Annotated in this window: 353 protein-coding genes, 8 tRNA genes, 2 rRNA genes and 5 pseudogenes; 149 read left to right on the forward strand and 219 right to left on the reverse strand. The window is 56.4% G+C overall.

What is annotated here, in order from left to right; translation table 11 throughout:
• Positions 1-379 precede the first annotated feature (379 nt).
• Positions 380-631 (forward strand): outer membrane lipoprotei OprI, encoded by a 252-nt coding sequence (oprI, locus tag QOL84_RS24820; RefSeq protein ID WP_003199355.1) that lies wholly within the window; start codon positions 380-382, stop codon positions 629-631.
• Positions 632-757: 126 nt separating this feature from the next.
• Here oprI and QOL84_RS24825 read toward each other — a convergent pair whose 3' ends face one another.
• The 3 genes from QOL84_RS24825 to QOL84_RS24835 form a co-directional block, all read right to left on the reverse strand.
• Positions 758-1,729, reverse strand: a complete 972-nt coding sequence (locus tag QOL84_RS24825) for a L,D-transpeptidase family protein (protein ID WP_129394914.1) — start codon at positions 1,727-1,729, stop codon at positions 758-760.
• A 194-nt stretch (positions 1,730-1,923) separates the two neighbouring features.
• Positions 1,924-2,217, reverse strand: coding sequence for a hypothetical protein (locus QOL84_RS24830; RefSeq protein ID WP_007908575.1), 294 nt, complete (start codon positions 2,215-2,217; stop codon positions 1,924-1,926).
• A gap of 57 nt (positions 2,218-2,274) precedes the next feature.
• Complete coding sequence (locus QOL84_RS24835; RefSeq protein ID WP_164979444.1) at positions 2,275-2,880, reverse strand: arylesterase; 606 nt, start codon at positions 2,878-2,880, stop codon at positions 2,275-2,277.
• Between the two features lie 10 nt (positions 2,881-2,890).
• Here QOL84_RS24835 and QOL84_RS24840 point away from each other — a divergent pair, with 10 nt between their 5' ends.
• The 3 genes from QOL84_RS24840 to greB are packed head-to-tail and all read left to right on the forward strand — an operon-like array spanning position 2,891 to position 6,610.
• Positions 2,891-3,574: an ABC transporter ATP-binding protein gene (locus QOL84_RS24840; protein ID WP_129394916.1), complete on the forward strand. Its 684-nt coding sequence runs from the start codon at positions 2,891-2,893 to the stop codon at positions 3,572-3,574.
• Positions 3,574-6,078, forward strand: coding sequence for an ABC transporter permease (locus QOL84_RS24845; RefSeq protein ID WP_283438910.1), 2,505 nt, complete (start codon positions 3,574-3,576; stop codon positions 6,076-6,078). The genes QOL84_RS24840 and QOL84_RS24845 overlap by 1 nt, the downstream gene beginning before the upstream one ends.
• A gap of 34 nt (positions 6,079-6,112) precedes the next feature.
• The gene (gene greB / locus QOL84_RS24850) at positions 6,113-6,610 is read left to right on the forward strand and encodes a transcription elongation factor GreB (RefSeq protein ID WP_129394918.1); all 498 of its coding nucleotides are present in this window, start codon (positions 6,113-6,115) and stop codon (positions 6,608-6,610) included.
• 6 nt (positions 6,611-6,616) lie between these two features.
• On the opposite strand, the gene QOL84_RS24855 is transcribed toward greB, so the two are convergent.
• The 3 genes from QOL84_RS24855 to QOL84_RS24865 all read right to left on the reverse strand — a co-directional run bounded on the left by QOL84_RS24855 (position 6,617) and on the right by QOL84_RS24865 (position 9,141).
• Positions 6,617-6,925 (reverse strand): class I SAM-dependent methyltransferase, encoded by a 309-nt coding sequence (locus QOL84_RS24855; RefSeq protein WP_129394919.1) that lies wholly within the window; start codon positions 6,923-6,925, stop codon positions 6,617-6,619.
• A 248-nt stretch (positions 6,926-7,173) separates the two neighbouring features.
• On the reverse strand, positions 7,174-7,608 hold the full coding sequence (locus tag QOL84_RS24860) for a DoxX family protein (protein WP_008079893.1): 435 nt from the start codon (positions 7,606-7,608) through the stop codon (positions 7,174-7,176).
• Positions 7,609-7,719: 111 nt separating this feature from the next.
• The gene (locus QOL84_RS24865) at positions 7,720-9,141 is read right to left on the reverse strand and encodes an MltF family protein (RefSeq protein ID WP_283438911.1); all 1,422 of its coding nucleotides are present in this window, start codon (positions 9,139-9,141) and stop codon (positions 7,720-7,722) included.
• A 236-nt stretch (positions 9,142-9,377) separates the two neighbouring features.
• On the opposite strand from QOL84_RS24865, the gene QOL84_RS24870 reads away from it, so the two are divergent.
• The 3 genes from QOL84_RS24870 to QOL84_RS24880 all read left to right on the forward strand — a co-directional run bounded on the left by QOL84_RS24870 (position 9,378) and on the right by QOL84_RS24880 (position 12,393).
• Positions 9,378-10,184 carry a TatD family hydrolase gene (locus QOL84_RS24870; RefSeq protein ID WP_129394921.1) on the forward strand — a complete coding sequence of 269 codons (807 nt, stop codon included), beginning with the start codon at positions 9,378-9,380 and terminating at the stop codon, positions 10,182-10,184.
• A gap of 174 nt (positions 10,185-10,358) precedes the next feature.
• Entirely contained in the window at positions 10,359-11,840 is a 1,482-nt protein-coding gene (locus tag QOL84_RS24875) for a methyl-accepting chemotaxis protein (RefSeq protein ID WP_283438912.1), read from the forward strand.
• Positions 11,841-12,027: 187 nt separating this feature from the next.
• On the forward strand, positions 12,028-12,393 hold the full coding sequence (locus tag QOL84_RS24880; RefSeq protein ID WP_129394923.1) for a DUF962 domain-containing protein: 366 nt from the start codon (positions 12,028-12,030) through the stop codon (positions 12,391-12,393).
• Between the two features lies 1 nt (position 12,394).
• Here the strand turns inward: QOL84_RS24880 and QOL84_RS24885 are convergent, their stop codons facing one another.
• The 3 genes from QOL84_RS24885 to QOL84_RS24895 form a co-directional block, all read right to left on the reverse strand.
• A complete protein-coding gene (locus tag QOL84_RS24885) occupies positions 12,395-13,189 on the reverse strand; it encodes an acyl-CoA thioesterase (RefSeq protein ID WP_283438913.1) in 795 nt (264 codons plus the stop codon).
• 209 nt (positions 13,190-13,398) lie between these two features.
• Positions 13,399-14,166, reverse strand: coding sequence for a CHAD domain-containing protein (locus QOL84_RS24890; RefSeq protein ID WP_283438914.1), 768 nt, complete (start codon positions 14,164-14,166; stop codon positions 13,399-13,401).
• Positions 14,167-14,245: 79 nt separating this feature from the next.
• Positions 14,246-14,524, reverse strand: a complete 279-nt coding sequence (locus tag QOL84_RS24895; RefSeq protein WP_129394926.1) for a hypothetical protein — start codon at positions 14,522-14,524, stop codon at positions 14,246-14,248.
• Positions 14,525-14,741: 217 nt separating this feature from the next.
• Here QOL84_RS24895 and QOL84_RS24900 point away from each other — a divergent pair, with 217 nt between their 5' ends.
• Positions 14,742-15,782 (forward strand): patatin-like phospholipase family protein, encoded by a 1,041-nt coding sequence (locus QOL84_RS24900; RefSeq protein WP_129394927.1) that lies wholly within the window; start codon positions 14,742-14,744, stop codon positions 15,780-15,782.
• Positions 15,783-15,811: 29 nt separating this feature from the next.
• On the opposite strand, the gene QOL84_RS24905 is transcribed toward QOL84_RS24900, so the two are convergent.
• The 6 genes from QOL84_RS24905 to kdpF all read right to left on the reverse strand — a co-directional run bounded on the left by QOL84_RS24905 (position 15,812) and on the right by kdpF (position 23,999).
• Complete coding sequence (locus tag QOL84_RS24905; RefSeq protein WP_283438915.1) at positions 15,812-16,510, reverse strand: response regulator; 699 nt, start codon at positions 16,508-16,510, stop codon at positions 15,812-15,814.
• 48 nt (positions 16,511-16,558) lie between these two features.
• On the reverse strand, positions 16,559-19,210 hold the full coding sequence (locus tag QOL84_RS24910; protein WP_129394929.1) for a sensor histidine kinase: 2,652 nt from the start codon (positions 19,208-19,210) through the stop codon (positions 16,559-16,561).
• 141 nt (positions 19,211-19,351) lie between these two features.
• Positions 19,352-19,897, reverse strand: a complete 546-nt coding sequence (gene kdpC, locus QOL84_RS24915; RefSeq protein ID WP_129394930.1) for a potassium-transporting ATPase subunit KdpC — start codon at positions 19,895-19,897, stop codon at positions 19,352-19,354.
• 227 nt (positions 19,898-20,124) lie between these two features.
• Positions 20,125-22,182 (reverse strand): potassium-transporting ATPase subunit KdpB, encoded by a 2,058-nt coding sequence (gene kdpB, locus QOL84_RS24920; protein ID WP_283438916.1) that lies wholly within the window; start codon positions 22,180-22,182, stop codon positions 20,125-20,127.
• Positions 22,183-22,206: 24 nt separating this feature from the next.
• Positions 22,207-23,901: a potassium-transporting ATPase subunit KdpA gene (kdpA, locus tag QOL84_RS24925; RefSeq protein ID WP_283438917.1), complete on the reverse strand. Its 1,695-nt coding sequence runs from the start codon at positions 23,899-23,901 to the stop codon at positions 22,207-22,209.
• Positions 23,902-23,909: 8 nt separating this feature from the next.
• Positions 23,910-23,999, reverse strand: coding sequence for a K(+)-transporting ATPase subunit F (kdpF, locus tag QOL84_RS24930; protein ID WP_007899818.1), 90 nt, complete (start codon positions 23,997-23,999; stop codon positions 23,910-23,912).
• A 424-nt stretch (positions 24,000-24,423) separates the two neighbouring features.
• On the opposite strand from kdpF, the gene eat reads away from it, so the two are divergent.
• The 3 genes from eat to QOL84_RS24945 all read left to right on the forward strand — a co-directional run bounded on the left by eat (position 24,424) and on the right by QOL84_RS24945 (position 26,867).
• A complete protein-coding gene (gene eat / locus QOL84_RS24935) occupies positions 24,424-25,788 on the forward strand; it encodes an ethanolamine permease (RefSeq protein ID WP_283438918.1) in 1,365 nt (454 codons plus the stop codon).
• Positions 25,789-26,004: 216 nt separating this feature from the next.
• On the forward strand, positions 26,005-26,172 hold the full coding sequence (locus tag QOL84_RS24940) for a DUF2897 family protein (protein WP_080896048.1): 168 nt from the start codon (positions 26,005-26,007) through the stop codon (positions 26,170-26,172).
• A gap of 137 nt (positions 26,173-26,309) precedes the next feature.
• Positions 26,310-26,867: a TetR/AcrR family transcriptional regulator gene (locus QOL84_RS24945; protein ID WP_129394935.1), complete on the forward strand. Its 558-nt coding sequence runs from the start codon at positions 26,310-26,312 to the stop codon at positions 26,865-26,867.
• On the opposite strand, the gene fabF (QOL84_RS24950) is transcribed toward QOL84_RS24945, so the two are convergent.
• The 4 genes from fabF (QOL84_RS24950) to QOL84_RS24965 form a co-directional block, all read right to left on the reverse strand.
• The gene (gene fabF / locus QOL84_RS24950; RefSeq protein WP_283438919.1) at positions 26,864-28,138 is read right to left on the reverse strand and encodes a beta-ketoacyl-ACP synthase II; all 1,275 of its coding nucleotides are present in this window, start codon (positions 28,136-28,138) and stop codon (positions 26,864-26,866) included. The two genes, QOL84_RS24945 and fabF (QOL84_RS24950), sit on opposite strands and share 4 nt — an antisense overlap.
• Before the next feature lie 31 nt (positions 28,139-28,169).
• The gene (locus QOL84_RS24955; RefSeq protein ID WP_283438920.1) at positions 28,170-28,964 is read right to left on the reverse strand and encodes an SDR family NAD(P)-dependent oxidoreductase; all 795 of its coding nucleotides are present in this window, start codon (positions 28,962-28,964) and stop codon (positions 28,170-28,172) included.
• A 214-nt stretch (positions 28,965-29,178) separates the two neighbouring features.
• A complete protein-coding gene (locus QOL84_RS24960; RefSeq protein WP_283438921.1) occupies positions 29,179-29,514 on the reverse strand; it encodes a ComEA family DNA-binding protein in 336 nt (111 codons plus the stop codon).
• A gap of 111 nt (positions 29,515-29,625) precedes the next feature.
• Positions 29,626-31,620 (reverse strand): polysaccharide biosynthesis protein, encoded by a 1,995-nt coding sequence (locus QOL84_RS24965; protein ID WP_283438922.1) that lies wholly within the window; start codon positions 31,618-31,620, stop codon positions 29,626-29,628.
• Between the two features lie 356 nt (positions 31,621-31,976).
• Between QOL84_RS24965 and QOL84_RS24970 the strand changes: the two genes are divergently transcribed.
• From QOL84_RS24970 to QOL84_RS24990, 5 genes are all read left to right on the forward strand, one after another.
• Positions 31,977-34,121 (forward strand): glucosyltransferase domain-containing protein, encoded by a 2,145-nt coding sequence (locus tag QOL84_RS24970; RefSeq protein ID WP_283438923.1) that lies wholly within the window; start codon positions 31,977-31,979, stop codon positions 34,119-34,121.
• A 203-nt stretch (positions 34,122-34,324) separates the two neighbouring features.
• Entirely contained in the window at positions 34,325-35,434 is a 1,110-nt protein-coding gene (locus QOL84_RS24975) for a DegT/DnrJ/EryC1/StrS family aminotransferase (protein ID WP_283438924.1), read from the forward strand.
• Position 35,435: 1 nt separating this feature from the next.
• Positions 35,436-36,371 (forward strand): glycosyltransferase family 2 protein, encoded by a 936-nt coding sequence (locus QOL84_RS24980; RefSeq protein WP_186567835.1) that lies wholly within the window; start codon positions 35,436-35,438, stop codon positions 36,369-36,371.
• Complete coding sequence (locus QOL84_RS24985; RefSeq protein WP_283438925.1) at positions 36,368-37,324, forward strand: WxcM-like domain-containing protein; 957 nt, start codon at positions 36,368-36,370, stop codon at positions 37,322-37,324. Before QOL84_RS24980 ends, QOL84_RS24985 begins: the two co-directional genes overlap by 4 nt.
• Positions 37,321-37,716, forward strand: a complete 396-nt coding sequence (locus QOL84_RS24990; protein ID WP_283438926.1) for a GtrA family protein — start codon at positions 37,321-37,323, stop codon at positions 37,714-37,716. Before QOL84_RS24985 ends, QOL84_RS24990 begins: the two co-directional genes overlap by 4 nt.
• A 91-nt stretch (positions 37,717-37,807) precedes the next feature.
• Here the strand turns inward: QOL84_RS24990 and QOL84_RS24995 are convergent, their stop codons facing one another.
• From QOL84_RS24995 to mtnA, 23 genes are all read right to left on the reverse strand, one after another.
• Positions 37,808-38,902, reverse strand: coding sequence for an acyltransferase family protein (locus tag QOL84_RS24995; protein ID WP_283438927.1), 1,095 nt, complete (start codon positions 38,900-38,902; stop codon positions 37,808-37,810).
• A 106-nt stretch (positions 38,903-39,008) separates the two neighbouring features.
• On the reverse strand, positions 39,009-40,019 hold the full coding sequence (locus QOL84_RS25000) for an MraY family glycosyltransferase (RefSeq protein WP_283438928.1): 1,011 nt from the start codon (positions 40,017-40,019) through the stop codon (positions 39,009-39,011).
• 97 nt (positions 40,020-40,116) lie between these two features.
• Positions 40,117-44,361, reverse strand: coding sequence for a glycosyltransferase (locus tag QOL84_RS25005; RefSeq protein ID WP_283438929.1), 4,245 nt, complete (start codon positions 44,359-44,361; stop codon positions 40,117-40,119).
• Positions 44,358-45,668, reverse strand: a complete 1,311-nt coding sequence (locus QOL84_RS25010) for an ABC transporter ATP-binding protein (protein WP_430458741.1) — start codon at positions 45,666-45,668, stop codon at positions 44,358-44,360. Before QOL84_RS25010 ends, QOL84_RS25005 begins: the two co-directional genes overlap by 4 nt.
• Complete coding sequence (locus QOL84_RS25015) at positions 45,655-46,473, reverse strand: ABC transporter permease (protein ID WP_283438931.1); 819 nt, start codon at positions 46,471-46,473, stop codon at positions 45,655-45,657. Before QOL84_RS25015 ends, QOL84_RS25010 begins: the two co-directional genes overlap by 14 nt.
• A 115-nt stretch (positions 46,474-46,588) precedes the next feature.
• On the reverse strand, positions 46,589-47,581 hold the full coding sequence (locus QOL84_RS25020) for a glycosyltransferase family 2 protein (RefSeq protein ID WP_283438932.1): 993 nt from the start codon (positions 47,579-47,581) through the stop codon (positions 46,589-46,591).
• Positions 47,582-47,979: 398 nt separating this feature from the next.
• A complete protein-coding gene (locus tag QOL84_RS25025; RefSeq protein WP_283438933.1) occupies positions 47,980-48,933 on the reverse strand; it encodes a UDP-glucose 4-epimerase family protein in 954 nt (317 codons plus the stop codon).
• Complete coding sequence (locus tag QOL84_RS25030) at positions 48,930-49,853, reverse strand: glycosyltransferase (RefSeq protein ID WP_283438934.1); 924 nt, start codon at positions 49,851-49,853, stop codon at positions 48,930-48,932. Before QOL84_RS25030 ends, QOL84_RS25025 begins: the two co-directional genes overlap by 4 nt.
• Positions 49,854-49,905: 52 nt before the next feature.
• Positions 49,906-50,796: a glucose-1-phosphate thymidylyltransferase RfbA gene (gene rfbA, locus QOL84_RS25035; RefSeq protein ID WP_283438935.1), complete on the reverse strand. Its 891-nt coding sequence runs from the start codon at positions 50,794-50,796 to the stop codon at positions 49,906-49,908.
• Complete coding sequence (rfbD, locus tag QOL84_RS25040) at positions 50,793-51,686, reverse strand: dTDP-4-dehydrorhamnose reductase (protein WP_283438936.1); 894 nt, start codon at positions 51,684-51,686, stop codon at positions 50,793-50,795. The genes rfbA and rfbD overlap by 4 nt, the downstream gene beginning before the upstream one ends.
• The gene (gene rfbB / locus QOL84_RS25045; protein WP_283438937.1) at positions 51,683-52,759 is read right to left on the reverse strand and encodes a dTDP-glucose 4,6-dehydratase; all 1,077 of its coding nucleotides are present in this window, start codon (positions 52,757-52,759) and stop codon (positions 51,683-51,685) included. The genes rfbD and rfbB overlap by 4 nt, the downstream gene beginning before the upstream one ends.
• Positions 52,760-52,984: 225 nt before the next feature.
• Positions 52,985-53,224 (reverse strand): LapA family protein, encoded by a 240-nt coding sequence (locus QOL84_RS25050; protein ID WP_283438938.1) that lies wholly within the window; start codon positions 53,222-53,224, stop codon positions 52,985-52,987.
• Positions 53,225-53,251: 27 nt separating this feature from the next.
• A complete protein-coding gene (gene ihfB, locus QOL84_RS25055; RefSeq protein WP_003189779.1) occupies positions 53,252-53,548 on the reverse strand; it encodes an integration host factor subunit beta in 297 nt (98 codons plus the stop codon).
• 146 nt (positions 53,549-53,694) lie between these two features.
• Complete coding sequence (locus tag QOL84_RS25060; RefSeq protein ID WP_283438939.1) at positions 53,695-53,973, reverse strand: hypothetical protein; 279 nt, start codon at positions 53,971-53,973, stop codon at positions 53,695-53,697.
• Positions 53,974-54,215: 242 nt separating this feature from the next.
• Entirely contained in the window at positions 54,216-55,247 is a 1,032-nt protein-coding gene (locus tag QOL84_RS25065) for an acyltransferase family protein (RefSeq protein ID WP_283438940.1), read from the reverse strand.
• Positions 55,248-55,452: 205 nt separating this feature from the next.
• Positions 55,453-57,138 carry a 30S ribosomal protein S1 gene (gene rpsA, locus QOL84_RS25070; RefSeq protein ID WP_192561961.1) on the reverse strand — a complete coding sequence of 562 codons (1,686 nt, stop codon included), beginning with the start codon at positions 57,136-57,138 and terminating at the stop codon, positions 55,453-55,455.
• 119 nt (positions 57,139-57,257) lie between these two features.
• Positions 57,258-57,947: a (d)CMP kinase gene (gene cmk / locus QOL84_RS25075; RefSeq protein ID WP_015093983.1), complete on the reverse strand. Its 690-nt coding sequence runs from the start codon at positions 57,945-57,947 to the stop codon at positions 57,258-57,260.
• Complete coding sequence (locus QOL84_RS25080; protein ID WP_283439474.1) at positions 57,944-60,151, reverse strand: bifunctional prephenate dehydrogenase/3-phosphoshikimate 1-carboxyvinyltransferase; 2,208 nt, start codon at positions 60,149-60,151, stop codon at positions 57,944-57,946. The genes cmk and QOL84_RS25080 overlap by 4 nt, the downstream gene beginning before the upstream one ends.
• Positions 60,152-60,179: 28 nt before the next feature.
• The gene (hisC, locus tag QOL84_RS25085; protein WP_283438941.1) at positions 60,180-61,292 is read right to left on the reverse strand and encodes a histidinol-phosphate transaminase; all 1,113 of its coding nucleotides are present in this window, start codon (positions 61,290-61,292) and stop codon (positions 60,180-60,182) included.
• A gap of 13 nt (positions 61,293-61,305) precedes the next feature.
• The gene (pheA, locus tag QOL84_RS25090; protein WP_007908404.1) at positions 61,306-62,400 is read right to left on the reverse strand and encodes a prephenate dehydratase; all 1,095 of its coding nucleotides are present in this window, start codon (positions 62,398-62,400) and stop codon (positions 61,306-61,308) included.
• Positions 62,400-63,485 carry a 3-phosphoserine/phosphohydroxythreonine transaminase gene (gene serC / locus QOL84_RS25095; protein WP_283438942.1) on the reverse strand — a complete coding sequence of 362 codons (1,086 nt, stop codon included), beginning with the start codon at positions 63,483-63,485 and terminating at the stop codon, positions 62,400-62,402. The genes pheA and serC overlap by 1 nt, the downstream gene beginning before the upstream one ends.
• Before the next feature lie 229 nt (positions 63,486-63,714).
• Positions 63,715-66,489, reverse strand: coding sequence for a DNA gyrase subunit A (gyrA, locus tag QOL84_RS25100; RefSeq protein WP_283438943.1), 2,775 nt, complete (start codon positions 66,487-66,489; stop codon positions 63,715-63,717).
• A 433-nt stretch (positions 66,490-66,922) separates the two neighbouring features.
• Entirely contained in the window at positions 66,923-67,999 is a 1,077-nt protein-coding gene (gene mtnA / locus QOL84_RS25105; RefSeq protein ID WP_283438944.1) for an S-methyl-5-thioribose-1-phosphate isomerase, read from the reverse strand.
• Between the two features lie 108 nt (positions 68,000-68,107).
• Here mtnA and QOL84_RS25110 point away from each other — a divergent pair, with 108 nt between their 5' ends.
• The 5 genes from QOL84_RS25110 (at position 68,108) to QOL84_RS25130 (ending at position 72,975) form a co-directional block, all read left to right on the forward strand.
• The gene (locus tag QOL84_RS25110) at positions 68,108-69,442 is read left to right on the forward strand and encodes a TRZ/ATZ family hydrolase (protein WP_283438945.1); all 1,335 of its coding nucleotides are present in this window, start codon (positions 68,108-68,110) and stop codon (positions 69,440-69,442) included.
• A gap of 56 nt (positions 69,443-69,498) precedes the next feature.
• Positions 69,499-70,197, forward strand: coding sequence for a bifunctional 2-polyprenyl-6-hydroxyphenol methylase/3-demethylubiquinol 3-O-methyltransferase UbiG (ubiG, locus tag QOL84_RS25115; RefSeq protein WP_129394964.1), 699 nt, complete (start codon positions 69,499-69,501; stop codon positions 70,195-70,197).
• A gap of 4 nt (positions 70,198-70,201) precedes the next feature.
• Positions 70,202-70,873, forward strand: a complete 672-nt coding sequence (mupP, locus tag QOL84_RS25120) for an N-acetylmuramic acid 6-phosphate phosphatase MupP (RefSeq protein ID WP_103305668.1) — start codon at positions 70,202-70,204, stop codon at positions 70,871-70,873.
• A 72-nt stretch (positions 70,874-70,945) separates the two neighbouring features.
• The gene (locus QOL84_RS25125; RefSeq protein ID WP_283438946.1) at positions 70,946-71,686 is read left to right on the forward strand and encodes a YciK family oxidoreductase; all 741 of its coding nucleotides are present in this window, start codon (positions 70,946-70,948) and stop codon (positions 71,684-71,686) included.
• 362 nt (positions 71,687-72,048) lie between these two features.
• Positions 72,049-72,975 (forward strand): GGDEF domain-containing protein, encoded by a 927-nt coding sequence (locus tag QOL84_RS25130; protein ID WP_129394966.1) that lies wholly within the window; start codon positions 72,049-72,051, stop codon positions 72,973-72,975.
• A 137-nt stretch (positions 72,976-73,112) separates the two neighbouring features.
• On the opposite strand, the gene QOL84_RS25135 is transcribed toward QOL84_RS25130, so the two are convergent.
• Both QOL84_RS25135 and QOL84_RS25140 read right to left on the reverse strand, forming a co-directional pair.
• A complete protein-coding gene (locus QOL84_RS25135) occupies positions 73,113-73,874 on the reverse strand; it encodes an iron-containing redox enzyme family protein (protein ID WP_400774861.1) in 762 nt (253 codons plus the stop codon).
• 79 nt (positions 73,875-73,953) lie between these two features.
• A complete protein-coding gene (locus QOL84_RS25140; protein ID WP_283438948.1) occupies positions 73,954-76,413 on the reverse strand; it encodes an EAL domain-containing protein in 2,460 nt (819 codons plus the stop codon).
• A 174-nt stretch (positions 76,414-76,587) separates the two neighbouring features.
• On the opposite strand from QOL84_RS25140, the gene QOL84_RS25145 reads away from it, so the two are divergent.
• Positions 76,588-81,222 (forward strand): deaminase domain-containing protein, encoded by a 4,635-nt coding sequence (locus tag QOL84_RS25145; RefSeq protein WP_283438949.1) that lies wholly within the window; start codon positions 76,588-76,590, stop codon positions 81,220-81,222.
• On the opposite strand, the gene QOL84_RS25150 is transcribed toward QOL84_RS25145, so the two are convergent.
• The 5 genes from QOL84_RS25150 to QOL84_RS25170 form a co-directional block, all read right to left on the reverse strand.
• Positions 81,223-83,040, reverse strand: coding sequence for an ABC transporter ATP-binding protein (locus QOL84_RS25150; protein WP_283438950.1), 1,818 nt, complete (start codon positions 83,038-83,040; stop codon positions 81,223-81,225).
• The gene (locus QOL84_RS25155; RefSeq protein ID WP_283439475.1) at positions 83,033-83,635 is read right to left on the reverse strand and encodes a DsbA family protein; all 603 of its coding nucleotides are present in this window, start codon (positions 83,633-83,635) and stop codon (positions 83,033-83,035) included. Before QOL84_RS25155 ends, QOL84_RS25150 begins: the two co-directional genes overlap by 8 nt.
• 35 nt (positions 83,636-83,670) lie before the next feature.
• Positions 83,671-84,612, reverse strand: coding sequence for an oxygen-dependent tRNA uridine(34) hydroxylase TrhO (gene trhO, locus QOL84_RS25160; protein WP_129394972.1), 942 nt, complete (start codon positions 84,610-84,612; stop codon positions 83,671-83,673).
• A gap of 151 nt (positions 84,613-84,763) precedes the next feature.
• Entirely contained in the window at positions 84,764-85,063 is a 300-nt protein-coding gene (locus QOL84_RS25165; RefSeq protein ID WP_283438951.1) for a BolA family protein, read from the reverse strand.
• A 12-nt stretch (positions 85,064-85,075) separates the two neighbouring features.
• Entirely contained in the window at positions 85,076-85,594 is a 519-nt protein-coding gene (locus QOL84_RS25170; RefSeq protein WP_102354097.1) for a DUF2059 domain-containing protein, read from the reverse strand.
• A gap of 194 nt (positions 85,595-85,788) precedes the next feature.
• Between QOL84_RS25170 and QOL84_RS25175 the strand changes: the two genes are divergently transcribed.
• On the forward strand, positions 85,789-87,183 hold the full coding sequence (locus QOL84_RS25175; RefSeq protein WP_283438952.1) for a class II fumarate hydratase: 1,395 nt from the start codon (positions 85,789-85,791) through the stop codon (positions 87,181-87,183).
• Between the two features lie 104 nt (positions 87,184-87,287).
• Here QOL84_RS25175 and QOL84_RS25180 read toward each other — a convergent pair whose 3' ends face one another.
• Positions 87,288-88,247, reverse strand: coding sequence for a DMT family transporter (locus tag QOL84_RS25180; protein WP_283439476.1), 960 nt, complete (start codon positions 88,245-88,247; stop codon positions 87,288-87,290).
• A 205-nt stretch (positions 88,248-88,452) separates the two neighbouring features.
• Here QOL84_RS25180 and QOL84_RS25185 point away from each other — a divergent pair, with 205 nt between their 5' ends.
• Positions 88,453-88,656 carry a DUF6316 family protein gene (locus tag QOL84_RS25185; RefSeq protein WP_283438953.1) on the forward strand — a complete coding sequence of 68 codons (204 nt, stop codon included), beginning with the start codon at positions 88,453-88,455 and terminating at the stop codon, positions 88,654-88,656.
• Between the two features lie 102 nt (positions 88,657-88,758).
• Here QOL84_RS25185 and QOL84_RS25190 read toward each other — a convergent pair whose 3' ends face one another.
• Together QOL84_RS25190 and pap are read right to left on the reverse strand one after the other, a co-directional pair.
• Positions 88,759-89,943, reverse strand: coding sequence for a thiolase family protein (locus tag QOL84_RS25190; RefSeq protein ID WP_283438954.1), 1,185 nt, complete (start codon positions 89,941-89,943; stop codon positions 88,759-88,761).
• A 103-nt stretch (positions 89,944-90,046) separates the two neighbouring features.
• Complete coding sequence (gene pap / locus QOL84_RS25195) at positions 90,047-91,561, reverse strand: polyphosphate:AMP phosphotransferase (RefSeq protein ID WP_283438955.1); 1,515 nt, start codon at positions 91,559-91,561, stop codon at positions 90,047-90,049.
• A 349-nt stretch (positions 91,562-91,910) separates the two neighbouring features.
• Here pap and mnmC point away from each other — a divergent pair, with 349 nt between their 5' ends.
• From mnmC to QOL84_RS25220, 5 genes are all read left to right on the forward strand, one after another.
• The gene (gene mnmC, locus QOL84_RS25200) at positions 91,911-93,890 is read left to right on the forward strand and encodes a bifunctional tRNA (5-methylaminomethyl-2-thiouridine)(34)-methyltransferase MnmC2/FAD-dependent 5-carboxymethylaminomethyl-2-thiouridine(34) oxidoreductase MnmC1 (RefSeq protein ID WP_283438956.1); all 1,980 of its coding nucleotides are present in this window, start codon (positions 91,911-91,913) and stop codon (positions 93,888-93,890) included.
• 162 nt (positions 93,891-94,052) lie between these two features.
• Complete coding sequence (locus QOL84_RS25205; protein ID WP_283438957.1) at positions 94,053-95,825, forward strand: N-acetylglutaminylglutamine amidotransferase; 1,773 nt, start codon at positions 94,053-94,055, stop codon at positions 95,823-95,825.
• A 3-nt stretch (positions 95,826-95,828) separates the two neighbouring features.
• Complete coding sequence (ngg, locus tag QOL84_RS25210) at positions 95,829-97,574, forward strand: N-acetylglutaminylglutamine synthetase (RefSeq protein ID WP_283438958.1); 1,746 nt, start codon at positions 95,829-95,831, stop codon at positions 97,572-97,574.
• Between the two features lie 141 nt (positions 97,575-97,715).
• Positions 97,716-98,906: an osmoprotectant NAGGN system M42 family peptidase gene (locus QOL84_RS25215; RefSeq protein WP_283438959.1), complete on the forward strand. Its 1,191-nt coding sequence runs from the start codon at positions 97,716-97,718 to the stop codon at positions 98,904-98,906.
• 170 nt (positions 98,907-99,076) lie between these two features.
• On the forward strand, positions 99,077-99,304 hold the full coding sequence (locus QOL84_RS25220) for a YheU family protein (RefSeq protein ID WP_003192759.1): 228 nt from the start codon (positions 99,077-99,079) through the stop codon (positions 99,302-99,304).
• 5 nt (positions 99,305-99,309) lie between these two features.
• Here QOL84_RS25220 and csrA read toward each other — a convergent pair whose 3' ends face one another.
• The 3 genes from csrA to QOL84_RS25235 form a co-directional block, all read right to left on the reverse strand.
• Positions 99,310-99,495, reverse strand: a complete 186-nt coding sequence (gene csrA, locus QOL84_RS25225) for a carbon storage regulator CsrA (RefSeq protein ID WP_122661663.1) — start codon at positions 99,493-99,495, stop codon at positions 99,310-99,312.
• Between the two features lie 147 nt (positions 99,496-99,642).
• The gene (locus QOL84_RS25230; RefSeq protein ID WP_283438960.1) at positions 99,643-99,975 is read right to left on the reverse strand and encodes a YnfA family protein; all 333 of its coding nucleotides are present in this window, start codon (positions 99,973-99,975) and stop codon (positions 99,643-99,645) included.
• 63 nt (positions 99,976-100,038) lie between these two features.
• On the reverse strand, positions 100,039-100,854 hold the full coding sequence (locus QOL84_RS25235) for an SDR family oxidoreductase (RefSeq protein ID WP_095120542.1): 816 nt from the start codon (positions 100,852-100,854) through the stop codon (positions 100,039-100,041).
• A 324-nt stretch (positions 100,855-101,178) separates the two neighbouring features.
• On the opposite strand from QOL84_RS25235, the gene QOL84_RS25240 reads away from it, so the two are divergent.
• Positions 101,179-101,337: a DUF3309 family protein gene (locus QOL84_RS25240; RefSeq protein WP_169432680.1), complete on the forward strand. Its 159-nt coding sequence runs from the start codon at positions 101,179-101,181 to the stop codon at positions 101,335-101,337.
• A gap of 74 nt (positions 101,338-101,411) precedes the next feature.
• Here the strand turns inward: QOL84_RS25240 and QOL84_RS25245 are convergent, their stop codons facing one another.
• From QOL84_RS25245 to QOL84_RS25290, 10 genes are all read right to left on the reverse strand, one after another.
• Complete coding sequence (locus tag QOL84_RS25245) at positions 101,412-103,505, reverse strand: LTA synthase family protein (protein ID WP_129394984.1); 2,094 nt, start codon at positions 103,503-103,505, stop codon at positions 101,412-101,414.
• Between the two features lie 314 nt (positions 103,506-103,819).
• The gene (locus QOL84_RS25250) at positions 103,820-104,425 is read right to left on the reverse strand and encodes an START domain-containing protein (RefSeq protein ID WP_129394985.1); all 606 of its coding nucleotides are present in this window, start codon (positions 104,423-104,425) and stop codon (positions 103,820-103,822) included.
• Positions 104,426-104,466: 41 nt separating this feature from the next.
• Positions 104,467-104,721, reverse strand: a complete 255-nt coding sequence (locus tag QOL84_RS25255; RefSeq protein ID WP_283438961.1) for a YkgJ family cysteine cluster protein — start codon at positions 104,719-104,721, stop codon at positions 104,467-104,469.
• A gap of 166 nt (positions 104,722-104,887) precedes the next feature.
• Positions 104,888-105,358 (reverse strand): translation initiation factor 2, encoded by a 471-nt coding sequence (locus tag QOL84_RS25260; RefSeq protein ID WP_283438962.1) that lies wholly within the window; start codon positions 105,356-105,358, stop codon positions 104,888-104,890.
• Between the two features lie 78 nt (positions 105,359-105,436).
• Complete coding sequence (locus QOL84_RS25265; protein WP_283438963.1) at positions 105,437-106,876, reverse strand: aminotransferase-like domain-containing protein; 1,440 nt, start codon at positions 106,874-106,876, stop codon at positions 105,437-105,439.
• Positions 106,877-107,190: 314 nt separating this feature from the next.
• Positions 107,191-108,003: an OmpA family protein gene (locus QOL84_RS25270; protein ID WP_064391473.1), complete on the reverse strand. Its 813-nt coding sequence runs from the start codon at positions 108,001-108,003 to the stop codon at positions 107,191-107,193.
• Entirely contained in the window at positions 108,000-108,356 is a 357-nt protein-coding gene (locus QOL84_RS25275; protein ID WP_283438964.1) for a DUF4398 domain-containing protein, read from the reverse strand. Before QOL84_RS25275 ends, QOL84_RS25270 begins: the two co-directional genes overlap by 4 nt.
• Before the next feature lie 9 nt (positions 108,357-108,365).
• On the reverse strand, positions 108,366-109,187 hold the full coding sequence (locus QOL84_RS25280) for a substrate-binding periplasmic protein (protein WP_129394989.1): 822 nt from the start codon (positions 109,185-109,187) through the stop codon (positions 108,366-108,368).
• 79 nt (positions 109,188-109,266) lie between these two features.
• A complete protein-coding gene (locus tag QOL84_RS25285) occupies positions 109,267-110,196 on the reverse strand; it encodes an electron transfer flavoprotein subunit alpha/FixB family protein (protein WP_034155324.1) in 930 nt (309 codons plus the stop codon).
• Positions 110,197-110,946 (reverse strand): electron transfer flavoprotein subunit beta/FixA family protein, encoded by a 750-nt coding sequence (locus tag QOL84_RS25290; RefSeq protein WP_007908338.1) that lies wholly within the window; start codon positions 110,944-110,946, stop codon positions 110,197-110,199.
• A 550-nt stretch (positions 110,947-111,496) separates the two neighbouring features.
• Here QOL84_RS25290 and QOL84_RS25295 point away from each other — a divergent pair.
• Complete coding sequence (locus QOL84_RS25295) at positions 111,497-113,161, forward strand: electron transfer flavoprotein-ubiquinone oxidoreductase (protein WP_150648311.1); 1,665 nt, start codon at positions 111,497-111,499, stop codon at positions 113,159-113,161.
• Positions 113,162-113,331: 170 nt separating this feature from the next.
• Here QOL84_RS25295 and QOL84_RS25300 read toward each other — a convergent pair whose 3' ends face one another.
• On the reverse strand, positions 113,332-114,222 hold the full coding sequence (locus QOL84_RS25300) for an AraC family transcriptional regulator (protein WP_283438965.1): 891 nt from the start codon (positions 114,220-114,222) through the stop codon (positions 113,332-113,334).
• A 192-nt stretch (positions 114,223-114,414) separates the two neighbouring features.
• On the opposite strand from QOL84_RS25300, the gene QOL84_RS25305 reads away from it, so the two are divergent.
• The gene (locus QOL84_RS25305; protein WP_283438966.1) at positions 114,415-115,467 is read left to right on the forward strand and encodes an NAD(P)-dependent alcohol dehydrogenase; all 1,053 of its coding nucleotides are present in this window, start codon (positions 114,415-114,417) and stop codon (positions 115,465-115,467) included.
• 8 nt (positions 115,468-115,475) lie between these two features.
• On the opposite strand, the gene QOL84_RS25310 is transcribed toward QOL84_RS25305, so the two are convergent.
• The 11 genes from QOL84_RS25310 to QOL84_RS25360 all read right to left on the reverse strand — a co-directional run bounded on the left by QOL84_RS25310 (position 115,476) and on the right by QOL84_RS25360 (position 124,838).
• On the reverse strand, positions 115,476-116,279 hold the full coding sequence (locus QOL84_RS25310) for an IclR family transcriptional regulator (protein WP_283438967.1): 804 nt from the start codon (positions 116,277-116,279) through the stop codon (positions 115,476-115,478).
• A gap of 60 nt (positions 116,280-116,339) precedes the next feature.
• A complete protein-coding gene (locus tag QOL84_RS25315) occupies positions 116,340-117,650 on the reverse strand; it encodes an MFS transporter (protein ID WP_283438968.1) in 1,311 nt (436 codons plus the stop codon).
• A 175-nt stretch (positions 117,651-117,825) separates the two neighbouring features.
• The gene (gene dgoD / locus QOL84_RS25320) at positions 117,826-118,974 is read right to left on the reverse strand and encodes a galactonate dehydratase (RefSeq protein WP_008085519.1); all 1,149 of its coding nucleotides are present in this window, start codon (positions 118,972-118,974) and stop codon (positions 117,826-117,828) included.
• A 45-nt stretch (positions 118,975-119,019) separates the two neighbouring features.
• A complete protein-coding gene (locus QOL84_RS25325) occupies positions 119,020-119,640 on the reverse strand; it encodes a 2-dehydro-3-deoxy-6-phosphogalactonate aldolase (RefSeq protein WP_283438969.1) in 621 nt (206 codons plus the stop codon).
• Positions 119,641-119,659: 19 nt separating this feature from the next.
• Positions 119,660-120,649, reverse strand: coding sequence for a 2-dehydro-3-deoxygalactonokinase (locus QOL84_RS25330; RefSeq protein WP_283438970.1), 990 nt, complete (start codon positions 120,647-120,649; stop codon positions 119,660-119,662).
• Between the two features lie 89 nt (positions 120,650-120,738).
• Positions 120,739-121,665, reverse strand: coding sequence for a hypothetical protein (locus tag QOL84_RS25335; RefSeq protein ID WP_283438971.1), 927 nt, complete (start codon positions 121,663-121,665; stop codon positions 120,739-120,741).
• Positions 121,666-121,798: 133 nt separating this feature from the next.
• Positions 121,799-122,299 (reverse strand): hypothetical protein, encoded by a 501-nt coding sequence (locus tag QOL84_RS25340; RefSeq protein WP_283438972.1) that lies wholly within the window; start codon positions 122,297-122,299, stop codon positions 121,799-121,801.
• 3 nt (positions 122,300-122,302) lie between these two features.
• Positions 122,303-123,040, reverse strand: a complete 738-nt coding sequence (locus QOL84_RS25345; RefSeq protein ID WP_283438973.1) for an alpha/beta hydrolase — start codon at positions 123,038-123,040, stop codon at positions 122,303-122,305.
• 5 nt (positions 123,041-123,045) lie between these two features.
• Complete coding sequence (locus QOL84_RS25350; protein WP_283438974.1) at positions 123,046-123,540, reverse strand: PAAR domain-containing protein; 495 nt, start codon at positions 123,538-123,540, stop codon at positions 123,046-123,048.
• Positions 123,537-124,199 (reverse strand): hypothetical protein, encoded by a 663-nt coding sequence (locus QOL84_RS25355; protein ID WP_283438975.1) that lies wholly within the window; start codon positions 124,197-124,199, stop codon positions 123,537-123,539. Before QOL84_RS25355 ends, QOL84_RS25350 begins: the two co-directional genes overlap by 4 nt.
• A gap of 159 nt (positions 124,200-124,358) precedes the next feature.
• Positions 124,359-124,838, reverse strand: a complete 480-nt coding sequence (locus QOL84_RS25360; protein WP_053122551.1) for a GNAT family N-acetyltransferase — start codon at positions 124,836-124,838, stop codon at positions 124,359-124,361.
• A gap of 219 nt (positions 124,839-125,057) precedes the next feature.
• On the opposite strand from QOL84_RS25360, the gene QOL84_RS25365 reads away from it, so the two are divergent.
• The 5 genes from QOL84_RS25365 to QOL84_RS25385 all read left to right on the forward strand — a co-directional run bounded on the left by QOL84_RS25365 (position 125,058) and on the right by QOL84_RS25385 (position 128,261).
• The gene (locus QOL84_RS25365) at positions 125,058-125,711 is read left to right on the forward strand and encodes an HD domain-containing protein (protein ID WP_283438976.1); all 654 of its coding nucleotides are present in this window, start codon (positions 125,058-125,060) and stop codon (positions 125,709-125,711) included.
• 108 nt (positions 125,712-125,819) lie between these two features.
• A complete protein-coding gene (locus QOL84_RS25370; protein ID WP_283438977.1) occupies positions 125,820-127,016 on the forward strand; it encodes an MFS transporter in 1,197 nt (398 codons plus the stop codon).
• A gap of 82 nt (positions 127,017-127,098) precedes the next feature.
• Positions 127,099-127,440: a hypothetical protein gene (locus tag QOL84_RS25375; RefSeq protein WP_129395004.1), complete on the forward strand. Its 342-nt coding sequence runs from the start codon at positions 127,099-127,101 to the stop codon at positions 127,438-127,440.
• Between the two features lie 44 nt (positions 127,441-127,484).
• Positions 127,485-127,739 carry a hypothetical protein gene (locus QOL84_RS25380; protein WP_129395005.1) on the forward strand — a complete coding sequence of 85 codons (255 nt, stop codon included), beginning with the start codon at positions 127,485-127,487 and terminating at the stop codon, positions 127,737-127,739.
• Positions 127,740-127,880: 141 nt separating this feature from the next.
• A complete protein-coding gene (locus QOL84_RS25385) occupies positions 127,881-128,261 on the forward strand; it encodes a Rho termination factor N-terminal domain-containing protein (RefSeq protein ID WP_283438978.1) in 381 nt (126 codons plus the stop codon).
• A 141-nt stretch (positions 128,262-128,402) separates the two neighbouring features.
• Here the strand turns inward: QOL84_RS25385 and QOL84_RS25390 are convergent, their stop codons facing one another.
• The 18 genes from QOL84_RS25390 to QOL84_RS25475 form a co-directional block, all read right to left on the reverse strand.
• Positions 128,403-129,332 (reverse strand): PfkB family carbohydrate kinase, encoded by a 930-nt coding sequence (locus QOL84_RS25390; RefSeq protein ID WP_283438979.1) that lies wholly within the window; start codon positions 129,330-129,332, stop codon positions 128,403-128,405.
• On the reverse strand, positions 129,325-130,791 hold the full coding sequence (locus QOL84_RS25395) for a purine-cytosine permease family protein (RefSeq protein ID WP_129395007.1): 1,467 nt from the start codon (positions 130,789-130,791) through the stop codon (positions 129,325-129,327). The genes QOL84_RS25390 and QOL84_RS25395 overlap by 8 nt, the downstream gene beginning before the upstream one ends.
• A 172-nt stretch (positions 130,792-130,963) precedes the next feature.
• On the reverse strand, positions 130,964-131,962 hold the full coding sequence (locus QOL84_RS25400; protein WP_283438980.1) for an ADP-ribosylglycohydrolase family protein: 999 nt from the start codon (positions 131,960-131,962) through the stop codon (positions 130,964-130,966).
• Complete coding sequence (locus tag QOL84_RS25405; protein WP_129395009.1) at positions 131,959-132,672, reverse strand: GntR family transcriptional regulator; 714 nt, start codon at positions 132,670-132,672, stop codon at positions 131,959-131,961. The genes QOL84_RS25400 and QOL84_RS25405 overlap by 4 nt, the downstream gene beginning before the upstream one ends.
• Before the next feature lie 298 nt (positions 132,673-132,970).
• Positions 132,971-133,939: an L-arabinose ABC transporter permease AraH gene (gene araH / locus QOL84_RS25410; protein ID WP_129395010.1), complete on the reverse strand. Its 969-nt coding sequence runs from the start codon at positions 133,937-133,939 to the stop codon at positions 132,971-132,973.
• Positions 133,940-133,951: 12 nt separating this feature from the next.
• Positions 133,952-135,496, reverse strand: a complete 1,545-nt coding sequence (gene araG, locus QOL84_RS25415) for an L-arabinose ABC transporter ATP-binding protein AraG (RefSeq protein WP_283438981.1) — start codon at positions 135,494-135,496, stop codon at positions 133,952-133,954.
• Positions 135,497-135,549: 53 nt separating this feature from the next.
• Positions 135,550-136,554 carry a substrate-binding domain-containing protein gene (locus QOL84_RS25420; RefSeq protein ID WP_283438982.1) on the reverse strand — a complete coding sequence of 335 codons (1,005 nt, stop codon included), beginning with the start codon at positions 136,552-136,554 and terminating at the stop codon, positions 135,550-135,552.
• A gap of 136 nt (positions 136,555-136,690) precedes the next feature.
• The gene (locus QOL84_RS25425) at positions 136,691-137,509 is read right to left on the reverse strand and encodes an SDR family oxidoreductase (protein WP_283438983.1); all 819 of its coding nucleotides are present in this window, start codon (positions 137,507-137,509) and stop codon (positions 136,691-136,693) included.
• 270 nt (positions 137,510-137,779) lie between these two features.
• The gene (locus QOL84_RS25430; protein WP_283438984.1) at positions 137,780-138,655 is read right to left on the reverse strand and encodes an SMP-30/gluconolactonase/LRE family protein; all 876 of its coding nucleotides are present in this window, start codon (positions 138,653-138,655) and stop codon (positions 137,780-137,782) included.
• Between the two features lie 131 nt (positions 138,656-138,786).
• Positions 138,787-139,503: a FadR/GntR family transcriptional regulator gene (locus QOL84_RS25435; protein WP_283438985.1), complete on the reverse strand. Its 717-nt coding sequence runs from the start codon at positions 139,501-139,503 to the stop codon at positions 138,787-138,789.
• A 136-nt stretch (positions 139,504-139,639) separates the two neighbouring features.
• Positions 139,640-140,200 carry a DUF1285 domain-containing protein gene (locus QOL84_RS25440; RefSeq protein ID WP_283438986.1) on the reverse strand — a complete coding sequence of 187 codons (561 nt, stop codon included), beginning with the start codon at positions 140,198-140,200 and terminating at the stop codon, positions 139,640-139,642.
• 16 nt (positions 140,201-140,216) lie between these two features.
• Positions 140,217-140,822, reverse strand: coding sequence for a DUF4823 domain-containing protein (locus QOL84_RS25445; RefSeq protein WP_129395017.1), 606 nt, complete (start codon positions 140,820-140,822; stop codon positions 140,217-140,219).
• A gap of 249 nt (positions 140,823-141,071) precedes the next feature.
• Positions 141,072-142,040: a GTP 3',8-cyclase MoaA gene (locus QOL84_RS25450; protein ID WP_283438987.1), complete on the reverse strand. Its 969-nt coding sequence runs from the start codon at positions 142,038-142,040 to the stop codon at positions 141,072-141,074.
• 137 nt (positions 142,041-142,177) lie between these two features.
• Positions 142,178-142,816 carry a TetR/AcrR family transcriptional regulator gene (locus tag QOL84_RS25455; RefSeq protein ID WP_007908276.1) on the reverse strand — a complete coding sequence of 213 codons (639 nt, stop codon included), beginning with the start codon at positions 142,814-142,816 and terminating at the stop codon, positions 142,178-142,180.
• A 439-nt stretch (positions 142,817-143,255) separates the two neighbouring features.
• Positions 143,256-144,047, reverse strand: coding sequence for a TatD family hydrolase (locus QOL84_RS25460; protein WP_283438988.1), 792 nt, complete (start codon positions 144,045-144,047; stop codon positions 143,256-143,258).
• Positions 144,048-144,062: 15 nt separating this feature from the next.
• A complete protein-coding gene (locus tag QOL84_RS25465) occupies positions 144,063-144,419 on the reverse strand; it encodes a PilZ domain-containing protein (protein WP_129395020.1) in 357 nt (118 codons plus the stop codon).
• 42 nt (positions 144,420-144,461) lie between these two features.
• On the reverse strand, positions 144,462-145,445 hold the full coding sequence (locus QOL84_RS25470; protein WP_283438989.1) for a DNA polymerase III subunit delta': 984 nt from the start codon (positions 145,443-145,445) through the stop codon (positions 144,462-144,464).
• Complete coding sequence (locus QOL84_RS25475) at positions 145,438-145,845, reverse strand: dTMP kinase (protein WP_283438990.1); 408 nt, start codon at positions 145,843-145,845, stop codon at positions 145,438-145,440. The genes QOL84_RS25470 and QOL84_RS25475 overlap by 8 nt, the downstream gene beginning before the upstream one ends.
• A gap of 44 nt (positions 145,846-145,889) precedes the next feature.
• Between QOL84_RS25475 and QOL84_RS25480 the strand changes: the two genes are divergently transcribed.
• From QOL84_RS25480 to QOL84_RS25515, 8 genes are all read left to right on the forward strand, one after another.
• Positions 145,890-146,696 carry a deoxynucleotide monophosphate kinase family protein gene (locus tag QOL84_RS25480; protein WP_283438991.1) on the forward strand — a complete coding sequence of 269 codons (807 nt, stop codon included), beginning with the start codon at positions 145,890-145,892 and terminating at the stop codon, positions 146,694-146,696.
• A 211-nt stretch (positions 146,697-146,907) separates the two neighbouring features.
• Complete coding sequence (locus QOL84_RS25485; protein WP_283438992.1) at positions 146,908-149,052, forward strand: hypothetical protein; 2,145 nt, start codon at positions 146,908-146,910, stop codon at positions 149,050-149,052.
• Positions 149,045-151,093 (forward strand): tyrosine-type recombinase/integrase, encoded by a 2,049-nt coding sequence (locus tag QOL84_RS25490; RefSeq protein ID WP_283438993.1) that lies wholly within the window; start codon positions 149,045-149,047, stop codon positions 151,091-151,093. The genes QOL84_RS25485 and QOL84_RS25490 overlap by 8 nt, the downstream gene beginning before the upstream one ends.
• Positions 151,090-152,082: a hypothetical protein gene (locus QOL84_RS25495; protein WP_283438994.1), complete on the forward strand. Its 993-nt coding sequence runs from the start codon at positions 151,090-151,092 to the stop codon at positions 152,080-152,082. The genes QOL84_RS25490 and QOL84_RS25495 overlap by 4 nt, the downstream gene beginning before the upstream one ends.
• Positions 152,082-153,377 carry a site-specific integrase gene (locus tag QOL84_RS25500; RefSeq protein WP_283438995.1) on the forward strand — a complete coding sequence of 432 codons (1,296 nt, stop codon included), beginning with the start codon at positions 152,082-152,084 and terminating at the stop codon, positions 153,375-153,377. Before QOL84_RS25495 ends, QOL84_RS25500 begins: the two co-directional genes overlap by 1 nt.
• 496 nt (positions 153,378-153,873) lie before the next feature.
• The gene (locus tag QOL84_RS25505; RefSeq protein WP_283438996.1) at positions 153,874-154,788 is read left to right on the forward strand and encodes a helix-turn-helix domain-containing protein; all 915 of its coding nucleotides are present in this window, start codon (positions 153,874-153,876) and stop codon (positions 154,786-154,788) included.
• A gap of 45 nt (positions 154,789-154,833) precedes the next feature.
• On the forward strand, positions 154,834-155,172 hold the full coding sequence (locus QOL84_RS25510) for a hypothetical protein (RefSeq protein WP_283438997.1): 339 nt from the start codon (positions 154,834-154,836) through the stop codon (positions 155,170-155,172).
• 302 nt (positions 155,173-155,474) lie between these two features.
• Positions 155,475-156,485: an SLAC1 family transporter gene (locus tag QOL84_RS25515; protein WP_283438998.1), complete on the forward strand. Its 1,011-nt coding sequence runs from the start codon at positions 155,475-155,477 to the stop codon at positions 156,483-156,485.
• Positions 156,486-156,557: 72 nt separating this feature from the next.
• Here QOL84_RS25515 and QOL84_RS25520 read toward each other — a convergent pair whose 3' ends face one another.
• Entirely contained in the window at positions 156,558-157,001 is a 444-nt protein-coding gene (locus tag QOL84_RS25520) for a hypothetical protein (RefSeq protein WP_283438999.1), read from the reverse strand.
• A gap of 36 nt (positions 157,002-157,037) precedes the next feature.
• Positions 157,038-158,099, reverse strand: a complete 1,062-nt coding sequence (locus QOL84_RS25525) for a hypothetical protein (protein WP_283439000.1) — start codon at positions 158,097-158,099, stop codon at positions 157,038-157,040.
• Positions 158,100-158,125: 26 nt separating this feature from the next.
• Here QOL84_RS25525 and QOL84_RS25530 point away from each other — a divergent pair, with 26 nt between their 5' ends.
• Positions 158,126-158,431, forward strand: coding sequence for a helix-turn-helix domain-containing protein (locus QOL84_RS25530; RefSeq protein WP_283439001.1), 306 nt, complete (start codon positions 158,126-158,128; stop codon positions 158,429-158,431).
• 127 nt (positions 158,432-158,558) lie between these two features.
• Here QOL84_RS25530 and QOL84_RS25535 read toward each other — a convergent pair whose 3' ends face one another.
• Entirely contained in the window at positions 158,559-159,377 is an 819-nt protein-coding gene (locus QOL84_RS25535) for an AraC family transcriptional regulator (RefSeq protein WP_283439002.1), read from the reverse strand.
• Between the two features lie 129 nt (positions 159,378-159,506).
• Here QOL84_RS25535 and QOL84_RS25540 point away from each other — a divergent pair, with 129 nt between their 5' ends.
• The 3 genes from QOL84_RS25540 (at position 159,507) to QOL84_RS25550 (ending at position 161,106) form a co-directional block, all read left to right on the forward strand.
• Positions 159,507-160,025, forward strand: a complete 519-nt coding sequence (locus tag QOL84_RS25540; RefSeq protein ID WP_283439003.1) for a carboxymuconolactone decarboxylase family protein — start codon at positions 159,507-159,509, stop codon at positions 160,023-160,025.
• A 26-nt stretch (positions 160,026-160,051) separates the two neighbouring features.
• On the forward strand, positions 160,052-160,303 hold the full coding sequence (grxC, locus tag QOL84_RS25545; RefSeq protein ID WP_283439004.1) for a glutaredoxin 3: 252 nt from the start codon (positions 160,052-160,054) through the stop codon (positions 160,301-160,303).
• A 353-nt stretch (positions 160,304-160,656) separates the two neighbouring features.
• Positions 160,657-161,106, forward strand: a complete 450-nt coding sequence (locus QOL84_RS25550; protein ID WP_283439005.1) for an antitoxin Xre/MbcA/ParS toxin-binding domain-containing protein — start codon at positions 160,657-160,659, stop codon at positions 161,104-161,106.
• Between the two features lie 290 nt (positions 161,107-161,396).
• Here QOL84_RS25550 and QOL84_RS25555 read toward each other — a convergent pair whose 3' ends face one another.
• Positions 161,397-162,020: a hypothetical protein gene (locus QOL84_RS25555; RefSeq protein ID WP_283439006.1), complete on the reverse strand. Its 624-nt coding sequence runs from the start codon at positions 162,018-162,020 to the stop codon at positions 161,397-161,399.
• A gap of 115 nt (positions 162,021-162,135) precedes the next feature.
• A complete protein-coding gene (locus QOL84_RS25560) occupies positions 162,136-162,819 on the reverse strand; it encodes an HAD hydrolase-like protein (protein WP_283439007.1) in 684 nt (227 codons plus the stop codon).
• 286 nt (positions 162,820-163,105) lie between these two features.
• Here QOL84_RS25560 and QOL84_RS25565 point away from each other — a divergent pair, with 286 nt between their 5' ends.
• The gene (locus tag QOL84_RS25565; RefSeq protein ID WP_283439008.1) at positions 163,106-163,936 is read left to right on the forward strand and encodes a hypothetical protein; all 831 of its coding nucleotides are present in this window, start codon (positions 163,106-163,108) and stop codon (positions 163,934-163,936) included.
• A 60-nt stretch (positions 163,937-163,996) separates the two neighbouring features.
• On the opposite strand, the gene QOL84_RS25570 is transcribed toward QOL84_RS25565, so the two are convergent.
• A complete protein-coding gene (locus QOL84_RS25570) occupies positions 163,997-165,130 on the reverse strand; it encodes a GPW/gp25 family protein (protein ID WP_283439009.1) in 1,134 nt (377 codons plus the stop codon).
• 398 nt (positions 165,131-165,528) lie between these two features.
• On the opposite strand from QOL84_RS25570, the gene QOL84_RS25575 reads away from it, so the two are divergent.
• Positions 165,529-166,332, forward strand: coding sequence for a transglycosylase SLT domain-containing protein (locus tag QOL84_RS25575; RefSeq protein ID WP_283439010.1), 804 nt, complete (start codon positions 165,529-165,531; stop codon positions 166,330-166,332).
• Positions 166,333-166,525: 193 nt separating this feature from the next.
• On the opposite strand, the gene QOL84_RS25580 is transcribed toward QOL84_RS25575, so the two are convergent.
• Both QOL84_RS25580 and QOL84_RS25585 read right to left on the reverse strand, forming a co-directional pair.
• Positions 166,526-166,792 (reverse strand): hypothetical protein, encoded by a 267-nt coding sequence (locus QOL84_RS25580; RefSeq protein ID WP_283439011.1) that lies wholly within the window; start codon positions 166,790-166,792, stop codon positions 166,526-166,528.
• 144 nt (positions 166,793-166,936) lie between these two features.
• Positions 166,937-167,257 carry a helix-turn-helix domain-containing protein gene (locus tag QOL84_RS25585; protein WP_283439012.1) on the reverse strand — a complete coding sequence of 107 codons (321 nt, stop codon included), beginning with the start codon at positions 167,255-167,257 and terminating at the stop codon, positions 166,937-166,939.
• A gap of 727 nt (positions 167,258-167,984) precedes the next feature.
• Here QOL84_RS25585 and QOL84_RS25590 point away from each other — a divergent pair.
• From QOL84_RS25590 to QOL84_RS25600, 3 genes are all read left to right on the forward strand, one after another.
• Positions 167,985-168,452 (forward strand): hypothetical protein, encoded by a 468-nt coding sequence (locus QOL84_RS25590; RefSeq protein ID WP_283439013.1) that lies wholly within the window; start codon positions 167,985-167,987, stop codon positions 168,450-168,452.
• A 1,053-nt stretch (positions 168,453-169,505) separates the two neighbouring features.
• Positions 169,506-170,948 carry a catalase gene (locus QOL84_RS25595; protein WP_283439014.1) on the forward strand — a complete coding sequence of 481 codons (1,443 nt, stop codon included), beginning with the start codon at positions 169,506-169,508 and terminating at the stop codon, positions 170,946-170,948.
• 337 nt (positions 170,949-171,285) lie between these two features.
• Complete coding sequence (locus QOL84_RS25600; protein WP_283439015.1) at positions 171,286-172,296, forward strand: CFI-box-CTERM domain-containing protein; 1,011 nt, start codon at positions 171,286-171,288, stop codon at positions 172,294-172,296.
• A gap of 174 nt (positions 172,297-172,470) precedes the next feature.
• Here QOL84_RS25600 and QOL84_RS25605 read toward each other — a convergent pair whose 3' ends face one another.
• The 4 genes from QOL84_RS25605 to QOL84_RS25620 form a co-directional block, all read right to left on the reverse strand.
• A complete protein-coding gene (locus QOL84_RS25605; protein ID WP_283439016.1) occupies positions 172,471-172,842 on the reverse strand; it encodes a histone-like nucleoid-structuring protein, MvaT/MvaU family in 372 nt (123 codons plus the stop codon).
• A gap of 270 nt (positions 172,843-173,112) precedes the next feature.
• Positions 173,113-174,153, reverse strand: coding sequence for a diguanylate cyclase (locus tag QOL84_RS25610; protein ID WP_283439017.1), 1,041 nt, complete (start codon positions 174,151-174,153; stop codon positions 173,113-173,115).
• A gap of 233 nt (positions 174,154-174,386) precedes the next feature.
• Complete coding sequence (locus tag QOL84_RS25615) at positions 174,387-174,704, reverse strand: hypothetical protein (RefSeq protein ID WP_283439018.1); 318 nt, start codon at positions 174,702-174,704, stop codon at positions 174,387-174,389.
• A 221-nt stretch (positions 174,705-174,925) separates the two neighbouring features.
• The gene (locus QOL84_RS25620; protein WP_283439019.1) at positions 174,926-175,375 is read right to left on the reverse strand and encodes a MarR family winged helix-turn-helix transcriptional regulator; all 450 of its coding nucleotides are present in this window, start codon (positions 175,373-175,375) and stop codon (positions 174,926-174,928) included.
• A gap of 163 nt (positions 175,376-175,538) precedes the next feature.
• Here QOL84_RS25620 and QOL84_RS25625 point away from each other — a divergent pair, with 163 nt between their 5' ends.
• The 5 genes from QOL84_RS25625 to hxsA all read left to right on the forward strand — a co-directional run bounded on the left by QOL84_RS25625 (position 175,539) and on the right by hxsA (position 180,464).
• Entirely contained in the window at positions 175,539-176,309 is a 771-nt protein-coding gene (locus tag QOL84_RS25625) for an alpha/beta fold hydrolase (RefSeq protein WP_283439020.1), read from the forward strand.
• 514 nt (positions 176,310-176,823) lie between these two features.
• A complete protein-coding gene (locus QOL84_RS25630) occupies positions 176,824-177,129 on the forward strand; it encodes a His-Xaa-Ser system protein HxsD (RefSeq protein WP_283439021.1) in 306 nt (101 codons plus the stop codon).
• Between the two features lie 2 nt (positions 177,130-177,131).
• Entirely contained in the window at positions 177,132-178,616 is a 1,485-nt protein-coding gene (hxsB, locus tag QOL84_RS25635) for a His-Xaa-Ser system radical SAM maturase HxsB (protein ID WP_283439477.1), read from the forward strand.
• Between the two features lie 2 nt (positions 178,617-178,618).
• Positions 178,619-179,857 (forward strand): His-Xaa-Ser system radical SAM maturase HxsC, encoded by a 1,239-nt coding sequence (hxsC, locus tag QOL84_RS25640; protein ID WP_283439022.1) that lies wholly within the window; start codon positions 178,619-178,621, stop codon positions 179,855-179,857.
• Entirely contained in the window at positions 179,844-180,464 is a 621-nt protein-coding gene (gene hxsA, locus QOL84_RS25645; protein ID WP_283439023.1) for a His-Xaa-Ser repeat protein HxsA, read from the forward strand. Before hxsC ends, hxsA begins: the two co-directional genes overlap by 14 nt.
• Positions 180,465-180,512: 48 nt before the next feature.
• On the opposite strand, the gene QOL84_RS25650 is transcribed toward hxsA, so the two are convergent.
• Complete coding sequence (locus tag QOL84_RS25650) at positions 180,513-180,704, reverse strand: hypothetical protein (RefSeq protein WP_283439024.1); 192 nt, start codon at positions 180,702-180,704, stop codon at positions 180,513-180,515.
• Between the two features lie 906 nt (positions 180,705-181,610).
• Here QOL84_RS25650 and QOL84_RS25655 point away from each other — a divergent pair.
• Positions 181,611-181,991: a hypothetical protein gene (locus tag QOL84_RS25655; protein WP_283439025.1), complete on the forward strand. Its 381-nt coding sequence runs from the start codon at positions 181,611-181,613 to the stop codon at positions 181,989-181,991.
• A gap of 4 nt (positions 181,992-181,995) precedes the next feature.
• Positions 181,996-182,163 carry a DUF1289 domain-containing protein gene (locus QOL84_RS25660; RefSeq protein ID WP_283439478.1) on the forward strand — a complete coding sequence of 56 codons (168 nt, stop codon included), beginning with the start codon at positions 181,996-181,998 and terminating at the stop codon, positions 182,161-182,163.
• 393 nt (positions 182,164-182,556) lie between these two features.
• Here QOL84_RS25660 and QOL84_RS25665 read toward each other — a convergent pair whose 3' ends face one another.
• A complete protein-coding gene (locus QOL84_RS25665; RefSeq protein ID WP_283439026.1) occupies positions 182,557-183,426 on the reverse strand; it encodes an SDR family oxidoreductase in 870 nt (289 codons plus the stop codon).
• Between the two features lie 120 nt (positions 183,427-183,546).
• Between QOL84_RS25665 and QOL84_RS25670 the strand changes: the two genes are divergently transcribed.
• The 25 genes and pseudogenes from QOL84_RS25670 to cynR all read left to right on the forward strand — a co-directional run bounded on the left by QOL84_RS25670 (position 183,547) and on the right by cynR (position 206,493).
• Positions 183,547-184,476 carry a LysR family transcriptional regulator gene (locus tag QOL84_RS25670; protein ID WP_283439027.1) on the forward strand — a complete coding sequence of 310 codons (930 nt, stop codon included), beginning with the start codon at positions 183,547-183,549 and terminating at the stop codon, positions 184,474-184,476.
• 421 nt (positions 184,477-184,897) lie between these two features.
• A complete protein-coding gene (locus QOL84_RS25675; RefSeq protein ID WP_283439028.1) occupies positions 184,898-185,845 on the forward strand; it encodes a LysR family transcriptional regulator in 948 nt (315 codons plus the stop codon).
• 148 nt (positions 185,846-185,993) lie between these two features.
• Complete coding sequence (gene cynS / locus QOL84_RS25680) at positions 185,994-186,461, forward strand: cyanase (RefSeq protein WP_283439029.1); 468 nt, start codon at positions 185,994-185,996, stop codon at positions 186,459-186,461.
• Between the two features lie 98 nt (positions 186,462-186,559).
• Complete coding sequence (locus tag QOL84_RS25685) at positions 186,560-186,808, forward strand: DUF2790 domain-containing protein (protein WP_283439030.1); 249 nt, start codon at positions 186,560-186,562, stop codon at positions 186,806-186,808.
• Between the two features lie 41 nt (positions 186,809-186,849).
• Positions 186,850-187,509: a carbonic anhydrase gene (locus QOL84_RS25690; RefSeq protein WP_283439031.1), complete on the forward strand. Its 660-nt coding sequence runs from the start codon at positions 186,850-186,852 to the stop codon at positions 187,507-187,509.
• 451 nt (positions 187,510-187,960) lie between these two features.
• On the forward strand, positions 187,961-188,584 hold the full coding sequence (locus QOL84_RS25695) for a glutathione S-transferase family protein (RefSeq protein WP_283439032.1): 624 nt from the start codon (positions 187,961-187,963) through the stop codon (positions 188,582-188,584).
• 325 nt (positions 188,585-188,909) lie between these two features.
• A complete protein-coding gene (locus QOL84_RS25700; protein ID WP_283439033.1) occupies positions 188,910-189,947 on the forward strand; it encodes an SLAC1 anion channel family protein in 1,038 nt (345 codons plus the stop codon).
• Between the two features lie 633 nt (positions 189,948-190,580).
• Entirely contained in the window at positions 190,581-191,213 is a 633-nt protein-coding gene (locus QOL84_RS25705) for a carbonic anhydrase (protein ID WP_283439034.1), read from the forward strand.
• A 128-nt stretch (positions 191,214-191,341) separates the two neighbouring features.
• Positions 191,342-191,818 carry a nuclear transport factor 2 family protein gene (locus tag QOL84_RS25710; RefSeq protein ID WP_283439035.1) on the forward strand — a complete coding sequence of 159 codons (477 nt, stop codon included), beginning with the start codon at positions 191,342-191,344 and terminating at the stop codon, positions 191,816-191,818.
• Positions 191,819-192,005: 187 nt separating this feature from the next.
• Positions 192,006-192,473, forward strand: coding sequence for a cyanase (gene cynS / locus QOL84_RS25715; protein WP_282483495.1), 468 nt, complete (start codon positions 192,006-192,008; stop codon positions 192,471-192,473).
• Between the two features lie 105 nt (positions 192,474-192,578).
• Complete coding sequence (locus tag QOL84_RS25720) at positions 192,579-192,827, forward strand: DUF2790 domain-containing protein (protein ID WP_283439036.1); 249 nt, start codon at positions 192,579-192,581, stop codon at positions 192,825-192,827.
• 38 nt (positions 192,828-192,865) lie between these two features.
• A complete protein-coding gene (locus QOL84_RS25725) occupies positions 192,866-193,525 on the forward strand; it encodes a carbonic anhydrase (RefSeq protein ID WP_283439037.1) in 660 nt (219 codons plus the stop codon).
• Positions 193,526-193,580: 55 nt separating this feature from the next.
• Positions 193,581-194,972, forward strand: coding sequence for an MFS transporter (locus tag QOL84_RS25730; protein WP_283439038.1), 1,392 nt, complete (start codon positions 193,581-193,583; stop codon positions 194,970-194,972).
• Between the two features lie 107 nt (positions 194,973-195,079).
• Positions 195,080-196,129, forward strand: a complete 1,050-nt coding sequence (locus QOL84_RS25735; RefSeq protein ID WP_283439039.1) for an acyl-CoA dehydrogenase family protein — start codon at positions 195,080-195,082, stop codon at positions 196,127-196,129.
• Between the two features lie 273 nt (positions 196,130-196,402).
• A complete protein-coding gene (locus tag QOL84_RS25740) occupies positions 196,403-197,008 on the forward strand; it encodes a lecithin retinol acyltransferase family protein (protein WP_283439040.1) in 606 nt (201 codons plus the stop codon).
• 189 nt (positions 197,009-197,197) lie between these two features.
• The gene (locus QOL84_RS25745; RefSeq protein ID WP_283439041.1) at positions 197,198-199,039 is read left to right on the forward strand and encodes a PAS domain-containing sensor histidine kinase; all 1,842 of its coding nucleotides are present in this window, start codon (positions 197,198-197,200) and stop codon (positions 199,037-199,039) included.
• Positions 199,036-199,686 (forward strand): response regulator transcription factor, encoded by a 651-nt coding sequence (locus tag QOL84_RS25750; protein ID WP_283439042.1) that lies wholly within the window; start codon positions 199,036-199,038, stop codon positions 199,684-199,686. Before QOL84_RS25745 ends, QOL84_RS25750 begins: the two co-directional genes overlap by 4 nt.
• Positions 199,687-199,802: 116 nt before the next feature.
• Positions 199,803-200,174, forward strand: coding sequence for a response regulator transcription factor (locus QOL84_RS25755; protein ID WP_283439043.1), 372 nt, complete (start codon positions 199,803-199,805; stop codon positions 200,172-200,174).
• Between the two features lie 428 nt (positions 200,175-200,602).
• On the forward strand, positions 200,603-201,550 hold the full coding sequence (locus QOL84_RS25760) for a LysR family transcriptional regulator (protein WP_283439044.1): 948 nt from the start codon (positions 200,603-200,605) through the stop codon (positions 201,548-201,550).
• Between the two features lie 208 nt (positions 201,551-201,758).
• Positions 201,759-202,123: pseudogene (locus tag QOL84_RS25765) on the forward strand (cyanase); the annotation flags it as partial.
• 137 nt (positions 202,124-202,260) lie between these two features.
• Positions 202,261-202,509 carry a DUF2790 domain-containing protein gene (locus QOL84_RS25770; protein WP_283439046.1) on the forward strand — a complete coding sequence of 83 codons (249 nt, stop codon included), beginning with the start codon at positions 202,261-202,263 and terminating at the stop codon, positions 202,507-202,509.
• A gap of 76 nt (positions 202,510-202,585) precedes the next feature.
• The gene (gene grxC, locus QOL84_RS25775) at positions 202,586-202,849 is read left to right on the forward strand and encodes a glutaredoxin 3 (protein WP_283439047.1); all 264 of its coding nucleotides are present in this window, start codon (positions 202,586-202,588) and stop codon (positions 202,847-202,849) included.
• A gap of 64 nt (positions 202,850-202,913) precedes the next feature.
• Positions 202,914-203,543 carry a reactive chlorine resistance membrane protein RclC gene (gene rclC / locus QOL84_RS25780; protein WP_283439048.1) on the forward strand — a complete coding sequence of 210 codons (630 nt, stop codon included), beginning with the start codon at positions 202,914-202,916 and terminating at the stop codon, positions 203,541-203,543.
• Positions 203,544-204,044: 501 nt separating this feature from the next.
• On the forward strand, positions 204,045-205,406 hold the full coding sequence (gene gorA, locus QOL84_RS25785) for a glutathione-disulfide reductase (RefSeq protein WP_283439049.1): 1,362 nt from the start codon (positions 204,045-204,047) through the stop codon (positions 205,404-205,406).
• 205 nt (positions 205,407-205,611) lie between these two features.
• Positions 205,612-206,493 carry a transcriptional regulator CynR gene (cynR, locus tag QOL84_RS25790; RefSeq protein ID WP_283439050.1) on the forward strand — a complete coding sequence of 294 codons (882 nt, stop codon included), beginning with the start codon at positions 205,612-205,614 and terminating at the stop codon, positions 206,491-206,493.
• Positions 206,494-206,686: 193 nt separating this feature from the next.
• On the opposite strand, the gene QOL84_RS25795 is transcribed toward cynR, so the two are convergent.
• The 8 genes from QOL84_RS25795 to QOL84_RS25830 all read right to left on the reverse strand — a co-directional run bounded on the left by QOL84_RS25795 (position 206,687) and on the right by QOL84_RS25830 (position 215,859).
• The gene (locus QOL84_RS25795; protein WP_283439051.1) at positions 206,687-210,199 is read right to left on the reverse strand and encodes an SIR2 family protein; all 3,513 of its coding nucleotides are present in this window, start codon (positions 210,197-210,199) and stop codon (positions 206,687-206,689) included.
• Positions 210,200-210,413: 214 nt separating this feature from the next.
• A complete protein-coding gene (locus tag QOL84_RS25800) occupies positions 210,414-210,956 on the reverse strand; it encodes a cytochrome P460 family protein (RefSeq protein ID WP_283439052.1) in 543 nt (180 codons plus the stop codon).
• Positions 210,957-211,052: 96 nt separating this feature from the next.
• On the reverse strand, positions 211,053-211,739 hold the full coding sequence (locus QOL84_RS25805) for a glutathione S-transferase family protein (protein WP_283439053.1): 687 nt from the start codon (positions 211,737-211,739) through the stop codon (positions 211,053-211,055).
• Between the two features lie 58 nt (positions 211,740-211,797).
• The gene (locus QOL84_RS25810; protein WP_283439054.1) at positions 211,798-212,421 is read right to left on the reverse strand and encodes a DJ-1/PfpI family protein; all 624 of its coding nucleotides are present in this window, start codon (positions 212,419-212,421) and stop codon (positions 211,798-211,800) included.
• A gap of 214 nt (positions 212,422-212,635) precedes the next feature.
• Positions 212,636-213,547: a LysR family transcriptional regulator gene (locus QOL84_RS25815; protein ID WP_283439055.1), complete on the reverse strand. Its 912-nt coding sequence runs from the start codon at positions 213,545-213,547 to the stop codon at positions 212,636-212,638.
• Complete coding sequence (locus QOL84_RS25820) at positions 213,547-214,467, reverse strand: LysR family transcriptional regulator (protein ID WP_283439056.1); 921 nt, start codon at positions 214,465-214,467, stop codon at positions 213,547-213,549. Before QOL84_RS25820 ends, QOL84_RS25815 begins: the two co-directional genes overlap by 1 nt.
• 175 nt (positions 214,468-214,642) lie before the next feature.
• A complete protein-coding gene (locus QOL84_RS25825; RefSeq protein ID WP_283439057.1) occupies positions 214,643-215,290 on the reverse strand; it encodes a glutathione S-transferase family protein in 648 nt (215 codons plus the stop codon).
• Positions 215,291-215,562: 272 nt separating this feature from the next.
• Positions 215,563-215,859, reverse strand: a complete 297-nt coding sequence (locus QOL84_RS25830; RefSeq protein ID WP_283439058.1) for a putative quinol monooxygenase — start codon at positions 215,857-215,859, stop codon at positions 215,563-215,565.
• Positions 215,860-215,954: 95 nt separating this feature from the next.
• Between QOL84_RS25830 and QOL84_RS25835 the strand changes: the two genes are divergently transcribed.
• The 3 genes from QOL84_RS25835 to QOL84_RS25845 all read left to right on the forward strand — a co-directional run bounded on the left by QOL84_RS25835 (position 215,955) and on the right by QOL84_RS25845 (position 219,159).
• Positions 215,955-216,932 carry a GlxA family transcriptional regulator gene (locus QOL84_RS25835; protein WP_283439059.1) on the forward strand — a complete coding sequence of 326 codons (978 nt, stop codon included), beginning with the start codon at positions 215,955-215,957 and terminating at the stop codon, positions 216,930-216,932.
• Positions 216,933-217,377: 445 nt separating this feature from the next.
• Positions 217,378-218,310 (forward strand): alpha/beta fold hydrolase, encoded by a 933-nt coding sequence (locus QOL84_RS25840; protein WP_430458742.1) that lies wholly within the window; start codon positions 217,378-217,380, stop codon positions 218,308-218,310.
• Positions 218,311-218,424: 114 nt separating this feature from the next.
• Entirely contained in the window at positions 218,425-219,159 is a 735-nt protein-coding gene (locus QOL84_RS25845; protein WP_283439480.1) for a cysteine hydrolase family protein, read from the forward strand.
• A 20-nt stretch (positions 219,160-219,179) separates the two neighbouring features.
• Here the strand turns inward: QOL84_RS25845 and QOL84_RS25850 are convergent, their stop codons facing one another.
• From QOL84_RS25850 to QOL84_RS25860, 3 genes are all read right to left on the reverse strand, one after another.
• Positions 219,180-222,080, reverse strand: coding sequence for an ATP-binding protein (locus tag QOL84_RS25850; RefSeq protein ID WP_283439060.1), 2,901 nt, complete (start codon positions 222,078-222,080; stop codon positions 219,180-219,182).
• A gap of 313 nt (positions 222,081-222,393) precedes the next feature.
• The gene (locus QOL84_RS25855; RefSeq protein ID WP_283439061.1) at positions 222,394-222,627 is read right to left on the reverse strand and encodes a DUF2790 domain-containing protein; all 234 of its coding nucleotides are present in this window, start codon (positions 222,625-222,627) and stop codon (positions 222,394-222,396) included.
• A 743-nt stretch (positions 222,628-223,370) separates the two neighbouring features.
• The gene (locus QOL84_RS25860; protein ID WP_283439062.1) at positions 223,371-223,712 is read right to left on the reverse strand and encodes a carboxymuconolactone decarboxylase family protein; all 342 of its coding nucleotides are present in this window, start codon (positions 223,710-223,712) and stop codon (positions 223,371-223,373) included.
• 110 nt (positions 223,713-223,822) lie between these two features.
• Here QOL84_RS25860 and QOL84_RS25865 point away from each other — a divergent pair, with 110 nt between their 5' ends.
• Positions 223,823-224,716 carry an AraC family transcriptional regulator gene (locus QOL84_RS25865; RefSeq protein ID WP_283439481.1) on the forward strand — a complete coding sequence of 298 codons (894 nt, stop codon included), beginning with the start codon at positions 223,823-223,825 and terminating at the stop codon, positions 224,714-224,716.
• Between the two features lie 552 nt (positions 224,717-225,268).
• Here the strand turns inward: QOL84_RS25865 and QOL84_RS25870 are convergent.
• Complete coding sequence (locus QOL84_RS25870; RefSeq protein WP_283439063.1) at positions 225,269-225,694, reverse strand: nuclear transport factor 2 family protein; 426 nt, start codon at positions 225,692-225,694, stop codon at positions 225,269-225,271.
• Between the two features lie 139 nt (positions 225,695-225,833).
• Positions 225,834-226,589 carry an SDR family NAD(P)-dependent oxidoreductase gene (locus QOL84_RS25875; RefSeq protein WP_283439064.1) on the reverse strand — a complete coding sequence of 252 codons (756 nt, stop codon included), beginning with the start codon at positions 226,587-226,589 and terminating at the stop codon, positions 225,834-225,836.
• Between the two features lie 105 nt (positions 226,590-226,694).
• On the opposite strand from QOL84_RS25875, the gene QOL84_RS25880 reads away from it, so the two are divergent.
• From QOL84_RS25880 to grxC (QOL84_RS25925), 10 genes are all read left to right on the forward strand, one after another.
• On the forward strand, positions 226,695-227,618 hold the full coding sequence (locus QOL84_RS25880; protein WP_283439482.1) for a LysR family transcriptional regulator: 924 nt from the start codon (positions 226,695-226,697) through the stop codon (positions 227,616-227,618).
• Between the two features lie 293 nt (positions 227,619-227,911).
• On the forward strand, positions 227,912-229,255 hold the full coding sequence (locus QOL84_RS25885) for an OprD family outer membrane porin (protein ID WP_283439065.1): 1,344 nt from the start codon (positions 227,912-227,914) through the stop codon (positions 229,253-229,255).
• Positions 229,256-229,461: 206 nt separating this feature from the next.
• Positions 229,462-230,802, forward strand: coding sequence for an OprD family outer membrane porin (locus QOL84_RS25890; RefSeq protein ID WP_283439066.1), 1,341 nt, complete (start codon positions 229,462-229,464; stop codon positions 230,800-230,802).
• Positions 230,803-231,300: 498 nt separating this feature from the next.
• Positions 231,301-231,495, forward strand: a complete 195-nt coding sequence (locus QOL84_RS25895; protein ID WP_283439067.1) for a hypothetical protein — start codon at positions 231,301-231,303, stop codon at positions 231,493-231,495.
• A gap of 60 nt (positions 231,496-231,555) precedes the next feature.
• Positions 231,556-232,830: a RidA family protein gene (locus QOL84_RS25900; protein WP_283439068.1), complete on the forward strand. Its 1,275-nt coding sequence runs from the start codon at positions 231,556-231,558 to the stop codon at positions 232,828-232,830.
• Between the two features lie 112 nt (positions 232,831-232,942).
• A complete protein-coding gene (locus QOL84_RS25905) occupies positions 232,943-234,181 on the forward strand; it encodes an ammonium transporter (RefSeq protein ID WP_283439069.1) in 1,239 nt (412 codons plus the stop codon).
• A 679-nt stretch (positions 234,182-234,860) separates the two neighbouring features.
• Positions 234,861-235,328, forward strand: a complete 468-nt coding sequence (gene cynS / locus QOL84_RS25910; protein ID WP_283439070.1) for a cyanase — start codon at positions 234,861-234,863, stop codon at positions 235,326-235,328.
• 101 nt (positions 235,329-235,429) lie between these two features.
• Positions 235,430-235,678, forward strand: coding sequence for a DUF2790 domain-containing protein (locus QOL84_RS25915; RefSeq protein WP_283439071.1), 249 nt, complete (start codon positions 235,430-235,432; stop codon positions 235,676-235,678).
• 38 nt (positions 235,679-235,716) lie between these two features.
• Positions 235,717-236,379: a carbonic anhydrase gene (locus QOL84_RS25920; RefSeq protein WP_283439072.1), complete on the forward strand. Its 663-nt coding sequence runs from the start codon at positions 235,717-235,719 to the stop codon at positions 236,377-236,379.
• Between the two features lie 25 nt (positions 236,380-236,404).
• Positions 236,405-236,665 carry a glutaredoxin 3 gene (gene grxC, locus QOL84_RS25925; RefSeq protein WP_283439073.1) on the forward strand — a complete coding sequence of 87 codons (261 nt, stop codon included), beginning with the start codon at positions 236,405-236,407 and terminating at the stop codon, positions 236,663-236,665.
• A 174-nt stretch (positions 236,666-236,839) separates the two neighbouring features.
• On the opposite strand, the gene QOL84_RS25930 is transcribed toward grxC (QOL84_RS25925), so the two are convergent.
• Both QOL84_RS25930 and QOL84_RS25935 read right to left on the reverse strand, forming a co-directional pair.
• On the reverse strand, positions 236,840-238,165 hold the full coding sequence (locus QOL84_RS25930) for an OprD family porin (protein ID WP_283439074.1): 1,326 nt from the start codon (positions 238,163-238,165) through the stop codon (positions 236,840-236,842).
• Between the two features lie 141 nt (positions 238,166-238,306).
• Positions 238,307-239,656, reverse strand: coding sequence for a GntT/GntP/DsdX family permease (locus tag QOL84_RS25935; protein ID WP_283439075.1), 1,350 nt, complete (start codon positions 239,654-239,656; stop codon positions 238,307-238,309).
• Positions 239,657-240,160: 504 nt separating this feature from the next.
• On the opposite strand from QOL84_RS25935, the gene QOL84_RS25940 reads away from it, so the two are divergent.
• Together QOL84_RS25940 and QOL84_RS25945 are read left to right on the forward strand one after the other, a co-directional pair.
• The gene (locus tag QOL84_RS25940) at positions 240,161-243,934 is read left to right on the forward strand and encodes a hypothetical protein (RefSeq protein WP_283439076.1); all 3,774 of its coding nucleotides are present in this window, start codon (positions 240,161-240,163) and stop codon (positions 243,932-243,934) included.
• Positions 243,935-244,333: 399 nt separating this feature from the next.
• Positions 244,334-244,566, forward strand: a pseudogene (locus QOL84_RS25945) (lipocalin family protein); the annotation flags it as partial.
• A gap of 3 nt (positions 244,567-244,569) precedes the next feature.
• On the opposite strand, the gene QOL84_RS25950 reads toward QOL84_RS25945, so the two are convergent.
• Positions 244,570-245,409, reverse strand: a complete 840-nt coding sequence (locus QOL84_RS25950) for an EcsC family protein (protein ID WP_283439077.1) — start codon at positions 245,407-245,409, stop codon at positions 244,570-244,572.
• Between the two features lie 508 nt (positions 245,410-245,917).
• Here QOL84_RS25950 and QOL84_RS25955 point away from each other — a divergent pair.
• Entirely contained in the window at positions 245,918-246,580 is a 663-nt protein-coding gene (locus tag QOL84_RS25955) for a hypothetical protein (protein ID WP_283439078.1), read from the forward strand.
• A 296-nt stretch (positions 246,581-246,876) separates the two neighbouring features.
• On the opposite strand, the gene QOL84_RS25960 is transcribed toward QOL84_RS25955, so the two are convergent.
• Both QOL84_RS25960 and QOL84_RS25965 read right to left on the reverse strand, forming a co-directional pair.
• On the reverse strand, positions 246,877-247,518 hold the full coding sequence (locus tag QOL84_RS25960; protein ID WP_283439079.1) for a tetratricopeptide repeat protein: 642 nt from the start codon (positions 247,516-247,518) through the stop codon (positions 246,877-246,879).
• 1,014 nt (positions 247,519-248,532) lie between these two features.
• Positions 248,533-249,555, reverse strand: coding sequence for a GIY-YIG nuclease family protein (locus tag QOL84_RS25965; RefSeq protein WP_283439080.1), 1,023 nt, complete (start codon positions 249,553-249,555; stop codon positions 248,533-248,535).
• 313 nt (positions 249,556-249,868) lie between these two features.
• Between QOL84_RS25965 and QOL84_RS25970 the strand changes: the two genes are divergently transcribed.
• Entirely contained in the window at positions 249,869-251,944 is a 2,076-nt protein-coding gene (locus tag QOL84_RS25970) for a hypothetical protein (RefSeq protein ID WP_283439081.1), read from the forward strand.
• Between the two features lie 538 nt (positions 251,945-252,482).
• A complete protein-coding gene (locus QOL84_RS25975) occupies positions 252,483-253,946 on the forward strand; it encodes an ApeA N-terminal domain 1-containing protein (RefSeq protein ID WP_283439082.1) in 1,464 nt (487 codons plus the stop codon).
• Between the two features lie 120 nt (positions 253,947-254,066).
• On the opposite strand, the gene QOL84_RS25980 is transcribed toward QOL84_RS25975, so the two are convergent.
• Together QOL84_RS25980 and QOL84_RS25985 are read right to left on the reverse strand one after the other, a co-directional pair.
• Positions 254,067-255,524: a YncE family protein gene (locus QOL84_RS25980; RefSeq protein WP_283439083.1), complete on the reverse strand. Its 1,458-nt coding sequence runs from the start codon at positions 255,522-255,524 to the stop codon at positions 254,067-254,069.
• Between the two features lie 40 nt (positions 255,525-255,564).
• Entirely contained in the window at positions 255,565-255,993 is a 429-nt protein-coding gene (locus QOL84_RS25985; RefSeq protein ID WP_283439084.1) for a DUF305 domain-containing protein, read from the reverse strand.
• Between the two features lie 705 nt (positions 255,994-256,698).
• Between QOL84_RS25985 and QOL84_RS25990 the strand changes: the two genes are divergently transcribed.
• From QOL84_RS25990 to QOL84_RS26010, 5 genes are all read left to right on the forward strand, one after another.
• Complete coding sequence (locus QOL84_RS25990; protein ID WP_283439085.1) at positions 256,699-257,448, forward strand: DUF2321 domain-containing protein; 750 nt, start codon at positions 256,699-256,701, stop codon at positions 257,446-257,448.
• Positions 257,449-258,388: 940 nt separating this feature from the next.
• Positions 258,389-259,549 carry a nucleoid-associated anti-phage protein gene (locus tag QOL84_RS25995; RefSeq protein WP_283439086.1) on the forward strand — a complete coding sequence of 387 codons (1,161 nt, stop codon included), beginning with the start codon at positions 258,389-258,391 and terminating at the stop codon, positions 259,547-259,549.
• Positions 259,542-260,672, forward strand: coding sequence for an anti-phage protein (locus tag QOL84_RS26000; RefSeq protein WP_283439087.1), 1,131 nt, complete (start codon positions 259,542-259,544; stop codon positions 260,670-260,672). The genes QOL84_RS25995 and QOL84_RS26000 overlap by 8 nt, the downstream gene beginning before the upstream one ends.
• Before the next feature lie 73 nt (positions 260,673-260,745).
• Positions 260,746-261,243 carry a Panacea domain-containing protein gene (locus QOL84_RS26005; RefSeq protein WP_283439088.1) on the forward strand — a complete coding sequence of 166 codons (498 nt, stop codon included), beginning with the start codon at positions 260,746-260,748 and terminating at the stop codon, positions 261,241-261,243.
• A gap of 2 nt (positions 261,244-261,245) precedes the next feature.
• The gene (locus QOL84_RS26010) at positions 261,246-261,848 is read left to right on the forward strand and encodes a hypothetical protein (protein ID WP_283439089.1); all 603 of its coding nucleotides are present in this window, start codon (positions 261,246-261,248) and stop codon (positions 261,846-261,848) included.
• A gap of 220 nt (positions 261,849-262,068) precedes the next feature.
• Here the strand turns inward: QOL84_RS26010 and QOL84_RS26015 are convergent, their stop codons facing one another.
• The 3 genes from QOL84_RS26015 to QOL84_RS26025 all read right to left on the reverse strand — a co-directional run bounded on the left by QOL84_RS26015 (position 262,069) and on the right by QOL84_RS26025 (position 267,864).
• Entirely contained in the window at positions 262,069-263,154 is a 1,086-nt protein-coding gene (locus tag QOL84_RS26015) for a HEPN family nuclease (protein WP_283439090.1), read from the reverse strand.
• 663 nt (positions 263,155-263,817) lie between these two features.
• A complete protein-coding gene (locus QOL84_RS26020) occupies positions 263,818-266,553 on the reverse strand; it encodes an AAA family ATPase (RefSeq protein WP_283439091.1) in 2,736 nt (911 codons plus the stop codon).
• Between the two features lie 291 nt (positions 266,554-266,844).
• Positions 266,845-267,864: a phospholipase D family protein gene (locus QOL84_RS26025; protein WP_283439092.1), complete on the reverse strand. Its 1,020-nt coding sequence runs from the start codon at positions 267,862-267,864 to the stop codon at positions 266,845-266,847.
• 303 nt (positions 267,865-268,167) lie between these two features.
• Here QOL84_RS26025 and QOL84_RS26030 point away from each other — a divergent pair, with 303 nt between their 5' ends.
• The gene (locus tag QOL84_RS26030; protein ID WP_283439093.1) at positions 268,168-268,515 is read left to right on the forward strand and encodes a hypothetical protein; all 348 of its coding nucleotides are present in this window, start codon (positions 268,168-268,170) and stop codon (positions 268,513-268,515) included.
• A gap of 730 nt (positions 268,516-269,245) precedes the next feature.
• Here the strand turns inward: QOL84_RS26030 and tmk are convergent.
• From tmk to QOL84_RS26080, 10 genes and pseudogenes are all read right to left on the reverse strand, one after another.
• A pseudogene (gene tmk, locus QOL84_RS26035) lies at positions 269,246-269,539 on the reverse strand (dTMP kinase); the annotation flags it as partial.
• A 19-nt stretch (positions 269,540-269,558) separates the two neighbouring features.
• Positions 269,559-270,740, reverse strand: coding sequence for an endolytic transglycosylase MltG (gene mltG / locus QOL84_RS26040; protein WP_283439094.1), 1,182 nt, complete (start codon positions 270,738-270,740; stop codon positions 269,559-269,561).
• A 3-nt stretch (positions 270,741-270,743) separates the two neighbouring features.
• On the reverse strand, positions 270,744-271,559 hold the full coding sequence (gene pabC / locus QOL84_RS26045; protein ID WP_283439095.1) for an aminodeoxychorismate lyase: 816 nt from the start codon (positions 271,557-271,559) through the stop codon (positions 270,744-270,746).
• Positions 271,559-272,803 (reverse strand): beta-ketoacyl-ACP synthase II, encoded by a 1,245-nt coding sequence (gene fabF / locus QOL84_RS26050; protein WP_053122604.1) that lies wholly within the window; start codon positions 272,801-272,803, stop codon positions 271,559-271,561. The genes pabC and fabF (QOL84_RS26050) overlap by 1 nt, the downstream gene beginning before the upstream one ends.
• A gap of 111 nt (positions 272,804-272,914) precedes the next feature.
• A complete protein-coding gene (acpP, locus tag QOL84_RS26055) occupies positions 272,915-273,151 on the reverse strand; it encodes an acyl carrier protein (RefSeq protein WP_003442511.1) in 237 nt (78 codons plus the stop codon).
• A gap of 196 nt (positions 273,152-273,347) precedes the next feature.
• Positions 273,348-274,091, reverse strand: a complete 744-nt coding sequence (fabG, locus tag QOL84_RS26060) for a 3-oxoacyl-ACP reductase FabG (RefSeq protein ID WP_007908254.1) — start codon at positions 274,089-274,091, stop codon at positions 273,348-273,350.
• A 16-nt stretch (positions 274,092-274,107) separates the two neighbouring features.
• Positions 274,108-275,046: an ACP S-malonyltransferase gene (gene fabD, locus QOL84_RS26065; protein ID WP_283439096.1), complete on the reverse strand. Its 939-nt coding sequence runs from the start codon at positions 275,044-275,046 to the stop codon at positions 274,108-274,110.
• Between the two features lie 123 nt (positions 275,047-275,169).
• Positions 275,170-276,180: a phosphate acyltransferase PlsX gene (gene plsX, locus QOL84_RS26070; protein ID WP_283439097.1), complete on the reverse strand. Its 1,011-nt coding sequence runs from the start codon at positions 276,178-276,180 to the stop codon at positions 275,170-275,172.
• A gap of 4 nt (positions 276,181-276,184) precedes the next feature.
• Complete coding sequence (rpmF, locus tag QOL84_RS26075; RefSeq protein WP_008152339.1) at positions 276,185-276,367, reverse strand: 50S ribosomal protein L32; 183 nt, start codon at positions 276,365-276,367, stop codon at positions 276,185-276,187.
• 13 nt (positions 276,368-276,380) lie between these two features.
• Positions 276,381-276,908: a YceD family protein gene (locus QOL84_RS26080; protein ID WP_007908248.1), complete on the reverse strand. Its 528-nt coding sequence runs from the start codon at positions 276,906-276,908 to the stop codon at positions 276,381-276,383.
• Between the two features lie 105 nt (positions 276,909-277,013).
• Between QOL84_RS26080 and QOL84_RS26085 the strand changes: the two genes are divergently transcribed.
• On the forward strand, positions 277,014-277,592 hold the full coding sequence (locus tag QOL84_RS26085) for a Maf family protein (RefSeq protein WP_283439098.1): 579 nt from the start codon (positions 277,014-277,016) through the stop codon (positions 277,590-277,592).
• 94 nt (positions 277,593-277,686) lie between these two features.
• Here the strand turns inward: QOL84_RS26085 and sppA are convergent, their stop codons facing one another.
• The 3 genes from sppA to rluC are packed head-to-tail and all read right to left on the reverse strand — an operon-like array spanning position 277,687 to position 280,309.
• Positions 277,687-278,676, reverse strand: a complete 990-nt coding sequence (sppA, locus tag QOL84_RS26090; protein WP_283439099.1) for a signal peptide peptidase SppA — start codon at positions 278,674-278,676, stop codon at positions 277,687-277,689.
• Positions 278,677-278,700: 24 nt separating this feature from the next.
• The gene (locus QOL84_RS26095) at positions 278,701-279,363 is read right to left on the reverse strand and encodes an HAD-IA family hydrolase (protein WP_283439100.1); all 663 of its coding nucleotides are present in this window, start codon (positions 279,361-279,363) and stop codon (positions 278,701-278,703) included.
• Positions 279,350-280,309: a 23S rRNA pseudouridine(955/2504/2580) synthase RluC gene (rluC, locus tag QOL84_RS26100; RefSeq protein ID WP_129395030.1), complete on the reverse strand. Its 960-nt coding sequence runs from the start codon at positions 280,307-280,309 to the stop codon at positions 279,350-279,352. The genes QOL84_RS26095 and rluC overlap by 14 nt, the downstream gene beginning before the upstream one ends.
• 699 nt (positions 280,310-281,008) lie before the next feature.
• On the opposite strand from rluC, the gene rne reads away from it, so the two are divergent.
• Positions 281,009-284,233 (forward strand): ribonuclease E, encoded by a 3,225-nt coding sequence (rne, locus tag QOL84_RS26105; protein WP_283439101.1) that lies wholly within the window; start codon positions 281,009-281,011, stop codon positions 284,231-284,233.
• A gap of 124 nt (positions 284,234-284,357) precedes the next feature.
• Here the strand turns inward: rne and QOL84_RS26110 are convergent, their stop codons facing one another.
• The 12 genes from QOL84_RS26110 to QOL84_RS26165 all read right to left on the reverse strand — a co-directional run bounded on the left by QOL84_RS26110 (position 284,358) and on the right by QOL84_RS26165 (position 296,049).
• Positions 284,358-284,948: a nucleotidyltransferase family protein gene (locus QOL84_RS26110; RefSeq protein ID WP_283439102.1), complete on the reverse strand. Its 591-nt coding sequence runs from the start codon at positions 284,946-284,948 to the stop codon at positions 284,358-284,360.
• Positions 284,945-285,925 (reverse strand): XdhC family protein, encoded by a 981-nt coding sequence (locus QOL84_RS26115; protein ID WP_283439103.1) that lies wholly within the window; start codon positions 285,923-285,925, stop codon positions 284,945-284,947. Before QOL84_RS26115 ends, QOL84_RS26110 begins: the two co-directional genes overlap by 4 nt.
• The gene (locus QOL84_RS26120) at positions 285,925-288,246 is read right to left on the reverse strand and encodes a xanthine dehydrogenase family protein molybdopterin-binding subunit (RefSeq protein WP_283439104.1); all 2,322 of its coding nucleotides are present in this window, start codon (positions 288,244-288,246) and stop codon (positions 285,925-285,927) included. The genes QOL84_RS26115 and QOL84_RS26120 overlap by 1 nt, the downstream gene beginning before the upstream one ends.
• Positions 288,243-288,713 (reverse strand): (2Fe-2S)-binding protein, encoded by a 471-nt coding sequence (locus QOL84_RS26125; protein WP_008086294.1) that lies wholly within the window; start codon positions 288,711-288,713, stop codon positions 288,243-288,245. Before QOL84_RS26125 ends, QOL84_RS26120 begins: the two co-directional genes overlap by 4 nt.
• A 480-nt stretch (positions 288,714-289,193) precedes the next feature.
• Positions 289,194-290,213 (reverse strand): UDP-N-acetylmuramate dehydrogenase, encoded by a 1,020-nt coding sequence (gene murB, locus QOL84_RS26130; RefSeq protein WP_283439105.1) that lies wholly within the window; start codon positions 290,211-290,213, stop codon positions 289,194-289,196.
• Entirely contained in the window at positions 290,210-290,674 is a 465-nt protein-coding gene (locus tag QOL84_RS26135; protein WP_283439106.1) for a low molecular weight protein-tyrosine-phosphatase, read from the reverse strand. The genes murB and QOL84_RS26135 overlap by 4 nt, the downstream gene beginning before the upstream one ends.
• A complete protein-coding gene (kdsB, locus tag QOL84_RS26140; RefSeq protein ID WP_283439107.1) occupies positions 290,674-291,438 on the reverse strand; it encodes a 3-deoxy-manno-octulosonate cytidylyltransferase in 765 nt (254 codons plus the stop codon). The genes QOL84_RS26135 and kdsB overlap by 1 nt, the downstream gene beginning before the upstream one ends.
• Positions 291,435-291,620 (reverse strand): Trm112 family protein, encoded by a 186-nt coding sequence (locus QOL84_RS26145; protein WP_003174668.1) that lies wholly within the window; start codon positions 291,618-291,620, stop codon positions 291,435-291,437. Before QOL84_RS26145 ends, kdsB begins: the two co-directional genes overlap by 4 nt.
• 22 nt (positions 291,621-291,642) lie before the next feature.
• Entirely contained in the window at positions 291,643-292,653 is a 1,011-nt protein-coding gene (gene lpxK / locus QOL84_RS26150) for a tetraacyldisaccharide 4'-kinase (protein WP_283439108.1), read from the reverse strand.
• Entirely contained in the window at positions 292,653-293,081 is a 429-nt protein-coding gene (locus QOL84_RS26155) for an ExbD/TolR family protein (protein WP_103307264.1), read from the reverse strand. Before QOL84_RS26155 ends, lpxK begins: the two co-directional genes overlap by 1 nt.
• Entirely contained in the window at positions 293,078-293,713 is a 636-nt protein-coding gene (locus QOL84_RS26160) for a MotA/TolQ/ExbB proton channel family protein (RefSeq protein ID WP_129395040.1), read from the reverse strand. The genes QOL84_RS26155 and QOL84_RS26160 overlap by 4 nt, the downstream gene beginning before the upstream one ends.
• Positions 293,714-293,814: 101 nt before the next feature.
• Entirely contained in the window at positions 293,815-296,049 is a 2,235-nt protein-coding gene (locus QOL84_RS26165) for a DNA internalization-related competence protein ComEC/Rec2 (protein ID WP_283439109.1), read from the reverse strand.
• Positions 296,050-296,185: 136 nt separating this feature from the next.
• On the opposite strand from QOL84_RS26165, the gene QOL84_RS26170 reads away from it, so the two are divergent.
• Positions 296,186-296,704, forward strand: coding sequence for a DUF2062 domain-containing protein (locus tag QOL84_RS26170; protein WP_129395042.1), 519 nt, complete (start codon positions 296,186-296,188; stop codon positions 296,702-296,704).
• Between the two features lie 152 nt (positions 296,705-296,856).
• Here the strand turns inward: QOL84_RS26170 and QOL84_RS26175 are convergent, their stop codons facing one another.
• From QOL84_RS26175 to QOL84_RS26190, 4 genes are all read right to left on the reverse strand, one after another.
• Positions 296,857-297,636, reverse strand: a complete 780-nt coding sequence (locus tag QOL84_RS26175) for an ABC transporter permease (RefSeq protein WP_129395043.1) — start codon at positions 297,634-297,636, stop codon at positions 296,857-296,859.
• Positions 297,633-298,565, reverse strand: coding sequence for an ABC transporter ATP-binding protein (locus QOL84_RS26180; protein ID WP_129395044.1), 933 nt, complete (start codon positions 298,563-298,565; stop codon positions 297,633-297,635). Before QOL84_RS26180 ends, QOL84_RS26175 begins: the two co-directional genes overlap by 4 nt.
• A gap of 124 nt (positions 298,566-298,689) precedes the next feature.
• Positions 298,690-299,313: a glutathione S-transferase family protein gene (locus tag QOL84_RS26185; RefSeq protein WP_283439110.1), complete on the reverse strand. Its 624-nt coding sequence runs from the start codon at positions 299,311-299,313 to the stop codon at positions 298,690-298,692.
• 43 nt (positions 299,314-299,356) lie between these two features.
• Positions 299,357-300,016, reverse strand: a complete 660-nt coding sequence (locus QOL84_RS26190) for a transglutaminase-like domain-containing protein (RefSeq protein ID WP_283439111.1) — start codon at positions 300,014-300,016, stop codon at positions 299,357-299,359.
• A gap of 248 nt (positions 300,017-300,264) precedes the next feature.
• Here QOL84_RS26190 and QOL84_RS26195 point away from each other — a divergent pair, with 248 nt between their 5' ends.
• Both QOL84_RS26195 and QOL84_RS26200 read left to right on the forward strand, forming a co-directional pair.
• Entirely contained in the window at positions 300,265-302,712 is a 2,448-nt protein-coding gene (locus tag QOL84_RS26195) for an acyl-CoA dehydrogenase (protein ID WP_283439112.1), read from the forward strand.
• 74 nt (positions 302,713-302,786) lie between these two features.
• Positions 302,787-303,194, forward strand: coding sequence for a PA2817 family protein (locus tag QOL84_RS26200; protein WP_283439113.1), 408 nt, complete (start codon positions 302,787-302,789; stop codon positions 303,192-303,194).
• A gap of 76 nt (positions 303,195-303,270) precedes the next feature.
• Here QOL84_RS26200 and QOL84_RS26205 read toward each other — a convergent pair whose 3' ends face one another.
• Positions 303,271-304,269, reverse strand: coding sequence for a LysR family transcriptional regulator (locus QOL84_RS26205; protein WP_283439114.1), 999 nt, complete (start codon positions 304,267-304,269; stop codon positions 303,271-303,273).
• Positions 304,270-304,359: 90 nt separating this feature from the next.
• On the opposite strand from QOL84_RS26205, the gene QOL84_RS26210 reads away from it, so the two are divergent.
• The 4 genes from QOL84_RS26210 (at position 304,360) to QOL84_RS26225 (ending at position 308,414) form a co-directional block, all read left to right on the forward strand.
• On the forward strand, positions 304,360-304,986 hold the full coding sequence (locus tag QOL84_RS26210; RefSeq protein ID WP_283439115.1) for an alanyl-tRNA editing protein: 627 nt from the start codon (positions 304,360-304,362) through the stop codon (positions 304,984-304,986).
• 91 nt (positions 304,987-305,077) lie between these two features.
• Positions 305,078-305,848 (forward strand): 2OG-Fe(II) oxygenase, encoded by a 771-nt coding sequence (locus QOL84_RS26215; protein ID WP_129395051.1) that lies wholly within the window; start codon positions 305,078-305,080, stop codon positions 305,846-305,848.
• A 1-nt stretch (position 305,849) separates the two neighbouring features.
• Positions 305,850-306,488 carry a LysE family translocator gene (locus QOL84_RS26220; RefSeq protein WP_283439116.1) on the forward strand — a complete coding sequence of 213 codons (639 nt, stop codon included), beginning with the start codon at positions 305,850-305,852 and terminating at the stop codon, positions 306,486-306,488.
• A gap of 186 nt (positions 306,489-306,674) precedes the next feature.
• The gene (locus QOL84_RS26225) at positions 306,675-308,414 is read left to right on the forward strand and encodes a dipeptidase (RefSeq protein ID WP_283439117.1); all 1,740 of its coding nucleotides are present in this window, start codon (positions 306,675-306,677) and stop codon (positions 308,412-308,414) included.
• A 140-nt stretch (positions 308,415-308,554) separates the two neighbouring features.
• On the opposite strand, the gene QOL84_RS26230 is transcribed toward QOL84_RS26225, so the two are convergent.
• The 6 genes from QOL84_RS26230 to QOL84_RS26255 all read right to left on the reverse strand — a co-directional run bounded on the left by QOL84_RS26230 (position 308,555) and on the right by QOL84_RS26255 (position 309,178).
• Positions 308,555-308,630 (reverse strand) — tRNA-Gly (locus QOL84_RS26230).
• Positions 308,631-308,632: 2 nt separating this feature from the next.
• Positions 308,633-308,708 (reverse strand) — tRNA-Glu (locus tag QOL84_RS26235).
• A 57-nt stretch (positions 308,709-308,765) separates the two neighbouring features.
• Positions 308,766-308,841, reverse strand: a tRNA-Gly gene (locus tag QOL84_RS26240).
• 3 nt (positions 308,842-308,844) lie between these two features.
• A tRNA-Glu gene (locus QOL84_RS26245) sits at positions 308,845-308,920 on the reverse strand.
• Positions 308,921-309,024: 104 nt separating this feature from the next.
• Positions 309,025-309,100 (reverse strand) — tRNA-Gly (locus QOL84_RS26250).
• 2 nt (positions 309,101-309,102) lie between these two features.
• Positions 309,103-309,178, reverse strand: a tRNA-Glu gene (locus QOL84_RS26255).
• A 384-nt stretch (positions 309,179-309,562) separates the two neighbouring features.
• Here QOL84_RS26255 and QOL84_RS26260 point away from each other — a divergent pair.
• On the forward strand, positions 309,563-310,321 hold the full coding sequence (locus tag QOL84_RS26260; RefSeq protein ID WP_283439118.1) for a hypothetical protein: 759 nt from the start codon (positions 309,563-309,565) through the stop codon (positions 310,319-310,321).
• 132 nt (positions 310,322-310,453) lie between these two features.
• On the opposite strand, the gene QOL84_RS29590 is transcribed toward QOL84_RS26260, so the two are convergent.
• The 4 genes and pseudogenes from QOL84_RS29590 to QOL84_RS26275 all read right to left on the reverse strand — a co-directional run bounded on the left by QOL84_RS29590 (position 310,454) and on the right by QOL84_RS26275 (position 314,874).
• Complete coding sequence (locus QOL84_RS29590; RefSeq protein ID WP_400774363.1) at positions 310,454-311,335, reverse strand: methyl-accepting chemotaxis protein; 882 nt, start codon at positions 311,333-311,335, stop codon at positions 310,454-310,456.
• Positions 311,315-312,421, reverse strand: a pseudogene (locus QOL84_RS29595) (HAMP domain-containing protein); the annotation flags it as partial. The gene QOL84_RS29590 and the pseudogene QOL84_RS29595, both read right to left, overlap by 21 nt.
• A 108-nt stretch (positions 312,422-312,529) precedes the next feature.
• Complete coding sequence (locus QOL84_RS26270; RefSeq protein WP_283439120.1) at positions 312,530-313,924, reverse strand: aminotransferase-like domain-containing protein; 1,395 nt, start codon at positions 313,922-313,924, stop codon at positions 312,530-312,532.
• Positions 313,925-314,112: 188 nt separating this feature from the next.
• Complete coding sequence (locus QOL84_RS26275; RefSeq protein WP_129395057.1) at positions 314,113-314,874, reverse strand: SDR family oxidoreductase; 762 nt, start codon at positions 314,872-314,874, stop codon at positions 314,113-314,115.
• Between the two features lie 103 nt (positions 314,875-314,977).
• Here QOL84_RS26275 and QOL84_RS26280 point away from each other — a divergent pair, with 103 nt between their 5' ends.
• The gene (locus tag QOL84_RS26280) at positions 314,978-315,115 is read left to right on the forward strand and encodes a hypothetical protein (protein ID WP_283439121.1); all 138 of its coding nucleotides are present in this window, start codon (positions 314,978-314,980) and stop codon (positions 315,113-315,115) included.
• The gene (locus QOL84_RS26285; protein WP_283439122.1) at positions 315,112-316,116 is read left to right on the forward strand and encodes an NADP-dependent oxidoreductase; all 1,005 of its coding nucleotides are present in this window, start codon (positions 315,112-315,114) and stop codon (positions 316,114-316,116) included. The genes QOL84_RS26280 and QOL84_RS26285 overlap by 4 nt, the downstream gene beginning before the upstream one ends.
• 125 nt (positions 316,117-316,241) lie before the next feature.
• On the opposite strand, the gene pyrF is transcribed toward QOL84_RS26285, so the two are convergent.
• Positions 316,242-316,940, reverse strand: coding sequence for an orotidine-5'-phosphate decarboxylase (gene pyrF, locus QOL84_RS26290; RefSeq protein ID WP_283439123.1), 699 nt, complete (start codon positions 316,938-316,940; stop codon positions 316,242-316,244).
• A gap of 295 nt (positions 316,941-317,235) precedes the next feature.
• On the opposite strand from pyrF, the gene QOL84_RS26295 reads away from it, so the two are divergent.
• From QOL84_RS26295 to xopAW, 3 genes are all read left to right on the forward strand, one after another.
• Positions 317,236-317,985: a response regulator gene (locus QOL84_RS26295; RefSeq protein ID WP_488168965.1), complete on the forward strand. Its 750-nt coding sequence runs from the start codon at positions 317,236-317,238 to the stop codon at positions 317,983-317,985.
• Positions 317,985-319,034, forward strand: a complete 1,050-nt coding sequence (locus QOL84_RS26300; RefSeq protein WP_283439124.1) for a sensor histidine kinase — start codon at positions 317,985-317,987, stop codon at positions 319,032-319,034. Before QOL84_RS26295 ends, QOL84_RS26300 begins: the two co-directional genes overlap by 1 nt.
• Before the next feature lie 230 nt (positions 319,035-319,264).
• Positions 319,265-320,119: an EF-hand domain-containing protein gene (gene xopAW / locus QOL84_RS26305; protein WP_283439125.1), complete on the forward strand. Its 855-nt coding sequence runs from the start codon at positions 319,265-319,267 to the stop codon at positions 320,117-320,119.
• Positions 320,120-320,255: 136 nt separating this feature from the next.
• Here the strand turns inward: xopAW and QOL84_RS26310 are convergent, their stop codons facing one another.
• The 9 genes from QOL84_RS26310 to QOL84_RS26350 all read right to left on the reverse strand — a co-directional run bounded on the left by QOL84_RS26310 (position 320,256) and on the right by QOL84_RS26350 (position 328,411).
• On the reverse strand, positions 320,256-321,308 hold the full coding sequence (locus tag QOL84_RS26310) for an AI-2E family transporter (RefSeq protein WP_283439126.1): 1,053 nt from the start codon (positions 321,306-321,308) through the stop codon (positions 320,256-320,258).
• Between the two features lie 69 nt (positions 321,309-321,377).
• Entirely contained in the window at positions 321,378-322,184 is an 807-nt protein-coding gene (locus tag QOL84_RS26315) for a DUF4892 domain-containing protein (protein ID WP_283439127.1), read from the reverse strand.
• 115 nt (positions 322,185-322,299) lie between these two features.
• Positions 322,300-323,154, reverse strand: coding sequence for an alpha/beta hydrolase (locus QOL84_RS26320; protein ID WP_129395064.1), 855 nt, complete (start codon positions 323,152-323,154; stop codon positions 322,300-322,302).
• The gene (locus QOL84_RS26325) at positions 323,151-323,957 is read right to left on the reverse strand and encodes an alpha/beta fold hydrolase (RefSeq protein WP_283439128.1); all 807 of its coding nucleotides are present in this window, start codon (positions 323,955-323,957) and stop codon (positions 323,151-323,153) included. Before QOL84_RS26325 ends, QOL84_RS26320 begins: the two co-directional genes overlap by 4 nt.
• A gap of 277 nt (positions 323,958-324,234) precedes the next feature.
• Positions 324,235-324,678 (reverse strand): hotdog fold thioesterase, encoded by a 444-nt coding sequence (locus QOL84_RS26330; protein ID WP_095051070.1) that lies wholly within the window; start codon positions 324,676-324,678, stop codon positions 324,235-324,237.
• A gap of 31 nt (positions 324,679-324,709) precedes the next feature.
• Positions 324,710-326,365, reverse strand: a complete 1,656-nt coding sequence (locus QOL84_RS26335) for an AMP-binding protein (RefSeq protein ID WP_283439129.1) — start codon at positions 326,363-326,365, stop codon at positions 324,710-324,712.
• 190 nt (positions 326,366-326,555) lie between these two features.
• Complete coding sequence (gene sixA / locus QOL84_RS26340) at positions 326,556-327,008, reverse strand: phosphohistidine phosphatase SixA (protein ID WP_283439130.1); 453 nt, start codon at positions 327,006-327,008, stop codon at positions 326,556-326,558.
• Positions 327,005-327,352: a DUF4389 domain-containing protein gene (locus tag QOL84_RS26345; RefSeq protein ID WP_283439131.1), complete on the reverse strand. Its 348-nt coding sequence runs from the start codon at positions 327,350-327,352 to the stop codon at positions 327,005-327,007. Before QOL84_RS26345 ends, sixA begins: the two co-directional genes overlap by 4 nt.
• Positions 327,353-327,385: 33 nt before the next feature.
• A complete protein-coding gene (locus tag QOL84_RS26350; RefSeq protein ID WP_283439132.1) occupies positions 327,386-328,411 on the reverse strand; it encodes an NAD(P)H-dependent glycerol-3-phosphate dehydrogenase in 1,026 nt (341 codons plus the stop codon).
• A 196-nt stretch (positions 328,412-328,607) separates the two neighbouring features.
• On the opposite strand from QOL84_RS26350, the gene QOL84_RS26355 reads away from it, so the two are divergent.
• From QOL84_RS26355 to QOL84_RS26380, 6 genes are all read left to right on the forward strand, one after another.
• Positions 328,608-330,731 (forward strand): TonB-dependent receptor plug domain-containing protein, encoded by a 2,124-nt coding sequence (locus tag QOL84_RS26355; protein ID WP_283439133.1) that lies wholly within the window; start codon positions 328,608-328,610, stop codon positions 330,729-330,731.
• 1 nt (position 330,732) lies between these two features.
• Positions 330,733-331,665 (forward strand): ABC transporter substrate-binding protein, encoded by a 933-nt coding sequence (locus tag QOL84_RS26360; RefSeq protein WP_129395070.1) that lies wholly within the window; start codon positions 330,733-330,735, stop codon positions 331,663-331,665.
• On the forward strand, positions 331,662-333,566 hold the full coding sequence (locus tag QOL84_RS26365; RefSeq protein ID WP_283439134.1) for a response regulator: 1,905 nt from the start codon (positions 331,662-331,664) through the stop codon (positions 333,564-333,566). Before QOL84_RS26360 ends, QOL84_RS26365 begins: the two co-directional genes overlap by 4 nt.
• Before the next feature lie 247 nt (positions 333,567-333,813).
• Positions 333,814-334,329 (forward strand): 3-hydroxyacyl-[acyl-carrier-protein] dehydratase FabA, encoded by a 516-nt coding sequence (gene fabA / locus QOL84_RS26370; protein ID WP_010211704.1) that lies wholly within the window; start codon positions 333,814-333,816, stop codon positions 334,327-334,329.
• A gap of 11 nt (positions 334,330-334,340) precedes the next feature.
• Positions 334,341-335,561, forward strand: a complete 1,221-nt coding sequence (gene fabB / locus QOL84_RS26375) for a beta-ketoacyl-ACP synthase I (protein WP_008087472.1) — start codon at positions 334,341-334,343, stop codon at positions 335,559-335,561.
• A 437-nt stretch (positions 335,562-335,998) separates the two neighbouring features.
• Positions 335,999-336,187 carry a hypothetical protein gene (locus QOL84_RS26380; RefSeq protein WP_007917473.1) on the forward strand — a complete coding sequence of 63 codons (189 nt, stop codon included), beginning with the start codon at positions 335,999-336,001 and terminating at the stop codon, positions 336,185-336,187.
• 157 nt (positions 336,188-336,344) lie between these two features.
• On the opposite strand, the gene QOL84_RS26385 is transcribed toward QOL84_RS26380, so the two are convergent.
• The 8 genes and pseudogenes from QOL84_RS26385 to QOL84_RS26420 form a co-directional block, all read right to left on the reverse strand.
• Complete coding sequence (locus QOL84_RS26385; protein WP_129395073.1) at positions 336,345-336,887, reverse strand: DUF2058 domain-containing protein; 543 nt, start codon at positions 336,885-336,887, stop codon at positions 336,345-336,347.
• 25 nt (positions 336,888-336,912) lie between these two features.
• Positions 336,913-337,746, reverse strand: coding sequence for a nucleoside triphosphate pyrophosphohydrolase (gene mazG, locus QOL84_RS26390; RefSeq protein ID WP_283439135.1), 834 nt, complete (start codon positions 337,744-337,746; stop codon positions 336,913-336,915).
• 76 nt (positions 337,747-337,822) lie between these two features.
• Positions 337,823-340,066 (reverse strand): GTP diphosphokinase, encoded by a 2,244-nt coding sequence (gene relA / locus QOL84_RS26395; RefSeq protein ID WP_129395074.1) that lies wholly within the window; start codon positions 340,064-340,066, stop codon positions 337,823-337,825.
• Between the two features lie 101 nt (positions 340,067-340,167).
• Positions 340,168-341,544, reverse strand: coding sequence for a 23S rRNA (uracil(1939)-C(5))-methyltransferase RlmD (gene rlmD / locus QOL84_RS26400; RefSeq protein ID WP_283439136.1), 1,377 nt, complete (start codon positions 341,542-341,544; stop codon positions 340,168-340,170).
• Complete coding sequence (gene cysM / locus QOL84_RS26405; RefSeq protein WP_026000780.1) at positions 341,544-342,446, reverse strand: cysteine synthase CysM; 903 nt, start codon at positions 342,444-342,446, stop codon at positions 341,544-341,546. Before cysM ends, rlmD begins: the two co-directional genes overlap by 1 nt.
• Positions 342,447-342,553: 107 nt before the next feature.
• Positions 342,554-343,578: pseudogene (locus QOL84_RS26410) on the reverse strand (PDDEXK nuclease domain-containing protein).
• A 248-nt stretch (positions 343,579-343,826) separates the two neighbouring features.
• On the reverse strand, positions 343,827-345,269 hold the full coding sequence (locus tag QOL84_RS26415; protein ID WP_283439137.1) for a sensor histidine kinase: 1,443 nt from the start codon (positions 345,267-345,269) through the stop codon (positions 343,827-343,829).
• Entirely contained in the window at positions 345,256-345,978 is a 723-nt protein-coding gene (locus tag QOL84_RS26420; protein ID WP_283439138.1) for a response regulator transcription factor, read from the reverse strand. The genes QOL84_RS26415 and QOL84_RS26420 overlap by 14 nt, the downstream gene beginning before the upstream one ends.
• A 217-nt stretch (positions 345,979-346,195) precedes the next feature.
• On the opposite strand from QOL84_RS26420, the gene QOL84_RS26425 reads away from it, so the two are divergent.
• Both QOL84_RS26425 and QOL84_RS26430 read left to right on the forward strand, forming a co-directional pair.
• Positions 346,196-348,949, forward strand: coding sequence for a response regulator (locus QOL84_RS26425; RefSeq protein ID WP_129396163.1), 2,754 nt, complete (start codon positions 346,196-346,198; stop codon positions 348,947-348,949).
• A gap of 83 nt (positions 348,950-349,032) precedes the next feature.
• Positions 349,033-350,022 carry a 2-hydroxyacid dehydrogenase gene (locus tag QOL84_RS26430; RefSeq protein ID WP_283439139.1) on the forward strand — a complete coding sequence of 330 codons (990 nt, stop codon included), beginning with the start codon at positions 349,033-349,035 and terminating at the stop codon, positions 350,020-350,022.
• Between the two features lie 12 nt (positions 350,023-350,034).
• Here QOL84_RS26430 and QOL84_RS26435 read toward each other — a convergent pair whose 3' ends face one another.
• A complete protein-coding gene (locus tag QOL84_RS26435; RefSeq protein WP_283439140.1) occupies positions 350,035-350,502 on the reverse strand; it encodes a hypothetical protein in 468 nt (155 codons plus the stop codon).
• A gap of 133 nt (positions 350,503-350,635) precedes the next feature.
• On the opposite strand from QOL84_RS26435, the gene QOL84_RS26440 reads away from it, so the two are divergent.
• Complete coding sequence (locus tag QOL84_RS26440) at positions 350,636-351,070, forward strand: hypothetical protein (RefSeq protein WP_283439141.1); 435 nt, start codon at positions 350,636-350,638, stop codon at positions 351,068-351,070.
• Complete coding sequence (locus QOL84_RS26445) at positions 351,070-351,474, forward strand: META domain-containing protein (protein WP_283439142.1); 405 nt, start codon at positions 351,070-351,072, stop codon at positions 351,472-351,474. The genes QOL84_RS26440 and QOL84_RS26445 overlap by 1 nt, the downstream gene beginning before the upstream one ends.
• 95 nt (positions 351,475-351,569) lie before the next feature.
• Here the strand turns inward: QOL84_RS26445 and QOL84_RS26450 are convergent, their stop codons facing one another.
• Positions 351,570-352,037: a TlpA disulfide reductase family protein gene (locus QOL84_RS26450; protein ID WP_129395081.1), complete on the reverse strand. Its 468-nt coding sequence runs from the start codon at positions 352,035-352,037 to the stop codon at positions 351,570-351,572.
• 113 nt (positions 352,038-352,150) lie between these two features.
• On the opposite strand from QOL84_RS26450, the gene arsC reads away from it, so the two are divergent.
• The 3 genes from arsC to QOL84_RS26465 are packed head-to-tail and all read left to right on the forward strand — an operon-like array spanning position 352,151 to position 353,525.
• Entirely contained in the window at positions 352,151-352,504 is a 354-nt protein-coding gene (gene arsC / locus QOL84_RS26455) for an arsenate reductase (glutaredoxin) (RefSeq protein ID WP_283439143.1), read from the forward strand.
• Positions 352,501-353,097 (forward strand): NAD(P)H:quinone oxidoreductase, encoded by a 597-nt coding sequence (gene wrbA / locus QOL84_RS26460; RefSeq protein WP_283439144.1) that lies wholly within the window; start codon positions 352,501-352,503, stop codon positions 353,095-353,097. Before arsC ends, wrbA begins: the two co-directional genes overlap by 4 nt.
• A 2-nt stretch (positions 353,098-353,099) precedes the next feature.
• A complete protein-coding gene (locus QOL84_RS26465) occupies positions 353,100-353,525 on the forward strand; it encodes a DUF2069 domain-containing protein (protein ID WP_283439145.1) in 426 nt (141 codons plus the stop codon).
• Positions 353,526-353,610: 85 nt separating this feature from the next.
• Here the strand turns inward: QOL84_RS26465 and QOL84_RS26470 are convergent, their stop codons facing one another.
• Positions 353,611-354,285: a DNA-3-methyladenine glycosylase I gene (locus tag QOL84_RS26470; RefSeq protein ID WP_283439146.1), complete on the reverse strand. Its 675-nt coding sequence runs from the start codon at positions 354,283-354,285 to the stop codon at positions 353,611-353,613.
• 166 nt (positions 354,286-354,451) lie between these two features.
• On the reverse strand, positions 354,452-355,276 hold the full coding sequence (gene ttcA, locus QOL84_RS26475; RefSeq protein ID WP_129395085.1) for a tRNA 2-thiocytidine(32) synthetase TtcA: 825 nt from the start codon (positions 355,274-355,276) through the stop codon (positions 354,452-354,454).
• Between the two features lie 426 nt (positions 355,277-355,702).
• Here ttcA and QOL84_RS26480 point away from each other — a divergent pair, with 426 nt between their 5' ends.
• Together QOL84_RS26480 and QOL84_RS26485 are read left to right on the forward strand one after the other, a co-directional pair.
• The gene (locus tag QOL84_RS26480; protein ID WP_129395086.1) at positions 355,703-356,305 is read left to right on the forward strand and encodes a Yip1 family protein; all 603 of its coding nucleotides are present in this window, start codon (positions 355,703-355,705) and stop codon (positions 356,303-356,305) included.
• 140 nt (positions 356,306-356,445) lie between these two features.
• Complete coding sequence (locus QOL84_RS26485; RefSeq protein WP_283439147.1) at positions 356,446-356,940, forward strand: SprT family zinc-dependent metalloprotease; 495 nt, start codon at positions 356,446-356,448, stop codon at positions 356,938-356,940.
• 85 nt (positions 356,941-357,025) lie between these two features.
• Here QOL84_RS26485 and QOL84_RS26490 read toward each other — a convergent pair whose 3' ends face one another.
• Positions 357,026-358,207: a CaiB/BaiF CoA transferase family protein gene (locus tag QOL84_RS26490; RefSeq protein ID WP_283439148.1), complete on the reverse strand. Its 1,182-nt coding sequence runs from the start codon at positions 358,205-358,207 to the stop codon at positions 357,026-357,028.
• A 231-nt stretch (positions 358,208-358,438) separates the two neighbouring features.
• Positions 358,439-359,773 carry a dicarboxylate/amino acid:cation symporter gene (locus tag QOL84_RS26495; RefSeq protein ID WP_129395089.1) on the reverse strand — a complete coding sequence of 445 codons (1,335 nt, stop codon included), beginning with the start codon at positions 359,771-359,773 and terminating at the stop codon, positions 358,439-358,441.
• 351 nt (positions 359,774-360,124) lie between these two features.
• Here QOL84_RS26495 and QOL84_RS26500 point away from each other — a divergent pair, with 351 nt between their 5' ends.
• Positions 360,125-361,123, forward strand: coding sequence for an AraC family transcriptional regulator (locus QOL84_RS26500; protein WP_283439149.1), 999 nt, complete (start codon positions 360,125-360,127; stop codon positions 361,121-361,123).
• Positions 361,124-361,245: 122 nt separating this feature from the next.
• On the opposite strand, the gene QOL84_RS26505 is transcribed toward QOL84_RS26500, so the two are convergent.
• The 3 genes from QOL84_RS26505 to QOL84_RS26515 form a co-directional block, all read right to left on the reverse strand.
• The gene (locus QOL84_RS26505) at positions 361,246-362,592 is read right to left on the reverse strand and encodes an ATP-binding protein (protein ID WP_129395091.1); all 1,347 of its coding nucleotides are present in this window, start codon (positions 362,590-362,592) and stop codon (positions 361,246-361,248) included.
• Complete coding sequence (locus QOL84_RS26510) at positions 362,589-363,266, reverse strand: response regulator transcription factor (RefSeq protein ID WP_008079190.1); 678 nt, start codon at positions 363,264-363,266, stop codon at positions 362,589-362,591. Before QOL84_RS26510 ends, QOL84_RS26505 begins: the two co-directional genes overlap by 4 nt.
• A 149-nt stretch (positions 363,267-363,415) precedes the next feature.
• On the reverse strand, positions 363,416-364,021 hold the full coding sequence (locus tag QOL84_RS26515) for a hypothetical protein (protein ID WP_283439150.1): 606 nt from the start codon (positions 364,019-364,021) through the stop codon (positions 363,416-363,418).
• A 144-nt stretch (positions 364,022-364,165) separates the two neighbouring features.
• Between QOL84_RS26515 and QOL84_RS26520 the strand changes: the two genes are divergently transcribed.
• Positions 364,166-364,957 (forward strand): dienelactone hydrolase family protein, encoded by a 792-nt coding sequence (locus QOL84_RS26520; RefSeq protein WP_283439151.1) that lies wholly within the window; start codon positions 364,166-364,168, stop codon positions 364,955-364,957.
• A 139-nt stretch (positions 364,958-365,096) separates the two neighbouring features.
• Positions 365,097-365,822, forward strand: coding sequence for a 4'-phosphopantetheinyl transferase family protein (locus tag QOL84_RS26525; protein ID WP_283439152.1), 726 nt, complete (start codon positions 365,097-365,099; stop codon positions 365,820-365,822).
• Positions 365,823-365,938: 116 nt separating this feature from the next.
• On the opposite strand, the gene QOL84_RS26530 is transcribed toward QOL84_RS26525, so the two are convergent.
• Positions 365,939-367,549 (reverse strand): ATP-binding protein, encoded by a 1,611-nt coding sequence (locus QOL84_RS26530; RefSeq protein WP_283439153.1) that lies wholly within the window; start codon positions 367,547-367,549, stop codon positions 365,939-365,941.
• Entirely contained in the window at positions 367,546-368,268 is a 723-nt protein-coding gene (locus tag QOL84_RS26535) for a response regulator (RefSeq protein ID WP_283439154.1), read from the reverse strand. Before QOL84_RS26535 ends, QOL84_RS26530 begins: the two co-directional genes overlap by 4 nt.
• An 852-nt stretch (positions 368,269-369,120) precedes the next feature.
• Here QOL84_RS26535 and QOL84_RS26540 point away from each other — a divergent pair.
• Positions 369,121-372,015 (forward strand): ribonucleoside-diphosphate reductase subunit alpha, encoded by a 2,895-nt coding sequence (locus QOL84_RS26540; protein WP_129395097.1) that lies wholly within the window; start codon positions 369,121-369,123, stop codon positions 372,013-372,015.
• A 176-nt stretch (positions 372,016-372,191) separates the two neighbouring features.
• Here QOL84_RS26540 and QOL84_RS26545 read toward each other — a convergent pair whose 3' ends face one another.
• The 10 genes from QOL84_RS26545 to QOL84_RS26590 all read right to left on the reverse strand — a co-directional run bounded on the left by QOL84_RS26545 (position 372,192) and on the right by QOL84_RS26590 (position 382,628).
• Complete coding sequence (locus QOL84_RS26545) at positions 372,192-372,389, reverse strand: hypothetical protein (protein WP_096818055.1); 198 nt, start codon at positions 372,387-372,389, stop codon at positions 372,192-372,194.
• A 381-nt stretch (positions 372,390-372,770) separates the two neighbouring features.
• Positions 372,771-374,156, reverse strand: a complete 1,386-nt coding sequence (locus tag QOL84_RS26550; RefSeq protein ID WP_283439155.1) for an efflux transporter outer membrane subunit — start codon at positions 374,154-374,156, stop codon at positions 372,771-372,773.
• On the reverse strand, positions 374,153-376,171 hold the full coding sequence (locus tag QOL84_RS26555; RefSeq protein WP_283439156.1) for a MacB family efflux pump subunit: 2,019 nt from the start codon (positions 376,169-376,171) through the stop codon (positions 374,153-374,155). Before QOL84_RS26555 ends, QOL84_RS26550 begins: the two co-directional genes overlap by 4 nt.
• Positions 376,168-377,328 carry an efflux RND transporter periplasmic adaptor subunit gene (locus tag QOL84_RS26560; RefSeq protein WP_283439157.1) on the reverse strand — a complete coding sequence of 387 codons (1,161 nt, stop codon included), beginning with the start codon at positions 377,326-377,328 and terminating at the stop codon, positions 376,168-376,170. Before QOL84_RS26560 ends, QOL84_RS26555 begins: the two co-directional genes overlap by 4 nt.
• A 190-nt stretch (positions 377,329-377,518) precedes the next feature.
• Complete coding sequence (gene flgE / locus QOL84_RS26565; protein WP_283439158.1) at positions 377,519-378,835, reverse strand: flagellar hook protein FlgE; 1,317 nt, start codon at positions 378,833-378,835, stop codon at positions 377,519-377,521.
• A 30-nt stretch (positions 378,836-378,865) separates the two neighbouring features.
• Positions 378,866-379,594, reverse strand: a complete 729-nt coding sequence (gene flgD / locus QOL84_RS26570) for a flagellar hook assembly protein FlgD (protein WP_283439159.1) — start codon at positions 379,592-379,594, stop codon at positions 378,866-378,868.
• Between the two features lie 15 nt (positions 379,595-379,609).
• Positions 379,610-380,053 carry a flagellar basal body rod protein FlgC gene (gene flgC / locus QOL84_RS26575; protein WP_003227217.1) on the reverse strand — a complete coding sequence of 148 codons (444 nt, stop codon included), beginning with the start codon at positions 380,051-380,053 and terminating at the stop codon, positions 379,610-379,612.
• A 3-nt stretch (positions 380,054-380,056) separates the two neighbouring features.
• On the reverse strand, positions 380,057-380,464 hold the full coding sequence (gene flgB, locus QOL84_RS26580; RefSeq protein ID WP_129395100.1) for a flagellar basal body rod protein FlgB: 408 nt from the start codon (positions 380,462-380,464) through the stop codon (positions 380,057-380,059).
• A 357-nt stretch (positions 380,465-380,821) separates the two neighbouring features.
• On the reverse strand, positions 380,822-381,649 hold the full coding sequence (gene cheR, locus QOL84_RS26585) for a protein-glutamate O-methyltransferase CheR (RefSeq protein WP_129395101.1): 828 nt from the start codon (positions 381,647-381,649) through the stop codon (positions 380,822-380,824).
• A 46-nt stretch (positions 381,650-381,695) separates the two neighbouring features.
• Positions 381,696-382,628: a chemotaxis protein CheV gene (locus QOL84_RS26590; protein ID WP_129395102.1), complete on the reverse strand. Its 933-nt coding sequence runs from the start codon at positions 382,626-382,628 to the stop codon at positions 381,696-381,698.
• An 82-nt stretch (positions 382,629-382,710) separates the two neighbouring features.
• Here QOL84_RS26590 and flgA point away from each other — a divergent pair, with 82 nt between their 5' ends.
• The 4 genes from flgA (at position 382,711) to QOL84_RS26610 (ending at position 385,299) form a co-directional block, all read left to right on the forward strand.
• Positions 382,711-383,472: a flagellar basal body P-ring formation chaperone FlgA gene (gene flgA, locus QOL84_RS26595; RefSeq protein ID WP_129395103.1), complete on the forward strand. Its 762-nt coding sequence runs from the start codon at positions 382,711-382,713 to the stop codon at positions 383,470-383,472.
• A 149-nt stretch (positions 383,473-383,621) separates the two neighbouring features.
• Positions 383,622-383,948, forward strand: a complete 327-nt coding sequence (gene flgM, locus QOL84_RS26600; RefSeq protein ID WP_007960324.1) for a flagellar biosynthesis anti-sigma factor FlgM — start codon at positions 383,622-383,624, stop codon at positions 383,946-383,948.
• 48 nt (positions 383,949-383,996) lie between these two features.
• A complete protein-coding gene (locus QOL84_RS26605; protein ID WP_127929418.1) occupies positions 383,997-384,464 on the forward strand; it encodes a flagella synthesis protein FlgN in 468 nt (155 codons plus the stop codon).
• Between the two features lie 88 nt (positions 384,465-384,552).
• Entirely contained in the window at positions 384,553-385,299 is a 747-nt protein-coding gene (locus tag QOL84_RS26610; protein WP_129395104.1) for a flagellar brake protein, read from the forward strand.
• 159 nt (positions 385,300-385,458) lie between these two features.
• Here the strand turns inward: QOL84_RS26610 and QOL84_RS26615 are convergent, their stop codons facing one another.
• The 8 genes from QOL84_RS26615 to QOL84_RS26650 all read right to left on the reverse strand — a co-directional run bounded on the left by QOL84_RS26615 (position 385,459) and on the right by QOL84_RS26650 (position 394,686).
• A complete protein-coding gene (locus QOL84_RS26615) occupies positions 385,459-386,847 on the reverse strand; it encodes an MFS transporter (protein ID WP_283439160.1) in 1,389 nt (462 codons plus the stop codon).
• A gap of 69 nt (positions 386,848-386,916) precedes the next feature.
• Positions 386,917-388,158 (reverse strand): glutamine synthetase family protein, encoded by a 1,242-nt coding sequence (locus tag QOL84_RS26620; RefSeq protein ID WP_283439483.1) that lies wholly within the window; start codon positions 388,156-388,158, stop codon positions 386,917-386,919.
• A 310-nt stretch (positions 388,159-388,468) separates the two neighbouring features.
• The gene (locus QOL84_RS26625) at positions 388,469-389,161 is read right to left on the reverse strand and encodes a sensor histidine kinase (RefSeq protein ID WP_283439161.1); all 693 of its coding nucleotides are present in this window, start codon (positions 389,159-389,161) and stop codon (positions 388,469-388,471) included.
• Positions 389,158-390,762, reverse strand: a complete 1,605-nt coding sequence (locus tag QOL84_RS26630) for a tetratricopeptide repeat-containing response regulator (protein WP_283439162.1) — start codon at positions 390,760-390,762, stop codon at positions 389,158-389,160. The genes QOL84_RS26625 and QOL84_RS26630 overlap by 4 nt, the downstream gene beginning before the upstream one ends.
• 315 nt (positions 390,763-391,077) lie before the next feature.
• Positions 391,078-391,193: ribosomal RNA gene (gene rrf, locus QOL84_RS26635) — 5S ribosomal RNA — on the reverse strand.
• Between the two features lie 169 nt (positions 391,194-391,362).
• A 23S ribosomal RNA gene (locus tag QOL84_RS26640) occupies positions 391,363-394,256 on the reverse strand.
• A gap of 247 nt (positions 394,257-394,503) precedes the next feature.
• Positions 394,504-394,579 (reverse strand) — tRNA-Ala (locus QOL84_RS26645).
• 30 nt (positions 394,580-394,609) lie between these two features.
• Positions 394,610-394,686, reverse strand: a tRNA-Ile gene (locus tag QOL84_RS26650).
• Positions 394,687-394,811: the final 125 nt, after the last annotated feature.

The raw sequence follows: 394,811 nt of genomic DNA on the forward strand, positions 1-394,811 counted from the left end.
ATTGCCGGATGTTGAGACTTAAGACGTGCGACCTTTTTTAAAGTCACCTCAACATGGACAAAGATAAGCGAAGCAGCGCGCAAAATCGGAACAAAAGTATGGACGAATTCATTTAGACAGACTTTAGCCAAGACGGCAAAAACAGCACGCCACAACGGGAACTTTTTCTCATTAACTCGCTCTGCGCGGGGCTTGCAGCTGGGTATTTTTTAAACAACCCAGTTAAAAGTTGCTCGAAAAAGAATCAGCAACTACAATTTTTTTTGCTTCTTGCGCTACGTCAGTTTACTTACTACAAGTAATGGGTAGTATGTACGCCGGCTATTTCCTCAATCGGAGGAGACAGCCACTTAATTGAAAGTCCTTGAAGGGGAACACGATGAACAACGTTCTGAAATTCTCTGCTCTGGCTCTGGCCGCAGTTCTGGCTACCGGTTGCAGCAGCGCATCGAAAGAAACCGAAGCACGTCTGACCGCTACTGAAGACGCAGCTGCTCGCTCCCAGGCTCGTGCAGACGAAGCTTACCGTAAAGCTGATGAAGCTCTGGCTGCTGCTCAAAAAGCACAACAGACTGCTGACGAAGCTAACGAGCGTGCACTGCGCATGCTGGACAAAGCTAGCCGCAAGTAATAATCCCTCGGGATTGTTATCAAGCCGACCCGATTTTCGGGTCGGCTTTTTTATTGCCCGCAGCTTTTGTTCAGGCAATAAAAAACCCGCCGATGCCTGACGCATCGACGGGTTCTGCACCGCGACTTACTGCTGCAAGTCGACCGGCGTATTCGAAACCATCGGTGCCGAAGTATTCGGCGTGCCGATTTCAGTTGGCAGGCCATCTTCGGCCGCGACCACATCACGCACCACATCCCAGTTCACGCGCAGGTTGCTGGTGACGTCTTCACGCTTGAGCATCGCATTGATCACCGCAGTGTGCTTGTCGACCACCGACGGGTTGCCCTTGTCGTCGATCGGCGTGTGCGCTTCCAGATAGACCTTGCCACCACTGCTGCCGAACTTGTACGCATCGTTGAGGATGCGCACCGAAGTCCCGACCGGAACCATGCTGGCCATTTCCAGCACGTTGTTGTTGAACATGCGGAAGCAACCGTGGCTGGTGCGCATGCCGATACCGAACTTCTTGTTCGAACCGTGGATCAGGTAGCCCGGCGTGCCAAGGGTGAACTTGAACGGCCCCAGCGGGTTGTCAGGGCCGGCCGGCACCACGTTTGGCAACGGATCACCGTCAGCGGCGTGCTCAGCCTTGATCGACGCAGGAGGCGTCCAGGTCGGGTTTGGCGTTTTGGCGGTGATCGAGGTGTGCGCGATTGGCGAACCCCAACCCTCACGGCCGATACCCAGCGGGAAGGTGTACACCACGTTCCGGCCTTTCGGGTAGTAATAGAGGCGGTATTCGGCAAGGTTGATAACGATGCCTTCACGCGGACCCGGCGGCAGAATGAAGCGGGTCGGCAGGACGATTTCGGTACCGGCGCCCGGCAACCAGGCATCGACGCCCGGGTTGGCCGCGACCATTTCCGAATAGCCCAGATCGTAGGTCGTGCCGAGGTCGGCGAACGTGTCCTCGTACTTGGCCTTGATCACCTGCACCTGGCCGATGATGTCCTCACCGGGCGGTGGCAGGGGAAACTCCAATGCAGCAACGGGACCGGCCACACACAGGGCGGCAAGTGACAGGCAGCGGGTGACGGCAGGAAAGCGCGGCAACATCCGGAAAATCCTTCGCATGATCAACAAGGGTATAAGAGCGCGATTGTACACCGCACTTTGAATATTCGGGGAGCCACGCCGATGGACCGTGCTGAATGCGAAAAGATCGCAGCCTTCGGCAGCTCCTACAGGTGTACACCCTTCCTTGTAGGAGCTGCCGAAGGCTCGGGCCGCGATCGGACGATCTTTTGACCTTAAAGCTCGAAACGCAGCTCCGGCCAGATCGGCGACGTGCCACGCTTCTGCGACTCCAGAATCGCCCGGCACAGCGAACACAGGCGCTGATCCTGGAACACCCGCCGATCCACACTCGACCAGCGTGGCTGCGCCGGCAGCAGGCTGCCACACAGGGTGCGATCCGCCGAACCACCGAGTTCCAGCTGACGCGTCACCAGATGCACCCGCACTTCCTGGCAGGCGAACAGATCCAGCTGCTCGTCAGGCTCGATCAGTTGGTAGGCAAACAGGGACCAGGCAGAACGCGACATCTGGGGCTCCAAATAAGGGGGCGCCACATTAGCCGAAAGCCTGCCCTTAGAAAAGCCTCATAACAGCGGTTTTAGCGTCGGCCAGACATTTTCCAGCAACTTGCCCTGCGCCCCGGCTGCCGGGTGCAGACCATCGGCCTGCATCAAGTCCGGATGCCCGCCCACGCCGTCGAGGAAAAACGGTACCAGCGGGATCTTTTTAGCGTCGGCCAGTTTGCCGTAGACCTCGGCGAAAGCGTCGGTGTAACGCTTGCCGTAATTAGGTGGTAACTGCATGCCGAGCAACAACACCTTGGCGCCACTCTGGCGCGAACTGTCGATCATCGAGGCAAGATTTTGTTGCAATTGAATTGGCGGCATTCCGCGCAGGCCATCGTTACCCCCCAGCTCGAGGATCACCAACTCAGGTTTATGCTCTGCAAGCAGCGCCGGCAGGCGCGCCTGGCCTCCGGCACTGGTGTCGCCGCTGATCGAGGCATTGACCACTTTATCGTCGAAACCCTCCTGTTTGAGCCGTTGCTCAAGCAACGACACCCACCCCAAGCGGGTATCCAGTCCGAAACCGGCGCTGATACTATCGCCAACGATCAGGACAGTACCCGCCGCTGCGTTCTGGGCCATGCACATCAAGGCCAGGCCAGCACTCAAAAACCACACACGCATCGGATTCTCCATGGGCGCAAGCATTCTCACCGCGAAGAACCTCAGCAAAGTGGTTCCCAGCGCGGAAGGTGAACTGACTATCCTGCACGAACTCAGCCTGGAACTGAACAAGGGCGACAGCCTGGCCATCGTCGGCGCGTCCGGTTCCGGCAAATCCACCCTCCTCGGCCTGCTCGCCGGTCTCGACTTGCCGAGCAACGGCGAAGTCATCCTCGCCGGCCAAAGCCTGAGCAATCTCGATGAAGACCAGCGCGCGCGCATCCGTGCCGAGCACGTCGGTTTTGTCTTTCAATCGTTTCAACTGCTCGACAGCCTCAACGCACTGGAAAACGTCATGCTGCCGCTGGAGCTCGATGGCCGCAAAGATGCCCGCGAGCGCGCGACGGAGTTGCTGCAACGGGTCGGTCTCGGCCAGCGTCTGACCCACTCGCCGCGCCAGCTCTCCGGTGGCGAGCAGCAACGTGTGGCGATAGCCCGCGCGTTTGCCGCCGAACCTGACGTGCTGTTCGCCGACGAGCCGACCGGCAACCTCGACAGCCACACCGGCGAGCGCATCAGCGATTTGCTCTTCGAATTGAACAAGGAACGCGGCACCACCCTGGTGCTGGTGACCCACGACGAACGCCTGGCCCATCGCTGCCGGCGCCTGATCCGTCTTGAAGCCGGGCTGTTGGTCGCCCCTCTGGAGCCTTGATGGCACGTTTGCCGCTGTTGCGTCTGTTCAGTCTCGCCATCCGCCAGCTCATGCGCGATGCCCGCGCCGGAGAATTGCGCGTGTTGTTCTTCGCGCTGGTGGTCGCCGTGGCGGCGAGCACTGCCATCGGTTATTTCGGTGCTCGCCTCAACGGCGCCATGACCCTGCGCGCCACCGAGTTTCTTGGCGCCGACCTGGTCCTTGAAGGCAGCTCGCCGGCCCGCGAAGAACAGATCAAGAGCGGCACCGAGCTGCGTCTGGCTCACGCGCAAGTGGTGGAGTTCTCCAGCGTGATTGCCACCGACAACGGCATTCAGCTATCGAGCATCAAAGCCGTCGACCGCGCGTATCCATTGCGCGGCGAACTGAAAAGCGCGCCCGCACCTTTTGCCGCTGAAGACATAGGCGGCGAGCCGCAACCCGGTGAAGCCTGGGTCGAGGCACGCCTGCTGACGGCGCTGGATCTGAAGATCGGCGACAGCATCGACGTCGGCATGAAGACGTTGAAGCTGACCCGGATTCTGACCTACGAGCCGGATCGCGCCGGTAACTTCTACAGCCTGACGCCACGGGTCATGATCAACCTCGACGACCTCGCCGCGACCGGCGTGGTGCAACCGGGCAGCCGGGTAAGTTACCGCGAACTCTGGCGCGGCGAACCGCAGGCGCTGGAAACCTATCGACAACTGATCAAACCGGGGCTGGCGGCGAATCAACGGATTCAGGATGCCCGCGATGGCAACCGGCAGATAGGCGGTGCGCTGGGCAAGGCCGAGCGTTACCTGAACATGGCCAGTCTGGTCGCCGTGCTGCTGGCCGGTGTGGCCGTGGCGTTGTCAGCGAATCGTTTTGCCAGTCGGCGCTTCGACTCCAGTGCCTTGTTGCGCTGCCTCGGCTTGTCGCGCCGGGAAACCATGCTGCTGTTCAGCATCCAGCTGACCGTACTCGGGCTGTTCGCCGCGCTCAGCGGTGCGTTGCTCGGCTGGTTGGCGCAGCTGGGTTTGTTCGCGCTGCTGCATGATCTGCTGCCAAGCGATGTGCCTCCAGGCGGTCTGTTTCCGGCCATCGCCGGCATCGGCACCGGGCTGGTGGCATTGGCCGGATTTGCCTTGCCACCCCTCGCTGCGCTCGGTCGCGTACCACCGCTGCGTGTGCTGCGCCGCGACATGCTGCCAATTCCATCGAGTACCTGGATGGTTTACGGCGCGGCACTCGGCGCGCTTGGCCTGATCATGTGGCGCCTGAGCCTGGATCTGCTGCTGACGTTTGCCCTGCTCGGCGGTGGCGTGGTCGCTGCGTTGCTACTGGGTGGCTTGCTTTTGTTGTTGCTGCAAAGTCTGCGGCGGATGCTCGCCAAGGCATCGTTGCCGTGGCGCCTGGGTCTTGGGCAGTTGTTGCGTCATCCACTGGCGGCGGCCGGACAGTCGCTGGCATTCGGCCTGATTCTGTTGTCGATGGCATTGATCGCCCTGCTGCGCGGTGAGCTGCTCGACACCTGGCAAAACCAGTTGCCGAAAAACGCGCCCAACTATTTCGCCCTGAATATTCTGCCGGCCGACAAACAGGCCTTCAGCGATCACTTGATCAACGTGTCAGCACAAGCCGCGCCGCTCTACCCGGTTGTGCCGGGACGACTGATCAGTATCAACGGCGATCCGGTGCAGCAAATCGTCAGCAAGGATTCAGCCGGAGATCGAGCGATTCAACGGGATCTGAGCCTGACCTGGGCGGCGGATTTACCGGCGGGCAACAAGCTCACTGCAGGTGAGTGGTGGAAGGATCAGCCAAGCGACGCAGTACCCGGTGTCTCGGTGGAAGGCAAAGTCGCCGAAAGCCTCAAGCTCAAACTCGGCGATCACATGGTGTTCAGTGTCGGCGGGGTCAACCGTGAGGCGAAGGTCACCAGCCTGCGCGAGATCAACTGGGACAACTTCCAGCCGAACTTCTTCATGATCTTCCAGCCTGGCACCCTCAAGGATTTGCCGGCGACCTACCTGACCAGCTTCTATCTGGCGCCCGGTCATGACCAGCAGATCGTTGAACTGTCGCGAGCCTTTCCCGCCGTGACCATCCTGCAGGTCGAAGCCTTGCTCGAACAGCTGCGCAGCATCCTCGCCCAGGTCACCTTGGCCGTCGAATATGTGTTGTTGTTTGTCCTCGCGGCGGGGATGGCGGTGTTGTTCTCAGGCTTGCAGGCGACGCTGGATGAGCGCATTCGCCAAGGTGCGCTGTTGCGTGCCTTGGGGGCCGAACGCAAGTTGCTGATCAAGGCACGACGCATCGAGTTCGGCTTGCTGGGTGCGGTCAGCGGTCTGCTCGCGGCCATCGGTTCGGAAGTGGTGAGTCTGGTGTTGTATCGCTACGCCTTCGATCTGCCATGGCATCCGCACCCGTGGTTGCTGGTGCTGCCATTGATTGGCGCGGTGCTGATTGGCGGTGCCGGCGTGTTCGGCACACGGCGGGCACTGAATGCCAGCCCACTGACAGTGTTGCGCGAGGGTTGATAGACTCAGGCGCTCTCAACCACAAGAAGTTGCCATGAGCCGTTATCGCCCTCCTCGCACCGCCGGCACCGCACTGATCACCCCTGAAGGTGAAGCGCGGATGCGCGCCGAATTCCATGAGCTGTGGCACGTGCGTCGCCCGCAGGTGACGCAATCGGTCAGCGAGGCGGCGGCTCAGGGCGATCGCTCGGAAAACGCCGAGTACACCTACGGTAAAAAGATGCTGCGCGAGATCGACAGTCGCGTGCGCTTCCTCACCAAACGCCTGGAAGCACTCAAGGTGGTCAGCGAAAAGCCCAGCGATCCGAACAAGGTCTACTTCGGCGCTTGGGTGACCATCGAAGACGAAGACGGCAAGCAATCGCGCTACCGCATCGTCGGCCCGGATGAACTGGATCTGAAACTGGGCCTGATCAGCATCGACTCGCCTCTGGCCCGCGCTCTGATCGGCAAGGCGCTGGACGCCGAAGTGCGGGTGCAGACGCCGACCGGTGAGCAACTCGTCTACATCGTGGCGATCGATTACCCGTAAAGCCTGTCAGCGGCGGGTGATCAACCCCTGCCGCGCGACGCGGACCAGTTGCTTGATCATTTCCGGGGCGTCTTCAGTGTTGGGTGCCTGAATCACCGCCAGATCGAAACTGTCACTGGCAAAACGCGCCAGCGATTCACCGTGTTCAACGAACTGGATCAGGAAGGCGGCAGGACCGCCGCTGCGACGTGGCCAGCCATCGAGATAACGCAACAGCGTCGGCTGGTGTTTGCCGCCAAGCAGGATTTTCGGGTTGCGCTGGGTGATATGTGCCGTGATCGGCGCGGGACGTGCTGGAGGGCGTAGTGCATTCATCGTGTCGTGTCTCTGCCTCAAAAGTCTGCATGGCAGGTGAGAGGCAACACCGAACCAGCGCTTTAGCGGTATTTCGAAGCCCTGTTCCGGCTTCTGACGGCAACTGTTGAAGTCACCTGGCGCCCCGCAAGTAGCTGTTTAAATCGGCGCATGAGCAACATCCTAGAGAACGTGACCGATCAGTGTCAAGAATCAGCCGCAACAAAAAAGGCCCGCACAATGCGGGCCTTTTGCTTGAGCCAGAGCGCTTAACCGGCGATGGCGCGATCCACCGAAAGCTTGCCGGCACCTTCGATCAGCACCGCGAGGCTGCCACCGAGCAGGGCCAGAGCGAACTCGTAACCGTTGTTGGCCATGAACAGACCGTTGCCGATGTGCACGGTGAAGATTGCCACCAGCGACAGGAAGGTCAGGCCCAACGCCGCCGGGCGTACCAGCAGACCGATGATCAAGGCCAGACCGGCGAAGAACTCGGTACCGCCGGCCAAAGTGGCCATGACATAACCCGGGTGCAGACCGATGCTGTCCATGTATTGCGCGGTGCCCGCCAGACCGTACCCACCAAACAGACCGAAGAGTTTCTGCGAACCGTGAGCAGCGAAGATCACGCCGACGGCGATGCGCAGAATGGTCAGACCGTAACCGGCGCGGGTGAACAGTACCTTGTTGATCAGAGAGCTCATGGTGCATTCCTTGTTTTGCGAGAAGTTATGTGTGTTAGTTGGCCGCTATATTAATCAGTAAACCAAATGTTAAAAGCGCAATTATTTCGCCATAACAATCAGTTTATTTGATCATTTGCGCGAAGCCACCTTCTGGCCTCCGGGCTCCAACGACTCCCGCTCCCGGTCGAACGCCAGGAAATACTTGTTCACGCTATTAACATAGCTGACGGGCCCCATTCCCACCTGCTCCATGGCAATACGCTCAACCTGGAAGAACCACTGGTTCGGATTCAGCCCACGCCGCCGGGCTTCAGCGCGCATGCCCTGGACGCGTTCCGGGCCGATGTTGTAGGCGGCCAGCGTGAAGGCCATGCGCTCGCGCTCGTTGAGTTTGGGGCTGTTGAAAAACTTGCGGCGGATCATCGCCAGGTACTTGGCCCCGGCCTGCACGTTCGCATCGAGATTCTGGATGTTATTGACGCCGACACGCTGCGCGGCGGACGGTGTGATTTGCATCAGCCCGGTCGGGCCGCTGCCGCTGCGGGCACTGGGTTGCAGCGCGGATTCCTTGAACGCCAGCGCCGCCAGGTTCAGCCAATCCATGTTCTGCGCAGCGGCATGTTTCTGCAGGGTCGGACGCAGTTTTTCCAGGCGCTGGCGGTCGGCCTTGGCCAATGGATAGTGGACTTGATAGAGACGGCGGTAGATGCGCAGAAACGCTACATCCTCGTTCGAGGGCTTCTTGTAACCGCTGAGAAAGCGATCAATGCTCGCTCGCAGCATCGACGCATCACGACGCACGAACCAGTATTCCTCGCCCGGCTCGCTGATTATCATCTGCCGGTCGAAACGCAACTTCGGCAGGATCTTGCCCCATCGTTCGGCGATCGGTTGCTCGACAATCGTCAGATGAAAAATCCCGCCCTGGACCATCTCCAGCACGTCTTCAACGGCCAGTGTCGGATCGACCCATTCGATCTTGATCGGCGCCAGTTTGTGCAACGCCAGTTTCTGGTTGAGCTGACTGACCGCCTCCCCCGCCGCACTGCCGGTCGGCAACGCGAGGGTTTTACCGGAGAGTTGTTCGACCTTGGTGTAGCGTCGCTCGCCCTTGATGCCGACCAGCACCAGCGGCACGTTGCTGGCAATCGGTTCGCTGCTGGCGACCGCATGGCCCGCCTGCAGTTCGAGCAACTCGCCCGGCGCCACCAGATCACCCTCGCCGCGCTGCAAGGCGCCGAGCAATTGATCCTTGGCTTTGGGAATGATCTTGAGGGTGATTTCCTGGCCATCGCGGGCATGGCCATTGAGGTATTGCTCGAAGGCGCGCAGGCGATGGTATTCGACGCCGATGGCCTGGCCCTGGACTTCGCCGGAGCTGTTGCGGCTCTGATTGACCAGCACGCGCAGCACGCGGCTGCTGCGAATCTCCGAGAGGTCGCGCACCTTGGCGGCCGGCACCGCTTGCAGTGGCCCGGGCAGGCGCGCAACCGCCGTCATCGGCAGTAGCAACGAGGCACACAACAACAGCAAAATCGAGGGACGAATCATCCACTCTCCGGAAAGAATACGGGGCAATTTCACCGCTGAACGGTCGAAATCACCGACGAAAACAGAGCGCCTGGAGCGCTGGCAACGTGCGAGAGACTGGCACAGTGATGGCATCGTTGCCAGACCGGCTTGCCTCGCGGCATCAAGAGACAGCTATAACTCGTTGTAGTTCTTGGCTTTTCTTCTGAATCTACAGCTCTGGTATGCTTTCCGGCCTTCGGCCCGAGGTAGCAACCATGCAACTCATCGATATCGGCGTCAACCTGACCAACCCAAGTTTCGCCGACAAACACCAGGCCGTACTCGACCGCGCCTACGCCGCCGGGGTCTGCCAACTGGTGCTGACCGGCACCAGCGTCGAGGGTAGCGAGCAGGCCCTGGAGCTGTGCCAGCGACTCGATGAGAGCGGCCAGCGCCTGTTCGCCACCGCCGGTATTCACCCGCATTCGGCCAGTGACTGGAACGCCGACAGCGCCCGTCGCCTGCGCAGCCTGCTGAAGGAGTCCAGCGTCGTCGCCGTGGGTGAATGCGGGCTGGATTTCAATCGTGATTTCTCCCCGCGCCCGCAGCAGGAAAAAGTGCTCGAAGAGCATTTGGCGTTAGCCGTTGAACTGCAATTGCCGGTGTTTTTGCACGAGCGCGATGCCAGTCAGCGCCTGCTGGAAATCCTTAAGGACTACCGCGATCAACTGCCCGCTGCGGTGGTGCACTGCTTCACCGGCGAGCAAAAGGCCTTGTTCAGCTACCTCGATCTGGATCTGCACATCGGCATTACCGGCTGGATCTGTGACGAGCGTCGCGGCACGCATTTGCATCCGCTGGTCAAGGAGATCAAGCGTGGACGGCTGATGCTGGAAAGCGACGCGCCCTATCTGCTGCCGCGCACCTTGCGGCCGAAGCCGAAGAACGGGCGTAACGAGCCGGCGTATCTGACAGAAGTGCTGCGTGAGGTGGCGTTGCATCGTGGCGAAAGCGAAGACGATCTGGCAGCGCACACGACGGCTTGCGCTCGCGCATTTTTCAATCTGCCGACATTGGTGTAATTCGTAAAAGATCGCAGCCTTCGGCAGCTCCTACATTGGGATGGCGTACCCCTGTAGGAGCTGCCGCAGGCTGCGATCTTTTAATCTGTTGACCCACATCAAATCCCCCTTCCTGCATAGCGGCACAATGCTGGCACCTTGCCGAAACTGTTTCCGCTATCAGAGAAGACCTCCATGGGTGCCTGGCTTAGCAATATCTCGCTGAAGTACAAATTCTGGGCGGTCAATGCCGTCGCCTTCGTCACTACCCTGCTGCTGGTGTTGTACGCCGTACAACTCGAGCAACAGGCACGCAGCCACGCTTCGCAGGCATCTGCGCAAGCGCAGGCGCAATTGCTCAAGGCCTGGCCAGGCAGTCAGGCCCTGCCCAAAACTGATCAGGTGTTGACCTTCAAACGCGGTGAAGCGCCGCGCCTCAACGATCAACCGCTGCTGGAGATCACCGACAGCAACGGCTGGATCGAGATCAATCACATGCCGCTGTTTGGCGATAACCCATTGATGGGCGCCGAAGTGTTCAGCCGCGCCGATGGCCAACAGGTCGCCGTGATTGCTCATGGCCCGAGCCTGAGCCAGGTGTTCAGCGAGCGTTTCGCCAACTACGCGGTCGCGGTGTTTATTCTGATGCTGGCGATGCTCGGTGCTTCGCAACTGCTGATCCGTTTTCTGCTCAGTCAGCTCAACACCTTGAAGGACGTCATGCTCCACGTCGAGAAAAGCGGCGATCTTTCGGCCCGCGTGCCGTTGGCCGGTAGAGACGAAGTCGGGCAGATGGCCAATGCGTTCAACGCGATGCAGGCTGGTTATCAGCGCGTGGTCAGCACCGTGGCCAACACCGCCCGGCAATTGGATGTCGGCGCGGCGCGGCTGGCGTCGAGCATGAACGAGGTGCGCCACGGCATGCTCGGCCAGCAAAGCGAAACCGATCAGGCCGCCACCGCGATCAATGAAATGACCGCCACCGTCTACCACATCGCCCAACACGCCGGCGCCACCCGCGATCTGTCGCAGACTGCCGACGGCCTCGCCGGCAGCGGTCAGCAAGTGGTCGCCCGCGTGCAGCAGTCGATTGCTGGCCTGTCCAGCGGTGTGCAGCAGACAGCCGAGATGATTCAGCGCCTGGCCGAGGACAGCCAGAAGATCAACGGTGTGGTCAGCGTCATTCACAGCATTGCCGAGCAGACCAATCTGCTGGCCTTGAACGCTGCCATCGAAGCTGCCCGCGCCGGTGAGATGGGTCGGGGTTTTGCGGTGGTCGCCGATGAAGTGCGCAACCTCGCCAAACGAGTGCAGGCCTCGACCGACGAGATCACCACCATGGTTTCGGCGTTACAGGCCGGCACCCGCGACGCGGTGGATTTCATGCAGGAAAGTTCGTACAAGGCTGACGATTGCGTGCAGCAAGCGCAGGAGGCCGGCGCAGCGCTGGCGGAAATCACCGGAGCGGTGGCGCAGATGCGCGAGAGCAATACGCAGATTGCCGTGGCGGCGGAACAGCAAAGTCAGGTTGCGGAAGAGATGAACCGGGCGGTGGTGAGCATTCGCGATGTCACCGAGAACACGGTGCAGCAAACGGTGGATTCGGCGACGACGAGTAATGAGTTGGCGACGTTGGCTGGAGAATTGAGCAAGGCGATTGGGCAGTTGAAGCTTTGAATATCAAAAGATCGCAGCCTTCGGCAGCTCCTACTGGTGTACGCATTTCAATGTAGGAGCTGCCGAAGGCTGCGATCTTTTTTGTCCATCATTACTATGATGCCAATAGCCAAGCTTGATTCGCCGCGCTCCGCGCCCCGGCCTATTCTTCAACCATGTGTTCAACATGGATCGAGGAGTAGTCAACATGGGCAAACGTCACCCCAACCTTCCCGCGTGGCAATGGCGCGCGTACCCGAACAACCATCAGCACCCGACCAATCTGGTATTGCACCTGCTTGCCGTGCCGCTGTTCATCGTGGCGTTTTTGCTGATCGTTTCCGGAGTGTTCAGCCTGAGCCTGGCCAGCGTCGCCATCGGTGTGATCGGCATCATCGCCGCGTTGGGTTTGCAGCGTCACGGTCACAGCCTGGAGGCGCAGGCCTCCGAGCCGTTCAGTGATCGCAAAGATGCCGTGTCACGTTTGCTGGTCGAGCAGTTCCTGACCTTTCCAAGGTTTTTTCTCAGTGGCGGCTGGTGGCGCGCCTGGCGTGAGCGCCACCGTCGGCATTGATTCAGGCAAAGATCGTGACAGTCTGACGGGTCATGGCGATCAGCTCACCTTCCGCGCTCCACAGCTTGGCGGCGGCATGCCCGTAGCCGTCGGCGGCGTATTCGGTTTCCACGCGATATTTGCACCAGTCCAGCGTACTCAATGGCCGTAACGGCTGAACGAATTCGATGGTCCAGGTCAGCGTGCTGCCCATGGCCGGTTTCTTCAGGTGCGGCAACAGCGACGGCGGCCAGGCGTCGACCAGCGCGAGAATATGCGCCTCGCTCACCGGTTCTTCCTTGACGTCGCCGCGCAGGCGCACCCAACCGCCCATCTCCCGCGAATCATTGCCGCTGAATGGCAGGCCACCGATGCTCCAGCGCATCGCCAGATGACGCATGAACTCCGGCAGAACACCTTTGATAAACGGCAGTTCCTGGCATTCGTCCCAGTGTTTCATCTGCGGGGCCGGCAGCGCTGCGACCGCCACCTCCGAGGCGCGCGAGGCACCGAAACTGCCTTGCACCAACGTCACGACCTGACCGTTCTGCACCGCCCGCCCCAGCACCTGGCTGACCGCTTTGCCTTCGCGCAGCACCTCGACTTCAAAGCGCACCGGTACGTCTGGCTCGACCGGGCCGACAAAGGTGATCGCCAGCGAACGCACGAGGCGATCGGCGGGCACCTTGGCGCGCATGGCTTCATATTGCAGCGCGGCGACCAGGCCACCGAAACTGGCGCGACCTTGAGCCCATTCGGCAGGAATGGTCAGTTCGGGATCGCGGCGGACGGCATCGAGCAGATCGCAAAAGCGCATGGCAACCTCAGAAAACGAAAAGTGGATGCAGGGATCTTAACCAGCTCAAGACGGGGCCGCAGCGTCTATTCCGGTCAAAGAGACTGACAGATCAGACACCACGTCCTTGTAGGAGCTGCCGCAGGCTGCGATCTTTTGATGTTGATCTGTTTAAAAACAGGATCAACAGATCGCAGCCTGCGGCAGCTCCTACAGGGGATGTGTGGTTTTCAGGATTTGAAGCAGGTTGAGCTGAGTTTTTCGAGTACGCGATCAGCCTTGATTTCGGCTTTGATCATGGTCGCCTGCCACGTCGCCACGCAGGGTTGCAGATCCGCTTCGAGCTCGGCTTTCGCCAGCCACTGCCAGCAATCATGCCAGTCGCCCAGCGCGCCTTGCGCAGACTTCAAACGCGCCAGTGCCGCTTGCGGCAGGCGATCCAGTTCGGGATAGGCTTCGATGCCATAGCGCACCCGTTTGATCAGCAGACGCAGACGATGGCGGTCGTGCGCCGGATCACGCAGCGCTGCATCGAGATTGTGCCATTGTTTGCCCAGGCGCTTTTCGATGCGCCGGTCCAGGCCCTTGAGCAGGCCTTGACGCTGAGAGGCACGCAGAAAGCGCGGGAAGGCGTCGAGAATCATCAGCAACGAGGCCACTTCCGCACTCGCCGCCAGTGCCGGATAAGCTTCGGCCATCTGCGCCATGCGCCGTTGCGCAGCTTCCGGTTGCTGATGGTTCAGCAGATAGTCCGCAAGCACTTCGCGATCGCGCCACGGTGTGGTCAATTGGCCGACAGCGGACGCTGCGTCTTCGAGTTGCTCGACCCCCGGCAAACCGCGCAATGGCCGCAACAGGCTACGCAAGCGGCGTACCGTGGTGCGCAGATCGTGCAGCGCCTCGGGATCGGTGCGCGCGGTCAACCGCGCCTGACAGGCCAGCAAGCGCACCTCAAGGCTCAGGACATGAGCCACCAAGCGGTCAACTAACGCAGACATCTCTTGCTCCCGTATCAAATGGCCTGGGGGATGAGTCTGGCGCTTTGCCAAGCCTGCATCCTTGCTTCAGGTCAGCAGCTTAGCGCCCGGCGCGGGATTCGCGAATGTAGAAGCGCGCCTTCTCGGCTTTGCTGCTGCAGCCTTCGAACCCTTCAAATTGCTGTTGGGTTTTGGCTGCGGTCAACAGCGACAGCGCTTTGGAATAACTGACGGTGCCGGCAAAACCTTCGGCCTTGGCCAGATCCAGTTCATGCCAGGCGGCGTCGAGCTGGCTGCCGCAACTGTCGCGGTAAGCGGTTTTACCGGCGCAACCGGCCAATGCCAGGGCAATCAACGGCACACAGATCCAGGCTTTCATCACTCACACCTCAAAGATTGGTCAACAGTCGTGCAGGTAAGACGGTCAGGCCGGGGAAAAGTGCCTTGCCGGCGGGTAAATCTGCGCTGGCGAAAAGGATAGCGCCGAAGGGTCACTGAGTATCGAAAAAACGACGTCAGCGGCGCACCCGACGACTTCGACGATTGAGCCGCCTGCCCGATGGGTGCATTGTGCAACCTTGTCGGGAGGAAGTTTGATGAAAAAGCGTGTCGCACTGGTGCTGGGCTCCGGTGGCGCCCGGGGCTACGCCCATATCGGGGTCATTGAAGAGATTGAACGACGCGGTTATGACATCGCCTGCATTGCCGGATGTTCGATGGGTGCGGTGGTCGGCGGGATCTATGCGGCTGGCAAGCTCGATGACTATCGCCGCTGGATCGAAAGCCTCGACTACCTCGATGTGTTGCGTCTGGTCGATGTCAGTTTTCGCCTCGGCGCGATTCGCGGCGAGAAGGTCTTCGGGCAGATTCGCAAGATCGTCGGCGAGATCAATATCGAAGACCTGCGCATCCCCTACACCGCCGTCGCTGCCGACCTCACCAATCAACAGGAAATCTGGTTCCAGGAAGGTTGCCTGCATCAGGCGATGCGCGCCTCGGCAGCGATTCCGAGCCTGTTCACACCGGTGATGCAAGGCAATCGCATGCTGGTCGATGGCGGCATTCTCAATCCGTTGCCGATCGTGCCGGTGGTCTCCAGCCACTGCGATCTGATCATTGCGGTCAATCTCAACTCGACCAACCAGCGCCATTACAAATTGCCGGTGATCGAACGTCCGCCGGCATTCCGTTCGCGCTTCGACAGCCTGATCAACTCGCTGGGTTCGAAGATGCCGTTCCGCCGCAAACAGGCCGAGCAGTTACTGAAACTGGAGCAGGAAGCCTTGCGTGCCGAGGCCGCTGAGATCAATCCGTGGCTCGAAGGTGCAGAGCCGGAGAACCAGCAACCGGCGGCAGCTCCGGAGCGTGAAGGCGCGCCGAAATCCGCGACCGGTTCGTTCATCATCGATAACGTCGGGCCGGCGTCGCTGCTGGACTTGATCAACCAGAGTTTCGAGGTGATGCAGACCTCGCTGGCGCAGTACAAGATTGCCGGGTATCCGCCGGATATTCTGATCAACGTGCCGAAGCGGGTTTGCCGGTTTTTCGAGTTTTACAAGGCGCCGGAGTTGATCGCGCTGGGCCGCGAGATTGCGCGCGATACGCTGGATCGGTATGAGAGTGAGCAGCAGCAATAAGATCAAAAGATCGCAGCCTTCGGCAGCTCCTACATTGGAGAAGATTCCAACAACCGATAACCAACACCTGCCTCGGTCACGATAAACCGTGGCCGGGTCGGATCGTCCGCCAGTTTCTGGCGTAAATGCCCCACCACAATCCGCAGATAATGACTGTCCTCGGTGTGGGTCGGCCCCCAGATATCCTTGAGCAGTTGCTGCTGGGTGATCACTCGCCCCGGATGCCGCGCCAGTTGCGCCAGCACCGCATATTCCTTGCGGGTCAGCGCTACTTCGACGCCGTCGAGCAACACCCGCCGATACGCCAGATCAACCGTCAGCGGGCCGAAATTCAGTGCCGCTTGCTGCGCCTCTCCTGCTGGCGCCTGGCGCAACAGTGCCCGCACCCGCGCCAGAAATTCCTGAATCCCGAACGGCTTGGTCACGTAGTCGTTGGCGCCGCCATCCAGTGCCTCGACTTTCTGCCCTTCGCTGGCACGCACCGACAGCACCAGCACTGGCGCCGTGGCCCATTCGCGAAACTCACGGAGCACTTGCTGGCCGTCCATGTCCGGCAGGCCGAGGTCGAGCACCAACAAGTCCGGTTTATTCAGCGCCGCTTGCGCGAGGCCTTCGGCACCGGTGCCGGCCTCAAGCACTTTGTAGCCTTGCGAAGCGAGGCTGATGCGCAGGAACTTGCGGATTTGCGGTTCGTCGTCGATGACCAAAATGGTCGCGGTCTGGCTCATGGATTCACATCAACAGAAAAGATTGGCAAGAGAGTAGCGCAGGCGAATTCAGGCTTCATCATCCATCCCCGGTTGCGCCTGCAAGGGCAAGTGCAAGGTGATGCAGGTGCCGCGCCCTTCGATGCCATCGGCAACGCTGATCCGCCCACCGTGCGCGCCGACCATACCCTGACAGATCGCCAACCCGAGACCGGTGCCCTGGCCGCCGCGATCACCGCGTGCAGCGGTGTAGAACATGTCGAAAATCTTCGCCCGCTCGTCTTCGGGAATCCCCGGCCCTTCGTCGCTGACCGAGAAGAAAATCTCTTGGTCATCGGCGCCAGCGCGCAATTCCAGACGACCGTGAGGCGGTGAGAACCGTGCGGCGTTTTCCATGACATTGACCAGCGCCTGTTCGATCAGCGCGGCATGCACGAACAGCAGCGGCAACTCGGCCGGCACCTCGGTACTGACCTGCAACGGCGCGAGCACCGCGCGCAGGCGATTGAGCGAACTGCCGACAATGTCGGCGGGTGATACCCAGTCCCGCGCCAGTTTCAGAGCACCGTGGCCGAGACGAGTCATGTCGAGCAGATTCTGAATGTAGCGATCAAGACGTTCGGCTTCATCGCGGGTGCCTTCGAGCAGCTCGCGGCGATCCTCCAGCGGGATCGCTTCGCCAAGTGCGAGCAAGCTGTCGATGCTGCCGCGCATGGCCGTCAGTGGCGTGCGCAAATCATGCGACACCGAGGCCAGCAAGGCGCTACGCAATTGCTCGGTTTCGCCATGCAGGCGTGCAGCTTCCAGATCATCCGCCAGTTGCGCACGGGCCAGCGCTTGCGCCAGCGGTTGACTCAGCGCGGTGAGCAAACGCCGACGCTGACCGCTCAAGGTCTGGCCCTCTTTGGCGCAGACACCGAGCAATGCCAGCGGCCCGTCCTCAACCGACAGCGGCCACCACCACCAACGCCCGAGCGGCAACGTGCCGGTGCCCATGCCCGCCGGTTGATCGTGTTGCCAGGCCCAGTCGGCGGCGGCGCGTTCGGACTCGGTAAATTGCAGCGGGCCACCGGTCTCGACTTTCCAGCCGTTCTGGCCATCGCGATTGAGCAGGCACAGCTGCAGATCGCTCCAGCCATTGAGGTGTTGCGCGGCGGCGCTGACCACAGCCTGACGGTCGGTGGCGGCCGTCAATTTTCGCGACAGGTCGAGCAACTCGGTGGTCTCTTCCTGAGTGTCGCGCAACGCCTGCAATTGCCGGCGCTGGCGCGCTGCAAGGTTACCGGTGAGCGCCGCCATCAGCAGGAAAAACAGCAAGGTCAGCACGTCTTCTTCGCGCTGGATGCTGAAGGAAAAATTCGGCGGAATGAACAGAAAATCGTAGGTCAGAAACGACAGCGCCGCACAGGCCAGCGCCGGGCCTAGGCTGCTGCGCACCGCCACCAGCAACACCGCCGCGAGGAACACCAGCGAGATGTTCGGCAACGGCAGCACACTCGACACTGCCCACGCCAAGGCACTGGCCAGCACCGTCGCGACCAGCGCCAGGGCATAGTCAAACCACACCAGTGTCAGCGGGCTTCGCGGACGCGATTGCGGGTGTTGATGATCGTTGTCGAGGACGTTGATTTCCAGGCCATGGGCCTGACGCAACAGACGCGCGGCCAAGCCACCGCCAAACAGGCGACGGCGCAAACTCGGCCGGGACTGGCCGACCAGCACCAGGCTCGCACGACGCTCGGCGGCATGCTGGATCAGGGTTTTCGCCACTTCACCGGCGCGCAGTAAAACCACTTCGCCACCGAGGCGTTCGGCCAATTGTTGCGCGTTTTGCAGACGCAAACGCGATTGCTCGTCACGCACGCTGCCGTTGTCGACATGCACCAGACTCCACGGCAGATGCCGACGTTGCGCTACACGACTGGCATGCCGCACCAGACGTTCGGCCTGAGCATCGCCGTCGACGCCGACCAGCAGCCTCCCGCGCACTGCCGGCGCGGCCTGACCGAGCTGGCGATAACCTTGCGCAAGATCGTTATCGACCTGCGCAGCGGCGGTTTGCATCGCCAGTTCGCGCAATGCCGTGAGGTTGGTCTGGGTGAAAAACGCATCGATGGCCGCCCGCGCCTGCTCCGGCACATAGACCTTGCCCTCGCGCAGACGCTCGAGCAACTCGCGTGGCGGCAGGTCGATCAGCAACAGTTCATAGGCCTCTTGCAAGACCCAGTCCGGCAGGGTTTCGCGCACTTGCACACCGGTAATGCCGCGCACCTGATCGTTGAGACTTTCGAGGTGCTGGACGTTGACCGTGGTGAACACGTCGATGCCGGCGGCGAGCAATTCCTGAATGTCTTGCCAGCGCTTGGTGTGTCGACTGCCGGGGGCGTTGCTGTGCGCCAGTTCATCCACCAGCACCAGCTTCGGTCTGGCTGCGAGGATGCCGTCGAGGTCCATTTCTTCGAGCATCACGCCACGGTATTCCGAACGCACCAGCGGTTGCTGCGGCAAGCCGCCAAGCAACGCTTCGGTTTCGGCGCGGCCATGGGTTTCAACCACGCCGGCAATGACTTTGACGCCCTGACGCAGTTGCGTGTGGGCGGCCTGGAGCATCGCGTAAGTCTTGCCGACACCGGGGGCGGCGCCGAGGAATACCTTGAGCCGGCCACGGCCGTCGCGGGGCAGGTCTGCTAACAGCGCGTCGGCGCGGCCGGAGTCGCTCATCTGGGATTGCCTTGTGCGGTTTTGAATGATCGTTCCCACGCTCTGCGTGGGAATGCAGCCCGGGACGCTCTGCGTCCCACCAAAGCGGACGCGGAACGTCCATTGATACATTCCCACGCAGAGCGTGGGAATGATCATCTTCTACAGCTTTTCCAGTGCCATGTTCAGCTCCAGCACATTGACCACCGGCGGCCCCACCAACGGCTGTTCGATGTGCGCATCAAGCAGTTGCTGCAAAGTCGCCACCGGCAGGTTTCGCGCCGTCGCGACTCGCGCCAGTTGATAGGCAATTGCCGCCGGTGGCAAGTGCGGATCGAGGCCGCTGCCGGAGGTGGTCAACAGTGCCAATGGCACCGGGCCCTGGCCAGGCACCTGGAGCTTGTTGGCGTCATCGATCACTCGCGTGGCAAGGGCCGGATTACTCGGCGCCAGGTTACTTGCGCTACTGGAAACGGTGGCAAACGCACCGGCGGATGGACGCGGATGGAACCACGCATCGCCGACAAAATCCTGGGCGATCAGCGACGAGCCACGGACCTTGCCGTCGGCGTCATGGACCAGACTGCCATTGGCCTGTGCGGGAAACGCGACTTGCGCAACACCGGTCACCACCAGTGGGTAGGCAACGCCAGTGATCAAGGTCATCAGCACCAGCAGGCTCAGGGCCGGACGTATCATTGTGGACATTTCATAATCCTCGAATTCGTTGGGCAAACTTTTGTGGGGTGTCAGGGGGATCGTTTCCCCCTCACCCCAGCCCTCTCCCACAAGGGGGCGAGGGGAAAGGGAGCCGATCTTTGTGCTTTTGGAGACCTGAGTTCGACTCGATAGCTCAGGTCGACGTACCTCTGATAAACCACTCGGTCAGTCCCCTCTCCCTCCGGGAGAGGGCTAGGGTGAGGGGCTCTTAAAACTCAAACCAAATGCAAAGCCGTGAGCAACATGTCGATCGCCTTGATCCCCACGAACGGCACCAGAATCCCGCCCAGCCCATAGATCAACAAATTGCGCCGCAATAACGCAGCCGCACTCGCCGCCTGCACGCGCACACCGCGCAGCGCCAGCGGAATCAGCACGACGATGATCAAGGCGTTGAAGACGATCGCCGAGAGGATCGCGCTCTGCGGACTGCTCAGGTGCATGATGTTCAGCACGCCCAGTTGCGGATAGATCGAGGCGAACAACGCCGGCAGGATCGCGAAGTATTTGGCGATGTCGTTGGCGATGGAGAACGTCGTCAAGGCACCGCGAGTGACCAGCAATTCCTTGCCGATCTGCACCACGTCGAGCAGCTTGGTCGGATCGCTGTCGAGGTCGACCATGTTCGCCGCTTCGCGCGCCGCTTGTGTGCCGTCGTTCATCGCCATGCCGACGTCAGCCTGGGCCAGCGCCGGAGCATCGTTGGCACCGTCGCCGCACATTGCGACCAGTCGACCGTCGTTCTGCTCGTGGCGAATGCGCGCGAGTTTTTTCTCCGGCGTGGCTTCGGCGAGCACATCGTCAACCCCCGCTTCGGCAGCAATCGCCGCAGCGGTCAGCGGGTTGTCGCCGGTGACCATTACCGTACGAATCCCCAGTTTGCGCAGCTCGGCAAAGCGCTCGCGAATACCTGGCTTGACCACGTCCTTGAGGTGGATCGCACCGAGCAATTTGCCGTCGGCACAGACCAGCAACGGCGTGCCGCCACTCTGCGCGATCTTGTCGATTTCCCGCGCCAGCGCTGGGGCCAGATCGGCACGTTTCTGACCAAGGAAGGCCAGCAGCGAATCCACCGCGCCCTTGCGATAAACCCGGCCCTGATAGTCGACGCCGGACAAACGGGTTTCAGCGCTGAACGGCACGGCGGTGAGGGTTTCCAGCGCCGGTTCCGCTTGCGGATGCAGACCGCGCAGGTACTCGACGACGGACTTGCCTTCAGCGGTGTCGTCGGCCAGCGAAGCAAACAGCGCACCTTCGGCCAAATCGCGACCACTCACACCGGGCGCGGCATACACGGCGCTGCAACGACGGTTACCGAAGGTGATGGTGCCAGTCTTGTCGAGCAGCAGCACATGCACATCGCCCGCCGCTTCCACGGCGCGACCGGATTTGGCGATCACGTTGAGGCGTACCAGACGGTCCATGCCGGCAATGCCGATGGCCGACAGCAGACCGCCGATGGTGGTCGGAATCAGCGTGACCAGCAGCGCCACCAGAAACACCAGCGGCAGGCTGCCGTTGGCAAAATGGGCAAACGGTTGCAAGGTCACCACGACCAACAGGAAGATCAACGTCAGGCCGATCAGCAGAATATCCAGCGCGACTTCGTTCGGGGTTTTCTGGCGTTTGGCGCCTTCGACCAGGGCGATCATGCGATCCAGCGTCGACTCACCGGGATTGACGGTGATTTTTACCAGCAACCAGTCGGACACCAGTCGCGTGTTGCCGGTGACCGCCGAACGGTCGCCGCCGGACTCGCGAATCACTGGCGCCGATTCACCGGTAATTGCCGCTTCGTTGACTGCGGCGATGCCTTCGATGACTTCGCCGTCACCGGGGATCATCTCCCCCGCTTCGACACGCACCACATCACCTTTGCGCAGGCTCGCCGCTGGCACGACTTGAAAGCTGCCATTGGTCAGTTTGCGCCGCGCACTGAGGCCTTCGCTGCCAGCTTTGAGGCTATCGGCGCGAGCCTTGCCGCGACCTTCAGCCAAGGCTTCGGCGAAGTTGGCGAACAGCACGGTGAACCACAGCCACAGTGCGATTTGTGCAGCAACAAAGGTCGGCACATCGGCGTCGGGAATGAAGCACAGCACGGTGGTGAAAATCGCCGTCAATTCGACCACCAGCATCACCGGCGAACGTTTCAACTGCCGAGGGTCGAGCTTGACGAAGGCTTGCACCAGCGCCGGACGCCAGAGGGCCGAAATCGCGGTTTTCGCTTGTTCCGGCGCTTTGACGGCGGCCGGTTTGATTGCGGGCATATTCATCATTCAGCTCCTAAAATGAAAGGCTTAGAAGCCCATACTCAGATGCTCTGCGATTGGCCCCAATGCGAGGGTCGGCAGAAAGGTCAGGCCGCCGACCAGCAAAATGGTCACGGTCAACAGGGTCACGAACAGCGGGCCATGAGTCGGGAAGCTGTTCTGGCCGATCGGTGCGGTTTTCTTCATTGCCAGGCTACCGGCCAGGGCCAGCACCGGGAGGATGTAGCCGAAGCGACCGATCAACATGCCCAGCCCGAGCATCAGGTTGTGGAACGGCGTGTTCGCGCTCAGGCCACCGAACGCCGAACCGTTGTTGGCACTCGCCGAGGTATAGGCGTAAAGCAACTGGCTGAAACCGTGTGGGCCGGGGTTGCTGATAGTGGCTGCCGCACTGGGAACCGTGGCAGCAATCGCACCGAGCACCAGCACGCCGACCGGCATCACCAGCAAGGTCACCACCAACAATTGCACTTCGCGCGCCTGGAGTTTCTTGCCGAGGTATTCCGGGGTACGGCCGATCATCAAGCCGGCGAGAAACACCGCGATCAGCACGTTGAGCAACATGCCGTAGAGCCCGGCACCGACGCCGCCGAAGATCACTTCGCCGACCATCATGTTGACCAGCGCGACCATGCCACTGAGCGGGTTGAGGCTGTCGTGCATGCCGTTGACCGAACCGTTCGACGCGGCCGTGGTGGTCACCGACCAAAGCACGGTGGCGGTGGTGCCGAAGCGCGCTTCCTTGCCTTCCAGCGGCGCGGTCTGTTCGACGGCGGCGTTGTTCAGGGTCGGGTTCGGTTGGTACTCGGCCCACAGCGACGTCGCGCCACCGATCAGGAACAGCGCCAGCATGCAGGCGATGATCGCGCGGCTCTGACGCAGGTCTTTGACGTAATGGCCGAAGGTGAACACCAGCGCCACCGGGATCAGGATGATCGAAGCGACTTCGAACAGGTTGCTCCACGCCGTCGGGTTCTCGAACGGGTGCGCCGAGTTGACGCCGAAGAAGCCGCCACCGTTGGTGCCCAGTTGCTTGATCGCAATCTGACTCGCGGCCGGGCCCAGCGGAATCACTTGATCAACGCCCTGCATCGTCACCGCATTCACATACTGCGCGAAGGTTTGCGGCACGCCCTGCCAGACTAGATACAGCGCCAGCAGCAGGCACAGCGGAAGCAAGCCGTAGAGGGTGGCGCGGGTCATGTCGACCCAGAAGTTGCCCAGCGTCTTGGTCGATTTGCGACCGATACCGCGACACAACGCAACCAGCACGGCGAGGCCGGTGGCGGCGCTGACGAAGTTCTGCACGGTGAGGCCGACCATTTGGCTCAGATAGCTGAGGGTCGCTTCGCCGCTGTAGGACTGCCAGTTGGTGTTGGTCATGAAACTGACCGCGGTATTGAACGCCTGGGTCCATTCCTGGCCCGGCAGATTCTGCGGATTCAGTGGCAAGTGATCCTGGAACAGCAGGATCGCGAACAGCAGCAGGAACCCGGCGAGGTTGAACGCCAGCAGTGCCAGCGTGTACTTCTGCCAGCTCTGTTCAGCCTGCGGATCGACCCCGGCAACGCGGTAACAACCGCGCTCGACCGGGCCGAGAATCGGTGTCAGCCAGGTGCGCTGACCTTCCATCACTTTGTAGTAGAAGCGCCCGAGCAGCGGCGCCGGCAGCAGGACCACCGCGAAAAACGCGAGGATCAGCCAATAGTCATAACTGTGCATAGCCGCTCCTAGTTCCGATCCGCGCGCAACAGCGCAACCAACAGATAAATGAACAGCCCCACTGCCAGCAGCAGTGACACCCCGTCCAGAACGCTCATGGAAGATCTCCGTGTTACGGCGTATTGCCGCGTGTGGGGTGATTGTCGGAAAGGAGGCTGTAAAGGAACGAGACCGAGGGGTGCGGCGGGGCATAAAGAAAGCGTAAAGAGTGGGTTTATACGGGCGTTACACCAAGGTTTTGCAGCGTCAGACAGGGCCTCATCGCGGGTAAGCCCGGCTCCCACAGGTTCCGTGCTGGAATCAGACTCTGCGGATGACGCCAAAACCTGTGGGAGCGGGCTTGCCCGCGAAGGCGGCATAACAGACTCCGCTGCTCCCAACTGGCGCACAAAAAACGCTCACCCAGCCGCGAACATCCCCGATACGACAGCTTTCAACTCATTACGACTTGTTTCACCGCGATGGCACGCCCACTGCACGCGCCCTCCCCCGAGCTTTCCAAACCGTTCAGGGAGCAAGCGCATGAACACAAAACTCAAACCCACGCTGGGCACTTTGCACCTGTGGGGCATTGCCGTGGGGCTGGTGATTTCCGGGGAGTATTTCGGCTGGAGTTACGGCTGGGGCGTGGCCGGTACATTAGGTTTTCTGGTGACTTCGTTCATGGTCGCGACCATGTACACCTGCTTCATTTTCAGCTTTACCGAACTCACTACCGCGATTCCCCATGCGGGCGGACCGTTTGCCTACAGCCGCCGTGCGTTCGGCGAGAAAGGTGGATTGATCGCCGGGCTAGCGACGCTGATCGAGTTCGTCTTCGCGCCACCGGCAATTGCGCTGGCGATTGGCGCTTACCTGAATGTGCAGTTTCCGGCGCTCGATCCGAAACACGCAGCGGTCGGTGCGTACATCGTGTTCATGGGGTTGAATATTCTTGGCGTGAAGCTGGCGGCGACCTTCGAGCTGATCGTCTGCGTGCTAGCCGTTGCCGAGTTGCTGGTGTTCATGGGCGTGGTCGCCCCGGCCTTCAGCTTCAGCAACTTCGCCCTCAATGGCTGGGCTGGCTCGGATGTTTTCGGTGCGCCGGCAATTGCCGGGATGTTCGCCGCGATCCCGTTCGCGATCTGGTTCTTTCTCGCCATCGAAGGCGCCGCGATGGCCGCCGAAGAAGCCAAGGATCCGAAACGCACGATTCCCAAGGCTTACATCAGTGGCATCCTGACGTTGGTGTTACTGGCGATGGGCGTGATGTTCTTTGCTGGCGGCGTCGGCGACTGGCGCACCCTGGCCAACATCAACGACCCACTGCCGCAGGCAATGAAAACCGTGGTCGGCGACAACTCCGGCTGGCTGCACATGCTGGTCTGGATCGGCTTGTTCGGCCTGGTCGCCAGTTTCCACGGGATCATCCTCGGCTACTCGCGGCAGTTCTTCGCCCTGGCCCGCGCCGGTTACCTGCCTACCTCACTGGCGAAACTCTCGCGCTTCCAGACCCCGCACCGCGCGATCATCGCCGGCGGCATCATCGGCATCGCGGCGATCTACAGCGACGGCCTGATCAACCTCGGCGGCATGACCCTCACCGCCGCGATGATCACCATGGCGGTGTTCGGCGCGATCGTGATGTACATCATGAGCATGCTCAGCCTGTTCAAACTGCGTAAGTCGGAACCGAACCTGGAACGTACTTTCCGCGCGCCGTGCTATCCGTTGATCCCGCTGATCGCGCTGGTGCTGGCAGTGGTGTGCCTGATCGCCATGGCGTGGTTCAACGCGCTGATCGGCTTGATCTTCCTCGGATTCATGGCCGTCGGTTTTACCTACTTCCTGCTTACCGGCCAGTTGCGCGCCAATGCCCCGGCCGACGCCATGCTCACGGGCCAGTGATCCCCTGTAGGGGCTGCGGCACGCTGCGATCTTTCGACTTTACTTTGCCAAAAGATCAAAAGATCGCAGCGTGCCGCGGCTCCTACAGGGATTTCGGGTGCAGCAGGGATAACCGGCCTAGAATGGAACCACTGCGAAGTCACTTCGCTCAAAAGTGGTAAGCAGCGTTGCACGGCGAAATCCTCGTCCGTCACGCTGACATTAAGGAGAGCCGTTATGCCCTGGTATGCCTGGTTGATTCTGGTCGTTGCAATCGGCTCGATCGTCGGCGGTTTGATGATGTTGCGTGACACCGCCAATAAGGTCGAACTGACCGATGAAGAACGTAAACGCGTCGCCGCCCGCAATGCCGAAGCGGACGCCAAAGAAGCGCAAGACCGCTGACAAAAACCCCGCCTGATTGGCGGGGTTTTTCGTTCGGGTTCCTTTCGGACTTATCTGCATGCTTTTTAGAAGTAGAAGTACAGTCACCATTTAATTTTCCTTGGTTAAGATGGTGGCATTGTTGCGGAGAGTTCCACATGCGTTACTCGCAGGACCATAAAGCCCAGACCCATCAGCGCATCATCAAGGAAGCCTCGGCACGATTCCGCAAGGACGGCATCGGCGCGACTGGCTTGCAGCCGTTGATGAAAGCACTGGGGTTGACCCATGGCGGCTTCTATTCGCACTTCAAGTCCAAGGACGAGTTGGTCGAGAAGGCTTTGCAGGAGGCAGGCGATCAGGTCGATGGTCTATGCGCTGAACTGTTTTCTCAGGAACACCCTCGCGAAGCATTCATCGAAACCTACCTGTCTGAATGGCACCTGACGTCGCCCCATGAGGGATGCCCGCTGTTGACCATTTCCTCTGAACTTGGCTTGCGTGGTCAGGCAAGTCCCACCAGCGACAAAATTCTCAATGCGCGGCTGGAGCAGATAGAGGAAACCCTGAGCGGCGAAAACAGCGCTGACCGTGCCATTGTCATCATGTCGACACTGGTTGGCGCGCTGCTGCTGTCACGCAGTGTCGCGGATGCCGATTTTGCGCAACGCATTCTCGATGTCGCCCGCGAACACCTCAAACAGTCCGAAGGTTAAGCCTGCCAGCGCTTGAACAGCACGCTGGCATTCACCCCGCCAAAACCGAAGCCGTTGGACAATGCATATTCGATCGGCATCGACCGCGCTTGCCCATGGACGATGTCTACGCCTTCGCTCGCCGGATCAGGGTTCTCGAAGTTGAGTGTTGGTGGAACCACCTGATCGCGAATCGCCAATAACGTGAAGATCGCCTCGAGCCCACCCGCCGCGCCCAGCAAGTGCCCCGTGGACGATTTGGTCGAGGTCACGGCAACTTTCTTCTCGGTGCCAAAGAGCGACTTGATCGCCGCCAATTCGCCAAGATCGCCGACCGGGGTGGAAGTGGCATGAGCATTAAGATGCTGGACCTGATCCGGGGTTACTCCGGCCTGCGCCAACGCCAAAGTCATTGCCCTGCGCGCGCCGCTACCGTCTTCCGGCCCGGCGGTCAGGTGATAAGCGTCGGCACTGGTGCCATAACCGACCAGCTCGGCCAAAGGCTGAGCGCCACGAGCCAAGGCATGTTCCAGAGATTCGATCACCAGCAGGCCGGCGCCCTCGCCCATTACGAAGCCATCGCGACCGCTGTCAAAGGGACGTGATGCGCGCTCGGGAGTGTCGTTGTAGCCACTGGACAATGCACGGGCAGCAGCAAACCCGGCAAGGCTGACCCGATCAATCGCCGCTTCCGCCCCTCCGCACACGGCAATATCCGCCTCACCGGCGCGAATCAGGCGTGCCGCATCACCAATCGCCTGAACCCCGGCAGCACAAGCCGTCACCGGCGCGCCCAAGGGACCTTTCAAGCCGTGCTGGATCGACACGTGGCCGGCCGCCAGATTGACCAGAAACGACGGAATGGTGAATGGCGACAAACGTCGCGGGCCACGGCTATCGGTGGTGCGCACGGCGTCGGCAATGGCGCCGAAGCCGCCGACACCGGAGCCGATGATGGTCGCGGTGCGTTCCTGATCGACGCTCTCGGTCGGATGCCACCCCGCCTGCTCCAGTGCCTGGCGGGCGGCCTCCATGGCGAACTGAATGAAGCGGTCCATTTTCTTCTGTTCTTTTGGTGGCGTGGCGCGGTCCGGATCGAATCCCGCCTCGGCATCCTCCTCAAGGGTCAAAACTCTGCCGCCAACGCGGGTCGGCAAGTCGGCGACCACTGCATCGGGCAAATTACGCAGACCCGAGCGTCCGGCCAGCAATCGCTGCCAGACGATTTCGACATCACTGCCCAACGGCGAAACCAGGCCCATCCCTGTGACGACAACTCGACGCTGATCCATACCGTGGTTACCCCTGATCAATTGAATGGCCTTACTTGTAGCGTTGGGCTGCCGAACTGTGCGAAAGGTTCGGCGCAAGGACATGACGCGCAGCAACGAACGCCTGCCAATCACCGGCATCGGGCAACGACGGGATGGTAATCAACTCACCCTGATCCAGACCGGCCAGTGCCGCGTCGACCATCTCGCCAGCTTCCATGACCATCGCGGCCGGAATGCCACTGGCATCGATCCCGGAACGCTCCCAGATTTCAGTGCGAGTTACGCCGGGCAATACCGCCTGGACTTGAACGCCGGTGCCTTCAAGTTCGGCATTCAGCGATTGGCTCAGGCTCAGCACATAGGCCTTGCTGGCGCTATAGGTTGCATTGAAGCGCTCGGGAAACAGCGCCACCACCGAAGCGATATTGATGATCGCGCCACGTCCAGCCTTGGTGAAACTCGCGGCGGCCGCCGATGCCAGGCGCGTGACAGCGGTGATGTTCAACTGGATCAAGCGCTCCAACTGATCGAGGTCTGCATTGGCCAGCAGACCGTCAGCGGCAACCCCGGCATTGTTCACCAGCAGACTGATGCCCGAATCGCTGCGCAAGCGTTGTTCAAGTTTCAGCACGTCGTCCTTTTGCGTGAGATCCGCTTTGAGCACCTCAACCTGAATGCCATGCGCATCGCGTAATTTGGTCGCGGCGATCTCCAGACGTTCCTGATCTCGGGCAACCAACAGCAAATCGAAACCGCGTGCTGCCAGCCGCTCGGCGTAAATCGCACCGATGCCGGATGAAGCGCCAGTGACGAGAGCTACGCCTTGGTGTTTTGCGGAATTCATGCCAGTACTCCTGAAAATGCTCGAAATGAAAAGGCCCACTGAGGCAACACGCGATCAGAGGCGGCGATTTATTATAGGCATAATCTTAACAGGATATGATAGCCGTAATTTTTTATCACCCGACGAACGTGTTCATAACCTTGTGGCCCGTCCGTGTACTGATGAAACAAAAAAGGCCGGTCAATGACCGGCCTCACGGCTTGGAAAACCCAGCTTAGTTCACTTCCAGCTTTTCACGATTGCGATCCAGAATCGCTTTGCCAATACCCTTTACTTCCAGCAACTCATCCACTGACGCGAACGGCCCGTTTGTTTCTCGATATGCAACAATCGCCTTGGCCTTGGCCTCACCTACGCCGGACAGCTCCTTCTGCAAGGTCGGCGCGTCTGCGTCGTTGAGATCGATTTTTTCCTTCGCGGACGCGGCTGACACCTCCATCACCAGAGGCGCCTTTGGCAGCTCCGGCGTAGCAACTGGCGCCGCAATCGCCGTAATAGAGGCGCTGGTGAGCAGGGTAAAAATCAGCGAGTAGAAGTAACCGGTACGCATAAAGTGACGCTCCATCATCATTTGAGAAAGCAGCTTTTCCGAAGCTGCTCCCCAAACTTAGGTCACGATGGGCATAAGTCAAAAATGCGTACGTTACAGGATGTGAAACAATCAGGGCTCGAGACGGCGCTGCTGGTAGATCCAGTCAACGATCTCGCCGTCGGGGGTGTAGCCGCTGACGGTTTCACGCAGGAGTTGGCGGACGCGGGAGTAATCATCCTTTTCGACCGCAACCAGCAATTCGCTCAGCCTGGCCTTCAGCACATCCCAAGGCAGGTGATCTTCGTTAGCGGTCATGATCATCGGGTGCGGTGTCGCTGCAACGTTGTCGCCGATCAGCAGCTCCTCGTAGAGTTTTTCGCCAGGGCGCAGCCCCGTGAACTCAATGGCAAGATCACCCTGTGGATTGCGATCCGAACGAATGCTCAAACCGGAGAGATGAATCATTTTCTCCGCCAGTTCGACGATTTTGACCGGCTCGCCCATATCCAGAACAAAGACATCACCTCCCTGCCCCATCGAACCGGCCTGGATCACCAGTTGCGCAGCTTCAGGGATGGTCATGAAGTAGCGGGTGATCTTGGGGTGAGTGACTGTCAGCGGGCCGCCTGATTTGATCTGACTGTGAAACAGCGGAATCACCGAACCGGACGAACCCAGTACGTTACCGAAACGCACCATGGTGAATCGCGTCTTGTTGACTCGGGAGACGTTGGAACTGTCGCCAAACAATACCGGGGCAATCTCACGGCTCAACGCCTGAAGGGTCAACTCGGCCAGACGCTTGGTACTGCCCATGACGTTGGTCGGGCGCACGGCCTTGTCGGTTGAAATCAACACGAAGTTTGACACGCCAGACTGCAATGCCGCCTGGGCAGTATTGAGCGTGCCAATGACGTTATTGAGTACACCTTCAGCGATATTGTGCTCGACCATCGGCACATGTTTATAAGCGGCGGCATGGTAGACCGTATCGACCTTCCACGTTTTCATCACGTCGAGCAGTTTGTCCGGATGACGGATCGAACCGAGGATCGGCAGCAGCTTGACGGGGACCGATTCACGACAGCTACGCTGTTCCAGCTCCGAAAGGATACTGTAAAGGTTGAACTCGCTGTGCTCGAACAACAACAGCGTGGTCGGCTCCAGGGAAAAGATCTGCCGGCACAGTTCGGAACCGATCGACCCGCCGGCACCGGTGACCATGACAATCTTGCCTTTGATGCAGCGCTCCAGCAGATCAGGCTGGGCCGGCACCGCGTCACGCCCAAGCAGGTCGGCAATATCGACTTCCTGGATGTCTTCGACCTTCACGCGGCCGCTGGCCAGGTCAGTGAAATTGGGAACACTGCGCACGTGCAGTGGAAAACCTTCAAGCAGATTGAGGATTTCCCGGCGTCGCGCACGCGTCGAGGACGGTAGCGCGAGGAGAATCTCCTGCGCGCCGGTCATGTCGATCATCTGCTGAATGTGTTTGGGTTTGTAGACCTGAAGCCCGGAAATCGAGCGATCCGAGATGCCCGGGTCATCATCGATAAAGGCTACCGGGCGCATGACCCGGCCCATACGAAGCGCTGCCACCAACTGATTACCTGCGACACCCGCGCCATAAACAGCAACTTTGGTCAGGCCGTCGTCACGATTGGTGAACGGTACATGCTGGGCTGCGGTGAACCAGTCGCCCATGAAGTAATGGCGCATGCACAGGCGCAGGCCGCCGATGATCACCAGGCTCAGCCACCAGTAATTGAAAATGATCGAGCGCGGTACGACCGCTTCGTGATTGCTGTACCAGTACACGACCAGCGCCAGGATCAACGAAGACAAGCTGACCGCCTTGATGATCACCACCAGTGCGTCGTTGCCGAAATAGCGCATGACTGCCCGGTACATGCCAAACCGGATGAACAGCGGGATGGCAACGATGGGAGCGCAGACGAACAGCCACAGGTGCACTTTGAACGGATTGACCATCTCGTCGATGCCCAGCCGGACGATGAACGCCAGCCACAGCGCCAGCCAGACGAGGCCGACATCGGTCAAAACCTGAATCAATCGTTTCTGGCGACGTGGCAATCCCAGCAAGAATTCGCGCATTCTGTTCATACTCCCCTGTACCAATCTGGCCTACTCCCTTGGGTTGAATCGGCGGTTGACATTGTACGGAGGTGAGGGCTTTCGTTACAGAAAAAAGAACTGGCCAAGCGCAGCAACTGTCGAAGCATGTAATTTGCGTCAATTACTCAGACCCTAGCAGCGACTTTTCCGTTCAGCCGGGAAAATTTTATCCACTGCCCGCCACGTGTTACTGCGACTGGTCAGGTGAGCGAGTATACTCTCGGGCGCGTTTGCGACCGGCTCCTGGCCTGTGCGAGCCGTTGGGTAGCTCTGCAAACTGAGTTCCCCGTCTTACGCGCCAAAGAAATCAACAATCAGAAAGTATAGGGAAGTGAGCACACGTTATGCACACCGGGTTCAGGATAAAGGTAAAGACACTTACAAAATGGACAGCCCTGGTCGTCATCCTGACACTGGCTCTAACGTGGTTACTACTCAAAAGTCCAATATTAACGCCGACGCTGAAAATCGAAACTCTTGAATTCCCTGCTGAAAAATCACAGTTATTCTACAAAAGACTTTCACCTTATACCGAGCAAAACTCCTCCTATACAAAACTCGACTCTTCCCGAACAGCGTTTCAGTTCAGTCTGCCAGTCTATGACGATGACCTGCGATGGGACCCACTCGAAAAAGCAGGGGATTTCTACCTGACATCGGTGAGTATTAACTTGCTGGTCTACCACTCCGTGGTGTCGATGGAAAATGTAAATCCATCGTTTCAACTTCAAAAGGGCATTCGCAACAACCGTACTTTCTTTATTGCACCAGCTGGTTCAACGGACCCCCAGATCTCCATTCACATAGACAGTGCGCATCTCGACAAAGTAAGAGTTGGCATGGCTATTACCTTGGCGGCATTGATTGCACTGGCGATCGTCATATGGATCAACTGGCACGCGGCCATTCTTGACTATACCCAACGGGAAAGCGGCTGGATCGCACGATTGAAAGGCGCGCTAAAAAAAGACGGTTTCTCGCCAACCGAGTTTTCAGCGCTGCTGGGCGCGGGGATTTTTCTGAATCTTATTCCCATGAGCCAGTTCTTCCTGTCAGTGGATGACGAGGTGGGTGCCTTTCGCACAGATCCTTCAGTCTGGATTTCGGACGGACGATGGACTGCGTTCCTGGTAGAAAAGTTTATTTTCCCATTGCCGGTCTTGCCATTTGCTCCGAACCTGTTTTTTTATATCTGCCTCGCCTTGTCATACATGGTGATATTACGTGCACATAACCTAAAGTTCAGCTGGATCACAACGTTCGCCTACTGTGCATTTGTCGCACACCCAATCTGGTGGTTCATTGGCGAGTTCTATTCAAACTTGCCATCAACCGGCCTTGGGGTATTGTGCTTATCCATCGCCGTATACATCACATCTCGTATAAATATTTCCGCTCGATTGTATCGAGGCCAGATACTCCAGTTCGCCAGCGCCAGCTTCTTTCTCTCACTGGCTATTGGCGCCTATCAGTCGCTGGCAATGTTTTATCTGGTGGTCGCAATCGGTAGCGTCATATTTGCGGCCCGAGACAAGATTAACGAACCACCTACTGCTTTGCTGGTGCTTGTTAAAAGGATTGCTGCGCTGGTAACTGTTTTCCTGAGCGGTTTGATTTTATATGCGTTCTTCAACAAGGTCGCGAAGCACTTTTACCCGGTGAATTACGGTTATCTGGACAGTTTCCTGAAAATTGATGAGCTACTCGCAAATCCTTTGCAGATCACAAAGCTGACCGTTAATGAGATGTTCAAGATCTATACGGGATCGGTGCAGAGCTTCGGCGTCAGTTTCTTCATTTCCACGGTGGTCCTTGGCATCGCCACACTGCTTCTGATTACGCAAAAAACGCTGATATCCTCCGCTCGCATGATGCTGTTTATAGGCGCCCTGCTACTCTCGCCTTTCCTGCTGCATTTTGTCACCGGGGGTTCGTTTCTTCCGATGCGCTCCATGCTGGCAGTGTCTTTCATCACGTGGCTCAGCGTCATGGTCATTCTTGAAAAACGAGGTGCTCTCCAGGCCTTGGGCCTCATTCTGGTTTCAGTGCTGATCTTCCAGATGGTAACCATCAACAGTCAGTATGCTGCCAGCACCATTCTGGCGACCACCCACGACCGCCTTACGGCAGAAGCCATCTATGCTCGGATAGCAGAGGTCGACCCTCATTTCGATCGAGAAGCTCGGGCACCGGTTGATATATATGGCAAGTTTTCCTTCAGTAGCCGATATCCATCTCCCGACTCTTCAACGATGAGCGCTTCGTTCTTCGACTGGGATGAAGGCAACGCCAACCGAATGCTCAAATATATGCAGCTGGTCGGTTTCAGCAACGTGTTCACACTCCACCCGACAATTCGTATAGGGCTCACGCCGAAGTTCAAGGATATGCCGGTCTGGCCCGCGCCTGGTTCTGTTCGCCTGGATAACGGTGTCTACCTGATCAAGCTTTCAGAGAAACCCGATCCGACCCACGCGCAATATCAATAGGCGATCAACGTCCTTCGCGAGCGGAGCTCCCTGGAGCTCCATTCCGGGCAACAGAATATGCACCTCATTACGTTGAACAACAGGCACTTTGAGTCATTGCGCGCTACCTACGAACGACGTGGATTGGCCCGACATGCGCGGCAACATCTGTAGTAACATTTCGCCCATCATCAAGTGCTCCGCCATATATTTCTGGATAAATCATGGAAGTGAATCAAACCGTTCCGTTGTTTTCTGCAGCCGCGGCGAACGCAGGCATCGACTTCTCCGAACCCCTGATGCGGGTAGTCAATCGACACTGGTACATCATGGGCGAGGAGGTCAAAGCCTTTGAGCGCGAATTTTCCGACTATGTAGGCGTTGAGCATTGCATCTCCGTCGCGAATGGCTCCGAAGCATTGGAGATCGCTTTACTTGCGCTTGGCGTAGGCCCGGGTGATCGTGTCATTACCGTGGCCAATGCCGGTTTCTACAGCAGCACGGCCATTCGCGCCGTGGGCGCCGAGCCGGTGTATGTCGATGTAAACGAACATTCGCTGACCATGTGCCCCGCTTCTCTGGAAAAAGCGCTGTCCCGGCCGGCCAAAGTCGTGATCGTCACTCACCTTTATGGTCAACTGGCTGAAATCGAAACGCTTGCCCAAATGGCGAAGGTGGCAGGTGCGGCGGTGCTGGAAGATTGCGCTCAATCTCACGGCGCAAGATCATCCGGCGGCCAATGTGGCTCCTTCGGCGATCTGGCCTGCTTCAGCTTTTATCCGACAAAAAATCTCGGGGCTTTGGGCGATGGCGGGGCAATCGTCACGTCCTCCGTCGAAATTGCCGAACGCTTACGTACGCTGCGCCAGTACGGCTGGTCGACCAAGTATCACGTCACCACAGCCCTTGGCCGCAACAGCCGTCTCGATGAAATGCAGGCTGCGATTCTTCGCGTCAAGTTGCCTCTGCTGGACCAATGGAATGAACAACGCCGGCATATCGCTCGCCGTTATACCCAGGGGCTCAAAGGCCTGCCGGTAACACTTCCGGTCAGCCTGGAAAACGATTTTGTTGCGCACTTGTTCGTCTTGCGTGTAGCGGACAGAGAGGCCTTTACCCAGTACCTGAAAGAGCACGGCGTCAGCACCGATGTTCATTACCCGGTACCCGATCATTGGCAGACGGCCTACACGTTGACCGAGCAATTCGACCTGCCGGTTACCGAGTCGGCGTGCTCTCGCCTCGTGTCCCTGCCTTGCTTCCCAGGGCTGACAGAATCTCAGGTAAACCGCGTCATTGAAGTGGTCAACAGCTACTTCAAACAGAGGACTTAACGTGCTGTCGCTCGTCATTCCGGTCTATCGCAACGAAGAATCACTCCCTTCACTGTTGAAGGCTGTCGACAACTTGAATGTCGAGCTTCACGGAGCACTGGAAGTGGTGTTCGTTGTAGATGGCAGCCCGGATCGCTCGTATGAGATTCTGCGCGACAGCCTGCCACTGCAAAATTTCGCGTCGCAGCTGATTCTATTGTCGAAGAACTTCGGCTCTTTCATGGCGATCAGAACCGGCCTGCAGCACGGTAAAGGCACGACGTTCGCTGTCATGGCTGCCGACCTGCAGGAACCACCTAGCCTGGTTCTGACCATGAATCGAGTGCTGAATACCGAACCAGTGGATGTTGTCGTAGGCGTGCGAGAAAGCCGTCAGGATCCGTTCCTGTCAAAGCTCGCTTCGAAAACATTCTGGGGACTTTATAAGCGCTACGTGATTCCGGAAATGCCGGCCGGCGGCGTCGATATGTTCGGCTGCAATCTGGAGTTTCGCGACAATCTGTTGAAGCTTGAAGAGCGGCATAGTTCGCTGATCGCCCAGATTTTCTGGCTCGGCTTCCGCCGTCAGATCGTCCACTATTCCCGGGTGGCCAGAGAGCACGGGAAATCGGCCTGGACGCTGCGCAAGAAGGTCAATTACCTGATGGATAGCGTCTTCTCGTTTACCGACCTGCCGATCCGGTTATTGATCCGGATCGGGGCCGTGGGGTCGGCGCTTTCTGCACTCTATGGATTCAGTGTCGTGCTGGCCAAGCTGGGTGGCCTTATTGACGTGCCCGGATACGCGATGACCTTGTTCACCATCACGCTGCTGGGCAGCCTGAATCTGCTGGGACTGGGCGTGATCGGTTCGTATGCCTGGCGCACCTATGAAAATACCAAAGGGCGCCCACTGGCGATCCCTATGAAAGTTTCTGAGTTTGGAGCCAATAAATGAGTGATTCGCGGGATTTTTTCGTTCACGACCGTGCGATTTGTGAATCGTCCACTATTGGCGCCGGCTCGAGGGTCTGGGCGTTTGCCCATGTGCTGCCGAACGCTCGGATCGGCGCCGAATGCAATATCTGCGACAACGTGTTCGTCGAGAACGACGTCATCATCGGTGACCGCGTGACACTGAAATGCGGCGTGCAGGTCTGGGACGGCATCACCATTGAGGACGATGTTTTCGTTGGACCGAATGTCACATTCACCAACGACAAGTTCCCGCGCAGCAAGGTCTATCCAGAAGCATTCTCCCGAACCATTATTCGTAAAGGTGCCTCTCTGGGCGCCAACTCAACGATTCTGCCGGGCATCATCGTTGGCACTTCGGCAATGATCGGCGCAGGCGCAGTGGTCACCAAATCGGTTCCACCCAATGCCATCGTGGTCGGCAACCCGGCAAAAATCATCGGCTACGTCGATGCCAAGCCTACCGATGGTGCATTGGTGGAAAATCCGGTCAAGGTCGGCAAATCGGATGTCTACCCTTGCGGCGTCACGCTGCACCGCATGATGGAAGCCGTCGATATGCGCGGCAGCCTGAGTGTCGGCGAATGCGGTAAAGATGTGCCGTTCGAAGTGAAACGTTACTTTCTGGTAACCAACGTTCCAACGGCAGAAACCCGTGGCGAGCACGCTCACCGCGAATGCCACCAGTTTCTGGTAGCGGTTAAAGGCACAGTACATGTCGTTGCCGACAACGGTAAGCATCGCCAGGAGTTCGTTCTGGACAACCACACGCTGGGCCTGTTCCTGCCAGCGATGACCTGGGGCATTCAGTACAAGTATTCGGCGGACGCCGTCCTGCTGGTGTTCGCCTCGGAACACTACATGGCCGACGACTATATCCGTGACTACGATCAGTTCCTGATCGAGAAGAAGCAGCAGGCAGTTTCGCCAGAATGAATCTGAAAAAACTGCTGGAGATCAAGTTTGTCCGGTTTCTTCTGACCGGAGGACTCAACACTGCACTGACCTACGTTCTGTACCTGATTTTATTGAGTTTCCTGCCTTATATCTGGAGTTACTCAATCAGCTACGTCTGCGGAATCTTTCTGGCGTTCATGCTCAGCCGTTTCTTCGTATTCAAAGAACACCAAGGGATGAAGTCAGCCCTGTTGTTCCCTTTTGTCTATTTGGCGCAGTACGTCCTGGGCGTTATTATTGTCTGGCTGTGGGTCAAGAAGCTGTCACTTCCCGAATATCTGGCGCCACTCGCAGCCATTGCACTGACGCTGCCGCTGACCTTTGTGCTGAGCAAGTTGGTGTTTGTGAAGGGTAAAACGCCAGCGCATTGAACAGCCCCGTAGACATCCAGCCTGAACAGTTTTTTTGACGACCTGCAGGCATAAAAAAACCCGGCAAGCCGGGTTTTTTTATGCCTGCAGGTCAGGCTGTTTTTTCAAGCACCACCGGTGCCGAGAACTTCTTTTTGAACTGCATCGCCGGCTTTTCAATGTACCGCCACGAGAACCACGCCAAGCCCATGGAAAGCACACTGGCGGCAATCGCCAACCACCAGCCGTTGATCGACTTGTGGGAGATCGACACCAGCGCTTGCTGGATCGGGAAGGCGAAGAGATAGGTGCCATAAGATAGGTCGCCGAGCTTGCGCATGCCGTCTACGCAGACAGGACGACGATAAGCCAGGTACATCAGCAAGTACGGCAGCGCAATGAACAGCGCCAGGTTGGTATAACCAAATCGCGAGCCGATCAACAGTACAACCAGACACATTGCTGCGATGCTGCCTTTGAATGGCACGATGTCCTTGTACTTCCAGAGGAAGGTACCGACCAGGAACATCAGACCGAAACGCAGAACCGGCAATACTTCAGTCGTACCGAAAAACGTGATTGGTGCGATGGGGCCGTGGAAAAACAACCAGACAAAGAACGCCGAAATCAACGCCATTACCGGTACAACCAGTGAAAAGGTTCTACGTCCGACGAAGAAAATCGCGGCCAGCGCTACATAGCAAAACGCTTCGATCGGGATCGTCCACAACGAACCGTTCACCGTCTGCGGATAGGTAACATCCATGAAGACGCCAGGCAGTACGAACGCTGTCTGATACGGAATCGAATTGGTCAGATAACGATAGGTGCCGGAGTTCTGGAAATACTCACCAAGCGGCAGCGCGGTGAAAACAGGGCCCAATATCAATGCAGAAACGAACGAAGTGACCGCCAGTGCCGGGATAATGCGCAAGGCGCGTGCCTGCCAATATTCCGTGAACGTACGGCGCTCCAATGAACCCGCAATCAGAAAACCACTGATCGCAAAAAAAGCGCTGACCGCCAGGCTTCCCGGTTCATACCCCATAAACAGGGAATACCAGGTTGCCGGCGATTTTCCCGTGAGCGCAAAGCTATGGGTAATCAAGACGACCAAGGCCGCGCACAATCTGAGCAAGTCAAAATTGTTGGCGCGAAGCTTTACCATGTCGCCAAGTGTTGTTGTTGGCTTTTTAATATCGATCATTACGCGAACTCGTTTTGTTACCTTTTATTCGGCGCGCGCATGTTATCACGTAAGTGCAGCAGGATTATGCTGCCATTACGAATGCAACCGGGTGCTCCGATCAGCTCTACTCCGCCTTTCCTGCCTGGTACTTGAAGGCAAGAAACACCAAAGGAGCATAAGCAAGGATGAGCCCCGCCACCCCGTCCAGCCATAATCGGCTGACGCATACGGCAATCGGCAGCAACCACAGCAAATTGATCAACCCCACTGTAACCGTGACGGGCCAATGCTGGGCATATCGACGCGAAGCAAACTGATAGGCATGACTGCGGTGAGCCTCATAAACCTTCTCGCCGCGAAGCAGCCGGCGCAGGAGCGTAAACGTTGCGTCGACGATGAAAACACCCAGCAGGATCAGCCATCCCCAAAACAGCTCGAATGACACCCAGCTGGCCGCAAGCGCGAGAATGCCCAGAATAAGACCAAGAAACCCGCTGCCGGCATCGCCCATGAAGATCCGCGCCTTCGGGAAATTCCAGACCAGGAATCCGCCCACAGCGGCAGCGAGCAATAGAGTCGACCCAATCAACGGGGCATCGGCGCCTAACGCGTACAGCAGGCATGCACCCAGGCAAACCGTGACCGCCTCGACACCGGCGATCCCGTCGATACCATCCATGAAGTTATAGAGGTTGAGCATCCATACGAGATAAAAAGCCGCCAATGCCGACCCGACCCAGCCCAGATTGACCACTTGGCCAAATGCATGAATCGGCGGCAAGCCTCCCAACCAATAGAGTGCCCATGCAGCCGCGGCGAAATGCCCCAAGAGCCGCCAACGTGCAGCGATGTGGCCATGATCATCCATGAAGCCAATAATTGCGACCAAAGCGCCGGCTCCCATCGCCGAGACAAACAGTCCTGTGGGGATCAACTCCCCTACAAACAACAGACAAAGCGCGGCCAGAAAAGTGACCACGATCGCCACGCCTCCGCCCCTCGGGGTCGGAATAGTGTGAGAACTCCGGTCGTTGGGAATATCGATAAGGCTTTTGGACAAGGCATAGCGGCGCAAGAGCGCCGTTAAAATGAAGGCACTGGCGAAAACCACTGGCACAAGCCAAACGCTACTCATAAGCCCAGTGGCTCCTTTGCAAAACTCGAATTCGACATTGCGTCAAAATACTCAGCCCCTTACCGCTGAAATTCAGCGGTAAGGGGGCATAACCGGCTCAGTTTTTGTGCAGGTCGACAATTTCGTGCAGTGGACGCTTGCTCAGCTTTCTCTTGATTTTCTGACGCAGGCCATACGGAACCGCACGGCTGAGTCGCTGCATGCCAGGCTTGCGGTACAACGTCCAGAGAGCGAGCAGCGCGATCTCCCGGGTGGTCAGCGGCACTTCGTACTCGGCTGCCGAAGCACTCGCTGCAGGAAGTTCGAGGAAACCGAGGTGTTCCTGGCGCGGCACATCGCTATTCACTAATTGCAAATAATCGACATCGTAGAAATCAGCATTCAACAGGCTTTGGCCATGTGATGGCGCCCGGACGGAGTCTCCGGCAACCGACGACTTCACAAATGCACCCATCGCCCCCAGAAGCTCTGCCGGCTCGATGCCAAAACGGTATACGAGCGTATGTTCACGGCTGGCCAGACGCTCGGGGAATGCACCGATATCCGGCGCAATGATCGGCAAACCCGACTGCAGCGCATAACTGAGCGTGTAGCTGTAGGTTTCCGGCCACTGCGCAGGAAACAGGATCAAGTCGAGATCATGTTCCGCCATCAAACGCGCAAGGTCAGCGGCATCGTATTGACCGGTGGTGAAAACGCCTTTCAACTCCCGATAGGCAAACCCAAGCAGCTTGAAGTCGAAGGGCGCACTTGCAGCCTTCGCCTTCGCAGCCAGTTGCTCGAGATAATCAGCACCTTTTTCTTTGCCCAGCGCACCCAGCACACCCACGTTGTACCGCGGCTTGGCACTGATCGCCGCCACCGCAGAACTGACAGGTCGTTTCTCTTCAACGTGCAGCGCCACGATCGGACGCTGCAGAGCATAGTGCTGCTGGTAAAGCGACAGCGTGTAATCGGACGGGAAAACAACCGTTTTCGCGTTTTCGATGAAGCCTCTCAATTGATCTCGCCACGCGGCTGCCGAAACACCATCGGGCAGAGGGAAAGCAGGATTGAGCAAATCATCGGAATATTGGCCAGGAAAAACACCCGCGTCGTTGGTCAACGTCGGGTTGCCACCGATCCAGTAGAAGTCGTGGGCCGTCAATGCATACTCAGTCCCCAACTGCGCCGGAAGGTCGAACAGTGCCGGGTTCAATCCAAGAGAGTGATGGAAATGGACGAATCCGACACCGCAGCCTTTAAGCAAGTCCACCAGCATCGGGAGTTCTTCCGGAAGACGGAATACCAGTTCGTCTGCCCCAGGGAATGTGCCCATGTACAGCGAGACGGCGCCGGTACCCTTGCGCGGCGTGAGAATCAGGTTGTAGGCATTCGCCTGAAGCGCTTCGCTCAGTTCCTCGACATGCTGCTTGACCCCGCCCCCGGCCTCATGGGAAACCTGCAGGATCTTGGGACGATCCAGTGTCGACAGCAACTGAACCAGACGATTGACGCGTACCAGCTTGACCGGATCTTCAGCAATGAACGTCTGAATATCCAGGTGATAGTCCGGGTGCAGTTCGACAATGGCCTTGAAGGCATTTTCGATCAAAGCCTGCTTGGTCGAGGAAAAACTGACACCGCCTTCATGGAACGCGTACAGGTTTGGAGTTATGACGTTGAACCAGCCAGCCTTGAGGGCACGCTGGCACAAATCGTTTTCTTCGCCATAGCCACGGCCGAATTTTTCCTCGTTCAACAGCCCGACGACGTCCAGGCAATCGCGGCGCACGTACATGCAGAAGCCGACACCGGTCGGTGCCTTCACATTCGGCAGTCGAGCACCGGCAAAGACTTTGTCGATCTGATGAACGTCCAGCCCGAACGCCTGTTCGTTTTCGTACAGGAAGGCCGGGAAACTGCAGATGGTCGCGTTATTCGAGAACGGCGTCACCGTACCGATATTCGGTGCACTGTAGGCTTCTGCGGTGAGTCGTTCCAGCCAGTTTTGCGGAACGATCACATCGCTGTTCAGGAACACGATGTCATCTTCGCCAGCTTGGCGCATGCCACGGTTAACGGTTTTGACGAACCCCAGGTTATTCGGGTTGTCCAGAACCGTCAGCACGCCTGGCCATTGCGTTTCGAGCTCGAGCAACATGTCCAGCATACCGGCATCGGGGCTGCAGTCGTTGATCGCAATGATCTTTGAACCCGGCATCGAAAGAATGCCTGGCATGGCAGCTTCGATGCAGCGTTTGGTCATCTCGATGCCTTTATAGACAGGCAAGATCACGGTCACGGACCGGGCACGGGCGATTGGCGCCTCGACGATGTAACTCTTGTCTGCAGATACCGGAGCCTTGACCTCCTGGTCACGCAGATAAACGGTGGCTGCGCGCTTGCAGCTTTCCACGTTGCTGCGTAAAGCCTTTTTGCCATTACGCAATGAACGAACGACAAACCGGATCGGCTTGGTGATAAACCAGGAGTTCGAATGGATCACATCATTGTAGGCCACCTGACTTTCAGCCAGCCGCACAGACAAACGGTAGCGTTCCGACTGAGCACTTTCGAGTTCGCTTTGCAGCTGTCGAGACTCGGCCGCAACTCTTTCAATTTCTCGTCCGGCAGCGTCCAGCGCTTGTGTTTCTGTAGCCAAGGCGGCCTGAGACTTGTTGAAAGCCATCAACAAGTTGTCGATGACAACCCGACGATCCTCTTCCCACGTTAGAAACTCGCTTGGCTCGCGACCATTGACGGCACTTTGTACAGAGGCTTCCAGCGATAGGAATTGGTGAACATCTGCCTCGTCGATCAAATAGCCAGCCGCCGCAGAAGCGGCAAACACGAATTCCTTGTAAGTGGCTGTAGCGAAATCAGCACATGGGCTGAAGCGAGTCACCGACCCAAGCAATTGCCGCAGTGCCCTGAACAGCAAAAATTCGATGCGCAAACCGACCGTCAGCGACCACTCTTTATCGATCAGATGAGGCGCACCTTGCTGATCAATCAGAATGTTCTGCGGTACGGCATCGAACAGATGCCCCGGCAACAAACCATCTGCCCCCGGCTGCTCACCGGAAATATTTTTCAGTATATCCACGTAGCCGTTCAGGAATACGCCTACCTGGGCATAAGTCCAGCCTTCGGCATTGACGATCTCGATCAACTTCGTCGAGAGAACCTGCCCTTTGACATAAGGCTCTGAGGCCGTCAGTTTGAATTCGACGATAGAGTCCACAGCTGGCGCCGCTTGCGTCTCGGCCAACTTCTCGTAGTGAACGCGAATTGAGCTGTCAGCACCTTTTTTGAACGAGGAGCTCTTGCAGAACTCAGCCCGGCGGTCACTGCTGAAGTGAACGGCCAGCGTTCCTTTATCGAGGGTTTTACGGGCAACCGGCGAAGCACCGATGAGGAAGGAGTTGGACATGTCCATGCCCAAACCATTCTTGCAGATCTGCGGCCACGCCAACTCGAGCGAAAACGTACACAGCTCAGGCAACTGCGGGTCGCGCTGGGCGCTTTGCCAGGCAAAAGCCGCAGCATCGAAATCAGGGTCGACAAAGCCTTCTTCCGTGACAATCGAAACCGGCAGTTTGTAATCCGGAAATGGCGCAAAAAATTCGTTGGACGAGAAGCCGGCACCGGACAATAGCGAAGCCAGCGCCTGCTTGCCGTAAGTTTGTGGGGTCGCACTGTTGTAGCGACCCTCGACACCGAACATCGGTGTAACAACATGATCTTCCGGTGCGCCTGCAAAATACTTGAGGCCCAACTGGTTCTCGATGGCGATGATCAGCAAACCGTCCGGCTTTAACAACGAACGGACTTTTGCAAGCATGTTCGCGCCCGGGTTCTCACCCGACACAAACAGGTTGGCGTACTCAAAAACACCAATCAGCGTGATGACATCAAACTTCTTGTCAATCTGGAAGCTTTCGAATGTTTCGGCCAGCACCGATACGTTCGGCAAGTCTCTGGTGCGCGCGCGGGCAATGCTTGCGCGGCGGGCACTGCCTTCCAGCGCCAGGACATTGCCGCCCTGCTCGCCCAGATAGCGGGTAATGGCGCCGCAGCCAGCGCCGATTTCCAGGACGTCACCGCGAAGATCGGCATCAAACACCCGCAGCAGGTTCGCGCGAGTGCTGGACAGGTAATACAGCGATGGCCAATCCGTACACCAGCCACGTAGTTCATCGGAGAAAACACTGACATCACGTGCCTTGTCAATCAAGTACTTGATGCGCAGTTCGGTGGTATCGCCGTCACTGTAATTGATACTCGCATAATCCGGTCGCGACCAGATCTTGAGTTCTTCGTTAAGTTGATAGCCCGCTTGCGTCAGTAAAGTATTCAATTTGGAACCTTTTTGGCACGAATGCTCGAATCTAGATTTACCAGCCCAAAAAACTTGTCTGTCGGCCGCACTTGAAGGTGCACAGAATCGTAACGGCGATCCCTTGGGGTCACTTCTTCACCGTCTTTGGTCGAAACGCCTAGGGAAATGAAGTAGTCACCCGGAGCCAGTTCGCAGGCAATCGACAGCTCGACCTCGACGATATCGCCCTTGCGCCCAAAGGCACGGAAATCCGCAGAGTCGAGCGTTTCACTGTTCACGCCGTAGACGGTTACACCTTCCTTGGTTTTGATGGTCATGCCGAGGATTGGACAAACCAGATCGGTATCAAATCTGACGAACACGGCCAGCTTGAGTTTCGCGCCGGTGTCAACTGCGACGGGATACTCTTGACCATCAGCGCTTAGATGAAAGTCGATGATCGTTGCCGCGCGATCGCCCCAACGATACTCATTGGGATTGTAGTTGGGGTGCGTATCAAACACGTCCATCCCGCCCTCAGGCGTGTGATACGTTTCCGGTGCGTCGACAGCAGGCTCGAGTTCAGTCACCACAGAGTTCTGGGTCTTGCCGAACAGCAGATCCAGATAGCGATTGACGACTTTGCGTGGCTCGCCTTGCTCTAACTGCACACCGTCATTCAACAGGAATGCCTTGTCGCAATGAGTCACGATCTGCTCACTCGAATGCGTCACGAGGAGGATGCTGGTGCCATTTTCCTTTAACTTCTTCAAGCGATCGAAACAGCGCGCCTGGAACTTCGCATCACCCACGGCCAACGCTTCGTCAACAATGAGAATGTCCGGCTCGACCTGCGCTTGAACGGAAAACGCCAGGCGGACGAGCATCCCGCTGGAATAGGTTTTTACCGGCTGATTGATAAACTCGCCGATGTCCGCAAACTCGATGATTGCATCGTACTTTTCATCGATCTCTTCTTTGCTCAAACCGAGGATAGTTGCGTTCAGGTAGACGTTTTCGCGGCCGGTAAACTCGGGATTGAAACCCGAGCCCAGTTCAAGCAACGCGGCGATCCGGCCGTGGGTTTCCACGGTGCCGCCGGTAGGGTTGAGGGTTCCGCAGAGGATCTGCAACAGCGTGGACTTGCCGCTGCCGTTTTTGCCTACAATCCCCACGGTCTCGCCTTTACGAATCTCGAACGAGACATCGTGGAGCGCCCAGAACTCCCGGCAATATTTCTTCTTGCCGCGGCTGAGCATCTGCAGCAGACGGTCATGTGGCTTGTCGTAAATCTCGTAGCATTTGCTGAGATTCTGAACTTTGATGGCAATCTCAGATGACATCAGCAAATCCTTTTCGAGTTTTCTGGAACCAGGCAAAGCCCAGCCAGGCGACCACTAGTGAGCCTGCGAAATAAATGCCCAGAACAGTGAAATCAGGCATACGCCCCCAAAACAGCACTTCGCGTGCGTATTCAATGGTTGGCGTGAGCGGGTTCAACATCAGCAAGTGTTGATATTTTTCGGGCAAGGCACTCGCCGGGTAGAAAATGGGCGAGAGGAACATCAGTACGGTGGTCAGGATCCCGATGAATTGCGCGACATCACGCAAGTAAACCCCGAGCGATGCCAGGGCCCACGTCAATCCCATGATCAATAGCACCAGAGGCAACATGATCAGCGGGAACAACAAGACCGTCAGATGCGGCGTACCAAACAGAAAGACATAGGCGATCAGCCATACGATCAGACTGATCACCATATGAAACAGTGCGGAACCCACGGTGACCCACGGCAGGATTTCCAGCGGGAAAACCACCTTCTTGACGTAGTTGGCGTTGGAAAGAATCAACGTCGGGCTGCGATTGAAGCACTCGGCGAACAGGTTGAATACGATCAGCCCCGCGAACAGGATGAGCGCGAATTCTGTCTTGGAATCACTGCCGCCACTCCAGCGAGCCTTGAACACGACACTGAAGACAAACGTGTACACAACCAGCATGAACACCGGATTGAAGAACGACCACAGAATCCCCATGAAAGACCCGCGATAGCGCCCGACAACCTCTCGCTGCACCAGAGCTTTGATCATGCTGCGATTGCGCCACAAGCTACCGAGCAATTCCCTCGGCGAAATCGAAAAATTACGCATTAAACACACACCTAAAAAAACGCAGGGAGATGAACCTCATCAAAAATTCTCTCGTTCAAATACCGCTAACGTGCCTGCAGAAAGCGTGCAAAGCGTCCTGCAAACGCGAATATCTTCATATTCTATTAATGATCGCGGCCAGGATCAGTCCCAGGCTACCCCACATAGTCTGTCGATAGACGCCGGACCGTCTCAACCACAAGAATCGCGCCGTGCCCCGGGACTTTCGGGCTTTCTGAAACAGATCCAGGGTCAATTGATTCTCTTCGCTCAAACTTGCGCGAACCGATTCAAGGGCAACGATATTCCTCTGGTTCCATCCTTTGAAGCGCCCGCTGAACATCATGCGCAATCTTGCCAAACGCGCGCGCGCGCCCATGTCGGAACCGATCAGATTGGTATCGTGCTGTCTGTAAAGAATGGTCGGCGCATGATCGTAGACAACTTGTCCGCCCGCACCGGTCACCAACAGATAGGCCCACCAGTCATGGGACACTATATCGAGATGTGCTCCGGCTGCCTGAAATAGCGCTTGCGCCGAACGGTTGAAAACCATGGTGTTGCCACCGGCAAGGCTCTGCACCAACGCATTGGCAAAACTGGCCGGCCGTGCAAACAATGGCGAACTGCCGATCACCGCTCCCGCATCGTCAATCAATTCAGTACGCGCGCAGTACAATGCTGGAATATCCATCGGCAACAGCTGCAGCGACTTGAGAGCCACCTCGAGTTTGCAGTCTTGCCAGATATCATCCTGATCGGCCCATGCATAAAAATCCGACTGAGCGGGGGCAATGCAGGCCAGTGACAGAAAGTTCGCAGCGAAACCTCGCTTCGGGCCTTGCCGGACAGTCAGCTTGCCTTCGCCCCAGGCCTCGGCGTATTGGCGCAACATGTCCAGAGTGCCATCGGTTGAGCCATCGTCCGATACCACGACATCCCAATTCTGAAAACTTTGACGAGCAATGGAATCCAGTTGTTGAGACAGAAAACGCTCACCGTTGTAAGTACACATAAGGATTGTGACGCGCGAAGCGTGCGAACCTTTACCCGGCTCGCGGGGAGGTAAATTGCCTGTCTGAACAGCTTGCGGAAGAGGGACTACCACCGAGCACTCCATTGCGTTAAGGATAAAATAATGACGGGATTGATTCGCCCGCCATCAAACTGCGCACTATCATTGGGGCAAGCCTTACATGCTCTTCTCATGGGCCGCTCCGACTGCGCAAAATTTGCCATTATAACAATGAGTCAAAGCCACTTGATAGCCCGGTGATATCACTGAAGGAAATACGGTCGGGCATTCACAGCACCGGAAAATTGAAATCGCATCGGCCTGGATTGAACTTCAATAGCCCGGCAAAGCTGCATTGGTTTGGGGGGGCGTAGGGTATCAAGCGCCCTGCATTGGCAAAAGGGGTGGCATTCTGCCAATTGGCACTTGCAGATCGATGGCCACTACTCCCCTAAACCTTCAACTCCATTCGAAAACAGCACGCGAATTGATCAATGATCGAGGTAATGCATCGCTGTGACCTTCAACGCCTTGTCGACACTGACAGGAGGCGACCACTGCAACAGCAAGCGGGTTTTATCGATGTCGACCTGCAGTGAACCGCAAAGTCTTTGCGCCATATCCCCTTTACCCACCAATTGTGCAGCAGCTCGCAGCAGCATTTTCGGCAGAGGCAACAAAAAGGCCCGCTTATCCAGAGCCGCCGCCATACGCCGCAGCAAGCGAGTGGTAGACAAGTCTTCGCCATCGCTGACCAGAAACGTCTGATTCGCCGCTGCGGGGTGCGCAATACAGGTAACAATCAGATCCACGAGATTGCCCAGCGCCACCAGACTGCGCTGATTTCGCAACGCCCCCAATGGCAACGGCAAGCCTTTGCGCAACCAGCTCATCATGCTGAGGAAGTTGGCTTTTACACCCGGGCCATACACCAGCGGCGGACGGATGATGACAATCTCCATGCCGGTCTCACGACCGATTTCACGCAAGCACTCTTCCGCCTCGCCTTTGGAAACACCATAGGGATCAACGGGTGCGGGCTGATCGTCAGCCTTGAAGGGCATTCCGGGCAATGTCGCTTCACCGTTGACCTTGATCGAACTGATGAACACAAAACGCCTGACACCCGCCTCGGCCGCTTTGCGCGCCAGGCGCGTTGTGCCCTGGACGTTGATCTCACGAAATTTTGCCAGAGGGTCGGCGGCAGTATCACTCATCACATGGACGCGGGCTGCACAGTGAACCACCGTATCAATCTGCATCAACGCTGGCAGTTCAATGCTGGCGCTCAAGTCGAACGGCACCACATCGCACAAACCGCTCAACCGGCTTTCACCGCGCACGGCGGCAACAGGCGCATACGCCTTGTCCAGCAACATGCGAAAAACCACTGCCTCACCGACAAAACCGGTGGCACCTGTAACCAACACCCGGCGCTTCGTCATTCAGCTTTTTTCCCAATGACCGCAGTGGCCCAACAAATACAGAAGAAAAACACCTTGTCCCGCTTTCGACGCCGGCAATGCCGGGCACTCAGGGACAATCTCAACAGCTGCCTGCGGCCTAACGACAACCAGCGCCGCACGAATACATCGTCCCCGACACCCACCAGCTTCGCGATCAACCGCACCTGGGAAAACCACCAGCCATCGTGAATCGTCTTGTAACGATCAATCAACGAACCGATACCGGTATTTGCCCCCACTTGATTTTGCTCATGCTGGCGATATTGCATGGACGACAACGGATCGATGAACCAGCTTAAGCCGTGACTGCGGGTGTAGGCGTAGCAATACCAGTCATGCAGGCTGACCTGCTGCAACTCGTCCCAATTGGCGAGCATCGACGCCTTTAACTGCGTCATCAGTTGTCGGCTCATGACATAGGTACAGCCCGGACCTGCAGCCTCGAACAAATAATCCCAGGCGACTTGCGGCTGCCCTTTGTCGAGCAGACAAGCTCGCCCGTCTGCCCAGAAGGCCGTGACATTGCTGGAGTAGGCGTCAACCTGACGTAACCGGATCGCCTGAGTCGCGCGATCAAGCTTGTCGAGATTCCAGATATCATCCTGGTCAGCGAAGGCGATGAAGTCATATTCTTCCACAGGCACATCGCGAATCAGCCTGAAGAAATTACGCGACGCGCCGCCAAAGCTGCCGGCTTCAGGCAGGACAATCACTTGCGCATGGCGCGCAGCATAGTCCGCGCACCAGGTTTCGGTACCGTCAGTGGAGGGGTCGATACTGATGTAAACGGTTACGTCGACGGCTGACTGGTCAAGGATCGAGGCCAACTGCTCCTCGATCCAGCGCATGCCGTTAAAGGCCGCCAACAACACTGCAACCTTGGGATGTTCTACTGGCATGCCAATCCTGATTAGACCGGTTAAACACTACTGCTCGAAAAAGGTATTTCGATCAGCGTGAAGGCGTGTCCAACAGCTTCTGCAAGTATTGGCCGTAACCGGTCTTTTTGAGCGCATCCGCTTGAGCGGCCAGCTGCTCGGCAGTAATCCAGCCGTTGTGATAGGCGATTTCTTCCAGGCAGGCGACTTTCAACCCCTGACGCTGTTCGATCGTGTGAACGAAGTGGCTCGCTTCCAGCAGGGAATCATGAGTGCCGGTATCCAGCCAGGCGAAACCACGCCCCAGCATCTCCACATTCAGCGATTTCTGCTCAAGGTAGGCACGATTGACGTCAGTGATCTCCAGCTCTCCACGCTCCGAAGGCTTGATGTTCTTGGCAATCTGTACAACCTGATTGTCATAGAAATACAGGCCTGTCACGGCATAGCTGGATTTTGGCTTCAACGGTTTTTCTTCGATGCTCAGCGCGCGGCCGGAAGCATCGAACTCGACCACACCAAAACGCTCCGGATCGGAAACGTGGTAACCGAATACAGTGGCGCCGTGCTGCTGGTTGGTCGCCGAACGCAGATTGTCGGAGAAATGCTGGCCGTAGAAAATGTTATCGCCCAGGATCAGGCAGCAAGGATCATCGCCGATAAACTCTTCACCAATGATGAAAGCTTGCGCCAGGCCATCGGGGCTTGGTTGCTCGGCATAAGTCAGCTTGATGCCATACAGACTGCCATCCCCCAGAAGCTTGCGGAAACAAGGCAAGTCTTCAGGGGTTGAGATAATCAGAATCTCGCGCATACCGGCGAGCATCAGCACCGACAGCGGATAAAAGATCATCGGCTTGTCGTAGATCGGCAACATCTGCTTCGAGACGCCAAGGGTCAACGGGTGCAGGCGCGTGCCCGAGCCACCGGCGAGGATGATGCCTTTACGATTTGTCGTGGTCATTTGTTCAGAACTTCCCTAAGCATTCGGGTTACACCACTTTGCCAATCCGGCAAGTGTAGAGAAAAATTGTCGCGCAGCTTCTGAGTATTCAAGCGTGAGTTCAGAGGCCGACGCGCGGGCGTCGGATAAGCAGTCGTATCGATCGGATTGACCGTCTCGACGGCGAGCTGCTCGCCGTTATCTTGAGCAAACGCAATCACATGACTTGCATAACCATGCCAGGACACTTCGCCAGCGGCCGCCAGATGATACAAACCTGACAGCTCGGGCTGCTGCAACACCTGGCGAATGGCCAATGCTGTAACGTCGGCAATCAGATCAGCCCCTGTTGGCGCTCCGATCTGATCGGCGATGACGCTCAACGTGTCGCGATCTTTGGCCAGGCGCAGCATGGTCTTGGCGAAATTATTGCCGCGAGCGCCATAGACCCAGCTTGTTCGAAAGATCAGATGCTTGCATCCGGACGCCGTGATGGCTTGCTCACCCGCCAGTTTGCTTGCGCCATACTGATTGACCGGAGCGACAGCATCAGTCTCCTGCCAAGGTGTGGTGCCTTGTCCATTGAAGACGTAATCGGTCGAGTAATGAATCAGCCAGCCACCCAGAATCGCGACTTCCTCGGCCATGAGCCGACTCGCCTGCGCGTTCACACGATCAGCCAGCTCGCTTTCCGATTCAGCTTTGTCGACAGCGGTGTACGCAGCCGCGTTGACGATGATATCGGGCCTGATTCGCCGGATAGTTGCACGCAACGCATCCAGACTGGACAGGTCGCCACATAAACCATCAACGGCATGACGATCGAGCGCGATCAACTCGCCAAGCGGGGCAAGGGAGCGTTGCAGCTCCCAACCTACCTGGCCATTTTTGCCGAGCAGGAGAATTTTCATGCCTTGTTCGTGCGATCCGCGTAGTTCTGGTCGATCCACTGCTGGTAGCTACCGCTTTTGACGTGAGCAACCCACTCAGTGTTGTTGAGGTACCACTCGACAGTCTTGCGGATACCGGTTTCGAATGTTTCTTGCGGCGTCCAGCCAAGTTCACGCTGGATCTTGCTGGCGTCGATGGCATAACGCTGGTCATGCCCAGGACGATCCTGAACATAGGTAATCAGACTGGCGTGCGGGCGATGAGCCGAGTCCGGACGCAACTCATCCAGCAACGCACACAATGTATGCACGACTTCGATGTTTTGCTTCTCGTTGTGACCGCCGATGTTGTAGGTCTCACCGATTACACCTTCGGTAACGACTTTATACAAAGCGCGAGCGTGATCTTCGACATAGAGCCAATCGCGGACTTGATTGCCTTTGCCATACACCGGCAGCGCCTTGCCTTCCAGCGCATTGAGAATGATCAGCGGGATCAATTTCTCCGGGAAGTGGCAAGGGCCGTAGTTGTTCGAGCAGTTGGTGACCAACGTTGGCAGGCCATAAGTACGGGCCCAGGCGCGAACGAGGTGATCGGAACTGGCCTTGCTGGCCGAATAAGGCGAGCTTGGCTGATAAGGCGTTGTTTCGGTGAAGAGGTCTTCCGGACCCTCGAGATCTCCGTAAACTTCGTCAGTCGAAATATGATGGAAGCGGAAGTTGGCTTTACGCGCATCATCCAGTGCCGCCCAATAATGGCGCGCAGCTTCCAGCAGAGTGTAAGTGCCGATGATGTTGGTCTGGATGAACTCGGACGGACCGGTAATCGAGCGATCGACGTGAGATTCTGCAGCCAGGTGCATGATGGCATCTGGCTGGTGTTCACGCAGGACACGGTCGATCTGATCACGATCACAAATGTCGACACGTTCGAACACGTAGCGCGAATCACCGCTGACTTCAGCCAGCGACTCGAGGTTACCGGCATACGTCAGCTTGTCGACGTTGATCACGGCGTCGGAGGTATTGGAAATGATGTGACGGATGACTGCCGAGCCGATGAACCCGGCGCCGCCGGTAACTAGAATTTTCACGCGAAACCATACCCTTGAGCTGCGGACAGTGACACCAACGAGCACTGTCTAATCCATGAATGCAGAAGCCATCAAACCTGAGGCTTCCGTCAGAGTCAGTCTGAATCGAAGTGGGAATATGCCACTATCGAACAAGGGACGCATTTTACAGCTTAATGAATCTTTTACTAATGGATATAGACAGGCAGAGGTGCAATTTCGACAGACGCCATGCGCTTGTCGTTTTCAGACAAGACGCTTGCGCGCGGCTCTGGACGAGCGTCCCATAAACCAGCCAAGTATCGGACCGATAAACATACCGATCAGCAACGCTGCCACCACTACCAGGGACACTGGCAGTTGAGGACCAGCCCAGCCTAAAAACAACAACGACACCGCTTGTTGGTTCTCAAGCACAAACGCAAGAATCGCCAATACCAGCAAAAGAATAAAAACGCCAAGAAGGATGCGCTTGATATTACGCATGAGCAGCTCCCTGATAATCAGCGAAGATCAAACGCCCTCCTCCTCTTCCTCATTCACACGATCACGCAATTCTTTGCCCGGTTTGAAATGTGGAACGAATTTTCCGTCAAGGCTGACAGACTGACCTGTCTTTGGATTGCGCCCCACACGCGGTGCACGATAGTGCAGGGAGAAGCTGCCAAAGCCGCGGATCTCGATACGATCTCCGGTTGCCAGGCACTGGGACATTTGTTCAAGCATGGTCTTGATGGCCAACTCCACATCCTTGGATGAGAGCAGCCCTTGATGGGTGACAATTCGTTCGATCAACTCCGACTTCGTCATATTTTTCCCTTCTTTTTCAAGCAGCTAGATCAGCGCTTAAAAGGTTTTAGCATGCCCGCAAGGATTTGAACAGTCTGGAAGTTGACATATCCATTCAGAGGCATCCCCCCCTCACCTCTGCGCCCGCCGCACCACCAGCGAGCCGTCTACCGACATATCACCACCATGGTCCGGGTCAGGTAACCTGCCGGATTGAAGCCGAACGGAAAATCATCCTCTTCCCGCGCATCATCGGACCTCGCAACAACCTTGTATCCCGATGACTTGCACTCCTTCGCTGCACGTTTGAGACATCGATCCCATCCCGACCCCAGGCCCGAACAGTCGACCTCAATACCACTGACACCTCTTACCGCATGAGTTTTTGCACTCGTGGTACAACCGGCCAACAGCACCATCACAATCAGCACAATGATCTTGTTCATCCATTTCCTTATTGCGGACAACCGCTCCGGCAGCCTTTCAATTAAAGGTAAGACTAGCCTCGAATTGATATCCAGCCCGCCCCATTCAACAGACACCCCCGATCAATGAATGGTTTCACCTTCAAGCCCCCACGCTCCACAACCCAAGGAGCAATACCTGCGACGGAACCAAGCACGTTCAACCGGGCGCCCACAAAATTGCACAACACCATGAAAAAAGCCCGCGGGACGGCGGGCTGATTTCAGGCCGCTATGGGCCGCATTTGTTTTAATTTACCCTGTAGAGAGTGCCTGAAGCGCTCAATGGGCGACTCGATAAAGACATACATGGCCGCCCCAGCCGCAATAGCGCCAAAGAACGCTAACAACGCGTAGAGTCCTCCTTTTTGTAATAGGGAGAGCTTCTGATAAAAAATCCAGTGAATCAGATAAATAGAGTAACTCCACGCCCCCAGCTTTCTTAGCACGACAGATTGCATCCACCCTCCAATCCGCCCCTGCCCGTTGGCCAGCGCCAGAACAAATACCATCCAGATAAAACTGAGGTATATGAACTTGTCCATCAACCAGCCATCGAGCGGCATGGCAAACATCACATTCCTGCCACCAGGACTTAGACCAAGCAGCGCTATCGCCACCGCAATAGCAAATCCTGTTGCCATTCGAGGCGTCAACCACTTGCCAACTCCCTCGATAGACACCGCGGCATAGCATCCAAAAATGAAACTTGGAATGTACCAGTGAGTGGAAATGCTGTTTTCCGGAGTCAGCCAATACGGCCATAACAACTGATGAACAATAATTAGCGAAAGCGCGAAAACCGCCACCGCAACAGCACCAAACCGCTGCTCCACGAAAATAAAAGCAAATGCTATGAACGGCAGAAAGAAATAAAACTTGAACTCTACCGGAATCGTCCACAAGTGAGAGTAACCCTGCCTGAAGGTCGCAGCCTTGGCAACATCCTCGACTGTCGCGATCCCTGCCACATTGAAATACCAGTAGAGAACGACAACAAGCAGAAACAAAGGCACGATTCTCAGGAAGCGGCCGACTGCATAGCCGACAAGCTCAGAAAAAGAAAAGCCGTTGCGCGCAAATTTGCTTGTCAGCAGGAAAGCACTTAATACAAAAAACAACCAAACGCCAAACTTGCCGGTTCCAGAAAAATATCCCGCTATCTGAGGGAAGAAAAACCCTGGCACATGCGCACAAAGCACCATCAGACAGGCGAGACCGCGAATACCGTCAGCCCCCGAAAAACGCCCAATCATCAATTCACTCCACCTTTTTGAGCGGCAAGCCTAGCACGACGCACTACCGAAGCCTACAGCCTCGAAAAGACCCAAAAAATTGCAGCGTTTGCGACAGTGAGCCGTAAAAAAACCACAAACAAGCTATTCAGATAATCGAAGCATGGAATATTTCAGGCACAAAAAAGGGCGACCGAAGTCGCCCTTTTTAATGATCAAGCAGAACTCAGTTCTGTTTGGCCATTGCTTGACGCAGCAGTGCCGCCATAGTGGTGTCAGCTGCTTCGCCTTCCGGAGCTGCTTTCAGGCTCTGGATAGCTTCTTTCTCTTCAGCATCGTCTTTCGATTTGATCGACAGCTGGATTACGCGGCTCTTACGATCAACGCTGATGATCTTGGCTTCTACTTGCTGGCCTTCTTTCAGAACGTTGCGCGCGTCTTCAACGCGGTCACGGCTGATTTCGGAGGCTTTCAGAGTCGCTTCGATATCGTCGGCCAGAACGATGATGGCGCCTTTGGCGTCAACTTCTTTCACGGTGCCAGTAACGATTGCGCCTTTGTCGTTAACCGAGACGTACTCGGAGAACGGATCGCTTTCCAGTTGCTTGATACCCAGGGAGATACGCTCGCGCTCTGGGTCAACCGACAGGATAACGGTGTCCAGCTCGTCGCCCTTCTTGAAACGACGAACAGCTTCTTCGCCAACTTCGTTCCAGGAGATGTCGGACAGGTGAACCAGACCGTCGATGCCGCCGTCCAGACCAATGAAGATACCGAAATCGGTGATCGACTTGATGGTGCCGGAGATTTTATCGCCCTTGTTGAACTGGCCAGAGAAATCTTCCCATGGGTTAGATTTGCACTGCTTGATGCCCAGGGAGATACGACGACGCTCTTCGTCGATGTCCAGAACCATAACTTCCACTTCGTCGCCGACTTGTACGACTTTCGAAGGGTGGATGTTCTTGTTGGTCCAGTCCATTTCCGAAACGTGTACCAGACCTTCAACGCCTTCTTCCAGCTCAGCGAAGCAGCCGTAGTCGGTCAGGTTGGTTACACGAGCGGTAACGCGAGTGCTTTCTGGGTAACGGGCTTTGATAGCAACCCATGGATCTTCGCCCAACTGCTTCAGGCCCAGGGAAACACGGTTGCGTTCGCGATCGTATTTCAGAACCTTGACGTCGATTTCGTCACCAACGTTGACGATCTCGGAAGGATGCTTGATGCGCTTCCAGGCCATGTCGGTGATGTGCAGCAGGCCGTCCACGCCACCCAGATCGACGAATGCGCCGTAATCGGTGAGGTTTTTGACGATACCTTTGACTTGCTGGCCTTCCTGCAGGGATTCCAGCAGAGCTTCACGCTCGGCGGAGTTCTCGGCTTCCAGGACGCTGCGACGGGAAACGACAACGTTGTTGCGCTTCTGGTCCAGCTTGATGACCTTGAATTCCAGCTCTTTGCCTTCCAGGTGCGTGGTGTCGCGCACTGGACGGACGTCAACCAGGGAACCTGGCAGGAACGCACGGATGCCGTTAACGTCGACAGTGAAGCCGCCTTTAACCTTACCGTTGATAACGCCCTTGACCACTTCCTCAGCTGCGAAGGCTGCTTCCAGAACGATCCAGCACTCAGCGCGCTTGGCTTTTTCACGGGACAGCTTGGTTTCACCGAAACCGTCTTCAACCGAGTCCAGAGCAACGTGAACTTCGTCACCGACATTGATAGTCAGATCGCCAGCGTCGTTGTAGAACTGCTCAAGCGGGATGAGTGCTTCAGACTTCAGGCCAGCGTGAACGGTTACCCAGCGAGCTTGGTAATCGATATCAACGATAACACCGGTGATGATGGAGCCTGCCTGAAGGTTCAGGGTTTTTAGGCTTTCTTCAAAGAGTTCCGCAAAGCTTTCGCTCATTTTAATTCCTGTAAATGAGGGCGAAGGATACGCCCATCTCCACACCCCAGACGGTGTGGGTTAGTTTCATATAAAAGAAGCGCTGCAGGACTATGACTGGTCCCCTGTAGCCTTCTTGGTCACCCGGCGATATCGCGAATGGCGATCTCGCTCATGATGCGTTCAAGCACCTGATCGATGGACAACTCCGTGGAATCCAGCTGTATGGCGTCAGCCGCCGGCTTAAGCGGGGCTACCGCTCGCTGGGTGTCACGCTCATCGCGTGCACGGATCTCATCTAGCAGACTCGACAGACTAACACCCTCGACTTTGCCCTTCAACTGCAAATATCGACGGCGCGCCCTCTCCTCGGCACTGGCGGTCAGGAAAATCTTCAGCGGCGCATCGGGAAACACCACCGTACCCATGTCGCGACCGTCGGCTACCAGCCCCGGCGCTTCCTGGAATGCGCGCTGGCGTTGCAGCAGCGCCTCGCGCACGGCGGGCAATGCAGCCACTTGCGAAGCACCGGAACCGACGCTTTCGGTACGAATGACGTCGCTGACTTCATCGCCTTCCAGAATGATCCGCTGCAACTGACCATCGGTCGCTGCAATGAACTGAACATCCAGATGAGCGGCGAGTTTTTTCAGCAACTCTTCATTGGTCAGGTCAACGCCATGATTGTGCGCAGCAAACGCCAGCAAGCGGTACAGCGCACCGGAGTCCAGCAGGTTCCAGCCCAGACGCTTGGCCAGAATCCCGGCTACGGTGCCTTTGCCCGAGCCGCTTGGCCCATCAATGGTGATGACCGGTGCAATGTTCTTCACGACTGAGCCTCTTGTGCCACACGAATACCGACCTGCCCGCACAGCGCGAGGAAGTTCGGGAACGACGTCGCGACGTTAGCGCAATCATGGATGCGGATCGGCGCACTAGCGCGCAACGATGCCACGCTGAAGGCCATCGCGATGCGATGATCGCCATGACCATGCACTTCGCCGCCGCCGATCTGGCCGCCGTCGATAATGATGCCGTCCGGGGTCGGCTGGCATTTGACGCCCAGCGCCAGCAGACCGTCCGCCATCACCTGGATACGATCCGACTCCTTGACCCGCAGCTCTTCGGCGCCGGTCAGCACGGTACGCCCTTCGGCACAGGCAGCAGCGACGAACAGCACCGGGAATTCGTCGATGGCCAGTGGAACCAGCGCTTCCGGAATCTCGATACCTTTGAGTTTAGCTGCTCGCACGCGCAGGTCAGCCACTGGCTCGCCGCCGACTTCACGCTGGTTTTCCAGAGTGATGTCCGCGCCCATCAGTCGCAGGATGTCGATCACGCCAGTACGGGTCGGGTTGATGCCTACGTGCTCAAGCACCAGCTCCGAACCTTCAGCGATCGATGCCGCGACCAGGAAGAACGCCGACGACGAGATGTCGCCCGGTACTTCAATGTGGGTTGCGGTCAGTTTGCCGCCGGATTCAACCGAAGCCGTAGCGCCTTCAACGCTCACCGGGTAGCCAAAACCGCGCAGCATACGCTCGGTGTGGTCGCGAGTCGGCGCAGGCTCGGTCACGGTGGTCTTGCCTTCAGCGTACAGACCAGCCAGCAGCAGGCAGGACTTCACCTGAGCGCTGGCCATCGGCATGGTGTAAGTCAGGCCTTTGAGTTTGTGCCCGCCACGAATGATCATCGGCGGACGACCTTCGGCAGCGGTTTCGATCACGGCACCCATTTCACGCAACGGATTGGCCACGCGATTCATCGGACGCTTGGACAGCGACGCATCGCCGGTCAAGGTGCTATCGAAGTTCTGCGCAGCCAGCAGGCCGGACAGCAGACGCATCGAAGTACCGGAGTTGCCCAGATAGATCGGGCCAGGCGCAGGTTTCAGGCCGTGCAGGCCGACACCATGAATGGTCACGCGGCCGTGGTGCGGGCCTTCGATGACCACGCCCATGTCGCGGAACGCCTGCAAGGTCGCCAGAGCGTCTTCGCCCTCAAGGAAGCCTTCGACTTCGGTGACGCCTTCGGCCAGCGAACCGAGCATGATTGAACGGTGGGAAATGGATTTGTCGCCCGGTACGCGAATCCGACCGGACAGGCGGCCACCAGGTTGAGCCAGGAAGATCAGATCGTTGGAATTCATAGCGTCCACATAGGCCCTGCGGGCCAGGATTTTACTGAAATGCTCGCGGGCAACCCGGGCGCGAGTGAAAACGCCCAACAATTGGTGCCCATCCCCTGCATCGACCGCGTCGCGCAAGGCGTCGAGGTCGCTGCGAAATGTATCGAGTGTGCGCAGGACAGCCTCGCGGTTGGCGAGGAAGATGTCGTGCCACATCACCGGGTCGCTTCCGGCGATTCTTGTGAAATCGCGGAAACCGCCCGCAGCGTAACGGAAGATCTCAAGATTTTCATTGCGCTTGGCTAACGAGTCGACCAGACCAAAGGCCAGCAGATGCGGCAGATGACTGGTTGCAGCCAGCACTTCGTCGTGACGCTCGACCTGCATGTGCTCGACGTCAGCGCCCAATTCGCGCCACAGACGATCGACCACCGCCAACGCGGCCGGATCGGTTTGCTCAAGCGGTGTGAGAATCACTTTGTGACGACGGAACAGTTCAGCATTGGAGGCTTCTACCCCGCTCTGCTCGGAACCGGCAATCGGATGGCCCGGCACGAAACGCGGCGGCATAGCGCCGAACGCTGCGGTTGCCGCGCGCACCACATTGCCTTTGGCGCTGCCGACGTCGGTCAGAATCGCCTGCCCGAGATCCATGCTCGCCAACCGCGCGAGCACTTTCTCCATGGCCAGGATCGGCACCGCCAGTTGAATCACGTCAGCGCCCTGACAGGCAGCCGCTAGGTCATCCTCACAACGGTCGACCACACCCAACTCCACCGCCAGCTTGCGCGATTGCGGATCGAGATCGACCCCGACCACTTCGCGGCACACACCGCTTTCACGCAAGCCTTTGGCAAACGAACCACCGATCAACCCCAGACCGACTACCACAAGGCGCCCGATCATAGGTGCAGCAGATTGCAGTGCAGTGACATCAACCACGAGCCAGAACCTTGCGCAGCGCTTCAAGGAAACGGCTGTTTTCCGCCGGCAGACCGACGGTCACCCGCAGGTGGTTCGGCATGCCGTAATTGGCCACCGGGCGCACGATCACGCCTTCGCGCAGCAAGCCCTGGAATACCGGAGCCGCAACTTGAGCGAGATCGACGCAGATGAAGTTGCCTTTGGACTCGATCCAGCTCAGACCCAGCTCACGGAAACCGGTTTGCAACTGCTGCATGCCCGACTCGTTGAGCTGACGGCTTTGCGCCAGATACTCTTCATCTTTCAACGCTGCACAAGCTGCCGCCAGGGCGAGGCTGTTGACGTTGAACGGCTGACGAACGCGGTTCAGCACGTCTGCCACCACCGGGGTAGACAGGCCGTAGCCAACGCGCAATGCCGCCAGGCCATAGGCCTTGGAGAAGGTGCGCGAGACCAGCAGGTTCGGGTAAGCCGCGAGGAAATCCAGACCATCCGGCAGATCGCTGCCTTCGGCGTACTCGATGTACGCCTCGTCCAGCACCACCAGCACGTGCTCGGGAACATCCTGCAGGAACTCGTCCAGCGCTTCGGCGCCGAACCAGGTGCCGGTCGGGTTGTTCGGGTTGGCGATAAACACCACGCGGGTGCTGGCATCGATGGCCGCGAGCATGGCTGGCAGGTCATGCCCCCAATCCTTGGCCGGCACCACTTTGGCTTGCGCGCCAACTGCCTGAGTGGCAATCGGATACACCGCAAACGCATGCTCACTGAACACTGCATTCAGACCCGGCGCCAGATAGGCGCGCGCGACCAGCTCAAGAATATCGTTGGAACCGTTGCCCAGCGTCACCTGGTTCAGGTCAACGCGGCATTGCTCGGCCAGCAGGGATTTCAGCGCAAAACCATTGCCATCCGGATAACGGGTCAGCTCGGCCAGCTCCTCACGGATCGCCGCCAAGGCTTTCGGACTGGCGCCCAACGGGTTTTCGTTACTGGCCAGTTTGACGATTTTTGCCGGATCCAGATCCAGCTCACGCGCCAGTTCGTCCACAGGTTTGCCTGGAACGTACGGCGAAAGTTGTTGCACGCCCGGCTGTGCCAGAGCGAGGAAGTTGCCACTCATTTGCTACCGCCCCTTAGAGAACTGCTTTCGGGTAGGAACCCAGCACTTTGAGTGCTACTGCTTCCTGACTGATCTTTTCCAGTACACCTTTGATCAACGGGTCACGGTGGTGGCCGACGAAGTCGATGAAGAACACGTAGGTCCATTTGCCGCTGCGCGACGGACGGGTTTCGATGCGGGTCAGGTCGATTCCGTTGTCATGGAACGGCACCAGCAGCTCGTGGAGCGCGCCGGGTTTGTTGCTCATCGACACGATGATCGAGGTCTTGTCGTCGCCGGTCGGCGGCACTTCCTGGTTACCGATCATCAGGAAGCGCGTCGAGTTGTCCGGACGGTCTTCGATCTTCTCCGCCAGACGCGTCAGGCCATACAGCCCTGCCGCCATGTCACCAGCAATCGCCGCCGAATTCCACTCACCTTTGACCCTCTTGGCCGCCTCGGCATTGCTCGACACCGCCACGCGTTCGACATTCGGATAATGCGCGTCCAGCCACTTGCGGCACTGGGCCAGCGACTGCGCATGGGAATAGATGCGGCTGATGCTGTCGGTCTTGGTGTTTTCACCGACCAACAAGTGATGGTGAATGCGCAACTCGACTTCGCCACAGATGACCATGTCGTGTTCGAGAAAGCTGTCGAGCGTGTGGTTGACCGCGCCTTCGGTGGAATTTTCCACCGGTACCACGCCAAAATTCACCGCACCGGCCGCCACTTCACGGAACACTTCGTCGATCGCCGCCATCGGCTTGCTGATCACCGCGTGACCGAAGTGTTTCATGGCCGCCGCTTGGGTAAAGGTGCCTTCAGGGCCGAGGTATGCCACTTTCAGCGGCTGCTCCAGCGCCAGGCACGACGACATGATTTCGCGGAACAACCGCGCCATCTCTTCGTTGCCCAGCGGCCCCTGATTGCGTTCCATGACACGCTTGAGCACCTGAGCTTCGCGCTCAGGACGATAGAACACCGGCACTTCGCCTTCGGCCAGCGAGGCCATCTTTACTCGCGCGACTTCCTGGGCGCAACGCGCACGCTCACTGATCAGCTCCATGACTTTGGTGTCCAGAGCGTCAATGCGAACGCGCAGTGCCTTGAGTTCTTGCTCGGACATCAGCCGTGTTCCTTCTCGAATTCAGCCATGTACGCCACCAGCGCGTTGACCGCGGTGATGTCGACAGCGTTGTAGATGGAGGCGCGCATGCCGCCCACGGAGCGGTGGCCCTTGAGGTTGAGCAGACCGCGCTCGTCAGCACCGGCAAGGAATGGCTTGTCCAGACGATCGTCAGCCAGACGGAACGGCACGTTCATCCACGAGCGGTCCGACTTGTTGATCGGGTTGCTGTAGAGGCCGCTGGCGTCGATGAAGTCATACAGCGTGCGCTGCTTGACGTCGTTGAGCCTGGCGATCGCGTCGACGCCGCCCTGCTCTTTCAGCCACTGGAACACCAGACCGGACAGGTACCAGGCCAGGGTTGGCGGGGTGTTGTACATCGAGCCGTTATCTGCGGCGACTTTGTAGTCGAGCATGGTCGGGCACAGCGAACGCGCCTTGCCGAGCAGATCTTCACGGATGATGTTGACGACGATGCCGCTCGGTCCGATGTTTTTCTGCGCGCCGGCGTAGATCATGCCGAAACGCGAGATGTCGACCGGGCGCGACAGAATGTCCGAAGACATGTCAGCCACCAGCGGCACGTCACCGACTTCCGGGATCCACTGGAACTCCAGACCGCCGATGGTTTCGTTCGGTGCGTAGTGAACGTAAGCGGCGTCTTTCGACAGGTTCCACTCGTTCTGGCCCGGGATGGCGAAATAGTCGTAAGGCTTGGCAGTAGCGGCGACGTTGACGTGGCCGTAGCGCGAGGCTTCTTCGATGGCTTTCTGCGACCAGATACCGGTGTCGATGTAGTCGGCCGAGCCGCCTTCAGGCAACAGGTTCAGTGGAATCTGCGCGAATTGCTGGCTGGCGCCACCTTGCAGAAACAGCACTTTGTAGTTTGACGGGATATTCAGCAGGTCACGCAGATCCTGCTCGGCCTGGGTGGCGATGGACACGAACTCATCGCTGCGATGGCTCATTTCCATGACCGACAGGCCCTTGCCGTGCCAATCAAGGAGTTCACCCTGGGCGCGCTGCAGGACAGCTTCAGGAAGCGCCGCAGGACCGGCGCAGAAGTTATAGGCTCGCTTGCTCACATCCAATCTCGCTCTGATTTGGGGGTCACTTAAATCTTTTGGTCTGCGGATGATCGTTCCCACGCTCTGCGTGGGAATGCATCCAATGACGCTCTGCGTCATGGGACGCGAAGCGTCCCGAGCGGCATTCCCACGTAGAGCGTGGGAACGATCCCGTGCAGTGTTGCAAATTTTCAAACAGGACAAATAACAAGGGGGCGAATTTTCATCCGCCCCCTTGGTTGCCCGCTTATTCCTGCGGTTCTTCGTCTGCTGCGGCGTCGAGTTGCTGGTCTTCGCCAGCATCGTCGATCACGACATTGCCTTCGAATTCCTCGCCCTCTTCCCCTTCAAGCTCTTCACCTTCGATTTCCGAAGGTTCCTGAACCCGCTCCAGCCCGACCAGGGTTTCATCCTTGGCCAGCTTGATCAGCGTGACACCTTGGGTGTTACGACCCAGGCTCGACACTTCGTCGACTCGCGTACGCACCAGTGTGCCCTGATCGGAGATCAGCATGATCTCTTCACCGTCCTGCACCTGAACCGCGCCGACCAGACGGCCGTTACGCTCGTTGCTGACCATGGCGATAACGCCCTGACCGCCACGCTTGTACTCAGGGAATTCGGTGATCGCCGTACGCTTGCCGTAGCCGCGCGCGGAGGCGGTGAGAATCTCGCTGCCTACTTCCGGAATCAGCATGGAGATCAGCTTCTGCCCTTCTGGCAGACGCATGCCACGCACACCGCGGGCGGTACGGCCCATGGCACGAACTTCGGATTCCTTGAAGCGCGTCACTTTGCCGCCGTCGGAGAACAGCATGATTTCCTGCTCGCCGTCGGTGACAGCAGCGGAGATCAGGATGTCGCCTTCGTCCAGCTCCAGCGCGATCAGACCGACGCTGCGCTGACGGCTGAATGCCACCAGCGGGGTCTTCTTCACAGTACCGTTGGCGGTCGACATGAAGATGAACGGCGCCTTCTTGCGGTCAGCAGCCTTGATACGCGCACGACGCTCTTCGTCGGTCTCGTTGCTGCTTTCGATTTCTTCTACATCCACCTCAACGCCTTCGGCTTCTTCTTCCTCAGCCTGACGCTTCATGGCTTCGAGATCGACCGGCAACATCGTGGTGATGTATTCGCCTTCGCTCAACGGCAACAGGTTGACCAGCGGACGACCACGGGCAGCGCGGGACGCTTCCGGAATCTCGTAGGTCTTGAGCCAGTACACCTTGCCCTTGCTGGAGAACAGCAGCAGCGTGGTGTGGCTGTTGGCGACCAGCAGGTGAGCGATGTAGTCCTCATCCTTGACGCCGGTAGCCGACTTGCCTTTACCGCCACGACGCTGAGCTTGGTACGCAGCCAATGGCTGGGTCTTGGCGTAGCCACCGTGAGAGATGGTTACGACGCGCTCTTCTTCCGGGATCATGTCACCCAGGGTCAGGTCGAGACGGGCATCAAGAATTTCGGTGCGGCGCACATCGCCGTATTCGGCGCGGATCACTTCCAGCTCTTCGCGGATCACTTCCATCAGGCGCACAGCGCTGTTGAGGATGCGGATCAGCTCGCCAATCTGGTTGAGGATCTCTTGATACTCGGCCAGCAGTTTTTCGTGTTCCAGACCGGTCAAGCGATGCAGACGCAGTTCCAGAATGGCTTGCGCCTGTTCTGGTGACAGGAAGTACTTGCCTTCGCGCAGACCGTATTGCGGATCCAGTGTCTCTGGACGGCAGGAATCAGCACCGGCACGCTCGACCATCGCAACCACGGCGGAAGATTCCCACGCGGTGCTGATCAGCGCTTCCTTGGCTTCCGACGGCGTCGGCGACGCCTTGATCAGGGCGATGACCGGGTCGATGTTCGACAGGGCAACGGCTTGACCTTCAAGGATATGACCACGTTCGCGCGCCTTGCGCAGTTCGAACACGGTACGGCGGGTGACCACTTCGCGACGGTGACGGACGAAGGCTTCCAGCAGATCTTTGAGGTTCAGGATGCGTGGTCGGCCGTCGATCAGCGCAACGATGTTGATGCCGAATACCGATTGCAGCTGGGTCTGGGCGTAGAGGTTGTTGAGGATCACCTCAGGCACTTCGCCACGACGCAGTTCAATCACGACGCGCATACCGTCCTTGTCGGACTCGTCGCGCAGTTCGGTGATGCCTTCGAGCTTCTTCTCTTTGACCAGCTCGGCGATCTTCTCGATCAGACGCGCCTTGTTCAACTGGTAAGGGAGTTCGGTGATGACGATCTGCTGACGGCCACCGACCTTGTCGATGTCTTCGATGATCGAGCGGGCACGCATGTAAATGCGCCCGCGACCGGTGCGGTAGGCTTCGATGATGCCGGCGCGACCGTTGATGATCGCAGCGGTCGGGAAGTCCGGACCGGGGATGTATTGCATCAGTTCATCGACGGTCAGCTCAGGGTTGTCGATGAGCGCCAGGCAACCGTCGATGACTTCACCGAGGTTGTGCGGCGGGATGTTGGTCGCCATGCCCACGGCGATACCGCTGGAGCCGTTGACCAGCAGGTTGGGGATACGGGTCGGCATGACCGCCGGGATCATTTCGGTGCCGTCGTAGTTCGGCACCCAGTCCACGGTTTCTTTGTGCAGGTCAGCCAGCAGCTCGTGCGCCAGCTTGGTCATGCGTACTTCGGTGTATCGCATGGCCGCAGCGTTGTCGCCGTCGACCGAACCGAAGTTGCCCTGACCGTCTACCAGCAGGTAGCGCAGGGAGAAAGGCTGGGCCATACGAACGATGGTGTCGTACACGGCAGTGTCACCGTGCGGGTGATACTTACCGATCACGTCGCCGACAACACGGGCAGATTTCTTGTACGGCTTGTTGTAGTCGTTGCCCAGCTCGCTCATCGCGAACAGTACGCGACGGTGCACGGGCTTGAGGCCATCGCGCGCATCCGGCAGTGCACGGCCGACGATTACGCTCATCGCGTAGTCGAGGTAGGACTGCTTCAGCTCGTCTTCGATATTGACCGGGAGGATTTCTTTGGCCAGTTCGCCCATGAGAAGCCTGATTCCTTTTTCTGGTGAAACTTCGTCATATCCATATGGGACCAACGAAGCTCGTCGGGGCCGGCCGAGTGCCATACGCCGACTTACGACAAATCAACACTGGATCGCGGATTTGCGCAGTAAAGACAGCTTCGTGAAGCTGCCTCGGAAAACGCCGGATGTTATCACAAAGGCCGCCACGCACCTATCCCCCAGATGCGCATGGAGCATAGTTAGTTGACCGGTGACAGGCTTAACGGGGACGAGAGAGGCTCAGAGCTTCTTTGAGCACAGATTTGTGCTGTGAATTAGCGATGTTTATTGACTTTTAAGGGTATGCACACATGTAGGAGCTGCCGAAGGCTGCGATCTTTTGACTTTATCTTCTAAAAACAAAATCAAAAGATCGCAGCCTTCGGCAGCTCCTACATTGAGTACAGCGCCATCAATGCAGGCGTTTGCGGCACATCAGCTGGGCCATTTTCGCGGTATCCGGGCGCTCGACGATGCCTTTCTCGGTAACGATGGCGTCGATCAGATCGGCCGGCGTCACGTCAAACACCGGATTGAATGCTTCAACGTCGGCACCAACCCGCTTGCCGCCGACTTCCAGCAACTCGGCGCCATCACGTTCTTCGATCGGGATGTCGTCACCGCTGGCCAGGTTCATGTCGATGGTCGAACTCGGCGCCACGACCATGAAACGCACGCCATGGTGCATGGCGTTGACCGCCAGTTGATAAGTGCCGATCTTGTTGGCCACGTCACCGTTGGCGGTGATGCGGTCTGCACCGACGATCACCCAGGTCACACCTTTGGTTTTCATGATGTGTGCTGCGGCAGAGTCGGCATTCAGCGTTACCGGGATGCCTTCGTTGGCCAGCTCCCACGCAGTCAAGCGCGAGCCCTGCAGCCACGGACGGGTTTCGTCGGCGTAAACGCGCTCGACCATGCCTTCCAGAAAAGCCGCGCGAATCACCCCCAGCGCGGTGCCGAAACCGCCAGTGGCCAGCGCACCTGTATTGCAGTGGGTCAGGATTGCCTGGGCATTGCCCTGATGCTTGCGAATCAGGTCGACACCGAGCTGCGCCATGGTCAGGTTGGCTTCGCGGTCGCTTTCATGAATGGCGATGGCTTCAGCTTCCAGCGCCGCCAGCGGATCGGCATTGTCTTTCAGACGATCGAGGCGATCGTGCATACGGCCAAGCGCCCAGAACAGGTTGACCGCGGTCGGACGCGAATCGGCCAACAGCGCGAAATCTTCCTCCAGCGCCGCGTACCAGTCGCCACCTTCAGCGATCCGCGCCCGCGCCGCGAGGACGATGCCGTACGCCGCACTGATGCCGATAGCCGGTGCGCCGCGCACTACCATCGAGCGAATTGCCTCGGCCACGCCGGCGGCGCTGGTGTAGGCAATCCAGGTTTCCTCGAACGGCAAAATACGCTGATCCAGCAGGTGCAGCGCGCCATCTCGCCAATCGATGGCCTTCACTTTCTCCGCAGCCAACAGTCGATCGCGCATCCCACACCCCGCACTCATGAACAAAAGCCGCCGATTATAGCGATCCCCCCGCGAAGACGCTCGGGTATACTTCGCCATCCTTTACAAAAGCACTGGAACCGACCCTCGATGCCGAAACCTGCCATTGCGCTCGACTTATTATTGCTGCCGACCTGGCTGGTACCCGTCGAACCCGCAGGCGTTGTGCTCAAGGAGCATGGCCTGGGCATCCGCGACGGTCGCATCGTGTTTATCGGCCCCCGCGCCGAAGCATTGAAGTGTAACGCCACGGAAATCCGTGAACTGCCGGATGTGCTGCTCGCCCCCGGCCTGATCAATGCCCACGGCCACGCAGCGATGACGCTGTTCCGTGGCCTGGCCGATGATCTGCCGCTGATGACCTGGCTGGAAAACCACATCTGGCCGGCCGAAGCCAAATGGGTCGATGAAGATTTTGTCCGCGACGGCACCGATCTGGCGATCGCCGAGCAGATCAAGGGTGGCATCACCTGCTTCTCGGATATGTATTTCTTCCCGAAAGTCGCCAGCGAACGCGTGCACAACAGCGGCATTCGCGCGCAGATCGCGATTCCGATTCTGGATTTCCCGATCCCGGGCGCCAGCAGCGCCGATGAGGCCATTCGTCAGGGCGTCGAGCTGTTTGGTGACCTCAAGCATCACGAGCGGATCAAGATCACGTTCGGTCCTCATGCACCGTACACCGTCGGCGATGAGAACCTCGAAAAAATCCGTGTGATTGCCGAGGAGCTCGATGCATCGATTCATATGCATGTGCACGAAACCGCGTTCGAAGTTCAGCAGTCATTGGAGAAGCTCGGCGAACGTCCGCTGGCGCGCCTCGGCCGCCTCGGCTTGCTCGGCCCGCGCTTTCAGGCTGTGCACATGACCCAGATCAGCGATGACGACCTGGCGTTGCTGGTAGAAAGCAACACCAGCGTGATCCATTGCCCGGAATCCAACCTCAAACTGGCCAGCGGCTTCTGCCCGGTCGAGCGTTTATGGCAGGCCGGGGTAAACGTTGCGGTCGGCACCGACGGCGCAGCGAGCAACAATGATCTGGATTTGCTCGGCGAAACCCGCACTGCCGCGCTGTTGGCGAAAGCCGTCGCCGGTTCGGCCACCGCGCTGGACGCCCACCGTGCGCTGCGCATGGCCACCTTGAATGGCGCGCGCGCATTGGGGATCGAGGCACAAGTCGGTTCGCTGGAGATTGGCAAAGCCGCCGACATCGTCGCTTTCGACCTGTCCGGCCTGGCCCAACAACCGGTGTATGACCCGGTGTCGCAGCTTATATACGCCACCGGCCGCGATTGCGTGAAACACCTGTGGGTCGCCGGCAAACAACTGCTCGACGACCGCCGCCTGACCCGACTGGACGAAGCACAATTGGGCGCCACCGCCCGGGCCTGGGGCCAACGCATCAGCGGCCACAAAGAATCGTAAAAACCCCGGAATACACTTCGGGGCTACAGCCTTTTTCAAGTTTTAGAGGATTCAACATGAGTAACGTCGACCACGCCGAAATCGCCAAATTCGAAGCCCTGGCCCATCGCTGGTGGGACCGTGAAAGCGAATTCAAACCGCTGCACGACATCAACCCACTGCGGGTCAACTGGATCGACGAACGGGTCAATCTGGCTGGCAAAAAAGTCCTCGACGTCGGTTGCGGCGGCGGCATCCTCAGCGAAGCCATGGCGCAACGCGGCGCGACCGTGATGGGCATCGACATGGGTGAAGCGCCACTGGCAGTGGCGCAACTGCATCAGCTGGAATCCGGCGTCAGCGTCGAATACCGTCAGATCACTGCCGAAGATCTCGCCGAAGAAATGCCCGAGCAGTTTGACGTCGTCACTTGCCTCGAAATGCTTGAGCACGTGCCGGACCCATCCTCGGTGATCCGGGCCTGCTTCCGCATGGTCAAACCGGGCGGCCAGGTGTTCTTCTCGACCATCAACCGCAACCCGAAGGCCTACCTGTTTGCCATCGTCGGCGCCGAATACATCATGAAGCTGCTACCGCGCGGCACCCACGACTTCAAGAAATTCATCCGCCCGTCCGAGCTCGGCGCCTGGAGCCGCATGGCCGGTCTGACCGTCAAGGACATCATCGGCCTGACCTACAACCCGCTGACCAAACACTACAAACTGGCCAGCGACGTTGACGTCAACTACATGATCCAGACCCTGCGCGAGGAATAAGCCGATGGCCATCAGAGCAGTTCTTTTCGACATGGACGGCACGCTGCTCGACACCGCGCCGGACTTCATCGCCATCTGCCAGGCGATGCGTGCGGATCGTGGTTTGCCGCCGATGAACGACAAGCACATTCGCGACGAGATTTCCGGCGGCGCGAAAGCGATGGTCGCGGTGACGTTTTCGATGGACCCGGAATCGCCGGGCTTCGAGGAGCTGCGTCTGGAGTTTCTCGAGCGCTATCTGGTCGGTTGCGCGGTGCACAGCAAGCTGTTCGACGGCATGGGCGAACTGCTCGCCGATATCGAGAAGGCCAACCTGGTCTGGGGCGTGGTCACCAACAAGCCGTTGCGCTTTGCCGAGCCGATCATGCAGCAGCTGGGGCTGGCCGAGCGTTCGGCGCTACTGATCTGCCCGGATCACGTGAAGAACAGCAAGCCGGATCCGGAACCGTTGATCCTTGCCTGCAAGATGCTTGATCTGGATCCATCGACGGTTCTGTTTGTAGGCGATGATCTGCGTGATATCGAATCGGGACGCGATGCCGGTACGAAAACGGCGGCGGTGACGTTTGGCTACATTCATCCGGATGACAACCCTCGGCATTGGGGGGCGGACGTGGTGGTGGATCATCCGTCGGAGTTGCGCAAGGTGCTCGATAGCGCGCTCTGCAGCTGCTGAAACCTGACGCAGAGCGTCATTGGCTGCATCCCCACGGAGCGTGGGAACGATCTGACTCTTAATGAGGTTTTTATGTTTGATTATTCCGCTCGTCCCGAATTGCTCAAGGATCGGGTCATTCTGGTCACCGGTGCCGGTCGCGGCATTGGTGCGGCTGCTGCAAAAACCTACGCAGCGCATGGCGCCACCGTTCTGCTGCTGGGCAAGACCGAGGCCAATCTGACTCAGGTCTACGACGAGATCGAAGCCGCCGGCCACCCGCAACCGGCCGTCATTCCGTTCAATCTGGAAACCGCCCTGCCGCATCAATACGATGAGCTGGCGGCGATGATCGAGACCGAGTTCGGCCATCTCGACGGCTTGCTGCACAATGCCTCGATCATTGGCCCGCGCACGCCGATAGAACAGTTGTCCGGGGAAAACTTCATGCGCGTCATGCAGATCAACGTCAATGCGATGTTCATGCTGACCAGCACCCTGCTGCCGCTGCTGAAACTGTCGCAGGACGCCTCCGTGGTGTTCACCTCCAGCAGCGTCGGCCGCAAAGGCCGCGCTTACTGGGGCGCTTATGGCGTGTCGAAGTTTGCCACCGAAGGTTTGATGCAAACCCTCGCCGATGAGGTCGACACCGTCGCGCCGGTGCGCTCCAACAGCATCAACCCCGGCGCAACCCGCACCAGCATGCGCGCGCAGGCCTATCCGGGGGAAAACCCGCTGAACAACCCGACGCCGGAGGAAATCATGCCGGTGTACCTGTACTTGATGGGTCCGGACAGTACTGGCATCAATGGCCAGGCGTTCAACGCGCAATAACTGCCATACGTCGCTTTTGTTGCCGCGGCAGATTCCTGTCGCGGCATGCATTTGCCGCTGTCGACCGTCATAATTCAGTCAATATTCCAGCGCCTCTATCCCCATTCGATCGCCAACCCATTGATTTCTAAAGGTTTAAATAAATACGAACCGAATGGCACGACTTTCGCTCTAAATATCCTCAAAGCATGCCGTGTGAAGGCAGTGGGGCAAGGCCTGATTCGATAGCTTACTAATCGTCTTCAGGCAGACTAAACTTACGCCAAACGTCCTACGGGACTGATGGATCAGTATGACGCGCAGCCCATAGCCGCTCTCACCCAGCCTGTAAGACAGACTTACTGCTTAGGGGCTCACGCCATATGAAATCACCCTCCCAGACCAATGCAATTGACTTTGACAGTGCCAAATTGCAACGCCTGGGCTTTGGTCAGCTGCCTCCCCTTCTGGAGCGACCGGCCAGTCTTGCGCAATTGCGCCAGCAAATGAGCCTGCAACTGCAAACCAGTCTTGAGCCGCAACGAATCCTCGGTCTGTTTTTCCGCGAAGTTCAGCGCCTTGTGCCGCTGGATGCCTTGAGCTATGTGCACCAGGGCAGCGACCTGCGCCTGGAGTTCGGCACTCGCGGTCACCATTCGGTCAGCTACAGCCTCAGCCATGAAGGCCAGCACATGGGCGAACTGGTGTTTCGCCGCAATCAGCGTTTCAGCGACAAAGAGCAGGGCAACCTTGAGTCATTGTTGTCGTCCCTGCTGTTTCCGATGCGCAACGCCCTGCTCTACCGTGAAGCCACCCAGAGCGCCTTGCGTGATCCATTGACCGGGGCCGGCAATCGCATCGCCATGGAGCAGACACTGCAACGCGAGATCGAAATGTCGCGTCGGCATCTGCAACCGTTGTCGGTGTTGATGCTCGATATCGATCACTTCAAACGGGTCAACGACAGCCACGGCCACAGCGCCGGCGACGACGTACTGAAAGCGGTGGCGGCATCGATCAAGGGCCAGTTGCGTAACGTCGACATGGTCTTTCGTTATGGTGGCGAAGAGTTTCTGATCCTGCTGTCGAACACCAGCCGGGAAGCGGCGGCGATGGTCGGCGAACGGCTGCGCCATGCTGCGCAGGCCGCAGAGTATTTTGCCGATGGCCAGTTGATCGAGCTGACGGTGAGTTTGGGTTGCTCGACGCTGTTGCCTGGCGAGTCGGCGGAAAGCCTGTTGCGTCGTGCGGACAGTGCGCTGTATGTGGCCAAGCGCGAAGGTCGTAACCGCTTGGCAATGGCGGGCTGATTTGTAACACCACCCCAAACCACTGTAGGAGTGAGCCTGCTCGCGATGACGATCTGCTATTCAACAATGATGTTGACTGACAGACCGCCATCGCGAGCAGGCTCACTCCTACATTTTTTACGCGGTGTGAGCCGGAATCAACTCTCGACTACCGCCCGGCGTTCACGACTGACCAGCAATCGTTCGGACGTTTCCAGTTGCATGCAACGTTCGAGGAACAGATACATGTAGTCATAGCTCTTGCACACCGCCTGGCGCAGCTCGGTTTGCAGCGCCTTGCTCGGGTTCATCCCCGCCAACGTGCAGATGATTTCCAGCGCTTCCCAGGGATGGGCATCGTCGTACTGCGCATGCATCTTCAACCACTTCATGGCGCGCTTGCGCTCCTCTTCGGGAAACGCTGCGGCATAAACACCTGTGGAACAGACCAGCGCCGACCACTCCCCGGTCGCGCCTTCGATGGCATAGTTGGTGGCAGCAATGGCGACGATCAATGAATCGGCAGAACTGGTGTGCCAGCACCAGTGGCTCAGCGCGTGCAGTTCCGGTGGAACTTGCTGTGCCTGCAAGTCTTCAAGGCTCACGCCGTGCGCCCGACTCCAGTTAAGCCAATAATCGGCGTGGTTGAGTTCGACGCGGATATTGCGCATCAACCAGCGACGCGCCATGTCCTCACCGGGGTGACGGGCAAACTTGGTTTTGGTCAGGTTCTGCGCCATGTACAAGGCAAACTGTTCGACGACCGGCCAGCCGCCGATCAAGTACTGACGCATGGTTTTGGCACTGAGTTTGTTATCACGCATGCGCATGTACAACTCATGTTCGACAACCCGGCGTTTGCTCTCGCTGCAATCCTGGATCAACTGTTGTGCCCAGGCAGGATAACTTGCAGCTTCCATGAGTGGTCCGGTTCGGTTGAATGTGTCGATCACTGTTCGGCTCCTTTTGATTTGTGATTGTAAGGATCGGCAAGAGACTTCAACGGAACGTGCCAGGCGCCTTGAACAACAGCGGCTGCGGTCTGGCGGGCCGAATCTGCAAACTGTCGCAGGTAAACAATTGCGGGCGTTCGATAACGTAACCCTGAGCGTAATCCACCCCGATTTCAAGCAATGCCTGCTCGATCTGGGCGGTTTCAACAAACTCGGCAATTGTTTTCTTACCCATGACATGCCCGATGTGATTGATCACTTCGACCATTGCGCGGTTAATCGGGTCGTCCAGCATATCCTTTACGAAACTCCCGTCGATCTTCAGGAAGTCTACAGGCAAATGTTTCAGATAAGCGAATGAAGACATCCCGGCACAAAAATCATCAAGTGAGAAGTAACACCCTAAACCTTTGAGTTCATTAATAAATCTAATTGCACTCCCGAGATTTGAAATTGCACTGGTTTCAGTAATTTCAAAACAAATCATTTCAGGCGGAATCGCATAACTAACAAACTGTTCACGCAGAAAGTGCAAGAACGCGTCATCTCCGATAGTAATGCCTGAAAGATTAATCGCACACATTGCCAAAGGCCCTTCACGCTCTTCGGCAATACACTCGGCTATTAGCTTGAATACATTCTGCACCACCCAACGATCAAGCTGATTCATCAGGCCATAACGCTCGGCGGCCGGAATAAAGCTGTCCGGGAGAATCATGCGCCCGGCTTCGTCATGCAATCGCAGCAGAATCTCGATGTGCCCGCCGCGGCCCTCCGCCGATCCCAGCGGGGCGATTTCCTGGGCGTACAGACAGAAGCGGTTTTCTTCCAGCGCCATGTGCAGACGCTGCACCCAAGCCATTTCACCGAAACGCACGGACAGTTCCGAGTCGTCGGCGTGATAGACCTGCACGCGGTTGCGGCCCTTTTCCTTGGCCATGTAGCAAGCCATGTCAGCGGCACGCAATGAAGTTTCAAGGGTCGTCGGGGTCTGGGCGATATGCACCAGGCCGATGCTGACGGTGGTCAGGAACGGCCGGCCCTTCCAGACGAAATGCAGGTTCTGTACGGTCTGGCGCAGGACTTCGGCGATTTTTTCCGCCGCCTCCGGCGCGCAATTCTCCAGGAGGATGCCGAACTCGTCGCCGCCCAGCCGCGCCAGCGTGTCGCTCTCGCGCAACCCCGACTGCAGCAGTGCGCAGATGTGCCGCAACAGCTCATCGCCCGCCGCATGGCCGCAGGTGTCGTTGACCAGTTTGAACTGATCGAGATCGAGGAACATCAGCGCATGCCGTCCGGGCTGACGCGTGAGGTTGTGCAATGCCTGCTCGAGGCGATATTCGAATTCGCGACGGTTGGCCAGCCCGGTCAGTGCGTCGTGCGTGGCCTGCCAGGAGAGATTGGCGATGTACTGCCGCTCCTGGGTCATGTCGTGCAGCACCAGCACCGTGCCGCTGACCTTGCCGGCGTTGCGGATCGGCGCGCCGACCAGCGTCACCGAGACTGTGCTGCCGTCGAGGCGCTGGATCAGCTTGGAATGCTCACTGCCACCACTGAGTTTGCCGCTGAGAATGTGTTCGATCAGCGTCAGGCCCTCAGCCTGGGCGTTATCGTCGAGCAGATTGAACAGCGCCGCCAGCGGCAATCCGGCAGCCTGCTCGGCTTTCCAGTGGGTCATCGCTTCGGCGGCGGGGTTCATGTAATCGATCGCGCCGCTGACGTCGGTGGTGATGACGCCGTCGCCAATCGAATGCAGCGTGACGTGTGCGCGATCTTTCTCCAGTTGCAGTGCCTGGGCAAAGGCATGGCGCTGCTTGAGCAATTTATGCGTACGCAGCAACGCCAGCACAATCAGGCCCAGCGCCGTGGCCAGGTTGGTGAACAAGAGCAAGCGCAGGATCATCCGCGAGCCTTCACCCAACGCATCGCTAAAAGCTTTCGCTGCCGGCGTGACGCCGTCATTGATGGCGAAAATCCGCGCCTTCCAGCGCTGGATGTCGGCCGGTGTCGCGCTGTTCTCGCTGATGCTCTGGTGCATTTCGCGGGCGACATTGTCCAGCTCGACCAGATACGCATCGCCCAGCGTCCAGCGGTCGATGGCGGTTTCGAGATAACTGAAATGACGAAAATTGAGGTACAGCCAGATCAGGCTCGATACATCATCCGGGTGATTGCCGCCCTTGAGGATGCCATCGCGCGCGGCTTGCAAATCCGGTGGCTGGTGATCCAGCGCCAAGCGCAATTGATGCCCGCCCTGCGGCACGGCAATCGCATTCTGATACTTGAGGTAAATCGCTTCGTCGCGACTGTCTGCATACAGATTGAGGTAATAGATGGCGTCTTTCTGGCCTTTGGACCACAGACTTTCGCCAGCGACATAACCGCGAACGGCCGACAGGACGTAAAGACTCACGCCCCCCAATAACGCCTGAAATAGCACAACGGCAATAAATGGCCAGACGATGCCTAACAACCGTGGCGTTCCGAGAGTCCTTTTTTGCTTCATGAGGTCCTTTGCGCACGCACTGCCATCATCAAAGAGGAGACCGCTAACCTAGCCTAGGGGGCGATCCCCCTTCCGGCAAGCAGGACACTTCAACTCGCGATACATATGTACCGCACCGAGAGCACAGGATACTTCGACACTGACGGCTTCCGAACACTCCTGAGCCGCTCCCCCATGAACCTACCGGTAACCCCGCAGCAACGCCACACCGCTCAACAGGCCGAATACCAAGCGATCCTCACGGCAATCCGCGCCGTGCGCAGCGCAGCTACGTCGCTGGACAGCTTTTACCTGGCGCCGCAAACCCTATCGCGTCTCGGCACAGCACACGAGCATGCCCGGAGCCTTTTTCTCGCACTGTTCGAGGATGCCGGCGACTCACTGCTGACCCGGCACCTGCAAGCATCCAGGGGATCGCTGACCCACGTCAGCGCCGTGGCCGATCAATGTCGCTTTACCAACACCCGAGACCATGATGACGATCTCGACTACACCATCAAGGATGTGACCAAAGCGCCTGACAAAATTCTCCAGCTCCAGCGTGCGTTGCTCAGTATAGGCGGACACGTGCGTTCCGACAGGCTGCTGCCACTGGCTCAGCTTGTGAGCTTTTCCGGCTTTACCCTCCCCGCCATTCAGGATGCCTCTGGCCTGGCCCGGCTGATCGAGGAGGTAGAAGAGAAACGCGCTGAGCATCGATTGAATCTGCCACACAGCATGCCGTTGGGAACATTGATGAGCGACGACGACAACGCGTCAATTCAAGATCTGATCGGGACGTTTCTCATCGGTAAAACGCAATCGCTGATCGACTGCCTGGCCAGTGAGATCACGCCGCCTTGCACGCTCAAACAATGGCAGACCCTGCCTGCAACCTGCCTGGAACGCCTGCTCGACACACCATCGGCCCAACGTCTTGGCCAGCGTCTGCTGCAAACACTGGGTTGGTACGGCGCCCTCCCCGATGAGCAGACGATTCCCGACATCGCTGCGCACCTGTTACTTGAAGCGTTGCGATTGTGGTACGAGGTCCCTCGGCAGAGTCATTCGAATCAGGTTGCCGGGTACGCGCTGGAACCACGCCGCCACTACGGAAAAAGCTATGCAGACATTCGCGAGGACTTTTTCCAGCATCTGGAGGACTCGCGACGAACCTCGACACCGACGGAAAAGGCTTTGCTGGGATGGGTGTGTCTGGCGCAATTTCCCTTCGATTTTCAGGTTCGCGGTATCCCTGATGATCTTCCTTACGGGGCTTCGGCGGTCTGGGTCAACTTCGTGCACGGCGTGCAACTGGCGCATGCGCTCGATCCCGATTCGTTGCGACAACTGACCTTTCAACAGTTGATCGACCTGCCGCTGAAAAAAAGCGCAAACGCCAACGCGCAGTTGCAGGCCCTGATTGCCGTGACCCGCGCCGCGGCTGCACAGACCTGGGCCGCGGCGACCGGTGCGCTGCCGCCGTTCACCACTGAGAACGATCAGTCCGGCACGCACCTCGCCATACAAGCGCTGGAGGATCATAAAGCGCACCTGAACAAAGCGGTTCTGCGCCTGGACATCGAGCCGCCGCAACGTCTGCCGCTGGCACAACAGCAACTGAAAAGAGCGCTTGCCAACGACTTGTATGATCACACCAGGATTAACCTCAAACGCTATCACCATCAACCGCAAAACCGTGCCCGACGCAGTATCCTCGACACCCCGGACGTGGCGCTGCCAGTCTGGCCGCTGCTGGAAGTCTATGCATCCGGAGGTCTGGAACCCGACGTTCGCTGGTATGTCAGCGATAACGGCAAGACCGCCACTGAATGGATCAGCCTGTCAGCAGACCAAACCCTGAAAAGCGGTTTTCTCAGTACCGAAAGTCCAGGTCAGCTACTTTCCCGTTTCCCCCGCATGTGCACCTTGCCCGACATAAAATCGTTGCTCGACAAACAGTTCAACGAATACCTGCGCAAGCTCAGAGATGCTTATGAGTACCTGATAAAAACTCAACTGGTGACCTTGCCATGGGCGGACCGACAGGCACTGGAGCACGGCGAAGTGAGGGTCTACTGTCTCAGGGATCAGGCCCACAACATTGCCGGCCGCTGGGAGCCGCCCGAGAGCATCCGGCTGCACCGGGCGCGCATGGGCTTTGTACTGCGTGCGACCTATCAGGGTCTGGAGCACTTTTATGAATGCCTGCCCCGCGCCGGCGTGATACGCAAACGCCCGGATGTCTTGCTCTCGCATCTCGACGGACTGCTTTCACGAACACCACCGCCAAAAAACGGAGAAATCCAGAGCGAAGACATCGCCAGGGTCCACCTGCACCGCCCGCCATTCGATTTGAACGCACACAAGAAAGGTTCGATCCCCAAGCGCGGTGCTTTCTGTCTCGCCGTTCTCGACCCGCTGGGCGCCGCTCTTGCCCCTTCGGCTATTCCCGAGACACACCACAACACCTGGGCAAACCTGACGTTTACCTCGGCGAGAACCGTGCAGATCAGCGCGCTCGTCGCTACCGATCATTTGTATGTCGATGAGAAGGCGTTGTACAGCGAAGCGTGGGGAGAAACCCGCTTCGAACGCGAAGGCCTCAACAAGCACTGGATACATGCACTGAAGGGATTTATCCCGTTCTGGGGCAGCCTCGAAGATATGCAGTCGGACGATCCCGGCAAACGTGCGCTGGGCATCTTCGGATTACTTCTCGATGCGGTGTCGTTCGCGATTCCACTGGGCAAGTTCGTGGCCGGCAGCATCCGCCTCGCTGCCGTCGCCGGCAAAATCGCCATACGCGCCGCGCTGCCAGGCATGGCGCAATTGTCTAAAACGCTTTTGCTGTCCAGCCTGAAAAACCTCAATCCTCTGGATGCGGTACCGGCCTTGCTCAGACTCGCAGGCCGAGGATTGACAACTGCCGTGCGGGCCGTGATTTATCTGGAAAAAAAGTCTCTGTCGCGGCTCAAACGCCTGGCCGGCGTACGCGCTGAATATGATCTGTTGCACAACCTTCCCCAGGCGCTCGACGTCGCACACTGGAAACCCTTGAGCCACTTCGACCAATTGGCTGCCGTCAAAGGTATCGATGACGTTCCGGTGCGCAACGTTGCTGTCGGCGACTCCCGCTATCACGTGCTGGACCCGCTGTCGGAACGTCCGTTCGGCCCACGGTTGACGCCCCAGGATCATGATTTTTCCTTGGGGCGCTCCAGCTATGACGGCACACAAAAAACGGCCAATCAGATCACCATCGAGTTTCCCGAAAAAACCCGTGTACAGCATTTGCCTGAAGCTGACGGGCATCACACGGTGCTGATCGACGACGCGCCGTATCGGCTCGACGGCGAAGAATTGCGGCGGGTCGATCTGATCGATGACAGCCGAAACTGGACCTTGTTACCGTGCCGCCCCCGCCGCGCACCTGGGCATCAGAACGACTGCCGCGTCAGCTACACCACCGGCGAACCGGCACCGACACCAGCCCTTGGCACGGTGGACAAAGACAAAGGCTACGCCCCATGGTTCGGCGACAGGATCTCGGAACCGGCCGCGCTGGCCAGGCGAAACGGTACATTTCTGGCGGTCGACGCCAAGCTGTACCGGATCATCGATAACCAGCCGACTCTGTTCAGAGGTGATCTGGCCGACCTGGGGTTCAGGGGTGGCCGGCTGATACCGCGGCAACAGATCCATGCCACGCTGCAGTTTCGCAAAGGGATTTTCGCGCGCATCAAGACCGGCGGGACTTATGACGGAATCAATGACACGCATCAGGTCGGAGCGATTCTGGTCCCCGCCATCGACGATTCGGCCTCTTACGTTTTCCTGCGGATCAACAGCCATGAATACTATCTGGCGAGCATCCGCAAAGGAGAAATCCCGGGCAGCCGTTTGACGTTCAATCGCCTGTCGCCTGCCGAACTGGCCAACGACACACTGGGCGCCGAACTACTGACGGTTTACACCGGATCGCTGCACGCCAACAACATCGTGCGCATCCATGGTCTCGAAGCGGTACAGCGCGCCATGCACACCATGGAAGAAATCGCCATTCCCATTGGCACCAGCGCTCTACCGGCGAACAATATGAAATGGCTGAACGTCGACACCAGTCCGGGCGAGGCGTTGATGTTCGATCACTCCACCCGAATGATCGTCACCCGATTGCCCGAGGGTGCCGCGACGTGGGCACGCAGCAAAGAGGCGCCGGAAGCGTTTCGATTAAAAACCGCAGAAATATTCGACACGCTGTTTCTGTCACCGACCATCAACCCGGCCAATAGCAGCGCGGCATTGCGCATCGACGGCGCGATGCAGAAGTTGCAAAACCTGCTGCCCATGCGCGAACGCCCGGTCAACCCACGCAACATTGCATTCGCCGAAGTCACCACCGCCGGCGGCCAGCGGGAAATTTACGTCAGTGTCTCCGGCGCGCAGGGCAGCACCCAACGCCTGCCGCTGTTTCGGCACATGGGCGGCGAACATGTGCGGATCGGGCAGACCACCTACATCAATATCGACTACAACTCCGCCTTCCCGCGCACATCTCTGGAAGTGACCGAGCAGGGCCAACTGCTGGCGGTGCCGCTGACCATCAAGGAGCTGAAAACCTACCAACCAACACAGACCAGCCGCCCCACTTCACTGGACAGTGAAAGCAAGTTGATCAGCGTGATTCGCGAAAAATACCCGGACCCGAAGGAAATCCGCGCAGTCGATATCGCGACGACCATGCGCCCGTGCGAATCGTGTTCAGTGGTGATGAAGCAGTTTGGTCATGACGGCGGGGATGCCGCGCTGCAGGTACTCTGGGGTTGATCAGATGCGCTGCAGATGCCCGTAAAGTTTGGCGTACAGGCCACCATCGGCAATCAGTTGCTGATGGTCGCCATCCTCGGCGACCTGGCCGCCATCGAACACCAGCACCCTGTCGGCCTGCTTCACCGCTGACAATCGGTGAGCAATGATCAACGTGGTGCGGCCGTTGAGAAAGCGTGCCATGGCCTGATGCAGGTTGTACTCGGTGGCCGCGTCGAGAGCTGAGGTGGCTTCGTCGAGGATCACTACTTTCGGCTCGGCGAGGATCATCCGCGCAATCGCCAGGCGTTGCCGTTGACCACCGGAAAGGCGTACACCGGAGCGACCGACAATGCTGTCGAGCCCCTGCGGCAAGCCACGGATAGTCGCCTCCATCTGGGCGATTTCCAACGCCTGCCAGCAGGCTTCGTCGCTGCGGGTGCGGCCCATGGTCAGGTTGGCACGCACGGTGTCGTTGAACAGCGCCGGATGCTGCAGCACCACGGCGACGTTTTCCCTGACCAGTTCCAGGCCGATTTCCTGCTGGGTCGAACCACCGAAGCGGATAGTCCCGGACACTGGCGTATACAGCCCCAACAGCAACTGCACCAGCGTACTTTTGCCGCCGCCACTGGCACCGACAATCGCGACTTTCTCGCCGGGCGCGATGGACAGGTTCATCTGGTCCAGCACCAGTTCATCGCCGTAGCCAAAACTCAGGCCTTGCACCTCGATGCCGACGGTCTCACGGCCCTTGAATGGATCGACGCCGCCGGGATATTGCGGCTCGTCGGCGCGCGCCAGCAGTTCGTTGATCCGCGTCAGCGCACCGCCGGCCGCGTAGTAGGCATATTGCAGATTGAGCAGTTGTTCGACCGGACCGATCATGAACCACAGGTAGCTGAACACCGCGAGCATCTGCCCGATCGACAGATCGGAAAACAACACCGTGAGCATCGCTGCCGCGCGAAAGATGTCGATGCCGAACTGGAACAGCAAGCCACTGGCGCGATTGGAGGCGTCGGTTTTCCACTGCGAATTGACCGCGTAGTTGCGCACTTCCTGCGCACGCAGCCCGAGGCGTCCAAGAAAGTAACCCTGCCGGTTGCCGGCGCGCACTTCCTGGATCGCATCGAGGGTTTCGCTCAACGCCTGAGTGAAGCGCGAAGTGCTGTCGTTCTCGAGTTTCTTCAGGTGTTTGACGCGCTTGCCCAGTTGCACCGTGGCGTAGATCACCAACGGGTTGAACAGCAGAATCAGCAGCGCCAGTTTCCAGTGCATCCACATCAGGATGCTCGCGGTACCCACCAGCGTCAGCATCGCCACCAGAAAACGGCTGAGGGTTTCGCCGACAAACTTGTCGAGGGTGTCCAGATCGGTGACCAGGTGTGTGGTCACTGTACCGCTGCCAAGGCTTTCGTATTCGCCGAGGGAAATCCGTTTCAACCGGTCGATCAGGCGCACGCGGATGCGATAGACAATGTCCTTGGCCAAGCGTGCAAACAGCCGCGCCTGCAACACGCCAAAACACAGGGCGCTGCAACGCAGAGTCAGCGTGACCACCAGCATCAGGCCGATATAGCCCGCCGCTTGCTGCCACATGCCCGGCAGCACGTGGTTCATGACTTTCAGTGCCGCGTCGCCATGACCGAGCAGGACTTCGTCGACCAGCAACGGCAACAGCAACGGAATCGGCACGCTGCACAGCGTCGCCAGTACGGCGACGCCGTTGGCGATCCACAGGGATTTTTTGTGATGCAGTGCCTGACGCCGGACTTCTGCCCAGCTCAGCCGGTCGACACGCTTTACGGCTGGCGTGTCATCGGCCAGGTCAGACACAGGCCGCGCGTTCCAGCCAGCGACCGAGCAATGGCGACAGTTCGCTGAGTGGTTGATAGCCGTTGGTCAGCAGCGCCAATTGGCCGTTGCGCTCGGCGAGCAGGGTCGGGAATCCGGCGATGCCCAGATCCTGCACCCAGCTGAAATCGGCCTGAGTCGCCTTGTGTTGATCGGCATGATCGAACAATGCGGCAAATTCGATACGCGGGACGCCGGCCTGCTCTGCCAGTTCCACCAGCACACTGGCCTGGGTCACGTCGCGACCTTCAGCGTAAAACGCTTGCTGGATCAGGCCAACCAGTGTCCACGCGCAATCCGGCGCGAGGCTGCGCGCGGTGACGATCGCGCGGCAGGCAGGCTCGGTGTCGTAGACAAAACCGTCGGGCAACGCGCCCTCAAGCTTGAACGGCTGACCGGTGGCTTCGGTGACCGCTTGCCAGTGTTCAAGAATGTAGCGCCGCGTGGTCGGCTCCAGCGCAGCACCGCTGCCGGTGCGCAACCCGCCGACCACCAGATGCAACTCGACCCCGGCTGCCTGCGCCTGCTCGACCAATGCCTTGGCCACCGGAGCGAACCCCCAGCACCATGAACACATCGGGTCCATCACATAGAGCAGGCGTGCAGACATGGTTAAGCCTCGGTGGATGCTTGCTTATAGTTGTAGCCGATCGGGTGCGGCATGTTGCGCGCCTTGGCCAGTTCGATCTGCTTCTGCCGATCGATGGCGCTGCGGCGGGTCTTCTCGCTCAGCTTGTCCCAGCAATGCGGGCAACTGATGCCGGCCACATAGTGCTCGGATGCACGATCTTCAACACTGACCGGTGTGCGACAGGCATGACATTGATCGTAGTCGCCTTCGCTGAGGTCGTGACGCACGGTCACGCGGTTGTCGAACACAAAGCAGTCGCCCTGCCACTTGGTCTCTTCCTGCGGCACCTCTTCGAGGTACTTCAGAATGCCGCCCTTGAGGTGGTAGACCTCTTCATAACCTTCGCCGAGCATGTAGCTCGAGGCCTTTTCGCAGCGGATCCCACCGGTGCAGAACATCGCGACCTTCTTGTGCACGGCCGGGTTGAAGTGTTCTTTGATGTAGTCGGGGAATTCGCGAAAACTGGTGGTTTTCGGATCAATGGCGCCTTCGAAGGTGCCGATCGACACTTCGTAATCGTTGCGCGTATCGATCAACAGCACTTCGGGGTCGCTGATCAACGCGTTCCAGTCTTGCGGATCAACGTAAGTACCGACCTTCTTGTTCGGGTCGACGCCGTCGACACCGAGGGTGACGATCTCTTTCTTCAGCTTGACCTTGGTGCGATAGAACGGCTGCTCGTCGCAGTACGACTCTTTGTGATCGATATCGATCATGCGTGGATCGTTCTTGAGCCAGGCGAGCAGGCCGTCGATGCCTTCGCGGGTGCCGGACACCGTGCCGTTGATGCCTTCTTCGGCGATCAGCAGGGTGCCTTTGATCTGGTTGTCGACCATCGCTTGCAGCAGTGGCTCGCGCAGGTTGACGTAATCTTCGAGGGTGACGAACTTATACAGTGCCGCCACGACAATCGGTTGTGTCATGGGTATTTCTCCAGGTGGCTACCCTCGCAAAGGGTGAACCGGATTCAAAAAAAAACGCGCCGCTTGAGCGGCGCGTTGCGGATTCTAGCAAAAACATCACCAACAGCGGCAGTCTCCTGTAAGAGCTGCCGCAGGCTGCGATCTTTTGATCTTAGTTTTTGCTACCGCCTGCACAGGTCGGCGACGCCGGAGCGGCGCCGATCTCTGCCCATTCCTGCGGCGTGTAGGTGTGCAGCGCCAACGCATGGAACTCGCCCATCAGCTCGCCGAGCGTGCCGTAGACTTTCTGGTGGCGCTTGACCCGATTGAGGCCGTCGAACTGCGCGCTGACCACCACAGCCTTGAAGTGGGTCTGTAACCCGCGACTGTGCATGTGGCTTTCATCCAGCACTTGCAGATGCTCAGGCTGCAGCAGGCCCAGCGTCGATTCGATGCGTTGTTGCATGGTCATCACGAACTCCGCTTACTTCTTCTTGGCCGGTGCAGCGCCTTTCGGTGCCAGCTCGTTGGTCATGTCGTCGAGCAGCTTGTTGACGACAGGCACGGCGCTTTCCAGTTTGGCCTGGGTCATCTGGGCCGATTGCTGAGTCAGCTGCGGCATTTTTTCGAGGACTTTCTTGCCCAGTGGCGACTGGTAGAACGCGACCAGGTCTTTCAGCTCGGATTCGCTGAAGTTGCTGGTGTAGAGCTTGACCATGTCCGGCTTCAGCTTGTTCCAGCCAATGGCCTGGTCCAGCGCGGCGTTGGCCTTGGCCTGGTAGGTTTCCAGTACGGCTTTCTTGGCTTCCGGGGCTTTGGTCTGCTCAAAACGCTGAGCGAACATTTGCTGCACTTGCATGTACACCGGAGTGCCCAGCTTGTCAGCGTGCGCCAGGGTCAGAAAAGCTTCAGCACTGGCGTTGTGGCTGGCGGTATCGGCAAGCACCTGGCCGCTGGCGCAAACCAGTGCAACCGCGGTGCAGATGGCACGAAGACGAGTCATCGAGTTTCCTTTTCAGCTAGGCGAGGTAAAACCCCAAGGGCGACCATTCTGCGCCTAAAAAACGCCACGGCTCAACCCCCCGAGCCTTGCGGCGCTTGATTGGCCGGGTTTTACCGGTCAACAATCGGTTCGATGGAACCACCTGGGCCGATGCCGGCCTAAACTGCGCAAACAGACCAACAGGAGTGTGCACGATGAGCCGTATCGAAACCGACAGCCTGGGCCAGATCGAAGTCCCGGACGACGCCTACTGGGGTGCTCAGACGCAACGCTCGCTGATCAACTTCGCCATCGGTCAGGAACGCATGCCGCTGCCGGTGCTGCATGCCCTGGCACTGATCAAGAAAGCCGCCGCCCGAGTCAATGACCGCAATGGCGACTTGCCTGCCGACATCGCACGCCTGATCGAGCAGGCCGCCGACGAAGTGCTAGACGGCCAGCACGACGACCAGTTCCCGTTGGTGGTCTGGCAGACCGGCAGCGGCACCCAGAGCAACATGAACGTCAACGAAGTGATCGCTGGTCGCGCCAACGAACTGGCCGGCAATCCGCGCGGCGGCAAAACGCCGGTGCACCCCAACGATCACGTCAATCGCTCGCAAAGCTCCAACGATTGCTTCCCGACCGCGATGAGCATCGCTACCGCGCAAGCCGTGCAGGAACAACTGCTGCCAGCGATTGCCGAGTTGTCCGGCGGCCTCGCGGAACTGGCCGCACGGCACATGAAACTGGTAAAAACCGGGCGCACGCACATGATGGACGCGACGCCGATCACCTTTGGCCAGGAGTTGTCGGGTTTCATAGCGCAACTGGATTACGCCGAACGGGCGATCCGCGCGGCGCTGCCTGCAGTGTGTGAACTGGCGCAGGGCGGCACCGCCGTCGGTACCGGGCTGAATTCGCCGCACGGTTTCGGCGAAGCAATTGCCGCCGAGCTGGCCGCGTTGTCTGGCCTGCCGTTCGTCACCGCACCGAACAAATTCGCCGCCCTCGCCGGCCACGAACCGCTGACCAGCCTCTCCGGCGCGCTGAAAACCCTCGCCGTGGCGCTGATGAAAATCGCCAACGACCTGCGTCTGCTCGGCTCCGGCCCACGCGCAGGTTTTGCCGAAGTGCGCCTGCCGGCCAACGAGCCGGGCAGCTCGATCATGCCGGGCAAGGTCAACCCGACCCAGTGCGAAGCGTTGTCGATGCTGGCCTGTCAGGTACTGGGCAACGACGTGACGATCGGCATTGCTGCCAGTCAGGGTCACTTGCAACTGAACGTGTTCAAACCGGTGATCATCCACAACCTGCTGCAATCGATCCGCCTGCTCGGCGACGGCTGCAGCAACTTCCAGCAGCATTGCATTGCCGGGCTTGAGCCGGATGCAGAAGTCATGGCGCGACACCTGGAGCGTGGGTTGATGCTGGTGACGGCGCTGAACCCGCACATTGGTTATGACAAGTCGGCAGAGATCGCGAAGAAGGCTTACAGCGAGGGGCTGACCTTGCGCGAAGCGGCGTTGGCGTTGGGCTATCTGACCGATGAAGAGTTTGATGCGTGGGTGCGGCCGGAGAATATGATTGAGGCTGGGGCCAAGGGCTGAGGTTTGTAGCGTATCTTGGTCAGTTATCGCGAGCAGGCTCACTCCTACAAGGGGAATGCGTTCCAAATGTAGGAGTGAGCCTGCTCGCGATGGCCCTGACGCGGTTAGCCTGCTGCCATCTTCATTCGCCGCGCCTTGAGTCCGGCAATCAACGAAGGCCCCAACGCCACCAGCGCCGACCCCAACACCACCAGCAACGCCCCGCCATACCCAAGCCCATTGATCTGCTCGGCATGCACATATTCCGGCCAGATTCCCGCCGCAATCGCCACCGCGCCAAACGTCACCAACGGCGTGATCGCCAATGTCGCACTGACCCGCGAAGCTTCCCAATGCGCCAGCGCTTCGGCAAATGCGCCGTAGGCAATCAGCGTGTTCATGCAGCACGCCAGCAGCAACCAACCCTGCAGCGGATTGAGATCGAGGGCTTCCAGCGGATGCACCCACGGTGTCAGCAACAGCGCACAGAACAGGTAGATCACCATCATCACCTGCAGCGAATTCCACACCGTGAGCAATTGCTTCTGGCCCAGCGCATAGAAGGTCCACACCGTCGACGCCAACAACACCAGCAAAACACCAGCGGTGTAATCCGACAATGAGGTCAGCAACTCCGCCAGCCGCTGATTGAAGAACAGCACAAAACCGATCAGCAGCACCGCCAGACCAATTCCCTGACCGATGCTGAAACGCTCCTTGAACACGAACAGGCTGGCGATCAGCAACATGATCGGCCCCATCTGCACCACCAGTTGCGCGGTGCCGGGGCTGAGCAGATTAAGGCCCATCAGATAGAGCACGTAGTTGCCTACCAGCCCGAGCACCGCCATCAGCACCAGCCAGCCCCCCTTTGGCCCGAGCACTTGACGACTCGGCAGGCGTTTGACCGCAGCCAGATAAATGAACAGGCAGCTGCCGGAGACCATCAAGCGAAACCAGGTCACCGTGACCGGATCCATCACCAGCAACACCTGTTTGAGTTTGATCGGCAGGATGCCCCACAGAAAAGCGGTCAGCAGCGCCAGGAACAAGCCGTAGACCCAGCGCCCGGATGAAATGTGCATGCGAACCCCACTGCTGACGAGTGCGCTCATTCTAGGCCCGCCATCGTGTGCGACACAGGGACAGTTGAGGCCAGGACGCGAATGAAACTGTGCAGGTCGCAGCAGTAAATTGACGCGCTGCCGTTGATCGGCTCACCGCGCGCGGCAAGTGCTTCAGGCATAAGCTGATTGGATCCGTTTCAACACCCGGCCAAGGAGACCGATCATGTTAGCAATGCGCGCCCACGACAGCGCCCCCACCACGCACTTTCGCAGCGACCGCCTGTGCCGGGTCAATGGCGAACTGTTTTTCAGCACTCGGGAAAATACCCTTGAAGGGCCGTTTGACAGTCCCGAGCAGGCTGAGCAGGAGATCCGGGCTTACATTGCGCGGATGCAGATACAGGATTCCAACCGGAAACCCAGCTGATGCCATCGCGAGCAGGCTCACTCCTACAGGGGAACGCATTCCAACTGTAGGAGTGAGCCTGCTCGCGATGGCAATCGACCCGTCTACGAAACTCTTCCTGCCTCAACGCACTGCCTCAAACAACCCGGTCGCCCCCATCCCGCCGCCCACACACATGGTGACGATGCCGTAACGCAAATTGCGCCGCTGCAACTCGCGCACCAGATGCCCGACCTGCCGCGACCCGGTCATGCCAAACGGGTGACCAATCGAAATCGAGCCGCCGTTGACGTTGTATTTGTCGTTATCAATCTCCAGCCGATCACGGCTGTACAGGCACTGCGAAGCAAACGCCTCGTTCAATTCCCACAGATCGATATCCGCCACCCGCAAGCCCTTGGCCTTGAGCAGTTTCGGCACCGAGAACACCGGGCCGATGCCCATCTCGTCCGGTTCACACCCGGCGACGGTGAAACCACGGAAAAACGCTTTTGGCTTGAGGCCCAGTTGCAGGGCTTTCTCCAGGCTCATCACCAGCGTCATCGACGCCCCGTCAGACAGTTGCGAGGAGTTACCCGCCGTCACCGAACCGTCTTCGGCAAATACCGGTTTCAGCCCGGCGAGACTTTCGTAGGTGGTGTCCGGGCGGTTGCAGTCGTCGCGATCGACCACGCCATCGAGAATCTGCACTTCACCGCTGTTCTTGTCCTCGACCCGGTATTTCACCGCCATCGGCACGATTTCATCGTTGAACAGGCCGGCGGCCTGCGCCTGCGCGGTACGGATCTGGCTTTGCAGGGAGTAACGATCCTGCGCTTCACGGCTGACGCCATAGCGCCGCGCGACCACTTCGGCCGTCTGGCCCATGGTGTAATAGATGCCCGGCGACTGCTCTTTAAGCAGCGGGTTGATCAGGTGATCGGTGTTGACGCTTTTCATCGTCAGGCTGATCGACTCGACGCCGCCGGCAACGATGATCTCGCTGCAACCCGAGGCAATCTGGTTGGCGGCAATCGCAATCGCCTGCAAACCCGAGGAGCAGAAACGGTTGAGGGTCATGCCGGCGGTGCCGGTGCCCAAGCGCGACAGCACCGCGACATTGCGGCCGATGTTGTAGCCCTGCGCACCTTCGTTGGAGCCGGCGCCAACGATGCAGTCCTCGACGCTGGTCGGGTCGATGTCGTTGCGCTCAAGCAGCGCGTTGACGCAATGAGCCGCCATGTCATCGGGGCGGGTCTGGTTGAACTTGCCGCGAAAGGACTTGGCCAGGCCGGTCCGCACGCTGTCGACGATCACCACTTCACGCATGGCATACCTCATTGTTGTGGTCGGTTGAGAGTGAACCCGAGCATAAGTCCACCCGATTACCGACCGCGACAATCATTCACCCCGCGTATGCGTGTCCATCGGCTCAGTCCTTGTGTTTCTTCGCGTGCTTGTCGGATTTTTCGAAGGCGTCTTCGAGCGCGCGATTGATCGTGCGCAACACCTTCACCCGCGCCCAGCGCTTGTCATTGGCCTCGACCAGCGTCCACGGCGAGATTTCACTGCTGGTGCGATCGACCATGTCGCCGACGGCGGCGCGATAGGCGTCCCACTTGTCGCGATTGCGCCAGTCGTCCTCGGTGATCTTGAAGCGCTTGAAGGGGATTTCCTCGCGCGCCTGGAAGCGCTCCATTTGCGTGTCCTTGTCGATGGCCAGCCAGAACTTGACGACGATCACGCCGGCATCGGCCAGCTGCTCTTCAAAGTCATTGATCTCGCTGTAGGCGCGCAGCCAGTCGGCCGGCGTACAAAAACCCTCGATCCGCTCGACCAGCACCCGGCCGTACCACGAGCGGTCGAACACGGTGAATTTGCCGCGCGCCGGAATATGCCGCCAGAAACGCCACAAGTATGGTTGCGCCCGCTCCTCTTCGGTCGGCGCGGCGATCGGCACGATGTTGTACTGACGCGGGTCCAGCGCTGCCGCGACCCGACGAATCGCGCCGCCCTTGCCGGCCGCATCGTTGCCTTCGAACACCGCGACCAGCGCGTGGCGGCGCATGCGCTTGTCGCGCATCAGCCCGGACAGCCGCGCCTGCTCGGTGATCAGTTGTTCTTCGTAGTCTTTCTTGTCGAGGCGCTGGGTCAGGTCGAGACTGTCGAGCAGGTTCAACTGATCGACCGGCGTGCCCAACGGCGCGGCGCTGACGTCGTGAGGATGAATGTCCGGGCGCTTAAGCGCATTCTGCAAACCTTCGAGCAGAATCCTGCCGACCGCGAGGCTGCGATAGTGCGCGTCGACGCCTTCGATGATGTGCCACGGCGCGTAATCGCGGCTGGTGCGACGCAATACGCGCTCGCCATATTTGACGAACTTGTCGTAGGTTGCCGATTGCTGCCAGTCGAGCGGACTGATGCGCCAGCTGTGCAGCGGATCGTCGGCCAGTGCCTTGAGCCGCGCTTTCATCTGTTTCTTCGACAGGTGAAACCAGAACTTGAAGATCAGCGCGCCTTCATCGCAGAGCATCTTTTCCAGACGTTCGGCCCCGGCAATCGCCTGATCCAGACGCGGATCCTTGAACAGCCCATGCACCCGCCCCTGAAGCATCTGGCTGTACCAGTTGCCGAAGAAAATGCCCATCCGCCCCTTCGCCGGGAGCATCCGCCAATAGCGCCACGCCGGTGGTCGTGCAAGTTCTTCATCGGTCTGCTGATCGAAGGTGCGCACCTCGATCAGGCGCGGGTCCATCCACTCGTTAAGCAACTTGACCGTCTCGCCCTTGCCCGCACCTTCGATGCCATTGATCAGGATGATCACCGGGAAGCGCTTCTGTTGCTGCAATTCGAACTGCGCCTCCAACAGTGCTTCACGCAGCGCGGGGACGGCGGCCTCGTAGGTTTCTTTGTCGATGGCGTGACCGATTTCTGCGGATTCAAACATGGGACGGCTCCTTCCAGGGTTCAGCAAGACTAGCGGATTGGGCACAGCAGCGGCGCAGAAATTCCCACGAATACAGAGCCGCATAGAAACCTTGTGGTGAGGGGATTTATCCCCGTTGGGTTGCGAAGCAGCCCCAAAACCATTCAACCCGGTTACTCCAGTTAAACCGTGTGTGCAGGTTTGACGACTGCTGCGCCGCCGAGCGGGGATAAATCCCCTCGCCACAGGGGATCGCGTTGCTGCAAAAGTCGGTGATCTTGCTTGATACCATCGAACGGCCACTTGCCATGGATCAAGCAGCCCCCGCCCGATCGGCTAGAATGGCTGCCTTGTCGTTGCCGAGCCTGCCATGAAACCCGTATTGCCCCACGCCCAACTCGATTGGGATGACCAGGGACGCCCGCGTTCGCGAGTGTTCGATGACGTGTATTTTTCCGACAAGTCAGGTCTGGATGAAACCCGTTACGTGTTCCTCGAACAGAATCGCCTGGCCGAGCGTTTTGCTGCGTTGCCGGCGGGCGGCCGGCTGGTCATCGGCGAAACCGGCTTCGGCACCGGGCTGAATTTTCTCTGCGCCTGGCAGTTGTTCGAACAACATGCAGTGAGCGGTGCGCGGCTGCATTTCGTCAGCGTCGAAAAGTACCCGTTGAGCCCGGCCGATCTGCAGCGGGCATTGGCACTGTGGCCGGAACTCAAGCCGCTGGCCGATCAGTTGCTCAAGCATTATGTGGCGATCCATCAGGGTTTTCAGCGCATCACATTGGCCAACGGTCGCGTCACGCTGACCCTGCTGATCGGCGATGCGCTGGAACAACTGCCGCAGCTCGACGCCCAGATCGACGCATGGTTTCTCGACGGTTTCGCCCCGGCGAAAAACCCGGACATGTGGACCGCCGAACTGTTCGTCGAACTGGCACGACTGGCAGCACCGGGTTCGACCATCAGCACCTTCACCAGCACTGGCTGGGTGCGACGCTTGCTGAATGCCGCCGGGTTCAAAATGAAGCGCACGCCGGGCATCGGCCACAAGTGGGAAATCCTCCGTGGCGAGTTTCTTGGCTGGCCGCCGGAAGTCGCGCCGCCCGCTCCTGAAAAGCCGTGGTTCGCCCGCCCGGCCCCACTGACCGCTGAGCGTCGGGCGCTGGTGATCGGCGCCGGTCTGGCCGGTTGCGCCACGGCATCGAGCCTCGCCGCGCGCGGTTGGCAGGTGAGTTTGCTTGAACGTCACGCGGACGTGGCGCAAGAGGCCTCGGGCAATCCGCAAGGCGTGCTCTACCTGAAATTGTCTGCGCATGGCACGGCGTTGTCGCAGTTGATCGTCAGCGGTTTCGGCTACACCCGCCGTCTGCTGGAAAGCCTGCAACGCGGCACCGACTGGGACGATTGCGGCGTGCTGCAACTGGCATTCAATGCAAAGGAAGCCGAGCGTCACGCGCAATTGGCGGCCGCGTTCCCGGAAGATTTGCTGCAATGGCTTGAGCAACCCGAGGCGCAAAACCGCGCCGGAATCGGTCTGGCCCACGGCGGTTTGTATTATCCCGAAGGCGGCTGGGTGCACCCGCCCGCGTTGTGTCATGCACAAGCGGCGCAGGCGAATATCGAACTGCTCAGCCATCGCGAAGCGCTGGAACTGCGCAAAGTCGGTGAGCAATGGCAAGCGTTCGACGGCGAGCGCTTGCTCGCCAGCGCACCGGTGGTGGTACTGGCCGGCGCTGCCGAGATCAAGCGTTTTGCGCAAAGCGCCGAGCTGCCGCTCAAACGCATTCGCGGGCAGATCACTCGCCTCGCCGAAACCACGCAAAGTCAGGCCTTGACCACGGTGGTCTGCGCCGAAGGTTACGTCGCCCCTGCACGTTTGGGCGAGCATACTCTCGGTGCCAGTTTCGATTTCAACAGCGACGACCTGACCCCGACCACCGCTGAACACGTCGGCAATCTGACGATGCTCGAAGAGATCTCCAGCGACCTCGTCGCGCGTCTGCACATCAGCGAACAACCTGTCGAAGACCTTCAGGGTCGCGCAGCCTTCCGCTGCACCAGCCCGGATTACCTGCCGATCGTTGGCCCGCTCGCCGACCGCGAAGCGTTCCTCGAGGCGTACGCGGCGCTGAGCAAAGACGCCCGCCAGGTTCCGGACATTGCCTGCCCATGGCTTGATGGTCTGTACGTCAACAGCGGCCACGGTTCGCGTGGCCTGATCACCGCACCGCTGTCGGCGGAACTGCTCGCCGCCTGGCTTGAAAATGAACCCCTGCCGCTACCGCGAAGTGTCGCCGAAGCCTGCCATCCAAACCGCTTTGCCTTGCGCCGATTGATCCGCGGCAAGTGAGCCTGACCCGGGGCACCGCAACGCTGCCCCGTCGGTCTGACTCTGTCACTTATAACTTATCGTTCTAAAACTCCCACAACCGCACCGGGTCAGTTTCTGAGTACCGGCCATGTCGGCCGCTGAAGAAACACCCTCCCCAACGGAAAAACCGGTAAGGATTTTATGTGCGGATTAGCTGGCGAGTTACGTTTTGATCAACAACCTGCAGACCTTGCAGCCATCGAGCGAATCACCCATCACCTGGCGCCTCGCGGCCCCGACGCGTGGGGCTTTCATGCCCAAGGGCCGATTGCCCTGGGCCATCGTCGCCTGAAAATCATGGACCTGTCGGACGGTTCGGCGCAGCCGATGATCGACAGCCAACTGGGCCTGTCGCTGGCCTTCAACGGCGCGATCTACAACTTCCCGGAATTGCGCGCCGAACTCGAAGCGCTGGGCTACGCCTTCTATTCCGGTGGCGACACCGAAGTGTTGCTCAAGGGCTACCACGCCTGGGGCGAAGCGCTGCTGCCGAAACTCAACGGCATGTTTGCGTTTGCCATTTGGGAGCGCGATGCCAAGCGGCTGTTCATCGCCCGCGACCGTCTCGGCGTAAAGCCGCTCTACCTGTCGCGCACTGGTCAGCGTTTGCGCTTCGCTTCCGCCCTGCCGGCGCTGCTCAAGGGTGGCGACATCAACCCGATCCTCGATCCGGTGGCGCTCAATCACTACCTGAATTTCCATGCCGTGGTTCCGGCGCCGCGCACCCTGCTGGCGGGCATTGAAAAGCTGCCGCCAGCCACCTGGATGCGCGTTGAAGCCGACGGCACAACCGAGCAGAAAACCTGGTGGACGCTGCCCTACGGCCCGCACGATGACGAGAAAAATCTGACGCTGGAAGACTGGGTCGATCGCGTCCTCGACAGCACTCGCGAGGCGGTGGCGATTCGTCAACGCGCGGCAGTCGATGTTGGCGTGCTGCTGTCCGGCGGTGTCGATTCGAGCATGCTCGTCGGCCTGTTGCGTGAAGTCGGCGTCGAGAACCTCTCGACCTTCTCCATCGGTTTTCAGGATGCCGGCGGCGAGCGCGGCGACGAGTTCCAGTATTCCGATCTGATCGCCAAGCATTACGGCACGCAGCATCACCAACTGCGCATCGACGAGAAAGAAATCATCGAGCAACTGCCCGCCGCGTTCCGTGCGATGAGCGAGCCGATGGTCAGCCACGACTGCATCGCCTTCTATTTGCTGTCGCGTGAAGTGGCCAAGCATTGCAAGGTGGTGCAGAGCGGCCAAGGCGCCGATGAGCTGTTCGCCGGTTATCACTGGTATCCGCAAGTCGATGGCGCCGCCGATCCTTACGCGGCTTATCGCAACGCGTTTTTCGATCGCAGCTACGACGACTACGCCGCCACCGTACAACCGAAGTGGCTGACTGCGAATGACGCGGCCGGCGACTTCGTCAAAGAACATTTCGCCCAGCCCGGCGCCGATGCGGCGGTGGACAAAGCCCTGCGTCTGGACAGCACGGTGATGCTGGTCGACGACCCGGTCAAACGCGTCGACAACATGACCATGGCTTGGGGCCTGGAGGCGCGTACGCCGTTTCTCGACTATCGACTGGTTGAACTGTCGGCCCGTGTGCCGGGTAAATTCAAGCTGCCCGATGGCGGTAAACAAGTCTTGAAAGAAGCCGCGCGTCGAGTGATTCCGAGCGAAGTGATCGACCGCAAGAAAGGCTACTTCCCGGTGCCTGGCCTCAAGCATTTGCAAGGCGACACGCTGAACTGGGTGCGCGAACTGCTGCTCGATCCGAGTCAGGATCGCGGCCTGTTCAACCCGGCCATGCTCGACAAACTGCTGACTGATCCGCAAGGCCAACTGACGCCGTTGCGCGGTTCGAAACTGTGGCAACTGGCGGCCCTGAACCTGTGGCTCAGTGAACAAGGAATCTGATCGATGAAACCTCACGCCACGGCCATCAACCAACGCCTGATTCGCGGCCAGACGCCGTCCTACGAACGCTTGCAGGCACGTCTGGCCGAAGACGGCAGCGCCTTGGCCGCCGACCCGATTGCGGTGCATTGCGGCTGGGGCCGGTTGTTGATCGGCCATACCTTTCCCGATCCGGCCTCGCTGGCACAGGAACTGCTCAACGAGCAACCCGGCGAGCGCGATATCGCTTTGTACGTTGCCGCGCCGCAGCAGATACTCGGGCTGGAACCGACGCAGTTGTTCCTTGATCCCTCCGACACCTTGCGCCTGTGGTTCAGCGATTACCGCCAGGCCACGCGGGTGTTTCGTGGCTTCCGGATTCGTCGCGCGCAAAGCGAGGCGGACTGGCAGGCAATCAATCAGCTGTATTCGGCACGCGGCATGTTGCCGATCGATGCCACGCTGCTGACCCCGCATCATCAGGGCGGCCCGGTGTACTGGCTGGCCGAGGACGAAGACAGCGGCGCGGTGATCGGCAGCGTCATGGGCCTGAATCATCACAAGGCCTTCAACGATCCGGAAAACGGCAGCAGCCTGTGGTGCCTGGCGGTTGACCCGCAGTGTTCGCGGCCGGGTGTCGGTGAAGTGCTGGTGCGGCACTTGGTCGAACACTTCATGAGTCGCGGGTTGAGCTATCTGGACCTGTCGGTATTGCACGACAACCGGCAGGCGAAAAGTCTTTACGCCAAGCTCGGTTTCCGCAACCTGTCGACCTTTGCCATCAAGCGCAAGAACGGCATCAATCAGCCGCTGTTTCTTGGCCCCGGCCCGGAGGCGCAGTTCAATCCGTATGCGCGGATCATCGTTGAAGAAGCGCATCGACGCGGCATCGATGTGCAGGTCGATGACGCCGACGCCGGCCTGTTCACTCTCAGCCATGGTGGACGCCGCGTGCGCTGCCGGGAATCGCTGAGCGACCTGACCAGCGCGATCAGCATGAGTTTGTGTCAGGACAAAAGCCTGACGCACAAGGTGCTCAAAGGCGCTGGCCTGAATCTGCCGTCGCAGCAACTGGCCGGCAATGCCGACGACAACCTGGCGTTCCTCGACGAGCATCAACGACTGGTGGTCAAGCCGCTCGACGGTGAACAGGGCCAGGGCGTTGCCGTGGATTTGCAGAGCATCGAAGAGGTGCAACAGGCGATCGAAGCGGCCAAGCAATTCGACAGCCGCGTGCTGTTGGAAAGCTTCCACGAAGGCCTCGATCTACGGATTGTGGTGATCGGTTTCGAAGTGGTCGCGGCAGCGATTCGCAAGCCTGCGGAAGTGGTTGGCGATGGTCAGCATTCGATTGGCGCGTTGATCGAGGCGCAGAGCCGGCGTCGGCAAGCGGCCACCAGCGGCGAGAGCAAGATTCCGCTGGACCACGAAACCCAGCGCACTCTGCATGCGGCGGGTTACGACTACAGCAGCATTCTGCCGGCCGGCGAGCATCTGTTTGTGCGGCGCACGGCGAATCTGCATACCGGTGGGATGCTGGAGGATGTCACGGCGATTCTGCATCCGACGCTGGTCGATGCCGCTGTGCGCGCGGCGCGGGCGCTGGACATTCCGATGGTTGGCCTGGACTTGATGGTGCCGGCGGCGGATCAGCCGGAGTACGTGTTTATCGAGGCCAACGAACGCGCCGGATTGGCCAATCATGAGCCGCAGCCGACGGCGGAGCGCTTTGTCGATTTGTTGTTTCCGCACAGTCAGCCGGCCATTTAACCCTTTCCTGATCGTTCCCACGCTCTGCGTGGGAACGCCTCACTGGACGCTCTGCGTCCGCTTTTGGGACGCAGAGCGTCCCGGGCTACATTCCCACGCAGAGCGTGGGAACGATCAGTGCTCAACCCATCAGGAGTTTCCATGACCACGCAAATCCCCGAACCGGATCTCAACTACCTGCAAAAAGTCCTCCTGGAAATGCTCGCCATTCCCAGCCCCACCGGCTTCACCGACACCATCGTGCGCTACGTCGCCGAGCGTCTGGAAGAACTCGGCATTCCCTTTGAAATGACCCGGCGCGGCACCATTCGCGCCACACTCAAGGGCAAGAAAAACAGCCCCGACCGCGCGGTTTCGGCGCACCTCGACACCATCGGCGCCGCCGTCCGCGCTATCAAAGACAACGGCCGCCTGACCCTCGCGCCAGTCGGTTGCTGGTCGAGCCGCTTCGCCGAGGGCAGCCGTGTCAGCCTGTTCACCGACAACGGCGTAATTCGCGGCAGTGTGTTGCCGTTGATGGCGTCCGGGCATGCGTTCAACACAGCCGTCGACGAGATGCCGATCAGCTGGGATCACGTCGAACTGCGTCTGGACGCCTACTGCGCGACCAAAGCCGATTGCGATTCGCTGGGCATCAGCGTCGGCGACGTGGTGGCGTTCGATCCGCTGCCGGAGTTCACCGAAAGCGGCCATATCAGCGCCCGGCATCTGGATGACAAGGCTGGCGTTGCCGCGCTGCTCGCGTCACTCAAAGCCATCGTCGACAGTGGCCAGGAACTGATGATCGATTGCCATCCGCTGTTCACCATCACCGAGGAAACCGGCAGTGGCGCGGCAGCGGCTTTACCGTGGGATGTCAGCGAGTTTGTCGGCATCGACATTGCGCCGGTCGCGCCGGGGCAGCATTCCAGCGAACACGCGGTGAGCGTGGCGATGCAGGATTCCGGCGGGCCGTACGACTATCACCTGTCGCGGCATCTGCTGCGTCTGGCCGGTGAAAACGAACTGCCGGTGCGACGTGATCTGTTTCGCTACTACTTCAGCGATGCGCACTCGGCGGTGACCGCCGGGCACGATATTCGTACGGCGCTGCTGGCGTTTGGTTGTGATGCAACCCATGGCTATGAGCGCACGCACATCGACAGTCTGGCGGCGTTGAGCCGGTTGTTGGGCGCCTACATTTTGAGTCCGCCGGTGTTTGCCAGCGATGCAGCGCCGGCGAATGCTTCGCTGGATCGCTTCAGTCATCAGATTGAACACGACACGCAGATGGAGAGCGATACGCGGGTGCCGCCGGTGGATAGCTTGGTGGGGCAGCGTTCCGACAGTTAGATTGCCGTTGTGTGAGATACCGCTATCGCGAGCAGGCTCACTCCTACAGGGGAACGCATTCCAAATGTAGGAGTGAGCCTGCTCGCGATGAGGCCGGTACTGACTACACAAGACTGGCAGCCAACCGGCAATCGCCGTAGCATCCCGACATTGATTCAGCCGAGGTGCCCATGCTCATTCCCTACGACGCTCTTGAAGTCGACACCCTCACCCGCCTCATCGAAGATTTCGTCACCCGCGACGGCACCGACAATGGCGATGACACGCCGCTGGAAACCCGCGTGCTGCGCGTGCGCCAGGCATTGACCAAAGGCCAGGCGTTGATCGTCTTCGATCCGGAAAGCGAACAGTGCCAACTGATGCTCAAGCACGACGTGCCCAAGCATCTGTTCGACTGAAACCGTCAACGAACCTTTTCCACAGCCTGCTTGCGCTGGATCCGTTCATAGACCTCGGCACGGTGCACGTTGACCTTTGGCGGGGCCTCGACGCCGAAGCGCACGCTGGCGCCGTTCACTGACAGTACGCGCAAGGTGATGTCGTCACCAATTGAAATCAACTCACCGACAACACGGCTGAGTACAAGCATGAGGGTCGTCCTCCAGGGTTAGCGAACCCTGAAGATGCGCGGCTTGCGGCGGCTGTTCAATCCATGCAGGGCAAATCAGTAATGCCCTACATCGCCATGCGCAACGTCCTTCAGACCTTTCCTGCAAATCGTTAAACAACCTTCGCCTCAAGCGGCTGAAAAGCGCGGCCCGAACAGAATCACGCTGGCGCCGATCACGCACAACGCCACGCCGAGCCAGTCCGACCCCAACGGACGCACGCGCTCGACCACCGCCAGCCAGCCTATCGAAGCAACGATGTAAATGCCGCCGTAAGCGGCATAGGCGCGACCGGCATACGCCGCTTCGACACGCGTCAACAACAGCGCAAACAGGGTCAGGCTTAGCAGCGCCGGGATCACCCACAAGGCACTTTTGCCTTGGCGCAGCCACAGGTAAAAAGCGAAACAACCGGCGATCTCAAACAGCGCCGCGAGGAAAAACCACAGGTAATTGAGCATTGGTGCGTCTCGACAGGGTGACCAGTGCGGCCACCCTAACGACAGCGTCGGCAACGGGCAAGGTCAGCCGTTGTTCTGCTTGGCCTTGGCGCGCATTTTCTCGGCCATCGAGGTCATTTCGTTGTAAAGCAGTTGCGGGTTCTTCTGTTTGATTGCCCAGGCCATGCGCCCTTGTTCGTGGGGCAGGATCATGAACTCGCCGGCCGCCACTTGCTGATAGATGTAGTCAGCAATATCCGCTGCGGTGATTGGCGAGCTTTCCAGCAACTTGCCGACCTGCGCTTTCATCGCCGGGGTCGGGCCACGGAAAGAGTCGAGCAAGTTGGTCTGGAAGAACGACGGGCACACCACATGCACACCGACTTCCTGCTGCGCCAGTTCGATCAACAGGCTTTCCGACAAAGCCACGACACCGGCCTTGGCGACGTTGTAGTTGCTCATCGCCGGCCCTTGCATCAACGCCGCCATGGAGGCGATGTTGATGATCTTGCCTTTGCTCTGTTCGAGTAATGGCAGGAACGCCTTGCAGCCTTTGACCACGCCCATCAGATTGATCGCGATCTGCCAGTCCCAGTCTTCCAGCGACAGTTCACTGAAGAACCCGCCCGAGGCCACACCGGCGTTGTTGACGATGATGTCGATGCCGCCGAGTTTCTCTTCGCAGGCCTGGGCGAACGCGGTGAGCTGGCTGTAGTCACGCACATCGCAGCGCTGAGTGAAGCCGTCGCCGCCCGCCTCGCGAACCATTTTCAGGGTTTCCTGCAGGCCAGGTTCGCTGACGTCGGACAAAGCCAGTTGCCAGCCTTCACGCGCCCAGCGCAGCGCGATTTCGCGACCCAAACCCGAGCCCGCGCCAGTGATCATCATGCGATTTTGCATAGCAGGCAGCCTTGTTGTTCCGGGGAAGTTGGGCGAAGTGTAGCGAAGGTTCTGCGCGCGCCCACGCTCCATCAAGTTGCTGAATGGAGGATCAAAAGATCGCAGCCTTCGGCAGCTCCTACACCGATTCCTGTAGGAGCTGCCGAAGGCTGCGATCTTTTGATCTTTCGCGTTAAAGGAAATAAGCGAGCAATCCAAATACATTAAAAAAACATTGAATTTTCTTTCACTCGCGCCAGTCGGAATTTGTAAGCCGTCTGGAATTACTTAGTCTCCAGTCGCCCCTTGAACATCAAGACTTCTCGAACACTATCAACAAAGGAAATCGACATGGGCACAATTCTAATCATTATCCTGATCCTGTTGCTGATCGGTGGTCTGCCGGTCTTCCCACACTCCAGAAGTTGGGGTTATGGCCCATCGGGCATTATCGGCGTGGTCTTGGTCGTGCTGTTGGTGCTGTTGCTACTCGGCCGCATATAACGATTTAGTCGGCAAAAAAAAGAGGCCCTGTTGAGGGCCTCTTTTTTATTGCGCGGAGTTTATTGCAGGAGCAATCAGTCCGGCTTGCCGTTAACCACACCGGCGGTGTTGTCCATCAGACTCTTGGTCGCTGTTTGCAGGAACGCTTCCAGCTTGAGTTTCAATTCGGCGGTGCGCGGAGCATCCGGGATGATCTCGGCCGAAGGGTTGGCGCCCAGTTGGTACTGATAGATCTTCGGTGCCATTTCCTTCTCTTTCGGCAGCACCAGGATCTGGTCAGCGGTAACGATCGCGGTGGTCTGCTCGCTGCCCGACGGCTTGATTACGCCGAAACCGGTGTCGCCTTCCGGCAGGTTGAGCAGGTCACGGCCCCAGCACTGGTGGCGCACTTCGCCACCGAGGCGACCCATGATGGTCGGCACGATGTCGATCTGCGTACCCACGGTGTGGTCACGCGTACCGAACTTCTCCTGGATGCCCGGCGCGATCATCAGCATCGGCACGTTGAAGCGACCGAGGTCCATTTCGGTGATCTGACGCTCGTTACCGAAACCGTGGTCGCCGACGATGACGAACAGGGTTTCCTTGAAGTACGGCTCTTTGCGTGCCTTCTCGAAGAACTGACCCAGTGCCCAGTCGGAGTAACGCATGGCCGTCAGGTGTTCGTTGAGACTGCCACGGTCAGTCACGCGCTCGACCGGCAATGGCGTCGGCAAGGCGTACGGCGTGTGGTTGGACAGGGTTTGCAGCAAGGCATAGAACGGCTTGCCGTTTTCCCGTGCCTTCAGCTCGACCAGACCACGGTCGAACATGTCCTGGTCGGACACGCCCCAGGTCGGATCGGAGAACACCGGGTTGACGAAGTCGTTACGGCCGACGAAGTTGGTCATGCCCTGATTGCTGAAGAAGCCCGACTGGTTGTCCCAGGCGAAGTCGCCGTTGTACACGTAGACGTCGTCATACTTGCGCGCGCTGAGCAACTGCGGCAGGCCGGACAGCTTGTGGCTGCCTTCCGGGGTCTGCATCAGGTATTCGAAGCCCGGCAGGTTCGGGAAGCAGGCCATGGTCGCGAACATGCCCTGGTGGGTGTGCGTGCCGTTGGAGAAGAAGCGGTCGAACAGCAGGCCTTCCTTCGACAGTTTGTCCAGGTACGGCGTGATGTTGCCCGGCGCGCCCAATGCACCGACCGAGTGACCGGCCATGCTTTCCATCAGGATCACCACGACGTTCTTGATCGGCAGCGTCTTGTCGGCGGGCGGCGTGTAGTCACGGCGCACGGCGGCGATATCGGCATCGACCAGTTTGTCGTCCGGCATCACCAGCATCTCGCGTACCACTTTCTGCGCTTGTTCTTGCGGCAGTGTGGCTTTCCAGATGTTGTCGCGGTCCTCGCCCATGCGGTCCTTGGCGGCCGCGATCAGCGACAGCGTGCCATTGAGGCCGAGCTGGTTGGCGAAGTTCGATTCGGTGGTGTAAACGTCACCCCAACGCAGCGGCGGGCCTTGACGCAGGGTGCCACGCGCGGCAACCACGCAGATCAGCAGGCAAACCACGAACACCGCCAGACGGGTGTACCACGGCGCAACCTGACGGGTACCGACGCTGCCACCACTGAACGGCCCGCGCGGACGCGTGGCACGATCGGCGCCTTTGAACGCCAGGGTCAGGATCACCGTGCCGACGACCCACGCCAGCAGATAACGTACTACCGGAAAACCGTACCAGAGCATGCTCATCACGGTTTTCGGGTCTTCTTTCACGTACTGGAACACCAGGCCGTTGAGGCGCTGGTGAAACTCGCGGTAGAAGTCCATCTCCATCAGGCCGAGGAACAGCGCGATGCTCGAGGCGATGGTCAGCCACAGACGGAAGAAACCGCGCGCGGCCATGGCGCGGGCACTGAACAGCGCCAGCACCAGTGGAATGCACACATAAACCACCAGGCGCAGGTCGAAACGCAGGCCATTGGCGAAAGCTTCGAGGAAGGTCGAAGCCGGGGTGTCGAGGATCATCTCGCGGTTGTAGACCAGCAGCGCGAGGCGCAGCACGGAAAACATCACCATCATGACCAGAGCACACAACAGCGTGTAGGCCAGATGCGATTTGACGGTCGGTTGCAGCAGGCGACTGGAAGATCGCTGCTGATTCAGGGCGTCCGGGTTTGCCATGTCGTTTTAGGACCCATTGGAAGTTGAAGTTGCAAAAATACAGCGGCGCCATGCCCTCTATTGGTCATTCCAGACCCCGGGGCGTGCGCGGTGCGCAAATGTTGCACGATCGTTCGCACCATTGCCATTGATTACTGCCCCGCCACCAGACACTTTCATTTAGTGCAGCGGCAGACCAGGACAGCGTGCAATCAGCGCGGGCGAATTGTCTGGAACACTTTGTGAAAATTTCGTGCAACGCATATCTGGAAACACAATATAGATACAAAACAAAACGCCCCGAATCGATCGGGGCGTTTTGTTTGAGCGCGAGATTACTTCTCGGCGCGTTCTTTCAAAGCTTTGAGGGTGTTGAACGGGGCATCGACGACGAACTTGTTGGCAATCATCGAAGGCACGCTGCCGCCCGGCTCGGTGTGCACCTGATAGGTCACTTCGACCTGATCACCTTTGGGCACGAACTTCCAGAAGCCTTTGACCTGCGCTACACGAACGAAGCCTTTCTCTTCCGGAATGTACTTGGGCAGACCTTCGAGGTTACGGGTCAGGCTGCCGTCGGCACCTTCGACGGTGGTCACGAGCAGTACCGAATCACGCGGAGTGACTGGCCAAGGCGTGTTGAACTGGGTGTAAGTCCAGCTCTGGGCGCCTTCGTGCTTGAGCAGTTTCTGGGTCTTGCACTCGTGAATCCAGGCGCAGGCGCCGGAGACGTCTTCCTGCAATGCGCGCAGTTTGGCGACGGTGGTCTTCATCAGCGCGACGCCCTGATAGGACTTGTAGTCCGAACCCGGCACTTCGCTCAGGGAGACCTTGATGCCGTCTTCGTTCTTGGCAACCTTCCAGTCTTCAGCCTGAGCGACCGAGGTGGCCAGCACAGCGGTCAAACCACACAACACAGCGATACGATGCAGCGAACCCATAGTCTTATTCCTTATTGTTGAAGTTCCGTTCGTTAGACACATCACGCCGCCGTCATCTGCTCCCACCAGCCGAGCAATCTGATCGCTTCTTCCGAGCTGTCGCCACACACTTCGACATCGGCGGCAAACCCCGAACAGACTGCCGGGCGCTCGGGGCGGCCGAAAATGCTGCACAGGTTTTCGACCGAGAGTTGCACGCAACGTTCGCCGGCAGGTTTGCCATCAGGCATGCCTGGAATCGGCGAACTGATGGACGGGGCAATGCAGCAAGCGCCACAGCCTTCACGGCATTTCATGACGAACAATTCCTCGCGACGGGCGATGTGTTAAAGAGACGCGGAACAGAGTAACCGCTAAAACGGCTGTTTAAAATTCCCTGAACCGGGGTTTTTAGCGATATCCGAATGTGACTGACCAGTCTCCGACAAAGCGTCTGGTCTGCGGGTCGCAGCCGAGTCGAATTTACTGCTTGAATTCGAAATCGAGCGCCGCGCCCTCCACTTCCCGACGCTCTTCGTTGCGCAGTTGCAACTGCATTTCGTTGCTGAGCAAACGGCCATTGAGCTGAAACCCACTGTTTTTCTCGCCAAACATCTGCGGCAGGATCGGCTCGCGCTTGGGCAATTGAACAGTGCCCTTGGGTTTCAATTCCTGGACCATGTCCTTGGGCAGGCTCAAATCGAGCCTGGCCGGTGGCAGGCGGGTTTTCGCCACTTCGCTGGCAGGTTTCGATTTGCTGGCAACCGGGGGGCGTTTTTTCACGACCTTCTGCTGGGTTTTCTTCGCCACGGCAGCTTTCTTTACGACCGGCGCTTTCTTGGCTGTCGTCGTCGCTGCCGGCTTTTCGGCAACTGCGGCGGCCATGACCGCCGGCGCATGACCGAGCATCAACAAGCAGAGGCAAACCCAGGCGGCAGGAAAAATCGCTTTCATGGACCCAACGAGACTAACGGCAGAGGGCCATATGCTCGCTTGTTGGACGCCACAAGACAAGCATGACCCTCTGCTCGTTCAGAATCCGCCGGCCGTTTCCTGACACAGTTGCGTGGCCAGCAGACCGAGAGTCATCAACGCTCGCTCCGCCTCGCGGTTCCACGGAATGCCGCAGTTCAGGCGGATGCAGTGGTTGAACTGCTCGGTATTACTGAAGATCAACCCCGGCGCGATGCTGATGCCCTGCTGCAAGGCACGGACATGCAATTCCTGGGTATTGACCCTTCCTGGCAGACTCACCCAGAGGATGAAACCGCCCGTGGGCCGGGACATTTGCGTGCCTTCGGGGAAGTACTGCTGCACCGCCAATTGAAAGGCGCTGAGGTTTTTCCGGTATTCCTGGCGGATGTACCGTAAATGCCGGTCATAACCCCCGTTTTCCAGATAGGCGGCAATGGCCATCTGCGTCACGCTGCACGCTGAATGCGTACTGAAGGTCTGCAAGCGCTGGATTTCCTGCTGATACTTGCCGGCAATCATCCAGCCGATACGCACCCCGGGCGACAACGTCTTGGAAAAGCTCGAACAGTAGATCACCCGATCCAGTCGGTCATAGGCCTTGAGCGCTTTGGTGCGACCCTGCTCGAACATTAACTCGCCATAGATATCGTCTTCGACGATCTGGATATCGAAGTCCGAGGCCAGGCGCAGCAACTGCTTTTGCCGCTCTTCGGGCATGGTGCCGCCCAAGGGATTGCTCAGGCGCGTGGTCAACACCAACGCCTTGATCGACCATTGATTGGCCGCCAGTTGCAGGGCTTCGAGGCTCATGCCGGTGGCGGGGTCGCTGGGGATCTCGATGACTTTCAGGCCGAGCAGGTCAGCCAGTTGCAGCAATCCGTAATAGGTCGGCGATTCGGCGGCGATCAGATCGCCCGGCCGCGTGAGTACCCGCAACGACATCTGCAAGGCGTCGACACAACCGTGGGTGATCACCACCTCCGAGGGGTCGATAACCACGCCGGCGTCACGCATGCGAATCGCCACTTGCCGACGCAGCGGTTCAAAACCGGGGCTGAACATATAGCTGAAGGCGCGCGGGCTATGGAAACGGGTGACCTTGGCCAATTGCTGATGCAGCGCGCGCACCGGCAAGTAATCAACGCTCGGTACCGCCGCGCCCAGCGGGAAGACACCTTCGCGGCGCGATTCGACCAGAACCTGCTGAATGATGCTGCTACGAGTGACAAGACCTGGCCGTTCGACCCGCGCGATGTCCGGTGTCGGCGCCGTCAGCGCTGGCGTCTGGTGCACGTAATAACCGGACTGCGGCCGTGCCCGAATCAGCCCCTGATCTTCGAGATTGGCATACGCCTGCAACACCGTCGCATGGCTGACGTTGAGCTGCGAGCTCATCTTGCGCACCGAAGGCACGCGTTCCCCCGGTTGATAGACACCACGGCGGATGTCTTCGGCCAGTTGCTGAGCAATACGTTGGTAGAGCAAAAGATTGGTCATGACGCAGCACTCGATTTCACGGGCATTTTATTCTTGTGTGAAACAATACCGGAACAGTTTAGAAGTGTACTGGGACAGTTACCACTTTAGTCGACCATACAGTGCGGTGTCTGCCCCCGACTGTACTGATTTGCGAGCTATTCGACAGACGTAAAAAAGCCCGGCACTGCATGACAGGCCGGGCTTTGCAGAAGCCGTGTAGGAGCCGTGTAGGAGCTGACGAGTGCAACGAGGCTGCGATCTTTTGATCTTGTTTTTAAAACCAAGATCAAAAGATCGCAGGCTTCGCCAGCTCCTACAGGGTTTTGCGTTGCTTAACGGGCGGCGCCGAGCTGGCCTTTTTCGTCGGAGAAAACGATTTCCACGCGACGGTTCTGTGCCCGCCCGCGCTCGGAAGCGTTGACGTCTACCGGGTATTCATCGCCGTAACCTTCGACCTGAATGCGTTTGTCATCGATGCCCAGGTCCATCAGCACGTCAGCCACGGCTTGCGCGCGGTCGCGGGACAGCTTGAGGTTTTCCTGCTTGCCGCCGGTGCTGTCGGTGTAACCCTCGATACGCACCACGCGTTTCGGATTCAATTGCAAGAACTGGACGATCTTCAGCACCACGCGGTTGGCCGAGTTTTTCAGCTCAGCTTCACCGGTGTCGAACAATACGTCACCCAGGGTCATCACCAGACCACGGTCAGTCTGCGTGGTGGCCAGTGCGACGATCTGTTCTTCCAGCCACTTGCCCTGCTGCTGCACGCTGAGCAACTTGGATTCACGCAAGGCCAATTGCAGACGCTGGCGCTCCAGTTCGAGCTTGGCCGCGCGCTCTTCGTTAAGCACCTGATTGGTATGTTCGCGGGCGATTTCGCTGTAACGCTGGCTCAGGTAGGCGTAATGCACCACGTCCGAACCGCTGCCCCAATAGGTCGACAAGCGATCGGCGCGGGCCAGGGATTCACCGGCGCGGATCACGTCTTTTGGCGCGATGCGCAGCACGTTGGAGTCTTCTTTGACTTTCTGGAAGTCGGCGCCGGCTTCTTGCAGAGCGGATTCACTGTGTTGCCCGGCGCAACCGTACAGGCTGGCGCAACCGGCGAGGATCAAAGCGCCAACGACTTTGGATTTGAGGCTCATTGGGCATCTCCCAGTTGCTTGCGCAGTCGGACGATGCGGGTGTTGAGCACGTTCAGCTGTTCTTCACTTTTTTGCGTCAGCACTTTGGCTTCAGCCAGACGCGCATCCAGCTCGGCCTGTTCGGCACGCATGCGCGCATTGCGATAGGACTCGTCGGCCATGTTGCCTTTGGCGCGATCGTATTTGGTTTCGGCCAGTTTCATTTCCGGCACTTCATCTGCAGTGGCGCCGACAGCCTTGGCCTGGGTGATGGCCTGCTCGGTCAGACGCATTTGTTCAATCGGTGCCGGATCGGTTGCGCAACCGGCCAGGGCCAGAACGGCCACAGCCGCGAAAAGAGGTCGAATACTCACTAAGAATCCCTACTGTTTTGGGGCACTGACAGGTTGTTGCGGCTGTTGCTGCTGCGCCTTCCAGCGCTCGATATTGCGTTGCAGCGCGGCTTCCGTCAGTCCGGACGCGGGCAATTCTGTCATCTTTTTGGCTAGCTGTCCGCGCAACCACGGATCGTTGCAGGCCGAGTTGTGGGAAACCGCAAGGAACAACCCCGGGCGATCAATGGGTTGCTCGAACGCCAGCAGATCATTGGCCATGCCCAACGCCTGTGCGGCGGCCATGCCCGAGTAACGCCCGGCGAGTACATATTCCACTTCGCCCAAGAGCAATTTCTGCAGGGCCAGGGTGAGGTTGGCTGTCTTGGTCAGGGTCAGATTCTGCTCGGCGAAAGTGCCAAATGCCTGGGTCATTCGAGACTTTTCCGACAAGGCGCCGGCGTGGCCGTGCAGGTCTTTGGCTTCGCTGTAGGCCAGTGTCGAGCCTTTGCGCGTCCACACCAGGTAGTCGTTTTCCAGCAGCGGCGGATAGATGTAGTCGAGGTTTTCCAGCTCAGTGAAGGTCAGCGGCGCGTCGGCGAGCATGTCCATGCGCCCGCTGCGCACTTCGTCGAGGGCTTGCGCGCGTTTGCCGGCGTAGAGCAACTCGACTTTGATGCCGAGATCCTTGGCCACTTGCTGCAACAGGTCGGCACTGGCACCGATCAATTGTTTCGGATTTTGCGGATCCTGCCACAGGTACGGCGGCGCATCCGGGCTGCCGGTAACGACGAGGCGTTCGCACTTGCCAGCGGCTGTCGCCAAACCTGGCAACAGGGCCAATCCCAACAACAATCCGCAGCGCAGATCCATGGCAAAACGCTCCCACTCAAATCCGAGACAAAAAAAACCCGACCAAAAGGTCGGGCTCTTTATAAGTGAAGCCGCTGGATTAGACCAGCTTCTCCAGCTCAGGTACTGCTTCGAACAAATCCGCCACGAGACCGTAATCGGCCACCTGGAAGATCGGTGCTTCTTCGTCCTTGTTGATCGCAACGATCACTTTGGAGTCTTTCATGCCGGCCAGATGCTGGATCGCGCCGGAGATACCGACGGCGATGTACAGCTGTGGCGCAACGATCTTGCCGGTCTGACCGACCTGCATGTCGTTCGGTACGAAACCTGCGTCAACCGCAGCGCGCGAAGCACCGACGGCAGCGCCCAGCTTGTCGGCCAGGGCGTACAGGTGTTTGAAGTTGTCGCCGTTCTGCATGCCACGGCCGCCGGAAACGACGATCTTGGCAGCGGTCAGTTCTGGACGATCGGACTTGGCCAGCTCTTCGCCAACGAAGCTCGAAGTGCCAGCGTTGTGCGCAGCAGCAACCGCTTCAACGGCAGCCGAACCACCTTCAGCAGCAACCGGGTCGAAACCGGTGGCACGCACGGTGATCACTTTGATCGCAGCGGTCGATTGCACAGTAGCGATGGCGTTACCGGCGTAGATCGGACGCTTGAACGTGTCAGCGCTTTCGACCGAGATGATCTCGGAGATCTGGTCAACGTCCAGCTGCGCGGCAACGCGCGGCAGGATGTTTTTGCCGTTGGAGGTAGCGGCAGCCAGGATGTGGCTGTAGCCAGCGCCCAGCTCTGCAACCAATGGCGCAACGTTTTCCGGCAGCTGATGCGCGTAAGCGGCATTGTCAGCGTTCAGGACTTTGCTCACGCCAGCGATTTTCGCAGCGGCTTCCGCCACGGCGCCAGCGCCTTGGCCGGCAACCAGAACGTGGATGTCGCCGCCGATTTTGGCAGCAGCAGCCACGGTGTTCAGCGTGGCCGGGGCCAGCACTTTGTTGTCGTGTTCAGCAATAACCAAGATAGTCATTTAGATTACCTTCGCTTCGTTCTTGAGTTTTTCAACCAGTTCAGCCACCGACTTGACCTTGATACCTGCGCTGCGTGCAGCCGGCGCTTCGACTTTCAGGGTCTTGTTGGTGGAGGCGGTGGAAACGCCCAAAGCGTCCGGAGTCAGCACTTCGAGAGGCTTCTTCTTGGCTTTCATGATGTTTGGCAGAGACGCGTAGCGCGGCTCGTTCAAACGCAGGTCGGTGGTGACGATCGCCGGCAGTTTCAGGGAAACCGTCTGCGCGCCGCCGTCGATTTCGCGAGTCACGGCAACGCTGTCGCCAGAGACTTCGACTTTCGAAGCGAACGTGCCCTGACCGTAGCCGCTCAGTGCAGCGAGCATCTGGCCGGTCTGGTTGTTATCGCTGTCGATGGCCTGTTTGCCAAGGATCACCAGTTGAGGCTGTTCCTTGTCGACCACAGCCTTGAGCAGCTTGGCCACGGCGAGCGAGGTCAGATCTTCAGCGGATTCGACGAGGATGGCACGGTCGGCACCCAGAGCCAGTGCGGTACGCAGCTGCTCCTGAGCGGTGGTCGGGCCGATGGAGACGACGACGATTTCAGTCGCAACACCTTTCTCTTTCAGGCGTACAGCTTCTTCCACTGCGATTTCGCAGAACGGGTTCATCGACATCTTGACGTTGGCGAGATCGACGCCGGAATTGTCCGCCTTGACGCGAACCTTGACGTTGTAATCCACAACGCGTTTGACAGCTACAAGAACCTTCATGGATTCCTCGTTACTCTCCGGTGAAAAGAAAGTCGCCTAGGCGAACCTGGCGGTTGATGCTCATCGGGCCTACAAGGGCACCTCTAAAAACGCCGGCTTGTACTCGGGATGATGACACCCTGCAAAGTGCTGGACCGTTCGTCAGTGGTGACCAATCAGTCATTCAACTTCACGCTGTGTAAACTGCGCGCCAGACCTGCGCTGCGCATCACCCTTTCTGCCTACGCCCTGTCTTTAGAGGTGCTCTTGAAACCGCCAGTCTGCCTACGGCGAGCGCAAAACCGCCCGTATCTTGACCGGAACGCCTATTCCGGTCAATACAGCAAAATGACCATTCATAAGCCGCGCTTCTTTGATTTCTCTGGCCTGGAGCCGATTCAAACAAACGTTTGTATTGGACGCTAGGAGTGGTGTAGATATAATGCGCCGCCTAGAGAGAAAGGTCTGTTCTCCAATATTCTCCTTGACGTTAACGTAAAGGAATAGCGGATGCGACATCAAACCTCCAAATTAGAAAAAAAACTGTTGAGCCTTGAGTAGGAGATAGCCTGTGGAACGCGAATACATGGAATTCGACGTGGTCATCGTCGGTGCCGGCCCCGCTGGCCTGTCCGCCGCCTGCCGTCTGAAGCAGAAGGCCGCCGAAGCCGGTAAGGAAATCAGCGTCTGCGTGGTCGAAAAAGGCTCCGAAGTCGGTGCACACATCCTCTCCGGTGCCGTATTCGAACCACGCGCTCTGAACGAACTGTTCCCGGACTGGAAAGAACTCGGCGCGCCGCTGAACACGCCGGTCACGCGCGATGACATTTTCGTGCTGAAAAACGCCGACAGCGCGCAGAAAATTCCCGACCTCTTTGTGCCGAAGACCATGCACAACGAAGGCAACTACATTATTTCCCTTGGCAACCTGTGCCGCTGGCTGGCCCAGCAGGCCGAGAACCTCGGTGTGGAAATCTACCCGGGCTTCGCCGCTCAGGAAGCGCTGATCGACGAGCAAGGCGTGGTTCGCGGGATCATCACCGGTGATCTGGGCGTCGACCGCGAAGGCAACCCGAAAGAAGGCCTGTACACCCCGGGCATGGAACTGCGTGGCAAATACACGCTGTTCGCCGAAGGTTGCCGTGGCCACATCGGCAAACAACTGATCAAGCGCTACAACCTCGACAGCGATGCCGACGCCCAGCACTACGGGATTGGCCTGAAAGAAATCTGGGAAATCGACCCGGCCAAACATCAGCCAGGCCTCGTAGTCCACACCGCCGGCTGGCCGCTGGACATCATGGGCACCGAGAACACCGGCGGCTCGTTCCTCTATCACCTGGAAAACAACCAGGTCGTAGTCGGTCTGATCGTCGACCTGTCTTACAGCAACACTTATCTGTCGCCGTTCGACGAGTTCCAGCGCCTCAAGCATCACCCGGTGCTGGCGCAGTACCTGGAAGGCGGCAAGCGCATCAGCTACGGCGCCCGCGCGATTTGCAAAGGTGGCCTGAACTCGCTGCCGAAAATGGTCTTCAAGGGCGGCGCGCTGATCGGTTGCGACCTCGGCACCCTGAACTTCGCCAAGATCAAAGGCAGCCACACCGCGATGAAGTCGGGCATGCTCGCCGCTGAATCGGTGGCTGACGCGTTGTTCGCTGAGAAGGACGGCACCGAAGAACTGACCACTTACGTCGACGCGTTCAAGAAGAGCTGGCTCTACGACGAACTGTTCGCCAGCCGTAACTTCGGCCCGGCGATCCACAAGTTCGGCGCCATCGTTGGCGGTGGTTTCAACTGGCTCGACCAGAACATCTTCGGCGGCAAACTGCCGTTCACCCTGCATGACACCAAGCCGGATTACGCTTGCCTCAAGCTCGCGGCCGACTGCAAGAAGATCGACTATCCGAAGCCGGACGGCAAACTCAGCTTCGACAAGCTCAGCTCGGTGTTCATCTCCGGTACCAACCATGAAGAAGAACAGCCTTGCCACTTGAAGCTGACCGATCCAAGCATCCCGATCAGCAAGAACCTGCCACTGTACGACGAACCGGCGCAGCGCTACTGCCCGGCCGGCGTGTACGAAGTGATTACCAAGGAAGACGGCGAGAAGCGCTTCCAGATCAACGCCCAGAACTGCGTGCACTGCAAGACCTGTGACATCAAGGATCCTTCGCAGAACATCACCTGGGTGACGCCGGAAGGCGCCGGCGGCCCGACTTATCCAAATATGTAAGCCGAACCGCTGAACAACAAGGCTCCCGGATCGGGGGCCTTTTTGTTGCCCAAAATTCCTCTGTAGGAGCTGCGGCACGCTGCGATCTTTTGACTTTGATCCTGAAAAAACAAAATCAAAAGATCGCAGCGTGCCGCAGCTCCTACAGGGATCGTCGGTCAGTCGAGGACTCAGGCGGCGCGCTCGTCGCCCGGGTTGCGTTCGAAGTAGCGCTTGTACTCACGGCTGAACTGCGACGTACTCTGATAGCCCACCCGATGCGCCACCTGCGCCACACCTAGCCCTTCCGCGACCAGCAATGTCTGCGCCTTCAACAACCGCAAGCGCTTCAGATACTGCACCGGCGACAACAACGTGCTGCGTTTGAAATGCTCATGAAACGTCGACACGCTCATGTTCGCGCAACCGGCCAGCGTCTCGACATTCAATGGCTCGGTGTAATGCGCATGCAGATGACTGATCGACGCCGCCACCCGCGCAAACTGCCCCTGCTGCTCAACCAACGCGCGCAACACATCCGCCTGCGGCCCGCGCAACGCGACGAACAACAACTCACGCACCCGCGCCGGCCCGAGAATCTGACATTCCAGCGGATCGTGCAGACAACTGAGCAATCTTTCGACACAACCACGCATGTCATCGTCGAGCACCACCGAGGTCATCGACTCCGGTGTCTGCGCCGGAATATGCCGACCCGGCGCCAGGCCCATGGCCAACACCAACTCGCCGAGCAACACCCGATCAATCGCCACCGACACACCGAGCAACGGCGCATTCGGCAAGGCAAAGGTCTCGCACTCGAACGGCACCGGCAGCGCCTGGATCAGATAGTGCCCGGCGCCATATTCCATGGTGCGCGGCCCGAGGAACGCCAGTTTGCTGCCCTGGGCGATGATCATCAGGCTCGGTTCATAAATATGCGGGCCACGGGCGACGTCACAACTGGCGCGCAAGACTTGCACACCGGGCAACCCGGTCGGGGAGTAACCATCGCGCAGCGCCAGCGGTTCGATCAACGAAACCAGGCGGGCGTTGGCATCAAGATGACGGGTTAATTGCATCGAAACTCTTCACTGAAAATATTGCGAAAAAAGGGCATGGAAGCATCATCGCAGATCCTTTTGCCAATGCGACCGATCAAACCCGCATGCCGGAGGATTAGGCATGAGACCCGGAGGAATCGTCATGGCCGGACCGTCAGTCGACGCCCAGAATGCGCCGCTTCACTTGTTCCTGCTATTGCGAGGTTTCACATGTACACCGCTATCGGCTATGCCGCCCAATCGGCCACCACCCCCCTCGCCCCGATGAAATTCGAACGTCGCAGCCCGCGCGCCGACGACGTCGCGATCGAAATCCTCTACTGCGGCGTCTGCCATTCCGACATCCATCAGGCACGCAACGAATGGGGCATTGCCGTTTACCCGTTGATGCCCGGCCACGAGATCGTCGGAAAAGTCACCGCCATCGGTGCGAATGTCACCCGACACAAAGTAGGCGATCTGGTCGGTGTCGGCTGCATGGTCGACTCTTGCCGTAGCTGCGAAGCCTGCCAGCAGAACCTCGAGCAATACTGCCTCGAAGGTCCGACCATGACCTACGCCACCCCGGACCGGGTCGATGGCAGCAACACCATGGGCGGTTATTCGGACAGCATCGTCGTCAGCGAACACTTCGTCGTGCGCATCCCGGAAAAACTGGCTCTGGCCAGCGCTGCGCCGATCCTTTGCGCCGGCATCACCACCTATTCGCCGCTCAAGCACTACGGCGTCAAGGCTGGCGACAAGGTCGGGATTCTCGGCATGGGCGGTTTGGGCCACATGGGCATCAAGTTCGCCAAGGCCATGGGCGCTGAAGTGACGTTGTTCACCCGCTCGGCGAGCAAGGCTGAAGAAGGTCGTCGTCAGGGCGCCGATCACGTGATCGTTTCCACCGACCCCGAGCAGATGAAAGCGGCCGCCGGTTACTTCGACTTCCTGCTCGACACCATTCCGGTGCAGCACGATCTGAACCCGTACCTCGACACCCTGCGTTTCGACGGCATGCACATTCTGGTCGGCCTGATCGAGCCGATTGATCCGCCGGTGCACGCGGCGAAACTGGTACTGGGTCGCCGGGTATTGGCCGGCTCCTTGATCGGTGGCATCGCTGAAACCCAGGAAGTGCTGGATTTCTGCGCCGAACACAACATCACCTGCGACATCGAAATGCTCGACATCCGCCAGATCAACGAGGCTTATGCCCGGATGATCGCCGGCGACGTGAAGTACCGTTTCGTCATCGACATGGCGACGCTCAAGGTTTAAATCCGCCCTTATACCTTCAAGCCGAGTTCCGCCGATAGCCGGGCTGTGACCCCTTTGATCAGGGGAATCAGCTCGGCCATTTTTTCCAGCGGCATGTACGGCACCGTGCTGGCGATACTGATCGCCGCCACAATGCCTTTGCTCGCATCGCGAATCGGCGCCGCCACGCAGCGGATCGACGGTTCGTTGTCCTCCAGATCGAAGGCGTAGCCACCGGCGACGTATTCGGCCATGCGTTGTTCGAGCTGTTCCCACGACTGCTGGGGATGCTGCGGCCAGAACTGACTTTTCCCACCGGCCGGCAGGCTGATGTCGTACAGCCGTTGCCAGTCTTTCGGCGAGTCATCGAGCATCAACGCCTTGCCGATCCCGGTACGCGCCAGCGGCATGCGATGGCCGACCCGTGAACGCATTTCCGGACCGTTGCGCCCCGGATTCTTCAGCAGATACAGCACTTCATCGCCTTCACGAATGCCCAAGTGCACGGTGTCGCCGGTCAGCGCCGACAATTCGTCCAGATACGGTCCGGCCAAGGTCACCAGCGGCAACTCTTCACGCGCCTGAAATCCCAGCTCGATCAGCTTCGGCCCCAACAGGTAACCGACTTGCGGCACCACACGCAGATAGCGTTCATCAACCAGGCAACTGGCCAGACGATGGGTGGTGCTGCGCGTGGTGCCGATCAGCCGGGCAATTTCCTTGAGATCGCGAGCGCCACTGGCCACCGCTTGCACCACCCCCAAGCCGCGCAACAGCGTCTGGGTGCCGGTGGGTGCGGCGTCCTTGGTTTTTTCCGGAGCGTCTTCCTGCATATCCAGCCTTTACCGTTGAGCGAGGGAACGGGCGGCATTATGGTCGCCCGACGCAGACCACTACAACTCGATGCGCTCGACCTTGCCGACCAGCAGCACGTAGGACAATGCACCGATCAATGCGAGAACCGCGATATAGGTGATCGCCGGCGCGAACGAATCGCCGCTGGCAAGGAAGCCGATCACGATCGGCGTGGCAATCGCCGACAAGTTACCGATGAAGTTGAACACCCCGCCGGTCAGCCCGAGCAAGCGTGCCGGCGCCAACGTCGAGACCAGCGACCAAGTGATCGAGGCCAGGCCGTTGCCGAAGAACGCCAGCGCCAGGAAGGCAATCACCAACGGCGTCGACTCAACGAAATTCGCGCCGATGATGGAAGTGGAAATCAGCAGCCCGCCAATGATTGGTAACTTGCGCGCAAACCCGACGGTGCAGCCGCGCCGAATCAAAAAGTCGGAAAAGAATCCCGAACACAGCACGCCGATGAACGCGGCCAAAAACGGCAACGACGCCAGCAGGCCGGACTTGATGAAGTCCATGCCGCGATATTTCACCAGATAAGTCGGGAACCACGTGAGGAAAAACCACAGCGTCGAATTCAGGCAAAACTGGCCGAGGTAGATGCCCCACAACTTGCGTTTGGTCAGGACGATACCGAGGTCGGTCCAGCTGAATCTGGCCTTGACCCTGGCGGTCTCCTGCTGAATATCGACCAGACCACCGCCCTCGCGGATCAGGTCGATTTCGGCGTCGTTGGCGCCTTTGAAATCCCGTGGCTCGCGATACACCGCGTACCAGATCGCCGCCCAAATGATGCCGACTGCGCCGGTAGCGACGAACACCATGTGCCAGCCGAATTCGTGTTGCAGCCAAGCGAGTACCGGGGTCAGGAATGCCAGACCGACGAACTGCCCCGAGGTGTAGAAACCAATGGCCGTGGCGCGCTCGCGCTCGGGAAACCAAGTCGTCACCACGCGGCTGTTGATCGGATACGCCGGTGCTTCGAGCGCGCCGACCGCCATGCGCAACACGAACAACGCGATGAAACTGGCAGCGAAACCGAGCATCACCGTGGCAATCGACCACAGCAGGAGCGCGACACTGTAAAGGATGCGCGGCGGCACGCGATCGACCAGCCAGCCGCCGGGAATTTGCATGGCGGCGTAGGTCCAGCCGAACGCTGAGAAGATCAGGCCGACGTGAATCGGATCGATACCCAGCTCACTGGTCAGGGCCGGCGCGGCAATCGACAGGTTGCTGCGGTCGAGGTAGTTGATGACCACGGTGATGAACAGCAGCACCATGATGAAAAACCGCTTGCGGCTGGGCGTGACTAAAGACGCCTGCCCGGTGAGGGTTTGCGATTGCATGGGGAGAGCCTCTTTTTATGTTTATTGAGGTCGGCCTGAGGCCTGATCGTTCCCACGCTCTGCGTGGGAATGCAGCCCGGGACGCTCCGCGTCCCCAAAAGCGGACGCAGAGCGTCCATTGAGGCATTCCGACGCAGAGCGTGGGAGCGATCTCATCGGGTGTGTCAGGCAGGACTCACCACTCGGCAAAGCTGCCATCGGCATGGCGCCAGATCGGGTTGCGCCAGCGGTGCCCGACCGCCGCACGTTCAATCACGTATTCCTCGTTGATCTCGATACCCAGCCCCGGCCCGTTCGGAATCTTCACGAAACCTTTGTCGTAATCGAACACCCGTGGATCCTTCACGTAGTCGAGCAAGTCATTGCTCTCGTTGTAATGGATGCCCAGGCTTTGCTCCTGGATAAACGCGTTGTAACAAACCGCGTCCAGCTGCAAACACGCCGCCAGCGCAATCGGCCCCAGCGGGCAATGTAGCGCCAGCGCCACGTCGTAGGCCTCGGCCATGTTGGCGATCTTGCGGGTTTCGGTGATGCCGCCGGCGTGCGAGGCATCCGGCTGGATGATGTCGACGTAGCCTTCGCTCAACACGCGTTTAAAGTCCCAACGCGAGAACAGGCGCTCGCCGAGGGCAATCGGCGTGCTGGTCAGCGGTGCCAGTTCTTTCAGCGCTTCGTAGTTTTCGCTGAGCACCGGTTCTTCGATGAACATCAGTTTGTACGGATCGAGTTCCTTCATCAGCACCTTGGCCATTGGCTTGTGCACGCGGCCATGGAAGTCGACGCCGATGCCGACGTTCGGCCCGACCGCGTCACGCACGGCGGCAACGTTGGCCAGCGCCAGATCGACTTTTTCAAAGGTATCGAGGAATTGCAGCTCTTCCGTGCCGTTCATTTTCACCGCGGTGAAACCACGGCTCACCGCTTCCTTCGCCGCACGCGCGGTGTCGGCCGGACGGTCGCCACCGATCCACGAATACACGCGAATCTTGTCGCGCACCTGGCCACCCAGCAGATCACTCACCGACACACCCAGCGCCTTGCCCTTGATGTCCCACAGCGCTTGATCGATGCCGGCCAGCGCACTCATGTGGATCGCACCGCCACGGTAGAAACCGCCGCGATACAGCACGGTCCAGATGTCTTCGATATTGCGCGGGTCTTTGCCGATCAGGTAGTCGGACAATTCTTCGACGGCAGCGGCGACAGTGTGCGCGCGGCCCTCGACCACAGGCTCGCCCCAACCCGTCACGCCCTCATCGGTTTCGACCTTGAGGAAGCACCAGCGCGGCGGTACGATGAAGGTGGTGAGTTTGGTGATTTTCATCTTTTATCTCTCTTATAGATGTAGCGCACGCAGCGCCAAAAAGTCTTAGCGAAGGGCCTTCCACGCGGCCACGTAGGCCTTGGCATTCACCGCCACTTGCTCCGGCGTCATGCCCGGCTTGAACAGGCCAGAACCGAGACCGAAACCTTTCACACCGGCGTCGATAAACGCCTGCATGTTGTCCGGCGTGATGCCGCCAACCGGCGCCAGCACCGTCCCGGACGGCAACACCGCAAGCCAGGCTTTGACGACCGCTGGGCCCATCTGCTCGGCCGGGAACAGCTTGAGAATGTCCGCGCCCTCCTCCAGCGCCGCGAAGGCTTCCGTCGGCGTGGCGACACCCGGCGATAAATACAGCCCCGCCGCTTTTGCCGCGCGCAAGACCTTGGCGTCGCTGTGCGGCATGACGATCACCTGGCCACCGGCGTCTTTCACCAAGTCGACCTGTTCCGGGGTCAACACCGTGCCCGCACCGATCAAGCAATCGGCGGGCAGCGTCTTGCGCAGGATGCGGATACTTTCGTACGGCGAAGGGGAATTGAGCGGTACTTCGATGACGCGAAATCCGGCCGCGTACAGGACTTCTCCGACAGCGGCGGCTTCCTGCGGATGCAGGCCACGCAGAATCGCGATCAGACCGTTTTGCGCCAGTGCTTGCTTGAGCATGTCAGGCCTCCAGTCAGGGTTAACGGGATGAGGAATCGATCAGTCCGGCGGCCAGCGCCAGTTGCCACAGACCACGCTCGGTGGCCTGCTCGGCCAGCGTCACGTCGGCGAATCCATAGACATCGAGGACACGGCTGTAGCGCGCACAGAGTTGCGCGTTGCCGATGAGGATGATCGAAGGGAGATTGCGGTTGTTGCGGCGACGTCGCTGAACCGTGGCGAGCGCCACCAGTTCATGGCCGATCATCAGACCGGACAGATAATCTGCCTGCGCCGTCGGGCTGAGTTCGCCGGTCAGGCCCAGGGTGCGGACGCTGAACAAGGTCGACAGCACGCCGAGTTCGCCGTCCGCCGACTGCGCAACCTGCACGCCACGGTCAAACGCCTGAGCATCGAACGCTGCGCCTTGCTTCAGGGTACGGCCGAGAATGCTGTGCTCACTGAGCACGGCGAACACTTCGCCGGTCATGAACGTATCGAAGTGAGTGATGCAGCCATCGACCACGTTCACCCACTTGGAGTGACTGCCCGGCAGCCCGATCAGCAGATCATTGCCCGCCTCGACCGGCAGACTCTGCAGGACGCCAAGCACCTGGGTTTCTTCGCCACGCATCACGTTCGGCAGCGTCGAGCGCTGAATCACGCCTGGCACGATATGCACCACGGTGCCGCGCAGACTGACAATTGTTTGTAGGGAGTTTCCGAGATTGGCGACATCTGCCGGCGTCTCGCAATAGGCCGCTTCACGCCAGCCCTGCGCACTGCCGACCATGCCGCAAGCGATCACCGGGAGATCCGGCTGCGCCTCGAGCCAGTCGCCGCACGCTTCATCGAAGGCCAATTCAAAACCATCGGTGCATTCGCGACCGTTGATGATTCGCGCGGCCTTGGGCAACTGCATGATCCCGGACGACAGCGCGCGCTGCTCCAGCACCACACCGTCCGCCGCGAGTTTGTAAGCACGTAATGAGGTCGTCCCCCAATCGAGCGCGATCAATTGCGCCAGCATCGCTTCACCTGTTTTGTTTTTGGCAGTGAGTGCGACGGACTATAGACCTCTCAGATGGGAAATCTCAATATGTAATTTTGCATCCCATATTATGGGACTGTGTCAGTCCATTTTGTCCAACGCTGAACGACATCCAGATTGTTGTTGATCAGGATCCTCACTGTTTCGTACTCGCTGAATCCCACCTCATGTGTGCGGCCCTTGTCGTCAGTTACTCCGGGCTCCCGGCGTCCGTCAGCGCGAATAATGGTGTACGCCGCGAAGGGCGCCGGGTTTTCCGCTGAACCTGAAACAACCTTCAGCTTCGTGTTGTTCGGCGCAAACGAGGCCAGCATGCCGGCATAGGGTACGTCGCTACAGAGTCCGAGACTGTCAATCTGTTCATATCCCAGCGCCAGGTCATAGCGCCAGCGCACGATGCACACTGAGGCAAAAGGCAGCAACGACCTCGGTCGGTCGGACTGTTTAAGCGAAATACGCGCGGGCGCCACGCGAGGATTTTCTATCGCAGCAATGAACCGCGACGTGGGCATGTACATGACTTTCGAGTAATACGCCACGAACGGGAACGCGGTGATCACCACCTTGCACGGAATGTATTCCTGCGGCTTGAGGATCTGCACCAACTCAACCGGTCGAATGTGATTACGGCCGTCATTGACGGCGTGATTCTCGACACTGATATTCGCGAACATCTCATAGCGACGATCGCCTTCGATCAAGCGCATACCGCTGACGATTCCCGAGGCTTCCAGAACGATTTCATGTTCGATGGAAAAGTCTGGGTCACCGTTCAACGAGCAGTGGATCCAGGTGCCAATCTGCCCTCTTCGACCATGATCTTCATAGAGGTCGATGAGGTTTCGGTCGGAGGTGAAACGCAGGTCGTAAGAGGAAGATATCTCGTGAGTGATCGAGACAAACTCAAGCCTGGCGGGTGGGACATTGAGGTGCAGGCAAGATGAACACAATAAAAAACCGGCAATCAATAAAACCTTGTAGATTTTGCGATCCATTAGCGGTGTTCCTCCTGAATCACACACGGCTGCAACTGTTGAAATGAATATTCAAGATCACCCGCCCAATATAAAGCTTGATCCTGGAACAATAATTCGGCTTATTTAGCCAAAGCACAAAACAACTGACTCATCACTCCAGGCCATCGAGTTCTTTTAAAAAATCTTCGGAAGGAATACGCATGAGTTCCGAAAAGTAGGTTTTATATTTTGTCGTATGCACTCTGAATGTGCACACAACGAAATCATTCGCCGTTAAAGCTCCGCGCAACCCATTACCATCAAGAATACGCTCCTTACCCTGCACTTCTCCGGTCTCTTTAAAAATAACTTTGGCGATATACTTTCCTTTCGACGGGTTTTCACTCACCTCAACGATACCGTTGCCGTAGAGTTTCTGATAATGACCTATAGAAAAATCCAGATCAGCGCCCAAGGTACAAACCAGTTCCTCGCCAATTTTAGACTGGAACAACTCCAACAAATCGGTATGACTTGAGAAACCGATGAAGAACGAACTTCCGCTCGAGCTAAGTGAAACCGCTCTGTAATCAAGAGTGGCAATTGGCCGGCCATGATTCGAGGAACATGAGCAACAAAGCAATAGGGCAAGCACTAACAAAAATCTATTCAACGTCTATTTCTCCCTTAGATAGCCAAGTATAGAGTCTGCCAACAGCTGGCGAGCGGACTTACCGCCATCCAGTTTTTTATCGAACATGATATCCGCATCTGCGTGATTGACATCAACTCGGCCACTGACATCAGGACCTGAAGTTATTTCCCATTGCTCACCAAAGTCCGCGACAGTATCGGATATGTCTCGATTCTTGATTTTATCCGCACGGATATTTACCCAGAACTCCGCCTTTGGCTCAGGTTTTCGCCTGTAAATGGTTGAAATACCATATACGATCTTTCCCTGCCCCACGGGATCTATCGTTATCAGCATTTTGACCTTGTAACCCTTATCGATCAAAACACTGGAGAGGTGTGCTCCGTTCCAACCACCCAAACTGTGTCCTATGATATAAACAGGCGTGGATTTATCAGGGACTTCAACCAATACATTTTTGGCCAGGTCCTCATCGGTCAGGAATTTATTATAAGCCAGTGCTTTCATGTTGCACTTCGACAAATAGCATAGCGCTGCAGCATCAGCCTCTACTTTAGTTCGAACATGACTCACGTTCCAGTTCGGCCCACTGAGGTAGTAACTTTCCTGGTCTCCCGCACCACCGACAAACAAAATGAAGACTTTCTTCATGCTGATCGCAATGATTTTGGCGCACTTATCTTCTGGCTTGGTTAATTCAACGCTCCCCGCGTCTCTTTTAGCCAAAGGTTCCAGGCTTGCCGCATTCTCTCCTGCCATATCAGTTACTCAACAAATAATTTAATAGTTTCGGGTAAATGCGAGCTGACGGTATGCGTAAATCCCGACGCATCGGTAACGCCATGTTCTTCACTGCCGTTACCGCGCTGAATCGTATAGGGGTGATAAGGCACAGGCTCTCCACTTGCCTCATTCACTACTTGCAACCTGTCTGTAAAATGCACCGGCATCGGCAACAACCCGCTAAACGCCGCGCCTCCGCCACTCTGGCCGATTATCACCGTCCCCGAACCACCGACCACGACATTGCCGTGGCCGCCGGTACTGTCGAGCATTGCGGCATTCAAGCCGTTGATGAAAACGGTACCGGAGACTGCCCCGGTAATCGGGCTGCCGCACGCCGATTTATCGGTCATGCGCGCAGCCGCGAGGCCATCGAAGAAGACGTCGGGCGAGCCGGAGACGATCGGGTTGGTACCATGGCCTGGCAACGGGCAGGCGGTCGGGTCGGTGACGCGTGCAGCGGGTTTACCACTCAATTCAAAGCTCCTTGCTTCGGGGATTCCGGGTGTGGCTGATGGATATCGATGTCGGTTACGGCGAAGCGCCAGCGGTTGTCGACGGGGTCGAACAGGGCGTGGCGGTGTTCACGGCTGTCGGGGGATGCGGCGGTTTGCAGGTGTCGCCAGGCTTCGTCGGTTTGCCAGGCCAGTTCGGCCGGCGAAGCGTCGTCGAGTTCGTTGAGCCAGGCGTTGTAGTTGCGCAGGTGATTACGCTCGTAAGTCGATTGCAGCAGATTCGCCATTTGTGAACCGAGGTCCAGATGATGTTCGGCCGTCCAGTGACCAATCTCGGAATAGGCATACCAGCCCATCGGCATCAACCCGCCGTCCTTGAGCAATGAATGTCCGGCGGGGGCAACGAAACCACAGCAGATGTGCAGCATCAGGCAGCCTTGATGAGCTCCGATAAACGCCGTCGGGTCGAAGGTGCGCAGCGGTATCACGCGGTAATCGTCGAGACCGGCACTGCGCGTCATCAACTCGGCATCGAGGCGTGACACGAACGCACGAATGGCTGTGCCGCCCGTACGATTGACGGTGCAGAGAATGTCGACCGGTTGGCGCTGGGGGTTGTCGCTCGAGCCTGAATTTTTCACCAGGCCATACAAACGCATTGACGCCCGTAGTCCGCTCATCGCTGGTCACTCGTTGACGCAGCGAAGGCTCCACGGGCGTGGAGAAGTTGTGCCAGAGGCATTGCAGGTGTCATCCATGAGCGCGCAAAAATGGCGCGTAGAATGCCGGACTAGAGCGCTGGCGACAATCGAATTAGCATTGGATTGCCATCATTGTTTTCAGCCCTCGGCGAACTCGCGGAGAACCTTGCCATCCATGCGGTAGCGCACCCATTCCTCTTGGGGTTGCGCACCGAGGGATTTGTAGAAATCGATGGCCGGCGTGTTCCAGTCGAGCACGCTCCATTCGAAGCGGCCGCAGTCGTTGTCGCAGGCGATTTTCGCCAGGTGGCGCAGCAGGGTTTTGCCGGCGCCGCCGCCGCGTTGTTCGGGGGTGATGTAGAGGTCTTCAAGGTACAGGCAGTTGCTGCCGAGCCAGGTCGAGTAGCTGAAGAAAAACACCGCGAAACCGATCGGCAAACCATCGCGCAAACAAATCAGGCCGTGGGCGGTGGCGCCTTCGCCGAACAGGCTGCGCTCGATGTCGGCGACGCTGGCGATAACTTCGTGGCGGGCCTTTTCGAAATCGGCGAGTTCAGTGATGAAAGCGAGGATTTGCGGGGCATCGCTGGGGGTCGCCGGGCGGATTTCGATCGTCATGACGGGCCTTGTCGGAAAAGGAAAACGCCATACTAAGGCCGTGGGCGGCGCTCGTCACACTCCAAACCTGATGAGGAACCCTGTGGCGAGGGGATTTATCCCCGTTGGACTGCGCAGCAGTCCCATTTTTTAGGGCCGCTTCGCGCCCCAACGGGGATAAATCCCCTCACCACAGAAGTATCATCAACTGAAAATCTACGACAGCCAGTAAGGATGCTTATGAACGATGCTGCTTTCGCACCACTGATTTCACTCGCCGCCGAGTTACTGCCCCACGCTCTGGAAATATCGGACGACGGTGCGCACGACCTCGCGCATTTGCAGCGGGTCTGGCACAACGTGCGCACGTTGCACGAAGAAGAAGGCGGCGATCTTGAGGTGTTGCTCGCAGCCGTCCTGCTGCACGACTGCGTGGCCGTCGAGAAAAACTCGCCACTGCGTGCACACGCCTCACGTCTGGCGGCAGAAAAAGCGGCGGCGGTGCTCGCGGAGATCCATTGGCCCAGCGAAAGAATCGCCGCCGTCACCCACGCTATCGAAGCGCACAGCTTCTCCGCCAACATCAGCCCGCTCACCCTCGAAGCGAAAATCGTCCAGGACGCCGACCGTCTCGACTCGCTGGGCATGCTCGGTGTCGCGCGCACGTTCTACATTGCCGGGCGCATGGGCTCGGCGCTGTACGACCCGCAGGATCCCCAAGCGCAGCAACGCGACTACGACGACAAGCGTTTTTGCCTCGATCATTTCCAGACCAAACTGCTGCACCTCGCCGACGGTTTCCAGACCGCTGCCGGCCAGCGTCTGGCGCAAATTCGGCACCAGCGCCTGAAAGGTTTCATGGAGCAATTCATGGAAGAAATCGGCAGCGTCTGAGCGTTACTCCGGTCAGTGCTGAAGCTGACTTCGCCAACCTCAGACCTAACCCGCGCAGGCGACGTGTTAAACAGATGACGCTCATTTTTCCGGTCAAGGAACCGCGTCATGTCGCAAGCAACGCCCCAGGTCTCAGGCAAGCTGTTCGGCCTGTTCTGCCTCGCCAGTTATCTGTTGTCGCTGTCGTATGGCTCAACGTTTTTGCTGTCGCTGTTGATCGGTTCACGCGGCGGCAATGAACACGATGCTGGCAGCGTGATTTCGGCGGCGATGGTCAGTACGTTTGCGGCGGTGCTGGTGTCCGGGCACTTGTCCGACATGCTCGGCGCAGCGCGTTCGATTGCGCTGTTCGGGCTGCTGCTGGTGGCGGCGAGCCTGGGTTTTGCGATGACGCCGGGGTTTGGTCCTCTGCTGCTGTTGTTTGGATTGCTGCTGGGTTTGGGCTGGGGTGTTTTCTACACCTTGGGGCCGATCATCGTCGCCAGTCTGGTGACCCCGGCGCAGCGCGCGAAATATTATGCCTTGCTCTCCGGCAGCATGATGACTGGAATCGGCAGCGGTCCATTGCTCGGGCGCGCAGCCAGCGCGTTGGGCTTGCCGGTGACATCGGCGTTCTATCTGGCGGCGCTGGCGAGCCTGATCGGTGTGCTGCTGTTCTGGCGTCTCGGCGCGCGATTGCAAAGTACCCAAGCGACATCAGCCGCGAAAATCAGCTGGCAAGCGACCACGCAAGTACTCGGCTCACGCGCGGTGTTCCCGATCATCATGGTCGGTCTCGGTGGGTGCGTGTTTGGTGGTCTGTCGAGCTTTCAAACAAGCTACGCCGCCGCCCGCTCGCTGGATTATTCGTTGTTCTTCCTGGGTTTCATGAGCGCGGCCATCAGCAGCCGTATGTTGATCGCAGGCTATGTGGTCAAGCGGGATCCGCTGCGTGCATCGTGCCTGTTGTCGGGATTGATGCTCGCCGCCATCGTGCTGTTCGCCTTCGGTGTGCACAGCGGATTCACCTACCTGCTGGCGGCGCTGATGCTCGGTGTCGGTTATGGCCTAACGTATTCGGTGATCAATGGCCTCGCCGCCAATGAAGCACCAACCGGCACCACTTCGCAGGCATTGCTGCTGTTCAGTCTCGCGTATTTTATCGGCGTGTTCGGCTTTCCGTTGCTGGCCGGGAAAATCATCGTTGAACAGGGCATGGCGACGCTGCTGCTCACGGTATTGGCCGTGGCGCTGGCGAACTGGCTGATCACCGTGGGTCGTCTGCTCTGGCGTCGACTTAACCTCAAACCGGCGACGGCGCTCTAGACCGTTCGTCGTTCATCAGGCACCAATCCGATCACCGGGCAGACCAACGACAGGTAAGGATTCCAATCACTGGAGAAGCCCTATGATCTCGTCAAGGTTGACCGCTTTCGTATTCAGCGCCCTGCTCTGCCCTGCGGTTTTCGCAGCATCCGCCACCGCTGCGGGCACCGGCCCTACCGATCCAACCCCGCCCCGCGCGCCCGCCATCAACAGTGCTCCCGGTATGAATACCGATGGCTCCGGCGTGCCCTTGATCAATCAGCCGCCCGCCACCGGTACTGATCCGCGCACCCAGGGCAGTGATCCGGGCCGCCAGGGCGGGATGAACACCCCCGACGCCCCGGCAACGCCAGACAACGCTGGCCCCGGCATCGGCTCGAAAACCACCACCGGTGGCTCCGGATCCGAAGGTTCCGGGCAGTAGTTCGCCGACGCGAGCGTCCTATTCACATCCATGAAGAGGTAACCATGAACGTCGATAAAAACCTGGAAAAAGAAGTCCTCACCCGCCTGCTGCACGCCCACCCAAGTGGACTGGGCAAGGAGGTGCTGGACAATTACCGGGGCGAAAAGCTCGTGGCCAGCGCCCTCGCCGCTTTGCAGGATCGCGGACTGATTCACCACGGTCATGTGACCTGCAACGAGGCCGGCGAACACTCGTTGAACCTGCCGATCAAGCTCAGCGCGGCCGGAGTTGAAGCGGCGCGAAAACTCGATAGCTGAGCAATGTGATCGTGTGATCGTGTGATCGTAATCATGTAGGAGCTGCCGCAGGCTGCGATCTGTTGATCTTTAAAATCAAAAGATCGCAGCCTTCGGCAGCTCCTGCATTGAAAATCAGATACCGATGCAAGGAGAAATCCCATGCCTCGTGGAAGCAAAGACAAATACACCGCCGAGCAGAAACGCAAGGCTGAACACATCGAAGACAGCTACGAGAAAAAGGGCGTGTCGAAAGATGAAGCCGAGGCGCGGGCCTGGGCGACGGTCAACAAACAATCGGGCGGCGGCGACAAGGCCGGAGGTTCCGGGCGCAAAAAACCGGCGAGCGCCAAGTCCGAAGACCGCCAGGAATCATCACGGCGCGCGGTGGCCAGTCGCAAGGGGCATACGCGCAACAGCAAAGCTTCGCGGGATACGCAGACGGTCGACAGTTTAATGAAGGAGGCGCGGGATAAAAAGATTCCCGGGCGGTCTTCGATGCGCAAACAAGAGTTGATCGAAGCGTTGCGCAAGGCTAGCTGAAATCCCCCTGTAGGAGCTGCCGAAGGCTGCGATCTTTTGACGTTGAAGATCAACAGATCGCAGCCTTCGGCAGCTCCTACATTGGGTTTAGGTGCGACACAGATTCAATGTGGGATCTGGCTTGCCGGCGATTGCTATAAATCAGACGCCGCCGGACTCGCGGATAAACGCATCCACCTCAGCCGCCCCCGGCGAGCTCGCCGGCCCCCAGCGCGTCACCGCCAAAGCCGCCGCCGCATTCGCCCGCCGCGCTGCTTCGTACGCCGTCAAGCCCTGCGCCAACCCGGCGACAAACACCCCGGCATGCGCATCGCCAGCACCATTGCTGTCCAGTGCTTTCACGGCAAACCCCGGCACATGCCGACGCTCGTCGTGCTGATCAATCCAGCAGCCCTGCGGCCCGTCACGCACCACCATCAGCACCTCTTTGGGCAGATGCTCCGCGAGTCGATCCAGCGCCACCGCGATGTCTTCAGCACCGGTAAACCGCAGCGCTTCAACACTGTTGCTGGTCCACACATCGATGCGCGGCAGCAGCGCCTGCATCATCGGCGAATCCGGTGATTCCACCAACGGGCCCGGATCGAACACCACGTTGATCGAGTCCGGCAGCGCCAGCGTCCAGTCGAGCAGCGCCTGCGCCTTGCCTGCGTGCAGCAGGCTGTAGCCGCTGAGATAAACGTAATCGCCCGCCTCGGCCGCGACACTGTTCAAATCCTCCTCGGTCACTTCACCTTCAGCACCGATGTAGGAAATGAAACTGCGCTCGGCCGAGGCATCCGTCAGCGCTACGCACAAACCGGTGTCACGCGACGCCGGTTCACCGATGCCGATGTGAATGCCTTCAACATTCATCGCCTCCCGCGCCAGATCGCCGAAACGCCCGCTGCCATGCCGACCGAGATACACCACCGGCAAGCCATTACGCACCGCCGCCGCCATCACGTTGAAACCGCCACCGGCTTCGAAACCCGCCGATTGCGCGAGCACATCGCCGCCAATCTGCGGCAGTTTTTCCACGGCCATGACCAGGTCGATAATGACCTGGCCGGTGTGCAACATCTTAGGCATGAGCATTCTCGGTTTGCGCGGCGCGGCGATCTTTCGCCCCGCCGAGGACGAAGTAAATGCCACCGGCCACCACGAAGGTCACGATCCAGCCGAGGCCGTTGTGTCCAAGCCACGAGTCGGACAGGAAGCCTTTGAACCAGACGTTTTGCGCCGTGGTGCCGATGGTGGTGAAACTGAAACCGAGCACGATGGCAATCGCCCACGCACCGAATGCACGCCACTCGATGCCGCCGCGATACCAGTAGGCGCTGCTCGGGCTGACGTCGAGCAGGTCTTTCGGGCTGTAGTAGTGACGGTGAATCAGGTCGACGATGAAGATCCCGACCCACGCGGTAATCGGCACCGCGAGCAGGGAAATAAACGTGATGAACGGGCCATAGAAGCTGTCGGCGATCAGCATGAAGTAGATCGAGCCAGCGAAGATCGCGACGATATCGACCACCACCGCGTAGACGCGTTTGACCTTCAGGCCCAGCGTCAATGTCGTCAATCCGGCGGAGTACACCGACAGGTTGTTCGACAGCAGCAGGCCACCGAACGCGGTGATCAGGTACGGCACCGCCATCCAGGTTGGCAGCATGTCGCGAATCGCCACGATCGGATCAGTCGCCGAAGCGAGATCGTTGTTGCCCACCGACAGCAGTCCGCCGAGGGTGATCAGTAACACCAGTGGTATGCCCGCGCCGAATGCCGCTGAAGCAACCAGGCGCACGGCTTTGACGCTGCGATGCTGATAGCGCGACATGTCAGCGCCAGCGTTGGCCCAACCGATGCCGGTGCCGGCGGCCATGGTGCCGATGCCGATGATCATTGCGCTCATCGGCGCGGGCGTGGCGTTGAACACCGCGCTCCAGTCGATGGTGGCGCAGAGGAAGCCGCCGACCAGAAGGTTCAGCGCGCCGAACACGTAGGTCGCCCACTTCTGGATCACCAGCAGCGTCGCGTGGCCGAGGCCGGAGACGGACAGGGTCAGCAGCACGAAAATCGCGATGAAGATCAGCGTCAGCACCGGCGCACTTTTCGCTTCAACCGGCGAACCGAACAGGATCGAGCACAACGACAACAGCACGAATGCAGCGGTGGTGGTGTTGACCGTTTCCCAACCGAGACGCGACATCAGCGAGACCAGGGTCGGGCCGATATTGCCGCGCACGCCGAAGATCGCTCGCGACAACGTCAGGCTCGGCGCACGGCCACGACGGCCGGCAATCGAGATGATCCCGACCACCGCAAACGAACCCGCCGCGCCGATGATCGCGACAATGATCGCCTGCCAGATCGCCAGCCCGCGAAACGCGACCAGCGTGGCGCCCAGCGGCAGACCGAGAATGGAAATGTTGGCGGCGAACCAGACCCAGAACAATTGCAGCGGATGACCGTTGCACTCGGCTTCCGGCACCGGTTCGATGCCACGGGTTTCCAGTTGCCCGGCGCTTTGCCCGGCGTTTGCTGAACTCATGAAAAATGCTCCTGTTGCCATTCTTGTGTTTATGGGCAATTCATTAACCTGCACCTCTCCCCTGTAGGAGTTGCCACAGGCTGCGATCTTTTGATCTTGATTTTGTGGCGCCCCGAAGTCTGCTGAAGATCAACAGATCGCAGCCTTCGGCAGCTCCAACACATGGGTGTCCTCAGCGCAGGGTGAGGAGTCCTTTCACAAGGGGTTCCAGCTCCAGATCATTGACGGTTTTGACTGTCTCGATCATCTCGGCAGGCCAACACTCAAGCCCCAGGCAGGCCCCGAGCATTGCCCCGAGAATCGCCGCGATGGTGTCAGTGTCGCCACCCAGGCTTGCCGCCATGCACAACGCCTCGAACGCGCTCATCTCACCGATCGCCACTTGCTGCGCCAGTGCGAACGAGACCACCACCGACTCCTGCGACGCCACCGAAGTACCGATGACGTCGTAGAGCAAATCTGCGAGCAGCGCTTTGTCGCTGTCGACACTGATGCTGCGCGCCCAACTGATGCGCGAACCGATGCGCCCACCGGCGACCCAGTGACCGTGCGCTTCCGCTTGCTGAGCGATTTGCTGACCGAGGTTCAACGCCTCGCCCAGGTCCACGCCGTTGATACCGGCGGACACCACCGCCGCCACCGCCGCCGCGCTGGAAATGCCCAACGTGGTGTTGTGAGTCACCTGACAGGCCTGCACCACCGCCGCAATAAAACGCTGCGGTTCGGCCACGTCTGCCGCGATACCTACCGGTGTGATGCGCATTGCCGCGCCGTTGGTGGTGCCGTAGCGCCCGGCCTCTTCCGGCGAATGGCCGGCGAGGATCATTTCGATGGCACGCTTGGTCGACGGCCCGAGCAAATCCTGCGAGCCCTTGGCCTGCATCGCGGCTTCCCACTCGATCAGGCGTTGCGCGAGGATCGCCGGTTCGATGCGGCCCTGGCCTTCGACCAGCAACTTGCCGACCAGAATCGCCTGTTCGGTGTCATCGGTGATCGAGCCTTTGGGCATGTTCGCGGCGATCGGTTGCAAGGGACCGGCGTCCTGCAGATCGGTGATCTTGCCGAAACGAACCTTGATGGTTTCGCGATTCAGCGATTGCGTCGGCATGCCCAGCGCATCACCGAGGGCCAGGCCATAAAACGCACCGAGGGCACGGTTGAGCGGGGTCATTTCGATTCTCCAAATTGCAGGTGCAGACGGAAATGCACCGGGTCGAGCAGGCTTTCAACCTGTTCCATGAAACGGTTCTGCCGGTCGTAAGTGGTGCGCAAGGCTTTGAGGAACACCGTGCCTTCCGGACGTCCGAGCAGTTCAGCGTCGATGGCGTTCAACGGCTCGGCGCCGATCCATTGATCACCGCGCTCGCCGATATAGCCGTAAGCGGCCAGGGTGATGGTCAGGGAATTGTCGATCAGACCGACGCGCGGCAGGCTTTCCAGGCCGCCGGTCGCCGGCATCAAAGAACGTTCAAGGGACACCAGCGTGCCTTCGGTGGAGCGGCGACGGCGGTCGAGGGTGATGAATTGGTCGGTGCCAAAACGCGACAGCAAGTCGGGCCGGGTCACGGCTTCCAGGCGCAACACTTCGGTGTTGATCATCGCGCCGCTGTCGGCCAGCGCCTGCGCCCAGCCGCTGCGTTGATCGAGGGCGACACCGTCAAACGTGACGATCGAGCCGACTCCGCTTTGCGTGGCGATGTATTTTCGCCGCTTCAGTTCGGCCAATGCTTCGCGCAACGTGCCACGGCTGACGTTGAATTCTTGAGCCAACTGATGCTCGCCGGGCAACAGAAAGCCGTCCTCCATGAGGCCGCTCTCGATGCGCCGGACGAGTTCGTCGACCACCCGTTGTTTCTTGTCAAATCGTACCTGTCTAATCATGTACAAAGTGATAACCGAAACACACGCGGGCGAGCAAGGAAAATTTGGGGGATCGGACGGAAGGCGGGAAGATCAACAGCACCCTCACCCTAGCCCTCTCCCGGAGGGAGAGGGGACTGAATGGGGGATATTTGGGATATACATCGACCTGAAAGTGCTTCACCGAATCCACAATCGACTCGAAAGTGCTTTGCCGAATCCATAATCGACCCGGTCTTCCAGGTCGATGCAGGAAGCAAGACACCTCGGTCGGCCCCCTCTCCCTCCGGGAGAGGGCTGGGGTGAGGGGCTCTTGATCTCAGCGTTGTTTGAGGCGGTCGATGACCACCGCCAGCAACAGAATCGACCCGCGAATCACGTACTGGTAGAAGGTATCAATATTCTTCAGGTTCATCGCATTCTCGATGATCGCCAGAATCAACACCCCGGCAATCACATGCCGAATCATGCCAATCCCGCCGCTCAACGATACCCCGCCTAACACGCAAGCCGAGATCACCGTCAGCTCAAAACCCTGGCCAATCATTGGCTGCCCCGAGGTCATCCGCGACGCCAGAATCACCCCGGCCAACGCGCCAATCACACCGTGCACCGCAAAGATAATGATCTTGGTGCGATCAACGTTCACGCCCGCCAGCAACGCGGCTTCCTGGTTGCCACCGATGGCCATGGTGTTGCGCCCATAGGTGGTGTAATTCAGCAGCCAGCCGAAAAACAGAAAGCAGACAATGGTGATCAGGATCGGTACCGGCACGCCGAACAACTGGCCGTTACCGAAGACGAAGAACGATTCCTGCGACACGCCCACCGCTTTGCCGTTGGCAAAAATGTACGCCAGACCGCGAACGATCTGCATGGTCGCCAACGTCGTGATCAACGCATTGACCCGCAACTTGGCAATCACAATGCCATTGATCAACCCGACAATCAGGCCCATCACCAGCGCCGCGCACACACCGAGAAACACGCTATTGGTGTCACGCATCACTACGGCTGCGACCACGCCGGCGCAGGCAATCACCGAACCCACCGACAAGTCGAAATGCCCCGACGCGAGGCAGTACAGCATCGTGCACGCGGCAATCCCGGTAGTGGAAATCGCCAGGCCCAGACCGCGCATGTTCAGCGGCGAAAGGAAGTTGTCGATCAGCAGCGTGCAGGCAATGAAGATGCCGATCGCCGCGAGCAACATCACCCAGTCATCGAGGAAGCGGCGCATGTCCAGTGGTTTGCGCTCGGTCGGCAGGGTTTCTTTCTGGGTTGTCATCATAGTCACCTCTCAGTTCGCCACGCCGTCAGCGCGGTGGCGCGGCAAAGCCATTTGCAGCAGGTTGGATTCATTGGCCTGGTCACGGCTGATTTCGCCGCGCAGGGCGCCTTCGCAGAGCACCAGAATGCGGTCGGAAATGCCCATTACTTCCATCAGGTCGCTAGACACCACGATCACCGAAATGCCCTCGGCGGCGAGGTTATGGATGATCTGGTAGATCTCGGCCTTGGCGCCGATGTCGATGCCGCGCGTTGGTTCGTCGAGCAGCAAGACCTTCATCGGCATCGACAGCCAGCGGCCGAGAATGGCCTTCTGCTGATTGCCGCCAGAGAGGAATTTGATCTGCTGACCGGCGTGCGGCGTTTTCACTTTCAGCGCTTTGATTTGCCTGTCGGCGTTGCCCTTTTCCCAGATGCCGCGCAGCAGGCAACCGAGACCGGAATTGGCCCCGCGCGCACTGATATTGATGTTCTCGGCAACGCTGGCCAGCGGGATGATGCCTTCCTTCTTGCGATCCTCCGGACACAGCAGAATCCCGGCGGCAATCGCGTCACGCGGAGAGCGCAGCTTCAGTTCGTGGCCGCGCAGTTCAAGGCGTCCGGCACTGTGACGTTCCAGTCCGCTGAGCAGGCGAAACAGCTCGGTGCGCCCTGCCCCGACCAGTCCGAACAGGCCAAGGATTTCACCTTTGTGCGCTTCGAAACTGATCGGCTCACGCAGGCCCGGGCCGAGCAACCCGTCGACCTTCAGCGCCACGGCGCCGCGTGGGCGATGGCGGTAATCGTAAATGTCCTGAATGTCGCGGCCGACCATGCAGGTCACCAGTTGATCGTGGCTCAACTGGCTCATGTCGTCGAAGGTGCGCACGTAGCGACCGTCCTTGAACACCGTCACCGCGTCACAAATGCGGAACACTTCTTCCATTCGGTGCGAGACGTAGAGCACCACTTTACCCTCGTCGCGCAGGCGGCCGATGATCGCCATCAAACGGTCGATTTCGCGGGCCGAGAGGCTGCTGGTCGGTTCGTCGAAAGCGATGACATGAGCGCCACGCGAAAGAGCCTTGGCGATTTCCACCAATTGCCGCTGACCGAGAGACAGGCGTCCGACCTTGGTCTGCGGATCGATTTCGTCGGCCAGGCCTTTCAGGCAATTCAACGCTTGCTGGCGCAGTGCGCCGCGATTGATCAGACCGAATCTGGCCGGCAGGTGGCCGAGAAACAGGTTTTCGGCGACGGTCATTTCCGGCACCAGATGCAGCTCCTGGTGGATCACCGCGACGCCGCTGCCAATGCTGTCGGCGGTCGACTTGAACGCCATGGTCTGCTCGCCGATCTGCAACTCACCGCTGCTCGGAATGTAAGCGCCACCGAGGATTTTCAGCAGGGTTGATTTGCCGGCGCCGTTCTCGCCCATCAAGGCATGAACCTGGCCCGGATGCGCGACGAAGCTGATGGCGTCCAGCGCCTTCACCCCAGGAAAGGTTTTACCGATCCCGTTGAAGCGCAGGCTGCCGCTGGAGCTGTGTTGTTGTGTCTGTACTTGCGCGTGCATAAAGCCACCTCTTCACACCGAAAAACGGCCCGGCTGCCCGGGCCGTCGCTGCATCAGTTCCACAAGCCGATTTTTTCCAGCTCTTGCTTGAAGTTCTCGCGGGTGATCAGGGTGACGTCGTCCATTGCGGTGTACTTCGGCGGTTCTTTGCCGGTGGTGACCCACTCGAACATCATGCTCGCGGTGTTGTAGCCCTCGATGTGCGGGCTTGGCAGCATCGAGCCGAAGAAGCCGCTGTTAGGCTTTTTCAGTTCGCCGATGGCGTCGGTGCCGTTGATGCCGATGCCGATCACATTGGCCGCAGCAAAACCGGCGGCTTCGGTGGCGCGTACGCCGCCGAGTACGGTGTTGTCGTTCATGCCGCCGATGATCAGGTTTTTCGCCGCGCTCGGCAGTTTCACCAGTGCCGAGTTGGTGGCGTCCATGCTGCCCGGTACGTCGAGGGTTTTCAGCGCAGCGAAGAGGATGTGGTCTTTCGGCAGGCCGGCGTCTTCAAGGGATTTCACCGAGCCGTCGGTGCGCTTCTTGCCGGTGTCGAGTTCGTTGTAGGTGTTGACCACAGCGTAAGTGTCTTTCCAGTCCCAGTTACGCTTCTTCGCTTCGGCAACCATCGCGTTGCCCTGCTTCTGGCCAACTTCGAACGCAGCCATGCCGAGGTACGGCACGTCTTCCATGAACTTGCCGTTGGCGTCGACGAAACGGTCGTCGACGGCAATCACTTTCAGGTCATTGAGTTTGGCTTTGGCCATGATTGCCGGGCCGAGCGACACGTCCGGCGGGCAGATCACGAAACCCTTGGCGCCGTTGGCGGCGAGGCTGTCGATGGCCGAGAGGGTTTTCTCGCCATCCGGCACGGCGATCTTGATCAGTTCGAAGCCCTTGTCCTTGGCGGCTTTCTCGGCGAAGGCCCACTCGGTCTGGAACCACGGTTCTTCCGCCTGTTTGACCAGAAAACCGATCTTCACGGTGTCGGCAGCGAGCAGCGAACTGCTCAGGCTGAATGCAGTGACCGCCAGGGCGGTAGTGCACAGGGTACGAATCCCGAAACGACGTTTCATAAGCTGACTCCTTGTTATTTTTTTTGAGCAATGTTTGAAAAGCGTTAAAGCGTGTTCCTGCGAAGCCTGTTGAAAATAGTCATATCGTATGATGATTGGATTTCAAGCGGATTGATCCGCATGAAAGCCGCTGCGCTCAGTCGTGGTACATCACCGAGCGACCACCATCGATGGTGATGCATGACGCGTTGATGAACGGTGCTTCGTCGCTGGCCAGAAACACCGCAGTCATCGCCACTTCGAGCGGCTGGCCGATACGCTTCGGCGGGTGCAGATCGAAGGCGCGCTGGCGCTCAGCGTGCGGGTCGGCGAAGCCGTTCCAGTAGTCGACGTTCAGTTGCGTTTCGATATAGCCCGGCGCGATGGCGTTGACGCGAATGCCCTTGGCGGCGTACTCAATCCCGAGCGCGCGGGTCAGGCCGAGCAAACCGTGCTTGGCCACCGGGTACGGAAAGCAGCCGGGGATAATGTGGCTGGAATGGGTCGAAGCGATGTTGATGATGCTGCCAACGCCCTGCTCGATCATCTGCGGCAGCACCGCTTTGCAGCCAAACCAGGCGCCATCGAGGTCGATGGCAAAACAGCGATGCCAGTCTTCATCAGTCATTTGCAACGGATCACGGAATACGTTGACCCCGGCGCAGTTGACCAGCACGTCGATGCGCCCGTGCAACTCGACGGCGCGTTTGGCCATGGCGTGCAGATCGTGCTGACGCGAGACATCCGCCTTCAGCGCCTGCACATCAAAGCCCTGCCCGCGCCAATGCGCGGCAACCTGTTCAACCTTTTCGGCCTGGATATCGCTGATCACCAATTTCGCTTGCTGCGAGGCGAACGCAGCAACGATCGCTTCACCGATGCCTTGCGCAGCGCCGGTCAGCAATACCACCTTGTTTTTCAGACGCTCGCCCTTCGGCGGTGCGGGCACCGGCGGCAGGGAAAGAGGTTCAGCCATGGATCTGGACTCCTGTTTCGCAGGCACAAAAAAACCGGGCATCTGACGATGTCCGGTCTGGCAGGCGTTTGAAACAAAACAGGCAGGCGCGACCGACAGCCTGGGGCTGTTGCGAGACGCGGACTCCACACGGGAGTGCGATAGAGATTCGCTGCATCACTTCACCTGTTTTGTTCTTTTTAAGTGTGAGTGCGTGTTACTGCTGGAGCCGACTATAAACCCGACCGCCAAATAATCTCAATATATAATTTTGCATCCCATATTTTGGGATTATCCGGCAAAGCGTGTGCAGAGCTTTCCTGGCACATCGACGCGCATCGACAGCACTGCACCGTCGAGCGGATGCTCATGCGGACTCTTGGCGCTGGTGATGTACAGGGTTTTCAAGTCCTCACCGCCGAAAACACAACTGGTCGGGCGACTGATCGGCAGGTCGATTTTGCGATCGACCTTACCGTCAGGCGTCAGCCGTAGCAGGCAACTGCCATCCCAGCGCGCATTCCAGATATAGCCCTCGGCGTCCATCGCCGAACCGTCCGGACCACCCTGCTGATCGGGGCCGTACCAGACTTGTGCAGCATCGAGATTGCCATCGGTGTGAATGAAATAACGGTGCAGCGTGCTGTCGAGGCTGTCGCCGAACAGCAGCGTGGTGCCGTCGTCGCTCCACAACAGCGTGTTAGGGATGCCCAGGCCGCGCAGTAATGGCGTGACGCGCTTGTCCGGATCAACCCGGAACAGGCCCCCAGAGCGGCGAGTGATCGGCAGATCCTCGCCGTTTTCGCCAATGTTGTTTTGCATGGTGCCGAGCCACAGGCAACCTTGGCCATCGCAACGCGCTTCGTTCGGACGGTTGCCGGGTTGCGGGTCGGCGACGCAGAACAACGTCAGGCGCGGTTCGAGGCCGGGAGAGTCGAGGTCGAGGCGGTAGACGCCGCTGCTCAGGGTCACCAGTGCATCGCCGCCGGCGCAGGGGATGAACGCGGAAACGTGCTCGGGCATCTGCCAGATCTGCACGTTCTGGCCGATCAGGCGCAGGGCCTGCTTGCCGGCGATATCAACCCAGTACAGCGCCTGGGTCGGCGCGTCCCAGAACGGGCCTTCACCGAGTTGGGCGCGGTGTTGGGTCAGGGCGGTCCACGTCATATCACTGTCTCCATTGTTCTTGTTTTTACTGTAGGAGTGAGCCTGCTCGCGATCGCGGTGGGTCAGTCGAAGCGACTTTGCCTGATACGACGCTATCGCGAGCAGGCTCACTCCTACAGAGATCTGTGTGTTCAGCTGGCTTTTTTGTCGGCCATGACTTTCGGGTAGAAACGTTTGATCGCCAGGTCTGCGTTGTCGATCAGGGTCATGCACGCCCACACGCCGCGAGCGGAATCGCGGGCGACGATGGCGTCGGCCATGTCTTTGTGGATCGGCAACGTGCGGCGCAGTTCATCCGGGTCGGCGGCAGAGACTTCGAACGACACCGCGAGCAATGCGCCGAGCGCCGGGACCATTTGTTCGATGAATTGATTGTGGCTCGCGGCGAGAATGCATTCGTGGAAGGCCTGATCCGCGCGGTTGTAATCGATGCCGCTGTCGACGGCGCGCTCAAGGGCGTTGTAAGCCAGTTGCACCGCTTCGATCTGTTCGAGGGTTGCCCGCTCACAGGCCCAGCGCACGGCCATCGGCTCGATGGTGCGACGCAGGTCGAGCAAGTCATCGACGAAGTTCTCCGGCAAACCGTTGCGCGACAGCCAACCGACGACTTGCGGATCGAACAGGTTCCAGCGCCGCACCGGCAGCACGCGGGTGCCGACTTTCGGCCCGACTTCGAGCATGCCTTTGGCAACGAGGGTTTTGATCGCTTCACGGATGACGGTGCGGCTCACCCCGAGCTGTTCACCGAGGTCGGCTTCGACCTTGATGGTCTGCCCCGGTTTGACCTGGCCGGCGGCGATCCAGCTGCCGAGCCAGTCGACCGTGGATGCATGAAAGCTGCTGGACATGAACACCTCAAAGCGGAACGCGATGGGTGATCAAGCTAATCATCATATGATTGGGTGTCAACGACAAAAAAGATCGCAGCCTTCGGCAGCTCCTACCGGTATACGCCATGTAGGAGCTGCCGAAGGCTGCGATCTTTTAAGGTTCGAGGCCAATGCGGAAGAACTCGCCGCCGCTCCACACGCCCAACCAGCGCTGGCCATCAATTTCACGACTGACCGCCAGCTCCACCAGTTGGTAGAAGACATTGCGGTGAATCAGCGCTTCAAGGTTGCTGCGCACATGCACGTAGGGCGCAGGCTCTTGTGTCGCCGGATCGATCTCGACGCGGATCGGATGCTCAGGCCCGGCTTCGGCGGTTTCTTCAACGTTGGTGGTAAAGCGCAACAACTGCGTCTCCCCCTCGCCTTCGACCTCGACGGCAACCGCCACAAACGGCGCATCGTCAACCTTGATTCCAACCTTCTCGACCGGTGTGATCAGGAAATAGTCATCGCCATCGCGGCGCATGATCGTCGAGAACAACTTGACCATCGGCTTGCGTCCGATCGGCGTGCCCAGGTAATACCAGGTGCCGTCGCGGGCGATGCGCATGTCGATGTCGCCGCAGAAGTCCGGGTTCCACAAGTGCACTGGCGGCAAGCCTTTGGTTTTCGGGATCTGTCCCAACAGGTCATTGGCTTTTTGCGGGCCACTCATGGCGTACTCCTTGAAATTACTGGTCGCCGATCCCCAGCAGACTGCGCGCGTATTGCGCCAGCGGCGGGCCGATCAGGTCTTCGGGTTTGCTGTCGTGGAACGTCAGTAAACCGCCACGACTCTTGATCCGTGCAGTATCAATCAAATACTGGGTGCTGGTCTCGATCAACATGATCTGAATCACCCCGCCGTCGATACCGAGACGATCAACCGCCTCCTGATCGAGCCACTCATCGGAGTTGCCGATACGGTCGTCAGCCTTGGCGAAACGGGTGTACAGCAGATAATGCGCACCGGCATCGCGGGCTTCGCCCATCGCCTGATCGAGGCCTTCCGGCGCACGGGCGCGGCGAACCATCGGGAAGTATTCGACGAAACCCTTGAAGGCTTCTTCGGCCACTACGTTGGGACGCGGGTAAGAACCGCCCGGCGGGGCGAACGCGCCTTGGGCGATGTAGATGAACGAATCCGGCTGAATACGGAAGTTGTTCACGCGACGGCTGTCGCTATGGTCCAGCAACCCTGCATCGCTCATCTGGTAGCGAGTGCCCTCGGCCATATCACTGACAGTCATACAGCCGCCAAGCGCCAAAACGGCCAGCAGCAAAACCAGGCTACGCATCCTATTCCTCCAGAGGCCGGTGACGGAAAACCGGCGAATGGCCGTTGGATGCAGCTTTTGCGCCAGCTCGTAGAAATGTGCAGGTATCGAATTTGAAATGAAGCTTTTGTGGCGAGGGAGCTTGCTCCCGTTCGGCGGCGCAGCCGTCGTGAATCCGGTGCATGCAGTCGTGCTGACAGGGCTGGAAAAGGTTTTTTGGGGTCGCTGCGCAACCCAGCGGGAGCAAGCTCCCTCGCCACAAAGTACGGTTCAGCCGCCGATGATCTTCATTACTGTGGCGCCGCCGGAAAACGCCACTTCCTGCTTGTCACCCAACGCCTTGACCAGCAAGCGCTGGAGCGCCGGCAACGCCTGATGGCGCGGTTTGTCGAGCAGATCGCCGACGTAATGGCGGTTGCTCGATGACAGGCAACCGTGCAGCCAACCGGTCGACGACAAACGCAACCGCGAGCACGTCCGGCAAAACGGCACGCTCTCGTTGGCGATCACCCCGAAATTGCCCAGGCCGGGAATCGCATAGCGCACGGCGGTGGCGTCAACGGGCGCGTCGGTTTGCGCATACTCATAACGCTCGCCAATAAGCGCCAGCAACTGCTGGAGACTGACGAACTGTTGCAGGAACGCATTGTTGTCCTTGGCCAGGTGGCCCATGCGCATCAACTCGATAAAGCGCAGTTCGAATCCGCGCTCCAGGCAGTAATCGAGCAACGGCATTACCTGATCGAGGTTCTGCCCGCGCAACGGCACCATGTTGACCTTGATCTTCATCCCCGCCGCTGCCGCCTGATCCATGCCATCGAGCACAGTGGCCAGATCGCCGCCGCGAGCGATGCTGCGGAACGCGCTGGCGTCGAGGGTATCGAGGGACACGTTAATGCGGCGCAGACCGGCATCCACCAGCAGCGGGAGTTTTTTCGCGAGGAGTTGACCGTTGGTGGTCAGGCTGATGTCTTCCAGGCCCATCTTGCCGACAGCGGTCATGAACGATTCGAGCTTGGGACTGACCAGCGGTTCACCGCCAGTGATGCGCAGCCGTTCGATACCGGCAGCTTCAATCAGGTACGCCACGCCACGCGCCATGGCTTCGGCCGACAATTCATCCTGCGCAGCCACCAGCCGCTTGCCGTTGGGCACGCAGTAGGTACACGCGTAATTGCAGGCTGAGGTCAGGCTGATGCGCAAATTGCGAAAACGCCTGCCTTGACGGTCAACGATCATGATCACTCCGGCGATAGAATTTCGAGCCGCTAAAACTTGACTCACAAATCAAGTTTTAGCAAGCCCTATGCCTGAGTATATTCCTGCGGTACTGCGTCATGTAGCGAAATCATGGCGCAATAAGGCAACTGAATGGCTCAGCTGCTTGGGGTTTCCGGGTCACGCTTGCGCTTGTTGCCCATGCGCACGCCGATGTCCATCAGGAACTGGAAGAAACCTTCCTGATCTTCCAGCACATTGCTCCAGAACGGCGAGTGATACAGCGCAACAGCGCCGTGCACCAGCGCCCAGGATGCGCAGTAATGGAAATACGGCGGCACGTCTTCAAGCTTGCCTTCGCTGATGCGGCCCTTGATCAACAAGGTCAGACGTTCAAAGTTCGAGGCACGGATCTTGTGCAGCTCCTCGACCATCTCCGGCACCTGATTGCCCTTGACCACCTTCTCTTCGAGGCGGTCGAACAGGCGATAGCGTTGCGGATCGCGCATGCGGAATTCGAAGTAGGCGCGGGACAGCGCTTCCTTGTCCTTGTCGACATCCGCCGAATGCAGCAGCTCGTTCAAATCGCGCTCGTAGTCGAGCATCAGGCGCAGATAGATCTCCGCCTTGGATTTGAAGTGCTTGTAGATCGTGCCTTTGCCGATACCCACGGCATCAGCAATCATCTCGACGGTGACACTGTCTTCACCTTGGTCGAGGAACAGCTTGAGCGCGGTATCGAGAATTTCTTGCTCGCGGCGACGAAACTCACGGACCTTACGAGGTTCTTTGTGCATAAGAAAAGGTCTGAAGGGTCAAAATTCGAAGCCGCGTATTATGCCTAACTTGCGCAAAAATGCACGGATCATCCGACCATATCTGTGTTTCTTGTTCGTTTCGAGAACGTTTTGGGCGCAATGAGAACTCAACTGAAGCGAACGTATTCCAAATTTGTTTAAAAACCCCGACCGGCTCACTGGACTGCACGCCAGACTGATCAATACTTGAACTGTCGGGCGACATCTCCCCCAAGTGTCGCGCCGATAAAGGTACCAAGGGACCGCGTGCCTTTGTTTTACTCCTAATGGTCTTAACCCGGATTCACCCCCCAGAACCCGGGTTTTTTTTGCCTGCGATTTGGCCTTTATCCCACATCACACCTGTAGGAGCTGCCGCAGGCTGCGATCTTTTGATCTGGTTTTTTTAAGATCAAAAGATCGCAGCCTGCGGCAGCTCCTACAGTGCAGATTTGACCGAAGCCAGCGGGAACAGGCGTTTGAAGTTTTCGGTGGTCCGCTCGGCAAAGCGCTCGTAGTTTTCACCACGCAGCATCGCCAGGAATTCCGCCACCTCGCGCACATACTGCGGCAGGTTCGGCTTGCCGCGATAAGGGATCGGCGCCAGATACGGCGAGTCGGTTTCCACCAGCAGGCGATCAGCCGGTACCTTGCTCGCAACATCGCGCAACGCATCGGCATTGCGGAACGTGACGATACCCGACAGGGAGATGTAATAACCCATGTCCAACGCGGCTTTGGCCATGTCCCAGTCTTCCGTGAAGCAATGCAGCACACCGGCCTGAGGCAACGCCGCCTCACGCAGCAACTCAAGAGTGTCAGTACGCGCGCCGCGGGTGTGGATGATCACCGGTTTGCCAGTCTGCTGCGCCGCTTGCAAGTGCAGACGAAACGACGCCTGCTGCAATTCGGCAGCTTCGGGTTCGTAGTGATAGTCGAGACCGGTTTCACCGATCGCCACCACTTTCGGATGATCAAGTTCGTGCAACAGCCAATCCAGCGCTGGCGCTGCGCCCGGCTGCACATCCAGCGGATGCACACCCACCGAGCAATCGACGTCGTCATAACGTTCAGCCAGGGCTTTGACGTCGGCGGCGTTGTCGGCACTCACGCCGATGCACAGAAAGTGCCCTACTCCGCGCTGCCGAGCGGCATCGAGTGCGGCATCCAGCGAGCCGTCATGGGCGGCGAGGTCGAGACGATCAAGGTGACAATGGGAATCTACGAGCATAAAAAAGACGGCTACTTACATCGTATGAGTGGGACGGTCGGACTTCAGCGCTCCGGCCAGATGGGTTTCGATGCGACTGCGCGCGGTGTTGTCGCCATCGTTGAACTGCACGCCGACACCGGCGGCGCGGTTGCCTTGCGCACCTTTCGGAGTGATCCAGGTGACTTTGCCGGCGACCGGAATCTTCTCCGCCTCGTCCATCAGATTGAGCAGCATGAACACCTCATCGCCCAACTTGTAGCTCTTGTTGGTCGGGATGAACAGACCGCCGTTCTTGATGAACGGCATGTAAGCGGCGTAGAGCACCGACTTGTCCTTGATGGCCAGGGACAAAATGCCGTTGCGCGGCCCGGGACTGACAGGTTCATTCATGCTGACCTCCACTGCTGATGTTCAGAGTCTAGGTACACATTGTCATCTTTGGCCAGGCAAACTCGCCCATTGCACCAACAACGCTTCCAGCAGCAACGCCGGATTGAGGTTGGCCTTGCTCATGACCTTCTGCCGCTGGGCGAGAATCCAGTCCTGAATGTCGAGGACTTTGCCCTGCGCGCTTTTCTGCGCCAGATACTGCACGACCTTGCGCATGTCGGTCAGACCCAGGCCTGCCTCGTCCTGAGTCAATTGATAACGCAGGATCAGGCTCGACCAGTCACAGAACCAATCGAACAGGCGCAGCATTGGAATGCTTTTCCATTCTTCGGCCAATTGCGTCGGCGATTGCTGCTGCTTGAGCAGCTTTTTCACGCCTTCGACCACTTGCGCGCGCTGTTCGCGCACGCCTTGGGATTGCAGACTGACCGCCATCAATGGCGAACCGGCGGCCAGCGTCAGTAACTCGACACGCTCATCTGCGGAACACTCCGGCAGGGCCTGAGCCAGCCATTGCAGGCTCATCGCCTCACCCGGTAACGGACAGGCCTGTTGCACACAGCGGCTCTTGATCGTCGGCAACAAACGACTGGTCTGGTGACTGACCAGCAACAAAACGGTATTGCCAGAAGGCTCTTCAAGGCTTTTGAGCAAGGCGTTGGCGGCGTTGATGTTCATCGCCTCGACCGGCTCGATCAGCACCACTTTGCGCCCGCCTAGCTGCGCCGTCTGCACGACGAAACTGACCAGATCACGCACCTGATCGACCTTGATCGCCTTGTCGGCTTCTTCAGGTTCGAGGATGTAGTTATCCGGATGACTGCCGGCCCTGAGCAGCAGGCAGGATTTGCACTCGCCGCAGGCTTGCGGTGTCGGCCGCTGGCACAACAGGCTGGCCATCAGACGCTCGGCCAGCGCACGCTTGCCGATCCCGGCAGGGCCATGCAGCAAATAGGCGTGAGCGTGCTGTTTACGCCCGGCCAGTTGCTGCCAGAGACTGTCTTGCCACGGATAGGCCTCAGCCACGGGCCAGCTCCAGCAAGTTCGGCAACAAGGTATCCAGCGATTGTTGAACCTTGACCAACGGCTGACCGGCGTCGATGCGCACATAGCGCGCGGGATCGGCTTCGGCGCGCTTGAGGAACGCATTGCGCACGGCTTCGAAAAACGCCCGGCCTTCCAGCTCGAAGCGATCCAGACGGCCACGGGCACTGGCACGCGCCAGGCCGATTTCCACCGGCAGATCGAAAATCAGCGTCAGGTCAGGTCGCAGATCGCCCTGGACAAAGGTCTCCAGCGCCGCGATACGCTCCAGCGACAAACCGCGGCCACCGCCCTGATAGGCGTAAGTCGAATCTTGTTTCCGGTCTGAGAAAAATGTAAACCTAGACCTATTAGTTTCGTTTTGACTGGAATGTAAACGCATGAAAACCCTATAATTTCCTTGTCATCAATCGTCCCGAGGCCTCAATGAGGATCATCATCGGCTTGGCAGCTTTAGCCCGTTCCGGGAAAGACACCATCGCATCCATGCTACTCAAGCATGAGAACGTCTCAGCCTTCGCGTTGGCTGATCCGCTCAAAGCAGGATGCCAAGCTCTCTTCGGTCTGTCCGATGAGCAAGCTTGGGACGATGCCTTTAAAGAGATAGAGATTCCTCTCTGGCAGATGTCGCCTCGCCAAATGTTCCAGCAAGTCGGGACTGACTGGCTGCGAAATCATAACGCTAATCACTGGTTGATGCGCGCTGATCGCCATATCAATCAACCACCAATTTCTCCTCCCTCCCCCACTGCCGATCAGCTCAAAAGCTCGGACGCCCCGATCCGCTTGGCAGCTCAGGCGTTCTTTGGTCTGACCGATGCTCAGACATGGGATGAGACCCTCGAGAGTGAGATTGACCCCTTTTGGGGGATGTTCCCCCTCCAAATTTTCGAATTGATCGAAAATCTTTGCGAAAAATATCTTCCTGCATATAGAGAGACGAGGTCAAAGTTGGACGTCGAAACTCTGAGCATGAATCATACTAAGAGCAAACTCACAGACATCATCATAATCAAGGACATACGCTTCGAGAACGAAGCGGAATATCTAAGGTCGCATAACGGCCGCATCTGGCACATCATTCGCCCGAACGCTGAGAAAGTTCAATCGCACTCTTCTGAATTTGGAATAAAAATCAAAGACGGCGATCTCGTAATAAAAAACAGTGGTACACTTCAGGAATTGGAACAGCAAGTTCAAAGTGCGTGGAGCGAAATTTTGCCATCGCATTAAACTCGCCAAGACCACAAATAAGCGATCATCGCCCAATTCCAGCAGACATTAAATGCAGCCACATGCACGCCCGCAAGACCACATACAAACTTCCATCCAATCAGCCTGCGGGCGCACCATAGCGTGCAACTACCTGGATCACCCAGCGTATTCGCATAGCTTGAACATCTGCCTATCCTTGCATTATGTGTATACAACGTATACACCAACTGTGGCATATCCCAGTGGATATCTGCTGAGATCGGCAATCAATGCGTTTTTCGATTTTATGGAGGCGCATAATAGTAACAACCCTCCGGCGCTGCATATCACTCACTATCTTCATATCACTCACGAAACGTTTTTTGCGTATCAGCGGTATATCCGAAAGCTCGATAAGCCCATCGACTACGCAGACAAGCTCAGGTCAGCAATGAGCGTGGCTACGCAGCTTTCGGACGTCCTACCACCGATTACCCTCCCCTCGATCGAGCGGGACGCGAAAGAAAAAACAGAGCCGCTTTTCCCAGAAGCCTATGATCAACTGACCCAGGCGCTGATCAGCCATATTGATAGTCTGCGCTCCAAAATCGCTTTTCGGGAACAACTAGCAAAGATCGAGCCGTATGAATACGAAGCAGTTCTCAAAAGTTTCGTTCCAACTTTTACACGTGAAGACATTTTTCGCTGGTACCAACATTACTCTCAGGTCCCGTCTCGCATTTTGAAAAAGGATAAGCTTTTTCAAAAGCTCCAACACACAGACGATCCTGAGCTTATTTACATCAGCACATTGAAACGCTCCGTTCCCGCATTCAAGAAACTTTACGAGGATAAAGCAGATCCATATTTGCTGGATGTCCCTTACGATCCAACTGATGTTACCCAAGGGGTCTACCAATGGCGGCCCGACAACCTTCGCGCACTAAAAACGCTGATTTCGAATAATTTCCCGTTTCACGTTTCGCTCCCTGAGTTCTTGTCGAGTTACACCCGAAGCGACATTATGACGCTTGAGAAAAGCAATAATGTCGTAAAGCTGGTAATGCACCGATATTCCGTCTGCAACAGAGTTTGGTCAGAAATCAGGCTTCCAGTACTCGACGATCTTCTGAGCCAATATTACCCCACTGCGGTCGACGTCATCGCCATCGTTCTTTTTCTGATGCTCCAATCGGGCTGGAACAAAGAATCCGTAATGTCACTGGATCAGGATAACTTCGAGCACGTTCTGACTGGTGCCATCGGCGAGAGCCTAGCCGTCATTTTCTCAGAGAAAAACAAGTCACAGAGTACTGGGAAGCCTTACTTCGACCCTAAGCAGATTGTCGCTCAGAGTGACAAAAGTGATCCTTATTCGATCTACAACTTGATCAAGCTTGCTAGAGAGCTGACCGAACCGCTGCGGGACAAGCCCTTCGACGTTATGCCTATTAGTCGGGACGATGATTCAATGAACCGACTTTTTTGCTTTCTTCGCCCATGGGGTGAATGGAGCGGAAAAGGTGGGCGTCATTCGTCTCTCAGTAACCAAAAAGCTTTCATGATGGGCGTGCGTGCTTTCTTGGATGCCTATCCCATCATTGAAAATGGCCGCCGGTTGGTGGGTGCAAAGGACCTTACTAGACGTTTGCGCCCTACTTGGGAGCTATACAAGCGCAAGGAGCACCCGCTGAGCTTCCTCAGCACTCAAATGGGCCATAGTGATGTCAACACAACCGACATCTACTATGACAGCTCGGGGATAGCGACACAGGGGCGTAAAGGACGCCTGAGAAGTGAGCTGGAAGCCATCGTATCGCTCCTGCGCGCTCGTCAATTCACCGGGCTTCTCGGAAAGCGTGCTCAAAAGGACGCCGCAGCTGAGTTGAAGATTTTCACCATTCCGGGTCAGGAAAATGCGCTTTGGGGATGCGCGAATCAGTTCTCTCCGGATTGGATTGGCGCTGAGCGCTACGTCACTCCAGGGAAGAAATGCTGCTACATCCAACATTGCCTCGGATGCAGCCAGATTCGCGTTTTTGAAGAGTCACTGCCTTTTCTAATCGAACATCTTGCACACATCGAGGAGCAACTCGAAGCGCGAGAGGAGACCAGCTACATGTCTGGCCTTGAGATCGAGAAGCAAATCATCGAATACATCCTCGATCAGTGGGGCGACGACGATGCAATCAGGCTCGCAGCTCGCTACCAGCGGAAACACAATCCACTGCTTCCGCGGGACTTGGCATCGCTCCGAATCCTGTTTGATGAAGAGGACTTTGATGAAGGACAGCTCGCTCAACGCCAACCTGAGTGGGACGAGCGTGGACAGCTTGAAGTGGAGCACCAGCACGATGGGCATCGCAAAGTAGAGGAGGATCAGTTCGATGAGTGATTTCAATGCAATGGAAATCTCAGATGACGAGGACTCGCTCGACGCTGAGCTGATCGCTGAGTTTGAGCTGGATCGGCAAGACGCTGCTCTTTCCGAGCTGGCTGACTTGATCCACGAGTCGAATGTCGTGCCAGGAAGCAATATTGGATTGGCCAAAAAACTGGAGCTGGATCCGACCGGATCGTTCTCGGTGTCGGACTACGCTCGCTATAGCGATCCTGTATGGCCTTTCGAAAATGCAAACAATATGTTCCCTAACCGCGTCAAATTCGATCGCACGCTGGAAGGGTCGAACACTTTAAAGCGCGCACTCATTTTCCATCTCATCCCTGACTTTTCACCCTTCAACGCGATCCGCAGCTACTCAACGACTAAAAGCAAAGGCTATGCGTATCGCGTGTTAGAGAAATACGTGTTCCAAGCGAACAAGCTTAATGCGACGCCAGCCCATATCCAGATCATTTCGACGCCGATGCTTCTTGCTGCTCTGGATGAAGCCAAAAATAGCCAAGCGAGTTCTGACTACAAAGAGCTGTATTTCTTTATTCGTTTCTGGGGCGCCCTGTCGGCTCAAAAATTGATACCTCCAGAGCTTTGCTTGCAGGCAGATCTGCGTAAGGTCGATACCAAGGAGAGACAGCGCGACATCGTTGCGCATTTCACAGGGTTGATGCAGGCGTGGGTTCCTTACTCTGAGTCAGACCTCGAAAAACTAATGGACTATTCGTTGTTCTGGCTGGAGGAAGCGATTCCGCACGTCTTGGAAGCCAAGAGACACGTGGAGGAAAATGGCTATCAAAAGATCGCGGGCTACAGCATTGGTCGCGCTCAAGAGTTGCCCACGTTTGAAAAGCTTTTCAACGTTGAGATTAAGGGCAAAAAAGTGCTTGGCTATGGCAAGCGGATCGCCACGCACAAAAGAAACGCTCAGTACAATTACACTTGGATTGCTGATTACGGGATCACGCTAGACCACATCAGGAATGCCATCTTCATCATGTTGGCCTTGGTTACTGGCATGCGGAAATCAGAGCTGTCCCGCGTGAAATTTGATCACATTTACACTGACGAAAACGGCGTTTTTTGGATCACTGTCACCCGAACCAAGACAAGCAAGGACCCAATCTATAAAGGAGAAACGCAAGCGCTCCCACTGCCCGAATTCGTCGGTACGAAAATTCGAGAGTTCGAGGAGTTGCGCAGCATTGAACCTTTCATGCGGGAAGGTTTTTTGTTCCAAGCAAATCAAAGCGTAAGGCCCCTTAAAAAAGCAACACCGGCCATCATCAACACTCTCATCATTCAGCTGAAGAGCCAGATCAATGTAGACAGGATTCACTGTCACCGCTTTCGGAAGACCATTGCAGAGATCTTGATCAACCGAGATGAGCGGAATATCGACCTGATCCGATTCCTTTTCGGTCACCACAGTTATGCAATGAGCATGAAGTACATCGCGCGTAACCCGTATCTCGTGCGATCAGTGGCTCAGGCTCTTGAAGAGAGTTTTAGTCACGAATTTCATGAAATCGTGAGCGCGGTTAGGGACGGGGCGTATTCGGGAGAAACCGCCAATAGGCTGGCCTCCCAGATCGCCGAGCGGCCAGCTGACTTTTCTGGGAAGCAGCTCAAGACATCCATTCTTGTTTACGTAACTCACCTGATCACTTCAGGCGAGCCCATTTTTATCAACCGCACAGCAATGGGTACGTATTGCGTTAGCGCGGAGCACTTCACCATCGACAATTTGCCTCCTTGCTTGAAAGGTAGGGCCGTGCTTGATGAAAACCTGATGCCCGACCCAAGCAATTGTCAAATCGAGTGCCGCCATGCGGTAGTTGTCGAAAAAGCGAAGCAGTCTATTCAGGACAACATCGTTTTTTATCAGGCGTTATTGAGCAACGCTGCGGGGGGTATAACCAAGTCCGTGAAGACCTCGTTGCTCAAGCGGATCGAGGCTCATGAGTCGCACCTAGAAAATCTGAACACCAGTAGGCAGTCCAAGCAAAGGCTAATTAGTCTCGTAGAGGCCTCTGCATGAGTACTATGGCCACCAGGAAGAAACTGATCAAGCTCATCGCGGAGCATCAATTCGGGGGTAACGGAGAAAAGCTGAAGATTGAGGACTTGGCTGATCGTGGCGGGATTTCCCGCCAGGCTCTCCATCGAAACTATGGCGACCTGAAGCCCTATGTGAAAGGCGAGAAGCCAATCACTGAACTGCTGGAGGACGGGGAAAACGACGCCAGCCATCGGTTTTTGGCACAGAGCCAAGCTCAGTTGCAGGAACTGCGTGCGCAGCTTGCGCAGATCGAGCTAAAACATCAGAAAGAGATGGACTTGGCCATCAAGAGCCACATCACCACTCTCATGAACAATGACTTGACCCTGCTCGATTCCAGCGAGGTCCGGAGCACACTAGAAAAGCAGTCACTGCATACGCAATCTCTCATCGAACAGATAGATGGACTGGAATTACAGCTGACCAAAGAGAAAGCGAAAGCTCTGAGGCAGCCAGTTCAAGCTAAAACCGATTTCCCTCAAAACAAAATGGTCATCAGGTACAACCTGGAGACCATTTTCTCGAAAGTGAAAAACAGCGATCCGGATGCAGCCGACCAAGTCGAAGATGCCAAGGAGGCAGCGACCTCAGCGGTTTGCAAAAAACTGAATAGCCTCACCAAGGAAAAAAACCCTCATCTGGTCATTTTTGCGGACCGGTATTGCTCTCAATTTGAGCTTTTTGCAGCCAATTTTCGCTGTGAGAATGCCTACTACCACGCAATCGTTCAGTTGCCCGTATTTTCGAGTTCCAGCCTGAACATGTTCCTACGCGGCCTTGAGGTCGACTACGTCGTGAGCGTCTACGTACCCTATTGCCCAGCAATTACGGTGCTCAAGGCACAGCAGAGTTTTTACTTCCGTGACATTCCGATCTATGAGCTAGCGTGTGCGGAGAAGGCCACTCCACTTTCCATGAACGAGAGGATTGAGAAACTGGTTTACTTCAAAGTGAAGCAGGGCGACTGATGATTTCGATAAAAAAAACACAAGTCGCTTATCAGAGCGTGGAGAGCAATAGGCATGTGACGCACTACATTTTGATAGCCGAGGAGATGGGAAAAAAAGTACTGCTGAGCTATCCCAATATTTTTTTGTATTCCTCGACCCTCTCCTCTATCAAGACATCAGATCGCTACGCCAGCATCATCGCGATGTTCTTCAGCTTCCTCTCGACAGAAGAAAAATTTGCTGGCAGAAGCGCTAGCACCTATCACATTCTGGCAGATAACAGAGATATCAAGCGTTGGCAGGAACGCAGACAAGCTGAGCGAGTGAAGAAGCAAAGCGCTAGGCCATCGTCAGAAACTATTTTCGAAGATGCCAAGGTATTGCTCATATTTTTCCAATGGCTGAACGCCAGTGGTCACCTTACGAACGTCAAAATAGACCTGAAGACGTGGATTCCTGACTTCAAAAACGAGCAAATGCTGAGCTACATCAGGGCAAAAGCGAAAGTCAGTATCAGTGCTAAAAACATCACTGTGCTAGACAAGGAAAGTCGTCAAAAGAAATCCAATTCGCTCATCACCAATGATGAAATCAAGACATTGCTCGCCAGCTATACCGATCCGGTTTACAAGGCCATGTTCAGCCTTGGATTGGGCAGCGCCATGCGGCCGATGGATCTTTGCAAATTTCCTTACATCGGTGCGGGAAAGAACAAGCACATCTTGAGCTTTTCCGAGATGACCAAAGGCGAAAGCACGGTCGAGTACACCGTCCTCGAGAGCAAGGGAAGAAAAACCAGAACCATTACGCTAAACATGAAGGATCTCGAGATTCTGGAAAAGGCCTATATCAAGCCTTTCTATGCGGAGCGAGCACGTAAATACAAGGAAAAGTATGGAAAGCGCTGCCCACCGTCGATCCTGTTTTTGAACGATAAGGGCGACCCTGTAACGCCGGAGAAAATTTCAAACCGGACGAACGACGCGAAGAAGAAAGCAATGCGAGGAAGCCCGAATTTTCGTGAGAAAGTTAGATTTTATGACACTCGTCACTGGTGGCCGACACAATATCTGATTCGTACATTCGGCAAGGACATCATGACTGAGGCGGCTGACGTGCTCAATCTGGCTGCGGGTGAGGTGCTGAAAAATCAGATGGGCCACGAAGATATAAGCACGACTTTCAAATACTACGTCGACATGGCACGCATGCTCATTCATCGAAGCAGAGGCGGCGTGAATGAGCTGGTGACAGCTCCTGATGAAAGCGTCGCCGATTTTCTGGAGAAGACCGACGGGATCAGGATTCTGTAATGCTTCGAACGCATGCCATGAGCGTGCGCCGAAGCCGCGGAATGCCGCGAAACTACCCGGGGGGCTGAGGTGGGGAGCAAGAGATTTGGGTGAGGTCATGGGGAGAGAGACAGTGCACGACCCACTGCGGCTGGAGCAATCCGCCCTTCTCTGCCTGAGTGCCTTTGCCGCTCAGGCTCGTGCCGCCAAATCCGATGCCTGGATAAGCGACTCAATCGAGAGGCTCCTGATGTCGAGTAAAGATTTGCTGTCGTCTTCATTATTCAGCGGTTCTGCATGCTCAATCCACTTCGACGATGGGCATTGTTCGGGGTGTACTGCGAGTCAAAATTAGCGGACGAGAGGCTTATTAGATTGCGCTGAACCGCAGCGAAATTGGCTAAAATTTATACACAGCGAATGGTCTTTGCTGTGATCTCACCAAAATAAAAATGGTGAATTTTTAGGCATTATTACCGCTGCTGAATTGCGACAATTTCAAAGAGTGGTGGATATCGTGACTGATGAACTCCTCGCTCCGCTTAATGACATAACCAACTGCGGAGAAGCCAGGGAGGCCGATCAACAAGCACTCGATGCGCATGGTCGCATCGATTTCGGATTAGCATCTCCGCACAAAAGAAAGACAATGCTTTTCGCCGTGGAACTGAAAGAATCTGCATCCCACCAGCTTTGGATAAATACCAACCCGCTAGCGCGTGACGCCATCTTTGGTGGTGACATCTTTTACTCCGACGCAAATGGCGAACGATGCGCCTGCCTCGCAAGCTTTGCCGAGAGCACGGTCTTATCACCGGACTCGGAGTCAGGCAGCCACATCTCGTCCCGCGAACTGGTTTCCGTTCAATTTGAAGAAGACCCGGTCATCGAGGGGTTGATTCAGCTTGCACTTCTTGCCCTGCAAAAGTCAGAAAACCTAAGCCCGATATTTGCCACTCACTTAGCCGGCGTGCTGCACGCTCACCTCGTCGAGCGCTATGAGTTTTCCCCTGGGAAAATGGTTGTGCCAGGAGGACTGGCCCGATGGCAAGAGCGTCGTGCGAAAGATCTGTTGAGCGCGAACCTATCTCATGAGTTGAAGCTGGAATCGGTCGCGGAAGCGTGCGGTATGTGCTTAGGCACTTTCTCAAAAGCCTTCACTGCGACCGTCGGGACGCCTCCGTATCGCTGGCTCACCCAGCGACGCATTTACTTTTCCTGTGACCTGTTACGTGCTCACCCAAAGATGACGATTGCTGAGGTGGCCTACCGCAGCGGAATTTCGGATCTCTATTATTTCAGTCACCTTTTCAAGAGCTACATTGGTATACCTCCGGGTAGATGGCGACTGACATGTAATGGCGGAGTTAAGAAGAAACTAACACCGAGTGAGTTTTTGTTTATGAGGAAGCAGTCAGCAGAAGACGAGTGAAGAGCTAGGGAATCGGCGCAATTTTCAACCTCGAGGTCTGAAAATATGAACCGCAAAATCCTGTCCGGACTCGCGCTATTTGTCATCGCCATCTATGTGATGAATACGCGTACGCATCTCCCACAAGAGACGCAAAGACCTAATGTCGCTTATGAGAATGCCCTCCCCTTCGGCTCAGTTCATGCGGTCAATGCAGTCGCAAGGACGCCATCTCGTGGCATCACGGTAAAAGTAGCAGAACAGGTAAACGTGGATGGTTTCAACGATGGCGGGGCCACCTCCGCCCGCTACCCTTCGGAGCATTGGAGGCGCCAAGGCTCGTCGACATTCGTCAAATACAAGGCAGGCGGGATTGGGTCTGATGAGGTGGCTATGTCGAAGTGACCAGTTCCCCACTTTGGGCAACTTCAGACGCGCGGCGAAGCTGCAAGCGGCTGGCTCAGAGCGAGATTTAGGGCAAGGCAAGAGGATGCGATGACGAGCCTCGGGGCAGATTCAGTATCGCTGACTAAGCTATGTAGAACCCCTCAACGGGGCCTAGGTAACATGCCGGGCTGCCATACAGAACCCATGCAAGGGGATTCATGAAGATTGCTCCTCATACACTGAGGAAAACTACGAGGCTGAGTGTGTGGGATTGCTCGTACTGATGCGATTTCAAACAGCCGAAGCGAGCAGGTACGGTCATGAACACCGTCTCTATTCAGCGGAAACTTGATGTGAAAATTGGTGCGATGGGAAACCTACCAATGGCGCTATTTGGCGCCATCATGGGCCTTAGCGGTCTCTCTGTTGCCTGGCGTCTGGCTAGCGACAATATGAGTGCGCCGCATTGGATAGGCCAGTGCATTGGCTACATGGCTTTGCTGGTTTTCGCTGCAATGGCGGCGGGATATGCGATCAAAATCTGGAGCAGCGCCGGTGGTGCTCGCCGCGAGTTCACGTCACTTTTTTCCGGCGATTTGTTCGGCCCCTCCATGATCAGCCTGTTGCTGATTCCTCTCATAGTGGCTGATATCAATCTCGCTGTGGATCGTACCGTATGGGTACTTGGGGCAGTTGGGATTGCGGTTTTTGCGTGGATGATTCTGGGACGGTGGATGGAGATTCGACATCATGCAGAAAATATCACGCCCTCATGGCTCGTTCCCCTCATCGGGGGGATCAACGTGATCCTGGCCATCCCAGCGCCGCATGTGCACACGAACTACGGCTTTGTGATGTTCTGCATTACAACTGCCTTATTCTTCGTGGTTCCACTCATAACCCAGATCTTCCCTCAGAGAATGTTTCACGGGCGTATGCCTCAAAGATATCGACGCACCATTCTGCTCGTAGCCGTCCCATTTGTAGTGGGATTTTCGATTTGCCTAATGATCCTGGGTCACATTAATGAAGTAGCTGAAGCTCTCATTATTCTGATGCTTTTCCTTTTAGCAGTGATGCTGGGCCGCCTGTGGAACCTCATTAGTAGTTCTCCATTTAGCCTGTCATGGTGGGCTGTGAGCTTCCCCCTCGTGGCATCGTCAGCCGTCACCTTTCGCTACGCCGATCATGCTCATAACGTTTACACCGACGCCATCGCGATCTTCTTGCTAGGGTTCGCCTCCGTTGTAGTTTTCGGATTGCTCGTGCGCACACTGGTGAGCATCTGGCGTCATGAACTTCGCTTGGGGCAGTTGAAGGCGAAGATTTAGGTTAGAAAAACGGAGCTTGATCGACTTTGTCCAATCGCGCTCCGGTGAGCAGGGAAACGCACGAGGCAAAATTTATTTCTGACTGAAGACCTTCCTTGCTTTGAAGTGATCCTTCATCACGAAATAGGCGCCGCTCATGCCTACTCCCAGTAGTATTACTAGCGAAACCAGAATCGATCCCGTTGCCCGCGCTACTGCAACGAAAATCGGGCTCAGCAACAACGTGAAGCCAAGGCCAATCATCATCGTTTGCACGACTGGTAGTGCCTTATCCTTACAGACGACTTCACCGTCTTCCAATTGGGCAGAATACAGTACGTTCGCTCCGAACAGGCGGCGGACCAATGCCAGCTTGACCTTCCTTCCCACTACTAAAAACGACCTCATGTAGTCGTCGCATACAACGTTTTTTGCCCGAACGCCGTTGATCTTCACAAATGAAATGACGCGCTGTCCGTCCACAGATGAACCTAATCCGATTTCCTGGATGACGCCATCGAGAATTACGAGTGCCATAGCTGTACCGCCTTCAACGAAGACTTTTGATTGATATTAAATTTTCTTGGTGAAAATAATTTGGCCGGTGGCACCGTCCCTGAGATCGATGCGTTGTGGGCCAATGAGGACAAATCGTTGAGGGCCAAATTCACCAGCAAAGCGCTCACGCTCGATTGATTTCACGTACCCGTAGATATCGATTTTTATGGTTTCTCTCGAGGCTTCGATCTCACGAGCGAGGGCTTCATCAGGAATGTCCAGCAGGACGCTGGAACCACCTTGAAAGCCGATGTAATAGCTTGTCGGACCGGGGTTCAGGTAGCAGCGAAGTGGCCCTGCCCTCGACATAGAGGTGGCAGTACGCTTGTCCTCATCGGTGTACTCGACTTTGTCCGAGAAGAGACAGTTGTCGATACGGAAGCCCTTTGCTTCTGGATCGTAGGAACTTAGGGAAATCGGCGTCCAATCATCACCACTCAATTTCACTAAATTATTAGCTTTGGCCTTATCAGCCTCCTCGCCCACGAGGATGCCCAATTGCCCAGTGAGATCCCTCTTCTTGAACGAATCCTGTTCGGACTGTCTCGCGGACGCTAGCCGATAGAGTTCTGGATTTGTCTTACGAACATTGAACGCATCAGCGATTGAGTCAGCGATGTCTTCTGGAGTTTCCTTCCAATCGCGTTTGGCGTTGTAAATATTGAAAGCAGTCATGGGCTGCTTGGCGTCGAGATAGCGTGCTGGCTCGGCAATACCCGGATCCCGGAAGGTGACCACTCTGGGGGTGTTCTCTTCTGCGAGTTGCTGCATTACGGCCTGATCAGCTGTTTTGGTATCAACTGTGGTGGACTTTTCAGCTGCTGGTGCACCTTCTGCATCTCTGACCTTTGGCGGCTTATCCCCACCCCCGCAGCCTGCCAACAATACGCAAGCAATCAGCACAACAAGCGCACGAAGCCCGCGACTTACCACCAATGTGTGGCGCAAGAACATGAAGGATATCCCTATGAGTTTTTTCGGATAACGACAAATCAAGACCTTGAGCGCCACTGATTTGCCATCGCGGGCCAAAACTACCAAATTGGTAGTATTTAGGAAAGCGGCAAAACGCACCATGACGTACTGATTTTTTAGACGACGTTATGACCAGCAGCACGCTATCCATTCGGCTTAAGCAAGCGCGCTTACGTGCCAAGCTCTCGCAAGAAGAGCTTGGCATTCGAATTGGTCTGGAGCCGGCGTCCGCCAGTGCAAGGATGAATAGGTACGAACTTGGTAAACGCACTCCAGATCCGGAGTTGATTCAACGCGTGGCCACGGAATTGCGTTTGCCCGCGGCCTATTTCTACGCGTGTCAGGATGATGAGGCCGAGCTGCTGGAGCGATACCATGCGCTTAGCGCTGAAGCTAAAGCAGAGTTGATGGGGCTACTCCAAGGTTTGGAATGAGAAGCTCAACAGCGCGCACCCCGGCACGGCGCCACCAGATATTCAGAGTATCCGGCTCAACGCTTTTGGCCGATTTCATGTGCCAATCCATTCACTCCAAATGAAACGCGGTGCATTGGATTGCTAACTAGCTTTCATCTCTCCACTCTCGTGGGCTAATACCGGTTTTTCGACGAAAAGCGCGTGCAAGTGCCGACGGGCTTTCATATCCCACCTTTTCAGCAATCACTGCAATCGGCTTGCCCTCCCGCAGCAGCTTTTGCGCAAGACTGACCCGCCAGCTCACTAAGTAGTCGAATGGTGACTGCCCAACGATTCTTTTGAAGTGGTCTGCGAAGCTGGCCCGTGACATGTTCGCCGCTGCCGAAAGCTCGGCCAAACTCCAGGCGATAGCAGGCTCACTGTGCATGAGGTTTAAAGGGCGTGCCAGACGCGCATCCGCCAGTCCAGCCATCATTCCAGGCGGTTGATCACCGCTGGATAGAATGTGGCGAAGCAGCAAAATTACCAACAGCTCGAATAGCCGATCCATTACAGCCTCACGACCGCAGTTGCCATCGAAGGCTTCATCGAACAGCCATTCCAGTGTGCTGGACAGCGTCGGTATTTCATCCAGTTTCAGTATTAGGTAATCCGGCAATGCTGTGGCTAGAGCGTTGCCCGAACCCCCATTGAACTCGACCGACGCACAAACCAGTTGCGCGCCGGATCCTTCTTTGGCGGACATACGATGGCGGTACGGTCGGGGGAAGAAGATGAGAGTGGGTTCGGTAATGTGCAGCTCTTGGTCATCGGCCAGCTTGAGGTGAACCTCGCCGGCTTGCAGGAGGTGCATGTGCCCAACGGTTTGGCTCCCGTCAAAAGCCGTGATCCCGCAAAAAGCACCGCTGTGGAAGGTGCCAGCGTTCACACCAAAGTGTGTGAGCAATGTCGATAAACGATCCATTCTCGATCTCCTACACCGATTTGGACGATCAGTCTTCTATCTTGGACTTTTAGAATCCAATAGAACAGAAAAACCTCTAATATCGACTCCGTACAGCGCACAACGCGCTTCAATTATCGGAGTATCACCATGACTCGCATCGCCCCGCTCAATCTGGAAAACGCTACTGACGCTACCCGCCCAATGCTGGAAGGCGTTCAAAAGAAAATCGGTTTCCTGCCCAATGTATTTCGTGTACTGGCTCTCTCGCCTACCGTGCTGGGCCACTACATGCAAAGCTCGGCTTCCCTGAGCAAAACTTCCCTTACCGATCTGGAGAAGGAATCGGTTTTTCTCGCCACTTCGCAAGCCAACGGCTGCGATTATTGCCTGGCTGCACACACCCTGTTCGCCGGTAAAGCTGGATACAAAAATACTGAAATCCTTAGCGCCCGTGAAGGGAAGCTTGATGCCTTCGCACGTCTCGCAAAACAGATCACTGAAAGCCGTGGCCATCTGACCAACGAACAGATCGCCGAAGCACGCGCCGCCGGCATCACCGACGCCAAGATCATCGAGGTGATTGCGCACGTCGCCTCGCAGACCCTGACCAACTATCTCAACAACGTCGCATTGACTGATATCGACTTCCCGGCCATCGATGCCTGAGTAGGCGCTCTAGACGAGAACCAAGCATGAAAACTGTGACTCTATACACCACGCAGACGTGCCCTTACTGCCGTAACGCAAAACACTTGCTGGGCAGTAAGGGGGTGAGAATGAAAGAGATCGACATTCAGGCTAACCCTGGTAAGCGTGAAGAGATGGTCAAACGTAGTGGACGTCGCAGTGTGCCGCAGATCTTTATCGATGACACGTACATCGGTGGCTTTGACGACTTGGCCAAGCTCGATCGCCAAGGTGGGCTGATGTCGATGCTAGCCTGAAGTCAGGGGTTGGTTATCGAAGCTGAACATAGACAGGCGGTGAACCTCGCGAGGCTACCGCCAAATGTTCCACAGCGATCCTTTGTCTATGCCATCGTCGACTAGTCGATTGTTGTTTCGCTTCAACGAACACACCATATAACCACTGCGTGAGATTTTGTTTGCGCAGAGGAAGCTAAAATGTTGAAGGCATAGCTTTCTTCATTAGGCAAATATGGAGCTACAGCACCACACCAAATAATGTTGTAGCCTTCGTGCGGAATCGAAAAAATCGATGCCGTTCTTGGGCTTTTTTGGCGTTAAGGTGCATCAGTGGCTTTCGCTCCATGAAGGTACTTAGGATGGGGAAAACGATGAGCACAGTCACCGAGTCCGCTTTACTTGCCCCGACTCCCTCTGAACGTTTTTCCGATGCCCTAGCCCTTCGGCATGATCCGCGCGCTTGCGCAGCTCTTATTCATAACCAGCTTGACGTAAGCTTCTATGAAGGCCTGGCGATGTCCGTGAGCCTTTCAACCAAGAAGCTCTTTTCCTTGCTCGGCGTCTCCCCCGCTGTTCAACGTCGATGGAAAAAGACGCAGCAACTGACCATCGGCGAAAGCGATTACGCTTTCCGTCAAGCACTAGTCATAAGAGACGCTTTGGGGTTGTTTGCGGGTAATCGAGAAGCAGCGGTGGAATGGCTCACCCAGCCAAGCATCTCATTGAGTGGAGCAACGCCGGTCAGTCTACTTTCTACATTCGTAGGTATGAAAACCGTCGAGTCGCTGATCTGGAAAATTGAGCACGGCGTCTACCCATGACAGGTTCAGACGCGTACTTCTCCTACTCGCTCGCCAGCTGCAACCTCGCGCGCCTAATAGCGTTTGGCGTGAAAGTGCCAGTCCTATGCACCATGATTTGACCAGGTTGAGAGAATTCAGTAGGGTCCTTAGCTCCTCAACTGAGTGCTGGTAGTCGTCCGTCGCTGGGCCGAAAGGCGCCTGTCGGCCCTCAGCTCCCTTTCACGAAATCCCGCTTCGTCCTCGCGCGGACAATCTGCTCTGAGTGTTTCATTGGTTGCGCTGATGATTACTACGAACGGCTTGCCTTCTTAGTGGCTTCTTCGGTAAGCAGCCATTGCAACAAACACTACAGAAATGTCGTACATTACATCGCCACCTCTCGCTGTTTTATAGATATTACAGCGCATTTTTCCTTCTCCCACAGGAGGAATTACCTTAATGTCCCCTCCATCCCGTTTCTTAGTTTGGCTTAGGTTGGACGGCGCAGAAACAAGCTCTCCCGTCTCAATCTTGGCAATCACAAGATCCTTCGGTATCGTTACGAACGACATCTGCCTTGTTTGTTGGTACAAAGACCTGAGACCCTGGGCAATCAAACTCACACACATCTCATCCCACTGTGTCTTTAGCGCTTTGCCATCCCTGCTAGGCGGCCACCGCACAAAGTCTCCCTGAATAGTCGAAACTTCTTTCTTTAGCAAGTTTGCACCTTCTGATCGAAATTTAGGAGCATCAGCAGCGAAGACATAGGTAGCCGTCGAGGGAAAAGCTGAGGCCAATAAACGTGGATTGCTGTTGGCGAGACTCTGCTTTACATACGCCTCTGTATACCATCGGGCCTCAACCAACACTCTGTTTTTGTCGGTAGCCGCGTAGGCTCCATTGAGGACGGCCAAGGAAAAAACGGTTGTAGCAATCACGCCGAAGTTCATGTGAGATCCTTTCTGGCTTTGATCAACTTAGCCGGCAGATATTTATACGATCTGCCTGCAAGGAATACGGAGTGTGGTAAACCGACAAAGACGGAAGTCGATCATTAGCTGCTGCTCAGTGCCCATGCAAACCAACAAGGCTGAGGATATCTTTAAATTCTATGAGATTGATGGCTTCGCTATCGTCAGGCAGGGATCCATACCCCCAACTGGCAAAGGCAAAAGGGATTCCGTATCCGCGTGCGACTTCAAAATCGTTCCTATTGTCTCCGATCATTATCTTGGAAAGTTTTCCGTACTTGGCACGCTCTACCACCGCACCTAGGTGTCTGGGATCCGGCTTTTTAAAAGACACGGTATCGGCGCCACAGACGATATCAAAAAACCTTAATAGGCCGGTTTGCTTAAGGATATCGATGGCAATCGTTTCGTCTTTATTCGTACAGACAGACATTTTCCACCCCGCCTCCCTCAATGCGCTAAGGGTTTCAATCACCCCGTCATAGGGTTTTGTCATCGAGTGGTCAGCGTGTTCGTATCGGGAGACAAAGGTATTGATCGATTCTTCCATATTGTTGAGCCCTCGCGAAGCGAATGCTCGGCTAGCAAATGACCGCATTCCGTCGCCAAGGAACGATGAAGCCATTGCGACTGAAAGAGGCTCAAGATCCCTCTCGACAAGAATTGTGTTCAGTTGCACTGTCATGTCGCCCGCAGAATCGACAAGGGTGCCGTCCAGGTCAAAAATGATTGCGCCTGTCTCTACCGGGTGTGCAATTTTTAGGTCGTTTATCGACATGGGATTTTACTCGCGTTTTACTAGACTCTGAGCCGTTTGAGAGGGTTCCTGCTAAAGCTTCGTTTGCTGCGCACCAGCACATACACCGTATCGGATGTGGGGAGCTAGAGCATAGCGTCAATCACAAATTTGCCCGCCATTCCGTGGCCGTGAGACCGGATCACCAGTTTTTTTCGAACGCTTGGTTGAGGGAGAACCGACAACCATCACCCCGCTCCTCTCAGCTCTTGTGTTCTGAACTGTCTTCATGCACATTGTGCGCACAATGTGCGCGGAGTAGTGTGATATGACGTGGAATTTTAATTATCTCAGTGGGATCGCAAAGAATTCGGAGACGGGAAAGGCATTTCGAGTTGAACGCTCGATGCCTGAGGATCAAGTCAGCGTACGCACAGTCGACGGAGAACCCCATGGGCTTGAATCACTAGATCTGGAAGCTTTAACAAATCTCTGCGTCAGTGAATGCAACCGCTACGAGTTACAAGGTCTTATCCAGACCCTTTTCCAAAATGACTTTTCAAGAGCAGTTGTGGCACTAAACAAGGCAGATGGGCGCAAAGCGTCTGTACGAACGCTTCAGGCTTGGCTCATGCCATCAGGCAGGCAAAGCAGCAGACGTTGTCCAACGTGGGCTGTTTCCTACCTGAGGAACTACCGTGATACGCACGCAGAAGAGATCCGAACCCATCGTGAATTCAAAGAGAGCCAAGTTGGACTTAAGAGTCCGACACGCGTTGATAGGGTCTACAACGGCAGTGCGCTCATGGAAGTCGAGAGTCAGCTAGCGCATGAGGAGCGGTACCGCCAAGAGCTGAGATCTTGCAGTATTTCGACGCTTCCGGACTTGCTTGCGGACAAGCTATTAAAGATTGAAAGCAACTACGATCGCCTACTGTCGAATCATTTCGCTCTTCTCCGATCCATCAGAAGCGCGGAAAGTCTCGAGGATCTGAAAGCTAAATTTAGCGAGGAAGAAGACGATCTCAATAGATCCAACAATTTCTTGGCTAACGCGCGTCGAGCACTGCTGAGCAATTCCGAAGAGTTCGCGTCGGAGGATGGAACCTTGCCGGAAGATGCAAAATTCACGCAATGCATTAATCCCGGAAGCGGTTGATGGCTGGTAATTAACCCGTGTCGGGCCGCTAAGCAGAGAGCAAAACTGCCCGCCGTGGCCTCATATAACCCGGGGGATGAATAGCTTGATATCTCTAACCCAAGCTCCGATGCCTTCTACGTCCAAATGAAACCGGAAGGCAAACCATCCATCATCGCCTTCTGCGCTGATCTGGTCGACGCTTATCACTTTGCGCACGGCTTTGAGTGGCGTAGAGGATGCGTTTAAGCCCATCTGATCGGCGTACGGGATGGATGCCATGCGTATAGTTTCAAGCTTTATAAGCTTCGGCAACCATGGCGAACCTAGAAAGTCTGTTGAGTACTCTCGGATCCGGGTCCCGTAAGTAGGAGCGTAAAAAACTTCACCACGAATTGTGGATAGGCAGGTTTTTATTTTTTGCGGAAGAGCGTCTAAACCGCGCACTCGCGCCAGTTGGCCATTCAAAATGAAAAGATCATGCTCATCGTTCAAGGCTAAATCCATTGGAAGGCGATGAGCGTCGATTCGAGGGGTACTTCTCATTACGCCTACCTTGATCAATATTCCCCGATCGGATTTAGACCAGGCAGGCGGAGACGACAGCTCACGTCCATCACCGAGATCGTTTACAAGCACAAACTTGTCATATGAATCCAGATCTCCAAATTGATCGATATACCTAGTTAGCTGCCCTAATTCCCCAATTACAAAGTTATCCAACACAAACGTCCAAACGTTTTCTTCCACAGCGACCAGTTCCTCGACAAACACGATGTTAGGGCCTACGGCGATAAAATCAGTGCACTGCGGCGCTGATTTCATCTTTTCCATCTCTAACTTGATGGCGTCCTCGTGCTCCGCTTTCATTTGATGAAGCAGCGCAGTCGGATATGCCGCAGGGTTAACATCGATCAGACGACTATGGGTTTGGCAAAGCCAAATTCCGTTTTCTATACTCGCGCGCTGGTCATTTGTCATGTCAGGATTGTATCGTTGGCCACCAGGCGCAGCTGCCGCTATGTGAGCGGCTACCCCTATACTCACATGCTTATCTGACGCTTCATCGCTCGGCCCTGCGGTCGCCATGCCGCACTTAGAAAATGAGCACCGATAACCTGCTCTTAAAGCTAGGGCAGTCCTAGTTTTGGAAACAAAATCGTCTCGGTTTGACCTGTTTTTTTTGGGCTCAGCGCTGGGGGAAGCTACGGTCATTCCGTGATTTTCCTTTTAAATAGGCATGGGACATTCTGAAACTAGCCCGGATCCTTCGCGGTGGGCAAGAGGCAAGCGTTTGCCTCGCAGAGAGCATGACAAAAGTTGGAATAGCGGCTGTTGATTAGTCAGGCGAGTAAAATTTTGCACAGACGCTATGGGTCGGATGCGCATACCAAAACCGCTGATAGATATAGATCAAGATGAGGGATCGATTCTGGCCTGATGTTGCCCGTTTTAATAGGAACTCGCCCGTACGTCATCGCAAATTCCAAGCTAGCTTACAAGGCGTATAACTATCAGAGCACACGTGGGGCATACCAGTAATGGGCTCTCCAAAGGCAGTGTCTGGGTTGGCCCCCTAGGCGTGACCGACGCCTGCGGCGCGGAGCGATGTGATGAATTCCAAAGCATGGCAATGGTCGTACAATTACTTTCCTGGCTGCATCGGACTGGCCTTGCTGATCGGGCCGCTGAACGCTAGCGCCACGTTCAAATGCCAAGATAATAACGGTGTTATCAGCTACACCAGTCAAGCCATCGCCGGCGTCCGCTGCACTCGTGTGAGCAGCAAAGCTGGTGACAGTTTCGGTGAAAAGGGATTGATCCAGCCGGGCGTATTAAAGGACGCCGACCCAGGTGTTAAGCGAATTCGCTTGTATACCTTTATGCACAAGGGTGTTCGTCAATACGTGAGCCGGCGCCCCGAAGGTATTTCCGCGCGGGTCGATGTGATTGAGGTCAATCGCATCAGGGGCTGCTATCTGTGTACGGCGCCTGGTTTAAAAGTGGCTACGCTGCGCTTGGATACCCAATCCTATCGGCGAGAGATCGAAGCCGCTTCGGGTCTTTATGGTGTCGACAGGGCCCTTGTCCGAGCAGTAATCCACGCCGAATCCGCATTTCGACCCTACGCTATTTCCGAAGCAGGCGCACAAGGGCTAATGCAGTTGATGCCCGACACCGCCGCACGCTTCGCAGTAGACAATCCATTAGATGCAAGACAGAACATTCGTGGCGGCGTGCGATATCTAGCCTGGCTGCTTAAGCGCTTTAACGGCAACCAGACGTTGGCACTGGCGGGCTACAATGCCGGTGAAGCATCAGTGGTCGAGCACAACGGGGTGCCTCCATACCCCGAGACGAAGTCCTACGTAATCCTCGTGCAGTCGTTAACCGAACGCTATCGCAGCCGTCGCTAATATCGACCGTGCGGGAAGCACCCATCCCGAAAAGCTATGTATACATCAGTAATCAGGTTGATCGTGCTTCCCGCCCGGTCAGAGGGTGACGACATTTGTTGATGAGAACCCTACGCAGTCGTGGAGTGGATCAATCCAAACGGTGCCCAAGTGGAGTGCGGATTTGCTCGTCAGGTGACACCCAATCGAGTTCTCACTCCACTCGATCATCAGGCTCCATGGAGTTTTCCGACAAAGGAATTGCTCGTAATGTTTGCCGCATCATATGGCCATCCTCAACGCTCTGCATAAGGACCCGCAATTCGTCCTTTGATGCGTTTGAGATAATCTCGATTTCAACATCGGGAAATACTTTGTCAGCGAAAGCTCGAACAACCATTTCGAGTTTGGCGGCCTTGGCGGCCTCAATGAAAGTGTCCACGTCGTCCTGACATTCAGCCCGGCAAGAAAATACAGTCACGCAATGCTCCAGTTGTGATCGTCTGCGTACAGGCATCCAACGGGTCAATTCCCGTTGCTTGGACATTCCTCGTATAGGCACATTCTAGGCTCAGACTTAGCCGCACATCAGCGCCGGCTATTACTCTGCTGGGCTAAGGTCAGCTCACTCCGACTTTGGCTCGGAAATGGTGGCGGGGACCGGCTCAGAATATTCGTACGTCAGATCCTGTCTAATTTTATCCAAAAGACTTTCAAGGTCCATCTCTGGATTTTTTTGTAGATAACACTCGACGACGATGCTCACAGGATGCACACCCATAACAGCAGCTAAATCTTCGATCTTTGCCAGTCCCGGGCCTCTGCGGCCTTGCTCCAGGTGTGTCATGTAAGCGCGGCTCGTGGTGCCGAAGAATCTTTGTTGAGGCATATGGCGGAGCGTTCGCATTCCCTTTAACGCCGCCGCGAAAGCATCGTTCAGCTCCATTGATCACCCCTTGCAAAGGGAATGATAGAGCCATAAAATCAATTTTTTGGCGCCCTACAATTGTAGGGTCTGATAGATATTTTCGCAGATAATACTGCAAAAAATATCGCTGACAATTCGCCGGTCTTCAGATTATCGCTTCGGTAGTCGCAGAGAGATTTGAGATGTCAGTGGTTAGCGTTTCGTGATGCCGGAGCCCGCGAATATGGCTGTGCCAGTCGGAATGGCTGGCTTATCGCGCATTGGCGATTAACGAAGATGGCTTCGCTGGGAGCTGAGTCCTCACTGACGAGGACAGCGCGTAGTGATATTCCGATTCCTGTATGAGGTATTCCCTGTGAGTCCAGAACGCGAAGAGATGCTTTGCAAACCAAATCTATCCCTTTTCCCCAATGCATCAGTGATCGATGGCCGGTGGTTTTGGGGGTTCGAGTGTCAAGATGGATGGTATGACCTGCTCAACAACGCGCTCTCGCTCGTGTGCGCACGATGCGACATAGCGCCAGACTGCGAGCAGGTCATTGTCGAGGAAGTGAAAGAAAAGTTTGGTGGCCTCAGAATTTACTATCGAGGTGGCGATGATTACGTCAAGGGCGTGTTCAATCTCGCCGAAACCATGAGTGTGAACATCTGCGCCATATGCGGTTCGAGAGTGGGAAATAGGCGGATGCATTATCATCATCCGCGATGCGACCTCCATTACGAGTGCTGATAGATGAATCTAGTGATGGCCAACCAGCCTGAACTGCTTAAATTTTTATATACGCATCTGGCCAACGGCACTGAGCTGATTGATATTGAGGCTGTCCGCAGCATCGTATCGTCTCCCAGGTTGATGGATTTTGCCGTTCGGAATGTCTCGATCTCCGAGCTAGCGATGGTGGGAGATTCCTTCTTGGAAAAGCGAACAATGCTTGCTGACTCGCCTCAACGGACTTATGGACTGTCGTTGCGAGATTGGGAACGGATCAAGCCGACGGTCCAACTCGTCAGCGATTTTAATCACGGCGATACAAGCGTTACCAAGCTCCAGGTATGGCCTTTCGATCCGAATACTCTCTCCGAGCATCAATCGTACCTCGCCGTCGCCCTTTCATATACGTACCTGGAGCTGTATGCCGAGCCCCGGATTGTTGGGTCAATTAACGACATCCTGGACGAAATCGGCTTTTTTATAGACCCTGAGCGATACTGAAGTCTTGCCCATCATCAGCAGGTGCAAATCTGCGGACAGTTACAGGTGTGTAGGTGTGCTCAAACGGTCCGAGCCCCCTTGGCCTTTTCCTCTCCCGAGAGGGTGACCGCAAGTCTGCGAAAGGGACGAGGGGTTGGCGAGGTGGTCTGGACTCGCGCGATCTTGGGTTGGAATTGGAGCAAACAGACTGGTGCTTAGATGATCAAAACCTCTACTGAGTACGCTAGCAGCGACCAACACGCGGAGCAGCCTACGTTTCAACAGTTAATGGAAATCAAAGCGAGCCGCAAGCAGCAACTCACAGTCGACAGGATCGCGGCACGTGCTAGATACGATGCAATGAGCACCGAAGACCAGAGGGTTATCGACGAAAAATTTCGGGAGATGTTTTTGCAGTTAAAGAATCAGTTTGGACGAAGCCACCCGTTCATCGTTAAGCGCCCTATAGAACAACCAGACGACTAAACAATATCGGTAGATTGTTCTGAATTATGGAATATTGATTAGTCTTCGCTTTTTTTATTTGCTCTACAAAATCGGACAGTCGCGTCACGCTTTTTGAACGAAGACCACGTTAGCAACATAAAACCAACAGATCGCAATGCGATATGTGGAACACTCAGGCGATTTCTTCGACAAACAATTTGCACAGGACAACAAATAAATTTTTTTTACGAATTTGATTAAAAAATCTTTCATTTTGATAATTTTTGAGACTAACCTTCGTTCGCTCTCGTTTATTTCTAGTTTTCATCCATTTTGCCCGCGCATCCCTCGCGGGCTTTTTTTTCACAAAAATTTATGGTGCGTTAACCGCCGACCTCAAAATCCTCGCCCATACTTCTAAAGTCTGAACTTCTTCCCTAGCCAACTGCATCTCGAAGAAACGTGAAAACCGCGGCGATCGGTGCTGGCCTATTACGTCACTTCTTGGCTCTGATGTTCGGAATCGAAAAGCTTGTCTCATTGAGTGGTCGTCTGCCGTTGAGGGGGCATTGTTCTCTCTTGTCGAATGGCGCCCCTACCCCTCTCAGATCTACAAAAGGTGGCGGAATGAAAAAGCTCACAACGGCATTCGGCGCTCCCGTCGTTGACAATAACAACACTCAGACGGCAGGCCCTCGTGGCCCTGCCCTCCTCCAGGATGTCTGGTTCCTAGAAAAAATGGCTCATTTTGATCGCGAGGTGATTCCAGAACGGCGCATGCATGCGAAAGGCTCAGGCGCTCACGGAACATTCACTGTGACGCACGACGTCACTCGGTACACCCGAGCGAAAATGTTCTCTGAAATTGGCAAGCAAACACCGATGTTCACACGTTTTTCTACCGTAGCCGGCGAGCGCGGTGCAGCAGACGCTGAGCGAGATATCCGTGGCTTCGCAATGAAGTTTTATACCGAGGAAGGAAACTGGGATCTGGTAGGGAACAACACCCCAGTTTTCTTCATACGCGACCCACTGAAATTTCCAGACCTAAACCACGCTATCAAACGTGACCCTCGCACAGGTTTGCGCAGCGCGAACAACAACTGGGATTATTGGACGTCGCTTCCTGAAGCCCTGCACCAAGTCACCATCGTGATGAGCGACCGAGGCATCCCTGCAAGCTTTCGGCACATGCACGGCTTCGGCAGCCACACCTTCAGCTTCCTCAATGCAAATAATGATCGTCACTGGGTCAAATTCACATTGAAGACTCAGCAAGGCATCAAGAACCTTTCAGACTCAGAAGCTGGGCAGCTCATTTCTGGCGACCGCGAGACCCACCAGCGCGATCTCTACGAAAGTATTGAACGCGGAGAATTTCCCCGCTGGACTTTATACGTTCAAATCATGCCGGAGAATGAAGCAGGGAGTTATCACCTCAACCCGTTCGATTTGACCAAGGTCTGGCCTCACAAGGACTACCCGCTAATTGAGGTGGGTGTAATGGAATTGAACCGTAACGCTGAGAACTTTTTCGCGGAGATCGAGCAAGTGGCCTTTAATCCCGGCAACGTGGTTCCAGGTATCAGCTTCTCGCCAGACAAGATGCTGCAAGGCAGATTGTTCTCCTACAGTGACGCGCAGCGGTATCGCTTGGGGGTCAACCATTCCCACATTCCGGTCAACAGTCCTAAGTGCCCCGTTCACAGCTACCACCGTGACGGTACGATGCGCGTTGACGGAAACATGGGTGGCACCATTTCGTACGACCCTAACAGCTACGGAGAATGGGAAGAACAGCCGGAGTTCGCTGAGCCTCCCCTTAGCATTGAAGGTGCGGCCGATCACTGGAACCACCGCGTCGACGAGGATTACTTCTCACAACCAGGCGACTTATTCCGTCTCATGACTCCGGAGAAGCAGTGGTTGCTGTTTGAAAACACAGCGCGAGCCATCAACGGTGCGTCGGAAATGGTGGTAGAGCGGCACATATCCAACTGCACTAAAGCTGATTCGGCATACGGTGAGGGAGTAAGGGATGCGATCGCTCGCTTGGCGCTAAAAACTTAGCGAGTGCTTCGAGGCGCCGGCTAAAAGTCGGCGCCTTGGAGTCTGGGTTTCTCAAGCCTGCCAACCCAAAATTGCTCGTGGTTGCTCAACGGCTTGGCACAGATTGTTATTTTTTTACCTCTCACAGATACTTCATATTTTGACGATTGATGTGTCAAAAGCTGCTTAGCTTAGCGAAATCGTGCGTTCATAGATAAATGCAAGGGATTGCCAAGTCGGCGCAGGAAGCGATGTTTGGGTTTGAAATTGCAGTCCGCTATCAACCCAGAAATACCTTCCTGGTACGTCCACTGCGCGCCTACGCCCAATGCTCGTCCATTAGAGAAGGTTGAAGTAAATGGGTTTCCATCCAGCGCAATGCCCCTCGTGCCTGAAAGACATCCAGGTACCCGATGACGCAAAAATTTCAATCTGCATGTACTGCGGTGAGAAGATATCCATAGCGCAGCCTTCTCCAGCCCGCACCTCGCCGAATGTGGCAAACCTGCTCGGTATGGCAAGGACGGCATCTACCGCCGGAAACCAAACAGAAGCGGAAATCTACTTTAATCGTGTATTGGAAATTGACCCGACGATTTCGGAAGCTTGGGTTGGGAAAGGTAAGGCCGCGGGCTGGCTGTCCAATCTCAACCATATGCGTTTTAGTGAGACGCTAGTCGCTTTTGGTCACGCCATTGCGGCGGCGCCCAATGCTCGAAAAAGCGACCAGGCTCGAGAGTGTTTGCGAGAAGTTAACTTACTAGTGGTCACACTCTACGGAATGGCGCACCAGCACTTGCTCGAATTTGTAGCTTTGCCCAATATTTGGCCAGAATATGTGGCGCAGGTTGCAGAAATGCTGGGAACACTGGAACAAGCATTGGTCTGGGATCCTGTGGACAAGGACACGCTGGAAAATATCGTGCACCTGTGTAAAGACAATATTGAAGGTATAAAATACCGGGATCAGTTCGACAACAACCTCCCCAAGGTTCGCTACCTTTCTCCTGAGTACGAGAGCCTTATCAGGCAGAAACTTGAAACCGCAGCAGCAGCATTAAAGATACTTGATCCAAATTACATGCCACCCCTAGCACAAGCCAAAAAAGCAGATGCATGCTTTGTCGTGACAGCGACGTTGGGGGATGAATCTCACCCGACGGTTCTATGCATGCGTAATTTTCGAGATGAATGGCTCGTCAATAGACCAGGTGGCAAAGCGTTCATTGCTTGGTATTACACTTATGGACCGATCGCTGCCGATGTCATCCGCAACAGGATCGCACTCCGCGTGATTTCCTACGCATTTGTGATTCAGCCTGCGGCCTTAATTGCGAAAATGATAATGGCTATAGCGAAACGCAAGTGATCAGCGCTGACGCACGACTCTGAACGAGCGAGACCTTGCTGCTGGAAGTTAGCTTACCTGTACGTCCAGGCGGGTAATCTCGCCGAGCCAGATAGCCTCGGCCGAGGCGTAAGCGGCTGATGCTTTCAACAATCAAAAGGCCCCGAAAGGGGCCAGTTGAACGTGCCGGGCATCCTACTTGTTAAGCCAAGATTCCACAGTCTTAGCACCGTGTTCCGATTTCCACTGCTTCAGGATTTTGTGATTTCCACCCTTAGTCTCAACACGCTCCCCTGTATGTGGGTTGCTATAGACCTTCATTTGACGCGCTCGACGTGAGCCGGGTTTCGAATCGACAGTTGAGCGGTTAGGCCGTCTGCCGTTATTTGGGTCTAAAAGATTGATCACATCTTTGAGGCTATAGCCATATTTTGCGAGCAAGTCCCGAAGTTTTGTCTCAAACTCGATCTCTTTTTTCAGTCCTGCGTCCCCTTTCAGCGCCTCAAGCGCTTGGAGTTGTTCAGCTAAGTGTTTCTCAAGCTGACGGAATTCGGCAAGTTTGGACATCGATCTCTCCTAAGGTTGAGAGGGAATGGGCAACCATACTCGATGGTAAATTGAAAAAGCCTGCGCCATTCCCGATAGCTCGCATCAAACATAATCTAGCAGATTCTAGTGATCTTACATACCAGAAAGACTATATCGATTGGCCAGACAACATCTGCTCTTACGTAAAATGAACCCTGAGTAACGACACCAAAGAAGACTGCAAAACGTGAAGTACTGTTGGTGATTAGCGCATCAAATATGCTTCAGGCGCTAGTGAGGATTAGAAAGCTATTCATCGTCTGCCGGATGAACTCCAACTCGATTACGTCCGCCTCTCTTGGCCAAGTAGAGTCCTTTGTCAGCCAACTCGATCAGCATTTTTCGATCGTTGGTTTGATTGGGGGACAGCGTGGCGAGACCGATACTCACAGTAACCACAGACTCTGGCTTGGGCGAATGATTAGGGATCTTCAGCGCTTCAACTCTTTCGCGCAGATTTTCAGCGATCACCATGGCATCTGCTGATGAAGTAGCTGGCAAGATCACTGCGAACTCCTCACCGCCGTATCGCGCCGGCAAAAAGCCTTCACCCGTTACCGTATTGCGCATTGCACCAGCCACCTGCTTTAGCGTGTCGTCGCCCGCTTGGTGTCCGAAGCTATCGTTGAAGAGCTTGAAGAAGTCGACATCGACCATCAGTAGCGAGATCTCTATGCCTGCTTTGCTAGCGCTCTGCCATTCGGCCTGTAGAAATTCGTCAAAATGTCTGCGGTTTGCTAAATCCGTCAGCCCATCGGAATTAGCCAGGCGCTTCAGTTCGCCCATGGCTCGCTGCAACGTCAGGTTGGTATCCAATAATTGCTGTTGGCTCACCCTCAATGCTCTGTAGGCGTAATTCAATTTCCTAGCCGTTACAAAGGATCGTGAGTGGGATCGAATCCGAGCTATCAGCTCAATGGGATCAGGCAGCTTTACTAGGTAGTCATCTGCGCCTGCTTCAAAAGCCCGACTTTTCACCTTCGGATCTTCCTTAACGGACAGGGCGATAATGGGTATACCGCTGGTAAGCTCGTTTTTTCGATATTCCTGAATTAGCGATAGCCCATCAATCCCGGGCATGATCATATCCTGGAGAATTACTGTAGGTTTCACCCTTACAGCCTCTTTCACAGCCTGGGTCGAATCCGTGCAGTAATGAAACTCAAGATCACTTTCACTAGCCAATTGGCGGCGTACGGCCTCAACAATCATTTGCTGGTCATCGACTATCAAAATGATGACAGTCTCCTCCGAGGCTTCGGAAAACTCCTGAAGCTGCAACTCATTCATGCTGCGCCCCGCCTCGCTGCCAAATGAAGGGATTATCTTGGAAACATTACTTATCAATCAATAATTCGTAAGATACAACAATAGGAGGCCAACTCGTATCTTTCTGTCAGCTTTTGAACTGCGATGACTTCGCGAAGCAAGACAGCTACTCATTGCAAGCAAGCCATGCCCTCATTAAGGACTATTCGAGTGTGCAAAATTTAGACGTGTATGGGATTACGCACAAGGAATTACTAAACTGATTCTATCGAGACAAGCTCAAAATATTTAAATTTTTTCTTCTTTGCTTCTGCTTTTGCCTGCTGCTCCGCGATGAGGCTACTCAGAGTGCTTGCATCGTAAATGAAGGTATCAGCCTTACCTTCGAATTCGGTCGTGACACGTAGAGTCACCCTCAGCTTTGGCGACCTAGATGTGGCAACCTTGCGAGCCTTTGATACGTGTTGCGAGTCTGCTGTGATGCGTGAGTCCTGAACTTCTGGACTGGGCTCATTGCTGCCCAAGCCAAAAAGCGCTTGGCGCATTTCTGCCTCGGTAAGATTTTCTTTCATTGAGATGCCTCGTTGCACTTACGTTGGTTGACCAGCTTTTCAAAAATTTGGCATCCAAGCCTGGGTAGGGAATTGCCCCCAGCCCTTCCATTCAGGGATGGGTAAAAAATCACTGAGGGCCTATTCCCAGTTAAGCAGTTCTCTATGGACAGCTTGAATAGAAACAGGGATTTCCCGCTGCCAATCCAATGAGACAACAACGCCCTCAAGAAATTGAGCAGTTATTTCTTTTCGATCAGCCGGTCACGGATGCCAGCTACAGCAGCTTGGATCTCCATGATCTTCTCAGTGCTCAATCCAACGGCATCCTGAATGCAGTTCGGTACCTTAAGGGCCTCTGCCTTCAGTGCCCATCCCGCCTCAGTGAGCTTTACGCGCACCTGACGCTCATCCTGCGGGTCTCGACTGCGAGTAATCAAACCCGCGCTTTCGAGGCGCTTTACCAATGGAGTGAGCGTACTCGATTCCAGAAACAGCTTGTTCCCTAGATCCTTGATGATCTGATCATTCTCGGCCCAAAGCGTCACCATCAACAGATATTGCGGGTACGTCAGGCCGAGCGACTCCAGCATCGGACGGTAGTACTGCGTGAGTGCATGACCAGCCGAATAAATCGAGAAGCATAAAAAATCATTCAGCGGCGCGAAGTCGCTTTTACCTTCTTCTGACACCTTAGTCCCTCCTTTAGTCTGAGATAACACGTTATTACGTGCACGATTCAATCGCAAGCCATTGACAGGAAATTTTTCCTGGCGCAGGATTGCTACCAAGGCGATTAAATCGCACACAAAGCATTTTCAAACCAACAGTTTTTCCCGACAGGTAGACATTCGCATGAAAAAGATTTTCTCTGGCTTAGCACTCGCCACCGCACTCCTCGCAGGCGGTATTGCCCACGCAGCTGACGCAAAGCCAACTATCGTACTGGTTCACGGTGCTTTCGCTGATTCAAGCAGCTGGAATGGCGTTATCAAGATTCTGGAAAGGGATGGCTACCCAGTCATCGCAGCCTCCAACCCATTGCGCAGCCTCAAAGGTGACGCTCAATCCGTTGCGGAATTGCTGGCATCCATCAAAACCCCTGTTGTCTTGGTCGGCCACTCCTACGGCGGCCCCGTCATCTCCGAAGCCGCTTACGGCCAATCCAACGTCAAATCGTTGGTTTACGTAGCAGGTGTGGCACCTGAAGCTGGAGAATCGACGGCTGATCTGGCTGGCAAGTTCCCAGGCGCAACCTTAGGCCCAACTCTGGCTCCACCTGTTGAGTTGGCTGACGGTAATAAAGATCTCTACATTCAGCAGGACAAATTCCACGCTCAATTCGCCGCTGATGTACCAGCCGCCGAAGCTAAGCTGATGGCCGCGACTCAGCGCCCTGTGACCGCAGAAGCACTCAACGAGAAGTCGACTGAGCCAGCTTGGAAAACCGTTCCGTCCTATTTCGTTTATGGCGACCTGGACAAGAACATCCCGGCTCAAGCCCAAGTGTTCATGGCTGAACGCGCGCACGCCAAAGAAGTTGTGAGGGTCAAAGGCGGTTCGCACGTAGTGATGGTTTCCAATCCTAAAATCGTCGCGAATTTGATTGAAAAAGCAGCGAAATGAAACTCAGGACGGTTGCCAAGAGGCTAATTCGATTGGTAACTGGCCGGTCTACTAAACGTACGTTTGCTGAAAGCACACTCCAGCATTTTTTTGAGCCAGGAGTTGATCAACTCCGAAGTCAGAATGCTGAGTGGTGCAAGCTAGAGGGACTCCGTGGAGAACCCACAACGTTTTGTGATGAGCAGGAAACGGAGTCTCAATTTCTATCAGCGCAGTTTCACAAATTTTTCACGTTGTCTAACCTACGTTGACTTTGCTCCTTTCTGATTTCTGATTTTTAGCCCGCGCTTAGACGCGGGCTTTTCTTTGCCTACGCGACAGATAGGCCCCCTCTCTGCCCTCCCGTACGGCCATTCGGCAAACGCAAGAATCCCGGGTCGATGGACTTTTTCTAAAGAACGCCAAACTCACTCAACGGTAAAATCAGCTTTATAAATATTTAGTTACAAATAGTGGCGCTTCGCCTGTTCTACAGCCATCATTCGCGCTCAAAAAATAAGAATGGATTCGAGAGATGAACTGGGAAGTGACGGTTTCCGTCGATAGCGCGCTGTATCCGCTTGGTGTTGTACAGCGAGTTTCCTACGCTCTGGCACCCACCTTAACGGTACAGATCCGGCAGACAGAGAATCAGATTCACCTTGATGCGTTTCCCACGCTACTGATCGGCGGCGCCGGAGCAGTCCTATCCAAACAAGAAGCACGCGAGACAATTCTGTGCAATCTGAACGATTTCGCGTTGCGCGAGCGTATTCGGAATGAGACCTCTGGCCTGAGAGAAATACTTGCAAATGCTGCCCTCCGCGGAGCTGGCATGTGAGCATCATGCTGATAGCCAAAGAGGCAAGCTACCGGTTGCTACCGTTCCGTTTTTTACGGATCGATGAGCATCGCAGCGAGAGTATTTTGCTTACCGCTGAAACAGGTGAGTTTCTTTTTGTCTCGGAAAAGCAGCTAAAGGATATTGTCCACAAGGCCGTGGATACAGCCTCCGCTCATTACAAAGACCTTCTCGCCCGCCACTTTATCTTTGAGCCGAATGGTCACGATCCATTTCCTGAAATGGCGGCACAATTTCGTAGTCGTAAAAACTTTGTCCTCAATGGACCTGCGCTGCACATTTTCGTTGTCACTCTGCGCTGCAACCATACCTGCGCTTATTGCCAAGTCTCCCGTGCCCCACTGAGTGGTTCGGGTCATGACATGTCAGCCGAGCATGCTGAACTGGCAGTGGATCGGATGTTTGAGGCTCCCTCCCCCGTACTCACAGTCGAGTTTCAAGGTGGCGAACCTTTGCTGGCGTTTGACCGCATCCGACAAATTGTTGGGTTGGTCGAAGCCCGTAACGCAGTGCAGCAACGCAGCATCCAGTACGTCGTCACGACGACTCTCCATCACCTAAATGTCGAGATTCTGAATTTCGCCAAGCAACACAACATTCAATTTTCCACTTCACTGGACGGTCCAGAGTTTCTGCACAACGCCAACCGGCCAGCACCGACCAGAGATGCTTACAAGCGAACGATTGAAGGCATCGAACAAGTAAGGGCATGGCTGGGTCACGATGCAGTTTCGGCACTGACAACCATCACCTCCAAGAGCTTGGAGCATCCTCACGCGATAATTGACGAGTACGTGGCCCAAGGGTTCACCAACATCTCTCTGCGCCCCTTGAGCCCTTACGGATTCGCGAAGAAATCCGCGAAGCGCCTGGACTATTCGATGGATGAGTTCATCGGTTTTTACAGGGAGGCTTTGTCGTATCTGATGAAGCTGAATGCTCAAGGGACGTTCATCTCAGAAGGATACGCATCACTCCTGCTGACGAACATGTTGACTCCGTTTGCATCCGGCTATGTAGATCTGCGCTCCCCCCTGGGCGCAGGACTGGGAACTCTCGTTTACAACTACGACGGCGATGTCTACCCCTCAGATGAATCCCGCATGCTTCTCGAAATGGGTGAGGACGGATTGAAGCTCGGCAGTGTGCACCAACCTCTGAAGGAGCTGCTCCAATCGCCAGTGATTGATATGTTGCTGTCCGCAGGTGTGGCAGAAGCGTTACCAGGATGTTCTGACTGTGCGCTGGTCCCCTATTGCGGAGCAGACCCCATTGAGCATTTTGCCCGCCAAGGGGATCCGATCGGACACCGCGCGTTCAGCAGCTTCTGTCAAAAAAATACTGCATTGCTCACGCACCTTTTTCGCTTGCTGCGTGATGGGGACAACGAGACTCAAAAAACCCTTTTGTCCTGGCTAACGCGAAGCTCTTTGAGCGCCCTTCCCTCACCTGGTTATAGGGGCTAAAGATGCTACGACTCGACACGCAATTTGAGATTCTCAATCTGACGGCACCCAAGCTATTCAAAGTCATCACTCCAGAAGAATTCATTTCCCAAGGTGTGGCCGTGTGCGCAGGTGAAGCTTCTTTTGATGACTTAATGCTATGGCTCGACCAATCCTCCACCGCCAATCTGGACCAATGGCTCTCAGTTCCTGTTGGTGGTTTTTTGGTATCAGGCCACCCGCATCCAGTAGGTCCCATAAGCGCAGCTTTGTTGACCAATCCCAAAGATCCATTGGTTGTGCAGCCGGGGGATGTCATCGCGGTTAGACCTGGAACGAGCGTCGTACGTGTCCTCTATCGCAGGGGTGCCAATAGCAATCTGTTGTTCATGACTGATCGATGCAACAGCCTATGTCTGATGTGCTCTCAGCCTCCAAAGGACATCGATGACAGGTGGCACATCGAGGAGAACCTGAAGCTAATCGATTTGGTCGACCCGGGCGCCGAACAACTGGGTATTAGTGGCGGAGAGCCCACGCTGTACAGGTCGGGCTTGCTCGCCATCATTGAACACGCCAAACGGGTACTGCCTGAAAAATCCTTGCACATTTTGAGCAACGGTCGGTTGCTGAGTGATGCCACGTGGATCGATGACCTTCGACAAGTAAGTCACCCAAGTCTCAGTTGGGGCGTTCCTTTGTACGCCGACAATGCAGAGGACCACGACAACGTCGTCCAAGCCCCAGGCGCATTCAGCGAAACAATAGTCGGCCTCTACAACCTCCAACGTGCGGGGCAAAAGATAGAAATCCGCATGGTACTGAGCAGGCTGACGACGCCTCGGCTTCCCGAGTGGGCGCATTTCGTGTTTCGTAACTTGCCTTTCGTGCACCACGTTGCGCTCATGGGTATTGAGAACACGGGGCTCGCTAAGAAAAATCACGATCAGCTCTGGATAGATCCGGCGGACTACCAGGAAAAGCTCATTAAGGCAGCTTTTTTCCTCGACATCCGCGGCATCGCTGTTTCGATTTACAACCTGCCTCTATGCGTACTCGATCCGATGCTAGGGCGCTTCTACCGGCAGAGTATTTCAGACTGGAAAAACCTGTTTATCGATGCCTGCCAAACGTGCTCGGCTACTCACGCATGTGCGGGCTTTTTCAAATCCCATTCATCTCGCTGGCAAAGCCGGAACATCCATCCGCTAACCATCGAAGACCTTAAAAATATGCAGGGAGCACAATATGAAACTGCTTGATCGTTGGAAGCTTCTGATCGGCCAATCAATGGCCTTGATCCCCATCATTGGCAGCCCCATGGCAGATGCCAGCACGACTCAATTGGCATTGGCGGACTGGCTGCCAAATCCCCAAAGCGCACCACCGGCATTCAACAACACCCTGAATGCGAAAGACGCGATCAACGTCTACGCAGGACATAGTTCACACAGTTCCCACAGCTCGCATAGTTCTCATTACAGCAGCTCGGGTGGCTACAGCGCGCCAAGTGCCTACACCGCGCCAACCAGCACTCTTCTTTCCTCGCCTTCAACACCCAGCACTGCAACTCACGCCACCGTCAGTACACCGAGCACGACATCTTCCAAGCCTTCTACCAGTACGGCAACGCGATCGAATGTCTACTCAGCCAGACCTGCCAAGCCCACAGCAGCGGATCTGTCGATGCTTGTTCGACGTGTTCAATTGGCTTTGATGATCAAAAAATATTACGCGGGGCCGATCGATGGTGTGCTCAACAACAGCGTCCGTGGTTCGCTTATGGCGTTCCAAGTAGATTCGGCGATTGTAAGCAGTGGCAAGATGGATACACCGACACTGAACGCATTGGGCATCGCTATTCCATAGTTTTGAGGACGGGGCTTTGGTAGTCAGGAACGGATCTCTACCTGATCATTAGGTTTCAGTGCAGGACTCAGTGAACTCAGCAAGCTCTGTATACGCCTGCACATAGGCCGCATCCGCACGCACCAGTTCATCTTGTAACGCTTGGTTTTTCAAAACCTTGATAGCTATCATCTGCCGCGCTGAGCGCGCACGCTTAACTGCATCGAGATACGGTTTTAGGCAGTCGGAATCCATGCGCATGTGTGATCAACCTCCAGGTGAGTGCTTTTAGACCAACTGAATAATTCCAAACTTTTATTACGAATTTTCCTCCAGTAAATCCCTTTCGGCACACGAGAGGGCATGACTGGTAGGCAATTTACATAGCGCCCGTAGAGCACGATCAAAGCTAAATACATCTTACAGAGCGAATACAACCGACAAAGCTCCGACCATTAGCTCAGCTCAAAGGCAGCGCTTGCCCTCTTTAAATCTTAATTCCTGAAAGCTACCGTCGGCTGAAAAAATTCGGACCGACGCAGCTTCATTAATCAAAATTTCCGCTGACATTTTCACAATATCTTCTTTAGCCTGTGCTTCAAGCTTCGCTCGTTTCGATCCGCCTTTGTAAAGCGCCCAACCCGTGGGGGGTTTTCAATATGGAATAGACATTCATATGTCTTGCCTACCTTGAAAACAAGAGTCTACTTTTGACTTAAAAAGAAAATCAAATTGACCCATGAAACTTTCAAGCCAATAAAAATTTCTACCTGCTTTCGGGCATCGTTTCTACCCTAATGCCTCTAAATTTTCACAGCTCAAACTAGTTCGCTCTATATAATTCCACCAATCAAAAGAATAACCGCTTTTACCGCGATCATACTGAATAAAGTCATGCAGTAAAGTCGACGTCCACACGCACAAAATATTAGACATCGTAAAACTTTATTTCATCAATAACCTAGCAACCCCCGACTGGTGAAATTTTTTTTCTTAACCACTTGTTAACCAGCTACGCAGAAGATGACCATGAGATGCTGGGCTGGGTCGACGTTGCATGGCTGTTTGGTTAAGTCGGTTGCAATCCGGAAAGAGAAGTCATGGCGACAACTCCTTTCCATACCCAGTTCTGAGCTTTTTCCCTTTATGACTTCGAAGGATCCCGCCATGCCCATAGGCAAACGCGAAAGTGCGCGGATTGAGCGCAGTTTAATTACAACGCTGACCGACGCCTGCGAGACCGCAAAATTTGAAATCCAAGGTTTCGCGCGGCTCACCCACACGGCTGACTTGACTGCATTTGCTGAAACGCTGACGGCGACGTGGGTGTTTGAAACACAGATCGACAAAAAGCTCGCACTGGCTAATACGAAAGGTAGGTTTTTTGAGCTGACCGCGATCGCACTGCAAGAAGCAAATTTCGATGTGAAGCCCTCGGATCAAACGATCCGATTCGACTCCGAGGAAGAGTGCCAACACGCCCATGGTGGCGACTGGCAGAAGCGCTTGACGCGATCGCGTGTGGCCAAGGGTATTGAAGATGGCTAAGTAAATTGAAAACCCGTGCATTTCGGTCTGCCAGCTGAGCGGCGATATGTGTGTAAGCTGCGGCCGCAGCAAAGAAGACATTCGAAAGTGGAAGCGCATGAAGCGACCGGAAAAAATGGCTGCTGTGCAAAGGGCGAATGCGCGGTTGAAAGGACTGAAGAGGGGGAATTGATAGGCTGCTTCACAGCAAAGAACAACGATCCGAAGTCAAATACGACGGGGAAATACCTCCGTCGCATCCCGCGGAATCGTGAACCTTCAAAAAATAGGCGCTATTGCCTTATTTGTTTTCAAAACCCCCTAAAAGCTTTACCCGACCGCTTCGCTGTCGGAAAGGAACCAGTTGGTGGTGGAATCAGGTCCTGAAGGGGTATTAAGTGGGGTGGAGACTCAAGCCTAACGCATTATATTTATTGAGTAAAAATGCTGTCAAGAGTTATTTTTAATAATTGGCATGATTAATGCTTAATAACATTTCGGCCACGCTTCAGTCCCCTTCTCAATGTCTTGTGATGATGCCTCCACATTCTAGGCGTCGGCATCACCCATCGAATATGCCTACGCCTCAGAGATCGAAGGCGTCCTTGAGGATTATTTCCAGACCCATTGGCTTGCGACCTAAAAGCTCTTCAAGCATGTTGCTGGTCTCGTTAAAAGTGCCTTTTTCAATTGCTGCAAACCAACCGCTTACCACGTCAGTGATCATGGGCGGCCAACCTTGGGATTCTCTACCGACAATGAATGTTTCGGCAGAAATTGGCTGGTAAGAAATAGCGTTTCCCGTAAGGCGCGATAGGGTTTGCGCGATTTCATGAAAAGACCAAGCCTGCCCGCTGTTCAATAAGTAGGAGCGATTTTGATGCCCTTCCTGGCTGAGCAAAACGGCCCCAGCTTCGGCAAGCTCATCAATACTGGCCAGTGCAATACAACCCTGGCCGGCAGGGGCAGTGAAATCTCTATTGGTAGCATTATCACCGAGGAATGTCGGCAGCTCATCAGCATAAAGTGGATGCGAGACAATGGTGTAGTCCAGGCTTGATGACTTCAGAAGAGCCTCAGTCGCGATGTCACTCTCGGTAAGGCCTCCCTTCGCGTGTTGGTCGTTGTTGCATCGCTGGATGCTCGTGTAGATCAGATGACGGACCCCGGCTCTACGCGCAGCATCAATCACATTTTTATGCTCGCTCACCCGATCACTGAAAACATTTGAGGACACCAAGTAAATCTTGTCCACGCCAGCGAAGGCGCTGACAAGAGATTTATAGTCGGTGTAATCACCATAACGAACCTCAATTCCTAACGCGGTAAGTGTCCGTGTCCTACGAGCATTTCTGGCCAATGCAACCAGACTGGAGGCAGGGACCTTTTCGACTAACGATCTGAGTACCGCCCCGCCAAGTCTTCCTGTCGAGCCCGTGACCAGAATTTTCGCCATGCAATTTCGCCTTTCTATTTTAGTGATTTGGTTAGTCGTCACTATGGGTACAAAGACGGCACAGAATTAGTCTTCAAAAGGTAGAATCAGCTTCAACCAAAAGTTAGAGATGACTTCAGAATGCTTGGCAATATTGAATTGTTCGTTCGTGTAGCCGAAGCCGCCAGCTTTTCGGAAGCCGCTAGGCGATTGGGCGTTTCTTCCGCGGCGGTCAGTAAAAGTATTGCCCGCCTGGAAACAAAGCTGGGCGCACGCTTGTTCCAGCGCAGCACCCGAAGCTTGACTCTCACAGAGTCAGGTGAGGCGTTTTTCCAGCAGGTTGCGGGCAGCCTCGATGATATTCAGTCAGCGATTGCACAATTGGGTGAGTCACGCGATCTACCGTCGGGTCGATTGCGTGTCAATTTGGCCCCATCCTTTGCCTTTGATTACGTCCTCCCCCTGCTAAAAAATTTCAAACAGCGTTACCCCGACGTTGTTCCCGATTGGCACTTGGAAATAAGGCGCGTTGATCTAATTGGTGACGGTTTTGATGTAGCGATTGGCGGTGGGATTGAACTGTCACCTGAGGTCGTAGCGAGGGAACTGGCCAAGCTTCATCTCGTCATCGTCGCCTCCCCAGAATGGCTGGTAGGACGAGTTTTACCCGTTGTACCAGCGGACCTTGAAGGGCAAGACGGTATCGTCGCGCGCTCTACAGATACCGGTCGACTACGCTCTTGGACGCTGCGTAATGCTGGCAAAGAGACGTTTGACTTAAACCTCAAACCTACAGCGATCATGAATGATCCTGAGGCCCTGTGCAGTTGCGCTCGGATGGGCCTAGGTGTGGCATTGGTTCCCCTTGAGCGAGCGTGGCCCTGGTTGCAGAAAGGTGAGCTAGTCCGACTTTTGCCGGGCTGGTACGTCGATCTGGGGTCGATCTCGGTTTACTACCCTGCAAGAAAAGCGCTACCCGCCAAGACCAGGGTGTTTATTGATTTTCTACTGGAGCATTTTCAGGGAAATCTCAGTGATCAATTCAGTGCTACGAGCAAATTGAACACTTAACCCTCACCCACCAAACACCCAGCTGGCTCGATTTGGCGCGAGCCAGTCTTCTGGATATCTCCTCCATAGAAAGCCTTGCCGTATATCTTCCGCTTCCTTCCTCAACCCTTCTTCTGCGCCTTACCTACAAAACTGTAGGAGGGAGGCAACCATTTCGATCCTTTCCTAACACTTCACCATGACGAATCCCATACTTCAGTATTAGCCGGCAGCACTCTGGCGCTAAAAAATTCGGACTTACGTAGAAGTGTTTATTTGTTAAAAACAACCCATTCTAGATCCAAGACAAAAAACAAAGTTACCGAAAAACCAAAAGATTAAAAAGCATTCAGATCAATGTACGCATTCAGAACGTTACAGACTCAAGGCCGCACTTGCATTATCAGCATAATGACAAGTCTCTTAGTCCAAGGTGAAAGGAATGAACAGAAACGATCTTCGCAAAATTGACTTCAGTCTTTTAATAATTTTTGAAACTTTGATGGAAGAGCACAGCCTCACACGCACTGGCGAAAAACTGTTTCTGTGTCAATCCGCGATAAGTGCTTCTTTAAACCGACTGCGTCAACTTTTCGATGACCCCCTCTTCGTTCGACTTGGCAGAACTATGGAGCCTACAAGTAGAGCCATTGAAATACTCCAAAATCTAACTCCCGCAATAGACAAAATGGCGGTAGCGTTACACAACGTCAGCGACTTCGACCCTAAGACCAGTTCATCTGTATTCAAAATAGGCCTTTCAGATGACGTCGAATATTCCCTGCTGCCTTGCCTGCTGCGTCAACTGAGACAGGAAGCACCTCAAATCAGCTTTGCAGTTCATCGTACTGACCATTCGGTGATCGCAGACCAGCTCTCTAGTGGTGAGATATCCCTTGGCGTTAGCAACAGCCGTGATCTGCCAGCCAACGCTAAACGTAAATTTTTGAGAAACATACGCCCGACCGTTTTAAGTGCTGACTCACAGATGCAGCCTCTCGACCTAGATGAGTACTGCAAACGCCCGCATGTCTCAATTTCGCTTAGTGGCGAAATGACTGATCACGTCGATCGTGCCTTAGGATCTCTAGGTCGACAACGTCAGGTGGTCTTGGCAGTGCCTCAATACAGCGCTCTGAAAGCACTAATTGAACACTCGGACCTGGTAGCAGTAGTACCCGATTACGTTGCGAAGGCGATGTTGAGACAGGGCGGCTTACGTATGGATCCCGTGCCGGTGACCCTCCCCTCAGCCGACCTATCGCTGTCCTGGAGCGCCATGCTGGACAACGATGCTGGCGAACGCTGGCTGCGCTCCCGAGTTACTCATCACCTCTGTGAAAAACGGGCCACTCCGGGCGAAATCAGTCCAAACACACAAGCTGCCTGAGCCCCCGACTGCCTCTATAGGTAGGACTTATGCAGAGCATTGTTTATCGGTCTTGGACGCTATCGAACAAACAGCACAAGATTGTTTCACACCAAACGCAACACAAACCTAGCAACACAACTCAAGCAATTCCGACAGGAGATACACCATGACACAGTCCCACGCTTACAAAGACACTAGCCTTGAACTGACCGCCAAAATTCTGGACGCCAAGGCTCGCAAGAAACTTTCTTTCGAAGACGTCACCGAAGGTACCGGCCTCGGCCTAGCGTACGTCACCGCAGCCCTACTGGGCCAGCATCCACTGCCTGAAGCCGCGGCCAAAGTGATCGGCAAAAAACTGGATCTGGATGCCGATTCGGTAGCCCGCCTGCAAATCATCCCGCTGCGCGGCGGTCTGGATGGCGTACCTACGGATCCGACCATTTACCGCTTCTACGAAATGATCCAGATCTACGGCACAACCCTCAAAGCTCTGGTTCACGAACAATTCGGCGACGGCATCATCAGCGCGATTAACTTCAAGCTGAACATGAAAAAAGTTGAAGACCCAGAAGGTGGTCACCGTGCAGTAATCACCCTCGACGGTAAGTTCCTGCCACTGCGTCCTTTCTAAGGTTGCAAATGAAATCGTAATTTGGCCCGCAGCCATGCGGGCCTGCTTCAAACTACTTAATCATTTACTACTCATCACCATAGATTGGAGGATTCATCATGAAAAATATTCTGTTTCTCGCATTGTCCTTGACAGCTTCGCTCTCAGCTTATGCACAAGATGTAGTCGTCGCAACCGAGGCAGTGCCTTACCAATACGGTATGCACTTGGATGTCGCCAAAGTCATCCATATCACTGAAGCGGCAAATGTTTGTGGCCCAACTCCAGTGCAGATGACTTATCAAGACTCTCAGGGAAAAACGCATACTCTGGAATACAGCATCATCGGCGGCGGCTGCACTAACTGATTGCAACAAAACCATTTAGCGAATCACAAAGGGAAAACAAGATGAAAGCTCTTATTGATGGCTTGTTGAAATTTCAAAAAGAAGTGTTTCCTCAGCGGACAAATCTGTTCAAGCACCTGGCTACGACTCAACATCCAGGCACCTTGTTCATCAGCTGTTCTGACAGCCGTGTAGTACCTGAACTGCTGATGCAGCAAGAGCCTGGCGAGCTGTTTGTCATTCGCAACGCCGGCAATATCGTGCCGTCCTATAGCCCTCAATCGGGTGGGGTATCAGCCACGATTGAATACGCTGTCGCTGTGCTCGGTGTAACAGACATCGTGATTTGCGGCCACTCCGACTGCGGCGCCATGACAGCCGTTGCTAAGTGCAAATGCATGGATCATCTGCCTGCTGTCGCTGGCTGGTTGCAACATGCCGAGTCGGCAAAAGTCATCAACGAATCTCGCCCTCACGCCAGTGAAGCAGCCAAAGTCAGTTCGATGGTGCGTGAGAACGTCATTGCCCAACTGGCCAACATCCAGACCCATCCGAGCGTGCGCTTGGCCCAGGAAAAAGGACTGTTGAATTTGCATGGTTGGGTATACGACATCGAAACTGGATCGATCGACGCTCTGGATGCCGACAACCGCAGCTTCAAGTCCTTGATCAAGCACCCGACTACCTGCGCTGTGCATTCGCGTGCTCTAGCAGTGGCATGATCCGCTCCGCGCTGAAACGGTCATGCACTCAAGCAAGGGATGTTATAGGGAAAGTAATTTTCAGCGATAAAGAAAAATCCAATGCGATTTATGAAGTCGTAGCGCTTTGGGCAGTTAATAGCAAAAACTGTCCCATAGCGTAGCAACAAGAACTACCAAATAAGCAAGAATGACGATGATTAATTTTGCAAAGCAAAACAATCAAACACGGAGGACTCGCTTGCTCCGTTTACCGTTGAGTTGATGTACATTGCAATAACTTGCCTTGCATACGTTTTTAGCAACAAGTCAAAAGATCATGAGTTTTCACTGGTCAATATTTCACCGTGACACTGTTGCTCTGAGGTATCGGCAAGCACTGTATCGGCGCATTGCAGCCTCGTTTCTCAAGCACTGCGGTATTTCTGATACGCCAATGACTCAACAGCACTTCCATAATGGAGCAATCGTCATGAGCCTCACTCTCTACGGTTTTGACGCCAGTCCGTATGTCCGCACAGTAAAAATGCTTCTCAAAGAAAAAGATGCAAGCTTCGATCAGTTGCACGTCAACGTGATGAAAGGCGAACCTCACGCGCCTGAGCACCTGGCACGTCATGCATTCGGCAAAATTCCGGTCATCGACCATGATGGTTTCAAGGTCATTGAGACCAGCGCGATCATGACTTATCTCGATGATGTCTTGCCCGGGATTTCGCTTACTCCCGACAACGCCAAAGATCGCGCTCGCAGCCAAATGGCGCAAGGTATCGATGACTCTTACGGCTACAGCGCGATGGTATCTGTATTCGGTTACTACCTTTTCCCGGACTTCATTGGCGGACAGAACAACGATTCGCTTCGTGAAGGCATCGACGACTCAAAATTGGTGTTGGGTGAGCTGATGAGAATGAAAGGTAACGACGCATTTATTGCCGGCAAAAACCTATCCATTGGTGACCTGTTCTTGGCCCCTGCGTGCGCCTATTTGACGATGACTCCAGCCGCAGACCAGGTCCTTTCTATCGACGGCTTTAGTGACTGGTGGGGTAGGATCAAGACGCTGTCGAGCTTCAAAACGACTCCACCCGCATAGGATGACGCAATTGGAAGCAGGAACGCGCCGGGGCAAATCGCCCCGGGGTGCTAAAAAACCAGACCGCCCGCCTCGACTGAAACGGGTGATCATCCGATGAACAATTAGCGTCTCATCACACCGTTTCACAGCTCTTAACTCGTTACAAAAACGCCCCCTGCTCATAATCTCAACTGGCAGCACTCGATTCAAATCAGTGCATTTGAAAGCGCCCAGCAGCAGTTTTCTAAATTACCCCCAGTCGCCGACTGATGGGTTGAGTGGATAGCAGACCGACCGCTGCTATCCGATTTGCACCACCGTCGACCTTAAAAAGAGGCGTAACTTGAGTAGCGAAATCCGCATCCTGACCCCGCCAGCCGAAACCATTCAGGCATACGGCACTCCTTTGACAGCCACTCGGGAAGGTACCCTGAGTTACCTGCCGGTAGCTCTATTCGGCGCGGTTATGGGCCTGACCGGTTTATCGTCAGCTTGGAAATTCGCAGATAGCCTGTACGGCTTACCCTCATGGATCGCTGGCTTTTTCAGCTATATCGCGATCCTGGCTTTCCTCTTGGTAGGGACAGGCTATGCAATCAAGGCAGCTACAGGATTCAAGGCTGTTAAGGCCGAGTTCCAGCATCCCATCGCCGGCAACCTCTTTGGAACACTGTTCATCAGCCTCCTCCTGATTCCGAACCCCCTATCCGATTACAGCTTGTCGCTAGCGCGCTGGATCTGGGTGATGGGAACGCTGGGCATGATCCTGTTTGCCTGGGTGATCATTTCCCGCTGGCTCGGACAGCAACAGCAGCCAGGTCATGCCACTCCAGCATGGCTTATTCCCATGGTCGGATTGATAAACATCCCAATAGCAGTACCCACCTTACAGATTCATGGCCAAGACGAGTTGTTGATGTTCTCGCTTGCCATTGGGTTCTTCTTCGCAATTCCATTGTTCACGCTTATCATGTCGAGACTGATATTCGAAAAGCCGCTTATCCTGTCGCTTCAGCCATCCTTCATGATTCTCGTCGCCCCCTTTGCCGTTGGTTTTTCAGCTTATGTGAATGTCGTGGGTGAAGTAGACCGGTTTGCAACCGCCCTTTACATGCTGACTATTTTTTTGCTGTCCGTGATGATAGGTCGCTTACGTTATCTGGCGATCGTCTGCCCTTTTCGCTTGTCCTGGTGGTCCGTGAGCTTTCCTCTCGCTTCTGCTTCTGTGTGTGCATTGCGCTACGCCAAACATTCACCCAATCTTTTTACTCATGCAGTGGCGATTGTATTGTTGATCGGAGTGACATTAATTTTGCTCTCCATGTCCGTGAAGACCGTTTCGAATCTGTTGAAAGGCAATTTGAAGTTATTGATGGGTTAACAATCAAAAAAAATATCCGCGCACCGCCCTCTAACACCCCTAGTTATTTAATTCTGCGCACCAGCACTTTTTCAAAAAAGCATACCCCCTTACCGATTCTCTACCAGCAAGAGTTCGGAGTACTTAAAAGGCGAAAATCATGCACCATAGTACCGATAAATTTGCCTTGCTCTCCCCCCTATTGAACTACTACGTTCTCAAAAAATAAATTATCCGTTGAAGCGAAACCTGGATGCCAAGCAAACTACATTGATTTGCAGTGCACAATCAATTGACAATCAACCGACCACTGATCTTAACCAAAGGGCTGACTGCAAGCGTATCAAGCTCACACATTGAAAATTCCAGTGCTAAGCAAAGCTGGGGAACAACCTATGGCTAAAAGAATCACTAAAAAACATAAAAGCCGCGGTGTGAAACCTTGAACAATATGACACAAAGCTTTGAAGCTATTCCGCACCACAACATTAAATTCAATTAATTTAATTCAGTAGCACAAGTATAGAAAGTCAGTATATTCATTTCACATAATAACTCATCTATTGCGCCTTCATGATATTTGACGACATCCCCTGACCACACTAGCCTGTAATAAAAATACGGTTCAGTACACCACCAATGGGGTCAAAGCACATGAAAGCGCTCATCGAAGGTTTCATCAAATTCCAAAAAGAAGTTTTCCCACAAAGAACGGATCTTTTCAAATATCTTGCTACCACGCAAACCCCTGAAACGTTGTTCATCACGTGCTCCGATAGCCGGGTCATCCCGGAAATGCTTACGCAGCAGGAACCAGGTGAGCTGTTTGTTATACGTAATGCGGGAAATATTGTTCCCAGCTACGGACCTCAACCAGGCGGTGTGACAGCTACTGTGGAATATGCAGTCGCGGTATTGGGAGTGGCTGATATCGTAATTTGTGGCCATTCAGATTGCGGCGCAATGACAGCTGTTTCGAGTGGAAAACCCCTCAATCATTTGCCAGCTGTTGCTGCTTGGATGTCTTACGCAGAGTCTGCAAAAGTGATTAACTCCGCGCGTACATTCACCTCTGACAAAGATCGTATTTGTTCAATGGTACGAGAGAATGTGATTGCTCAGCTCTCCAATCTGCGAACCCATCCGAGTGTCAGACTTGCCATGGAACAAAAAAAGCTGAACTTGCATGGCTGGGTCTACGATATCGAAACTGGATCGATCGAGGCGCTCGACGGAACAACTAATAAGTTTGTTTCTTTAGTAGATTTTCCAGAAACAAAAGCCTAACGACGAACCAGACGACAATGCTTTTCCGCCTTCAATATGCCCTCACTCGCATATTGAAAGCGAAATCGCACAGTTTAGCTAGGTATCTCCACTTCAGCTGTCACATGTAGAGATTTGGAGTAATTATTATGTCTGAATCGGAAACCCGTCCACCGCTTCCACCATTTGATCACGAGTCTGCAACGCTAAAAGTTCGTCTCGCAGAGGATGGTTGGAATAGCCGTAACGCTGAAAAAGTCTCGCTGGCTTATACCCAAGACACCAAATGGCGTAATCGAGTGGACTTTGCAGTGAACAGAGCAGAAGCAGCTGCATTCTTAACTCGAAAATGGAACAAGGAACTGGAGTATCGGCTCATCAAAGAATTATGGGCCTTTACTGATAACCGTATCGCAGTGCGATACGCCTATGAATGGCACGATGATTCAGGCAACTGGTACCGCTCATATGGAAATGAAAACTGGGAGTTCGCAAATGATGGGCTAATGGCTCATCGTTTTGCCTGCGTAAATGACATGCCGATCAAGGAATCGGAGCGAAAGTTTCGATGGCCATTAGGCAGGCGCCCAGACGACCACCCTGGCCTCTCCGATTTAGGCCTTTGAATTTAAACAGGTTTTAGTAGTTGAACAATTGCACAACTACTGCCACCCACTCATCTATAGGGAGGACTTATCCAATGGATTGTATATGGGTCTTGGACGCTATCAGCGGATCAGACGATGATTGTTTCACAGCAAAGCAACACCAACTCTTCACTACTAATCAAACGAAATTGATCGGAGAAATACCATGGTCCAGTCCCACGCTTATAAAGACTCCAGCCTTGCCCTGACTACCGAAATTCTCGATGCCAAGGCCCGCAAAAACCTCTCATGGCAGGATATGGCCGATGGCACCGGCCTCGGCCTGGCATATGTCACGGCCGCCCTGCTTGGCCAACATCCTCTGCCAGAAAGCGCCGCTAAAGTCGTCGGTGAAAAGCTGGACTTGGATGCCGATGCAGTAGCCGCTCTGCAAATCATCCCGCTGCGCGGCAGCCTGAATGGTGTCCCTACGGATCCGACCATTTACCGCTTCTACGAAATGATCCAGATCTACGGCACCACCCTTAAAGCATTGGTTCACGAGCAGTTCGGTGACGGCATCATCAGCGCAATCAACTTCAAGCTTGATATGAAGAAAGTTGAAGACCCAGAAGGCGGTCATCGTGCAGTGATCACCCTGGATGGCAAGTTCCTGCCGCTGCGCCCGTTCTAATAGCGCGAATCTCCCCTGACATTCGGCCCGCATCCTATGCGGGCCTGTTTTAAAAAATTACTCAATCAATCTCAAAGAACACCATTTCTGACTGGAGGATTCGTCATGAACAAAATTCTGTTTCTCGCCTTATCCCTGACAGCCTCTTTGTCAGCATATGCGCAGGATTCTACTGAATCTCAGCCCGTGGTTGTTTACTCCTACGGCATGCACGTGGATGTAGCCAAAGTCATCCACATCACCCCGGCGGCAGACACCTGCTTTTCAACCCCTGTGCAGATGACTTACGACGACTCGCGCGGCGGTGTCCACGTTCTCGAATACAGCGTGATTGGCACCGGATGCACCAATTAATCGTCCAACCCTTCACTGGCTTTTTACAGGATCAAATTATGAAAGCTCTTATTGATGGTTTTTTGAAATTTAAAAAAGAAGTGTTTCCTCAGCGGACAGATCTGTTCAAGCACTTGGCTACGACTCAACATCCAGGCACCTTGTTCATCAGCTGTTCTGACAGCCGTGTAGTACCTGAACTGCTGATGCAGCAAGAGCCTGGCGAGCTGTTTGTCATTCGCAACGCCGGCAATATCGTGCCGTCCTACAGCCCTCAATCGGGTGGGGTATCAGCCACGATTGAATACGCTGTCGCTGTGCTCGGTGTAACAGACATCGTGATTTGCGGCCACTCCGACTGCGGCGCCATGACAGCCGTTGCTAAGTGCAAATGCATGGATCATCTGCCTGCTGTCGCTGGCTGGTTGCAACATGCCGAGTCGGCAAAAGTCATCAACGAATCTCGTCCTCACGCCAGTGAAGCAGCCAAAGTCAGTTCGATGGTGCGTGAGAACGTCATTGCCCAACTGGCCAACATCCAGACTCATCCGAGCGTGCGCTTGGCCCAGGAAAAAGGACTGTTGAATTTGCATGGTTGGGTATACGACATCGAAACCGGATCGATCGACGCGTTGGATGCGGACAACCGCAGCTTCAAATCCTTGATCAAACACCCTACTACCTGTGCTGTGCATCCGCGCGCTCAAGCCGCGGCATGAACTACTCTCAAATTTGAGGCACACCCAGGCACCAAACATAGATATCGGAGCCAGCATGTCCAGAGAAACAACATTGGGTGCGGAAAGTGTCCTCCCTGCCACAGATGGGTTGCCTCAAAACGCCCGCCGCCTCGCCATATTTTCCCTGGCCATTGGTGTGGGAATGGCGTCCCTTGATACAGCGATAGCCAACGTAGCTTTGCCCGCTATTGCTGAACAATTAAACACAACACCGGCATCATCGGTCTGGATTATCAACGTTTACCAGCTGGCGATGGTGGCGACGCTTTTACCGTTCGCAGCCCTTGGCGAAATCATTTGTTATCGCCGCGTTCTGCTTTTTGGGTTGTTTCTATTCACTCTTGCTTCCCTGGGTTGCGCCCTCGCATGGTCACTGCCTTCACTAGTCACCGCTCGGCTGCTCCAAGGGGTCGGCGCTAGCGCCGTTATGGGCGTAAATACCGCCATGCTCAAGGCTATTTATCCCACAAAAATGCTGGGACGGGGCTACGGAACCAATGCTCTAGTGGTTGCAGTCGCTTTCGCGATAGGGCCGACCATGTCGTCCCTTATTTTGTCAGTCGCAAACTGGCCATGGCTCTTCGCGATTAATGTTCCGCTTGGCCTGGTTGCATTTTTCCTTGGCCGTAAAGTACTGCCAGCTACTCACAGAGCAACGCACAAATTCGACGGTTTGACCGCCCTTTACAACGTAGTGGCTTTTAGTCTGTTGATACTGCTTTTCGGAGATGCGGCTCACCAAGCTAGCGTAACAACGCTGCTGCTGGAATTGATCGGCGCAGTCTTGTTCTTCGCGTTGTTGCTGCATCGGCAGGCAGACCATAAAGCTCCAATGCTGCCAATCGACTTGCTACGCCGGCCCATGTTCGCGCTTTCAGTCGTAACGTCTGTATGCACCTTCGCAGCCCAAGGACTGGCATTTGTCGCCCTACCCTTTTACTTCTTTTCTACGCTTGGTCGATCACCCGTAGAGACCGGATTTTTGATGACTCCTTGGGCGGTCATGGTAGCAATCATGGCCCCCATTGCAGGTAGATTGAGCGATCACTACTCGCCCGGCGCCTTAGGAGGAATCGGCCTTGCGATACTGGCTGCGGGGTTACTAGCCTTGGTACTCATGCCCGCTGACCCATCCACGATCAATATCAGTTGGCGCATGGCTATGTGCGGGGTTGGGTTCGGTTTCTTCCAGGCACCTAACCTCAAAGGGTTTATGGGCAGCGCACCTCCCCAACGAGCTGGCAGCGCAAGCGGCATGGTTGCCACCTCTCGGCTTATCGGGCAATCCACGGGTGCGGCGTTGGTTGCGTATTGCTTCATGTTGTCGAGTGAACACGGCGCTATATTCGCACTGTGGGCTGCTGCTGCATTTGCGGCAACTGCGAGCGTGGCCAGTTTTGGGCGAGTGGTCGCTATACGAACTTGAGCAGTGACTGCCATCGGTGCATGAAAAGCCCACAGACAGGTACGGCGGTTGGGCGAACAATTTAGGACTTGTGCGAAGCACGCTTCAAATGTTCACGGAGAATAAAAATGCTCGACTTGGCATTTAGCCATTGGCTGGACAAGCACGCACAGGGGCTAGACTCGGGATCAAGTGATCCGCAAGAAGTCTTGGCGCAACTGGCGCTAGCCAACGTTCTACGCGTGGGGATCAGCCCATTTTTAGGTGGCAATGGCAAGAATTTAGCCGATGCGGTTGAGACTTTAGCCGCGGTAGCCAGCCATTCCATGACGGCCGCTTTTGTCCTTTGGGGTCAGCGCACATTCATCGAATATGTACTGCAAAGCTCCAACTTCGCATTGCGCGAGAGATTGTTACCGTTCCTGCTTGACGGAAAACTGGCTGGTGCAACCGGTCTCTCCAACGCCATCAAGTTCCTATCTGGGATCGAAGCTCTGCAAGTGCAAGGCACTCCAGCCGAAGATGGCTGGGCCTTGAATGGCGGACTTCACTGGGTAACAAATCTGCGTAGAAGTGGCTTTGTAGTCGCGGCGGCTGTAGAGGATACGCAGGGCGGGACACCCTTCATTTTAGCGATCCCGGGCTCGGCAAATGGTCTTCACCGCTCGGAGGATTTGCAGTTGATGGGATTGCAGTCAAGCAACACTGCTGCCCTGGATTTTGATAAGGCCAAGGTAAGTAGAGATTGGTTGCTGCATGAGGACGCGCAAGCTTTTCTGCAATCAGTGCGACCAGCATTTCTTGGTTTGCAATGCGGTATGTCGATTGGACTGGCCCGGCGTTCCTTGCAGGAGGTGGAGGAGCATTTGCAACACGACCGTTCGATCTTATTAGAAGCCTTGCTGAACCAACGCTGGCAACTCGAAGGGATGGTTAGTGAGCTTAAACGCGGACTGCTGGACGGGCGTTTTCGGGAGCAGCCCGCAGCTTTGTTTTGCCTACGCATCTCCTTAGCAGAATCAGCTGCTAATGCAGTGCAATTGGAACTGCAAGCCAGCGGCGGTAAAGCTTACCTGGTTGAACAGGGCATCGGGTTTGCTCGTCGTTGGCGCGAATCTGCTTTTATACCCGTTGTCACTCCGACTCTGGTGCAGCTACGGGCTCAGCTGCAACGCTAGGAGAGTTGATTTGCGTCTCAATGCAGCCCTTTCTCTAGGTAAAACACGAACCGACATCTTTGATATGCCGGCGTGATAGAGCGCGCGAGATTCATTTCTGCCCCTGTCATCACACAGCCCCTCATCCTTCAACAAGTGTCGGAGTTACTTACACACGCCATACCGAAGTATTAGGTTCGTATATTTACTGACTACATAAATACGCCCTATGCACGAATGTGTTTCCGCGTCCTGGAAGATATGATTTTTCTTAAGGATTCGGAGGATTTCGTCATGAACATGCTGATTACGAACATCGTCAAAGGGCTGTCATCTCTACGGTCACTCACGTTTTTCAGATCCGCTCTGGTTGACGTTAACCTTGTGTCCTGCCTGAACAGCCAATCCTTTGGAAGCGAATTACGTATCAGCATTTCCGACGACGTAGCCTCGCAGAGCAACGGAAGCAAAAATGCCAACTTTCGGTTGATTGGTCGAGACATTGACTGGTTAACAGCAGGATCGCACCTGGTCAGCCCACGCAAATTTTACGTTCACCATGGGATCTATCTCGGAAACGGAAAGGTCGCACACTACTCGGGATTAAGCGGATCCCTGCGAGCCGGCCCTATCGAAGTTACCGACTTGAAGTGCTTTGCCAACGGCAGATCAGCTTGGGTCTACGAAGATCAAACCGCTTTCTCAAACGATGAAATCGTCGTCCGTGCCCGTTCTAGAATTGGCGAAGCGCAGTACAAAATTTTCTCGAATAATTGTGAGCACTTTTGCAATTGGTGCATCTCAGGTACAAGCCATAGCGCACAAGTCGCTGAGTTCCTTCACTTCCCTTTTCGCATGATCGGTAAGGTATTCGCCCAGGAATCTGGTCTGATCGCATAGCAATTGAGATGTAGCCCTCCTCCACCTTGCACTATTTCGACAGACTGAATTGTGAGGGTAAAAACGCCTATTTTATTACCGAATGGCACGGTCTTGGACCGGCGAACGGTTATGCTAGCTACTGTTTTACCGACTAAAATTGAGTGTATTGTCGGTGATGAATTGCAGACCTAGCAGGCCTATTGATTTATGAAAATCATAATGGAACCAAAGGTAATTGCTGGAGCGTACATCCGCCCATTTCTTTCCTCATTGCAGCTTCAGCGATTAGGTGCAATAGCGCTCTCAAGCGCCATTTTCGTCATCGACACTGCCAGTTCAATTCATATTGCCATTGCGGTGCTCTACGTCGCTGTCATCCTTATTTCAGTCAACATAGTCTCGAAAAAAGGCGTCATACGCGTTTCTTTCTGCTGTATTGGATTGACCCTTATTGCGTTCCTAGGTGGCCATGGTCTGAATTTTCATGACGGAAGTTTTGCGCGATTTTTGGTCAGCCTTTCTGCTATCGGCATCACGTCTTTTTTAGCTCTCAAAAACAAAGCCGTCAGCGATGAATTACAGGAACAGGTGCGGTTGCTTGCGCAGACCCACGACGCAATCATCGTAAGGGACATGGATCACATCATTACAAAATGGAGTCCCGGCGCTGAGAAGCTTTATGGATGGTCGAGATCGCAGGCTGTTGGTCAGGATTTCCGCACTCTACTTTGTCCGCAATTGATGACCAGTTGGGATCAGATGATGACGTGTCTTCTCGAAACTGGCCACTGGGAAGGAGAGGTTGTGGAGCGCTGTCGCGACGGGGCGTGTGTAACAGTAATCAGCCGCTGCTCGCTGTCACGTGGAGATGATAATGTGCCCAAAGCAATACTCGCGACTCATAACGACATCTCGGACCGAAAACGCGCCATCGAGGCTCTCCAGCGTAGCGAAGCATTCCTCACCGGTGCTCAGTGGCTGAGTCAAACCGGAAGCATTGGTCTCATAATTCCTAGCGGTGAAATGTATTGGTCCGAGGAAGCGCGTCGGATATTCGAATTCTCTGCTGATGAGCAACCCATGCTTACCAGCGTCATGAACAGGACACATCCAGATGATGTCGACCTGGTCAAAATGTCGATCAAGGACGCCTTTCAAAAACAGCCTCATATCAAGACTGAGTATCGGCTACTAATGGATGACGGCCGTGTTAAATACGTGCAAATGCTCGCCCAGTTAATCTTGGATGGCGAAGACGATTGCGAATACGTTGGGGCATTGATGGATGTCACGGATGCCAAGATGTCGGAGGAGGCACTCCATCGATCTGAAGCCCAATTAGCTCATGTCAGCAGGGTTGCAACACTTGGGGAACTCGCCGCCTCCATCGCTCATGAGGTCAACCAACCGCTATCCGCCGTCACTACAAATGGTACGGCTGGATTGCGTTGGTTGAATCGAGAGGTGCCCGATTTAGCCGAGGTTCGCGGTGCAATTGAACGCATGGTGAGCGAAACGAATCGAGCCAGTGAAGTGATACGCCGCATCCGAGCCATGGCACGTAAAACAGCCCCCCAAAACGTTCCGCTCAATATTATAGAGGTTATTGACGAGTCGTTAGCCCTCGTGGATAGGGAACTCAAACGGAACAAAGTTGTGCTAGACCTTAGCTATGACAGTGATGCAGCAAAAGTCGATGGCGACCGTGTCCAGTTGCAGCAGGTCATCATCAATTTGCTGATGAACGGCATGCAGGCAATGACCAACGCTAAAACCAAAAAACGCACCCTGTGTTTGAGCCTTCAGTACTCAGAAATAGATGAGGTACTCGTTGATATCAAAGACAGTGGCCCAGGCATCACATCGGATCAGATGCCGAATCTCTTCGAAGCCTTTTTCACCACCAAATCAGAAGGTATGGGAATGGGGCTTTCGATTTGCAGATCGATCATTGAAGCCCATGGTGGACGCATATGGGCGACGTCTGAAAAGGGATTAGGCGCGACATTCCACTTGGCTCTCCCGCTCAGTAAGAAGGAGCACGTGTGAACGAAGAAATTGATTCCGATACGTCTCATAACAATGAGCCAATAGTCTTCGTGGTTGATGATGAGGCAGCAGTACGTGTCGCGCTCAGTAGCCTTTTTCGCTCAACGGACGTCCGAGTCGAAACCTTCGCCTCGGCGGCAGAGTTCCTACAACGACCAGATCCGGAAGCTCCTTGCTGTCTGGTGCTTGACGTACGTCTCCAGGGCTCCAGTGGCTTGGATTTCCAACGTCAATTACTTGATGCGAATAACAATATGCCCATCATCTTCATCACCGGTCATGGCGACATCGCAATGACCGTAAAAGCGATGAAGGCCGGCGCCGTGGACTTTCTAGTCAAACCATTCCGCGACCAAGATCTTTTGGATGCCGTATCAGCGGCCCTCAGGACAGATGGAAAACGAAGGGAAAATGACAAACAAGATTCCGAGATGAATGCGTGTTACAGGTCTTTAACCCCTCGTGAGCGGGAGGTGATGGCCTACGCCGTCAAGGGTTTGATGAACAAACAGATTGCGAGTGAGATTTGTTTGAGTGAAGTGACCGTGAAAATTCATCGTGGCCACGCAATGAAAAAAATGCAGGCGAAATCTTTTGCAGATTTGGTTCGGATGGCCGAGGCATTGGGGATCGGCGTAAAACGCTGACCCTCGTAATACGAGTGTATTATTTCCTTTAATGAAATACGTCCCTAAAGTGGTAGTCAGACGACGAGTGCATGCCGTGCTCGAATCGCTTCCTACTGTATTTAGGGTAATGCACAGTGAATAAAACCCCGGTGATTTCCATTGTCGATGACGACAAATCTGGCCGCATAGCGTTGAGCAGTCTCGTGCGCTCAATGGGCTATGAGCCCTGCCTTTTTTCGTGTGCCGAGGATTTTCTTGCCTCCGCTGAACGCGGTGATACTGACTGTCTGATCACGGACTTTCAAATGCCTGGCATGACCGGTCTGGATCTCCAGGGCGAGTTGGTCAATGACGGGCAGAATATTCCGATCATATTCATCACGGCTTATCCCGAAGAATCCGTGCGCAATCGTGCAGAAGCAGCCGGAGCTGTCTGTTTTCTTAGCAAGCCATTTGACGGCCAAGTAATCATTGACTGCATCGAGCAGATTTTCACTAGAAATTAAAAAGGGGACTGCCATTCAGCCAGGCGTCCCTCGCTCTGCTCGCACTTCCTTCCCAGCTTACTCCCCCCATCCCCTGCTTTCTCTAACCTCCCTTCTAGTAGCATCAGCACTAAACGCACCTCCCTCCTCGCTCATGTCACCTCACCCGCCCTCAAACGCATACTTCAGTATTAGCTACTACCACTCAGGCGCTAAAAATTTCGATCTTATGTAGAAGTGTTTATTAGTACCGGAAGCCCTACTCTACATTCAAGCCATCGAACAAAGCGCTTCAGATTAAAACTAGAAATTCAGAAACTCAGTTTTAGTTTAAGTCTACTTAATGCTCGATGACTCAACAGCATCGAGCGCAAGACATCAGTATTTTGGAAGGCTCTGCTTGCATTAACTTTTCGTATTTGAGGCTGTCAGCCCAAACGGTGATGATGATGAACAGGAATGATCTCCGCAAAATCGACTTCAGCCTTTTGATCGTTTTCGAAACTTTGATGCACGAGCGCAACCTTACCCGCGCTGGAGAAAAACTTTTTCTTGGGCAGCCTTCCATCAGTGCTTCTCTGAATCGCCTGCGCCAATACTTCAATGATCCACTTTTTATCCGGATGGGTAGGATGATGGAACCTACGAGCCGAGCCTTTGAGATCCATCAAAGCCTCACTCCAGCATTGGACAACATGGTTGTCGCGCTCAGCCACATCAATGAATTTGATCCCCTGACCAGTAATGCTGTTTTCCGCATTGGCCTTTCGGATGACGTTGAGTACTCACTGCTGCCAGGTCTGCTCCGCCAGCTGCGCATGGAGGCTCCTCGGGTCAGCTTCGTAGTGCGCCGTACTGATCACTCAATGATGTCTGATCAGCTTTCGACTGGAGAAGTGTCGCTGGGTGTATGTCACAGCCGTGAACTTCCAGCCAACGCCAAACGAAAATTTCTTCGGAGCATCTACCCTACTGTTCTCAGTTCCCGCTCGATCGCTGGAGATTTGGATTTAGACGAGTACTGCAATCGTCCACACGTTTCCGTATCTCTCAATGGCGAAATGACCGATTACATTGACAGGGCATTAAGTACCATGGGGCGGCAGCGCCAGGTAGTGTTGGCGGTTCCCCAATACAGCGCCCTGAAAACAATCCTTGAAGATACAGATATGATCGCGGTCGTGCCCGAGTACGTTGCAGCAGCGATGACTAAACAAGGCGGGTTACGCATGGACCCGGTTCCGATGAGTGCCCCTGCTCTCGAACTGTCATTGGCCTGGAGTAGCACTCTTGACAACGATCCAGGTGAGCGTTGGCTCCGTTCCCGTGTATCCCATCATTTGGCTGACAGAAGTGGCTCTGTCAGCGAAATAAGCCTTAACAAAGCAGCTGCATAATGTTCTTAAGTTATTGAATGCCCAAGTACAGTTACACATGTAGATTTTTGTTTGTAACAAAGATCTCAAGCACGCCCATAGGCAGAACCTATAGAACGGATTGCATATCGATCTTGGAAGTTACGGAAACACTGGACGATGATTGGTTAATACCTGAGCGATGCTTATTAACAACATTAGTTAAACAGACTTTATTGGAGATTACGTCATGAAACAATTTCACATCTACAACGAAGTTAGCATCGCATTGACCACTGAAATCCTTCAAGCCAAAGCCAGCAAAAGGCTGTCTTGGCAAGATTTAGCCGAAAACACTGGCCTAGATCTGGAGTATGTAACCGCAGCACTGCTAGGGCAAGAGCCCCTTCCAGAAAGGGCGGCCAAGGTGATTGGCGAAAAATTAGAGCTGGATGCTGAGATGGTTGCTCTCCTACAAGTCATACCATCACGAGGCAGCCGTGCGAGCGCACCCCGCTATCCAACCTTCAACCGATTTCACGAGATGGTTCAGATATGCGACTCCACGCTTAAAGCTCTGGTTCATGAACATTTGGCGGCGGCCTAATCAGCGCGACAACGTCAAGTTGAACGTCCGCCCTTTTCTAACGATGCAATGACTTATGTGGATAGACCCGCTATTTCGCCGGGTCTGAATTGAAAGTCTCTAAAGAATACTAACAACGCACCAAACTTAACTGGAGAATACCGTCATGAAAAAAATTCTGCTTCTCGCCATGTCTATTACTGCTTCATTGTCGGCCTACGCTCAACAAGCTACTGCATCACCGGAGGTTGTTCCGTACGACTACGGAATGCATCTAGATATCTCGCAAGTGATAAATATCTCCCCTATAGCGGATGTCTGTGGTCCAACAGCGGCAGAGATTACTTATAAAGACTCTCAAGGCGAAGTTCACATTCTTGGTTACAGCGTAATGGGAACTGGATGTTCCAATTAATCATCGCAAATTAACTGACAGGTCAATCCCACCACCACCCGTGTGGCGTAATCCTGCCCTATCTGGAGATATCACCATGCTTAACGTCACCATGTACTCAACTCCAACCTGCCCGTATTGCCAAGCAGCAAGACGCTTGCTAACCAAAAAAGGCATTCGATTTACTGATATCGACGTGAATTCGGTCGAACTGCGCGTCGAGATGGTCAATCGCAGCGGTCGTCGAACCGTACCGCAAATTTTCTTCGGAAGTTGGCACGTCGGTGGATACGACGATCTTGCTCAACTTGAGTCGGAAAGCGGATTGAACGAAGCGCTCAACTCGCGTTTGGCGTGCTAAGTCATCTAGATAGCCACTCACTTTCACCCACACGCAACCTATACATTATCGAAGGGTTTTAGCCATGAGTACTTCACTAAGATCAGTGCTTGAGAAAGCCAGCAAGCTGGATAGCTTAGGTGTTCATCTGATTCGAATCGCTGTTGCCATCATATTCATTTGGATTGGTGCGTTGAAATTTGTCCCGTATGAAGCCGATAGCATCACGCCATTCGTTGCTAATAGTCCGGTCATGTCATTTTTCTACGAGCACCCAACTGAATACAAAGAACACCTTACACACGAAGGACAACTCGACCCCGTCAAGCGCGCATGGCAAACCCAGAATCACACCTATGCGTTTTCAGACGGGCTCGGTACTGTTGAAATCCTCATCGGATTGATGGTTCTTTCCTACGCGTTCTCACGCCGAATGGGCATGATAGGCGCGGTTCTAGCTTTTCTAACCCCACTCGTAACGTTGTCGTTTTTGATCACAACGCCAGAGGCCTGGGTGTCGAATATTGGTGATGCCCAGTACGGCTTCCCCTTCCTATCCGGCGGAGGGAGGTTGGTTCTCAAAGATTTATTGATGCTAGCTGGTGCGGTCGTGATGATCGCTGACTCGGCACGCAAGCTACTGCTTCCAATTATCCCAAAAAGCAGGTGCCCGGCGTCAAAAGAGCCAACGCAACAATGGATTGGCTTGCCATAAATCATCCTGGCCAACTCTAAGTACGCCGTTGGTCGGTAGCTGACCTATCATGACTGTTGTGAAAATCGGTGGGGCCGCAAGTTCCGGCCCTCCCGGGATTGTTCCATACAGCTGAATGGTCTCATCAATTCTTTGCTCCTTCTCTTATTCCAATTAGAAGGGGAAACTGAAGGGACTTGCTCATTCGAGATGTTCTTCAGCGTTCTCCGTTCTTGGAGTTCCGAAATGTTCGACAACACGACCCATGACTGTACGGATTTTGACGCCGATAGACGAAGTGTACCTGTGCATGAGTACGAGAGTGTTTTTTTGCTACCCCAAATGATGATGATTCATGCCATGCCGTCCGGTGTTTCGTGGCGTAAAACGACTTGCCATCAGCTAATGCATAACTCCCGACTCTCGTACCTGTTCAGTCGGCTTAGGCAAGCACTGAAACGTGGTATTGCCCATTAACATCTTGAATAATCTAGCGCTGCATAAACCTGTCAGGGAGATAAGATGACTTACGACTTCGATCTGTTTGTTATAGGCGCGGGCTCTGGCGGCGTAAGGGCGGCACGGTTCTCCGCGGATTTCGGCGCGAAAGTAGCGGTCGCCGAAAGTCGGTACTTAGGAGGCACATGCGTAAATGTGGGATGCGTACCGAAAAAGCTGCTCGTGTATGGCGCCCACTTTGCGGAAGATTTTGAGCAGGCGAAAGGCTTCGGTTGGAGTACCGGCGAAGCGCAGTTTGACTGGGAAACGCTGATTGCTAATAAGAACCGAGAGATCGAAAGACTCAACGGTATCTATCGCAAGCTGCTGGTCAATAGTGGAGTCACGCTATTTGAAGGTCACGCGCGGCTTGCCGACGCCCACCATGTTGAAGTCAACGGTAAGCGCTATAGCGCCAAACAAATTTTGATTGCAACGGGTGGTTGGCCGCAGATACCCGATATTCCTGGGCGTGAGCATGCGATCACATCCAATGAGGCGTTCTTTCTGAAACAGCTGCCTAAGCGGGTACTGGTAGTTGGTGGCGGTTACATTGCCGTTGAATTCGCTGGCATTTTCAACGGTTTGGGCTCCGATACACGACTGCTGTACCGCGGTGACCTGTTCTTACGAGGGTTCGATCAAGCGGTCAGAACTCATTTGGCTGAAGAACTGACCAAAAACGGTGTGCAGCTGGATTTCAAAACGAATATCGTCCAGATCGACAAACAGCCAAACGGAAGTCTCCTCGCGACGCTTGAAGACGGTCGTCAATTGGAAACAGACAGTATTTTTTACGCCACAGGTCGACGTCCAATGCTCGACAACTTGGGGCTGGAAAACACTTTTGTAGAGCTTAACGATGCAGGCTATATTTCGGTTAACGAAAATTTCGAAACACGTGAGCCTTCAATCCTGGCACTTGGCGATGTGATTGGTGGTGTCCAGTTGACGCCGGTTGCAACGGCGGAGGGATCAGCAATCGCTCGCCGCTTGTTTAAACCTGAGCAGTATCGCCCGGTTGACTACCGGCACATCCCGACTGCGGTTTTCAGCCAACCGAGTATTGGTACCGTTGGCCTTACCCAAGAGCAGGCGATGGCTGAAGGTTTCAAGGTGACCATCTTCGAAAGCCGCTTCCGTCCAATGAAGTTGACCCTGACCGAGTCTTCCGAAAAGACGCTCATGAAATTGGTAGTCGACGCTCGTACCGATAAGGTATTGGGGGTTCACATGGTTGGCCCTGACGCCGGTGAAATTATTCAAGGTTTGGCGATCGCGCTCAAAGCAGGAGCAACCAAGCGCCTATTCGATGAAACCATAGGCGTGCATCCGACCTCAGCTGAAGAGTTCGTGACTCTGCGAACTCCGGTCGTCGCTGCCTGAGAGTCAAGTGGGAATGCGAATGCGGGCGGGCCTCACTCTTTACAACGTTCCTGCGAGGTGAATAGGAAGGCCCGATCAACTCGAAGCGCATCACTGAATTTCGCCGGTATGGCGTTCTTATCTGACCTGCTCAGCTAAGCGACCTCATGGCGCCTTAGTCGATTACACTGCTAGGCATCTGTCTCACCTACGAGTGGTCACTGCGATGCTGTTACGACATCTGCGCTATTTGTTAGCGGTCGCTGATAACGGCGGTTTCACGCGTGCGGCTGAGGTTCTCCACGTCTCTCAACCTACCCTTTCGCAACAGATTCGCCAGCTGGAAGAAACGCTCGGCGTTATCCTGTTTGACCGCACTTCCCGAACGGTAACGCCTACTGATGCTGGGCAAGCGTACATCGAGTGCGCACGCCGCGTGCTCGTAGAACTAGCAGCGGGCAAACGGGCGTTACACGATGTGAAAGACCTCTCCCGCGGAAACCTAAGACTGGCCATGACCCCGACCTTCATGGCATATCTCGTGGGACCAATTGTTCGTGATTACGCCGCTAGGTTTCCGAATATTCATCTGGAAATCTTCGAGCTATCGATGGACGATATTGAAATAGGCCTCGCAGACGACTCGCTTGATATAGCCATCGCTTTTGACCAGGTCAGAAACCCGGACCTTGAATCGATTCCCGCATTTGTCGAAACGTTGGGTCTGATGGTTGGGCGCGAGCATCCCCTGCACGACTGCCAGAAAGCGCTGACGAGTGAGCAAGTTGCCCAATTGGATTTCGCCTTGTTGACCCCGGATTTCGCCACCCGGGTGTGCATTGATGAGTACTTCACGAAAGCGAAAATTACACCCAAAGTGGTCATCGAGGTGAACTCGGTAAACACGTTGCTAGAGGTCATTCGCCACACCGGGGTTGCCACAATTCTTCCAGAGCCCATTGCGACCCAGGACCGCGCACTACACAAGCTTGAAATGAAGGACAAGGCGCCTCAGCGTGGAGCATCATTACTGCGACGCAAGAATAATTACCACAACGCGGCGTCAGTGGCTTTCGTGGAATTAGTGCTGGGCACCATAGGTAAATAGCCTCAACGGCCCCAGGTAGCTCGCATCAATAGCGCAACGTGGATTTGCTTATTAGGCTTGGCCCCGGGGGCGGGTTTGGGATTGGTCTAAGCGGCTACCCAGCCTTGGAGTTTTCCGGTAATGCCGGGTATTCAACCGAGGCCCATTTTCCCGCCAAGGCGGAAGGAGCCATGCTGGTGCTTGGTGCTTGAACCTATCTAGTTGCACCCACTCTCGCAAGTGCCTCATCCAAGTCTTCAGCCAAATCGCCAGGCAGATCTGACAGCCGTTTTGCCACGCTGACAATTAGTCCGCCGTAATCGCCCTTTGAAACCTTGCACAGAAAAATTAAAAGCTTTGCGGTCGCGGCTGGATAATTCAATACCAAGTCGCTTCTACTTAACTCCACCTGTAGCGTCATGTCTCGGAGGCTAATGACTGGAGATTGCACTATATAATCTACGCCTTCTGGATATTGGGCGCCCAACACAGGTAGCCATCCCAGCATCTGCTGCACCTCATCCTGCTGTAATGGCGCTGGAATTGCGTGCAGTCGGCCTTGCCAATACGTTCCTAGCCAACGATGCCAAAGGAGCGCCCTTGACTCGGCAGACATGCTTCGAAGCTGATACCGAACATGAGAAGCGAAAGCGACTCGGTCTTTCATCGATCCATGCTTAAACAACTCCGGCATTGCGACATCAATGGGGCTACCTTCATGCGTGATCGCAAAATAGCTAAACATCTCTATAAACCGATTTCTTTGCCCTGGGAATGCACTCTCCATTCTGGAAAATGCTGCTGAAAATGCATCCTGCAAAGCTAAGCAAACGCCCACGGTTAAATGTCCCCAGCTTAAAAAGCCGTGCCATGCATGACGAAAGGTAGGCTCATCGTCAGTAGCAAACATTGGTAGGACATTGGTTGAGGTCCACGCGCGGTCCAAGCTGAGCAAGAATGCAAAATGGCCTGCTAGTAGACACTGCGCATAAGCTCCGCGCATTCCTGAATTGGCCAGCGCCATTTCGAACCAATGCTTATAGTTCTCTGGCAGATGTCGCTCAGAATCAGGCTTTCCCCGCATCTGGATGTCTAGCCCGTATATCCAGAACTGAAGGATGATGCCTCCAGGCTGAATCATGCATTGCACAGCCCAATCCTCACAGTCAGCCAGCAACAATTCGGGTTCAAGCGCGTTCCAGATTAAATGAGAAAGACTGTTAGCTCGTTCGAACACATCAATGAAAATTGGACTTTCGCTAGAGTTCACCAACGAAAACAACAGCTCGGCCAATGGCTTGCTGTGTCTTTTTACAATCTGTGGGGCTGCTGCAATCGTAAACAGACGGTGCCAGTCAGTGGACGTTAAAGCGCCTTCGCTTAGGCCCCTAAGGGCTGCTGGCCATAAATGTGAATTAAAACTCTCACGCAGCAGCAACGTTTTCAGAAGGCGCATCCCCCAATCGGAATTAAATTTACAGGATTCCGTAACTGCCCTCGCTAAACCGTTTTGGTCAATATTGAACACCTCATTAGAGGAATCAACGGCGATTAAACCCTTAAGACAATCTGCTGGATCAGCAGCCAACAACTGCTCAGAAGACCATGAGCTTTGCTGGGGAACCCAAGCAGCATCGCTTGACCAGTGCGTGAAATCAGGATGCGCGCTAGGCGACCATTCGGGGTACAGAGCTTTAATGGGTTCTACTGCCGCTAAGGCATATTGGCAGTCTGGGTTTGCCAAAAGCAGCCAGTGCAACATATCGAACTGAATTCGAGCGGTGCATTTTTCGGCTGACCAATCATTGAGAGCTTCCGACTGGAAGCTCAAGACTTCGGCTATGAGTCCGCTTCGTGCTTCAGAACTCGCATTGGGAAATGAGCCGTATAGAGCCCTGAATATTTCGTGATGCGCAGGATAATCTTGAAGGCCCGCTCGTCTGGTAAGCCAGTCCAACAGCTGGTCTGGTTCTGTGGTGAATTCGATGGCAGAGGCATGAACGGCAAGCCGCTTGAGAATGGGTACCCCAGAGGTGACAAGACGCTCAATCCAAGCCTTTGCTGTTACTTCATCGTTCCGACATATCCACTCAAGAGAATCACGCGCTGAGTCGATTAACACGTCAATAGCCTCAGGGTTGCGGTCTTGCTCATGAGCCTCAATAGCTGATCGAGAGTAGCTCATGGGATCCCATCGATCTGACACCCGATTCCAGGCGAGGAGATCATGGTGCATATCCTCTAAACACCTGATTGCGCCCTGAAATAATGCCCCCGCGACTGTGGCGATATTCGGCTGTAGATAGTTTTCCCATACCTCATTCAACGCCCACTGACCGACCACCATTTCACAGCTGACATCGTAAGCGCGGCCTGCTGTTCCACTCATGTCCGGCACGCGACGCTGCCGCCGTGTAGCTATGAGCTGATGCTTGCACATGAATAGAAAAATCTTGCAGGTAAGGTTAAACAGACGCTCCTCACCGCATCGCTCGGAGACCCACATCAGAATCTCTAGTTCTGAATCAATAGGAGCGTTCGAAATCAAAATTGCTACCCATTTCTGAAGAGCCTCAGGTCCAAGCTCCTTGTTTTTTTCTACCCCAATTTCTCTTCCTATTTGCCACCACAAATCTGGATTGAGCTTGAGTTCGTGGCCAGCAAGAACTTCGAATAATTTCTCTGCATCAACGAATACTTGTTGCGCAAACCAGGTTGCCAATAGCTTTGCCTTGGCGGTCAGCTGGCCAGGTCGAAACAGTTCATTTAAGTGACTTCTCGCATCCAGCCATTCAACCCATTGAGGCCCCTTAGCAGCAGCCGTAAAAAAGCGAATTGTGTATTCTTCAGCCAAAGCATGATCCAGCTCTCCAATGACTTGCTCGTCCGAAGGGGGTCCGTCACGGCAAATTGTTTCCAATCTCTCCCTCCAAACCAGCGCGGTTCTGGTGGCGCGTTCGGCAAGTTTTTCTACTCCTTCATAAAGCTCTTTGAATGATTCACTTCCCGAGTCTTTTTGGAAAATGATGGGCGTGATACCCAGCAAATCCCATTTTTCTGACGTATCTGTAAGCGCGAAACGCCTGCCTAATTTCCCAGATGGGAGCGCGCGCGCTAAGTAGTTCATTACTACGTCATCGTGGCTGTAGCCAATGAAAAGGACGGTGTAATGATTGAAAACTTCTAACAAAAATTGCTTCGCCCAACCCTGCGTTAAATAGGCCCTACCGAAATCTGCATCCGTCATGATGAGGTTCTGGGTTTTTGGGAGTGCTCCGTGAACGTGCACGATTCCAAAAAAATCGGAGCCTAACGGTAGCGCTGGGGCGGCATAGATATCTGGAAGGTATCCGTACACGGCTTTAGCAGCCGTTTCAAAATGCAGGTCGTAGTTGGTCGTTACGATCTTGACGCGATCCACGGTGCGGAATGCCCGAACCAAATCGTGATGGAGAGAATTGGGAGCACTATTCGGCGGAGTCAAATGCTCGCGCGCTCGCTCGTGGACCGGCACTCCTTGATGACTGAGTTCGCCAAGGAAACGGTCTAGTGGATCGGCGGGGGTTTTCCCTGTTCCGTAAGCGATACGTTCGGCTAGCTTCCAGAAGCCGTCCAGACTTGAGGGTGCCCCGACAGAAACGCCGGCACCGGCAAAAATTACTAGTCGGTCGTCCCTAAGTGCTTCAAGGATTGAATCGGGGAAATCCAACGCCGCCAACTTAACCATCTGCCAATCACCAGTGCAATTTGCCAGGCGTCATCATAGGACACGCTGGCAGCGTCCGCAGACAACATTGCACCTCAGGCAGTATTGATTTTTAAGAGACGCCATCGCGTCTGAGCGATGACGTCTTGTAGTGATTAACGCTTGGGGGGATAGAAGCTTTTTAACCCTCAACGGTTCAAAAAAACAATGGCATGTTTTCCAGAAAAAAAGCTCGTCATTGGGAATATTTAGTGAAAATCAGATCCGTTGCAGGTGGCAATTTCGTGTGGCAGGCAAAGCAGCCATTCACGATTTTTTCGCTTGGATTAGGCTTTCCATTTTCAAATTGCCCGTATCCCCAGCCTCCGGTACTAGCGTATCGCTTAGAGTCTTTGACCTCGATCTGAACGTTCGTTGGCTCGCCAGCGACGAAAGACTGATCGCGACCAAACACGGCATTATTTTGTGGGGAGGATTCGTATTTGTATGCCAGCCTCGCGATGATCGTGCCATCTGGAAATGGCAGGGTTCCTTCCCTGTATGCCTTCATCGCGATGTCATTTCCCAAAATCACGCGGATGTCTGGCTTCTCGCCTTCTTCGTGAGCAATGCTGACGAACTGCCAGTTGCGATAACCTGGAGGGAGAGTGACGCCAAAGACAGGGGAGCCTTCCGGCTCCGCACCAGGAGTTGAATCAGCGTGAGCATAAAACGATATGCCTATCAGCACAGCGATCATGCAGGCGGTCACAAATAGAATGTTAAATTTCCAAGTCATCACAAACGCTCCAGTTAGGGCGCTATACGAATTTTTTCTTGGGACAAATAGCGCCAATTTTATTTTCGAGTCGATGAATTCACCGTTCGCAACCCCTCACAGCGGTGGAAGCCCGTTCAGTTTTCTTCTCTCTGCTTCGGCTTGGGATGATGGGCGGATTCCCTCCCCTTTTTCGTAAGCTCGAATGACCGCAGGTCGCTCCCCAATTTTTTTCTTCCAAGCAAATATGTGGGGATAATCCGCAAGCGTTATTCCCTGTTTTCCGTGGATAACCACCCAGGGATAAATTGCCATATCCGCAATCGAATACTCTCCCGCCACGTATGGTCGTTCGGACAATTGCTGCTCAAGCACTCTGTAAAGTCGCTCGGTTTCTTTGCTGAAACGAGCTTCCGCTACCGATGAACTCTCTAAAGAATAATTTAAGAAAAAGACCGTCTGGCCTAGGATAGGGCCAAAGCTTGCAGCCTGCCAAAATAACCACTGGAGGACATCGGCTGCGCCTTTGACGTCTTGTGGTAAGAATTGACGGCGGCGTTGTGCCAGGTAAAGCAAAATGGCACCCGACTCGAAGACCGATACGCCTACTTCACCATCCACCAACGCGGGAATGCGCTGATCAGGCGAAATCCGCGTGTACTCAGCTGTGAACTGCTCCCCCTTGGTAATATTGATTGGGTGGATGGTGTACGGTCGACCTGACTCCTCAAGAAAAATCGCCACCTTCTGACCGTTAGCAGTCGGCCAATAATAGTAATCAACGGTGCCGGGATCTTTAGTCATTGTTCTATCCTCTGGATGACACAAAACTGAATCGGATAGCTGTGAATTTTCGTCATCATTAAGGCACTTGAGGAGCGTCGTACCACTCTGGTCCGGGCGAAGCGAATCGCATTTTCTGGCGGATAAATGCCGCGTTTTCTGCACTCGTTAACTGCTCTAATAATTGAAACGCCACCTCAGTAGCAGTCCCAGGTCCACTTGATGTGATGATTTGCCCATCAACCACAACGGGGCGATCTACAAAGCGAGCACCAGTTTCAAGCAGCTGATTTTTTCGTTTGCCACCCTCTTGGTGGTACGTCGTCGCGTTCTTTCCTCGCAACACTCCAGCAGCGCCAAGACATACCGATGCCACGCAAACACTGGCGACAATTTTGCCGGCGTCAACGAAATCTCGGATCGTCGAAAGGAACTGTTCGCTAAGCGCTTCCTCATAAAAACCTGCGGGTTCAAAGCCGCCGGGCAACGCTAGGGCGTCAAACGCACTCGTGTCTAAATCGCGCAGTAAATAGTTAGGGGAAATCGTGATTCCGAATGTTGTGATGATCCGTCGCCGAAGGCCCGCGTGTACCAACTCAAGGGAATCATCACCAAGAAGATCGGCCCAACCGAGCACGTCGGTAAACGCCGCCATTTCAAGAGGCTCAACACCATTAGCAAGCAACATGAGTACGCTTTTCATCAGGTGTAGCCTCCACGGTTCACGTGAGTTTCTACGGACGCTTCGGGCCATACTCCGCTTTAAAAAGAGCGAGGCGAACGACCAAATCATGGAATCCAATGTTCCGCTCGCCGGAATACTGACTTGTATTTTGGATCCATAATAAATTAGGGTTGCGGCTACGCAGGCCTGTCAGAAGTACATTTCACTGCTGCATCCAATTTGATCGAAGGGGTCAAAGCACGTCCTGTTGCATAGCTGGATGTTCCCGCAGTCCATCAACCATGTGATCCACAAAGCTGCGCAATCGCATTGATGCTTTGCGCCTTTCTCGGTAAACGACGTGGACAGGTAAGGCAGGCAACTCATAGGGTCGCAGAATGCGCTGCAACCGTCCGCTATTGAGGTAGTCGTACAATGGGTAACTCAAACACCGAGTGATACCTGCGCCATGAGCCGCCGCGCTAATAGCCGCCTGCACCGTAGCGCAGCTGAGACGGGAGCGTGCTCTAATGCTGTTTTGCTGACCCTGATTTTGAAAGTCCCACTGGATGCTATTTCGAAAAGCCTGTGTGCCTACCAATTTATGCCGTTTAAGGTCGTCTGGACTGAATGGTTCACCGTGGGATTCGAGGTAATCAGGACTCCCACACACGATCGAACGTACGTAGCCGACCGGCCGAGCAATTAAAGACGAATTCGGTAAATTCCCAATCAGTACCGCTACGTCCAAACCCTCATCATTCATATTTGGGAAACGATCATTGTAGTGAGTGAATAGTTTGATGTCCGGATAGGTACTCATGTAGTCCGCCAGCAGTGGCGTCATGACATAGCGGCTGAACAGCAGGGGTAGCAACACCGTTAGACTGCCCTGCGCTTCCATATGCAGTCCCTTTGCCGACGCCTCTGCTATCTCGATCTCATTGATAATGTGAGAGCAGTCAGTCATGAACGCTTCCCCTGCCTTGGTCAAAACAACACCTTGCGTGCTGCGCTGTAACAATGACACCCCTAAACGGGCCTCCAGTCGGGCAACGGCGCGCACGACAGTAGGGCCAGAAACATGGAGTCGACGGGCTGCTGCCGCGAGACTTGGTCTATCGGATAGGGCTTCGAACATGACCATCTCGTGATAGCGGTCCATCACACCGCACCCTCAACGTCAGACTGAAGCGCGATATCATTGCCCAATCGCTCAGTGAGAAACTCCACAAAAGTTCGAACTTTCGCAGGCACCCGGTTACTTTTCTGGTAGACGACTTGTATGGGCAGTGCAGGAGGTTCGTAGTCCTGAAGCACTATCTCCAATGCACCCGAAGCAACTTGGCTAGCCACCTGATAGGACAGAACACGAGTGACGCCCCAACCCTGGGACGCAATATTGATTGCAGCCTGATTTGCCGTTACCACCAAACGCGGATCAAACCGAAAGCTCAAATCGCTGCCTTCGTTCACGAATTGCCAATCACTCAGAAGGTGGCTAGCTGATGACATCACTATATTGGCCGTACTAAGCTCGCCGGGATGTCCGGGTCTACCGTAACGATCAAAATAGTTAGGCGCTCCACATATTACTTGGCGTACCTCACCCACCTTTATGGCGTGCAACGATGATTCCTGCACATGTCCAATTCGTATTGCTACGTCGATACCTTCATCGACAACGCTGGTCACACGGTCAACGAGCATTGCACTTAGATGAACGGAAGGATACATATCAAGGTATTCGGCTAATAGAGGTGCAATGTACAGCTCCCCAAATAGTACTGAAGCCGTCACGGTCAAGTGCCCGCAAGGCAATGAATAACTGCCAGCAGCGGCTTCCTCGGCCTCCCCTACCTCGCCCAATATTCTCCGACAGTCCTCTAAGTAACGCTGCCCTGCCTCAGTCAGGTGCAGGCTGCGGGTAGTTCGTGCTAACAACTGAGTACCGATTCTCTCCTCCATTGCCGCGATCACTCGCGTCACACTGGGTGGTGAAATATTGAGACGTCGGGCTGCCGCAGCAAACCCTTCTTCTTCGGCAACCGCCGTGAATATTTGCATTTCTTGAAAGCGGTCCATAGGTGCCCCTATTTGGTAGACGACGTCAATTATTAGTAGTGATGCGCATAGCGCATCTTTTTCTCAAGGTCATCAACCACTACTTCGTCATTATCACAGGACAAATAAGTGAGAACGCTGATAATCTTTGGAACGCCTGTAGTTACATAAAAGCGGGCCTTTTATGTGCGTACAACTAACCACTAACACTCCATTGGTGATCTTCATAAAATCGTTGCTGGCAGTATACGTTCACAAACCGCGGCAACGATGAAACAGTCGTTAACCATTCTCGAATGAGAGGGTAGTCAAAAAGAGAAATGTACGCGCTGGGTACATGGGATAGATAGGTATAGGCTGAAACATCGGCAATTGTTGGCTCACCGCACACTAAATACTTATTCACCGTTAATGCCATGTCCATTTCTTTAAGCAGAGACAACGTTCTAATGAAATGATCTTCAGCGCCATAGCCAGCATCAGACTCAGTGAGCAATCGAGCAGAAACTGGTTTTGAGTCGTTCTCTTCATCAGTCAAAGAGAGCCAGCACAGCACTCTGGCCAGAACTAAATGATCGCTCGGTAACCATTGACCGTCGCCATATGTAGCGGCGAGGTACACCAAGATAGCGTTACAGTCAGCTACAACAGTGCCGTCATCATCGATAAAAGGTACCTGTCCAGAGCCATTTCCAGCCAGAAATTCAGGGAGGGGGAAACCGCCTCTCATCAGGTCCACCGATACCAACTCGGTATGCAAACCTAACAAAGACAGCATCAATTCGATGCAGTGGTGCTGCTCGGAATTGGGATGGCGATAGAGTTTGATCGATTTGTGAGACATCACGTACTCCAAAAATCATGAGTGCAACTCAACGCTCAGGCTCACGCTTAAGGCATCGTTCTCGCATCCCAAAAACATCGCAACCACCAGTAATTACAATTCAGTATTTCATCAGGCGGAATTATCGGTGACTACCTAAGCATCATTTTGTAATTACGTCCCTGATTAAGCGTCTTCGCGCCGACGCCATGGCCTTTGAATTTGTGAGGAGGGGGATGGAAAATCCCCCTCCCTGGCGGCTAGCCGATGAAAACTCGTCCAAATCGAACGGTTTATCTTTTGGCTGCTAATACTTCTACCTTCTGAATCGATGGTGGCTCCGATAGCAGATAACCGGCCTTCGACATCAACGCTTGGGCGATGGGGCCATTCAGATGAGTATCCCGATCCTTGTCATTGGCAAATGCATCAAAGATACCGAAGACCGATGGACTCATTTTCAAAGCGAACCATGAGGTAGTACCTGGCTCAGCGTTTGCAAGCGGCAATGCACTTCTCAGAAAATCGTCAACCTCCGATTCCTTGCCTGGCTTGGCTTTCATCTCTACAAACAGCGCTACGCTGACCATCTCAATTTCCTTTGCGGGTGGTTGTGATTCCAGTGTAGGAATACTTGAAATCGTCGTATAGTGGCGGGGCCGACAACAAAGGTATCGTTTCCGCCATGAGAATTTATATCCTTGCCCTAGAGGGTGTTTTCGATCTCGGTCTAGCCGCCTTTATGGATGTGCTGGGAACAGCCAGCGAACTCGCAGGAGAAGAGCCAACACAACGAATGTTGGATGTGACCATCGTTGGGGTGAGATCAGAGGTACGGACAGGACAAAATCTGACCGTACCGGTGCGCCTCGCGGCAGAATTGCCCCAGCCAGATCTAGTTTTGGTTCCTGCCCTATCCTCTAAAATGCCCGAAGGACTTGCTAAAGCCCTTGATCAACCCGATGTGGCTGAAGCAGGCCAGTGGTTGAAATGCTGGTCACAGAATGGAGCAACGATAGCTGCGGCTTGCACAGGAACATTCGTGGTAGCAGAAGCGGGATTGCTTAACGGGCATAGCGCTACGACATCCTGGTGGCTTTCAGCATTCTTCCGTCACCGTTACCCGCTAGTGCTTCTGGATGAAGAGCGGATGCTCGTCTGCTCAGACCCCTTTGTGACCGCGGGGGCCGCAATGGCTCACTTCGATCTTGGGCTGCACGTAGTCAGCCGGCAAAGTCCTACGCTTGCTGCTCTATGCGCTCGATACCTACTGATCGAGACCAGGCCATCCCAAGCCGTATTTATCATTCCTGATCACATTGCTCACACTGACCCAATCGTCCAGCGATTCGAGCAGTGGGCACGTGATCATCTTGAATCTGGGTTTTCATCAGCCGCGGCGGCAGCGACTATCGGCGTGAGCGAGCGAACCCTAGTTCGCCGAATCCAACAAGTTTTAGGGAAGTCTCCGTTAGCCTGGTTTCAGGACCTCCGCGTTGATTACGCGGTTCATCTGCTGCAAACGACCGACTCCAGTGTTGAACAAATTGCTAGCCGCGTTGGTTACGCCGACGGCACGACATTGCGCACATTACTACGTCGCAAACTCGGCCAAGGGATACGAGAGCTTCGCCAACGAGCAACGCACGTGGCTGTTTTGTAAGTGACAATGATAGGTGCCTACTGAGCCACTTTTTGTAGGCACCGATTCTTCCCTCAGATTCGACCCTTGCGGCCTTGTAAGCGTGGGAATATCACTTTTTCCGGTTCAAGCTTATTTTATCAGGTCTAAGTATAGCTCTTTTGTTAATACAAAAAGCCCACTCCAAAAAACTTACCAACCCCTATACATCCAATATTTATAACAAACTACGACTAACTAAACTTAATTGCCTCCACAAAAACAACGGACTTTTACAATTAGCATTTCATAACACCGTTTCACACCTCTTAACTCGTTTCCTCGGAACCTCCCGCCCATAGTTCTATCCGACCGCCGCTCATTATTCAGATAAAGAACATCTGATCGAATAAACAGGCTCTCGGAGCAGAAAATGACAGACAAATCCGTGCTTTCTCAAAATGCAGCAGTACGCCGCGGCCTTGTAATGACAGGGATAGGTGTGGCCCTTGTATCAATGCTACCAAAAGCGGCACAGGCACAAACTGCCTCGCCATCAAAATCCGAATCGGGATCTCATGCCATGACATCCAATACAATTACAAACAGTGAAGGTGTGGTGCTTTATTACAAAGACTGGGGGCCAAAAAACGGGCCCGTAGTGACGCTTAGCCATGGCTGGCCACTCGATTCAGATAGTTGGGATGGACAGGCTTTCTTCCTCGCAAATCAAGGCTTCCGCGTCATCGCGCATGACCGGCGTGGGCATGGTCGTTCCAGCCAACCTTGGGACGGTAATGACATGGATCATTACGCCGACGACCTTGCCACAGTGATCGAAACACTGAATCTGAAAAACGTCACGATCATGGGCTTTTCCACCGGTGGAGGCGAAGTAGCGCGGTACGTAGGCCGTCATGGCACTTCTCGTGTTGCGAAGATCTGCCTGATCTCATCAGTCCCTCCGCTCATGCTGAAGACGGCCGCGAATCCAGGCGGGTTGCCGATCGACGTATTCGACGGTATTCGAGCTGGGATGATCGCGGACCGCTCACAGCTATTCAAAGATATACCTGCTGGGCCATTTTATGGATTCAACCGGCCAGGGGCGAAAACCTCTCAAGGCATGATTGATTCCTGGTGGAGACAGGGAATGGTCGGTGGTTTCAAAAATACCTTCGACTCAATCAAAGCGTTTTCGGAAACTGACTTCACCGAAGACCTCAAGAAATTCGATAAACCGACCCTCATCGTCCATGGTGACGATGATCAGATTGTGCCTATCGATGCCGCTGGCAGAGCTGCCAAAAAGCTGGTCCCTAGCGCAACTCTCAAAGTGTATGCGGGCGCGCCCCATGGTCTGACGGAGACGCATAGGGAACAACTCAATAAGGATTTATTGGCATTCCTAAAAAGCTGAACGTCGTAAATTATTTGGAGAGACATCATGTCTGAAAAATACCTACCACTTGGCAGACGCTCATTTGTAATCGGTGCTGCCGCAGCCGTGGCGGCAAGTGCTATCCCTTCTGCAATGGCAGCGGACAAGCCCGCACAATCCAATCTCGAAAAGTATGCCGCGCCCAAGAACCCCGCGCTTCCAAAGTCGACGATGAAGCTCGACCTTTCGCGCACAGCTCTGGTGGTCATCGATCCGCAAATCGACTTTATGAGTCCGAAAGGTAAAGCTTGGCCGATGACGGGCGAAAGCGTTACGGAGCAGAATTTAGTCCCCAATCTCCTGCGCCTGTTTAAAGCAGCCAAAGCAGCCAACATGACAGTCGCTGTTTCGCCACATTGGTATTGGGGAACGGATCATAACTGGAAAATTCAGGCCCCAGTCGAAGCCATGCAACACAGTATGAAGCTTTTTGATGATCGCAAAAACGAGTTAGACGTGGCAGGTTTTGAGAACTCAGGAAGCGATTTCATGCCGGAATTCAAGCCTTACATCATGGACGGTAAGACTTTTCTTTGTTCGCCCCACAAACTTTACGGCCCACAAGTCAACGACCTAAACCTACAGCTGCGTAAACAGCTCGTCGATCAAGTCATCCTGACCGGCATGCTCGCAAACCTCTGTGTGGAATCGCACATGCGTGAGTTGCTTGAACAAGGGTTTGAAGTCGCAGTGGTACGAGACGCAGTGGCGGGGCCTAAGCTGCCTGAGGGTGACGGATACATGGCGGCCATTATCAACTACCGCTTTATGGCAAACGCCGTATGGACCACCGATGAAGTGGTCGCAATGATGGAAGGCAAGGCCTAGATACAAATCCTGTCACGAGGCTAGATGAGGCCTCGTGACAGGATCTCCAGATGACACGAACTACTCTGTAGACTCAACGACTCCAATAACAATCTCGCTTCACGCATATCCAGAGTTTCGTACCCTTCAGAAAACCTTCCAAAAACCGTTTGAAGTAATTTTCCGGCCTCGTTAACCCTGCCTTGCTTAAGGTGCAGCCTGGTCAATGAAGTCGCCGTACGCAACTCCCAAGCCAACGCAAATTGTCGCTCCGCACAGGCCAGAGAACGGCTCAGATACTGCTCTGCTAACTCAAAGTCAGGGTTCGGCCGAGCTGCATACAGATCCGCAGCGATGCGCAAAATCTCAGGTGTATCGAAAGTCTCTCCGATGTTTTCAATCATCTCCATCGCCCCGTTGACGATTTCTAAAGCGTTATCAAACCGCCCCGAAGCGGAAAATCCTTCCGCGAGACATCTGATAAACATCGTGGCCAGGACTTGATGGTTCTCCACACTGAGTAATTTCAGGCATCCATTTAATCTGTGAACACCCGCTTCGACGTTGCCTTGGGAATACAAAAGAATCCCTTCGAGCCCCAATCCTACTGCCCGCTCCGGTTCGAAGGAGTTGAGCTTAGCGATCGAGTTAAGTTGGTCTATTGTTTGCCGGGCTGAACTCCAATCGCCGGTCCAAAGGAATACAGTGGACACGTAAATGAGCGCTAGGCATATGGTTGCGGGATGTCGCAGATCATTCGCGCGATTCAGCGCTTGTCGACCGAGCAGAACAGCCTGATCCGGGTAACCGCGAAGCCACGAAATTCTGGCTAGGGATGACAACGCTCGTACGCGATAGTCATAGCTGAACGAAAAGTCGTCTCTTCCAGAGTTCAACCCAACGTGAGGAAACTGCCCAGGTGACGGGTGTTGAAAGGCGCACTGCTTAGCATCTCCCAGCATCCATTGCATCGCAGCGATACCCTTGGGATCGGTTATTTGATCCCTTAATGACATCGCCTGTCGGGGAGAGGATTGTAGTTCTTGAAACTCAGCACTCCACAAGAGCGCATTGCTAGCCCCTCCCAACATACGCAACTGACGAAGGGTGTCGCCGAGATTTTCATCAAATACCTTATCGACCCCATTGGCCGTATTCCCAGAATGGGGTTTTCCCAAAGCAAACATAGTGGAGATCGCGAGAGCCTCCTGCCAAACCGTTTCCTGGGGAAGACCGTTGGGCTCGCATACTCCTGCGGCTAGGGCTCGCCCACTCCAGCGACGGCACTCATCAAGCATCGACAACCCTAAGAATAGAGGTGCTGAAGAAGCGGCGAGTCGAATGCCGAGTCCCAAATTACCAGTCTTCGAAAACGTCCAATCCAACGTCGCGCAGATGTTTCCAAGATATTCAATGTAACGTTGTATGCGCTCGTAATCCGGAAGCGCTTCGCCGTGCACGTTGAGACGCTCCAGCAGAGAAACGAGGTAGACAGCATGCCGTTCAGTTGTCGAGTCAAACTCTCCAGCGCCGTGTAATTTCTCAAGCGCGTAGGCCCGGGTCGTATAGGGTAACCGGTAGCACATTGAGCGATTATTTCCCTCGGTTAAAACCAACGACTTCGCCACCAACCGCCCTATCGCGTCTATAACCGTCATTTCATCAGCGTGAGAAGACACGACTTGGGATGCGACTTCTAAAGTGAATTTGCCAGTTAGGACTGATAAACGGCGCAAGACCATCGCTTCGTTTTCAGACAGAAGCTCGTAGCTCCAATTGATCATCGCGTTCAGCGTTTGGTGCCGAGACATTGCGTTGCGTCGCCCCTCCCAAAAAAGACTAAATCGATTTTTGAGAAGCTCAGCAATACCTTGGACCCCATAGGCAGCAACCTGACCGGCGCCGAGTTCAATCGCCAAGGCGATGCCGTCCAGTTTTCGACAGATATGAGCGACTGTGGGCGCATCGTTATCAGTGAAGGCAAATGTGTTTTCGTTTTGAGCGACGCGCTCGACGAACAATTGCACCGCTGAGAATGTTAAAGCGTCGGCCGCCGTGAGCCCAGATTGTTCGGGTGGGCAGTCGAGGGAGCCTAGGCGATAAATATGTTCGCCTTCCGCTCGTAATGGTTCTCGGCTGGTAACCAGAATGTGGGTATGTTCCGCTTCCCCAAAAAGGGTCTCTGCCAAACTAGTGACAGCATCGATTACGTGGTCACAGCTATCGAACACGACCAACAAACGCATGTCCCGTATGAGACCTACTAGCGTATGAAGTGGCTCTGCTTCTTGGTATTGCACGCCCACCGCGGCCGCGAGCGTTCCAGGCAGCATGCTGGAATCAGTAATGGCGCTCAGGTCTAGGAAGATGACCATACCTTCGAACTGCGATCTGAAGTGGTGCGCGACAGCTATCGCCACGGTGGTTTTACCCATCCCTCCGAGGCCGCTGATGGTCACGAAACGATGTTCTTTTACGAGGTCACATATCAGCATCACGGTGTCGTCACGACCTACCATGCGCACAAGGCGTGGAGGTACTTCGCCTGCCGGCATCGATTGAATCGTGCCCGCATTGCCGTCATCGAGGGATGTTAGGGAGAAGGAGGCAACAAAGCTGTAACCGCGACCAGGAACATTCACGACATAGCTGACATTGCTTTCAGAGTCCGACAACGCTTTACGTAAGGCCGAAATGTGTACACGCAGACAGCTTTCATCCACCACCACCCCCTTCCACACCATGTGAACTAGGTCGCGATTGGTGACTACTTCACCCGCGTGAGCGATGAGAGCGATGAGCACATCTAAGGCACGGCTGCCCAGCTCTACCTGCACTCCGTTCCTCAGTAACAATCTCTGTGAAGGAAGCAGTTGGAACTGGTCAAAAGTGATTGCGTGAGGGCTCTGCCCCCCCGAAGAGTTTTTCATGAGATTGGTCATGATTCGCAGCCCCGTGCGGTGTGGCACGAAAACCTGAAATCTAGCGATGGCACTATTGGGTAAACACCTAGGGCTTTAGTCATGATGGTCACTGGTGACGAATGAACGTACATGGGCAACTCATTCTGTCGCTTCCGTGACTCCAGTTCTAAGCGCGCTTTTTTTAGGTCCATCGGTGCAAACTTCCCGTGGTGCAGTGTAGGCCCAGCAAGGCATTCAAGCGGTGTTTTTTGCGGTTACCTCTCATTCTCAGACGATCGGGGCTGTATAATTCAGCCCCCGATGCAGAGTACAAACAGACAGCAGGCTGGCTCTAATTGGTCTGACACCCGCCCCCTTCTTCCATATAGGTTGCTACACGCCGCGCCCCCTTGGAGTCCTGATAAACCATTTCAACAGGCACGATTCCACAGGCTTGGGTGGTGTCAGTAACGCTTATGATTTTCGCGACATCCGATGGAACACCCGTTCGGGCTGTCTGCTTATCGTCGGCACCAAACGCGACACCGGCAGCGATGGTTAGGCTCAGAGCGATCACAATTTTCATGGCATTTCCTCAAGGAAGAATGGGCAGTTCTAGCCAGAAGCTCGCAAAGTCATTGGCGCGCCTGCTGCTCCCTCGATCAGAGCGGGCGCCAACAAGACCTCTTTGAGCATTAAAAGACCAAACCGGGCAGGCAAGCCTCACTTGGATCGACATCTACGAGAATAAACCCGAGCTTCTGGTGCGAAGATCAGGACGCACGAAGTTACGAGAAACGTACCAAAGGCTACTGAGCCACCGAGTTAACCGGAGCTTCCAAAGATCATGAGGAATATCGCAAGCGTCCCAAATCACTATCGATGAAACCTCAAACAGATGAGTAGCCATAGGTATTGTTGAAAGTTTGCCAAGCTCACCTGTCACTCTCAACTCACTTTCTCATATGAGGTTAGCTTTGTATTTTAGGGGCGATGAGAAATGTATAGCATGATCGGATCATTGGCGACAAAAGGTATAATTTCACAAGCCATTAAGGGGTTCACTAATATCATTACTCCGCACCGTAAAATAATAGTCACAGCTCATATCATGAGTGTTGTGACGAGCGCGATTAACTATCAAGCGGTACAGCAACCAAAATAACTGGCTGCAATTATTTTGAAAAATGGAGTACTACCAAATTAGTATAGTGGGACAAGCAGATGTGAAAATAATTTTCACTAAAAGACTTTAACATTTGCCTGATGATTTAAAATAAAAAAGCCCCGGCACGCTAAAGTGCTCGAGGCCGTTTTACGATCTGCATGCTATTTTTTCAATGTGTCATACGCTTCGAGTGTACGCAGCGAGTAAATGTACGCAGCACCAGCATTCATCTGGACCGCAGTAGCCAAGGTCGCGGCAATTTCTTCGCGAGTTGCACCAGCCTTCATTGCCTCATCAGTGTGAGCACCAATACAGCCGTCGCAACGGGTGGTGACGGCGACAGCGATCGAAATCAGCTCGCGCGTCTTGGCATCCAGAACGTTGTTTTCTGCGGAGGCTTCGGCAAGAGCCATATAGGCTTTAACCATTTTAGGATTACTTTTGCCCAGCGAGCCGAAGGCTTTCTGGATGGTAGGCAACATTTCAGACCAGTTAACGAACATTAAACAAGCTCCTGAGCGGTTTGGGTGTCTGTTTTGACATGCTCAGTTTTCTACAAGGACGAGGCCTAGGTTTGTTTGATCGGCTCAATTTTTGTCGCGAGCAACTCAAAATGAATTCGATAGAAAAGCTCATCAGTTTGGCCAACGTGCGCGGCAGCCTGAACTTGCGATGTCAGTTTGAAGGCGCTTGGTCTCGCGAGCATGAGCAGGAGCCTCTGGGGCAAGCGCCATATCACATCGTGCTGGTCGGAGAGTGTCGCGTTGATTTCCCCAACGGCAAAAGTGTACCTATGCGCGCGGGCCACATTTTGCTCCTACCGACTGGGGCTCCGCATGTGATGCTGGGTAAAGGGGGCTCCGCGGCGCCGACGATGCCAAAAATCACTAACCAAGGCGCTGTCCCAATACATCGCATCGGTGGACCCAGCAGCGATTTCGACATGCTCTGCGGTAGCTTCCACTTCAATCGTGCTTCGCTTCTCTTCGCAGCTTTGCCAACGTATTTGGTCATACCCACGGCTTGTGGACCGCTATCGGCATTGGTGGAAATGCTGCGCAGTGAAGCGGATGGTCAGCAGGTTTGCTCCAGCTTTATGCTGGACGCGCTGTCTCAAGCATTGTTTACGCTTGTCCTGCGAGCACATCTAACGAGTGACGGTCACAATACAGGCTCATTGGCTTTGCTTTCCGACAAAAGACTCTGCCGAGCTTGGCAAGCGATGCTGGCCGACCCTGCCTTCGAGTGGAAAATTGAGTACCTTGCCGAATTGGCGAATATGTCACGGGCAACGTTTGTTCGTACGTTTGTGCGTGTGGCCGGTGCGTCACCGTGGACGCTGCTCACTCAAGTCCGAATGGAGTTAGCGACAAATCTACTGCATCACTCACAGCTAGGGTTGAGCGAAATTGCAGTAAATGTGGGGTATCAGTCGCAATCGGCGTTCACGAAGAAATTCAAGGAATTTTATGGAGCTGCGCCAGGAAAAGCACGCCGTGAAATTTAACCCTCTGACAGCCCCAACTGTCTGAAAGTAGCAGCCTGCATATGCTCTACCGGACGCGTGCAGCATGCGATACAGCAAAGGTATCCTCAAGCATTCGAAAGCTATCAATCAAACGTTGCTGATCTCCAGCACAAGTACAAACGACGTCTCAATCAACTTGCCGGTGGCCTTAACTCGTGATGCAAGCGCTCCCAAAATCATCGCGCGGCTTTCACTCGCTAAAATATCCTGAATGATCAGACTTTCGCTCGTTAGAAGCGTCGCGGTTTCTTTTACAAAATTAACGATTGATTCTTTGCTTTGCTACTTGCCGAGCCAAGGTAGCGCTCCAACGCCACCGCAATTTCCCAGTTCGCATTTTCAGCGAATAGAAGTGCTAGTGTATGTGAGTCACCGCTGCTCAGTTTCTACAAAAAATCCTATGCGAACTCTGAATTAGTATGTCCGTTGATAGTCATTGAATCTAAATCTGCCTAGATCTTTTTTTCCCACATCACTGTTCGAAAACCACGGGGATGTTCAACCTATCCAGTAAAGCATTTACGTTAATTCTTAGCCCCAGTAAAAACGATCATCATCTTCACCTAAAAAATCCGGATCCACGTAAATATGAAGACGTGAAATCAAAGTCCCGGAAAATTCGAAAACATTGCAAAACCTACCATCGGACTTTCCTTCGACTGGCCAATGTTCTCCATTCTTGGCGACACCGCTTTCAGTGCCTTCCACGACAACAATTTGGCCACTCGCGATAAAGTTGTAAGTTCCAACATCATGCTTAAGGCTTTCCAGTTTACTCATCAAACCTTGAACAAACTCGACAACTTGTGCCTTACCAGTACGCGTACCAAACTTAGGAAAGAATAGCTGAACATCGTCGCTAAAAAGATCCAGAATGGATGGATCACCGACATCCGCCTTGCCAAAATAAAGCTTGGTGATTTCAATCAGTTGCTTACTATTATCTGCGCTTGTCATATCAGATCCCGGATAAAATACTTAAAAGCGTATGATTATCGTAGACGGAGTTTCTTGATAATCAAATTTTATAGCATTGTTGTTGACCGACACTCATATAAAAACTGGGAAAACTTTCGCCTCCCCAGTCTTCACAACATCAGATTTGGGCAATACCGCCATCAACGAACAATTCGCTGCCATTTACGAAGCTTGAATCGTCAGAAGCCAGGAATAAAGCCGCTCGCGCCACCTCATCAGGATCACCTACACGACCCATTGGAATCAGAGAAGCGAAGTGATCCAGCATGCCTTGCTGATGCGCCACATCTGGGCCTGCGAGGCCAACGAGACCTGGCGTTTTGATTGGGCCAGGGGTCAGGCAATTCACTCGAATGTCCTGACCTTTCAAATCGAGAATCCAGTTGCGAGCGAAGGATCGTACAGCTGCTTTGGAAGCTGCGTAGACGCTGAAATCTGGAGTACCACCGCTAGCAGCGGTCGACCCTGTCAGGATGATCGAGGCGCCTTTCGACAGAAGTGGCAGCGATTTTTGTACTGTGAAGAGCACGCCTTTCACGTTTCGATCAAACGTGTCATCGAAATGCTCTTCAGTGATGTCTTTCAAATTGCGCAGTTCACCGCCGCCGGCGTTTACGAACAGCACATCAACACGACCATGTTGAGACTTGACCTCGTTGAATAGTTCGTCCAACTCTTCCAGCTTCGTCGAATCGACACGTACCGCTATCGCGTTATTGCCGATAGCCAGCGCAGCAGCGTCTAGCTCAGCTTGACGCCGACCAGTGATGTATACGTGAGCACCTTCCTTGGCAAAGCGAATGGCAGTGGCCAAACCGATACCGGTGGAACCACCAGTGACAATGGCAACTTTGCCTTCAAGCTTGCGTGACATTTCATAATCCTCAGAAAAGCGCCAAACCGCGCATGACAGAAGGATATCGACGAACGTTCAGTCTCGAAATAGAATTGATTGCAAACCATCATTGCAGAAATGACGATGTCGAAGATGCCCGATTTTGAAGGATTGGCGATGTTTGCAAAGGTTGCAGAAGAGCGATCTTTTGCAGCTGCTGCGAAAGTTATGGGTGTATCGGTGGCCACGGTCTCTCGGGGCGTGAGCCGACTTGAAGAGAGATTGGGAGCACGCTTGCTCAATCGTACGTCTCGACAAATGGCACTAACCGAATTCGGACTTAGCATTGCTGAAAGCGCAAGCCGCCTGTACCGCGAAGCGGAACAAACAGAAGGTATCGCTCGAGAGCTTTCTTCAGTGCCTAGAGGGCTCGTGCGGCTTGCCATTCCTATGACCTTCGGCGTCCGATGGGTGGCTCCAATCCTCCCTGAATTCCTAAGCGCATATCCCGATGTCTGTATCGATTTACACCTATCAGACGCCGCGGTCGACTTGATCGGCGAAGGGTTTGACGCAGCGATTCGAATCGCGATCATGCCCGATTCCTCACTAGTAGCACGAAGGCTTTGCCGCGTATCACGCTATCTAGTCGCGTCACCTAGCTACTTCGAAAAGTATGGGCATCCAGAAACTCCGCAGGACTTGGCGGGTAGAAACTGCCTAGGGTATGCATATAGAGCACAGAGCGACGTATGGCGGCTGGTCAACGCCTCCGGTGAAGAGGTAAGCATCACCCCTTCTGGGTCATTGCGGGTCACCAATGTTGAAGCTCTAATGCCAGCGGTGCTCGCTGGCATCGCAATCGCCGAGTTGCCTGAATTTGTCGCGAGCGAATACCTGCAAGATGGCAGACTCCAGGCGATATTGCCCGAGTGGAGCATGCAGGAGGGCGGCCTTTACTTTGTCACACCCTCAGCGCGAGCGCGGCCAGCTAAAGTCGATGTCCTGGCTGACTTCCTCGTTAAGAGGCTATCTGATCCAGCATGGCGATGGGAACGTGCGACCTAGGCTTGGAACGCCCTACCCTGCCTAATCCATTTCCTATTCCAGCACTTCAGTAACCTTCACAGTCCGTTGGCGGGTGATCAACCGATAACAAACGCAATGGAGGCTCCATTCTTGCCGAAAATATCCATCGGTATTCCAGCAATCGGTATGACGCGTCACCAATTCTAGTAGTGGTGTACTGCTACCCTTTATTAGATAGCTCCCCCCAAAAAAACAGTAATCCGCACAAGGTCATTCTTCGAGCGGCTAGGAGGCCATTTCTTTCAATCAGCGCCGACACCTCAGGAGCTTTTATGAAAAGCAAAAACCTACCTGCCGCCATAATTTTCACGTGCTTCTCGGTTGGTGCCGATGCAGCTGACCCCAAAGCACACGGGTTCATTGAGGACAGTCGAGCGACTGTCAGCTCACGCACCATGTATTACTCAAACGACAATCACGATGGCGGATTCGACCAGCGCGAAGCCGGTACGGCCCTTAATCTAAATTTCGTATCGGGCTTTACTGAAGGCACGATTGGTTTTGGCTTGGATCTGGAGTCATCCGTTGCCGTTCACCTGGACGGTGGTAGAGGACATCACCCTGACAATGCCAACACCTTCTTCCCTAGTGACTCTGACGGGTCTTCCGCCCACTCATGGGACAGAGCGGGCGCAAATGTAAAAGCGCGATGGTCAAAAACAGAGATAGCGGTGGGTAATATTTTCACGCCTAACCTACCAATATTGACTAATACAGATGCTCGACTCGTGTCTCAGAACTTTGGCGGTGGCGTGATCACGTCCAAAGAATTCGATGGGCTGACGCTAACCGCCGGTAAATTTGACCAGTCTGCGGGACGAGCAACCAGCAACCCAACGGGGCTGGCGGTTGCGGGCGGCACCAAGGACTCCAACGATTTTCGTTTCGCCGGTGGTGATTGGAAGGCAACAAAGGACCTGATGTTTCAATACTATTTCGCCAGGCTCGAAAACTATTACAAACAAAATTACTTGGGTCTGGTTCACGTATTGCCTCTTGGGGCTGATCAGTCGTTTAAGACTGACCTTCGCTATTTTGACAGTAGTTCTGACGGAAAAAACGGTGAGCCCGGATACCGTTTCAATAATAACAACGGTTACGCAAGACACCCTGGCGAGGTAGATAACAAAACCTGGAGTGCCATGTTCACCTACACCCTCGGAGGTCATGCGCTGATGCTTGGTCACGTAGGCGTGAGTGACGATGGGGGATTCGTGTGGCTAGACCAAGGCACTGTCACAGACGGTCGAAATCGGCCTGAAGGCAATGGGGGGTCCACCTTTTACCTGTTTACCAAAGCTATGGTTGGCACCTTCTCCCGCGCTGGTGAACAAACGAGCTTCGGACAGTACTCCTATGACTTTTCTAAGGTAGGTGTGCCTGGGTTGAAGGCTTCTGTCGCCTACCTGCGCGGCGAAGACATCAAAAACCCCAGAGGTGGCAGCGACCTATCTGAGTGGGAGCGTGACTTCAGGGTCGACTACAGCATTCTGAACGGGCCGTTGAAAGGCTTTAGTACAACGTTGCGACACGGTACCTATCGCAGTGACAACACTGGCATTCCGAACACAGACCAGACGCGCCTGATCTTCAATTACAGCTACGCCTTCTACTAAACAATCCGACGCTTCCCTGCATGCAGGCATCACTCTTGCCGAAAATGTCATGAAGTATTCCGAAAATCGGTATGACGCCGCAGCTCTTGTGACGAGCTGCTACTGCTACGATATTGGTACTACAAAAATTCCAATATGCACTGGCTCAGTTTTCAATCGGCTGGGTGGGTCATTTTTCAATCAGCGCCGACGTGTCAGGAGCTTTTATGGAAAGAACGACCTTGCCAGCCGCTTTCATTCTCGCTGGCCTCTCAATCGGCGCAAATGCCGAAGATGCCAAGCAGCATGGATTCGTAGAAGACAGTCAGGCCACTGTCAGCAATCGAACGTACTACTACTCGAACGACAACCGAGACGGTGGACGCGACCAGCGCGAAACTGCAACGGCACTTAAATTCGCGTTCACATCCGGGTTTACTCAAGGCACGGTAGGTTTTGGCGTGGACGTGGCATCGCTGGTGGCTGTCCACCTGGACGGAGGCAGAGGTCACCACCCCGATGCGAATACATTCTTCCCCAGCGACAGTGACGGCTCCGCAGCTCATTCATGGAGCCGAGTGGGCGGCACCCTGAAAGCGCGCCTCTCAAAAACAGAGTTAGGTGTCGGCAACATCTTCACACCCAATCTTCCAATACTCGTCGCTACTGACTCGCGGCTCGTTTATCAAAATTTTGGAGGTGGCATCCTCACCTCCAAAGAGATAGATGGGCTCACTCTCACCGCCGGCAAAATTGATCAATCCTCCGGTCGGGCCACCAGCAACTCCACCGGTCTAGCGATAGCAGGCGGTACCAAAGACTCGAATGATTTTCGCTTTGCCGGCGGCGATTGGAAAGCGACCAATGATCTGACGTTTCAGTATTACTTCGCCAGGCTGGAAAACTACTACAAACAAAACTACCTCGGCCTGGTACACGTGCTGCCATTAGGAAATGATCAATCATTCAAAACTGACCTGCGCTATTTCGACAGCTCTTCAGACGGAAAAAACGGTGACGTCGGATACCGTTTCAACAACAACGGGGGCTATGCCAAAACCCCTGGCGAGGTCGATAACAAAACCTGGAGCGCCATGTTTACGTACAGCATCGGCGGACATTCGATATTGCTAGGTCATGAAAGCGTAAGCGACGACGGCGGGTTCGTGTGGCTCAACCAGGGAAATGTCGTAGATGGTCGGAATCGTCCCGAGGGCAACGGAGGTACTGCGTTCTACCTGTTTACCGACGCCATTGTTGGCAACTTTTCCCGGGCAGGTGAGCAAACGAACTTCGGCCAGTACTCCTATGACTTCACGAAGCTGGGAATACCAGGCTTGAAAACCTCGATCTCGTACCTCAGGGGCGACGACATTAAGGATGTAGCCGGTGGCAGTGATCACAAGGAATGGGAACGAGATATGCGGATCGATTACATCATTCCATCAGGGCCGCTGAAGGGATTCGGGACAACGTTGCGCCACGGCACTTATCGCAGTGACGGTTCCGCATTACCTGACACTGATCAGACACGCTTGATCTTCAACTACAGCTATTCGTTTTTATGATCTGAGTCGCCTGGGCACGACGGCGTAATCGAGCTTGAGGCGTTAGCGTCACCGCATCTGTGGGCTGAACCATCACAGAAGCCTTGACCGCTGAGCGAACGGATCCAGAGGATGTGGGGGGGGGCTCATGCCTTCTGCCGATGATCGGAGCGCGCCCCCCCCAGGCAATACTCCGCAGCGTGGGTCAGGTTCGCTGCTCCCCCCTGGAGTGAATGCGCAGGTCTCCGAAGAACACATCGCTCTGGAATTCATCATCTACCCTTTACTAAAGTGCAAGCTTCGGGCAAATCAGTTGTCAACCACAATGGTTTAACGCGTATTCGGATTATTTCCGCTCACCAATACCCGACCATGCCTCTTTATTCAATATTACAAAACAGTCAAAATTTATAATTCCAACATTAACATTGCAAACTACCGATGGTCATATTTCGGCCAGATCGGCCTATCTAAACGTACCGCCAAGCTAGACTTTGGAGGCGGATACGGAGAACGACCATGTCGCCAAAAAAGACAATTTCGAAGCAGAACGAAGAAGCCGCGCTCAAGGGCCTGAAACGTTCACGCCACGATAAATCTTCGAAGCATAAGCTGGGTGCTGATCTTGACCTGCTGATTTTGCTAGCTGAAACACCTAAGCAATGCGTTGACATAGGCTGGGACCGGATGGCGCCGGTGGGCCGTGAAATTTGATCGCAGTTAACCTGTGCGAGTGTTTAATACAACCTATAAGCACAAAGCGGAGAATTATATATGAGCGGCTTTAACGAAGTGTTAGCTAGAAATACCGAAAAGGCACCTAAAAGCATCGGCCCATACTCGCAAACTGTCGCATTTTCGCATTACAACTACATTTCTGCTCAACTGCCAATTGATCCGATGACGAGCGAACTGGTATCAGGAGGTATCGAAAAACAAGTAAAGCAGTGCTTTCAGAACATTAAAGCAATTTTAGAAAATATCGACCACTTCATGGACGACATCATACGAATCACAATATACCTTACTGATATAAACGACACCAAGACGGCAACTGAAATTCACGAATCATACTTTTTGCCCTGTTACACCCCAACTCTCACCCTGCTATCTGTATCGAGTTTACCCATGGGGGCATCAGTGCAGATTGAGGCACTTATATCAAACGGCGAAGGCACTATTCCGGGATCGCCGCAGGCTGCCAATCTAATAAAAGTATCTAGAAGCAGTGAGGACGCGCCAGCCAACAATTTGTCAGCACAATCCGTCGCGTTTTCTCATTACAATAACGTTTCCGCCCAGCTTCCCATAGATCCAAAAACCAATGAATTGGTACCGGGCGGCGCAAGAGAACAAACAAGACAATGTTTAAATAATATAAAATCAATACTTTCAAGCGTGAACGTTTCGTTCGATGACATTGTTAAGATAAACATCTTTCTTACGTCCTTGTCAGATGTTGATAGAGTTAATCAAGTTTACTCCGAATTCTTTCCTGACTCAGCTGTCGCCAGAGCAGTTTCTTATCTCCCCGCTCGATCAGTGGTTGCCGTAACAGGCTTGCCAAGAGGGGCTCGCGTTCAAGTTGAAGCAATAGTGTCACACGGAAATGGCACTCCTCCTCAGCTGGCCGAAGATAGGCATGGCATCATTATCAAATCAAGTAATAACGCACTAGCCCCAAAGGATCATATGTCGTCGCAAACAGTGGCTTTTTCTCATTACAATCACTTATCCGCGCAGCTACCGTTGAATCCTAATACTGGAAAACTTATCGGTAATTCTATTACAGAACAAGCCACGCAGTGCCTGATGAACATAAAGGCAATCGTAGCGAGCGTAAATCACAAGTTGAGCGATGTGGTGAAGATCACTATCCATTTAAAAAACCTTGATGACCTCGACGCTGTTAATGAAGTTTACGGCGCCTTTTTCCCACGAGGCGAGCCTGCTAGAACCGTTGTGGGAGTACAGGCTTTGCCTTTAGACGCGCGGATACAGGTTGACGCTGTTGTTTCTAACGCTGAAGGTACTCCGCCGCGAGGGTAAGCGACGTTTATCGACATCAGTGCAGCGCCCCCGGCCGACCGAATGAATGGCTGCCGGGGACAATCAAGTCATTTTGGAAATTCCACCTTGTCGGTAATTAAGCAGGCATGCCATGGAAACTCTAACGACGACAATCGATATAGGTAATACAGCCTTCATGTTGGTCTGTACCAGCCTTGTCATGTTAATGACACCTGGCTTAGCTTTTTTCTATGGCGGGCTGGTGTCTCGCCAGAATGTGCTCACTATTATGATTCAAAGCTTCGCGTCCATGGGTTGGACGACTGTCATCTGGTTTATGTTTGGCTATTCAATGTGTTTCGGTCCGACATGGTATGGAATAATCGGCGACCCGACATATTACGCGTTTTTTAATCACGTAACTCCGCAAGCAATCTTCGCAGCTAATGATGCGGGAATACCACTCATTGTTCATATTGCATATCAGATGATGTTTGCCATAATCACTCCAGCGCTTATTACCGGTGCGTTCGCGAATCGGGTGACATTCAAAGCCTACATGCTTTTTCTAACTTTCTGGTTGATATTCGTATACTTTCCATTTGTGCACATGATTTGGAGCCCCAATGGTCTCTTTGCAAAGTGGGGAGTACTCGATTTCGCCGGTGGAATTGTGGTGCACAACACCTGCGGCTTTGCTGCGCTGGCTTCCGTGATGTTCGTTGGGGCAAGGAAAAAAACAGGGGACAGACCGCACAATGTTCCACTGATTGCTCTCGGTACGGGGCTCCTCTGGTTTGGCTGGTATGGCTTCAACGCAGGATCGGAACTGCGTGTGGACATGATCACTGCGTCATCGTTTCTAGCGACAGATCTCTCAGCATCGTTTGCCGCTATTACATGGCTAATCGTCGAGCGCATCCATAAGAAACGTACTAGTTTCATTGGCCTCCTGACCGGGGCCGTCGCAGGCCTGGCAACCATCACGCCTGCCGCTGGCTACGTATCACTGACCACAGCATGTTTCATCGGCGTGGTTGCTGGCTGTGTCTGCTATGCGACCGTAGTGTTGGTACACAAGCTAGGATTGGATGATGCTCTCGATGTGTTTGGGGTTCACGGCATGGGCGGGCTGATTGGCTCTCTACTGCTCGGAATTTTTGGTTCGCTAGCATGGAATCCAAACGGTGCAAACGGATTGATCTTCGGCGGATACGAGTTCTTCTACAAGCAGGTCGTCGTGGTTGTCTGCTCGAGCATTTGGGCATTTGTTTTCACATACTTGATGCTTTGGGTTATCAACCGATTCATAACTGTCCGCGTGACAGAAGCATCGGAGCATTCCGGATTGGATGCAGATCAACTAGGCGAGAATGCCTATGAGAGGTGAGTGCCTAGCCGGCGGCTCCACCAACACCATTGAGCGACTACATCTGGCTTGATCACTCGAGTGCTTCCGCTTGCCTCAAACTGTAAGAATTTCAAAAGTTTACACGAGGCGATTCGTAGGCTCTCCGCCGAACGATTTCGACAGCAGCTTCAGGGGAGTCAATATCTCGCGCAGCAGAGGAGGTACGGCACAACTCAGAGGGTTTGTGCTTGTGGGCTTAGCCGGCAGGAGCCCGAATATAGCGGCATGGGATTTTCACATCAGCCATGCATGAGAAGTGTATTGCAATGCTCAAATCAATCAGGCGCCTCAAGACTCTCGGACTTGATTCCATAAGCCGGCGTTAACCAATTCAAAGTCGCGACTTGGTCGGGGCGAAACTCCTAAATCCCCGCCACCGATACCCTGTTCTCATCTCAGCGCCCCTACCCCGTTCTTCGCAACCATCGATCAGCAAAGGATCATAGGGGGCATCAGGCTGAGAACACAATTCTGCCCACCCATCCCATGCACGGTTATGACGTCTCCACAATATATAAAAATGGATCTATAGGAACTGCTTATACGAAGCATTGTATATCGGTCTTGGACGATATCGAGCAGTACGCCGAATATGGCTTCACACCAAGCAACACTCACTAAGCAAGACAAACTAAATCACTCTCGATAGGAACACACCATGCAACAGTCCCACGCTTACAACGACTCTAGCCTTGAACTCACAGCCAAAATCCTGGACGCCAAGGCCCGTAAGAACCTGTCTTTCGAACAGGTAACTGAAGGCACCGGCCTTGGCCTGGCCTACGTCACCGCAGCCCTGCTGGGTCAACACCCACTGCCCGAAGCGGCGGCGAAAGTGATCGGCAAAAAACTGGACTTGGACGACGATTCGGTATCCCGCCTCCAAATCATCCCGTTGCGCGGCAGTCTGTCAGGCGTCCCGACCGATCCGACAGTTTATCGCTTTTACGAAATGATCCAGATTTACGGCACAACCCTCAAAGCACTGGTACACGAACAATTTGGCGACGGCATCATCAGTGCCATCAACTTCAAACTGAACATGAAGAAGGTGGAAGATCCTGAAGGTGGGCACCGCGCAGTGATCACTCTCGATGGCAAGTTCCTACCACTGCGTCCTTTTTAATGGCGCAACTAAAAATTTAACTCGGCCCGCAACTACCGCGGGCCTGCTTCCAAAAAACGCATAGCTTTTATCAACCACCAAATTAAGCTGGAGGATTTGTCATGAACAAAATTCTGATTCTCGCCCTGTCTCTGACGGCCTCAATGTCAGCTTTCGCACAAGAAGTTGCCCTCAAGCCCGACGCAACTCGGTACGTCTACGGCATGCACTTGGATATATCCAAGGTCATCAACATTACTGAAGCAGCAGACATCTGCGGTCCAGTGCCCGTGCAGATGACCTACAAAGACTCGCACGGTGACATTCGAATTGTTGAGTACAGCGTCATAGGTCACGGCTGTTCGAACTGATCTCACTTCCCCTTAATTTTCTGCTAGAGGCAAGCATCATGAAAGCACTTATCGAAGGTTTTTTGAAATTCCAAAAAGAAGCATTTCCACAGCGGACGAAACTGTTCCAGCACTTGGCAACAACGCAGAATCCAGGAACTTTGTTCATCACATGTTCCGACAGCCGCGTAGTTCCCGAGCTGTTGACGCAGCAAGAGCCGGGCGAATTGTTCGTGATCCGCAATGCCGGCAACATCGTTCCGCCTTACAGCCCTCATCCTGGCGGCGTTTCTGCAACAGTGGAATATGCGGTCGCAGTGCTGGGTGTTACCGATATTGTGATCTGTGGACACTCGGATTGCGGCGCGATGACCGCCGTCGCGAAGTGCAAATGCATGGATCATCTCCCAGCGGTCGACGGTTGGTTACAACACGCTGAATCTGCGAAAGTCATCAACCAATCTCGTCATCACATCAGTGATGCCGCGAAAGTAAGCTCGATGGTTCGTGAAAACGTCATCGCCCAACTGGCGAACATTCAGACTCACCCATCCGTACGCATCGCCCAAGAAAAAGGCTTGTTGAATTTACATGGCTGGATTTACGACATCGAAACCGGATCGGTGGACGCTCTCGACTCCGATAATCGTAGCTTCAAATCATTGGCGAAGCATCCTGCTACCTGTGCTGTACACGCTCGCATAGCAAAAGCCGCAGCCTAAAACACCGGCACGAGGAGTGCACGTAATGCCCGATATCATTATGTACACAACCAGCACTTGCCCATATTGCAGGGCAGCGAAACAACTGCTGGAATCTAAGGGTGCCCCTTACACCGAAATTCTTGTGCGAACCCAGATCGTTAAGCAAGAAATGGTAAAACGAAGCGGTCGGCATACCGTCCCTCAAATTTTCATTGGGGATCAACATATCAGCGGGTTCGACGATCTGGCCCGCCTCGATCGCGAAGGTAGACTGACCACGGCACTGCGTCCACGTAAGGCGTAATGAGCAGGCCGTCCTCGTTTCACAAGTCCAGCATCAGGGGGACATTCCCCCCCCGCGCCGTAATAGGACTGCACAGCAACTGTGCACCACCCTATAGCTCTGTCTCTCGTGAGCCAGTTCGCGTAACGCACTTCAGAAATTGTGAGCCAGTCGATCCCAGCTCAATCCTCGAGTTCATAGCAAAGATAGCGTGTAGTTAATGATGAAGCGGTTCTGATCGACATTCCGCCCAGCATCAGTATGTGACTTGGCGTTACGCACGCTGAACCCGAGCCCCTTCAGCGAGCCAGATTGCAGCGCGTAATCCAAGGTCATATCGCGCTCCCACTCAGACTGATCGCCGCTGCTGTGTGCCTTGATGTCACTGCCTTTCAAATAAACGATGGATGCCTTCAGGCCCGGAACACCCAGCGGCGCAAAATCATAGGAATACTGACCGAAATCGGTCTGCTCTCCTGCCCGTGCAAAGTTCTGGATCATCTTGTCCGTAGGCAAGTAAACACTGCCACCGCCCGCCCCTTTATCAACCAGGTTACCTTGGTTCGGCTGGACGAAGTTGCTGCCGTCACCCACCTCCTGATGCCCAACTGAAACCGTGTGCCCGCCGTTGGCATATGTGATCATCGCTACCCACGTGTTGTTGTCGATTTCACCGTTATTGTCATCGGTGTAGCCGGATGTTCGGTAACCTTGCGCGCGGCCGGCGGCAGAACTATTGGCACCATTCGAGGTGGTGTTGAAATAGCGCAAGTCAGTGGTTAGCGAGCTTTTGCTGTCAATCGGCAGCACATGGGTCAGGCCGAAGAAATTCTGGTTGTAGAAGTCTTCAAGCTGCGCGAAGTAATACTGCGCCTTCAGTTGCTTGGTGATGTAGTAGTCACCACCGGCGAAGTAGAACTTGTTGCTGTCGCGGGTACCACCTGGAACCGAGAGACCCGTGCGATCGGTAGAGGCGCGGCCAACCGCATGTTCAAGAACGCCGCTGGTCAGCATGAGGCCGTCAATGTCGTTCGAAGTGATCTGTGCTCCGGTGAACGACTGCGGCAATACACGTGCATCATTCGACAGCAGGATCGGCAGTTTTGGCATAAGGGTGCCGTACCGGAACTCGGTGTTTGCTACACGCATTTTCGCTGTCGGACCGAAGCTACTCCAGGCATCGGCAGCACCGTCGCCGTCACTCGGAATCATGCCGCTACCAACGTGTCGGCCATTGCCGCTGTCCAGCGTGACGCCAAGCAATGCCTGCGCGTCGATCCCGAAACCAACCGTGCCTTGGGTAAAACCGGACTCGTAGCGCAACACGAAACCCTGCGCGGCCTCTTCAGTTTTCGACGGGGCAGCCGCGCCATCTCGGTTATCGCTGTTGAAATACAAGGTGCGCATCGACAGCGTGGCTTTGCTGTCTTCTAAAAAACCTCGAGAGGCAGAGTCGGCTGCCTGTGCGCACATCGAACCGGTGGCCAACATCAGTGCTGTGGGAATTACTCGCTTGAACATGCGGTGCTCCAAGGTGAATTTCTTATGTTTTTTTGGATGTTGAACGAGCGCAATCCGTCGCTGGCACCCAGCACTGGCGCGCACAACGTCGCGCTCGATGGAGGGGCCATGAGCCTTTGGGTAGGGATCGGAGTCTTAGAGTTAGATCAAATAGGAGAGACCGATAGTCAATCCGAAAGCGACTACCGAAATAAGGGTCTCCAGTACTGTCCAAGTCTTGAAGGTTTGAGCGACGGTCATGTTGAAGTATTCCTTGATCAACCAGAACCCGCCGTCATTAACGTGGGAAAAGATCACCGAACCAGCTCCAGTGGCCAATACCAGCAACTCCGGATGCGGATACCCCAAGCCGATGGCCACTGGCGCCACGATCCCGGATGCGGTAGTCATGGCTACCGTGGCAGAACCGGTAGCGATGCGCATCAACGCAGCAAATAGCCAGCCCATGATCAGCGGCGACAGGTGAAATTCGTGAGCAAGGCTGACGATTTGATCGGTCACGCCGGCGTCCACAAGAATCCGGTTCAAGCCACCGCCCGCACCGACCAGCAGGGTAATGCTTGCAGTGGGTGCTAGACATTCATTGGTGAACTTAAGAATAGATGCACGGCTGAAGCCCTGAGCGATACCGAGTGTCCAGAAGCTCAGCAAGGTGGCCAGCAGAAGTGCGATGACCGAATTACCGATAAATAGCAGGAACTGGTTGAAGGCGCTGCCCGGTGTGGAAATAAGGTTGGCCCAACCGCCGATCAGCATCAGCAGCACCGGCAACAGAATTGTCGCCATGGTGATGCCGAAACTCGGCAGGCTGTCGCGTGGCTCACGGTCGAGAAACTGGCGTTCTAGTGGGTTTTCCGCGGGAAGCTGAATGCGCGGCACGATGAACTTTGCGTACAGCGGCCCGGCGATGATCGCCGTCGGAATGCCGATCAAGATCGCATAAAGCAACGTCTGTCCGACCGAGGCCTGATACGCCTGCACCGCGAGCATTGCGGCCGGGTGCGGCGGTACCAGCGCATGCACCACCGACAACCCGGCGACCATCGGCAAGCCGACCATCAAGATCGACACGCCAACGCGGCGCGCCACAGTGAACGCGATCGGCACCAGCAGCACGAAACCGACCTCAAAAAACAGCGGCAGCCCGACCAAGAACGCGATGCAGACCATCGCCCAGTGCGCATTCTTTTCGCCAAAGCGATCAATCAAAGTGCGCGCCACCTGCTCGGCGCCGCCAGACTCGGCCATCATCTTGCCGAGCATCGTACCCAGCGCTACCACAAGCGCAATGTGCCCCAGCGTTTTGCCAACCCCGGCTTCGTACGCGCCGACTACACCGGACGGCGGCATCCCCGCCAGCAAAGCAAGGCCGATTGAAATCAGGGTGATGACAATGAAAGGATTAAGCCGATAACGGGCGATCAGAACGATCAGCGCGATAATGGCAATGGCGGCATAAACCAGCAGCCAATAGCCGAATGGAACGGTCATGCGGTACTCCTCGAAAGGGTCACGTCGAAAAATTGTGAAACTCTTAAAACATTTCGAGGCGCGATTTTCAAACGAGGCGAAAGTAATTTTCGTAGAGGGATAAGGGCTGTCGTTTAGAGGTATGGGTACTTTATGTTTTTGAAATTGCACATCATGGATTTACATGAATTCGGCCGTGTCTTTTGCTTTCTTGCGGCCGCCGTCGAGATCTCTCGCTGCTGATCGTTGCTTCATGATGCGAGTGATCCCACCCTGTCTTGGCCAATAACTGCATTGATCCAAGCACTCCAGCTTTGTCCGCCAAGTATCACGAAAGGTGGAAACAGACGCAGTGATGCGCGCATCAATTCGCAGACAATTCGGCTCAAAACCCTGGCCTATAACTACATCCGCATCGGTGCCACCGCCGCGGCTAACTGACGGTCGATCACGTGCGTTTTAGCATTTCTGGGAAAATGAGCCTTTATACTGGGCAAAATTTTTCCACATACAGCAAATGCCCGCATGCACATAACCGCTTCGCAAATCATAGATTGGGTTAGTCAACACGCGAAAGACGCTCAGACTCAGCTTCCGCTTTGGATTCGGCGGCTGTGCTATCAAGCCGGGAAAATCCATGAAATTTCATTTCCCGCCGGCGACTCGACTTTTCGACCCGGCTGGGATGGGCTGCTCGTGACAAGTGAGGAAAATGCCTGGGTACCAAGCGGCACATCCTGCTGGGAAATCGGTTGCGACGTTGCGGTTGATAACAAATGCAAAAGCGACTTTCTCAAACGTACGCAGAAGACCCCTCGGGCAGCTCGAGCTGTTGCCACATTCGTCTTTGTCACCCCACGCCGCTGGCTGAAAAAAGACTTATGGGCAGCGTCAGAGCGCCTCAAAAATGAATGGGCCGGAATTAAGGTCATCGATGCCGACGATTTGGAACAGTGGCTCGAACAATTCCCGGCCATCGCGTTGCAGTTTGCGGAACAGATTGGCCTGCAAGGCGCAGGGGTCGAAAGCTTGGAGCGGCGGTGGCAGCAATGGTCCACAAAATGTCGCCCCGCAATCACAGCGGAAGCCTTTTTTACAGATCGCTCCTTGGTGAAGCAGCAATTGATCGACGCCGGCAGGACTGTAGCTGCGCATGGCGCAAGGATCATCATGCAAGGGGACAGCGTAGAAGAGATTGCTGCGTTTGCTGCCGCTTCATTTCTTGAGCAAAGAGAATTAGCCGATCGGGCTTTAGTGGTCACCACCATCGATGGTTGGAGGTATGTCGATATGAATACCCAAGTGACCATTGCAATCGCCGCTGATCATGAAGTAGCTGCGCACGCCAGCACTCGAAGCGATCTACTTATTGTGATGCCGCATGCCTCGCACGGCGTTGAGCGAGAAACGCTAAAGCACCAGTTGATTCTAGAACGGCCTCATATTTACGATTTTGAGCGAGCCTTGGTGTCGATGGGTATGGATACCTCCGACGCCAAGCGCTATGCACTGAGCACAGGTCGCTCTTGGTCGGTTCTACGCCGACAACACGCAACGGAGTGGGTCATAAAATCACCCATCTGGACGGCAACCACCGATGCAACCTGCCTAACGACGCTCTGCCTACTACCTGCCTGGAATGAGGAAAATGAGGCGGACAGGTCAATTGTCGAATCATTAGCTGGCCGCACTTACGAGTCGTTTGAAGCGGATCTTCGCCAACTGGCCGAAGCCGACGAATCGCCCGTCATGAATATCGGTTCCGTTTGGAAGGTGAAGTCCACGCTCGATCTATTAAACCTGGCTGGTGGCCGTATCACACGAAACCAGGTCGATCGATTCTTTACTATTTCTTCAGAATTACTTTCCCGAACTGATGATCGCATGGGCGACGGTGCCAATGCATATGTCGACCTTTTCTACGATACAGCTCGCCCGTACTCAGGACTCTTAATCGGTTCACTCAGCGACACGCTCATACGCCTAGCGGTATTCGGGCCGCAGATCCCCGCGCTCAGGAAGCTTCAGCTCGAAGCACGCGTCCATAGATTTGTCGAACAACTCCTATCGAATGCAAATGACGCACGCTGGCTGTCGTTGGACTCTCATCTACCCGCGCTCGCCGAGGCTGCACCGGAAGCGTTTCTCGATGCCGTTGAGCGGAGTCTCGATCGTGCCGACAGACCAGTCGCTCAGATGATTACTAAGTCCGACGAAGAACACGGGGGCCATTGGCATTGCGGCCTTCTTTGGGCTTTCGAAACGATTGCTTGGTCCCCCAAATTGTTCAGTCGCGTCGTGATGGCATTGGCCAAGCTCACTCACGTGCCGTGCGGCAACAACTCTTCACAGACCCCCGCTGCAACCCTTCATAGCCTTTTCAGAACGTGGTTACCCCAAACTGCCGTGGATTTGGAAACTCGTCTGAAAGTACTTGGTATTTTGTGCAATCGAGATAGAGATGCGGCATTCGTATTGGTCAGCTCGTTGACTGACAACAGCCTGACCTATGCGATGCCATCAGCTCGTCCAAAATGGAGGGACGATGATATAGGCGCAGGCAACGGCGTGCATGCAGCGGAGGACAGAGAGATGTTCTTCACTGCCAAGCGGCACATGTTCGAGCTGAGCGAAGGTCATCCGCAGCGATTGGTTAAGCTGCTCGAAAATACCGACCTCCGGAACGGCGCAGATGTAGAAGAAGTACTCAGGTTGATGAGTCCATTCGGCGAGGCAGATGCTACCGACCTAGACCGCTTGATCTTGCGAGCAGTGCTCCGCCGGCGCTTAAACTGGGATTGGCAATACGACGATGACCACACTGTGGATTCTGTCGAACGGCAATTAAAAATGTTCGATGAGCTTTACCTCCGCCTGTGCCCTTCCGATCTAATTCTGCGGCATAGCTGGCTCTTTTCTCACCAAAGTCCACAAATCCCCAGCCGAGCAGCGGATTTAGCAGATCAATCTAAAGCAATTGCGGATTCAAGAAATTATGCAGTAAGGGAGATCCTGCACCAGCTGGGTAATAACGGCCTGGATCAGTTAATCGAGAGTGGCGAAGACGCTTTCTCTATCGGCGTCACACTGGCTGGCCAGTCCGCTCGGGCCATAGATTGGCCAAACTGGATCGCTACAACCGGTGGAGACTTTTCACTTTCCTCGAAAGTGAGTGACTGTATCTCTGGGCTGTTAAAAGCCCTACCGGCGCAATCTGCTTTAGAACTCATACGTGAAGTGTTGAAAGCGGACGGTGGCGATTCATGGGAAGCGGATCGAACCGCGAGATTGTTGTGTCTTGCGCGGGCAGACAGAGAAACCTGGGCACTGGCGAGGACATTAGGGCCGGATGTTGAATCGCAATATTGGTCCTTGGCTCCTTTGCGGGATTGGCACCATCGCTGGAATGAGTGCTCCGATTTTGTTGTTCACCAGCTCCTCTCCGCAGGAAGGCCGAGAACAGCTTTGATGTGCTGTGACCGTGGTTTTGAGCGTATCGACATTCAACAGCTATTCGCCCTACTTCAAACATTTGCTGAGGGAGCCGAACCACATCAACCAATGCCCCAAGCGCGGAGGATTGACTCAGCGCTCGAGCGACTGGAATCATCTGGTGCTATCGAAGAGGGATCATTAATACAGCTTGAGCTGAATCTCTTCATTGTCTTCCAAGGTATGCAAAAGCCGAAATCGAAAGTGCTTTTCAAGGCCGTAACACGCGATCCGGAGCTATTTGCTCATCTCATAAAGAGCGCTTGCGTACCAGATGGAGCCAACTCCAATACGGAAGCTATTGATGAACAGACAGCCGCGATAGCGAGAGCGGCCGCCAGCGTTTTGTTCAACTGCCGTCAAGTCCCGGGAGCGTGTTCTGATGGGACTATAAATTCCGACACTTTTACAAATTTTATCGACGCAGCCCTGAGCCTGTGTAAAGACAATGGCCGATTCGAACACGGGCAATATTACCTCGGTAAGATCCTCGCAAATTGCCCTGCTGATGCGGATGGGTCTTGGCCATGTTCCGCGCTACGACACATTCTTGAGCGTGTCGAATACGAGCAAATGCGAGCCGGTTTTTTTATAAGCACCGTGAACAACCGCGGCGGGACGACTCGAGGCCCATGGGATGGGGGCAATCTAGAACACCAGCTCGTCGAAAAATACAGCCGGTGGGCAGAGCACGCTCAATACGAGCATCCGAAGGTAGCGAGAATTTTGAGCAAGCTATCGAACTATTACCTTGAGGACGCACTTCGTGAGGATCACAGCGCGAATCTTCGCAAGGAGAGCTACTGATTGTCGGATACCTTCCTGCAATCGGTCAGGAAAGTCTAGGCGTGTCCTCACTCAAGCGACGTACATGGACCACCAACTCGTGTCTACGATTGGTCATCGACTCGATGCGTTTCGCTAAGCAAGAATCCAAGCACAGGGGATGACGATCGTTGCCCTTATGGAGACGGCGACATAGTTCGAAAATAGGCTGATATGTCGCCTTGCCAGGGAAATAGGACACTCGGAATTTCGGGATAATTATGCGCTGAGACTCCTGGCTACCAGATCTCATCTTGGGGGAACGTTACCGAACCGCGCCGCAGTGTATTGACCATGCGGCGCAAGTCGGCACAACTTTTTCTATTCAATCTGATCCAACTGGACATGAGCTTTTCCACGCACTCCGTAGGGTCCATCTCGATGCGTAAGATCTGGCTGTTGTTCTGTCTCAGTCTCGCTCTATTGGGATGCGCGAGTTCCACAACCGACCGCCTCCAACGACCATGGAAGTCGATCTTCAGAAATACCAGGGCACCTGGTACGAGCAGGCTCGTTTGCCGATGTTCTTCCAGCGCAACTGCGTGCAGTCCGAAGCCCGATATGGCGTGCTGGAGGACGGTCGCATCGATGTCCTAAACCGCTGCAAAGACCAATGATCACTGATAACGTGCTAGTGGCGGTACGATATCCTCATACTCAGGGAGCAAATCGTAAGCCTCCTTTATAACCGCTTCTCCATAGATACGTTCAAGCCGACGGACGATGAAATGCCCTCTGGCCATGCTTTGGAAATGGCCCATGAAAATGGCATTGATCGACGCCCCGCCGACAGCTCCAACGATGGGCAAGAGCTGAGCCGCCAATTTTTCGCTGTACTGCATGCCTAAAATCTCAACCACTTTTTTGATCAGGGCAACCACAGCGGGCGTCCCCTCTTTCGACGCTTCCTTGGCGACAAAATCTGCTCCTTTTTTTATCTGAGCAGCCAGAGCGCTACGCACAGCGAAATAGCCTGACTCTGTGGCGTCGTCGTTCTTCGACGTTCCCCCTAATGCGAAAACCTTAAGGCACTCCTGAAGTCCTTCTCCAGTCTTGATCACCTCGCCCTCGCTTCGCGCAATATCCGCAATCGAACGAAAAATGATTGTGGTTGTTACCGGTATTTCCAACAGCATTGTCCAAGGGCCGAGCAGCCCAGCAGTGGCTCCGGTGACGACCACAGCGCCCAAGTGCGTTTTGTTCCAGGATCGCTCGTCGGTCGAATCACCCATAGTCTTGGCGGCGATTCGCACGCATTTGAGCAGAGCACTCTCTAGAGTATCGTTGACACGTTTGCATGCGCCCTTAGGAAGCCTCTTGATTGCAACCTCGATAGGAGTTCCCAGCACATTCGTTAACTGAGCCACCAACCCTGGGTTCGCGAGGAGATTTTTGGCGTACTGCAACAAACGTCGATCTTCTGAAGCAAACGGTTTTACATTCGGAGGTTTCTTCATGTCAGAGCTTCATTTCGTGTATGGCTTCATGCATGCAGCGTAGACGTCTCTCAGCTGAATGACGCGAGGGAGGAAATCCAAATCATAATTTTTGGTGGGTGCATAACGCATCACATATATCTGTTTTCGAGTGGAGATAACCATCGGGCCTGTAAAAAATACTTAGTAACACAATCGAATGCCAGCATATTTTAAGAATTAAAAATCCTGCTCTGTTACTCGTTAGAGACCCAAAATTATATCCAACGAAAGAATTCATCCATCCAATAAAATAATGGAGACCGACTGTTTTGGTTATTGAAAACCAAATTCCAAAACACTTGCACATAGCAATTATATATTCTTTTCAGCTCTTACAAATCCAACCGTAAATATATTATTTTGAAACAGAATTCCGCCATTAAGCTAAGCTTTAACGAATTAATACCAGTAGAACGGCAGCAAGGATTTCTTTGGCATCAGCCGACAACAAAAGGACATTAGGCTATCAGTCCAGTTGGAGGTTATTGTGCGCTCGACTCTAATATTGATGCTAACGACGCTGACCTACCAAGCAGCTTCAGCCGAAAACTGCCCTAACCTGGTGTCTACGGCCAATGGATCCTTTGATCTTAGGGCGCACATTTTCAATTACGGAGACCGAGCGCTTCCAAAAGCTAGAGAAATCCTTGAGAACCGTCGCGCCCAGGGGTGCGCCGCAGCAAATAGCCTTGAATGTCACAATGCGATCGAACTCGCCGCTAAAACAGTTGACACCTTAACGGCCTGCAACACGAAAAAGATGCACCATATTCCTGCTCAATCACAGATACCTCAGTCGATTCAGAAAGATTCAATACAGAACCCCGTCCAAAAGGATACTGGTTCTTCCACAATAGCGAGGCAGAAGAAGGTCGAATCCCGCGATAAGAAAAATATTCCAGAGGAAGTTGGGGGAGCAAGTGGCTGCCCATACCTCACAAAATACTTACCCGGAGCAAATCATAAGCCTGACACCTACGTGTGTATAAATGGTGGAACAAGGAAATGTGAGCTTATGGGAAAAAATGAAAAACAGGAGATAATTTACGATTGGGTAATAGTTAGCGATACTTCCTGCGTTCACTTAGGCGACTGGATAGATATAGATCAAGTAGAACGTGACGCTGCCAACTCTCGTAAATCTCAATAACAACTCATTCACGGTGACTAGTCAATGGCCGGAAGTGGTTGTATAGAGTTACTGCTTTAGCAGCCAAGAGTCGGTCGCACCCCTCTGATATGCTTCTACCGTTCGAGAGATCCGCTGCATCCTAGTCCCACCAGAAAGCTACTTGATCATGTAACGGCCCTATCACTAGAGCTGCATCAAAAATTGCGCTTTTAGGACATGAACCAGGCTTATAAAAAACTTTAGCGTAAAAACACTTCTTAGAAACCACTCAATAGATGAAGTGCATCGTGAATGGGCCAACGCCGGGCCGCTGATCAAAGGGACTTATCGTAGACTCTGTTCAAATCCAGAAAAGTTTTGACCCTCGGCTTGCTGTTGAATCGTGCGTACCAGTTGATTACCTCAGCTTTAGCCTTTGGAACCAGCTCGTTGGCATTTTGCTCAACAGCAAGTGACGAATAGGGATCCCGTTGTGAGCTGGACGATAGTGCATGTGTAACTTCGCTCCAAACGGCATGCTTATATGTGTCTTCCATCGGGCCCGCAGCGTAGAGCCCCCAAAGAAGCACAGCTGAGGCTTTACTGCCATGGAGAAACGCGCTTTGGTAGTACTGCTCTGCAAGCCCTCCATCCGACTTATCTCGAGAATTTTGACAGAGCCTACTGAAGACGCCTCCTAGCATTTCCATTGATGACACTGAGCCCCTATTGGCAGCAGCTTGCAGCATTTTTATACCATCTGGCCGACTCTGAGGTACGCCGTTACCATTCAGGTAATCAACGCCTAAAAAGTACAATGCATCAATGTCCCCCGCATCGCTTGCCTGCTTAAAGTATTTCGCAGACTTCTCAGGATCACTGTTCCTAAATATTCCCCCAAGCCGCAACTGGGCTCGGTAATCGCCTTGGTCTGCAAGCGCGATGTAAGCCTCGGTACGCGCGGATCCCGAAGACATCTTCTCTGCCTGGTCAAACGACACTGGCTTACTACATCCAACGATCAAAATCGCTAGGATTAGCGCTAAGGCCGATCGCATTTTGACTACCTCATTGGCTACCTGATTGCCGTGAGTTTGAACCCTAAGTGCAGCTGTTTGCACTCTCCTCTACCCCATCAGAGTGCCTTTCAAACTGGCTAGACCTTGGTTGATGAAGCCTGCATTTTCTCCGATCACATAGAGGGCTCCGCGGACATTTTCTCCGACCTCAAGCGCGCCTCGTTCCTCGACATGGAGAGTCAGCTCTATCCGCTTCCTGCGTCAGCTGGTTTTGATAGGACATTATCTACAGAATACTCATCATTCATCGTCTGATTCCTTTCAAAAACTCAGCGTAGCAGTGATTGGACTGCCGGCTTCCTTAATCCTCGCAGCGACATCAGCCGGATAAGCGTTGCTGGTGAAGCCCGCCGACATTCCCGATTTTTTTGGCGAAGGCAAAGACACCAAACGGCCCACATATAATGGGCCGCGGGACTCGGTACAGTCACTGCTAGACTGGGGGTCGAAAGGCGTGCTTACCGTAAATCCGCGAACCTATTTCCACCAGCTCACAGCGTTGGTTGGATGGATGGAGCAGCCTGCTGCGGCTGTCGCATTTGCCCTACCAAACGCTAATCTTAGACACTCTGTGCACCCTTAGCCTCTAAGCTTCAAGGGTAATCAAACACTGCGCCCGTAGAAAAGAGCTTCTCATCATTGACAGTACGAACCGGACGAATCCTATGCGGCCAACCTCAATGGTGCGAATAGCTTTAGCAATGGTCGACTCTCTGTCTTCTTTATCGAACGGAAATCTCCTTTATGTCTCTCCTCGGAATCTGTCTAAGTACGCCACCCGGTAATTCTTTCACCCGTCTGGAGCATGTGCATTCGACTGCCGCTACGCGTGTGCCTGAAAATCTCCCTCTTAAAGGTGAAACAGCCGGCTTGGGAGCTACATGTTAAATCTAACCACATACGCCTGAGGCGCTAGCGGACGCTCGAACAAGACAACAAGTCGATTACCTTTCCTATGGTAGCTTCGCTATTGTGATCTTCTTCTGAGGCGGCGAATGAACCCCGTGGCGGAAAAATTTCCCTGACCAACGACTCAGGGACGCTTTTTAGTTGTTTGAGCCAAACGAATTCATCTTGGAATACCTGACGGATAACCGCATCCTCGTCCGAGTCTACATCATCAAAAATGTACGCAGTGGGCAACTCAACTTTAGAGACCGTTCCAGCTGAGCTGGCAACTTGGCTGAAGCTGCACATGATTGAACCGCAACCATTCGGATAATCGTACTGCGTCAAATGCGGTTTCAAGTCCCAGAGCAAAGCGCCTGAAGGCAACCGTAGCTTATCGGCGAGTACGAGGTACGATCCCACGCTCATTTCGCAGATCCCGACGATGCTGCCATTTATCCTAAGGCGCTCCAACTCTTCGGCAATCCTAGGCCGGACTATCTCCAAGCTAACTCGGAGACTTTCAAGCTGCGAGCGACGGTAGGCAAGGTGATCCAATTCACGCGTCAGCCGGCGTGCCTCCTTTTCCAAGTTGAGCTGCTCACGAACAATAGCGGCTTGAGAAGGCTGCCGCTTTTTTTCGAGCAACGCTGCTAGCTCGCCTCCACTAACCGCTTCGTGAGGATGGAGGTCTTGATTATCTCGTAAATATTGCAGCAGGCGTGTCCAGCAACTGATATCGAACCACTCGCTAGCACCGTCTATGCTCCCGCCACTTGCAACCACCTCAAGAGGGTTCACGCTGGCAAAGCGGAAGGTACGATGGAGGATTTTTTCTAAGCTATATGCATCGGTTTCCGATCCTAAGCGCAGGCCGAGCGATAGTTGGAAATCGACTGACTCCCACCGGAAACTCCGCGCTCTCGCGAGTATGTCGTTCGCTTTGCCTATCTTGAATCGAGGATGCTTCAGGTCTCGCAAGATGTAGACGTGGGATACCAAATGTCTTTCCTCATAAGTCGTGCGCTTAAGACTTGGAGCATACACTCAGTCATCCTTTTCGGCAGTTGCTAGCATCGTTGATCGCAGAGAGCGGCAGTGTGTGATAGTAGTTGGAAGAGAACGGAATTGAATTACGGACCATTTTTGGAGCAGTCTTAGTGGCCAGCCTCTGATCAAGCACTCTTCTCTCGGGCAGGGTATAGCCTATCTTCATGCAGCCCGAGCGACATTCCTATTGACCACGACATAGCGTTTCGCGAGGGCTGAATTATCACTGGAGAGGCATTTCAGAATTCGCATTTATTGCCGATATCTCAGTTTTGAGGCTGCATTGATAACTAGTATTAGGATACCAAACATGAAACTACATCACAGTAAAATGTTGAGTATGGCGCGAAAGCTGGAGCTTACACATCCGACATCAAAATCCGGTTTAGATTTTCAAGAATGGCACAATATTTTTAAGGGCCTCGCAGACAACAACCCTCTTGATCGATCAATTACTGAAGCCGCAACTTGGCTTGGCAATCATTTCAAACGCATTTCATTAACACGGCAGCACTATAGGTTAAAATCTGACGAAACCTTAATCTTGAAGGACTTTTTTCACATTCATCTGGCAGCTGCAAATTATGGATTCGCGCAAGTGTCAGCGCAGCAGCGGCGCTCACTCAATCCTGACGATAACCCCTCGCTTGAGAAAATGATTGCTTTCAAGTCAAACCTCACGCAAGACGGCGCGAGTGTCCATGCAAACCAACTCGTAATGATGAGACTCGATAGTATATGCCTTGCAATTTTTGAGGCACTGGATAACAGAGATAACTTATCAGAAAAGTATAAAGCCCCCGCAGACGATCCGGCAGGGGTGGACAAGATGGAGTTTTTACTCAATGATTTGAACTGCACTCAGTTGTACCATAATGGCTCAGTCATTTGGCAGGAGATTCTTTATGGAGATGCGTACTTCTCGTTCATACCAGGTAAAAACATAATCTTCGTTTCCAAACTAAACGATTTGGGAAAAATGAAAGCTATTTGCGATTATCGCAGAGATCATCAAAACGGTACTGTTTCAATTCAAACCAACAATTTGATACATGACTCGATTGCATACCTAGGCCCCGCCGGACCAAAGAAATTTATAAAACATGATCCAAACGGAATATTGATGGCACGTGAAGTTGAATCTTTTGACGAAGCATTCAAGCGATACGTCAACGGAAGGTGGGTTGAGCAGTATTTCGGTATAGAAAAGCATCTCTTTGAGATTATGGAAGTAAAATGCCCTGAGGATCTCAATGGTCAGACATACTCAGTACGAGACATCCTACTAGTATGGTTCCACCTGTCACTAATTGCCCATCAAATATCTGATGCACAAAGCGATAGATCCATCGCAGATATTACGGAGCTGCTTGAGTTCTGCGTTTGGTTTAAGCGCGAAGAGCTGATACAAGCCCTAGAAGAGGTCACACCATTCGAGGAGCCTTTAATCGACTCAATATTAAATTTCCTCACCTACAAGGCCGCACAACTACAAGATGATCTCTGGCTGAAGCCGCTACTCGAAGTTGAGGAAGAAATTGCATTATCTACCAGTTCGCTACTCTCGGCGAGTCTGCGCAGAAATGTGGATATGTGGTTACCGTTAGTAGACCCTAAAGCGCATCTTCGTGGGGGCCACTTCGAGAAACACATGGTAAAAGTAATGGAGGCATGTGGTTCTGGGGATAGCCCTATCGGTAAACACTTGAAATGGACTGGCGCCGTCGAACTGGCCTATGGTGGTACGGGAGAGGAAGTAGATCTCACGTTCAGCTTCGGGAAAACCATTGTCGTGGTGGAGTCACGTAGTCGAAGGATACCGATTACTCCTTTGGACTATCATAATGCTCTCCACGAAAAGAAAAGTGGCATATATAAAAAGGCTGACCAGGCAAACAGAAAAACTCAGTATGTGCGGACTCATCTAGCGAAATTTTGCGCGGAGCACTACCCTCACCTGGTCGACTACCTGGATGAAGTGGTTGTACATCCACTAGTGATCATAAACGATCAATTCCATGCGGGCTTTCCTGTCAATGGTACGCCGGTGTTAGACGAGCACCTGTTGAAGCACTTCCTAGAAGACGGACGAGTAAAGTTTCTCGCGTCAAGCCCCGTAGACTACCGATACGCGGTGGTCTTGTACGAGAATTTAGAGCAAGCAGAACAAGTCTTCATGAGCTATGCGCTGTCTCCAACGATTGTTGAAGTACACGCCGCGTCGCTCAAGGAAATTCATAACGTTCATCAGATTGATGAGCGCGAAATCCCTATGCACTGGCATACATATGAAGTCGTTGAGCCAGAAAATGAGAAGCAGTCGCTCGCTATCCTCAGCAAACTTAGTGTTGGAAAACTCATTCATATGACTAGCAACCGGCCTTAGCCCCTGGAAGTGGTGAATCAACCATTTACCGCCATAAATTGAGATGGACGGAACAGACGGGGATGGGGTGCTTCTCGTCCGAAGAGAGGCCTAGGTTTTGCGTAATCTGAGCAGTCATGGCCATCCACGCCGCCTTCAACGACCACGGCTCCCTCATACATCCCAACGGTGACCGAACCGCCCAGCGCCCGTGCTGGGCGTAGCGTCCAATACGAAGAGTCCACTCTAAGATTTGAAACAGACCTACTTCACGGCGTTAAAGATGATGCACTGAAGCTTTCAATTCCTCTGATCCGGTCTCCGTGCCTGCGTGCCTCCGCTCTGACAGGGATTGATCATAACAACCGTCGACACGCCAGCTCTGCGCTGAAGCGGCAGGGTAAGATCACATGTCTCTGTTGGTGGCTTCAAAAACTCAAAAAAGCCATTCACCATGATCCGAACCAGGCGTCCGCAACCTCTAAAAATAAAGTAAGAAACGAACTCGTCATAAGCTCGCAATAAACGCCCGTATTTCCGGGTACATTCGGGGAAACGCATGACAAAAAAAATACTCGAAGAGCGGGGATTGTTCTGGTGGCACGATGATCCTCTGCCGACGGATCAATTCGCTCCGGACAGTTCCGTTGTTGGCACTCTGACCATTGAAGAGAATGGTGCGGCGTACCTTGAACTAGATGGCTATTTCGCAAACAGTAAAGGTGGCCCGATGGCGGTCCTGGCCGCGCACGGACAGCAATTTCCGTTGGACAAAGCCATCCAAGGGAAGCTGAAGGCTAGCGGCCGGAACGTGTTGTTGTTAGGTCTGCGACGACGCGGCGGGCAGTTCAGATCTCACGGCATTTCACACGAGGGGTTCGCCGCCTTGAATTGCCTCGTAACGGATAAATCCTTTCCTCCAGCCAAACGTCCTCTGCGATTTAGCGCGCTTGATGTCGAGCTAACCGGCCTTGAAGAGTGGTTGGGGCCGGGCAACATTGAGGTGAAACGAACTCGGAAAAGTATCTGGGCCAAACACCGGGTGCCCAAGGCCGATATCCATGAGTTGGACGACGGCACATTGACGATGCGTTACGACATCACTGGTCCGTGGACTGGAGGGTCTACTCATCACATAGACAAGCTAAACCTAGTGGAAAGGGTAATCCTTCGGATCAAGCTGAAGCGCGCGCGCACGCTGGCAGAAATGCGGGAGGAATATGCGCGGTTGCAGGAGCTATTCATCCTTCTAACCGGAACAACATTCTCGCTGGAATGGCCGCAGTTGGTTATCGGGAAGGTAGCCTACCGTTATTACTATGAAGGGTTCGAGCGATCATCCAAGGCTCCAACATACAATGAATACTGGGTCAATTACACTCAGGTCAAGAATAACTTCGGTTCGATCGTGACCGCAATGCGCCGTAAGCGAGAGGAGTTCGGATCAGGGTTTTATCTCTATCTAGGCATTCGGCGCGGCATGAAGATGTATGTAGAGCACCGATTTGTGAACCTGATCTGGGGGCTTGAGTCATTGCACCGCAGAAAGAACAAAGACAAGGTTAAAGAAACCAATCTCGATGCCAAGATCAAGCGGATACTGGATCAGATCAGTGGCAGTAATGACAAGCGATGGCTCGAAGGCAAATTGAAGCACGCGGGCGAACCGTCGTTGAAAGAACGATTGATGGATGTTCTTCTTGCATTGCCACTGGGCTTCGAGCGCAAGCGGATGGAAGTCTTCTGCAAATCCTGCGCAGACCGTCGGAATGACATGTCGCATTTCGGCGGTCAGCGGGAAGGAAGTGATTACCGAGAATTCATGCTGGATCTCATGAAAAAATCGGAAGCTCTCGCGTATCTTTATCACGCTGTGCTGTTGCACGAAATTGGCGTCGATGTCGCGATGATCAAAGCAAATCTTTTGGAACATGGACCGAACGCGTACCTTCCGAAAAGTGTACTCCGAGAGGTTGGGTTGCTGCCGCCTGACGAGGCGAATATCCCTAAGTCGGATGCGTAGTTCATCACCGATTGCGGCCGGTAGCGGCTCACCAGTCTTTTCGTAGATACCTGCCAGCGCATAATTTGGAATGACTTAGCAGACCGAGGTCATTACGCTTTCTATGAACTCGAGTTCTGCTTACTTGGACTGTAGCTGAACGACCGCTCCAATTTGGTCAGGTGTCCCGGTCACGATCACCAAATACCTATTTTGGTCAGGCACGTCGTTCTGTACGATCTGGCGAATTGGACCAACCGCATTAACGACTGCCGCACCTGCCGCGTTGGTCGTGAAAGCAGACAGAGGTTGAAGAGGACCGGTACCGTCGGATTGGTTGGACATTGCCAAGATATAAGGCTGCTTTGGCTCGAGCCCGGTCACAGCAGCCTGCACTACCTGAATCAGCCCTTGATTGAATAGCGCGACGCTGCTGGGAGGCTGATCAGCCGTTTTACCTACGGCATGGAGGCTGAGGTGCGCGGCCTGCCCCGCGACACCTAGAGGTTTGAGATTGTCGGTACCCGTCCCCTTCGTCACGGCATTCGGCACATAGGCAATAGCCTGGGGAGCTTGGCCTATAGGAATATTGGCCACCACTTGGTTGGTCAGTGTATCGATCACCGCATAGGCGTCGGCATTTTCCAAACCTACGTAGACCCGGGTTCCGTCGCCAGACGGCCACACACCGTGTGGAAGATTGCCAACGGGAATCGTCGCAACCTTCTCAAAAGTTTCCGTGCGATAAACCTGCACCTGATTCAGCCCACCAACGGTGATGTAAGCAAATGAACCGTTGGCGTTGATGACCAGATTGACGTGGTTGGCGATCGGACCAACATCCAAGGTCTTCAGCGGATTGAAAGGTGGCGTAGCCTCGAAGACCTGAACCTTACCCGTGTCCTTCAACGTGAACCAAACCTGTTTGCCGTCAGGAGAGGCGGCGATGTTCGGGCAGAACGGACTTACCTGAGGCACTCGACCAACAATTTCGTGGTCGGCTACTGAAACCACTACGGTCTCCGGAGTGAAGGAGGAACACACGTAACCGTACTTGCCGTCTGGTGAAAATATCTGCATGCCAGGGCCTACTGGTGTCTTAATCCTCATTTTCTCCTGGTAGGTTTTTGCATCGATCACAGACACGTAATCCTCGCCCCGCACCGTGACCCAAACTTCCTTGCCATCTGGCGTGAAAAACGCTTCGTGAGGCGCGCGGCCAACGTAGGTCTTGTGCTTAATGGAGTTGGTTTCAGTATCGATAAACGTCACCGAATTGGTGCCGACTGAAACCGCAACCAATGTCTTGTGATCAGGTGAGAAACCAAGGCCATGCGTCAGCACTTCCCCACGGTAGAGCGGGCTGAGGTTTGTTGGTTGGGGATCGCCCAAGGTAATCACACCGAGCACTTTATTATCGACAGGATCGGTTACTGAGACGGTGTTCGAGAACTGCTCTGCCGCGTACATACGGTCTTGATGGGTAATGGGGATGTCCTGCGCAGATGCCTTTCCAGGTATCTGCCCAGCAAAGCTAGCTAAGGAACTGAACAGCAAAATTGGGGTGATCAACGCTAACAAGACCGCTGGAAGCTTCATGAGGATCTCTCCTGCTCTTTCACAGTTATGTGCACGCGTTTTAGGGTTGGGTCACTGCGGGAATCTGTGTGGGAGAAGCAACCGACGCTGGTAGCGGAGCACTAATGGCAAGGTGCATTGCGGCGATTTCCTGTTGCTGCTCGACGATGATTTCCTGGGCAAGGCGTCTGAGCTGTTCGTTTTTCCCATACTTAAGAAAGGCTATGGCCATGTCGATTGCGCCTTGGTGATGAGCGCTCATCATGACGACGAAATCATGATCGACATCCCAGGTAGGATCGCTCTCCATTCCTTCCATCATCCTTTCCATAGCAGCATTGTTTTCGCTAGTGAAGGAAGTCTCTGCACTCGAGTGGCTGGACGAATCAGCATGCTCCGTAACGTCATGGGCAAAGGCTTGAGCAATCAGCAGGCAGGAGGAAAGAATTAAGAGGCTCCGACTAAATCTTTGAGCTAAAAAGATTGGCATGACGGCTCCTCAATTTGAGCCCCACAGGTAGGACGGTAGTGGAGGCCTTTTCTTCGCGCCGCGAAGATCTGCTCCATATGAAAACAACCTAGGAGGAACGTGCTTTTCAAAAGTAATCCTCCACGTTTGCGGTTTGAGTAGAGCGCAAATGGAGCCATGGTCGGAGAACGTTTTTACCAAACCGGACAATGTTCATAACGCCGGCAACATTCTTTGTCTACGGACAGAAATCACAATGATCACCACCCTGGACAAAATAATGCCTAGCCCTATCCGCAGAGTGCTGAATTAAGAAATCCGAAATGTGATGTGGCCACCCTAGAGAAACCGGAAGCATTGTTAGACTCGCGACACGCGTCCGAAGCGTGCCGATCGGCGATTCGGAGTACTCTCCAATACTGGCAGCATTCCCCTTATGGGGGCATCGAGACTACCCGCTACGCGGAAGCTGCCCAGCCTTCTCGTTCGTACGGCAGCCACGCAGTTGTGCTCAATTAAGGGCGCCAGTCAGAGGGTCGCCAACATTCAAAGACAGCAACGGCACTCCCTGATCAGCTTGTAACGACAGCGTGATCAGTTGGGCTGATGCCTTGGCCCTGCGGGTCACTCGAATTTCCGATCCAGTGATCACTAGGCACGTGAACGCAGTAATATCTCTGCTTGGAATATTTTAAGACTTACTGAGCGAAGCGTTGAGGAAGCTAAATGGGACAGCAAGACGCACAGCAAGTGTGTTTGAACGGACACCAGATAACAGATTCTTACCACCACTCGCCCGATTTTCGGCAGAGGCACTGCTCTCAGTGTGGCGCCGAAACAATTCATAAATGCCAAGTTTGTGGGACGGAAATTCGTGGCGACTACCACGTGGATGGATTCATATCTTTCGGAGACTCCACCCCCGTCCCAACGAATTGCGAAGGATGTGGTGCGCAGTTCCCTTGGACGAAGAAAAAGCAGGAGCTGATCCAAGCTTCAACCGATCCTAGCGGGGATGGGTTCAAGCTCCTCGAACATATATGCAGTAGGTTTCATCTAGTTGCGAAGCAACTCCGAAGCAGGCACGCCGACCGGAACTCGCTCCTAGTCGCTGATGAATACGACGTTCAGGATCTGCTCCATGCGCTGCTGAGGCTGCATTTCGACGACATTCGTCCTGAAGAGTGGACTCCCAGCTATGCAGGCTCCAGCTCGCGAGTGGACTTCCTACTTAAGGAAGAACAGATCATCGTCGAAGTAAAAAAAACGAGGGAAAGCCTCAAAGCAAGACACGTCGGCGAGCAACTCATTGTCGACATAGAGCGCTATCGAGCGCACCCCGATTGCAAGAGACTGATTTGCTTTGTGTATGACCCGGACGGCTGGGTCAGCAATCCTCGAGGCCTCGAAAGCGATTTGAACCGGAAAGATGAAGACCTCGAAGTCAAAGTCCTTATCGTCCCCAAAGGACACTAGGCCTAGCAGATCCTTAACAACCCAAGCGGTGAAGTCAATTGCCCGCTTGGCACTTGACGGTTGAGGTTTTGGACGAGACGTAATAATCGATTATTAAGCACATAAGGCGCATTACTGACGTTAATCAAGTTGGCTACTAGGTTGACTCGAGCTGACGCAACCGCGAGGCTTGCCTTGAAGTCTTCGCGATAGCGGCTGGCAGTGCATACTAGTCTGAAAGTCGCCATGGGAAAATGGAACAGCGGGAGGCCCGCACTGTGAGTAGGCGATCCAGACTCCTCTTCTTGACAGGTTTGATGGGCTGCGATATCTAAAGCAAAAGGATTCAACAACCCCAGCGATAAAGGAAGTCGACCATGAGTATCAAACCTGGCCCTAAAAGAACAAACGAGGATGGCACTCCGGACAAGCGGCAAAGAGTCACGCCTGAAAAGCAAAAGGAGCATCCAAAACTGAAGCCCCATAAGCATAAACCGGGGGAGTAGGATTAAAAGGCGGCTCACTAGAGCCGCTTTTTATTAGTACTCGAATATGCCAGCCCACATCACCTCAACGAATACTCGCGCAGATGTGTACGAAAGGCACATAGCATCATCGGCATCGTTATCTAAGCGCTCAGATGCAAGGCAAATAGAATTTTCTTTGTAGTCAGGCTGGAGGTGCCGGGTGGTTAGCTCCGGCTCTATGCAGGCGATACAGAGGGCATAACCAACGGATCTTTCTGCGGTCAGTGGAAATTAGACGATCGGTCAGCTTGTTCCAGCTAATGGTTGCGTAAGAACCCGCTTTTGTCCGCTCCAAAATACGCTGAGGCACGCGATTGCGCTCTGCACCACCTACCCGCGATCCGGGTCTCCCATACCAGCACTGTGCTACCATTCATAGCTGGCAGCCGACGTCAAAGCGTTCGGCTTTTCAAGTTCCTACGGACGAACCTAGCATGGATGATCGCACGTCATTTTCACCTCAGACCCCGAATGAAGCCGAGCCTTCAAAACCTGTGGTGAAGCCGCTAGTTGTTTTAAACGCATGTGCAGCAAAATTTTTCAAGAAAACGCTTGGTGGTTTGACCTTTTACGATAGCAACAAGGGCAACAACTGGGACCTCAGCTCCCCGGTATGCGTTGATTTTGTAAATCGCATCGGTAAAAAATTCTCCAAGAGCGGGAGAATTTATGGCTATGTTGATCCCGACATGCTTTCCGCTGCTGCCAACTTTTCAAAGTACGCCAGCGACCTAGAATTCGACACGTTTGTTAATGGCGTGATGGACCGGATCTGTGACGAGGCAAACGACCCAGCCCGCCGCTCACTGAATGAAGGCTACGTGGTATTTTCGCACTACCAAGATTACCGGCAGGTCGATCATCTGCTAATTGTCATGCTGGGCAAACAGGCTGGTTATGACTTCGACAACGACAACAGCCTCAACCCGAAAGATACGGAAAGCCTGAACTTGCAGGACTTCCGCCAAGCTGCCTGCATGGATTTGACAGAATTCAAGAAAGGCTTCCCTAAAAATACAGGTGACTCTTATCTGTACTTCATTAAAGGGAATTCAAAAAGCGAGTTCTTTACGGTCGCACTGGGCTGTTCTGACTCGATCCCTGGAAAGGTCTGCGTTGATAACCTGAAAAGCGCACTGGGCGCGTACCTCCAAGAAGAGGCTAATGCCCTATCCTTCACAGAAAAACGCAAAATTCACAAGCGCGTAGTCGAATATATCGAAAGCAAAGCGGGCGAACGCGTCCACCTTTCAGAAATTCAGCACGTCATCAACAAGTGCCTGAATGAGGATTCGCCGCATCACGGAGGGCTGGTCAAATTTATTTCAGAAAACTCTGATCGCTTCAAGGTAAGCGAAGAGTTTCAGCCTTCGGGCATCACTGCGAAAAGCATGGCTTTCACCAATCTTAAGCTCCCCTCTGGAGAGTTTGACGGGCGCTTCAAGCTGGACGCTGTGACCGTCGGCGAGAGTGATGCAGACCTTAGCGTCGATAAGGATTTCGTGTATCTGAAGATAAAGCTGCCCATAGAGGTATCAAACCAGCTCAGAAGCATCAACGCTGTTAGTCAGGCCTCGGGCCCAGACGATGCTTGATCGCATATCTCTGGTTGATGACCAGCTCATACTCGACACGCGTTCGGTTGGTATAGGGGAGGTTTTTGCGTTTCTGAAAGAGCATGGGTGCCATGGCCCTGAAAAATTGGAGCTGCTTGGTACAGATCTTTGCCTCTTAACGCCTTCGGCCTGGGACGCCTCTTTCGTGCCTTTTTTTGCCAACACCGAAGATATGTGGCATGCAGTACGCACGCGTAGCAAAAAGCCAGAATACCTCCACATTATCGGAATGGGCGAGGACCAGCAGGCCTCAGTTTCGCGACTGATAGACCTGTACTTTCTACTTAGAGACACGCTCAAAACACTTTGCCATAGCGAGGGGGATGACGGTCAAACCCATAAGTACATTTTCTTCAGTTCGAAAGAATCGCTTCTTACAAAATTAGAAATCTCCTACTTGATGACATGCGATGAACTGCTGGCTATCCACATCGGGGAAAAGGATTTAAAAGACGCTCAAAAAATGCATACGGCGGTTATGGCCGATGAGGATGTTCATTGTGAAGAACGCCGTCACGTCATGCGCGAAACGCTGACGGAGCTTTTGAAGGACGAGAAGGACTGCAACCTTCGACTGATAATGCAATCTGCTTCAAAGTTCTACAAGAAGTACAATGAACGCTATAAAGTGTACGTCAGTAAATTTTCAGTAAACAAAATACTGACTGAGATCGAAAGTGATTGTGTTAGCTTTCTGGGCAAAGTTCAAGATGCCATTATGGCTCAGCAGACCAAGGCATTTGCTGTCCCAGGTGGTATTGTAGCTGCTGGCGCCATTTTAAAACCGGCCACAACCACATGGGATTACCTAGTCATACTCGTCGGCTTGATCATTTCGACCTGGATGATAGTTTCGCTAAACAATAACGTCATTAGGCACATCAATTTACTCGCGGATGAGTTCGACCGTTCCACTAGAAAGTATGATGATATCGTCGTTGGCGTAGACGAAATCCACGAAAAAATTGAAGCTTCTCGTGTGAAGCTCTCATCCTCTTCCGAGTCTGCCAAGTCAAAACTTCGGATCCTAACGCGAGTGTGCTGGCTAGTATTCATACTTGTAAGCTTAATTATGCTTAAACGCTTTTTAGAGACTTCTTAGCGGGAAACGGTAATACCAAACAAGCATCTCTATAGTTTTCATAGAATCTGAGTATCCGCATAACGACACATCATTGAAGTATCTTAATAATCCATATATACTTAAGAAAATCAATTTGACTTCTTATGAAATGACCAAAACCACAGAGCATGATGTTGCCAGCTACATCCTTGATAAAACTGGCGAAATATCGGCAATGAAGCTACAAAAACTCATTTATTACTCGCAAGCCTGGGCCATGGTTTGGGATGAGTGCGCACTTTTCGACGCAGATTTTGAAGCCTGGGCAAACGGGCCGGTGTTGCCATCGATCTACGAGATTCATCGAGGCCAATTTTTGGTCGATAAGTCGATGTTTCCCAAAGGTAATCCGAAAAACCTCGATGAGGATGCGCGAGATACCATCGACCAAGTTCTTAAGGTATATGGCAAAAAGACTGCTCAGTGGCTCAGCAATTTGACCCACGAAGAAGCCCCATGGAAAAACGCCCGAGGGGATCTTGGCCCTTTGAATCGCTCAAACACGGTGATCGAAAAGGGAAGCATGCATGAGTACTATTCGGGGCTATAACCGTGGCAGGAAGCAAGGCTGAGAAAAGGGAAGAACGACGGGCTGCCAAGAATGAAAAAGCTCAGAAGCTGGCGGGCACAATCGACAAGAATGAGGCCAGTTCCAAAATCGTTGTGGTGCCCAACGATCCTCCGCGACCAAAGTGCCCTGTTACTCCCGAGGCTCGCAATGAAGTCTTGAAGGGCATGCCCAAGCTGGCTGACAAACCAGCCATCTACAGCTCGCGTATGACATGGTGCATTTCTGTATCCGATACAGAAGGCGACTGGTCATGGAAAGAGTCCAGAGCCTGGACGGAGGAGGAATGGACCACCGAGCTTAGCCGCGAACTTGAGCCTCTAAAACAAATGACGTGGTCTGAGATTGCCCGCCTTGAAACCGGAGAAGGCAAAAAACGGAAGCGTCGGAAAAGGCACCATCCCCAAGATGTGGCAACCATCACCCCAGAAGCAAAAGCTCGCTGGGCGACGCTGGAGCTTGATCAGTTTGATACCGCATATCGATTCCGCTTGGGTGGAACTAAACGAGCATGGGGATTCCAGTATGGGAGCCATTTCTACCTCGTTTGGTACGAGCGTCACCATAAAATATATCCCACTTTATAAGGGTTAGGTGCACATTTGTGCCCTACCTTACGCATGATGATGGCAGCTGATATATGACTCGCAACCTCTTCGCTCGGCCAGCTTGCCGCCGGATCTTGGCCATTGGCATTATTTAACGTTGATGAGCATACCCCTCCTCCCGCAAGCAAAATTCGGCAATCAAACCAGTCAGCAAGGTAGTCGATTGCCGTATTACCGTCGCAGTATTGGGTGTGGTGATTTACTCGGTGCGTGAAGCTAGCGCAAGCTCTAACATACTCACAATCTTTTTATCCAATCGACATAGTGGAGACTTTTCATGAGTCAGCATCCATTCCATCGGATATTCCCCCATTGGGTAAAGCTCGTCCTCAATCAAAATCTCACCCCACCTATTGTATCCGATGTACGGGATATCTATGTATTGAACATCACACTTTTTACCATTCAACGAAAAGCGGACTTCGTGCATTAAGCAATCAGATTTTGAAATCTCGAAATATCCCGTTTTGGCGATAACTTCAATTGCATCCTCTGGGCTAAGACCTATCACCCCTTCAAACTTTAATCCTTTCCCTGCATAAGATCGACTAAAGTGTTCAAAGCATTCGGCGACGTAATTAGTAATAGCAGCATCATTAGAAATATCGCCATCGAACACTGGACAGGTATGAAATGAATAAACACTACTGCGCAGCTTTTCCATCAGTTTCTCTACGACTCTGAACCTAGCCTTGGCAAAAAATTCTTTACCCTTTGGATCTTTATCATAGAAAGTCACTTCCACTTGATCTTTAATATCAGATTCATGAATTAGTGATAGAGGTATTCTCAGCTTGAAATTGTGATGACTGACGGCATTGCGCAGGCGCGTGACAACTCTAAGTATTGGCGGATTTTTAACCGCTTCATCTTCAATAATATCAAATTCGCTTAAGTACCAATCGGATTTGAGCTTATCACTGATCTTGTTAGGGATTTTATCTGATGCTATTTCCTTTGCGATGCCCAAATTAATACTCATATACGCTGCCAAGGCCCCTAGCCCCATCGGGAACTTTAAGTTTCGAATCGCCTGTTTTTCATTTGGGTTATCCTCCCTCCCACCGACCACCCTCGGATAGTCATCATGTGTATTAATCAGGCCAAGGTCGTTTAGGAAATCTTTGTATACACTTAAAAGAGAGCGATGCTGTTGCCCCGGGTCGAAGATTGCTGCTTGGAAAAACTCTAAAAATCTTATGGTCGAATGATAGCTAGTCATCAGATCTAACGCTTCACGCTTTGGATCTAATTCATCTTCTTCAAAAAGCGTCTTAAATGACATGTTTATGCACCTCAGAAATAATTACTATGTTAATATTGAATGATCATACAGCTCGCCATAGAACTATCATGGATAGACTTAATCAAATCCAAGCAACCGACGGCGCAATATCATTATGATATCATAGCAAGCATCTTTCAACCGCTCGGAAGGTCCACCTACAGTAAAAGCGAATGGGCAAGACTTGTGACTCTCCAGCTAGATAGATATCACCCCGTTTAAGGTCGGCAATCGTACATTGAGACCGTCACCTGAATAGGTGGGTGATTATTGCAGCAAAACATTATTATGCCGTTGCAAGTTGGGTGCGCTGGGAAAGGCTCAGGGGTACGAGTCAGGTTCATTCAATCGTGCAGGCTAGTTTGAGTTCGGGTTTGATGCATCGCCGCTAAATGGCAAGAACACGTGGTTCAACAAAATATGGAGAAGACGATAGGCATTGCGAATACCATCGCGACCGTAAATATTGAACAAATAAGCCGCGTTGCCCAGCGCCCCCACAGCGCCCCTGAACGCCTTTTACTTTTGGATCGAAACGGTGAGCAGCACGAATAAGTAAGGAACACTCGACGGGGGTCATAGTCGGCATGCGTCGGTTCGAATGTCCTACGCCCGCTGCGCGAACCCACCATATCCAATGGGCTCGCGCGATATCCGACGTCTTCAGCCTGCCTGGTGATTACGTCCTTGCCCCTGAGCATTCACTGCTATTGCTGCCTCCACAGCAGCTTGAGCAACATTCGCAAGCGCCGCTGGCATAGTTCGGAGTTGCAGCTGATTCATTGCCTCAAGCGTCTCTACGATGATACGAACCAGGTGTTGATCATAATCATCGCGATTCGCCTCCTCGTGGATACCTTTATTCAGGTAAAGCCACACATTGGATGGTGCCGGCACCCCCAAGACGGCTCCGAGCCCCTGCACAACACCTGGCTTGTCTGGATGTATGAAAGTTTTTGAGTCATCGAGACGTTTTTTCAGCGCTTCACAAAGGTTGCGCAAAGCAGGCTCAGCGCCGCGACCTGCCAACGGAACAGTCAGCATTCCAAGGTCGTTTTTACCGAGCCATTTCCACACCCTATCCGAAAACACCTCAAGGTTCTGTCTGGACGCTCCTAGCGCATTTCGCCAGTCCCCCATATCCAATGCCGCACGAGCTTGCGCGAGATAGTTGAAGGTATGCTCATTGCCCTTTACCCGCGGGCGATAGTCACCGATGTGCGGCATGAAGTAGTACGCAGTCCATTCCTTTGACTCGACATGATTTTGCAGATCCTTAATAAACTCGCTGCTATGGCACGTCACGATGATCTGGGTATTTGCAAACCGATCGCTCTGGAAGACCGCTTCGCGGATCCCCTCGCGGTGTTCAGTGTCAATTGCGTTGATCGCATCGTCGAAGATAATGGTGGGAGCTTGAACGTGTAAGGCTTTTGCAAGAAGGATGGCGACGCCAAGACAACGCACGTGCCCCTCACTGAGCACATGAAGCGCATCGACTTTTTTCTGCGCCGCTGCACAGAAAGAAAGCTCAATCCGGCCTTCTTCATCGGTGGGTAAATGTAACGCAGCGAGCTTGTCGCCTTCGTGATCCCGACGGTTAAACTCGTTGTAGATTTCCAGAGCAGTGGTATTCAGGCCCGCAATCAGCGTTCCTGGCAGCTCAGCTCGAAACTGCCTCAACAGCCGCAGAAAATCCTCGTAAGCCGCCTTGATACGCCGATCAAATGCCACTCGGTCCGACTCTTGCTCAGCGGCCTCAATTAGCGCAGCGTTAGACTGATCAAAAGCCTCAATTGCCTGACGGGTTTCTGCTATCTGCCGCGCTAGCTCAGCGCGCCGTGCGGTGAATCCCGCGGCGATTTGACCCGCCCGCACAAGTAGTTCGCGCTCGTTTACCAGCCCCTGACGCGACGCCAATAGTTCGTTAGTACGTACGTCACAGGCCTCATATTCGTTCGCCATGTCGACAATCTTTTGAGCGATGCTCTTCCCATCAGCTCCCGTCGTGAAACTTGGCCGCCACCAAGCTACGCCATGATCTACTCCCGGGGAATGCAGATGACGCACTCGCTCATCCTGATTGGCGGCGGTTGCGCCGATGCGTTGAGCGAAAGCGTGGAGAACCGCCTCGAGACTCCGCGACGCGGTATCCCACGCTCTACGAATCCCCGCTTGGTCATTTTGCAAGGCAGCTAGTTCTCTAAGCGCATCTAATCCGTCTTGCGCGTGGGTATAGGGGTTTCTCGTAGCATGGAAGTCACCGTGCAAAGGCGTTCCGCAAGCCGGGCAGTTATCCGGCGTGCCCTCCTGTAACTCGAGCAAAGCGTTGTAGAGGTTGAAAAAAGAAGTCTCTCCGGTTTTCTCCGCGAGCCGCGCGCTAACTTGCTCAAGCCGAATGTGCTCGCTCTCAGCGGCACGATAAGCCTCTACCAGTGCTGAACTACTTATGCCAAATATAGGCGGAGTGGGAGCATCTAACTGAGCGTTTAAGATCTGAAGGCGGCCGGGAGCTTGGTCGTTACCCAGCATTTCTAGAAGCTGCGTGTATGAAAGTCCGGGTTTGAACGCTTCGGCGTAAGCTGCCTCCTCTGCCTCAAGGGCTCGAATCGCCGATGCCTCCCCATCCACTGTTTCTTGGTCGCGTTGGAGCGCCGCGCGGCGGGTATTCAGACCCAATTCGTGAACAGACACCAGGCTCAACTGGCTGTCCAAGGACTCATTGAAATGGCTCACGAAATCATGAAATTGCTGCATGCCGAACAAGGATGCAATCAAGTCCTTCTTCTCACCGGCTGTCTTTGCAGCGATTCGCGAGAAGTTTTCTATACGATTCTTTTCGATGAAGCAAAAACGGTAGGCTTCCGAATGTGGTACCACCTGTGAAACTTGGCCTGCAACGTCCAGCACAGCTAGCGCGGGAGATTGGAAGCGACCTTCGTGGACGTTTGCGAAATAACGCTGAGGTGTAATGCGCTTAGCTGAGGCCTCATCCACAGTGCCCAGAAGCGAAAGCTCCAGAGCCTCGCACAGACTAGTTTTACCGCTTCCATTAGGGCCGTAAAACATCGTGATTCGACGGGGAAACTCGAACGTCTCTGGGACACGAAATCCCCGAAAGGGGCCTATTGTCAGACTGCTCAACCCGCTCCACTGCCAAACGTTGGTGCGGAGGATCCTTGCCCCTTCCGGAGCGTCACAGCTCACAGTCGTCAGACCCTCACGTGCAATCACGACTAGCGCTACTGAACGCTTACTCTGCGTCCGAGGACATGCTGCTACTCGGTCGAAATTCTCTTCTACGAGATTTGCTAGCCGCCTGGCATCTTCCGATACCCCGCGCTCTGCGCGGTGAAGCCACCCAAGGAACTGCTGATAGTCATGTCGAGCGGAACTCATACTGCCTTTCCCCAATAAGTATGAAATCGTCAACTGTTATAGCTCGGAATTTCGGAGTCGGCAGTTGCTCAAGATGACTATTTCCCAAGGACGCGCTCGCTGCGAGTTTTTATCAATTTTTGAAGGAGGGGAATCCTGTCGAACGTTAACTACGTATCATCCCTTGTGCCAACCATCTATTGGTTCGGTGCCACCTGGAAAATTTCTTAATCAGTACCACTTGGCGCGAGTCTGCTCCTGCCGGCCGAAGGGTTATGAGAATTGATCAGCAAGCAAAAGCAATATAATCATCTAAGCAATCCGCCCTGCCTCCCACTCAATGAAATCGTCGAGAGAAACGCATCGGGCCGTGCCAGGCTCGGCCCCTTCGTACAACTCATCAATCCAAGGTTTCAGGCGTGTCGCCAATCCTCGTCCGTCTTCCTTGGATAACGTCATTCCCGCCACATATTTCAGCTGCCCCAACATGGTCAATGGCACTGGGTTTCTTTTTCCAGGCGTCATGAACGTCCTGTCGAGCTGGGGAATGCGTACCCAAGCACCAACGGCAGTCAGTCGCTTGGTTGGCCCGTAACGCACGGCAATAATCGGAGCGTCGGTAGGCAATGGCTCTTCACTGTCGTCAGGCCAGTCCTCAAAGAACTCTAATTTGGTATTCCGTACCGCGGGTAGATCCGAACGTCTTGCGTCTTTTTCCGCTTGTGCTGCCTCAGCTTTGGCTTGGACGCTCGCCTCCAGCCTGTAGATTGCAATGTGAATATTTCGATTCCTTAGATCGTTGTGGCGCGCTTCTAGCAATCTTTCGGCACTCAACGGGCGATTGGCTCGGTTTTTTTCCCACTGAAGCTGGGCTTTATCCAAGCGATCATCGGTGATTTCTGCGCCGCGTGCCCAGAGTCCATCAAACCATTCCCGCATCATCGCTAGTTGTGAAATATCTTCAACTAGCACCCCAGCTTCATGCCATCCAACGCACTCGGCACCCTCAAAGCCCAGTCCATTAACCGACAGATTGGCAGAACCTACGATTGCCGTTGTTTCACCGATCGCCACCTTGGCGTGCAGATTGTCGAGAGTCAGTACCTGAATTCCAGGTCTCTTCTTCGCCAGCTCGAGCAGGTCACGGATCACTTGGGGGTTAGTCCCGCCGCTGCCTAAATTGCAGATTATTCGCAGAGACCGCCCACTCCACGCGTCAGCTATCAACCGCTGTGCACCCTCACCCCAGAATGCTACAGCGATAGCCAACTGCTGGTTGTTTTCGACAAGTCCGCGAAATTGGTCTGAGTACCGTTTTGACGACAGAAACATCTGATTACCCAAGGCTTTCTAGAATTATCGAGCTTAGCTGATCGGCCGCTGGGGAAGCTGTTGAAATTGGAGGCAGATGATTGTCTACGTCTGCGCCCGTATAGACGCACCTGAGTTTATGTTCCTAGCCCAGATTTACCTTTCGCGACTGGTAGCGATCCCCCCTCGGCAAGACATCGCAAAATCAACCTCTTGGAGATTTCTGAAAAAATCAGGAACAGCGGTAAAAAATTAGGGGAATGTGCCGACCATAAAGCTAGGAGACTGAAACTCAGTCACCATATCTTCTAATAGGGCTTATGAATGAAGAAGCTGCACGAGCTGTTCCGCTCCACTGCCTACATCGCTGGATCTATCGCCTGGATCGTGCGCAACTACATCAGGGATAACCCATGGGTCACATCTGGCCTAAAAAACCTAATGATGATCTCAGGCATCACCATCACGATCCTATCGGCGATGCTTTGGCACATCTCTGCTACATGGCAAGAAGATGTGGCCCAAATCCAAAACCTCGACCAGGCGACAGTCATTGCGAGTACCACTGCGGCCGCCATGTTGAACACAAAAGCGGCGATGCTCGGTGTGATCGCCGCCCTAGTGAACGCGCTGTATTTTTGGATTGGAACGCTGAGCAACTCAAGAGAGTAAAGGACACTGTCTTCAAGGGCACATTGTCATCAGTCGACCATTCTGATGCCTCCAACGTGGCGGATGGCTGCTCCTGCTGCCGTGGCACTTGGCGGGTACCACCTTCCACGTTCTCGACAGGCTTGGATTCTTCGTCTAGTGCCCAGTAGCGCTGAACCAGTGCAATAACTTCAGGATCGGTAGCGTGGATCTCTAATTTGATGGCCATCGTGCAATCGGTCCAAGGAGGTGGTTCGAATTGGTTTTTCAGAATCGAATCAGGACTCAGCAACTTCTCCACGGCACCAGCAAACGACTTCAGATTTCCCCCTTAGGTTCACGCTGAGTCATGCAGGGAACGGGTGGAAATCGGTATAAGCCAGAGCGCCTGGAAAATCCCCTGGCGGCATTTGCCGACATTAGGTGAGCCAGAGATGGAGATCCGTTGATCTGAAGCGCCTACGGGCTCTGAAGGTGTCTGAAACATGCACAGGAACGCGAAGTTTACATTCTTACTGAAAAAAGGGTTCCATCTCGAGCGGAAAATCATGATCAAGGTTTACATTTCGCATAGAAGGATGCGGAAAAGCGGAAGGTTTACATTTTTTATGTTTTTTCGAGCTTTTTGATAGGAACACCGGTTCTCTGAAGCTTAGAAATACCTAGAAGATTGGGTTTAGGCCCCGAAAGAGCACAGGTGATGGTGGTTTTCCGAAGGTTTACATAGTCGAGCTACCGGAACTAACGTCGCGGTAAAACGATCGCACAGCACCACCGCGCCACGCGCCAGCGCCGGGCGGATCACTTCGGCCAGATGCTGCGCGCGTGCGGCGAATACCAACAGCAACTCGGCATCCGGGGTCATGACTTCGTCAGCCGGCGCCAACAGCACCTCGCGAATTCGCTCGGCCAGCGGCGTACCGCCCGGCTCACGGGTCAGCACCACCTCGATACCGGCGGCGCGCAGGCGCTCGGCGAGGTATTCGCGGTTGGTGCTTTTGCCGGCGCCTTCCGGGCCTTCCAGAGTAATAAACAAGCCAGTCACAGGCAGTCCTTAATCAAAGTCATTGCGCGTTTTGTGGAGCGGCGGCTGCCGGTTCCGGAGTCGGCGCGGGCTCCTGCGGCGGAACCTGCGGCAACGCTTCAGGCGCAGTATCCGGAGAGGCCGCAGGAATCGCTTCCTCGGCAGCCGGTGCCGCTTCGGGCGCTGCTGCCGGGGCCGGACTGGAACGGTAATCCGCCCGTCGTTTGAGCTGGAATTCACGCACCGCACTGTTGTGCGCATCCAGATCATCAGAGAACACATGGCTGCCATCGCCACGCGCGACGAAGTACAGGCTCGTGCCTTCCACCGGGTTCAGCGCTGCGTGAATCGCTTCACGGCCGACCATCGCGATCGGCGTCGGCGGCAGGCCGGGAATCACGTAAGTGTTATACGCCGTCGGCTCCTTCAAATGCGCGCGAGTCAACTTGCCGGTGTAGCGATCACCCAGGCCATAGATAACGGTCGGATCGGTCTGCAACTGCATGCCAAGAGCCATGCGTCGCACGAAGACGCCAGCGATTTGCCCGCGCTCCTGTGGCACACCGGTTTCCTTTTCGACCAGCGAGGCCATGATCAGCGCCTGATAGGGTTCCTTGTACGGCGCATCGGCCGAACGTTTTTCCCACTCATTAGCCAACACTTCGTCGAGACGTTCGAAGGCTTTCTTCAGCAGCTCGGCGTCGGACATGCCACGCACGAAACGGTAGGTATCGGGGAAGAAACGCCCTTCAGGAAACAGGCCCTTATGGCCAATCTTGGCCATGACATCGGTGTCACTCAAACCATTGAGGGTCTGCGTGAGTTTTTCGTCTTTGGCCAACGCCGCGCGCACTTGATGGAAATTCCAGCCTTCGACCAATGTCAGGCTGTACTGAACTACATCGCCACGCTTCCACAAGTCGATCAGACCGTTGACGGTCATGCCCGGCTGCATGCGGTATTCACCGCTGTGGATCGGCGTGCCGGCGAGGTTGAAGCGCCAGTAGACCCGAAGCCAGAAAGCGTCCTTGATGACGCCATCGGTTTCGAGTTCGAGGAAAGTACGGGTCGGTGTCGAACCTTTCGGCACATCCAGCAGTTCTTCCTGCGTGATGTTCAGGGGCTGTTCCAGCGCGGAGTGAATCTTCCAGGCGCTGGCGCCCAACAGCAGCCCTGCCAGAACCAGTCCGGTTTCCAGCAGCAGCAAAAGTTTACGTCTCACGAATCAGGCATCCAGTAGGGCGCGGGCAATGGTTTGCAGTTTACGGGTGAGCGGGCCAACCGGCCAGCTCAGTGCAGCGTAGGCGCGTACCGGCCAGACGCCATAAACGCTGTTGCAGACAAATACTTCATCGGCCCATTGCAGCTGTTCGAGGCTGATGTCGGCGATTTGCGTGGGGATAGCCAATGACTCGGCCTGAAACAATATTTCGGCGCGCATCACCCCGGCCACGCCGCAACGCTTCAAGTCCGGCGTGAGCAACACACCGTCACGCAGCAGAAACAGATTGCTGAAAACACCTTCGATGACTCGACCGGCCTGATCGAGCATCAAGCCTTCGGCGTGTTCGCTGTCCTGCCATTCGGCACGGGCGAGAACCTGTTCCAGTCGATTGAGGTGTTTGAGTCCGGCGAGCAATGGCTGATGAGACAACCGCGTGCTGCACGGAAACAGGCGAATGCCTTGCTCCGCGTTTACAGCGGGGTAAGCCGCCGCAGGGTTGCCTTGCAGAATGCGTCGGCCCGGCGCCGTAGGATCGGGTGCATAACCGCGCAAACCGTCGCCACGGGTGAGGATCAGCTTGAGCACGCCCTCACCCATCGCTGCGGCGTAGCTCAGCAGTTCTTGGCGAACCAGTTGGATATCGGCGGCGATGGCCAGACGCAAGCAGCCATCGGCCAGTCGCACCAGGTGTCGATCGAGCAGAACGGGCTGGCCGTCATGCACAGCGATGGTCTCGAACAGACCATCGCCGTAAGCCAGGCCACGATCTTTCAGCGACAGACTGTCAGCCGGTTGACCGTCGACCCAGCTGTCCATCAGCCTGCAAACCGGCGGAATGCCAGGGTGCCGTTAGTGCCGCCAAACCCGAAGGAGTTGGACAGCACGACGTCGATGTCCATGTTGCGCGCAGTGTGCGGCACAAAATCGAGATCGCAGCCTTCGTCCGGCTCGTCGAGGTTGATGGTCGGCGGTGCGACCTGGCTGTTGATCGCCAGCACACTGAAGATCGCTTCGACCGCGCCTGCCGCACCCAGCAAGTGACCGGTCATCGACTTGGTCGAGCTGACGGCCAGTTTGTAGGCGTGCTCACCGAACACCGACTTGATCGCGTTGGCTTCGGCAAGGTCGCCGGCCGGAGTCGAAGTACCGTGGGCGTTGATGTACTGCACCTGATCGACGTTGATTTTCGCATCGCGCAGCGCATTGGTGATGCAGCGTGCGGCACCGGCGCCGTCGGCGGGTGGCGACGTCATGTGGAAGGCATCGCCACTGGTGCCAAAGCCGATCAGCTCGGCGTAGATGGTCGCACCGCGCGCCTTGGCGTGTTCCAGCTCTTCGAGAACCAGTGCACCGGCGCCGTCAGACAGTACGAAGCCGTCACGGCCCTTGTCCCATGGACGGCTGGCGCGGGTCGGTTCGTCGTTGCGCGTCGACAGCGCACGGGATGCGCCGAAGCCACCCATGCCGAGACCGCACGCGGCCATTTCGGCACCGCCGGCAATCATCACGTCGGCTTCGTCGTACATGATGTTGCGCGCCGCCATGCCGATGCAGTGCGTACCGGTGGTACATGCGGTGGCGATGGCGTAGTTAGGTCCCTGTGCGCCCAGATGGATCGACAGGAAACCGGAAATCATATTGATGATCGAGCCTGGCACGAAGAATGGCGAGATTCGACGCGGGCCCGTCTCATGCAGGGTACGGCTGGTTTCTTCGATGTTGGTCAGACCACCAATGCCCGAACCCATGGCCACGCCAATGCGTTCACGGTTGGCGTCGGTGACTTCCAGGCCGGAATTGCGCACGGCCTGAAAGCCGGCAGCGAGACCGTACTGAATGAACAGGTCGAGCTTGCGCGCTTCCTTGACCGATAGGTATTCCTCGACATTGAAGCCCTTTACCGAGCCGCCAAAGCGGGTGGAATAGGCAGAAAGGTCGGTGTGTTCGATCAGACCAATGCCACTGCGGCCAGCCAGAATGCCCTGCCAACTGCTCGGCACATCCGTGCCCAGTGGCGACAACATACCCATACCGGTGACTACGACGCGTCTACGCGACACAGCACTCTCCTTTTTCAAATGACGACGACTTTGCATCAGACCTAAAGAAAAAACCGCACGCCATGATGGCAGTGCGGTTTTTCCATGACAGCAAACAACGATTACAAGCTATTACGCCTGATGGTTGGTAACGTAATCGATTGCAGCTTGTACAGTAGTGATCTTCTCAGCTTCTTCGTCAGGGATTTCGGTCTCGAATTCCTCTTCCAGAGCCATCACCAGCTCAACGGTGTCAAGGGAGTCGGCACCCAGGTCTTCTACGAAGGAAGCGGTGTTAACCACTTCTTCTTCTTTAACACCCAGTTGCTCGGCAACGATTTTCTTGACGCGCTCTTCGATGGTGCTCATACCTTGTTTTCACTCCTAATGGACAAATTCAGGCAGCTGGCCAGTGGGTAAGTGTATAGAAAGACTTTTCAGTTTTTCAACTGAAAGCTTCACTCCTCAAACCCTGCGGCCCTCTGCCTATAAATAGATTGCAGCTTTATAACGGATTTTAGACAGCTCGTATGACATTTTTTTGAAGCAATCCGTCACATTTTACTTACATGTACATCCCACCGTTCACCGGGATTGTAGCCCCAGTGACGTATGCCGCACCGTCGGATGCAAGAAAAGCGACCACAGACGCGATCTCTTGAGCTTGCCCCAGACGACCCAGCGGAATCTGCGTCTGCAAGGCTTCACGCTGTGCTTCAGGCAGCTCGCGGGTCATATCGGTGTCGATAAACCCTGGGGTTACCGAGTTGACCGTAATCGAACGCGAACCGACTTCACGCGCCATTGCACGGCTGAAACCTTCCAGACCGGCCTTGGCGGCTGCATAGTTTACTTGGCCAGCGTTGCCCATGGCACCCACCACCGAGCCAATACTGATAATTCGACCCCAACGTGCCTTGGTCATACCGCGCAAAACGCCCTTGGACAGGCGGAATAGACTGTTCAGGTTGGTATCGATCACGTCGTACCACTCATCGTCTTTCATGCGCATCATCAGGTTATCGCGGGTGATACCGGCATTATTGACCAGGATCGCCACCGGCGCACCGAACTGCTCCTGAATGCTCGCCAGCACTGCGCTGACCGATTCATCGCTGGTAACGTTCAGCTCAAGGCCAGTGCCCTGAATACCGTTTTCCTTCAGGGTTGCCGCAATGCGCTCAGCGCCCGAAGCGGAAGTCGCGGTGCCAATAACGATGGCGCCCTGACGACCCAGTTCCAGTGCGATAGCCTGGCCGATACCGCGGCTTGCGCCGGTGACCAGTGCAACTTTACCTTGCAGACTCATGCAAGTTTCTCCTGATTCAGGCTTGCGCTGCACGGGCGGCAGCGAAAGCGTCTGGGGTATTGAGGTTGGAAGTCGCGACGCCTTCGGCGCAACGTTTGTTCAGACCGGCCAGCACTTTGCCCGGGCCGCATTCGACCAGATCGGTCGCGCCTTTGGCAGCGAGAGTCTGTACCGACTCGACCCAGCGCACTGGCTTGTAGAGTTGTTCGAGCAGATCGCGCTTGAGGGTTTCCAGATCAGCCGGCACTTGCGCGCTGACGTTCTGTACGACCGGGATTTGCGGCGCCTGCCAGTCGATGGCGGCGATGGATTCGGCAAAACGCTCAGCGGCCGGACGCATCAGTTCGCAGTGCGACGGCACGCTGACTGGCAACGGCATGGCACGCTTGGCGCCACGCGCCTTGCAACCTTCAATGGCGCGCTCGACAGCAGCCTTGGCGCCGGCGATCACTACCTGGCCCGGGGAGTTGAAGTTCACTGCACTGACCACTTCGCCTTGTGCAGCTTCTGCGCAGGCTGCCAGCACGTCAGCATCTTCCAGACCGAGAATGGCAGCCATGCCACCCTGCCCGGCCGGAACGGCTTCCTGCATCAGTTGACCACGGCGCTCAACGAGCTTGACCGCGTCAGCCAGTGTCAGGCTGCCAGCGGCAACCAGCGCGCTGTATTCACCCAGGCTGTGACCGGCAACAAAAGCCGGACGCGCGCCACCTTCAGCCAGCCACAGACGCCACAGGGCGATCGAAGCGGTCAGAATGGCCGGTTGGGTCTTGTCGGTTTGATTGAGCAGCTCTTCCGGACCCTGCTGGGTCAGCGCCCACAGGTCGTAACCCAGAGCATCGGATGCTTCTTTGAAAGTTTCGAGGATCAACGGGTATTGCGCGCCCAGCTCGGCCAGCATGCCGAGGGACTGCGAACCCTGTCCTGGAAAGACGAATGCGAGGGAAGCAGACATGTAACAAGCCCCTAATGATCTTGTCGTCGGAAAATGACGCCCCACGTGGGGACGCAAGAAACTGACAGTTGGATGGCCCTTTGAACCGGGCGGTCACATTTAAGCATTGTCCGACGAAAACGCCTAAGACAACAAATCCTCCAGGCGACCGTGAAGGCGCCCGGGCAGATTCTCCTGAATCTCGATCAGCGCCCGCTGAATCGCACTCTGAAAGCCCTGAACCCCGGCCGAACCGTGACTTTTCACGACGATGCCCTGCAAGCCGAGAAAGCTTGCGCCATTATGTCGCGCCGGCGCCAGGTCCGCCTGCAAGCGCTTCATCAATGGCAGCGCCAATGCACCGACAACACGTGAGGCGAAGTTCTTTTTGAACAGCGCCTCGATGCGCGCCGCGATCATCGTCGCCAGGCCTTCGCTGGATTTCAGCAGTATGTTGCCGACAAAACCGTCGCACACCACCACGTCAGCCTCCCCGCGATACAACCCGTCGCCTTCGATGAAGCCGATGTAGTTGATGCCGCGAGCCGCCTGCAACAGCGTCGCTGCCAGCTTGACCTGCTGATTGCCCTTGATGTCTTCGGTACCGATGTTCAGCAGCGCGACGCGCGGGCGATGGATACCCAGCGTCTGCGCTGCCACCGAGCCCATCACGGCAAACTGCAGCAGATGCTCGGCAGTGCAATCGACATTGGCGCCGAGATCGAGCAACTGACAAAAACCCTTCTGCGTCGGAATCGCCGCAACCATCGCCGGACGGTCTATACCCGGTAACGTTTTCAGGACGAAGCGCGACAGCGCCATCAGCGCACCGGTGTTACCAGCACTGACACACGCCTGAGCCTTGCCGTCACGCACCCGTTCGAGAGCGACACGCATCGACGAATCCGGCTTGCCACGCAGGGCCTGGGCAGGTTTTTCGTCCATGGTGATGACTTCGCTGGCCGCAACAATCGTCAGGCGCGCGCGATCGGCAGCCGATTGGCCGTGGATCAGCTCTTCAAGAAGGGAGGGTTGACCGACGAGGGTCAGGTGCAGCGAGGGCGTAGCAGACAGGCAAGCAAGGCTGGCCTGAACAATGCTGCGGGGACCGAAGTCCCCGCCCATTGCGTCAATCGCGATGACTTGAGCAGACAAGTGATTACTCGTCAGCGCCCTTGTCGATCACTTTACGGCCACGGTATACGCCTTCTGGCGATACGTGGTGACGCAGGTGAATTTCACCGGTGGTTTTTTCTACAGACAGAGTGCTTGCCGTCAGGGCATCGTGCGAACGACGCATGTCACGGGCAGAGCGGGATTTTTTGTTCTGCTGAACAGCCATAATTGATTAACTCCTAAACGTTTGGGTCACGCTTTAACTGCGCCAATACACTGAACGGGTTGGACCGCGTTGACTCGTCCTCGCTCGGTTCGGGCTCATCGAGACCCGCCGGCTGCTGGCATTCTTCCGGATGATGAGCAGGCACAATGGGCAAGGCGAGCAGAAGCTCCTCCTCGATCAGTGACTGCAGATCCAATGGATCTTCGCCCAGTTCCAGCACGTCATAACCTTTCGGCAACGACTGGGTATTCGCACCCTCTTTCACCACAGCATAACTGCATTCGCTGTGGATCGGCAGGGTGACCAGCTCAAGACAACGCTGGCAAACCATTTTGACCTCGGTGTCGATAAAGCTGTGGATTACCACAGATTTACGTTCATCTCGTTCAAAAACGAATTTCGCCTGCACCGTACCGACATTGTCGGAAAGCGGGTCGCAGAGTCTCTCCAAATCGGCCAGCAGCATTTCACCTTGAAGGGTGGTGCCACGATCAGCCAATTTGCGCGGGTCAACGTGAGGTGGAATCGGGTCATTCAACATAGGCGCAGCATTATAGGGATGCACCCACCCATGTCAAAGGAAATTGTGCCCTGTCCGTCACTTGCGTGCCTCCGCTAGAATTCGCACCTGCCTCAGGAGACGTGAATGCTGCCTTTATTACTCGCTTCAAGCTCGACCTATCGTCGCGAATTGCTCGCCCGTCTGCACCTGCCGTTCGTCTGCAGTTCGCCGGATATCGATGAAAGCCATCGCCCGGGCGAGTCCGCCATCGAACTGGTCAAACGCCTCGCCGAGCAAAAAGCCCGGGCATTGGCTGACAGTCACCCCGCCCACCTGATCATCGGCTCGGACCAGGTGGCCGTGCTCGGCGAGCAGATCATCGGCAAGCCGCACACCTTCGAGAAGGCCCGCGAGCAACTGATGGCGGCCAGCGGCGCCAGTGTGACCTTCCTGACCGGCCTGGCCCTGCTCAACAGCCAGACAGGCGAGTGCCAGGTCGACTGCGTGCCGTTTACCGTGCATATGCGCCAACTCGACCAGGCGCGCATTGAGCGCTATCTGCGCATCGAGCAGCCATATGACTGCGCAGGCAGCTTCAAGGCGGAAGGACTGGGAGTGAGCCTGTTTCAGTCGACCGAAGGCCCGGACGCGACCAGCCTCATCGGCTTGCCGCTGATTCGGCTGATCGACATGTTGCTGTCTGAAGGTGTGCAGATCCCTTAACGCAAAAGATCGCAGCCTGCGGCAGCTCCTACATGGGAATGTAAAACCCTGTAGGAGCTGCCGCAGGCTGCGATCTTTTGATCTTTACAACGAATCAGCGCAACGAAGGCCCATGGAAACCCATCCACATCGCCAACTGCTCAGCCACACTGGCACCGAGCTTCTTCGAGAAGCGATCAAACGGCGATTCCTGAACGGTGAAGTCCACCAGCTCCTTCTCGCCAATCACATCGCGCGCCACAGAGCTGGCATTGCCCAGCCCGTCGATCAAGCCCAGCGGCAGCGCCTGCTCGCCTGACCAGACCAGCCCGGAGAACAACTCCGGATGCTCTTTGTCCTTCAAGCGATCGCCACGCCCCTGCTTGACGCTGTTGATGAACTGCTTGTGCGTCGTATCCAGCACACTCTGCCAGAAGGCCGTCTCTTCAGGCTTCTGCGGCTGGAACGGATCGAGAAACGACTTGTGCTCGCCCGAGGTGTAAGTGCGACGCTCGACGCCTAGCTTCTCCATGGTGCCGACAAAACCGTAACCCGCCGCCGTCACACCAATGGAGCCGACCAGACTCGCCTTGTCGGCGTAGATCTGATCCGCTGCACTGGCGATGTAATAGGCACCGGACGCACCGAGATCGGAAATCACCGCATACACTTTGATATCCGGATGCAGACCACGCAGACGCTTGATCTCGTCATAGACATAACCCGACTGCACCGGACTGCCGCCAGGGCTGTTGATGCGCAGGATGACGCCCTTGACCTTCTTGTCCTCGAACGCGGCACGCAGGCTGCCGACGATGTTGTCGGCACTGGCCGGTTCCTTGTCGGCGATCATTCCGGTGATGTCGATCAACGCGCTGTAATTCGGCCCGCGCGTGGCGCTTTTTTCCATGTCCATCAGCGGCGTGAACAGAATCAACGCCACAAACAGATAAACAAACGTCAGCAGCTTGAAGAAAATCCCCCAGCGACGCGAGCGACGCTGCTCCTGCACGCCAGCCAGCAGCGTTTTTTCCAACAGCTTCCAGCTTTTCTGGTCACCGTCGTCGGCACTTGCCTTGGCCGGTGCTTTCCATTCGTCGGTCATGCCATCCACCCCAGCAAAAACGTATTAAGCCTGCTGCGCCAGCCAGGCATGCAATTCAGAAAAACGGTCGATCGACAGGCGCGGCTCGAACTGCTGCAGCGATTCGATCGATTGCGCGCCGTAACTGACCGCCACCGAATCCATCCCGGCGTTACGCGCCATCAGCAGATCGAACGACGAGTCACCAACCATCAATGCCTGCTCCGCACGCACACCACAATGCGCAAGGATCTGTTCCAGCATCAGAGGGTGCGGCTTGCTCGCAGTTTCATCGGCAGCACGGGTGATATCGAAATATTCTTCCCAGCCATTGGCCTTGAGCACGCGATCCAGCCCGCGACGATTTTTGCCGGTCGCCACAGCCAGGTGATAACCCTGCTCGCGAAAGGACGCCATCGACTCGACGACGCCTTCGAACAACGGCGAAGGCACGGCTTCGGCGGCGATGTAGTGATCGGCGTAATACTCGCGAAACAAGGTCATTTCAGCGTCGCTGATTTGCGGATACAAGGTGCGGATCGCCTCGGGCAGACCCAGGCCGATGATGCCTTTTACGGCGAAATCATCACGCAACTCGAAGCCGGAACGCCCGGATGCAGAGTGCATCGCCTCGACGATCCGATGAATTGAATCGGCCAGCGTGCCGTCCCAATCGAAAATCAGCAGCTTGTAATCAGATGGGCGCACTCAATCGCTCCACGGTTTTGGCCCACATTTCGTCGACCGGTGCTTGCAAGGTCAGCTTGCCACCGTCCGGCAGCGGCACGGTCAGCATGTAGGCGTGCAGAAACAGACGCTTGCCGCCCAGATCGCGGATTTCCTTGGTGAAACCCTCATCGCCATACTTGCTGTCGCCAGCAATGCAATGGCCAGCATGCAGAGTGTGCACGCGAATCTGGTGGGTACGACCGGTAACCGGCTTGGCCTCGACCATGGTGGCGAAATCACCGAAGCGGCGCAGCACCTTGAACATCGTCAGGGCTTCTTTGCCTTCTTCGTTGACCTCAACCATGCGCTCGCCAGAACGCAAATTGCTCTTGAGCAATGGCGCGCTGACTTTCTTGATCGAGGTCGCCCAGTTGCCGCGCACCAGCGCCATGTAGCGTTTGTCGACGCCGTCGCCGCGCAATTGCTCGTGCAAGTGGCGCAACATGCTGCGCTTTTTCGCGATCATCAGCAGGCCGGAGGTGTCACGGTCGAGACGGTGCACCAGTTCCAGCTCTTTGGTATCGGGGCGCAACTGACGAAAGGCTTCGATGACGCCGAAATTCAAGCCGCTGCCGCCGTGAACCGCAATGCCTGCGGGCTTGTTGATCACGATCAGGGCTTTGTCTTCGAAGACAATCGAGGCTTCCAGGCGCTGCAACAGGCCTTGGGCCAGTGGCACCGGTTCGTCGCGCTCAGGCACGCGAACGGGCGGCACGCGCACGATATCGCCGGCCTGCAGCTTGTATTCGGGCTTGATCCGACCTTTGTTCACACGCACTTCGCCTTTACGCAAAATCCGGTAAATCAAGGTCTTGGGCACGCCTTTGAGCCGGGCGAGGAGAAAATTGTCGATTCGTTGGCCGGCATACTCCGGCGAGACTTCAAGCAATTGAACGCCTGGAGTCGAAGGGGCAGTAGTTGTCATGCCGCGGATGATAACAATTTTTATGGAATTGAAGCACTTAATCATTGCTGCTATAGTCGCGAACGCCGCCAAAAGCGGCCTGGACAGAGGAATCACGGTCAAAAACCGGCCCTGACCAACGCAATTCACCAGGACGCGAGGCCGTCCTACGGGGCTTTCGCTACGTAACGGTGGAGTTTGCAGTTGTAACAAGCGCAGGTGACATGAGGCCTGAATTACACCGTCGAGCAGAGTTTTTACTCGCCTGACAGGCACACATTCAAGGCCAGTTCACAAAGTGCAGTCAGCTGCAGATGACCCCGAGCGAAAGCTTCGGAAACATCGCCTGAATTAGCCATGATGCGTGACCTCCCCTATCGGAGCTCACGGTAAATGCCAACCCGCTGCGGATTCTGCGCGCGGCAGCACCCGAATTATCAGGGATACGTGTAGGGTGGAGATGCACAACCGCTGGACTGTGTAGCAATAGGCTTTATCAAGACGCTTCATCTCGTCCACAGCCGCTGGTTGATTCCTCCTCCTGACTGAGTGCTTAAGTAGCCACAGCAAGCAGGACGCGTACGTCGCGATATCGGCCCAATTGGTCGCACATCGCTGGACACGGGAATGGCCAACCACTCCCGACGCACCTGACACCGACCGTGAGAAGTCGTGTGTGCCGAACGCCGTTTCCGGCAGCCCGGAAACCGACGGTACTACATGAAAAGAATGCTGATTAACGCAACTCAACCCGAAGAGTTGCGTGTTGCACTGGTAGATGGCCAGCGCCTCTACGACCTGGACATCGAATCCGGTGCACGCGAGCAGAAGAAGGCCAACATTTATAAAGGCCGCATCACTCGCATCGAACCAAGCCTTGAGGCTGCCTTTGTCGATTTCGGCTCTGAGCGCCATGGCTTCCTGCCCCTCAAAGAAATCTCCCGCGAATACTTCAAGAAAGCCCCTGAAGGCCGCGTCAACATCAAGGACGTCCTGAGCGAAGGCCAGGAAGTCATCGTTCAGGTCGAAAAAGAAGAACGTGGCAACAAGGGCGCAGCCCTGACCACCTTCATCAGCCTGGCCGGTCGTTACCTCGTGCTGATGCCGAACAACCCGCGTGCCGGTGGTATCTCCCGTCGCATCGAAGGCGAAGAACGCAACGAACTGCGTGAAGCGCTGAACGGCCTGGTTGCACCGGCCGACATGGGTCTGATCGTGCGCACTGCAGGCCTTGGCCGCAGCAGCGAAGAAATGCAGTGGGACCTCGATTACCTGCTGCAACTGTGGACCGCTATCAAAGAAGCATCGCTGGATCGTTCCGCGCCATTCCTGATCTACCAGGAAAGCAACGTGATCATCCGCGCCATCCGCGATTACCTGCGCCAGGACATCGGCGAAGTGCTGATCGACAGCGTTGAGGCCCAGGACGAAGCCCTGACCTTCATCCGTCAGGTAATGCCGCAGTACGCCAGCAAGATCAAGCTGTACGAAGACAGCGTGCCGCTGTTCAACCGTTTCCAGATCGAAAGCCAGATCGAGACCGCTTTCCAGCGCGTCGTTGAACTGCCTTCTGGCGGCTCCATCGTTATCGATCCGACCGAAGCCCTGGTGTCCATCGACATCAACTCGGCGCGCGCCACCAAAGGCAGCGACATCGAAGAAACCGCTCTGCAGACCAACCTTGAAGCCGCCGAAGAAATCGCCCGTCAGTTGCGCCTGCGCGACATCGGCGGCCTGATCGTCATCGACTTCATCGACATGACCCCTGCCAAGAACCAGCGCGCCGTGGAAGAGAAAGTCCGCGAATGCCTGGAAGCCGACCGCGCTCGCGTGCAGATCGGCCGTATCTCGCGCTTCGGCCTGCTGGAAATGTCGCGTCAGCGTCTGCGTCCATCGCTGGGCGAAAGCAGCGGCATCGTCTGCCCGCGTTGCAACGGCACCGGCATCATCCGTGACGTTGAATCGCTGTCGCTGGCGATCCTGCGCCTGATCGAAGAAGAAGCCCTGAAAGACCGCACTGCCGAAGTTCGCGCACAAGTGCCGATCCCGGTGGCCGCGTTCCTGCTCAACGAAAAACGCAACTCGATCACCAAGATCGAACTGCGCACCCGTGCCCGTATCGTCATCCTGCCGAACGATCACCTCGAAACGCCGCACTTCGAAGTGCAGCGTCTGCGTGACGACAGCCCGGAAGCCGCGACCAACCAGTCCAGCTACGAAATCGCTGCTGCCGCTGCCGAAGTCGAAGAAGTCCAGCCAGCCGCTGCGACCCGCACCCTGGTTCGCCAGGAAGCCGCGGTCAAGACTGCACCGGCCCGCGCCAACGCTCCGGTTCCAACCGAAGCCGCCGCCGCTCCGGCTGCACCGGCACCGGCGCCAGTCGCCGTGCCAGAGCCAAGCCTGTTCAAAGGCCTGGTGAAATCGCTGGTCAGCCTGTTCGCCACCAAAGAAGAGCCAGCCGCTCCGGTTGCCGTTGAAAAACCGGCTGCCGAGCGTCCGGCCCGCAACGAAGAGCGTCGCAACGGTCGTCAGCAGAGCCGCAACCGTAACGGTCGCCGCGATGAAGAGCGCAAGCCGCGCGAAGAACGTGCACCACGTGAAGAACGTGCACCGCGCGAGCCGCGTGAAGAGCGCGCGCCACGTGAAGCCCGTGAGCCGCGTGAAACTCGCACCGAAGCACCGGTAGCCCGCGAAGAGCGCGCACCACGTGCCCCGCGTGAAGAACGTGCACCACGTGCTCCGCGTGAAGATCGCAAGCCACGTGGCGAGCGTGAAGAACGCGTACGTGAACTGCGCGAGCCGCTTGACGCCGTTCCGGCTGCTGCAGCTGCCGTTGCCGTAACTGCTGAAGAGCGTCCAGCCCGTCAGCCACGTGAAGAGCGCGCACCGCGTCCGCCGCGTGAAGAGCGTCAACCACGCGCCGAGCAGGCCGTTGCTGCCGTTGCCGAAGAAGAAGTGATCACTGCTGAAGAGCAACTGCCGGAAGACGGTTCGGAGAACGCCGAAGGCGATCGTCCACGTCGTCGCTCGCGCGGCCAGCGTCGTCGCAGCAACCGTCGTGAGCGTCAGCGTGATGCCAACGGCAACGTGATCGAAGGTTCGGAAGAATCCGACTCCGAGTCCGAAAATGCTGAAGAGCCAAGCACTGCCGATCTGGCTGCCGGCCTCGCAGTAACTGCCGCGGTTGCCAGCAGCGTGATCAGCGCTCCGGCTGAAGCACAGGCCCACGAGCAAGCTGAACGCGCCACTGCCGCTGTGCAGGAAACTGCGCCAGTGGAAGCGCCGGTTGTTGAAGCGACCACTCCGGTAGAAGTGATTGCTGCTCCGGAAGTCGAAGTGGCACCGGTTCAGGAAACCCTGCCTCAGGTCGAGCCAGCACCCGTTGTGGTTGCCGAGTCGACGGTTGAAACCGTTGCTGAAACCGTGACCGAAACCGTGCGTGAAGTTCGTGAAGAACAGACCGCCTTCAACTGGGTTGCCGAGCCGGCTGTGACCGAAGCACCAGCACCTGTTGCTGAAGCTGAAGTCCCGCAAGCCATGGTTTCCGAGCCCGTGGTTGCGGCCGCCGAACCTGCTCCAGCGCCAGTCGTTGAAGCTCCGGTGGTTGAAGCGCCTGCAGTTGAAGTGCCGGTAGTTGCCGAAGCCCCAGCTCCAGTAGTTGAAGCACCGGCTCCGGTCAGCGCCCTGGCAGCAAACGGCCGCGCGCCAAACGATCCACGTGAAGTGCGTCGTCGCAAGCGTGAAGAAGAGCGTCTGCAGAAGGAAGCCGAACTGGCTGCCGCTGCTGCTCCGGTAGCTGAAGTGGTCGAGGCAGCTCCTGCCCCGGTCGCTGAAGAGGCGGTTGTTGAGGCGGTCATCGCTGAAGCACCACGCTCCGTTCAGGACGCGGTAGAGCATCACCAAGAGGCCGAGGAAAAACAACACGAGCCTAAACCTCTCGTGTAATTCCCGAAGCCGTTAAAAAGCCCCGCCCGGTGAAAACCAGGCGGGGCTTTTTTATGCCCTTTTATAAGATCAAAAGATCGTCCGAAGGCTCGGGCCGCGTTCGGACGATCTTTTGATCTTGCTGTTATTTAAAAACCAATGCCTGCGGTACATCGATATCCCACAACACCCCGGGATCATCCACCGTCACCTCAATCACCCGGCCCTGCTTGAACAACGGCCGAGCCCCGCGATCACCGCTCAGCGCCAGCAACCCCGCACCAAACGACCGGCCAAACCCCACTGGATGCCCAAATTCGCCATCCTGCACCGGCACGCTCACCGCATCATCAGCTATGGCTGCGATCACCCGCTCAATACTCGACGGCAAGATAAACGGCATATCCCCCAGCACAATCAGCCAGCCATCGGCCTCCAGACAAGTGGCGACACCGGCGGCAATGCTGTCGCCCATCCCGGTTGTCCCGATCGTCACCACCTCACAGCCATAAGCCTGCGCCATGCGCATCGCTTGCGGTCGTTCTTGCGTAGTGACCAAGACGCGCTTATCAAGACTCGCCGGCAGATTCACCAGCACCTGCTCGATCACTGAACGCACCGCGCCGTCGCGACCGGTGCAATCAGCCAGCAACTTGTCTTTGTCCGCGCCCGCCACCTGACGAAAGCGACTGCCCTCGCCCGCCGCCAGCACTATCACTGCGATGGATCGACTCATGCGCCCTCCATTGATTTTTTCTGTTTCAACTCGACGCCGTTCTTGATCGCGACGATTTCCGCCAGCAAGGACAAGGCGATCTCCGCCGGCGAATGACTGCCGATATGCAAACCGATGGGGCCGTGCAATCGATCAATCGCCTCCACCGACAAGCCTAGCTGAGCGAGATTCTCCCGGCGCTTCAGACTGTTGACCCGCGAACCGAGCGCGCCGACATAAAAGGCTGGCGAATCCAGCGCCGTGAGCAGTGCCATGTCATCCAGCCGTGGGTCATGCGTCAACGCGACAATCGCCGTACGTTCGTCGGTCTGAATGCTCAGCACCGCTTCATCCGGCATGCCTGCGACGAAGCGACCGTGATGCTCTTCCCAGCCATAAACGAATTCAGTGCGCGGATCACAGATCAACACTTCGAAATCGAGCAGCCGCGCCATGTCCGCCACATAGCGCGACAATTGCCCGGCGCCGATCAACAACAATCGCCAGCGCGGGCCGTAGATCGCGCGCAAGGTCTTGCCGTCGAATTCGAGCGAATCGGTTTTGCTCGCCGCCGACAGCACAACCTCACCGGTGTCGATGTTCAGCTCACGGGCGACGATTTCATGCGCCTCGCAACGCGCCAGCAGTTCGGCGACCCACGCGGGATCGCCGATCCGCTCTTCAGTCAGGCGCAGCGTACCGCCACACGGCAAACCAAACCGCGCAGCTTCTTCACGGGTGACACCGTAGGTGATCAGTTGCACCGGCGGGCCATCGCTGGCGATACGCCCGTCGTGCAGACGCGCGATCAAATCATCTTCGACACAGCCACCCGACACCGAGCCGATCACCACGCCATCCTCGCGCAATGCCAGCATCGCACCGGGCGCCCGGGGCGCGGTGCCCCAGGTCTGCACGACACTGAACAGCACCACCCGTTGCCCGGCGCGGCGCCATTCGAGAACGCTGCGCAGGACATTGAGGTCGACGCTGTCCATTACGCCTCTGCCTTCTGCCAGCCTTGCAACTGATAACGCACCGGCAGATTGCGGATGCGCTTGCCGGTAGCGGCGAAGATCGCATTGCACAGCGCCGGCGCTATTGGCGGCACACCCGGTTCACCAACACCGCCCAGCGGCACGTCGCCCGGCGGCGTCACCAGGTGCACCGCGACCTCCTTCGGCGCCAGCGACATGCGCGCTACTTCGTACATGTGGAAGTTGTCCTGCTGGACCTTGCCGTCCTTGAAGCTGATTTCACCCAGCACCGCGTTACCCAAGCCCATCACGCAAGCGCCTTCGAACTGCGAGCGAATGCGCTCAGGGTTGATCTGCGGCCCGCAATCCACGGCGATATCTGCCTTGTGCACGATCAACGTGCCGTCGTCTTTAACTTCGACTTCGATCACCGCCGCCACGTAAGTGACGAAGCTGTAATGCACTGCCAGCCCGAGACCACGGCCCTTGGCCAGTTTGCGCCCCCATCCGGCAGCTTTCGCGGCAGTTTCCAGCACGGCGCGCATACGTCCGGTATCGATCGGATAACGCTCGGGAGATTCGCCGTAGTTCCACTCCTCGCTCAGCGTGCGCGGGTCAATCTGGCGATCAGGGCCAAGGAGTTTGATCTGGTACTTGAGAGGATCTTCACCGGCCTTGTGCGCCAGTTCATCGACAAAACTCTGGATCGCGAAACCATGGGGAATGTTCGATACCGAGCGATACCAGCCAACCCGCGTGTGCACGCTAGCCTCGGGATTTTCCAGGCGCACATTGGGGATCGCATAAGCCATGTTGGTGAAGCCCATGCCCAGTTCGAATGCCGCTTCATGGTTCATGCCCGGCGCGAACAGCGCGGTGATGCTCGGCGCCACGGTGCGATGCAACCAGCCGGACGGCATGCCGTCCTTGCCGACGCCAGCCTTCAGGTACTCGGCAGACACGGTATGAAAATACGAGTTGTGGATGTCGTCCTCGCGCGTCCACTGCACCCGCACGGCTTTGCCGGGAAACTCCTTGGCGAGGACCGCCGCTTCGACGACGAAATCCGGTTTCGACTTACGCCCGAAACCCCCTCCAAGCAGCGTGACATTAAAGGTGACGTTGTCGAACGGCAGGCCAAGGCGCTCGGCAATTCGCTCACGGGTAACTTGCGGCGCCTGACTCGGCGCCCACGCTTCACAGACGCCGTCCTTGTAGCGGGCGATAGCAACCATCGGCTCCATCGGTGCCTGCGCCAGATGCGGCAAATAGTAGGACGCTTCGAGGGTGCTGGCCGCGCTGCTCAAGGCCTTGTCGATATCACCGGTGTTGCGCACCACTTTGCCGGGTTTCAGCGAAGCGGCTTCCAGCTCCTTGCGATAGGCAATCGAGTCGTAACTGGCATTCGGGCCGTCATCCCATTCGATCTTCAGCGCCTCACGGCCCTTGATCGCCGCCCAAGTATTGCTGGCCACCACGGCCACACCACCTAACGGCTGAAACTCGGAAGGTATCGGACGGCTTTCGATCTGGATGACTTTGAGTACGCCGGGGACTTTCAGCGCGGCGCTGTCGTCGAGTGATTTGACCTTGCCGCCATACACCGCCGGACGGGCAATGGTCGCGTACAACATGCCGTCGAAATGCACGTCGGCGCCATAGACCGCGCGCCCATTGACGATGTCTGCACCGTCGATGGCCTTGGTGCCTTCCTTGCCGATATAGCGAAATTCCGACGGTTGCTTGAGGCGCAGACTGTCACGCGCTGGAACCGCCAATGCACTGGCTGCCGCGGCCAGTTCGCCATAACCCAGCTCGCGCCCGGACGGTGTATGAAGGACTTTGTGCAATTGCGCGCGGCATTCGCCGACCGGGACTTGCCACTGCGCAGCCGCAGCCTGCTCGAGCATCGTCCGCGCTGCTGCGCCACAACGCCGCATCGGTTCGTACCAGTGACGCATGCTGCGCGAACCGTCGGTGTCCTGGTTGCCGAAACGCAGTTCATCGCCCGGCGCCTGCTGCACTTTGACCTTGGCCCAATCGGCGTCCAGCTCATCGGCGACGACCATGCTCAGACTGGTGCGCACGCCCTGACCCATCTCCGAGCGGTTGCACACGACGGTAACACTGCCGTCGGCGGCAATGCTCACATAGACTTTCGGATCGTCGATCCAGCCATTGGGCATGCCATCGGCGCCGAACTGCTTCGGCTTGTCTTCGGCCAATGCGTCCTGCCAACCCCAACTTGCGGCCAGCACCAATGCGCCCGTCGCGCCGACGCCCTTGAGGAAACCCCGGCGACTGAGATTGCTCAGGGCGAAATCATTCGGCAGGCGGCTCATGCCTTGGCCTCCTTCAGATGCGTGGAAGCCTGGCGGATCGCGGTTTTGATGCGGTTATAAGTGCCGCAGCGGCAGATGTTACCGACCATCGCTTCTTCGATCTGCTCATCGCTCGGGTTCGGGTTGGTCTTGAGCAACGCCGTGGCCGACATGATCTGGCCGCCCTGACAGAAACCACATTGCGCGACCGCCGTGTCGAGCCAGGCTTGCTGAACGACTTGCCCGACGGGGTCGGCATGCAGGTTGTCGATGGTGGTGACGTTCTGCCCGATCACCGAGCCGATCGGCGTGATGCAACTGCGCGCCGGCAGACCATCGATGTGAATGGTGCAGGCGCCGCACAGGCCCATGCCGCAGCCGAATTTGGTGCCGTTGTAGCCGGCGACGTCACGGATTGCCCAGAGCAGCGGCATGTCTTCCGTGACATCGAGTGGATGGTCCTGGCCATTGAGTTTCAGGGTAATCATGGGCACGCCCGCATATTTTTGGTGGTTATGGGGTCGAGCAATCTGCCGCCGTTGAATCAGCGGTGGTTCACGCAGATCGACTCAGGCTAATCGGCCGATACACATCAGTGAAGCTGAACACTGAACCTGTGGCGAGGGAGCTTGCTCGCGCTGAACGGCGCAGCAGTTCTCTGCTTTGAGCGAGGGGCGCTGCGCATCCCAGCGGGAGCAAGCTCCCTCGCCACAGAATTCATCGCTTGCTGATCTGCATCTGACCGGAGGCTCTCTTGTGCCGACGCGAACGTCTGCACCGGGCCTTTGGTGGAGCAAATGACGGTTATCGTTAGCTCGCTAAGTTAACCCAGCGTTAACAAAAAAGCCCTGCTGAGACAGGGCTTTTCAGTTGCAAGCTTTTAGCTACAAGCTGCAAGTAAAAGCAGTAGCTGGATCATGCTGCAGAGATTGTAGCTTGAAGCTCGTAGCTTGAAGCTCGCCGCTGCTTCAATACCGATTGGGCTCCATCTCCAGGTCGACATTGAAACGTTCGGCAATGTCTTTCTGGATACGCTGCGCCAGATCGAGCAATTGCAGGCCGGTTGCCGCGCCGTAATTGACCAGCACCAACGCCTGCAATTTATGCACGCCGGCGTCGGCTTCGCGGAAACCTTTCCAGCCAGCACGCTCGATCAGCCAGCCCGCCGCCAGTTTCATCTGCCCGTCCGCTTGTGCATAGGCCACCACGTCCGGGTGCTGCTGTTTGATCTGCGCGACGATGGCCGGCGACACCAGCGGGTTCTTGAAGAAGCTGCCGGCATTGCCGAGCACCGCCGGATCCGGCAATTTCTCGCTGCGGATGCTGCAAATGGCACGGCTGACGTCGGTCGGCGTCGGTTGTTCGATGCCCTGCTCGGTCAGGCGCTGACGCACCGGGCCGTATTCCAGGTGCAGATGGGCGACTCGATCCAGTTTTAAACGCACGCGCAGAATCAACCAACGCCCCGGCTGCTGTTTGAACAGGCTGTCGCGGTAGGCGAAGTTGCACTCTTCGAGACTGAAGTCGCGCAGCTCGCCGGTCTGGCGATCCAGTGCGGTCAGCCCGGCGAACACATCCTTGATCTCGACACCGTAGGCACCAATGTTCTGCATCGGCGCAGCGCCAACGGTGCCGGGAATCAGGCTGAGGTTTTCCAGTCCGGAAAATCCTAGCGCCAGCGTGTGCTGCACAAACGCATGCCACGGTTCGCCCGCTTCCGCCTCGATCACCACGCGGTTGCCGTCATCGCTGACAACGCGAATGCCACGGGTGGCCATGCGCAGCACCAGCGCCGCAATGTCAGCGGTCAGCAGCAAATTACTGCCGCCGCCGATCACCAGCAACGGCACGTCGTGAGCAGTGGAATAAGCCAGTGCTTCACGGACATCGGCGTCGCTATGGGCTTCGGCGAACAGTTGCGCGCGAACATCCACGCCAAAACTGTTGAACGGCTTCAGGGAAACCTGCGGTTGCACCTGCAAACTCATAACCGGCCCTTCACTTCGATCAACAATTGGTCACACGCAGCTTCAATCAGATCGAGCACCTGCTCGAAACCTTGATCGCCGTCGTAATACGGGTCCGGCACTTCATCGACCAGCCCTGCATAGCGACGCAAGAACAAATCCAGTTCGGCCTTGCCGGTGGAAGGCTGCAAAGCCTTGAGGTTGCGCAGGTTGCTGTTGTCCATCGCCAGAATCAGATCGCAACTGGCGAAATCGGCGCGAGTGACCTGCTGCGCGCGTTGCGCCGACAGGTCATAGCCGCGCACCTTGGCGGCGGCCTGGCTGCGTTTGTCCGGCGGATTGCCGACGTGCCAGTCACCGGTGCCGGCGGAAGCCACTTCGACCTGATCCGCCAGCCCCGCAGCGCGCAGCTTGTGGCGCAACACACCTTCGGCCGTGGGCGAACGGCAAATATTGCCCAGGCACACAAACAGAACGCGCATCAGGCCTCCAGCAGGCGACGAACGCGCTCGAGGTCTTCAAGCGTGTCGACACCGGTCGGCGGCGCGATCAACGCATCAGCGACATGAATACGCACGCCGTGCCACAGGGCACGCAGTTGCTCGAGCGATTCGGTGTTTTCCAGCCAGCACGGGCCCCAGCTCACGAAGTCCTGGAGGAAACCGGCGCGGTAGGCATAAATGCCGATGTGACGACGGTATGGCACGCCTTGCGGCAATTGCTCGCGGCTCTTGGCGAACGCATCGCGCGCCCACGGCAAGGTCGCACGGCTGAAGGTCAGCGCCAGACCGTTGAGGTCGCTGACGACTTTGACCACGTTCGGGTTGAACAGGGTGTCGACGTCTTCGATCGGCTCGGCCAGCGTGGCCATGCGCGCTTCAGTGTGGGCGGCGAGGTTGGCGGCGACCTGATCGATCACGCTTGGCGGAATCAGCGGCTCGTCGCCCTGCACGTTGACCACGATCGCGTCGGGCTCAAGGCCCAGTTTCGCCGCGACTTCAGCCAGACGATCGGTGCCGGAGTTGTGATCTTCACGGGTCAGCACCACTTCGGCGCCAAAGCCTTTGCAGGCCTCGACGATGCGCGCATCGTCAGTCGCAACCACCACACGGGTGGCGCTGCTTTTGCTCGCCTGTTCCCAGACATGCTGGATCATCGGCTTGCCGGCGATGTCCAGCAACGGCTTGCCCGGCAGGCGGGTCGAGGCGTAACGCGACGGGATGACAACGGTGAAGGCGGTGGTCATTTATCCAGACGCTCGTCGGTGGTCAGGGTGCGCGCTTCGCTTTCGAGCATCACCGGGATGCCGTCGCGGATCGGGTACGCCAGGCCGGCGCCCTTGCTGATCAGTTCGGTCTTGTCGGCGCTGAGCTTGAGCGGGCCTTTGCAGATCGGGCACGCGAGGATGTCGAGCAATTTGGTGTCCATGAACATTCCCTGGATAAAAGAGTTAAGGCAAAAGCCGATCCGGCAGCAGGCGCATCAACTGTGTGTCGAACCAGGCCACGAAGGCCGGCGACGGCACGGCATCGACCGCCAGATACCACCAGTCGGCAGCAGCGAAGGCACGGCACTTCACCGCGTCCTTTTCGGTCATCACCAACGGCAACGACGGTGTGAAATTCAAGGCCTGCACGCTGTATTCGGCGTGGTCGGCAAACGCATGCGGGACTGTTCGCCAGTCTAGCGCTTCGAGGGTATTGAAGAAACGTTGCGGATTACCGATCCCGGCGACCGCGTGTACGGCCTGACCCGTCGGAAAATGCTCGAGCGGCTTGCGCTCGCCACTGCGCAAATTGACCAGCGCGGTGGGTTGCAGGCGGAAAGCGAAGCCGTCGTCGCGGTCTTCAGTGGCACCGTTGAACAGTACGCCGTCGACGCTTTGCAGACGTTCGATCGGCTCACGCAACGGCCCGGCCGGCAGGCAGCGTTTGTTGCCGAGGCCACGGGCGGCGTCGATCAGCACCAGCTCCAGATCCCGCGCCAGACGATAATGCTGCATACCGTCATCGGAGAGGATCAGATCCAGCGGTTCGCTGGCGAGCAAGGCTTTGACGGCGGCGCTGCGATCGGGGTCGATCATCAACGGCACGCCGGTGCGCTGGACGATCAGCAGCGGCTCGTCACCGGCGATGTCAGCGGTTTGCTCGGCCTCAACGCGCCACGGCAATTGCGGTGGCTTGGCGCCGTAACCACGACTGACCACGCCGACACGCAAACCGCTGCGCCGGCAGTGTTCGATCAGCCAGAGAATCATCGGTGTCTTGCCGGTGCCGCCAACAGTGATGTTGCCGACCACAATCAAAGGCACCGGTGGCTGATAGATCTCACCCTCACCGTCGAGAAAACGCTGACGTTTGTTGACCACCACGCGGCGATACAACAATTCCAGCGGCCGCAGCAGCGCCAGGGCCGGGTGCCCCTGATACCACGCGGCGAGCAAACGATCGGCCAGGCTCATCAGGATTTCGGCGCAGCCTCAACCGTGGTCATGCGCAGATGGCTGAAACCGAGCTTGCCGGCCGCGTCCATGGCGGTGATCACTGATTGATGCTGAGTCTTGCCATCGGCACTGATCGACAACGGCATGTTGGTGTCACCGTTGGATTCTTTCTGCATCGCGTCCATCAGGGTCGCCAGATCGTTTTTCGGCAGAACCTTGTTGTTCACCGAAAACACGCCTTCAGCGCTGATGGCCACGTCGATCTGCTTGAGTTGCTGATCTTCGGCCGGCGAGCCGCTGACCGCTTCCGGCAGATCAACGCGCAGCTGGGTTTCGCGGGTAAAAGTCGTGGTCACGACGAAAAACAGCAACAGGATAAACACCACGTCGATCAGCGACGCGAGGTTGATGTCTATCGTTTCCCGAGGTTTGCGACGGAATTTCACGCGCGCCCCTCGGTCAGGTCGACGTCACGGTCGCCCTGCACCACTTCAACCAGTTTGATCGCTTCCTGTTCCATGCCCACCACCAGTTCGTCGATGCGGCGTTGCAGGAACCGGTGGAAGAACACTGCTGGAATACCGACCATCAGGCCTGCAGCGGTGGTAATCAGTGCCTTGGAGATACCACCGGCCAAAACCGAAGCGTTGGTGGTCATGCCGGAACCGGTGAAGGCGCTGAAAATATCGATCATGCCCAGCACGGTGCCGAGCAGTCCGAGCAACGGCGACATGGCGGCGATGGTGCCCAGCGCGCTGACGTAGCGCTCGAGTTCATGAATCACCCGCGCGGCGGCCTCTTCAATGCACTCTTTCATGATCTCGCGACCATGCTTGGAGTTGGCCAGACCGGCGGCGAGGATTTCCCCCAGCGGCGAGTTGGCGCGCAATTCCTTGAGTTTTTCTTTATTGAGCTGTTTGTCCTTGATCCAGACCCAGACCTGACCCAACAGGTGCTCGGGGGTGACGCGACTGGCGCGCAGGGTCCACAGGCGTTCGGCGACAATCGCCATCGCCGCGATGGAACTCAGAATGATCGGCAACATCATCCAGCCGCCGGATTTGACCAATTCCCACACAGTGACAGTCCCCTCGAAAAAGTGCGCCACTTTACCATACCGGTCAGCGATTAAGACCCGCCGCCCCGACGACCGTGACGGGGTATTCGCCGGCGCCCCGATCAACGGGCGACTGCGGGCGGATCGCGCCAGAAACGCCGCTGTTGACGCATCGTCCACGGAGGTTTGAAGCGGCCCAATTGCAGATGAATGGCGCCTTGTTCAGCGCTGTCATAAATGCGCAGACCCTGTTTGCGATAACGCGCGAGCACGGTCGGGTGCGGATGGCCGAAGGAGTTGCCGTGGCCCCGGGAAATCAGCACCGACTCGGGCTGCAACGTTTTCAGCAGGGCCATGGATGAAGAGCTGCGGCTGCCATGATGCGGCGATTGCAACCATTGCGTCGGCACCGCCAGCGGGCTGTCGAGCAGGCTACGTTCCGCGTGGGTATCGATGTCGCCGGTCAGCAGGATGCGCTCGCCATTGGCTTCGATCTGCAATACGCATGAACGCTGATTGCTGTCCTCGGCATCCGACCATTGCCAGAGCTGAAAATGGACGCCGTCCCATTGCCATTGCCGACCGGTTTCACACTCTTCGGCACGCAATGCGGCGGGCAATCCCGGCGGATCGCCGCTGACCACCCGACGCAGGTTGATCCCGCGCATCAGCGCCAGCGCGCCGCCGGCATGATCGGCGTCCGCGTGGCTGAGCAACATCAGATCAATTTTTGCCACGCCCAGCTTGTGCAAGGCTGGCAATACCACGCGCTCGCCGAGGTCGAACTCGCCAAAGCGTGGGCCTGCGTCGTAGAGCACGGTGTGATGACGGGTACGGATCAGGATCGCCAGGCCCTGGCCGACATCGAGTTGCCAGATGTCGGCCATTCCTTCGGCGAGCCGTTCGCGCGGCGGCACCAGCAGGATCAGCAGCAACGGCCAGCCCAATACACGCATCGGCACACCGCGCGGCAACAGCAACAGCAAGGCGCCGAGACTGCCCAGCGCCCAGACCCACACCGGCAATGACGGGCCAATCCAAGCGGGCCATTGCCCGGCGATCACAGCCAGGCCGCGAAACAGCCAATCGACTAAGCCACCGGCCAGCCACAACAAACCTTCACCGATATAAGGCACCGGCAACAACAGCGTCCCGAGCAATGCCGGCGGCAGTACCACGAGACTGACCCAAGGCACCGCGAATAGATTGGCCAGCGGTCCGCTCACGCTGATCGGCAAATTCAGCGCCAACAGCACCGGGCACAGGCCGATCGCAATCAACCATTGCGCCCGCGTCCAGGTCTGCCACCAGCGCCACGGGCCCAGCCGCGCGCCAAACGTGAAAATCAGCACCGCCACCGCCGCGAAGGACAACCAGAAGCCGGGACGCAGACTCGCCAGCGGATCGAACAGCAGCACCGCGTTGAATGCGAGCAACAATGGCCACCACGCACCGAGATGGCGAAAACGCAGACGCCACAGCAGCACCAGCGCGACCATCACGCAGGCGCGCTGCACCGGCACGTCGAACCCGGCAAGCAATCCATAACCGAGCGCTGCCGCCAATGCCAGGCCACAGGCCCACGGCAGCCAAGGCCAACGCAATGGCCATATTCCAAGGCGCGCCAGCCCGGCAATCAATCCGTACATCAGCGCCGCCAGCAAACCGATGTGCTGGCCGGAAATAACCAGTAAATGCACGGTGCCGGTGTCCTGCAGAACTTGCCAGTCTTCGCGACTGAGGCCCGAACCGTCCCCCAGCACCAGCGCGGCCAGTGCGCCGCCGCGCCCTTGCGCATCCACCTCAAGCAAGCGCTGCCGGATGCTGTCCCGCCAGGCACCGCGAGCCGGCGCCAGACGCTGGCCATCCTTGATCGTCCCGGTCGCACCGATGCGTTGCGCCAACAGCCACGCTTCATAATCGAAGGCGTCCGGATTGAGCAAACCGACGGGACGTTTCAGCTTCACCGCCAGTCGCCAACGCTCGCCGCTGTTGACCGTAGGCCCGGCGTACCACGCCAGACGCATTAATGTCGGCAGCTTGTCGTGACGCGAGCGTGCATCAGCCAACTCGAAGCGCACCACGCCATCGCCGCTCTGCGGCAGCCCGACCACTCGTCCTTCCAGCCAACGGGTCTCGCCATCCAGTGCGACGGGTAACCGATCGCCCAGCGCCCACTGCGCGCTGACGCACGTCCACGTCAAGCCAAACAACAGAAAGACCAATGGATAGCTGCGAAACGGCAGCACCAGCAAACCTGCGACCGGTAACGCCAGCATCAACCAGACCGGCGGTAAGGCCGGCATAAAAACCGGGGCCAGCAAACCGACTGCCAGCGCCATCATCCCTGTGCGCATAAGCCCGTCCTTGAGAGTCCCGCACTTAGGCATAGCGGGTGTTCGACAGGAGCGTCGTCAACAATTGTCACAAAGTCTGAATGGGCCGCTCGTAGAATCCAGACATACTTGCCGCCTTAACCGACCGAGAAGCCTTATGCCCCGGCGCTTATTCAAACGTTACATGCCCGATCCGACGAGCATCAGGGAACACAAATCCTTACGCTTTCTCGGCAAGTTGCTGCATGACCCGAACCTCTGGCACCTCAATCGTCACTCGGTCGCCCGGGCGATGGCGGTTGGCCTGTTTGCCGCGTTCCTGCCGATTCCCGCGCAGATGCTGGTGGCTGCAGCGCTGGCCATCACGGTGCGGGGGAACATGCCGATTGCCGTTAGCCTGGTCTGGCTGACCAACCCGATCACCATGCCGGCGGTATTCTTTTGCACCTATCAGGCCGGGGCGTGGTTGATGGATGTGCCCGCGCGGCATCTGCCCGATGAGCTGACCTGGGAATGGATCAGCAGTCAGCTGTCGACGCTGTGGCAGCCGTTTTTGCTCGGTTCGGTGGTGTGCGGCCTGGTACTCGGTGCGCTGGCCTATTTCGTGGTGATGATGTATTGGCGCTGGTGGGTGGCGCGGCAGTGGGCGCGGCGCAAGAAAAACCGAAAGCCCTGAACGCAAAACGGCCTCCGCAATGGGAGGCCGTTTTGTTTTGTGCTGTCGGACACGATCTGTAGGAGCTGCGGCACGCGGCGATCTTTTGATCTTTTAAAAACAACATCAAATGATCGCAGCGTGCCGCAGCTCCTACAGGGATTGTGTGTGGATCAGGTACGCATCCCGCGCCCACTCACCAGCAGCCGTGCACAACCGAGATACAGCACCACCGTCGCCACCAGCATGAAGGTGATCGCAATGCCGATCTTGATATCCGACACGCCGAGAATGCCGTAGCGGAAAGCGTTGACCATGTGCAACACCGGGTTGGCCAGCGACACGGTCTGCCAGAACGGTGGCAGCAAGGTGATCGAGTAGAACACGCCACCCAGGTACGTCAGCGGGGTCAACACGAACGTCGGGATGATCGAGATATCATCGAAATTGCGCGCAAACACCGCGTTGATGAAGCCCAGCAACGAGAAAATCGTCGCCGTCAGCACCACCACCAGAATGGTCACACCGAGGTGATGCACCTGCAAATCGGTGAAGAACATCGACAGAATCGTCACGATCACGCCGACCATCAAACCGCGCAGCACGCCGCCACAGGTGTAGCCGATCAGGATCGTGTGCGGCGACACCGGCGAGACCATCAACTCTTCGATAGAACGCTGGAACTTGCTACCGAAGAAACTCGAGACCACGTTGCCATAGGAGTTGGTGATCACCGACATCATGATCAGGCCCGGCACGATGTACTGCATGTAGGTGAAGCCACCCATGTCGCCAATCTGCCGACCGATCAGGTTACCGAAAATCACGAAGTACAGCACCATGGTGATCGCTGGCGGCAGCAAGGTCTGCGGCCAGATCCGCGTGAAGCGTTTGACCTCGCGGTAAACAATGGTCTGCAGGGCGACGAGGTTGGGACGGAATTCGGAACTCATACCGCCACCTTCGACAGATTTTTCTCCACCAGGGACACGAACAGCTCCTCGAGGCGATTGGTTTTGTTACGCAGGCTCAGCACTTCAATGTTCTGCTGCGCCAACTGGGTGAACAACGCCGTGATGCCCATGGATTTGTCGACCTGGACTTCGAGGGTATGGCCATCGATCAACCGCGCAGGGTAGCCGAGCAATTGCGGCGTGGCGCTCAAGTCGTTTTTAAGGTCGAGCAAGAAGGTTTCCACGTGCAACTGGCCCAGCAATTGTTTCATGCTGGTGTTCTCGACGATGGTGCCGTGGTCGATGATGCCGATGTTGCGGCACAACTGCTCAGCCTCTTCCAGATAGTGCGTGGTGAGGATGATGGTGATGCCTTTCTGGTTCAGCTCGGTGAGGAACGTCCACATCGAACGGCGCAGTTCGATGTCGACGCCTGCGGTCGGTTCGTCAAGGATCAGCAGACGCGGTTCGTGCACCAACGCGCGGGCGATCATCAAGCGCCGCTTCATGCCGCCGGACAGCGAACGCGATGGCACGTCGCGCTTGTCCCACAAGCCCAGTTGGGTCAGGTACTGCTCGGCGCGTTCCTTGGCGATTTTCGCCGGAATGCCGTAGTAACCGGCCTGGGTCACGACGATGTCGAAGGTTTTCTCAAACTGGTTGAAGTTGAATTCCTGCGGCACCACGCCGATCGAGCGCTTGAGCTGCGCAGGATTCTTGTCCAGGTCATGACCGAAGATATTCACCGTGCCGCTGGTCTTGTTGACCAGGGTCGAGAGGATGCCGATGGTGGTGGATTTGCCGGCGCCGTTAGGGCCGAGCAAGGCGAAAAAGTCACCTTCGGCGACGTCCAGATCGATACCACTCAAGGCCTGGAACCCGTTGCCGTAGGTTTTGGTTAGCTGCCGGATGGACAGAGCGGAACTCATATCTGATTTACGCACCATTGAAGGGATAAAAGGAGACGGCGGCGATGGATCGAACCGCAGCGCAAGTGCGCAATGGTGCTTGCCGCCGCCGCACAAGTACAGTCAAGTGTGTCGATAGTAGGTATTAAGTCAACGCGGTCATGACCGCTTTTTTGTAGGCCGGGCGCTGCTTCAGGCGCTCGTACCAGGCTTGCAGATGCGGTTGCGGCGCGCGCTCGATAGGCATCTCGAACCAGGCATAAATGAAACTGCCCAATGGAATGTCGCCCATGCCGATGTCTTGGCCGGAGAGATACGCTTGGCTGGCCAACGCCTCGTCGGCCATGCTCAGCAACTCGTTGCATTCCTTGATCGCGGCATTGATGGCCGGCCAGTCCTGCTTGTCTGCCGGCGTGCGCAGAACACCCCAGAATACGGTGCGGAACGGACCGGCAAAACTCGACGTGGTCCAGTCCATCCACTTGTCAGCGATGGCGCGGGCTTGCGGATCCGCCGGATACCAGGCGCTGTCGGGCGCATGTTTGGCCAGCAGGTAACGAACGATGGCGTTGGATTCCCACAGCACGAAGCCGTCATCCTCGATCACCGGCACCCGACCGTTCGGGTTCATCTCCCGGTACTCTGGCGTGTCGACTACGCCGAAGGCGCCACCGGCATCGATCGCTTCGTAAGCCAGACCGAGCTCCTCGGCAGCCCACAACGGCTTCCTGACATTCGATGAGTTTTTCCGTCCCCAGATCTTCAGCATGACCGGCTCTTTTCAAATGAGTGGGCGGCCAGCATACGCCGGATCAGACGCGGCTTACATCGTTGTGCATGTCGCCCAACAGCTGTGGCTGCTGATCGCCGAACAGGTGCGGATAGCATTTTTCCAAGTGTTCGAAGAAGAAGGTTTCCGGCACATCGGTGAACTGACCGTGATCGACCAGGTACTCCATCAATTGCGCACCGTCGCGGTTGAACGGATGGAAAACACTGTCGTTGACGCCGTCGAATTCCAGCGGCGCAACGTTGAACAATTCGCAGAGTTTCTGGTTGAACGCGGGTGTCGCCTTTACCCAGCGTTCATTGAGGAAAAGCTCGGTATAGCCGTGCATGGCGAACATGTCGCTTTTCAGCAATTCGAGCAGGCGTGGCGTCGATAAATGATTCTTCACGTCGGCCAGACCGATCCGCGCCGGGATCCCGCAATGCCGCGCACAACCCGCGAGCAGCGTGGCTTTGGGCACGCAATAACTCTCCCCCGCCGCCAACGCATAGCTGCCACGCAGGGTGTGTGGATCACGGCTGAAGGTGTAGGGGTTGTAGCGCACCGCCTCGCGCACGGCGTAATAAAGATTGATCGCCTGCTCGACCGGGTCGCGGCTGGCACCCCGGTGTTGTTCAGCGAACTCCACCACCGCCGGGTGGTCACTATCGGTGAAGCGGCCGGGACTCAGATATTCGTGCATGACGACAATCTCCTGAATGAGTCTGGAGTCTAGCGACAGCTTCAGCACAGAGATAACGACGTTTCGGCCAAACTTGGACGCAAAGACGCGGATCGACCGAACGATTTCTTACACGTGTTGCCCACCGAACCTACGAAAACCATCCGGGGTTTCCCACGATTTCAATCACCTTGGTCTGACCACCCGGTTTTGCAGATGCCGTCTAAGCTCTGGAGGGTCGATTTGCCTTGGTTCACGGAGGACTGAATATGCTGTTGTTGTGGATACTGGTTTTGATTGTCGGCGTGGCCTATCTCGCCCACCGGCGTATTTCGCCTCTGCCTGCATTGGGCATCGTCGCGGTCTACCTTTTGGCGATGGGTATTTTCAGTCACGCGCCGGGCTGGCTGTTGCTAGTGTTGTGGGTCGTGCTGGCGGTGGTCGCCGCGCCGTTGTTGCTACCTGACCTGCGCCGCAGACATTTCAGCGCGCCACTGTTCAACTGGTTCCAGAAAACCCTGCCGCCGATGTCGCAGACCGAACGCGACGCGATCGATGCCGGCACTGTCTGGTGGGATGGCGAGCTGTTCAGCGGCCGTCCGGACTGGGACAAACTGCTGGCCTATCCGAAGGCGCAATTGAGCGAAGAAGAACAGGCGTTCATCGACGGCCCGACCGAAGAACTCTGCGCGATGGTCACCGACTGGCAGATTGGCCAGTCGATGGACCTGCCGCCCGAAGCCTGGGCGCATATCAAGGAACATGGCTTTTTTGCCCTGATCATCCCGAAGGAGTTTGGCGGTAAAGGCTTCTCGGCCTACGCCCACTCGCAGGTGGCGATGAAACTCGCCACCCGCAGCGGCGACCTCGCCTCCACGGTCATGGTGCCAAACTCCCTCGGCCCGGCCGAACTGCTGCTGCATTACGGCACCGACGAACAACGCAATCACTACCTGCCCCGCCTGGCCCGTGGCGATGACATTCCGTGCTTCGCCCTCACCGGCCCACTCGCCGGTTCCGATGCCGGCGCGATGCCCGACACCGGGATCATCTGCAAAGACGAATGGGAAGGTCAGGAAGTGATCGGCCTGCGCCTGAACTGGGAAAAACGCTACATCACCCTCGGCCCTGTCGCCACCCTCCTCGGCCTCGCGTTCAAGGCGTATGACCCGGAACATTTGTTGGGTGACAAGGAAGACCTCGGCATCAGCCTCGCGCTGATCCCGACCGATACCGCCGGTGTCGAAATCGGTCGTCGTCACTTGCCACTGGGCGCGGCGTTCATGAACGGCCCGAACTCCGGCAAGGACGTGTTCATCCCGCTGGACTTCCTCATCGGAGGTCAGGAGATGCTCGGCAAAGGCTGGATGATGCTGATGAACTGCCTGTCGGTGGGGCGCTCAATCTCGTTGCCGGCCGTCGGCACTGGCGCAGCCAAATTCACCAGTCTGGTGACCGGCCAGTACGCGCAGATTCGTGAACAGTTCAACGTGCCACTGTCGGCGTTCGAAGGCATTCAGGAAGCCATGGCACGCATCGGCGGCAACGCGTGGATGATGGACGCCGCGCGCATGCTCACCGCCAACGCGGTGGACCTCGGCGAAAAACCGTCGGTACTGTCGGCGATCCTCAAATACCACCTGACCGAACGCGGTCGCGAATGCATCAGCCACGCCATGGACGTGCACGGCGGCAAGGCGATCATCATGGGCCCGAACAATTACCTCGGGCGCAGCTGGAACGGTGCACCGATCTTCATCACCGTGGAAGGCGCGAACATTCTTTCGCGCAACCTGATGATCTTCGGTCAAGGGGCGATTCGTTGCCATCCGTTCGTGCTCAAGGAAATGGCCTTGGCCGGTCGCGAGGACAAGGACCAAGCGCTGAAAGAGTTCGACGGCCTGCTGCTCAAACACATCGGTTTCGCCGTGAGCAACGCCGCGAGCACGCTGGTGTTGAACCTCGGCTTCGGCCATTTCGAGCACGCACCGGGCGACAAGATCAGCCAAGGCTACTTCCGTGCACTCAATCGTCAGGCAGCGGCATTTGCCATGTTGGCTGATTTCAGCATGATGCTGCTCGGTGGCGAGCTGAAACGCCGCGAACGCCTATCGGCGCGTCTGGGTGACGTGTTGAGCAACCTGTATCTGGCCTCCGCTGCGCTCAAGCGTTATCACGATCTGGATTCGCCGGCGTACATGGAGCCACTGTTCCGCTGGGCGATGGAAGAAAGCCTCGGCCAATCGGAACGTGCGCTGGATGAATTGCTGCGCAACTTCCCGAACAAGGTCTTCGGCTGTCTTTTGCGCGTTATCGTCTTCCCGTTCGGTCGTCGCCACACCGGGCCGTCAGACAAACTCGGTGCCGAAGTGGCTGGCGTGATCGGTCGGGCCAAGGGCGATCCGGCGCTGGAAGAGTTGCTTGCAGGCTGCTACCGCCCGCAATCGGCAGACGATGCGGTCGGTGCGTTGCAACACGCCAGTGATCTGCTGAATGCTGCGCAACCGCTGCACAAAAAACTGCACACTTCGCTGAAAAGCGGTCAGGTCAAACCGGCCGCAGGCGAACACGCCATCGATGCAGCGCTGGAGGCTGGCGTGTTGCAACCGGTGGAAGCGCAGAGCCTGCGTGATGCCGAAACGGCGCGGCGCAAGGTCATCGATGTCGATGATTTCGACAAAGAGGAACTGAAACAGGCAGAGGGCAAAGTCCGCTGATCCTGAGACCCATGTCCAAGCGGGCGCAGGAGCTTTATACTCCCGCGCCCGTTTTGCTCTTGAGGACTTATCTCGTGTCCAACGTCGTTGCCGATCATCTTGTGTTGCTCGACCACCTGCGCAGTATCCTGGTCGCCGTAGGTGAGGCCGAACAGGTTCCCGAAGAAAGCCATGCCCTGTTCCTGGAGCGCTTCGACGAACTGCTGGCGTCGCTACCGATCGAACCGATCGAAAGCCAATACCTGGGCCAGGACATCCTGACTCAAGTGATTAGCCGTTACCCGCAAATTGCTCACCTGATCCCGCGCGATCTGTTGTGGTTCTTCGCCGGTGATTGCCTGCACTACCTGTCCGATGAAGAAATCGACATGTATCAGGCGCTGGAAGAACGTCGCTACGAAGCCGAACAGAACGATGAACCGTTCGACTGGAACCAGGAAAAGCAGTTGCTGGCGATGTCTGCTCAGGACAGCAAGCACTGATTCAATTCGTTGATTGAAGTCAAAAGATCGCAGCCTTCGGCAGCTCCTGCAGGGGCTGTGATCTTTTGCTTTTGCGTTACAACAATCCCTCGCTTTCCGGCAGCTCGTACGCCATCGCGGCGTTACTCGCACTGCCCGACTTCCCCGGCTTGCTCAGCGTCGGTTCTTTCTCCAGACACTCCACCAGATAGTCGATAAACACCCGCAGTTTCGGCGGCAGATAGCGCGTCGGCGAATGCAGCAGCCAGAGTCCGCCGTGGTAGGAAGCCAGGAACGTCCAGTCCGGCAACACCTGCACGACCAACTTCTGCTCCAAGGCATAACGCGCGGTGAAATACGGCAGACTGCCAATACCGATGTGCTGCAACACCGCCCCCAACCGGACGCCGGTGTGGTTGGCGGCGTAACGACCGCGCACCCCGACCGTGACGGCTTTGCTGCCTTTCTTGAATTTCCAGCGCGCATCGCTCGGCGTTTCGCCCAGATAAATGCAGCTGTGGTTAAGCAAGTCATGAGGATGAGTCGGCGTGCCGTGTTCGGCCAGATATTGCGGTGTGGCGCAGAGCAAATGGTCGATGGTCAGCAGCTGACGACCCACCAGACCCGCCGGTGGTCTATCGGTGATGCGGATCGCCAGATCGACATGGTCGTCAATCAGATCAACTTGCCGATCTTCCAGCAACAACTCGACGTCGACCTTGGGGTAGCGCCGCAGAAACTCGGGCATGTGCGGATGAACCACAAAGCGGCCCACCGCTTTCGGCACACTGACCCGCACCAGCCCTTCCGCTTCATGGGTGAACTGGCCGCTGATTTCCATCACGGACTTAGCGGCGCTGACCATCTCCTGGCAGCGCTTGAATACCTCTTCGCCACCATCACTCAAACGCAACTTGCGCGTCGTGCGTTGCAGCAACCGCGTGGCCAAGGCTTTTTCCAGTCGAGAAATGCTGCGACTGACCGCAGAGGGTGACGAACCGAGCTGTCGGGCTGCTTCTGAAAAGCTGCCGGTCTCCACGACCTTGACGAAAATCGCCATTTCACCGAGCAGTGGCAGCGGTAGATTTATGCTCACAGCGCACAAGTCCTTTGATGTTTGAACGGATTATCACGTTATTACACGATTCATATAATAAAAATAGAAACTTTAATAAGGGCATGGAATATGACGCTTCGCCTCTTTTTCCATAGTGATGACCTCAAGGCCAATGTGGAAGTCCTCGACTGCACGCCCCACGAGAACGAATTTGCCGTAGTACTGCGCGCCACGCTGTTCCATCCGCAAGGCGGCGGGCAGCCATGCGATACCGGCTGGATCGGCGAAGCCCAGGTGCTGCGCGTGGTCCAGGATCCAGACCGGATCATTCACTTTGTCGACCGACCGGTAGCGCTGGGCATGACCGCTATTCGGGTTGATGAACAGCGCCGCCGCTTCAACACCCGCATGCATTCGGCCGGGCATCTGATCGGGCATTTCGTCCAGGCCATGGGCTGGATGCCGATCAAGGCGCACCACTGGCCGGACGAAGGGCGGGTGCAATTCAAACCCGGCGATGGCGCTCAGGAAGTCGACGCGCAAACCCTTCAGACCGGCATCGAGCAATGGATCGAACACGATCTGCCACGCCTGACGTCCCTGCGCGAAGGCGCGCGGGAAATCGGCTTCGGTGAACTCCCGGCCTATGGCTGCGGCGGCACCCATGTACGTAGCCTGAAGGATCTTGGCACAGTCACGATCGCGTCCCTTTCGCAGAAGAAAGGCACGTTGTCCGTCCAGTACAGCGTGGATTGAGCATTTTCGGACGCTGCCCTCGCGCAGCGTCCGGCGCCGGGGAACCGCACTCGCAGGTTCCGTTGACTATCGATAGATGGACCTAAATAACATGATGCTAGACGTCGAGCGTCTCGATGAGACGTGCATAAAAAAACTGGCCAACGAAGAAGTCCTCGCCATCCGCGTCAAAGGCTTTCTGCCCGAGCCGCTGGCGATCGAGATTGGCGACAAGATCCTTGCTCCAGGCTTTGAGGGCTACATCAACGCACCCAGCATCGGCCGCATCGGCATGGCGTTTTACGAGGCGGAAAACCAGCCGCTGCTGATCGAAGACTACTTCGAGCGTGCCACCAGCAACATCGCCGAACTGCGCAATCGCTGTGCGCCCTACTCGTCGCCGGTCGACACCTTGCGCTGCATGTTCGACGAATCATGGCCGGCCGGTGCGCATCTGGAAAACCTCTACGGGCGCAAGATGTACGTCGGCCTTTCACGCGTGGTGAAGCCCGGCGTGTGCTTCCTCGCCCACCACGACATCTTTGCCAAAGATGCGCCGGACAGTTTCCAGGCCCGCAGCCTGGAGGCGCAGTTCGCCTGCAACGTTTACCTGAACATGCCGACTGACGGCGGCGCATTGCAGATGTGGGACGACGACATCACCCCGGACCAGTTCGACGAGATGCGTGGCGACAGTTACGGCATCGACCCGGCGCTGCTCGGGCCGCCAACCCTTGAGGTGCGGCCGCAGCCCGGCGACTTCATCATGTTCAATTCGCGCTGCATGCACTCGGTGACCCCGGGCGTGGCGGATCCGCGCTTGAGCCTTTCCTTCTTTGTCGGCTATCGCGGCAATGCTTCACCCCTGACCTTCTGGAGCTGAGATGTATTCGAATTACCTGGGCGAGTTTCTGGCGCTGGCTACTATCCACTTTCTCGCCGTGGTTGCTCCCGGCCCGGACTTCGCCGTAACCATTCGCCAGAGCGTGCGCTTCGGGCGGCTGGTGGGGATTTGCACGGCACTGGGCATCGGTGCGGGGATTTCCGTGCACGTGCTGTACACCCTGCTCGGCGTTGGCGCGCTGATGCACACCACCCCGTGGTTGCTGACCGTGGCCAAAGTGGTGGGCGCTGCCTACATTGTCTACCTCGGTGTCAGCCTGATCCGCAGCAAACCGAAAACCAGCCTTGAAGGTGAAAAATCTGCGGAAGAACCGCTGGTTGAGCAATCGTTGTTCAAGGCGTTCAGTACCGGTTTCCTGACCAACGCCACCAACCCCAAGGCCACGCTGTTCTTCCTGGCGATCTTCACTACGATCATCAGCGCCAGCACACCCCTGCAAATCCAGGCGTTCTATGGCTTGTGGATGTGTTTTGTAAACGCCTTGTGGTTTGTGATCGTCGCGCTGTTTTTCTCCAGCAACAAGGTGCGACTGCTGTTCATGCGCATGGGCCACTGGTTCGAACGCAGCATGGGGGTGATCCTGATTCTGTTCGCCGGACGCTTGATGCTGTCGATGTAAACCACCAAAAAAGTCCCGGCACACTCTGCCGGGACTTTTTCATTTCTGCGCCTCTTTTGCATTTCTGTGCGACAGATCCCGTTTCGAGACTCCCTCGGCACTCCCTCACGGTGTTAGTTTGCAAAACGTTTCAGACGCTTCCGTCAGAAACTTCTTATCAACTGCCTGCCAAGGAATGCCTCCGTAATGGATTTCTCCCTCAAGCAACTGGCCGCCGCTACCCTGATGCTGGCCAGCCTCGCGTCATTTACCACCGCCGCTCAAGCCAACATCACGCCACAGCAGAGCGCGGTCATCCTGAAATCCTTCGACGATAAAAGCGTGACGGATTTCCGCGAGTTTCTGGGCAGCCTGGCCAAGAGCGACATCGCCAAAAGCGACAATCTCGGCCCGGCCATCAGCACTTTCCTCGACAATAAAACCCTGACCGCTGAACAGCAGAACGAAATCCATCGCCTGCTGGGCATCTACACCCGCGTCAAATACGGCAAGGCCGCGCTGGAAACCTTGCGTGAACTGGTCGAGATTCCGACCTTCCAAAAGGAAGGCGTGGCGCAGCACGACAATCCTGAGTTCATCAAGATTGCCGGCAAGATCCAGAGCCTTGCCGAATCGTTCAACCTGAACTTCCGCAACATCGACAACCGCGTCTACGAAATATCCCTCGAAGGCCAAGGTGATGAAGTCGTCGGCATTCACGCGCACGCCGACGTGGTGCCGGTGACTCCGGAAAACTGGGTGCTCAAGGACGGCACCAAGCTTGATCCGTTCAAAGTCACCCTGATTGGCGATCGCATGTACGGTCGTGGCACCGAGGATGACAAGAACGGCATCGTCGTTGCGATGTACGCGATGAAAGTGATCAAGGAAGAAAAACTGCCGCTGGCGCGCAACTTCAAGCTGCTGGTCGACACCACTGAAGAAACCAGCGGTGACGCGATTCCTTATTACTTCGAAAAAAACCCGACGCCGGCCTACAACATGGCGCTGGACGGTGGTTACCCGGTAGTAATTGCCGAGAAAGGCTACGGCACCGTGATGGCCAAATTTGCCAAACGCCCGGCTGAAGGCAAAGGCGCTGAAATCACTTCGATGACCGGCGGCCTGGCGACCAACCAGATTCCGTCGGCCTCGGTCGTCACCTTGCTGACCGACAAGCCTGCCGAACTGGCTGCCAGCCTGCAAAAGGCCGGCAACGAGTTTGCCAAACACAATGGCGGCAACTTCGAAGTGGCAGCCAGGGTTGACGGTAAAGACGTCAAACTGACGGTGACCGGCGTTTCCGCGCACTCTTCCGAGCCGGAATCGGGCGTTAACCCGGTGGCGCGCATGCTGGTGTTTATCAATAGCCTGAACGGCAAGGTAGCGCTCAAGCACAACCAGTTCACCGACGCAGCCCGTTACGCTGCCGAGAACTGGGGCCTGGATTACCTCGGTAACACCTTGAAGGTGGGCTTCTCCGACAGTTTCATGGGGCCGCTGACTACGTCGCTCACCTACGTCGGTGAGGATGACAAAGCCTTCAAACTGGCGGTGAACCTGCGTGTTCCGAAGGGCAAGTCGCCGGAAAAACTCAAGACTGAAATCGCTGACAAACTCAGCGCATGGACCAAGAAAACTCACGTCGCCGTGGACTTCGATTATTCGGTCGCCGAACCGATGTACCGCAACCCGGAAGGTGAATGGGTCAAGGCATTGCTGGCCGTGTCGACAGAAAACCTCGGCATGAAGCACGAGTTCGGCACCTCTGCCGGTGCGACGTCGGTGCATGAACTGCCTAACGGCGTCCAATTCGGCCTGGCGCGCCCTGAGGTGAAATACACCGGGCACACCGATGGCGAGTTCAAGACCGTTGACCAGTTCTTGCTCGACCTGCAAATCGTCACCGAAATGATGGGTCGCATCGGGCAACTGCCAAAGCTGTGATCGATCGCTGGAACCCGGTCAGCGCATGACCGGGTTCTGGCAGACACAATAAAAGGACCCTGAGGTCCTTTTTATTGGCGACGACAAATCGCGCACAAACAAAAACGCCGATCATCACTGATCGGCGTTTTTGTTGAATATGGAGCGGGAAACGAGACTCGAACTCGCGACCCCGACCTTGGCAAGGTCGTGCTCTACCAACTGAGCTATTCCCGCAATGGCGTCCCCTAGGGGACTCGAACCCCTGTTACCGCCGTGAAAGGGCGGTGTCCTAGGCCACTAGACGAAGGGGACACAGGCTACAACTTTCACTAATAAAAACGCCGCTCACTGAGCGGCGTCTTTAGAATTTGGAGCGGGAAACGAGACTCGAACTCGCGACCCCGACCTTGGCAAGGTCGTGCTCTACCAACTGAGCTATTCCCGCAAATGGCGTCCCCTAGGGGACTCGAACCCCTGTTACCGCCGTGAAAGGGCGGTGTCCTAGGCCACTAGACGAAGGGGACACGCTACCCGGAACACATGGTGTGTGTTTCGGTGTCCAGATCCGCGTCCGAAGACTTGGTTCCGGTTTCACTCAGCACCGCCCGAAAGCACTGCTGTTTAAAAATGGAGCGGGAAACGAGACTCGAACTCGCGACCCCGACCTTGGCAAGGTCGTGCTCTACCAACTGAGCTATTCCCGCAATGGCGTCCCCTAGGGGACTCGAACCCCTGTTACCGCCGTGAAAGGGCGGTGTCCTAGGCCACTAGACGAAGGGGACACGCTACAACATTCACTTCCTGCCGCGCTTCGCTGTGTGCTTTACGCTGCAAGTGGCGCGCATTCTATGGATGGATTGAGAGGTCGTCAACCCCCAGATATAAATTTATTTAAATCAATGACTTCGACCTGCTTTACGGGAGCAATCGGGCTTTTCCGTCGCCCGAGTCCTGACGCCTATATTCCGCCACTCGCCAAGGCGTTATAGTCCACCGCACGGTGATGGCATTCTGCACATCAAGCGCCAGCATTCATATAAACAGCCGGCGGCCGATACAGATTGAACCAGCCGATCCAACTCGTCGAGCCGCGCTAGGCGCATGAAAGCCCAGCCACTACACTCGCATGCGAACCCTATAAAGAGGTCTTACCGGTGACACCACTCATGATCACCCTGCTTGTCATAGCCGGGATCGCAATTCTGATCGCCATTGGCTACATGAACCATGTGGTGGAAAACAACAAACTGGAGAAGGCCCGCACCAAAGTCGAACTCAACGACCGCCTGCGTCGTTGCGGCGAGCTGACCGAGACTTTCCCCGGCCAATTCATGACCCCGTCCCTGAAGCTGTTGTTGACGCGCCTGGAACTCAACGTTTGCCAGCGCCTGTTGAACCTGGAAAAGACCAGCGCCACCACCAAGGCGCGCATCACCGAACTGAGTGCACTGGTCGCCCAAGGCGAGTCGATCCCGGTCAACAACCCACCTGCACCGATCATGACCGAAGCCAAGGCCAAAGACGTACGCTTCCTCCTCGAAGCCCTCCACGGCCAAATCACCCGCGCTGCCCACGACGGCTTCCTGCCACCGAACGAAGCCAAACACTGGGTGCGTGAAGTCCGGCACATTCTGGTGTTGCTGCACATCGAGTTCTTCAACAACCTCGGTCAACAGTCGCTGCAACAAAACCAGCCCGGCCAGGCCCGCCTCGCCTTCGAACGCGGCGTGCAATACCTGCGCAAGCAGCAGAACCCGCAGATCTACTCCGAACAGCTGCAATACCTGGAAAAATTGCTGGCCCGTGCCAACGCCCAGGTCATGGACAAGATCGCCCCGGTTGAAGGCGAAGAAAACCAGCTGACCGCCGGGCTGAAGGATGTCGAGGCTGATGCGGACTGGAAGAAGAAAGTGATTTACGACTGATTGTCGATGCTGAGAGAGGAGCCACCGAGAGGTGGCTTTTTTGTGGTTGCGATCTAGTAAATCAAAAGATCGCAGCCTTCGGCAGCTCCTGCATGAGGTGGGGTGGCCGGATCTGAAGATCGTCGCCGAGGCTCAAAGTCGGAAATGCCCAACCATCCCGCGCAACTCTCCCCCCAACTGTGCCAGTTCAACACTCGAAGCGGCATTCCCGCGCATCGCAATCGACGACTGATCCGCACTCGCGCGAATACTCGTGACACTGCGATTGATCTCCTCCGCCACCGAACTCTGCTGCTCCGCCGCCGCCGCAATCTGTTGATTCATCTGCTGAATCAACGAAACCGCTGCCGCAATACTGCCCAAGGCACTTTCGGTCTGCAGCGCATCACTGACCGCCAGCTTCACCAACTCTCCACTGCTCTGAATCTGCTGCACCGACGCCTGCGCCGCCGCGCGCAATGCACTGACCAACCGTTCGATTTCCTCGGTCGACTGCTGCGTACGTCGCGCCAGCGCGCGCACCTCATCGGCCACCACCGCAAAGCCCCTGCCCTGCTCGCCGGCGCGCGCCGCTTCGATTGCCGCGTTGAGCGCGAGCAGATTGGTCTGTTCGGCAACACTCTTGATCACTTCAAGCACCGTGCCGATATTCTGAATCTCGGCACTGAGGCTCTCGATACTGCTACTCGCCGACGTCGCCGAATCCGCCAGTTGCTCGATACGCGCCATGCTCTGACGCACGACCTGCTGACCCGTCTCGACCTTGCCATCCGCCGTCTGCGCCGCCAGTGCGGCCTCTTCGGCATTGCGCGCGACATCGTGCACAGTCGCGGTCATCTGGTTCATCGCGGTGGCGACCTGTTCGGTCTCCTCCTTCTGACTGCTGACCTCAAGATTGGTCTGCTCGGTCACCGCCGAGAGCGACTGCGCGGAACTGGCCAGTTGCTCGATACCGGCCTGCAAGCCGCTGACAATCGTGCTCAACCCTGCGCCCATCTGCTGCATCGCTGACATCAACTGACCGATTTCATCCCGGCGCGTCACAGCAATCGTCGCGCTCAAATCACCGGCAGCAATCTGTTGGGCAACCAGGATCACACTGCGCAACGGCGCAACGATCAATCGAGTGATCACCCAGGCCGCGATCAACCCGACCAACAGCGCCAATGCCGAAGAGCCGATAATCAGCAATGAATTCTTCTTCAGTTCTGCCTGCATCGCGCCATCTTCGGCGACATAGGCCTGATCCACCCGCGCCACCACTTGCGCGGCACGCTGGTGCAATTGTTCGTAAACGGTTTTTTCCTGCGCCAGCAACCCGGTGTATTCAGCCAGTTTGTCGTTGAAACCGGCGATGTGCCCGGACACCTCATTAAGCACCGTCAGATAACCCTCATCCTTGACCGTGGACTTCAGCTCTTCCGCCTGTGCCTGCGCCTGCGCGGCCTGCTCGATATTGCCTTTGCCGGCGCTGTCGGCATCGCCCTTGCGACTCTGATCCAGACGAATCCGCGCTTCGTTCATGGCCTGCAGCATCAAACGCGACACCTGGCTGACCTGACTGGCCTGCTCGATGAACTGTGCACCGTCCTTACCCTCGGTTTCTTTCAAGGTATAAGCGCCGTCATCGGCCAGCCCGGCCTGCAACACGTCAAGGTTGTTGGCCACGCTGGACACCGACCAACTGGCCATTTCCAGCGCGAGATCCTTGGCCTGGGTCAACGAGACAAACTCGTCGAACGCCTTGCGGTAGGCGTCAAGCGACTGCTCGACATCGCTCATCACCGGCACATTCGCCGGCGATTGCGCCTTGAGTTCGTTGGCCAGGGCAATCAGGCCCACCACGCCTTCACGCAAGGCATCGGCGGTTTTCGGATCACCACGCAAGGCGTACTCCTGCTCCAGCAGGCGCACGTTGAGCAGGCCACTGTTGAGCGAAGACATCTGCTTAAGGCCATCGAAACGCTGACTGATGGTTTGCAGGGACCAGACACCAATCGCCGCCACCAGCGCAGTCAACAGCAGTACGAGCACAAACCCGATAGCCAGTTTTTTTGCCATACCGAGGTTGGCAAAACGTCCTTGCACGGCCGAAATCATTGCGCGAAGCCCTCTGCCAAAGTGTGTGGACGAAGATTCGCAATGGCCATGCACCCGCACAAGTCTCTGGCGTCGGAATAATGGCAAAAAGCTACGCCCGCGTCGTTTTCAGAACGCTTGAGGTCGATCCACGCGGGTGCTGCGAAAAAACTGCCGGGCACGGGGGTCGCAGGCGTACGCGACATTGATCCGCTGCCACTCGCAGACTTCGCCACTGGGACTGAATGCTCCCGCCGCAGCAAGCGCTACACCGTTGCCGAGCGCCTGACGACGCAAGCGGGCGGGATCGGCAACTGGCGAACGCGCCCAGATGAACAAACCACCGCACGGCTTGCCGAATACCTCCCAATCGGCGTCTTCGAGTACTTGCAAAGCGGCGGCACGGTCGACATTCAAGCGCTGGCGCTGCCGATGCACCAGCTTGCGGTAGGCGCCGCTGGCCAAGAGGTTGGCCAACACCGCCTCGTTGAAACCTGAACAGCCGGAACTGCTGATCATCTTGACCCGCGCCAGCCGAGCGATCAGTTCAAGGTCGGCAAATACGAAACCCACACGCAATGAGCTGCTCAGGGTTTTCGAAAAACTGCCGATGTAAATCACTCGTTGATCCAGTGCCGCCAACCGAGTGCCGTTGCCATTGTGCAAGTCGGCGTAGACATCGTCTTCGATCAGCCGCACATCACTGGCATTGCACAACTGCAGGATCCGCTCGGCCACGGACGGACTCAGACAGGAGCCGGTGGGATTGTGATGATGACTGTTGATGAACATTGCTACGGGGCGGAACTGCTCCAGCACGCTTGCCAGTGCAGCCGTGTCAGGCCCGTTCGGGGTGCGGCGGACTTCGAGCAGATGTACACCGTGCAATCGCAGAAGATCGAACAGTGGCGCATATCCAGGGTTCTCGACCACCACGTAATCACCGGCCTTGAGCAGGGTGCGCACGATCAGATCAAGGGCTTGGGTCGCGCCGCCAGTGGTCATGATCTGCGCTTCGACGGCCTGGACACTGATCATTTTCAGGCGCTTGACGATCTGTTCGCGCAGCGCCGGCAGACCGAGTGACGTGCTGTAGTTGAACAGGCTGCTCATGTCGGTGCGCGCTACCTGACCGATCGCGTAGCTCAAGTCGTCGGACTCACGCCAGCTTTCAGGCAAGCCGCCATCACCGAGATTCAGCTTTTGCGCTAAACCATAAGCCTTTGCCGCCTCTGGGCGAAGCCGATCAAGACTCGCCGGCAGCGGCGCATTGACTGCACAACGCGGCGCAGCAGCGACCATGAATCCCGAGCCATGCCGAGGCGCCAGAACCCCTTGTGCCACCAGGCGTTCACAGGCCTGAGCGACGCACGACTGACTGAGCAGATTGCTGCGTGCAATTTCCCGCACCGAAGGCAAGCGTGTAGCGGGTGGCACGGCACTTCGCGCGATCCAGTCGATCACTCCGTCAACAATCTGCTGTACGACTGGCACCATTGCCTGTCGGTCAATTCTCAATTCCATGAGCACGCAAACTCCTGTCCGTTTTGCTGGCGGCAGTAAATCACAGCCATGCCACACAGCCTGTGCGACAAAGCCGTCAAAAGCGACCTTTCTAACCATTTGATACACATTGCTTGGCGGATTCACGGAACTGAACGACAGGCATGAAAAAGCCCGCACGAATGCGGGCTTTTTCCTTGCATAAATGCTCAGAACGCAGTGACGCCACCGTCCACCGCCAGCGAATGACCAGTGGTGAATGCTGCGCCATCGCTGCACAGGTACAGCACGGCGCTGGCGATCTCCTCGACCTTGCCGATGCGGCCGACCGGGTGCATGGCATTGGCGAACTCAGCCTTCTTCGGATCAGCCTCGTAGGCGCGGCGGAACATATCGGTATCAATCACCGCCGGGCACACCGCGTTGACGCGAATTTTCTTCTTCGCGTACTCGATCGCCGCAGATTTGGTCAGGCCAATCACCGCGTGCTTCGACGCCGCGTAGATACTCATCTTCGGCGCCGCGCCCAGGCCCGCCACCGACGCGGTGTTGACGATCGCGCCACCGCCCTGGGCCAGCAACAGCGGCAACTGATACTTCATGCACAGCCATACGCCTTTGACGTTGACGCCGATGATCGCGTCAAACTCGTCCATCGAACCTTCGGCCAGTTTGCCTTTCTCGATTTCGATGCCGGCATTGTTGAAGGCGTAATCGAGGCGGCCGTAGGTATTGATCACCTCGTCCATCAGATTTTTCACTTCGCTCTCGACGGTAACGTTGCAACGGACGAAGGTCGCTTCGCCGCCGGCTGTACGAATCAGCGCCACAGTGCCCTCGCCCCCTGCGGTATCGAGATCGGCGACCACCACCTTCAGACCTTCGGCAGCAAACGCCTGGGCGGTTGCTCGGCCGATGCCGTTAGCCGCGCCTGTGACTACGGCAACCTGACCGGAAAACGTCATGCTCATTGTTGTGTCCTCGAACGCAAAGATGCAGGGGATGCTTAGCGTTGCAGCATAGCCACAGCGGGTTGTCCGGCGTCAGCACTATCAAAAGGCTGTTTATGTGCCCATGCGTGGCGGTGATAAACCGGTGGTGGTGATCATCACTGCACTGGATCGGCGTGCATTCGCCGCATCAGCCAACCTTGCGACATCGGCGCTTAGGGTCTATCAACAAGGCTTCATTCAATTCGAGTGCCTGCCATGACCTCACAGACCAATCGCCAGTTCCTGCTCGCCAAACGCCCGGTGGGCGCCGCGACCCGCGAGACTTTTACCTATCAGGAAGTACCGGTCGGCGAACCGGCGGCGGGACAGATTCTGGTCAAGAACGAATACCTGTCACTCGACCCAGCCATGCGTGGCTGGATGAACGAGGGCAAGTCCTACATCCCGCCGGTCGGTATCGGTGAGGTCATGCGCGCCTTGGGTGTAGGTAAAGTCGTCGCGTCGAACAATCCGGGCTTTGCGGTCGGCGACTACGTCAACGGCGCCATCGGCGTGCAGGATTATTTCCTCGGCGAGCCAAGAGGCTTCTATAAAGTCGACCCGAAACTGGCACCGTTGCCGGTGTATCTGTCGGCATTGGGCATGACCGGCATGACCGCCTACTTCGCCCTGCTCGATGTCGGCGCACCGAAGGCTGGCGACACCGTGGTGCTGTCCGGGGCGGCGGGTGCGGTGGGCAGCATTGCCGGGCAGATCGCCAAGATCAAAGGGTGCCGCGTGGTGGGGATCGCCGGCGGTGCCGACAAGTGCAAGTTCCTCATCGATGAGCTGGGTTTCGACGGCGCCATCGACTACAAGCACGAAGACGTGATCGCCGGCCTCAAGCGCGAATGCCCGAAAGGCGTGGACGTGTATTTCGACAACGTCGGCGGTGACATCCTCGATGCAGTCCTGAGTCGCCTGAACATGAAGGCACGCGTGGTGATCTGCGGCGCCATCAGCCAGTACAACAACAAAGAGGCGGTCAAGGGCCCGGCCAATTACCTGTCGCTGCTGGTCAATCGTGCGCGCATGGAAGGCTTTGTGGTGATGGACTACGCGGCGCAATACGCGAGCGCGGCGCAGGAAATGGCCGGCTGGATGGCCAAGGGGCAGCTCAAGAGCAAGGAAGACATCGTCGAAGGCCTGGAGACCTTCCCGGAGACGCTGATGAAATTGTTCAGCGGGGAGAATTTTGGCAAGTTGGTACTGAAGGTTTAAAGCCACCACAAAACCAAGGTGGGAGTGAGCCTGCTCGCGATAGCGGAGTGTCAGTCAACATTAACGTTGTTTGACACACCGCTATCGCGAGCAGGCTCACTCCCACAGGGTTATGCGGTGCTTGCTTAGGCGATTTCGGCTACAACTGCTGCCAGCGCCTTGGCCGGATCGGCCGCCTGGCTGATCGGACGGCCGATCACCAGGTAATCGGAACCGGCGTCCAGCGCCTGACGCGGGGTCAGGATGCGGCGCTGATCGTCCTGCGCACTGCCCGCCGGACGAATCCCCGGGGTCACCAGTTGCAGCGACGGGTGCGCGGTTTTCAGTGCCGTGGCTTCCAGCGCCGAACACACCAGACCATCCATCCCGGCCTTCTCGGCCAGTGCCGCCAGACGCAACACTTGTTCCTGCGGCTCGATATCCAGACCGATCCCGGCGAGGTCTTCACGCTCCATCGAGGTCAGCACGGTGACGCCGATCAGCAGTGGCTGCGGGCCGCTGCGCTTGTCCAGCTCTTCACGGCAGGCAGCCATCATGCGCATGCCGCCGGAGCAATGCACGTTGACCATCCACACGCCCATCTCGGCGGCGGCTTTCACGGCCATCGCGGTGGTGTTGGGAATGTCGTGGAATTTCAGGTCGAGGAATACTTCAAAACCCTTGTCACGCAGGGTGCCGACGATTTCCGCGGCGCAACTGGTGAACAGTTCCTTGCCCACTTTGACCCGGCACAGTTTTGGGTCCAACTGGTCGGCCAGCTTCAGTGCGGCGTCACGGGTGGGGAAATCCAGGGCGACGATGATAGGAGTCTGGCAGGCGGACATGAATGGGCTCTCAGGCAGGTCGAAATCGGCGCGCATTGTAGCGGAACCGGCGGCGGCGCGGCACCCGATGATCGGTAAATCGTCGCACCAACCGTGATCAGCATAGCGCCCGCTGCTATTGTGTCGACTCCGATACACAACCGACATGCCAGCAACAAGCACCGGCGCTAGCCTCGCCAGCCGCAACACGTCCTTACATCAGCACTTCCCGCCTCACGGCCGGACGCCTATGCTGAAACCACAACCTCGCAGCCCATCTTTGTGGTTGGCGGCCTACTGGCAGATGAACAGCCCCATGCACAACACCCAAACGACCGCGACTGATGAGCCTAAAGACGACAAGCGCTGGAGCATTCGTGCGCTGATCGTCGACGATGACGTGCCGATCCGCGAGCTGATGATCGATTACCTCGCGCGCTTCAACATCCACGCCAGCGGCGTCACCGATGGCGCAGCGATGCGTCAGGCGATGCAGGCCGAACATTTCGACGTTGTCGTGCTCGACCTGATGCTGCCGGGCGAAGACGGCCTTTCGCTGTGCCGCTGGCTGCGCGCCGAATCGGACATCCCGATCCTGATGCTCACCGCCCGCTGCGAACCCACCGACCGCATCATCGGCCTCGAACTCGGCGCCGATGACTACATGGCCAAACCGTTCGAGCCGCGCGAGCTGGTGGCGCGCATCCAGACCATCCTGCGGCGGGTGCGTGACGACCGTACCGAGCAACGGGCGAACATTCGCTTCGACAACTGGCGCCTGAACAGCGTGCTGCGCCAATTGATCGCCGACAACGGCCTGGTGGTACCGCTGTCCAACGCCGAATTCCGCCTGCTCTGGGTGTTTATCGAACGCCCGCGCCGGGTACTCAGCCGCGAACAACTGCTCGACGCCGCCCGAGGTCGCTCGATCGAGGCCTTCGACCGCAGCATCGATCTGCTGGTCTCGCGCCTGCGCCAGAAGCTCGGCGACGATCCGAAAGCCCCGCAGTTGATCAAGACCGTGCGCGGTGAAGGTTACCTGTTCGACGCAAGAGACATTGGCTGATGCGAGCGCGCTTCGACACGCTGTTCGGCCGCCTGTTTGGCATGCTGTTCGCGGCGATCGTCCTGGCGCACTTGCTCGCGTTCACCTGGTTTCACCTCTACGGCCCGCCCCCGCCGCCACCGCCGCCGGAGTTTTCCCAAGGTGTCGAAGGGCAGCGGCCGATGCCGGATCCGCGTTACCCGCAACGACCACCGCGGCCATGGTTCGGTGGCCCGGTGGTGCCGCTGACGTTTCAGTTCATCTCGCTGATGATCGCCGCGTGGTACGGCGCCAAACTGTTGAGTCGACCCATCCAGCGCCTGAGCGACGCCGCCGAACGCCTGAGTGAAAACCTCGACAGTGCACCGCTCGACGAGTCTGGTCCGAAAGAAGCCCGGCAAGCGGCGCACACTTTCAATCTGATGCAGCAACGTATTCGCGAACAGGTGCAGCAGCGTGCGCGCATGCTCGGTGCGGTATCGCACGACCTGCGCACGCCCCTGTCACGCCTGAAACTGCGCCTGGAAAACATCAGTGATGAAAAGCTGCAAGGCCAGATGCGTCAGGATCTGGACGACATGATCGGCATGCTCGACGCCACCCTCACCTACCTGCACGAACAACGCACCAGCGAAGCCTTGCAGTTGATGGACGTGCAGGCGTTGGTCGAGTCGCTGTGCGAAAACGCTCAGGATCAGAACGCAGACGTGCAAGTCAGCGGCCATTGCGCCCCGCTGCAGGTACAGCCGATGGCCCTGCGTTCGTGCATCAACAACTTGATGGACAACGCCCTGCGCTATGCCGGGAAGGCACGGATTGAACTCCTGGATCAGCGCGAACAACTGCTGATCCGCGTGATCGACCACGGCCCGGGGATTGCCGAGGACAAGCGTGAAGCCGTGTTCGAGCCGTTTTATCGCCTGGAAGGTTCGCGTAATCGCAATTCCGGTGGCGTGGGCCTGGGCATGACTATTGCCCGCGAGGCGGCGCAGCGATTGGGCGGACAACTGAACCTGGAAGAAACCCCCGGCGGCGGTCTCACGGCCATCATTCGCCTGCCACGCCCCTGAGAACACCACCACCCCTGTAGGAGTGAGCCTGCTCGCGATAGCGGTGTGTCAGTCACCCCAAATGTCACTGATATACCGTTATCGCGAGCAGGCTCACTCCTACAGTGGATTGAGGTGAAATCCTGTCTGTGTACCAACCGGTACAAATCTCACATACCGCCGACAACTTGCGCCCTGACGCTGCATAAGCCGGTACACCCACCGGTTTTCCATTCCAGGGAGTGAGTCCGATGATCGGTAGCGTCAGCAACTACACGAGCTATACCAGCACCAGCAGCAACGCCACGCAAAACTCGCGCAGCCAGCAACTGCAAAAAGAACTGTTCGCCAAGCTCGACAGTAACGGCGATGGCGCAGTGGATCAGGACGAACTGAAAAGCGCCCTGTCGCAGAAGTCCGACGACGGCCTGCTGGTCAATCTGAGCAAACAGTTTGGCGATCTCGACAGCGACGACAGCGGCAGCCTCAGCGCCGAAGAAATGACCGCCATGGCGCCGCCACCGCCGCCACAAGATCAAGCACCGAACACCGACCTCGCTGACGCCCTGATCAGCGCCCTCGACACTGACGGCGACGGCGCCATCAGCAGCGACGAACTGAGCAGCGGCCTGACCAGCGCCGGCAGCACCGCCGACAGCAACGAAATCTTTTCCGCCCTCGACAAGAACAAGGACGGCACCGTCAGCCAGGACGAACTCACCGCCAGCCTGACCCCGCCACCACCGCCACCGCCTCAAATCAACAGCGACGAACTGTTCAGCCAACTCGACGCCGACGGTGATGGCAACGTAACCGCCACCGAACTGAACAGCGCGCTGCAGGCCAGCGATAGCAGCACTGCAACGAGCAGCACCGATACCAGCGCAGCATTGCTCAAGGTTCTGGATAGCGACAGCAGCGGCGGCGTCAGCAGCGACGAATTGAAAGCCGCTTTGCACGCCGGCCGCGAACGCCCGGATGAAGAACAGACCGCCTCGACTCAAAGCACCACCGAAGCGCTGAATCGCATGATCGCCAACCTGAGCAAACAGTACTCACTCGACAACACTGCCTCGGTCGGCAAATACCTCAACGTCGCCACGTAAAATCTGCCCCTGTAGGAGCTGCCGAAGGCTGCGATCTTTTGCTCTTGCTATTGAAAACCAGGATCAAAAGATCGCAGCCTTCGGCAGCTCCTACAGGGGGGGATGTGCAAATGCCGTGCTCCCAACCTGGTTTCGGTTACCGCCGTTCCTCGACCCGCCCCTGACTCTTGCTCCAGTCCGTCAACAAGCTATAAGCCACCGCCAACAACGTAGGCCCGATAAACAACCCGATAAAGCCAAACGCAATCAACCCGCCGAACACCCCAAGCAACACAATCACCAACGGCAAATTGCCCCCGCGGCTGATCAGATACGGCTTGAGTACGTTATCCACGCCACTGATGACAAACGTCCCCCAGATTCCGAGAAACACCGCCATTCCATATTCACCTTTCCACGCCAGCCAGGCCGTAGCGGGCACCCACACCAATGGCGGGCCCATCGGAATCAGGCTCAGCAGAAACGTCACGATCCCCAACACCAGGGCACCTGGCACCCCGGCAATCAAAAACCCGATCAACGCCAGAATCGCCTGCGCCGCCGCCGTGCCGATGACCCCGTTGACCACCCGCTGCACCGTCCCGGCCACCAGTTCGATGTAATAGCCGGCACGCTCACCGATCAGACGTTCCAGCAGGCTGTGCACGAAAGCGGCCAGGCGCGGACCGTCACGGTAGAAAAAGAACACGAAGACAATGCTCAGCGTCAGCTCGAGAATCCCGCCGCCGATCTGCGCACTGCGCGCCAGCAGCCAGTTGCCGACCTGCCCCAGATACGGTTTTACCGAGACCATCAGTGCCGCGCCCTGCTGATCGATGCTGTTCCAGAGGCCGACCAGCCGCTTGCCGACAAACGGCACAGTCCCCAGCCATACCGGCGCTTCCGGCAAGCCATCGACCTGCACATCCTTGATGAACGCCGTGGCATCGCGCACATGGTCGGCCAGGTTGAAACCCAGCCAGACCAAGGGTGCCGCCACCAGCAACATCCAGCCCAAGGTCAAAATCGCCGCCGCCAACGATTCGCGGCCATTCAGCCAGCGGGTCAACAGGCGCATCAGTGGCCAACTGGCGAACGCCAGCACCGCGCCCCAGAACAGCGCCGACCAGAACGGCGCCATCACCCACAGGCTGGCGCCGAACAACACCAGAAGCAGGATCTGCACCAGCAGGCGATCGTTATTGAGCATGTAGGATTCCGAAAAAGTCAGTCAGGCCAAGAGTAGGCGAACACGCCGCGCGTGCTCGCCCGGCAGAGCTTATCGCAACAGGTCGATGCGCAGACCGGCACCGTCGACACTGGCGGTTTCCATCCGCGCAGCACGCACGCCCTGATTGATCAGGGCCTGGCGCCAGGCTTCGGCCTTGGGCCCGGAAACCGTCACGCGCAATGTCGTGTCGAGGTTCAGGCCACGGGAAATCAGGCGCAACCAGGTGTCGTCGGGATCATTCACCAATTTCGGTAAATCCAGTTCGCCGGTACTTTTGAGTTGGCGCAACAGGGTCGCCGAGGTCGGCAGCAACTCGCCCAGCGGTGCCACCGCTTCGAACTGCTCGACATGCAGATAGGCTTTGCGATTGCCGCGAGTGATGCTGTAGAGCGCCACCAGCGTGTTGTCTTTCGGCGCCGCCAGCCTCAGCAACAGATACGCCTGCTGCTCGTCGGCGCCGTACAGCTTGGAATTACCGAACACTTCGTTGGCCCACAGGCTGCTTTCGCCACAATCGCGGGCCTGACACCAGAACAGCAACTCGGCGTCCTGCTTTTGCAAGGCTTCGCGGGCAGCGGTAAAGGCCTCGGTGGCGGAATGTTCGGGTGGCAACTCGTAGGTCACCGAGGTGGTCTGGCCACGCGCAGTGACTTGGCCGTCGAAGCGTAACTGGCCGCTGATCTTGCGGATCGCGCCCAACGGATAGATGCGCTCCAGCTCGGCCGGAGGGCGATAGTCGACGATTTGCGCATCGGCCAGACGTGGCACGATCTGCAAATCCTGGCTGCCCGGCACATCGGCAGCGAACGAAAGGGAACTGAAACAGCACAGCGCCAGCAGACTGAGTGACCGCATGGGCAGCCTCATCGGATCGGCATGGCGTGGCTAGGCGGGGTCGTAGCGGTATATAAATCCATCGTGGTTGTCTCCCATTTCAACCCGCCCAGCCTCGACAGTTGCCAACGGCAAGTCAAGGAATGGCGAAGAAGCGATTGAAACAGTCTGCGACAAGACTCGCACCGGCCTCATCGTTCAGGTGCAAATGGTGCCCGCCCGGCAGCTGTTCCCTGCTAAAGGGTAGACGTTCCAGCAGTTGGGGATGTTTGGCCAGCATGCCGTCGGCCGCGACCACCAATTGCGCCGGACAACCGATGCGCGCCACGAACGCCATCGCCTGTTCCTCGGTCAGCCGCAACGGGGATGCCAGGGTCAGACGATTGTCGCTGCGCCAGGTGTAGCCGCCAGGTACCGGCATCAATCCGCGCTGCGCCAACAGTTCAGCCGCCTCACGACTGACCGCGACCAGCCCTTTCATCCGCGCTTCGATGGCGCGGTCGAGGGTGCTGTAGACCGGTTTGCGTTTCTCACGCAGATCCAGCTGCGCCTGTAAGGCCATGCCCATGCGCTCGGCAGCGTTTTCGCCTTTGTCTGTAGGAGGAATCACGCCGTCGATCAACGCCAGATGGCTGATGCGCTCCGGCATCGATCCCGCCAACACCATGGACACGATCGCGCCCATTGAATGCCCAAGCAGGCCGAAACGCTTCCAGCCGAGTTGCTCGGCGACTTGCAAGACGTCATGGGCGTAATCCCACAACGCATAACCGGCGCCCTTTGGCCGATGCGCGGAATGCCCGTGCCCGGCCATGTCCAGGGCGATGATGCGCAAGCCTTTGAGCTTTGGCGCCAGCCGCGCGAAGCTGTTGGCGTTGTCGAGCCAGCCATGCAGGGCAATGACCGGCAAACCGTCCTCGGGGCCGAACAAATGCGCCGCCAGCTCGATATGCGGCAGGCTCAGGCGCACTTCTTCGAAGGTCGGGCTCATGCGCAATCCTTGTCCAGACGGTTTTCCCAACGGGTAAACAGGTTCTTCAATAGCCGCGCGGTGTCCTGCGGACGCTCCAGCGGGAACATGTGCCCGCCGGGCATGCTCAACGCCTCGCCTTGTGCCAGACGCGAAACGAAGCGGGTGTGATGACGCATGACCACACGGCTCTTGTGCCCGCGCACCACCGCCAGTGGCACCTGCAGTTGTCGGGTGCGACCTGGGCTGGTGTGCGGCACGCCACGATAGATGCTGATTTCAGTGGCCGGGTCGAAACGCAGGCGCAGCTTGTCGCCGACCTGCTGCAAGCCGTGTTGCAGGTAGGCATCGAAGCATTCCGGATCGAATCCCCGGAACAGCGTTTTACCGGCAAAGTAGCTGCGCGCACTGTCGAGATCGGCGAACTCTTCACGCCGGCCCAATGTGCGCCCGGCCGGCGTCAGTTTGTCGATGAAACCAAAGCGCTTGGCGGCACGGATCACCCACTGGTCGGTGCGGGTCAGCACTGGCGAATCGAGCATCACCACGCCGCGATACAGCTCAGGGCAACGCAGCGCCGCGTGCAGATGCAGCACACCGCCGAAGGAATGGCCGACACCCCACACCGGTTGATCCTGCTGTTGCAGATGATGGATCAACTCATCCACCAGGTTGTACCAGTTGTCGTCCGCCGGAAAACGCGGATCATGGGCGTGTTGTTCCAGATGCGCGACCCGGTACTCGGGCGCCAGCGCCGCGAACAACTTGCCATAGGTTCCCGAAGGAAACCCGTTGGCGTGGGCGAAAAAGATCGGTTGCGACATACCGGTAAATCCATGGGCAGGAAACGTGGCGTTGATTGTCCGTAAGACCGCGTCACACAGCAATGACCGTAACTGCCAGGAATGATGACAGTCCGGTCAGCGTGATGGTGTGTCAGGGAGATTGCTTCCCCCCTCACCCCAACCCTCTCCCCCAAGGGGGCGAGGGGGAAAGGGAGCAGATCTGCATGAATTTCAAAACCTGAGTTCGGCTCGATAACTCAGGTCGGCACAACTCGAACATCCAGCCCGGTCAGTCCCCTCTCCCTCTGGGAGAGGGTTAGGGTGAGGGCGGCTGCTCACCCAGCGGCACCACAGCCATGGTCAACCGCGACACACAACTGGCCTTGCCCTCATCGCTGGTCAAGCGGATATCCCACACGTGCGTGGTCCGCCCGATATGAATCGGCTTGGCCACCGCCGTCACCCGCCCACTGCGCAAGCCGCGCAAATGGTTGGCATTGATCTCAAGCCCCACGCAATAAAACTTGCTGGCATCGATGCACAGGTAACTGGCCATGGAGCCGACGGTTTCCGCCAGCACCACCGATGCGCCGCCGTGCAGCAAGCCGTAAGGCTGGTGTGTGCGATGGTCGATGACCATGCTCGCGGTCAGCGATTCTTCGTCGAACGCTTCGAAGCGGATGTCCAGCACTTCACCGATGGTGTTCTTCTGGATCGCGTTCAACTGCTCGATGTTGGGAGTGGTACGCCACAAGCTCATCGCAGACTTCCTTGGTTGTTTTGGTCGTCGCTCAATCCTGCCACAGCACCGCCTCACTGCGCTCGCTCCATTCCTCGAAGCGGGCGCCGTAAGTGTCTTCGATGACGTTGCGCTTGATTTTCAGGGTCGGCGTGAGAAAGCCGTTCTCCACTGCCCAGCTGTCCTTGACCACCACCAGCCGGCGCAGGCGTTCGTGCTTGTCGAGCGCGGCATTGACCTCTTCCAGGAGTTTTTCCAGGCTCGAATGCAGGCTCGCCCGGCCCTCCTCCTGACTGACCGTCGACAGCACGCACAGCCCCAGCGGCGCGCTCAGGCCATCGCCGACCACGCACACTTGTTCGATCCGCGAATGCACCGCCAGCCGATTCTCGATCGGTGCCGGGGCGACGTATTTGCCTTTGCTGGTCTTGAAGATTTCCTTGAGCCGTCCGGTCAGGCGCAGACGCCCTTCGGCATCCTGCTCGCCCTTGTCGCCGGTGCGCAGAAAGCCGTCGCCGGTCAGGGTCTCAGCGGTTTTCTGCGGCTCCTTGAAGTAGCCGAGCATGTTCGCCTGACTGCGCACCTGCACCTCTCCGGACTCATCGATGCGTACCTCGACATCCGGGCACGGTTTACCGATCCAGCCTTGTTTGTATTGCCCCGGCAGGCAGATGTGCGAGTAACCGCAGCTCTCGGTCATGCCGTAGACCTCTAGCACGTCGAGCCCGAGTTTCTGATACCAACCGAGCAAGGTCTGCGGCACTGGCGCCGCGCCGGACAACGCCACGCGCAAAGCGTCCAGCCCCAGACCGGCGAGTACTTTGTGCCCTACCCGTTTGCCGATGAAAGGCAAGCCAAGCAGAAAATCCAGGCGCTTTGCCGGGATCTTGCTGTACACGCCCATCTGGAATTTGGTCCAGATCCGTGGCACGCCAAACATCGCCGTCGGCCGTGCACGCTGCAGATCAGTGATGAAGGTGTCGAGGCTCTCGGCAAAGAATACGGTCTGCCCGGTGTAGATCGACGCCAATTCGACAAACATGCGTTCGGCAACGTGGCACAGCGGCAGGTATGACAGCAGCCGGTCATTCTCGTTGAGCCCGAACAATTGCGTACCGCGCGTGGTGGCAAAACCGAGATTGGCGAAGCTGTGCATCACGCCTTTCGGCAATCCTGTGGTGCCGGAGGTATAGATGATGGTTGCCAGTTGCTCGGCGGCAGGACGCGGATCGTCCTGAATCGGCGAGCTGCGTTGCAAGTCCGCCCAGTTGAAATCGAAATCGCCCGGTGGGTGCAGCGGCAGGCTGATGGTTGGCAGATCGGCCGGCACGCCTTTGGACATGTTCGACCAATCATCAAGCTTGCCAATAAACGCCAGCACGCTTTCCGAGTGCGTGAGCACTTGCGCCACGGACTCGGCGGTGAGGTTGGGATACAGCGGCACCGAAACATGCCCGGCCATCCAGATCGCGAGGTCGGCGATGATCCAGTGTGCGCAGTTTTTCGAGATCAGGGCGATATGGCTGCCTTGCGGCAACTCCCGCGCGCGCAACCAGTGTGCGGCGCAACGGGCCTGGTGGCCAACATCGGCCCAGGTCAACGTCTCGACCTGCCCGCCGCCGATCGGTTGCACGAGAAAGCGCTGACGCGGGTGCCGCGCTTCACGTTCGTAGAACACGTCCAGCGGCAAACGGAATGCGGCAGACATGCGACTCGCTCCTGTTTTTTGGGTCTGGAGCAAGCGTAGTCAACCAAGCAAGTGCTTGGTTGGATTTTTTACCAAAAGAAATAAGATCAAAAGATCGTCCGAACGCGGCCCGAACCTTCGGCAGCTCCTACAGGGAAATGCATTCCAAGGTAGGAGCTGCCGCAGGTTCGGGCCGCGTTCGGACGATCTTTTAAGGATGTTTGAGGCTGTTAAGGGTCATCGAGCCAATCAGCAATTCAGGACTTTCCAGCTCCGCCAACCCCGCAGTACTGACCTTCTCCGGCGGATACCCGGCGCCATGTTGCAGATAGCTCAGCAGATTGCCCACCAGCGGGTTATGGCTGACCAGCAGCACATTGCTCACCGACATCAGTTGATCGGTGACCTTGTCCGGATCAACCTCCGGCGTCAGCCACTCGACCGTACGAATCTGCGGCTCGAACCCCAGCGCCTCGCGAACAATCTGCGCGGTCTGTTGCGCGCGCAGATAAGGGCTGGCGTAAATCGCCGTGAGCGGCTGGCCGATCAAGCGCGCCGCGCTGCTCAAGGCTTCCTTGCGACCGTGATCGGTCAGCTCCCGTTCGGAGTCGGGGCACGAGCCGTAAGGCACGGCCTCACCGTGACGCAATACCCAGAGTTTCATAGCTTGGGTTCCTCATCTCGAACCGGATGCGGTGCTGGCGGCACGGCGTGCGGCGCTTCACCTTCCGGGGTACGCGGCGCTGGCCAGTCGGCGAACGGCCAGGGTTTCTGGTCGCTGTGAAAGCTGCCGAAACGGCCGATCTGGGCCAGGAACTGACTCAGGCTGTCGCCGAAATTCATCAGGCTGGCGCTCGGCGCGCCATAGATCAAACGATAGATCAGTTGTACCAGCACCACCGCGCCGAGGATGAACTGCGCCACTTGCCAGACCAGCACGTAGACGATCATCCACAGCACACGCAGGAGGATGGATTCGTACTTGGCTTCGGTTTTCGGATCGTGCATGGCTTGCTCCCCTGTCCGTAGATAAACGCTGAATCAGTTGAAACCGCTGGTGGAAATAAAGTCGACGTCGGTTTTCGGTTCGGCCCGCATCAGTAGACCGATGACCTGCTCCAGGGTGCGTCCTTCGAACAGGATCGCATGCAGCCCGGCGACCAGCGGCATGTACACGCCGACCTCGTGGGATTTTGCCTTGAGCACTTTCAGGGTGTTGACCCCTTCGGCGACTTCACCGAGGCGCGACACCGCTTCGTCAAGGCTCAAGCCCTGACCGAGGGCGAAACCGACCTGATAGTTGCGGCTCTTCGGCGACGAGCAGGTGACGATCAGATCGCCGACGCCGGCCAGCCCGAGGAAAGTCATCGGGTTCGCGCCCTGATTCACCGCAAACCGGGTCATCTCGGCCAACGCGCGGGTGATCAACATGCTCTTGGTGTTCTCGCCCATCTCCAGTGCGACGGCCATGCCGGCGATGATCGCGTAAACGTTTTTCAACGCCCCGCCCAACTCGACGCCGAAGCGGTCGGCGCTCGCGTAAACGCGGAAGGTGCGACCGTGCAAAGCGGCTTGCACTTGCTTGCAGAGTTCTTCGTCTTCGCTGGCGACCACCGTCGCGGTCAGCGCATGTTCGGCGATCTCGCGCGCCAGGTTCGGCCCGGACAACACGCCGATGCGTGCCTGCGGGGCGATCTCTTCGAGGATCTGGCTCATCAATTTGAAGGTCTGCGCTTCGATGCCCTTGGTCAGGCTGACCAGCATCTTGCCGCGCAAGCGCTCGGCGTGAGCGGCCAAGACCGTGCGCAACGCGCTGGACGGCAGCGCGACAAAGCACAAATCGCAGGCGTCGAGGGTGGCTTGCAGGTCAGTGACAGCGGTCACGCCTGGCAGAATCTTGATGCCTTTGAGGTAACGCGGGTTTTCGCGATTGACGCGGATGGCCTCGGCCTGCTCCGGGTCACGCATCCACTGCAGGACTTGATGGCCGTTCTCGGCCAACAGGTTGGCCACGGCGGTACCAAAACTTCCGCCTCCCAGGACCGCAATCGGGCGCTGTTCAGTCATATGCAATCCGTTAATCCATACCAGTGGCGATGCCGGCATTATACGGGGCGACTGAGTCGCGGCCAGCCCCAGCAACAATTACCGACACTTGTAGGCAGAAGACCAATAAAACCGAGGAAAATGCCTGCAACGTGACTGGAAAAGTCGCTGCCCTCGGTTAACATGCGCGCCAAATCTTTACGATCAAGGCTGCGTTGTGTTTTTTGCTCCTCCCCCACCGCGTTCGTCCCTGCTGCTGGCGCTGCTGTTCAGCCCGCTGGTGCAGGCGGACGACCTGTTTGTCGACAGCGAAACGTTGCCGCAAGTGCTGACGGCCACGCGCCTGAAACAGACACCGGCAGAAGTGCCCGGGAGCATGACCGTCATCGACAGCGAATTGATCGATGCCAGCGGCGCCCGCGACATCAGCGAATTGCTCCGGCTGGTACCGGGGATGATGGTCGGCAACATCAGCGGCAATCAGGCGGCGGTCAATTACCACGGCACCAACGCCACTGAAGCGCGGCGCATGCAGGTGCTGATCGACGGCCGCTCGGTGTACCGCGCAGGGTTGGCCACGGTGGACTGGAGTGACATCCCGGTGGCCATGGAAGACATCGAGCGCATCGAAGTCTTTCGCGGCCCGAATACCGTCAGCTATGGCGCCAACGCGCTGATGGCGGTGGTCAACATCATCACCCGCAACCCGGCGGACAGCCACGGCACACGCCTGAAATACAGCCGCGGCCAACGTGGCATCAACGATTTCTACGCCAGTCAGGGCACAGGCTGGAATGGCGGCGATTTGCGCCTGTCGCTGTCCGGCCAGGAAGACGACGGCTTCGACACTGATCGCAGCGGCGCCGATTATCGCGACAGCCGCCGTCTGAACCGTTTCAGTCTTGCGGTCAGCCACAGCCTCAGCGACGACCAGAGTCTCGACTGGCAGGTCAACGCCAAAGATGGCAGCAACCAGCGGCCCTACACCTACCGTCCGGTGTTCTCGGGGATTACCGCCGCCGGCAACAATTCCGACGTGGTGGCCAAGGATTACGCCGGTTCGGTGCGCTGGAATCTCGACATCAACCCGGAACACAGCCTCTATATACAAGGCTCGGCGCAACACTGGGATCGTCAGCAAACCTGGCGCGCCTGTGACGCCGAGGTGTCGTTCAGCCCGGAGTTGACCCAACTGTGGCAACTCGACCCGAATTACACCGAACGTCTGGCGCGCAACATCACCCGGTTTACCGGCCCCGGCGCGGCGCCCGGCACCCCGCAGGAAATGGCCCTGGCGAATCAGGTGCTCGATCAATGGCGCAACGGTGCCAGCCAGACCCTGTGCGGCGACATCGACCAGAGCGCCCGCGAATCGCGCTACGACCTGGAGTTGCAGGATACCCTCAGCCTGTCCGACAGCCTGCGTCTGGTCAGCGGCATGAACTATCGTTACGACCGCGCCGACTCCGAAACCTATTTCAATGGCACGCTGGACGACACCACGTGGCGCGCGTTCGGCCAACTCGAATGGCGCGCCACTGAACACTGGCTGTTACAGGGCGGGGCGATGTTCGAAGACACGCAACTGATCGGCAGCTCGCTGACGCCGCGCTTTGCCGTCAACTATCTGATCAATCCGCGCCATGGCCTGCGCGCGGTGTACTCGGAAGCGATCCGCTCACCGGACATGTTCGAGAACAATGTCAACTGGAGCTATCAGGTCAACAACCTGCGGCCCTCGGCCTACGGACAGTCTTCGGCGCGTTACTTCGTCAAGACGCGCGGCCCGGGCGATCTCGATCAGGAACACATGCGCTCGCGCGAGCTGGGCTACAACGGCTATTTTGCCGAACTCGGCCTGGCACTCGACGTAAAGCTGTTCTACGACGAAATAACCGGGATGATCAGCGAGCCATTGCGCAATAACCAGTACATCGCCAGCAACGCCAACAGCTCACGTTTTCGCGGTACTGAAACCCAGCTCGACTGGCGCGTGAGCCGGGCCGACCGCTTGCGTTTCACTTACGCCTTTGTCGATGCCGAGGCGAGCAATCCGCTGGATCAGCAATTCACCTCACGCAACAGCGGTTCCGCCGGCTGGCTGCGCGACTGGGGCCACGGCTGGAACAGCGCCCTCTTCTATTACGGTGACAACGCGCTCAATGGCTACCGCTTCGAACGCGTCGACACACGCATCGCCAAACGCATCCCGCTGGGCAAGGCACAGTTGCAATTGGCCGGAGTGCTGCAACAGCGCCTCGACCACGAGCCCACCACCTTCGTCGATAACAACTACGACGAACGCCGGGTGATGTACTTCAGCGCCGAGCTGGAGTTCTAGGATGCGCAACGGCCTGTCACGGAAGACGCCAACCCTGGGCCACTGGCTGGCCGGGGTCTGTCTGTTTTTGACCGCGTGGCTGCACGGTGTCGCGGTGCAGGCTGCGGACATTCTGCTGACCGGCGCCGAGGAAAGTCCTGGCGTGCAAGCGTTCGTACAGGCATTGAGCGAATTGCGTCCGACCGACAACGTGCGTTTCCAGCCGCTGGCCAGTCTGCCGGCACCGGGTAAACTGCCGGCCAGCCTGCGCCTGATCCTGCTCGATCTGCCGAGTCTCGACTGGCGCCTGCAAGATTCCAAAGGCCCGGCAACGCTGGTGTTGCGCATCAGCCGCCTGCAGGCCCGCCAGCGCTTTGGTGACGCCGAACCTGCGCACTTGAGCCTGCTGTGGAGCGATCCGCCGCTGAGTCGGCAACTGCAATTGATCCGAAGGATTTTGCCGCAGGCACGGCGGGTCGGTGTGCTGTTTGATCAGCACAGCGAGTTTCTGCTGAAAGAACTGAATCTGGCCGCACAACCGCTGAATCTGCAAATCGTCAGCCAGCGCTGGGACAACACCCTCGACAGTCGTCCGCTGCAAGCCGTGCTGAAAAACAGCGACGTGTTGCTGGGCCTCGACGATCCCGATCTGTACAACCCGAAGACCGCGAAAAACCTCTTGCTCAGCAGCTACTCGCGGCAAGTCGCGCTGGTCGGCCCCAACGTCGCCTTCGTCCGTGCCGGCAGCCTGGCCAGTAGCTACAGCGATCAGAACGACTGGCTGGCGATCCTCGATCAATTGCTCGACCAGCCCTCGGCTACATGGCCGCGATCGCTCTACCCCGCACGTTTTAACGTTTCAAGTAATGCGCAGGTGGCTCGTTCACTAGGTATCGAACCGCTGAATGATGCGTCTGTCGCCAGAGCGCTGGCTGAAGGAGAACGCCGCCCATGAGTTTCCGTCGCCGTTGGGACATCAACACCCGCACTCAGTTGATCAGCCTGGGCCCGGCGTTGTTGCTGACCTTGCTGTTGATCAGCTTCTTCACCTTTGTGCGCATCCAGGATTTGCGCCAGGAGCTGAATCACACCGGCCAACTGATCGCCAACCAACTCGCGCCCGCCACCGAGTACGGGGTGATTTCCGGCAACAACGAAGTGCTGGAAAGTCTGCTCAAAGCCACGCTGGCCACGCCCAATGTGCGTTTTCTCGAAGTACAGGACAGCGCCAACCGGATTCTGGTGTACGTCGAGCAACCAGCGGACACGCACAATCGCCCGCATCAGGTCGAAGTGTTTCAGGCGCCGGTACGGCTGCAGCGAATCTCCCTGCACAATGATTTCTTTCAGGACGGCAAAGTCAGCAATGGAGCGGCCGCCGAGGATTATCTGGGACGCGTGATTGTCGGTCTGTCCAACGATGCCTTCAGTCAGCGCCAGCAGGAAATTCTGCTCAAGGCCGGGATTCTGGCGCTGTTCGCCCTGCTCTTCACCTTTGTCCTGGCGCGGCGTCTGGCCGGCAGCCTGTCGCAGCCGATTCGCGACATCGGCAACGCGGTCAAGGCGATTCAGGACGGCGACTATAAAACCCCGCTGCCGATTGTCGATGACACCGAACTGGGCGCCTTGTCGCAGCACATCAACAATCTCGCCCAGGCGCTGGAGCAGGCCAGCCGCGAACAGCATCAGGCCATGGCGCAATTGATCCAGACGCGCGAAGAAGCGGAAAAGGCCAACAACGCCAAATCCGATTTCCTCGCGATGATGAGCCATGAACTGCGCACCCCCATGAACGGCGTACTGGGCATGCTGCAATTGCTCGAAACCACCGAGATGACCGAGGAGCAGATCGAATATGCCGCCCTCGCGTCGGAGTCCACCGAGCATTTGCTGAAGGTCATCAACGACATTCTCGACTTCTCGCGGATCGAACGTTCGGAACTGGAACTGGAGCACATACCTTTCAACCTCACCGAGCTGATCGGTGCCTGCGCGCAGTCGTTCCAGCACAGTGCGGTGCAACGCGGCCTGGCATTGCACCTGCAAATTCCCGACGACATGCGCGGTTTGCAGGTGCAGGGCGATCCGACACGGATCCGGCAGATTCTGGTCAACCTGGTCGGCAACGCGCTGAAGTTCACCGAACAGGGCCGGGTCAGCATCGAGGCGCAATGGCAATCGCTGGACCACGAGTTGCTGTGGTTCACCTGCTCGGTGCGCGACAGCGGCATTGGTATCTCGTCGGCGAGCCTGGAGCTGATGTTCAACGCCTTCCAGCAGGCCGACAGCTCGATTTCGCGGCGTTACGGCGGCACCGGCCTCGGCCTGCCGATCGCGCGCACCCTCGCTGAACGCATGGGCGGCACCTTGCGCGCGCAGAGCGAGGAAGGTCGCGGTTCGGTGTTCACCCTGGAAATCCCGCTGGCCCTCTATAAGCAGGCGCTGCCGCCACTGGCCGCGCCACGCGCGCTCAACGGCAAGGCCCATGGTGAAGGTCGCAATGTCTTGCTGGTGGAAGACAATCCGGTCAATCAGACCGTTATCGAAGCGATGCTGCGCAGTCTGGGCTTTACTGTCAGCGTCGCCACCGATGGCGCGCAGGCCGTGAGCAGCGCTGCAGACAATGATTTCGAAGTGATTCTGATGGATTGCCGCTTGCCGATCATCGATGGCTACGAAGCCACGCGACAGATCCGGCGCCTGCCGGGACACAGCGAAGTGCCGATCATCGCCCTGACCGCAAACGCCTTGCAGGGTGACCGCGAAACCTGCCTGGCGGCGGGCATGAACGATTATCTGGCGAAGCCGTTCAAACGTAATGATCTGCAGCAGATTCTGCAGCGCTGGGTGTCGTAGTGTGGGCCTTTCGACCATCTGCGACTGGCGTGAAAAGCGAAAGTGCGGCAGTCTTAGGCACCCGAACAAGCCTCAAAAGGGGCTTGAATAAAAATTTCAGTGCACAAGTGTACATTCATGTCCTTGGTGCTGTGACTTTCACCACAACGCAATAGTCTATGAGTAGGCTGCCGGTTCGAGGCATGAACGCGTCGATCGGTCGGGAAGATTTGCCCCACCTGCCGCATGGGATTATTGAGGAGCTCGCATGACCAAACAAAACGCCTTTACTCGGGAAGATCTGCTGCGCTGCAGTCGCGGTGAGCTGTTCGGCCCAGGTAACGCGCAACTGCCCGCCCCGAACATGCTGATGGTGGATCGCATCACCCATATCAGCGAAGAAGGTGGCAAGTACGGCAAAGGTGAATTGGTCGCCGAGCTGGATATCACCCCTGACCTGTGGTTCTTCGCCTGCCATTTCGAAGGCGATCCGGTGATGCCGGGCTGCCTGGGTCTGGATGCCATGTGGCAACTGGTTGGTTTCTTCCTGGGCTGGCAAGGCCTGCCGGGCCGTGGCCGTGCGCTGGGTTCGGGCGAAGTGAAATTCTTCGGTCAGGTGCTGCCGACCGCCAAGAAAGTCACCTACAACATTCAAATCAAGCGCGTCCTCAAGGGCAAGCTGAACCTGGCCATTGCCGACGGTTCGGTGTCTGTTGACGGTCGCGAAATCTACACCGCCGAAGGCCTTCGCGTCGGCGTGTTCACCTCCACTGACAACTTCTAAGGGTTATTCGCATGCGCCGCGTCGTTATCACTGGTCTGGGCATTGTTTCGTGCCTGGGCAATGACAAAGAGACCGTCTCCGCTAACCTGCGTGCAAGCCGCCCTGGCATCCGGTTCAACCCGGAATATGCTGAAATGGGTCTGCGTAGCCAGGTTTCCGGCTCCATCGACCTCAACCTTGAAGAGCTGATCGATCGCAAGATCTATCGCTTTGTCGGCCACGCAGCGGCTTACGCCTATCTGGCCATGAAAGACGCCATTGCTGACTCCGGCCTGACCGAAGAGCAAGTGTCCAACCCGCGTACCGGCCTTGTGGCTGGCTCCGGCGGTGCTTCCACGCTGAACCAGATGGAAGCGCTGGACATCCTGCGCGAGAAAGGCGTGAAACGCGTTGGCCCATACCGTGTAACGCGGACCATGAGCAGCACCGTTTCCGCTTGCCTGGCCACGCCATTCAAGATCAAGGGCCTGAACTACTCCATCGCTTCTGCCTGCGCCACCAGTGCTCACTGCATCGGTACCGCCATGGAACAGATCCAGATGGGCAAGCAGGACATCGTCTTCGCCGGTGGCGGTGAAGAAGAGCACTGGAGCCAGTCGTTCCTGTTCGACGCCATGGGCGCTCTGTCCAGCAAGCGTAACGACACCCCGGAACAGGCTTCCCGTGCCTACGACAAAGACCGTGACGGTTTCGTCATCGCTGGCGGTGGCGGCATGGTCGTGGTTGAAGAGCTGGAACACGCTCTGGCCCGTGGCGCCAAGATCTACGCCGAAATCGTTGGCTACGGCGCAACGTCCGATGGCTACGACATGGTTGCCCCAAGCGGCGAAGGCGCGATCCGCTGCATGCAGATGGCGATGTCCACCGTTGATACCCCGATCGACTACCTGAACACCCACGGCACCTCGACTCCGGTCGGCGACGTCGCGGAAATGAAAGGTGTGCGTGAAGTGTTCGGCGACAAGGCTCCAGCGATCAGCTCGACCAAAAGCCTGTCCGGTCACTCCCTGGGCGCTGCCGGCGTTCACGAAGCGATCTACTGCATGCTGATGATGGAAGGCAACTTCATTGCCGGTTCCGCCAACATCGACGAGCTGGACCCTGAAGTGGCCGATCTGCCGGTGCTGACCAAGACCCGCGAGAACGCCACCATCAACACCGTGATGAGCAACAGCTTCGGCTTCGGCGGCACCAACGCCACGCTGGTACTGAAGCGCTGGGAAGGCAAGTAATTCCCCCCGCTTGAGCCACACACAAAAACGCCCCGACTGGTTCGGGGCGTTTTTTTTCGCCTGCAGAAAACTCACGGCCGACACAAATCCCTTATGTAGGAGCTGCCGAAGGCTGCGATCTTGATCGTTCCCACGCTCTGCGTGGGAATGCAGCCCGTGACGCTCCGCGTCACTGGACGCGGAGCGTCCCTAGAGGCATTCCCACGCGGAGCGTGGGAACGATCAACAGGGGGATTGGGTGTTCTGGAGATGAAACTTCTGTCATGAAACTTAGCGGCCTGCGACCGAATGTCGCGGATTCCGTGGGCTGTAGCACTGTTGCGGTTTTCGCAAAAATACATTGCACAAACTGAGCGTTTACTTAGCAAGCTAACAAATAATATAAAAGAGTCCTGCACACGCCTTGCTGCAGATAACTTGAGATTTGGAGCTAGCAGATGACTGTAAAAGTAACTGAACGCGACGATTCACACATGTCCCACGAAGGCGTAGCCGCCGGTATCCGCATCTGGGATGTGCATCAGCAAGACTTGCTGGTCGGCATGTTTCATAACGAGATCGACGCCCACAACTACAAGGCCGAACTCGAAGTGCAAGAACAGCAGCGGGATCTGAAATCCGCCTGACTCAAAGCGTCCAGACAAACATTACTGTGGCGAGGGAGCTTGCTCCCGCTGGGGCGCGAAGCGACCCTGTTCTTTAACACAAGAGCAGGGCCTGTTGCGCAATCCAGCGGGAGCACGCTCCCTCGCCACAAATTGTCGTTGTTACAGCTTTATCGATTTACCACATCAGATCATCAGGGATCTGGTAGGCCGCATACGGATCGTCCTCGGCGTTGACCTCTTCGGTCTGCACGTTGAGCTGGACGATGCGCTGCGGATCACGCTCCTGGATCTTCAGAGCCGCTTCACGCGGGATCACTTCGTAGCCGCCGGCATGGTGCACGATCGCCAGCGAACCGCTGCTGAGCTTGTTGCGCATCAGCGTGTTGACCGAGAGGCGCTTGACCTTCTTGTCGTCGACGAAGTTGTAGTAGTCCTCGGTCGTCAGCTTCGGCAGACGCGAGACCTCGATCAGTTGCTTGACCTGCGCCGCACGCGCCTTGGCATCCGCCTTCTCTTTCTGCTGGCGGTTCAGCTCCTGATCACGCTTGACCTTCTCGGCCATGGCTTCTTGAGCGGCGCGCTGTTGCGAGTCATCCAGTTCGACCTGACCTTTGTGGGCCAGGCGTTGCTGCTTCTGCTTGTCTTTGCTGACCTGCTTGGCCTGCTTTTGGTTGACCAGACCTGCTTTGAGCAACTGGTCGCGAAGGGAAATACTCATCGGGCTTACTCACTAGGGCAGTTGCTCAGCCGCAGCTGGGCGCATTCTTTTCCTGACGTTTGGCTTCGCCCCACAGGGCGTCCAACTCTTCGAGGGTGCAATCTTCTATGGGACGGTGGGTGTCGCGCAATGCCTGTTCGATAAAACGGAAACGTCTTTCAAACTTGCCGTTGGAGCCACGCAGTGCGGTTTCCGGATCAACCTTCAGATGCCGGGCCAGATTGACCACGGAAAACAGCAGGTCGCCGATCTCGTCAGCCACAGCGACCGGATCGTTTTCAGCCATCGCTTCGAGCACTTCATCGAGCTCTTCGCGCACCTTGTCGAGCACCGGCAAGGCGTGCGGCCAGTCGAAACCGACCTGCCCGGCACGCTTCTGCAACTTGGCTGAACGGGATAAGGCCGGCAACGTTGCCGGCACATCATCGAGCAGTGACAGTTGCTCGGGCGCGGCGGATTTCTCCGCGCGCTCTTCGGCCTTGATCTCTTCCCAACGCTGCTTGACCTGTTCTTCGGTCAAGCGCGGTACATCCAGTGGCGCGTAAAGATCGCCAGTGGGGAACACGTGCGGATGACGACGGATCAGTTTGCGGGTGATGCTGTCGATCACCCCGGCAAATTCGAAGCGCCCTTCTTCCTTGGCCAACTGGCTGTAATAGACGACCTGGAACAGCAGATCGCCGAGCTCGCCCTGCAAATGATCGAAGTCGCCGCGCTCGATGGCATCGGCCACTTCGTAGGCTTCTTCGAGGGTGTGCGGGACGATGGTCGCGTAGGTTTGCTTGATGTCCCACGGGCAACCGAACTGCGGATCGCGCAGACGGTTCATCAGATGGAGCAGGTCTTCAAGGCTGTACATAAAAATCTCACTCAACCCTTTCTGCGATCTTGATCGTTCCCACGCGGAGCGTGGGAACGATCAATCGAAGTCATCTTCAAGGGGTACGGTTACGCCGCGTTTCGATGATGTTCGGCAACTGCGAAATCCGCCCGAGCAATCGCCCCAGTGCATCCAAACCCGGAATCTCGATGGTCAGGGACATCAACGCGGTGTTGTCCTCTTTGTTCGAGCGGGTGTTGACCGCCAGCACGTTGATGCGCTCGTTGAGCAGCACCTGCGATACGTCACGCAGCAGACCGGAACGGTCGTAGGCGCGGATGACGATGTCGACCGGATAAGTGAGCACCGGCACCGGCCCCCAACTGACCTGAATGATCCGCTCCGGCTCACGCCCGCCCAGCTGCAGCACCGAGGCGCAGTCCTGACGGTGAATGCTCACGCCACGGCCCTGGGTGATGTAACCGACAATCGCGTCGCCCGGCAGTGGCTGGCAGCAGCCGGCCATCTGCGTCATCAGGTTGCCGACGCCCTGGATCTGAATGTCGCCGCGCTTGCCCGGTTTGTACCCCGTAGCCTTGCGCGGAATCAGCTCAAGCTGTTCGTTGCCGCGTTCCGGCTCGACCAGTTGCTGCGCGAGGTTGACCAGTTGCGCCAGACGCAAGTCGCCGGCACCGAGGGCGGCGAACATGTCCTCGGCGGTTTTCATGTTGGCCTTGTCGGCCAGCTTGTCAAAATCCACCGCCGGCAGACCGAGGCGCGTCAGTTCGCGTTCGATCAGGGTTTTACCGGCGGCAACGTTCTGGTCGCGCGCCTGCAACTTGAACCAGTGGACGATCTTCGCCCGCGCCCGCGAGGTGGTGACGTAACCGAGGTTCGAGTTCAGCCAGTCGCGGCTTGGCGTACCGTGCTTGCTGGTGATGATCTCGACCTGCTCACCGGTCTGCAGGCTGTAGTTGAGCGGCACGATGCGGCCGTTGATCTTCGCGCCACGGCAGTTGTGGCCAATCTCGGTGTGCACGCGGTAGGCGAAGTCCAGCGGCGTCGCGCCTTTCGGCAAGTCGATGGCGTGACCGTCGGGAGTGAAGATGTAGACCCGATCCGGCTCGATATCGACGCGCAGCTGTTCCGCCAGACCACCGATATCGCCCAGCTCTTCGTGCCACTCGAGGACCTGACGCAGCCAGGAGATTTTCTCTTCGTAGTGATTCGAACCGGATTTGACGTCGGTGCCCTTGTAGCGCCAGTGCGCGCAGACGCCGAGTTCGGCTTCTTCGTGCATCGAGTGCGTACGAATCTGCACCTCAAGCACTTTACCCTCAGGGCCGATTACCGCCGTGTGCAGCGAGCGGTAGCCGTTCTCTTTCGGGTTGGCGATGTAGTCGTCGAATTCTTTCGGGATGTGCCGCCACAGGGTGTGGACGATGCCCAGCGCGGTGTAGCAGTCGCGCATTTCCGGGACCAGCACGCGCACCGCACGCACGTCGTAGATCTGACTGAATTCCAGACCCTTGCGCTGCATTTTGCGCCAGATCGAATAGATGTGTTTGGCCCGGCCGCTGATGTCGGCATCAACCCCGGTGGCCTGCAATTCGTCCTTGAGCTGGGTCATCACGTCGGCGATGAACCGCTCACGATCGAGCCGTCGCTCGTGGAGCAACTTGGCGATCTGCTTGTATTGATCCGGCTCCAGGTAACGGAAGGACAAGTCCTCCAGTTCCCATTTGATATGACCGATGCCGAGCCGGTGCGCGAGCGGCGCATAGATGTCGAAGACTTCCCGGGCGACACGGTTACGCTTCTCGTCGTCAGCGGTTTTCACCGCACGGATCGCGCAGGTGCGTTCAGCGAGTTTGATCAGTGCGACACGCACGTCGTCGACCATCGCCACGAGCATCTTGCGCAGGTTCTCGACCTGCCCTTGCGTGCCCATGACCATCGACTGACGCGGGCTGAGGCTGTCACTGATAGCCGCCATGCGCTGCACGCCGTCGATCAGCTTGGCCACCACCGGACCGAAGCGCTGGCCGACGGCCGCGAGTTCGATCTGGCCCTCGCGTACGCCGCGATACAGGACCGCCGCGACCAGCGAATCCTGATCGAGCTTGAGGTCGGCGAGGATCTCGGCGATTTCCAGACCGGTACTGAAACTGCCCGAGCCTTCGGCCCACAGATTCTTCTTGGCATTGGACTGTTGTTCGGCCTCGCGAGCGAACTCGCAGGCTTCTTTCAAGGCTTCGCGATCCAGTGCCAGATCGACACTGACCGCGTGATCGAGCCAAGCCTCGAGATTGATACTGCCGTCAGTGTTGATCGGCTGGTGTGCTCTCACCTGTACCATCTTGCTTTACCTTCCCTACGACGCAGATTCAATGCGTCAAATCGCTGACCTTCAGTGTCCGTTTGCGCTCGCGGGGCTAATGCGAGCGCTGCGCGGACAGATCAGACGGATTCAGACGAGCCATCCTGGCTCGCTTCAAATAACGCCATGGCCTCGACATGTGCCGTCTGAGGAAACATATCGAGAATCCCGGCACGTTTTAACCGGTAGCCCTGCTTGATCAATTCGACCGTATCGCGCGCCAGCGTTGCCGGGTTGCACGACACATACACCAACCGCTTCGCGCCCAGGGTCGCGAGCTTGCGCACCACCTCGAAAGCACCGTCACGCGGTGGGTCCAAGAGTACCGCAGAAAAGCCGTTTCCGATCCATTGGGCATCGCTCAAAGGCTGGGATAAATCGGCTTGAAAAAACTTTGTGTTATGCAAATTGTTACTAGCGGCGTTGGCTGCGGCGCGCTCGACCATGGTCTGCACACCTTCGACCGCCACCACTTCGCGCACGGCTTTGGCCAACGGCAAAGCGAAGTTGCCCAAGCCGCAGAACAGATCCAGCACGCGCTCCTCGCTACGTGGTTTCAACCAGTCCAGCGCCTGCGCCACCATCGCTTCGTTGACGCCGGCGTTGACCTGGATAAAGTCGCCCGGCCGATACGCCAGATCGAGATCCCATTGCTCCAGGCGATAGCCCAGCGACTGGCTGGCATCGACCGGTTGCGGTTCGCCTTCGCCATGCAGCCACAATTGCGCTTCATGGAATTGGCAGAAGTCCTTGAGGATGGTCAGATCCGCTTCGGACAACGGCGCCATGTGCCGCAGCAACACCGCCAGCGACGAGCCGCTGAACAGCTCGACATGACCCAGCGCTTGCGGCTTGCTCAACCGACGGAGCATCTCCGGCAAACGGGTCATGATCGGTTGCAAGGGCTGTACCAGCACCGGGCATTCGCTGATCGCGACAATGTCCTGGCTGCCGGCCGCGCGGAAACCGACTTCGAGTTTCTTCGCCTTCATGTCCCAGCGCACCGCGATCCGCGCGCGACGGCGATAGCCGAACTCGGGGCCGGTCAACGGCGCTCCCCACTCTTCCGGTTCGACACCGGCAACGCGCGACAATTGCTCGGCGAGCATGCGCTGTTTCAGGGCGAGTTGTTCGTCATGGGGCAAATGCTGAACGCTACAACCGCCGCAGCGGCCAGCTTGCTGACACGGTGCCGGGCGACGCAATTCGCTGGCCTTGAACACACGTTCGGTGCGCGCCTCGACCACTTTGCCGTGGGCGCCGAGCACCCGCGCTTCGACCTCTTCACCGGCAAGGGCGCCAAGGACGAACCAGGTTTTGCCTTCGAAAAACGCGATACCGCGACCGTCATTGGCCAGGCGTTCGATAGTCAAACGCTGCTTCTTGCCGGTCGGAATTTGCGCGGCCTTGCTGCCGCCGGTGGGCTGGAAGCGCAGGCCTCTCTCGTGCTTGGCCATCAGTTTGGCGCGTCGAAAATGCCGGTCGACAGGTAACGGTCGCCACGGTCACAGATGATCGCGACGATCACCGCGTTTTCAACTTCTTTGGACAGGCGCAGCATCGCTGCCACCGCACCGCCCGAAGACACGCCACAGAAGATGCCTTCTTCGCGGGCCAGACGACGGGTGACGTCTTCGGCCTCGCTTTGCGCCATGTCGACGATGCGATCAACGCGGTCGGCCTGATAAATCTTCGGCAGGTATTCCTGCGGCCAGCGGCGGATACCGGGAATGGCCGAGCCTTCCATCGGTTGCAGACCGACGATCTGCACGCTGTCGCTCTGCTCTTTCAAGTAGCGCGAAACGCCCATGATGGTGCCGGTGGTGCCCATCGAACTGACGAAGTGAGTGATGGTGCCCTGGGTCTGACGCCAGATTTCCGGGCCGGTGGTGGTGTAGTGCGCTTCAGGATTATCGCCGTTGGCGAACTGATCGAGCACCTTGCCACGGCCTTCGGCTTCCATACGCTGCGCGAGATCGCGCGCGCCTTCCATGCCTTCTTCCTGGCTGACCAGAATCAGCTCGGCACCGTAAGCGGTCATCGCCGCTTTGCGCTCGGCGCTGGAGTTGTCCGGCATGATCAGGATCATCTTGTAACCCTTGATCGCGGCAGCCATGGCCAGGGCGATCCCGGTGTTGCCCGAGGTCGCTTCGATCAGCGTATCGCCGGCATGGATCTGCCCACGCAATTCGGCCCGGGTGATCATCGACAGCGCCGGCCGGTCCTTGACCGAACCCGCCGGGTTATTCCCTTCGAGCTTGAGCAATAGGGTGTTGCTGGTAGCACCGGGCAGGCGCTGCAAACGCACCAGCGGAGTGTTGCCGACGCAATCGGCGATGGTTGGGTACTGCAGGGTCATGGCGTATTCGCAATCCAGACGTGCGGGGGCGCCTATCATACCGGCAAACCCGCGCAGGCCATATCACGCAAAGTGCGGTGCTTATGGTTTATAGGAATAAGGAGAGGCTAGCCCACGTTTTCCGTGTGCGCGGTATCCAAAGCGTAAAACTCATGCAGCTTGGCTTGCAGCAATTGTTTATCCGGCAGGCAGGTTTGATATTGCGCGATCAATGCGGGGGAAAGACTGCGATTGAGAGCGTACTCGACGACCTCGTCCTCCTTGCTGGCGCACAGCAGTACACCGATGGCCGGGTTTTCGTGGGGCTTGCGGACATTGCGATCCAGCGCCTCCAGATAGAAATCCAGTTTGCCGAGGTACTCCGGTTCAAAGCGCCCGACCTTGAGCTCAATGGCCACCAGACAGTTAAGTCCTCGATGGAAGAACAAAAGGTCGAGAGAGAAATCCCGGCCACCGACTTGTAACGGATATTCGGACCCGACAAAGCAGAAGTCGCGACCGAGTTCGATCAGGAAGATCCTGAGGCGTGATAGCAGGCCTTGGTGCAAATTGGTTTCGGAATGGGCAGTCGGCAGATCGAGGAACTCGACCATGTAGGTATCACGGAAAATCTCGAGTGCTGCTGGATGGGTCTGTTTCAGTGCGGCGGAGGCTTTGCGGGATCGGTGACGCTTCGCTCGAACAGAGCCGTTTTGAATTGCCGTTCCAGTTCGCGCTTCGACCACTTTTCCTGAACCGCAATTCGCAGGTAAAACCCACGTTCTTCAGGGTGTTTACTTTGGCTCAAAATGATCATGTTATGGGTCCACGGTAATTGTCTCACCAGTGGTGAGACAATTGGATCGTCCCGATATGTTTCGTAAAACTGGCGCATGAGGAACAGATTTGGTCGGGTGAACCCACGCAATCCCGGTTGGGTTTGCGCCAAATGTGCAGCCAGCTGAGTAATGACCGAATCCCCCCATTCCGCCTGCTCAATCTTGCGACTGATATGCGCCCCCACCTGCCAATAAAGCTCAATCAGCTGAGTATTGACCGCCTGCATGGCCTTATGTCTGGAACTGTGAATCAGCGCGAGCACTTCGTTGAAGCGTTCGCCATCGGGGCTGCCAATAAGGCTCGATACAGTCATGCGCAATTCCTTGAAGATCAGGTGAAGCACGAGCCTAAACCGTTCAGGACGTTGAAAATGACCGCTGATGCAGCTTGGGAAATGTCGTACAAAAGAAGGCGAGCACTCCTGCATACCCGTAGGATTGGCCCCTGCCAATGGACTACAACGCGAGCAAGCTCGCTCTTACAGGGTGATCGGCATTCATGTAGGAGCTGCGGCACGCTGCGATCTTATGATCCTGTTCTGATCGCGGCGTGCCGCAGCGCCTACACAGGATGAGGTTGAACGAGGACTTGGGGAGCGACGCTGGAACCTGTAGGAGTGAGCCGGCTCGCGATGGGGCCGGCCGATGCAAGGCAATCATCCGCCAACAACCGCAAATTCAGCCGCAACCCCGCCCCGCCATTCTCCGCCCAAATGCTACCGCCCTGGCGCTGCACGGCATTGCGCGCGATGCTCAGGCCCAAGCCGAATCCTCCGTCGCCGGGGCGCGAGCCGTCGAGGCGGGTGAACGGCAGGAAGATCCGCTGCAGATCGGACTCAGCCACGCCGCCGCCCTGGTCTTCCAGCCACAGGTGCCAATAATCACCATCGCGGCGCCCGTCGAGCCGGACGAAGCCGCCTTCCGGCGAATGACGAATGGCATTGCGCAAAATGTTTTCCAGGGCCTGCGCCAAAGTGTTCAGATTGCCGCGCACCCAGCACGACGCTTCCACCGAGCACTGCAAGCGCTGGCTCGGCCAGCCGCTTTCGTAACAGGCATTGTCCGTGAGCATTTCCCACAGTGCCTGAACTTCGATCGCCTCGTCGGGAAGTGGCGTGCGGTCAGTGTCGAGCCAGGCCAGTTGCAGGGTTTCCTCGACCAGCCGCTGCATACCGTCGACTTCCCGGCCGATACGCTCGCGCAATTGCGCCAGGCCTTGTTCACTTTCGCTGGCCACGCGCAAGCGGCTCAGCGGCGTGCGCAATTCGTGGGACAGGTCACGCAGTAATTGTTGTTGCAGGGCGACGGTCGATTGCAGGCGCTCGGACATCGAGTCGAACGCCCGGGCCAGTTCACCGAGTTCATCCGGGCGCTGGGTAATGCCGCTCGACAGCCGCACATTCAGTTGATCGGCGCGCCAGGCGTTGGCCTGTTCGCGCAGGTTGTTCAACGGCACCACCAACAGACGATAGAGACCGACGCACAGCAAAAACGTGAACAGCCCCGGAATCACCCCGTTGGTGATCACGCGCCAGAACAGGCGATATTTACCCGGCAAAAAACGCTCGGGCAATTCGATCACCAGACTGCCGGCGGAAGGATCTTTGGGGAACGGAATGCGCAACCACGGCCGCCCCTGTTTGTGAATCGGCCAATCGAGCCCGCGCAAAAAGGTCAGGTGCTGGATTTCCTGCTCGCTCAGGGGATCACTGCCCAGCGATTGCAAATTGCCGCCGATCACCCCAACCCAACTGGCTTCGCGCAACTCCATGCTCTGCAACCAGTCATCAATTGCATTGCGCCCACCGCGCTGCCAGGCACGCTCGGCCTCGCCGGCATAACGCGCCAGCGTGCCGCGCGCCTCGTCGGAGAGGAACTGATTGCGCTCCTCCATATAACGGCCCCACGACCAACTCAGCCAGATCATCAGCAGACAGAACGCGACCAGCAAACAGGCGAGTTTCCAGAACAGCGAATGCCGCCCCGGCAGTTCAGACAGTTTCATCGGCAGCGCTCAAGACGTAGCCCTTGCCCCACACCGTGCGCACTTCCCGCTCGGTGTAACCGATGGCTTTGAGTTTGCGGCGAATCTGGCTGATGTGCATGTCGAGGCTGCGATCGTGCGCGGCATAACCGCGTTGCAGGACATGCTGATAAAGGAAGGCTTTGCTCAGCACTTCCTCGTCATTGCGATTGAGGGTTTCCAGCAGACGAAATTCGCTGCGAGTCAGCCCGGCCGATAGATCGCGAAAGAATACGTCGCACTGTTCATCGTCGAAGCGCAGCGTGCCTGTCGCCACAGTCGGGGCAGTGGCAGACGGCCGACGATCAAGCGCCACTCGCCGCAGGATCGCTTCGATGCGCACATGCAGCTCAGCCATGCTGAAGGGTTTTGGCAAATAGTCGTCGGCGCCCAGGCGGAAACCGCTGATGCGATCCGCCTCGGCGCCGAGGGCCGACATCAGCAGCACCGGCGTCGAATGACTCTGCCGCAACTGCGTCAATACGTTCAAACCGTCCATGCCCGGCAACAGAATATCCATCAGCACTACATCGAACGGCTGGCGCTTGGCGATGCTCAGGCCTTCCTGGCCGTTCTGGCACCAGGTCACCTGAAACCCGCTGCGACCCAGATGCTCGTGCACATAGGCGCCTAGCACCGGATCGTCTTCGATGGAAAGTATGCGTGGCTGGCCAGCGGAAACAGGAGTCATGAGTATCTGCAAGTAATTCTCAGTTGAGAGTGATTATTCAAGATTGCCGGGCATCGGGCAACCCAAGGTTGACCCAATGGACAAACGCACCGGCGCCCTGACCCACCGCGAGCGCATTTTTCCGGAGATTGCCCGCGAGCAAATCGCTACACTGCGCCAATGTCGCGTGCCGGATGCACGTATGAGTCAACAGTTCAGCGGGATGCAGGAGATAGGTGTGCTCAAGAAACTGGGAATCAAAGGTCGTGTGTTATTGCTGACCTTGTTGCCGACCAGCCTGATGGCGCTGGTGCTGGGTGGATATTTCACCTGGGCGCAGCAGTCCGACTTGCAGACCCAGTTGATGCAGCGCGGCGAAATGATCGCCGAGCAACTGGCGCCGCTGGTGGCACCTGCAATGGGCCACGGCAACAATGAGCTGCTCGAACGCATCGCCACGCAATCCCTCGAGCAACCGGACGTGCGCGCCGTCACGTTTCTTGCGCCGGATCGCTCGCCGCTGGCCCACGCCGGTCCGACCATGCTCAATCAGGCACCGAGTGGCGACAGCGCGCAATTGCAACGGCGCAGCGGCAATGACGCGACTCGCTACCTGATGCCGGTGTTTGGCAAGCACCGCAATCTTGCCGGTGAACTGATCCCGGAAGAATCCGATCGCCTGCTCGGCTGGGTCGAACTGGAGTTGTCGCACAACGGCATGTTGCTGCGCGGTTACCGCAGTCTGTTTGCCAGTCTGTTGCTGATCGCCGCCGGTCTTGCCGGGGCGGCGTTGCTCGCGTTACGCATGGGCCGCACCATCAACCGCCCGCTGAGCCAGATCAAACAAGCCGTCGCGCAACTCAAGGACGGCCACCTCGAAACCCGTCTGCCGCCGCTCGGCAGTCAGGAGCTGGATGAGCTGGCGTCGGGCATCAACCGCATGGCCGGAACGTTGCAGAACGCTCGCGAAGAACTGCAGCACAGCGTCGATCAGGCCACCGAAGACGTTCGGCAGAATCTGGAAACCATCGAGATCCAGAACATCGAACTGGACCTGGCGCGCAAAGAGGCGCTGGAAGCCAGCCGGATCAAATCCGAATTCCTCGCCAACATGAGCCACGAGATCCGTACGCCGCTCAACGGCATTCTCGGTTTCACCCATCTCTTGCAGAAAAGCGAGCTGACCCCGCGCCAGCTCGACTATCTGGGCACCATCGAAAAGTCCGCCGACAGTTTGTTGGGGATCATCAACGAGATCCTCGACTTCTCGAAAATCGAGGCCGGTAAATTGGTGCTCGACCATATTCCGTTCAACCTGCGTGATTTGCTGCAGGACACCCTGACCATTCTTGCGCCCGCCGCGCACGCCAAACAGCTGGAGCTGGTCAGCCTGGTCTATCGCGACACGCCGCTGTCGCTGGTCGGTGATCCACTGCGCCTCAAGCAAATCCTTACCAACCTGGTCAGCAACGCGATCAAGTTCACTCGCGAAGGCACCATCGTTGCCCGCGCGATGCTCGAAGAAGACCACGAAGACAGCGTGCAATTGCGTATCAGCATTCAGGACACCGGCATCGGTCTGTCCAGTCAGGATGTCCGCGCGTTGTTCCAGGCTTTCAGTCAGGCCGATAATTCGTTATCGCGCCAACCGGGTGGCACCGGCCTCGGGCTGGTGATTTCCAAGCGTCTGATCGAGCAGATGGGCGGCGAAATCGGCGTCGACAGCACGCCGGGCGAGGGCTCCGAATTCTGGATCAGCCTGAGCCTGCCGAAGACCCGCGACGATGCCGAAGACCTGCCTTCGGCGCCGCTGCTCGGACGCCGCGTGGCGGTGCTGGAGAACCACGAACTGGCGCGCCAGGCCTTGCAGCATCAACTGGAAGACTGCGGCCTCGACGTCACCACCTTCAATACCCTCGAAAGCCTGACCAATGGCGTCACCGCCGCGCATCAGACCGATCAGGCGATTGATCTGGCGGTGCTTGGCATCACCAGCAACGACATGCTCCCGGAACGTTTGAACCAGCACATCTGGGACCTCGAACACCTCGGCTGCAAAGTGCTGGTGCTGTGCCCGACCACCGAGCAGACGCTGTTCCATCTGTCGGTGCCGAACCCGCACAGCCAGCTCCAGGCCAAACCGGCGTGCACGCGCAAATTGCGCCGCGCGCTGTCGGATCTGGCCAACCCGCGCCAGCCGCGCAATGAGCCCGGCGAACCGCTGTCGAGCCGTGCACCGAAAGTACTTTGCGTCGACGACAACCCGGCCAACCTGCTGCTGGTGCAAACCCTGCTCGAAGACATGGGCGCCAAGGTTCTCGCCGTGGAAAGCGGTTACGCCGCCGTCAAAGCGGTGCAGAGCGAATCTTTCGATCTGGTGCTGATGGACGTGCAGATGCCGGGCATGGACGGCCGCCAGAGCACCGAAACCATCCGCCAGTGGGAAAGCGAACGACATTGCACACCGCTGCCGATTGTCGCCCTCACCGCCCACGCCATGGCCAACGAAAAACGCGCGCTGCTGCAAAGCGGCATGGACGATTACCTGACCAAGCCGATCAGTGAACGGCAACTGGCGCAGGTGGTGCTGAAGTGGACCGGGCTGGCCCTGCGCAATCAAGGCCCGGAGCGCAGCAGCGACAGCGCCTTGGGCAATCATGAATTGCCGGTGCTCGATCACGAAGAAGGTTTGCGTCTTGCTGCCGGCAAGGCCGATCTGGCGGCGGACATGCTGGCGATGCTGCTCGCCTCCCTGGAAGCCGATCGCGAAGCCATCCGCACGGCACGCGACAATCACGACCAGAATGCCCTGCTCGAACGTGTTCATCGCCTGCACGGCGCGACTCGTTACTGTGGCGTGCCGCAATTGCGCGCCGCCTGCCAACGCAGTGAAACCCTGCTCAAACAGGATGATCCGAAAGCGTTGATGGCGCTCGACGAACTGGAGCGGGCAATCAATCGTCTGGCCACGCAGGCGAAGATCAGCGCCTGATCCACGGCAATGCCGGCAACGCTGCCGGACGCTACAGTTGTCGCGGGTGATGGGTGCCCGCGTCGATGCTCCAGGAGGATTTCATGCGCACGATCGTTTTCAGCAGCCAGAACTACGACCGCGACAGCTTCCTCGGCACCGCTTGCCCGGCCGGGATCGAACTGCATTTCCAGCCCGCTCGGCTCAGTCTCGACACTGCTGCGCTGGCCGACGGTCACGCCGTGGTTTGCGCGTTTATCAATGATGACCTCAGCGCGCCGGTGCTGGAACGCCTGGCCGCTGGCGGCACGCGCCTGATCGCCCTGCGTTCGGCGGGTTACAACCATGTTGATCTGGTCGCGGCAAAACGCCTGGGGCTGGGTGTCGTGCGCGTCCCGGCCTACTCGCCGCATGCCGTGGCCGAACATGCTGTCGCGCTGATTCTGGCGCTCAATCGCCGTTTGCATCGCGCCTATAACCGCACCCGCGAAGGCGACTTCAGCCTGCACGGTCTGACTGGATTCGATCTGGTCGGGAAAACCGTCGGCATCGTCGGGACCGGACAGATCGGCGCGACGTTCGCCAAAATCATGCACGGCTTTGGCTGCCAGTTGCTCGCTTACGATCCGTATCCGAACCCGGATGTCGTAGCCTTGGGCGCGCGTTATCTGAGCCTGCCCGAACTGCTCGCGCAATCGCGCATCATCAGCCTGCACTGCCCGCTCAACGAGCACAGTAAGCACTTGATCAACCGCGATTCGCTGGCGCACATGCAGCCGGGGGCGATGCTGATCAACACCGGGCGCGGTGGTCTGGTCGACACGCCGGCGCTGATCGATGCGCTGAAAGAGGGACAACTCGGTTATCTGGGGCTGGATGTCTACGAGGAGGAGGCGCAGTTGTTTTTCGAGGATCGTTCCGACCTGCCGTTGCAGGACGATGTGCTGGCGCGCTTGCTGACTTTTCCTAACGTGATCATCACTGCGCATCAGGCCTTTCTGACCCATGAAGCATTGGGCGCGATTGCCGCGACCACCCTGCACAACATCGCGACCTGGGCGGCAGGTGCGCCGCAGAACCAGGTCGAGGGTTGATCGCCAGACGGTTTACTTTGGTGACAGCGTCGACGCGAGGATCAACAGCGCCAGCCAGCCAAAGCCGAAAAAGCGCTGCTTCATCGAGTGACCGCTGCGCAGCAGAAACCAGACGAACATCATCGGCAACAGAAACACCATGATCTTCAGCCAGCCCTCTACCGGGCGGCTGCCATCGGCGTTGGCCTGCGCTTGAAACGCTGGTGCCGATTGCTCGCTTGCCTGCCGGCGCCGACGCCCCGCCGCTGCCGGCATGACTTTCGGCAAAGGCTCCGGCGCAGGGGCTGGCGCCACGACCTCGGGGACTGACTTGTTGCGCGGCAGGCTGCCGAAAGAAATCGTCGAAGACTGAGCCGTTGCCGGTGCCGCGACTTTCTGTGCGTGAGCGATATGCTCGGCCATCGGCGCCCCACAATGAATGCACACCAAGGCTTCGGAGCTGATGCTCCGCTTGCATTCATAACATTCGATCAGCGCCATGTTCCGTTCCTTCAGAGTCGAGGCCGGCAGTTTGCCATGAGCGCCTGTCGATTTGAACCGGATCGAAGGTCGCAAGCGCGCATCATCCTGCAATCGAGCCCGTGCTAGCATGTCGCGCATATTTGGAGGACCCATGGTCGAACACGATTTCCGCTACACCCTGATGAACCCGCAACACACCCTCACCGAATGCCGCGCCCTCGTTCCGGGCCGCTATCAGGTCACCGGCAACGGTGGTTCGATTCGCATCGGTGACGCCCTGCTGGTGACCCTTAAAGGCAGCAAGGACTTGTCCATGCGCCTGACCGTCGAAACCGTCCGCCACCTGATCAACCCGCCGGGCCAATGGACCGCGATGACCACCGGCCCGGTATTCGGCGAACTGGCGATCCACACCTGGCAGGTCAACTGCGACAGCTGCGCCAAAGAGCTGAGCTTTGAATTTGCGGTCGATGCCAAACTGGGCAAAACCGCAGAAAAACCGGCGGCCACTGCGCGCATCGCCGAGCTGGGCTGGAAAACACTTGGCGACAAGCACCTGTGCCCGAAATGCCAGGAGCCGGCATGATGAAACGCCTTGCCCTGACCGCTTTGGTCAGTGTCGGTCTGGTCGGTTGCGCGGCGGAGCCTGTGCAACTGCAACAGAACCGCAGCTACATTCTGGAGTGGATTGGCGAACGGCCATTGATGGATTACAGCCATCTGACCGTGATCCTCGGCGATGATGGTCGCGCCTACGGCAACGGCGGCTGCAACCACTGGTTCGCGCCGTATACGCTGGACGGTGACAAACTGACCTTCGGCAAGATCGGCAAGACCCGCAAGCTCTGTGCACCAGCGCTGATGGAACAGGAACAACGCTTTCTGCAGGCGCTGGAACATGTCGAGCGCTGGGACATCTCGCCGATCGAGCAGATGCGCTTCTGGCCGGCTGAAGGCAAGCCGCTGCGCTGGTGGCTGGAAGAGGGTTGAACCGCAAAAGATCGCAGCCTTCGGCGGCTCCTACATGGATCGTGTATACCCTGTAGGAGCTGCCGAAGGCTGCGATCTTTTCTTCCACTAACGACCTATTGGGTCGCCTGCAACGCTTCGAGTTTGGCCAGCACTCCCGCCGCCGTCTGTTCGCCCATCAACTGTTCACGCACCTTGCCCTTGTTGTCGATGATGTAGGTCACCGGCAAGGCCTCACTGCGCGGCACGTCAAACAGCTCCGCCGGATCCTGCGCCAGCACGGTGAACTTGATGCCGAGTTTTTCACTGGCCTCCTTCAGTTCCGCACCCTGCACGTTGTCGAAATTGACCCCGAACACCCCGACATTCTTGCTCTTCAGCTCATCCGCCAGATGGTTAAGCTCGGGAATTTCCGTGCGGCACGGGCCACACCATTCGGCCCAGTAGTTGAGCACCACCCATTGCTTGTCCAGACGCTCGGACGCCACTTTCTGGCCGTTCTGGTCGATCCCGTAATCGTTGCCGCAGCCCCCCAGCATCAACGCCCCGATAATCGTCAATGCCGCTGCCAATCGCCGTGTCATGTCGTGTCCCTTGTGAAAATTTGAAAGCGCCTGCGACCCATCGCCTCTGACGGTTCTGGATTGCGCGCTGCACAGTTAGAATAGCCGCCACTTTACGCCAGAAGCGACCCGCCATGACCGATCTGACGCTTTATCACAATCCGCGCTGCTCGAAATCCCGCGGTGCGCTGGAACTTCTTGAAGCCCGCGGCCTGACGCCAAACGTCGTGCGTTACCTCGAAACCCCGCTGAATGCAGCGCAAATCAAGGTCCTGCTGGGCAAACTCGGGATCAGCGCGCGCCAGTTGCTGCGCACTGGAGAAGATGAATACAAAATGCTTCAGCTGGCTGACGACAGCCTCAGCGAAGCGCAATTGATCGACGCCATCGCCGCGCATCCAAAACTGATGGAGCGACCGATTCTCGAAGTCGGCGACAAAGCCGTGATCGGTCGTCCGCCGGAAAATATCCTGGAGTTGCTGCCGTGAGCGCGCCGTACATTCTGGTGCTGTATTACAGCCGCAGCGGCTCGACCAACGAGATGGCGCGGCAGATTGCGCGCGGCGTCGAACAGGCCGGCCTCGAAGCGCGCCTGCGCACCGTACCGGCGATCTCCACCGAGTGCGAAGCGGTAGCGCCAGAGATTCCGGATGAAGGCGCCTTGTACGCCACCCTCGATGACCTGAAGAACTGCGCCGGCCTGGCACTCGGCAGCCCGACACGTTTCGGCAACATGGCGGCGCCGCTGAAATACTTTCTCGATGGCACCAGCAACCTGTGGCTGACCGGCGCTCTGGTCGGCAAACCGGCCGGCGTGTTCACTTCCACCGCCAGCCTGCACGGCGGCCAGGAAACCACTCTGCTGTCGATGATGCTGCCGCTGCTGCACCACGGCATGCTGATCACCGGCCTGCCCTACAGCGAATCGGCGCTGCTGGAAACCCAGGGTGGCGGCACGCCTTATGGCGCCAGTCATCACGCCGGGGCTGACGGTAAAAAAGGTCTGGATCAGCACGAAGTGGCGCTGTGTCGCGCCCTCGGCCTGCGCTTGGCCAAGACTGCGCAAAAACTGGAGGGCTGACAGTGGCGAAGAAGCCGAAGATTTTGCCTTCCGTCGAATGGCTGGCGCCACGCGTCAAGGCCATGCGGGTAATCAGCCTGCTGAGTTTTTTCGCCTTGGCCGGTTTGCTCGCCGCTTATTACCTGGTCTTCGCCGACCTGCACGGCGCGCGGCCGTGGGTGATTCTGCTGGTCGAACTGATCCCGTGGATTGTCCTCGCCCCGGCGATGATCATGGGCAGCGCGCGCGGGCATTCGTGGATGTGTTTTGTGGTGAATCTGTACTTCATCAAAGGCGCACTGGCGGCGTATGACCCGAATCGGCAGTTGTTTGGGGTGCTGGAGATGGTCGCGAGTCTGGCGGTGTTCTGCTCGGCGCTGTTGTATGTGCGGTGGCGGTATCAGTTGAATCGCAAATTGGCTGGCGAGGGCGAAATCGCCGTCGCCTGATGGAAAAGATCGCAGCCTTCGGCAGCTCCTACATTTGGAATGCATTCCCCTGTAGGAGCTGCCGAAGGCTGCGATCTTTTGCTATTCAATGGTTGACGGTGTACGCGAGCATCATCGAAATCTGGCTCATCGCCCGCCCGCCGCTTTGTTCATGCCACTGGTTGAACACGTCCTGCACAATCGCCAGATCACGCTGGCTGGTCGGCACCTTGTCGACGATCTTCTGCGCATTCAGCGCCGCGACCACGTCGTAGCTCGGCACGAATGTGTCCTTGCCGACCATGCGCAAAAAGCGTGGTGCCGACAGCCCGCCGAGTTGATGGCCGTGCTTTTTCAGGTAGGTCCACAAACCGACGATATCGGTCACCGGCCAGTCAGCAATCAGCGCGCCGAAACTGCCTTTGTCCTTCTCGACATCGAGAATGAACTGCGCATTGCGCGGCACACTCTTGAGCTTGCCAAGATGACGGATGATCCGTGCGTCCTGCATCAGGCGTTCGAGATGCTCGGCACTCATCAGCACGACTTTTTCCGGATCGAACTTGAAGAACACTTCTTCGAAGGCCGGCCACTTGGCGTCGACCAGACTGTGCTTGAGGCCGGCACGAAACACGCGCAGGGCCATGGTCGAGAGGTAGCGGTCGTCGCTGATCTTGCGCAGTTGTGCCGGAGTCTTGGGAACGGGCAGATGGGCTTCCAGTTCAGCTGCCGAACCGAAGCGGTTCAGACAGTATTCGTGCAGCCACTTGTAATCGCGCATGCCCTCTCCTATCGAATGAAACAAAAAACCAATGTGGGGCCCTTGTGGCGAGGAGATTTATCCCCGTTGGGCTGCGCAGCAGCCCCAGACTATTCTGGGAGCGCTTCGCGCTCCAACGGGGGATAAATCCCCTCGCCACAAAAGCGCGGCCACATAAAAATGGGTTTTACAGATTGACGATGTTGACGAAGCGCGAAGCCGCGGTCTCGTCGATCTTCAGGCTGGTGAAGTCGAACAGGTTACGGTCGGCCAGTTGCGACGGGATGACGTTCTGCAGACTGCGGAAGATGCTTTCAGTTCGACCCGGGGTCTTGCGCTCCCAGTCCTGGAGCATGTCCTTGACCACCTGACGCTGCAGGTTTTCCTGCGAACCGCAGAGGTTGCACGGGATGATCGGGAATTCCTTGAGGTCCGAATACGCCTGGATGTCTTTCTCGTTGCAGTACGCCAGCGGACGGATCACCACGTTGCGGCCGTCATCGGCGCGCAGCTTCGGCGGCATCGCTTTCAGGCTGCCGTTGAAGAACATGTTGAGGAAGAACGTCTCGACGATGTCGTCACGGTGATGACCGAGGGCCATCTTGGTCGCGCCGATTTCGTCGGCGAAGGTGTACAACGTGCCGCGACGCAGGCGCGAGCACAGCGAGCAGGTGGTCTTGCCTTCCGGAATCAATTCCTTGACCACCGAGTAGGTGTCTTTCTCGACGATGTGGTACTCGACGCCCAGCTCTTTCAGATAGGCCGGCAGCACGTGCTCGGGGAAGCCCGGCTGCTTCTGGTCCATGTTCACCGCGACGATCTCGAACTTGATCGGTGCAACCTTCTGCAGGTGCAGCAGCACGTCGAGCATGGTGTAGCTGTCCTTGCCCCCGGACAGGCAGACCATGACCTTGTCGCCGTCTTCGATCATGTTGAAATCGGCGACCGCTTCGCCGGCCAGGCGGCGCAGGCGCTTTTGCAGTTTGTTCTGGTTGACCGTAAGAGTGCCCATGACGCGAAATCCGTGAGGTGTGACGAAAGGCCGGCATTTTACGCAAAAACCCCGAATGCGCGAAGCACCTGTGGCGAGGGGATTTATCCCCGTTGGGTTGCGAAGCAGCCCCAAAACCTGAGAACTCGTATTGCCTGACACTGCGCGGTGAATGGTTTGGCGACTGCTGCGCAGCCGAACGGGGATAAATCCCCTCGCCACAAAAGTATTTCAAGCATCAAAAATGCCTTACCGGCAAGACCCCAAGGCGATTAAGCCCCGTGTTTACAGCGCGATTTGCTCTAAGCCCCTAATACCTGTGCGGGTAAGTCCTTTCTATACTGCGACATAAGGTCGCACACATCTGAAGACCTGTATTTGCTCGGCCACCTTGGCCCGTAGGCGCTCCGTTGGGGGGCGATGGCAATAACAAGAGGAGTGACTGGCATGATCCATCACGTAGTGGGACTTTTTACCCACCCCGATCAGGAATGGAAGGAAATCCGTGGCGACCAAGAGGAAAGCATCAGCCACATGTACCTGACGCACACGCTGATTCTGGCGGCGATCCCCGCTGTCTCGGCGTTCATTGGGACCACGCAGGTCGGCTGGGTGATCGGTAGTCGCTCGCCAGTGATGCTCACTGTTGAAAGCGCCGTCTGGATGACCGTCATGTCCTACCTGGCGATGCTCGGCGGCGTCGCGGTGATGGGCGCTTTCGTGCACTGGATGGCGCGCACTTATGACGCCAACCCAAGCCTGGCGCGCTGCGTCGCGTTCGCTACCTACACCGCGACACCATTGTTCGTCGGTGGGCTGGCGGCGCTGTATCCACATATGTGGCTGGGGATGATCGTCGGCACGGCGGCCATCTGTTACACGGTTTATCTGCTGTACGTGGGGCTGCCGACGTTCATGAACATTCCATCGGACGAAGGTTTTCTGTTTTCCAGCTCGGTGCTGGCGGTGGGTCTGGTGGTGCTGGTCGCCATCATGGCGTTTACCGTGATTGTCTGGGGCCTGGGCGTAGGCCCTGTGTATACGAACTGACCGGCCGAGAAAAACCACATCTGCCCATTCAGGCCGCCGCAAGGCGGCCTTCTCGTTTTCCGGATGACCATTCGGCAGCTCGACGATTCGCAAGTCCGGGGCGTTGCGGCATACTCATGGTCTCTGGAGATCCATCAAGCATGCCCGAGCAACTCAATACCCGCGTCGAAGACTGTTACCAACTCGCTGAAGCCTTTTTCAAACGTTCCTTCCCACGTCCTGTCGTCAGCCTCAAGCTGCGCGGGCAAAAAGCCGGTGTCGCGCATTTGCACGAGAACCTGCTGCGCTTCAATCCGCAGCTGTACCGGGAAAACACCGAGCATTTCCTCAAGCAGACCGTGGCCCACGAAGTCGCGCACCTGATCGCCCATCAATTGTTCGGCGAGCGCATTCAGCCGCATGGCGAAGAATGGCAATTGATCATGCGCGGGGTGTACGAACTGCCGCCGGATCGCTGCCACACCTACGCAATCAAGCGCCGCAGCGTGACGCGCTATATCTACAAATGCCCGTGCGCGGACAGTGATTTTCCCTTTTCGGCGCAGCGCCATGGACTGGTGCGGCAGGGACGGCGGTATTTGTGTCGTAGTTGCCGCAATACCTTGGTCTTTAGTGGTGAGATGCGGGTGGAATAAAGATCAAAAGATCGCAGCCTTCGGCAGCTCCTACATGAGATTGCATACCCCTGTAGGAGCTGCCGAAGGCTGCGATCTTTTGCATCTACCCCACCACTTTTGCCGCACGCAATTCAGCAACCCGCTCAACACTAAATCCTAACTCTGCCAACACCTCATCCGTATGCTGCCCCAACACCGCCCCGACATGCCGTGGCGCCGGTAACTCCTCGGAAAATTTCAACGGACACGCCATCTGCGCCTGCGTCGTGCCATCCCCGCGCGGCACTTGCGTCACCAGTTCACGCGCCTGCAATTGCGGATGGCGCACGGCCTCACTCAAATTCAACACCGGCTCGACACACGCATCGATCCCGGCAAACATCTCGCACAGTTCAGCAAAGTCATGCCGTTCAAACTCGATCTTCAACGCCTCCTTCAGCGCCCGCTGTTGCTCAGGTTTCGGCGACAACCCTTGCGCCGCCAATTCCGGCCGACCGAGCGTGGCACACAGCTGTTGCATGAACGCCGGCTCCAGGCTGCCGACAGACATCCAGCGGCCATCCCGCGAACGGTAATAATCGTAGAAGCTGCCGCCATTGAGCATCTGGTCTTCCCAGCCAGGCTCCGCGCCGCAGGCCAGATAGCCGGCGCCGGCCATGGCATTCAGGCTGAACGCGCAGTCGGTCATGCTCACGTCCAGATGCGTGCCCTGCCCGGTTTGCTGACGGGCAATCACTGCCGCGAGCAAGCCGATCACGCCGTGCAACGAACCACCGGCAACATCCGCCACCTGCATGCCCAAAGGCAACGGCCCACTGTCGGCGCGGCCGGTGTAACTGGAGAGGCCCGCCAGCGCCAGATAGTTGATGTCATGCCCGGCGCGATCCTTGTACGGGCCGGTCTGCCCATAGCCGGTGATCGACACGTAAATCAGCTTCGGGTTGATCGCCTTCAGCGCCTCATACCCCAGGCCCAATCGCTCCATTACCCCGGGGCGAAACTGTTCCAGGACGATGTCGTAATCAGCGAGCAACTGCTTGACCACTGCCAGCGCCTCGGGCTGTTTCAGGTCCAGCGCCAGGCTGCGCTTGTTGCGATTGAGGTAGGCGTGACTGGCCGATATCCCGCCATCGTGCGGCGGCAACACGCGCAACAAATCCATGCGCGTCGGCGATTCGATACGCAGCACCTCGGCGCCCATGTCCGCCAGCAACAGCGACGCGAACGGCCCCGGTAGCAACGTGGAAAAATCGAGGATCTTCAGTGAGGCCAGCGGCGCAGACATGGGCGAACTCCTTGGGCGATGCACTCAGCCTAGGCAGCCATTGCCGATGCAGCAATCACCGGATATGTCAGCGGGTGTGACCGTTACGCTCAAATCGCAGGCAATAAAAAACCCTGTGGTGAGGGGATTTATCCCCGTTGGACTGCGCAGCAGGCCCCTTCTCTTATCTTCAGAAGGGGCCGCTTCGCGACCCAACGGGGATAAATCCCCTCGCCACAAGGGCTTTTTTACTTACTTGACGCTGCTCGGGGTTGGGCCTTCAGCCACACCCAGGTCATCTTCCGGACGGGTATCAGCGATACCACGACCGCCCGAGGCCAGCTCGGCTTGCAGCGTGTCGGTGTCCAGCTCTTTCACCCACTTGGCAACCACGATGGTCGCAACGGCGTTGCCCACCAGGTTGGTCAGTGCGCGCGCTTCGGACATGAAGCGGTCGATACCGAGGATCAGCGCCAGACCGGCCACCGGCAGGTGACCTACCGCCGACAGGGTCGCTGCCAGCACAATGAAGCCCGAACCGGTGACACCGGCTGCGCCTTTGGAGGACAGCAGCAACACCACCAGCAGCGTGATCTGGTGAGTGATGTCCATGTGCGTGTCAGTTGCCTGAGCAATGAACACGGCGGCCATGGTCAGGTAGATCGCGGTACCGTCGAGGTTGAACGAGTAACCGGTCGGGATCACCAGACCCACTACCGATTTCTTCGCACCCAGACGCTCCATCTTGATCAGCATGCGTGGCAGAACCGATTCCGACGACGAGGTGCCGAGGACGATCAGCAGTTCTTCACGGATGTAACGGATCATCTTCAGCACGCTGAAACCGTGCATGCGCGCAATACCGCCAAGCACGATCAGCACGAACAACAGGCACGTGATGTAGAAGCAGATCATCAGTTGACCCAGCTGCACCAGCGAGCCGACACCGTAGGCACCGATGGTGAAGGCCATGGCACCGAAGGCACCGATTGGCGCGAGCTTCATGATCATGTTGATGATGTTGAACATCACGTGGGCGAAGCGATCGATGAAGTCGAGGATCGGCTTGCCGTAAGCACCCAGGCGATGCAGGGCGAAACCGAAGATCACCGAGAACATCAGCACTTGCAGGATGTCACCGGTGGCGAACGCGCCGACGATGGTGGTCGGGATCACGTTGAGCAGGAAACCGACCACGCTTTGGTCAGCACCAGCCGCTACATAAGAAGCGACTTTCGAAGCGTCAAGGGTGGCGACGTCGATGTGCATGCCGGCGCCCGGTTGCACAACGTTGACCACAACCAGACCGACCAGCAGCGCGATGGTCGAAACGATTTCGAAATACAGGAGTGCGTAGCCGCCGGTCTTGCCGACCGACTTCATGCTTTGCATGCCGGCGATGCCGCTGACCACGGTGCAGAAAATGATCGGGGCGATGATCATTTTGATCAGTTTGATGAACCCGTCACCCAGCGGCTTTACGGCCACACCGAACTGCGGGTAGTAGTGACCGAGCGCGATACCGATAACGATTGCGACGATCACCTGTAAATACAGGGATTTGTACAGTGGCTGACGAGTCGTCATTGCAAGTTTCCTCAAGAGTCCCGCGTAGCAACATCCATCTGTTGGCCGCGAAACCTGAATTGCGAACCCTCCTGCACTGGAGGGATTTGTTGTTGGAGCGGCGCTGTCCGGACAGGATCAACGCACGCTTCTGTCGCTCATATCGCAAACGCCGTGCCACTTTGGTGCATTTCGCTGCAAGCCTTTTGATATCAGGGGCTGCAGGTTCTTTTCCGTCACCCACTGGTGACTTGAGTGTGGCGGATTTCCGCCAAGTTGCTTGATCTCGTCCTACAATTTGGCGGAAATCCGCCTTGTTGCGCCCTGTCACCCCCGGCTACCATCCAGCGCCTGAGGAAGGATCTGCCGCTTATGCGCGAACGCACCATTGCCAGTCATTTCGCCCGTGCTGCCCTCGGTGGCGCGCGGCGCCTGCAGTTCGACTACTCGGAGTTGCTGCTGCAACTGGGCATCAGCCCGGAGTTGCTTGACGAGCCGCGTGCGCGCCTCGCTCCGGAACAATTCACCCGCTTGATCCAGGGCCTGTGGCTGGCGCTGGACGACGAGTATCTGGGTTTCGGCAATGCACCGAGTAAACCCGGCAGCTTCGCGATGATGTGCCACGCCTCGATTCACTGCCGCAATCTGGAGAAGGCACTGCAACGCGGTTTATTGTTTTATAGCCTATTCCCCGCAGCCCCGCGCCTGACCCTGAGCCGCGAAGACGAATGGGTGCGTTTGAGTCTCGACGATTCGCCATTGTGGGATCCGGATCACTTTTTGACGGAAAGCCTGCTGGTGATCTGGCATCGCCTCGGCAGTTGGCTGATCGGCCAGCGGATTCGCCTCGAACAGGCGACATTCAGTTACCCGCGCCCGGAGCATGGCGCCGAGTACGATCTGCTGTTCCCCTGCCCGACGACCTTCGGCACCGAGCAGAGCAGCCTGCTGTTTCACAGTCGTTACCTGCATATGCCGTTGTTGCAGGATGAACGCACGCTCAAGCATTTCCTCGAACGCTCTCCCGCCGACCTGCTTTCTCGCCCGGACGACGGCGACAGCCTGAGCAGTCGCCTGCGCCGTTTGCTCAGCCGCGACAGTGCGCGCTGGCCGGATCTGGAAGCGGTCGCGGCGCATATGCACATCAGCCCGCAGACGCTGCGCCGGCATTTGCGCGAGGAAGGCACGAGTTTTCAGGAGTTGAAGGATCAGCTGCGGCGGGATATCGCCATCTACCATCTGGGGCGGGCGGATCTGTCGTTGCAACAGATTGCCGAGCAGTTGGGATTCTCTGAACCGTCGGCGTTTCACCGGGCGTTCAAGAAGTGGACGGGGCTGACGCCGGGGGCTTATCGGGCGCAGGAGCAGTGAGGCATTTTTGAAGCTTGCGGTGCTCTCTTTGACGCCATCGCGAGCAGGCTCACTCCTACATTTGAAATGCGTTCCCCCTGTAGGAGTGAGCCTGCTCGCGATAGGGCCAGAAAGGCCAACACCTAAACCGCAGGAAAATGAATCCGGAACGCCGCCCCGCCCATCGGTGAATCCCCCAGCGCCAGTTTGGCGCTGTAACTTTCGATGATGTCCTTGACTACCGCCAACCCGATCCCCTGTCCCGGATGCTGGGCATCCAGCCGTTCGCCGCGCTCCAGAATCCGCGCGCGCTGATCCGGCGGCACGCCTGGGCCGTCGTCTTCGATGCACAGCTCAATCCCGGCCAGAGATTCACGCACGCTGATGCGCACTTCACCCAGACACAGGCGATAGGCGTTTTCCAGCAGGTTGCCCATCATCTCCAGCAAGGCGCCCTGCTCGATCGGCACATAGCAATGCTCGGGCAGATCAAACGCCACGCGCACACGTTTGTCGCGGTAGACCTTGTCCAGCGTGTCACAGAGGCTTTTCAGCACCGGTTGCAAACGCACCTGATGGCGCACCAGACCACTTTTACGCAAGCTGGCGCGTTGCAGTTGATAGCTGATCTGCTGGCTCATGCGCTCGATCTGACTTTGCAGCACCCACGCCTGATCGCGGTCTTCGGGGCGCTGGGCCATGTCTTCACTGACGCCTTGCAACACCGCCAACGGGGTTTTCAGGCTGTGCGCCAGATCATCGAGCGAGTCGCGATAACGGCTGCGCTGCTGGCGTTCGCTAAGCAGCAAACGGTTGAGCGAGCCGGTCAGGCGCAGCAGTTCACGCGGGTGTTGTTCGGTGAGGCTTTCGCGGGTGCCACCTTCGATTTCGTCGAGTTCCTGACTGAGTTGGCGCAAGGCCTTGAGGCCCCAGGTCAGGCCGATCCACAACAGCGCCAGCAACACCAGCAAAGCTGCGCCAAACCCGAGGTAGAGGTTTTCGCGCAGGCCTTCGAGGGTGGTTTCGTACTCGCGCACCGGTTGCAGGGCGACGATGCTGAATGCCGCGCTTTTGCCGCCAAGCAGTTTGACTTCAACGTCGTAAACGAAGAATTCTTGACCGTTGACCTCGCGGATCCGCGCGAACTCGTTGCCGAGGCCGTCGTAGCGCGGTTTGTAATTGATCTGCTCTTCCTGGGTGGCTTTCGAGCGCCAGACCAGATGCCCTTCACGGTCGTAGATGTAGCCGAGCAGGCGAAAGTCAGTGAGGTTGAAACGCTCATCCGGCAACTGATTGGGCATCACCAGCCGGCCGTTTTCTATACGTGCGGCAGAGATCAGCGTGGTGACGTCCGAGGCCAGCCGCTGTTCGATCGAGTCCTGCAACGCGAGGCTGAACGCGCCCTGCATCGCCGGGAGCAAGGCGAGCATGAACAACACCGCCAACGTGGTGGCGGCGAGCATCAGCCGAACGCGTAGCGAACGAATCAAGTGCAGCGCTCATTGAACAGATAACCGAGACCGCGCACGGTGTCGATCGGTTTGAACCCGGCCGGACCTTCGAGCTTGCGGCGCAGACGCCCGACCAACACTTCGATGACGTTTGGATCGCGCTCGTCGTCGTCCGGGTAGAGCTGCTCCATCAAGCGATCCTTGGGCACCACTTGCTGGTGGTGACGCATGAGGTATTCGAGGATGCGGTATTCGTAGGCGGTCAGCGCCAGCGGTTGCTCGTCGAGCGTCGCCTGTTTGCGATTGAGGTCGAGCAGCAGCGGGCCGGCGACGATGGTCGACTGGGTGAAACCGCTGGAGCGGCGCAGCAAGGCATTCAGGCGCGCGTCGAGTTCTTCGAACTGGAACGGCTTGACCACATAATCATCGGCACCGGCGGCGAGGCCTTCGACCTTGTCCTGCCAGTTGCCGCGCGCGGTGAGGATCAGGATCGGGAAGGTCTTGCCGCCCGAGCGCAGTTGGCGAATCAGGTCGAGGCCGCCCATGCCCGGCAAGCCAAGATCGATCACCGCCAGGTCAAAGTTGAACTGCCCGGTCTGGTACAGCGCTTCTTCGGCATTGGCCACGGACTCGACCACGTGACCGCTTTCCGTCAGGCGGGTTTGCAGGTGATGGCGCAACAGCGCTTCATCTTCGACGACCAACAGTTTCATAACACTCTCCCGGGTAAATCAGCATCTCCAAAAACACACCTGTGGGAGCGGGCTTGCTCGCGAAAGCGGTGGATCAGTCAATGTAGATATTGACTGATCCGGCGCCTTCGCGAGCAAGCCCGCTCCCACAATGATTTCGCTGTCGCTCCTTAGAAATAGTAGTTGGCCGACAGGTAAGTCTGCGCGCTGCTGGTCAAATCCAGCGAGCCTTGTTTGCTGCCGCCGCTCTCTTTCATCTCGGTGCTGGCATTGCTCATCAGGTAACGGTAACCGAGTTCGACCGAAGTGCTCTGCGAGACTTGCTGCAACACACCGAACTGGCCGCCGACGGAGTAACCGATATCGCTGTCGCGGCTGTAGCCTGGCGAATCCTGCGTCAGCTTGGTCAAACCGGCCGTGGCGCCACCGAACAGCTTGGTGCTGCCGCCCACCGGATAGAACAGATCGTAGCTGCCCAGCAGGTTTTCCTGGCGCAGTTTAATGCCATTGTGCGAGCCCGACACATTATCGTAGGTGGCGTAGTAGCGACCCTGGCTGTTTTGCTGACCGAGGCGTACGCCGTAGGTGTTGTTGCCGTCGATGGCGCCTGTGGCATTCGGGTGACCGAGGTTGTCATTCAGTGCGCGGGACTTATCGATCTTGTCGCTGGTCTGGCCGAACGTCAGGCCGGCGAAATTGGTTGTGTCGTCGGCGTTGGCCGCGATGCTGGAGCCTAACAAGGTAAATGCCAGCAGCAGTTTGTTAAAACGAGTCATGAGTATTTCCTCTTTCACAGTGCTGTTTGGGTATGGCGCAAGGTTACTGACCTGCCCCTGTACCTCCCCTGAACGCTCTCTGAACCTGACCTGAATCAAATCGACTAGGCTGTTTTGACCACTTTTCGATAAGGACACCCGACCATGCGCCTGTTCCTCGCCCTCACGTTGCTGGCGATCAGCAGCCTCACCCAGGCTGCGATCAAGACTGAAGAAATCCCCTACCAGAGTGCCGACGGTACGAATCTGATCGGTTACTACGCCTATGACGACGCCATAAAAGGCGCGCGCCCCGGCGTGGTCGTGGTGCACGAATGGTGGGGCCTGAACGATTACGCCAAGCGCCGCGCGCGCGATCTCGCCGGGCTCGGCTACAGCGCGCTGGCAATCGATATGTACGGCGAAGGCAAGAACACCGAACACCCGAAAGATGCGATGGCGTTCATGCAGGCGGCGACGGCGGACGCGGCAGCCTCCAGCAAACGGTTTGACGCCGGGCTGAATTTGCTGAAGAAACAGCCACAGACCGACGTCAATAAAATCGCCGCTATCGGTTACTGCTTTGGCGGTGGCGTGGTGTTGAATGCAGCGCGTCAGGGTGAGCCGCTGGCCGGCGTGGTGAGTTTCCACGGTGCGCTGGCGACCAATACCCCGGCGACGCCTGGCAGCGTCAAGGCGAAAGTTCTGGTCGAGCATGGCGCGCTGGACAGCATGGTCACCCCGGCCAACGTCAGCGCATTCAAAGCGGAGATGGACAAGGCTGGCGCTGACTACACATTCGTCAGCCTCGATGGCGCCAAGCACGGGTTTACCAATCCGGACGCCGATCGCCTGAGCCATGGCGACCACGGCGGCCCAGACATCGGTTACAACAAGGCGGCCGATGAAAAATCCTGGGCGGACATGAAAGCGTTCTTCCAGAAAATCTTCAGCTAATCAGCGACACCGCGGCGCGGCCATCGCGAGCAGGCTCACTCCTACAGGGGAACGCATTTCAATTGTAGGAGTGAGCCTGCTCGCGATAGCTTCACCGCCAATCTCGACCTCGGCTCGACTAAACGGCAAAATGCCCGCCATGAATCTCACCCCCGCCCTGCCCGCCTGCTGCACCGCGCTCGACAGCCACTGGCCGTTGCCGACGGTGTTGCCTGATACCGTGCTGCTCAGCACCTACTTCGATCCGGCTCAATTGCTGGGCGATGACTTTCGCCGTAGCGCCATCGAGCCGCCGCCGAGCATTCAACGTTCGGTGGCCAAGCGACAGGCCGAGTTTCTCGCCGGACGTATCTGCGCCCGTGCAGCATTGCAACAACTGGAAGGTTCGAGCGTGGTGCCGGCGATCGGTGAAGATCGCGCGCCGGTCTGGCCATCGCACATCTGCGGCTCGATCACCCACAGCTCCGGGCGTGCGGCGGCGATTGTCGCAAACAAACAGCATTGGCGCGGTTTGGGTATGGACCTGGAGAATATTCTCGGCAGCGAGCGCGCCGAGCGTCTGGCCGGGGAAATTCTCACCCCGGCAGAAATGCAGCGCATGGCTGCCGGCTCGCCGGAGCAACTCGCACTTTGCGTGACGCTGACGTTTTCGGTGAAAGAGAGCTTGTTCAAGGCGCTGTACCCGATTGTGCAGCAGCGCTTTTATTTCGAGCATGCTGAAGTGCTGGAGTGGACTGAGGCGGGTGAGGTTCGGTTGCGGCTGCTGACGGATTTGTCTGCGCAGTGGTGCAGCGGGACGGAGCTGGATGCGCAGTTTGGGGTGCGGGATGGGCAGTTGTTGAGTTTGGTCAGCATTAAAGCCTGAGGATTTGTAGGGTGGCCGCTGACCCCATCGCGAGCAGGCTCACTCCTACAGGGGAACGCATTCCAAATGCAGGAGTGAGCCTGCTCGCGAAGAGGCCAGCAAAACCACCACACCTCTCAACGGCGCTCCTGATTCCGCGGCCAACTCAAACTAAAACACGCCCCCCCCAAACTCTTGCTCTTGCCAATGATCGCCCGGCCGTCATGCCAGTGAATGATCCGCCGCACAATCGACAACCCCAGACCATGCCCGCCCGACGCTCGAGTGCGGCTGTCATCCAGACGCAGAAACGGCGTAAAGATCCGTTCCCACGCCACCTCAGGCACACCCGGGCCGTCATCTTCAACATCGACCCGGCAGCGCAACTGCCCGACCTGATAACTCACCGTCACGTTCGAGCGCGCATGACGCATCGCGTTGCTCACCAGGTTCTGCAACGCCCGGTGCAGATAACGCGGCTCGGCTTCGACCCAGGCATCGTCGTTATCCGCGGCAGACAAACACAAACCGCGCTGCACCGTGACCTCGGCGCGCAACGGCGCCAGCTCTTCGATCACCTGATTGACCAGCGCATCCAGATCAATCCGCTGGAACGTCAGCGCCGGCGAGCCCTGCTCCAGTCGCGCATAGGTGAGCATTTCGTCGACCAGTTTATCGAGGTCTTCGATGTCGTGATCCATGCCCTCGCGGTACTTCTCCAGCGCTTGCGGGGTGGTCGCCGAGCCGATCATCTCCAGGCCGAAACGCAGACGCGCCACCGGTGTGCGCAATTCATGGGACACCGCGCGCACCAGTTCACGCTGGATCGCCAGCAACTGCTGCAAGTGTTCGGCCATGCCATTGAACGCCGAGGCCAGACGCCCGACCGAGTCGGCACCGCGCGCCGGCACACGGGTTTCCAGACTGCCTTTGGCGATCCGCGTGGCCGCCGCTTCGAGGCCGCGCAAACGTCGCTCGAGCTGGCGCACCAACAGATAAACGATCAGGCCGATCAAGCTCAGCCCCAGCGCAGCAATCAGCACCAGCCATTCCGGCGGGTACGGATTCATCTGGTACAGCGGGCCGATCTCAAGCACCCACGGCGTGCCGACCATGCCGGCAAACACGCGGATCGAGTCGCCGCCCTTGCCCAACGCCATCACCGTGTCGCCTTCTGCCACGCGACGGCTCTGGTCTTCGTCCATGTCGGCATCGTTCACCGTGACCAGCCGCAGGTCAAAACCAAAGCCTTTTTCTTCCTTTATCTGCGCAAGACGTTTCGGCTGTTCGCCGACCGGCACGCGCACCAGTTCATCGGCCAGCAGATAAATAGTCGCGCGGGCCAACTGCTCACTGATCTGCTGCACCTCGCCCGTGAGCACAAGTTGTTCCTTGTCGCTGACCATTCGATAGACCTTGGCCGCGTGCGGCCCGGTCTGCTCGACCAGCGCCTGACCACGCTGCACGCGGGTGCGCTGGGACAGATCAAGATCGGTCTCGGAAATTTTCTTCAGCGCCAGCGGAATCCCCAGCAGACGTTCCCACACCAGCAGCGCCCGATGGCGCTCGGTCTCGTTCATCGGTTGCAGGTTGCCCGCCATCAGCGAAAACGTGCCGTGGGCCAAGCGCTCGCGGTATTGCTCGCTGCGCACCTGATTGAGCAGGTTCAACGCCAGGACGCCGAGCACCGCCACCAGAATCAGCGCTGCGCACATGCCGCCGTAGATGCGCAGGAAGATCGAATTCACAGCGACAGGTCTACGCAGGCTTCAGGGACGAACAGATAACCTTTGCTGCGAATGGTCTTGATCAGGCGCGGATGATCGGGGTCGTCACCGATTTTCGGGCGGATCCGCGAGATGCGTACATCGATCGAGCGGTCCTGGCCGTCGTAGCCAATGCCGCGCAGGGCGGTGAAGATTTCTTCGCGCGAGAGAATCCGCCCGGCGTTGGACACCAGCAGCCAGAGCAGGTCGAATTCAGCGCTGGTCAACTCGATGCCGGTGTCGCTCAGCCAGGCTTCGCGCAAGGCGTTGTCGACCACCAACGGGCCGAATTGCAACCGGCGGGATTTTTCCGCGACTGGCTCGGCGCTGTCACTGCGGCGCAGCAACGCCTGAATTCGCGCCAGCAGCAATCGTGGACGCACCGGTTTGCAGACGTAATCGTCGGCGCCGAGGTCGAGGCCCTGAATCTGGTCGGCATCGTCGGTGCGCGCGGTGAGCATCAGGATCGGCCCGTCGAATTGATTGCGCACCTTGCGGCAAATGCTCAGGCCATCCTCACCGGGCAACATCAGGTCGAGGACCACCAGATCCGGTTGTTCCTTGATGATGCGTGCCGCCGCCAGCGCGCCGTTGCCTTCAATGTCGACGCGCAGTCCATTGGCTTGCAGGTAGTCGCGCGTGAGTTCGGCCAGTCGCTGGTCATCCTCGACGATCAAAACCTGAAAGGCTTGTTGCTCCACCGGTGACCTCTGCTTGCTGTTTTTATTAATAGAAGAAGGCGCTTGCCCGAATACACACGATCCCCTTTAGGAGCTGACGAGTGAAACGAGGCTGCGATCTTGTGATTTTGTTTTTTCAAGATCAAAAGATCGCAGCCTTCGGCAGCTCCTACAGGGATCCTCCCGTCTTTTTGTCATGTTTCGGGAGGATAAGAATGCGTTCACATGGCCCGATTGTATAAACGGCGTACAGCCAGAACACAAGTCGGTAAATGCGTTCGGACACGGCGGTTTTTTGTGGTAGGGTTCGCGCCCTTAAAAATCCGCTGAAGCGTTTTTCCCGGTGAGAAATCGGTGACAAACGGTCTAGCTCAGCAGGTTCGCGGCCTACACGAGAATTCGACCTTTCTTACACAATTTACGCACAGGTTTATCCACAGGTAGTACGTTGCAACACCCCTCAAAACGCATTATCTTGTAGCACGGCGCAAAAAAAACCCTACATATAGGGTTTTCGACTCAAACGCCCAACCACATTTCAGACCTGAAACTCAAGCGATTTATTGCCGGTTTCCGGTTGAACCAAGCAAGTTTTCTGAAGCCCAAACCGCACTTGCGGATGGCACCGTTTTTTAGCTCGGAAACGACCGAAACGGTACGGGTGTTGCAGTCATTACTGTCACCCGGGAAGGAACCAGGCTCGAGCCTTGGCTCGCAGCCAAAAACTTCGGCAGGGACGCGGCGTCATTAGCCTTTTTCCTACTGGTCCGAAGTTGTTATGCCCGACGCCCGTCGGTTGTAGTGCTTCTGGCCAGAACGGTGGGCACCATGATGGTGCCCAAACAAACATAGAGAATGTGGAGATCACCCCCCATGCAAACCGACACAACTCGCGAGAACCCGCAGGGAACCTTGCCGCAGGCCGCCGATTCGACTTCGGATCTGGCAGCCACCGCGCCTGGTCAACTGCGCGTGATCAAGCGTAATGGCACTGTCGTTCCTTACACCGATGACAAGATCACCGTCGCTATCACCAAAGCGTTTCTCGCAGTTGAGGGCGGCACTGCTGCCGCTTCGTCGCGAATCCACGACACTGTTGCGCGCCTGACCGAACAAGTCACCGCGACCTTCAAGCGTCGCATGCCATCGGGCGGCACCATCCACATCGAAGAAATCCAGGACCAGGTTGAACTGGCCCTGATGCGTGCCGGCGAGCAGAAAGTGGCGCGCGACTACGTGATCTATCGTGACGGTCGTTCGAAAGAACGCGCTGCCCACGCCCCGGCGGAAGAAGCGGTCAACGCTCACCCGTCGATCCGCATCACCCGCGCTGATGGCAGCCTGGCGCCGCTGGACATGGGCCGCCTGAACACCATCGTCACCGAAGCGTGCGAAGGCCTGGCCGAAGTCGACGGCGACCTGATCCAACGCGAAACCCTGAAAAACCTCTACGACGGCGTAGCGCTGACCGACGTCAACACCGCTCTGGTGATGACCGCCCGTACGCTGGTCGAGCGCGAGCCGAACTACTCGTTCGTGACCGCCCGCCTGCTGATGGACACCCTGCGTGCCGAAGGCCTGGGCTTCCTCGGTGTGGCCGAAAGCGCCACTCACCACGAAATGGTCGACCTGTACGCCAAGGCGCTGCCGGCCTACATCGCCAAAGGTATCGAGTTCGAACTGCTGAACCCTGTGCTGGCCTCCTTCGACCTGGAAAAACTGGGCAAGGCGATCAACCACGAGCGCGATCAGCAATTCACCTACCTGGGCCTGCAGACCCTGTACGACCGTTACTTCATCCACAAGGATGGCGTGCGTTTCGAACTGCCGCAGATCTTCTTCATGCGCGTGGCCATGGGCCTGGCGATCGAAGAGAAGAACAAAGAAGACCGTGCGATCGAGTTCTACAACCTGCTGTCGTCCTTCGACTACATGTCGTCGACGCCAACACTGTTCAACGCCGGTACTCTGCGTCCACAGCTGTCGAGCTGCTACCTGACCACCGTGCCGGATGACCTGTCGGGCATCTACCACGCGATCCACGACAACGCCATGTTGTCGAAATTCGCTGGTGGCCTGGGCAACGACTGGACGCCGGTGCGTGCACTGGGTTCGTACATCAAGGGCACCAACGGCAAGTCGCAAGGCGTGGTTCCGTTCCTGAAAGTGGTGAACGACACCGCGGTAGCCGTTAACCAGGGTGGCAAGCGCAAAGGCGCTGTCTGTGCTTACCTGGAAACCTGGCACATGGACATCGAAGAGTTCATCGAGCTGCGCAAGAACACCGGTGATGATCGTCGTCGTACCCACGACATGAACACCGCCAACTGGATCCCTGACCTGTTCATGAAGCGTGTCTTCGATGACGGCAAGTGGACCCTGTTCTCGCCATCCGAAGTTCCGGACCTGCACGACCTGACCGGTAAAGCCTTCGAAGAGCGCTACGAGTACTACGAAGCCCTGACCGAATACCCGGGCAAGGTCAAACTGTTCAAGACCATCCAGGCCAAAGACCTGTGGCGCAAAATGCTCTCCATGCTGTTTGAAACCGGCCACCCTTGGCTGACTTTCAAAGACCCGTGCAACCTGCGCAGCCCGCAGCAGCACGTCGGCGTGGTTCACAGCTCGAACCTGTGCACCGAAATCACCTTGAACACCAACAAGGACGAGATCGCCGTTTGCAACCTGGGCTCGATCAACTTGCCGAACCACATCGTCAACGGCAAGCTGGACACCGCCAAGCTGGAACGCACCGTGAACACCGCAGTACGCATGCTCGATAACGTTATCGACATCAACTACTACTCGGTGCCACAAGCGAAGAACTCCAACTTCAAGCACCGTCCGGTCGGTCTGGGCATCATGGGCTTCCAGGACGCGCTGTACCTGCAGCACATCCCTTACGGTTCCGACGCTGCCGTCGAGTTCGCCGACAAGTCGATGGAAGCGGTCAGCTACTACGCGATCCAGGCTTCCTGCGACCTGGCTGATGAGCGCGGTGCCTACGAGACGTTCCAGGGCTCGCTGTGGTCCAAAGGCATCCTGCCGCTGGATTCGCAACAGATCCTGATCGAGCAGCGTGGCCAGAAGTACATCGATGTCGACCTGAACGAATCCCTCGACTGGGCACCGGTTCGCGCCCGTGTACAGAAAGGCATTCGTAACTCGAACATCATGGCCATCGCACCGACCGCGACCATCGCCAACATCACTGGCGTATCGCAGTCGATCGAACCGACTTATCAGAACCTGTATGTGAAATCGAACCTGTCGGGCGAATTCACCGTGATCAACCCGTACCTGGTTCGCGACCTCAAGGCTCGCGGCCTGTGGGACTCGGTCATGATCAACGACCTGAAGTACTACGACGGTTCGGTTCAGCAGATCGAGCGCATCCCGCAAGAACTCAAAGAGCTCTACGCGACCGCGTTCGAAGTGGACACCAAGTGGATCGTTGACGCGGCCAGCCGTCGTCAGAAGTGGATCGACCAGGCCCAATCGCTGAACCTGTACATCGCTGGTGCATCGGGCAAGAAGCTCGACGTGACCTACCGCATGGCCTGGTACCGTGGTCTGAAAACCACTTACTACCTCCGTGCCCTGGCCGCGACCAGCACCGAGAAGTCGACCATCAACACCGGCAAGCTGAATGCTGTTTCCAGCGGCGGCAACCACGGCGACGATTCGGTTCTGGCAGCACCTGCCGGTCCGGCGCCAGTGCCAAAGGCTTGCGCGATTGACGAGCCGGATTGCGAAGCTTGCCAATAAGCTGAGCGGAGTCAGGCGTTGCGAGACGCCTGATTGCTCCAGACAAAAGAAAACCCCCGACAGACTTCTGGTTTGTCGGGGGTTTTCTTTTGTCTGCCAAACACCAACGCTCTAACGAACAGGTTTCAGCAGATACAAAAAAGGCCCCTTCACAGAAGGAGCCTCCCTATCGGTACTTACCGACGGCAGCCGCCGTTGTTGAAAGGACCGGCAACACGAACCCAGCCACTGGCTTGCGGAACGTTGCTGCACATAGTACGGCCGGTCGAAGCCGACTCATAAAGCCACCAGGAAGCCGGAGCAGCTTGAACAACGACTGCGCCCAACAGCAAACTTGCGGCCAAAGTCAGACCAAAACCAATACGCAGCGACATAACGATCTCCATTTCAAATAAACGTCTCAAACGGCCGTCAGCGCAATAACTTCATAGTTCATCATCTTGCCGACACAACCAGAGACAGCAGTAAGAGTGTTGCAACCGAACACTCAACCCTTCATCAAGACCCTGACGAAAGAGCGCGCACCTTACATTGCGAAACAACTAAAAACAATAACGAAAACTCTCACAACCAAAATTATTTATTAATTAAATAAACTCAAAAAAACCAACAAACACGCAAAAACCTACAACCTTAATTGCATATAAACCATTGACCCAAATCAAAAAAATACGCTAACTAAAACCAGACACGCGACACAATCTTCCTTAATAAAAATAACGTTCCAACAAGTTAACGTTTGTCTGCACAATAAATTAACGCGCGAAGCCTCCGCCCAGCGCCAGGTACAACCCCATTTGTGCCTTCAGTCGCTCGAAGCGATTCTGCGCCAGCGAAATTTGCGCGGCACGACGGCTCTCTTGTAGATCCAGCCACTCCTTGATACCCGTTTGCCCGCTGCGATAACGAATTTCGGCCAACCCTTCGGCTTTCATTGCGGCGACCAGAGCTTGCTCTCGCCGTACCCCCTGATCAGCAAACTGCACTTGCGCCGACAGCGCATTTTCAACTTCCGCCAGAGCGATATAAAGGCTCTGGCGAAAATCGATTATCGCCGCCTCATAGTCCACCGCCGATATACCCACTGTGTACTTGCGAACATTCCATTGCACAAACGGCAGACTGATACCTACACCCAATAGACCGACAGGGTTATTGAGCACTTGGCTCAACTCTCGACTACCGCCAGTCGTCAGACCGCCCGTCAGCGTGAACGAAGGATAGAAACTGGCACGCGTTGCGTCATAGTTCGACAGCGCCTGGCGTAATCGCCATTCAGCCGCCTGCAGATCCGGGCGTCGATCAACCAGATCAGCCGGCAAGCCTGCCGGCACACTCGCCAACGTCGCCGAAGGTAATTGCACAAGTTCTGCAAACCGATGCTCGGGCGCCTGATCGAAGATAATGGCCAGCGCGTTGCGCGCCACTTCAAGTTGCTGCAGATAGTCGCTCAATACAGCACGCTGCGTGGCCAGGACCTGCTCGGCTTGCGCCTCTTCAAGTCCGGTCGCCGCACCCGCCAGACGTTGGGACTGCACCAGTTGCAACGTCTGTTCGGCGTACCGGATACTTTCCCGTGCAGACCGGGCCAGTTCGTTGAACAGGCCGATCTGCCAATACAGGCGCGCTGTCGTACCCACCAGGCTCAGCGCACTGGCACGCCGGTCAAAGTCGGTCGCCAATAGCGCCCATTGCGCGGCATCACGCGTACTCGCCAGCCGCCCCCACAAGTCGACTTCGTAACGCACCGACGAACTCGTGGAGAATCGACGCTGACTTGAGTTGTCTCGATGTAGATTCCTGCTCCAGTCCGCCCCCGCCCCCACGTCCAGATCGGGCGTGATATTGGTGCCGGTGAGTCTTGCCTGAAGCGCTGCCCGACGCACTCTGAGCGCAGCAACTGCAAGATCGTTATTGCGCGCTAGGGCGTCGTCGACCAAGGCGTTCAGACGTGGATCACCAAACGTTTCCCACCATCGCTCTCGCACACTCAATGAGCGCTCACGGGATGCGTCACCAAACCAGAAGGCCGGCGTCTTGACTTCCGGTTGACGGTATTCGCTGTGCAGCAGAGCGCTGCAGCCACCCAACAACAAAGGCAACGGCAATGCCCAGATCCAATTGCGCTTCATGTACTTCATTCTCGGGACAACGCCTGAATGGGATCAAGCCGGGCGGCATTGCGCGCCGGGATATAACCGAACAACACGCCGACCAGCAGCGAACACAAACACGCTGAAATCATGGCCAAAGCCGTGAACTCCATAACGATTGTCTGCACGAAGTAGCCGAACACCTGGCTGATCAACAACGAAAGCAGGATGCCCAACAGCCCCCCCAGCAGACAGACCAGCACAGCCTCGATCAAAAACTGCTGCAGGATGTCCGCGCGCCGCGCGCCGACGGCCATGCGGATGCCAATCTCACGGGTGCGCTCGGTAACCGATACCAGCATGATATTCATCACCCCGATACCACCGACCAAGAGTGAAATGAACGCCACGGCAGAGATCAGCAGCGTCAGGGTGTCCGTGGTTTTCTGTACGATTTTCAGGATGCTGTCGCTGGAACTGAGGAAAAAATCGGCGCGCCCATGACGTGCCACCAACAATGTTTGCAGCGCTTGCTCTGCAGCAGGACTGGCAACCTGCTCCTTGAGCCGAACCTTGATCGAATTGAAATGGCTCTGCCCCAACAAGCGCCCCATCACCGTTGTATAAGGCAAATAGACTTGCAGGCTCGGCCCTGAAAAACCGTCATCGCGACTTTCCATGACCCCCACCACCGTACAAGGCAGGCCGCCAACCAGGATGACTTTGCCCAGCGGTTGCTCCCAGTCCTTGAACAGCCGTTGTCGTGTGTTGTGGTCAATGACCAGTGTCTGAGCGCGGCGCACCACATCGCTTGCATTGAACATCGCGCCCTGGGTCACGCGAATGCCCATCACCTGAAAGTAATCCTGGCTGACACCATTGACCGTGGCACTGACATGCAGATTGCGGTAACGAATCGTCCGGCTGCCATTCACCATCGCAGAAACGCTGTCTACCCAGAACTGCGCCTGGATGATCCGCAAGTCCACGGGTTGCAATGTCCGGATTGAAGCTGCCTGCTCATCCCCCCAATCCTTGCCCGGATAAACATCAATGGTATTGGTGCCCATCGCGCTGATATCACGCAGCACCCGGGTCTGTGCGCCCTGCCCCAGCGCTACCACCGAAACCACCGAGGCAATACCGATGACGATCCCCAGCATGGTCAGCAATGTGCGCATGCGATGGCTGCGCAGAGATATCCAGGCCATCTTGAAGGCCTCGCTGAAGCGGCGCCAATGCACCGCCGTCGCGTCACGTTCCTGAGTGTGCGGGATGTCGCCTGGCTCGGTGACCGGCGCCGCAAGCACCTTGCGGTCGGCATTCAAACGATCACCGACGATTTCGCCGTCATGTATCTCGATGATGCGGTCTGCGTACTGCGCCACCTGCGAGTCATGGGTCACGATAATGACCGTGTGACCGCTGCGATGCAGCTCACGCAGGATCGCCATCACCTCCTCGCCACTGCGAGAGTCCAGCGAGCCGGTGGGCTCGTCGGCCAGAACAACCGCACCGCCATTGATCAGGGCACGGGCAATGCTGACCCGTTGCTGCTGCCCACCGGAAAGTTGCGCTGGCCGATGCAGCATGCGCTGACCCAGACCGAGACGTTGCAGCAGCTCCCTGGCCTTTTGCTGATGCTCGGTAAACGGCTGATCGGCGTAAATGGCCGGCACCTGAACATTGGCTTCCGCACTCAGATGCGACAGCAAATGAAAGCGCTGAAAAATGAATCCGAAATGCTCACGACGCAGCGTCGCCAGCTCATCGCTACTCATTCCGGCCATGTCGGCACCGCTGATGCTGTAGCGGCCAGCAGAGGGACGATCCAGGCATCCGAGGATGTTCATCAGACTGGATTTTCCAGAGCCCGACGGCCCGACAATCGCCACCATTTCACCGGCGGCGATGGTCAGGTTCACGTCACGCAGCACATGAGTCCGTGCCTCACCCTCGGCGAACCAACGCTGCACGCCTTCAAGAGCCAACAACGGCGTGACCGGCAGCTCGTCTTTCACGGGGTCTGGCGTCCAGCCGTGAAGATTATCGGCGCTGCTCATCGAGGCTCAGGCTCTTCGCCGATAACGACTTCGTCATTTTCCTTGAGCCCGTCCAGCACCTGAACGTTAAGGTCATTTCGCAACCCGGTTGTCACCAGCACCGTCTGCGGCTGACCATCCACCAGTCGGCGCACTTCGTAGCGACCGTCAGCGGCACGCTTGCCCAGCGCAGCCACCGAGACCGTTGTGGCTTTGGCCACCGAGTCGAGCAGAACGCTGACCTGCGCCGTCATCGAGGTGCGCAACGAACGATCGTCATTGGGTACGTCAAACAGTGCGTTGTAATACACCGCCGCATCGGCGCCGCCGGCAGTCGAGCCACCGCCACCCTGCATTTGATCCTGCCGGGCAATGGACTCGGGGGCCGGCTCTACCGCCCGTATATGACTGGTAAAACGCCGGTCCGGATCACCCAGAATATTGAAGGACACGGCCTGGCCCGCCTTGACCCGAACCACGTCAGCTTCCGAAATTCGCGCTTCGACCGTCATCCGGTCCAGACGGGCAAGTATCAGCAATGTCGGGACACTCTGTGCGGAAACGACGGTCTGGCCCTGTCTGGTCACCACGGCAATGACCTCGCCGTCCATCGGCGCACTGATCCGCGTATATCCGAGGTTGACTTCGGCGATCCTGATTTCTATCTCCGCCTGGGAAATCTGCGCGGCCAGGGATGCCAGTTCGGCGCGCGAGCTTTGCAACTGCGCCTCGGCAATTTCCAGATCGGCCCGCGATCCGGCTTCACTGGCAACCAGGCTTTGCTTGCGACGAAAATCAAGTTCGTACTGGCGGATCATCGCCTGCCGGGCTTTGTATTGCGCGCGGACACTGAGCAACGCAGCACGGGATTTGAGCAATTCATTCTGTGGCAGCAACGGGTCGATTTCAGCCAACAGCTGACCCTGGCGCACCGTATCACCCAACCCGGCTTTCAGACTCTGGAGTTGCCCATTGACCTGCGCGCCGACGCTGACTTGCTGGAAGGGCTTGACCGTACCACTGGCCAATACGGTCTCTTCAAGATCTTCAACGTTGACGGTCGCTGTCAGGAATTTTTTTGGAGGGGTGCCCAAGCCCTGGCCCCATACAAACCAGACCAGCAAGGCAATAACGGGCAGCGTCCCGAACGCGATTCGGGAGCGAGAGAAAAAAGCCATGAAGTAATCGTTACATCCCTGTCAGTGGTTGGGCGAACCGCTCATTGGCGCCCGGGTACAGCGTGAGCAGGCCTGTGAATACGCCCGCGCAAATGCGAATGCCGCGGACGAGTAGCCCCGGCGCGCGCATTAAACAAGAAAGCCCCTCAAAGAGGGGCTTTCCGTTACAGCTTTTTACAAAGCATCGATATCAGGTCATCTGAATGATGGTCTGCATGATGGTGCTCTGAGTCGAGATGGTTTTCGCGTTCGCCTGATAGTTGCTCTGGCCCTTGATCAGGTCCACCAGCTCATTGGTCAGGTTAACGTTGGACTCTTCCAGCGAGTTGGACTGGATGGAACCCAGAGTGCCGGTTTCCGGAGAGTCATAACCCGGAATACCCGAAGCGAATGTTTCCTTCCAGCTGGTGCCGCCGATCGCTTGCAGGCCTTGTTCGTTGGTGAAGCTGGCCAGCGCAACCTGGCCGATGGCCTTGTTCTGGTTATTGCTGAAGTTGGCAAACAGGGTACCGGTGCCGTCGATGGTCAGGTTGGTGATCTGGCCAGTGGCATAGCCATCCTGAGTCGGGATCGAGCGCGCGGTGTCGGCGTTGTACTGAGTGGTACTGGCCATCGAAATGGTTATACCGGCCGGGTTAGCAGCTGCACCGTTAGCCTTGAAGGTACCGTTGACCACGTTACCTGGCACCCAGCCAGTGATTTTCAGGTCACTGCTGATCACCGGCCCCGGCAGAGTGCTGACCTGAGTCAGCTTGCCCGCGGAGTCAAAGCTCATGGTCGAAGCGACTGGCGCGGTGGTTTTCGGATCGCTACCGGTAGCGTCCGGGTTACGGCCGTCTACCAGGGTGTAGACCTTCCAAGTGTTGGCACCGGTCTTGACCACGTACTGATCCATCGGGTGCATGTTGCCCTGACTGTCATAGATAGGCGTGCTGAACGACTTGGTGTAGGTCGCGAGGTTGGTCGGGTCGAATTTGCCGGCCGCCACTGTGTCGTCGATCACCGGAGCGGTCGAGTTCAGGTTGATAGTCGACGTCACCAGCGAGGTGGACTTCGGCGCCAGGTTCGAGGTGTCGATCTTCAGGTCGGTCAGTACGCCGTTGATGATCTTGCCGTTGGCATCCACACCATAACCTTGCAGGCGCGAGGTGTAGTCGGTGTTGGTGATGAACCCCTTGTCGTCGACCTTGAACGTCCCGGCACGGGTATAGGAAATCGAGCCGTTGTTGCTCATGGTGAAGAAGCCCGAACCGTTGATGCCCATGTCCAGCACGTTACCGGTGTTGTTGATGTCACCCTGGGTGAACTGCTGGGAAACGTTGGCCAGGCGCACGCCGTTGCCGATCACTTTGCTGCCACTGCCCAGACGAGTCGCCGAGTAAACGTCTTCGAATTCTGCGCGCGAGGATTTGAAACCGGTGGTCGCGACGTTGGCGATGTTGTTGCCGGTCACGTCCAGTTGTTTGTTGGCTGCATAGAGACCGCTAAGGCCGATATTGAAAGACATATTCCACTCCTTTGTGCCGGTTAGTCGGCTCTATATACCAATGGTTTGTACTTTGGACAGGGCAACGGTGCCCTTGCCGGACAGGTTGAGCATCAGCTCGCCACCGGTCTGGCTGATCGTCACGCTGTTGACGGTCGCTGGCAGGTAGGTCGCCAGGTCTGTCGCGGCGCCGTTGATCGGTGCGTTGGCCTTGAAGGTGTAAGTACCGACAGGGACCAGATTGCCGGACGCATCTTTGCCGTCCCAGGTGAAGCTGGCATTGCCGGCAGCGCGGCTGCCCAGGTCAATGGTGCGCACGGTAGCGCCGCTGCTGTCGGTGATGGTCACCGTGCCGCCGGCAATCGACGTAGGCACTGTCGCCGAACCGGTCAGGCCTTTGCTTGGGTCATCGAGCTGGGCAGTGTTGGTTTGCACGATCACATTGCGGCCAACCAGCGACGAGGCCTGCAACGCCTGCGAGGAGTTGTAGTTACCGGCCAGCGAGCTGACGGTGCTGTTAAGCGTGGTGATGCCTTCCAGGCTGCTGAACTGCGCCAATTGGGCAACGAATGCGCTGTTGTCCTGCGGATCCAGCGGGTTCTGGTTTTTCAGCTGGGTCACCAGCAGTTGCAGGAACGCATCCTTGCCCAGTGCCTGACCGCCGGTAGCACTGTTGGTCGCCGAAGCGATGCCGCCGGTGGTGCTGCTGCTGGCCGACTTCGATGAGTTGGCCAGGATGTCGTTCATGCTCAGGGAGCTGGTGGTATCGGAAACACTCATGGCAGTCGCCCCTTATTACTGACCGAGGGTCAGTACCTTCTGCATCATGGTTTTCGCGGTGTTCATCATTTCAGCGTTGGTCTGGAAAGACCGGCTCGCGGAAATCATGTCAGCCATTTCTTCCACCACGTTGACGTTCGGGTAGTAGACGTAACCTTTGGCGTCGGCTGCCGGATGGTTCGGCTCGTAACGCGCTTCGAGGTTGCTCTGGTCTTCGACCACGCCCAACACCTGTACGCCTTGACCGGCGGCGTCCTGGCTCTGGAACAGCGAGTTGCTGCCGCTGTTCTGACCGCCCTGGAACATGGTGGCGAACACCGGATGGCGGGCGCGGTAGGTCTGGTCGATGCTCGACGAAACGGTTTCGGCGTTGGCGATGTTCGAAGCCACGGTGTTCAGACGCGTGGTTTGTGCGCTCATGCCGCTGCCGGCAATGTTGAAAACGCTGGACAGGGACATGGATTACTCTCCGCGCAGGGCTGACACCAGCCCTTTGAATTTGCTGTTGAGCAGCGTGAAGCTGGCCTGGAAGCCGACGGCGTTTTCCGCGTAGTTCGACTGTTCCAGTTGGGCGTCCACGGTGTTCTGGTCGATCGACGGTTGCATCGGCGTGCGATACAGCAACGACTCGTCGCCATTGCCCACGCCTTCAGCTTCGATGTGACGGCTGTTGGTCATGTTCAGGGCGATGGTGCCGTTGGCGTTCTTCTGGGTCTGTGCTTCAAGCACTTTGGAGAAGTCCAGATCCCGAGCCTTGTAGTTCGGGGTATCGGCGTTGGCGATGTTGTTGGCCAGGACTTCGGCACGCTGGGCGCGGAAGCCCAGGGCTTTTTCGTGAATTCCGAGCGCTTTATCGAAGCTGATGCTCATGTCGGGACCTTCAGGTGACCGGTTTTTCGTAACTGAGCTTTAGCAAGCCGCGTGCCAATGCGAAAAAACCCCGTAAACCGGGGCTTTGCGAGGAGCCGGCAAAGCGGCAATGCCAGAAAAGCGGCAACCGGTTTCCGCCAAATGCCGCTTTTCTGCCGCCCCGACGACGGCCCGTCCCCTGTAGGAGCTGCCGCAGGCTCGGGCCGCGATCGGACGATCTTTTGATCCTGTTTTTGCTGCAGCGCAAGCAAGATCAAAAGATCGCAGCCTTCGGCAGCTCCTACAGAGGGGGATGTGAGAGGCATAAAAAAACGGCAGGCCTTTGCGGGCCTGCCGTTTTTTGTGTTGCCGATGCAATCATTTCGCCTGATAAATGATCCCCGGGCTGCACTGCACCATCTGGTAATGGTCCGGCAAACCGTTCAGCGCTTCGGAAGCGCCAAGGAACAGATAACCGCCCGGCTTCAACGTGCTGTGAATGCGCAACAGGATGTCTTTCTTCACTTCGGCAGAGAAGTAGATCAACACGTTACGGCAAAACACGATGTCGAACTTGCCCAGCGCTGCATAGCTGTCGAGCAGGTTGAACGAGCGGAACTCCACACGGTTCTTGATCGGCGCCTTGATCACCCAGCGACCCGGCCCTTTCGGGTCGAAGTAACGCTGCAGACGTTCCGGCGACAAACCGCGACCGATCGCCAGGCTGTCGTACTCGCCGGTCTTGCAGTTGTTGAGCATGAGGCCGGACAGATCAGTGGCAACGATCTGTACGCCCATTTTCAACTGACCGAGGTTGGTCCGCTCGAACTCGTCGATCGACATCGACAGCGAGTACGGTTCCTGGCCCGACGAGCACGCCGCCGACCAGATCCGCAGACGCTGGTTGGGGCTGGCCTTGATCGCTTCAGGCAGGACCTTGTTCTTCAAGACTTCAAACGGATAGGTGTCCCGAAACCACAAGGTTTCGTTGGTCGTCATGGCATCGACCACTTGCTCGCGCAAACCGCTGCGCGGCTGGGTCTGGATGCGCTGGACCAGCTCACCCAGGGATTTGATGCCTTGCTGCTCCATCAGTTTGTTGAGACGGCTCGAGACCAGGTACTGCTTGTTTTCACCGAGCAAAATGCCACAGGCTTTTTCCAGGAAGACCCGGAACTGTTCGAAATCCAAATTACCCGTAGACAATGATGCCGCCTCTTAAATCGTGTTGACCGCCAAGGGCAAAACGCCCTTAGCTGATATCTGCTGCTTTGATCCGGTCGACTACCCGGGATGCCAGGTCATCAGGACGGAATTTGGCCAGGAAGTCATCGGCACCGACTTTCTTGACCATCGCCTGATTGAATACCCCGGACAACGAAGTATGCAGGATGATATGAAGCTTTTGCATGCGTGGATCAGCGCGGATTTCGGCCGTCAGGGTGTACCCGTCCATCTCCGGCATCTCGATGTCGGAGATCATCATCAGGAACTCTTCTTCCGGCTTCTTGCCCTCATCGACCAGCTTGCGCAGGTAATCCAGCGCCTGCTTGCCGTCGTTCAGCGCCACCACTTCGACACCGATCGTCTGCAGGCAACGCGTGACCTGTTTGCGCGCCACCGACGAGTCATCGACCGTCAAGACCCGCAGCGACAACGCTTTGGTCTGGGTCTCGACATCGACCACGCCCACCGAAATCGCTTCCGGTGTCGGCGCAACTTCCGCCAGCACTTTCTCGACGTCGATGATTTCGACTAACTGATTGTCCACCCGAGTCACAGCGGTCAGGTAATGATCGCGACCCGTGCCCTTGGGTGGTGGATGAATCTCTTCCCAGTTCATGTTGACGATGCGCTCCACCGAGCGGACCAGGAAACCCTGGGTCTTGGTGTTGTACTCCGTGATGATCACGAACGGGTTTTTCTTGTCTTTCAACGCTCCGGAACCGGTCGCCATTGCCAGATCAAGGATCGGAATGGTTGCCCCCCGGATATTTGCCACCCCGCACACGACAGGACTGGACTTGGGCATCAACGTCAGCGACGGGCACTGCAACACTTCCCGCACCTTGAACACGTTGATTCCGTAGAGCTGCTGACCGTCGAGACGGAACAACAACAGCTCCAGGCGATTCTGCCCCACCAGTTGCGTGCGCTGGTTCACCGAATCCATTACACCAGCCATGCCCAGACTCCTACACCAACGCCAAGTGTTGTTGCGACGCACATTCATTGCTAAACGGCACGGCGCTTGCTTTTTAACTCGTATGAACGCTCAAACGACATTTTTCCGACACCTGACATCCCGCACTCGCAAAAGCCTGTGTGCGATGTCTGCCGTCTGCTTCTTCTTCGCTGGCAGCCCTGCCGTTGCTGATACGGTTACCTTGCCTGACATGCTTATCGGCGTCACTCAGGGCTTTCTTGAGTTCACCGTAGAAGACTATCTGGCTACCAGTCAAACCGAAGGCCGCTACGAAATCGAGGTCAAGCAGCTCGATCCACGTATGCGCATGCCTATGTGCGACAAGGAATTGACAGCCTCGCTGGAGAGTCCGGCACGCCCCTTGGGACGGGTAACCGTCAAGGTTCGCTGTGAGGGCGCATCGCCCTGGACGGTCTTCGTGCCCGCTCAAGTCCGCCTGTTTCGCGAGATTGTGACGACCACCCGCCCGCTCAAGCGCGCCGGCATAATCGAGCCGCAGGACGTGACCTTGCGTGAACGCGACGTCAGTGTGATCAATCAAGGCTTCCTGACCTCGGTAGACGAAGCGATCGGGCAGAAATTAACCCGACCAACGGTAGCCGATCAGGTGATTACCCTGGTTCATCTGGAGCAGGCGGAAGTCGTGCGCAAAGGCGATCAGGTGGTCATTACCGCCCGCAGCGGCACGCTCGCCGTGCGCATGCCCGGCGAAGCCCTGGCCAATGGCGGTTTGAAAGAACAGATCCGGGTGAAAAACCTCAACTCGCAACGGGTCATCAAGGCGCAAGTCATCGCGCCGGGCCAAGTGGAAGTGGCGATGTAGAAAACTGGCGCTGACCACGGCTGTTCCCTAAACTGTGCCGCAGCAGGACACGCGTCGGCGCATGCAAGGCCCATTGGTAAATGTGCCTAAAGTTTTCCAGGGGATGGCCGAAAACATGGCAAGCGTCCAAATTCCCAGAGGTTTTTAACATGGTCATCGATTTCAGCCGTTTGAACAGCTCCTCGTCACTTACGGGCAGTACACGTACCAGCAACGCCAAGGAAACCGCCGAAACCGGCACCTCCGCGCCGCTGAATACCCCGGCCGAACAGGCCAGTACCGCAAAAAGCGGGGAATCGGTACACCTCAGCAATGAGGCTCAACAGTTGCAGAAGGTCACTGACAAGCTGCGCGATCAGCCTGCTGTCGACAAAGCCCGTGTGGCCGAGTTGAAAGCGGCGATTGCCGATGGCAGCTACAAAGTCGACAGCAACCGTGTAGCCAGCAAACTGCTCAACTTCGAAGCCCAGCGCTAGGCTTTTGCCGGCGCGAGGCTTTTGGACGCTTAACACCCAAGGCCAGCCATGCACGACACTAATTTATTGCAACTGATCAACGACGACTTTGCTCCAGCTCAACAATTGCTGGAGTTGTTGCAAACCGAATCCCTCGCGTTGCACGGTCGCGACATGCCGTTGCTGGAAGAAATTCTGGCGCACAAACAGGCATTGATCATTCTGCTTGAACAGCATGGCCGCAAGCGCAGCGAAATCCTCGCCAGCCTCAACCTGCCGACCGATCGTTCAGGTCTTGAGCAACTGGCAGGCCAGTCGAGCATTGGCGATCAATTGCTCAGCCAGGGCGATGCCCTGACCGATCTGATCGCTCAATGCCAGGCTGCCAACGTCAAAAATGGCCAGTCCATTCAGATCCAGCAGGCCGCCACGGCCAATCAGCTGAAGATCCTCACCGGTGGTGAAGCGCCAGCGTTGTATAACGCCAGCGGTACTTTTGCCAAACCCGCCGTACCGCGTCCGCTCAGCCAGGCATGAGTCGTTGATGCGCCAGCTCTATCAACCCGCGAAACATGCTGGCAAAATGCTGGCTAGTCGTCATATTTTGTCTGGAGATTGATAAACCGTGTCCAACGCCCTCAGCGCGGATGATGCTCCGCAGCCCCCTAAGGTGCTCACCACGCCACTGGAAATCTCCAGCAACCTGCGTCAGCTGCAAGACAGTCATGATCCGCTGATCATCACGTTCCACGAACGCAGCCAGCGTTTTCAGAGCTACCTGATCAAAGTCGACCGCGACAGCGCAACGATCGCCCTCGACGAAATGATCCCGCGCGATGGCGAGCGTTTCCTGCTGGCCGGCGAGCCGTTCAAGGTTGAAGGTTTTCACGAAGGCGTGCGTATCGCCTGGGATTGCACCGGCACGCTGAACATCGAAGAGTCCGACGGCGACCGTTTCTATACCGGTGACTTGCCGACCGAGGTGGTTTACCACCAGCGCCGCAACGCCTTCCGCGCGGCGCTGAAACTCACCGATCTGGTCAGCGTTGAACTGGGTGGCGAAAAGCTCAAGGCGCCGATCAACGGCAAACTGCTGGATATCTCCGCAACCGGCTGCAAGCTACGGTTCGAAGGCGACATCACTGACCGCCTGCAACTGGGCCAGGTCTACGACCGCCTGATCGCCCCGCCGCTGTTCGGCAATCAGCCGACCGCCGTCGAACTGCGTTACCTGCACTTCGAAGAAAAACTCAACATCACCTTCGCCGGCCTGCGCTTCCACAACATCAGTGGCCCGGCCGCACGCAACGTTGAACGCTTCGTTTATCAGTTGCAGCGTGAAGCACGGCGCTTCGATAAAGACGATATGTGATTTGTTTGCGTAAACAAGAAGGGCAGTCCTTGGCGGGACTGCCCTTTTTTGTGCCTGCGGAAAAACTCTAGGCAAGAGATCCTTGTGGCGAGGGAGCTTGCTCTCGCTGGGGAGTGAAGCGCCCCTTGCCACAGTTGAAGCATCGTTTGAACTATGGCGTCAGGGCCGCGCACCGCTGATGTCCGGCGGCGGTTTATCGCTGCCGTCTTCCGGTTCAGACACTACCGCTGGATCAGGCTGAACTTCAGGCCCTGGATCAGGTTGCGGTTCTGACTCAGGCGCCACGGTATTCTGCATCTGCTCCTGCACCACGTGCTCGTCGACCCTCGGGTCAAGGGCTGCCACCAACGGCGAACTGGACATGCTGTCGGGCATCGCCACGTGATGCAGCGGTGCGTCATCGACCTGATGCAGATTGGTCACGGCTTTCGGACGGATCCGCCACACCAGCACCAGCGCGAAGAAGCTGAAGAACGCATACAGGCTCTGGCTGCCAAACAGCTTCATCAGCACACCGGCGAGCAGCGGCCCGATGCTCGCGCCGACACCGTAAGTCACCAATAGCATCGCCGTCAGCGACACTCGACGATCACCTTCGACGTGGTCATTGGAGAACGCCACCGCCAGCGGGTACAGACAGAACTGCACCAGCGAACACATGAACCCGACGACGAACAAAACCTCCAGCGGCACCTGCGGCAGGATTGCCAGCGGCAACGCTGCCACCGCAAGAAACCCGGCAAAGCAGCGGATCAGCAACGCCCGGTCGTAGCGGTCGGATAACCAGCCCAGCGGCCACTGCACCAGCAATCCGGCAAAAATGCAGCTACCCATGAACAGACCGACCTGCTCGGTCGACAGGCCCTGCTGAGACGCATACAGCGGTGCCAGACCGTAGAACGAGCCGATGATCAAACCGGCACCGAGCACCGTACTTAACGACTGCGGCACGCGCTTGATAAAAAAGCGCGGCTCCATCGGTGCAGGGTGCAGCGGCGCCGGGTGAATGCGTCGGGTCAAGGCTACCGGCACCAGACACAGCGCAAAGCACAGGGCCACCAGCATCAGCAGTTCCAGACCGAGGCCCGGGTGCATCACCAGAATCAACTGACCCAGCACCAGACCAAGATACGAAGCAATCATGTAGCCGCTGAACACCAGGCCGCGCTGATTGGCCTCGGCCTGCTCGTTAAGCCAGCTCTCGATCACCATGTATTGGCACATCATGCCCAGGCCGACGATGGTCCGCAGCACCAGCCACGCCGGCAGCCAATCGACCAAGCCATGGCCAAGCACCGCCGCGCCGACAATCCCGGCACACGCCGAGTACGCACGGATATGCCCGACGCGCGCGATCAGCCGGTGGCCGATCTTGCCGCCCAGCACCAGGCCGAAATAGTTGCAGGCCATCAACGCACCGACCCACAGCCCATCGACATGGTCAGCGGCCAGGCGCAATGCCAGATAAGTAGATAAAAGGCCCGAGCCGATCAACATCATCAGCGAGGCGAAATACAGCGCTCGAAAGGATTTCCAGATTTGGCGCATCGGCGTTCCGAGCGGCTCCTTGCAGTGAATATCGGGCTTTCAAAACGATAGCCCGATGGCGACAATTCGTCAGGCCTGGGCTGCTAGAACACGCCGTTCCCAGGGAGTGATTTCATCAAAGAAGCTGGTCAACTCCATGGTCTTCGAAGCGATGTAGCCTTCGATGAACTCCTGTCCGAACAGTTCCCTCGCCAACTGGCTACGTTTCAGACGTTCGAGGGCGGCATGCAAGGTACATGGCAGCGAAAGGTTGTCCGGCACTTCGAACTCGCCCTGAATGGCTGCCGTCGGCTCAAGCTCATGCTCGATACCATGCAAACCCGCGGCCAGACTGGCGGCGATCGCCAGGTACGGATTGGCGTCCGCGCCCGGCAAGCGGTTTTCGACCCGACGGGCGACCGGCGAACTGGCGGGAATACGCAAGCCAGCGGCGCGATTGTCATGGGACCAGCACGCATTGTTCGGTGAAGCGTAGGGATGGCACAGACGCTGATAGGAGTTCACGTTGGGCGCAAACAGTGCGGTGAACTCCGCCATGCCAGCCTGCTGACCACCGATGAAGTGACGGAACATCGCGGTCGGCTGGCCATTTTCGTCGCTGAAGACATTCTTGCCGCTGTCGCTGGCAACGATGCTCTGGTGAATGTGCATCGAACTTCCCGGCGTGTGCGCCAAAGGCTTGGCCATGCACACCACGGTCAGGCCGTGCTTGAGCGCGACTTCCTTGAGCAGGTGCTTGAACAGGAAGGTCTGGTCGGCCAGCAGCAACGGATCACCGTGGAGCAGGTTGATCTCGAACTGGCTGACACCCATTTCGTGCATGAAGGTATCGCGCGGCAGACCGAGGGCCGCCATGCATTTGTACACTTCGCTGAAGAAGGGGCGCAGGCCGTTGTTGGAGCTGACGCTGAAGGCAGATTGGCCATCCTCGCGTCGACCGTCGAGGCCGACTGGCGGACGGAATGGTTGGGTCGGATCGGTATTCGGCGCGAAGACAAAGAATTCCAGCTCGGTCGCCACCACCGGCACCAGGCCGCGCGCGGCGTAACGGGCAATGACCTTTTTCAGCTGGCCACGGGTCGACAGATTGGAGCTTTCGCCGGTCAGCTCATCGGCATCACAAATGGCCAATGCCCGCGGCTCATCACTCCATGGCAGCGGATGAATCATGGATGGTTCGGCAACCAGTGCCAGATCACCGTCATCGCTGCCGTAAAAGCGCGCCGCCGGATAACCGCCCATGATGCATTGCAGCAGCACACCCCGCGCCATCTGCAAACGCCGCCCTTCGAGGAAACCCTCGGCGGTCATCACTTTGCCTCGCGGCACGCCGTTCAAATCCGGCGTGACACATTCAATCTCATCAATGCCCGTCAGTCGCTGAGCGAGTGAACGCTGGCCATCGGTTGTCATGACGCAATCCTTGTTATTGTGCGAGCCGCGAACGGCGACCCGTACAAAATAGGCTTCGGCTGTTCGGAATATCAAGCAGCGTCAAAACAAAAAAACCAAACTATGCGAATTCCCTCCTGTAGGAGCTGCCGAAGGCTGCGATCTTTTGATCTTTAAAACAACATCAAAAGATCGCAGCCTTCGGCAGCTCCTACACGGGGGCATGCGTTCAGGGGAGGTAGAGGCTGAACACGCCGCCGCCCAATGGGCCGCCGTTGCGGATTTCGGTGCGACCTTCAACGCCATTGCGCTGATGCAGGGCCGCGATGCGGTTGGCGAAATACAGGCCCAGTCCGGTGCTGCCGCTGCTGTGGTTGATGCCTTGCACGTAATCTGCCTGGCGCTCGAGCATCTCGGGCGGATAGCCGGCGCCGTCATCATTGATGGTCAACACCAATTGCCCGGCTTCGTCGCTGACGGTAATCAGCAGCGATTCGCGGGCATAACGAATCGCATTGTTGATGCAGTTACCGAGCACCGAGGCAATCAGTTCACGGTCGAAGAAGCCAAGCGGGCTCAGCGGGTCGACTTCATAGGTCGCGATGATGCCGCGACTGGCGAACACCTCTTGATGCGCCGCCAGTTGTGCCTCGATGAAGTCGTCCAGTTCGTGATACGCAGGTTGCAGTGGCAGCTGATTGACGCCGAGTTTGTACAGCCCGAGCAACTGCACCAGCATGCCGTTGAGGTGGGCGAACTCGAAGTCGATGACGCCCTGTTCCGAAACTTCGCGCTGCGCCTGCGGTAACCGCGCCAGCCATTGGCTGTGGGCCTGCATGAGCATGGCCAGCGAGTTCTTCATGTCGTGAACGGTGGAGGCAATCACCGTGGAAAAATCCAGTGCCTGCTTGTCGTTGCTCATTCGCCAAACGCCTTGCTTTTCAGCTTCTGATAACGCGCATGACGCGCGTCGGTGTCGGGCATCAGGCCAACCAGTTTCAGGCAGGCCCGACATTCTTCCAGCTCCGCCGACGGCACAGTGGTGTCGGTGCCGTGCAACAGCGACTGGGCCATGTTCAGCGCGATACTGATGTTCTTCGGTTGCATCTTCAGCGCCTTGCGGAAGACCTCGCGGGCCTCCACCAGATTGCCGGTCTTGTATACGCGCACGCCTTGACGGTTGAGGTCAGCAGCAGCGTTGCTGGAACTGAGGATAGTCGGGTCGTCAGTGAGCTTGGCGATGTCTTTCATCACCGCCGGATCATCACCGTAGATCTCAGCGCAACTCTTGAGCATCGAAGTGCCCGCCTCGGCCTGACCGAGCATTTGCAGTTGCTTGGCCACCAGCAGCGCCGCTTCGGGGCTCATGAACTGCTCCATGCCATCGAGGCGCATCAGTGCCTGCTCGGTGAGCTTGTCGGCGGTTTCGGCATCGTTGAGCAGCAGGCTGGTGGCCTTCATCAGGCGCGCACGAATCTGCAGACCCGGGTCGCTCGGGTTTTCCTTGGCGACGGCGCTGAGGGTGGTGTTGATCTCAAGTCGTGTGCGCGTATCGAGGCCGCGCTCGCTGCCTTTGCTGATCAACGCATGGGCCAGCCCGAGGTTGCTTTCCGGATCCTTGAAGCGCGACTGCGCGCCCTGCGCCACAGCTTGGCGATAGGCGCGCGAGGCGGTGTCGAAATCTTCGTTGGCCATCGCCAGTTTGCCCAGCAACGCCTGACGCCGCACCGCCAACGGCGAGAGACGGATCGCCTCTTCGAGCACCCGTTGCGCGCCTTTGCTGTCGCCCTCGGAAACCAGCACGTCGGCCATACCGTCGTACAACGACGGCATCATCGGGAACACCTTCAAGGCTTTTTCGTAGACGCCTTTGGCCTGCGCCACCTGGCCGCGCTTGAAGAGCAATTTGCCCAACCCGGCAAATGCCCACGGCAATGGCCGGTCGGCGATGATGCCGTCGTAGAGACGTTCCAGCGCTTCGTTCTGGTTCATGTCGCGCAGCGCATCAGCGCGGTAACGCAGGCACAAAGGCGAATAACGAATGTCCTGCTTGCACAGGGCGATGCAGGCGTTGAGCACCTCGACCGGTTTGCCGCGGTCGAGGGCTTGCAGAATCGGTTTGAGCAGCGTCTTGCGCTGTTCCAGACGCTCCAGGCGCTGGGCCAGACCCGAGCGGTTGAACGGCTTCGTCAGGTACGCGTCCGGCTCGTGTTCCAGGGCACTGAGCACCATCGCCTGGCTGGTTTCGGCCGTGACCATGACGAACACCGCTTCGTGGCTGATGAGCTTTTCCAGCATCAGGTCTTCAAGCACCTGCTGGCCATTCTTCTTGCCGTCGCCGAGATGGAAATCCTGCAGGATGAAATTGTAGGATTTTTGCGCGCACATCTTCAGCGCCTGCTCGCCACTGTCGGCGGTGTCGACGTCCTTGACCCCAAGCTCCCGCAGCATCGAACGAACGGAACTGCGGAAATCCGAGAAATCATCGACGATCAGAAAACTCTTTTGGTGATACGACAGCATCGAAGATTTCCAGGCAATTGAAGTGAGGGCAATTTCAGGCGCGCAGATGATAGCTGGCGGCTAAATGCTATCAAGCGATTTCGCGCGACTTTGAAGTCACCGAGTGGGTTATCGGCCACAAGTGGCGTTCTCTGAAGGCGCAGGTTCAAGATTCCTTACAGAACATGTTGTCGGTGTCTGCACCGTAATTAACGCCGGCTATGGGCATGAAAAAGCCCCACCAGGTGATCCTGAGCGGGGCTTTATGTCTAGATGTTTTTCTTGCAGGCAAAACAAAACCCCAACTGCTTTCGCAATTGGGGTTTCGGAATTTAATCTTGACGATGACCTACTCTCACATGGGGAAACCCCACACTACCATCGGCGATGCATCGTTTCACTGCTGAGTTCGGGATGGGATCAGGTGGTTCCAACGCTCTATGGTCGTCAAGAAATTCGGGTACTGAGTCGTGGCCAGACGGCCTCGCTTCAGCAAATTGGGTATGTGACAGCTTTCGGTGTTTTGTGAACATCGAACTTTCGGTTCGTTTCGTCTTCACACACCGCAATCTGGTCTCTCTCGCTTTTCAGCTCGGAGCATGCAAATTGCTTGGGTGTTATATGGTCAAGCCTCACGGGCAATTAGTATTGGTTAGCTCAACGCCTCACAGCGCTTACACACCCAACCTATCAACGTCGTAGTCTTCGACGGCCCTTCAGGGAACTCAAGGTTCCAGTGAGATCTCATCTTGAGGCAAGTTTCCCGCTTAGATGCTTTCAGCGGTTATCTTTCCCGAACATAGCTACCCGGCAATGCCACTGGCGTGACAACCGGAACACCAGAGGTTCGTCCACTCCGGTCCTCTCGTACTAGGAGCAGCCCCTCTCAAATCTCAAACGTCCACGGCAGATAGGGACCGAACTGTCTCACGACGTTCTAAACCCAGCTCGCGTACCACTTTAAATGGCGAACAGCCATACCCTTGGGACCGGCTTCAGCCCCAGGATGTGATGAGCCGACATCGAGGTGCCAAACACCGCCGTCGATATGAACTCTTGGGCGGTATCAGCCTGTTATCCCCGGAGTACCTTTTATCCGTTGAGCGATGGCCCTTCCATACAGAACCACCGGATCACTAAGACCTACTTTCGTACCTGCTCGACGTGTCTGTCTCGCAGTCAAGCGCGCTTTTGCCTTTATACTCTACGACCGATTTCCGACCGGTCTGAGCGCACCTTCGTACTCCTCCGTTACTCTTTAGGAGGAGACCGCCCCAGTCAAACTACCCACCATACACTGTCCTCGATCCGGATAACGGACCTGAGTTAGAACCTCAAAGTTGCCAGGGTGGTATTTCAAGGTTGGCTCCACGCGAACTGGCGTCCACGCTTCAAAGCCTCCCACCTATCCTACACAAGCAAATTCAAAGTCCAGTGCAAAGCTATAGTAAAGGTTCACGGGGTCTTTCCGTCTAGCCGCGGATACACTGCATCTTCACAGCGATTTCAATTTCACTGAGTCTCGGGTGGAGACAGCGCCGCCATCGTTACGCCATTCGTGCAGGTCGGAACTTACCCGACAAGGAATTTCGCTACCTTAGGACCGTTATAGTTACGGCCGCCGTTTACCGGGGCTTCGATCAAGAGCTTCGCGTTAGCTAACCCCATCAATTAACCTTCCGGCACCGGGCAGGCGTCACACCCTATACGTCCACTTTCGTGTTTGCAGAGTGCTGTGTTTTTAATAAACAGTCGCAGCGGCCTGGTATCTTCGACCGGCATGAGCTTACGGAGCAAGTCCTTCACCCTCACCGGCGCACCTTCTCCCGAAGTTACGGTGCCATTTTGCCTAGTTCCTTCACCCGAGTTCTCTCAAGCGCCTTGGTATTCTCTACCCAACCACCTGTGTCGGTTTGGGGTACGGTTCCTGGTTACCTGAAGCTTAGAAGCTTTTCTTGGAAGCATGGCATCAACCACTTCGTGTTCTAAAAGAACACTCGTCATCAGCTCTCGGCCTTAAGATCCCGGATTTACCTAAGATCTCAGCCTACCACCTTAAACTTGGACAACCAACGCCAAGCTGGCCTAGCCTTCTCCGTCCCTCCATCGCAATAACCAGAAGTACAGGAATATTAACCTGTTTTCCATCGACTACGCTTTTCAGCCTCGCCTTAGGGACCGACTAACCCTGCGTCGATTAACGTTGCGCAGGAAACCTTGGTCTTTCGGCGTGGGTGTTTTTCACACCCATTGTCGTTACTCATGTCAGCATTCGCACTTCTGATACCTCCAGCAAGCTTCTCAACTCACCTTCACAGGCTTACAGAACGCTCCTCTACCGCATCACCCGAAGGTGATACCCGTAGCTTCGGTGTATGGTTTGAGCCCCGTTACATCTTCCGCGCAGGCCGACTCGACTAGTGAGCTATTACGCTTTCTTTAAAGGGTGGCTGCTTCTAAGCCAACCTCCTAGCTGTCTAAGCCTTCCCACATCGTTTCCCACTTAACCATAACTTTGGGACCTTAGCTGACGGTCTGGGTTGTTTCCCTTTTCACGACGGACGTTAGCACCCGCCGTGTGTCTCCCATGCTCGGCACTTGTAGGTATTCGGAGTTTGCATCGGTTTGGTAAGTCGGGATGACCCCCTAGCCGAAACAGTGCTCTACCCCCTACAGTGATACATGAGGCGCTACCTAAATAGCTTTCGAGGAGAACCAGCTATCTCCGAGCTTGATTAGCCTTTCACTCCGATCCACAGGTCATCCGCTAACTTTTCAACGGTAGTCGGTTCGGTCCTCCAGTTAGTGTTACCCAACCTTCAACCTGCCCATGGATAGATCGCCCGGTTTCGGGTCTATTCCCAGCGACTAGACGCCCTATTAAGACTCGCTTTCGCTACGCCTCCCCTATTCGGTTAAGCTCGCCACTGAAAATAAGTCGCTGACCCATTATACAAAAGGTACGCAGTCACCCAACAAAGTGGGCTCCCACTGCTTGTACGCATACGGTTTCAGGATCTATTTCACTCCCCTCTCCGGGGTTCTTTTCGCCTTTCCCTCACGGTACTAGTTCACTATCGGTCAGTCAGTAGTATTTAGCCTTGGAGGATGGTCCCCCCATATTCAGACAAAGTTTCTCGTGCTCCGTCCTACTCGATTTCATGACTAAGAGATTTTCGCGTACAGGGCTATCACCCACTATGGCCGCACTTTCCAGAGCGTTCCGCTAATCTCAAAGCCACTTAAGGGCTAGTCCCCGTTCGCTCGCCACTACTAAGGGAATCTCGGTTGATTTCTTTTCCTCAGGGTACTTAGATGTTTCAGTTCCCCTGGTTCGCCTCTTGCACCTATGTATTCAGTACAAGATAACCATCTTATGATGGCTGGGTTCCCCCATTCAGACATCTCCGGATCAAAGTCTGTTTGCCGACTCCCCGAAGCTTTTCGCAGGCTACCACGTCTTTCATCGCCTCTGACTGCCAAGGCATCCACCGTATGCGCTTCTTCACTTGACCATATAACCCCAAGCAATCTGGTTATACTGTGAAGACGACATTCGCCGAAAATTCGAATTTCTCAACTAAGAGAACTCACAAATTTTACCTTAGCCTGATCCGTTACCAGTGAAAGTAACGTTCAGTCTATCTTTCTATCACATACCCAAATTTTTAAAGAACGAACTAGTCAAAGACTAGAAATCAACATTCATCATCACAACGATGGAATGCTCATTTCTAAGCTTTCAAACTTCAGAAGCAGTAGTGGTGGAGCCAAACGGGATCGAACCGTTGACCTCCTGCGTGCAAGGCAGGCGCTCTCCCAGCTGAGCTATGGCCCCGTATTTCTACAGGCGTTTCCCACACAAAATTGGTGGGTCTGGGCAGATTCGAACTGCCGACCTCACCCTTATCAGGGGTGCGCTCTAACCAACTGAGCTACAGACCCAATTTCGAGCTACTAAGGCCGACCTCACCCTGCTCTTTACCTCAAAGCATGGGGTGCGTTCTAACCAACTCAGCTACAAACCGATACAGGCTGCTTCTTTCGTCTTCTTCAATGAATCAAGCAAT

This window comes from Pseudomonas helmanticensis (assembly GCF_900182985.1).
GTDB classification, from domain to species: Bacteria; Pseudomonadota; Gammaproteobacteria; order Pseudomonadales; family Pseudomonadaceae; genus Aquipseudomonas; species Aquipseudomonas helmanticensis.

Coding starts and splice junctions, on each gene's coding strand:
- oprI (WP_003199355.1), top strand. CDS start 380: ATGAACAACGTTCTGAAATTCTCTGCTCTGGCTCTGGCCGCAGTTCTG.
- QOL84_RS24825 (WP_129394914.1), bottom strand. CDS start 1,729: ATGTTGCCGCGCTTTCCTGCCGTCACCCGCTGCCTGTCACTTGCCGCC.
- QOL84_RS24830 (WP_007908575.1), bottom strand. CDS start 2,217: ATGTCGCGTTCTGCCTGGTCCCTGTTTGCCTACCAACTGATCGAGCCT.
- QOL84_RS24835 (WP_164979444.1), bottom strand. CDS start 2,880: ATGCGTGTGTGGTTTTTGAGTGCTGGCCTGGCCTTGATGTGCATGGCC.
- QOL84_RS24840 (WP_129394916.1), top strand. CDS start 2,891: ATGGGCGCAAGCATTCTCACCGCGAAGAACCTCAGCAAAGTGGTTCCC.
- QOL84_RS24845 (WP_283438910.1), top strand. CDS start 3,574: ATGGCACGTTTGCCGCTGTTGCGTCTGTTCAGTCTCGCCATCCGCCAG.
- greB (WP_129394918.1), top strand. CDS start 6,113: ATGAGCCGTTATCGCCCTCCTCGCACCGCCGGCACCGCACTGATCACC.
- QOL84_RS24855 (WP_129394919.1), bottom strand. CDS start 6,925: ATGAATGCACTACGCCCTCCAGCACGTCCCGCGCCGATCACGGCACAT.
- QOL84_RS24860 (WP_008079893.1), bottom strand. CDS start 7,608: ATGAGCTCTCTGATCAACAAGGTACTGTTCACCCGCGCCGGTTACGGT.
- QOL84_RS24865 (WP_283438911.1), bottom strand. CDS start 9,141: ATGATTCGTCCCTCGATTTTGCTGTTGTTGTGTGCCTCGTTGCTACTG.
- QOL84_RS24870 (WP_129394921.1), top strand. CDS start 9,378: ATGCAACTCATCGATATCGGCGTCAACCTGACCAACCCAAGTTTCGCC.
- QOL84_RS24875 (WP_283438912.1), top strand. CDS start 10,359: ATGGGTGCCTGGCTTAGCAATATCTCGCTGAAGTACAAATTCTGGGCG.
- QOL84_RS24880 (WP_129394923.1), top strand. CDS start 12,028: ATGGGCAAACGTCACCCCAACCTTCCCGCGTGGCAATGGCGCGCGTAC.
- QOL84_RS24885 (WP_283438913.1), bottom strand. CDS start 13,189: ATGCGCTTTTGCGATCTGCTCGATGCCGTCCGCCGCGATCCCGAACTG.
- QOL84_RS24890 (WP_283438914.1), bottom strand. CDS start 14,166: ATGTCTGCGTTAGTTGACCGCTTGGTGGCTCATGTCCTGAGCCTTGAG.
- QOL84_RS24895 (WP_129394926.1), bottom strand. CDS start 14,524: ATGAAAGCCTGGATCTGTGTGCCGTTGATTGCCCTGGCATTGGCCGGT.
- QOL84_RS24900 (WP_129394927.1), top strand. CDS start 14,742: ATGAAAAAGCGTGTCGCACTGGTGCTGGGCTCCGGTGGCGCCCGGGGC.
- QOL84_RS24905 (WP_283438915.1), bottom strand. CDS start 16,510: ATGAGCCAGACCGCGACCATTTTGGTCATCGACGACGAACCGCAAATC.
- QOL84_RS24910 (WP_129394929.1), bottom strand. CDS start 19,210: ATGAGCGACTCCGGCCGCGCCGACGCGCTGTTAGCAGACCTGCCCCGC.
- kdpC (WP_129394930.1), bottom strand. CDS start 19,897: ATGTCCACAATGATACGTCCGGCCCTGAGCCTGCTGGTGCTGATGACC.
- kdpB (WP_283438916.1), bottom strand. CDS start 22,182: ATGAATATGCCCGCAATCAAACCGGCCGCCGTCAAAGCGCCGGAACAA.
- kdpA (WP_283438917.1), bottom strand. CDS start 23,901: ATGCACAGTTATGACTATTGGCTGATCCTCGCGTTTTTCGCGGTGGTC.
- kdpF (WP_007899818.1), bottom strand. CDS start 23,999: ATGAGCGTTCTGGACGGGGTGTCACTGCTGCTGGCAGTGGGGCTGTTC.
- eat (WP_283438918.1), top strand. CDS start 24,424: ATGAACACAAAACTCAAACCCACGCTGGGCACTTTGCACCTGTGGGGC.
- QOL84_RS24940 (WP_080896048.1), top strand. CDS start 26,005: ATGCCCTGGTATGCCTGGTTGATTCTGGTCGTTGCAATCGGCTCGATC.
- QOL84_RS24945 (WP_129394935.1), top strand. CDS start 26,310: ATGCGTTACTCGCAGGACCATAAAGCCCAGACCCATCAGCGCATCATC.
- fabF (WP_283438919.1), bottom strand. CDS start 28,138: ATGGATCAGCGTCGAGTTGTCGTCACAGGGATGGGCCTGGTTTCGCCG.
- QOL84_RS24955 (WP_283438920.1), bottom strand. CDS start 28,964: ATGAATTCCGCAAAACACCAAGGCGTAGCTCTCGTCACTGGCGCTTCA.
- QOL84_RS24960 (WP_283438921.1), bottom strand. CDS start 29,514: ATGCGTACCGGTTACTTCTACTCGCTGATTTTTACCCTGCTCACCAGC.
- QOL84_RS24965 (WP_283438922.1), bottom strand. CDS start 31,620: ATGAACAGAATGCGCGAATTCTTGCTGGGATTGCCACGTCGCCAGAAA.
- QOL84_RS24970 (WP_283438923.1), top strand. CDS start 31,977: ATGCACACCGGGTTCAGGATAAAGGTAAAGACACTTACAAAATGGACA.
- QOL84_RS24975 (WP_283438924.1), top strand. CDS start 34,325: ATGGAAGTGAATCAAACCGTTCCGTTGTTTTCTGCAGCCGCGGCGAAC.
- QOL84_RS24985 (WP_283438925.1), top strand. CDS start 36,368: ATGAGTGATTCGCGGGATTTTTTCGTTCACGACCGTGCGATTTGTGAA.
- QOL84_RS24990 (WP_283438926.1), top strand. CDS start 37,321: ATGAATCTGAAAAAACTGCTGGAGATCAAGTTTGTCCGGTTTCTTCTG.
- QOL84_RS24995 (WP_283438927.1), bottom strand. CDS start 38,902: ATGATCGATATTAAAAAGCCAACAACAACACTTGGCGACATGGTAAAG.
- QOL84_RS25000 (WP_283438928.1), bottom strand. CDS start 40,019: ATGAGTAGCGTTTGGCTTGTGCCAGTGGTTTTCGCCAGTGCCTTCATT.
- QOL84_RS25015 (WP_283438931.1), bottom strand. CDS start 46,473: ATGCGTAATTTTTCGATTTCGCCGAGGGAATTGCTCGGTAGCTTGTGG.
- QOL84_RS25025 (WP_283438933.1), bottom strand. CDS start 48,933: ATGACGAAGCGCCGGGTGTTGGTTACAGGTGCCACCGGTTTTGTCGGT.
- QOL84_RS25030 (WP_283438934.1), bottom strand. CDS start 49,853: ATGCCAGTAGAACATCCCAAGGTTGCAGTGTTGTTGGCGGCCTTTAAC.
- rfbA (WP_283438935.1), bottom strand. CDS start 50,796: ATGACCACGACAAATCGTAAAGGCATCATCCTCGCCGGTGGCTCGGGC.
- rfbD (WP_283438936.1), bottom strand. CDS start 51,686: ATGAAAATTCTCCTGCTCGGCAAAAATGGCCAGGTAGGTTGGGAGCTG.
- QOL84_RS25050 (WP_283438938.1), bottom strand. CDS start 53,224: ATGCGTAATATCAAGCGCATCCTTCTTGGCGTTTTTATTCTTTTGCTG.
- ihfB (WP_003189779.1), bottom strand. CDS start 53,548: ATGACGAAGTCGGAGTTGATCGAACGAATTGTCACCCATCAAGGGCTG.
- QOL84_RS25060 (WP_283438939.1), bottom strand. CDS start 53,973: ATGAACAAGATCATTGTGCTGATTGTGATGGTGCTGTTGGCCGGTTGT.
- QOL84_RS25065 (WP_283438940.1), bottom strand. CDS start 55,247: ATGATTGGGCGTTTTTCGGGGGCTGACGGTATTCGCGGTCTCGCCTGT.
- rpsA (WP_192561961.1), bottom strand. CDS start 57,138: ATGAGCGAAAGCTTTGCGGAACTCTTTGAAGAAAGCCTAAAAACCCTG.
- QOL84_RS25080 (WP_283439474.1), bottom strand. CDS start 60,151: ATGATCGGGCGCCTTGTGGTAGTCGGTCTGGGGTTGATCGGTGGTTCG.
- hisC (WP_283438941.1), bottom strand. CDS start 61,292: ATGAGTGGCAACTTCCTCGCTCTGGCACAGCCGGGCGTGCAACAACTT.
- pheA (WP_007908404.1), bottom strand. CDS start 62,400: ATGTCCGAGCAAGAACTCAAGGCACTGCGCGTTCGCATTGACGCTCTG.
- gyrA (WP_283438943.1), bottom strand. CDS start 66,489: ATGGGCGAACTGGCCAAAGAAATCCTCCCGGTCAATATCGAAGACGAG.
- mtnA (WP_283438944.1), bottom strand. CDS start 67,999: ATGCGCGATCGACTGTTGGCTGCGGAGAAAGTGAAGGCCATCGATTGG.
- QOL84_RS25110 (WP_283438945.1), top strand. CDS start 68,108: ATGCCGAAACCTGCCATTGCGCTCGACTTATTATTGCTGCCGACCTGG.
- ubiG (WP_129394964.1), top strand. CDS start 69,499: ATGAGTAACGTCGACCACGCCGAAATCGCCAAATTCGAAGCCCTGGCC.
- mupP (WP_103305668.1), top strand. CDS start 70,202: ATGGCCATCAGAGCAGTTCTTTTCGACATGGACGGCACGCTGCTCGAC.
- QOL84_RS25125 (WP_283438946.1), top strand. CDS start 70,946: ATGTTTGATTATTCCGCTCGTCCCGAATTGCTCAAGGATCGGGTCATT.
- QOL84_RS25130 (WP_129394966.1), top strand. CDS start 72,049: ATGAAATCACCCTCCCAGACCAATGCAATTGACTTTGACAGTGCCAAA.
- QOL84_RS25135 (WP_400774861.1), bottom strand. CDS start 73,874: ATGGAAGCTGCAAGTTATCCTGCCTGGGCACAACAGTTGATCCAGGAT.
- QOL84_RS25140 (WP_283438948.1), bottom strand. CDS start 76,413: ATGAAGCAAAAAAGGACTCTCGGAACGCCACGGTTGTTAGGCATCGTC.
- QOL84_RS25145 (WP_283438949.1), top strand. CDS start 76,588: ATGAACCTACCGGTAACCCCGCAGCAACGCCACACCGCTCAACAGGCC.
- QOL84_RS25155 (WP_283439475.1), bottom strand. CDS start 83,635: ATGTGTTCATGGTGCTGGGGGTTCGCTCCGGTGGCCAAGGCATTGGTC.
- trhO (WP_129394972.1), bottom strand. CDS start 84,612: ATGACACAACCGATTGTCGTGGCGGCACTGTATAAGTTCGTCACCCTC.
- QOL84_RS25165 (WP_283438951.1), bottom strand. CDS start 85,063: ATGACCATGCAACAACGCATCGAATCGACGCTGGGCCTGCTGCAGCCT.
- QOL84_RS25170 (WP_102354097.1), bottom strand. CDS start 85,594: ATGACTCGTCTTCGTGCCATCTGCACCGCGGTTGCACTGGTTTGCGCC.
- QOL84_RS25175 (WP_283438952.1), top strand. CDS start 85,789: ATGAGCCGTATCGAAACCGACAGCCTGGGCCAGATCGAAGTCCCGGAC.
- QOL84_RS25180 (WP_283439476.1), bottom strand. CDS start 88,247: ATGCACATTTCATCCGGGCGCTGGGTCTACGGCTTGTTCCTGGCGCTG.
- QOL84_RS25185 (WP_283438953.1), top strand. CDS start 88,453: ATGTTAGCAATGCGCGCCCACGACAGCGCCCCCACCACGCACTTTCGC.
- QOL84_RS25190 (WP_283438954.1), bottom strand. CDS start 89,943: ATGCGTGAAGTGGTGATCGTCGACAGCGTGCGGACCGGCCTGGCCAAG.
- pap (WP_283438955.1), bottom strand. CDS start 91,561: ATGTTTGAATCCGCAGAAATCGGTCACGCCATCGACAAAGAAACCTAC.
- mnmC (WP_283438956.1), top strand. CDS start 91,911: ATGAAACCCGTATTGCCCCACGCCCAACTCGATTGGGATGACCAGGGA.
- QOL84_RS25205 (WP_283438957.1), top strand. CDS start 94,053: ATGTGCGGATTAGCTGGCGAGTTACGTTTTGATCAACAACCTGCAGAC.
- ngg (WP_283438958.1), top strand. CDS start 95,829: ATGAAACCTCACGCCACGGCCATCAACCAACGCCTGATTCGCGGCCAG.
- QOL84_RS25215 (WP_283438959.1), top strand. CDS start 97,716: ATGACCACGCAAATCCCCGAACCGGATCTCAACTACCTGCAAAAAGTC.
- QOL84_RS25220 (WP_003192759.1), top strand. CDS start 99,077: ATGCTCATTCCCTACGACGCTCTTGAAGTCGACACCCTCACCCGCCTC.
- csrA (WP_122661663.1), bottom strand. CDS start 99,495: ATGCTTGTACTCAGCCGTGTTGTCGGTGAGTTGATTTCAATTGGTGAC.
- QOL84_RS25230 (WP_283438960.1), bottom strand. CDS start 99,975: ATGCTCAATTACCTGTGGTTTTTCCTCGCGGCGCTGTTTGAGATCGCC.
- QOL84_RS25235 (WP_095120542.1), bottom strand. CDS start 100,854: ATGCAAAATCGCATGATGATCACTGGCGCGGGCTCGGGTTTGGGTCGC.
- QOL84_RS25245 (WP_129394984.1), bottom strand. CDS start 103,505: ATGGCAAACCCGGACGCCCTGAATCAGCAGCGATCTTCCAGTCGCCTG.
- QOL84_RS25250 (WP_129394985.1), bottom strand. CDS start 104,425: ATGGGTTCGCTGCATCGTATCGCTGTGTTGTGTGGTTTGACCGCTGTG.
- QOL84_RS25255 (WP_283438961.1), bottom strand. CDS start 104,721: ATGAAATGCCGTGAAGGCTGTGGCGCTTGCTGCATTGCCCCGTCCATC.
- QOL84_RS25260 (WP_283438962.1), bottom strand. CDS start 105,358: ATGAAAGCGATTTTTCCTGCCGCCTGGGTTTGCCTCTGCTTGTTGATG.
- QOL84_RS25265 (WP_283438963.1), bottom strand. CDS start 106,876: ATGACCAATCTTTTGCTCTACCAACGTATTGCTCAGCAACTGGCCGAA.
- QOL84_RS25270 (WP_064391473.1), bottom strand. CDS start 108,003: ATGAGCCTCAAATCCAAAGTCGTTGGCGCTTTGATCCTCGCCGGTTGC.
- QOL84_RS25280 (WP_129394989.1), bottom strand. CDS start 109,187: ATGGATCTGCGCTGCGGATTGTTGTTGGGATTGGCCCTGTTGCCAGGT.
- QOL84_RS25285 (WP_034155324.1), bottom strand. CDS start 110,196: ATGACTATCTTGGTTATTGCTGAACACGACAACAAAGTGCTGGCCCCG.
- QOL84_RS25290 (WP_007908338.1), bottom strand. CDS start 110,946: ATGAAGGTTCTTGTAGCTGTCAAACGCGTTGTGGATTACAACGTCAAG.
- QOL84_RS25300 (WP_283438965.1), bottom strand. CDS start 114,222: ATGCAATTAACCCGTCATCTTGATGCCAACGCCCGCCTGGTTTCGTTG.
- QOL84_RS25305 (WP_283438966.1), top strand. CDS start 114,415: ATGTACACCGCTATCGGCTATGCCGCCCAATCGGCCACCACCCCCCTC.
- QOL84_RS25310 (WP_283438967.1), bottom strand. CDS start 116,279: ATGCAGGAAGACGCTCCGGAAAAAACCAAGGACGCCGCACCCACCGGC.
- QOL84_RS25315 (WP_283438968.1), bottom strand. CDS start 117,650: ATGCAATCGCAAACCCTCACCGGGCAGGCGTCTTTAGTCACGCCCAGC.
- dgoD (WP_008085519.1), bottom strand. CDS start 118,974: ATGAAAATCACCAAACTCACCACCTTCATCGTACCGCCGCGCTGGTGC.
- QOL84_RS25325 (WP_283438969.1), bottom strand. CDS start 119,640: ATGCTCAAGCAAGCACTGGCGCAAAACGGTCTGATCGCGATTCTGCGT.
- QOL84_RS25330 (WP_283438970.1), bottom strand. CDS start 120,649: ATGCTGGCGCAATTGATCGCGCTCGATTGGGGGACGACCTCATTACGT.
- QOL84_RS25335 (WP_283438971.1), bottom strand. CDS start 121,665: ATGGATCGCAAAATCTACAAGGTTTTATTGATTGCCGGTTTTTTATTG.
- QOL84_RS25345 (WP_283438973.1), bottom strand. CDS start 123,040: ATGGCAGGAGAGAATGCGGCAAGCCTGGAACCTTTGGCTAAAAGAGAC.
- QOL84_RS25355 (WP_283438975.1), bottom strand. CDS start 124,199: ATGAGCGGACTACGGGCGTCAATGCGTTTGTATGGCCTGGTGAAAAAT.
- QOL84_RS25360 (WP_053122551.1), bottom strand. CDS start 124,838: ATGACGATCGAAATCCGCCCGGCGACCCCCAGCGATGCCCCGCAAATC.
- QOL84_RS25365 (WP_283438976.1), top strand. CDS start 125,058: ATGAACGATGCTGCTTTCGCACCACTGATTTCACTCGCCGCCGAGTTA.
- QOL84_RS25370 (WP_283438977.1), top strand. CDS start 125,820: ATGTCGCAAGCAACGCCCCAGGTCTCAGGCAAGCTGTTCGGCCTGTTC.
- QOL84_RS25375 (WP_129395004.1), top strand. CDS start 127,099: ATGATCTCGTCAAGGTTGACCGCTTTCGTATTCAGCGCCCTGCTCTGC.
- QOL84_RS25380 (WP_129395005.1), top strand. CDS start 127,485: ATGAACGTCGATAAAAACCTGGAAAAAGAAGTCCTCACCCGCCTGCTG.
- QOL84_RS25385 (WP_283438978.1), top strand. CDS start 127,881: ATGCCTCGTGGAAGCAAAGACAAATACACCGCCGAGCAGAAACGCAAG.
- QOL84_RS25390 (WP_283438979.1), bottom strand. CDS start 129,332: ATGCCTAAGATGTTGCACACCGGCCAGGTCATTATCGACCTGGTCATG.
- QOL84_RS25395 (WP_129395007.1), bottom strand. CDS start 130,791: ATGAGTTCAGCAAACGCCGGGCAAAGCGCCGGGCAACTGGAAACCCGT.
- QOL84_RS25400 (WP_283438980.1), bottom strand. CDS start 131,962: ATGACCCCGCTCAACCGTGCCCTCGGTGCGTTTTATGGCCTGGCCCTC.
- QOL84_RS25405 (WP_129395009.1), bottom strand. CDS start 132,672: ATGATTAGACAGGTACGATTTGACAAGAAACAACGGGTGGTCGACGAA.
- araH (WP_129395010.1), bottom strand. CDS start 133,939: ATGACAACCCAGAAAGAAACCCTGCCGACCGAGCGCAAACCACTGGAC.
- araG (WP_283438981.1), bottom strand. CDS start 135,496: ATGCACGCGCAAGTACAGACACAACAACACAGCTCCAGCGGCAGCCTG.
- QOL84_RS25420 (WP_283438982.1), bottom strand. CDS start 136,554: ATGAAACGTCGTTTCGGGATTCGTACCCTGTGCACTACCGCCCTGGCG.
- QOL84_RS25425 (WP_283438983.1), bottom strand. CDS start 137,509: ATGGCTGAACCTCTTTCCCTGCCGCCGGTGCCCGCACCGCCGAAGGGC.
- QOL84_RS25430 (WP_283438984.1), bottom strand. CDS start 138,655: ATGACGTGGACCGCCCTGACCCAACACCGCGCCCAACTCGGTGAAGGC.
- QOL84_RS25435 (WP_283438985.1), bottom strand. CDS start 139,503: ATGTCCAGCAGCTTTCATGCATCCACGGTCGACTGGCTCGGCAGCTGG.
- QOL84_RS25440 (WP_283438986.1), bottom strand. CDS start 140,200: ATGAGTGGCCCGCAAAAAGCCAATGACCTGTTGGGACAGATCCCGAAA.
- QOL84_RS25445 (WP_129395017.1), bottom strand. CDS start 140,822: ATGCGTAGCCTGGTTTTGCTGCTGGCCGTTTTGGCGCTTGGCGGCTGT.
- QOL84_RS25450 (WP_283438987.1), bottom strand. CDS start 142,040: ATGATCGTTGACCGTCAAGGCAGGCGTTTTCGCAATTTGCGCATCAGC.
- QOL84_RS25455 (WP_007908276.1), bottom strand. CDS start 142,816: ATGCACAAAGAACCTCGTAAGGTCCGTGAGTTTCGTCGCCGCGAGCAA.
- QOL84_RS25460 (WP_283438988.1), bottom strand. CDS start 144,047: ATGCTCGTAGATTCCCATTGTCACCTTGATCGTCTCGACCTCGCCGCC.
- QOL84_RS25465 (WP_129395020.1), bottom strand. CDS start 144,419: ATGAATGAACCTGTCAGTCCCGGGCCGCGCAACGGCATTTTGTCCCTG.
- QOL84_RS25475 (WP_283438990.1), bottom strand. CDS start 145,845: ATGCGTTTACATTCCAGTCAAAACGAAACTAATAGGTCTAGGTTTACA.
- QOL84_RS25480 (WP_283438991.1), top strand. CDS start 145,890: ATGAGGATCATCATCGGCTTGGCAGCTTTAGCCCGTTCCGGGAAAGAC.
- QOL84_RS25490 (WP_283438993.1), top strand. CDS start 149,045: ATGAGTGATTTCAATGCAATGGAAATCTCAGATGACGAGGACTCGCTC.
- QOL84_RS25495 (WP_283438994.1), top strand. CDS start 151,090: ATGAGTACTATGGCCACCAGGAAGAAACTGATCAAGCTCATCGCGGAG.
- QOL84_RS25500 (WP_283438995.1), top strand. CDS start 152,082: ATGATTTCGATAAAAAAAACACAAGTCGCTTATCAGAGCGTGGAGAGC.
- QOL84_RS25510 (WP_283438997.1), top strand. CDS start 154,834: ATGAACCGCAAAATCCTGTCCGGACTCGCGCTATTTGTCATCGCCATC.
- QOL84_RS25515 (WP_283438998.1), top strand. CDS start 155,475: ATGAACACCGTCTCTATTCAGCGGAAACTTGATGTGAAAATTGGTGCG.
- QOL84_RS25520 (WP_283438999.1), bottom strand. CDS start 157,001: ATGGCACTCGTAATTCTCGATGGCGTCATCCAGGAAATCGGATTAGGT.
- QOL84_RS25525 (WP_283439000.1), bottom strand. CDS start 158,099: ATGGTGCGTTTTGCCGCTTTCCTAAATACTACCAATTTGGTAGTTTTG.
- QOL84_RS25530 (WP_283439001.1), top strand. CDS start 158,126: ATGACCAGCAGCACGCTATCCATTCGGCTTAAGCAAGCGCGCTTACGT.
- QOL84_RS25535 (WP_283439002.1), bottom strand. CDS start 159,377: ATGGATCGTTTATCGACATTGCTCACACACTTTGGTGTGAACGCTGGC.
- QOL84_RS25540 (WP_283439003.1), top strand. CDS start 159,507: ATGACTCGCATCGCCCCGCTCAATCTGGAAAACGCTACTGACGCTACC.
- grxC (WP_283439004.1), top strand. CDS start 160,052: ATGAAAACTGTGACTCTATACACCACGCAGACGTGCCCTTACTGCCGT.
- QOL84_RS25550 (WP_283439005.1), top strand. CDS start 160,657: ATGAGCACAGTCACCGAGTCCGCTTTACTTGCCCCGACTCCCTCTGAA.
- QOL84_RS25555 (WP_283439006.1), bottom strand. CDS start 162,020: ATGAACTTCGGCGTGATTGCTACAACCGTTTTTTCCTTGGCCGTCCTC.
- QOL84_RS25560 (WP_283439007.1), bottom strand. CDS start 162,819: ATGTCGATAAACGACCTAAAAATTGCACACCCGGTAGAGACAGGCGCA.
- QOL84_RS25565 (WP_283439008.1), top strand. CDS start 163,106: ATGACGTGGAATTTTAATTATCTCAGTGGGATCGCAAAGAATTCGGAG.
- QOL84_RS25570 (WP_283439009.1), bottom strand. CDS start 165,130: ATGACCGTAGCTTCCCCCAGCGCTGAGCCCAAAAAAAACAGGTCAAAC.
- QOL84_RS25575 (WP_283439010.1), top strand. CDS start 165,529: ATGAATTCCAAAGCATGGCAATGGTCGTACAATTACTTTCCTGGCTGC.
- QOL84_RS25585 (WP_283439012.1), bottom strand. CDS start 167,257: ATGGAGCTGAACGATGCTTTCGCGGCGGCGTTAAAGGGAATGCGAACG.
- QOL84_RS25590 (WP_283439013.1), top strand. CDS start 167,985: ATGGCCAACCAGCCTGAACTGCTTAAATTTTTATATACGCATCTGGCC.
- QOL84_RS25595 (WP_283439014.1), top strand. CDS start 169,506: ATGAAAAAGCTCACAACGGCATTCGGCGCTCCCGTCGTTGACAATAAC.
- QOL84_RS25600 (WP_283439015.1), top strand. CDS start 171,286: ATGGGTTTCCATCCAGCGCAATGCCCCTCGTGCCTGAAAGACATCCAG.
- QOL84_RS25605 (WP_283439016.1), bottom strand. CDS start 172,842: ATGTCCAAACTTGCCGAATTCCGTCAGCTTGAGAAACACTTAGCTGAA.
- QOL84_RS25610 (WP_283439017.1), bottom strand. CDS start 174,153: ATGAATGAGTTGCAGCTTCAGGAGTTTTCCGAAGCCTCGGAGGAGACT.
- QOL84_RS25615 (WP_283439018.1), bottom strand. CDS start 174,704: ATGAAAGAAAATCTTACCGAGGCAGAAATGCGCCAAGCGCTTTTTGGC.
- QOL84_RS25625 (WP_283439020.1), top strand. CDS start 175,539: ATGAAAAAGATTTTCTCTGGCTTAGCACTCGCCACCGCACTCCTCGCA.
- QOL84_RS25630 (WP_283439021.1), top strand. CDS start 176,824: ATGAACTGGGAAGTGACGGTTTCCGTCGATAGCGCGCTGTATCCGCTT.
- hxsC (WP_283439022.1), top strand. CDS start 178,619: ATGCTACGACTCGACACGCAATTTGAGATTCTCAATCTGACGGCACCC.
- hxsA (WP_283439023.1), top strand. CDS start 179,844: ATGAAACTGCTTGATCGTTGGAAGCTTCTGATCGGCCAATCAATGGCC.
- QOL84_RS25650 (WP_283439024.1), bottom strand. CDS start 180,704: ATGCGCATGGATTCCGACTGCCTAAAACCGTATCTCGATGCAGTTAAG.
- QOL84_RS25655 (WP_283439025.1), top strand. CDS start 181,611: ATGCCCATAGGCAAACGCGAAAGTGCGCGGATTGAGCGCAGTTTAATT.
- QOL84_RS25665 (WP_283439026.1), bottom strand. CDS start 183,426: ATGGCGAAAATTCTGGTCACGGGCTCGACAGGAAGACTTGGCGGGGCG.
- QOL84_RS25670 (WP_283439027.1), top strand. CDS start 183,547: ATGCTTGGCAATATTGAATTGTTCGTTCGTGTAGCCGAAGCCGCCAGC.
- QOL84_RS25675 (WP_283439028.1), top strand. CDS start 184,898: ATGAACAGAAACGATCTTCGCAAAATTGACTTCAGTCTTTTAATAATT.
- cynS (WP_283439029.1), top strand. CDS start 185,994: ATGACACAGTCCCACGCTTACAAAGACACTAGCCTTGAACTGACCGCC.
- QOL84_RS25685 (WP_283439030.1), top strand. CDS start 186,560: ATGAAAAATATTCTGTTTCTCGCATTGTCCTTGACAGCTTCGCTCTCA.
- QOL84_RS25690 (WP_283439031.1), top strand. CDS start 186,850: ATGAAAGCTCTTATTGATGGCTTGTTGAAATTTCAAAAAGAAGTGTTT.
- QOL84_RS25695 (WP_283439032.1), top strand. CDS start 187,961: ATGAGCCTCACTCTCTACGGTTTTGACGCCAGTCCGTATGTCCGCACA.
- QOL84_RS25705 (WP_283439034.1), top strand. CDS start 190,581: ATGAAAGCGCTCATCGAAGGTTTCATCAAATTCCAAAAAGAAGTTTTC.
- QOL84_RS25710 (WP_283439035.1), top strand. CDS start 191,342: ATGTCTGAATCGGAAACCCGTCCACCGCTTCCACCATTTGATCACGAG.
- cynS (WP_282483495.1), top strand. CDS start 192,006: ATGGTCCAGTCCCACGCTTATAAAGACTCCAGCCTTGCCCTGACTACC.
- QOL84_RS25720 (WP_283439036.1), top strand. CDS start 192,579: ATGAACAAAATTCTGTTTCTCGCCTTATCCCTGACAGCCTCTTTGTCA.
- QOL84_RS25725 (WP_283439037.1), top strand. CDS start 192,866: ATGAAAGCTCTTATTGATGGTTTTTTGAAATTTAAAAAAGAAGTGTTT.
- QOL84_RS25730 (WP_283439038.1), top strand. CDS start 193,581: ATGTCCAGAGAAACAACATTGGGTGCGGAAAGTGTCCTCCCTGCCACA.
- QOL84_RS25735 (WP_283439039.1), top strand. CDS start 195,080: ATGCTCGACTTGGCATTTAGCCATTGGCTGGACAAGCACGCACAGGGG.
- QOL84_RS25740 (WP_283439040.1), top strand. CDS start 196,403: ATGAACATGCTGATTACGAACATCGTCAAAGGGCTGTCATCTCTACGG.
- QOL84_RS25745 (WP_283439041.1), top strand. CDS start 197,198: ATGAAAATCATAATGGAACCAAAGGTAATTGCTGGAGCGTACATCCGC.
- QOL84_RS25760 (WP_283439044.1), top strand. CDS start 200,603: ATGAACAGGAATGATCTCCGCAAAATCGACTTCAGCCTTTTGATCGTT.
- QOL84_RS25770 (WP_283439046.1), top strand. CDS start 202,261: ATGAAAAAAATTCTGCTTCTCGCCATGTCTATTACTGCTTCATTGTCG.
- grxC (WP_283439047.1), top strand. CDS start 202,586: ATGCTTAACGTCACCATGTACTCAACTCCAACCTGCCCGTATTGCCAA.
- rclC (WP_283439048.1), top strand. CDS start 202,914: ATGAGTACTTCACTAAGATCAGTGCTTGAGAAAGCCAGCAAGCTGGAT.
- gorA (WP_283439049.1), top strand. CDS start 204,045: ATGACTTACGACTTCGATCTGTTTGTTATAGGCGCGGGCTCTGGCGGC.
- cynR (WP_283439050.1), top strand. CDS start 205,612: ATGCTGTTACGACATCTGCGCTATTTGTTAGCGGTCGCTGATAACGGC.
- QOL84_RS25795 (WP_283439051.1), bottom strand. CDS start 210,199: ATGGTTAAGTTGGCGGCGTTGGATTTCCCCGATTCAATCCTTGAAGCA.
- QOL84_RS25800 (WP_283439052.1), bottom strand. CDS start 210,956: ATGACTTGGAAATTTAACATTCTATTTGTGACCGCCTGCATGATCGCT.
- QOL84_RS25805 (WP_283439053.1), bottom strand. CDS start 211,739: ATGACTAAAGATCCCGGCACCGTTGATTACTATTATTGGCCGACTGCT.
- QOL84_RS25810 (WP_283439054.1), bottom strand. CDS start 212,421: ATGAAAAGCGTACTCATGTTGCTTGCTAATGGTGTTGAGCCTCTTGAA.
- QOL84_RS25815 (WP_283439055.1), bottom strand. CDS start 213,547: ATGGACCGCTATCACGAGATGGTCATGTTCGAAGCCCTATCCGATAGA.
- QOL84_RS25820 (WP_283439056.1), bottom strand. CDS start 214,467: ATGGACCGCTTTCAAGAAATGCAAATATTCACGGCGGTTGCCGAAGAA.
- QOL84_RS25825 (WP_283439057.1), bottom strand. CDS start 215,290: ATGTCTCACAAATCGATCAAACTCTATCGCCATCCCAATTCCGAGCAG.
- QOL84_RS25830 (WP_283439058.1), bottom strand. CDS start 215,859: ATGGTCAGCGTAGCGCTGTTTGTAGAGATGAAAGCCAAGCCAGGCAAG.
- QOL84_RS25835 (WP_283439059.1), top strand. CDS start 215,955: ATGAGAATTTATATCCTTGCCCTAGAGGGTGTTTTCGATCTCGGTCTA.
- QOL84_RS25840 (WP_430458742.1), top strand. CDS start 217,378: ATGACAGGGATAGGTGTGGCCCTTGTATCAATGCTACCAAAAGCGGCA.
- QOL84_RS25845 (WP_283439480.1), top strand. CDS start 218,425: ATGGCAGCGGACAAGCCCGCACAATCCAATCTCGAAAAGTATGCCGCG.
- QOL84_RS25850 (WP_283439060.1), bottom strand. CDS start 222,080: ATGACCAATCTCATGAAAAACTCTTCGGGGGGGCAGAGCCCTCACGCA.
- QOL84_RS25855 (WP_283439061.1), bottom strand. CDS start 222,627: ATGAAAATTGTGATCGCTCTGAGCCTAACCATCGCTGCCGGTGTCGCG.
- QOL84_RS25860 (WP_283439062.1), bottom strand. CDS start 223,712: ATGTTCGTTAACTGGTCTGAAATGTTGCCTACCATCCAGAAAGCCTTC.
- QOL84_RS25865 (WP_283439481.1), top strand. CDS start 223,823: ATGAATTCGATAGAAAAGCTCATCAGTTTGGCCAACGTGCGCGGCAGC.
- QOL84_RS25870 (WP_283439063.1), bottom strand. CDS start 225,694: ATGACAAGCGCAGATAATAGTAAGCAACTGATTGAAATCACCAAGCTT.
- QOL84_RS25875 (WP_283439064.1), bottom strand. CDS start 226,589: ATGTCACGCAAGCTTGAAGGCAAAGTTGCCATTGTCACTGGTGGTTCC.
- QOL84_RS25880 (WP_283439482.1), top strand. CDS start 226,695: ATGTCGAAGATGCCCGATTTTGAAGGATTGGCGATGTTTGCAAAGGTT.
- QOL84_RS25885 (WP_283439065.1), top strand. CDS start 227,912: ATGAAAAGCAAAAACCTACCTGCCGCCATAATTTTCACGTGCTTCTCG.
- QOL84_RS25890 (WP_283439066.1), top strand. CDS start 229,462: ATGGAAAGAACGACCTTGCCAGCCGCTTTCATTCTCGCTGGCCTCTCA.
- QOL84_RS25895 (WP_283439067.1), top strand. CDS start 231,301: ATGTCGCCAAAAAAGACAATTTCGAAGCAGAACGAAGAAGCCGCGCTC.
- QOL84_RS25900 (WP_283439068.1), top strand. CDS start 231,556: ATGAGCGGCTTTAACGAAGTGTTAGCTAGAAATACCGAAAAGGCACCT.
- QOL84_RS25905 (WP_283439069.1), top strand. CDS start 232,943: ATGGAAACTCTAACGACGACAATCGATATAGGTAATACAGCCTTCATG.
- cynS (WP_283439070.1), top strand. CDS start 234,861: ATGCAACAGTCCCACGCTTACAACGACTCTAGCCTTGAACTCACAGCC.
- QOL84_RS25915 (WP_283439071.1), top strand. CDS start 235,430: ATGAACAAAATTCTGATTCTCGCCCTGTCTCTGACGGCCTCAATGTCA.
- QOL84_RS25920 (WP_283439072.1), top strand. CDS start 235,717: ATGAAAGCACTTATCGAAGGTTTTTTGAAATTCCAAAAAGAAGCATTT.
- grxC (WP_283439073.1), top strand. CDS start 236,405: ATGCCCGATATCATTATGTACACAACCAGCACTTGCCCATATTGCAGG.
- QOL84_RS25930 (WP_283439074.1), bottom strand. CDS start 238,165: ATGTTCAAGCGAGTAATTCCCACAGCACTGATGTTGGCCACCGGTTCG.
- QOL84_RS25935 (WP_283439075.1), bottom strand. CDS start 239,656: ATGACCGTTCCATTCGGCTATTGGCTGCTGGTTTATGCCGCCATTGCC.
- QOL84_RS25940 (WP_283439076.1), top strand. CDS start 240,161: ATGCACATAACCGCTTCGCAAATCATAGATTGGGTTAGTCAACACGCG.
- QOL84_RS25950 (WP_283439077.1), bottom strand. CDS start 245,409: ATGAAGAAACCTCCGAATGTAAAACCGTTTGCTTCAGAAGATCGACGT.
- QOL84_RS25960 (WP_283439079.1), bottom strand. CDS start 247,518: ATGTCTTCGGGATCCGCGCGTACCGAGGCTTACATCGCGCTTGCAGAC.
- QOL84_RS25970 (WP_283439081.1), top strand. CDS start 249,869: ATGAAACTACATCACAGTAAAATGTTGAGTATGGCGCGAAAGCTGGAG.
- QOL84_RS25975 (WP_283439082.1), top strand. CDS start 252,483: ATGACAAAAAAAATACTCGAAGAGCGGGGATTGTTCTGGTGGCACGAT.
- QOL84_RS25980 (WP_283439083.1), bottom strand. CDS start 255,524: ATGAAGCTTCCAGCGGTCTTGTTAGCGTTGATCACCCCAATTTTGCTG.
- QOL84_RS25985 (WP_283439084.1), bottom strand. CDS start 255,993: ATGCCAATCTTTTTAGCTCAAAGATTTAGTCGGAGCCTCTTAATTCTT.
- QOL84_RS25990 (WP_283439085.1), top strand. CDS start 256,699: ATGGGACAGCAAGACGCACAGCAAGTGTGTTTGAACGGACACCAGATA.
- QOL84_RS25995 (WP_283439086.1), top strand. CDS start 258,389: ATGGATGATCGCACGTCATTTTCACCTCAGACCCCGAATGAAGCCGAG.
- QOL84_RS26000 (WP_283439087.1), top strand. CDS start 259,542: ATGCTTGATCGCATATCTCTGGTTGATGACCAGCTCATACTCGACACG.
- QOL84_RS26015 (WP_283439090.1), bottom strand. CDS start 263,154: ATGTCATTTAAGACGCTTTTTGAAGAAGATGAATTAGATCCAAAGCGT.
- QOL84_RS26020 (WP_283439091.1), bottom strand. CDS start 266,553: ATGAGTTCCGCTCGACATGACTATCAGCAGTTCCTTGGGTGGCTTCAC.
- QOL84_RS26025 (WP_283439092.1), bottom strand. CDS start 267,864: ATGTTTCTGTCGTCAAAACGGTACTCAGACCAATTTCGCGGACTTGTC.
- QOL84_RS26030 (WP_283439093.1), top strand. CDS start 268,168: ATGAAGAAGCTGCACGAGCTGTTCCGCTCCACTGCCTACATCGCTGGA.
- pabC (WP_283439095.1), bottom strand. CDS start 271,559: ATGGACAGCTGGGTCGACGGTCAACCGGCTGACAGTCTGTCGCTGAAA.
- acpP (WP_003442511.1), bottom strand. CDS start 273,151: ATGAGCACCATCGAAGAGCGCGTCAAGAAAATCGTTGCCGAGCAACTG.
- fabG (WP_007908254.1), bottom strand. CDS start 274,091: ATGAGTCTGCAAGGTAAAGTTGCACTGGTCACCGGCGCAAGCCGCGGT.
- fabD (WP_283439096.1), bottom strand. CDS start 275,046: ATGTCTGCTTCCCTCGCATTCGTCTTTCCAGGACAGGGTTCGCAGTCC.
- rpmF (WP_008152339.1), bottom strand. CDS start 276,367: ATGGCTGTTCAGCAGAACAAAAAATCCCGCTCTGCCCGTGACATGCGT.
- QOL84_RS26080 (WP_007908248.1), bottom strand. CDS start 276,908: ATGTTGAATGACCCGATTCCACCTCACGTTGACCCGCGCAAATTGGCT.
- QOL84_RS26085 (WP_283439098.1), top strand. CDS start 277,014: ATGCTGCCTTTATTACTCGCTTCAAGCTCGACCTATCGTCGCGAATTG.
- sppA (WP_283439099.1), bottom strand. CDS start 278,676: ATGACCGACGAATGGAAAGCACCGGCCAAGGCAAGTGCCGACGACGGT.
- rluC (WP_129395030.1), bottom strand. CDS start 280,309: ATGACAACTACTGCCCCTTCGACTCCAGGCGTTCAATTGCTTGAAGTC.
- rne (WP_283439101.1), top strand. CDS start 281,009: ATGAAAAGAATGCTGATTAACGCAACTCAACCCGAAGAGTTGCGTGTT.
- QOL84_RS26110 (WP_283439102.1), bottom strand. CDS start 284,948: ATGAGTCGATCCATCGCAGTGATAGTGCTGGCGGCGGGCGAGGGCAGT.
- QOL84_RS26115 (WP_283439103.1), bottom strand. CDS start 285,925: ATGGACAGCGTCGACCTCAATGTCCTGCGCAGCGTTCTCGAATGGCGC.
- QOL84_RS26120 (WP_283439104.1), bottom strand. CDS start 288,246: ATGAGCCGCCTGCCGAATGATTTCGCCCTGAGCAATCTCAGTCGCCGG.
- QOL84_RS26125 (WP_008086294.1), bottom strand. CDS start 288,713: ATGATTACCCTGAAACTCAATGGCCAGGACCATCCACTCGATGTCACG.
- murB (WP_283439105.1), bottom strand. CDS start 290,213: ATGAGTTTGCAGGTGCAACCGCAGGTTTCCCTGAAGCCGTTCAACAGT.
- QOL84_RS26135 (WP_283439106.1), bottom strand. CDS start 290,674: ATGCGCGTTCTGTTTGTGTGCCTGGGCAATATTTGCCGTTCGCCCACG.
- kdsB (WP_283439107.1), bottom strand. CDS start 291,438: ATGACCACCGCCTTCACCGTTGTCATCCCGTCGCGTTACGCCTCGACC.
- QOL84_RS26145 (WP_003174668.1), bottom strand. CDS start 291,620: ATGGACACCAAATTGCTCGACATCCTCGCGTGCCCGATCTGCAAAGGC.
- lpxK (WP_283439108.1), bottom strand. CDS start 292,653: ATGAGCCTGGCCGATCGTTTGCTCGCCGCGTGGTATCAGGGGCACCCG.
- QOL84_RS26165 (WP_283439109.1), bottom strand. CDS start 296,049: ATGCGCACAGGGATGATGGCGCTGGCAGTCGGTTTGCTGGCCCCGGTT.
- QOL84_RS26170 (WP_129395042.1), top strand. CDS start 296,186: ATGCCCCGGCGCTTATTCAAACGTTACATGCCCGATCCGACGAGCATC.
- QOL84_RS26175 (WP_129395043.1), bottom strand. CDS start 297,636: ATGAGTTCCGAATTCCGTCCCAACCTCGTCGCCCTGCAGACCATTGTT.
- QOL84_RS26180 (WP_129395044.1), bottom strand. CDS start 298,565: ATGAGTTCCGCTCTGTCCATCCGGCAGCTAACCAAAACCTACGGCAAC.
- QOL84_RS26185 (WP_283439110.1), bottom strand. CDS start 299,313: ATGCTGAAGATCTGGGGACGGAAAAACTCATCGAATGTCAGGAAGCCG.
- QOL84_RS26190 (WP_283439111.1), bottom strand. CDS start 300,016: ATGCACGAATATCTGAGTCCCGGCCGCTTCACCGATAGTGACCACCCG.
- QOL84_RS26195 (WP_283439112.1), top strand. CDS start 300,265: ATGCTGTTGTTGTGGATACTGGTTTTGATTGTCGGCGTGGCCTATCTC.
- QOL84_RS26210 (WP_283439115.1), top strand. CDS start 304,360: ATGACGCTTCGCCTCTTTTTCCATAGTGATGACCTCAAGGCCAATGTG.
- QOL84_RS26215 (WP_129395051.1), top strand. CDS start 305,078: ATGATGCTAGACGTCGAGCGTCTCGATGAGACGTGCATAAAAAAACTG.
- QOL84_RS26220 (WP_283439116.1), top strand. CDS start 305,850: ATGTATTCGAATTACCTGGGCGAGTTTCTGGCGCTGGCTACTATCCAC.
- QOL84_RS26225 (WP_283439117.1), top strand. CDS start 306,675: ATGGATTTCTCCCTCAAGCAACTGGCCGCCGCTACCCTGATGCTGGCC.
- QOL84_RS26260 (WP_283439118.1), top strand. CDS start 309,563: ATGATCACCCTGCTTGTCATAGCCGGGATCGCAATTCTGATCGCCATT.
- QOL84_RS29590 (WP_400774363.1), bottom strand. CDS start 311,335: ATGTCAGCGATGCAGCAGATGGGCGCAGGGTTGAGCACGATTGTCAGC.
- QOL84_RS26270 (WP_283439120.1), bottom strand. CDS start 313,924: ATGGAATTGAGAATTGACCGACAGGCAATGGTGCCAGTCGTACAGCAG.
- QOL84_RS26275 (WP_129395057.1), bottom strand. CDS start 314,874: ATGAGCATGACGTTTTCCGGTCAGGTTGCCGTAGTCACAGGCGCGGCT.
- QOL84_RS26280 (WP_283439121.1), top strand. CDS start 314,978: ATGCGTGGCGGTGATAAACCGGTGGTGGTGATCATCACTGCACTGGAT.
- QOL84_RS26285 (WP_283439122.1), top strand. CDS start 315,112: ATGACCTCACAGACCAATCGCCAGTTCCTGCTCGCCAAACGCCCGGTG.
- pyrF (WP_283439123.1), bottom strand. CDS start 316,940: ATGTCCGCCTGCCAGACTCCTATCATCGTCGCCCTGGATTTCCCCACC.
- QOL84_RS26295 (WP_488168965.1), top strand. CDS start 317,236: ATGCACAACACCCAAACGACCGCGACTGATGAGCCTAAAGACGACAAG.
- QOL84_RS26300 (WP_283439124.1), top strand. CDS start 317,985: ATGCGAGCGCGCTTCGACACGCTGTTCGGCCGCCTGTTTGGCATGCTG.
- xopAW (WP_283439125.1), top strand. CDS start 319,265: ATGATCGGTAGCGTCAGCAACTACACGAGCTATACCAGCACCAGCAGC.
- QOL84_RS26310 (WP_283439126.1), bottom strand. CDS start 321,308: ATGCTCAATAACGATCGCCTGCTGGTGCAGATCCTGCTTCTGGTGTTG.
- QOL84_RS26315 (WP_283439127.1), bottom strand. CDS start 322,184: ATGCGGTCACTCAGTCTGCTGGCGCTGTGCTGTTTCAGTTCCCTTTCG.
- QOL84_RS26320 (WP_129395064.1), bottom strand. CDS start 323,154: ATGAGCCCGACCTTCGAAGAAGTGCGCCTGAGCCTGCCGCATATCGAG.
- QOL84_RS26325 (WP_283439128.1), bottom strand. CDS start 323,957: ATGTCGCAACCGATCTTTTTCGCCCACGCCAACGGGTTTCCTTCGGGA.
- QOL84_RS26330 (WP_095051070.1), bottom strand. CDS start 324,678: ATGAGCTTGTGGCGTACCACTCCCAACATCGAGCAGTTGAACGCGATC.
- QOL84_RS26335 (WP_283439129.1), bottom strand. CDS start 326,365: ATGTCTGCCGCATTCCGTTTGCCGCTGGACGTGTTCTACGAACGTGAA.
- sixA (WP_283439130.1), bottom strand. CDS start 327,008: ATGAAACTCTGGGTATTGCGTCACGGTGAGGCCGTGCCTTACGGCTCG.
- QOL84_RS26345 (WP_283439131.1), bottom strand. CDS start 327,352: ATGCACGATCCGAAAACCGAAGCCAAGTACGAATCCATCCTCCTGCGT.
- QOL84_RS26350 (WP_283439132.1), bottom strand. CDS start 328,411: ATGACTGAACAGCGCCCGATTGCGGTCCTGGGAGGCGGAAGTTTTGGT.
- QOL84_RS26360 (WP_129395070.1), top strand. CDS start 330,733: ATGCGCAACGGCCTGTCACGGAAGACGCCAACCCTGGGCCACTGGCTG.
- QOL84_RS26365 (WP_283439134.1), top strand. CDS start 331,662: ATGAGTTTCCGTCGCCGTTGGGACATCAACACCCGCACTCAGTTGATC.
- fabA (WP_010211704.1), top strand. CDS start 333,814: ATGACCAAACAAAACGCCTTTACTCGGGAAGATCTGCTGCGCTGCAGT.
- fabB (WP_008087472.1), top strand. CDS start 334,341: ATGCGCCGCGTCGTTATCACTGGTCTGGGCATTGTTTCGTGCCTGGGC.
- QOL84_RS26380 (WP_007917473.1), top strand. CDS start 335,999: ATGACTGTAAAAGTAACTGAACGCGACGATTCACACATGTCCCACGAA.
- QOL84_RS26385 (WP_129395073.1), bottom strand. CDS start 336,887: ATGAGTATTTCCCTTCGCGACCAGTTGCTCAAAGCAGGTCTGGTCAAC.
- mazG (WP_283439135.1), bottom strand. CDS start 337,746: ATGTACAGCCTTGAAGACCTGCTCCATCTGATGAACCGTCTGCGCGAT.
- relA (WP_129395074.1), bottom strand. CDS start 340,066: ATGGTACAGGTGAGAGCACACCAGCCGATCAACACTGACGGCAGTATC.
- rlmD (WP_283439136.1), bottom strand. CDS start 341,544: ATGGCCAAGCACGAGAGAGGCCTGCGCTTCCAGCCCACCGGCGGCAGC.
- cysM (WP_026000780.1), bottom strand. CDS start 342,446: ATGACCCTGCAGTACCCAACCATCGCCGATTGCGTCGGCAACACTCCG.
- QOL84_RS26415 (WP_283439137.1), bottom strand. CDS start 345,269: ATGAAACTGTCTGAACTGCCGGGGCGGCATTCGCTGTTCTGGAAACTC.
- QOL84_RS26420 (WP_283439138.1), bottom strand. CDS start 345,978: ATGACTCCTGTTTCCGCTGGCCAGCCACGCATACTTTCCATCGAAGAC.
- QOL84_RS26430 (WP_283439139.1), top strand. CDS start 349,033: ATGCGCACGATCGTTTTCAGCAGCCAGAACTACGACCGCGACAGCTTC.
- QOL84_RS26435 (WP_283439140.1), bottom strand. CDS start 350,502: ATGGCGCTGATCGAATGTTATGAATGCAAGCGGAGCATCAGCTCCGAA.
- QOL84_RS26440 (WP_283439141.1), top strand. CDS start 350,636: ATGGTCGAACACGATTTCCGCTACACCCTGATGAACCCGCAACACACC.
- QOL84_RS26445 (WP_283439142.1), top strand. CDS start 351,070: ATGAAACGCCTTGCCCTGACCGCTTTGGTCAGTGTCGGTCTGGTCGGT.
- QOL84_RS26450 (WP_129395081.1), bottom strand. CDS start 352,037: ATGACACGGCGATTGGCAGCGGCATTGACGATTATCGGGGCGTTGATG.
- arsC (WP_283439143.1), top strand. CDS start 352,151: ATGACCGATCTGACGCTTTATCACAATCCGCGCTGCTCGAAATCCCGC.
- QOL84_RS26470 (WP_283439146.1), bottom strand. CDS start 354,285: ATGCGCGATTACAAGTGGCTGCACGAATACTGTCTGAACCGCTTCGGT.
- ttcA (WP_129395085.1), bottom strand. CDS start 355,276: ATGGGCACTCTTACGGTCAACCAGAACAAACTGCAAAAGCGCCTGCGC.
- QOL84_RS26480 (WP_129395086.1), top strand. CDS start 355,703: ATGATCCATCACGTAGTGGGACTTTTTACCCACCCCGATCAGGAATGG.
- QOL84_RS26485 (WP_283439147.1), top strand. CDS start 356,446: ATGCCCGAGCAACTCAATACCCGCGTCGAAGACTGTTACCAACTCGCT.
- QOL84_RS26490 (WP_283439148.1), bottom strand. CDS start 358,207: ATGTCTGCGCCGCTGGCCTCACTGAAGATCCTCGATTTTTCCACGTTG.
- QOL84_RS26495 (WP_129395089.1), bottom strand. CDS start 359,773: ATGACGACTCGTCAGCCACTGTACAAATCCCTGTATTTACAGGTGATC.
- QOL84_RS26500 (WP_283439149.1), top strand. CDS start 360,125: ATGCGCGAACGCACCATTGCCAGTCATTTCGCCCGTGCTGCCCTCGGT.
- QOL84_RS26510 (WP_008079190.1), bottom strand. CDS start 363,266: ATGAAACTGTTGGTCGTCGAAGATGAAGCGCTGTTGCGCCATCACCTG.
- QOL84_RS26515 (WP_283439150.1), bottom strand. CDS start 364,021: ATGACTCGTTTTAACAAACTGCTGCTGGCATTTACCTTGTTAGGCTCC.
- QOL84_RS26520 (WP_283439151.1), top strand. CDS start 364,166: ATGCGCCTGTTCCTCGCCCTCACGTTGCTGGCGATCAGCAGCCTCACC.
- QOL84_RS26525 (WP_283439152.1), top strand. CDS start 365,097: ATGAATCTCACCCCCGCCCTGCCCGCCTGCTGCACCGCGCTCGACAGC.
- QOL84_RS26540 (WP_129395097.1), top strand. CDS start 369,121: ATGCAAACCGACACAACTCGCGAGAACCCGCAGGGAACCTTGCCGCAG.
- QOL84_RS26545 (WP_096818055.1), bottom strand. CDS start 372,389: ATGTCGCTGCGTATTGGTTTTGGTCTGACTTTGGCCGCAAGTTTGCTG.
- QOL84_RS26550 (WP_283439155.1), bottom strand. CDS start 374,156: ATGAAGTACATGAAGCGCAATTGGATCTGGGCATTGCCGTTGCCTTTG.
- QOL84_RS26555 (WP_283439156.1), bottom strand. CDS start 376,171: ATGAGCAGCGCCGATAATCTTCACGGCTGGACGCCAGACCCCGTGAAA.
- QOL84_RS26560 (WP_283439157.1), bottom strand. CDS start 377,328: ATGGCTTTTTTCTCTCGCTCCCGAATCGCGTTCGGGACGCTGCCCGTT.
- flgE (WP_283439158.1), bottom strand. CDS start 378,835: ATGTCTTTCAATATCGGCCTTAGCGGTCTCTATGCAGCCAACAAACAA.
- flgD (WP_283439159.1), bottom strand. CDS start 379,594: ATGAGTGTTTCCGATACCACCAGCTCCCTGAGCATGAACGACATCCTG.
- flgC (WP_003227217.1), bottom strand. CDS start 380,053: ATGTCCCTGTCCAGCGTTTTCAACATTGCCGGCAGCGGCATGAGCGCA.
- flgB (WP_129395100.1), bottom strand. CDS start 380,464: ATGAGCATCAGCTTCGATAAAGCGCTCGGAATTCACGAAAAAGCCCTG.
- QOL84_RS26590 (WP_129395102.1), bottom strand. CDS start 382,628: ATGGCTGGTGTAATGGATTCGGTGAACCAGCGCACGCAACTGGTGGGG.
- flgA (WP_129395103.1), top strand. CDS start 382,711: ATGAACGCTCAAACGACATTTTTCCGACACCTGACATCCCGCACTCGC.
- flgM (WP_007960324.1), top strand. CDS start 383,622: ATGGTCATCGATTTCAGCCGTTTGAACAGCTCCTCGTCACTTACGGGC.
- QOL84_RS26605 (WP_127929418.1), top strand. CDS start 383,997: ATGCACGACACTAATTTATTGCAACTGATCAACGACGACTTTGCTCCA.
- QOL84_RS26615 (WP_283439160.1), bottom strand. CDS start 386,847: ATGCGCCAAATCTGGAAATCCTTTCGAGCGCTGTATTTCGCCTCGCTG.
- QOL84_RS26620 (WP_283439483.1), bottom strand. CDS start 388,158: ATGACCGCCGAGGGTTTCCTCGAAGGGCGGCGTTTGCAGATGGCGCGG.
- QOL84_RS26625 (WP_283439161.1), bottom strand. CDS start 389,161: ATGAGCAACGACAAGCAGGCACTGGATTTTTCCACGGTGATTGCCTCC.
- QOL84_RS26630 (WP_283439162.1), bottom strand. CDS start 390,762: ATGCTGTCGTATCACCAAAAGAGTTTTCTGATCGTCGATGATTTCTCG.